This window comes from Ningiella algicola (assembly GCF_028401415.2).
Taxonomy (GTDB): domain Bacteria; phylum Pseudomonadota; class Gammaproteobacteria; order Enterobacterales; family Alteromonadaceae; genus Glaciecola.
In genome coordinates, this window is sequence record NZ_CP171821.2 from 691,776 (window position 1) to 1,153,148 (window position 461,373).

At 44.3% G+C, this 461,373-nt stretch carries 408 protein-coding genes, 1 tRNA gene and 2 pseudogenes (2 of these 411 running past the window's edge); 162 read left to right on the plus strand and 249 right to left on the minus strand.

Annotated elements, in window-relative coordinates; genetic code table 11:
• The 4 genes from cmk to gyrA all read right to left on the minus strand — a co-directional run.
• Nucleotides 1-275 carry the start of a (d)CMP kinase gene (gene cmk, locus PN836_RS03085; RefSeq protein ID WP_395343343.1) on the minus strand. It extends 430 nt beyond the left edge of the window, so 275 of the gene's 705 nt are visible here — the first part of the coding sequence; it begins with the start codon at nucleotides 273-275; its stop codon lies off the left edge, out of view.
• Between the two features lie 110 nt (nucleotides 276-385).
• Nucleotides 386-1,696 (minus strand): 3-phosphoshikimate 1-carboxyvinyltransferase, encoded by a 1,311-nt coding sequence (aroA, locus tag PN836_RS03090; RefSeq protein WP_395343345.1) that lies wholly within the window; start codon nucleotides 1,694-1,696, stop codon nucleotides 386-388.
• A 67-nt stretch (nucleotides 1,697-1,763) separates the two neighbouring features.
• Nucleotides 1,764-2,849, minus strand: a complete 1,086-nt coding sequence (serC, locus tag PN836_RS03095) for a 3-phosphoserine/phosphohydroxythreonine transaminase (RefSeq protein ID WP_395343347.1) — start codon at nucleotides 2,847-2,849, stop codon at nucleotides 1,764-1,766.
• A gap of 130 nt (nucleotides 2,850-2,979) precedes the next feature.
• A complete protein-coding gene (gyrA, locus tag PN836_RS03100; RefSeq protein WP_395343350.1) occupies nucleotides 2,980-5,673 on the minus strand; it encodes a DNA topoisomerase (ATP-hydrolyzing) subunit A in 2,694 nt (897 codons plus the stop codon).
• Nucleotides 5,674-6,033: 360 nt separating this feature from the next.
• Between gyrA and ubiG the strand changes: the two genes are divergently transcribed.
• The 4 genes from ubiG (at nucleotide 6,034) to yfaE (ending at nucleotide 10,950) form a co-directional block, all read left to right on the plus strand.
• The gene (gene ubiG, locus PN836_RS03105) at nucleotides 6,034-6,732 is read left to right on the plus strand and encodes a bifunctional 2-polyprenyl-6-hydroxyphenol methylase/3-demethylubiquinol 3-O-methyltransferase UbiG (protein ID WP_395343353.1); all 699 of its coding nucleotides are present in this window, start codon (nucleotides 6,034-6,036) and stop codon (nucleotides 6,730-6,732) included.
• Nucleotides 6,733-7,182: 450 nt separating this feature from the next.
• The gene (gene nrdA / locus PN836_RS03110) at nucleotides 7,183-9,504 is read left to right on the plus strand and encodes a class 1a ribonucleoside-diphosphate reductase subunit alpha (RefSeq protein WP_395343355.1); all 2,322 of its coding nucleotides are present in this window, start codon (nucleotides 7,183-7,185) and stop codon (nucleotides 9,502-9,504) included.
• Nucleotides 9,505-9,522: 18 nt separating this feature from the next.
• Nucleotides 9,523-10,653, plus strand: a complete 1,131-nt coding sequence (gene nrdB, locus PN836_RS03115; protein ID WP_395343357.1) for a class Ia ribonucleoside-diphosphate reductase subunit beta — start codon at nucleotides 9,523-9,525, stop codon at nucleotides 10,651-10,653.
• Nucleotides 10,654-10,680: 27 nt separating this feature from the next.
• Nucleotides 10,681-10,950, plus strand: a complete 270-nt coding sequence (yfaE, locus tag PN836_RS03120) for a class I ribonucleotide reductase maintenance protein YfaE (protein WP_395343360.1) — start codon at nucleotides 10,681-10,683, stop codon at nucleotides 10,948-10,950.
• Nucleotides 10,951-11,040: 90 nt separating this feature from the next.
• On the opposite strand, the gene purC is transcribed toward yfaE, so the two are convergent.
• From purC to dapA, 3 genes are read right to left on the minus strand one after another with little or no spacing between them, the layout of a single operon-like run.
• A complete protein-coding gene (purC, locus tag PN836_RS03125; RefSeq protein WP_395343362.1) occupies nucleotides 11,041-11,754 on the minus strand; it encodes a phosphoribosylaminoimidazolesuccinocarboxamide synthase in 714 nt (237 codons plus the stop codon).
• A gap of 40 nt (nucleotides 11,755-11,794) precedes the next feature.
• On the minus strand, nucleotides 11,795-12,886 hold the full coding sequence (bamC, locus tag PN836_RS03130) for an outer membrane protein assembly factor BamC (RefSeq protein ID WP_395343364.1): 1,092 nt from the start codon (nucleotides 12,884-12,886) through the stop codon (nucleotides 11,795-11,797).
• Nucleotides 12,886-13,770 carry a 4-hydroxy-tetrahydrodipicolinate synthase gene (gene dapA, locus PN836_RS03135; RefSeq protein ID WP_395343367.1) on the minus strand — a complete coding sequence of 295 codons (885 nt, stop codon included), beginning with the start codon at nucleotides 13,768-13,770 and terminating at the stop codon, nucleotides 12,886-12,888. Before dapA ends, bamC begins: the two co-directional genes overlap by 1 nt.
• Before the next feature lie 115 nt (nucleotides 13,771-13,885).
• Between dapA and PN836_RS03140 the strand changes: the two genes are divergently transcribed.
• Entirely contained in the window at nucleotides 13,886-14,440 is a 555-nt protein-coding gene (locus PN836_RS03140; RefSeq protein WP_395343369.1) for a glycine cleavage system protein R, read from the plus strand.
• On the plus strand, nucleotides 14,418-14,876 hold the full coding sequence (gene bcp, locus PN836_RS03145) for a thioredoxin-dependent thiol peroxidase (RefSeq protein ID WP_395343372.1): 459 nt from the start codon (nucleotides 14,418-14,420) through the stop codon (nucleotides 14,874-14,876). The genes PN836_RS03140 and bcp overlap by 23 nt, the downstream gene beginning before the upstream one ends.
• 62 nt (nucleotides 14,877-14,938) lie before the next feature.
• On the opposite strand, the gene PN836_RS03150 is transcribed toward bcp, so the two are convergent.
• Nucleotides 14,939-16,018, minus strand: a complete 1,080-nt coding sequence (locus PN836_RS03150) for an AI-2E family transporter (protein WP_395345436.1) — start codon at nucleotides 16,016-16,018, stop codon at nucleotides 14,939-14,941.
• A 223-nt stretch (nucleotides 16,019-16,241) separates the two neighbouring features.
• On the opposite strand from PN836_RS03150, the gene PN836_RS03155 reads away from it, so the two are divergent.
• Nucleotides 16,242-17,717, plus strand: a complete 1,476-nt coding sequence (locus PN836_RS03155) for a M48 family metalloprotease (protein ID WP_395343375.1) — start codon at nucleotides 16,242-16,244, stop codon at nucleotides 17,715-17,717.
• A 37-nt stretch (nucleotides 17,718-17,754) separates the two neighbouring features.
• On the opposite strand, the gene PN836_RS03160 is transcribed toward PN836_RS03155, so the two are convergent.
• A complete protein-coding gene (locus PN836_RS03160) occupies nucleotides 17,755-18,231 on the minus strand; it encodes a TlpA family protein disulfide reductase (RefSeq protein WP_395343378.1) in 477 nt (158 codons plus the stop codon).
• Nucleotides 18,232-18,373: 142 nt separating this feature from the next.
• Between PN836_RS03160 and arsC the strand changes: the two genes are divergently transcribed.
• From arsC to PN836_RS03180, 4 genes are read left to right on the plus strand one after another with little or no spacing between them, the layout of a single operon-like run.
• Entirely contained in the window at nucleotides 18,374-18,727 is a 354-nt protein-coding gene (gene arsC / locus PN836_RS03165) for an arsenate reductase (glutaredoxin) (protein WP_395343381.1), read from the plus strand.
• Between the two features lie 31 nt (nucleotides 18,728-18,758).
• Entirely contained in the window at nucleotides 18,759-19,367 is a 609-nt protein-coding gene (wrbA, locus tag PN836_RS03170; RefSeq protein ID WP_395343384.1) for an NAD(P)H:quinone oxidoreductase, read from the plus strand.
• 7 nt (nucleotides 19,368-19,374) lie between these two features.
• Nucleotides 19,375-19,830: a DUF2069 domain-containing protein gene (locus PN836_RS03175; RefSeq protein WP_395343387.1), complete on the plus strand. Its 456-nt coding sequence runs from the start codon at nucleotides 19,375-19,377 to the stop codon at nucleotides 19,828-19,830.
• Nucleotides 19,790-21,847: a hypothetical protein gene (locus tag PN836_RS03180; RefSeq protein ID WP_395343389.1), complete on the plus strand. Its 2,058-nt coding sequence runs from the start codon at nucleotides 19,790-19,792 to the stop codon at nucleotides 21,845-21,847. Before PN836_RS03175 ends, PN836_RS03180 begins: the two co-directional genes overlap by 41 nt.
• A gap of 35 nt (nucleotides 21,848-21,882) precedes the next feature.
• On the opposite strand, the gene hda is transcribed toward PN836_RS03180, so the two are convergent.
• Complete coding sequence (hda, locus tag PN836_RS03185) at nucleotides 21,883-22,596, minus strand: DnaA regulatory inactivator Hda (RefSeq protein WP_395343392.1); 714 nt, start codon at nucleotides 22,594-22,596, stop codon at nucleotides 21,883-21,885.
• Between the two features lie 13 nt (nucleotides 22,597-22,609).
• The gene (locus PN836_RS03190; protein WP_395343395.1) at nucleotides 22,610-23,941 is read right to left on the minus strand and encodes a DUF2066 domain-containing protein; all 1,332 of its coding nucleotides are present in this window, start codon (nucleotides 23,939-23,941) and stop codon (nucleotides 22,610-22,612) included.
• A gap of 175 nt (nucleotides 23,942-24,116) precedes the next feature.
• Here PN836_RS03190 and purM point away from each other — a divergent pair, with 175 nt between their 5' ends.
• The 4 genes from purM (at nucleotide 24,117) to fadE (ending at nucleotide 29,338) form a co-directional block, all read left to right on the plus strand.
• Nucleotides 24,117-25,166, plus strand: a complete 1,050-nt coding sequence (gene purM, locus PN836_RS03195) for a phosphoribosylformylglycinamidine cyclo-ligase (RefSeq protein WP_395343397.1) — start codon at nucleotides 24,117-24,119, stop codon at nucleotides 25,164-25,166.
• Nucleotides 25,159-25,803, plus strand: a complete 645-nt coding sequence (gene purN, locus PN836_RS03200; protein ID WP_395343399.1) for a phosphoribosylglycinamide formyltransferase — start codon at nucleotides 25,159-25,161, stop codon at nucleotides 25,801-25,803. The genes purM and purN overlap by 8 nt, the downstream gene beginning before the upstream one ends.
• Nucleotides 25,793-26,539, plus strand: coding sequence for a DUF3108 domain-containing protein (locus PN836_RS03205; RefSeq protein WP_395343400.1), 747 nt, complete (start codon nucleotides 25,793-25,795; stop codon nucleotides 26,537-26,539). Before purN ends, PN836_RS03205 begins: the two co-directional genes overlap by 11 nt.
• Nucleotides 26,540-26,863: 324 nt before the next feature.
• Nucleotides 26,864-29,338 (plus strand): acyl-CoA dehydrogenase FadE, encoded by a 2,475-nt coding sequence (gene fadE, locus PN836_RS03210; RefSeq protein WP_395343402.1) that lies wholly within the window; start codon nucleotides 26,864-26,866, stop codon nucleotides 29,336-29,338.
• A gap of 115 nt (nucleotides 29,339-29,453) precedes the next feature.
• Here fadE and add read toward each other — a convergent pair whose 3' ends face one another.
• Entirely contained in the window at nucleotides 29,454-30,416 is a 963-nt protein-coding gene (gene add, locus PN836_RS03215; protein ID WP_395343405.1) for an adenosine deaminase, read from the minus strand.
• A gap of 332 nt (nucleotides 30,417-30,748) precedes the next feature.
• Between add and cmoA the strand changes: the two genes are divergently transcribed.
• The 6 genes from cmoA (at nucleotide 30,749) to PN836_RS03245 (ending at nucleotide 37,453) form a co-directional block, all read left to right on the plus strand.
• On the plus strand, nucleotides 30,749-31,495 hold the full coding sequence (cmoA, locus tag PN836_RS03220; protein ID WP_395343408.1) for a carboxy-S-adenosyl-L-methionine synthase CmoA: 747 nt from the start codon (nucleotides 30,749-30,751) through the stop codon (nucleotides 31,493-31,495).
• Nucleotide 31,496: 1 nt separating this feature from the next.
• A complete protein-coding gene (gene cmoB, locus PN836_RS03225) occupies nucleotides 31,497-32,468 on the plus strand; it encodes a tRNA 5-methoxyuridine(34)/uridine 5-oxyacetic acid(34) synthase CmoB (RefSeq protein WP_395343410.1) in 972 nt (323 codons plus the stop codon).
• 115 nt (nucleotides 32,469-32,583) lie between these two features.
• The gene (locus PN836_RS03230) at nucleotides 32,584-33,495 is read left to right on the plus strand and encodes a kinase (protein ID WP_395343412.1); all 912 of its coding nucleotides are present in this window, start codon (nucleotides 32,584-32,586) and stop codon (nucleotides 33,493-33,495) included.
• Complete coding sequence (locus PN836_RS03235; protein ID WP_395343415.1) at nucleotides 33,477-34,424, plus strand: HAD-IIB family hydrolase; 948 nt, start codon at nucleotides 33,477-33,479, stop codon at nucleotides 34,422-34,424. The genes PN836_RS03230 and PN836_RS03235 overlap by 19 nt, the downstream gene beginning before the upstream one ends.
• Nucleotides 34,424-35,650: a glycosyl transferase gene (locus PN836_RS03240; protein WP_395343418.1), complete on the plus strand. Its 1,227-nt coding sequence runs from the start codon at nucleotides 34,424-34,426 to the stop codon at nucleotides 35,648-35,650. Before PN836_RS03235 ends, PN836_RS03240 begins: the two co-directional genes overlap by 1 nt.
• Before the next feature lie 3 nt (nucleotides 35,651-35,653).
• Nucleotides 35,654-37,453, plus strand: a complete 1,800-nt coding sequence (locus tag PN836_RS03245; RefSeq protein WP_395343421.1) for a sugar phosphorylase — start codon at nucleotides 35,654-35,656, stop codon at nucleotides 37,451-37,453.
• 82 nt (nucleotides 37,454-37,535) lie between these two features.
• Here PN836_RS03245 and PN836_RS03250 read toward each other — a convergent pair whose 3' ends face one another.
• Both PN836_RS03250 and PN836_RS03255 read right to left on the minus strand, forming a co-directional pair.
• Nucleotides 37,536-38,366, minus strand: coding sequence for a DUF2189 domain-containing protein (locus tag PN836_RS03250; protein WP_395343424.1), 831 nt, complete (start codon nucleotides 38,364-38,366; stop codon nucleotides 37,536-37,538).
• Between the two features lie 220 nt (nucleotides 38,367-38,586).
• Entirely contained in the window at nucleotides 38,587-39,102 is a 516-nt protein-coding gene (locus PN836_RS03255) for a hypothetical protein (RefSeq protein ID WP_395343426.1), read from the minus strand.
• Nucleotides 39,103-39,277: 175 nt separating this feature from the next.
• Between PN836_RS03255 and PN836_RS03260 the strand changes: the two genes are divergently transcribed.
• The 6 genes from PN836_RS03260 to PN836_RS03285 all read left to right on the plus strand — a co-directional run bounded on the left by PN836_RS03260 (nucleotide 39,278) and on the right by PN836_RS03285 (nucleotide 44,892).
• Entirely contained in the window at nucleotides 39,278-40,549 is a 1,272-nt protein-coding gene (locus tag PN836_RS03260; RefSeq protein WP_395343429.1) for a pyridoxal phosphate-dependent aminotransferase, read from the plus strand.
• A complete protein-coding gene (gene yfbR / locus PN836_RS03265) occupies nucleotides 40,549-41,145 on the plus strand; it encodes a 5'-deoxynucleotidase (RefSeq protein ID WP_395343432.1) in 597 nt (198 codons plus the stop codon). The genes PN836_RS03260 and yfbR overlap by 1 nt, the downstream gene beginning before the upstream one ends.
• Before the next feature lie 49 nt (nucleotides 41,146-41,194).
• The gene (locus PN836_RS03270; RefSeq protein ID WP_395343435.1) at nucleotides 41,195-42,514 is read left to right on the plus strand and encodes an anti-phage deoxyguanosine triphosphatase; all 1,320 of its coding nucleotides are present in this window, start codon (nucleotides 41,195-41,197) and stop codon (nucleotides 42,512-42,514) included.
• Between the two features lie 84 nt (nucleotides 42,515-42,598).
• Nucleotides 42,599-43,612 (plus strand): protein-methionine-sulfoxide reductase catalytic subunit MsrP, encoded by a 1,014-nt coding sequence (msrP, locus tag PN836_RS03275; protein WP_395343437.1) that lies wholly within the window; start codon nucleotides 42,599-42,601, stop codon nucleotides 43,610-43,612.
• 69 nt (nucleotides 43,613-43,681) lie between these two features.
• On the plus strand, nucleotides 43,682-44,329 hold the full coding sequence (locus PN836_RS03280; protein WP_395343440.1) for a sulfite oxidase heme-binding subunit YedZ: 648 nt from the start codon (nucleotides 43,682-43,684) through the stop codon (nucleotides 44,327-44,329).
• A gap of 74 nt (nucleotides 44,330-44,403) precedes the next feature.
• Nucleotides 44,404-44,892: a hypothetical protein gene (locus PN836_RS03285; protein WP_395343443.1), complete on the plus strand. Its 489-nt coding sequence runs from the start codon at nucleotides 44,404-44,406 to the stop codon at nucleotides 44,890-44,892.
• A gap of 36 nt (nucleotides 44,893-44,928) precedes the next feature.
• Here the strand turns inward: PN836_RS03285 and PN836_RS03290 are convergent, their stop codons facing one another.
• The 14 genes from PN836_RS03290 to yceD form a co-directional block, all read right to left on the minus strand.
• The gene (locus PN836_RS03290) at nucleotides 44,929-45,693 is read right to left on the minus strand and encodes a hypothetical protein (protein WP_395343445.1); all 765 of its coding nucleotides are present in this window, start codon (nucleotides 45,691-45,693) and stop codon (nucleotides 44,929-44,931) included.
• Entirely contained in the window at nucleotides 45,693-46,508 is an 816-nt protein-coding gene (locus PN836_RS03295) for a TatD family hydrolase (protein WP_395343448.1), read from the minus strand. The genes PN836_RS03290 and PN836_RS03295 overlap by 1 nt, the downstream gene beginning before the upstream one ends.
• Before the next feature lie 46 nt (nucleotides 46,509-46,554).
• Nucleotides 46,555-47,535, minus strand: a complete 981-nt coding sequence (locus tag PN836_RS03300; protein ID WP_395343449.1) for a hypothetical protein — start codon at nucleotides 47,533-47,535, stop codon at nucleotides 46,555-46,557.
• Complete coding sequence (gene tmk, locus PN836_RS03305) at nucleotides 47,532-48,164, minus strand: dTMP kinase (RefSeq protein WP_395343452.1); 633 nt, start codon at nucleotides 48,162-48,164, stop codon at nucleotides 47,532-47,534. Before tmk ends, PN836_RS03300 begins: the two co-directional genes overlap by 4 nt.
• Before the next feature lie 11 nt (nucleotides 48,165-48,175).
• Complete coding sequence (gene mltG, locus PN836_RS03310) at nucleotides 48,176-49,261, minus strand: endolytic transglycosylase MltG (protein WP_395343453.1); 1,086 nt, start codon at nucleotides 49,259-49,261, stop codon at nucleotides 48,176-48,178.
• The gene (pabC, locus tag PN836_RS03315; RefSeq protein WP_395343456.1) at nucleotides 49,262-50,113 is read right to left on the minus strand and encodes an aminodeoxychorismate lyase; all 852 of its coding nucleotides are present in this window, start codon (nucleotides 50,111-50,113) and stop codon (nucleotides 49,262-49,264) included.
• 23 nt (nucleotides 50,114-50,136) lie between these two features.
• Nucleotides 50,137-51,375 (minus strand): beta-ketoacyl-ACP synthase II, encoded by a 1,239-nt coding sequence (gene fabF, locus PN836_RS03320; RefSeq protein ID WP_395343458.1) that lies wholly within the window; start codon nucleotides 51,373-51,375, stop codon nucleotides 50,137-50,139.
• A 116-nt stretch (nucleotides 51,376-51,491) separates the two neighbouring features.
• Nucleotides 51,492-51,731 (minus strand): acyl carrier protein, encoded by a 240-nt coding sequence (acpP, locus tag PN836_RS03325; RefSeq protein WP_284216216.1) that lies wholly within the window; start codon nucleotides 51,729-51,731, stop codon nucleotides 51,492-51,494.
• Nucleotides 51,732-51,906: 175 nt separating this feature from the next.
• A complete protein-coding gene (gene fabG / locus PN836_RS03330; RefSeq protein ID WP_395343462.1) occupies nucleotides 51,907-52,644 on the minus strand; it encodes a 3-oxoacyl-ACP reductase FabG in 738 nt (245 codons plus the stop codon).
• A gap of 9 nt (nucleotides 52,645-52,653) precedes the next feature.
• Nucleotides 52,654-53,571: an ACP S-malonyltransferase gene (fabD, locus tag PN836_RS03335; RefSeq protein ID WP_395343464.1), complete on the minus strand. Its 918-nt coding sequence runs from the start codon at nucleotides 53,569-53,571 to the stop codon at nucleotides 52,654-52,656.
• 10 nt (nucleotides 53,572-53,581) lie between these two features.
• Entirely contained in the window at nucleotides 53,582-54,541 is a 960-nt protein-coding gene (locus PN836_RS03340) for a beta-ketoacyl-ACP synthase III (RefSeq protein WP_395345439.1), read from the minus strand.
• 61 nt (nucleotides 54,542-54,602) lie between these two features.
• Nucleotides 54,603-55,625, minus strand: a complete 1,023-nt coding sequence (gene plsX, locus PN836_RS03345) for a phosphate acyltransferase PlsX (protein WP_395343467.1) — start codon at nucleotides 55,623-55,625, stop codon at nucleotides 54,603-54,605.
• A gap of 10 nt (nucleotides 55,626-55,635) precedes the next feature.
• Nucleotides 55,636-55,806 (minus strand): 50S ribosomal protein L32, encoded by a 171-nt coding sequence (gene rpmF / locus PN836_RS03350; RefSeq protein ID WP_395343470.1) that lies wholly within the window; start codon nucleotides 55,804-55,806, stop codon nucleotides 55,636-55,638.
• A 9-nt stretch (nucleotides 55,807-55,815) separates the two neighbouring features.
• Nucleotides 55,816-56,337, minus strand: a complete 522-nt coding sequence (gene yceD / locus PN836_RS03355) for a 23S rRNA accumulation protein YceD (RefSeq protein WP_395343473.1) — start codon at nucleotides 56,335-56,337, stop codon at nucleotides 55,816-55,818.
• 525 nt (nucleotides 56,338-56,862) lie between these two features.
• On the opposite strand from yceD, the gene PN836_RS03360 reads away from it, so the two are divergent.
• Nucleotides 56,863-57,516: a Maf family protein gene (locus tag PN836_RS03360; protein WP_395343476.1), complete on the plus strand. Its 654-nt coding sequence runs from the start codon at nucleotides 56,863-56,865 to the stop codon at nucleotides 57,514-57,516.
• A gap of 86 nt (nucleotides 57,517-57,602) precedes the next feature.
• Here PN836_RS03360 and PN836_RS03365 read toward each other — a convergent pair whose 3' ends face one another.
• The 22 genes from PN836_RS03365 to PN836_RS03470 form a co-directional block, all read right to left on the minus strand.
• Nucleotides 57,603-58,541, minus strand: a complete 939-nt coding sequence (locus PN836_RS03365; RefSeq protein WP_395343479.1) for a universal stress protein — start codon at nucleotides 58,539-58,541, stop codon at nucleotides 57,603-57,605.
• A 10-nt stretch (nucleotides 58,542-58,551) separates the two neighbouring features.
• Entirely contained in the window at nucleotides 58,552-60,243 is a 1,692-nt protein-coding gene (locus PN836_RS03370; RefSeq protein ID WP_395343482.1) for a cation:proton antiporter, read from the minus strand.
• Nucleotides 60,244-60,256: 13 nt separating this feature from the next.
• A complete protein-coding gene (locus PN836_RS03375; protein ID WP_395343485.1) occupies nucleotides 60,257-60,724 on the minus strand; it encodes a phosphate-starvation-inducible PsiE family protein in 468 nt (155 codons plus the stop codon).
• A 242-nt stretch (nucleotides 60,725-60,966) separates the two neighbouring features.
• Entirely contained in the window at nucleotides 60,967-62,196 is a 1,230-nt protein-coding gene (locus PN836_RS03380) for a nucleoside recognition domain-containing protein (protein ID WP_395343488.1), read from the minus strand.
• A 44-nt stretch (nucleotides 62,197-62,240) separates the two neighbouring features.
• Entirely contained in the window at nucleotides 62,241-63,332 is a 1,092-nt protein-coding gene (locus tag PN836_RS03385; protein WP_395345442.1) for a pyridoxal-phosphate-dependent aminotransferase family protein, read from the minus strand.
• Nucleotides 63,333-63,922: 590 nt separating this feature from the next.
• Nucleotides 63,923-64,447 carry a gamma carbonic anhydrase family protein gene (locus PN836_RS03390; protein WP_395343491.1) on the minus strand — a complete coding sequence of 175 codons (525 nt, stop codon included), beginning with the start codon at nucleotides 64,445-64,447 and terminating at the stop codon, nucleotides 63,923-63,925.
• 27 nt (nucleotides 64,448-64,474) lie between these two features.
• On the minus strand, nucleotides 64,475-65,338 hold the full coding sequence (locus tag PN836_RS03395; protein WP_395343494.1) for an acyl-CoA thioesterase domain-containing protein: 864 nt from the start codon (nucleotides 65,336-65,338) through the stop codon (nucleotides 64,475-64,477).
• A 45-nt stretch (nucleotides 65,339-65,383) separates the two neighbouring features.
• Nucleotides 65,384-67,243, minus strand: coding sequence for a protein kinase domain-containing protein (locus tag PN836_RS03400; protein WP_395343497.1), 1,860 nt, complete (start codon nucleotides 67,241-67,243; stop codon nucleotides 65,384-65,386).
• 11 nt (nucleotides 67,244-67,254) lie between these two features.
• Complete coding sequence (gene rlmJ, locus PN836_RS03405) at nucleotides 67,255-68,274, minus strand: 23S rRNA (adenine(2030)-N(6))-methyltransferase RlmJ (protein WP_395343500.1); 1,020 nt, start codon at nucleotides 68,272-68,274, stop codon at nucleotides 67,255-67,257.
• Nucleotides 68,275-68,436: 162 nt separating this feature from the next.
• Entirely contained in the window at nucleotides 68,437-68,796 is a 360-nt protein-coding gene (locus tag PN836_RS03410) for an immunity protein YezG family protein (protein ID WP_395343502.1), read from the minus strand.
• Between the two features lie 4 nt (nucleotides 68,797-68,800).
• Nucleotides 68,801-68,953 carry a hypothetical protein gene (locus PN836_RS03415; RefSeq protein WP_395343505.1) on the minus strand — a complete coding sequence of 51 codons (153 nt, stop codon included), beginning with the start codon at nucleotides 68,951-68,953 and terminating at the stop codon, nucleotides 68,801-68,803.
• A gap of 21 nt (nucleotides 68,954-68,974) precedes the next feature.
• Nucleotides 68,975-69,322: a hypothetical protein gene (locus tag PN836_RS03420; protein WP_395343508.1), complete on the minus strand. Its 348-nt coding sequence runs from the start codon at nucleotides 69,320-69,322 to the stop codon at nucleotides 68,975-68,977.
• 107 nt (nucleotides 69,323-69,429) lie between these two features.
• Complete coding sequence (locus PN836_RS03425; RefSeq protein WP_395343510.1) at nucleotides 69,430-69,939, minus strand: ankyrin repeat domain-containing protein; 510 nt, start codon at nucleotides 69,937-69,939, stop codon at nucleotides 69,430-69,432.
• Between the two features lie 5 nt (nucleotides 69,940-69,944).
• Nucleotides 69,945-70,523: a hypothetical protein gene (locus PN836_RS03430; RefSeq protein ID WP_395343512.1), complete on the minus strand. Its 579-nt coding sequence runs from the start codon at nucleotides 70,521-70,523 to the stop codon at nucleotides 69,945-69,947.
• Nucleotides 70,524-70,732: 209 nt separating this feature from the next.
• A complete protein-coding gene (locus tag PN836_RS03435; protein WP_395343515.1) occupies nucleotides 70,733-71,416 on the minus strand; it encodes a GAD-like domain-containing protein in 684 nt (227 codons plus the stop codon).
• Nucleotides 71,413-71,862, minus strand: coding sequence for a polymorphic toxin type 15 domain-containing protein (locus PN836_RS03440; protein WP_395343518.1), 450 nt, complete (start codon nucleotides 71,860-71,862; stop codon nucleotides 71,413-71,415). The genes PN836_RS03435 and PN836_RS03440 overlap by 4 nt, the downstream gene beginning before the upstream one ends.
• Nucleotides 71,853-72,215: a hypothetical protein gene (locus PN836_RS03445; protein ID WP_395343521.1), complete on the minus strand. Its 363-nt coding sequence runs from the start codon at nucleotides 72,213-72,215 to the stop codon at nucleotides 71,853-71,855. Before PN836_RS03445 ends, PN836_RS03440 begins: the two co-directional genes overlap by 10 nt.
• Nucleotides 72,216-72,400: 185 nt before the next feature.
• A complete protein-coding gene (locus tag PN836_RS03450; protein ID WP_395343524.1) occupies nucleotides 72,401-72,751 on the minus strand; it encodes an immunity protein YezG family protein in 351 nt (116 codons plus the stop codon).
• 8 nt (nucleotides 72,752-72,759) lie between these two features.
• Entirely contained in the window at nucleotides 72,760-74,727 is a 1,968-nt protein-coding gene (locus PN836_RS03455) for a DNA/RNA non-specific endonuclease (RefSeq protein ID WP_395343526.1), read from the minus strand.
• Between the two features lie 357 nt (nucleotides 74,728-75,084).
• Nucleotides 75,085-76,728, minus strand: coding sequence for a dihydrolipoyllysine-residue acetyltransferase (locus PN836_RS03460; RefSeq protein WP_395343529.1), 1,644 nt, complete (start codon nucleotides 76,726-76,728; stop codon nucleotides 75,085-75,087).
• A 7-nt stretch (nucleotides 76,729-76,735) separates the two neighbouring features.
• On the minus strand, nucleotides 76,736-77,713 hold the full coding sequence (locus PN836_RS03465) for an alpha-ketoacid dehydrogenase subunit beta (protein WP_395343531.1): 978 nt from the start codon (nucleotides 77,711-77,713) through the stop codon (nucleotides 76,736-76,738).
• A complete protein-coding gene (locus tag PN836_RS03470; RefSeq protein WP_395343533.1) occupies nucleotides 77,713-78,951 on the minus strand; it encodes a thiamine pyrophosphate-dependent dehydrogenase E1 component subunit alpha in 1,239 nt (412 codons plus the stop codon). Before PN836_RS03470 ends, PN836_RS03465 begins: the two co-directional genes overlap by 1 nt.
• Before the next feature lie 314 nt (nucleotides 78,952-79,265).
• Between PN836_RS03470 and PN836_RS03475 the strand changes: the two genes are divergently transcribed.
• A complete protein-coding gene (locus tag PN836_RS03475; RefSeq protein ID WP_395343538.1) occupies nucleotides 79,266-83,483 on the plus strand; it encodes a S8 family serine peptidase in 4,218 nt (1,405 codons plus the stop codon).
• Nucleotides 83,484-83,497: 14 nt separating this feature from the next.
• On the opposite strand, the gene PN836_RS03480 is transcribed toward PN836_RS03475, so the two are convergent.
• Together PN836_RS03480 and PN836_RS03485 are read right to left on the minus strand one after the other, a co-directional pair.
• The gene (locus tag PN836_RS03480; RefSeq protein WP_395343541.1) at nucleotides 83,498-84,865 is read right to left on the minus strand and encodes an MATE family efflux transporter; all 1,368 of its coding nucleotides are present in this window, start codon (nucleotides 84,863-84,865) and stop codon (nucleotides 83,498-83,500) included.
• 20 nt (nucleotides 84,866-84,885) lie between these two features.
• Nucleotides 84,886-85,626 carry a pseudouridine synthase gene (locus tag PN836_RS03485; RefSeq protein ID WP_395343544.1) on the minus strand — a complete coding sequence of 247 codons (741 nt, stop codon included), beginning with the start codon at nucleotides 85,624-85,626 and terminating at the stop codon, nucleotides 84,886-84,888.
• Nucleotides 85,627-85,765: 139 nt separating this feature from the next.
• Here PN836_RS03485 and PN836_RS03490 point away from each other — a divergent pair, with 139 nt between their 5' ends.
• Together PN836_RS03490 and PN836_RS03495 are read left to right on the plus strand one after the other, a co-directional pair.
• Nucleotides 85,766-86,413 carry a methyltransferase family protein gene (locus PN836_RS03490; protein ID WP_395343547.1) on the plus strand — a complete coding sequence of 216 codons (648 nt, stop codon included), beginning with the start codon at nucleotides 85,766-85,768 and terminating at the stop codon, nucleotides 86,411-86,413.
• 73 nt (nucleotides 86,414-86,486) lie between these two features.
• On the plus strand, nucleotides 86,487-88,472 hold the full coding sequence (locus tag PN836_RS03495; protein ID WP_395343550.1) for a putative bifunctional diguanylate cyclase/phosphodiesterase: 1,986 nt from the start codon (nucleotides 86,487-86,489) through the stop codon (nucleotides 88,470-88,472).
• On the opposite strand, the gene PN836_RS03500 is transcribed toward PN836_RS03495, so the two are convergent.
• The 5 genes from PN836_RS03500 to PN836_RS03520 form a co-directional block, all read right to left on the minus strand.
• Nucleotides 88,469-89,923 carry a TolC family protein gene (locus PN836_RS03500; RefSeq protein ID WP_395343553.1) on the minus strand — a complete coding sequence of 485 codons (1,455 nt, stop codon included), beginning with the start codon at nucleotides 89,921-89,923 and terminating at the stop codon, nucleotides 88,469-88,471. The genes PN836_RS03495 and PN836_RS03500 overlap by 4 nt on opposite strands.
• Before the next feature lies 1 nt (nucleotide 89,924).
• Nucleotides 89,925-90,941 (minus strand): efflux RND transporter periplasmic adaptor subunit, encoded by a 1,017-nt coding sequence (locus PN836_RS03505; RefSeq protein ID WP_395343556.1) that lies wholly within the window; start codon nucleotides 90,939-90,941, stop codon nucleotides 89,925-89,927.
• Between the two features lie 2 nt (nucleotides 90,942-90,943).
• On the minus strand, nucleotides 90,944-92,593 hold the full coding sequence (locus PN836_RS03510) for an ABC transporter transmembrane domain-containing protein (protein WP_395343560.1): 1,650 nt from the start codon (nucleotides 92,591-92,593) through the stop codon (nucleotides 90,944-90,946).
• A 67-nt stretch (nucleotides 92,594-92,660) separates the two neighbouring features.
• Complete coding sequence (locus tag PN836_RS03515; RefSeq protein WP_395343563.1) at nucleotides 92,661-93,839, minus strand: vWA domain-containing protein; 1,179 nt, start codon at nucleotides 93,837-93,839, stop codon at nucleotides 92,661-92,663.
• On the minus strand, nucleotides 93,829-94,674 hold the full coding sequence (locus PN836_RS03520) for an AAA family ATPase (protein WP_395343566.1): 846 nt from the start codon (nucleotides 94,672-94,674) through the stop codon (nucleotides 93,829-93,831). Before PN836_RS03520 ends, PN836_RS03515 begins: the two co-directional genes overlap by 11 nt.
• 271 nt (nucleotides 94,675-94,945) lie before the next feature.
• Here PN836_RS03520 and cysK point away from each other — a divergent pair, with 271 nt between their 5' ends.
• Both cysK and PN836_RS03530 read left to right on the plus strand, forming a co-directional pair.
• Nucleotides 94,946-95,911: a cysteine synthase A gene (gene cysK / locus PN836_RS03525; protein WP_395343569.1), complete on the plus strand. Its 966-nt coding sequence runs from the start codon at nucleotides 94,946-94,948 to the stop codon at nucleotides 95,909-95,911.
• A 161-nt stretch (nucleotides 95,912-96,072) separates the two neighbouring features.
• Nucleotides 96,073-96,537 (plus strand): hypothetical protein, encoded by a 465-nt coding sequence (locus PN836_RS03530; RefSeq protein ID WP_395343572.1) that lies wholly within the window; start codon nucleotides 96,073-96,075, stop codon nucleotides 96,535-96,537.
• 21 nt (nucleotides 96,538-96,558) lie between these two features.
• Here PN836_RS03530 and PN836_RS03535 read toward each other — a convergent pair whose 3' ends face one another.
• From PN836_RS03535 to PN836_RS03550, 4 genes are all read right to left on the minus strand, one after another.
• Entirely contained in the window at nucleotides 96,559-96,768 is a 210-nt protein-coding gene (locus PN836_RS03535; protein WP_395343575.1) for a penicillin-binding protein, read from the minus strand.
• 79 nt (nucleotides 96,769-96,847) lie between these two features.
• Nucleotides 96,848-98,611 carry a gamma-glutamyltransferase gene (gene ggt, locus PN836_RS03540; RefSeq protein WP_395343577.1) on the minus strand — a complete coding sequence of 588 codons (1,764 nt, stop codon included), beginning with the start codon at nucleotides 98,609-98,611 and terminating at the stop codon, nucleotides 96,848-96,850.
• Nucleotides 98,612-98,962: 351 nt separating this feature from the next.
• On the minus strand, nucleotides 98,963-99,199 hold the full coding sequence (locus PN836_RS03545; protein WP_395343579.1) for a hypothetical protein: 237 nt from the start codon (nucleotides 99,197-99,199) through the stop codon (nucleotides 98,963-98,965).
• 49 nt (nucleotides 99,200-99,248) lie between these two features.
• Entirely contained in the window at nucleotides 99,249-99,491 is a 243-nt protein-coding gene (locus PN836_RS03550) for an EF-hand domain-containing protein (protein WP_395343581.1), read from the minus strand.
• 448 nt (nucleotides 99,492-99,939) lie between these two features.
• Between PN836_RS03550 and PN836_RS03555 the strand changes: the two genes are divergently transcribed.
• The gene (locus tag PN836_RS03555; protein WP_395343583.1) at nucleotides 99,940-101,019 is read left to right on the plus strand and encodes an alpha/beta hydrolase; all 1,080 of its coding nucleotides are present in this window, start codon (nucleotides 99,940-99,942) and stop codon (nucleotides 101,017-101,019) included.
• Here PN836_RS03555 and PN836_RS03560 read toward each other — a convergent pair.
• The gene (locus PN836_RS03560; RefSeq protein ID WP_395343585.1) at nucleotides 100,978-101,295 is read right to left on the minus strand and encodes a histidine phosphatase family protein; all 318 of its coding nucleotides are present in this window, start codon (nucleotides 101,293-101,295) and stop codon (nucleotides 100,978-100,980) included. The genes PN836_RS03555 and PN836_RS03560 overlap by 42 nt on opposite strands.
• A gap of 185 nt (nucleotides 101,296-101,480) precedes the next feature.
• Nucleotides 101,481-101,951, minus strand: coding sequence for an arsenate reductase ArsC (locus PN836_RS03565; protein WP_395343587.1), 471 nt, complete (start codon nucleotides 101,949-101,951; stop codon nucleotides 101,481-101,483).
• A 253-nt stretch (nucleotides 101,952-102,204) separates the two neighbouring features.
• On the opposite strand from PN836_RS03565, the gene rrtA reads away from it, so the two are divergent.
• Complete coding sequence (rrtA, locus tag PN836_RS03570) at nucleotides 102,205-102,813, plus strand: rhombosortase (RefSeq protein ID WP_395343589.1); 609 nt, start codon at nucleotides 102,205-102,207, stop codon at nucleotides 102,811-102,813.
• Nucleotides 102,814-102,826: 13 nt separating this feature from the next.
• Here rrtA and PN836_RS03575 read toward each other — a convergent pair whose 3' ends face one another.
• From PN836_RS03575 to PN836_RS03585, 3 genes are all read right to left on the minus strand, one after another.
• The gene (locus PN836_RS03575; RefSeq protein WP_395343592.1) at nucleotides 102,827-103,843 is read right to left on the minus strand and encodes a NosD domain-containing protein; all 1,017 of its coding nucleotides are present in this window, start codon (nucleotides 103,841-103,843) and stop codon (nucleotides 102,827-102,829) included.
• A gap of 158 nt (nucleotides 103,844-104,001) precedes the next feature.
• Nucleotides 104,002-105,018 (minus strand): 3-dehydro-L-gulonate 2-dehydrogenase, encoded by a 1,017-nt coding sequence (gene yiaK, locus PN836_RS03580; RefSeq protein ID WP_395343595.1) that lies wholly within the window; start codon nucleotides 105,016-105,018, stop codon nucleotides 104,002-104,004.
• 120 nt (nucleotides 105,019-105,138) lie between these two features.
• Nucleotides 105,139-107,745 (minus strand): S9 family peptidase, encoded by a 2,607-nt coding sequence (locus PN836_RS03585; RefSeq protein ID WP_395343597.1) that lies wholly within the window; start codon nucleotides 107,743-107,745, stop codon nucleotides 105,139-105,141.
• Nucleotides 107,746-108,305: 560 nt separating this feature from the next.
• On the opposite strand from PN836_RS03585, the gene PN836_RS03590 reads away from it, so the two are divergent.
• The 3 genes from PN836_RS03590 to PN836_RS03600 all read left to right on the plus strand — a co-directional run bounded on the left by PN836_RS03590 (nucleotide 108,306) and on the right by PN836_RS03600 (nucleotide 111,750).
• Complete coding sequence (locus PN836_RS03590) at nucleotides 108,306-108,863, plus strand: glutathione peroxidase (RefSeq protein ID WP_395343599.1); 558 nt, start codon at nucleotides 108,306-108,308, stop codon at nucleotides 108,861-108,863.
• A 283-nt stretch (nucleotides 108,864-109,146) separates the two neighbouring features.
• Complete coding sequence (locus tag PN836_RS03595) at nucleotides 109,147-110,562, plus strand: amidohydrolase family protein (RefSeq protein ID WP_395343602.1); 1,416 nt, start codon at nucleotides 109,147-109,149, stop codon at nucleotides 110,560-110,562.
• A gap of 24 nt (nucleotides 110,563-110,586) precedes the next feature.
• Nucleotides 110,587-111,750: a DUF418 domain-containing protein gene (locus tag PN836_RS03600; protein ID WP_395343605.1), complete on the plus strand. Its 1,164-nt coding sequence runs from the start codon at nucleotides 110,587-110,589 to the stop codon at nucleotides 111,748-111,750.
• A 95-nt stretch (nucleotides 111,751-111,845) separates the two neighbouring features.
• Here the strand turns inward: PN836_RS03600 and PN836_RS03605 are convergent, their stop codons facing one another.
• Nucleotides 111,846-112,466, minus strand: a complete 621-nt coding sequence (locus PN836_RS03605; protein ID WP_395343608.1) for an FMN-dependent NADH-azoreductase — start codon at nucleotides 112,464-112,466, stop codon at nucleotides 111,846-111,848.
• A 100-nt stretch (nucleotides 112,467-112,566) separates the two neighbouring features.
• Nucleotides 112,567-113,823 (minus strand): cystathionine gamma-synthase family protein, encoded by a 1,257-nt coding sequence (locus tag PN836_RS03610; RefSeq protein WP_395343609.1) that lies wholly within the window; start codon nucleotides 113,821-113,823, stop codon nucleotides 112,567-112,569.
• Nucleotides 113,824-114,233: 410 nt separating this feature from the next.
• Between PN836_RS03610 and PN836_RS03615 the strand changes: the two genes are divergently transcribed.
• Nucleotides 114,234-115,004 carry an NRDE family protein gene (locus PN836_RS03615; RefSeq protein ID WP_395343611.1) on the plus strand — a complete coding sequence of 257 codons (771 nt, stop codon included), beginning with the start codon at nucleotides 114,234-114,236 and terminating at the stop codon, nucleotides 115,002-115,004.
• 106 nt (nucleotides 115,005-115,110) lie between these two features.
• Nucleotides 115,111-116,310, plus strand: coding sequence for an aromatic amino acid transaminase (locus PN836_RS03620; protein ID WP_395343612.1), 1,200 nt, complete (start codon nucleotides 115,111-115,113; stop codon nucleotides 116,308-116,310).
• A gap of 72 nt (nucleotides 116,311-116,382) precedes the next feature.
• Here the strand turns inward: PN836_RS03620 and PN836_RS03625 are convergent, their stop codons facing one another.
• From PN836_RS03625 to PN836_RS03645, 5 genes are all read right to left on the minus strand, one after another.
• Nucleotides 116,383-117,513, minus strand: coding sequence for a nucleoside hydrolase (locus PN836_RS03625; protein ID WP_395343615.1), 1,131 nt, complete (start codon nucleotides 117,511-117,513; stop codon nucleotides 116,383-116,385).
• 118 nt (nucleotides 117,514-117,631) lie between these two features.
• A complete protein-coding gene (locus tag PN836_RS03630; RefSeq protein ID WP_395343616.1) occupies nucleotides 117,632-118,393 on the minus strand; it encodes an SDR family oxidoreductase in 762 nt (253 codons plus the stop codon).
• A gap of 38 nt (nucleotides 118,394-118,431) precedes the next feature.
• Nucleotides 118,432-119,256, minus strand: a complete 825-nt coding sequence (locus PN836_RS03635; protein WP_395343618.1) for an SDR family NAD(P)-dependent oxidoreductase — start codon at nucleotides 119,254-119,256, stop codon at nucleotides 118,432-118,434.
• 5 nt (nucleotides 119,257-119,261) lie between these two features.
• A complete protein-coding gene (locus tag PN836_RS03640) occupies nucleotides 119,262-120,269 on the minus strand; it encodes an NADP-dependent oxidoreductase (RefSeq protein ID WP_395343620.1) in 1,008 nt (335 codons plus the stop codon).
• A 12-nt stretch (nucleotides 120,270-120,281) separates the two neighbouring features.
• Nucleotides 120,282-122,105: an acyl-CoA dehydrogenase gene (locus PN836_RS03645; RefSeq protein WP_395343622.1), complete on the minus strand. Its 1,824-nt coding sequence runs from the start codon at nucleotides 122,103-122,105 to the stop codon at nucleotides 120,282-120,284.
• Nucleotides 122,106-122,255: 150 nt separating this feature from the next.
• On the opposite strand from PN836_RS03645, the gene PN836_RS03650 reads away from it, so the two are divergent.
• The 6 genes from PN836_RS03650 to PN836_RS03675 all read left to right on the plus strand — a co-directional run bounded on the left by PN836_RS03650 (nucleotide 122,256) and on the right by PN836_RS03675 (nucleotide 130,161).
• The gene (locus PN836_RS03650; protein WP_395343624.1) at nucleotides 122,256-123,257 is read left to right on the plus strand and encodes a GlxA family transcriptional regulator; all 1,002 of its coding nucleotides are present in this window, start codon (nucleotides 122,256-122,258) and stop codon (nucleotides 123,255-123,257) included.
• A gap of 146 nt (nucleotides 123,258-123,403) precedes the next feature.
• The gene (locus PN836_RS03655; RefSeq protein WP_395343626.1) at nucleotides 123,404-125,674 is read left to right on the plus strand and encodes a TonB-dependent receptor; all 2,271 of its coding nucleotides are present in this window, start codon (nucleotides 123,404-123,406) and stop codon (nucleotides 125,672-125,674) included.
• A gap of 276 nt (nucleotides 125,675-125,950) precedes the next feature.
• Nucleotides 125,951-126,550, plus strand: coding sequence for a PAAR domain-containing protein (locus PN836_RS03660; RefSeq protein ID WP_395343628.1), 600 nt, complete (start codon nucleotides 125,951-125,953; stop codon nucleotides 126,548-126,550).
• Between the two features lie 19 nt (nucleotides 126,551-126,569).
• The gene (locus PN836_RS03665) at nucleotides 126,570-128,243 is read left to right on the plus strand and encodes a T6SS phospholipase effector Tle1-like catalytic domain-containing protein (RefSeq protein WP_395343629.1); all 1,674 of its coding nucleotides are present in this window, start codon (nucleotides 126,570-126,572) and stop codon (nucleotides 128,241-128,243) included.
• A gap of 2 nt (nucleotides 128,244-128,245) precedes the next feature.
• A complete protein-coding gene (locus PN836_RS03670) occupies nucleotides 128,246-129,109 on the plus strand; it encodes a hypothetical protein (RefSeq protein WP_395343631.1) in 864 nt (287 codons plus the stop codon).
• Nucleotides 129,110-129,246: 137 nt separating this feature from the next.
• Nucleotides 129,247-130,161: a DMT family transporter gene (locus PN836_RS03675; protein WP_395343632.1), complete on the plus strand. Its 915-nt coding sequence runs from the start codon at nucleotides 129,247-129,249 to the stop codon at nucleotides 130,159-130,161.
• Nucleotides 130,162-130,191: 30 nt separating this feature from the next.
• Here the strand turns inward: PN836_RS03675 and PN836_RS03680 are convergent, their stop codons facing one another.
• The 3 genes from PN836_RS03680 to PN836_RS03690 all read right to left on the minus strand — a co-directional run bounded on the left by PN836_RS03680 (nucleotide 130,192) and on the right by PN836_RS03690 (nucleotide 135,672).
• Nucleotides 130,192-133,356 carry an efflux RND transporter permease subunit gene (locus PN836_RS03680; RefSeq protein WP_395343634.1) on the minus strand — a complete coding sequence of 1,055 codons (3,165 nt, stop codon included), beginning with the start codon at nucleotides 133,354-133,356 and terminating at the stop codon, nucleotides 130,192-130,194.
• A complete protein-coding gene (locus PN836_RS03685; RefSeq protein ID WP_395343636.1) occupies nucleotides 133,353-134,549 on the minus strand; it encodes an efflux RND transporter periplasmic adaptor subunit in 1,197 nt (398 codons plus the stop codon). The genes PN836_RS03680 and PN836_RS03685 overlap by 4 nt, the downstream gene beginning before the upstream one ends.
• A 178-nt stretch (nucleotides 134,550-134,727) precedes the next feature.
• A complete protein-coding gene (locus PN836_RS03690; protein WP_395343639.1) occupies nucleotides 134,728-135,672 on the minus strand; it encodes a LysR family transcriptional regulator in 945 nt (314 codons plus the stop codon).
• Between the two features lie 241 nt (nucleotides 135,673-135,913).
• Between PN836_RS03690 and PN836_RS03695 the strand changes: the two genes are divergently transcribed.
• Both PN836_RS03695 and PN836_RS03700 read left to right on the plus strand, forming a co-directional pair.
• Nucleotides 135,914-136,909: an ABC transporter substrate-binding protein gene (locus PN836_RS03695; protein WP_395343640.1), complete on the plus strand. Its 996-nt coding sequence runs from the start codon at nucleotides 135,914-135,916 to the stop codon at nucleotides 136,907-136,909.
• A 5-nt stretch (nucleotides 136,910-136,914) separates the two neighbouring features.
• The gene (locus tag PN836_RS03700; RefSeq protein ID WP_395343643.1) at nucleotides 136,915-139,074 is read left to right on the plus strand and encodes an ATP-binding protein; all 2,160 of its coding nucleotides are present in this window, start codon (nucleotides 136,915-136,917) and stop codon (nucleotides 139,072-139,074) included.
• 79 nt (nucleotides 139,075-139,153) lie between these two features.
• Here the strand turns inward: PN836_RS03700 and PN836_RS03705 are convergent, their stop codons facing one another.
• Both PN836_RS03705 and PN836_RS03710 read right to left on the minus strand, forming a co-directional pair.
• Nucleotides 139,154-140,080: an electron transfer flavoprotein subunit alpha/FixB family protein gene (locus PN836_RS03705; protein ID WP_395343645.1), complete on the minus strand. Its 927-nt coding sequence runs from the start codon at nucleotides 140,078-140,080 to the stop codon at nucleotides 139,154-139,156.
• Entirely contained in the window at nucleotides 140,077-140,835 is a 759-nt protein-coding gene (locus PN836_RS03710) for an electron transfer flavoprotein subunit beta/FixA family protein (protein ID WP_395343647.1), read from the minus strand. The genes PN836_RS03705 and PN836_RS03710 overlap by 4 nt, the downstream gene beginning before the upstream one ends.
• 198 nt (nucleotides 140,836-141,033) lie before the next feature.
• On the opposite strand from PN836_RS03710, the gene PN836_RS03715 reads away from it, so the two are divergent.
• The 5 genes from PN836_RS03715 (at nucleotide 141,034) to PN836_RS03735 (ending at nucleotide 147,650) form a co-directional block, all read left to right on the plus strand.
• On the plus strand, nucleotides 141,034-142,677 hold the full coding sequence (locus PN836_RS03715; protein WP_395345445.1) for an electron transfer flavoprotein-ubiquinone oxidoreductase: 1,644 nt from the start codon (nucleotides 141,034-141,036) through the stop codon (nucleotides 142,675-142,677).
• A 20-nt stretch (nucleotides 142,678-142,697) separates the two neighbouring features.
• Nucleotides 142,698-143,507, plus strand: a complete 810-nt coding sequence (locus PN836_RS03720) for an alpha/beta fold hydrolase (RefSeq protein ID WP_395343649.1) — start codon at nucleotides 142,698-142,700, stop codon at nucleotides 143,505-143,507.
• A 212-nt stretch (nucleotides 143,508-143,719) separates the two neighbouring features.
• The gene (locus PN836_RS03725; RefSeq protein ID WP_395343651.1) at nucleotides 143,720-143,938 is read left to right on the plus strand and encodes a DUF2788 domain-containing protein; all 219 of its coding nucleotides are present in this window, start codon (nucleotides 143,720-143,722) and stop codon (nucleotides 143,936-143,938) included.
• A 66-nt stretch (nucleotides 143,939-144,004) separates the two neighbouring features.
• The gene (gene fldA, locus PN836_RS03730) at nucleotides 144,005-144,529 is read left to right on the plus strand and encodes a flavodoxin FldA (protein WP_395343654.1); all 525 of its coding nucleotides are present in this window, start codon (nucleotides 144,005-144,007) and stop codon (nucleotides 144,527-144,529) included.
• Between the two features lie 217 nt (nucleotides 144,530-144,746).
• Nucleotides 144,747-147,650 carry a M14 family metallopeptidase gene (locus PN836_RS03735; RefSeq protein WP_395343656.1) on the plus strand — a complete coding sequence of 968 codons (2,904 nt, stop codon included), beginning with the start codon at nucleotides 144,747-144,749 and terminating at the stop codon, nucleotides 147,648-147,650.
• 207 nt (nucleotides 147,651-147,857) lie between these two features.
• Here PN836_RS03735 and PN836_RS03740 read toward each other — a convergent pair whose 3' ends face one another.
• The gene (locus tag PN836_RS03740; protein WP_395343658.1) at nucleotides 147,858-148,757 is read right to left on the minus strand and encodes a LamG domain-containing protein; all 900 of its coding nucleotides are present in this window, start codon (nucleotides 148,755-148,757) and stop codon (nucleotides 147,858-147,860) included.
• 85 nt (nucleotides 148,758-148,842) lie between these two features.
• Here PN836_RS03740 and PN836_RS03745 point away from each other — a divergent pair, with 85 nt between their 5' ends.
• From PN836_RS03745 to fur, 3 genes are all read left to right on the plus strand, one after another.
• Nucleotides 148,843-149,469, plus strand: a complete 627-nt coding sequence (locus tag PN836_RS03745; RefSeq protein WP_395343660.1) for a gluconate 2-dehydrogenase subunit 3 family protein — start codon at nucleotides 148,843-148,845, stop codon at nucleotides 149,467-149,469.
• 3 nt (nucleotides 149,470-149,472) lie between these two features.
• Nucleotides 149,473-151,164 (plus strand): GMC oxidoreductase, encoded by a 1,692-nt coding sequence (locus tag PN836_RS03750; RefSeq protein WP_395343662.1) that lies wholly within the window; start codon nucleotides 149,473-149,475, stop codon nucleotides 151,162-151,164.
• Nucleotides 151,165-151,376: 212 nt separating this feature from the next.
• Nucleotides 151,377-151,805 carry a ferric iron uptake transcriptional regulator gene (gene fur / locus PN836_RS03755; RefSeq protein ID WP_395343664.1) on the plus strand — a complete coding sequence of 143 codons (429 nt, stop codon included), beginning with the start codon at nucleotides 151,377-151,379 and terminating at the stop codon, nucleotides 151,803-151,805.
• Here fur and PN836_RS03760 read toward each other — a convergent pair.
• From PN836_RS03760 to PN836_RS03775, 4 genes are read right to left on the minus strand one after another with little or no spacing between them, the layout of a single operon-like run.
• The gene (locus PN836_RS03760) at nucleotides 151,797-152,666 is read right to left on the minus strand and encodes an aminotransferase class IV (RefSeq protein WP_395343666.1); all 870 of its coding nucleotides are present in this window, start codon (nucleotides 152,664-152,666) and stop codon (nucleotides 151,797-151,799) included. The genes fur and PN836_RS03760 overlap by 9 nt on opposite strands.
• Nucleotides 152,663-153,763: a biotin-dependent carboxyltransferase family protein gene (locus PN836_RS03765; protein WP_395343668.1), complete on the minus strand. Its 1,101-nt coding sequence runs from the start codon at nucleotides 153,761-153,763 to the stop codon at nucleotides 152,663-152,665. Before PN836_RS03765 ends, PN836_RS03760 begins: the two co-directional genes overlap by 4 nt.
• Nucleotide 153,764: 1 nt before the next feature.
• The gene (locus PN836_RS03770; protein ID WP_395343671.1) at nucleotides 153,765-154,658 is read right to left on the minus strand and encodes a 5-oxoprolinase subunit B family protein; all 894 of its coding nucleotides are present in this window, start codon (nucleotides 154,656-154,658) and stop codon (nucleotides 153,765-153,767) included.
• A 36-nt stretch (nucleotides 154,659-154,694) separates the two neighbouring features.
• Complete coding sequence (locus PN836_RS03775; protein ID WP_395343674.1) at nucleotides 154,695-155,426, minus strand: 5-oxoprolinase subunit PxpA; 732 nt, start codon at nucleotides 155,424-155,426, stop codon at nucleotides 154,695-154,697.
• Between the two features lie 49 nt (nucleotides 155,427-155,475).
• Here PN836_RS03775 and PN836_RS03780 point away from each other — a divergent pair, with 49 nt between their 5' ends.
• From PN836_RS03780 to PN836_RS03800, 5 genes are all read left to right on the plus strand, one after another.
• Nucleotides 155,476-156,429 (plus strand): S1 RNA-binding domain-containing protein, encoded by a 954-nt coding sequence (locus PN836_RS03780; protein WP_395343677.1) that lies wholly within the window; start codon nucleotides 155,476-155,478, stop codon nucleotides 156,427-156,429.
• Between the two features lie 12 nt (nucleotides 156,430-156,441).
• The gene (locus PN836_RS03785; protein WP_395343680.1) at nucleotides 156,442-156,891 is read left to right on the plus strand and encodes an OsmC family protein; all 450 of its coding nucleotides are present in this window, start codon (nucleotides 156,442-156,444) and stop codon (nucleotides 156,889-156,891) included.
• Between the two features lie 39 nt (nucleotides 156,892-156,930).
• Nucleotides 156,931-158,043, plus strand: coding sequence for a hypothetical protein (locus PN836_RS03790; RefSeq protein WP_395343682.1), 1,113 nt, complete (start codon nucleotides 156,931-156,933; stop codon nucleotides 158,041-158,043).
• A gap of 106 nt (nucleotides 158,044-158,149) precedes the next feature.
• A complete protein-coding gene (locus tag PN836_RS03795; protein WP_395343684.1) occupies nucleotides 158,150-159,100 on the plus strand; it encodes a sugar phosphate isomerase/epimerase family protein in 951 nt (316 codons plus the stop codon).
• 10 nt (nucleotides 159,101-159,110) lie between these two features.
• Entirely contained in the window at nucleotides 159,111-161,402 is a 2,292-nt protein-coding gene (locus tag PN836_RS03800) for a sulfatase (protein WP_395343686.1), read from the plus strand.
• Between the two features lie 204 nt (nucleotides 161,403-161,606).
• On the opposite strand, the gene PN836_RS03805 is transcribed toward PN836_RS03800, so the two are convergent.
• The 3 genes from PN836_RS03805 to PN836_RS03815 all read right to left on the minus strand — a co-directional run bounded on the left by PN836_RS03805 (nucleotide 161,607) and on the right by PN836_RS03815 (nucleotide 165,566).
• Entirely contained in the window at nucleotides 161,607-161,915 is a 309-nt protein-coding gene (locus PN836_RS03805) for an isoamylase early set domain-containing protein (protein ID WP_395343688.1), read from the minus strand.
• Nucleotides 161,916-162,311: 396 nt separating this feature from the next.
• The gene (gene rmuC, locus PN836_RS03810; protein WP_395343690.1) at nucleotides 162,312-164,036 is read right to left on the minus strand and encodes a DNA recombination protein RmuC; all 1,725 of its coding nucleotides are present in this window, start codon (nucleotides 164,034-164,036) and stop codon (nucleotides 162,312-162,314) included.
• Complete coding sequence (locus PN836_RS03815; protein ID WP_395343693.1) at nucleotides 164,037-165,566, minus strand: fumarate hydratase; 1,530 nt, start codon at nucleotides 165,564-165,566, stop codon at nucleotides 164,037-164,039.
• Between the two features lie 393 nt (nucleotides 165,567-165,959).
• Here PN836_RS03815 and pabB point away from each other — a divergent pair, with 393 nt between their 5' ends.
• The 3 genes from pabB (at nucleotide 165,960) to PN836_RS03830 (ending at nucleotide 169,427) form a co-directional block, all read left to right on the plus strand.
• On the plus strand, nucleotides 165,960-167,330 hold the full coding sequence (gene pabB / locus PN836_RS03820; RefSeq protein WP_395345448.1) for an aminodeoxychorismate synthase component I: 1,371 nt from the start codon (nucleotides 165,960-165,962) through the stop codon (nucleotides 167,328-167,330).
• Nucleotides 167,317-167,916, plus strand: a complete 600-nt coding sequence (locus PN836_RS03825; RefSeq protein ID WP_395343695.1) for a CoA pyrophosphatase — start codon at nucleotides 167,317-167,319, stop codon at nucleotides 167,914-167,916. Before pabB ends, PN836_RS03825 begins: the two co-directional genes overlap by 14 nt.
• Before the next feature lie 134 nt (nucleotides 167,917-168,050).
• Nucleotides 168,051-169,427 carry an L-serine ammonia-lyase gene (locus PN836_RS03830; protein ID WP_395343697.1) on the plus strand — a complete coding sequence of 459 codons (1,377 nt, stop codon included), beginning with the start codon at nucleotides 168,051-168,053 and terminating at the stop codon, nucleotides 169,425-169,427.
• Nucleotides 169,428-169,445: 18 nt separating this feature from the next.
• Here the strand turns inward: PN836_RS03830 and PN836_RS03835 are convergent, their stop codons facing one another.
• Nucleotides 169,446-173,552 (minus strand): EAL domain-containing protein, encoded by a 4,107-nt coding sequence (locus PN836_RS03835; protein ID WP_395343700.1) that lies wholly within the window; start codon nucleotides 173,550-173,552, stop codon nucleotides 169,446-169,448.
• Nucleotides 173,553-173,799: 247 nt separating this feature from the next.
• A complete protein-coding gene (gene cysB / locus PN836_RS03840; RefSeq protein WP_395343702.1) occupies nucleotides 173,800-174,774 on the minus strand; it encodes an HTH-type transcriptional regulator CysB in 975 nt (324 codons plus the stop codon).
• 344 nt (nucleotides 174,775-175,118) lie between these two features.
• Here cysB and PN836_RS03845 point away from each other — a divergent pair, with 344 nt between their 5' ends.
• Complete coding sequence (locus tag PN836_RS03845) at nucleotides 175,119-175,772, plus strand: sensor histidine kinase (protein WP_395345450.1); 654 nt, start codon at nucleotides 175,119-175,121, stop codon at nucleotides 175,770-175,772.
• A 27-nt stretch (nucleotides 175,773-175,799) separates the two neighbouring features.
• Entirely contained in the window at nucleotides 175,800-176,576 is a 777-nt protein-coding gene (locus tag PN836_RS03850; protein WP_395343705.1) for a hypothetical protein, read from the plus strand.
• A 2-nt stretch (nucleotides 176,577-176,578) separates the two neighbouring features.
• On the opposite strand, the gene PN836_RS03855 is transcribed toward PN836_RS03850, so the two are convergent.
• Nucleotides 176,579-177,535, minus strand: coding sequence for a LysR family transcriptional regulator (locus tag PN836_RS03855; protein ID WP_395343707.1), 957 nt, complete (start codon nucleotides 177,533-177,535; stop codon nucleotides 176,579-176,581).
• Nucleotides 177,536-177,712: 177 nt separating this feature from the next.
• On the opposite strand from PN836_RS03855, the gene PN836_RS03860 reads away from it, so the two are divergent.
• The 3 genes from PN836_RS03860 (at nucleotide 177,713) to PN836_RS03870 (ending at nucleotide 180,598) form a co-directional block, all read left to right on the plus strand.
• Nucleotides 177,713-178,435: a CoA transferase subunit A gene (locus tag PN836_RS03860; protein ID WP_395343709.1), complete on the plus strand. Its 723-nt coding sequence runs from the start codon at nucleotides 177,713-177,715 to the stop codon at nucleotides 178,433-178,435.
• Nucleotides 178,435-179,094 (plus strand): CoA transferase subunit B, encoded by a 660-nt coding sequence (locus PN836_RS03865; RefSeq protein WP_395343711.1) that lies wholly within the window; start codon nucleotides 178,435-178,437, stop codon nucleotides 179,092-179,094. The genes PN836_RS03860 and PN836_RS03865 overlap by 1 nt, the downstream gene beginning before the upstream one ends.
• Nucleotides 179,095-179,284: 190 nt before the next feature.
• Nucleotides 179,285-180,598, plus strand: coding sequence for a DEAD/DEAH box helicase (locus PN836_RS03870; protein ID WP_395343714.1), 1,314 nt, complete (start codon nucleotides 179,285-179,287; stop codon nucleotides 180,596-180,598).
• A 37-nt stretch (nucleotides 180,599-180,635) separates the two neighbouring features.
• Here the strand turns inward: PN836_RS03870 and PN836_RS03875 are convergent, their stop codons facing one another.
• The 4 genes from PN836_RS03875 to PN836_RS03890 all read right to left on the minus strand — a co-directional run bounded on the left by PN836_RS03875 (nucleotide 180,636) and on the right by PN836_RS03890 (nucleotide 183,318).
• Nucleotides 180,636-180,905, minus strand: coding sequence for a hypothetical protein (locus PN836_RS03875; RefSeq protein ID WP_395343716.1), 270 nt, complete (start codon nucleotides 180,903-180,905; stop codon nucleotides 180,636-180,638).
• A gap of 275 nt (nucleotides 180,906-181,180) precedes the next feature.
• The gene (locus tag PN836_RS03880; protein WP_395343718.1) at nucleotides 181,181-181,444 is read right to left on the minus strand and encodes an EF-hand domain-containing protein; all 264 of its coding nucleotides are present in this window, start codon (nucleotides 181,442-181,444) and stop codon (nucleotides 181,181-181,183) included.
• Nucleotides 181,445-181,523: 79 nt separating this feature from the next.
• Complete coding sequence (locus PN836_RS03885) at nucleotides 181,524-182,516, minus strand: rhodanese-related sulfurtransferase (protein WP_395343720.1); 993 nt, start codon at nucleotides 182,514-182,516, stop codon at nucleotides 181,524-181,526.
• A gap of 130 nt (nucleotides 182,517-182,646) precedes the next feature.
• Nucleotides 182,647-183,318 (minus strand): hypothetical protein, encoded by a 672-nt coding sequence (locus PN836_RS03890; RefSeq protein WP_395343723.1) that lies wholly within the window; start codon nucleotides 183,316-183,318, stop codon nucleotides 182,647-182,649.
• 148 nt (nucleotides 183,319-183,466) lie between these two features.
• Here PN836_RS03890 and PN836_RS03895 point away from each other — a divergent pair, with 148 nt between their 5' ends.
• Nucleotides 183,467-185,113 carry a response regulator gene (locus PN836_RS03895; RefSeq protein ID WP_395343726.1) on the plus strand — a complete coding sequence of 549 codons (1,647 nt, stop codon included), beginning with the start codon at nucleotides 183,467-183,469 and terminating at the stop codon, nucleotides 185,111-185,113.
• A gap of 18 nt (nucleotides 185,114-185,131) precedes the next feature.
• Here PN836_RS03895 and PN836_RS03900 read toward each other — a convergent pair whose 3' ends face one another.
• On the minus strand, nucleotides 185,132-186,079 hold the full coding sequence (locus PN836_RS03900) for a DMT family transporter (RefSeq protein ID WP_395343728.1): 948 nt from the start codon (nucleotides 186,077-186,079) through the stop codon (nucleotides 185,132-185,134).
• Between the two features lie 64 nt (nucleotides 186,080-186,143).
• Complete coding sequence (locus tag PN836_RS03905; RefSeq protein WP_395343730.1) at nucleotides 186,144-186,986, minus strand: DUF6279 family lipoprotein; 843 nt, start codon at nucleotides 186,984-186,986, stop codon at nucleotides 186,144-186,146.
• Nucleotides 186,987-187,054: 68 nt separating this feature from the next.
• On the opposite strand from PN836_RS03905, the gene PN836_RS03910 reads away from it, so the two are divergent.
• Nucleotides 187,055-188,050 (plus strand): ATP-dependent 6-phosphofructokinase, encoded by a 996-nt coding sequence (locus PN836_RS03910; protein WP_395343732.1) that lies wholly within the window; start codon nucleotides 187,055-187,057, stop codon nucleotides 188,048-188,050.
• A gap of 19 nt (nucleotides 188,051-188,069) precedes the next feature.
• On the opposite strand, the gene PN836_RS03915 is transcribed toward PN836_RS03910, so the two are convergent.
• From PN836_RS03915 to PN836_RS03960, 10 genes are all read right to left on the minus strand, one after another.
• Nucleotides 188,070-188,423: a hypothetical protein gene (locus PN836_RS03915; RefSeq protein WP_395343734.1), complete on the minus strand. Its 354-nt coding sequence runs from the start codon at nucleotides 188,421-188,423 to the stop codon at nucleotides 188,070-188,072.
• Nucleotides 188,424-188,648: 225 nt separating this feature from the next.
• Nucleotides 188,649-189,245, minus strand: coding sequence for a hypothetical protein (locus tag PN836_RS03920; RefSeq protein WP_395343736.1), 597 nt, complete (start codon nucleotides 189,243-189,245; stop codon nucleotides 188,649-188,651).
• An 80-nt stretch (nucleotides 189,246-189,325) separates the two neighbouring features.
• Entirely contained in the window at nucleotides 189,326-189,862 is a 537-nt protein-coding gene (locus PN836_RS03925) for a hypothetical protein (RefSeq protein ID WP_395343738.1), read from the minus strand.
• Nucleotides 189,863-189,947: 85 nt separating this feature from the next.
• A complete protein-coding gene (locus PN836_RS03930; protein WP_395343741.1) occupies nucleotides 189,948-190,403 on the minus strand; it encodes a GNAT family N-acetyltransferase in 456 nt (151 codons plus the stop codon).
• Between the two features lie 44 nt (nucleotides 190,404-190,447).
• Complete coding sequence (locus tag PN836_RS03935) at nucleotides 190,448-191,005, minus strand: zf-TFIIB domain-containing protein (RefSeq protein ID WP_395343744.1); 558 nt, start codon at nucleotides 191,003-191,005, stop codon at nucleotides 190,448-190,450.
• Between the two features lie 80 nt (nucleotides 191,006-191,085).
• A complete protein-coding gene (locus PN836_RS03940; RefSeq protein WP_395343747.1) occupies nucleotides 191,086-191,508 on the minus strand; it encodes a hypothetical protein in 423 nt (140 codons plus the stop codon).
• A gap of 207 nt (nucleotides 191,509-191,715) precedes the next feature.
• Nucleotides 191,716-192,042 (minus strand): DUF1801 domain-containing protein, encoded by a 327-nt coding sequence (locus tag PN836_RS03945; RefSeq protein WP_395343749.1) that lies wholly within the window; start codon nucleotides 192,040-192,042, stop codon nucleotides 191,716-191,718.
• A gap of 103 nt (nucleotides 192,043-192,145) precedes the next feature.
• Nucleotides 192,146-192,646, minus strand: a complete 501-nt coding sequence (locus tag PN836_RS03950) for a M23 family metallopeptidase (protein ID WP_395343750.1) — start codon at nucleotides 192,644-192,646, stop codon at nucleotides 192,146-192,148.
• Nucleotides 192,647-192,701: 55 nt separating this feature from the next.
• Nucleotides 192,702-192,878 (minus strand): SEC-C metal-binding domain-containing protein, encoded by a 177-nt coding sequence (locus PN836_RS03955; protein WP_395343752.1) that lies wholly within the window; start codon nucleotides 192,876-192,878, stop codon nucleotides 192,702-192,704.
• Between the two features lie 176 nt (nucleotides 192,879-193,054).
• Nucleotides 193,055-193,420 (minus strand): DUF7674 family protein, encoded by a 366-nt coding sequence (locus tag PN836_RS03960; protein WP_395343754.1) that lies wholly within the window; start codon nucleotides 193,418-193,420, stop codon nucleotides 193,055-193,057.
• Between the two features lie 213 nt (nucleotides 193,421-193,633).
• On the opposite strand from PN836_RS03960, the pseudogene PN836_RS03965 reads away from it, so the two are divergent.
• A pseudogene (locus PN836_RS03965) lies at nucleotides 193,634-193,852 on the plus strand (group II intron reverse transcriptase/maturase); the annotation flags it as partial.
• Nucleotides 193,853-193,920: 68 nt separating this feature from the next.
• Here the strand turns inward: PN836_RS03965 and PN836_RS03970 are convergent.
• The 40 genes from PN836_RS03970 to PN836_RS04165 form a co-directional block, all read right to left on the minus strand.
• Nucleotides 193,921-194,217: a type II toxin-antitoxin system RelE/ParE family toxin gene (locus tag PN836_RS03970; protein WP_395343756.1), complete on the minus strand. Its 297-nt coding sequence runs from the start codon at nucleotides 194,215-194,217 to the stop codon at nucleotides 193,921-193,923.
• The gene (locus PN836_RS03975) at nucleotides 194,214-194,429 is read right to left on the minus strand and encodes an addiction module protein (protein ID WP_395343757.1); all 216 of its coding nucleotides are present in this window, start codon (nucleotides 194,427-194,429) and stop codon (nucleotides 194,214-194,216) included. The genes PN836_RS03970 and PN836_RS03975 overlap by 4 nt, the downstream gene beginning before the upstream one ends.
• Before the next feature lie 117 nt (nucleotides 194,430-194,546).
• The gene (locus tag PN836_RS03980) at nucleotides 194,547-194,888 is read right to left on the minus strand and encodes a hypothetical protein (RefSeq protein WP_395343758.1); all 342 of its coding nucleotides are present in this window, start codon (nucleotides 194,886-194,888) and stop codon (nucleotides 194,547-194,549) included.
• A 238-nt stretch (nucleotides 194,889-195,126) separates the two neighbouring features.
• A complete protein-coding gene (locus tag PN836_RS03985; protein WP_395343760.1) occupies nucleotides 195,127-195,336 on the minus strand; it encodes a transposase in 210 nt (69 codons plus the stop codon).
• Entirely contained in the window at nucleotides 195,333-196,160 is an 828-nt protein-coding gene (locus tag PN836_RS03990) for a transposase (protein WP_395343761.1), read from the minus strand. Before PN836_RS03990 ends, PN836_RS03985 begins: the two co-directional genes overlap by 4 nt.
• Before the next feature lie 63 nt (nucleotides 196,161-196,223).
• Nucleotides 196,224-196,685 carry a transposase gene (locus PN836_RS03995; RefSeq protein WP_395343764.1) on the minus strand — a complete coding sequence of 154 codons (462 nt, stop codon included), beginning with the start codon at nucleotides 196,683-196,685 and terminating at the stop codon, nucleotides 196,224-196,226.
• 170 nt (nucleotides 196,686-196,855) lie between these two features.
• Nucleotides 196,856-197,140 carry a hypothetical protein gene (locus tag PN836_RS04000; protein WP_395343766.1) on the minus strand — a complete coding sequence of 95 codons (285 nt, stop codon included), beginning with the start codon at nucleotides 197,138-197,140 and terminating at the stop codon, nucleotides 196,856-196,858.
• Nucleotides 197,141-197,266: 126 nt separating this feature from the next.
• A complete protein-coding gene (gene ltrA / locus PN836_RS04005) occupies nucleotides 197,267-198,556 on the minus strand; it encodes a group II intron reverse transcriptase/maturase (RefSeq protein WP_395343768.1) in 1,290 nt (429 codons plus the stop codon).
• Nucleotides 198,557-199,165: 609 nt separating this feature from the next.
• Entirely contained in the window at nucleotides 199,166-199,423 is a 258-nt protein-coding gene (locus PN836_RS04010; protein ID WP_395343769.1) for a DUF2442 domain-containing protein, read from the minus strand.
• A complete protein-coding gene (locus tag PN836_RS04015) occupies nucleotides 199,404-199,640 on the minus strand; it encodes a DUF4160 domain-containing protein (protein WP_395343772.1) in 237 nt (78 codons plus the stop codon). The genes PN836_RS04010 and PN836_RS04015 overlap by 20 nt, the downstream gene beginning before the upstream one ends.
• A 67-nt stretch (nucleotides 199,641-199,707) precedes the next feature.
• Complete coding sequence (brnA, locus tag PN836_RS04020; protein ID WP_382410212.1) at nucleotides 199,708-199,974, minus strand: type II toxin-antitoxin system BrnA family antitoxin; 267 nt, start codon at nucleotides 199,972-199,974, stop codon at nucleotides 199,708-199,710.
• Nucleotides 199,964-200,227: a BrnT family toxin gene (locus tag PN836_RS04025; RefSeq protein ID WP_395343775.1), complete on the minus strand. Its 264-nt coding sequence runs from the start codon at nucleotides 200,225-200,227 to the stop codon at nucleotides 199,964-199,966. The genes brnA and PN836_RS04025 overlap by 11 nt, the downstream gene beginning before the upstream one ends.
• 116 nt (nucleotides 200,228-200,343) lie before the next feature.
• The gene (locus tag PN836_RS04030; protein ID WP_395343777.1) at nucleotides 200,344-200,643 is read right to left on the minus strand and encodes a helix-turn-helix domain-containing protein; all 300 of its coding nucleotides are present in this window, start codon (nucleotides 200,641-200,643) and stop codon (nucleotides 200,344-200,346) included.
• The gene (locus PN836_RS04035) at nucleotides 200,636-201,028 is read right to left on the minus strand and encodes a transcriptional regulator (protein ID WP_395343779.1); all 393 of its coding nucleotides are present in this window, start codon (nucleotides 201,026-201,028) and stop codon (nucleotides 200,636-200,638) included. The genes PN836_RS04030 and PN836_RS04035 overlap by 8 nt, the downstream gene beginning before the upstream one ends.
• A gap of 87 nt (nucleotides 201,029-201,115) precedes the next feature.
• On the minus strand, nucleotides 201,116-202,405 hold the full coding sequence (gene ltrA / locus PN836_RS04040; protein ID WP_395343768.1) for a group II intron reverse transcriptase/maturase: 1,290 nt from the start codon (nucleotides 202,403-202,405) through the stop codon (nucleotides 201,116-201,118).
• A 609-nt stretch (nucleotides 202,406-203,014) separates the two neighbouring features.
• Nucleotides 203,015-203,557, minus strand: coding sequence for a hypothetical protein (locus PN836_RS04045; protein ID WP_395343781.1), 543 nt, complete (start codon nucleotides 203,555-203,557; stop codon nucleotides 203,015-203,017).
• Between the two features lie 139 nt (nucleotides 203,558-203,696).
• Entirely contained in the window at nucleotides 203,697-204,053 is a 357-nt protein-coding gene (locus PN836_RS04050) for a hypothetical protein (protein WP_395343784.1), read from the minus strand.
• A gap of 115 nt (nucleotides 204,054-204,168) precedes the next feature.
• On the minus strand, nucleotides 204,169-204,561 hold the full coding sequence (locus tag PN836_RS04055; RefSeq protein ID WP_395343786.1) for a hypothetical protein: 393 nt from the start codon (nucleotides 204,559-204,561) through the stop codon (nucleotides 204,169-204,171).
• 1,086 nt (nucleotides 204,562-205,647) lie between these two features.
• On the minus strand, nucleotides 205,648-205,818 hold the full coding sequence (locus tag PN836_RS04060) for a hypothetical protein (protein WP_395343788.1): 171 nt from the start codon (nucleotides 205,816-205,818) through the stop codon (nucleotides 205,648-205,650).
• Between the two features lie 45 nt (nucleotides 205,819-205,863).
• Complete coding sequence (locus PN836_RS04065) at nucleotides 205,864-206,343, minus strand: hypothetical protein (RefSeq protein ID WP_395343790.1); 480 nt, start codon at nucleotides 206,341-206,343, stop codon at nucleotides 205,864-205,866.
• A gap of 9 nt (nucleotides 206,344-206,352) precedes the next feature.
• Nucleotides 206,353-206,619 carry a hypothetical protein gene (locus tag PN836_RS04070; RefSeq protein WP_395343792.1) on the minus strand — a complete coding sequence of 89 codons (267 nt, stop codon included), beginning with the start codon at nucleotides 206,617-206,619 and terminating at the stop codon, nucleotides 206,353-206,355.
• A gap of 78 nt (nucleotides 206,620-206,697) precedes the next feature.
• Entirely contained in the window at nucleotides 206,698-206,991 is a 294-nt protein-coding gene (locus tag PN836_RS04075; RefSeq protein ID WP_395343793.1) for a HigA family addiction module antitoxin, read from the minus strand.
• The gene (locus PN836_RS04080; RefSeq protein WP_395343795.1) at nucleotides 206,991-207,191 is read right to left on the minus strand and encodes a hypothetical protein; all 201 of its coding nucleotides are present in this window, start codon (nucleotides 207,189-207,191) and stop codon (nucleotides 206,991-206,993) included. Before PN836_RS04080 ends, PN836_RS04075 begins: the two co-directional genes overlap by 1 nt.
• A gap of 169 nt (nucleotides 207,192-207,360) precedes the next feature.
• On the minus strand, nucleotides 207,361-207,693 hold the full coding sequence (locus tag PN836_RS04085; RefSeq protein ID WP_395343797.1) for a hypothetical protein: 333 nt from the start codon (nucleotides 207,691-207,693) through the stop codon (nucleotides 207,361-207,363).
• A 108-nt stretch (nucleotides 207,694-207,801) separates the two neighbouring features.
• On the minus strand, nucleotides 207,802-208,200 hold the full coding sequence (locus PN836_RS04090) for a DUF1801 domain-containing protein (RefSeq protein ID WP_395343799.1): 399 nt from the start codon (nucleotides 208,198-208,200) through the stop codon (nucleotides 207,802-207,804).
• Nucleotides 208,201-208,825: 625 nt separating this feature from the next.
• Nucleotides 208,826-209,320: a GNAT family N-acetyltransferase gene (locus PN836_RS04095; protein WP_395343800.1), complete on the minus strand. Its 495-nt coding sequence runs from the start codon at nucleotides 209,318-209,320 to the stop codon at nucleotides 208,826-208,828.
• Nucleotides 209,321-209,424: 104 nt separating this feature from the next.
• Nucleotides 209,425-209,781 (minus strand): hypothetical protein, encoded by a 357-nt coding sequence (locus PN836_RS04100; protein ID WP_395343784.1) that lies wholly within the window; start codon nucleotides 209,779-209,781, stop codon nucleotides 209,425-209,427.
• A gap of 118 nt (nucleotides 209,782-209,899) precedes the next feature.
• Nucleotides 209,900-210,364, minus strand: a complete 465-nt coding sequence (locus tag PN836_RS04105) for a DUF4262 domain-containing protein (protein ID WP_395343802.1) — start codon at nucleotides 210,362-210,364, stop codon at nucleotides 209,900-209,902.
• 157 nt (nucleotides 210,365-210,521) lie between these two features.
• Nucleotides 210,522-210,962 (minus strand): hypothetical protein, encoded by a 441-nt coding sequence (locus tag PN836_RS04110; RefSeq protein WP_395343804.1) that lies wholly within the window; start codon nucleotides 210,960-210,962, stop codon nucleotides 210,522-210,524.
• Nucleotides 210,963-211,047: 85 nt separating this feature from the next.
• Nucleotides 211,048-211,338, minus strand: coding sequence for a DUF2442 domain-containing protein (locus PN836_RS04115; RefSeq protein ID WP_395343805.1), 291 nt, complete (start codon nucleotides 211,336-211,338; stop codon nucleotides 211,048-211,050).
• Nucleotides 211,298-211,537, minus strand: a complete 240-nt coding sequence (locus PN836_RS04120; protein ID WP_395343808.1) for a DUF4160 domain-containing protein — start codon at nucleotides 211,535-211,537, stop codon at nucleotides 211,298-211,300. Before PN836_RS04120 ends, PN836_RS04115 begins: the two co-directional genes overlap by 41 nt.
• A gap of 65 nt (nucleotides 211,538-211,602) precedes the next feature.
• Nucleotides 211,603-212,034 (minus strand): hypothetical protein, encoded by a 432-nt coding sequence (locus PN836_RS04125; RefSeq protein ID WP_395343810.1) that lies wholly within the window; start codon nucleotides 212,032-212,034, stop codon nucleotides 211,603-211,605.
• 506 nt (nucleotides 212,035-212,540) lie between these two features.
• Entirely contained in the window at nucleotides 212,541-212,921 is a 381-nt protein-coding gene (locus tag PN836_RS04130) for a hypothetical protein (protein WP_395343813.1), read from the minus strand.
• Between the two features lie 65 nt (nucleotides 212,922-212,986).
• Nucleotides 212,987-213,412: a VOC family protein gene (locus PN836_RS04135; protein WP_395343815.1), complete on the minus strand. Its 426-nt coding sequence runs from the start codon at nucleotides 213,410-213,412 to the stop codon at nucleotides 212,987-212,989.
• Nucleotides 213,413-213,490: 78 nt separating this feature from the next.
• Nucleotides 213,491-213,847, minus strand: a complete 357-nt coding sequence (locus PN836_RS04140; RefSeq protein WP_395343784.1) for a hypothetical protein — start codon at nucleotides 213,845-213,847, stop codon at nucleotides 213,491-213,493.
• 165 nt (nucleotides 213,848-214,012) lie between these two features.
• Nucleotides 214,013-215,302 carry a group II intron reverse transcriptase/maturase gene (gene ltrA / locus PN836_RS04145; protein ID WP_395343768.1) on the minus strand — a complete coding sequence of 430 codons (1,290 nt, stop codon included), beginning with the start codon at nucleotides 215,300-215,302 and terminating at the stop codon, nucleotides 214,013-214,015.
• A gap of 619 nt (nucleotides 215,303-215,921) precedes the next feature.
• Nucleotides 215,922-216,431: a hypothetical protein gene (locus PN836_RS04150; RefSeq protein WP_395343817.1), complete on the minus strand. Its 510-nt coding sequence runs from the start codon at nucleotides 216,429-216,431 to the stop codon at nucleotides 215,922-215,924.
• Nucleotides 216,432-216,506: 75 nt separating this feature from the next.
• Nucleotides 216,507-216,926: a hypothetical protein gene (locus tag PN836_RS04155; RefSeq protein WP_395341193.1), complete on the minus strand. Its 420-nt coding sequence runs from the start codon at nucleotides 216,924-216,926 to the stop codon at nucleotides 216,507-216,509.
• Nucleotides 216,927-217,001: 75 nt separating this feature from the next.
• Nucleotides 217,002-217,568 carry a hypothetical protein gene (locus tag PN836_RS04160; RefSeq protein ID WP_395343820.1) on the minus strand — a complete coding sequence of 189 codons (567 nt, stop codon included), beginning with the start codon at nucleotides 217,566-217,568 and terminating at the stop codon, nucleotides 217,002-217,004.
• A gap of 45 nt (nucleotides 217,569-217,613) precedes the next feature.
• Complete coding sequence (locus PN836_RS04165; protein ID WP_395343821.1) at nucleotides 217,614-218,045, minus strand: GNAT family N-acetyltransferase; 432 nt, start codon at nucleotides 218,043-218,045, stop codon at nucleotides 217,614-217,616.
• 315 nt (nucleotides 218,046-218,360) lie between these two features.
• Between PN836_RS04165 and PN836_RS04170 the strand changes: the two genes are divergently transcribed.
• Entirely contained in the window at nucleotides 218,361-219,323 is a 963-nt protein-coding gene (locus PN836_RS04170; protein WP_395343823.1) for an integron integrase, read from the plus strand.
• 60 nt (nucleotides 219,324-219,383) lie between these two features.
• On the opposite strand, the gene PN836_RS04175 is transcribed toward PN836_RS04170, so the two are convergent.
• Nucleotides 219,384-219,845, minus strand: coding sequence for a DUF962 domain-containing protein (locus PN836_RS04175; RefSeq protein ID WP_395343826.1), 462 nt, complete (start codon nucleotides 219,843-219,845; stop codon nucleotides 219,384-219,386).
• A gap of 226 nt (nucleotides 219,846-220,071) precedes the next feature.
• Here PN836_RS04175 and PN836_RS04180 point away from each other — a divergent pair, with 226 nt between their 5' ends.
• The 3 genes from PN836_RS04180 to gnd all read left to right on the plus strand — a co-directional run bounded on the left by PN836_RS04180 (nucleotide 220,072) and on the right by gnd (nucleotide 224,948).
• Nucleotides 220,072-221,964: a M61 family metallopeptidase gene (locus tag PN836_RS04180; protein ID WP_395343827.1), complete on the plus strand. Its 1,893-nt coding sequence runs from the start codon at nucleotides 220,072-220,074 to the stop codon at nucleotides 221,962-221,964.
• Between the two features lie 122 nt (nucleotides 221,965-222,086).
• Complete coding sequence (locus PN836_RS04185; protein ID WP_395343830.1) at nucleotides 222,087-223,274, plus strand: alpha/beta fold hydrolase; 1,188 nt, start codon at nucleotides 222,087-222,089, stop codon at nucleotides 223,272-223,274.
• A gap of 207 nt (nucleotides 223,275-223,481) precedes the next feature.
• Nucleotides 223,482-224,948 carry a decarboxylating NADP(+)-dependent phosphogluconate dehydrogenase gene (gene gnd, locus PN836_RS04190; RefSeq protein ID WP_395343832.1) on the plus strand — a complete coding sequence of 489 codons (1,467 nt, stop codon included), beginning with the start codon at nucleotides 223,482-223,484 and terminating at the stop codon, nucleotides 224,946-224,948.
• Between the two features lie 61 nt (nucleotides 224,949-225,009).
• Here the strand turns inward: gnd and PN836_RS04195 are convergent, their stop codons facing one another.
• The 5 genes from PN836_RS04195 to yejK form a co-directional block, all read right to left on the minus strand.
• Nucleotides 225,010-225,528 carry a TlpA family protein disulfide reductase gene (locus PN836_RS04195; RefSeq protein ID WP_395343834.1) on the minus strand — a complete coding sequence of 173 codons (519 nt, stop codon included), beginning with the start codon at nucleotides 225,526-225,528 and terminating at the stop codon, nucleotides 225,010-225,012.
• 140 nt (nucleotides 225,529-225,668) lie between these two features.
• Nucleotides 225,669-226,883, minus strand: coding sequence for a serine hydrolase domain-containing protein (locus PN836_RS04200; RefSeq protein ID WP_395343836.1), 1,215 nt, complete (start codon nucleotides 226,881-226,883; stop codon nucleotides 225,669-225,671).
• Nucleotides 226,884-226,946: 63 nt separating this feature from the next.
• Complete coding sequence (locus tag PN836_RS04205) at nucleotides 226,947-227,786, minus strand: M23 family metallopeptidase (protein WP_395345453.1); 840 nt, start codon at nucleotides 227,784-227,786, stop codon at nucleotides 226,947-226,949.
• A 154-nt stretch (nucleotides 227,787-227,940) separates the two neighbouring features.
• The gene (locus tag PN836_RS04210; RefSeq protein WP_395343838.1) at nucleotides 227,941-228,882 is read right to left on the minus strand and encodes a 6-carboxytetrahydropterin synthase; all 942 of its coding nucleotides are present in this window, start codon (nucleotides 228,880-228,882) and stop codon (nucleotides 227,941-227,943) included.
• Nucleotides 228,879-229,907: a nucleoid-associated protein YejK gene (yejK, locus tag PN836_RS04215; RefSeq protein ID WP_395343840.1), complete on the minus strand. Its 1,029-nt coding sequence runs from the start codon at nucleotides 229,905-229,907 to the stop codon at nucleotides 228,879-228,881. Before yejK ends, PN836_RS04210 begins: the two co-directional genes overlap by 4 nt.
• Nucleotides 229,908-230,168: 261 nt before the next feature.
• Between yejK and PN836_RS04220 the strand changes: the two genes are divergently transcribed.
• The 4 genes from PN836_RS04220 (at nucleotide 230,169) to PN836_RS04235 (ending at nucleotide 235,373) form a co-directional block, all read left to right on the plus strand.
• Nucleotides 230,169-230,408, plus strand: a complete 240-nt coding sequence (locus PN836_RS04220; RefSeq protein WP_395343842.1) for a DUF1414 domain-containing protein — start codon at nucleotides 230,169-230,171, stop codon at nucleotides 230,406-230,408.
• 32 nt (nucleotides 230,409-230,440) lie between these two features.
• The gene (locus PN836_RS04225; protein WP_395343844.1) at nucleotides 230,441-232,036 is read left to right on the plus strand and encodes a DUF3413 domain-containing protein; all 1,596 of its coding nucleotides are present in this window, start codon (nucleotides 230,441-230,443) and stop codon (nucleotides 232,034-232,036) included.
• Nucleotides 232,037-232,144: 108 nt separating this feature from the next.
• Entirely contained in the window at nucleotides 232,145-232,849 is a 705-nt protein-coding gene (locus tag PN836_RS04230; RefSeq protein ID WP_395343846.1) for an ABC transporter ATP-binding protein, read from the plus strand.
• Entirely contained in the window at nucleotides 232,833-235,373 is a 2,541-nt protein-coding gene (locus tag PN836_RS04235; RefSeq protein WP_395343848.1) for an ABC transporter permease, read from the plus strand. The genes PN836_RS04230 and PN836_RS04235 overlap by 17 nt, the downstream gene beginning before the upstream one ends.
• Here the strand turns inward: PN836_RS04235 and PN836_RS04240 are convergent.
• Both PN836_RS04240 and PN836_RS04245 read right to left on the minus strand, forming a co-directional pair.
• Nucleotides 235,370-235,837: an energy transducer TonB gene (locus PN836_RS04240; protein WP_395343850.1), complete on the minus strand. Its 468-nt coding sequence runs from the start codon at nucleotides 235,835-235,837 to the stop codon at nucleotides 235,370-235,372. The two genes, PN836_RS04235 and PN836_RS04240, sit on opposite strands and share 4 nt — an antisense overlap.
• Nucleotides 235,838-235,881: 44 nt before the next feature.
• Nucleotides 235,882-236,283, minus strand: a complete 402-nt coding sequence (locus PN836_RS04245; protein ID WP_395343852.1) for a helix-turn-helix domain-containing protein — start codon at nucleotides 236,281-236,283, stop codon at nucleotides 235,882-235,884.
• Between the two features lie 217 nt (nucleotides 236,284-236,500).
• Between PN836_RS04245 and PN836_RS04250 the strand changes: the two genes are divergently transcribed.
• Nucleotides 236,501-238,342: a sensor histidine kinase gene (locus PN836_RS04250; RefSeq protein ID WP_395343855.1), complete on the plus strand. Its 1,842-nt coding sequence runs from the start codon at nucleotides 236,501-236,503 to the stop codon at nucleotides 238,340-238,342.
• Between the two features lie 7 nt (nucleotides 238,343-238,349).
• Here the strand turns inward: PN836_RS04250 and PN836_RS04255 are convergent, their stop codons facing one another.
• Complete coding sequence (locus PN836_RS04255) at nucleotides 238,350-238,976, minus strand: response regulator (RefSeq protein ID WP_395343858.1); 627 nt, start codon at nucleotides 238,974-238,976, stop codon at nucleotides 238,350-238,352.
• 371 nt (nucleotides 238,977-239,347) lie between these two features.
• Between PN836_RS04255 and PN836_RS04260 the strand changes: the two genes are divergently transcribed.
• Nucleotides 239,348-240,229 (plus strand): hydroxypyruvate isomerase family protein, encoded by an 882-nt coding sequence (locus PN836_RS04260; protein ID WP_395343860.1) that lies wholly within the window; start codon nucleotides 239,348-239,350, stop codon nucleotides 240,227-240,229.
• A 65-nt stretch (nucleotides 240,230-240,294) separates the two neighbouring features.
• Here the strand turns inward: PN836_RS04260 and PN836_RS04265 are convergent, their stop codons facing one another.
• From PN836_RS04265 to PN836_RS04290, 6 genes are all read right to left on the minus strand, one after another.
• Nucleotides 240,295-240,972, minus strand: a complete 678-nt coding sequence (locus PN836_RS04265; protein WP_395343862.1) for an MlaC/ttg2D family ABC transporter substrate-binding protein — start codon at nucleotides 240,970-240,972, stop codon at nucleotides 240,295-240,297.
• A gap of 400 nt (nucleotides 240,973-241,372) precedes the next feature.
• Nucleotides 241,373-241,936, minus strand: a complete 564-nt coding sequence (gene gmhB, locus PN836_RS04270; RefSeq protein ID WP_395343864.1) for a D-glycero-beta-D-manno-heptose 1,7-bisphosphate 7-phosphatase — start codon at nucleotides 241,934-241,936, stop codon at nucleotides 241,373-241,375.
• A gap of 16 nt (nucleotides 241,937-241,952) precedes the next feature.
• On the minus strand, nucleotides 241,953-242,858 hold the full coding sequence (mmsB, locus tag PN836_RS04275; RefSeq protein ID WP_395343866.1) for a 3-hydroxyisobutyrate dehydrogenase: 906 nt from the start codon (nucleotides 242,856-242,858) through the stop codon (nucleotides 241,953-241,955).
• On the minus strand, nucleotides 242,851-244,140 hold the full coding sequence (locus PN836_RS04280; RefSeq protein ID WP_395343868.1) for an enoyl-CoA hydratase/isomerase family protein: 1,290 nt from the start codon (nucleotides 244,138-244,140) through the stop codon (nucleotides 242,851-242,853). Before PN836_RS04280 ends, mmsB begins: the two co-directional genes overlap by 8 nt.
• A gap of 33 nt (nucleotides 244,141-244,173) precedes the next feature.
• The gene (locus tag PN836_RS04285; protein WP_395343870.1) at nucleotides 244,174-245,328 is read right to left on the minus strand and encodes an acyl-CoA dehydrogenase family protein; all 1,155 of its coding nucleotides are present in this window, start codon (nucleotides 245,326-245,328) and stop codon (nucleotides 244,174-244,176) included.
• Nucleotides 245,329-245,356: 28 nt separating this feature from the next.
• The gene (locus tag PN836_RS04290) at nucleotides 245,357-246,847 is read right to left on the minus strand and encodes a CoA-acylating methylmalonate-semialdehyde dehydrogenase (protein ID WP_395343872.1); all 1,491 of its coding nucleotides are present in this window, start codon (nucleotides 246,845-246,847) and stop codon (nucleotides 245,357-245,359) included.
• Between the two features lie 337 nt (nucleotides 246,848-247,184).
• Here PN836_RS04290 and PN836_RS04295 point away from each other — a divergent pair, with 337 nt between their 5' ends.
• The 6 genes from PN836_RS04295 (at nucleotide 247,185) to PN836_RS04320 (ending at nucleotide 251,494) form a co-directional block, all read left to right on the plus strand.
• Nucleotides 247,185-248,822, plus strand: coding sequence for a response regulator (locus PN836_RS04295; RefSeq protein ID WP_395343874.1), 1,638 nt, complete (start codon nucleotides 247,185-247,187; stop codon nucleotides 248,820-248,822).
• A 312-nt stretch (nucleotides 248,823-249,134) separates the two neighbouring features.
• A complete protein-coding gene (locus tag PN836_RS04300) occupies nucleotides 249,135-249,830 on the plus strand; it encodes a hypothetical protein (protein WP_395343876.1) in 696 nt (231 codons plus the stop codon).
• A 151-nt stretch (nucleotides 249,831-249,981) separates the two neighbouring features.
• On the plus strand, nucleotides 249,982-250,464 hold the full coding sequence (locus tag PN836_RS04305) for a glutathione peroxidase (RefSeq protein ID WP_395343878.1): 483 nt from the start codon (nucleotides 249,982-249,984) through the stop codon (nucleotides 250,462-250,464).
• Nucleotides 250,461-250,889, plus strand: coding sequence for a DoxX family protein (locus PN836_RS04310; protein WP_395343880.1), 429 nt, complete (start codon nucleotides 250,461-250,463; stop codon nucleotides 250,887-250,889). The genes PN836_RS04305 and PN836_RS04310 overlap by 4 nt, the downstream gene beginning before the upstream one ends.
• Nucleotides 250,890-251,081: 192 nt before the next feature.
• Nucleotides 251,082-251,414 (plus strand): IS66 family insertion sequence element accessory protein TnpA, encoded by a 333-nt coding sequence (gene tnpA, locus PN836_RS04315; protein WP_395343883.1) that lies wholly within the window; start codon nucleotides 251,082-251,084, stop codon nucleotides 251,412-251,414.
• Nucleotides 251,399-251,494, plus strand: coding sequence for a hypothetical protein (locus PN836_RS04320; protein ID WP_395345455.1), 96 nt, complete (start codon nucleotides 251,399-251,401; stop codon nucleotides 251,492-251,494). Before tnpA ends, PN836_RS04320 begins: the two co-directional genes overlap by 16 nt.
• Nucleotides 251,495-251,531: 37 nt before the next feature.
• Here PN836_RS04320 and PN836_RS04325 read toward each other — a convergent pair whose 3' ends face one another.
• Nucleotides 251,532-252,200, minus strand: coding sequence for an HAD family hydrolase (locus PN836_RS04325; RefSeq protein ID WP_395343885.1), 669 nt, complete (start codon nucleotides 252,198-252,200; stop codon nucleotides 251,532-251,534).
• A gap of 488 nt (nucleotides 252,201-252,688) precedes the next feature.
• On the opposite strand from PN836_RS04325, the gene PN836_RS04330 reads away from it, so the two are divergent.
• The 5 genes from PN836_RS04330 (at nucleotide 252,689) to PN836_RS04350 (ending at nucleotide 256,435) form a co-directional block, all read left to right on the plus strand.
• Nucleotides 252,689-252,931: a twin-arginine translocase TatA/TatE family subunit gene (locus tag PN836_RS04330; RefSeq protein ID WP_395343887.1), complete on the plus strand. Its 243-nt coding sequence runs from the start codon at nucleotides 252,689-252,691 to the stop codon at nucleotides 252,929-252,931.
• The gene (locus PN836_RS04335) at nucleotides 252,931-253,377 is read left to right on the plus strand and encodes a Sec-independent protein translocase subunit TatA/TatB (RefSeq protein ID WP_395343890.1); all 447 of its coding nucleotides are present in this window, start codon (nucleotides 252,931-252,933) and stop codon (nucleotides 253,375-253,377) included. The genes PN836_RS04330 and PN836_RS04335 overlap by 1 nt, the downstream gene beginning before the upstream one ends.
• Nucleotides 253,374-254,165, plus strand: coding sequence for a twin-arginine translocase subunit TatC (gene tatC, locus PN836_RS04340; RefSeq protein ID WP_395343892.1), 792 nt, complete (start codon nucleotides 253,374-253,376; stop codon nucleotides 254,163-254,165). Before PN836_RS04335 ends, tatC begins: the two co-directional genes overlap by 4 nt.
• 157 nt (nucleotides 254,166-254,322) lie before the next feature.
• Nucleotides 254,323-255,795 carry an alkaline phosphatase PhoX gene (locus PN836_RS04345; RefSeq protein ID WP_395343894.1) on the plus strand — a complete coding sequence of 491 codons (1,473 nt, stop codon included), beginning with the start codon at nucleotides 254,323-254,325 and terminating at the stop codon, nucleotides 255,793-255,795.
• Between the two features lie 76 nt (nucleotides 255,796-255,871).
• A complete protein-coding gene (locus PN836_RS04350; RefSeq protein WP_395343897.1) occupies nucleotides 255,872-256,435 on the plus strand; it encodes a PEP-CTERM sorting domain-containing protein in 564 nt (187 codons plus the stop codon).
• A gap of 700 nt (nucleotides 256,436-257,135) precedes the next feature.
• Here PN836_RS04350 and PN836_RS04355 read toward each other — a convergent pair.
• The 3 genes from PN836_RS04355 to PN836_RS04365 form a co-directional block, all read right to left on the minus strand.
• Nucleotides 257,136-259,502, minus strand: a complete 2,367-nt coding sequence (locus PN836_RS04355) for a M12 family metallo-peptidase (RefSeq protein WP_395343899.1) — start codon at nucleotides 259,500-259,502, stop codon at nucleotides 257,136-257,138.
• A gap of 302 nt (nucleotides 259,503-259,804) precedes the next feature.
• On the minus strand, nucleotides 259,805-260,593 hold the full coding sequence (locus PN836_RS04360; protein WP_395343901.1) for a methyltransferase domain-containing protein: 789 nt from the start codon (nucleotides 260,591-260,593) through the stop codon (nucleotides 259,805-259,807).
• A complete protein-coding gene (locus PN836_RS04365) occupies nucleotides 260,590-261,369 on the minus strand; it encodes a Nif3-like dinuclear metal center hexameric protein (RefSeq protein ID WP_395343903.1) in 780 nt (259 codons plus the stop codon). Before PN836_RS04365 ends, PN836_RS04360 begins: the two co-directional genes overlap by 4 nt.
• A 99-nt stretch (nucleotides 261,370-261,468) precedes the next feature.
• Here PN836_RS04365 and PN836_RS04370 point away from each other — a divergent pair, with 99 nt between their 5' ends.
• Nucleotides 261,469-261,870, plus strand: a complete 402-nt coding sequence (locus PN836_RS04370) for a hypothetical protein (RefSeq protein WP_395343905.1) — start codon at nucleotides 261,469-261,471, stop codon at nucleotides 261,868-261,870.
• 74 nt (nucleotides 261,871-261,944) lie between these two features.
• Here PN836_RS04370 and sohB read toward each other — a convergent pair whose 3' ends face one another.
• From sohB to PN836_RS04385, 3 genes are all read right to left on the minus strand, one after another.
• Nucleotides 261,945-262,970: a protease SohB gene (gene sohB, locus PN836_RS04375; protein WP_395343908.1), complete on the minus strand. Its 1,026-nt coding sequence runs from the start codon at nucleotides 262,968-262,970 to the stop codon at nucleotides 261,945-261,947.
• A 222-nt stretch (nucleotides 262,971-263,192) separates the two neighbouring features.
• Nucleotides 263,193-265,706 (minus strand): acylase, encoded by a 2,514-nt coding sequence (locus tag PN836_RS04380; RefSeq protein WP_395345457.1) that lies wholly within the window; start codon nucleotides 265,704-265,706, stop codon nucleotides 263,193-263,195.
• Nucleotides 265,707-266,006: 300 nt separating this feature from the next.
• Nucleotides 266,007-268,628: a VolA/Pla-1 family phospholipase gene (locus PN836_RS04385; RefSeq protein ID WP_395343910.1), complete on the minus strand. Its 2,622-nt coding sequence runs from the start codon at nucleotides 268,626-268,628 to the stop codon at nucleotides 266,007-266,009.
• A gap of 279 nt (nucleotides 268,629-268,907) precedes the next feature.
• Between PN836_RS04385 and PN836_RS04390 the strand changes: the two genes are divergently transcribed.
• Nucleotides 268,908-269,669, plus strand: coding sequence for a YciK family oxidoreductase (locus PN836_RS04390; protein WP_395343913.1), 762 nt, complete (start codon nucleotides 268,908-268,910; stop codon nucleotides 269,667-269,669).
• 77 nt (nucleotides 269,670-269,746) lie between these two features.
• On the opposite strand, the gene glnS is transcribed toward PN836_RS04390, so the two are convergent.
• Nucleotides 269,747-271,420, minus strand: coding sequence for a glutamine--tRNA ligase (glnS, locus tag PN836_RS04395; RefSeq protein WP_395343916.1), 1,674 nt, complete (start codon nucleotides 271,418-271,420; stop codon nucleotides 269,747-269,749).
• Between the two features lie 232 nt (nucleotides 271,421-271,652).
• On the opposite strand from glnS, the gene PN836_RS04400 reads away from it, so the two are divergent.
• On the plus strand, nucleotides 271,653-272,690 hold the full coding sequence (locus tag PN836_RS04400; RefSeq protein ID WP_395343918.1) for a LacI family DNA-binding transcriptional regulator: 1,038 nt from the start codon (nucleotides 271,653-271,655) through the stop codon (nucleotides 272,688-272,690).
• Between the two features lie 30 nt (nucleotides 272,691-272,720).
• Here the strand turns inward: PN836_RS04400 and PN836_RS04405 are convergent, their stop codons facing one another.
• A complete protein-coding gene (locus PN836_RS04405; protein WP_395343920.1) occupies nucleotides 272,721-274,187 on the minus strand; it encodes an MFS transporter in 1,467 nt (488 codons plus the stop codon).
• Nucleotides 274,188-274,357: 170 nt separating this feature from the next.
• Here PN836_RS04405 and PN836_RS04410 point away from each other — a divergent pair, with 170 nt between their 5' ends.
• Nucleotides 274,358-275,926 carry a tryptophan halogenase family protein gene (locus PN836_RS04410; protein ID WP_395343923.1) on the plus strand — a complete coding sequence of 523 codons (1,569 nt, stop codon included), beginning with the start codon at nucleotides 274,358-274,360 and terminating at the stop codon, nucleotides 275,924-275,926.
• Between the two features lie 175 nt (nucleotides 275,927-276,101).
• Nucleotides 276,102-278,480, plus strand: a complete 2,379-nt coding sequence (locus tag PN836_RS04415; protein WP_395343926.1) for a tetratricopeptide repeat protein — start codon at nucleotides 276,102-276,104, stop codon at nucleotides 278,478-278,480.
• Between the two features lie 75 nt (nucleotides 278,481-278,555).
• Here PN836_RS04415 and PN836_RS04420 read toward each other — a convergent pair whose 3' ends face one another.
• Nucleotides 278,556-278,906: a hypothetical protein gene (locus PN836_RS04420; RefSeq protein ID WP_395343928.1), complete on the minus strand. Its 351-nt coding sequence runs from the start codon at nucleotides 278,904-278,906 to the stop codon at nucleotides 278,556-278,558.
• A gap of 72 nt (nucleotides 278,907-278,978) precedes the next feature.
• On the opposite strand from PN836_RS04420, the gene PN836_RS04425 reads away from it, so the two are divergent.
• The 5 genes from PN836_RS04425 to PN836_RS04445 all read left to right on the plus strand — a co-directional run bounded on the left by PN836_RS04425 (nucleotide 278,979) and on the right by PN836_RS04445 (nucleotide 282,392).
• Nucleotides 278,979-279,503: a DUF2975 domain-containing protein gene (locus tag PN836_RS04425; protein WP_395343931.1), complete on the plus strand. Its 525-nt coding sequence runs from the start codon at nucleotides 278,979-278,981 to the stop codon at nucleotides 279,501-279,503.
• Between the two features lie 11 nt (nucleotides 279,504-279,514).
• On the plus strand, nucleotides 279,515-279,751 hold the full coding sequence (locus PN836_RS04430; RefSeq protein ID WP_395343933.1) for a helix-turn-helix domain-containing protein: 237 nt from the start codon (nucleotides 279,515-279,517) through the stop codon (nucleotides 279,749-279,751).
• Nucleotides 279,752-279,903: 152 nt separating this feature from the next.
• The gene (locus tag PN836_RS04435) at nucleotides 279,904-280,755 is read left to right on the plus strand and encodes a GH12 family glycosyl hydrolase domain-containing protein (RefSeq protein WP_395343935.1); all 852 of its coding nucleotides are present in this window, start codon (nucleotides 279,904-279,906) and stop codon (nucleotides 280,753-280,755) included.
• Between the two features lie 344 nt (nucleotides 280,756-281,099).
• Complete coding sequence (locus tag PN836_RS04440; protein ID WP_395343938.1) at nucleotides 281,100-281,435, plus strand: PadR family transcriptional regulator; 336 nt, start codon at nucleotides 281,100-281,102, stop codon at nucleotides 281,433-281,435.
• Between the two features lie 3 nt (nucleotides 281,436-281,438).
• Nucleotides 281,439-282,392, plus strand: a complete 954-nt coding sequence (locus tag PN836_RS04445; protein WP_395343941.1) for a hypothetical protein — start codon at nucleotides 281,439-281,441, stop codon at nucleotides 282,390-282,392.
• Between the two features lie 227 nt (nucleotides 282,393-282,619).
• Here the strand turns inward: PN836_RS04445 and PN836_RS04450 are convergent, their stop codons facing one another.
• The 8 genes from PN836_RS04450 to PN836_RS04485 form a co-directional block, all read right to left on the minus strand.
• Complete coding sequence (locus PN836_RS04450; protein ID WP_395343944.1) at nucleotides 282,620-285,202, minus strand: TIM-barrel domain-containing protein; 2,583 nt, start codon at nucleotides 285,200-285,202, stop codon at nucleotides 282,620-282,622.
• A complete protein-coding gene (locus PN836_RS04455) occupies nucleotides 285,199-287,241 on the minus strand; it encodes an alpha-amylase family protein (protein WP_395343946.1) in 2,043 nt (680 codons plus the stop codon). The genes PN836_RS04450 and PN836_RS04455 overlap by 4 nt, the downstream gene beginning before the upstream one ends.
• A 259-nt stretch (nucleotides 287,242-287,500) precedes the next feature.
• Complete coding sequence (locus PN836_RS04460) at nucleotides 287,501-290,575, minus strand: TonB-dependent receptor (protein WP_395343948.1); 3,075 nt, start codon at nucleotides 290,573-290,575, stop codon at nucleotides 287,501-287,503.
• Nucleotides 290,576-290,986: 411 nt separating this feature from the next.
• Nucleotides 290,987-292,177 carry a sensor histidine kinase gene (locus tag PN836_RS04465; RefSeq protein WP_395343951.1) on the minus strand — a complete coding sequence of 397 codons (1,191 nt, stop codon included), beginning with the start codon at nucleotides 292,175-292,177 and terminating at the stop codon, nucleotides 290,987-290,989.
• Nucleotides 292,178-292,345: 168 nt separating this feature from the next.
• Nucleotides 292,346-293,743: a sigma-54-dependent transcriptional regulator gene (locus tag PN836_RS04470; protein ID WP_395343954.1), complete on the minus strand. Its 1,398-nt coding sequence runs from the start codon at nucleotides 293,741-293,743 to the stop codon at nucleotides 292,346-292,348.
• Nucleotides 293,744-293,785: 42 nt separating this feature from the next.
• Nucleotides 293,786-296,272 (minus strand): ABC transporter permease, encoded by a 2,487-nt coding sequence (locus PN836_RS04475; protein WP_395343956.1) that lies wholly within the window; start codon nucleotides 296,270-296,272, stop codon nucleotides 293,786-293,788.
• Between the two features lie 35 nt (nucleotides 296,273-296,307).
• Nucleotides 296,308-297,018 carry an ABC transporter ATP-binding protein gene (locus tag PN836_RS04480; RefSeq protein WP_395345459.1) on the minus strand — a complete coding sequence of 237 codons (711 nt, stop codon included), beginning with the start codon at nucleotides 297,016-297,018 and terminating at the stop codon, nucleotides 296,308-296,310.
• Between the two features lie 36 nt (nucleotides 297,019-297,054).
• A complete protein-coding gene (locus PN836_RS04485; protein WP_395343958.1) occupies nucleotides 297,055-298,311 on the minus strand; it encodes an efflux RND transporter periplasmic adaptor subunit in 1,257 nt (418 codons plus the stop codon).
• Between the two features lie 386 nt (nucleotides 298,312-298,697).
• Between PN836_RS04485 and PN836_RS04490 the strand changes: the two genes are divergently transcribed.
• Nucleotides 298,698-300,131, plus strand: a complete 1,434-nt coding sequence (locus PN836_RS04490) for a hypothetical protein (RefSeq protein ID WP_395343960.1) — start codon at nucleotides 298,698-298,700, stop codon at nucleotides 300,129-300,131.
• Between the two features lie 22 nt (nucleotides 300,132-300,153).
• Here the strand turns inward: PN836_RS04490 and PN836_RS04495 are convergent, their stop codons facing one another.
• Genes PN836_RS04495 through PN836_RS04505 form a run of 3 tightly spaced genes read right to left on the minus strand, consistent with a single transcriptional unit; the run spans nucleotide 300,154 to nucleotide 302,747 of the window.
• Complete coding sequence (locus PN836_RS04495; RefSeq protein WP_395343962.1) at nucleotides 300,154-300,306, minus strand: DUF5989 family protein; 153 nt, start codon at nucleotides 300,304-300,306, stop codon at nucleotides 300,154-300,156.
• Entirely contained in the window at nucleotides 300,306-300,734 is a 429-nt protein-coding gene (locus PN836_RS04500; protein ID WP_395343964.1) for an SxtJ family membrane protein, read from the minus strand. Before PN836_RS04500 ends, PN836_RS04495 begins: the two co-directional genes overlap by 1 nt.
• Before the next feature lie 3 nt (nucleotides 300,735-300,737).
• Nucleotides 300,738-302,747 (minus strand): carbamoyltransferase, encoded by a 2,010-nt coding sequence (locus PN836_RS04505; RefSeq protein WP_395343966.1) that lies wholly within the window; start codon nucleotides 302,745-302,747, stop codon nucleotides 300,738-300,740.
• 147 nt (nucleotides 302,748-302,894) lie between these two features.
• Between PN836_RS04505 and PN836_RS04510 the strand changes: the two genes are divergently transcribed.
• Together PN836_RS04510 and PN836_RS04515 are read left to right on the plus strand one after the other, a co-directional pair.
• Entirely contained in the window at nucleotides 302,895-304,766 is a 1,872-nt protein-coding gene (locus tag PN836_RS04510) for a hypothetical protein (protein ID WP_395343969.1), read from the plus strand.
• A 46-nt stretch (nucleotides 304,767-304,812) separates the two neighbouring features.
• Entirely contained in the window at nucleotides 304,813-306,657 is a 1,845-nt protein-coding gene (locus PN836_RS04515; RefSeq protein WP_395343971.1) for a hypothetical protein, read from the plus strand.
• 109 nt (nucleotides 306,658-306,766) lie between these two features.
• Here the strand turns inward: PN836_RS04515 and PN836_RS04520 are convergent, their stop codons facing one another.
• The 14 genes from PN836_RS04520 to sdhC form a co-directional block, all read right to left on the minus strand.
• Nucleotides 306,767-308,017 (minus strand): hypothetical protein, encoded by a 1,251-nt coding sequence (locus PN836_RS04520; RefSeq protein WP_395343973.1) that lies wholly within the window; start codon nucleotides 308,015-308,017, stop codon nucleotides 306,767-306,769.
• Between the two features lie 421 nt (nucleotides 308,018-308,438).
• A complete protein-coding gene (locus PN836_RS04525) occupies nucleotides 308,439-312,818 on the minus strand; it encodes an alpha-1,6-glucosidase domain-containing protein (RefSeq protein ID WP_395343976.1) in 4,380 nt (1,459 codons plus the stop codon).
• Nucleotides 312,819-312,886: 68 nt separating this feature from the next.
• The gene (locus tag PN836_RS04530; RefSeq protein WP_395343978.1) at nucleotides 312,887-315,904 is read right to left on the minus strand and encodes a TonB-dependent receptor; all 3,018 of its coding nucleotides are present in this window, start codon (nucleotides 315,902-315,904) and stop codon (nucleotides 312,887-312,889) included.
• A 379-nt stretch (nucleotides 315,905-316,283) separates the two neighbouring features.
• Complete coding sequence (locus tag PN836_RS04535; RefSeq protein WP_395343980.1) at nucleotides 316,284-317,777, minus strand: tryptophan halogenase family protein; 1,494 nt, start codon at nucleotides 317,775-317,777, stop codon at nucleotides 316,284-316,286.
• Nucleotides 317,778-317,780: 3 nt separating this feature from the next.
• Nucleotides 317,781-319,295 (minus strand): tryptophan halogenase family protein, encoded by a 1,515-nt coding sequence (locus PN836_RS04540; protein ID WP_395343983.1) that lies wholly within the window; start codon nucleotides 319,293-319,295, stop codon nucleotides 317,781-317,783.
• 187 nt (nucleotides 319,296-319,482) lie between these two features.
• A complete protein-coding gene (locus PN836_RS04545) occupies nucleotides 319,483-322,422 on the minus strand; it encodes a TonB-dependent receptor (RefSeq protein ID WP_395343985.1) in 2,940 nt (979 codons plus the stop codon).
• 510 nt (nucleotides 322,423-322,932) lie between these two features.
• Entirely contained in the window at nucleotides 322,933-323,805 is an 873-nt protein-coding gene (gene sucD / locus PN836_RS04550; RefSeq protein ID WP_395343987.1) for a succinate--CoA ligase subunit alpha, read from the minus strand.
• Nucleotides 323,805-324,971: an ADP-forming succinate--CoA ligase subunit beta gene (gene sucC, locus PN836_RS04555; protein WP_395343989.1), complete on the minus strand. Its 1,167-nt coding sequence runs from the start codon at nucleotides 324,969-324,971 to the stop codon at nucleotides 323,805-323,807. Before sucC ends, sucD begins: the two co-directional genes overlap by 1 nt.
• A gap of 180 nt (nucleotides 324,972-325,151) precedes the next feature.
• Nucleotides 325,152-326,657 carry a 2-oxoglutarate dehydrogenase complex dihydrolipoyllysine-residue succinyltransferase gene (odhB, locus tag PN836_RS04560; RefSeq protein WP_395343992.1) on the minus strand — a complete coding sequence of 502 codons (1,506 nt, stop codon included), beginning with the start codon at nucleotides 326,655-326,657 and terminating at the stop codon, nucleotides 325,152-325,154.
• Nucleotides 326,658-326,666: 9 nt separating this feature from the next.
• Nucleotides 326,667-329,492: a 2-oxoglutarate dehydrogenase E1 component gene (locus PN836_RS04565; RefSeq protein ID WP_395343994.1), complete on the minus strand. Its 2,826-nt coding sequence runs from the start codon at nucleotides 329,490-329,492 to the stop codon at nucleotides 326,667-326,669.
• A gap of 209 nt (nucleotides 329,493-329,701) precedes the next feature.
• On the minus strand, nucleotides 329,702-330,412 hold the full coding sequence (locus PN836_RS04570) for a succinate dehydrogenase iron-sulfur subunit (protein ID WP_395343996.1): 711 nt from the start codon (nucleotides 330,410-330,412) through the stop codon (nucleotides 329,702-329,704).
• A 13-nt stretch (nucleotides 330,413-330,425) separates the two neighbouring features.
• Nucleotides 330,426-332,198 carry a succinate dehydrogenase flavoprotein subunit gene (gene sdhA, locus PN836_RS04575; protein ID WP_395343999.1) on the minus strand — a complete coding sequence of 591 codons (1,773 nt, stop codon included), beginning with the start codon at nucleotides 332,196-332,198 and terminating at the stop codon, nucleotides 330,426-330,428.
• A 3-nt stretch (nucleotides 332,199-332,201) separates the two neighbouring features.
• Complete coding sequence (gene sdhD, locus PN836_RS04580; protein ID WP_395344002.1) at nucleotides 332,202-332,549, minus strand: succinate dehydrogenase, hydrophobic membrane anchor protein; 348 nt, start codon at nucleotides 332,547-332,549, stop codon at nucleotides 332,202-332,204.
• Complete coding sequence (gene sdhC, locus PN836_RS04585; protein ID WP_395344004.1) at nucleotides 332,543-332,932, minus strand: succinate dehydrogenase, cytochrome b556 subunit; 390 nt, start codon at nucleotides 332,930-332,932, stop codon at nucleotides 332,543-332,545. Before sdhC ends, sdhD begins: the two co-directional genes overlap by 7 nt.
• Nucleotides 332,933-333,509: 577 nt before the next feature.
• Here sdhC and PN836_RS04590 point away from each other — a divergent pair.
• Nucleotides 333,510-334,787 (plus strand): citrate synthase, encoded by a 1,278-nt coding sequence (locus PN836_RS04590; RefSeq protein ID WP_395344006.1) that lies wholly within the window; start codon nucleotides 333,510-333,512, stop codon nucleotides 334,785-334,787.
• Nucleotides 334,788-334,861: 74 nt separating this feature from the next.
• A complete protein-coding gene (locus tag PN836_RS04595; protein ID WP_395344009.1) occupies nucleotides 334,862-335,278 on the plus strand; it encodes a DUF3429 domain-containing protein in 417 nt (138 codons plus the stop codon).
• A 4-nt stretch (nucleotides 335,279-335,282) separates the two neighbouring features.
• Here the strand turns inward: PN836_RS04595 and PN836_RS04600 are convergent, their stop codons facing one another.
• From PN836_RS04600 to PN836_RS04620, 5 genes are all read right to left on the minus strand, one after another.
• Nucleotides 335,283-336,962 (minus strand): glycosyl hydrolase family 28-related protein, encoded by a 1,680-nt coding sequence (locus tag PN836_RS04600; RefSeq protein WP_395344011.1) that lies wholly within the window; start codon nucleotides 336,960-336,962, stop codon nucleotides 335,283-335,285.
• An 85-nt stretch (nucleotides 336,963-337,047) separates the two neighbouring features.
• Nucleotides 337,048-337,206 (minus strand): hypothetical protein, encoded by a 159-nt coding sequence (locus tag PN836_RS04605; RefSeq protein WP_395344013.1) that lies wholly within the window; start codon nucleotides 337,204-337,206, stop codon nucleotides 337,048-337,050.
• 262 nt (nucleotides 337,207-337,468) lie between these two features.
• The gene (locus tag PN836_RS04610; RefSeq protein WP_395344015.1) at nucleotides 337,469-338,917 is read right to left on the minus strand and encodes a phosphomannomutase CpsG; all 1,449 of its coding nucleotides are present in this window, start codon (nucleotides 338,915-338,917) and stop codon (nucleotides 337,469-337,471) included.
• A gap of 146 nt (nucleotides 338,918-339,063) precedes the next feature.
• Nucleotides 339,064-339,948 (minus strand): pirin family protein, encoded by an 885-nt coding sequence (locus PN836_RS04615; protein WP_395344018.1) that lies wholly within the window; start codon nucleotides 339,946-339,948, stop codon nucleotides 339,064-339,066.
• A 15-nt stretch (nucleotides 339,949-339,963) separates the two neighbouring features.
• Nucleotides 339,964-340,920 carry a glutathione S-transferase family protein gene (locus PN836_RS04620; RefSeq protein ID WP_395344020.1) on the minus strand — a complete coding sequence of 319 codons (957 nt, stop codon included), beginning with the start codon at nucleotides 340,918-340,920 and terminating at the stop codon, nucleotides 339,964-339,966.
• A gap of 262 nt (nucleotides 340,921-341,182) precedes the next feature.
• Here PN836_RS04620 and tcdA point away from each other — a divergent pair, with 262 nt between their 5' ends.
• Nucleotides 341,183-341,974, plus strand: coding sequence for a tRNA cyclic N6-threonylcarbamoyladenosine(37) synthase TcdA (gene tcdA, locus PN836_RS04625; RefSeq protein WP_395344022.1), 792 nt, complete (start codon nucleotides 341,183-341,185; stop codon nucleotides 341,972-341,974).
• Between the two features lie 6 nt (nucleotides 341,975-341,980).
• On the opposite strand, the gene PN836_RS04630 is transcribed toward tcdA, so the two are convergent.
• Nucleotides 341,981-342,625, minus strand: coding sequence for a DedA family protein (locus PN836_RS04630; protein ID WP_395344024.1), 645 nt, complete (start codon nucleotides 342,623-342,625; stop codon nucleotides 341,981-341,983).
• A gap of 137 nt (nucleotides 342,626-342,762) precedes the next feature.
• Between PN836_RS04630 and PN836_RS04635 the strand changes: the two genes are divergently transcribed.
• Together PN836_RS04635 and PN836_RS04640 are read left to right on the plus strand one after the other, a co-directional pair.
• Nucleotides 342,763-343,704, plus strand: a complete 942-nt coding sequence (locus PN836_RS04635; RefSeq protein ID WP_395344026.1) for a LysR family transcriptional regulator — start codon at nucleotides 342,763-342,765, stop codon at nucleotides 343,702-343,704.
• A complete protein-coding gene (locus tag PN836_RS04640; RefSeq protein WP_395344028.1) occupies nucleotides 343,705-344,130 on the plus strand; it encodes a hypothetical protein in 426 nt (141 codons plus the stop codon).
• A 3-nt stretch (nucleotides 344,131-344,133) separates the two neighbouring features.
• On the opposite strand, the gene PN836_RS04645 is transcribed toward PN836_RS04640, so the two are convergent.
• Nucleotides 344,134-344,541, minus strand: coding sequence for a DUF2919 family protein (locus PN836_RS04645; RefSeq protein WP_395344031.1), 408 nt, complete (start codon nucleotides 344,539-344,541; stop codon nucleotides 344,134-344,136).
• A gap of 279 nt (nucleotides 344,542-344,820) precedes the next feature.
• On the opposite strand from PN836_RS04645, the gene PN836_RS04650 reads away from it, so the two are divergent.
• Nucleotides 344,821-346,440 (plus strand): Na/Pi cotransporter family protein, encoded by a 1,620-nt coding sequence (locus PN836_RS04650; RefSeq protein ID WP_395344033.1) that lies wholly within the window; start codon nucleotides 344,821-344,823, stop codon nucleotides 346,438-346,440.
• Between the two features lie 155 nt (nucleotides 346,441-346,595).
• Here the strand turns inward: PN836_RS04650 and PN836_RS04655 are convergent, their stop codons facing one another.
• Complete coding sequence (locus PN836_RS04655) at nucleotides 346,596-347,534, minus strand: class I SAM-dependent methyltransferase (protein ID WP_395344035.1); 939 nt, start codon at nucleotides 347,532-347,534, stop codon at nucleotides 346,596-346,598.
• Nucleotides 347,535-347,714: 180 nt separating this feature from the next.
• Here PN836_RS04655 and rimO point away from each other — a divergent pair, with 180 nt between their 5' ends.
• The 3 genes from rimO to PN836_RS04670 all read left to right on the plus strand — a co-directional run bounded on the left by rimO (nucleotide 347,715) and on the right by PN836_RS04670 (nucleotide 350,760).
• Nucleotides 347,715-349,133 (plus strand): 30S ribosomal protein S12 methylthiotransferase RimO, encoded by a 1,419-nt coding sequence (gene rimO, locus PN836_RS04660; RefSeq protein WP_395344037.1) that lies wholly within the window; start codon nucleotides 347,715-347,717, stop codon nucleotides 349,131-349,133.
• Nucleotides 349,134-349,383: 250 nt separating this feature from the next.
• Nucleotides 349,384-350,220: a spondin domain-containing protein gene (locus PN836_RS04665; RefSeq protein ID WP_395344040.1), complete on the plus strand. Its 837-nt coding sequence runs from the start codon at nucleotides 349,384-349,386 to the stop codon at nucleotides 350,218-350,220.
• 330 nt (nucleotides 350,221-350,550) lie between these two features.
• A complete protein-coding gene (locus PN836_RS04670; protein WP_395344043.1) occupies nucleotides 350,551-350,760 on the plus strand; it encodes a cold-shock protein in 210 nt (69 codons plus the stop codon).
• A gap of 280 nt (nucleotides 350,761-351,040) precedes the next feature.
• Here PN836_RS04670 and kdsB read toward each other — a convergent pair whose 3' ends face one another.
• The 5 genes from kdsB to PN836_RS04695 form a co-directional block, all read right to left on the minus strand.
• Nucleotides 351,041-351,793 carry a 3-deoxy-manno-octulosonate cytidylyltransferase gene (kdsB, locus tag PN836_RS04675; RefSeq protein ID WP_395344045.1) on the minus strand — a complete coding sequence of 251 codons (753 nt, stop codon included), beginning with the start codon at nucleotides 351,791-351,793 and terminating at the stop codon, nucleotides 351,041-351,043.
• Nucleotides 351,786-352,043, minus strand: a complete 258-nt coding sequence (locus tag PN836_RS04680; RefSeq protein ID WP_395344047.1) for a Trm112 family protein — start codon at nucleotides 352,041-352,043, stop codon at nucleotides 351,786-351,788. The genes kdsB and PN836_RS04680 overlap by 8 nt, the downstream gene beginning before the upstream one ends.
• Entirely contained in the window at nucleotides 352,040-353,110 is a 1,071-nt protein-coding gene (gene lpxK / locus PN836_RS04685; RefSeq protein WP_395344049.1) for a tetraacyldisaccharide 4'-kinase, read from the minus strand. Before lpxK ends, PN836_RS04680 begins: the two co-directional genes overlap by 4 nt.
• A gap of 27 nt (nucleotides 353,111-353,137) precedes the next feature.
• A complete protein-coding gene (gene msbA / locus PN836_RS04690) occupies nucleotides 353,138-354,931 on the minus strand; it encodes a lipid A export permease/ATP-binding protein MsbA (protein WP_395344051.1) in 1,794 nt (597 codons plus the stop codon).
• Nucleotides 354,932-355,056: 125 nt separating this feature from the next.
• Nucleotides 355,057-357,543: a DNA internalization-related competence protein ComEC/Rec2 gene (locus tag PN836_RS04695; protein ID WP_395344053.1), complete on the minus strand. Its 2,487-nt coding sequence runs from the start codon at nucleotides 357,541-357,543 to the stop codon at nucleotides 355,057-355,059.
• Between the two features lie 42 nt (nucleotides 357,544-357,585).
• Between PN836_RS04695 and PN836_RS04700 the strand changes: the two genes are divergently transcribed.
• The gene (locus PN836_RS04700; RefSeq protein WP_395344056.1) at nucleotides 357,586-358,101 is read left to right on the plus strand and encodes a DUF2062 domain-containing protein; all 516 of its coding nucleotides are present in this window, start codon (nucleotides 357,586-357,588) and stop codon (nucleotides 358,099-358,101) included.
• Nucleotides 358,102-358,129: 28 nt separating this feature from the next.
• Here PN836_RS04700 and ligA read toward each other — a convergent pair whose 3' ends face one another.
• The 3 genes from ligA to smc form a co-directional block, all read right to left on the minus strand.
• Entirely contained in the window at nucleotides 358,130-360,154 is a 2,025-nt protein-coding gene (ligA, locus tag PN836_RS04705) for an NAD-dependent DNA ligase LigA (protein WP_395344058.1), read from the minus strand.
• Nucleotides 360,155-360,238: 84 nt separating this feature from the next.
• Nucleotides 360,239-361,765, minus strand: a complete 1,527-nt coding sequence (gene zipA, locus PN836_RS04710; protein WP_395344060.1) for a cell division protein ZipA — start codon at nucleotides 361,763-361,765, stop codon at nucleotides 360,239-360,241.
• Nucleotides 361,766-361,816: 51 nt separating this feature from the next.
• Nucleotides 361,817-365,368, minus strand: coding sequence for a chromosome segregation protein SMC (gene smc, locus PN836_RS04715; RefSeq protein ID WP_395344062.1), 3,552 nt, complete (start codon nucleotides 365,366-365,368; stop codon nucleotides 361,817-361,819).
• 169 nt (nucleotides 365,369-365,537) lie between these two features.
• Between smc and cysZ the strand changes: the two genes are divergently transcribed.
• Nucleotides 365,538-366,284: a sulfate transporter CysZ gene (gene cysZ, locus PN836_RS04720; protein WP_395345462.1), complete on the plus strand. Its 747-nt coding sequence runs from the start codon at nucleotides 365,538-365,540 to the stop codon at nucleotides 366,282-366,284.
• Nucleotides 366,285-366,314: 30 nt separating this feature from the next.
• Here cysZ and PN836_RS04725 read toward each other — a convergent pair whose 3' ends face one another.
• Nucleotides 366,315-367,244, minus strand: a complete 930-nt coding sequence (locus tag PN836_RS04725; RefSeq protein WP_395344064.1) for a hypothetical protein — start codon at nucleotides 367,242-367,244, stop codon at nucleotides 366,315-366,317.
• Between the two features lie 51 nt (nucleotides 367,245-367,295).
• On the minus strand, nucleotides 367,296-368,138 hold the full coding sequence (nlpI, locus tag PN836_RS04730) for a lipoprotein NlpI (RefSeq protein ID WP_395345465.1): 843 nt from the start codon (nucleotides 368,136-368,138) through the stop codon (nucleotides 367,296-367,298).
• Nucleotides 368,139-368,339: 201 nt separating this feature from the next.
• Here nlpI and PN836_RS04735 point away from each other — a divergent pair, with 201 nt between their 5' ends.
• Nucleotides 368,340-368,978 (plus strand): nuclear transport factor 2 family protein, encoded by a 639-nt coding sequence (locus tag PN836_RS04735; RefSeq protein ID WP_395344066.1) that lies wholly within the window; start codon nucleotides 368,340-368,342, stop codon nucleotides 368,976-368,978.
• A gap of 26 nt (nucleotides 368,979-369,004) precedes the next feature.
• Here the strand turns inward: PN836_RS04735 and PN836_RS04740 are convergent, their stop codons facing one another.
• The 3 genes from PN836_RS04740 to ltrA (PN836_RS04750) form a co-directional block, all read right to left on the minus strand.
• Entirely contained in the window at nucleotides 369,005-370,657 is a 1,653-nt protein-coding gene (locus tag PN836_RS04740; protein ID WP_395344069.1) for a sensor domain-containing diguanylate cyclase, read from the minus strand.
• Nucleotides 370,650-372,224 carry a bifunctional metallophosphatase/5'-nucleotidase gene (locus PN836_RS04745; RefSeq protein ID WP_395344071.1) on the minus strand — a complete coding sequence of 525 codons (1,575 nt, stop codon included), beginning with the start codon at nucleotides 372,222-372,224 and terminating at the stop codon, nucleotides 370,650-370,652. The genes PN836_RS04740 and PN836_RS04745 overlap by 8 nt, the downstream gene beginning before the upstream one ends.
• Nucleotides 372,225-372,385: 161 nt before the next feature.
• Nucleotides 372,386-373,654, minus strand: a complete 1,269-nt coding sequence (gene ltrA / locus PN836_RS04750) for a group II intron reverse transcriptase/maturase (protein WP_395342555.1) — start codon at nucleotides 373,652-373,654, stop codon at nucleotides 372,386-372,388.
• A 164-nt stretch (nucleotides 373,655-373,818) separates the two neighbouring features.
• Between ltrA (PN836_RS04750) and PN836_RS04755 the strand changes: the two genes are divergently transcribed.
• Complete coding sequence (locus tag PN836_RS04755; protein WP_395344073.1) at nucleotides 373,819-374,247, plus strand: hypothetical protein; 429 nt, start codon at nucleotides 373,819-373,821, stop codon at nucleotides 374,245-374,247.
• Between the two features lie 80 nt (nucleotides 374,248-374,327).
• Here PN836_RS04755 and pnp read toward each other — a convergent pair whose 3' ends face one another.
• The gene (gene pnp / locus PN836_RS04760; protein ID WP_395344075.1) at nucleotides 374,328-376,445 is read right to left on the minus strand and encodes a polyribonucleotide nucleotidyltransferase; all 2,118 of its coding nucleotides are present in this window, start codon (nucleotides 376,443-376,445) and stop codon (nucleotides 374,328-374,330) included.
• A 150-nt stretch (nucleotides 376,446-376,595) separates the two neighbouring features.
• A complete protein-coding gene (gene nhaR, locus PN836_RS04765; protein ID WP_395344077.1) occupies nucleotides 376,596-377,498 on the minus strand; it encodes a transcriptional activator NhaR in 903 nt (300 codons plus the stop codon).
• Nucleotides 377,499-377,787: 289 nt separating this feature from the next.
• Here nhaR and PN836_RS04770 point away from each other — a divergent pair, with 289 nt between their 5' ends.
• The 4 genes from PN836_RS04770 (at nucleotide 377,788) to PN836_RS04785 (ending at nucleotide 382,401) form a co-directional block, all read left to right on the plus strand.
• Entirely contained in the window at nucleotides 377,788-378,123 is a 336-nt protein-coding gene (locus tag PN836_RS04770) for an HPF/RaiA family ribosome-associated protein (RefSeq protein ID WP_395344079.1), read from the plus strand.
• Between the two features lie 149 nt (nucleotides 378,124-378,272).
• Nucleotides 378,273-378,821 carry a Slp family lipoprotein gene (locus PN836_RS04775; protein WP_395344081.1) on the plus strand — a complete coding sequence of 183 codons (549 nt, stop codon included), beginning with the start codon at nucleotides 378,273-378,275 and terminating at the stop codon, nucleotides 378,819-378,821.
• A gap of 404 nt (nucleotides 378,822-379,225) precedes the next feature.
• Nucleotides 379,226-380,284 carry a cupredoxin domain-containing protein gene (locus PN836_RS04780; RefSeq protein ID WP_395344083.1) on the plus strand — a complete coding sequence of 353 codons (1,059 nt, stop codon included), beginning with the start codon at nucleotides 379,226-379,228 and terminating at the stop codon, nucleotides 380,282-380,284.
• Nucleotides 380,285-380,319: 35 nt separating this feature from the next.
• Nucleotides 380,320-382,401 (plus strand): protein kinase domain-containing protein, encoded by a 2,082-nt coding sequence (locus PN836_RS04785; protein ID WP_395344085.1) that lies wholly within the window; start codon nucleotides 380,320-380,322, stop codon nucleotides 382,399-382,401.
• Between the two features lie 81 nt (nucleotides 382,402-382,482).
• Here PN836_RS04785 and PN836_RS04790 read toward each other — a convergent pair whose 3' ends face one another.
• The 9 genes from PN836_RS04790 to tssA form a co-directional block, all read right to left on the minus strand.
• On the minus strand, nucleotides 382,483-383,502 hold the full coding sequence (locus PN836_RS04790) for a hypothetical protein (RefSeq protein ID WP_395344087.1): 1,020 nt from the start codon (nucleotides 383,500-383,502) through the stop codon (nucleotides 382,483-382,485).
• Nucleotides 383,503-383,679: 177 nt separating this feature from the next.
• Nucleotides 383,680-386,481, minus strand: coding sequence for a type VI secretion system ATPase TssH (tssH, locus tag PN836_RS04795; RefSeq protein ID WP_395344089.1), 2,802 nt, complete (start codon nucleotides 386,479-386,481; stop codon nucleotides 383,680-383,682).
• A gap of 23 nt (nucleotides 386,482-386,504) precedes the next feature.
• On the minus strand, nucleotides 386,505-387,599 hold the full coding sequence (tssG, locus tag PN836_RS04800; protein WP_395344091.1) for a type VI secretion system baseplate subunit TssG: 1,095 nt from the start codon (nucleotides 387,597-387,599) through the stop codon (nucleotides 386,505-386,507).
• Nucleotides 387,563-389,476 (minus strand): type VI secretion system baseplate subunit TssF, encoded by a 1,914-nt coding sequence (tssF, locus tag PN836_RS04805; protein WP_395344093.1) that lies wholly within the window; start codon nucleotides 389,474-389,476, stop codon nucleotides 387,563-387,565. The genes tssG and tssF overlap by 37 nt, the downstream gene beginning before the upstream one ends.
• 32 nt (nucleotides 389,477-389,508) lie before the next feature.
• On the minus strand, nucleotides 389,509-390,009 hold the full coding sequence (gene tssE, locus PN836_RS04810; RefSeq protein WP_395344095.1) for a type VI secretion system baseplate subunit TssE: 501 nt from the start codon (nucleotides 390,007-390,009) through the stop codon (nucleotides 389,509-389,511).
• Between the two features lie 59 nt (nucleotides 390,010-390,068).
• On the minus strand, nucleotides 390,069-390,551 hold the full coding sequence (locus PN836_RS04815) for an Hcp family type VI secretion system effector (protein WP_395344097.1): 483 nt from the start codon (nucleotides 390,549-390,551) through the stop codon (nucleotides 390,069-390,071).
• Between the two features lie 51 nt (nucleotides 390,552-390,602).
• Nucleotides 390,603-392,096, minus strand: coding sequence for a type VI secretion system contractile sheath large subunit (gene tssC / locus PN836_RS04820; protein ID WP_395344099.1), 1,494 nt, complete (start codon nucleotides 392,094-392,096; stop codon nucleotides 390,603-390,605).
• 2 nt (nucleotides 392,097-392,098) lie between these two features.
• Nucleotides 392,099-392,617, minus strand: coding sequence for a type VI secretion system contractile sheath small subunit (gene tssB / locus PN836_RS04825; protein WP_395344102.1), 519 nt, complete (start codon nucleotides 392,615-392,617; stop codon nucleotides 392,099-392,101).
• A 111-nt stretch (nucleotides 392,618-392,728) separates the two neighbouring features.
• A complete protein-coding gene (gene tssA, locus PN836_RS04830) occupies nucleotides 392,729-393,793 on the minus strand; it encodes a type VI secretion system protein TssA (RefSeq protein ID WP_395344105.1) in 1,065 nt (354 codons plus the stop codon).
• A gap of 270 nt (nucleotides 393,794-394,063) precedes the next feature.
• On the opposite strand from tssA, the gene PN836_RS04835 reads away from it, so the two are divergent.
• The 13 genes from PN836_RS04835 (at nucleotide 394,064) to tagF (ending at nucleotide 410,005) form a co-directional block, all read left to right on the plus strand.
• The gene (locus tag PN836_RS04835; RefSeq protein WP_395344108.1) at nucleotides 394,064-396,055 is read left to right on the plus strand and encodes a type VI secretion system Vgr family protein; all 1,992 of its coding nucleotides are present in this window, start codon (nucleotides 394,064-394,066) and stop codon (nucleotides 396,053-396,055) included.
• 12 nt (nucleotides 396,056-396,067) lie between these two features.
• Nucleotides 396,068-397,615 (plus strand): hypothetical protein, encoded by a 1,548-nt coding sequence (locus tag PN836_RS04840; protein WP_395344110.1) that lies wholly within the window; start codon nucleotides 396,068-396,070, stop codon nucleotides 397,613-397,615.
• A 1-nt stretch (nucleotide 397,616) separates the two neighbouring features.
• Nucleotides 397,617-398,264, plus strand: coding sequence for a peptidoglycan-binding domain-containing protein (locus PN836_RS04845; RefSeq protein WP_395344113.1), 648 nt, complete (start codon nucleotides 397,617-397,619; stop codon nucleotides 398,262-398,264).
• A gap of 8 nt (nucleotides 398,265-398,272) precedes the next feature.
• The gene (locus PN836_RS04850; protein WP_395344116.1) at nucleotides 398,273-398,749 is read left to right on the plus strand and encodes a peptidoglycan-binding domain-containing protein; all 477 of its coding nucleotides are present in this window, start codon (nucleotides 398,273-398,275) and stop codon (nucleotides 398,747-398,749) included.
• A 2-nt stretch (nucleotides 398,750-398,751) separates the two neighbouring features.
• A complete protein-coding gene (locus PN836_RS04855; protein ID WP_395344119.1) occupies nucleotides 398,752-399,954 on the plus strand; it encodes a hypothetical protein in 1,203 nt (400 codons plus the stop codon).
• 40 nt (nucleotides 399,955-399,994) lie between these two features.
• Nucleotides 399,995-400,786: a HEAT repeat domain-containing protein gene (locus tag PN836_RS04860; protein WP_395344121.1), complete on the plus strand. Its 792-nt coding sequence runs from the start codon at nucleotides 399,995-399,997 to the stop codon at nucleotides 400,784-400,786.
• Nucleotides 400,787-400,796: 10 nt separating this feature from the next.
• A complete protein-coding gene (locus tag PN836_RS04865; RefSeq protein ID WP_395344124.1) occupies nucleotides 400,797-401,186 on the plus strand; it encodes a DUF4280 domain-containing protein in 390 nt (129 codons plus the stop codon).
• Nucleotides 401,187-401,283: 97 nt separating this feature from the next.
• Nucleotides 401,284-402,693: a type VI secretion system-associated FHA domain protein TagH gene (tagH, locus tag PN836_RS04870; protein ID WP_395344127.1), complete on the plus strand. Its 1,410-nt coding sequence runs from the start codon at nucleotides 401,284-401,286 to the stop codon at nucleotides 402,691-402,693.
• Nucleotides 402,690-403,184, plus strand: coding sequence for a type VI secretion system lipoprotein TssJ (tssJ, locus tag PN836_RS04875; RefSeq protein ID WP_395344129.1), 495 nt, complete (start codon nucleotides 402,690-402,692; stop codon nucleotides 403,182-403,184). The genes tagH and tssJ overlap by 4 nt, the downstream gene beginning before the upstream one ends.
• 20 nt (nucleotides 403,185-403,204) lie before the next feature.
• Complete coding sequence (tssK, locus tag PN836_RS04880) at nucleotides 403,205-404,533, plus strand: type VI secretion system baseplate subunit TssK (protein WP_395344132.1); 1,329 nt, start codon at nucleotides 403,205-403,207, stop codon at nucleotides 404,531-404,533.
• 2 nt (nucleotides 404,534-404,535) lie between these two features.
• Nucleotides 404,536-405,849 (plus strand): type IVB secretion system protein IcmH/DotU, encoded by a 1,314-nt coding sequence (icmH, locus tag PN836_RS04885; protein ID WP_395344135.1) that lies wholly within the window; start codon nucleotides 404,536-404,538, stop codon nucleotides 405,847-405,849.
• Nucleotides 405,846-409,298 carry a type VI secretion system membrane subunit TssM gene (tssM, locus tag PN836_RS04890; protein ID WP_395344138.1) on the plus strand — a complete coding sequence of 1,151 codons (3,453 nt, stop codon included), beginning with the start codon at nucleotides 405,846-405,848 and terminating at the stop codon, nucleotides 409,296-409,298. The genes icmH and tssM overlap by 4 nt, the downstream gene beginning before the upstream one ends.
• 17 nt (nucleotides 409,299-409,315) lie before the next feature.
• Nucleotides 409,316-410,005: a type VI secretion system-associated protein TagF gene (gene tagF, locus PN836_RS04895; protein WP_395344141.1), complete on the plus strand. Its 690-nt coding sequence runs from the start codon at nucleotides 409,316-409,318 to the stop codon at nucleotides 410,003-410,005.
• Between the two features lie 25 nt (nucleotides 410,006-410,030).
• On the opposite strand, the gene PN836_RS04900 is transcribed toward tagF, so the two are convergent.
• From PN836_RS04900 to PN836_RS04910, 3 genes are all read right to left on the minus strand, one after another.
• The gene (locus tag PN836_RS04900; RefSeq protein ID WP_395344144.1) at nucleotides 410,031-410,825 is read right to left on the minus strand and encodes a PP2C family protein-serine/threonine phosphatase; all 795 of its coding nucleotides are present in this window, start codon (nucleotides 410,823-410,825) and stop codon (nucleotides 410,031-410,033) included.
• Between the two features lie 217 nt (nucleotides 410,826-411,042).
• Nucleotides 411,043-412,230, minus strand: coding sequence for a hypothetical protein (locus PN836_RS04905; protein ID WP_395344146.1), 1,188 nt, complete (start codon nucleotides 412,228-412,230; stop codon nucleotides 411,043-411,045).
• A 49-nt stretch (nucleotides 412,231-412,279) separates the two neighbouring features.
• Nucleotides 412,280-413,485: a lipase family protein gene (locus PN836_RS04910; protein WP_395344148.1), complete on the minus strand. Its 1,206-nt coding sequence runs from the start codon at nucleotides 413,483-413,485 to the stop codon at nucleotides 412,280-412,282.
• 350 nt (nucleotides 413,486-413,835) lie between these two features.
• Here PN836_RS04910 and PN836_RS04915 point away from each other — a divergent pair, with 350 nt between their 5' ends.
• Nucleotides 413,836-414,699, plus strand: a complete 864-nt coding sequence (locus PN836_RS04915) for a PA4780 family RIO1-like protein kinase (protein ID WP_395344150.1) — start codon at nucleotides 413,836-413,838, stop codon at nucleotides 414,697-414,699.
• A gap of 26 nt (nucleotides 414,700-414,725) precedes the next feature.
• Here PN836_RS04915 and PN836_RS04920 read toward each other — a convergent pair whose 3' ends face one another.
• The 3 genes from PN836_RS04920 to PN836_RS04930 all read right to left on the minus strand — a co-directional run bounded on the left by PN836_RS04920 (nucleotide 414,726) and on the right by PN836_RS04930 (nucleotide 417,370).
• Nucleotides 414,726-415,193: a hypothetical protein gene (locus tag PN836_RS04920; protein ID WP_395344152.1), complete on the minus strand. Its 468-nt coding sequence runs from the start codon at nucleotides 415,191-415,193 to the stop codon at nucleotides 414,726-414,728.
• Between the two features lie 276 nt (nucleotides 415,194-415,469).
• Nucleotides 415,470-416,327 (minus strand): class I SAM-dependent methyltransferase, encoded by an 858-nt coding sequence (locus PN836_RS04925; RefSeq protein WP_395344154.1) that lies wholly within the window; start codon nucleotides 416,325-416,327, stop codon nucleotides 415,470-415,472.
• 173 nt (nucleotides 416,328-416,500) lie between these two features.
• Nucleotides 416,501-417,370: an acyl-CoA desaturase gene (locus PN836_RS04930; protein WP_395344156.1), complete on the minus strand. Its 870-nt coding sequence runs from the start codon at nucleotides 417,368-417,370 to the stop codon at nucleotides 416,501-416,503.
• A 147-nt stretch (nucleotides 417,371-417,517) separates the two neighbouring features.
• Here PN836_RS04930 and PN836_RS04935 point away from each other — a divergent pair, with 147 nt between their 5' ends.
• Entirely contained in the window at nucleotides 417,518-417,835 is a 318-nt protein-coding gene (locus tag PN836_RS04935; protein WP_395344157.1) for a metalloregulator ArsR/SmtB family transcription factor, read from the plus strand.
• An 80-nt stretch (nucleotides 417,836-417,915) separates the two neighbouring features.
• Here the strand turns inward: PN836_RS04935 and PN836_RS04940 are convergent.
• The 6 genes from PN836_RS04940 to ftsH all read right to left on the minus strand — a co-directional run bounded on the left by PN836_RS04940 (nucleotide 417,916) and on the right by ftsH (nucleotide 423,819).
• Nucleotides 417,916-418,002, minus strand: a tRNA-Leu gene (locus PN836_RS04940).
• Between the two features lie 23 nt (nucleotides 418,003-418,025).
• Nucleotides 418,026-418,433 carry a preprotein translocase subunit SecG gene (gene secG, locus PN836_RS04945; RefSeq protein ID WP_395344158.1) on the minus strand — a complete coding sequence of 136 codons (408 nt, stop codon included), beginning with the start codon at nucleotides 418,431-418,433 and terminating at the stop codon, nucleotides 418,026-418,028.
• A gap of 12 nt (nucleotides 418,434-418,445) precedes the next feature.
• Nucleotides 418,446-419,180, minus strand: coding sequence for a triose-phosphate isomerase (tpiA, locus tag PN836_RS04950; RefSeq protein ID WP_395344159.1), 735 nt, complete (start codon nucleotides 419,178-419,180; stop codon nucleotides 418,446-418,448).
• A gap of 123 nt (nucleotides 419,181-419,303) precedes the next feature.
• On the minus strand, nucleotides 419,304-420,662 hold the full coding sequence (gene glmM, locus PN836_RS04955; protein ID WP_395344160.1) for a phosphoglucosamine mutase: 1,359 nt from the start codon (nucleotides 420,660-420,662) through the stop codon (nucleotides 419,304-419,306).
• Nucleotides 420,663-420,687: 25 nt separating this feature from the next.
• The gene (gene folP / locus PN836_RS04960) at nucleotides 420,688-421,524 is read right to left on the minus strand and encodes a dihydropteroate synthase (RefSeq protein ID WP_395345468.1); all 837 of its coding nucleotides are present in this window, start codon (nucleotides 421,522-421,524) and stop codon (nucleotides 420,688-420,690) included.
• Between the two features lie 351 nt (nucleotides 421,525-421,875).
• Nucleotides 421,876-423,819 carry an ATP-dependent zinc metalloprotease FtsH gene (gene ftsH, locus PN836_RS04965; RefSeq protein ID WP_395344161.1) on the minus strand — a complete coding sequence of 648 codons (1,944 nt, stop codon included), beginning with the start codon at nucleotides 423,817-423,819 and terminating at the stop codon, nucleotides 421,876-421,878.
• 744 nt (nucleotides 423,820-424,563) lie between these two features.
• Between ftsH and yhbY the strand changes: the two genes are divergently transcribed.
• Both yhbY and PN836_RS04975 read left to right on the plus strand, forming a co-directional pair.
• Entirely contained in the window at nucleotides 424,564-424,860 is a 297-nt protein-coding gene (gene yhbY / locus PN836_RS04970) for a ribosome assembly RNA-binding protein YhbY (RefSeq protein WP_395344162.1), read from the plus strand.
• A gap of 9 nt (nucleotides 424,861-424,869) precedes the next feature.
• A complete protein-coding gene (locus tag PN836_RS04975; protein WP_395344163.1) occupies nucleotides 424,870-425,703 on the plus strand; it encodes an SDR family NAD(P)-dependent oxidoreductase in 834 nt (277 codons plus the stop codon).
• Between the two features lie 56 nt (nucleotides 425,704-425,759).
• On the opposite strand, the gene PN836_RS04980 is transcribed toward PN836_RS04975, so the two are convergent.
• Nucleotides 425,760-428,267 (minus strand): Lon protease family protein, encoded by a 2,508-nt coding sequence (locus PN836_RS04980; RefSeq protein WP_395344164.1) that lies wholly within the window; start codon nucleotides 428,265-428,267, stop codon nucleotides 425,760-425,762.
• Between the two features lie 323 nt (nucleotides 428,268-428,590).
• Here PN836_RS04980 and leuS point away from each other — a divergent pair, with 323 nt between their 5' ends.
• From leuS to trhA, 14 genes are all read left to right on the plus strand, one after another.
• A complete protein-coding gene (gene leuS / locus PN836_RS04985; protein WP_395344165.1) occupies nucleotides 428,591-431,254 on the plus strand; it encodes a leucine--tRNA ligase in 2,664 nt (887 codons plus the stop codon).
• Nucleotides 431,254-431,871, plus strand: coding sequence for an LPS assembly lipoprotein LptE (lptE, locus tag PN836_RS04990; RefSeq protein ID WP_395344166.1), 618 nt, complete (start codon nucleotides 431,254-431,256; stop codon nucleotides 431,869-431,871). The genes leuS and lptE overlap by 1 nt, the downstream gene beginning before the upstream one ends.
• Nucleotides 431,861-432,904 (plus strand): DNA polymerase III subunit delta, encoded by a 1,044-nt coding sequence (holA, locus tag PN836_RS04995; RefSeq protein WP_395344167.1) that lies wholly within the window; start codon nucleotides 431,861-431,863, stop codon nucleotides 432,902-432,904. The genes lptE and holA overlap by 11 nt, the downstream gene beginning before the upstream one ends.
• A gap of 20 nt (nucleotides 432,905-432,924) precedes the next feature.
• The gene (gene nadD / locus PN836_RS05000) at nucleotides 432,925-433,788 is read left to right on the plus strand and encodes a nicotinate (nicotinamide) nucleotide adenylyltransferase (protein WP_395344168.1); all 864 of its coding nucleotides are present in this window, start codon (nucleotides 432,925-432,927) and stop codon (nucleotides 433,786-433,788) included.
• Between the two features lie 114 nt (nucleotides 433,789-433,902).
• Nucleotides 433,903-434,172: a ribosome silencing factor gene (gene rsfS, locus PN836_RS05005; RefSeq protein WP_395345471.1), complete on the plus strand. Its 270-nt coding sequence runs from the start codon at nucleotides 433,903-433,905 to the stop codon at nucleotides 434,170-434,172.
• Nucleotides 434,173-434,208: 36 nt separating this feature from the next.
• Nucleotides 434,209-434,679 (plus strand): 23S rRNA (pseudouridine(1915)-N(3))-methyltransferase RlmH, encoded by a 471-nt coding sequence (rlmH, locus tag PN836_RS05010; protein WP_395344169.1) that lies wholly within the window; start codon nucleotides 434,209-434,211, stop codon nucleotides 434,677-434,679.
• A gap of 13 nt (nucleotides 434,680-434,692) precedes the next feature.
• The gene (gene mrdA / locus PN836_RS05015; protein ID WP_395344170.1) at nucleotides 434,693-436,639 is read left to right on the plus strand and encodes a penicillin-binding protein 2; all 1,947 of its coding nucleotides are present in this window, start codon (nucleotides 434,693-434,695) and stop codon (nucleotides 436,637-436,639) included.
• The gene (rodA, locus tag PN836_RS05020; RefSeq protein ID WP_395344171.1) at nucleotides 436,639-437,751 is read left to right on the plus strand and encodes a rod shape-determining protein RodA; all 1,113 of its coding nucleotides are present in this window, start codon (nucleotides 436,639-436,641) and stop codon (nucleotides 437,749-437,751) included. The genes mrdA and rodA overlap by 1 nt, the downstream gene beginning before the upstream one ends.
• A gap of 29 nt (nucleotides 437,752-437,780) precedes the next feature.
• A complete protein-coding gene (locus tag PN836_RS05025; RefSeq protein WP_395344172.1) occupies nucleotides 437,781-438,785 on the plus strand; it encodes a septal ring lytic transglycosylase RlpA family protein in 1,005 nt (334 codons plus the stop codon).
• 165 nt (nucleotides 438,786-438,950) lie between these two features.
• Nucleotides 438,951-440,099: a D-alanyl-D-alanine carboxypeptidase family protein gene (locus tag PN836_RS05030; RefSeq protein WP_395344173.1), complete on the plus strand. Its 1,149-nt coding sequence runs from the start codon at nucleotides 438,951-438,953 to the stop codon at nucleotides 440,097-440,099.
• Nucleotides 440,099-440,362: a DUF493 family protein YbeD gene (gene ybeD, locus PN836_RS05035; RefSeq protein ID WP_395344174.1), complete on the plus strand. Its 264-nt coding sequence runs from the start codon at nucleotides 440,099-440,101 to the stop codon at nucleotides 440,360-440,362. Before PN836_RS05030 ends, ybeD begins: the two co-directional genes overlap by 1 nt.
• 29 nt (nucleotides 440,363-440,391) lie before the next feature.
• Nucleotides 440,392-441,033 carry a lipoyl(octanoyl) transferase LipB gene (lipB, locus tag PN836_RS05040; RefSeq protein ID WP_395344175.1) on the plus strand — a complete coding sequence of 214 codons (642 nt, stop codon included), beginning with the start codon at nucleotides 440,392-440,394 and terminating at the stop codon, nucleotides 441,031-441,033.
• Nucleotides 441,026-441,988, plus strand: coding sequence for a lipoyl synthase (lipA, locus tag PN836_RS05045; RefSeq protein ID WP_395344176.1), 963 nt, complete (start codon nucleotides 441,026-441,028; stop codon nucleotides 441,986-441,988). The genes lipB and lipA overlap by 8 nt, the downstream gene beginning before the upstream one ends.
• A gap of 101 nt (nucleotides 441,989-442,089) precedes the next feature.
• Complete coding sequence (gene trhA, locus PN836_RS05050) at nucleotides 442,090-442,746, plus strand: PAQR family membrane homeostasis protein TrhA (RefSeq protein WP_395344177.1); 657 nt, start codon at nucleotides 442,090-442,092, stop codon at nucleotides 442,744-442,746.
• Between the two features lie 5 nt (nucleotides 442,747-442,751).
• On the opposite strand, the gene PN836_RS05055 is transcribed toward trhA, so the two are convergent.
• On the minus strand, nucleotides 442,752-443,345 hold the full coding sequence (locus PN836_RS05055; RefSeq protein WP_395344178.1) for a DUF4136 domain-containing protein: 594 nt from the start codon (nucleotides 443,343-443,345) through the stop codon (nucleotides 442,752-442,754).
• 208 nt (nucleotides 443,346-443,553) lie between these two features.
• On the opposite strand from PN836_RS05055, the gene PN836_RS05060 reads away from it, so the two are divergent.
• Nucleotides 443,554-443,937, plus strand: coding sequence for a hypothetical protein (locus PN836_RS05060; protein WP_395344179.1), 384 nt, complete (start codon nucleotides 443,554-443,556; stop codon nucleotides 443,935-443,937).
• Between the two features lie 15 nt (nucleotides 443,938-443,952).
• Here the strand turns inward: PN836_RS05060 and PN836_RS05065 are convergent, their stop codons facing one another.
• A complete protein-coding gene (locus tag PN836_RS05065) occupies nucleotides 443,953-444,687 on the minus strand; it encodes a helix-turn-helix domain-containing protein (protein ID WP_395344180.1) in 735 nt (244 codons plus the stop codon).
• Nucleotides 444,688-444,928: 241 nt separating this feature from the next.
• Here PN836_RS05065 and PN836_RS05070 point away from each other — a divergent pair, with 241 nt between their 5' ends.
• The 5 genes from PN836_RS05070 to PN836_RS05090 all read left to right on the plus strand — a co-directional run bounded on the left by PN836_RS05070 (nucleotide 444,929) and on the right by PN836_RS05090 (nucleotide 448,534).
• A complete protein-coding gene (locus PN836_RS05070; RefSeq protein ID WP_395344181.1) occupies nucleotides 444,929-445,333 on the plus strand; it encodes a hypothetical protein in 405 nt (134 codons plus the stop codon).
• A 65-nt stretch (nucleotides 445,334-445,398) separates the two neighbouring features.
• Nucleotides 445,399-446,331: a DUF2145 domain-containing protein gene (locus tag PN836_RS05075; protein ID WP_395344182.1), complete on the plus strand. Its 933-nt coding sequence runs from the start codon at nucleotides 445,399-445,401 to the stop codon at nucleotides 446,329-446,331.
• A gap of 98 nt (nucleotides 446,332-446,429) precedes the next feature.
• On the plus strand, nucleotides 446,430-446,909 hold the full coding sequence (gene yiaA, locus PN836_RS05080) for an inner membrane protein YiaA (RefSeq protein WP_395345474.1): 480 nt from the start codon (nucleotides 446,430-446,432) through the stop codon (nucleotides 446,907-446,909).
• Between the two features lie 334 nt (nucleotides 446,910-447,243).
• Nucleotides 447,244-447,810, plus strand: coding sequence for a hypothetical protein (locus PN836_RS05085; protein WP_395345476.1), 567 nt, complete (start codon nucleotides 447,244-447,246; stop codon nucleotides 447,808-447,810).
• Between the two features lie 22 nt (nucleotides 447,811-447,832).
• Nucleotides 447,833-448,534 carry a crotonase/enoyl-CoA hydratase family protein gene (locus PN836_RS05090; RefSeq protein WP_395344183.1) on the plus strand — a complete coding sequence of 234 codons (702 nt, stop codon included), beginning with the start codon at nucleotides 447,833-447,835 and terminating at the stop codon, nucleotides 448,532-448,534.
• A gap of 29 nt (nucleotides 448,535-448,563) precedes the next feature.
• Here PN836_RS05090 and PN836_RS05095 read toward each other — a convergent pair whose 3' ends face one another.
• A complete protein-coding gene (locus PN836_RS05095) occupies nucleotides 448,564-450,462 on the minus strand; it encodes a sulfatase (protein WP_395344184.1) in 1,899 nt (632 codons plus the stop codon).
• A 199-nt stretch (nucleotides 450,463-450,661) separates the two neighbouring features.
• Complete coding sequence (locus PN836_RS05100; RefSeq protein WP_395345479.1) at nucleotides 450,662-452,635, minus strand: alpha-amylase; 1,974 nt, start codon at nucleotides 452,633-452,635, stop codon at nucleotides 450,662-450,664.
• A gap of 458 nt (nucleotides 452,636-453,093) precedes the next feature.
• On the opposite strand from PN836_RS05100, the gene PN836_RS05105 reads away from it, so the two are divergent.
• Entirely contained in the window at nucleotides 453,094-455,181 is a 2,088-nt protein-coding gene (locus PN836_RS05105) for a serine hydrolase domain-containing protein (RefSeq protein WP_395344185.1), read from the plus strand.
• 325 nt (nucleotides 455,182-455,506) lie between these two features.
• On the opposite strand, the gene PN836_RS05110 is transcribed toward PN836_RS05105, so the two are convergent.
• The gene (locus PN836_RS05110) at nucleotides 455,507-456,649 is read right to left on the minus strand and encodes a Gfo/Idh/MocA family protein (protein ID WP_395344186.1); all 1,143 of its coding nucleotides are present in this window, start codon (nucleotides 456,647-456,649) and stop codon (nucleotides 455,507-455,509) included.
• Nucleotides 456,650-457,089: 440 nt separating this feature from the next.
• Here PN836_RS05110 and PN836_RS05115 point away from each other — a divergent pair, with 440 nt between their 5' ends.
• Nucleotides 457,090-457,263, plus strand: coding sequence for a putative RiPP precursor (locus tag PN836_RS05115; protein ID WP_395344187.1), 174 nt, complete (start codon nucleotides 457,090-457,092; stop codon nucleotides 457,261-457,263).
• Between the two features lie 70 nt (nucleotides 457,264-457,333).
• Here PN836_RS05115 and PN836_RS05120 read toward each other — a convergent pair whose 3' ends face one another.
• From PN836_RS05120 to PN836_RS05135, 4 genes and pseudogenes are all read right to left on the minus strand, one after another.
• Nucleotides 457,334-457,846 (minus strand): nuclear transport factor 2 family protein, encoded by a 513-nt coding sequence (locus PN836_RS05120; protein WP_395344188.1) that lies wholly within the window; start codon nucleotides 457,844-457,846, stop codon nucleotides 457,334-457,336.
• 65 nt (nucleotides 457,847-457,911) lie between these two features.
• Complete coding sequence (locus PN836_RS05125; protein ID WP_395344189.1) at nucleotides 457,912-460,167, minus strand: TonB-dependent receptor; 2,256 nt, start codon at nucleotides 460,165-460,167, stop codon at nucleotides 457,912-457,914.
• Nucleotides 460,168-460,425: 258 nt separating this feature from the next.
• Nucleotides 460,426-461,067, minus strand: coding sequence for a peptidylprolyl isomerase (locus tag PN836_RS05130; RefSeq protein WP_395344190.1), 642 nt, complete (start codon nucleotides 461,065-461,067; stop codon nucleotides 460,426-460,428).
• A gap of 151 nt (nucleotides 461,068-461,218) precedes the next feature.
• Nucleotides 461,219-461,373: pseudogene (locus PN836_RS05135) on the minus strand (mechanosensitive ion channel family protein) (its annotated part continues 310 nt past the right edge of the window); the annotation flags it as partial.

Sequence of the window (461,373 nt, forward strand, 5' to 3'; positions counted from 1 at the left end):
TCAAGAATGATTCGCGACTGCGTATCAAAGGTTTCAAATGAAACGTCCAGACCCGACGCAAGTGGCACTAAACCCTCTTCATCATCAAAGGCAATTTGATGATGCGTTGCTGCTACAGAAAGTACGCGATAAATTGCACCGCTATCGAGGAAGTTCATTTGATAGGCCTCTGCAAGCATCGCACTGAGCGTACCTTTGCCTGCGCCGCTGGGACCGTCTATGGTAATAATTGGAATGCGTGAAGATACCGCTGGCGACAAACTGCTTTGAGACATAGAAGATGCTCGTTACTAAAATCGGGCGCAATTATACGCCCATCAAAGTCAAGTGCAATCATTTGCAGAGCTTATTCAGGGAATTGTTGAACAAAGATTTGCCGGGAGCGCTAGCTAATACTCACTTGTTTAAGTGCGTCAAAAAAGCTAGGAAAAGTCTTGGAAGTGCACTTTGGGTCGTTAATGGTGACACCACAATTATCGTCGAGTGCGATTAGAGAGAAGCACATTGCCATTCGGTGATCGTTATACGTGTCAATTTGCGCATGTTGGATGTTTTCGGGAGGTGTGACCGAAATAAAATCCTTCCCTTCTTCAACGATGGCTCCAACCTTACGCAGTTCGGTCGCCATAGCATGCAATCGGTCTGTTTCTTTAACACGCCAATTGTAGATATTGCGTATTGTCGTTGTGCCGCTTGCAAAAAGCGCCGTGGTGGCAATCGTCATCGCAGCATCCGGAATGTGATTTAAATCTTGATCAATGGCTTTGAGCTCACCTCTTGAGGCAATAATCGCATTGTCTTCCCATTTAATAGTCGCGCCCATACTCTCCAAAACATCTGCAAATCTCACATCACCCTGCACCGATTTACTGCCAACCCCTTCTACTCGAATACTGCCGCCTTTGATGGCCGCAGCGGCGAGGAAATAAGAAGCTGACGAGGCATCGCCTTCCACCCAAAATTTGCCAGGAGATACATAGTGCTGCCCAGCAGATATAACAAAGCGTTGATAGTTTCGATTCTCAACATGGATGCCAAATTTCGCCATACTGTCGAGAGTAATATCAATGTATGGTTTCGACACCAATACGCCAGAAATATTAATACAAACTTCACGCTCTAGCAGGGGCGCTGCCATTAGCAAAGCAGTAAGAAATTGGCTCGACACAGACCCGTCTACGCTAAATTCGTTTTTTGAAATATTAGAGGTTTTAATTGCCATTGGCGGATAGCCAGCGTTTTTAAGATATTGAATATTTGCACCAGCTTCGATCAACGCGTCAGCTAAGTCTCCTATTGGGCGCTCCTCCATTCTTGGCTCACCCGTAAGCTCAATATCCACCTCAGAAAAGGCAAGTGCTGCGCATAAAGGACGCATTGCCGTGCCAGCGTTGCCTAAAAACAAACTGACAAACTTGTCCACCACAAACTTACCGCCAATCCCACGCACTGTACACTGGGTTTTATCGTCATTTAGCTCATAGTCCACACCTAATTGCGTCAGTGCATTTAACATATGTCGAATGTCATCACTGTCAAGCAAGTTGTCCAGAAGCGTCTCCCCTTTAGCCAGCGCAGCTAAAAGCAAAGCTCTGTTGGATAAGCTTTTCGAACCGGGCAATCGAATCGTTCCATCTACTTTTGCTATAGGTCTTAGTGCCAACTGCTCTACTGCGGATTGAGTATTGTGTTCCATTTATGTGTTTACCTGTTAATATTCCTAGCGGTTAATCAAGTCTTAGGCCTGTCATTACTTTAACTAATCAACCGTGTTTTTGCTCAAAATCTTGCATAAAGCTGACTAATGCCTGCACCCCTTCAAGCGGCATTGCATTGTAAATGCTCGCGCGCATTCCACCCACAAAACGATGCCCCTTAAGTGCAACTAAGCCTGCATGCTCAGCTTGCTCGAGAAACTTAGCGTCCAATGCGGCATCTGCCAGATGAAAGGTCGCATTCATTTTAGAACGATTTTCATCAGCGACTTTGTTTTGATAAAAGTCAGAGGCATCGATGCAAGCGTATAAAAGCTCGGCTTTTTTACGATTGAGCACTTCGATGGCGTTCACCCCTCCATTCTCCAAGAGCCACTCAAACACTAAGCCTGCCAGGTACCATGAGAAAGTAGGTGGCGTGTTGTACATGCTGTCATTATTTGACTGTTGCTGGTAATCGAATACCGAAGGTGTATCTTTTCTGGCCAGGCCTATTAAATCATCTCGAACAATGACCACTGCGAGCCCAGATGGACCGATGTTTTTCTGTGCACTCGCGTAAATAATGCCGTAATCGCTTACCTTGATTGTTTTGCTCAAAATATTGGACGACATATCAGCCACAATGGGCACGCCTTTTGATTTCGGCACCCAGTCTATTTCAATGCCGTCAACGGTTTCGTTCGGGCAGTAGTGGAAGTATGCAGCATTATCATCAATTTCCCAATGGTCTTGAGTTGGCACCCATAGCTTGCCTTCACGTTCCTGCGTTTTAGCAACAACATCTGCTTGCATATATTTTTCAGCCTCAGCAACGGCGATTTGCGACCATTGCCCGCTCACTAGATGCTGAGAGACCTTACCACGCTGTGCAAGATTCATTGGCACAGAGAAAAACTGCCCACGGCCTCCGCCTTGCAAAAACAGCACTTTGTAATTGCTTGGGATATCCATTAACTTTCTTAAATCAGATTCAGCCTTTTCAGCAACCGCAATAAAAGGCTTCCCTCGATGGCTGACTTCCATCACTGAGGTGCCCAGCCCTTGCCAGTTAATAAGCTCTTTTTGTGCTTTTGCCATAACCGACGGTGGAAGCATTGCAGGCCCAGCGCTGAAATTAAATACTTTGTTCATTACACTAAGATTTCCGAGACTCGTGGTGTTTGTGTGTTTATGTGCAAGCTTATGCAAGCTGACAAAACGACGGTTTTTACATAAAGAAGCGACCGCAAGGGTCGCTACTATTACCTAAGTTCAACGTGCTCTACGACTTTTCACTATCGTCATCGGATGAACTTGGCGATTGAACATCGTCAGTGGTATCATCAGAATCACTTAACGCCGATGTTTCACCTTGTTCAGTGCCCGACTCGTCACTTGCATCTTCGGCAGTAACAACTGGGTCGCCATTTTCGTCAAGCTCAATAACTTCCTCAACTTCATCGATGCGCTGAAGCCCAACAACATGTTCACCCTCTACAGTACGAATAAGTGTGACGCCTTGTGTATTTCGGCCCACCGTCGACACTTCCGCAGCTCGGGTTCTGACTAGCGTACCTTGGTCAGAAATCAACATAATTTCATTGGTTTCATCTACCTGAACGGCGCCCACAACCGCACCGTTTCGCTCGGACACTTTAATTGAAACCACACCTTTCGTTGCTCTGCTTTTCGCTGGGTACTCGCCAATAGGAGTACGTTTACCATACCCATTTTCGGTCGCAGTTAAGATGTCGCCCTCATCATTCGGCACAATTAATGATACAACTTTCTCGTTCTCAGCAATGCGTATACCACGAACGCCAGTAGCTGTTCTGCCCATAGGTCGGACTTGGCTTTCGCTAAAACGAACCACTTTACCCGCATCAGAGAAGAGCATGATTTCACTCTCTCCATTGGTCAAATCGACACCGATGAGTTCGTCTCCATCGGTTAAGTTAACAGCGATGATCCCATTGGCTCTTGGGCGCGAGTATTGCGTGAGTTCGGTCTTTTTAACCGTGCCTTTTCTTGTCGCCATGAATACAAATTTGCCCGCCTCAAACTCTTGAATGGGCAATATTGCGGTGATTCGCTCGCCATCTTCTAGCGGTAATATATTTACAATTGGACGACCACGCGCATTTCTGCTGGCAAGCGGCAGGTTGTAAACTTTTAACCAGTACAAACGGCCTCGTGTAGAAAAGCAGAGAATGTGATCATGCGTATTTGCTACAAGAAGCTTTTCAATGAAGTCTTCATTTTTCATCTTAGTGGCTGATTTACCCTTGCCGCCACGACGCTGAGACTCATAATCAGATAGTTTCTGATACTTGACATAGCCTTCTCGCGATAAAGTGACAACAACTTCTTCGCGCTCAATCAAATCTTCAATATCAATATCGTGTGAAGCGGCTGTAATTTCTGTGCGACGCTCATCGCCATACTCTTCGCGAATCGCCTCTAATTCTTCTGCGATGACTTCCATCAAGCGCTCAGAACTGCCCAATATACGAAGAAGTTCGGCAATGATGTCTAACAAGCCTTTGTATTCTTCTAGAATCTTATCGTGTTCCAAACCTGTCAGCTTGTTTAAACGCAGATCCAAAATAGCCTGAGCTTGCTCTTCGGTTAAATAGTAGCGCCCATCGCGAATACCATATTCTGGTGCAAGCCAATCGGGGCGTGCCGCATCGTTTCCTGCTCGTGAAAGCATGTCTGACACATCGCCTAATTCCCAAGCTTGCGCAACGAGCGATTTTTTCGCATCAGACGGACTTTGCGATGCCTTGATAAGCTCAATGATTGGGTCGATATTGACCAATGCAATGGCTAAGCCCTCTAGAATATGTGCTCTGTCACGCGCTTTTCTAAGCTCAAATACTGTACGACGTGTCACTACTTCACGTCTGTGCAATATAAACAGTTCAAGTACTTCTTTAAGGTTGAAGACTTTTGGCTGATTGCGGTCAAGTGCAACCATATTGATTCCGAACACAGTTTGAAGCTGGGTGTTGGCATAGAGGTGATTTAGCAGTACCTCGCCAGATTCATTGCGCTTAACCTCAATTACAATGCGCATTCCGTCTTTATCAGATTCATCACGTAAAGCTGAAATACCTTCAACGCGTTTTTCTTTTACCAGCTCGGCAATTTTTTCAATTAATCTGGCTTTGTTTACCTGATACGGAATTTCGTGAACGATAATAGTTTCTTTACCGTTTTCTTCTTGCTCTATTGTCGCTTTAGCTCGCAAATAGATTTTACCGCGACCTGTTTTATAGGCGTTTATAATGCCTTGTCGGCCGCTAATAATGGCTGCCGTTGGGAAGTCTGGGCCAGGAATATGCTCAAGTAACTCTTCAAATTCAATGTTTGGATTTTCTATTAATGCTAAACACGCACTCACTACTTCGCTTAAGTTATGAGGCGGAATATTTGTCGCCATACCAACAGCGATACCAGACGAACCATTAACCAGTAAGTTGGGCACGCGAGTGGGCAATACTTCGGGAATAAATTCCGTGCCGTCATAATTAGGCACGAAGTTAACGGTTTCTTTTTCTAGGTCCGCAAGTAGCTCGTGGGCGATTTTGGCCATTCGAACTTCGGTATAACGCATTGCGGCAGCAGAGTCTCCGTCCACAGAACCAAAATTACCTTGACCATCTACCAACATGTAGCGCAGGGAAAAAGGTTGCGCCATCCTAACAATGGTATCGTACACAGCAGAATCGCCATGCGGGTGATACTTACCAATCACATCGCCTACGACGCGTGCGGACTTTTTATAAGGCTTATTAAAATCGTTTTTTAACTCATTCATCGCGAATAAAACTCGGCGATGCACTGGCTTTAAACCATCGCGAACATCGGGTAATGCGCGCCCGACAATAACGCTCATTGCATAATCTAAGTAGGAGTTTTTGAGTTCTTCTTCGATATTAATGGGGGAAATATCTTTGGCGTTGTCAGTCATAAACTGAATGATCCTTTATAGTTGTGAGTCATCACTCTGACTTTACTCATTCTCTAAATGAGCGCAGGTCTGAAAGCTGAAAACATAAACGAATAAGCGCAGCGTTTACTTAAAGCAGAAATGATTCACTTTGTTTTATTATCATTATCGTTCCAACTCACGATAGTAGCATTATGTATTGTGAAAATGTAGCGCTGCGTGAAGGATTATGTTGCAAAATTCGCTTCATTTTATTCGCTAGCCAGCAGACAAAGTAAATGGTGTATAAATGATAAGGGATGGATTCGAGAAATAGCTTGAAAAAGCGCGCGCACATATACAATATGCATCGATAAATATTTCTGCAAGCAAAAAGGCAAAATGACAAACGTTGACGCACAAGAACTCAGCAAGTTCGCTCAATTAGCGGATGAATGGTGGGACAAAGATGGGAAATTTAAGTCACTGCATGACATTAATCCGCTTCGCACCGAATACATCCAGACCCAATGTAGCGGTCTGTTCGGCAAAACGGTGCTCGATGTTGGCTGCGGTGGAGGCATTTTATCTGAAGCATTAGCTCAGTGCGGCGCGATAGTCACTGGCATAGATATGGTGCAAGTTTCGCTTGATGTGGCGAATCTGCATCGCTTAGACAGCGGTGTAGCTGTTGACTATCATTTAAGTACCGCAGAGCAATGGGCTGAACATCACAATGAGCACTACGATGTGGTGTGTTGCCTGGAGATGCTAGAGCATGTCCCTGACCCAGCATCCATTGTGAAAAGTTGTGCGCAAATGCTTAAACCCGGTGGTACAGCCATCTTCTCTACTCTTAATAGAAATACCAAATCGTATTTTATGGCCATCGTTGGTGCGGAGTACTTATTTAATATGGTACCAAGAGGCACACATGAGCATAAGAAATTCATTAAACCTTTTGAACTAGTCTCCATGGTGGAGCAGACCTCGCTCACACCTAAAAAAATGATAGGTATGCACTTTAATCCTCTCAAAAATGAATACTATTTAAGTGACGACAATGTTGACGTTAACTATTTTTTGGTGTGTCAGGGTTAAGTCATTTTTAGAACTAAAAAACGCATTGTTAGATTGATTTGTTTCATTGCTTTTTTCTGGATATGACTTGAATCGTCTATAACTCAGGCAACAATTCACTTCATCGGTTAGTTATCACTAACCAAAATTGATCACTTTTTTGTTACGATAACTTGACAGCCAAAACACAAGATATAGTGGTTGCATTACTCATTTAGGCGCATTATCTTGTGTTCATCAATAAGAACCCGTAGTCTATTGATTCGCGCGCTAACGTAAAGTTCTGACAAAAAACACTAGCTGCTATCTTGCTGAGGTGGTGCTGGCTGAAAACAAGAATAAGAATAAAGTCCTTACATAAACGTGAGTTACGTCGTTTAGTCAAAAGGCCGTTCTTATTATGCTTGGTTACAGCAGTAGATTGTCATGAAACTGTGCGTTGATAAAAACAACACTAAGAGCATAACAACAATGAATAACGATCTTTTGGTAACGAAGCGAGATGGTGCTCAAGAGCCCATCGATTTAGACAAAATCCACAAAGTTGTCACATGGGCAGCTAATGGCCTAGACGAAGTGTCAGTATCCCAAGTGGAGATAAAGGCACAGATTCAGTTCTACAATGGCATCAAAACCTCAGAAATTCACGAAACGCTCATAAAGTCAGCCGCTGACCTTATTTCAACTGACGTGCCTGATTATCAGTATATGGCAGCGCGCTTGGCAATATTCCATTTGCGCAAAAAAGCCTATGGTCAATATGAGCCCCCTGCCCTTTTTGCACATGTAAAGTCCCTCGTTGGGCAAGGTAAATATGACGAACATTTGCTCGAAGATTATACGCAAAAAGAATTCGAAGAAATGGATGCGTTCATTGACCACGCGCGCGACATGAATTTCAGTTACGCAGCGGTTAAGCAACTTGAAGGCAAATATCTTGTTCAAAATCGCGTAACAGGCGAAATTTATGAAAGCGCTCAATTTTTGTATGTGCTTGTGGCCGCATGCCTGTTTGCTAAATATCCAAGCGACACCCGCATGGATTACATTAAACGTTTCTATGACGCAGCTTCAACATTTAAGTTATCGCTCCCAACGCCAATCATGGCCGGCGTTCGCACGCCCACACGTCAATTTAGCTCTTGCGTATTAATTGAAACGGGCGACAGTCTAGATTCTATCAATGCAACTGCAAGCGCAATTGTGAAATACGTGAGCCAGCGTGCTGGCATTGGCATTAATGCAGGTCGAATTAGAGCGCTAGGTAGTCCAATCCGTGGTGGCGAAGCCTTCCATACTGGTTGTGTGCCTTTTTACAAATATTTCCAAACTGCTGTAAAAAGTTGCTCACAAGGTGGTGTACGCGGCGGCGCTGCCACACTGTTTTATCCAATGTGGCACCTGGAAGTAGAATCTCTACTCGTACTTAAAAACAATCGCGGCGTTGAAGAGAATCGTGTCCGCCACTTAGATTACGGTGTGCAGTGCAACAAATTAATGTACACCCGAATGATCAAAGACGACTACATCACATTATTCAGCCCCTCAGATGTACCCGGTCTATATGACGCGTTTTTTGCTGACCAGAATAAGTTCGAAGAACTTTATGTGAAGTACGAAAATGATGACAGCATTCGCAAAAAGCGCGTAAAAGCCATAGATTTGTTTAGTCAATTTATGCAAGAACGTGCGAGCACTGGCCGTATTTACTTGCAGAATGTGGATCATTGCAATACGCATAGTCCCTTTGACCCTTCAGTTGCGCCAGTGCGCCAAAGCAACTTATGTTTAGAAATTGCATTACCGACTAAGCCACTTCGTAATGTGGATGATGCAGAGGGTGAAATCGCTCTGTGCACATTATCTGCGTTTAATTTAGGTGCAATTGAAAGCTTAGATGATTTTGCAGAACTTGCTGACTTGTCCGTACGAGCGCTTGATAGCCTATTAGACTATCAAGACTACCCCGTCCCCGCTGCATTGACTGCAACAATGGGGCGACGAACGCTGGGAATAGGCGTAATTAACTTCGCGTACTATCTAGCGAAAAACGGCGTTAAGTATTCTGATCACAGTGCCAACGGTTTAATCCATCGTACCTTTGAAGCTATGCAGTACCATCTCATGCGTGCTTCAAACAATTTGGCAAAAGAAAAAGGCGCCTGCCCTAAATTTAATGAAACCACTTATTCAAAAGGCATTATGCCAATTGACTCTTACAAAAAAGACTTGGATAAGGTGTGCAATGAGCCACTTCGTTATGATTGGGATGCGCTTCGCGAAGACGTCGTGAAATACGGTTTGCGCAACTCGACACTATCTGCATTGATGCCGTCAGAGACTTCTTCACAAATCTCAAATGCCACTAACGGCATTGAACCACCGCGCGGACATATCAGTATTAAAACCAGTAAAGACGGCGTGTTAAAGCAAGTCGTGCCTGATTATAAAGCGCTTAAAAACGACTACGAATTACTATGGGACTTACCATCTAACGATGGTTATTTGCAGCTGGTTGCCATTATGCAGAAATTTGTTGACCAGACTATTTCGGCAAACACCAGCTACGATCCGAGTAAGTACGAAGGCAACAAAGTGCCAATGAAGCTACTGTTGAAAGACTTGCTAACGACTTACAAATTAGGTGTAAAAACTCTTTACTACCACAACACGCGCGATGGGGCCTCGGATAAGTCCGATGCTGAAATAGCGGCGAGCGTTCAACAGCCTCAAGCACAAACTGCCATTATAGAAGAAGATGATGATTGTGCCGGCGGTGCATGTAAAATTTAATCGGATACGGATGTAATAATGAGATATACAACCTTTAATCAAAAAACGACGGACACAATGAAAGAGCCGATGTTTTTCGGCGACCCGGTAAATGTAGCGCGTTACGATCAACAAAAACACCCTATTTTTGAAAAGTTGATTGAAAAACAAATATCATTCTTCTGGCGTCCAGAAGAAGTTGACGTGAGTAAAGACAGAGTTGACTTTCAAAAGTTAACTAACGCAGAGCAGCATATCTTCACATCAAATTTGAAATATCAAACACTGCTTGATTCGGTACAGGGACGCAGCCCTAACATTGCGTTTCTGCCGATTATTTCCTTGCCAGAGCTAGAAACCTGGGTAGAGACATGGTCGTTTTTTGAAACTATTCATTCTCGCTCATACACGCATATTTTGCGTAACTTGTTTTCTGATCCCAGCGGCATTTTCGACGATATTGTTGTAAATGAGGAAATTAAGCGACGAGCAACCGATATTTCGAAATACTACGATGATTTGATTTTCTACACTCAGCTATATCAAACGCGTGGCGAAGGCGTGTTTACCATCGATGGTGAAACACACGAAGTGAACATGCGCAGTTTGAAGAAAAAGCTGTTCTTGTGCATGAATTCGGTCAACGCACTTGAAGCGATTAGATTCTACGTGTCATTTGCTTGCACCTTTGCATTTGCAGAGCGAGAGTTAATGGAAGGAAACTCTAAGATTATTCGCTTAATTGCGCGAGATGAGAATATCCACCTTACATCAACTCAGCACATCTTAAACCTATGGATGAAAGGTAAAGACGATCCTGAAATGGCGGAGATTGCAAAGGAGTGCGAACAAGAAGCCAAAGATATATTTTTATTGGCTGTGGAGCAGGAAAAGCAATGGGCGAAGTATTTGTTCAAAGATGGCTCTATGCTTGGCTTGAACGAAGAAATACTCAGTCAATATGTGGAATATATTGCCAACCAACGCATGGCTGCAATAGGCATGGGACAACCTTTTGAAGTCAGTAGCAACCCTTTACCATGGATGAACAACTATTTAACGTCAGATAATGTGCAGGTTGCACCACAAGAAACTGAAATCAGTTCCTATCTCGTAGGGCAAATTGACAGTGAAGTAGCCTCTGGCGATTTTGAAGAGTTCGAGCTATAGCGCTTTGCTAAGGTAAATTCTCTAAAAATGATCGTTAAAACCGACAAACCAAGCGTGTGCGTTAATAATTGCACACGCTTTTCATTTGAACATGAAGACAACCTCCTCATTGCAATGGAACGTCAGAACATAGACGTGCATTATCATTGCAGAGAGGGATTTTGTGGAGCGTGCAGAACTCGCTTGATATCAGGTCAGGTCGAATATAAAGTTGAGCCGCTTGCGTGTATTGAAGATGATGAAGTGTTGGTATGTTGTTGCGTGCCGATTACAGATGTGTCCTTAGACACTTACTAGAAATAAAAGCTCGTTGTAACTTACACCAGCACCATTGACTTCAAAGTCGTTCCCGCGAAGGCAGAACTTTCCTAACCAACCTAAGCGTTCTTAAATATCTAAACCAATCCGCGATGCAATCTCGATGTAAGATTCCACAACTGAGCCCAGGCCTTGTCGAAAACGGTCTTTATCAAGCTTACGTCTGGTCTCACTATCCCACAGTCGGCATCCGTCGGGAGAGAACTCATCTCCAAGGATAATATCCCCGTTTTTATCTACCCCAAACTCAAGTTTGAAATCAACTAAGAGCATGCCACCTTCAGCAAACAATGGCGCCAAGATAGCATTAACCTGAAGTGTTAAGGCCCTCATTTGGTCAATTTGAGCTTGCGTTGCCCATTTGAAGCCAACAATGTGTGATTCGTTGATCATAGGGTCATGAAGGGCATCGTTTTTAAGGAAAAACTCAAAGGTCGGTGGCACAAGCTCAATGCCTTCTTCAACCCCTAGCCTTTTGCACAACGAGCCCGCTGCGAAATTGCGAACAACACACTCTACGGGGATCATGTCCAGCTTCTTCACTGCACTTTCTGTGTCTGACAAAAGCGCTTGAACCTGCGTTTTTATGCCTGCGGATTCGAGTTTTTGCATGATGTAGTGATTAAATTTATTATTCACTTCACCTTTTCGATCAAGCTGTTCTATCTTTTCACCGTCAAAGGCGGAAGTATCATTTCTAAATTCTAGGATCAGTAAATCAGGATCGTCGCTTAAAAAAACTGTTTTCGCCTTTCCGCGATACAGCTCAGACAGTTTCTGCATGCCTTGCCTCAAATAGATGGTTGAAATAGAGTATCGAATTCTAAATATCTAGATTTTCTTCTGCCATATAGTCAGCAAAAACGCTGAACAAATCGGTTACTGCATTAACTTCGAATGGCTCGTTGTCGCTATCTTTAAACGTCACTGCGGTTTTGGGGCCTACCGGCTCTACCAACAAACGATAGTTGACCTTTTCTAAATCAAGTCCATCGTCCGAGAACAGTCCCGACCACCATGACTCATCTGGGCCGCTGTATTTTAAAAACATCAAACCTGACGACTGGTCGAGGTCAATCACATCAAACCCCATTTTGCGAAGAACTAACTGCAATCGAGGCCAAGCGTTCTCGTATCGTGCGTCTACTACAAACGCCGGGTCACCGTCAGGATTGAAGCCAAGCTCAGATTTAAAGCCTTCTCGTATCAGGGCAATGCGCTGACTTTGTTCTAAACGAATACCAAAATCATATTCAGCAATAATATAATTTAAGAAGTTAACTTCATTCTCTCGCAATTCAAACGGCGTTACGTTAGCCAGCTGCGACTCACCGTTTTCATCAATATACGCAATTTTCTCAACACTTAATGCTGCAGTGCGACCGTGTGGCTCAAGCTCAATACTAAGCTTAAACTTTCGAGCTTTTTCAATCACATCACCGCCAAATTCGTACCAGCTTTCATCGGTCTCGTATCGGCTGATTACCCAGTCTGTGACCAGCTCGTTTTTTTCTCGATCGAAAGACTCAACCGCAATATTCCTCAATTCTAAGTACTTTAGTACCGTATCCCAAATCGTTTTATCGATAGCTTCATTATCGTTGACTTGGTCAAATTTTACCGTTGCTTTTTCAGAGCCCTCCTCGACGCGTGAGCCGCTTACTAAAGGCAAAACAAGACGCGGGGAGTGCACCAGTACTTCAGGGCCTTTTATGTCATGAGGAGTTGAAATCTCGGGAAGCTCATATCGATTAGACGACGGCGGACGCTTTAAGTCTTCTGGCACTTTAAGCAATTCGGCTTGTTCAACTTCGAGATATTCGAAATTACCGGAAGCTTGCTTTCTGCTTTCAGAACTGGTGCATCCAGACAAAACAATCATCGCAAATAGCGAGAAGAGACTGAAGTTTTTCATTACGCTTCTATTAATCCTAATTTTACTAACCTTTGTTCGATTATTTTTTGGCTGTTTAGTTCAGGCTTTACCATAGGCAGCCGTAAACCCGCATCCTGCATTTTTCCCATTTTAAATAGCGCCCACTTGGGCATCACTGGATTGGGCTCAATAAACAATTCCTGATGTAATTCGTAAATCGACGCATCGATGCGTTTAGCATCATCAAACTCGTGTTTTAGCGCGTGCTCACACATTTGCGACATTTGTTCGGGGACAATATTGGCACTTACCGAAATAACGCCATCCCCACCTTCACACATAAACCGACAGCCTGTCGAATCGTCTCCGCTTAAACAGACGAAATCACTGTCAACTGCGGATTTAGTCTCTGTAAGTCGCGATAAGTCACCAGTGGCGTCTTTTAGGCCGACAATATTTGGATGCTTGGCAAGCTGCGCTACGGTATCGGTGAGCATGTCGGCAACTGTACGCGAGGGTACATTGTACAATAGAACTGGTAAGTCTGTCGCGCTCGCTACCGCTTCAAAATGGGCAATCATGCCACGCTGCTGAGGTTTATTGTAATAAGGAACGACGCTTAAAAAGCCGTCAATATTTAACTTCGCCATTTCTTGGCTGAGAAATATCGCTTCGTCTGTTGCGTTTGCGCCACTGCCAGCAATCACTTTTACTTGCCCTTGGGCATACTCGACAACTTGAGCGACAACATCAATATGTTCGTCCATGGGAAGCGTGGCTGATTCGCCAGTTGTGCCTACCGCGACAATTCCGTGAGTGCCAGATTCAACGTGCCACTGAACCAACTCTTGCAAACTGTCTCTATCTATATCTCCATTTGGTAACATGGGTGTTACCAGCGCAACGTAACTTCCTTTGAACATCTGCCCCCCTTAAAAACGAGTCGCAATAGTAGTGTTCTCGACTAGCAAAAACAAGCAGAAAACCTTATATTGCCGATAAACATGCGAGAGCGAACATCCTAGGATATAAGACGTGATGAAAACTCAGTTAATTGTCAACGTGTTAGGCGCTGACAAACTTGGTATTTTAAGCCTAATCGCCAGCAAAATACGTGAAAGTAATTGCAACATCCTTGATTCTCGCCATGCCATATATGGGCAAGACTTTTCTATTACGATGATCATCAATGGTACTGAGAACGAGATAACTCGCTTAGAGGTATCCCTGTCGAGCTTTTGTGTTGAGCACGAGCTCTTATGCATGATGAAACGCACCAGCGGGCATATTAAGCAAAATATTGAGCAGTTGATCACTTTGAAGTTCTCTGGCCGAGACAGAAGCGGCATTATTCAGCAAATCACTAGCGTGTTAGCTGGCGAGAATGTGTCAGTCAATGCAATGCGACAAAAAATCACACAGAAAGACGATGTATGTTATGTGGAGGGCAAAATGATTTTGTCGGCGCCGGCTGATCTAGATTTGGTCAAATTTGATAGAAAGCTTAAGCAAAGTCTGAGCAACTACGGACTTTCTGGACAAATCAGTCATCAAATAAATAAGGAAGATAATGAATACATTGAAAGCTGGTGATTCTGCTCCGTCTTTTTCCCTGCAAAACCAAGACGACGAGACCGTGAATTTATCTGATTACAGCGGGCAAACAGTCGTTGTATATTTTTATCCTAAAGCCATGACGCCGGGATGCACAGTGCAAGCACAGGGGCTGAGAGATAGCAACCAAGCACTCAAAGATAAAGGTGCAGTGGTATTTGGGATAAGCCCCGATCCAGTGGCTCGTTTAAGAAAATTCGCAGACAAAGAAAACCTTAACTTCACTTTATTGTCAGACCCCGACCATAAAGTAGCAGAAGATTTCGGTGTATGGGGGCTGAAAAAATTTATGGGCAAAGAGTATGACGGGATTCATCGAATCACGTTTATTATCGACAAACATGGAAAGGTCAGTCAGGTGCTAAACAAATTTAAGACCAAAGAGCATCATCAAACCCTTCTAGATGCTCTATAGAACAAAAGCTTTATTTATCATGCCGCGTCTGAGCGCCGTTTCTTAAACTGGATTCAGCTTAGTTAGACCGCGGCGCTTTCGTTTTGGCCTGGTTTTTTCGGCGTCGACCAAGCGCTAATTAGCGCTTTTACTAAAGTGGCTAGCGGTATCGCAAAAAATACTCCCCAAAACCCCCACAGCCCACCAAATAGCAGCACTGCGACGATAATGTATAAGGGATGAAGACTCACTGCCTCAGAAAACAACAGCGGCACCAGCAAGTTGCCATCCAGCGCTTGAATAATAAAATACACCAACATGACATAACCAAAATCTGCGCTGAATCCAAACTGGAACAAAGCCACAATGGCGACCGGAATAGTGACTACTGCTGCACCGATGTATGGAATGAGTACTGAAAATCCAACAAACACGCCCAGTAAAATGGCAAAACGTAAATCCAAGATGCTAAATGCTACGCAAGTGACTGCGCCAACAATGACAATTTCGATGACTTTACCACGAATGTAATTGGCAATTTGTAGATTCATCTCCTCACCCACTTGCGTGATCAACAAACGCTCATTTGGCAAAATCGCAGAGATACTTTGCATAAAAAGGCGTTTATCACTGAGCATAAAAAAGACCATAAGTGGCACGAGAATGATGTAAATCAGCAGCGCTGCAAGGTTTCCCAATGAGCTTACTGACGCAGAAAGCACTTGTTCTCCAATAGTCATCACGCGTTCATTCACACCAGACATCATCGACTGTATGTAACTTACTTCGACTACGTTCGGATACTTTTCAGGCAGTGTGTTTAGCCAAACCTGCGCGGATTCCCAAATAACCGGAATTTCCCTGATTAAATTGACACTTTGCTGAGAAATAATGGGAACAAGCGCAACCGAAATCACAAAGCAAACGAATAAAAAGACAATCAAAGTGAAGCTGGTAGCAAGTGAACGTCTAACGCCCATGGTTTCAAACTTCGTTACGGGGACGTCTAACAGATAAGCTATAACTATGGCAACGATAACGGGCATTAAAATGCCGCCAAACAGATACAATATGGCGCATGAAAAAATGATTAACAGCAATAGCATTAAGGCATTAGGGTCGGAAAACTTCCGCTTATACCAATTGCCCAAAACTCCTAACATATTCATGCTTTCCTCATATTTGAATAGTGACTAACGAATAAAAGCCGGTAAATTCGACGACTTAATAGCAGTGTCGAACTTGCTTAGATTGTTGTAAAGTGTACTGATTAATGCATTGCACCCTATTTTCGACACACTGTATCATGACAAGGTGAAACTTACATGACCTTCATTGGTCGTATTTAAGTATTTAATTTATATGTGGAATATGATTCGAAATCCAATGTCTTTGAGCCCTTTTCGTAAAATTGCCCTTTGTATTAGTGTGGCGGGCGTATGCTCAATACTTTCACTCAGTGCTTACTCTCAAGTAAATGGTAGTCGAAATCAACTGCCCGAGATAGGCGTAGTTGCATCTGATGCGATAACCATTGACAAAGAAAAAGTCATTGGCGATGCGATTATGAAGCAACTTAGAGGGCAAGCGCCCTTGGTGCACGACCCGGTATTGCAAGAGTACATTCAGGATATTGGCAATCGCCTGGTTGTGCACGCCGATAACACCAAATTTCCCTTTACCTTTTTTATGATCAACAACCCGGTACTTAACGCTTTCGCATTTTATGGCGGCCACATAGGTGTACATACCGGACTCATTGCGCAGGCCCAAACAGAGAGCGAACTCGCTTCTGTTCTCGCGCATGAGGTCGCTCACGTTACTCAGAGACATTTAGCGCGCCGTATGCAGTCACAGCAACGCTCAGCGCCATTACAAATAGCCAGTATGATCGGCTCACTATTAGTGGCAATGGCTGATCCTAGAGCAGGAATGGCGGCCGTTTCGGCCTCGCTTGCCGGTAGCCAGCAGTCCAATATTAATTTTACCCGCAATAACGAGCAAGAAGCAGACAACATTGGTATAAACATACTCTATCGTGCTGGATTCGACCCGCGCGGTGCACCTGCGTTCTTCGGCCGTCTTGCCGAGCAGATGAGTGGACGCAGCACTCAATTAGCCTTTTTACAAACTCACCCACTCCCACAAGACCGAGTTGCGGAAACTATCACACGTGCAAGAGCTTACGGGGATGTTAACTTACCAGCCAGCCTACAATTTCATCTTGCACGCGCACGAATACAAGCACGTTATATGAGCACGCCAGAGCGTAATTTGGGCTTATTCAAAGGACAAATGAATCAATTCCAGGGCGTAACGCAAACCGCCGCTCAGTATGGTTATGCCTTAACCTTATTTGAGCTGGAGCAATACGAAGAAGCACAACGTGTGATGGAGTCGTTGATATCGAAAGATCCGGAAAACATGTTCTATTTGGATTTAAAAACTGACGTTTTCCTTGAACAACAACAGTATTCTGCAGCGATTAATTTGCTCAAGCCTTTGTGGCAGCACAAGCCGCAAAATAAAGTGCTAGCGCTTAATTTGGCAAACAGTTATTTGAAGTCCGGCGATTTTGAAAACGCAATTGATATTCTGCGTGACCTCATTCTGGTTGATAATGAAAACTTGATTTCATATCAGTTATTGAATGAAGCATACGAGCGTTCTCAGCAGAAAAAGGAAGCACATAAATCACAAGCAGAAATCTATGCCTTAATTTCAGCCTACCCCCTTGCAATTGATGAGCTACAGTTTGCATATAATTACGCGAAGGATGACAATCTTGAAAAGCAGCGCATAATGGGGCGAATTTCACAATTGCGTGCGGCGCAAGCTAACGCACAGCGGCTTAGTTTATAATTGATTTTACTTTTTGAAAATACTCGCAAATAGCGAATTAGGGCCTGTTATGCTCAATGGCTTCAATTAGTGCTTGTGCGCTTTGCTCACCGAACAGTTGACCTTTTAAGGTGCCGTCTGGATTGATGATGTAGGTGGCTGGCAAATATTGCGGACGTTCGAAGGGAAATGGTGTATTTAGTGATGCGATTAAGGGAAATTCCATATTATACTTTTGCTTTAATTCTCTTAGTTCCTCATCGCTTAAATTATCGTAACTAACAGCAAACAAGACGGCGTCGTCGCCCTTGATACGATTGAATTCAGAAAGTTCGGGGACTTCTTTTAAACAAGGGGCGCACCACTCAGCAAAATAATTCACGATAACATGCTTGCCAAGGTAGTCCGCATGCTTATGCGATGTACCGTCTAAGGTGACGAAATCGCTTTGAGACGCTTGATAAACGAACGCACCTGCCATGACAGCAGTGCACAACAGCAAGCAGTATATCGCGATAGAAGTAGATTTTTTCATACGTACCTTATTTCTGAGCTTTCATTCAATCAAGCGCTAACGAACTGATAGGCAATTAGTTATAATCTAGGGTCTGTTGATCTTTGCTGCAAAATCATACAGCAAAGATCAACAGGCCCTAATATTCACTAGAGGTAAAATAATGCACAAAGCCACTCTGTATCACAACCCTCGATGCTCAAAATCACGAGATGCTTTAAAACTCTTGCAGTCGCAAGACATAGACTTTGCCATCATTGAGTATCTAAAAACTCCGCCAAGCCGTGAAGATTATCAGCGAGTGTACACTAAGTTGCCTATAGACAGCGCAATGCAAATGATTCGACCGCAAGAAAAGGAATTTAAAGAAGCGGGATTGACTAAAAACGCAAGCGACGAGGCGATATTAGATGCCCTCACTAAATATCCTAAACTCCTAGAAAGACCAATCTACGAACTTAATGAAAAAGCAGCTATAGGGCGTCCACTAGAAAACATCGCTGAAATTTTAGCGTAAGCGTCAAAACCTATATGGATGAAATAAAAACATGGTAAATGATTCAAGCGAAAAACGGGCGACGGTATTAGTCTTATTTTACTCCAATCATGGCGCTACTCAGGCGCTTGCAGAACAAATCGCATCGGGTGCAGAAAAGGCAAACTGTGAGGTCCTCATTAGAACGGTGCCTCGGGTGACCGATCGTCTGGATGAAACTATCAGTGAAATACCTGAAGATGGGTATTTATTTGTCACAAAACAGGACTTGATTGACTGCGATGGTCTTGCCTTAGGAAGTCCAACCCACTTTGGCAATATGGCTTCATCACTTAAGTACTTTATCGATAGCCTTACCGATATCTGGCTTAAAGGGGCACTCGTCGATAAACCAGCGACCGTTTTTACTTCATCGTCAAGCATGCACGGCGGGCAAGAAAGCACCCTACTTTCTATGATCCTACCGTTAATGCACCATGGCATGTGTATACTTGGCTTGCCATATAGCGAAGCGAAACTGCACTCAACTTCGAGCGGCGGCACCCCTTATGGTGCAAGCTGCGTATCTAACGATAAGTTTTCAGGCTTAAGTGCCGATGAAAGCGACTTGGCCAAAGCAGCAGGTTACCGTTTAGGCCAGTTTGCTAACAAAAATAGGTAAACAATAGATGGCTCATTCAGCGACACAAACGCCCATGTCAGTGAAAGTTCGAAATTATCGATATCTGGCCCTTATCAGCCACCTTGCGTTACTAGCATGGATGAGTGTTTGGTATTTAGCACTTGATACTAAAGCGGATTATTCGATTATATTCATTTTATTAGTCTACATTTCGCCCTTATTATTCCCGCTAAAAGGTATTGTGCAAGGTAAACCCTACACCCATGCATGGGCATGCTTTATTGTACTGCTCTACTTTTTACATGGTATTACTGTGATTTATGCAGAACCTGCATATTTGTGGCATGCTTCATTGGAGTTGCTGCTCGCGACCGGCATGTTCACAGGTTGCAGCGTTTATGCAAGGTTGAGAGGTCAAGAGCTCGGCACGTCACTCCCCAAGCTCAGTAAGGTGATGGAAGATGAAAAGCAGTTTTTTGAAGGTAAGCATGAACAAAAATAGCGAAACGATGAGCGTGCTTGAGTGCGTCAAATCCGCTTTATTGTTGCTAACGTGTGCATTTATTTTGAGCGGCTGCGATGGTTCAGACTCAGACACTAATATCGACTCACCCTCACCTATTTCACCAAATCCAGGTCAACCTAGTCCAACGCCGCCTGTGTCAACCGTCGCGCCGATAATAGAAGGAGATTTAGTCAACTTATATGGTCAGACACAAGCTCAGCAAGGAGATGCTGTTGGCTTTGCGCTCACAAGTAAAGTGCAAGAAGCGCTAATTATCGACTGGACACAAACTGCGGGGCCTGCAACAGACCTTTTGGCAAGCAATTCTAAAGCGATTGGTTTTGACGTGCCTGACTCAGGAGAATATAGCTTTAGTGTAAACGTTCGCACCGCTAGTGGCTCGCAGGTAGAGAATTTGAACGTAGAATTAAGCGTGAACGATGCAGTCTCCTCCAATTCTCCACAAGTAAGTGTGCGACTTGATCATAGCGCAACTGAGCAAGCGAAGGTGTCGCTGCATGCCTCTTTACCTGATGACAAAACGGTATCACAAATAACATGGCGTCAGATATCTGGCCCAGAAATTGTTAATCCTCAATCGCAGTCAGACTTTTTCTTTTTCGATGCGCCTGTTGTGTCTAAAGACGAGCTTGTGCAGGTTGAAGTAGAAGTCAGCTTCACTGACGGGAGCCAAGCCACGGATGATGCGTTTATCAGTATCAACGACACAGATTTTGATTTAAACGGTTTGTTTTACTCAAATGGCTTTGTTATTACCCAAGATATGCATGCATACCGCAGTAACTCACCTTATAAAGACGCAATCGAACAGTGCGTTTACAGTAATGTCATTCCCTCTCGGCCCAATTGCAACTTCGATAGACTTCCCCTGCTGGGCACTGAGTTTATCAACCCAAGCATAGACGACATTTTAGATAGAACACTGGTATCGCATCAGTGGATGGGCGAGCGTTTTGAGGAGTATTTAAGAAATTCTATTGCGGGTCAGGACATGCAGCGATTATTAAGGGCGGTAACTGCGGTAGTCATATCCTACGATGTACGCCCATCTTTTTATTGGGCCGCGACGGGTGCAATATATCTTGATGCCAACAATTTTTGGCGCAGCCCACAAGAGCGCGACACCTTAAATGACCAGCCTGACTTTAGAAGTGATTTTGGTAATGAATTAGGATTCTCGGTCTTTTGGCGCTACACAAAAAATAATGACTACTACCCATCCGGTCGCTATGAAAAGTCTCAGCGGGAAAGCCGAAGCTTTAGCGATTTAGAGGCTAGCATATCTTGGCTGATGTATCATGAACTCGCTCATGCAAATGATTTTTTCCCGCCATCCGCATGGCAGAATATCAGAGGTGACAGCACGCCACTGTCTTTTTTCCAAAGCAACGGTGCAAATTCTGATATTTTGGATACACGATATCCACTTCGTTCGTCACAAATGCATGCACTTGCTGGCGTAAGTTTTGGTGGGCAAGCGGCCACAGAGCAGCAAAAAAACTATGACGGAACAGACATAGAAAGCTTTTTTGCACCCGACCGTGCCCCGTCCTACTATGCCTACTTCACCATAAGGGAAGATTTTGCCACCCTTGCTGAACGTTTTTTCATGCTGCATCGACTGGGTGCACAAGCCGACGTTGCCATTATTGACGGGGAAAGCGCACAAGACTTTACCGTGACCTGGGGGCAACGAAATCGAATCAGTGATCCAAAACTCACTCAACGCGCGGCTTTCGCAGTGGAGCGTGTATACCCGGAATTAGGAGATGTGAGTGCATTGCAGACTGCATTGCCTGCTCCAGTATCAATGACACCTGGCAGCGGTTGGTTTGAAAACATCGACATTTCGCCAGTTTCTGCGCCGCAAACAACAGACCCGTCCTTGCCAAGCTTGGATGAGAACCCTTTTGCAGTCAAAAAACGTCGCCTAGAGCAAGCGGCAAAAGACCAAAGAAGACCGCATGATGGAAGACCTGAACTGAAGCAATAAGCCAAATGCGCTGAGCTAAACAACCCGGTTCCTGTTCAAATAGAGAGCGCTTGTTTTACAAATGGGATCGTGATTTTGCGCTGCTCGGCTAGCGAGAGCTTATCTAGTTCATCTAGTATGCTCATAAGTTTGTGCATGTCGCGCTGACAGCGTTTCATCAAAAAGCTCAATGTATCATCTTGAATATGAATTCCACGTTGCTCAAAATGCATTCGAAGCGCCGCTTGTTTTTGAGCCTCATTCAGCTCTTTGATAGCGTAGGTGGTTCCCCAGATCAAACGCGATGATAAGTCTTGTAAACTAAAGTCACACAAATTGACAGGCTTGGAGCTACTAACAATGATATGGGATTCACCGTTTTCAGTGCATTGGTTGATGATGTCAAAAACTTTTTCTTGCCAAGCATGTGAGCTAGCTATGCAATCAATATTGTCTAGGCAAAGCAAACGAGTTCCAACCACACCATCCATTACCTCAGGTGGCATATTTAGCACTTGTTGAAAGTCCAAATATAGTCCTTCGCTGTGTACTTGAAGCGCTTCAAGGGATGCTAAGAGTAAATGCGTTTTTCCGACTCCACTTCCACCATGAACAAAACTCAGTCCAAAAGAGAAAGACTCTGGACTACTTACCGTCTTAGTAATTCGTGTTAGGTGGTCCACTACCGCGCCATTCTTCGCTAACAAATAGTTGTCGAACTTATAATCTTGTTTGTCGTTGACGGCTAACAAAAGCTGCTTGTGTTTCATAAAGGCTGAGCTGCTAGGGTTGCTTCCAAAGTAAGGGAATATAACTGTCTTGTGAAAAGTTCGAAGACACGGGCGGCACTGAGACGCGATCATCTAATGATATTAAGGATATAAAGCTATCAATATCACCTTTTAAACCTACGGAAAAATAGGCTGTTTTACCCTCCAAGGATCTTAAGCTGAGTTCGCTTACTTGCGGCATTTCCTCAAGCAAAGCTAAGGCTTGATTGTAATCAGTAATCGATTGTATCCCTTGCAGTTGCAAAACCCCCGCAGTTTCACTTGCTAAAGAAACTGCGTCTACCGCGTATTGCTGCACCAAATTATCGGCATATAGATTGACTATATACTCCGCTAAGCCATCAACTGTGGGTAAATAGTGTCTTTGAACACTCACTTCACTGCCATTGCTGCTGACGATTTCAAGCGAAAACTTATCCTCGTCCCCAGGGACTTGCTTTAACTCGGCTTCAGCGGAGGCTTGCTGCTCACCATCGCCGGGCAATCGATCGCGTGATTGCTCATTCAGTAACAATTTCTCCAAAGCCGCTTGTTGCGCCAGAAACTCACGCTCTTGATTATATTGCGCGCGATCCTTCTCAGTTATTGGCTTGATAACAGCGCTGATGACATATTCTACGTTGTATCGCGTCGACTGCAGCAAAAACTTTCGAATGTTTTGCGACTTTAAGTCAAACTCATTTATCGCCATAGAATCAATTAAATCCCCCAGCGGTAAATTGACATTTACACCACGCGCAAAGCTTGCTTGTGCGAGACTTTGGGAAAACTCAAACGCATTATTTTGGTTCAGCCAGCCTTCAGCCAAGCTATTGGTTTGGGAGTCATCCTTACCACTTTCTAAATCAAACGTGCCCCTAGGGTCGTTATTAGTTCCGGTCGAATCGGCGTTATTTGCCTTATCTGAAAAGCCCTGATTGCTAACGCTTCCAGTCGCACCGATATGGCCTTCTCCCTCATAGCTTATCCAAAGCATGGCACTGGGTCTTAAATTAGGCCAGATTGATAAGCCTTCGTTGCGCAGCAGTGATATTAAGGCGTCTTCATTAAATCGCGCTTCAAAAAACAACTGGTCGTTTAAGGTAAGATATGAGCTTGAAATCAAATATCGCTCAAAATTATTTATGGCGGCGCGAATGGCAGGTGCTTCGGCGCTTGATGGCATGCCGCTAAGTTTGGTAAACACTTGTCGCATTGCATCCCTGCCAGCTTGTCGCTGTGCCGACATCGATTGCTCTTCAATCATAACCCGACCGAGATTGATGTCAGCGACGGAACTGGCTTGCGCATTCATGCCAACAAACACGAGGATCGTCAACATCATAAAGCGGGCTATTAGCAAGATATCTACTCCAGTTTCATCTTTCGAATGTTGTATTGTCTGATATTTATGCCTTCAATGCATCTTTAAATTACTACAAATGTCGATTCCATACTGGTAACATTCGCAGGGTAAATTTTCTCCTCCCCATTTGCTATTTATCGTTAAGGACTCACCTTTGGACAACAAACAAGCCCCATTAAGCTATAAAGATGCTGGCGTAGACATTGATGCAGGTAACCGCTTAGTTGAACGCATCAAATCTGTTAGCAAACGCACTGCCCGTCCAGAAGTAAAAGGTGGTCTAGGTGGCTTCGGCGCGCTGTGTTCACTGCCCAGCAAATACAAAAATCCGCTATTGGTCTCAGGCACTGACGGTGTTGGTACAAAGCTTCGACTCGCCTTAGATTTAAACCAGCATGCTGGCATAGGAATCGATCTGGTCGCCATGTGCGTGAATGATTTAATCGTACAAGGCGCAGAGCCGCTGTTCTTTCTCGATTATTATGCCACTGGAAAATTAGACGTTGATACTGCCGCCGAAGTGGTTAGCAGTATCGGAAAAGGCTGCGAGATGTCGGGTTGCGCCTTAATTGGTGGTGAAACGGCGGAAATGCCTGGGATGTACGAAGGCAACGATTATGACGTGGCAGGCTTTTGCGTGGGCGTGGTTGAAGCGGAAAAAGTCATAGACGGCAGCGAAGTAAAGGCTGGAAACAAAATAGTCGCACTTGCGTCATCTGGCCCTCACTCGAATGGTTACAGCCTGATCCGCAAGATCATTGAAAGAGCTAACTTAGACTTAAAACAGTCTTTTGCAAACAAAACTTTAGGTGATTACCTACTTGAGCCGACACGCATTTATGTTAAGTCAGTTTTGAACTTACTTGAACAATACCCTGTTAATGCGATATCACATATTACCGGCGGTGGGTTTTGGGAAAACATTCCTAGGGTACTGCCTGAAGGTTTAAGCGCACATATTAACGGCAGCTCTTGGAAATGGCCTGAAATTTTTTCCTTTTTGCAGTCCCAAGGTAACGTGGAAACCCATGAAATGTACCGTACATTCAACTGTGGTGTGGGTTTAGTGCTTGTGCTTGAGGATGAAATTGCCCACCAGTGTGTGAAGCTTTTAAATGAGCTTGGCGAAGAAGCATGGGTAATTGGTGAAATAAAGCCCACTGATTCGAGCGGGCAAAGCGTGCTAATTCACCAGGATGACTAAACGTATTGTCATTCTCGTTTCTGGGAACGGGAGCAATGCACAGGCCATTATTGATGCCTGCGCAATAGGTGAAATTAAGGCCAACGTATGTGCGGTAATTGCAAATAAAAGCAATGCTTACGCATTGGTCAGAGCCAAAAAAGCGGGCATTGATGCAGTAGCACTGCCGCATAGTACATATGATAGTCGTGAAGAATATGATCGTGTATTAGCTAAGCGAATCATCAATTATCAAGCTGATTTGGTTGTGCTAGCTGGGTTTATGCGCATCTTATCAGCGGAGTTTGTCAACCAATTTGACGGCAAACTACTGAACATTCACCCCTCCATTTTACCGAAATACAGAGGCCTAAACACGCACCAGCGCGCCTTAGATAATGGGGATGGTGAACACGGCGCCAGCGTTCATTTTGTCACAGCTGAACTTGACGGCGGCCCCATTGTCGTAAGTGCCAGACTGTTTATAAACGATGATGACACGGTTGACACTCTGGCCGCACGTGTTGCAAAGTTGGAATGGCAAATTTACCCAAGCGTGATAAAGTGGTTTTGTAACGATGAGCTAAGCGTGCGTGATGGACGTGTATGGCTAAACGACCAAATGCTGCCAAAATGTGGAATGTTGTATGAACACTAGCTACCAACCAGCAAATATTGCGTTAGCACGCTCTGTTCAAGAGCGCTGCATTGCATCGTTTCTCAGTATTTCAGCTTTTCTGCTCATCGCCTCCTTCCCCGCACTTTCTGACATTCGCCCTTTTGAATCACATTTTGTTGCCTACTATGACGGCAAAGATGTTGGCGAAGCTCGTCTAAGCTTAAGGCAACTCGAAGATGAGCGCTACGAACTTAGTTACCAATCGAAGGTGTCCAAGTTTTTCTTGTCCGATCGTCGATATGAACAAAGTGTTTTTTCGGTTGAAGATGATGCGCTCGTTCCCCACAGTTATGAATATAAAAGAGAGGGAACTGGACCTAACAAAAATCTAAGTGTCAGTTTCGATAAGCAAAACAAACGCATACTGGTTGACAACGAAATGCGCTACGACTGGAATGATGAACTTGATAATCAACTGTTCAGATATGATTTATCGCAGCAGCTTAAAACCGAGAAATCAAATTTCGATTACTACTTCATTAATTACCGCGGTGAACGACGCCACTACAACCTCCAGGTACAAGAAATCGAAAATGTTTCTTTACCATTTGGTGAAATGGAAGCGGTTAAAGTCAAGATTAATCGAGAGACCAACAAACGCGTGACCTATGCTTGGTTTGCGCCTGATTTAGACTATTCTTTAGTGCGATTGCAACAATTCAAGAGCGGCAAAGAACAAGGCGACATAAAGCTTAAGACCTTTTCTACTGACTAAGGATTGTTGACCTCTAGCAGAGAGACTCAGCCAACGTGTTTGAAACAGCTACTTCTAGATTGATTCATCCAATGCTGCCATTTACTTTCGTTTATCGTAGGTATCATGCTTACCTCACTTGTAATGCTTAATACAATCTAATGAGGTGATAATTATCACTTAAATCAATAAAACCTCTAAGCACAGCTTACGTATTCACTTTAGAGTAGAGTGTAAATGAGCTTAAGAGGATAACTGTCCCTATTTATGGGCAAAAGCTTGAATTTTTGCGGCAATAATAATAGTGTTTGAGTGTTATTGTCTGGTCTGACCTTTGGAGATTTTATGTCCGATTTATTATGGTTTCTTTTTGTCCTTGCCGCAGTCGGTGTAGTGACATACAAAAGCATGCCTTTGAACACAAGTTTGATCGCGGTAGGTGCTGCCCTTGCCTTAGCGACTATTGTGGGTTCATTAGGTTTTTTTAGCTGGTTATTATTTGCCATTATTGCAGTTCCTTTGGCTTATGAGCCAATTCGCAAAGACATTATTTCTACGAAATTACTGGCTTTTTATAAGAAAGTATCTCCCGAAATGTCGCAGACCGAACAAGAAGCCATTGATGCAGGCACAGTGTGGTGGGATGGTGAGTTGTTTAGCGGTAAACCAGACTGGCAGAAACTGCATGCTATTGCTAAACCGAAATTAACAGAGGAAGAACAAGCGTTCCTTGACGGTCCATGCGAGACCGTGTGTGGAATGGTCGATGAATGGCAAATTAATCATGTGGATGCCGATTTACCGCAAGAGATTTGGGATTATCTGAAAGAACACAAATTCTTTGCAATGATCATCGAAAAGAAATATGGCGGCTTAGAATATTCTGCCTATGCGCAGTCACGCGTTTTACAAAAGCTTGCTGGCGTTAGTGCCGTATTATCGAGCACAGTGGGCGTACCGAATTCCCTTGGACCCGGCGAACTCTTGCAGCATTACGGCACTAAAGACCAGCAGGACTATTATTTGCCAAGATTAGCAGCTGGGGATGAAATTCCATGTTTTGCCCTTACCAGTCCTGAAGCAGGATCGGATGCAGGCGCGATTCCTGACAAAGGCATTGTGAAAAAAGGCATGTTCAATGGTAAAGAAGTCCTTGGCATGTCGCTCACCTTTTCTAAGCGCTACATCACACTGGCGCCAGTTGCCACTGTCGTTGGGCTTGCATTTAAGCTACATGATCCGGACGGATTGCTGGGTGAGCAGGAAGATTTAGGTATTACCTGCGCACTTATTCCTCGCGAAACCGAAGGGTTGCAGATTGGTCGTCGTCATTTTCCGTTAAATGTTCCCTTCCACAATGGCCCGGTAAAAGGTGAAGATGTATTTGTGCCGCTAAGCTACATTATTGGTGGTGAACAAATGGCGGGTAAAGGTTGGCGTATGCTAATGGAATGTCTTTCAGTGGGACGTTGCATCACCTTGCCTTCTTCGGCTGCAGGCGGCGCTAAACAGTTGGCAATGGCAACCGGCGCATATGCGCGTATTCGCCGTCAATTTAGACTGCCAATTGGTCAAATGGAAGGCGTTGAAGAAATGCTGGCTCGAATCGGCGGAAACGCGTACTTAATGGACGCAGTTACGTCGCTATCTACCGCTGGCGTCGATTTAGGTCAGAAGCCCTCCGTCATTTCAGCCATATGTAAATATCATTTGACCGAAAAAATGCGTACCGCGGTAAATGATTCAATGGACGTTCACGGCGGTAAAGGAATATGTTTAGGCCCCACAAACTACCTAGGCCGCGCATATCAAGGCACGCCCATTTCCATTACGGTAGAGGGTGCAAATATCTTAACGCGTAATATGATGATCTTCGGACAAGGCGCAATGCGCTGTCATCCATATGTATTGGACGAGATATACGCAGCCCAAGTTGAAGATAAAAAAGAGCAACTGGATGCTTTTGATAAAGCCGTTTGGGGCCATATTGGTTTCGCTTTTGGTAACACTTTGCGCTCACTGTGGTTTAGTGTAAGTGGAAATAGACTGAGCAGCGCACCTGTGGCAGATAGCACTGCACGCTATTATCGCGCGCTTCAAGGATATTCTGCAAATCTCGCCTTCTTAACCGACATTAGCATGGGCGTATTAGGTGGGTCGCTTAAACGCAGAGAGCGCTTGTCTGCTCGCTTAGGCGATGTGTTAAGTCACCTCTATTTAGCAAGTGCCGTGCTCAAACGATACGACGAGCAAGGCCGACTCATTGAAGATTTGCCCTTTGTGCATTGGGCAATGCAAGATAGCTTAAGTCAAATTGATATCGCCATTGACGATTTCATTCGTAACTTCCCTGTGAAGCCGGTGGCGTGGATGTTGCGTGCTTTCGTACAACCATTTGGCAAACGCTTTGATAAAGCTAATGATGAAATCGAGCATCAAATTGCACATATGTTGCAAAACCCGTGCAGCGCTCGCGACCGCATCGGTGAAGGTCAATATTTAGCTCGAGTTGAAGGAAGTTTATTTGGTGACTTAGAGCAAACGCTTGAAACCATCATAAAGGTAGAACCCATTTTTGATAAAATATGCAAAGATTTGGGTGAAAAACTACCGATGACGCAACTTGATAAACTCGCAGAAAGAGCGCTTACTGCAAAAATCATAAGCGAAGATGATGCAGAGTTGCTCAAAGAAGCCGAAGCTGGGCGTTTACGTACCATCAATGTAGACGACTTCGACCCTCAAGAGCTACTGATGTCTACTAGTAAAAATGTCAAGAAGCGAACCGCTTCACGCAAGAAGACTGCGAAAGCTGCGTAAACTTGCACAGAGTATCAAAAGCGCCATAAGTAATGGCGCTTTTTTTATGGGTGTTATTCGACTAAGCCTGTGGAATAGCCATGTAACAAGCTTAATTTTATGTCAACAAGCTAGATCAGAGAACCTTAAACGCTTGCTTCTTCGCATTTAGTTTTAGCTGTTCGCATTGGGATTGCGTTAAACCAAGCACATTTTGGGCTAAATCAAATTCATCTTTTAGAGTGATATTCGATACTCCGGGATCATCGGTGTTTAAGCACGCTTGGATACCATGCTCAAGAAAGCGTTTGAGGGGATGCGAGGGGGTATCGACCCAAGTGCCGGTTTGATAGTTAGAACTTAGGCAGCTTTCAATGCCAATATTATGCTGTGCCAGGTAATCCATTAACTTTGGATCTTCAATTGCCCTTACGCCATGCCCTATCCTGCTTGCGTGAAGAAGCTTAATTGCGTCCCAAACACTGCTTGCACCATCCGCCTCACCTGCATGGATAGTATACCTCCAGTTGGTTTTAGCTCTTGCTTTAGCAAAGTGATCAGTGAATCGCGCAGCAGGAAAGTTGAGTTCATCGCCCGCCAAATCCAAGGCTTCAATGTGGGAATGATGCGCCATTAATGCTTCAAGCTCTGCATCGCAGCATGCTTCGCCAAACGTTCGGCTTAAAATGCCAATAAGCGAACTTTGAATGTCAAAGTCGACACAGGCGTTTGATACACCGCTGATGACGGCTGCAACAAGCTCAGACATATCAAGAGCATGGCTTTGAGCCATGTAATATGGGGAAAATCGCAGTTCAACATATGACAGACCTTCTTGATAGGCGTCTTCGACACTTTCGTATGCGATACGCTCACAGGCGTCCAAGCTCGCTAGCACAGACACGCCATAATCTAACTTTTTAAGAAAATCGAGTAAATCTGCACTTCTATCTTGTACATAAACGCAGCGCTCTAGTTCGGATAAGCTGCTTGCAGGCAAGGCGATATTGTATTGCTTAGCTAAATCCAAAATAGTTGAAACTCGAACGCTCCCGTCAAGATGACGGTGCAAATCTATTAAAGGCGTATCGCTTTGCATGTAACATATCTCAATTAGGCTTGGCAGAATAAAAGCTTTATCGGAAACCACACCGCTAACTTCTCTCCCGCATGGAATTAATCAAAGCTGGCGCTTTTCAATCTGCAATAAAGTTTAAGTACGTGACTCGACGTCAAAACGCCTAAATAATCCGCTTTACTCTTAATTCTAGTACAGTGCGACAACAAGGTGCATTAAATCATTGAGCAGAGTTAAATTGAGCGTTAGCATAGGACATTGAGAATCGCTAAGCCCTTATACGAAAGTATAGAATCAATCTAACGGAAGTATAAAAGCAATCATGCGAAAATATAAAAACAAAAGTATAAGAAATGACTAATTCATCGCCGAAAACTGCGGTCGACACGCTATATTCATCCAATCAATCAGACTTATCACCCTTTGCATTCAATCAAGCGGTGGTCGATGTCTTTCCAGATATGATCAATCGTTCTGTGCCTGGCTATCAAATCATTGTCGATGGTATTGGTAAAATCAGCAGCCGTACCTTATCGTCAGGCGCAACAGTATACGATTTGGGCTGCTCTCTGGGAGCGGTAAGCCTGTCAATCGCCAAGCACTGTCAAGGCAAAGCCCTTAACGTTTTTGCGGTGGATAACTCAGAGGCTATGGTTGAACGCTGTTCACAACACATTGGCGCATTTAAATTCGATTCCCACATTAGTGTTCAACAAGCGGACGTCACCCAATTATCGTTTGAGCCTTGTGACATGATAGTGATTAACTTCACCCTACAGTTTATAGATAGAGACAAAAGACAGGCGCTAGTTGACCGACTTTACGAGGCTCTCAAACCTGGCGGTAAACTCATTATGTCTGAAAAAGTGCGCGAGCAAAACAAAATGCTCGATGCAATGCTAGTGGATTTGCATCATGACTTCAAAAAAAGCAATGGCTACTCTGAGCTAGAAATTAGCCAAAAACGCTCGGCGCTCGAAAATGTTATGGTGTTGGATGATATAGAAACACACTCCCAGCGTTTGCGAACTGCGGGTTTTCTGGCAAGCACGGTGTGGTATCGGCACTTTAACTTTCTATCAATGTGTGCGGTCAAATAAGATGCTATACGATTGGAAAACAGAGTTTTATGCATCTATTTTAGGCACGCCGCTACAAAAGTCTTTGTCTCAGCTTAGTTCATTAATTCAGGACTGGGACGGCAGCAAAATACATGCACACGCCAAAAAATGGGAAAAGCAACTTGACGCCTTACCAAAACCTGAAGAAACGACCTTTAGCGTTGCAGACACCCTAAGCGTATCTCGCCAGAAACAATCTTCTGATAAAGAGCTTGCGCATTTAAACAGTATTCTTAAGCAATTTATGCCGTGGCGCAAAGGACCCTTTCAGTTTTTTGAAGTGTTCGTGGATACTGAATGGCGCTCAGACTGGAAATGGAATCGAATACTACCTCACCTTAGCAATTTGCAGGGGCGGCGCGTTTTGGATGTAGGCTGCGGGAGCGGTTATCACTTGTTTAGAATGCATGAACAAGGTGCTCAGCAAGTTGTGGGCATAGACCCAACGGTATTATTTTTTTATCAGTTTCATTGCATAAAGCGTTTCGCACAATCACGTAATATTCATTTTTTACCTGTAGGGATTGAAGAGATACCCGCAACGCAAGCCTTTGACACTGTGTTTTCTATGGGCGTATTCTATCATCGTCCAGACCCGCTATTATTTTTAAAACAGCTAAAGCATCAACTTGTAAAAGGCGGTGAACTAGTGCTTGAAACGCTCGTTCTTGAAGGAGATGAAAGCACCGTTTTAATGCCTAAAGATCGCTACGCACAAATGCGCAACGTGTATTTCTTACCCAGTATACCAGCAATGATTTTATGGCTAGAAAAAGTAGGCTATAGGAATGTGCAGGTAGTAGATGACAATATAACTTCGCTGGAAGAACAGCGTTCAACTCAATGGATGGAAAATCATTCGCTGGCCGACTTCCTAAATCCGCAGGATAGTAGCATAACGGTTGAGGGATATAGCGCTCCTCGGCGTGCAACGTTTATAGCCAATAAATAGCGCTTTGAGTGATTTCACTCAAGGATGGCACGATATGTGATGTTCTTAACAAAACAATCGGTCGGCACTTGATAAAAATACACGCCGACCAAGCTAAAGGAACACGCAATATTTGATGAACAATATTGATGCACAAGCTTGCTTAGAGGCCTTTGTCATTGAAGAAGCTTTGCCAAAGACGTTTGTTGCCCAAGCTCACCAATGGTACTTCCCACTAACAGAGAGGATCCTGAAACGTCACGCTTTGCACCAACAAGGTGCAAAAAAGCCTCTTTTTGTGGGCATCAATGGTGCACAAGGAAGTGGCAAGAGTACGTTATCTGCCCTATTAGTTAAGATAATGAGCAAGGTTCATCAGCTAAACGCGATCTGCATGTCGCTGGATGATTTTTATCTCACCAAGGCAGAGCGACAGTCTTTATCTCACTCCATTCATCCATTACTCAAAACGCGCGGCGTGCCCGGCACCCATGACACAGATTTAATCCAGCACTGCTTATCTGACCTGATGTACGGTTGTGATACACTTGTGCCACGCTTTGACAAAGCCATCGATGATCGCGCTGATAAAGCGCTTTGGCAGCGCGTCAGCCATCCGATGGATATCATCATTTTAGAAGGCTGGTGCGTGGGTACGCCGGCTCAAGCAGAAAGCAACTTACAAAGACCCATTAATTCTCTTGAGCTAGAGCACGACGAAAATGGCATTTGGCGGCATTTTATCAACGATAAGTTAAACCATGAATATCAAGCAATCTTTAAGCAGATAGACTATCTAATCATGTTGAAAGCGCCATCATTTTCTCACATTTTCAATTGGCGCTGTGAACAAGAAGAAAAGATGCAAAACAAAAATATCGCTAGGGGTATACCTGCCGGCGGCATGTCAAAATCTGAAATAGAAGACTTCATCCAGCACTACGAACGAATAACCGTTCACGGATTACAAGCGTTAACGCCCATCTGCCATGAGGTCTTTGAACTTAATGAACATAGAAGTATCATTGAATGTCGTCAAAACAAATAGACGAGTCATCTAAGCGAGTACACATGTCATCTGAAGTCAATGCGCCATTAAGCGCAGAGTTATCCAGTTATAGTGCAGCAAAATTACTAGTATTTTCCGATTTAGATGGCACATTGCTTGACCATCATGATTATTCCTTCGACGCTGCCTTACCCTCATTAGACACCTTGAAAAAACAGAATATTCCGATTGTCTTGAACACGAGTAAAACCATGCTTGAAGTTGAGAAAATACGGGAGCAATTGTCACTTCATACCCCCTTTATTATTGAAAACGGTGCTGCCGTGTTCATACCCAAAAACACCTTCGACACAAAGCCAAAAGGAAGTGAGTGGCAAAACGGCTATTGGGTTAAAACTTTCGCATCCAAACGTTCTCACTGGCTGGCTGTTATTGAGAAACTCGCCGCGAAATATCATGGTGAGTTTGAATCATTCTCTAAAATGACAATAAAGCGCATTTGCGAAGTGACCGGCTTGGATGAGGCAGGAGCTGAGTTAGCGTCAAAACGCATGTTCGGTGAACCGTTATTATGGAAAGGCAGCGACGAAAGCCGAAAGGCCTTTATTGAGGATGCCAGAAAACACGGTGCTTCTCCGTTATTGGGCGGACGCTTCCTGCATATCTGCGGCGAAAGCAATAAGGGCAAAGCGCTTACTTGGCTTAGCAAAGAATATGAGAGACAAAACGGAGGAAGCGCTTTTGCCTGCGTGGCCTTAGGTGATGGACAAAATGATGCAGCTATGCTTGAAGCCGCCGATATTGCCATTCGAATAGCCTCTCCCGTCAACCCGCTTCCGAAGTTAGAAAGCAACAATATTATTATCGATAGCACAAAGTTTGGTCCTCATGGTTGGCACGAAACCATTGACGTCTTACTGGACCACTTCAATTACAAAAGTCATCAAACATTACAAGGAACGCTTTAATGGCTGATTTTTATCAAAACGGGATTATTACCACCCTACACAACCTTGAGTCTCGCTCCATTGATGACTTAGAGGGAGAACTGCTGAAGTTCTCAAATCGTCGCCCGATGGGGCTAATTTTACCGTCTTTGTTTTCTGAATTAGAGGGTAAAGCGCTTCCTCACATTATCGACAATATTTGCAAAGTGCCTTACTTAAGCGAAATTGTGATCGGACTAGACAGAGCAGATAAAGAGCAATACCAACACGCGCTTCGGTTTTTCTCCAAACTCCCACAGCATCATCGAATATTGTGGAACGATGGCCCTCGATTAAAAGCCCTTGACGAAGAATTACAATCTTTGGGGCTTGCGCCAAAAGAGTTAGGAAAAGGTCGCAACGTTTGGTACTGCATGGGTTACGTGCTTGCATCTAATAAAGTAGAGAGTGTTGCACTGCACGACTGTGACATACTAACTTATGAGCGCTCTCTTCTTGCACGTTTAATTTATCCCGTTGCGAATCCTCAGTTTAATTATGAATTCTGTAAGGGTTTTTACGCCCGCGTTGCAGATGGAAAAATCAATGGTCGCGTATCGCGTTTGTTAGTTACTCCCCTACTTCGCGCGCTCAAACATGCTGTAGGTCACAACGACTACCTTGAATTTATGGACAGCTTCCGTTATCCACTTGCGGGCGAATTTTCCTTTAGGCGTGATGTACTTAACGATATTCGAATCCCAAGCGACTGGGGGCTGGAGATTGGCGTGCTATCGGAAATGCATCGTAACTATTCACATAATCGCCTGTGCCAAGCGGATATTGCGCATATATATGACCATAAACATCAAGACCTGTCTTTGACAAACGATCAAGGCGGTTTGTCGAAAATGTCGATTGATATCACCAAGGCACTGTTTAGAAAACTGGCTACACAAGGCACGGTGTTTAACACTGAGACCTTCAGAACCATTAAGGCCACTTACTTCAGGATCGCCTTAGATTTTATCGAAACCTACCACAATGATGCAGTAATGAACGGTCTAAATTTAGACATTGATTCTGAAGAGCGTGCCGTGGAACTTTTTGCTGAAAATATAATGAAAGCGGGGAATTCCTTTTTAGATAATCCAATGGAAACGCCGTTCATTCCTAGTTGGAATAGAGTGGTAAGTGCTAAACCTGATGTGCTCGATTGCTTGAAACAAGCGGTTGAAGCGGACTATGAAGATTTCGCAAAAGGCTAAACCATGCAAAGCATAGCAAATGACGTAAAACAGCAGCTAAAAGATAAGCTGGTTCATCAACTCGCCTTCATCTATGCAGATATTGCGTTAGATGAGGCTCTCCCGGTGATTGCTGAGCGTTTATTAACCGCTATGCGTCTTACGCAAAGCGAAGACATCAAGCAAATCGAAGCGCATGTGAATCTATGGGACGAAACGGACGTAGTGCTCATCACCTATGGCGATAGCATTTATGAGCCTGCACAGGAGCTATCTGGAGGCACAACGCGAGCCCCGCTTAAAACCTTACATCAATTTTTGAACCGCTATTGTATTCATGCGATAAACAACGTTCACATACTACCGTTCTTTCCCTATAGCTCAGACGACGGATTTTCAGTGATTGATTACTCCACCGTGAATGAATCCTTAGGCACCTGGGACGATGTTGAAGCGATATCTGAAGACTTTGGCCTGATGGTCGATTTGGTCATCAACCACTGTTCTGCTCGAAGCGCATGGTTTCAGCAATTCATCGAACAAAAATCCCCTGGCAAAGATTTTTTCTTTACCGCTTCTTTGAGTGATGACATTAGCCAAGTCGTGAGGCCCAGAACATCGCCATTGCTCAAAGACACTCCAACTGCAACGGGCATAGAACATGTTTGGTGTACGTTTTCTCATGACCAAGTTGATTTTGATTTTCGCAACCCAGAAGTATTGATTGCTTTCGTTGAAATTATTCGACTTTATCTTGATAAAGGCACGCGTATTTTCCGCTTTGACGCCATTGCATTTTTATGGAAAATCGCCGGTACAAGCTGTATTAACTTACTGCAAACCCATGAAACGGTTCGCCTTCTTCGCACACTAATTGAGCATGCTAAGCCTGGCGCCATGATCATTACTGAAACCAATATTCCTAATAGAGAAAACTTAACCTATTTTGGTAATGCAAACGAAGCGCACGCGATATACAACTTTTCACTGCCTCCACTTCTGGTTAATACACTGCTTAGTGGCTCAAGTCAGTATTTAAAAAGCTGGCTGATGAGCATGCCACCTGCGCAAAATGGCACGTTTTATTTTAACTTTATTGCGTCTCACGATGGCATTGGCTTGCGCCCTGCGGAGGGCTTGTTAAGTGATGAAGAAATCAATGATTTAGTTAACTGCATGCAGAAATTTGGCGGTCGAGTCAGTTGGCGAAGTGCAGATAACGGTCGGCAAAAACCTTACGAGCTCAATATTGCGTTAATCGATGCCTTAAAAGGTACACTTCACGGTGAAGATCAATGGCAAATCGAGCGATTCATATGCGCCCATGCGATTATGTTTGCGCTCGAGGGAATGCCTGGTTTGTACGTGCATTCGCTTATCGGCACGACGAATGATGAAGAGAAGGTACTCAACACCGGCCAAAATCGCTCTATCAATCGCCATCGTTGGGACTACCAAATGCTGGTGGACGAACTTGATGACGTACATTCTTTGCACCATCAGATTCTCACCCAAATCACGCAATTGCTTCACATTCGTCGAGCTCAGCGCGCTTTTCATCCAAATGCAACACAGTTTACGCTGCAACTGCGTAACGAGCTGTTTGGTTTTTGGCGACAGAGTATCGATAGAAAACAAAGCATCTTTTGTGTATCAAACATCACCGACGTGCCCCAAGCGCTTTATTTATCTGATATTAATTTAATTGGGACAGACCAATGGAAAGACTTAATATCACAGCAAGGTGTTGTTGAAGATGAGTTGGAAATGACGCTTGAACCTTATCAGACCATATGGCTAACCAACCAGTTTGATGATGAGTAAAAGACATTTTAGCGAGTTAAGCCTATAAAAAAGCGCGCTTACTGCATAATAAGCGCGCTTTTTAGCTTATATAAGTGTCGCCTTATTCGTATGTGCGCTCTCGTTTAGTTTCGATCGTGGCAATGTACGCATGCCAAGACGCATAGCCGAGTAAGGGCATAATTACAAGAAACGCCGCAAAGAAGGTTACAAAGCCTAAAAATACCGAAAACATAATAACGCAGGCCCAAATAAACATCGGAAGTCTGTTGCGCCACACTGCATTCATACTGGTTAAAACTGCGGTCGCTAAATCAACTTTTCGCTCTAAAAGAATGGGCTGCGTAAACGCACTGATGAAGAAAACCAACACAGTAAATCCAGCACCTACAATGGTTCCCAAGGCTAAAAATGGCCATGCGTTTGCAAAAGTAAATTCAAGATATTCTGGATATAAGGCATGGATTAGCGAAGCTACGCGTAACCAGAATATCATCAAAATCATAAGGAACAGGCCGAATCCCCACTCATTCACCGCATTTCTAGACATCGCTTTTAATGAATGTCTAAGAGAGGGCTTTTGTTTTTTCTCAAATTGCCATGCAACGTCGTATAAACCAGCTGCTAAAAAAGGCCCAATTAACATAAAGCACACCATCGCTGGCGCAATCACTAAATGCCACTCTGTTGCGTACACCAGCGAATATATAATAAGGGGCAACAAGGTAAATACCAGCCCATAGGTAAAACTAATAAGCTTTGCTTTTTTAAAATCATCGACGGCAAGCGAGATCCACCTGAAGCATGCGAACTTATCCAGCTCTTTGCATGGAATAACGCGAGCAATGCCGCTTTTCTCAATTGCATTTTCTTCGTTACTTTGTGCATCAACGCTTGCGCGTTCAGATGCGGTTTGAGCTGCTGACTCTGGCATGAAAAACCCCTTGTGGCGTGTATATCGCTAGCTCGCACTGTTTAACGCCTTTCATTTGTTAAGGCACAAACACTCATGACTAACACTTTAAGGCGCTAGGGTGCGAGAACTAACAGGTCGTTTTGATTTTTGTGATTTTTAAAAACCTGTTAATTCTTATACTAGGAAATTTTACAATTGAGGTCAAAATATGTTCATGCTTTTATTGCGCTGGCTTGATTTACATCAAGCGCCAGTCTATTGCAGTATCAAAATGGGCATTCAAGAAAGCATTCAGGTCGGAGAAGCTGGTTATGTCTTGAGATTGGCCAGAAACCATCTCTGCAACAAATTTATGGCAGTTTTGTCTCAGCAAATGATAGTCATACATTGAGTACAACTGCCCTCTTGTGCGCTCAATAGTCGCCATGTGTGCTAGCGCATTCCCAGACAAATCGCAGGCAACATAGATGTTTTCTCCACTACGCTTATCGACGAAGCGTGAGGGACTAATGCAGCGAACTAAGCCATTTCCATTGAGTTCGTATATGTTGCCATCAATCCAAATGCCGGTATGGTCGAGCACTTCATATATACCGCAAGTGACAATACTGCCGTTAACTGGCTCCACTCGCTGTTTACAATCTCCCGGCATCTTTCCAACAATCTTGTCACGCCGCAATTGCGCAGTGTTGAGCTTGTTTCCGGCGTAAATTGATAGTGCGGCAGCGCCCAACCATATTAATGGAGCTGGCATCAAATATTATCCCCCAAATCGAAGTGAATTGTGTGTTTTGATACTTCATATTAGTTTAGGTTCACCATATATGTTGTTTCAAAGTGTGACAAAAGATGTCAATTAAGGCTTAACACTATTCTGCGGATCCTATACCCTTGCTCAATACACCATTGTTATAGCGTTTACACAGAATATGCACCCTATTACCCAATCTAATAAACTTAAAAACGTGTGTTATGACATTCGAGGGCCCATTTTGGCTCAAGCCAACAAAATGGAAGAGGCTGGTGAACGCATTTTAAAGCTTAATATCGGTAACCCCGCACCATTTGGTTTCGACGCCCCAGACGACATCCTAAAAGACGTTATTCGTCAATTGCCTACTGCTCAAGGTTATTCTGATGCCCAAGGCATATACAGTGCGCGCGTTGCGGTAATGCAGTATTACCAGCAAAAAGGCATTGAGAACATTGCGATAGAAGATGTGTATATCGGAAACGGGGTAAGTGAGCTTATTACGATGTCGATGCAGGCTTTGTTAGACAGTGGCGACGAAGTGCTAATTCCCGCTCCTGATTATCCGCTTTGGACCGCAGCAGTGAATTTATCCTCTGGTACAGCCGTGCATTATGTATGCGATGAACAAGCCGCTTGGTTTCCAGATATTGACGATATTCGAAGCAAAATTAATAGCAAGACTAAAGCAATAGTTCTGATCAACCCTAATAATCCAACGGGCGCAGTGTACAGTGAGGAGCTGTTGCAGGAGATCGTATCATTGGCGCGCGAGCACCAGCTAGTGATTTTCAGCGACGAAATTTATGACAAAGTCTTATACGACGAAGCAAAGCACACCTGTATTGCCTCGCTGGCGCCAGATTTATTTTGTGTGACTTTCAGTGGATTGTCGAAAAATTACCGAGTAGCAGGCTTTCGTGCGGGATGGTTGCTAGTAAGTGGGAATAAAAAACTGGCATCGAGCTATATTGAAGGCTTAACGATTTTATCTTCCATGCGCATGTGCTCAAATGTCCCGAGTCAGCACGCTATTCAAACCGCGCTTGGCGGATATCAAAGCATCCACGACCTCGTTAGCGGAGATGGACGTTTGTTAACCCAACGCAACATGGCATATGAACGACTCAATGAAATGCCTGGCGTGTCCTGCGTAAAACCCATGGGCGCGATGTATTGCTTCGCTAAAGTTGATGAAAAGCGCTTTAATATAAGTAGCGACGTAGACCTTATTCTTGAATTATTAAAGGATAAAAAGATTTTATTAGTCCACGGTAGCGCGTTCAATTTGCATCAAGGCATCTATTTCAGACTGGTCTTTTTACCGCATAAAGATGAATTGCTTCCAGCCTTGGATCGCATGCATGACTTTTTTGACCGCTACAATGCTAACAAATACGACAGTAGTGCCGCATCATCTATCACTTCCCCCACTATCAAGGCGGTTTAATGAAGACAAGCCCATTCTTAGCATGGATTTTGCGCATGCCTTTAATAAAGCGCTGGGCGCTGATGCATGCCGTTAAACGTGAAAACGTTGCTGAGCATAGTCATCAGGTAGCGGTCATCGCGCACTTATTAGCCTGTATTCGAAACGAGTACTTTGGCGGAACGATCAGTCCCGAGCGAGCCGCCACGGTAGCGCTTTACCATGAAGTATCGGAAACCAAGCTCCAAGACATTAATCATGTCACCAAATATCACAACCCTGACCTCACTCGAGAGTTTAAGAAAATCGAGGAAATGGCTGAAATAGAGTGCCTAAATACTCTGCCTGAGAAGCTTCAAGCGCAATTTTCGTCTCTTTTGGTACAAAAAAATGTGGACCCCGAATACAAAAAGATTGTTAAAGCAGCAGACTTGATTTCAGCCTATCTTAAAGCGTCTGATGAGCTGAGTTTTCAGAACAATGAGTTTTCTCACGTCAAAACACGCCTCAAAAGCATGCTGGATGACTACACCGAAAAAATGCCCGAAATTGAGCTATTTTTCAGCATGTTTGAAGCAAAGTGTTTTGTGAATGTGGACGAGCTCTCAAAGACTTAGTGCATGAAATAACACATTTTTTATCGCGTGTAATATAGGGTGAAGCTTAATGCAGTGGAATGAAAGGAAACAAATCAGACACGCCAGTCGAGATGGCGATCATCGCAGTCCATTTCAACGAGATAAAGCACGCATTATGCACTGTGCATCTTTCAGACGTTTACAGGCAAAAACGCAGGTCGTTGGTGTGGGAATTGGCGACTTTTACCGCACGCGGCTTACGCATTCGTTGGAAGCTGCACAAATTGGCACGGGCATTACGGCGCAATTAGGTCAGAAATATCCTGAACTGGCAGCATTATTGACCTTAGATGAACATCTCATTGAGAGCATCTGCCTTGCCCATGATATTGGCCACCCACCCTTCGGGCATGGTGGAGAAATTGCGCTTCATTACATGATGAGCACCTATGGTGGATTTGAAGGTAATGGACAAACCTTTCGTATTCTCACCAAACTTGAGAACTATTCAGAGCACGACGGCATGAATTTGGCCCGACGCACGCTGCTTGGTGTATTGAAATATCCAAATTTTTTAAGTCAATTAAGCAATCCTAATTATCAACCTGACAAGTCCGAGCGCTTCTCACAAGTTAAAGCGAGTCAATGGCATCCACCGAAAGCCCTTTTCGATTGCGATACTGAAGCCTTTGACTGGGTAACACAAGCACTATCAGCTCAAGACAAAGCCACATATATGTCTTTTTCTGTCAATGATGCAACTCACCATAAAACGCTGCATAAATCGGTAGACTGTTCCATTATGGAGCTTGCGGATGATATTGCCTATGGTATTCACGACCTTGAAGATGCAATTGTGATGGGTTTAGTCAACCAAAGTATCTTTCATGAGGAAGTAACATCTGCTTTAGACAAAATGGATATTCCTTGGTTATCCCCAAACGCACTTTCCATAGAAAAGCAGCTTTTTTCCCCAAAGGCATATTTACGAAAGAATGCTATTGGGGCCTTAGTAAACTGCTTCATCACAGCGATAGAGCTAAAGGCCCTTAATCAATTTCAAGAGCCTTTGTTAGAACACCGTGCCATTCTTCCTCAAACCTTTGAAAAAGGTTTACAGTTATTTAAAGGTTTTGTGTTTCGTTTTGTGATTAAAAAACCTGAAATACAGTTGCTTGAGTATAAAGGTCAACAGATTGTAATGGCCTTATTTGAAGCCTTCGCCAGCGAACCACAGCGCTTGTTGCCGAGAAACACCGCGCAACGATGGCAGCAAGCATCCGCCAGCAGTGACATCTTAGGCTATCGCATCATTGCTGATTACATATCTGGTATGACAGACGAATACGCCAATCGCGTGTATGCAAATTTGTTTTTGCCAAAGTCACATCGTATTACCGATCGCTGATTAAAGATTGGTAATAATTGAAACTCTTTTCGGCAAAGCTCGGTCTGTGTTGAAACAAAGCGTGAATGCATTAGAGGTAGTCAATTGTTAATTAAATCTTCAAACAATAATCGTATCAGTGAAAACGAAGTCACTGACCCAAATGTTTATCACTCACGTCGCGATATATTGAAAAAGCTCGGTTTCCTTGGCGCAGGTACCTTACTCTCTACAAACGCACAAGCCAATCCTTTTGGGTGGTTTAGCAAAAAGGACAGCGTGCAGTTTGAAACCACCCCTTTAGATTTTGAAAACTCGTCGATTAAGCTGAACGAGCCTGTACAAAAGCTTACAGAGCAAGGTGTGGCAACCAGCTATAACAATTTTTATGAATTTGGCACCAGCAAAAGTGCACCGAAAGAAAAAGGGCAAGAGCTTACTGTTAACCCTTGGTTATTAGAGATTGGTGGATTGGTTGAAAATCCAATTACGCTAAACTATGAGGATTTGCTTAAACGCTTCACCCTTGAAGAGCGCATTTATCGACTTCGCTGTGTTGAAGCGTGGTCGATGGTCATTCCATGGATTGGTTTTGAGCTGTCTAATATTTTGAAAGAGGCGAAACCGCTAGGCAGTGCGAAATACGTGTCCTTTCAGACACTTTACAGGCCTGAACAAATGCCTGGGCAAAATAGTCGATTTTTAGGCGGTGGTATCGACTATCCTTATGTAGAAGGATTGCGATTAGACGAGGCTATGCATCCGCTGACCCTACTCAGCGTTGGCATGTATGGCGAAACCTTACCACCGCAAAATGGAGCGCCAGTGCGTTTGGTGTTGCCTTGGAAATATGGATTTAAGAGCATAAAGTCATTAGTCAAAATTGAATTGACTGAAAAAGAGCCTCCTACCACTTGGAATATTCTCGCTGCAAATGAATATGGTTTTTATGCCAACGTAAATCCCAATGTTGACCACCCTCGCTGGTCACAAGCGCGTGAGCGTCGAATCATGGGAAGCGGCCTGAACTCACACAAACGCATCGATACGCAAATGTTCAATGGTTACGATGAGGTTGCCAGTATGTATAGCAACATGGATCTGACCCGTTATTATTAGTACGCGGCGAAATAAAATGAGGGTGATGATGCACCTGTACCCGAGCAAGCAGCCTTCGGTTGAGCAAATATGAAAAGTATTTCTAAATTAAGCCATATCGGCGTTGCAAATCGAAAGCCCTTACGTGTTAACAAAGCATTTATTTTTGCCTTTCGTGTAAGTATTCATCTGATTAGCGCCATTTGGTTGGGAATAGTCTATTACCAGGCGCTAAGCGGCCATTTGGAAGGCGATCCCGTCCAGTACCTGTTAGATTTTTCTGGCATTGGCACGCTACACTTACTGTTTGCTAGTTTATTAATTTCTCCTTTAGCCCAATGGATGAAATTTCAACAACTTATGCGAATACGAAAAACCTTCGGCGTATACGCTGCGTTGTATGCGCTGTTTCATGTATGGGTCTTTATTGCATATGAGCTTCAGTTTGAGTGGCTGTTAATAGCGAGTGAAATTATTGAACGACCTTATATAACGGTAGGTGCTCTCGCTGCGTTAATATTGATTGCTTTACTCGCCAGCTCATTTGAAAAAATAAAAAAGAAAATGGGAAGCAAATGGCAAAAGCTTCATAACTTCGTTTACATTGCTGTGATTGCAGGCTGTATTCACTATCTATGGTCAGTTAAATCAAACTGGTATGAGCCCGCTATTTACTTGAGCATTGCTACTCTTTTGCTACTCATCAGAAGAAAAAAGATTAAAAATTTATTCAAATAATGCTTGCATGTTTATTTATACAGTATTACTGTTAATTCATACAGTATTACTGTGTACTTATTCAGGAGCAGCGCATGAACTCACAAATCGCCAATAGATTAACAAATACTTCAGCCAACTTATCAAAGGTACAAAGCTCGTTTACCAAGTCATCAACGATGACGGCCAAAGGCCTCGATAATCAGTCGGTTTCGCATGCAAACCTCAGGCGTCGTACAAAGACGATTAATCATCAATATGATTTCACCGAAATCCCAAGAAGTAACGTCAGTAATATCAATTTAAACTCTTCGTCTAATAAAAAGCGATGGATTGCGAATGTCTCGCAAAGCGTCAGAATATCAAAAGGAACTGAACGAGCAATCAACATCAAACACAGCGACAAATTTAGCCAGTACGAACTTATCGTGCAGCTTCTAAAAGCTGAGAATTGCGATGTTATTTACTTTGATTGCCAATTATCTTCTAGCCAAATAGGCATTATTAAAATGCTGCAAATGTTTTCTAATACAGAGTTGGTGCATGCTCGCTTAGCTATGCAGTTCTCTCGAGAAGCATGTTAAATTAATCAAAGCAGGTAAATCTCAATGCTTAAGGCGTCAAGCATGAACGCGTACGCAGGTCCAAACACTTTCTGATGGTCGCGGATTCTCTTCGGTACCGCCTAGTGAGTGAAGTTGTCTTGTGTGAGGGTTTGTTTTTAAGTCTAAATAATCAACTTTGTAGGGCTCAAAGAGCACTGCAACAAAATATGGACTGGGATTACGTTTAATATAATTTGCATCTGCGTCGATTTGTTTCGAAGTAGCATGTGCTTTTCTATCAGGCTCTTGACCGTCCTGCGCATGTTCGCTATTCAAGCTTGTCTCGCTATCAGAACCCTCTATCACCATAGTAGTGAGAGCGCTGCAATCAGCGTCGTCGGCTTTGTATAGACTTTTTGGTGCTGGTACAAAAAAACCACCACGAGCGGTTGGTGAGAGATTTTGCCACTGCTCCATCAATACTGCCTTCGGCTTCTTATCGAACGACGGTTTATAGTCGTTGATAAATACAATTTCCCCGTTTTGCTTAGCTAGCATAGACACATGGCACGAAATTCGATACTGCTCACGGGTTTTAGCGAAATACCAGTGCAATTGTGTATGATAGTTGTTCTGCCAGTGCATGACTTTATCGCTTCTCATGTCAGTGACCGATGCGAGTAAATTTGTGTCATCGATAAACTGTCGAAACACCATTGTCCTAAGTGTAGGAAGACCTTTAAGGGAGGTCGATGCGACTTGAAAATACTTTGCCTCGGGCTTACTTCGGTGCAGATGCAAACTTCTCACCAGTTGTTGACGCCATGAAGGGTAATGCACTAGCGTCTGTATTCCTGCAAGAACGCTTCTCTAGAATCAATCGGTGTGCGATTAATGCGAGAGAATAAGCGGTAGAAATTTTCAGTGGTTACGTGGGCAAGCTCATCTGTGCTCATGCCTTTTAGCTCGGCCACAAACTCCCCCACTCTTTTGACATATTTTGGCTGATTTTCTTTGCCTCGATATGGCGTGGGCGCTAACCAAGGTGAATCAGTTTCAATCAACAGTTTGTCTAATGGAATGTGTTTTACCGTGTCTTGAAGCTCTTTCGCCGAATTGAATGTGACAATTCCCGATATAGATATGTATATCCCTAATTCAATTGCCGCCTGAGCCATTTCCAAAGATTCGGTGAAACAATGCAACACTGCACCTGTTTTAACATCGTAGTGCTCGTTCAATAAGCTCAATGTATCTTGTTGAGCAGCGCGTGTATGTATAATAAGGGGCTTCTCGACCACATTTGCAGCTTTAATGTGGTCAACAAATGACTGCAGCTGCACCTCTTTGGTTTCTGCGCTGTAATAATAGTCCAATCCAGTCTCACCAACCGCGATAACATCATCTCGTTTCACGTGGCTAAGTAAGGTTTGATAGTCGCACGCATCTTCCTGGTGCAGTGGATGAACTCCGCAGCTCATGGATACGTTTGGAAAATGCGCCACTTTGTCTCGCATCGCCTCAAATTCTTTTACTGATACAGAAACACAAAGCATATGTTCAACTTTATTCGCCAAAGCATCGTCAACAATGCTTTCAAGCTCAGTATCTGCATGTTTTAGTCTATCTAAATGACAATGAGAATCTACAAACATTCATATCCTCAAAATATATCCTAAATGAAAATCTTGATTGAAAAAGTTAAGGCACCTTTGAAAACAAGGCAGACAAAATCAGCACCTTGTTTAAGCCTGCTTGACGTAATTTTTTCCCTGCACGAGTTGCCTCATCATAGAGGCTCATCCAGTTAGTACCCACAACTTCTCTATTTTGGTCAATTGTAGATTGAAGCGCTTGGCTCAAGCGCAGCAAAGCCAGTTGAGACGTCCAATTAACAGCCTCTTGTGCGCTGTCTTGCCATTTTCTAGCAAGGGCTTCTGCACTTAAGCTGCCGCTAGATAACTCAGAAAAATCTTGCTTGAACGCTGCGTACGACATATTGGCTGCGGTATTGCTTGAGCCATCATTTTTGTCTGTAGCAGCTAAAAAACTTATCGGTGAATGTTGATACGCGGCCAACTCATCTTTTGTTGGTAAGCGTGAGGGCGCTACGCCAATCTCACGCAAATAATCAATGCTTTGCTCATAGCTTGGACGTGTAACCCTTACTTTTTCACATCGGCTTAAAATTGTCGCGAGAATATACTGAACCGCATGCGTGCTTAATACCAAAAAGGTATGCGCAGTTGGCTCCTCTAGTGTTTTAAGTAAGGCATTGCTCGCAGATTCACTCATACGCTCAATATCTTGTATCAGAACGACTTTATTACCCCCTAATTGCGCCGTTTTATTGACTTGCTCAATTGCAATGCGCACTGCATCCACGCCTATCTGCGTTTTTTCGGTGCTTACCTCATGAAAATCGGGGTGAGACTGTGCATTAAACAACATGCATGACTTACATCTATTGCAAGCCTGACTGTTATCTGTCCCTAAACACAATACTTTTTTAGATAGCGCCACCGCTAATGCATTTCCTGACCCATTAGGTTCATCCACACAGAGTATGGCGTGATGCAAAGTATTGTCTTTGAGCCTTTGAGCAAAATCCTCGAGCTGTGGCTTGAGCCAAGGATATAGCTTTTCCTTGTCCATATCGTGATTAGTATCTTGCGTGCTCATGAAACACCTTGAGTAGTGATAAATGCCTCCAAGGCAGCCACGGCTTGCTCTTGTACAACGTCAATTGCCTGAGAAGCATCGATACTGACGGCGTTTTCCATATCAGCAATCATTCGTTGATAACACTGGCGTGCGCGCTGAAAAAACGCTATACCAGACTGCTCAATCCGGTCTAGCTCACCTCTTGTGCGCGCGCGCTCTAGTCCCAACACAGGGTCAATATCCAAATATAGGGTGAAGTCAGGCACAAAATCACCCAAGGTCATGCGCCTAAGAGTACGAAGACTCTCGATTGGAATGCCGCGACCGCCTCCCTGATAGGCAACAGATGATAAGTCATGTCGGTCACCAAGTACCCATCTCCCTTGATTTAGGGCAGGCTTAATCACGTTTTCTACCAACTGACTCCGGGCAGCGTACATCAGTAGCAATTCAGTTTCCTGAGTTACCCTTTCTCCTTGCCAATCGTGTTTGACACAATCACGAATAGCCTCTGCCATTGGTGTTCCGCCAGGTTCACGCGTTAATTCAACAGCTATGGAATGAGAATCAAGCACGCGCTTTAGGGCATCAATAACGCTACTCTTTCCAGCGCCTTCAAGCCCTTCAACCACTACAAATGCTGCCACGCTAATACCTCTTATTGATTCAACTGATATTCAGCAACGGCTTGATTATGCTCCTCAAGCGTTTCAGAGAACTGATGACTTCCATCGCCTTTTGAAACAAAGTACAAATAATCGGTCAATTCAGGCTGCACTGCTGCATATAAAGACGGTTTACCAGCCATCGCAATTGGCGTGGGCGGCAAGCCGTCAATCCGATACGTATTATACGCCGTTTTCTCTCTTAAATGCGCTCTTGTAATATCACCATCAAAGCTTTCACCAATACCGTAAATAACGGTGGGGTCAGTTTGCAGGCGCATGCCAAGCTCGAGCCTATTGCTAAACACGCCTGCAATGACGCCACGCTCAACGGGTAGCCCAGTCTCTTTTTCAATAATTGACGCAAGAATAAGTGCTTCATAAGGCGTCGCTATCGGAATATCTTGATACCGAGCATTCCAGGCGATATCTAACTCTCTATCCATGGCTTTAAAGGCTCTCGTTAGAATTGAAAGTGCCGAATCCTGATATTCATAAAAGTAGGTATCTGCTAGCAAGCATCCTTCGATAGAACGACGCTCGTTTTGACAAAAACTACGCGATAAATCGATATTCAGTGCGGCATGGATCTGCTCATACACCTGTTCAATTGGCGCAATGTCTTGCTGTAGGCTAGAAATAAGGCTTAATGCCTCCAACCATTCGCGTATAGTTTGTCCTTCTACCAGCATCAAGGAAAATTGCGTCTGCTGGCCATCTGCTATTCGCTGATAAAGATCGGAAACACTGATTGACGTCGCTTCCTGCTGCTGAGTCTTTGTCAAATATGCAAGGTCAAAGCGATAATAACCTATCTTCACCTGATTGAACTGCGGATTAAGTCGAATCCATATTTTGAAGAGAATATCACTAAAATCTTCTCTGGCTGAAAGCTTGTTTTCTCGAAGTTCGCGCCATACTGTGGAAGCAGTATGCCCCTTTCTCACTTGAATGACCGTCGCTTCTCTTAAATCTATTTGCAGCTCGCCAATTTGCGTCGCTTTGTAATAAACAACGGCACCTGCAATGCACATAAGCGTAGCAAACAGTAAAGCCGATACTATCAGCTTTTTAAGCATTTAAGCATGCTCCAATAAAGTGTCTAAAAAGGGGTTGATGATATCTTGCAGCTGCGTATCTAAATTGACTTTTTTATTGTCAATATAAAGAGATGAAACTGGCACTACGCCTTTAACGGCATTAGTAAGCAGTAGCGCATCTATATATTTGAACTGGGATGCATGGTGGGAGGCAACATTGATTGAAAACTTTCGTTCCACCTGGCTTTGGGTATTCAAATACGACATCAAAGCATCTCGCATTAGGCCTCTTACACCAACATTCGCCAAAGAAGGTGTAAACCACGCCCCGCCTAAGCGATAGAATATGTTAGATGAGGTAGCCTCGATAACCTGTTGACGGGCATCACACAATAGCAAATCGTCGCACCCTAAGACCGACAGCTCTTGCTTCGCAGTAACTTGAGCTAATCGATTATTGTGCTTTAAGCCGCCAAGCGTGTCGTGCTCTGGCAAGGTAATTGCGCTAATGTTGACTTGTTCTATATTATTAAAAGTTCGAATATTTGATGTTGCATGCGTAGTGATGATGCACACGGGTCGCTCTTGCTCTGGCACTTGGTAACCTCGGCCACCAGCGCCTCGAGATATAATGATCTTGATAACATGAAACGGACACTGCTTTGAACAAACGTCAGTGGCAGTCTGTGTCACTTTAGTGACCAGAGCATCCCAGTCTGCAAAGCCAATCTTTAGGCGCTCACACGCATTTTGCAAACGTTGAATATGAGCCTCAAATAAGACCACTCGCCCGTTTTCAACATACATGCTGGTAAATGACGCATCGCCATATTGCGCGCTTCGATCTGCACTATCAATAAACTGAGGGTTAACATGAATCTGGCTAGTCATACGCGCGCAGTTTCTTTCATGTACTACGGCTTTTTAAACAGCAAAGACCCATTTGTACCGCCAAAACCAAAAGAATTACACAATGCAAATTCACCTTGTATGCTAGCGGCCTGATTCGCCACAAAATCCAAGTCGCAACCCTCTCCAGGCTCATCCAAGTTGATTGTAGGTGGCGCCATCTGGTCTCGTAAGGCAAGTATTGTAAAGATTGACTCAACTGAACCTGCGGCCCCTAGCAAGTGGCCAACCATTGATTTGGTGGAACTCACTTTGAGTGAATGTGCATGCTCACCAAAAACGCGCTTTATTGCACTTACTTCAACCACATCTCCTGCCGGAGTGGATGTACCGTGGGCGTTTATATACGCTATCTTCTCAGGCGCAATGCCTGAATCGTTGATTGCATTGCTCATCGCGTCTGCCGCGCCTTCACCATCTGGTGAGGGAGATGTCATATGGTGCGCATCTCCACTCATACCAAAACCGACTACTTCTGCATAAATATGCGCGCCTCTCGCCACCGCGCTATCATACTCCTCAAGCATGACAACACCCGCACCTTCGCCCATCACAAATCCATCTCGGTCTTTATCCCAAGGACGACTGGCCTTTTCAGGTGCATCATTATTGGTTGATAATGCTCTGGCCGAACCAAAACCAGCTATTGCCAGAGGCGAAATACTAGATTCCGCCCCGCCCGCGAGCATGGCGTCAGCGTCGCCATAAGCAATGGTTCTCGCTGCCACACCAATGTTATGAACACCTGTTGTACAAGCTGTCACCACATTGAGGTTAGGGCCTTTGAGCCCTTCCATAATAGATAGAAAGCCGGAAATCATATTGGTAATTGTAGAAGGCACAAAAAAGGGAGAAACGCGTTTTGCGCCACTGTTTAAGAGCTTTTTATGATTCTCTTCAATCAGCGTTAAACCACCGATTCCCGATCCTATAGTAACGCCGACTCGCTTAGCGTTTTGTTCCGTAATAACCAAGCCGGAGTCTTTCAGCGCCTGCATACCCGCCGCAATACCCAATTGGATAAAGCGATCCATCTTTTTGGTTTCTTTTTTAGGGATATAGGTTTCCACGTCAAAGTCTTTCACTTCGCCAGCAAAGCGAGTATTGAACTCAGATGCATCAAAGTGCGTTATTGGGGCTATTCCGCTCTTACCTGCGAGAATATTAGACCAAGTTGAATCAATGCTAGCACCCAAAGGTGAAAGCATACCCAGACCAGTCACAACAACACGACGTTTAGACACAGTAAACTCCTAAGGTAGACCAAAGTAAAAGATAAAAAAGAGTGGTGAAGTCACAATTTATGAAGCGATAGAAACGAAAAAACGGCTCAAAAAGAGCCGTTTTCTGTAGATACTGATTACGCGTCTTTATTAGCGTTAATGTAATCAACAGCTGACTGAACGGTAGTGATTTTTTCCGCTTCTTCGTCAGGGATTTCTGTGTCGAACTCTTCTTCTAGAGCCATCACAAGCTCAACGGTGTCCAACGAATCTGCTCCTAAATCATCGACAAAAGACGCTTCGGATTTAACTTCGTCTTCTTTCACACCCAACTGCTCTACGATGATCTTTTTTACGCGTTCTTCGATGTTACTCATAATTACAGGTTTCCTTTGCTTACCTTGTTATTAAATTATCTTCGCTAGTGTATTGCCCTAACAAAGACCATGCAAGTCTAAGTATTCAATTAATCTGTGGTCAAACCACAATTTAGAAAAAAATCAGCCAAATATGACTCATAAATAAATACCAATACCAAACAGCAATTGGGCGCTAGGCCATATGCATACCGCCATTCACGTGAATGGTTTCACCGGTAACATATGCCGCAGCATCACTACATAAAAAACCAACCGCGGCTGCAATTTCAGCAGGCTGACCTAAGCGATTGGCTGGAATATCAGCAAAAATAGCTTGTTTTTGTTCGTCGGTAAGGCTTCTGGTCATGTCGGTATCTATAAAACCTGGCGATACAACATTTACGGTAATCCCGCGCGAAGCTATCTCTCTGGCCATTGATTTACTAAAGCCAATCACAGCGGCTTTTGCCGCAGCATAATTCGCCTGCCCAGAATTACCCGTAGAGCCAACAACTGAACCAACTGAAACGATTCGGCCATTTTTCTTTTTCATCATGCCGCGCATGACCGCTTTTGATAGCTTGAAAACCGACGTAAGGTTGGTTTGCATAATGTCATTCCACTCTTCGTCCTTCATGCGCATTAGCAAGTTATCGCGAGTAATGCCAGCGTTGTTGATAAGAATATCAGGCGCGCCAAACTGTTCGTTAATATCTGCAAGCACTTGCTTAATTGAATCGTCTTCTGTGACATTTAATCGCATACCTTTGCCATTATCGCCAATGTAGGCAGAAATAGCGTCAGCGCCCTTTTCGCTTGTGGCTGTACCCACAACCGTTGCACCTTGAGCAATTAGCTGCTGCGCAATTGCTTTACCAATACCACGGCTTGCGCCAGTGACTAGCGCAACCTTTCCACTTAAATCAAACACAATAGCTCCTTACAAATCTGAACTTGAATTAAACGACGACAGCGCTAAGCTTTTGTCGATGCGTTTGTTGAGACCCGATAAAACCTTGCCAGGCCCTACCTCGATGATGCTGTCAACGCCTTGCTCCGCTAAGTATTGCACTGTCTCAGTCCAGCGAACAGGACTGTACAACTGCTTGACCAGTGCGTGCTTGATTTCATTTGCGCCACTTTCAACCGCGACATCGACATTGTTCACAACCTTGATTTGAGGCGTCTGAAACGGCATATCGTCAAGCAATTGAGCGAGTTCATCAGCCGCACTTTTCATCAAAGCACAATGAGACGGTACACTTACCGCCAAGGGCAATGCGCGCTTAGCACCAGCCGCCTTACATGCTTCTCCAGCCGTTTGCGTGGCCTCTTTGTTGCCCGCAATCACAATTTGACCTGGCGAATTAAAATTAACCGGCGCCACCACCTGATTCATTTCACTGGCAGTATCTTGGCATATTTGTGAGATGATATCGTCATCTAAACCAATAATGGCATACATCGCCCCAGTTCCGGCAGGAACAGCGCTTTGCATAAACTTACCACGCGCTTCAACGAGCTTTACCGCTTTATTAAGTTCCACTACCTGTGCAGCCACTAACGCAGAGTATTCACCTAGACTATGACCGGCGAGATATTCTACCGAAAGCTCTTTTTCAGACGTCAACACACGCCAAGCAGCAATGCTGGCGGTCAATAGTGCTGGTTGTGTAATGTGTGTTTGATTTAATTTATCGACATCGTCACTTTGGGTAAGTGCCCATAAATCATATGAAAGCGCTTCTGATGCCTCTTCAAACGTGGTTTTAACAGATGGAAAATTCTCGGCCAAGTCAGCCAGCATACCCACTGACTGAGAGCCCTGCCCCGGAAAGACGCAAGCTAATCGACTCATAAACAATTCCTTAGTATTTTACTAGTGCTGATGCCCAGGCGAAGCCGCCGCCAAATGCCTCAAGCAGAAGCGTTTGACCGCGCTGTATACGCCCGTCTCTAATGGCTGCATCCAGCGCTGTGGGCACCGTTGCAGCGGAGGTATTACCATATTTTTGTAAGGTGATAACAACTTGATCTAGCGACATATCAAGCTTTTTCGCGACCGCTTTAATAATTCTAAAATTAGCTTGATGAGGCACAAGCCAGTCAATATCCGATTTCTCCATGTTATTAACCGCGAGGCTTTCTTCAACGATTTTGCTCAGTTTAGTGACGGCCACTTTAAATACTTCATTGCCTTTCATCGAACCCCAGTTTTCATGGACGGAGGCTTCATCGCCATGTTGGACATGTCCAATTTGCAGTAAGTCTCCGTATGAGCCAGCTGCATTGATGTGGGTAGAAAGGATACCAGGACTTTCGCTTGCCTCGATAATAGTTGCGCCTGCACCATCTCCGAACAGAATAATCATGCTACGATCAGCTGGGTCTATCATTCTGCTCAAACAATCACTCCCCACGACTAAAATACGTTTTGCCATCCCGCCTTTTATATATTGATCTGCAACGCTTAGCGCATAGCAGTATCCGGCGCATGCAGCGGCAACATCAAACGCGGGTATGTTATCAACACCTAAGTATCGCGCGATTTCACAAGCGGTGCTTGGTAACGCGTAACGCCCGCTTGTGGTCGCGCAGACGATCATATCAATATCAGAAGCGTCTACCTGAGCAGCTTCAAGGGCAAGCTTAGATGCTTCATAGCCCATTGTGGCTGCAGTTTCATCAACACCGATAATACGTCGCTCCTTAATGCCGGTGCGATCGGTAATCCATTCATCTGAAGTTTCAACCATCACTTCAAGGTCAGCATTGCTTCGTACTTCCGTGGGGAAATAGCTACCTGTACCTTGGATTTTTGAATAAATTCGCTGTGCAGCAACCGCGTGGGAGGCAGTGCTAGATGATTCGGAACTTGAGGACATGGTGTTAGGGCTCCATTAACTGGTGTTCTATTTTTGTTCTTATTTTTTCTGGCACACCTTGCGTGACCTCAGCGATTGCTTGTTCGATAGCATAAAAACACGCCTCGCTTGATGCATTTCCGTGACTTTTCACCACAGTGCCGCGCAATCCTATCAGACTCGCACCGTTGTACTGGTCGGGGTTCATTCTTTGATACAATGATTTCAACAACGGTAGGGTAAGCTTGCTCATAAAACGAGCAAACCAAGTTTCTTGTGTGATGAGCTTTATCTCGTTGACCACCAATTTGGCGATCCCCTCACTCGACTTAAGCGCGATGTTTCCGGTAAAACCGTCGGTTACCACCACATCAACATCGCCAGAAAACATCGTATCCCCTTCGATGTAGCCCTTATAATTAACACTTTCACATTGGTTAATCAGCAAGTCTGCGTGCTTGATAGATGAATGGCCTTTAATGTCCTCTTCACCTACATTCAAAAGCGCAACTCGTGGCGAGTCAATGCCTTCAACTTCCTGCATTAATACTGAACCCATCACAGCATATTGAAGCAAATTTTCTGCGTCATAATTAATGGATGCGCCCAAATCGAGCAGCAAAATCTTTTGGCGAGTTGCCGTTGGTAAAGACGACACTAAAGCTGGCCTTGAGATACCTGAAATAGTCTTTAAGACATAGTAAGCCATTGCCATTAATGCACCCGTATTGCCGCAGCTAACGCAAGCATTTGCCTTTTTTGATTTCACCAGATCTAGCGCGACACGCATACTTGAATCTTTCAACTTACGTAATGCGATTGTGGGTTTGGTATGCATGTCGACGACTTCACTGCATGCACGAGTGCTGACCCTTGAACGAAGTTGAGCCGGGAGTTTATCGTTTATGTCAAGCAGAACGCCTTCATCTCCGCACAAAATAAAGCGAAGGTCGGAATGTTTAGAAAGGGATTGGATGATTGCAGGCAAAAAAACATGGGGGCCGCGATCGCCCCCCATGATATCTAACGCAATGGTTATCGCTGACAAGACCTAAGCCTTAGATGTCGATAACTTTTTTACCTTTGTAAAAACCATCAGCTGTCACGTGGTGACGACGATGGGTTTCACCAGAGGTCGAATCAACAGACATTGTTTCAGCTGTTAACGCGTCGTGAGCACGGCGTGTGCCTCTCTTCGCTCTGGACTTTTTGCTTTTTTGTACCGCCATAGGTTACTCCTAGTCTCGCTTAAGCTCTTTTAAAACCGCAAATGGGTTTTCTCGCTCAGGTTCCGGTTCGATCTTACCAAATACCATATCTTTTGCATTGATAGCGCAGTCTTCATCTGCATGAAGTGCAACAATCGGTAACGAAAGAATAGCTTCGTCTTCAACTAATTGGAAGAGATCGACTTCTCCATGGTCATCTACCTCTACCGGTTCATAAGCGTCGGGTAACATATCCGCTTGTTCACTCCCCTGCACGGGCGAAAAACAAAAGGAGGTATCCACATGATGTGCATACCCTTGGTTACACCTCTGACAAATTAAATTTACCTGAACTGCTAGCGTCCCCTGAAAGTAAGTAAGACTCTGCGCGTCTTTTGAAAACTCAACAGTCACGGATACATCAGATAAAACTGAATCTACCGATTCGGCTAACCTTTTCATGTCATCAGCCACATAAAGCCCTTCGTATGAAGACCGTTTTTGTGCGCTTTTGACTGGGTCGAGTCGTTTTGGCAGTTTCACATTTGTCATAGCGCGCGCATGATATAGACAAACACCCCTGTAGTCAAAGAATTTCAGGTATTAGTGAGTATTGCTAGCGATGGATAATAAATAACCTGAATCCTGTTTAAGAAACGGCGCTCAGTACCGCTAGAATTGCGAATTACTGCGTTACAAAAGTCGGCAATAGAATAACTATTACGTGACCTTTGCGCCTTGTACTTCACAACGCTAGCAGCACTGAATGTTAGAAATAAACTTAAGTAACCTCAACTCGGAATAAGCGACAGCGCCAAGCAGCGATAAAAACGCGAATTACTGCGTTGCAAAAGCGAGCAATAGAATAACTATTACGTCTCTTTTGCGCCTTGCACTTCACGTTTTTATCACTACTTGGTGACAATTTATTAAATACATCGTTAAAACAAACATTTGCACAATCGCTTATCCCGAGTTGAGGTTAAGTATGTAAAACAACAGCTTGCACCGTTTAATGCTAGCCCTGAAATGCTATCATGATTTTGCACAATTTCTATCCATAGCTAAGGTCATAAAATGAATAAGGCAAAGAATTCCACACTTGGCAATGCCGCGTCGAGCGGCGAAAAACCAGAACTTATTCTTGCATCGTCGTCTGTGTATCGGGCCAAGCTGCTAAAGCAGCTCCAATTATCATTTAAGCAGTATTCACCCAACATAGATGAATCGATAAAAGCACACGAAAGCGCCCCTGAGTTAGCGGCAAGATTAAGCTTAGAAAAGGCGCAAAGCCTTGCATGTCATTATTCACAAAGTATCATCATTGCCAGCGATCAAGTTGCTTGCGCGCTCAATGAACAAGGTGAGGATGACAGGATATTTGGTAAACCCCACACCAAGGAAAATGCAATTGAGCAACTTTCCTTTTGCAGTGCTAAAACCGTTCGTTTTTACACTGGCTTACAGCTGTTGCATAGCGCATCGGGTAAAACATGGTCTGCTCTAGAAAGCTTTGATGTGAAGTTTAGAGCGCTGGACAGGGCACAACTATCCACCTATGTGGACAACGAAGACGTATTAGATTGTGCAGGCAGTTTTAAATCTGAAGGTTTAGGTGTTGCCTTATTTGAAAGCTTCAATGGACGCGATCACAATGCATTGATTGGCTTGCCCCTTATCGCACTTGTCGACGGTTTAGAGTACTTTGGCATAGACGTGCTGAGCACTTAGGCAAAGAAGCGATAGCTCACCAAAATGGCGGCAACAAAGCCCACCAAACACGCAGCTAAGCAGCACCCGAGTTGGGCTTAATTACTTTAAAGCTTTATAGGGCAGCGAAAGCCCTCGGGTTTCAGTGTTAGTAAAGAGCAGTTGATTTGCGCCAATATTGATTCGGCAGTATTGCCAATAAGCAGCCCGAGTATTCCAGCTCGGCCCACTGACCCCATGACGAGTAAATCAATCTCTTTTGAAAGCACATGCATGGGCACCACTGTGCTTGCTTCGCCTTTGATAATGAATGTTTGGATCTCTAGGCGCTTGGTATTTGCACCTACCTGCTGAATTAAGTAATCACTGGAAAAGCGCCTTCGCTTGTATTCATCCTCAAGATAATGTTGCTCAAATGCTTCGGCATTATCGGCCCAATCGCTAACGGAATGGGCAATACCTGCATCATAAGCACTAATCAAATGGATAGGTTCATCGCTAGCATAAGCCATATTCAAGGCATGCTGGGCGAGCGACAGATTAAGCGCCTCCTCCACAGCTTCGCCTGAAAAATCGAGCGCTAAGCCAACTCTCTCATACTGCACCGGCGCATTGGGCTGAATCAACCACGTTGCACACGGACATTTTCTTATCAAGTGTAAATCGTCACTACCAAAAATCGAATTTATCCAATGTGGGTTTTCAACCTCCTTAATCACCAAATCGTAGTGACAAAACGCTACCTGCCTTAACACTTCTAGAAGCGTTTTTCCGTGTTTAATGAAAATTTCACCGTCGAAGCTTGGACACTTTTGTTCAATTTGCGTACTAATCTTCGCGTGAGTATGCGCTTTGCGAGCCTCTAATAATTTATCGAGAAGTTCCGTGGCGTTACTAAAATGAAGTGGAGCAAGATCTGGTGCTACACAAAGGATATTTAGAGTCACGCCATTATCACTACAAAAGCGGATTGCATGATTGAGTGCCTGTTGGGCAATATTGCCATCGCTACCTACCACAAATAACGCTTTTGTAAACAAGTTCATATTATTCTCACTATCTCTGCTGTGACGTTTTCATCGCCAAGCCTTGCAGTAAAAGCTCCGTTGCGCGCATCGAAGCATCACTATAGGGCTGTAATACCAAGTCTATACCCGCTTGCTTTAGCTTATCTGTTTCATGTTGAGAATGAGAAACGATTGCCAGGCGCCCGCTATAGCCTGTAGCCTTACTCAGTTCAAAAATAGTTTTGCGTGTATCCTCAATGACCAAACCAAGATGATGCGTTGGGATGGTTACAACAATCCATTGTGTACCTTGAAGGGGTAATTCTGCAACAAACTCAGCGTCAGTGACATCACCATAAATACTGTGAACACCTATCGCCTTGGCCTGCTCATGGACATCGGGATTAAAATCGACCGCGAGCACTGCAAAACCGGCTTTTTGTAAGTGCTTAGCGATAGAAGTACCAAAGCGCCCCAAGCCGAAAACAATCACGTCATACTGTTTTTTTGTCGCTAGCGATGCAGCAGATTCCCTAGAGCTCGTTTGTTTTTCAAACAATCCAAGCGCCGGTTCACACCACCTAAAGAGCGTATGAGAATAAGTAATCATATAGGTTGATGATGCGATGGTGATAATCCCAACGAGTGTGACTAAACCTAAAATATCGGACTGAATGTGTCCTAAGCTCACAGCCATCGCAATAAAAATTAACGAAAACTCACTGATTTGTGCAACGGTCAAGCCAGCCAAGAACCCAGTACGTTTTCGGTAACCCAGAGCACCCATAATCGCAAGTACGATGAGTGGGTTTCCCACTAACACAAACAATGAGAATATGACTGCTTCAAACAAATAGTTGCCAAGCGTGCTTAAATCAAGCGTGGCACCCAGCGCGATAAAGAAAAATAAAAGTAGAAAATCTCGTAAGGGCGCAAGTCTAGACGATATGCTTTCTTTGACGGGAGTTGAGGCCACCGCTATTCCGGCAAGTAGGCCACCTAATTCCATACCGAGCCCGACCAATTTACCAATGGTTGCGAACAAGGTAGCAAGCGCCAAAGCAAACACCACAAGTAACTCTGGGGTTTTAGCCAGTTTTACGGTCAGCGGGTTTGCCAAATACTTGATAAACAATACGACAAAACCAAGCAATAACACGCCAGACATCGCCACTTTGAGAACTACGTCGCCTGGCTCATCTTGCTGACCGCTACCCATACCAATGGCAGCTAACACAATCATCGAAAACACAACCACAAGGTCTTGCACAATCAAAAAACCTAGGGCAATTTGCCCATGCAAGGCGTCAATTTCGCGTTTATCAGATAATAGCTTAACGATAATAATGGTGGACGAAAACGTTAAAGCAACTGCAACATATATACTCGTTGTGCTATCAAAACCTAAGGCTATGCCAATAAAGTAACCAATTAATGAGGTGAAAAAGACTTGTCCGAGACCCGTCAATAATGACACCGGCCCAATGGAACGAATCAACGTTACATCTAGTTTAATTCCTACCAAAAAAAGCAAAATGGCAATACCCAGTTCCGACAGTAATTCAATTTTATCTCTAGAGTGAACAATGTCTAAAACAGATGGGCCGGCCAACAGTCCAACAATAATAAAGCAGACAATAAGCGGTTGGCGTAAATATGTGCCAAGCAGGCCAATAAGCGTCGCCAGCACCAAAAGTGCGGTAATTTCAAAAAAGGAAGACTGATGGATGATATCTAACATTGAGTGCTCATGCTCACGTTCGCGCCTTGCTGGCGACTAGAAAGTAAGTAATGCCCAAAGCGAGTATGATACCCGCAATTCCATACACATAATCTGCTGTCAAGGTCGTAAAATCTAAGACGATCACTTTGCGTGCTATTGCCATAAGCGCAGTTGCGATGACCAAGCGAATATGAATAACGTCATCTCTAAGGTAGAGTGTGATATTGGCGAAGATTTCAATCGCAATAAGCACAGCAAGAAAGGATGCAAATACAGTAAAAATGTCGCCAAATTCAAGAACAAACAATGGCGGCGTACTGAGCTTTTCATATAACACAAAGAACACATCTGCGATGCATAGAATAATTACTAGCACCATTAAAACGGCGAGAACCCGAATTGAATGCTCAATAACCCTGTTTAAGCCGCCTATTAGCCGATCACTTCCTTGTCTTGATAAATGATGCTCGTCTTTACCAAACCCTTGCTTATCGTCCATATGCACACCTCAACACTCGTCTATATAGAGTGAGGCAATTGGTATCATCAAGTAAAACAATTCAAAGCTGATATTATCATCGAAATTACCGATATAAAGAGGCTTACCGGTAAAGCATGGCGTTTTACTCAGCGCGTTAATTTACATGCTCAGAAAAGCAGTTAATCTAAGCATCGAATATAAGGGAATAATGCAAGATTAAAATGACACTAGGCAAGCCAAATTGTCACACTCAGTAATGCTTAAGCAAAGAACCAATAGCTCACCAAAATGGCGGCAACAATACCCGCCAAATCTGCAGCCAAACAGCACCCAACAGCATAGCGGCTGTGTTTGATTCCCACCGCGCCCAGATACACCGCAAGCACATAAAATGTGGTTTCGGTTGAGCCTTGCATAACCGAGGCTAAGCGGCCGGCAAATGAGTCTGCGCCATGAAACTGCATGGTTTCTATCATCAGCGCACGCGCCCCTGAACCGCTGAGCGGTTTCATCATTGCGGTAGGCAAAGCATCTACAAACATGGTGTCAAGGCCCACCATAGCTACCACTGACGCAACACCACCTGTGGCAAGTTCCATCACGCCCGAGGCACGCAACATCCCTATCGCAAAGAGCATAGCCACCAAATAAGGGATAATGCTAATGGCGACTTCGAAGCCCTGTTTGGCACCTTCTACAAACTGCTCGTAGGTATTTTGCTTTTTATAAAATCCCATTAGCAGCACTATCACAATAAACAAAAACAAAGCAAAGTTAGCAATCAAGCTCGACTGAGCCGCGAGTTGCTCCGACGCCAATTTAGCAAAATAGAGAATAACCGCCGCTAGTAAGCTAAATACACCCACTAAATACGTCAGCACGACTCTGTTAAACAGATTCACCCTCTGTACCGCGCAAGTAACAAATAGGCCAACCAAGGTTGAGCAACTGGTTGCCAGTAAAATAGGAATGAATACGTCCGTTGGCTGCGCGGCGCCCTCTTGAGCTCTGTATAAAAACACCGCAATAGGAAACAAGGTGACTGATGAAGTGTTAAGGACAAGAAATAGGATTTGAGAATTAGTGAGTGTGTCTTTGACGGGTGCAAGGGTTTGCATATCTTGCATCGCTTTAATGCCAAAAGGCGTTGCAGCGTTATCCAACCCCAGTATGTTGGCAGACATATTCATCGTAATGCTGCCAAGGGCTGGATGATCGCGAGGAATATCAGGCATTATGCGACACAACAAAGGTGCCAGTAGCCTTGAAAACTTTTTGATCAATCCCGAATTTTCTGCAACTTTGAAAATGCCTAACCAAAACGCAAGTAAACCAATGAGCCCAATTGCAATATCGACGCTGGTTCGTGCCATGGTATTGACTGCCGTCATTACCTCTTGAAATGAGCCTAGATTTCCATCCACAAATACGCTGTAGCATGTGGCGACGAAGGCACTTAGGATAAATCCTAACCAAATTTTGTGCAGCATGTTGCTCGATTGCTCTTATTTTTATTCCCTAGCTAGAGCTTAGGCTAAAGTACTCGAGAGAGCGAATCAATGCAGTAATCAATGTTTTTTTGATTGCTACCATGCCCCATTAACCCAATTCGCCAAACCTTACCTGCTAATTCTCCCAGGCCAGCACCAATTTCTAAGCCAAATTGGTCTAAAAGTTGCGCTCTCACTTGCGCGTCATTGACCCCACGCGGAATCTTAACGACATTGAGTTGAGGTAATCGATATGCCTCATCAACCGCCATTTCTAAACCTAATTTATCAAGTCCTGACTTCAAAGACTGATGCATGTCTGCATGGCGCGCCCAGCTATTTGCCAACCCTTCTTCGTGCAATATTACTAAGCTTTCATGCAGTGCATACACACTATTGACGGGAGCGGTGTGATGATACGCACGTTTTTGTCCTTCTTTGTTTGCACCATCGCCCCAATAGCCAACAATAAGATTCATGTCTAAAAACCAGCTTTGCACTGGATGTCTACGTGATTTAATTCTTTCTATTGCTTTATCACTAAAGGATATTGGCGCTAAGCCCGGAACACATGAAAGGCATTTTTGCGTGCCTGAATATATTGCATCTATTTGCCAATCATCTACTCGTAGTTCAATACCCGCCAATGCGGTAACTGCGTCAACAATCGTCAGGCAGCCATGGCGTTTGGCAATATCACACAGTGTTTTTGCATCATTTCGCACACCGGTAGAGGTTTCTGCATGAACAAAGGCAAGCGCTATGGCGTCAGAGTGTTGCTCAAGCGCGCGTTCAACTTTATCCGGTTTGCTCTGTTCGCCCCAAGGGTCGTCAACTGTGACAACTACCGCCCCAACACGCAGTGCGTTTTCTTTCATACGTGCGCCAAATACACCATTAACACATATGACTACCTTATCGCCCGGTTCAAGCAAATTCACAAACATCGCTTCCATGCCAGCGGATCCAGGAGCAGATAGAGGCATAGTGAGTGCATTTTGAGTATTGAAGGCATATTGAAGTAAACGTTTAGTCTCATCCATTAAGCCGATAAACGCTGGATCAAGATGCCCAATTGTTGGACGCGAGAGCGCTCCAAGCACACGCGCACTCACATCAGAAGGGCCTGGGCCCATGAGCTTTCGTTGAGGTGGAATAAAGGTAGAAAATGATGTCACGTGCAATCTCCGAACTAAAAACTCGCGGCGCTGCTGATACTCTAGCGCACGCTCGCTTGAGCTATAAGACTACTATAAATGAAAAATATCGCCCGCAATACTCATTATAATTTAGCGTGATAGTAGATGATGGCAAATGCGCGTAAATGACCCCGCATTCTGTGGATAAAGCTGTGGAATCTCTGAGAAGAGCGGGTGAATAAACTGGTAAAACCTGTGTATAAACCTTTGACTAAGTATTTGTAAGCTATAAATTTTTAAGCGCTGTAAAATTCTTAGACAGCACTTATTTTTAACATTTTTACGAATTTTTTCAAAAACCTATTTATTTTTTGTTAATTTATGCGCTATAGTGATTGACCCAATACAGTTTTTGTAAACGCTTCTCCCTATCAAGGATAGATATACAGAAGATAGTAGTTGGAGTCTTGAGCGGGGCTCTATCATCTGAAGTTTGTTTTTAAGTTAGCGCACGGCTCAGCAATGAGCCATTCCCCTAAGCCTGGAACTTTATGTTCCGGGCCTTTTTCTTTTTGGGGAACCAAGTTTTAGCTATGTTGAACCTTTAATCCATTCATAAAGCGTTGCGCGTTTTGTTGATAGTGTTTAGAAGATGCTTCCAGATGGGACTGCTGTTCGACGCTAACTTGTTTCACGACCTTACCCGGACTGCCCATCACGACTGAGTTGTCGGGTACTTCCATGTTTTCAGTAATCAACGCGTTTGCGCCAATTACGCAATATTTGCCAATTTTCGCGCCATTTAGCACAACTGCATTAATACCAACGAGCGAGTAATCACCTATGGTACATCCGTGAAGCATGACTTTATGACCTATGGTCACGCCTTTGCCTATGATGAGTGGATAGCCATAGTCGGTATGCAAAACAGATAAATCCTGAACGTTGCTACCCTCTCCCACTTCAATCAGGTCGCAGTCGCCGCGAAGCACGCTGTTAAACCAAACGCTGCTATGTGCATGCAGCTTAACTTTACCCATTACATGGGCGCCTGGCGCGATATAAGCGCTCGAAGCACAATCTACAGTATCTTTGTCTAAGCTATACAACATCGTTATGTCCTTGGAACAGTATTAAACTTAGGTCTTTTGCACTTGCCTTAACAGACCTTCTTGCACCGATGACGCTACCAAAGTACCGTCTTTATCGTATATTTTGCCCTGTACTAATGCACGTCCGTTACCGGAAAATGGACTTTCCATTTCATACATTAACCAATCATCAAACTTAAACGGCTTATGAAACCACATTGCATGATCAATGGTGGCCATTCGTAATGACTTATCTTGCACTGCTAGACCATGGGCCTGTAAGGACGTCGATAGAAAATGATAGTCTGATGCATACGCCAGAGAAGCTTGATTCACCGTGATATCGTCACTGAGTGCATCGCGCCCTCTCAGCCAAATTTTGCGATTAGGCTCTCGCTTTTGTGCGATGAACGCTTGGCGCCCGCCAACACTTCGGATATCTAGGGGGCGATGATAACAAAGAGACGCTTTCATGCGCTCTGATAGTTTGTCGAGATTGTCGTCGTAGTATTGAATGTCAGGCATGACCTCGTCTGGCGATGGTACGCGTGGCATATTGGCGTGCTGATGCTCAAGCCCTGCCTCTCCAGCTTGAAAAGAAGCTGTCATGTAAAATATATTACGCCCGTTTTGTATTGCTTTTATACGCCGAGTTGAAAAACTTCCGCCGTCTCGCACCCTTTCCACATCGTAAACAACCGGTTTACTTGCGTCACCCGGTAACAGGAAATACGAGTGAAAAGAGTGGATTACACGACCACTTGGCACCGTTTTGTAGGCAGACATCACTGACTGTCCTAAGACCTGACCGCCATATAAGGCTCTATAGCCTAAATCCCATGAGTTTCCGCGATAGAGACCTGCTTCTAGTGTCTCTAAGTTAAAGAGATTTTCTAAGCTTACTTCTGACAAATTTCAACCCTTGTTATATCTGTAAAATCGCAGTAAAAAACGCGTTTAATCCATTTGATGAGGATTGCGAGGATAATAACGCGTTTCCAACACATGTTGGTATTCAAATTTGCGTGTGTCTTTATATGGTAGTTTCATAAAGCCAGAAATACCGAGTCCGTTAATGCTAGGCACTTGTTCAATAATGCTTGCAAGAAGCTTGTTAAACGCCGTCTCTTGGCTGTGGTCAAGTAATGTGTAGTAATTGTGTACTTTAAGGTGTTTCGGTAAGGCCTCGAAAATAATACATCCGGTATGGTGGATCGCATTTAGCGCTTTGATGCACTCCAGCAACTCACTTGGGAGTTTTAGCAGTTCATCTGGGTCGTCGCCATCTTCAAAGTAAGAGTGCATTCTGCTCTGATCTTCACTTATTGACACTTTACTCAGCTCATAAGGAATGGCAACGTTTTGCTCAGGCATAAATGGCGTATTTTCGTCATCGCGCTCGAAATGAAGGGTATTTTTTGCATTAAACATACAACTTTTGAAAATACCCGTTCGGCGAATTGCACGCGCCAGAATAATGAGATTATCCACTGAGCGGTCAAACGACACCTGAAGCGCAGGGTCATAAAGCTTTAGGCTAGAATCAACATAGATGCCATCTTCTTCCCAATGAATGGCCAAACCGCCTACGACTGGATACTTACCCAAACGGCTAACGGCAGAAATAAAGGCCTTTTCCGTTTCGCCCATGCCTTGAAGGTAGTTTTTGTAGTATCGCTCAAACTGCGCGTCATTCAAATAACGAAGCTCTTCAGAGTCGAAGCCCGATTGCTGGCGTAAAAACGATTTGCGTGAACTATACACCACCGTCTCAATATCTTTTTGTATACCGCTTATCCACGTTGGCAATAAACAAATTTTTTGATCCTCATGAACCGGCGCAAACACCATTCGCTTAAAGTGCTGATAGTTTGCAAACAGCCAATCACCCGCTTTATCACGTGTGTCTAAGTCGTCACTGAGCATTGCATGCAAGCACTCGGCTAAAGCCTGTGGAAGCCCTAAATTATGTGGCGTAATGACTTTTTTGCCAAAACGCGATGATTGACCGCTTGCTAGTGCATAGATTGTACTTGCCAAACCCTGCTCATCGAAACGAGGGGAGGACAGCGCGCCATTTAACTGCTCTTCACCGATAAAATAGACATCGCCCAAGCGTGCATTGGTTTGATGCAAATCTCCTGACATCAAATCCATCACGCTTTCGCCCACGTACTGGCGGTTTTCATCCACTTGTGCAAACACGCATGAGCCCCAGTCAATCAAGGAAAGCCGTTTGCTTTGTGGCTCCCATACAAGGTTTGAAGGTTTCACATCACCATGCACGATTGGCTTGAGCGTGCCGCCATCGCTGTGCGTACGGAGGTCGCTTAGGACCTCGCATAGCTGAACCAAAATACTGATCAACTCTGGAACAGGTAGTGGGCCATGCTGCAGCGAATATTGCTCCAAATCTAAACCTGGCGCACGCTGCATAACTAAAATAGACTGACGTTTAACCTTTTGAAATTCAATCAGCGAAGGTACTAAATGATGCTCAACGCGCCCTAGCATATATGCCTCTTCCTCTAGGCGGTCTTGAATGTGCTGAGGCAAGGTGACTTTCGAAAACTTAAATACGTGCGCTTCACCATTGGCCGATACGCCGCTAAAGGCAAACCCGAAAGCGCCTTTACCAATCAGTTCAACCTTGCTGTAGCCTAATTTAATCAGCTGCGACTCGCACAAGCCAAACCAATCTTTAAGCTTTTTCGCATCTTTATGTGAAAGCAAATATACCGACTGATCATCGGGAATATAGAAATGCTTAAGCGCCACATTATTCGCTTGTAAATCAGTTGCTGTTATATCGCTCATACTCAGCTCAGTCATGTTGAAACAACATACCATTGCGCACTAACGCCTGCCGTATAGTCGCGTTTAAAGTGTTTTGCACTCGCGTGTATTTCGCATTTCTTTTCAAGCAGTGACGCACTCAACAATGCTAGTACACTCTTCACGCTTTGTTCAAATTGGTAGGGAGGATTAATGATGCACATGCCGCTGCCATACATACCAAGCTTGTCACTGGCATCGCTTACGGCAAATTCAGCGCACAGCATTGCGCTATTGATGCGAGATGATGTATCCGCATTTTGGGTTGATAAAAACTGCTTAAAAGACTTGAACATCTGATCTGCCATGCCTGCTTTTGGATTATCTTCCAAGGCTTGAGTTTTGCGATTTATTCTACGAGGACTCAGCAGTGGATACCAAATCACAAAACAGCCGTTGGGCCATTTTAGCAATGCTTTTTGTACACTAGAACTCACATCTTGGTATTCGAGCGCCTGTTCGTAAGGCGGATCAATTATTACAAAGCCTCGATTAGGTTTTGGGGGCATTAGGGCATTGAGGATTTCAAAGGCATCACGCTGGTGAAAATGCGGCGTGGGGAGTGTTGTATTGCTCTGCGCAATGAGTTGTCGTATTGAGCGTCGAAGAATGGCAAATGTATTTGCCGACAACTCGTTTAAATGAACACTATCTTGCTCGCGCGCCAATTGATTCATTAAGGCGCATGAGCCCAAATAGATGCCTTGCTCGGCAAAATCCGCAATTAGTGATACATAATCATCAATGCCATCGGCACCCGTTGGTCTAATTTTAGCCTCTCGCCAATATGACAATAAAGTCTGAAAGGCTTGGATGTCGGCATTCGCTGGCAAGTTAGAAAGCTGGTATACCCCCTGACCTGCATGTGTGTCGAGCGCAAAAAAAGGCTTTGGTTTGGCTTTAAACTTTGCCAGTAGACATGACAACACGAGGTGTTTAAATACATCTGCGTGATTGCCAACGTGGTATATATGCTGATAGCTTAGCAAGGCTTTGCTTACCTCATTGAACATGCTGTGCACACATAAGCACAAAAAAATAAAGACCGTTGCTATGCTAAGTCAGCTTGCTTGGCATTACTAATGAAATCTTAGTTTCGAACCTAGTATTGATATGCACGGACAAGTATTGGTTTGTGGAACATTTACATTATGGCGCTACAGGGTGAATCGCCACTAATCCTCATTTGAAAGTCGTTCAATTTCATCTGCTAAGTCTTGGTCCCATTTAAAATCGATACTGAACTCGCCGTCGGGAAAAAGAGTAAATTTTGCACGATTCCAGTTATTGTCAGGATTCTCAGTAGTAACTTTATGAAGCTCATCAACGACCTCCATGATATTGTCGTCAAATTTTCTGAATTTGAACGATTTGAACGATTTGAACGACTTATCATCACATGTGTAGCCACCGCTAAATTTCATTGCGTCATCACCATAATACTCAATATCGAGCGAGCAACTTTCAAAAGATTTTATTTCACTATTGCTGATCATGTTTTTCGCAATTACTTCGTTTAATTGATCGAAAGTCACCGTTTCAACCCCCTGGTTTGTTTTTGAGCGGGATAAACTCCTCCACTCCGTCAATTTCGTAGAATATCTTAAACGCCTTTGGCCGTTTATTATCGCCATCAAAGATAGCATTAATCTCAACCTCCACCGTGTTCGGCGGGTCGCCTTTGTGTTTCAAATAAACACCTGAAATTAATCATTAATCCTCATTTGAAAGTCGTTCAATTTCATCTGCTAAGTCTTGGGCCCATTTAAAATCGATACTGAACTCGCCGTCTGGGAAAAGAGTGAACCTCGCACGGTTCCAGTTGCTGTCCGCATTTTTGGTCGTGATGGCATATATCGTCTCAAAATCGTCAAATATTTCACGATCAAAGCCTCTTAATTTAAATGAATTGAACTGTTTGTTGGTTAAGATATACCCACCCTTGATTCCGAACGAGTCGTCAGCCTCCCTTTCGAAATCAATATAAGCAGATATCCAATCTCCCACAATATTGCTATGCATATTCAATGCGATTTTCTGATAGACCTCTTCAAGTACCATTTTTTATCTTCCCGCTTTATTCTGTACTCTGCGTAATTCTTCATATTTCAAAAAGGCTGAAAAAGAACTTATTAAAGAAACTCGGAACTCTTGAGGGAAGTAAAAACTCAAAGTTGTAAACCTTTACTTTTATTATGCTCTATAAGCATGTTTACAATGTCCGTCCTGCCCCACTCTTTAGCAAATGCAAGCGCATCCATATTTTCCATAGTAGAGCCTGAATACTTAATGCTCGTGTCAATATTGGCATCTAATAGCATTTTAACAACATCTACATGACCATTATGAATTGCTGAAAACAAGGGGTTCTTTTCTGGTTCTGACGTGTCGAGGATCGCCCCTTTCTCTAAGTAGAATTTTACTAGTTCAGTATACCCTTCACTGGCTGCAGCATTGATCGGACCGGAATTTGAAACACCACCTTCAATGTTAACGTCGATTCCTTGCTCCAAAAGAAACTCCACACTTTCTTTTGCATTATGACGAGTTGCAATATGAAGCCAAGAGCCAAGAGGGGTAACTACATGTGTAATGTCAGGGTTCTTAGACAATAATTCTTTCAACAGCTTTACATCTTTGTTCTTTATGGCTTGAATAATTTGTTGTGGGATGGTCATTATACTTATCTCCTTTTTGCAGCAACTTCAGCTAATTCTTTCAATACTTCTACCATCTCATCTCTGGTACCAAAAAACTCGTCAGTTTCTTTCAGCTTGTCAATGACTTGTTGAAGCGCTTTTATATCGTGCTGTCCTTTTATGCGGTTTGGCGCCCATGCAAGATTCTCTTTCCCAAACAATGGATCGATATCGTACATTTTAAGGAGATCTTGTCCCTCTTTCACCAATGCCTGCTGTTTTGCACCTAAACCTTTTTTAAACAATATATGATGAGCATGTGGATCTAGCATAACTGCGAGTGGGTCACCAATACGTTTTCTAAGGAAAGCGCCGAAATCAGAGTTGTCTATATCGCGAACTTTTTTGACTTTACCTTCAAGCCCTAACTGCTTCTTAAGGGCAGTATTCGCATCAAGATTGTCCCCTTGCTTTAATGCAGGGTTTGTTTTCTTGCTCAGATTTTTACGCTTGAGTAACGTAGCTATTTTATTCAGTGCCGTATCGGCCGCGCCTGCGCCAGCGGTGAGCACGGCTAAAAGAATTTCAAAGGCTAGGATCCCGACCATGCGCTCTTTATCCACAATAGAATGCGCGTCAATATAGTCTTATGGGAAGGTGGCTATTTGTTTGAGCAGGGCTTTGTCATCTGCAATGGCGAGCAATAACTCAAAGGCTTGGGCTAAATCGCCGTGTTGTTTATTCCGCTGATGAGCTATCCAAGATTTCGAACAACATAATTATGAGGTAGATACTCTCAGCTATGATCTTCTCAGCCTAAAAATAAGCAATTTTAAAACGCCTTTGCAATCAGACCCGCTTCGTCCAGTAGCTCTTTTTGCCCGAAAGAAGCAAGCATGGAAAGTTGCACAAAAATATCCACTTTCGCCATATTATTGATGGAAGATGCGCCGCCTAAAAATACCGCAGGCTCGAAGGTGTACATTTCATTGTAATCCAGCGCGCCGAACTTCTTTTTGCAGCGTTCAAACAAAGGCTTGCCATTATCGTCATTGCGCTCTAACTCATCTGAAAACATCCCCGTACTGCCAAAAAAGAATTGAAGGGCGTCGTTTTCATTGCCGCTTGCAATTTCTTTTTCAGCCCCTTCGCTTTCGATAATCCATGCGAACGATGTTTCGATGGTATATTTTAAACCGCTTTTTTCTGCCCAAACAAAAAGCTCACCGAAGGCATTTCGCGCTATTACGTAGTAGTTGTCATCGTTTTCTATCGAGGTGCCTTCAAGCCACTGCGCCAAAATCTCATTGTAGTCGTCAGGGTTGACAATCCAAAAATAGCCATCTTTAAAGCCACAGAAGCCGAACTCTTTCCAGTATTCCAACAAACGACTAGGGAGCTTGTTTTCATACTTCTCCAGAACACTATCCGAGACCGGAATGGAGCTCGTCGGGCTGCCTAGATATCGGATAATTCGTCCAAATTGCTTATCTAGCTTAAAATCACTGTTCATCATTTGCACCTCTCTAATTCGATGTTCATTTTAGCATCTGGCCCAGAAGTGTTAAATGCCTCGAGTGCCGCAGCATCCATCTCGCCAATCCGCCCCCCCTTAGACCACTGCGACCCAAGCGAGGAATTTACGTGAGTATTGCCCATTTTTTTTATTTTATCTGGGTAGCCGCCAGCAATAATATCAGGGTCGTGAAGCGCCGCTAATTGAGACATTTGCTCTTTTACTTTTATTGAAGCCAATTTCTCTATTTCATCATCAGGCATATCGGGGAACTTTTTATCAAGGCTCATTAAAATAGAGCGCTTCATTTCTCTCCGCAATTTAGATCTAGCTGCGTCCTGAGCGGCTCCGCCACCTGTTAATATTCTGCGTGCTTTTTTATAACCATGCTCTTCGGTTAGCTCCTTTAACATGCGCCTATTATCTGAGTAGCGCCCTACAGACATCTTATTAATCCCATCTTGTTGAGCTTTAAGTTGCTTATAGAAAGTCTTTTCCAATTTCTTAGGATCATCTGCAAAACTTGCTTCAGTGCTGGGCTTGTTTTCTTGCTCAGTTTTTTGCGCTTGAGTAACTTAGCTATTTTATTCAGCGCCGTATTGGCTTTCAGTAAATATTTCGATTTACTCGCGGCCGATACCGCTGCACCTGCGCCAGCGGTGAGCACGGCTAAAAGAATTTCAAAGGCTAGGATCCCGCCGATATGCTCTTTATCCACAATAGAATGCGCGTCAATGTAGTCGTATGGGAAGGTGGCTATTTGTTTGAGTAGGGCTTTGTCATCTGCAATAGCGAGCAATAACTCAAAGGCTTGGGCTAAATCAGCGAGTTGTTTGGCCCTGTAGGCGAGTAAGCGTTCTAACTCTTATTTTGGTAACTGTAGTACTTATTTGTACAGGCTTATCGATAGACGTTTAAAGCTTTTCTAGCTCATCGCAGATTAATAGCTTGCGTTACCAACGCGATGTATACTAACCATCTAAGTCAGTCCTCATTGGCAAGGCGCTCAATTTCGTCAGCCAATTCCTGATCCCATTTGAAGTCTATTGTGAACTCGCCGTCTGGGAAAAGCGTGAATTTTGCGCGGTTCCAATTGTTTTTGGGGTTTTCGGTGGTGATTTGGTGCAAATCATGAAAGTTTTGAACTATCTTTCGGCTAAAATTTCGAAATTTAAACGAGGTAAAAAGGCCCTCTGGGGAGTCATAACCTCCACCGAGCTCAAGAGCATCAGAGCCATAATACTCAATGTCAAGGAATGCTCTTTTCCACTTTGAGCAAACAACGTTATCGAGCATACTTAACGATATTTCTTTATAAATTTCATCAATATTCATATCTATATCTATCCTCCAGGCTTATTTTCGAGTGGTAAGAACTTTTCAACTCCATCAATTTCATAAAAAATCTCGAAAGATGATGGCCGCTTACTGTTCCCGTCAAAAATAGCGTTAATCTCAACCTCCACCGTTTTCGGTGGGTCGCCTTTGAGTGCTTCAGCCCACTTGTTCTCCATGCGTTTCCATGCGCCTTTATTCAAGTTCCCATCCATTGCCGCATAGTTTATCTGCTCGCCTGGACCTTTGAATATGGAAGCAATTAAATGGCCACCTTCATCATCCGCTAAGCCATCTTTTATGCCGCCCTGCTCCCCTGCTTTGTATTGCTGATAAGTATTTCTATCCATTTTCTCTAAGTCAAGTTTACCAGTGACTTTAGTGACGCGTCCAAGCTCGTCGGTGTGATAGGTATAGGCGCCAACAATGTACTTGTGATTAGGAGTTAATTTACCATTTAAGGCTTTATTCCATCCACCTTTTGAGCCCGCTTCTAAAATGGTTTCATCGGGTGAGGTTTTGGGCACCACCTTCGGTTTATCCTCAAGCGCCAATTGCTTCTTAGGAGCAGTATTCGCATCAAGATTGTCCCCTTGCTTCAGTGCTGGGCTTGTTTTCTTGCTCAGTTTTTTGCGCTTGAGTAACTTAGCTATTTTGTTCAGCGCCGTATTGGCTTTCAGTAAATATTTCGATTTACTCGCGGCCGATACCGCTGCGCCTGCGCCAGCGGTGAGCACGGCTAAAAGAATTTCAAAGGCTAAGATGCCGCCCATGCGCTCTTTATCCACAATAGAATGCGCGTCAATGTAGTTGTATGGGAAGGTGGCTATTTGTTTGAGCAGGGATTTGTCATCTGCAATGGCGAGCAATAACTCAAAGGCTTGGGCTAAATCGCCGAGTTGTTTGGCGCTGTAGGCGAGTAAGGTCTCTAAATCTCGTTTTATGCCTTCAACATCGCCTGCGGCGAGCTTTTTAAGCACGTTAAAGGCGGCATCTCTTGCTTCTCCTCGTATTTCGCCCAGCAATACGGCTAAGTCGTATACGCCAACCACAAGATTTTTACCGCCTTCATACAATCCAGTGAGCTGCGCTCCTTTGCGGATAAAGTACTGGCTAATAAAGCTCTCTTGTTCAAAGATGGCATCTTCTCGTTCGGCAATCACTTTGACCTCAGCAATCATAGCGTCAAGTGCGCTTGAGAGTTCGGTTTTAAGCTGGGTAATTTCAGCGTCTATTGCATCGCTGTCGCTTACGTAGTTAATCTCACAGCTGCCCGTTGGCAACCCGCTTAAGCTGGCTTTGCCTTGGCTAAGCGTACCCGTGTGTTTGGTGCCGGCGCTGTCGATAACTTCAAAAGGAATATTATCCACAGGGGATTGGTCATCAAAGCAATAATCCAATTCAAGGTTGGCGGTGGCTTCTTCTGTGATTTCTTGCGTAGCTTCGCTACCTGGTGCAATTTCGTTGCCTTCAAAGCTATCTTCAGCTATCTCATCACCCAACACTTCACTGATATCCGATTTAGGCATTGATGCTTTAGACCAATAAAAGCCTTGCCGTAAATGCGTAAATTTACTTCTAGCAAACATGTACCTGCCCTGCAGGGAAGGATTTACTTCGTATTCTACATGTTCAGATGTTGGCGAGTCTTCGCTTGCTGTATCAGCGTTTTCACTGTTTTGATTTTCGCTCGGCTTTTTTGCAATAAACACGGGAGAAAACGGCATGTTGCTGTGGTGGTGCATCAGCACAATGTCGCCTTCGTTTATTGCTTTAATTAATTTATCAAAGGTGTTGCTGTCGCGCTGCGCCATGCGAAAGGCTGAAAAGCGCTTAATCACCTCATCGATACCGCGCACTTCAGGGTTGAACTTGTCTTTGTATGCACGAGTGACATAACTGACTGCCACAAAGGGCTGCTCTATTTTGCCGAGCTCGTGGGGCTTAACATCCGTTGTCCATTTTAGTGTCATCATGATGCATTGGCTCCTTGGCTTGCCATGCTGAGTATTCCGTTTTATTGAACCTTGCTGTTCTACCTAAAGCAGTTTAGATAGCATTATTCTGCTGCGCGACGAGGCCTTATTAACTGATAAATGCCATTCAACAATCGTGATTTGCAAAAGATACACCAGATTGGGCAATGATGCCGCTAATTATTGTAAGTACAACACGGATAAGGGCTCAAGGCCATATGTGAGTAACGAGGCTACTCCAAGGAAAGCAATACAGTTGGGTAATTGTGCGCTTTTCTGCTCACTTGCGCAGTTTTTCGCGAACGAAAAACTGCGCTATATGGGTAGTACTGTTCTGGCATTCTCATGTCAATATCACTATCGTAAATTCACCAGCATTTGCTCGGGGTGCCTTAGAAATTCCATCCATCGATTATTAAATTTAACCATGGTTGCGCCATCAATTACGCGGTGATCGCCTGACCAATTGATCATCATTACATGCTGAGCAAATACCTTACCTTTTTCATTAAAACGAGGCAGTTTCTGGGTTTTTCCTAGGGCAACAATCGCCACATCTGGCTTGTTAATGACTGGCGTAGCTGTGATCCCGCCAATCGCGCCAATGTTTGAAATGCTGATTGTGCCGCCGCTTATATCTGACTTTGACAAGCGCCCTTCTCGCGCATTCTCTACGAGTCGATTAAGCTCAACAGCCACCTCTTTAAGCGACAAAGACTGTACGTTCTTAATGCTAGGTACGAGTAGTCCTATTTTAGAATCTACCGCTAGGCCTATATTGTGGCTAGACAGGTAGCTTAGTTCAGTACCCTGCTCGTTTAATCGACTGTTTATCACTGGGAATTCGAGCATAGCTAAAGAAAGCGCCTTAATGAAAAACGGCATAAAACTAAGCTTAATACCCTCTTTCTCAAACTGCGGTTTTAATGAGCTTCTAAGGGCTATCAAGTTATCCATCACCAGCTCATCGCTAACGCTGAAATGAGGGATCGTTGTTGTACTTGCTAACATTTGTCGAGCCATTGCTGCGCGAATGCCGCTTATTGCTTCGACACGATCCGATGACCCTAACATGCTCTTTGCACCAGTGTTATTTGCAGATGCAGCTGGCAAAATTGCACTAGCGCTTTGTTCATCTACAACAGATGTCTGCATACTCTGATCTTCTGCCGCTCTCAAAACATCGGCTCTCAAAATACGCCCTTTTTTACCCGAGCCTTTGAGCGTATCTAAACTCACATTCGACTCTCGCGCTAAACGACGTACAGCAGGACTTGCGATGGCTTTGGTAGATGAAATAGGCGCTTCAAAATTTTCACCCTGCTTACTGGTACGTGACGCAGTACTTGCGGGTACGGCAGAGTTCGGCGCAATGTTAGATGAATGGGCACTATCAACAGTGGCTTGCGTGCTCGGTGATGTGGCCATTTGAGGGCTTGTACTTGCTGAATCCAACATTAAGTCGAACAAAGGCGCGTGGACTTTTGCTATGTCGCCTTCTTTGTAATGCAAAGTGGCAATTTTACCCGCATGCTTCGCAGGAATCTCAACAACCGCTTTGTCCGTCATCACTTCAACGATGACTTGATCTTCTTCAACTTCGTCGCCTTCTGAAACGCTCCATTTAACAATTTCGCATTCAACGATCCCTTCGCCAATATCTGGTAATACAAAGGATTCAAGCGCAGTATTGCTTGTGCTGTCCGTACTGGATTGTATATCCGCTGACGCCTCGGTACGCTGAGTAGATTGCTCTGCGCTTTTTTCCGTTTGCATGGCAAATAAAGGCGCGTGCACTTTGGCAATATCACCCTCTTTGTAATACAGTTTTTCTACCACACCGTCGAACATAGCAGGAATCTCTACTGTTGCTTTGTCAGTCATCACTTCAGCAACCGCTTGGTCTTCTTTGATGACGTCACCCTCTGCTACCAGCCACTTTAATAGCTCACATTCCACAATGCCTTCGCCAATATCAGGCAAGATAAAGTCTTTCATCATATCTCTCCTAATAGTCCATTGTGCGTTTAATCGCTTCAAAGGTTTTTAAATGATCCGGCATGTATTCTTTCTCATGCGCTAGCGGATACGGCGTGTCTAAACCGCAGACTCGGGCAATGGGCGCTTCCAAATACAAAAAGCATTCTTGCTGAACGCTAGCTGCTATTTCACTGGCAAAGCCGCCGGTTAAGGGTGCTTCGTGATTAATGAGCAAACGCCCGGTTTTATAGACGGAATTAAACACCGCTTCTGCGTCCCAAGGAAGAATACTCTGCAAATCAATGATTTCGCAAGAAATGCCTTGTTCTTCGGCCATTTCAGCGGCTTTTTCAATAATTTCAATTTGCGCGCCCCAAGCCAACAAGGTGATGTCGCTGCCTTGTTTGACTATATCAGCCTTTCCAAGCGCTAGGGTGTAGTCCTCTTCGGGGACTTCGCCTACCGAAGCCCGATATAGGCGCTTTGGCTCCATAAATAGAACAGGGTTGTCGTCGCGAATTGAGGCTAACAATAAGCCTTTTGCTTGGTAAGGATTTCGCGGGATCACTACTTTCATACCGGGGATGTGCGCAAAAAACGCTTCTGGCGATTGCGAATGATAGTGTCCACCCGCTATGCCGCCACCATAAGGTGTGCGAATAGTAAGCGTGCCCGCCGAAAACTGACCACCTGAGCGATATCTAAACTTAGCGGTTTCATTTACGATTTGGTCAAAGGCTGGGAAAATATAATCACCAAACTGAATTTCTGCCACGGGAATAGAGCCTTGAGAAGCAAGCCCAGTAGCAAAGCCAATAATGCCTTGTTCGGTTAAAGGGGTATTAAAGCAGCGGCCTTTACCGTATTTTTGTTGCAAGTTTGAGGTGGCTCTGAACACGCCGCCGAAGTGCCCCACATCCTCGCCAAATACCATAACGCGTTCATCGTCGTCCATAGCGGTGATCAACGCGTTGTTAACCGCCTGTAGTAAATTCATTTGCGCCATTATGCATTCCTCCCGGATGTTTTCGGGTACGCCTGTGGATACTTAGCAATGTGTTGCTTTAGCTCGCTCAGCTGCTGCTTCAAGTGCCAGGGCGGCGTGTCATAGACATCTTCAATGATATCTTCAATCGGATTGACCGCGACTTTTTCAGCTACCTTTAGGGAGCTTAGAATATCCGCTCTCGTGTTTTCTTTGAACGTATTTAGGGCATCTGAGTTGAGCCACCCTTGGCTGTCTATCCAAGCCTCAAAGCGGGTTACTGGGTCTTTTTGCGCCCACTTATCTTCTTCGTCTTTACTTCTGTATCCGCTTGGGTCGTCGCTTGTGGAATGCGCAGCCAATCGGTAAGTCATCGCCTCGATGAGTACGGGGCAATCATTTTCTAGGGCGATTTTTCGTGCAAGTTGAGTTGCGCTGAATACCGCAAGTACATCGTTTCCGTCTACTCGTATGGTTTTAACGCCGTAGCCGATTCCACGAGATGCAATACCGTCCCCGGCAAATTGCTCACTAGCAGGTGTAGATATGGCATAGCCATTGTTCCGACAAAAGAAGATACAGGGGCAATTTAATACCGCCGCCATATTCAGACCGGCATGAAAATCCCCTTCTGACGCAGCGCCTTCTCCAAAATAACAAATAGTAATGGCTTCTTCACCCGCCATCTTTTGTCCATAAGCATAGCCCGACGCTTGGGGAATTTGTGTGCCTAGAGGCGAAGAAACCGTCATAAAGTTGAGCGCTTTATCACCATAGTGAATCGGCATTTGACGGCCTTTATTCGGGTCTTCCTGATTACTAAACATCTGATTCATGAATTGCTGGGTACTGTAACCGCGAAATACTAACGTACCCTGCTCTCGATATTGCGACATGATCATGTCTTTGCTAGAGAGCGCTGCGGCAGAGGCAACAGTAGATGCCTCTTCACCGCGGCAAGCGAGATAAAAGCTGATACGACCTTGACGCTGCGCGGCAATCATCCGTTCATCCAGTAGTCGTGTATAGTGCATGGATTCGAGGATCTTGATTGCCATTTCTTTATTCATCTCAGGCAAACGTAATTTATCACTCGCTTTTCCGGTCTCATCTAATAATTGAAGCATAGGAATGTCAACAAGGCCGTTGGATATGATATTGACCTCATCGGTAAGGGTTACATCGCTTAGGTGGTCGCGATCTTCAAGGTGTTTCTTGGATTGCACTTGGTTTGTATCTTGCACGTTTTTAGTTTGCATAGGAAAAGCGCCAGCGCTATTTAAAGACGCTTAAATATTAGTTGAGCTTTGTTCACATCGCATTGCTTATTGTTAAAGCACAGATAAAGAATGTGAATCATACAGCCTAATTTGCTGCGTTAATTGGTATATGTATCCTATTGATAACGAAATTGTTTCTATTTTTATACAATTCATTAAAAAGACGTCACATTGACACCTATTTTTTTGAAATTGGAGTAAAACTAATTATGCGCCACTTTGCCAGCACATTAGTGCGATTATAGTCGTCGGCTTACAAGTGCGCGTTAGTCTTAATTATGTTGGAGTTTTACATGCGGATTAGCTTTAAAAGCGCGACCACCTCAGTGCTAGTTTTTACTATTCTCAGTGCATATGCCCTTGAGGATGAACATCAAGGAGGAAACAAGGGCTTACCAAGCGCATCACAAAATCAGTCGCCCCTTCAACAGCCAATTCCATTACACACACAAACGATCATAACCAAACAGCATGTAAGCCAGCAGAAGGCGTCTTCGCGCACACGAACCAGCTTTTATTACGAGCCTGATTTAGCCCCGGGGGAATACACTTACATTGTTGAGCTAGCCTCTCCAGCCATTGCGCAGCGTCAAGATCTCATGCTGTCAGCAAAAGTTCGAAGACAAGCAGCCACTGAAAATTCACGCAAACAAACGCTTCGCGAAGATACCGACATATTAAACTACGCTGAAAAACTTCATCGGGAACAACAAGCCTTTATTCACTCACTCCCCGCTTCGCTGAAAAATGCTCAGAGCATGCATCAATATCAGTATGCCTTAAACGGACTTGCGCTTAAGATTTCTCAATCGGAGGCTATGGAACTAGCTGAACATCCAAGCGTTAAATCAATTGTACGAGAGACGATATATAAAACCACAACTGACCAAGGACCTTCGCTGATTGGGGCGCCTCAACTGTGGCAAGGACAAATTGGCTCACTGGCGCAAAGTCAAGGTGAAGGGGTTGTTATTGGTATTATCGATTCAGGTATAAATACTGACCACCCTTCATTTGCAGAGCGAAGCGCTGACGGCTATGTTCACACCAACCCCTTAGGAAGTGGTGTATTCTTGGGGGATTGTGCGACAAGGTTTCCTGAGCTGTGTAACAACAAATTAATCGGATTATATAGTTACTCAAGCATTACATCAGCCTATTCAGACACTGATGTTTTTCCACCCAATTTAGCGCGAAACGCAGAAGACTACGACGGGCATGGTTCGCATGTAGCTGCAACGGCTGCTGGCAATGTTCTGTTTAACATTCCAGAAACACTTCCTACGCCCGGTGAAGTCGAATCTAATGGCACGCAAACCGGCTTTGAGTTTGAACAAATTTCGGGCGTAGCGCCTCGCGCAAACATCATCGGCTACCAAGCGTGCTTTCCTGGTACTGAAGAACGAGGCGATACATATACTGGCTGTCCAGGCTCGGCGATTATTGCCAGCTTAGATGATGCAATTAGAGACAGAGTGGACGTTATCAACTTCTCCATAAGCGGCGGCGGCAATCCATGGCGAGACACCACTGAGAGGGCGTTTTTGTCTGCGCAGGCAGCAGGCATATTTGTTGCCACGTCTGCAGGCAATAGCGGGCCCGGCGCATCATCTTCAAGCAAACATGCGCCATGGTATACAGCAGTGGCGGCAAGTGAACATGGACGAGACAATGCTTTTGTTAAACAGTTAAATAACTTCAGCGGCGGTATAAACCCGCCTTCGGCAATTACCGGTCAAAGCAATACTGGCGCAATTACTGCTGACATCGTTTACGCAGGTGATTTTTCGAACCCGAATGACTCAAGCAATGACCCTGCCCAGTGCCTACAGCCGTTTCCATCAGGTACATTCAGCGGACAAATAGTGGTTTGTGATAGAGGCGAAATTGCTCGCGTTGAGAAGGCACAAAATGTACAAGCCGGTGGTGCCGGTGGCTACGTTTTGGCAAATGTTCAAGGTGGGGAGACATTCTTAGCAAATGACGAATATGTTGTGCCGGGAATACACATTAACGCCAATGATGGCGACAGCTTAAAACAGTGGCTATCAAGCGGCGAAAATCATCGCGTGACGATTACGTCGGGCGTGGCTTCACAAAATATTGATGAGGCGCGCATTGACGTGCTCGCTGGCTTTAGTGCAAGAGGCCCTAATACGACTATTAGCACCTTGGTTCCTACAATGACGGCGCCGGGCGTCAATATTTACGCCGCCTTCGCAGACCAAAAGTTTGGGAATGACGGGCAGCCGCCCGCCGCAAGTGATTACAACTATTTGTCGGGCACCTCAATGTCGAGCCCACATGTTGCTGGCGCAGCTGCTCTATTGAGAAGTGTGCATCCTAACTGGAGTGTAGACAATATCCGCTCAGCACTCGCGATGACGGCAGACACCACTGTTAAAACACAAGATGCCACATCAGACGCTGATTTTTTTGACATGGGATCAGGCCGTATTCGTGTTGATTTAGCCGCACAGGCAGGATTAGTACTAGACGAAACTGAAGCTGATTATTTAGCTGCCGAACCTGCGCGTGGGGGCGATCCAAGAGCGCTGAACCTACCCAGTATTACCGATAATGATTGCGTGGGTATTTGCCGCTGGTCGCGCACCTTTACAGCGACTCAAAATGGCGTGTGGGACGTCTCTGCCGAGAGTTTTGATAATGGGCTTATCATTAACGCCTCTCCAAACAGCTTTAGTTTGAATGCGGGTGAGTCGCAAAGCGTTGAATTTGTAATCGACACGATTGACGCCGATAAAAATGCCTTTGTGTTTGGTACGGTAACCTTGCAAGCTCCAAACTCCCCTGACTTGCGCATACCCGTAAGCGTGCTTCCAAGCATTGGAAATATTCCAACGGACGTGCAAATTGAAGCGACTCGTGACAATGACAGTACCTTATTGGCAGACAATGAAGCCGTTGGCGTCAACAGCTTTGTATTAACGCCCTATCGCTTAGTAAAAGAAACCATTATTAATTCACAAGTCAGCCAAGACTCTAACCGGGATGACTATTTAGACGACATCACTGATGGTGTGGTGATAAGCGAGATAGAGGTTCCAAACCGCGCGCGACGTTTGTATGTATCCCTTGAGTCGTCACAAGCGCCGGATTTAGACTTATTTGTGGCACGCGATCTCAATAACGATGGTCAAATTTCTAGCTTTGAAGAACTCGCGCAAAGCACCTCCAGTAATTCAAGCGAAATAATTGATATTAATTATCCAAGCGGCGGGCGCTACTTCCTCGTTGTGCAAAGTTTCACAGGAAGCGGCACGCAGCCAGATCGATTTGAGCTGAGTTACGCGGTGGTGGATTCACAGCGAGACGCAAGCCTTGGCGCTCAAGCACCAGACACACTTGAAATATTAACGCCTTTTGATATGAGAATTGACTATCAGCTACAAGATTCTGAGCTTGGTGATCGCTTCTTTGGCGCCATTGATATGGGCAGTGATGCTGCCTCACTCAATAACTTGGGTATTATTACCGTTGATATTGAACGTATCGAAGACGACATTCAGATAGACGCTAGTCCTTTGCGCGTGGATACAGGCGAAAGCTTTGGTTTTAGTATAAATGTTGCGCCAAACGATACCAACGAACAGAGAACGTACAATATTCGCCTGCCGCTTCCTATCGGCACAACGGTGCAAAGCGCTAGGGGGGCCTCTGTTGACAATGGCGCATTGACATACGAAATCACCAAAGCGGTGAATGACACAAGCAGCACGTCGCTCCCGATAAGTTTGACCGTTAATTCAGAAGCCGTGCCTGGTCCACTTTTGCTGCAGGCGCAAAGTGAACTCTTAAATCGAAGTGCAAACACACAACAGCAAACAGCGCTAATTGAATCAGTTCAGATTGAGGGGGCACCCACCATCGATTTAGGAGACAGCCCATCGTCCATTTTTAATGTGTTTGAAACACAAACTCTGACGATTCCTTTGAGGCTCAACGACCCTAATAATGACGCACTTAGCCTGACTTTCACTCAAAGCCAAGGCGTAGAAACTGAGGTGACAGAAGCTGATGGTGTATACAGCCTCATTGCACCCAGCGTGGAGGCGGATACCTTGCTCGTTTATGAAGTTGTAGCGGATGATGGAAATGGAAACACTGCGGCAACCGAGTTTTCAATCAATGTCATTAACAACAACGCTCCCACCATTGACAGTATCAGTGCACCAAGCAGCGCTGCCGGAGGTCAACGCGTTACAATTACGGTTAGCGCCTCAGATCCTGAAAGCGACACACTTACCGTGAATATTGCAGGTATCGCTGGAAGCAGCGCGACGCTGACGACACCACGTACCGGTAATTCAGTGAATTATGAAATTTCGGTATTTGACGGTGTTAATACGGTAAGCGATACCGTCACGATTAGCCTTACGCAGCCTGCTCAAACCACAACTGATAGCGGCGGTGGTGGCGGAAGTTTTACTTGGTACGGAGTCGGCTTGCTTAGTATTTTGGTATGGTTTCGGCGTCGCGGCAAATCCTAGGAAACGCGTGAAGTTCAACTAGGTAGGCGAGTAAGCCGTTTCTGAACTACGCTTACTCGCCACGTCATAAGCACCGCAGCACTACTTAGGCCAACAATAAACCCTATCCAAAAACCTTTGGCTGACATGGCGGGCACGAATATATCTGTTAGGCCTAATATAATGCCGGTTGGAAAGCCAATAAACCAGTAGCAAAAGATACTGATCATTAGCATTGCGCGGGTATCCTTGTAACCACGAAGCGCGTTGGCAGATACTACTTGAATAGCATCTGAAAACTGAAATATGGCGGCAAAAATTAGTAGGCTTGAAGCAAATTCTATGACAGCGGTTTCACTGGTGTAAAGGCCAGCGATCATATCGCGACCGAGTATTGTCCCAGTTGCCGTGACGCTTACCGTGCTTATGGCTAACACCAACGCACAAATATATGCCACTCGTGCTTTAGGAGTCTGCTTTTCACCGATTAAATGCCCGATTCGAATTGCCACCGCTAAGCCTATGCTAAGCGGTATCATAAAGATTAAACTCGAAAAATTTAGCGCAACCTGATGAGAGGCAACGGTTAAATGCCCGAAGGGTGCAAGTAAAATGGCGACCGCTGCAAATAGACTCACTTCCGCCAAAAATGTAAGGGCAATAGGTACACCTTGTCCTGCAACTGCTCCCATAAATCGAAGATCAGGTTTTACAAAGCTTCCATACAGGTCAAAGGTCTCCAAGCTTTTGGTAATCACTGTATACAGCCATGTCGCAAGCGCCATCACATAAAAAACCAACATAGTCGCCAGACCACAGCCAGCCCCGCCCATCTCAGGCAAGCCAAACTCGCCATTAATTAACACGTAATTAGCAGGAATATTGACGAGTAAACCGATAAACATAATTACCATGGTCGGTCGCGTTTTTGACAAACCTTCGCAGTAGTTACGCAAAGTTTGGTAGATAGCAAAAGCAGGCGCCGCCATGAGCACAAAGAATATATATTCTAAAGTCTCTTTTCTTAGTGGTGCGTCCATGTCTAAGCGACTCATTAAGTCGGGCATCGCGAAACTTAACAGTATGACCATAAGGGCCAACAGCATAGATAAATAAAATGTCTGCCATACTGGATATGACACTTGGTGAGCTTCTTTTGCGCCATTGAAGCGCGCAACGATGGGCGAAAGCGCCAAACACACGCCCTGCATAAATATTAGAATAGGAAACACCACAGAGTGACCGACAGCAACAGCAGCCATATCAAGGGCATCGTAGCGACCTGCCATGATGGTATCAGAAACGCCCATGCCCGTTTGCATGAGCTGTGCAAGTAAGAGTGGCCAGGCTATTGTGCTAAGCTTCTTAAACTCAATAGAAAAATTTTCTCGAAATTGTGTCATCTGTGTGCGACTGCTTCCTGTTAGCCTTTATTTGCATAGGTGGCTGTTTTTACCGAAGCCTGAACCTGTCGATTAAGCACATTGAGTTCGTCATCGCTTAGCTTTCGGTATTGTCCCGCATTGAGTTTATCTAGTTTAATATGCATGATTCTGCGCCGCACAAGTCGTGTTACTTCATACCCTAAATACTCACACATTCGCCGAATTTGGCGATTCAAGCCTTGTGTTAATACGATATCAAAACTTTGTTTTCCAATTTGCTTAACCTCACAAGGCAAGGTTACGGTGTTGAGTATTGGTACACCGCGAGACATTTTTTCTAGAAAACTAGGCGAAATTGCCTTGTTTACATTGACACGATACTGCTTTTCATGCGCATTTTCAGCGCGTAAGATTTTGTTAACGATGTCACCGTCATTGGTCAGCAGAATTAAACCTTCTGAGGGTTTATCAAGCCGACCAATAGGGAAAATACGTTGAGGATAATTCACAGCATCAACGATATTACCTTTGACTTTTCGCTCAGTCGTACAGGTAATACCCACTGGCTTATGATAAGCCAAATACACCCTATCACTTTTGTTGTCGGGCACGGCTTTAATCAGCTTCCCGTCCACCTCAACTTTGTCGGCATCACCAATTTTTGTGCCTAGCTCTGGCGCTATACCATTGACCTTGACGCGTTTTTGCTCAATCAATTTGTCGGCTTCACGGCGTGAGCAAAAACCGGTGTCACTGATGTACTTATTTAGTCGTTTCAAAGAAGCTCGCCGTTAGTGTTTGTAGACACTGACTCTAAAGCAAGTTTACGAACAAGAAGTATGTAAAACTGCGGCCAACTAGCGAAATAGAGAGATTGGTCTATGCTCACAATCTCGCAGTTGTTTAAGGTGTGTCAGTATGCAGAACGAATTTGTTGGTTATTTTTTAGCTGGATTCTACACCTTTGTTGCTATTTTTTACACGCTTCTCGTGATAAAACGTAACAAGAAGATGGGTGATAGCAAATGCATTCATACTGGCAAGCGATATTCGCTGCATTGGTTTAATCATCTGACCTTTCGCATATTTAGAATCACAATTTGGTTGGTCTGCGTTATTCATGTATTTTGGTCTGGTATTGACCCCTATCTAATTCCTATTTCAACCATTGATTATCCCATCGTCAATTTGCTGGGAATAACCATGTTAATTGTTGGCTTTCAAACGGCTATTGCAAGCAACATGACCTTATCGTATGCGTGGCGAAGCGGCATTGATGAAGAATCTAAGGCATCTTTGGTAACACAAGGTTTATATGCGTTTAGCCGCAATCCAGGTTTCATTGGTGTAGGCATTGCTCAAGTTGGCTTCTTTCTCGCGCTTCCTTGCGTATTTTCACTGGTGTGCATGGTGATAGGCCTAAATGCACTGCGCATACAAGCAAAGCTCGAGGAAAGCTTTTTAAGGCAGTATTACCAACAGCAATATGAAAAGTATGCCAATGCAGTCCCTCGATGGGTATTATTTTTAGGTACAAATAAGAAGTCGCGTAAAGGCAACGCGTAAGTGGCCGATAACAAGCTTACGTACGCAAGCTCTTTCACCGCGCGAACATGCACGGTCTACTTAGCCTATCAATATGGATCAATACCCTAGCCTACAAACCGCAGTGTGGATATACGATATCGACGAGCATATGATTCGATGGGCAAATGAGGCTGCGCTTAAATGGTGGCAAGCTAAGTGCGTTGAATCACTTAATCAAAGAGATTTTGCAAAAAACACCTCTGATGCAGTTAAACAAGCCCTTGCTGGCTATCAGGAGCGCTTCGATCAGGGAAATGTTATTTGTGATGTGTGGCAGTTTTCCCCCCTTGGTGTAAATAAACAAGCGTTTTGTCAATTCTCAGGTTATCAATACATCGATGAGGCCGGTCTTAAGCACAAGACAATGTTAGTTGAAGCGACGCCTCTTGAAACACTCAGCCCTGCAATCGAATCCCAAAGCGCAATTATCATTGCGAGTATTGACGAGTCTGGTCAATTATTAAGTTGCAATCCGCCGTTTAAAGAGACCTTTGGTAAGCAGATCAAGCACATTGAAGATATCACCGTATCGATTGCCCACAATGATACAGCCACAGAGTTGTCTGAATCAGGCTCGCAAATCTGGTTACAGCGGGTTCGACAGGCAAAAGGCGATGTAAACAAGCTAGAGTTACTGCTGCAAACCATGCGGGGTGAACGATGGTTTCAAGTGCAGTTTTCAGCACCAAAATTGCAAACTGATTCACTGCGCTACTTGCTTCACCTTACCGACATCGATGAAAGAAAGGCAAACGAGCTAAACTTAATTGAACAAACACGCAGTGATGTATTGACCGGCGCACTGAATCGCAAAGGCCTTCGCTATGAGCTCGAAAAGTGCATAGACCGTGACAAAGCCTTTCATGTTTTTTATATCGACTTAGATGGATTCAAAATGATTAATGATTCGCTTGGGCATAGCACGGGTGATCTCGTGTTGCATGATACAGCGAGGCGGCTTGAGTCCTTATCACTGACAAAAGGACTTATCAGTCGATTCGGTGGTGATGAATTTATTGTCGCAATTACCAGCGATTTATCACAAGCAGAGCAGGAGCATGTCGCCTCTCAAATTGTGCAGGTGCTGAGCGAGCCCTTTAGCGGTGAACAAGAGAATCTACTTTTAATATCTGCAAGCGTAGGACTTGCGGCTTATCCTAAAGACGCGAACACTTTAGATGACGTTGTTCGATACGCAGACGCCGCCATGTATCGCTCTAAGCAACTCGGTAAAAAGAGATGGACAAAATACGAAAAAGGCATGGAAAATGCGATATTGCGAAAGAGCCTAGTTGCGCAATATTTATCATCAGCGATAGACAATAATGAATTAAGGCTTTATTACCAGCCAATACTTGATACAAGCATCGACCAGATATTTTCCTTTGAAGCGCTATTGAGGTGGGAGCACCATGAGCTTGGATATGTTAATCCTCAAGAGGCAATAAGTGTTGCAGAAGACATCGGCATGATTGAGAAATTGGAAAATTGGGTCATTAAAACGGCACTTTCTGACTTAAAAAAGTTAAGACGAGCAACATCAAGCAATGCATCAATGTCGATAAACATATCCGCCTTACACATCGAGAGTGACGGATTAGCTAGTTACCTTCAGTCACAGTTGCGTGAATATGCGCTTCATTCAACAGACCTCATTGTCGAAATTACCGAAAGCACCCTGTTGAGCAATTTAGACAATAAAAACTCAGCAATTGACACCTTGACCGAGCGTGGGATAAAGATAGCGATTGACGACTTCGGCACAGGCTACTCCTCCCTTGCATACCTGCATAACATTGACGCCAGCATTGTCAAAATCGATAAAGCGTTTTTATCAGAAAAAAGCGGTTGCAACCTTACTCTCAGCGCAATAAAAACCCTTATTCATGCCTTGAATCTGAGGCCACTTATTGAAGGCGTTGAAACCCAGGAAATGGCAGACATGTGCAAGGAAATTGGCATTGAACTGCAGCAGGGATATTGGCACTGCAGACCTCAAGCGTTAGATTGGTATGTGGATAAGTCACTGGAAAATTAAAGCACCGCTTCATCAAGCATCGCAGCGCTTGCGAGAATCGAAATATGTTGCTGCAGCAGACTGATTTGTGCATCCACTGCAGCTAACTGCGCAATTGAAAAGTCAGTTTCACGGGAATTTAGCAAGAATAAATCACTGTCTCCCGCATCAAAACGTGCCTTTTCTTCCTGCATCAACCGCAATGCCACCTGCGCTTGTTTATCGCGTAAATCGCGCAGCTTCATTAAGTTATTCAGCGCCGCTAGCGCTTGTTTTATTTCAATAGTAAATACATCGAGCATTTCCTGCCTTTTCATATTTAGCTCGTCAAGCTTCGCTTCATTACTTTGTATTTTTCCTTTCGCTTCTCGTTGACCAATAGGAAGAGAAAAGTCCAAGCCCACATAAGATTCAAAGCCTTCTAACGACTGAGCGCCTGCCCCGATATCGTTGGCAAAGTCCACCTTTAAATCCAAGGTGGGCATGAGCTGATTGCGACTTAAACGAATAACGTTTTTAGTCTGCAGAATTTCATTTTCAAGCGCAATCAATTCAGGATGCATACTTAAGCTAGATAAAATATCGCTCTGACTTGGCAAGCGCTTAAGTGACTCAGACATATGCAAACTTGCTGCTTGCGTTTGGCCAAACTCCATTGGCATGCCATTATCGTCGCGATAAAACATAGCGAGGCCAATAGATGCTTGCTCTAATGCTTGGTTCATCTCAAGCAGATCCGCCTGCCGACTTAACATGGTAACTTCAAACTCAGTGAGTGTGATTCTAGCGAGCTCTCCACCCGCGACCTTTTGCTCAATTGCACGATTGCGTGCCTGAGCCAAATCCACTAAGCGTTGGATAATATCGCGCCGTTCGCGAATAAGTTTCCATCTTAAAAAGTGATTTGCAGCCTCTAGCAAAAGAGCATTGATCACCAACTCCTGCTGATGCTGAGCGATATTAATTGATAGCTCAGCGTTTTCTAATGCCACTCGATTATCATCGACGTCTCTATTTTGTAATAACGACCATCGCATGTTCAGATAAGCCTCACCGCCAGAAAGCGTGCGATTGATATCCTCATAAATCGGGAAGCTACCGTCAGATAGACGATAGCCGCCGCTTACGCGTCCATTTGCAAAGGGCAAAATACGGGATATAGACTGGTCAATTATCCAACCATTGTAAAATCCGCTGGTTCTTGCAGTGCTGGACTGATTCAGCTGCCAATCAAAGCTACTGTCCACGATCAGGCGCTGCGCCAAACTTTGCTCTACTCGACTCATCGCCTGGCTTACGCGCGGATGATGTTTTAAGGTTCGTTTTAATACCTGTTCAAGGGTTATCACATCCTCATTTGCTGCGTCAGTGATGCTCTGCTCTTTTGACCAGGCTGGTGCGCACATAGCCATTGCGCTAACAAGAGCAACAGAAAAGCAAACGACGCAGGCAAGAATTGAAAACTTAAACATCTTATTGAAACACTGTCGTGGGATAGTCCGGCGGGAAATTGTTAAGCTGACGCCAAATTTCATAACCCAGTCGCACTTCTTCAAGCAATATCCACGCTCTCGCTTGAGAGCCAAGTCGGACAAATTCGGAGTTGGGCCAGTCCTGATCGTCGGGATCTTGTTTAATCCACACGTTAAAAGAACCATCTGCATTTGCCACAGGCTCAATGAATGACACTTCACCACCGAAGGTTCCAACGGCACTTGCAGGCCAGCCGCTAAATTGAAAAACCGGCCAACCGTCAAACTGCAATCGCACTTTTCGTCCCGGTTGTACTAGAGGAGCATCCAATCCGTTGATTTTAATTAGTACCGCCCTGTCCACTTCGGAAGGAATAAAATGCGCTAATATATCGCCTTTGCCTACTGTTGTGGCTAGCCCTGCCGACATAAGTTGCGTGATCACCCCGTTCTCAGGTGCCACTTTAGTTTGCCGCGATTGACGGGCAAGGCGCGTTTGCGCTTGTGTAACAGAGGCTTGGGCTGATGCAAGCTTCGATCGAGCTTCTTGTAGCTTAATTTGGCTTTCATCGCGTCTTCTAGGCGACACCAACCCTTGCGAGAGCAGTCCCTCTTGGCGTTCAAAATCTTGCTCAGCAGCGCTTAAAGCAATTTGCGCCGCATTCTTTTGTTGCTCGCTGGCAATTAACTCAGATTCCAGACGTTCAATTAGATCGCTGTCTTGGTCACGCAAGGTAACAATAGGGTCGCCAGCCTGCACGCCCTGACCCTCTTGCACATGCCATTTTTCAATTTGCCCAGGCACTAAAGCAGATATTGCCTGACGGCGGTCTTCGGGTGAAACCGTGCTGACCACCCCAAACCCTTGCGCTGTTTGTACCCATGGAGTAAACACCAGTGCACAGCTGATTAATATAAAAAACAGCAGAACTAAGGTGATCGCCGTTTTGCCAGAACTCACAGGTGCCAGTGTCTTTAGTGTTTGCATCGAATCCATGTAGTGATGATATAAAGACATATTTATGTCACCTTTTGCCAGTCGAGATTTAAACAATAATCGAATGCTTCAATTTCCGGATGATTGGTAAAATACAACACGGTAAAAGACTCTTCTTCCAAAGTTGAAAGCAATCGAACCAACTGCTTTCGTGGCAAGTTGTCAAAATATTGGGTAAGCACCAACACGTTTGGCGCATACAGTAAAGCCGATGCTAGCTTTAACAGCAAAAACTCATGTGGCTGCAAAGGTGAGCCTAGTTGCGACAATGTCGTGTTTAATCCATCTTTAAGTTGCGTCACAACATCTTCTAACCCCACTCTGAACAAGGCATCCTGAATATCAGCAACCGTCTTATTTGGTGCACTTAAAGTCATAAATTCCAATATAGTAGACTCTACAATCGGCGCTTTATTGATCACACTTACCGGTGGATGATTCAACTGCTGGTCACGAAATTCGCTTAAGTCAAATTCACCCAATCGTATTCGTCCCTTTTCAGGAATCTGGTAGTACTTTAAAACAGACACAATTTCGCGCTGTAGCCACGCTTGAGTCGTAAAAACGAAGGTTTTTGCACCTGAAGCAATCGTAAAATCAAAGAAATAGGAAACGTCATCTTGCTTAAGAAAAAGCTGATGAAAATCTAAGGCATTGTGAGTAGGTGCCTTGTCGTGCTCAAGGGTCATCTTTTCATTGATGGGCATATTCAATACCAGCCCGAGTTCATCTGCGGCACCGCACATTTCGTAATACATTTTAAGATAATTTCCTGCTTTGGATAGTCCAAAGAAAATAGCCGTCAAAATAAGCTCAGCAGCGACTAATTGACCGATAGACAGCTCACCTAAAATGACTAAATAACCTCCCATTCCTAGAAGCAAGCTACTGGCAAGTGCATACAGCAGTAAAAAAGCAATCACTTGAGCAAAGGCATATCGAAAATAGGTTTTGTGACACGATATGTATTCGGCCGTGTTTGCGTCTGTACGTGCTTGCACATATTCGATATGACGCTGTGAGGTGAATAGAGAGCGAGCGGCCGCCATATCACCAAGCCATTTTGCAGTCCCATATTTTGCATGTGATAGTTCTATCGCAGCGCCAATTGCCCTTCTCGCCCACAAAGACCAAATAAGATATAAGACCAAAACCAAAGCAATACAAAATGCCATGAATACTGGGTGATACAATGACACAAGTGCAAAACCCACCAACAACTGCAAAAACAAGGCGAAACCATCGATTAACAGTGGCGGAAGATTCTTTTGAAAGATATTGATGTCAAAGTAGCGATTAGGAATATCAACATTACGCCGCCCTGAAAAGAACTGATGCTCTGTTAATAGTGTTCTAACACTTATTTCAGCTGTAAGACGCGCATAAATATGCCGTTCGTATTTTTCCATCACGTATGTTCGCAGGGCGCTTAATACGCCCGACAACCCTAGTGTGATAAACAGCAATACCGAAAGCGTAATAACAGCACTCACAGAGGCTATATTGACGACCGTATTTATCAAGGTCTGCACGGCAATGGGTATGGCAAGGGTGAGCAAACTTATCGCTAGGCCATAAACGATAGCGAGTCGAATAAAGTCTCGTTCAGGATAAATTAGCTCTTTTACAAGCTGCCGGGCGCGATTTATGTCATTTTTTGAATATTGAGCCATGACTTCCTAGTTAGACTGATGAGCGGTTGCATCAATGGTTTAATACTTGAATAGTGAACTCTTACTTTTATTTCTTTAGTAAGGCTCTTATCGACTCAGTAATGCCCTCTAGCGTTAATGGATACATCTTATTATTCATAATCTCTCTCATAATTTGTATAGACGCATGATAATTCCAGTAAGCCTCAGGTTGCGGATTGAGCCATACGCAGTACTCAAAATGATGCAATACTCGTTCCATCCATATGCTGCCAGGCTCTTCGTTCCAGTGCTCTACGCTACCTCCAGGATAAGTAATTTCGTATGGCCCCATCGTTGCGTCGCCAACAAAGATAACTTTGTAGTCTTTTCCGTATTTGTGCAAAATCTCATAAGTGTCAATATCACCCTGCCCTCTGCGTTGGTTATCCTTCCACACGCCTTCATACAAACAGTTGTGAAAGTAGAAAAACTCAATATGTTTAAACTCACTGTGGGCGGCGCTGAATAACTCCTCACACAACTGAATGTGGGCGTCCATAGAGCCGCCTATGTCGAAAAACAGCAGTAGCTTAATCGCATTTCGGCGTTCAGGCGCCATTTTGATATCAAGGTAGCCAGCGTTTTTTGCGGTAGAGGAAATAGTATCGGGAACATCCAGTACATCGCTTGCTCCCGTGCGAGCAAATTTGCGAAGACGCCTTAAAGCGACTTTTATATTGCGGGTTCCAAGCTCAACATCACTTGATAGGTTTTTGTATTCGCGTTTATCCCACACTTTAACGGCAGAAAAGTTACGATTTTTCTCCTGTCCAATGCGGATACCTTCGGGGTTATAACCATGAGCGCCAAAGGGTGATGTACCACCCGTGCCAATCCATTTATTACCACCTTGATGACGTTTTTCTTGCTCTTTCAAGCGCTCTTGCAAGGTCTCCATGAGCTTATCGAGGCCTCCCATTGCCTCAATTTTTTGTTTTTCTTCGTCGCTCAGGACCTTTTCCATTTCTTTACGAAGCCATTCGTTTGGGATATTTTCGTCAAACAAATTGATTTGCTGCACGCCTTTGAAATACTGAGCAAAGGCGCGATCGTATTTGTCGTACTGGCTCTCATCTTTAATCAAGATGGCACGCGCTAGAAAGTAAAACCCTTCCATGTCTGCATAAACCACCTCGCCCTTTAACGCGCGCATCAAATCAAGGTATTCGGTAATGCTCGTTTTCACTCTGTGTTGGCGAAGGGTGAAGAAAAACTTAATCAGCATTTCTACGAGCCATAAACATGAGCTTTTCAAATAGGTGTATATCTTGCTCGTTCTTTAGCAGCGCACCGTATAGGGGCGGCAGTGCATTTTTTGCATTTTTATCGACTAAGGCTTCTGGTGGAATATCATCGGCAACCAACAGTTTAAGCCAATCAATTAATTCCGAGGTAGAGGGCTTTTTCTTCAGCCCGTTCACTTCGCGCAGCTGGAAAAACGATTTTAATGCGTTATCCAACAGCCCTTTTTTTAGCTCTGGAAAATGCACATTTACGATTTGCCGCATTTCTTCATCATTCGGAAACTGTATATAGTGGAAAAAACAACGCCGTAAGAATGCATCTGGGAGCTCTTTTTCGTTATTGGACGTAATAATAACGATGGGACGCTGTTTAGCCACAACGCGTTCTTGCGTTTCGTAAACAAAAAACTCCATTTTATCCAGCTCGAGCAGTAAGTCGTTTGGAAACTCGATATCCGCCTTGTCAATCTCGTCAATCAAAAGTACAGGTCTTTCATCAGCACCAAAAGCTTCCCAAAGCTTACCTTTGACAATGTAATTAGAAATGTCTTTTACCCGCTCATCACCTAATTGTGAGTCACGCAAGCGAGACACCGCATCATACTCATATAGCCCTTGCTGTGCCTTTGTCGTTGACTTGATGTGCCACTGCAGAAGAGGCGTGCCCAATGCAGAGGCTAATTCTTCTGCTAGCATGGTTTTGCCCGTACCTGGTTCACCCTTTATTAAAAGCGGTTTTTCCAGCGTAATTGCTGCATTGACTGCCAATTGCAATTCTTTACTTGCGATGTAGTTTTCGGTGCCCGTAAATCCCATGTTTTCTCTCTTGAATGATTATTATTTGCTTGCCGGTCTATACCGATGCCAGTTGTAACTGATTCTAAACTTTGCATGAGTGCGAATAAATAAAAATGCGCTCTCATAAGATATAGCAAAAAAGCACTTTGCTTTTTCTCAATATTGCATAAGCTACAACTGTAGAGACATTACGAGAAACACAACACTTAAGTTTATTGATAGATTGCGATAAACCACAAAGCAAAATCAACAGGCCCTAGAATAACTAGACAATAAAGGATTCAAGACAATGAACGTATTTGACGACAGCTCACTTGCCATCGGGAACACCCCGCTGGTAAAACTCAATCGCATCGTATCTGGGAATGTATACGCAAAAATCGAAAGTCGAAATCCTAGTTTTAGTGTGAAATGCCGCATCGGCGCTAACATGATTTGGGATGCTGAGAAAAAAGGCATTTTGACTCACGACAAAGAAATTATAGAAGCAACCAGCGGAAACACAGGGATCGCCTTGGCTTTTGTTGCTGCCTCTCGTGGATACAAGATTACCCTGACAATGCCAAGTTCAATGTCTTTAGAGCGTCGAAAACTCCTGAAAGCCTTAGGTGCAAACTTAGTACTGACCGAGCCACCAAAGGGTATGAAAGGCGCCGTTGCTAAAGTGCAAGAGTTGATGGATGCAAACCCAGATAAATACGTACCAATGCATCAATTTGAAAATCCAGCAAACCCAGAAATTCACGAAAAAACCACTGGCCCGGAAATTTGGGAAGCAACAGATGGAAAAGTGGATGCGTTTATTGCCGGCGTGGGCACAGGCGGCACGCTAACGGGTACTTCACGATATCTAAAAAATACGCAGGGCAAAGCAATTGTTACTGTTGCCGTTGAGCCTGAAGACTCACCCGTCATCACTCAAGCACTGGCGGGCGATGATCTCACGCCTGCCCCTCACAAAATTCAAGGCATTGGCGCTGGTTTTATTCCGGGCAATCTAGATTTAAGTCTAGTTGACGAGGTTGAGCGTGTAAGCAACGAAGAATGCTTTGCTATGTGTCAACGATTGATGAAAGAAGAAGGTATTTTAGCTGGTATCTCGTCAGGCGCAGCAGCGGTAGCTGCGAAGCGCTTTGCAGAGCGCCCAGAAAATAAAGACAAGATCATTGTTGTATTACTTGCAAGTGGCACAGAACGATACTTAAGTAGCCCGCTGTTTGCTGGTGAGTTTTCTGAACTAGAAGAAGTTCAGTAAATCGTCGCTACGCCTTAGCGAAACTACTGATAAAAAGAGCGCGCTTGCGCTCTTTTTAAATAGACTTCAAATCAGATGTGAGTCTCCCGACGCTATTTATAGTTAAAGTCTTATAAAAAGGAAACGACTGCCGATAAGAACTAATTAACGGAGTCGTCTACATGAAACAGCGCTATCTTTACTATTTTTTTACCCTATCAATCGTGATTTTTCTAAGTGCGTGTCAACAGGAAAAAGAAGAAGAGGTAAGCGCAGGTCGCTACGGTATGATGAGCACTGACACTCCTCAGTACAGCGCCGTTGTGTTTATGCAGGCTTTGTACCGGGATGACAACCTCAATCGGGTTGTTGAGCTATCTACAGAGCGTTTTGCAAGAATTGTAAAAGGCCATCACACCAACAAAAATGTCCAGCGTCATCTGCTCAACCTTAGACTTGATGAAATGACAGTTGATCCCGTTTCGGGCGGCTCGCTGATTATGTCAGAATTTAATGAAGATGCTCAGATTGAAGTTAAAATAGTTGGACAGTTCAATGGTGAACAGCTCGTCGACCTCAAAACCTTGCACATGCAACGTCGCTCAGGCAAATGGTTTGTCAATGATATTACCAACACAATCCCCTAGGGCGTTTAGCTCTTTCCTACTCTAGTACATTGAATTAGGACTAGCGTCAGGATTTATCTCACCGGCAACCTCATCGGGGTCAATATCAAGTTCCAGTAAGGTACCTCGAACAAAGTCAATTTGCTCAAGCACGCGTTTATAACCCTCTCCATATTCGTACTTATTGACTTCTATGGTTTGCGGCATAAAGGTGAACGCAATTTTTAGTGCTTGGATTTGATCTTCGGTCATAGCTACTTGCCCTTATTTAATTTTACAAAGACGACAGTACTGTATGCATGAGAGAAATGCATGTTAATACTTCACCGCATTATCGGCCAATGGCCAAACCTTCTCTGCGTGGATCTGCGCCGCCTATCAACTTTCCTTGTCGAACATGAATACCATGTAAACCACTATTTAAATCAATTACTCTGACGTCATGCCCCAGTTCACTAAGCTCTGCCTCTAAGCCCGCAATCGGACTTCCCTTTTCCAAAGCGGTATAGTCATTACGGTTAGTAAAACGGGGGGCGCTGATAGCCTCTTGTACGTTCATTTCGAAATCTATTACGTTTATTACCGCTTGCGCAACATAGTTAATAATGCGGCTCCCGCCCGGAGAACCGATAACCAGCTCCAATTCGCCGTCTTGATTAAAAATCATGCTTGGGGACATGCTGCTGCGAGGTCGTTTATACGGTTGCACTCGATTTAAAACCGGCTTTCCGTCCTTTTCAGGCGAGAGCGCAAAGTCGGTTAACTGGTTGTTTAACAAAAAGCCACCAACCATTACGCCAGAGCCAAACATAAATTCAATGCTGGTCGTCATTGAAACAGCGTTTCCATCTTTATCAACAATAGAAATATGGCTTGTGCTATTTAGTTCGTAAGCATCGTCTTTCGCCGCCGCTAATGAAGGGTATGGCTTGCCTGGGGACGCTTTTTGATAAGGTTCAGTGAGCGAAATTAAGCCTGCACGCTTAGACAAATACTGTTCATCTACCAGTGGTTTTGCGGAAAGGCCAAGAAAGTCTAAGTCTGCTATGTAAATAGAACGGTCTGCAAACGCAAGCGAACTTGCTTGAGTAAAAGCGTGAACGAGTTCTTTACTTTGCGAGCCAAAACTCGCCAAATCGAACTGCTCAAGCCCTTTTAAAATTTGATACACACTCACACCGCCTGAACTTGGCGGCGCCATAGAGCAAATAGAATATTTTCGATAATCGCCGCACATAGGGGCGCGTTGAATCGCCTCGTAGTTGCGCAGATCTCGCGTACTCATTCTGCCTGGATTGGTTGGTGCAAGGCGCACCGCTTCGGCGATTTTCTCAGCCAAAGGCCCGGAATAAAAGTAGTCTACGCCTTCGTTTGCAATACTGTGTAGCGTATCTGCAAGCTCGTGGTTTTTACGCAGCTCACCTTCCACTAGCCATTGCCCATTGGGTTTAAAGTAACTAGAAGCCGCTTCAAAGGTGTTCAAAGCTGGGTGTAAATCTCTTTGTAACAGCCCCGCTAACCTTGGCGATACTTCAAACCCTTCTCTGGCCAAATAAATGGTATCACTGAACAGTTGCTTCCAAGGCAGTTTGCCATGTTTTTGATGCGCCATGTCTAGCGCCTTTAACACACCTGGCACACCAACGGACTTGCCGCCTACAACAGATTCACGCCATGACATAACTTCACCGTCTTTGAAAAAAACGTCCTCAGTAATGTTAGCAGGTGCAAGCTCTCGCCCGTCATAAGTAAAAAGCTGCTTTTTAGTATTGTCCCAGTACAAAATAAACGCACCGCCACCAATACCAGAGGACTGAGGCTCCACTAACGTCAGCATCGCCTGCACTGCAACCGCCGCGTCAAGCGCAGAACCACCCTGCTCTAATATTTTAAGGCCAGCATTAGATGCATGAGGATTGGCCGATGCAACCATGTAATGCTTCGCTTCGGCGGCTTGCTTTTGATACCACCCCGTTGCGGCTTCTGGCTCTCTGTCTTCCCAAACCTGGGTTTGTGAGTGAGCACTGAACATTGCAACAGCCGCGATGCCTGCACATAAAAATCCAAATACTTTGGGCGATAAAGCTCTTTGCATGTCTTTCCCGTGATGGTGAATGGTTACGTTATTACGTGAATATTAATCAGTGTATTAGCATACAAGCAAGGGTTTGTTTTATAAACCATAAAGAAATAAATAAGCGGAATGAAGCGTAGTGCTGGTCACAAGGTAAAGACGAATTAAGTCTGACATCAAAAGCGCGCCTGTTGAGAGCACTTGTGATTATGAACGACTTTGCAACAAGTCAGGAAGCACTGCTCGGTAGTTCATGTAGTTCACCTGAATGCAAACGCGTATGTAAGACAAAGCTGTGCTTGAGTTGTTTGAATTGAATTGATGAAGCAGAAAATATTAAAACAAGCCATCCATGGCTTTGGAGACTTCTCCCTAGAGACCCGTTGTAGCAAACTCTTCTTCGCTGATGTTGCCGTCTGCATCAAGATCAATCAGCTCGAAATTTTCGCTCAAGGTTGAGTGTGCTTGTGCTTCTGATGTAGAAATCATGCCATCAGCATTGACATCAAGCTCTTTGAATAGGTCGCTTTGTGCTAGGGCACTGAAACTCATCGCGCCGGCACAAAGTGATGCAAGCAAGGTCAGTTTGAAAGTTGTTTGTTTGGTCATAATAATATTCCTTTTATATGATATCTAAGCTAAAGAAGAAGTCCTTAGCTTATTGGTCCAAGCCAGCAGCTGAAAATTCTGCCCAAGAAATCACACCGTCAGCGTCTGTATCGACTTCGGCAAACGTAGCGCTCAATGTTGCATGTGCCTGCGCTTCTGATTGTGAAATTACACCATCTTGGTCGGTATCTAGTTCATCAAAAGTCCCTTCTGAGGCACCCGCTGATGCAGCAATACCGATTGCGAAAATAGTAGTCAGTAATGGAAAAGCTAGATTTTTTGAAAGTTTCATAATGTTTCTCCTAACGTTTATGAAGATGCGCCTTACGTGCGCTTCACCATTGCTACTACAGTTTCCGTGCCATTTCTAAAAAATTGTTTGTAATCATAAAGTTAGCCTTAATACGCATTTATCGCTTGCACGTTTCTGTAGCTAGTCATCTACAATTAAGTCAGGAGAAAAGTGGGTTTTTAGATAAGTAATTGAAAAATATAACCTTTTAAATTTTTCAAGCTGTTGCCATTCAAATACTTAAGGCTAAGACATGCCTTGTAACGCTTGTAATACATGGCTTGTCGCTAGTAACTAATAATTGTCTCAGTATTCGATGTGTACTATTGTGGGGTAACTAAGCGTAAAACAAATCTCGCTCTGCGCAGTTCTGTATTTCAGGCAAGATCTCAAATGATGCACCATTGTGTTGATGTGTTGGTTCATCCAAACAAAGGAAATGCTAATCATGTATGTCGTCACTAACCGAGAAATATTCACCGATAGAGAGGGCTTAGAACAGTTCGGAGAACGCCCAAACGCAAAAGGCCCCAATGAACTTAGGGTATTAAAGGTGGAGAGAAATCGAGGCAAGTATAAGATTGAGCTATTGGAAGATGAATTACCTGAATCAAGGGCAAAAGCGCTGATTAAAGAACATGCGCTTAATCTCGACCCTGAAGCTCAGCACTGGATTAGCTTAGAGGTGGCGGTGCACGTGACGCAGCAAGCGCGTAAAAAAAAGACGCACGTTTTGTTTTTCGTGCATGGTTTTAATAATGATGCAGGTGATGTCATCGAGAGAGCGTTTTACTTGCAAGACAAATATGGCGTTGAAGTCATCCCTTTCACTTGGCCAGCCAATGGCGGTGGCGCTGCGGGGGCTGCATCATATAAGTCGGATAAGCGGGATGCTAGAGCATCGACCGGCGCACTAGAGCGTATTTTAAAAACAATGCGAGAGCACTTCGTGGTAATTAACGAAGGTCAGCAGCTTAAATTACTGGCACAAGCTAACGAAAAACATCCAAAAAATAAAGAAGCCCGAGATTGCCTGTATTCACGCCTTATAGAAAAAGAATGCCCCTTTACCTTTAACGCTATGTTCCACAGCATGGGAAATTACTTACTCAAACAAATGTTGAAAAGCTCCACCAACGAAGGTAATGATTTAACCTTTGACAATGTCGTGCTAGTAGCCGCCGACACCAATAACGCAGATCACAAAACTTGGGTCGACACCATACGATTTCGCAAACGCTTGTTTATCACAATTAATGAAGAAGACATTGCATTAAAACTATCCAGAGCAAAATTTGGCTCCAACCAATTGGCCAGACTCGGACACTACATTCGCGCTTTGGATGCTGAAAATGCTCACTACATTAATTTTACGTCCGCTAATTGGGTAAAACGCTCGCACGCATATTTTGAAGAGCCGGCAGAAAAGAATGAAAAGGTAAAAGCTTTTTTCCAAGAAGCCTTTACGGGAAAGTCAGCAGAACTGTCACTCAAGTATCGAGCAGAGGGTAATTGGTATGAAGTTTAAGGTTTGAATGGACATCAGTAAATCCCCAAAATTTCGCTTGCGCAGGATGGGCTCAAGGGTTAACTTGCAAGATAGACTCTGATGAATCGGTTTTGCACTGTCTTGAGTACGTGCATAGTCACTGCGCAATATATGACTTATAGGCATGTGTTTATAGTAATTTGCTAAAGCTTCGGCTTGTTTATGTCCACGACTCGTTAGAGGCGTATCAGGCGTTTGCACGATGCGAGCAATATTGCCCTGGGTCTCGGCATGTCTAGTAAGGTAAATCCACACGTTATCGTTTTGTCACTTATAAGGTTCCCAATTCAAAAGCTTGTCATAAATTAATAGTTTTAGAAAGCGAATCATAAATGAAAGCTTATTTGTTGCGTAAAACCAGTATGTTAAAATCAATATAGAGAGACAACTATCAAGCACAGCTTGCACAACATCTACCTTACTGATGCTAATGTGCGTCTTTACCGAGCACCTATGTTAGATAGAGCATAAGTGAGCGCATCGTGACTCAAGTTGTTCATGGCAATAGCTTGTAGCTTTGTAACGCGTTGCGCAATTTCGTCAATACACGCTAAAAAAGCCTCCTTAACTTTCATATCATCCCCTTCTATTTTTGACGGATCTTGCAAGCCCCAATGCACCCTCACACTCTGGTTAAAATACACTGGACAGGTTTCACCTGCTGCAGCGTCACACACGGTGATCACCACATCAGGCTTAAAACCTTCAAAATCATCCCAAGATTGGCTACACAAGCCGTCTGTGGAATATCCCGTTTGTTTCAGGTACGTAAGCGATAGCGGGTGCACAATACCTGCAGGCTGACTGCCTGCGCTTCTGGCTTCAATCACATCACCCGCAATTTCGTTGGTGATTGCCTCAGATAAGATGCTTCTGCATCTGTTGTGAGTGCAAATGTATAGGATCTTCAAAGATAACTCCCTTTTACATGACGCGAATTTGAGCATAATAGGTGGCGATACACACCAACGCAAAACAATACAGTAAATTAGATGGCATTCGCTTTTTTTTGTCGAAGTCATGATGAAGCGGAAGTACCGATGCTGTTTGATTTAGAGCCTCAATCTTCACATGATTATTCCCTAATGATTAAGAGATTGGCACATCTCTCGCCTTTACCATACACTTGCTGCTGACTCTTTTGGCACGATGGATTCACCAACGGTGGGAAACCTTACAAAGAAATTAATCACAAAATCGGGCGCTTGTGTTTTGATTGTTTGCGTGTGTTTGATATTTGCTTTGTTAGCACTTTTAGATCCAATCGGCGAACTGACATACTCGTTGGACGCATTTGCACTTACTCAGTCCGCTTTGAATAAACAAGAATATTGGCGGCTTTTTACTGCCCATTTCGTGCATAGTAACGTTGCGCATCTTGGACTCAATATTGCCGGTTGCATCCTCACTTGGGCGTTATTTTACGAATACTTATCTACAAAACGATTAGCCTTACTACTGCCTGTTTGCACCTTAGGATTGTCGTTAATATTGCTCATGGTAGCGCCGACGATTTGGTATGTTGGCTTATCGGGCACGCTTCATGGGGTGTTTGCCTTTGCGCTATGTTTCGACATAAAGACCAAAAGAATGACCACCTACCTACTTGTATTGATTGGAGTAGCAAAGCTGATTTATGAGCAGTTGGGTGGCTCTACTGAAGATACGGCAAATTTAATTGGCGTTGCGGTAGCGGTAGATGGTCATTTGTATGGCGCCGTGTTAGGTGTCTTAAGCGCTGCGATTGTCATGTTATTGGAAAAAAGAACATAGCCTCAGTACTTTTTTACCATCTGTTACTTACACCTAAATCCACAACGTCTTCATCTACGGCTCTAAACACATTATTTCTAAGGCGATTATGTTTTGTGCTTCGATTAAAAAATACACCCGTGTCTGAGGCACTAAAGCGATTACCACTGATGAAGCTTCCCTCAACGTCGACCAGCAAACTTGTGCTTGTGCCAGCTGCAATACTTGTTGGAAAACCATTGATTCGATTTCCGACTATTTGATTTTTCAAGCTACCCCTATGGCTAGTTGCCAAACATGCCCCGCCCTGTTTGCCTAAGCCGATGCCAATTTTTTGTCCGTTTCTCAGCGTGTTATCGTCCACTTCATTATAGGATGACGCGTCAAATTGGATTGCCGGGAAGTTTCCAGATTCTAAAATCTTATTCCCAAGTATTTGGTTAAAATGCGCCTCGCGTAGCATAATCGCCGAAGCGCGGTTTTTCCAAATATAGTTGTCCGATATCAAATTCTTCTCAGCGTTGGCACCGCACAAGTTTACTGCGTGTAAGCCTACCTGGAAAAACTCATTGTTTAAAATGCGATTATTGTTCGCGCTCGCACCGGTCAAGTTTACTGATATTGATACCGCGTTCCCGCGAACATTAATAAACTTATTCTTTTCAATAAATCCATGGTTGCTATTTGTCGTAATAATCGAGGCTCCCGATTCCACAAAGTTAATATTACTGATGCGTAACTTATGTGAATCACTCGCATTAACCGCCATTGAAAAACCAATTAAGTTGCCATTTTTTATGGTTAAACCATCGTATCCTCGAATACGTATACCCCGGGTTGTTTCGCTTCCCCGGATCGTATATCCATTTAGGTCAATGGTGACATTGTCGCTAAATACGCCGAATACAAAAGACGATGAGGTGCAATCTAAGTCTCCCGTGAGCGTTATATCACTGTAAATACTTAAGTTACATGCATTGGCTGAAGCAGAAGCACTCGCAAGGCTTAAAAGCATGATAGTGATGATGTTGCGAAATTTGCTGAGTATCATTTGCATAATCCTGTTTTTGGTATCGCCTAGCTAGATGTTCAGGAAACGGATAAGCGATGTATTGGCATAGAAACCCTACCCTTTTCGACAAGGGAAGCAACACATTGCATAGTCAGCAGATGCAAACCTTATAAAAACATTATGTTTTCAAGATAAAATTATTGTTTTTTGAGATGAAGTACCGTGTTCCAAACCTCGGAATCTACGGGAATGCCGTTTTTAAGACTATCTTTTTTACATGCAAAACTTTGCTCGCCCGGATAGCGTGGCCGCTTTCCTTCTTCAATTTCAGTCGCGCTTTGCGTGAAACTGATGATTTCATTCAGCAATTGCGTATGCAGGTCAGAATTAGCCACTTGGCTTTGATCTATGCAGATAAACACTTGGGACACGCCAGTTTCTTCAGGTGCTTGCCCCAAACGGTAAGTGGATTGACCGGCACAGAGCAGTGTTGCCAACATATCTAACACCATCGCCAATGCAGAACCCTTCCAATAGCCAATCGGTAAACTTTGTTGAGTTTCGAGTATATCTTGTGGATGTTTGCTAAGCGCCCCCGTTTTGTCCCAGCCACCTTCGACCGGCAGCTGCTCATTGTTTTGCGCATAGCTTTCCATTTTTCCAAACGAAAACTGCGACATTGCCATATCAAGCAATATTGGCGAATCTCCATTTGGTATCGATATTACAAAAGGATTATTCCCAATGCGAAGTTCTTTACCACCCCAAGCTGGCATATTAGGTTTAGTGTTGGTAAACATAATGGCAATGCAGCCTTGTTGCGCTGCTCGCCATGCGTAATAACCGCCGCGCATCCAGTGGTTGGTATTTCGTAGTGCGACCATACCCATTGCGTGCTGTTTTGCCAACACTATCGCGCGGTTGGTGGCTGCTAAGGCATTCAATATCCCTGCCCCTTGCTTACCATCCCAGCGCTCAATACCGCCAAAAGCCTCTACACAGCTTGCTTTCGATTTAATATCAACCAAGTCCTTGTCCAAAAACTCAATAAACAAGGGCACTCGATTGATCCCATGAGACTGCACTCCGCAACACGAGTTTTCGGTGAATACCTCGCTAAGCTTCGCAGCTTCGCTTTGCTGGTAACCTCGATCAACAAATAGTTTGGTAAGGGTGTCGAGCATGTCAGTGGGAGATATACGTAGTGTTGTCAATTACTTAAGCCTTCTAATAAATTAACCTCAACTCGGGATAAGCGACAGCGCCAAGTAGCAAAAAACCTCGCTAACACATAGCTGTGATAGCGAGGTCTGATATACAAAACAGTGCTATTTTTAAAGGTTCGTCTCAAATAACTTATATATCCTGCGATACTCATCTAACCACGAGCTAGGTTGCACAAAACCATGTGGTTCAACGGGATAAATTGCTGTCTCAAAATCCTCTTTTTCCAGCTCGATTAAGCGCTGCACAAGTCTAACTACATCGACAAAGAAAACGTTGTCATCAACCATGGGTGCATTCATCAGCAAAGGTTTTGTTAAGCCTTCAGCAAAATAAATAGGCGAGCTTCTTTCGTATGCGAGTGGGTCTACATCAGGCGTATTTAATATATTTGATGTGTAAGGCGTATTGTAGTGCGCCCAATCCGATACCGGGCGCAGTGCAGCACCTGCCTGAAATAAATCGGGCTCGTTGAATAGCGCCATAAAGGTTAGAAAGCCGCCGTATGAACCGCCATAGGTTCCAATGCGCTGGCGATCCACATTTGCGTTTTCAACCAACCAATCGACCCCGTCTACTAAATCTTGCACTTCTGGCGTGCCCATTTGACGGTAAATCGCGGTGCGCCACTCACGCCCATAGCCAGCTGACGCACGAAAATCCATATCCAGCACTACGTAGCCTTGTTCAACTAAAAAGTTGTGGAACATAAACTCGCGAAAATACCCAGACCAGCCCAAATGTGCGTTTTGCAAATATCCTGCACCGTGATTAAAGACGACTGCTCTTCGCTTCTCACTCGTATTTTCGGAAGGTTGATACACACGCGAGTAAATGGGTTGTTCAGTATGGCTTGAGGGCACTGCAACAATGCTAGGCGCCTGCCAATCGTATGACAAGAATGCCTCACTGACAGTATTAGTTAAACGCTGGGCATTACCAGCAGCCGTTCGCTGCTCCGTTAATTCAAGCGTATAAAGCTCAGGCGGCATGGTCAGCTTGCTGTGAGTGAGTAAGAGACTGTCTTCGTTGGGTGATAGCATGAAGTCGGTCATGCCGTTTAAATCTGTCAATACAAGTGTTTCGCCGGTATTTAAATCGCTACGATACACTTCGTAAATGCCCGGATGCTCTTTGTTGGCTTTGTAAAATGCATATTTATCATCATGAGATATTCGTACATCATCAACGGTAAACACGCCGTCGGTAATTTGGTTCAGTTCGCCATCAATCGGCTTTATGTAAAGCTGCGAATAGCCAGACTGTTCAGACAATAGATACAACGTAAGCGAGTCTTCAAGCCAACCAAACTGATTAAACCGGTAATTTACCCACGCGTCATCATGCATGCGATGCTGTGTGCTGAAGCTCTTATCTTCGGTTACATCCATGCTCACGATCCAGCGATCTTTATTATCCCAAGCTTCTAGCATTAACGCTAAATGCTCGCCATCATCATGCCAGCGTATTGGGCGTTCCGTAGCATACCAATCAAACAGCAAGCCTATGTTTCGGGGCAAGCGGTTCGCCTCATAGGTTTCACCGTGCGCCTCAGCATTCTCACGTTTTTCCAACTCAAGGACATCTTCGTTATACCCAGGTAAACTCACATAGCTAAGCTTGCGTTGACTGCCTGTTTCGACATTAACTAAATAAATATCATGAGTAACAGGTTTAGCGTCGGCAACCCTTTGGCGCACATTTTTTGCTGCTATACGTCCGTCTTCTTCAATATAATCGGGCATAATATCGGTATCGCTGCGCGTTGGCGTATTTTCTCGCGTTACAATAACGGCATGCTTACCATTTGGAGAGAGGCTTGCTAGCACATTAGTGTGCTTCTTTGGTAAATAAAACTCAGCAGACATCACCGTACTATTTTGCTGCTTGATAGCATCTCTTAAGTCTTGTCGGTCTTGTCGATTTTTACGCTGTACTTGCTCATACTGAATCAGCTTAATTTGCTCTTGCGCGATGTAGTCTTTTGGCGGTTTAACGACTTGCGGCTTTTCGGCAAACTTCCAACTTAGCAACTGTTGATATGCACCATCCTCTACGTTCACTGAATAAAAACCATTCCCTACCTGAAATGACACGCCAAGCGCTGAGGCATTAGGTGTTTCTTCGGTGGCGCTTGGCGCAAAGTATTGTAAATTAGTCGCTCTTGCTGAGTCTCGTGTGAGCTGCATCACCTCATTTGTACCGCGTTTTTGAGCAAACACGTCTCCTTGATAAATCCATGCAACAAAATCTTGATCATGGTCGTTTATTATCTCGCTATATGACACTTCGTGTACTTTGCTCAGGGCAACCTTTTCGCCATTACCTTGTCCTACATTTGTCGTAAAAAAGTCACGAACAATGCTGCCTTGCTGTTTGCGCTGATAAACTATCTGAGTGCCTAACGGGCTAAAGGTCGGTGATTCGGGCTGATTACCCAACCAATCCGGATCCGACATGATAAGTTCTAGGCTCAATGCTTGACCCGTTGCTACTGAGGAGCTTGGCGCACTGGATTTTGTGGGCGAAATAGTTTGTGTGTTGAAAGACTTTGCAACGCCATCTGAATTTACTCGAGCCGCATTGGTTGTTGAATTTTCAGTTGCGCTGCACGCGCCTAACGATAGGCAAACAAGCGCAAGCGCGCTTAATTTTGAAATATGCGCGAATGATGAGCTTGTTGAGCAACTTAAAGATGTGAGTATTGGTGTTTTCATTGTTCTTATAACTCTGCCGGTTAAATGAGAGACTCAGAGAAGTGAATCTCGCTCGTAATATCCATGCTAACTTGGTTTTCAACCGCTATATTAGAGGGTGCAAATGACAATTGAAAGACTCAAAATGCCTATCGGCATATATGCTGCCCAAGGCTGTAATTTTGGTCACGCGACCAGTTAGACGAATAAGTACGTGAGTGTTGAAATTTAGGTTTTGATCTAAATGTTAAGCCCCATATTAAAAGTATGGCGTATTGAAATATAAATAACCCGAATCCTGTTTAAGAAACGGCGCTCAGTACCGCTAGAATTGCGAATTACTGCGTTGCAAAAGCCAGCAATGGAATAACTATTACGTGACTTTTGCGCCTTGTCCTTCACAATTCTAGCAGCACTGAGTGTAAAAATTGATTTGAGGATGTAAAACAAGCGCTTGCACCATTACTTAAACAGGATTCATCAGGTTAAATAAAATCAACGTGGCGTTTAGGAGCATGCGTAACATGCAGTCGCTTTTTATCAGAGCCACACTAATTAATCGTTAAAATGAGGGAATTACCATGAAAAAGCTGTTTGCAATAGCATCTCTACTAGCCATCACCAGCACTGCGTCAGCTAACACTTGCCCAGATACATTGAAGCATATGAAGCGTAAACTTAACTCACAGGAAGTGGTAAACCTTTGTGATGAGTACGCCGGCAAGGCGGTTTTATTCGTTAATACTGCGAGTAAGTGTGGCTTTACTCCCCAGTTCGAAGGCCTAGAGGCACTCTATTCAAATTATAAAGATGATGGGCTAGTTGTACTTGGCTTTCCGTCAAATGATTTTGCACAGGAATACTCCGACGAAAGCAAAACCGCTGAAGTATGCGAATTAACGTATGGGGTAAATTTCCCTATGTTTGAGCCAATTTCGGTACGGGGCGAGAATGCCGATCCTCTATATGCAAAGCTAGCAGAAGAAACAGGTAAATCGCCTAAGTGGAATTTCAATAAATACCTAATGGACAAAAATGGCAAGGTGGTTGCGCATTATGGCTCGCGCACTAAGCCAGACGATGAGGACTTTTTAAGTGATGTAAATGCTGCATTGTCAGTCGAAGGATCATCTGACTAAACGCACTTACGCCCTTTTCTTAACCTTCTTGATGTTGATTTAAGTGGCAAGTACCACGCCTTCACTTAAAATCGAGCAAAGCGATAGTGTTATTCGAAACCATTCATAATTGATGGGCGTAAATTACGCATATCGTTTTGCCCGAGGGTGTATACTACATCTGCTGCTTCACTACGCGGTTTGTTTTCAACGAGTCTCGCCAGCAAAGCCCTTTAATCAAATATTGAATCAATCTAACTTGGTGTCTATGCTTGTGTAACGCTGTCCGACTCTCTGGTAATTGATGAAAGCCTTCCACAAAATATCCAACTATTTGACTCTATTGACGCTATGTACATGTGCCGCGCTATCTGCACATCAGGCAAGCGCTGAAAACATCGCGCTCGTTGGCGGGCGTTTAATTGATGGCTTTGGCGGTCAGCCAACCGCAAACAGTGTCATACTAGTCAAAGACGGCATTATTGAGCGCGTTGGCACGACCGACACAATTGAGATTGCGTCGAGTTACAAGCAAGTATCCACAGAAGGCATGGATGTATTGCCGGGACTTTGGGAAAACCATGCCCATTTAATGATTACTGGGCATGCCAATTATAGTCACTGGCATCCAACATATAAGTCGAGACTCGAAGACGAAATTATGCCCGCAAGCGCCATCCAACTCTTATTAGCAGGTGTCACAAGCGCTAGGGATTTAGGCGGGCCACTTGCCCCTTCCTTAAGCATTCGTAAGCGAATTAATGAAGGCGAATTGCCGGGCCCTACTTTGTACGTCACAGGACCATTTATACAAGCTGAACCCTACCCCGGGACAGAAGACTATCGCTGGGGCGTCGGCAGCGTTCGTGAAGCGCGAAGCAAGGTCAATGAATTAGCAGATGCAGGCGTTGACCTGATTAAGTTTGTGGATCAAGACAAGGTTGAAAAAGATGTGGCACGTGCAGTTGTCGAGACCGCGCATACACGTGGTCTTAAAGTGATTGGTCATAGCCATAGACCCGACGAAATTCGTGTGGGCATTGAAATCGGCATTGATAACTTTGAGCATACTGGCTTAACTACCGCACCTGAATACCCTGAAGATGTGATGACACTTTTAAAAGAGCGCACTGCTACGGGCCGCGTGGCTGGCGGACCACTTTATTGGACACCCACGGTAGAGGGGCTATATCAGTATGAAATAACCCGCGCCAACCCCGAAAAGCTTGATGATCCGTGCTGGAAACGAGGCCTCAAAGCAGACACGATTGCCGACATCAAGGCGTCTATACAAAAGCCCGGCCAATTGGCTTATATGCAATTAACGCCCCTGCGCAAGCCGACATTAAAACGAAAAATAGAACAGTTGCGCGAAGCCGGTGTGGTGTTTTTAATGGGGACAGACAGTGGCATACCCATGAAGTTTCACTGCCAAAGCACCTGGAATGAGCTCGCAATTCAAGTCAGCGAAATGCAAATGCGACCAATGGATGCAATCCGCGCAGCCACCTATTGGCCTGCCGTTTTTATGGGTGTGAGTGACAAGGTAGGGACGATTAGCGAAGGCAAACATGCTGACATTATTGCCGTCAGAGGCGACGTTCTCAGATATATAAACCTATTGGCAGATGTAAACTTGGTAATGAAAGACGGTAAGGTATACAAACAAGATGGCAAGGTGATTGAAACTATGCTTCCAAGCGAGCTTAGGCTGCAATAAGCCAATACCAGAGAAGAAAACACTATGCGTATTCAAGCAATCGATTCTCTGCGTGGATTAGCCATTTTAGGCATCTTGACGATGAATATAGGCTTTCACGTTAACATACTCACTGGCTACGTCAGCTTAGATCCACCGCTTGTTTCAGATAAAGTGATTCTAATCATACAGGCGATATTTGCTGATGGACGATTTCGCAGTTTATTTTGTATTATTTTTGGAGTGGGTCTTGCCATACTGTACGAGCGAGGACAACAAAAACAGATAGATCCTATTATCTATTTAAAATCGCGTCTTTTCTGGTTATTCATCATCGGTTTGATTCATGCTGCGTTTATCTTTGGGGGCGACATATTGATGCTCTATGCGCTGGCGGGCTATATTGTAATCAAGCATTTACCAAAAGACCCAGAGGAGATATTAAGACTTGGTAAACGCAGGTTTATAGCTGGCAGCGTAATGTGCGTCATCCTTGGCATCTTAGCCATTTTATTCACCCCACCTGAAGATATAATTACACGCTCATCTGAAGCGTTTGCTAGTAAGTACGCCTTTCTCAATGCTAATTATCTTTATTATATCGGCGCCAATGCGGGTATCGCTCTTGTACTACTGATATTCTCCTTTCTCTCCATTATCTGGCAAGTGTTTGGATTGATGCTGATTGGCATGTATTTATACCATAGCAATTTTTTTGTGAATGGATTTAGCCGTAGTGCACTTTATAAGACAGCCTTTTTGGCTGTTGTAACCACGAGTCTGAGTCTCACACCCTATGCATTACAGGAAAACGTAGACGCAACGGTAACACCATTGCTGGCAAGTGTTCCTGCTATATTTGTGAGTTTGATATATGCACATGTTTTTATCAGACTTAGCAAAGATAATGGCTGGCTAATGAGAACATTAAACAACTGCGGAAAGGTAGCCTTGAGCTTGTACATTTTTCAATCTGTATCAATGGCGGTATTGTTTAAAATCGTACTCGCATCAACTTATCCTGATTACATAGCGTCAATTTCATTGTTGCATTTGATGGGGATTACGGCAATGTTAACCGTCGTGCAGATGTTGCTAGCCAATTGGCTTGTGAGTCATTACGAACAAGGGCCTTTGGAGTACATCTGGCGAAAGGTTTACACTAAAAGATACGAAAGCAAAACAGCAAAGATATCGGAACAGATATAAAAAAGCCCCGCTTTCGCGGGGCTATCAACACACTCAACTAGGAACACACTAATGATTAATAATCAATTATCAATCAGTAGTAGTTATTAGTGTTTTTATGCAGCATTTAGTTCACTTAATTTTTCAGAAAATTTACCCCATGCCTGATCAGCTGAATCGCCTCCCATTGCAAGTCCTTCAATATAGTAAAAATTTACATCTGTCATACCTAAAAAAGCGAGGAAATTTTTTACGTAAGCGCTTGAAGTATCGAGCGCTGTGCCATGATATTTGCCGCCGCGAGCCGCAATCACACTCACCTTTTTTCCGGTAATTAAGCCTTTGGGACCATTTTCGGTGTAAGCAAAGGTGATACCGGCTCGCGCGATACGGTCAAAAAATGCTTTAAGTGTGGATGGAATGCCAAAATTATACATAGGCACACCAATCACAATTTCATCTGCATTGCTCAGGGCTTTAATGAAATCATCCGAAAAGGCAGCCAGCTTTGATTGCTGTGCAGTTCTATCGATTTCTTTCACGCTCCAAGCTTCCATTTCTTGTGAACTTAAGTGCGGTAAGTCTATTGCATTTAAATCAATCTCAGTAACATCAATGTGCTGATGCGTTTTCAGCGCCTCTAAATACTTTGCTGTAGCTTTATTGCTATTGCCTGCATCACCATTTAAAGAACTGTTTACGACTAAAACTTTAGTAATTGGGTGGGTATTTGTCATCAGAAAATCTCATCTTTTTAATTAATGATGACATTCTATCTATCAAATATAACGACGTATATTGCAATAAATACGCTGAATCTTTCTATTTAATCGAAAACTATGAATCTTGAGATTCGGCAATGTTTAACGCTTGCGTGATGTCCCCTAAAAGATCCTCTATGTCTTCGATGCCAACACTAATCCTGATGAGCATATCATCTATTCCCATAGCCGCTCTTTGCTGAGGTCCGTTTTCATGAAATATGGTAGTAGCCGCCGGAAGTATCAACGTGCGCGTATCCCCTAAATGCGTTGAGCAGATTATCAAGCTCATAGCATTAATAAATGCGCGCATATCAATCCTGTCCATGAGTTCAATACTCAGTATTCCGCCATATTGTTCTGAAAATTGTTCGCGAGCTCTTTCATGGTGAGGGTGATTGCTAAGACCAGGGTAATGAACGCGTTTAATTGCATTCTGCGCTTCACAAAACTGAGCCAATGCAAGCGCATTACTGCACGTTTTGTGCATACGCATATTGAGCGTTTCAAGCCCAACTGAAAGCTGATGACAAGACTGTGGGGCCAAAGTACCGCCCATGTCTCTAAGCCCACGCTTGCGAATTTGCGTGAGTCCCCATTGTGCTGTATTGCTTACTTTGTAGATGTCAGAAATATTGTCAAAACAACACCAATCAAAATTACCTAAATCTACTAGCACCCCGCCCAAGACATTGCCATGTCCGCCTATGTATTTCGTTAGTGAAGACACGACAATCGAGGCTCCGAACGATTTTGCGTCCAACATGCTAGCTGGGGTCATAGTGTTGTCAATGACAAATAATGCCTCGTTTTGAGCACACACTTCACTTATACCGCTTAAATCTGCCACCTGCGTTACGGGATTAGCAATAGACTCACAAAACACCATTTTAGTGTTGTCTTGCATGGCGTTTTGTACATTATTTGCTTGTGTGACATCCACAAAGCTTACATCAATGTCAAAGTTACCTAGTGTTTGCATAAAGCTGCGCGTATTACCGAACAAAAACTGACTGACTACAATATGATCTCCCGCTTTTAAGAGCGAAAACATCATTGCACTGATGGCTGCCATGCCGGTAGAAAACACCACTGCGCCTGCACCACCTTCTAAATCGCTGAGCATGTTTTGTAGGGCTACCGCTGAACCCGATGAACTGCGGGAATAAACATGCCCGGCTTGCTTGCCTTGAAACACCGCTTCAAGTTCTGAAACGTCATCAAATTCAAACAACACTGAATTGTTGCTTGGCTCATGAACTGCGCCATTTTGCGGTTTGTTTAGGCGCCTATCTCCATGCACTAACTGGGTGGTTTTTACTCGGTTGCTCACTGCGAGGAAGTCTCTTTGGCTTACTGCGATAAAATTCAGTTGATGTTATCGAAAGTACTCACTATTGTATAGCGCGCAGAATGGCAAATAAGCATTCGTGTGCCAAGACTAGGGCGTGTTGACCTTTGCTGTATGATTTTGCAGCAGTTTGTGCGCTATTTAGACAAAGAAACGCAATTGAAGTGTAGTCATCTACATAAAATTGCGATGATGCAGTATAAATGGTGCACAAGCGCTCACTGCTGTGGGAGCCACAAAGGGTACGCTCTGTGTGTCCACCGCTCTTTGTTACATGCTCTTGATGCAGATATACTGCACCTGCGAGCATGTGCCGCGATCGATGAACACACAGAGCGTACAAAATTCATACAGCAAAGATCAACACGCCCTAGAGAGATTGAACTATATAAATGTGTATTTTGTTTATTGCCGTTGAGCAACATCCTGATTACCCCCTAATTGTTGCTGCCAATCGAGATGAATTTCATCAACGCCCTACCCAAGCTTCTGCTTTTTGGCCTGAGTACCCTGATGTATTAGCTGGAAAAGACTTACAAGCTGGGGGAAGTTGGATGGGAGTATCGGCTACTGGAAAACTAGCGGCATTAACGAATATACGCGCACCAGGGAAAGAAATTTCAGAGGCAAGAAGCCGCGGCGAATTAGTGATGAACTTTTTGACCGACAATGTTGGCGCGAAAGAATATTTAGGACGACTCTCTTCAAGCGCCGCTGAATTCAACGGCTACAACCTATTGTTTGGCAACTTAGACTCCCTTCAGGTTTACAACAACTTCGATGACTCAGTCTATAGTTTGAAAAAAGGGGTCTACGGCTTATCCAATGCGAGCTTAAATAGTCCGTGGCCCAAGCTCGATTTAGGTCGAAGTGAGTTAGTGAAGTATTGTCAACAAAGTACAATATTGAATATTGAGCACTTGTTCGATTTGCTCGGCAACAGCACAAAGGCAAGTGACGAAGTACTGCCCCAGACCGGTGTACCCATTGAGTGGGAGCGAAAGCTGTCATCTATTTTTATCGAATCACCAGACTACGGTACACGCTCGTGCACCGTTTTACTGATGGATAAGCATCGACAGGTATTTTGGCAAGAAAGAAGCTTTAATCCTACTGCCAAGCTTGTGGACCAACAAACCTATATGTTTTCTTTGCGTCACTGAGTTTCATTTTCAAACTATCACTATTAGACAAAAATTGACTCGAATTCTTAAGTTAATCATGCATAATGATGCTGTTATCTTCCCCTAACTTAAAGGAATCCAGTCCGTGTTTGAAGCTCTACCCGCCCTATCTCCTGACCCTATTCTCGGTTTATCAGCCGCTTTTAAAGAAGACAGCAATCCACATAAGATTGATTTGGGCGTGGGCGTATACAAAGATGAGCATGGTAATACGCCTATTCTTAAAGCGGTGAGTTTAGCCCAGCAAGAGTTAGACAAGCGTGAAACATCCAAGGTATACATTACCCCACAGGGCCATCAGGGTTATATTGACGGTATGTTGTCACTCATCTTAGGCGCTCAATCACCTGTCTTAAAAGACAATCGGGTTGCTGGGGTGCAAGCACCTGGTGGCTGTGGTGCACTTAGAATACTTGCTGAACTTTTGATGCGCTGCAACAAGGATACGGTCGTATGGGTGAGTGACCCAACTTGGGCGAACCATATTCCACTTTTAGGCGACGCCGGATTAACCTTAAAAACATATCCATATTTTGATAAAGCCAGCGCAAGCATCAAGTTCGAGGCAATGATGGATTGCTTGAAAGAGGTCAAAAAAGGTGATGTGGTCTTACTTCACGGATGCTGTCACAACCCAACAGGAGCCGATTTAACCAACAAGCAATGGCAAAGCTTAACAGAGCTTGCAGTCAAAAATGGCTTCCTGCCCTTCGTTGACCTTGCATATCAGGGCTTTGGTGAAAGTCTCGAAGAGGATGTATATGGTCTGCGCTTGCTTGCCGAAAGCGTTGATGAAATGGTGATTGCAGCCTCATGCAGCAAGAACTTCGGTTTGTATCGGGAGCGCGTAGGGCTTGCAGCCATAATAGGAAAGGATGCAAATACAAAAAAAATCACGCAATCTCAAATTCAGTCTGTGGCTCGGGGAATTTACTCAATGCCACCGAGCTACGGTGGAGCACTCGTTGATATTATTCTAGCCAATGAGAAGCTTAGCGAGGTTTGGAAAGATGAAGTCACCGAAATGCGTGAGCGCATGATCACGCTGCGAAAGCTCCTAGTCGATAACTTGCATAAACAAGGCGTCGATAAAGATTTTGATTTTGTAAATAGACAAAAAGGGATGTTTTCGTTTTTGTGTATTTCTCCAGAGCACGTCAGAACGCTTCGAAGTGAGCACAGCGTTTATTTTGTTGATTCAAGCCGCGTCAATATAGCAGGCATTAATCATTCAAACGTAGAAGTATTGGCGAAAGCCATTGCCGACACATTAAAAAGTCACTGAGCGTTGCTAGGAAGCTTTGCACGTGTCAATAGCGTGAAGTGGCGCAGGCATTCAATTGTGGTGTAACAAAAGTTAATCCGTCCTTGGCGCATACATCATGCGCTCAAGGATGTAGTTTTGAGTCTTCACGCGCTGTTCTTCGCTATCTGGCAAAATCAAATATCTGTGTGTACCCGCATCATCATAGCGCCAGGCGCTGGTGCCAAGCTCATTTGCCGATACCAACCCAGGTTCACTTAAGCGCCAGTGTTCGCCTACCCCGCCAACAACCGCGTACATAACTGCGGTTTGGTCAAAAGTTGCATTGTCGAGCACTTCGCCGGTGAAGTTTTCTTTCATCCAAGGAGCAAATTCACTAAAATGTAAGTATCCAACGTAAAGCGGCGTGTTTTTAGGGTGTTGGTTAATTTCGCTTCCAGTTGTTAGAGCCTTACCTACCTCAAAACCACTAAAAATAATCGGAAGTTTAATATTTTCTAGCACATACTTAGTCACGCCGGGCATGCTCCCGCTGAAATTCCATTCAGTCGTTTCATCAGTACCTCCGTCTGGAAGTCGCCCGCCCATGATCACAAATTTTTCGACCTTTTGATGTACTAAATCGTAGCCATTGAGTTCAGAATATTGATCAGGCTCAGACATGAGTAAATTTTGGATATTCGCCAGCGGCCCAACCGTGACAATCACCACAGAATTGTCATCTGATTGGCTTAAGATTTCGCGATATAGTGATACCGCAGCGCGCGCCTGCGATGCGGATTTCAGGGAATGTTCAAATTGATTTGCAATGGGCTCGCTATAACTCCATTGGGTATACCACTGCTCGGCTTGCCTTACACCAATCCTTAAATCCGGTCTTCCATAGAAATGATTTACAGCGTCAATAGCTTGTATGGCATGACGCTCGTTTGCCCAGCTCATCACGGATAATAAATCTACTGCACCTTCGTCAGCGTATGAGTGAAGCATAGCAAGCGCGCCTAGGTCGTCGGCGTCGCCGCCAAAATCGGTGTCAAAAATGAGTTTTACGGGCTGATGCGATGCTTTTGACATGCTTTGCACAGAAGCGCTATGCGTGCTTTGTGTATTATCAAGCTTATCCTTAGTTTGAGGGCCGGAGCATCCCAGCAATACCCAACTTATACTCCATATAGCAAGCAGGCTTTGTGCCCGCTTGCCGCAGCAACTCTTAAAGTATGTCATAGTGATACCCATCGATGAACTTATAGAACAACTATGGGTAACTACACGCCAAGCACCTTTAATTGTCAATGCTGATATTGGCAAACATGCTTTAAGGAATTTGTGTAAGATGCCGTGCTTAGGCCAGCATGCCGCCATCCACTATAACACTCGCGCCCGTTGTATAGCTTGATGCGTCTGACACAAGATAAAGCACTGTGCCTGCCATTTCATCTGGGTCAGCGACACGCCCGAGTGGAATTTGCTTAAGCGCAGTTTGCAAAATGTTATCGTTCGTTGTTAAAGCGGATGCAAACTTAGTGTCGGTCAAGCCTGGCAGGAGCGCATTAACGCGAATATTGTGCTTCCCGCATTCTTTTGCAAAGGACTGAGTCATACTAATCACAGCTGCTTTGGTAATGCTATAAATACCTTGCATATCTCCCGGCCTAATACCATTTACCGAGGCCGTATTTAGGATTACGCCGCCGTTTTGTTCCCGCATCATTTTACCTGCCTCAATAGACATAAAAAAGTAACCGCGAACATTCACGTCAACTGTCTTGCTGTAAGCCGCTAAATCTGTATCGAGAATATGTCCAAAGTATGGATTCGCCGCAGCGTTATTTACCAAAATATCAACGCGTCCAAACTCAGACTTTACGTGCTCGAACAAAGCCGTAATTTGTGCCATTTCCCCTACGTGACACGCAAAAGCACTGGCCCTCCCGCCGTCATCGCGAATACTCTGTGCTACCGCCTCGCATGCATCAATTTTGCGGCTAGACACCAATACATGTGCGCCATATTGTGCCAATAATCTCGCAATCGATTCTCCAATGCCGCGACTTGCTCCGGTCACGATTGCCACTTTACCGCTTAAATCAAATAAATTTTTCATAACTGTTTTACCTATAGTGTATTCAGCGCGGGGCAACTTTACGCTAGCATGCCGCCATCTAAAGTAAGTGCATGACCATTCATGAAGCTGCTTTCATCACTGCAAAGCCACGCCACCGCACCAGATATCTCTTCCACTTTGCCGAGGCGGCGAAGCGGGCTTGCCTTTACAATGGCTTTTTGACCACGTTCGTCTAGCTGTGAAAGTGTATTTTGTACCATCGGAGTATCAATAAAACTTGGGCATACCGCATTAAATCGAATATTTGCTTTGGCGTATTCAATAGCAGCCGACTTAGTTAAGCCCATTACACCATGTTTGGCTGCACTGTAAGCTGAAATCATAGGTGAAGAACGCAAACCCGCTACAGAAGCAACATTTATCACGTGCCCTGGCTTGCCCGCCACACCCTCTTTAAGCATACATGCCAAGGCTGCTCGCATGCAGTGCCAAACACCCTTAAGATTAACGGCAATATTTCGGTCAAAATCGTCATCGCTGAGTTCATGCATAGGTTTAGGCTTATGGTCGATACCAGCATTATTTATCACCACATCAAGCCCACCGAATTGCTGCATTGCAAACGCAAACAAAGCGTTTACAGAATCCTTATCAGCCACGTCAACCTTATGAAACACCATATCTTTCTGGTGCTCTGACGCCTCTTTAGCGATGGCTTGACCTGCCTCGCTAGCTAGATCTGCAATAATTACCCGCGCCCCTCGATTTGCCAAGACTTTTGCGCTGGCGGCGCCGATACCTGATGCGCCACCTGTAATCAGAATGCGCTTACCACTTACATTCGCCGCGGGAAAGTCATTGCCATACTGAGATAATGCGGTTATAGAAGAAGATTCGGTCATGATAATTACTCCCCTACTTTTAAGATAAGTTTGCCAAAATTCTGGCCTTTAAAGAGCATCATCAGCGTATCAGGAAAGGTCTCAATTCCCTCAACAATATGCTCTTTTGCTTTCATCTGCCCAGATTTAATCCAGCCGCCGATTTCCTGCATTGCGACTGGATACTCTTTAGCGTTATCAAATACAACAATACCTTCCATTCGCGCACGATTTACCAGCAAAGAAAGATAGTTAGATGGTCCTTTGACGGGCCTTGTATTGTTGTATTGACTTATTGCTCCGCAAATAACAATGCGCGCTTTAAAGTTAATACGCGTGAGCACATCGTCCAAGATATCGCCACCAACGTTATCAAAAAACACGTCGACACCTTTTGGACAGGTTTGTTTTAATGCTTTGCGGACATTCTCATTTTTATAATCAATCGCGGCATCAAAACCCAGCTCATCAATCAAGAACTGGCACTTTTCTTTACCACCTGCAATGCCCACCACCGTGCAACCTTTAATTTTTGCTATTTGCCCAACTAAGCCTCCCACGGCTCCAGCTGCGCCCGAAATAACAACCGTTTCACCACTTTTGGGTTCACCCGATTTTAATAAACCAAAATAGCCAGTCATGCCTGGCATACCCAGCACACCTAAGTAGTACGACAGTGGCGCCAACTTAGGGTCGACTTTATGCATCCCCTTTCCATCGCTCAGCGCATATTGCTGCACGCCGTTATGCCCAACAACAAAATCACCCACTGCAAATGCATCATGCTTGCTTTGGATAACTTGCCCCACAGTGCCCGCGCGCATGACATCCCCAATTTGAACCGGTTCGATGTAAGATTTAGCGTCGTTTAACCAGCCGCGCATAGCAGGATCCAGAGACACATATTGGACTTTCACCAGAATTTGACCGTCCGCAGGACTGGGGATTTCAGCTTCAACATAATCCCACGTATCAGCGCTTGGTTCACCGATTGGCCGCGCTTTTAGTTTCCATTGCTTATTTAATTGTGTCATCGAAGTATTCTCCTAAAACCAGTCTGGATGCATATTTGCACAAACATCATTATTGTTGTGTAGTAGTTCTAAATCTCGCTTTATTGTGGGTAACTCCCAGTCGAGAAAGTATTGAGCTGCGGCGATTTTGCCTTTGTAAAAAGCGTGAGCACTGTCTCCTTCTGTTGCGTTATTCACGCCCATTGACACTAATTTTTGCTCTGCAACTGCTGCCTGTCGCACCCAAATCCAACTCACCACGATACTCGCGAAAGCATTCATCATAGCTTGCGCGTTAGCGCTTAAACTCGCATGCTCGCCACTTTGCAATGCGGCTCCTACGTGTTGAAGAAGCTTGTGAAGTTTGCCTAAGTATTGCCCGAGCTTCTGAGCTAGCTTGGCAGATTGGGGGGTCTTGATGTTCTGTAAATCGCGCTCAATTTCCTGCTGCAAGATTTTTAGGCCAAGACCGTTTTTCTGCCAAAGCTTTCTAAAGGTCAAATCCAGCGCCTGAATGCCATTAGTTCCCTCGTGGATAGGATTTAAGCGATTGTCACGCCAAAACTGCTCTGACAAATACTCTCGGGTATAGCCAGAGCCGCCCAAGACCTGAATGCCCAAGTCATTCGCTTTGGGTCCGTATTCTGAGGGCCACGCCTTTAATACTGGGGTCAATAAATCTAACATTTCTTGGAGGCCTTCTTTTTCTTGCTCATCCTCACAAGTGTTGATTCGGTCAATTAGGTTGGAGCCAAATAGGCAAAGAGACATACCGCCTTCCGTGTAGGCTTTTTGTGCAAGCAGCATTCGCTTTACATCACCATGCAAAATGATGGGAGCGGCAGGATCATCTGGCTTTGTATGCGGGGCAACGCGCCCTTGAGTTCGGTCTTTAGCGAAATCCAGTGAGTATTGGAATCCTCTATACCCAATCATAGCAGCGCCAAAGCCAACGCCAATGCGTGCCTCATTCATCATCATAAACATGTAGCGCAAACCGAAGTGTTCTTCGCCTACCAAATACCCATGACAGTCATCATTTTCACCAAAACTCAAGGCGGTGGATGTAGTGCCTCTGTAACCCAATTTATGTAACAAACCAGCAAGCTGAACATCATTGCGTTCACTTGGTTCACCGTTTTCATCCAATCGAAATTTGGGCACGATGAATAGTGAAATACCTTTCACGCCAGCAGGACCGCCAGGGATCTTAGCCAGCACTAAATGAACAATATTGTCGGAAAGCTCATGCTCGCCTCCTGAGATGTATATCTTCGAACCTTTTACCCGATAGCTGCCATCATTTTGCTTTACTGCAGTGGTCGTAATGTCTGCTAAGGAACTGCCAGCATGCGGTTCAGTTAGCGCCATTGTTCCAGTAAAGTCTCCAGTCAACATTTTTGGCATGAACTGCGCTTTTAAGTCTGTACTTGCAAAATGACTAATGACGTTGATTGCGGCAGCGGTTAAAAAAGGGTATGCGGTGGTCGACGGATTCGCCGCCATGAAATAGCCTGACACAGCAGTCATGACTGTTTCAGGAAGCTGCATACCGCCATCTTCAAAAGCATAACGTCCCGCTATGAACCCGGCTTCACGAAAAGCATCAAAAGCCGTCTTGACGTCGGGGATCATGCTGACCGTTTTGCCATCAAATTGGGGCTCTTTTTGGTCGGCTATATGATTATGTGGAAGAAATAACTTCGCTGACATTTTGTGGGCGGTATCAAGCACTGCATCAAAGGTGTCCCGATTGTGGTCAGCGAAACGTTCGTGTTCACATAGTGCTTCAGTATTAAGTACATCGTAGAGCTGAAAAGGAAGCTCCATATCGTGGATAAGCGTATCGGCGGCCATGTGTTACCTCGTCTATGTTGTTATTTACTTATAATAAGGACTATAGTCTTGTTTAGTGAGTGTCATTTATGCCATATTAATGGTTAAAAGCGACATGTATAAAATTTATGAATAATCTGTTAACAGCTAAACACAGAGTGCGAGAAGCACATGCCCTATTTTAAACAATACAAGGTCACTATCTTGGGCTTTGACGGTGCGCTAGCGTCAGCAATTACAGGCGCCCTCGACATTTTTTCTTTTGCTGGAGTATCTTGGCAACGCTTTAATCAGCAGGATGTTCAACCTCGATTTTGTGTGAGTATCGCAAGCTTGAACAAGCGGGATATTATTTGCACGAACCGCTTAAAACTAAACGCCCATGAGGCAATTGAAGATATCAAGGCCACCAACATTTTGCTTGTCCCAACCATAGGGGGATCAGTAAAGCGTGTGCTTCAGGACAATCAGGCACTGCTGCCACATCTTATTCGCTTGCATAACAGTGGTTGCGACATCGCGAGCAATTGTTCCGGCGCATTTTTACTTGCAGACGCCGGTTTGCTTGATAACAAAGTGGCAACCACTCATTGGGGATACGAATCGCTATTTAAACGCATGTTTGAGCATGTGGAATTAGATATTGAACAAATGGTGACGCATTCTGAAAATGTGTATTGTGCTGGCGGCGGCATTGCCTTTCACAACTTGTGCTTAATGTTAATTGAGCGTTACTGCACGCGAGAAGTCGCCAATCAGGTCGCAAAGGCACATGTGATGGATGTGCACAGAAATTCACAAAGTGCATATGCAAATTTGAGATTGCTTAAGCAACATCAACAAGCCCACTTAATGAAAGTTCAGGACTACATAGAAGATAACTTTAATCAAAACTTGGTAGTGGAAGAGTTGGCCAGCATGGTGAATGTAACCAGTCGGACACTTAATCGGCAATTTCAGCAACATGTAAAAATGAAGCCCATCCAATACATCCAGAATGTGCGCATTGAGCAGGCTAAACGACTATTGGAAAGCGGTGAGCGACACACACAAACGGTCGCTTCAAAAGTGGGATACGAAGACGCCGCCTCGTTCGCAAAACTGTTTAAAAAGCACACTGGTTTTACGCCGAGTCAGTACCGTATAAAGTTTCATAGAGATTTTGACTTCTAGCTGCGCAACGTGGCTTTTTAACGAACTTTATACGCACGTTTAACGATATTTAAACAATTGTTCTGCTATTATTTTAATGCACTAACTGTATGCTTCACTAATCTTATAAATAAAAAGACAAGACAACCAAATTCGGAACACAAAACATGAAAATCTTCAAGCAAACAACTCTTGCGCTAGCCGTGTCTTTAGCGTGTACAATGCCTGCGATATCTCAAGAAACTGAAAACGGTGCTTTATCTAGCGCTGAGCAAGAAGCGGGTTTGGAGCGAATCACAGTAACTGCTCAGCGACGCGCACAAAGTATTCAAGATGTGCCTATTTCAATTGCGACTTTAAGTGGCGAAGAATTTGACAGTTTGTTTTCTGGCGGCGGCGACATTTTGGAGCTTGCAGTGCGTGTTCCTGGCTTATATGCAGAAACCTCCAACGGCAGAGTCGCACCACGCTTTTACATTCGAGGTTTGGGTAACACTGATTTTGACCTGGCAGCCTCTCAACCCGTGTCCATTATAATGGACGATGTGGTAATGGAAAATGTGGTTCTAAAAAGCTTTCCGTTGTTTGACATCCAGCAAGTAGAAGTCATTCGCGGCCCGCAAGGTACCCTTTTTGGACGAAACACCACCGCAGGTATTATCAAATTTGATTCGGTTAAACCCACTGATGACTTTGACGCCTATGTAAAAGCAGGCTTTGGCAGCTTCGACACTATCAATATAGAGGGCGCCGTGGGCGGCAAGTTAGGTGAGAATTTATCCGGCCGATTTTCGGTGTTATCGCAAACACGCAGTGACTACATTGATAATATCGCGTCAGATGAAGGCGATGCGATTGGCGGTTTTGACGAACAAGCCTGGCGCGGCCAACTACTATTTACCCCAACAGATGACCTAAGTATTCTTGCCCAGTTGCATGGGCGTGATTTAAACGGCACGGCCTCTGTATTTAGAGCCAACGTATTTACCCGCGGCTCAAACGATTTAAATGAAAATTACAAGCGCGACGAAGTAATATACGATGGCAATCTGAACGGCAATGGTTTTGACAACAATCCTCAAGAATACGAAGGCTTTGGCGGGTCATTTAAAGTCGATTACGACATGGGTGATATTACCATTACGTCTATTACCGCATTCGAAGAAGCTGAAGGTTTTAGCTTAGGGGATATAGACGGTGGGTTCGGCAACGCGGATGATTTTACACCAGACCCGCGGCCAGGATTTATCCCTTTTAGCGCAGTAACTCAAGATAACCTAGACAACCTCGATCAGTTTACTCAAGAAGTTCGCATTGCTAGTGATACTGATGAAGCTTTGCAATGGCAGGCAGGTGTATTTTATTTTGACTCGTCATTTGATATCACCAGTACCGATGGTTTCTTTGGCGCAAGCACCGTATTTCATGAAAACACTACATGGGCAGTCTTCGGCCAAGCAAGCTACGAGCTAAGTGAGAAGCTCACTATCACTGGTGGCCTTAGATACACTGATGATGAAAAATCACTTGAGGTAGGTCAGCAAAACGTTGACGGCTTTGCATTGGTAATTGGTGCAGCGCAAGTCCAAGACTACGACCCTGTTAACGTAGACGACGGCCAAACCAGCTTTGAATTAAGCGCAAACTACAAGCTAAGTGATGACGTCTCCTTGTTTGCACGCTTTGCCAATGGATTTAGGGCGCAGTCCATTCAAGGACGTGACATCGCTTTTGAAGGCAATCCTTCCGTTGCAGACGCCGAAACGATTAATTCAATAGAAGCTGGCTTTAAAGCTGATTTACTAGATGATACTTTACGATTGAATGCTGCGGTATTTGCCTATGAGGTAGACGATATCCAATTATCTGCAATTGGCGGTGCCAACAACGGCAACTCGCTTTTAAATGCTGACAAAGGACGGGCGTTTGGGTTTGAAGTAGATGCACAGTATTTAGTCACCGAATACTTTGTGTTAACCGCAGGCTTCAGCTACAACGATACCGAAATTCAAGACGATAATTTACTGGTAGCACCGTGTGGCGCCAACTGTACGGTTACCGATCCGATTATTGATGGCCTGGCATTGGTGGATGGCAACCCCTTCCCGCAGGCGCCTGAGACCATTTTCAACTTCACTGCGCGCTATGCGATACCGGTAGGTGATAATGGCGAGCTATTTGCTTATACCGATTGGGCCTTCCAAGGGGAAACCAACCTGTTCTTATATGAGTCTGTAGAGTTTACGACCGACGACAACTTTGAAGGGGGCTTGCGTTTGGGTTACGAAAACTTTGAACATAACTATACAGTTGCCTTGTTTGGCCGAAACATCACCGATGAAGATAATGTAAGAGGCGCGGTGGACTTTAACAATTTAACGGGTATTGTTAACCAGCCTCGCATCTTTGGTATTGAGGGCAGAATTAACTTTTTTTAAATTATGCTCAGCGACTTCTGTCGCTTTTGATGAAAGGCCCGTTTCACCGCGGGCTTTTTTGTGCACAATTGGAAAACCTCAGCATTGTAGTTTCAGTACCATCACTCGCATTATTCTTTTTGAGCCAGATGCGATATATTATACAAAACGACTCGCAAACTTGCTCTTTATTGGCGACCGTAGGGAATACATTTTTTGCTAATAAGCGAAAATATCAGGCAAAATAGAGAATCTGCTAGGTCGATGTGAAATATACTTATTCAAAGGATGATGCATATGGGCAAACCTGCGGCACGTAAAGGCGATATCGGCTCTAATCACGGAGCTTGGCATCCCAGTCCAATTATTGCAGGCAGTGGCGATGTATTTATTAATCATATACCTGCAGCACGCAAAGGCGATGCCTTAGCACCGCACGTAAAACCGAAAAGTCCCCCACATGGACGCTCAATTTCACAAGGAGCCCCAACTGTTTTCATCAATAACAAGCCTGCCGCTCGCGTTGGTGATGCTATTGACTGCGGCGGTTCAGTTGCTATGGGTTCACCCAACGTATTTATTGGTGATGACAGCGTATCGATTGAGTCTGTAGGTATCCCCTTGGTATTAAAGAGCGTCATCATTCGCTTAAATATCAACCCAGAAATTGGCTCAGACATCAAAGACACCTTTACCTTAAGCTCTGCGGACGGCAGCTACAAGGAGTCTAGAACCGTTAAAGATGACATGATGCCAGGTGACGAATACTTGGACCTTCTATACGAAAATCTGAATCCATCGTTACTCTATTCTCTAGACCACCAATACGCTGTGGATGGGACGACGACTCAATACTTTACCAACATAAGCTACACGGCTATGTCGCTACTTTCATAAACAAAAGGATAGGTACAACATGGAAATCGTCCCTAATTCTGGCCCTGAAGATCCGCAAGGTCGTCCAATAGTCGCATTAGGCCCCCCTAGAAAATTACGTATGGGCGTGTTTTTTGACGGTACAGGTAATGACACCTCAGACCCTGAACAATATTCGAACGTCAACAAACTGAGATTGGCATATATTAATAATTTGTCTGGTGCTAATGCTGTAGCCTATGATCCTAGTGACAGTAACGCCCAAATCAGCACGTCAGTGTACAAACGTGGGGTTGGCACCGACCGACCTATAGTAAGTATTCCAGTTCCTGGAGTTATACCCAGAGTCTATAACTATCAAATGGAGAGTGATCCGCTCGGCGGAGGCGCAGGCAGAGGTATGAAAGCGCGTACAAACGGCATGTTTTATGACATCCGTCAGAAATTATACGATTTTGCTGATCGATTCCATCGTTTGCCTGAGCTTGTAGAGCTCGATGTGTTTGGCTTTAGCCGAGGCGCTGCCACTGCAAGACACTTTATAAACCTCATCGTTCAAGAGCATTACGATTTAGATTTAGATCCACGCTATGTCAATCAAAGAGTGGTCTTCAATGTCACGTTCGTTGGGATTTTTGATACCGTTGCAACCGTGGGTATACCCGGTAACAATATTGATGCTGGATATGGATTTCATATCATTCCCTATAGAGCAAGCCGTGAATGGGATGATGTGACTTATCGAATGGAAAAAGTCTTTCATATTGTCTCTGAAGATGAAGTCCGAGCTGCATTTGACTGCACCAGTGCGATAGATATACCGCTAGAAAACCATAACCTTGGTGAAAATGGAAGCAGTCTCGATTCAAGGGGGCGAGAGAGGGAACCTATTGAGCGCTATTATCCTTCAGAGCGACGGGAGGGTGTTATCGAGGAAGTTTTATGCATCGGCGTCCATTCGGATGTTGGTGGCGGTTATTCTAATTTTTTTGAGCACGATGCCAGCAATAACTTTCTTGCCCGAATCCCTCTACACATGATGTATCAAAAGGCTTTAGAACACGATGTCCCTATGTGGCAACCAAATGAAGTTCTTTCCGAAGTTCCCGAACTGCGTCCACATTGGAACAGTGACGCTGGTTGTCAGCAAGGTTTTGACTATTTAATGTCTCAATATGCGCGGTATCCAAATCTACGCTTTAACTATAAAAAGTATCGGGAAGCTGATCTCACTATTCAGGCTCAATTAAGGCTACAAAGTGAAGGGAAAACCGGCGACGGTCTTATTCCATGGATAGCGTCAACTTATGAATATAGTCATGTATCGACTGAAATTGGCGCGCTATATGCGCATAGGCGAGAAATGGAGGCCGCGATTGCGCAAGATATGGGATCAGAAGCTGCCGCCGAGGCATTTTTGGACACGGCAAACCGTTTCTATCGCACTTATGTGCATAAGTCTTGCTACCCATGGAATCAAGTTACTGGTATGTATCCGCAATATCGTCTCGAAACAATCCGTAGTCCAGTTACACTAGAAGAGGAAACAATTGGTGTTTTTCATCGCGGTATATTTACGCCTGTGTACACCGAGTATGCTGAGGCAAACCGCTCGATGCGCGTCATTCGACTATTATCTCCTATCGTGGGCGAAGTGTTTGATTTCGATTTAGGTCGCCCAATACAGTTTAATGACGGCGAGCACGGTCAGTAAAAATGCAAAAGCGCTTTGGGTTACTTACGCTCTCAGGGCTCCTAGCATTAACAGGGTTTGCCATATTATTTGCATCAAATGGATTTGTATCTGATGTGAACACTGTCAAACACTTACACGCTTCATACGTCCCAAGCTTGAAACAAGACGGTGGAATTCAGTTTTATTTAGGCTCAGCCAGCTATCTTTCAAGCAACAAAGGCGGAGCAGCGGGACGACTTTACTTTGGTCCATATTGGACTTACCACACTATGGGAGCAATTCCTTCCGACACGGGCGATTTAGCCTATCATGGCGAACCGAGTGGGAAGCTTTTTGCAATATGGCAGACGCAAACGCGGGAAAAGGACGTGTCAGCTCGGCAATTTAACTACTACTATGCTGCATCGCCAGAAGGTGTCAATAATGTAATGCCGCCGCGCAAAGGCAATCATCTATATTATAAAGTGTATGCGTTTCTAGGCCATAAACTGATCTACAAGGAAGCCCTTTCTGCATCAGACAAACAAAGTTCTGCGATGCCAGCCATTGAACTTAGCGGTGGACTCGATAAGGCATATCGAGTGGGAGACAAACCTGCCCTCTATTACTGGGTTGAATCATTCGATGGGAACGGGGCAACGAGAGATTACCCTTGGAAAGTACCCACGCAATGGCAAAAGATCGACGCGATAGAGATTACAGAAGCACAGTTTGACTCGCTCTACTGCTCTATCCATATGAGTGGTTGCACGCCATTTTTAACAGAAAAAACATCAGGTTTAACCCCCGAGCAATTAGAATATGTTAAAACCCATCCCATTGACAAAAAAGACTTTGCAAAATTAATAACGCGGTTGGAAAATCATAATAATCCATGGAAATAGATTTTTTTATGTTGATAGGTCTCCTTTTTTAATTGCTTGCCTTCTATTAAAAGTGATTCATCAAGGGGACAATTTGCTAGCGTTAATTTAAGGCCTAAGCAAAACTGATATTTTTTTGTGGAGAATATATTTACATCATGCTGCACTCAAACGTATTTCTGTTCAGCGCCTGCGTGCTAATTTGGGGCTCAACTTGGATTGCGATTACCTTTCAAACGGGTGAGGTAGACCTTATGGTTTCCGTTTCGCTCCGCTTTGCGATTGCAGCACTGATTCTGGGTGTTTGGTGCAAGCTTCGAGGCATATCCTTGCACATAGAAAAGTCGCAACATAAGTACTTGATAACGGCTGGTATCTTTCTTTACTGCCTAGATTATTCATTTTTGTATGCTGCTGAACAACATATGATCAGCGCACTGCTAGCCGTTTTAAGCAGCAGCGTTATCTACTTTAATGTGGTGTTGCGGCGACTCATATTAAAAAAGCCTATTAGACTTGAAGTAGTCATTGGTGCAACGCTTGGACTGATTGGCATTGGCTTAATTTTTGCGCCAGAATTTGAGCAGCTATCGGCGAATGATGGCATCATGCTCGGTTTATTGTTCGCGACCGCATCGTTTTTGTCGGCAGCGGCCGGCAATATTACCTCTGAACGTATTTTAGATAAAAAGACCGATGTTGTGCCGATGAACTTTTGGTGTATGAGTTACGGCGTTGCTTGTACAAGCACGGTAGCTAAAATTAGCGGCGCAAGTTTCGCATTGCCTTCAAATTACGAATACTTCGCTTCGCTGCTCTACTTAGCCGTATTTGGTTCAGTGCTAGCCTTTGGCTCGTACATGAAGTTACTTAAACAAATAGGCTCTGATAAAGCGGCCTATGTGGTATTGGTCTACCCCATTGTTGCTTTAGCTATCTCGACCTTTTTTGAAGACTACACGTGGTCGCAGTATTCAGCCATCGGCGTGTTATTTGTTATCTTTGGGAACGCAGTTGCTATGGGAAAAGCCAATCGTTTTGCTCTTCGCATTTACAAACGGCTTTCGGTTTAATCGTCAAGCCGTTTAAAGCATGCACGTGCTCTATTGGGCTGTGCTGCTCTGCGATTGAGTCAGCCCTGCATCTGTCTTTAGGTGCTTTTTGCCTCTGAACGCCCGCTTAATGTCATCCAAAATCATATACAAAGCTGGCACCAGCAAAAGCGTAATAACCGTTGCAAACAAAATACCAAAAGCGAGCGATATCGCCATTGGGATCACAATTTGAGCTTGCAAACTGCGCTCAAAAATAATGGGAAGTAGTCCCATAAAAGTAGTCAGTGATGTCAGCACAATTGCCCTGAACCTCTGACTACCAGCGGTCGTGACCGCATCAAGTAATCGATTACCTTCTTTGCGCGCTCGATTAACAAAATCAACCATAATGAGCGAATCGTTCACTACCACTCCCGCTAACGCAATAATGCCGCAAATTGAGAGCACACTCACCGCTTTTCCAAGGATTAAATGCCCCACGATTGCACCCACCATACCAAAGGGGATCACAGACATAATAATCAACGGTTGCGAATAGGACTTAAGCGGTATCGCCATTAAAGCAAAAATAGCTAACAGCGCGAATATAAACCCTTGAGCAAGCGATATCATTGCCTCTCCCTGTTCGCGCGAATTGCCTTGAAGCTTAAAGCTCACATTCGGATAACGCGCTAGAATCTCAGGGATCACTTCATTGGTGACTTCGGTAACCACCTCACCTGGGTCAATAATGTCCTTATTTACCTTCCCGCTTACGGTAATTGAACGAGAGCCGTCAACGCGAATAATGCTTGAGTAACCTTCTGCTAGCTCTATGTCAGCCACCTGACTAAACGGGATATCGTCCCCATTCGGAGCGCGCACGCGCATATTTTCAAGATTACCCACCGAATTGCGCTGGTCCTGTGGATAGCGCACCATAACCTTAACTTCTTCATCTTCACGCTGAATGCGCTGCGCCTCTGCACCATAAAACCCGTATCGAACTTGCTGTGCAAGCTGTGAAAGAGAAATACCCAGCGCTTCAGCTTGAGGCTTCACGGCAAGTCGTATTTCGTCGCTGCCGCCACTAAAAGTATCATTTATTTCGCTTACGCCATTAAATGCTGATAAGCGCTGCTTAAGCTCAGCGGTCACATTGGTTAAATCTTGAATATTCGATGAACTAAATTCAAAGTCTAAGTCAGAACCCGGACCAGGCCCGCCAGCGCTGCCGATAGAAAGCGTTCTAATACCCGCCATTTCAGGCAGCTTTTCGCGCCATCGCTCGTGAATTTGTTTATCGGTCAGCTCGCGTGTTTCGCCTTTAGTCAATTCGATAAAAAGTTGCCCACCTAATGCGCCTGAATCAAAAGCCAAGAAATGCTTAACAACCCCGGCACCCGTCTCTTCGGCAAGTTCGTTATCCATTTCAATAGCGGCATTCATCAAGCTGGTAATGGCTGCGTCGCGCTGAGCAAGCGAGCTTCCAGCCTCCATCTCAACACTCGCAGTCACAAAGTCGGAGGGAATGTCAGGGAAGAATACAAAGCGCACCAAACCACCGGCAAATAAGCCGACAGTCAAAATCAACAGCGCAATGAAACTTGCTAATGTGGTATAGCGATACTTAACTGCTTTGACTAAAAATGGAACGTATTTATTGGCAATGAAACCTTTAACTAAGTCATTAAACGCCTCGCGATTTCGCTGAAACCAGTTAGCGGTCTTTGGATCGTAGGGTTTAACCTTCATGTGCGCTAAATGCGCTGGCAAAATAAGCTTTGATTCGATTAAAGAGAATACTAAGCACAAAATGACTACCAAGCCTATGGTCTTCCATATCACGCCAAAGGTACCCGATACCATAAGCATAGGCGAAAATGCGGCGATAGTGGTCAAGACGCCGAAAGTGGCTGGCATGGCAACACGTTTTACGCCGCGAATAATGTTATCCATGCTGTGCCCGTGCTTGTCCATTTCGCTGTAGGCGGACTCACCCATAATAATGGCGTCGTCCACCACAATCCCCAGCACAAGAATAAATCCAAACAAACTTAATAAGTTAATTGAAAGGTCGATGTATTCCAGCGGCATTAGCATCAAGGTACCTAAAAAGCACACGGGTAAGCCAACAATGACCCAAAACGCGAGCTTAATTTTAAGGAACAAACTCAAGACCAAAAACACCAACAAGGCGCCAAACAGCATATTTTCAATCATCATATTGAGTCTATCGGCAAGATAAAACGAGCTATCTCCCCAAGAGTCAGCGCTAACTGTAGGAGGCAGCTGTTCACGCTTTTGCTCAAGATACTTGTTAACATCTTCGGATATTGCCAATGCGTTCTGGTCGCCTACCGCCCGCACACGGATACTCATGGCTGGCTTACCATCAAACAATGCGTAGGACTCATCTTCAATAAACCCGTCATTAATGCTGGCAATATCACCGAGCAATAAACGCGTTCCGTCTTGGCGATTTATTAAGGGTATACTGGCGAATTCCCAAGCCGTATAGGCTTGGCCTTTGGTTCTGAGAAGAATATCGCCGTTATCACTTTTTATGGAGCCACCGGGAATATCGATACTGCTTGCTCGTATTGCACCCACCACTTCATCAAAGGTGAGGTTATAAGCCTGTAACTCCATTTCGGATATTTCCACCGACACTTCGTAATCGCGCGCACCAAAGACGGTGACATCTGACACCCCTGGTAAATTGGCGATTTCGTCACGCATGGATTTCGTAATTTCTTTTAGCTCACGTTCGTTTACCGTGCCATAGACCGATACCCACAATACATCTTGTGGCACTTTGATTCGATACACGACGGGTTTTTCAGTATTGGCTGGAAAGGTTGAAATAGCATCGACTTGCACTTTGACTTCATCAAGCATGTCTTGCACGCTGTAGTCGTCTTCCACTTCAATAGTGACGCTGCCTAAGCCTTCGCGGGCAGTTGAGGTAAGCTTTTTAATCCCTTCAAGGTTTTTAACCGCCTCTTCAATTTTAAGTACAACCCCCTCTTCCACCTCTTGAGGTGCAGCGCCTAAGTAAGGTACCTGGACCACTACGTTATTGATAATGAACTGAGGAAATATCTTTTTCTGAACTTGAAATATGCCAAATATCCCGCCAAAGATTATCGACACCATTAATAAATTAGCCGCTACGTTATTTCGGGCAAACCAAGCGATAATGCCTGATTTGGTATCAATATGTTCACTCATAAGCTGACCTCATCGTTAGCATTGCTCATGTCGTTTCCAGAAGGTGGTGTAGGCTCAATTGTTCGCACAGGCATGCCGTTGTATGGGCTTGAAACTGCACTAAGTACCACTTCGTGCTCCCGATCCAGACCATCCCGAATGTAAACAAAATCTTCATCTGTGCGCATAACGTCCACATTGTTAATGGCTATTTTCGACTCTTCATCTACCGTGAGCACGGTTCCGTCTAGGCGCAGCACAAAACGAGGCAGTTTAACAATATTTTGAGCGGTAATGCCGCTGATTTGAGCACTCACAAAACGCCCGAACTTTAAGCGTGAAGCATGGTTTTGTGAGTCATCTAAGCGATAAGGGTCAGATACCTCCACTACACCGTAAATGACTCTGCGTGCATCATCCAGTACCGCTTCGTCTCGAACCAGTCTGCCTTCCCAAAATTGACGCTGACCGGCCACTTCGGCACTTAAGGTAACTTGAGGAGCCTTTTCATTAAGGTTGCCTATAAATGCAACATCGTCATCAGTCAAAGGCAAGCGCACCTCGGCCACATCGGTAGAGAATACCTCTCCGATTTGACCACCCATGGGTAAAAACTGACCTAAGTCTACATTTCGCGCCTTCACTAAACCATCGTATGGTGCTCGGATTTTAGTTCTATCTAGGTTTCGACGAGCGCGCTCATAATTCGCTTTTGCCGCTTTCAAATTGGCTTGTTCACGAGCTAGCTGAGGTTTACGTAATCCAAGTTCAGGGGCAGGACCTGCATTAAATGAGCTCCACTCTTTTTCGGCAACGCGACCACGCGCAATTTCTTCATCTAGCGCAGCCTGCGCTCTGGCAAGCTCTGCCTCTGCAAGTACCAAATCGGTTTGATAATCAACCGCTTCAATTTCAACTAAGACGTCACCCTTTTTGAAAAAACCACCCTCAATAAAATTCTCAGAAATAGTGAGCACCTTACCGCTGACTTGAGTGCTTAGCACCGTGCGATTTTTAGGTTCGACCACGCCTTGCGCATACACCAAAAATTCAATATTATTGAATTCGAAAGGGCTTGCATCAACCAAGAACTCTGCCTCTTCCACTTCCTTTTTCTCTGGCTCTGGCTTCATTGAGATTAAACCAACAGTGACAGCTATCGCGCCAATAAGAATAAAAATAGGAATGCCGATCTTTTTAAAACCACTTGCCATTGATTAAAGCCTTAATGTTTTCTTGTGTAGGAAGGAGTCTATCCAGAAACTTAGTGTAACAAGTATACGCCTGCATTTAGCGCAAAACACTAAGGCAAAGCTTAAACTTATGTTAGATAGGCAACAAAAGTGTGTCTAAATGTTACTGAGCCCCGTTTGACTTTAATACGGATTTAGCTTAATTAAAATTCCATAAATGTGGGCTTGCACGCTTGATATTTTCAGTTTCAGCCTCTACGAGAATTTCTTTTACGTTTTCCCTAAGCCATATTACACCAGGATCCTTATCCTGTCGTTTGTGCCAGTACATGTTTGCAGCCGTGGGCGGCAGTTCAATTGGTGGACGGGTTCCAGAAAGTTTGCCTTCGGCTATGCTAGCGCTTAATGCGCCTAATGGCGCGACTGCAATTAAATCACTATTCTCTAACATCGAAGGAACCAAAGAAAATTGATTGACCGTAGCAGCGATGCGGCGACTTAAGCCTTTTTGAGCAAGCACTTCATCAGTAAAACCCACCGTATCGCCTGAGAGTGAAACCAACAGATGTTCTGCCCCGCCAAATTCTTCCAATGACAGCGTCTTTTTTGCAAGCACATGCCCTACGCGCATTGCACACACGTATTTTGGGGTAAACAAATATTCCGTTCTAATGTTACCGGGCATCATGGCGGTAGCGCCTAAAACTAGGTCTACATTGGCAGACTCAAGCACTTCCACAGTATTAACAATTGTATATGGCACGCAGTGCAAGTTGATGTTAGGCGCTTCGTTTTCTATTCGTTTGCGCAAAGGCACAAGTAACATCTGCGCTACGATATCTGCTAATGCAATGCGAAATGTTCGCTGGACTGTTGCTGGCTCAAAACTTACCGGTTTAATAGCTGAGCTAAGCTCACTGATGGGCGCCTTTATCTGTGCCCACATATTTTCTGCTCGCAAAGTCGGTTTTATATTACGCCCATCCTTAACGAACAAGTCATCTTTCCATGCCACACGCATTCTACTCACTGCATTAGACACTGCGGGCTGGGTCATCGCTAATCGGTCAGCAGCCCGGCTAATACTGCCTTCAGTCATGATAGCGTCAAAAACGATTAATAAATTAAGCTCTTGTGGTCGCATTCATTTCGTCTCATTTCTTAAGTTCGCCAATTCATCATAGTATAGAATGTATTTTGTAATGACTTCAGCAGCTTTTATTGTCAGCGTACTATCGCTCGTGTAAGTAAGCGGGTTCAAACGGTCACCACTTTTTCCGTTTCACCGCCACAAATAAAAGCATTTCAATACTGAAGAAGATCTGAAATTCGCCGATAACTCTTTACTTACTAATGCGTCAGCGACAACCGACTTAAGACTATCAATGCCAAATACCTTTGAGCGCCTTCATCGATTTTTTCTGTTACCTTTTTTCGCTCGCATGTCAAATTTGAGTCTACCCTGTCTGATCCTTGCCTTTTGTTTAAGTTTGGCAGCGTGCCAGCCCAAGCAATCGCAGAACTCCCCCATAACCATTGCAATTGGCAGCTGGTACGGCTACTACCCTTTATACTACGCGAGCGATTTGGGCATTGATGAAAAATATGGTTTGAGCATTAAAGTGCTTGAGCCACAAAACATCTCTAGCTTTCGACGCATATATGTAAATGAACAGGTTGATTTTGTTGGGACTTCAATGATTGAGTTCACCAATGCAAAGGCTTTTACCAAACAAGACATTCAACCCGTTTTGGTCAGTGACTTCTCTAATGGTGGCGATGTTGTTATTGCAAGGCAAAATATTCAGACTCCAGAACAGCTAAAGGGCAAAATAATTGCGGTTCCATCAAATGGCATTGGTGAGTATTTTATGTCACTGGTGTTCGATGACAAAGAACCCAGCCAGCATTTTAAGCAGTTTATTATTCCTGAAACAGCATGCCAGCAAGCTTTTGATCAAAACACAATTGATGCATGCGTTACTTATCCTCCTATCTCAACACATTTACTGAAAAACCCAGAATTGCATAAAGTGTTAGACACATCCGCTTATCCCGGACAAATATACGATCTCTTATGGAGTAAACCGCATGTTAATGCGCAGCAACGCTCAGCAATAAAAAAAGTGTGGTATGAAACGGTTGCAGCAATCGAAGCCGACCCGGTGGCCTATCATAGCTACATTGCTCAACTCGCAGATGTATCTGTAAGCTCTGCAGAAGAAGCAATGTTGGGCATAAAGCTTGTTAATGAGCAAGATATGAAAGACATGTTTGCCGATGTAGACGCGTTAAATAAGCGCATCGTAGCTGCATGTTATATTGCACAGGGCGAAAATTGCGAGAAGTTCGCCAACGCATTTGCACCTTTGGACATGTGAAGTTTATGACCAACCAACGCGTTTTCAAAATCGGCATAGTCACTAAACTTATATTTCCCTTAAGTATTTTATTTGCAGCCATCGTCTTCATTACCGCGATAGTGCTACTCAACGTGTTCTCAAGTGAGCAACTTAAAATGGTTCGCGCGAGTGCACAAATGTCAGCCGCGCAATCAGTCATGACGCTAGACAAGGGCGTATCGCTAGAAAAGCTTAGAGGGATAACCACAAATACCGCACTGGACGACAACGTCAATTGGGTCACAATCATTGAAGTTGATTCAGATGATGTATTAGCCTCTAGCTTTAAACCGCGAATGCCGCGGTCCATCGAGACGCTACCGCAGCAAATGTATGACGCGTATTTTAGCGCCAAACGTTCGCGCCAACCCTATTTTTCAAGTGTACAAGACAATGGTTTTGCCTTTGCTTTTCCCGTGTCTGGATTAGACCAAAGCAAAATGAGCACAACCGACCTTATTTTACTGGTTCAATATAATACCGATGGAATGAATGAGCAGTTTGCGAACTATTTGAACATTATTGTGCTCGTTGCGGTGAGTTTTTACGTGGGGCTGATTAGCATTCTTGTTGTATTGATTAACATTTACATTAGACAGCCCTTGCACAAGTTCAAACGAGTCCTTGATACAGAATCTCAAAACGAAGCATTTCAGCCAATTGCCATTGATACAAACGACGAATTCGCCGACATTGCCCGTGCATATAACAAGATGAAGTTAATTGAACGAAAAAGCTTGCAACGGGTTACGCAAGCTAGTCAAGCGGCTTATGATTTGGCTGAAAAAAAATCGCAGTTTCTGGCTAATATGAGCCACGAGTTGCGCACGCCTATAAATGGAATTTTGGGTCTTGCACAGCTATGTCAACGCAGTACCAGTGAGCAAGACACAAAACGTTATCTGGGACAGCTGAACCATTCATCAAAGATTTTGTTGTCCATCGTGAATGATATTCTTGATTTCTCTCGCTTAAACGAACAGCAAACACAACTCTACCTGGAATCAACGCCGCTTAGCGATCTATTGCAGCACACCTGCAACATCAGCCAAGTAATGGCGGACGAGAAAGCATTAGGATTTTCAATCAATATTTGTCCAAACGCACCCTACATTATCAAAATTGATAAGAAGAGGCTTGAACAAATATTAATGAATATTATCAACAATGCGGTCAAATTCACTCAAAACGGAACGGTGCAGCTAAGTGTTGATTTTGACTGGAATTCGAAAATGCAAGGAAATCTTTGTATATCGGTAGACGATACAGGTATTGGCATCGCCGAAGAAAACATACAAAACATATTCGACCCATTTGAGCAAGCGGACACCACTATCTCCCGATACTACGGCGGGACTGGACTTGGTTTAGCTATTTGCAAAGAGCTTGTTGAATTGATGGATGGCGTGATAACAGTTGAGTCAGAGGCAAATCAAGGAACCTCGTTCAAAGTCGTCATTCCGTGCGAGGGTGCGAGTTTAGAAAGCTATCTTGTAGCGTGTTTTGCACACAAAGATCTCCCCCGTATTTCCTATTCAAAAGAATTGAGCACAAGAACGAATAGTGTCTGTGACACTGTGAATAAATTTGCATCGATTCCACGCGTCGTTCCGCTGTCTGAAATTGTTGAAGATTGTATGCGGGCTCCCTATCTGCTCAATGAACGAGTGTTGATTGAATACCTAGAAAATTATCAAGCAAATTCATTAAAGAAAATGCCAAATTGCGCGGGTGAAAGCGACGCTGTAAGCGAAGAAAATCATATATTGTTGGTCGAAGACAACGAAATAAACGCGACTGTCGCACAAAACATGCTATTACAGGAGGGCTACCGAGTAACGGTTGCAGAAAACGGAAAAGTGGCAGTGTTCTTATTCAACAATCACTATCAGCAGGAAGATCAATTTCACGCTGTATTGATGGATGTGCAAATGCCAATCATGGATGGCTACGAAGCCACACAGATAATTAAAGAAATAGACCCTAGCATTCCAATTATTGGCTTAAGCGCAAACACCATGAAAGAAGACCACAACAAAGCAATGGATGCGGGCATGAACGATTACTTGCACAAACCCATCATTAGAGAAACGCTGATAGTGTGCTTACGAGCGCACCTAGCATTACGCAATTCTCGCGTTTGATGCACGTATTTTCGCGCCTCCGACGCGCAAACTAAAAAACTTGCTTACGCGCCAATCAAACGAAATCAGTTGCAAACCATTAGAGACTAGACTCAAGCTGCGGCAATACCTCAAACAAATCGCCAACTAAACCGTAGTCCGCCACCTGAAAAATCGGTGCTTCTTCGTCTTTGTTAATGGCAACAATCACTTTTGAGTCTTTCATACCCGCAAGATGCTGAATCGCACCAGATATACCAACCGCAATATACAAATCAGGCGCTACAATTTTGCCCGTTTGTCCTACTTGCATGTCGTTGGGAACGAAGCCTGCATCCACCGCTGCTCTGGAGGCGCCAATTCCGGCTCCCAACTTATCAGCAATACCGTTGAGTAACGCAAAGTTCTCGCCGTTTTGCATGCCTCTTCCGCCAGATATAATAATGTCAGCGGCAGTTAGCTCTGGGCGCTCTGACTCAGTTAGCTCGGCGCTCACAAAAGCAGATTTTTCCGAGCTTATTGCAGTTTCAACTGTCTCAACTGGCGCATTACCGTCATTTGAGACTGCATCAAAAGCTGATGCTCTGACCGTTACTACTTTAATCGCATCGCTGCTTTGTACTGTTGCAATGGCATTTCCTGCGTAGATTGGGCGAACGAAGGTATCGGCTGAAACGATCTCTATGGCGTCAGAAATCTGCGCAACATCCAATAGCGCGGCAACTCGTGGCATGAAATTCTTACCGGTCGTGGTAGCCGCCGCAAAAACGTGAGTAAAATCAGACGCTAATTCGACGATCAAATCAGCAATATTCTCTGGCAACTGATGTCCATACACTGCGTTATTCGCAGCTAAAACTTTTGATACACCTGAGAGCTTTGATGCAGCCTCAACAACACTTTCGCATTGGTGGCCAGCAACCAAAACAACGATGTCAGCCCCTACTGATTTGGCAGCATGAACGAGTTTATTTGTTTCTGGCTTTAGCGCTTCATTGTCATGCTCTGCATATACAAGTACTGTCATGAGATCACCTTTGCTTCGTTTTTAAGTTTGTCTACCAGCTCTTCCACACTGGCTACCTTAATTCCACCCTGACGCTGCGGCGGTGGAGTTACCTTTAAAGTTGTCACTGTGGACGAAAGCTCAACGCCCATATCGACTGCCGACTGCACATCAATGGGCTTGCGCTTTGCTTTCATAATATTCGGTAACGATGCGTAACGCGGTTCATTCAACCGCAAGTCAGTTGTTACTACAGCGGGCAAAGATAACTCAACCGTTTGCAAACCACCGTCTATTTCGCGCGTTACTTGCACTTTGCCATCGGCAATAGCGACTTCTGACGCAAACGTACCTTGCGGCATTGAGGTAAGTGCAGCGAGCATTTGACCCGTTTGATTGTTGTCAGAATCAATGGCTTGCTTGCCCAAAATCACAAGATCGGGGGATTCTGCTTCCACCACCTTTTTCAACAGCTTTGCAACCTGCAATGATTCAAGGCTAAGACCCGATTCAGTTTCAATGTGAATGCCGCGGTCTGCGCCTAACGCTAAACCAGTGCGGATTTGCTCTTGGCAGGCTTTGTCGCCGATAGAGACCACTACAATTTCAGTGACATGACCCTTCTCTTTAAGACGAATAGCTTCTTCAACCGCTATTTCACAAAATGGGTTGATTGCCATCTTCACGTTGTTCAATTCAACACCAGAATTGTCTGGCTTTACACGAACCTTCACGTTGTAATCAATGGCGCGTTTTACCGGCACTAGTACTTTCATATCGTCCTCTGCTCAATGATTTGGTTGACGCGAAATCTATAGCGAGTTGACGTAAACGTCAACCTGCTTTAATGTCAGCGACTTCTTTTCCTCACGCGTTTAGTTTACAACGTAGAGGAAGCTTGTAGTATTCGTTTAACGAATACTTGGCTATAAATGTTTAAAAATAAAACGAATATCGTGTTGTTGGAGAAAGTGATGGATAGAGAAGTGATGGAGTTTGATGTCGTTATTGTCGGTGCAGGGCCATCTGGACTCTCTACGGCAATTAAGCTCAAACAGCTAGCAAATGAGCACAGCAAAGAGCTTAACGTGTGCGTGCTTGAAAAAGGTTCTGAAGTGGGCGCGCACATTCTATCCGGCGCTGTCTTCGAGCCGCGCGCACTGGCTGAATTATTTCCTGACTATCAAGAAAACGGTGCGCCGCTAGGGGTAAAAGTTACACAAGATGATATCTACTTGCTCAATAGCGAAACGAAGTCGACTAAATTACCCAACATGATTACGCCAAGCACCATGCACAATGATGGAAATTATATTTTAAGCATGGCAAATATGTGCAGATGGCTGGGCGAGCAAGCCGAAGGCCTGGGCGTTGAGATATATCCTGGCTTCACCGCCGCTGAAATTGACTATGATGAACAAGGTCGCGTAGCTGGCATTATTACAGGCAGTCTTGGCGTAGCGGAAGATGGCAGCGAAAAAGACGGGTATGTTCCGGGAATGCTGCTTAAGGGCAAATACACGGTTTTTGCAGAGGGTTGCCGAGGGCATTTAGGGAAAGAGTTAATTGCAAAATATGAGCTAGACAAAGATGTATCGCCCCAGCATTACGCCATCGGTTTCAAAGAGATCTGGGATATACCGGGCGAGCAACATCAAGAGGGATTGGTAGTGCACACCGCTGGCTGGCCACTAGGAAAAGCGACCGGCGGTAGTTATTTATATCATGCAGAAAACAACCAAGTGTTTGTCGGATTAATTGTTGATTTAAATTACGAAAATCCGCACTTATCTCCCTTTGATGAGTTTCAGCGCTTAAAGCACCACCCTGTCATTGCTGACACACTAAAAGGTGGAACGCGTGTAACATACGGCGCGCGAGCTATCGCAAAAGGCGGGTATCAGTCATTGCCAAAAATGACCTTCCCTGGCGGGATCATGGTGGGTTGCAATGCAGGCACGCTGAATTTCTCTAAAATCAAAGGCAATCACACAGCAATGAAATCTGGGATTCTTGCGGCAGAGACGCTTTTTGACTTAGTTGGCAATGATGATATTAAAGACCCTATCGAATATACCGAGCGTTTTAAACAGTCGTGGTTATATGACGAGCTTTATCGCTCCCGTAACTTCGGTTCGGCCATCCATAAATTTGGGAATTTCATGGGAGGCGCTTACAACACGCTTGATCAGAATATTTTCGGCGGAAAATTGCCCTTCACCTTGACCGATTCAAGGCCTGACCACACCACCTTAAAAAGTGCCTCTCAAATGCCGCAGATTGACTATCCCAAACCTGATGGGAAACTCAGCTTTGATAAGCTTTCATCAGTTTATTTATCGAATACCAATCATGAAGAAGACCAGCCGTGTCATCTAAAGCTGAAAGATCCTAGCGTGCCAATTAAAGTCAACTTGGCGAAATACGATGAACCCGCTCAACGTTACTGCCCTGCTGGAGTTTACGAAGTCATTGAGGACGATAGCGGGGAAAAGCAATTTCAAATAAATGCGCAAAATTGTGTCCATTGCAAAACCTGCGATATTAAAGAGCCTCAGCAGAATATTGTTTGGGTCGTACCTGAAGGTGGCGGCGGTCCTAACTACCCCAATATGTGATCTCGCATTTGACCCAAACAATGAACACAGATTTATTTTACCAAGTACACTCAGTGCAGGATGACGATGAACAGGCGAGCGCGCTACCTGCGCTGGTGTTGATTCATGGATTATTTGGCAATTCGGACAATTTGTCGGTGATTCGCCGGCACTTTGAACATGAACGGAAGGTTATCAGCATTGATTTACCGGACCATGGCAAATCATGTCGGTCTGACACCTTTAGTTTTGAACAATATGCTGACAAAGTTGCTAATTTGCTTACCACGCTCAAGATCCACCAATGCGTATTGGTGGGACACTCTCTTGGTGGCAAAGTATCGATGCTCGTGGCAAAAGCCATGCCCTCAGTTGTCGTTAAGTTGGTTGTTATGGATATAGCACCTATTGCATACCCGAGTCGCCATCAAAATGTGTTTAAAGCCTTATCTGCTGTGGACCTTAAAACACTGGAATCTCGTGCAGACGCGAAAGCGATTATATCCAATCATATCGAAGACATTGGCACTCAGGCTTTTATTCTCAAAAGTCTGTATCAAGAGCTTGACGAAACTACGGGCGAGAAACATTGGCATTGGCGATTTAATCTTTCGTTGATAATCAGAGATTACGATTTATTAAGCGCATGGCCATATAAAGGCTTATGTTTCAATGGCCCGACTTTGTTTATGAAAGGCGCAGACTCTGACTATATTTTATCGGAACATCAAAGCACGATCATGGAGCAGTTTCCTAACGCTAGCGCGAAAATTGTGCCAGCTGGGCATTGGTTACATGCTCAAAAACCGCAAATAGTGAATGCACTTATCAAGAAGTTTGTAAACGAATAAGCACGCAAATTTAAGACGCTATGCGCTTAAAAGGTGATTGTGTAACACGGAGTTTACCCTTTTATAACCCAGTGTTTACGTGTTCTGAATTATGGACAGTGCTCAAACCCGCTTTACCCTCAAATGGCTTGAAAATAAGGTCTAAATCGTTTTTTTAGCATGTGATTTCTGCTACTATTCGCGGCGTTTTTATAAGCAACTGCAGGTAGCTAATGACGCCCGAAGTATTTAAAACGGTTGAAACCATTGCGCTTAATATCACTTTGGTGGTGTTATTCGCGCTAATGTTTTTTGCAGTACACGACGTTTTGAAGAAGAATGACGTACCCAAAGCTGGCAAATTCGTTGCTTATGGCGTGTTAGGCTTGGGAGCGCTTGGTTTTGTCATGAAGGGCGTTATAGAATTATTTTGGATGGCGAAAGGCATTTAAACCGGGTAACTAGGTAGACGCAATGCCCGCTAGTGTAGATATAAAAGATTTTTGGAGTAGCAATCGATGGCAAGTGTAGGTCTATTCTTTGGAAGCGACACGGGCAACACAGAACATATCGCTAAAATGATTCAAAAAGAATTGGGTAAACACCTAATTGATGTAAAAGATATTGCCAAAAGTAGCAAAGAGGACATTGCTGAATTTGATTTACTCATGTTTGGCATACCCACTTGGTACTACGGCGAAGCTCAATGTGACTGGGATGACTTTTTCCCTGACTTGGAAGAAATTGATTTTGAAGACAAGTTGGTCGCTATATTTGGCTGCGGTGATCAAGAAGACTACGCAGAGTATTTCTTAGATGCTATGGGCATGATTAGAGATATCGTAGAGCCAAAAGGTGCCGTGCTAATTGGCCAGTGGTCGACCGAAGGGTACGATTTTGAGGCCTCAAAAGGCATGGCGGATGATGATCATTTCGTCGGTCTAGGCATTGATGAAGACCGTCAGCCAGAGTTAACCGAAGAACGCGTGAAAGCCTGGTGCGCGCAAATCAAAGAAGAAATGTGCCTCGCTGAACTAGAATAATCATCAGCGATTATCAGCCGAAGTTATGATAATGTAGTCAGGAAATACCTTAGATTAATGAACGCAACAGGCTTACGTGTAGCTGAGCAGTGAGACGTACGCGCTGTGCGAATGTGAGATTTCAATCTTTCGGACAGAGCTTGTTATTAGTGAAGTGTCTTAGATTTTATTATAAAAAGGTCACATGAGCATCGCTTAAATTCTTTCAAGAGGGACTATGACTTACACCAACGTACGACAACTTAAACCAGCTTTTTCACTCACCTCCCTATTCATCATTTTTTTATTTTTAAGTTTTCATCCAGCCGCATACGCCAGTTTGTTGATGAAGCCAACCTATCATCCGGACTTGAATTACAAAGCCCCTATTCTTGAGGGTGATTACGCAGCAGACATCACGCATCCCGACGAAATACTTGGCTTTGAAATTGGTCAGCGTGTTGCCAGTCCTGCATTAATCACCAAGTCGATCGAAACTTGGAAAACACAGAGCGACCGACTAAAGGTGGTAGAGTATGCGCGCAGCCACGAAGGTCGACCATTGTTCGCAGTATTTATTTCAAGTCCTGAAAATTTGGCAAAGCTTGACGATATCCAAACAGATTTAAACGCATTGGCTGATCCGCGAGACACCTCGGATGCCCAAGCAAATGCGCTTATCGACCGCCTACCCGCCATTGCATGGATGGCCTATTCAATTCATGGTAATGAAACCTCTGGAGCAGATGCAGCTCTTGCTGCCATCTATCACTTTGTGGCTAGTAATGAGCAAGAGGTAGATGCCATGCTTAATGACATGGTCATCGTTATTGACCCTCTTATGAATCCGGATGGACGTGCTCGTTTTGCCAAGTCCTTAGAACAATACCGTGGCGCTGCCCCCAATATTGATGATCAATCACTGATTCACCGCGGTGACTGGCCATACGGTCGCACTAACCATTACCTATTCGACTTGAACCGTGATTTTTTCTACCTGACTCAGCCAGAAACAAAAGGTCGCGTGGCTTTGATTAATCAATGGCGCCCCCAGCTTATGATTGACGGACACGAAATGGGCGCACAAGACACTTTTTTAATGGGTCCTCCTCGTCAGCCTTTGAATTTTAATATTGCGCCTAGCGTGCAAAAATGGGCGCAAACCTTTGCGCAAGATCAAGGCGCTGCATTTGACCAGAAAGGATGGCGATACTACACAGGTGAGTGGTTTGAAAATTGGTATCCTGGTTATTCTAACTACGCGGAATATCGCGGATCCATGCACATTTTATATGAACAAGCGCGAATAGCAGAAGACGGTGTTAAACGCCCTGAAGGCACAGTGGAAACCTATAAAGAAGGTGTGCATCATCAATTCATCAGCACTTTGGCCAACTTAAGATCACTGCAAACACATTCTAAACAGATGTATCAGGATTACTGGGCCGATAGAAAAATGCTGATCTCCAGTAAAAGTCCTTATGCTGATAAAAGTTACATCGTTTTAGCAAATGACAACCATTCAAGAACGCGCCTGTTAGCCGAAAAGCTTCTTGCCCAAGATATTGAAGTGCAAATTGTTGATGAAGCCTTTGGCGTCGACGATGCGCGCAATCACCTAGGAGAAAGCCTGGACGATGTAACCATTCCAAAAGGCAGTTTAGTCATTATTAATCGACAGCCAGAAGCGCGTTTACTTGCTGCGATTATGGAATTTGATTCACAGTTGCGCGCCGATGTTATTCAAGCGGAACGTGAAAAGGTGCTTAAAGAAGGCCGCTCAGTGATGTACGACACTTCGGCGTGGAACCTAACCATGATGTATGGGCTTGAAGCGCTTGAAGTTGATGACGAATTACGCAAAAACACCTCTCCTTACACCGCAGGTGCCCTACTTCCTGCAGACTTCGCTATCAATAAAAACGCCATCGCTTGGTTTGTTGACGGTGCTGATGATGCCTCAGTCGCATTTGCCGCGCGATTGCTTGAGCAAGACGTGCAGGTTCGTGTGGTTGATAAAGCAGCAGAATTTAATGGGCTTAGCTTTAATCGAGGCTCCGTTGCTGTATTAATTACGGATAATCGCAAACGTGAAAACTTAACCGCTCTGATTGAGCAAACTGCCGAAACGCTAGCGGTGGAGCTGAAGTCTGTAACAACGGGGCTTGGCGAGGGTGAATTTCCTGATTGGGGCGGTGAGCATTTTGTGCTGCTCACCAAGCCGCAAATCGCAATTGCGTCACAAGCTGGTACCAGTAGTTACGACGTAGGTACAACTTGGTGGAGTATTGATACTAATTTAGGTGTACGCCACAGTCACTTAGATTCAGACTCTCTATTACGAAATGATTTACGGCGATACAACACTATTATTCTTCCCCAGCGTTGGAGCATGTCTGATGCAAGCAAAGAGGCACTTGCCAATTGGGTTCGCCAAGGTGGTACCTTAATCACTCACGATAATGCTAGCGCGCTAATGACCGAAGTAGAAAACTTTAGTTCCGTGCGCTTGGTTGACGATATTTTTGAAGACGCTGCTAAATACGATACGGCTTTGCAAAGGCGACTTCTTGCTCAACGTCCATATACCGTTGACGACAGCTTAACATCCTCTGCTCTGACAACAGAGCTTAGCTATCCGTGGGATAACAAAGCCGAGGCGCTTGAAGCAGATGAACTTAAAAAACGCAACGAATGGCAACAACTATTCATGCCCTCTGGCGCAATGATCGCTGGACATGTCAATCAAGACCACTGGCTAACCTTCGGTGTCAATGAACAACTCCCTTTGTTATATCGTGACCAAGCGATATTAGTCGCGCCTCAAGGCGCAGAATCTGTTGTATCGGTGGGTGTGTACTCAGACAACGAAGATGCTAATTATGAAAAGGCTTTGGGTTGGTACTCCATTCCAAATGGGCAAGAAATTCACCTTAGAATGAGTGGTTTGGTGTGGCCTGAAGCTGCGCAAAGAATGGCCAATTCAAGCTATTTAACGCGTGAACAAATCGGCAAAGGACAAGTCATTATGTTTTCAGGGCAGCCGAACTTTAGAGGCGCTGCCCACGGAACTAATCGCTTGTTGCTTAATGCAATTGTTTATGGCGCCGGATTTGGCACGAGGCCCTTTGTAGCGCTCTAAGTAGCACTAATCAACCTCAACTCGGGATAAGCGACAGCGCCAAGTAGCGCTAAAAACGCGAATTACTGCGTTGCAAAAGCGAGCAATAGAATGACTATTACGTCACTTTTGCGCCTTGCACTTCACGTTTTTATCACTACTTGGTGATAATTTAATAAATACATAGTTAAAACATGCATTTGCACTATCGCTTATCCCAAGTTGAGGTTAATCAGTATTATCAGTAGCCGCGCTCGATAGTGTATTGTTATACAGCGCGGCAATCTCTTCCTCGTGTAGTGCACGATTGAATATCTTCAGCTCATCAAGTGCGCCAAGGTAGTTCATGCCTAAAATTATCTCTAGCTTGGACTCGTCCCAAGTAAACATCTGTTTGCGAACAAGTGAGCCTTGATAGTCTCCATTGATATAAAGGCTCGCCTTTGCGTCTTTATCGGTATTCACATGCTGCCATGTAAAGGCGACATGCGTCCACTTTTGATCTAAGAATATCCTACTACTTAATCCTAGCATTGGCCGAGCATCTCGTGAAATATCATCAAAAGGAATATCTTTAGGATTCCAAAACGAATAATCTGAAAATACGCCGAGCCTAAATTCTTTCTCACTGCCCTTATCAAAGTCAATGAACAGGGCACTATCATTCCACGCCTTATCTATTACCATGATCGGATCGACAAACTCGTCAGGCAAATCAACGTATGGAGACACCTTTAGCCACAGTGACACACTGCCTTCCATATTTTCTTCCGCGGGGGGAAGATTGTCCTTACCCTTGAATACGATAATTTCCGGCGAGTGCCGATGAAACGCTAAGGTTCCTCCTAGAATGCCTTCGCCCTCAATTAGGTGAATATTGTTTGAGTTTAAACCGGGCTTTGCCTCTGCTCGCTGTGCAAAACTGCTCGCAAGATATAGCTTAGGATCGCCACCCGCGATATCTGCATCGCCGTTGCCGTCAAAGCTTGCTTTGAAGATTAAATCGTTCTCGTCTACGCCATTTGGCGTGCTTGCATAAGCCATATCCATTTGCACACATATACAAATCAACAATGCACAAAGATTTACGCTAGTGTTATTCAGCATTTCGCCTCTTGCTAATATCATAGATTGCATCCTGATGACTTGTTGCTATTGAGTTTTAATATGTCCTAGTTATACTCAGTTTTCAAACAAAGAATATGGCAAGAGTATGAAGAGCACAATAACGTCAACATCGGTGGGTGCTAATCAGCGTCGTAGCTTTATAAAATATGTCTTAGCTGGTTTTGGTAGCACCATTCCATTGTCCATGATAGAAGCCGCCAGCGATGTAAATTATTCGACAGTTGCCACAGCCACCTCCCCCTTTAGCGATGACGAACAAAAACTCATTATCAGCATCATCGACCAAATATTACCTCGCACTAAAACGCCCAGCGCGAGCGAATTGGGTGTTACCGACTTTATTGCTTATGCCTTTAAACATTTATTAAGTTATTATGAACAAGAAACATTTATAACCGGAATATCCGCTTTCAATCGTCTTCACCCCACATTTTTACGCCAACAGAATCAAACACAAGCTAGCATCATAGAATCGCTAGACAAAGCAGTTTTTCTGCCCGACTTAAATGACACTTCACTGAGCACTGATATTGCTTCAATTGCTATCCACGAATTCTATAAAAAGCTGAAAGAGCTCACCCTCGTAGGATATTTCACCAGTGAACTAGTTATGCTTAATCAACTTAACTACCATGCTGTGCCAGGACGGTTTGACGCACAGCTAAATATAGATAGCGCTGAAAAACTCTTTATCAGCAATGTAGACGTCTAATTTATGGCTGAACAGCGCGAATTTGATGCGATAGTCGTCGGCTCAGGGATCACCGGTGGCTGGGCAGCGAAGGAGTTCACTGAAAAAGGCTTTAACACCTTGGTCCTTGAGCGTGGAGATAATATAGAGCACATTAAAGACTATTCAAGCGCGCTGACCCCACCTTGGGGCTTTGAGGGGCGCACGCAAGTTGACCATGACATCAAACAAGACTATCCCATACAGTCGAAAGTCTACGCATTCAACGAAGCAACGCGCAAGTTTTGGGTGAAAGACAGCGAGCATCCTTACACAACACCAGATTCAAAGCCTTTTCACTGGATTCGCGGCTACCACGTTGGAGGACGAAGTATCATGTGGGGTCGACAGTGCTCCAGATGGGGTGACATTGATTTTGAAGCCAATGCAAAAGACGGTCACGGAAATGACTGGCCAATCCGTTACAAAGATATTGCGCCTTGGTACGACTATGTGGAGCGTTTTATCGGTGTCAGTGGTCAAAAAGAAGGTCTAAGTCAACTCCCAGACGGGCAGTTTTTACCGCCCATGGAAATGAATGCGGTTGAACGTCACGTTAAACAAAAGGTCGCCAGCAAATACAAAAATAGAGTCCTTACAATTGGCCGTGTGGCGAATCTCAGTCAGGCGCATAACGGGCGAAACCCTTGCCAGTATCGCAACCTCTGTGCTCGTGGATGCCCCTTCTCTGCCTATTTTTCAAGCCTAAGTAGTACACTCCCTGCGGCACAAGCTACCGATAAACTTACTCTAAGAGCAAATTCTGTGGTGACGCGCCTCAGTTACGATGAGAATAAAAACCGAGTGTCGGGCGTCGAAGTATTGGACGCACAAACGGGTGAGCTTCACGAATATAAAGCAAAAGTGGTTTTCTTGTGTGCATCAACCCTCAATTCCAGCTGGATTTTAATGCATTCATCAAACTCAACCTTTAGAAATGGCTTTGCAAACTCAAGTGGCGAATTAGGTAAAAACCTCATTGATCAGCACTACCGCGTTGGCGCAAGCGCAAGCTTTAAAGGCTTTGAAGATAAGTACTACTTCGGCAGCCGCCCCACCGGCATCATCGTCCCCAGATTTCGAAATTTAGAAAAACAAGAAACCGACTATTTACGCGGCTTCAATTATCAAGGCTGGGCTTCACGCACCGCATGGCAAAGAGGAGTAAGTCAATCAGGTGTTGGCGCTCAATTCAAAGACGAGTTGCATCACCCAGGCGAGTGGACAATGAACTTTTTAGCCTTTGGCGAAAGCTTGCCAAACCCAAATAATCATATTCGCTTAAATACTGATAAAAAGGATGTACATGGATTGCCGACACTGTATATCGATGCATCCTTTTCAGAAAATGAAGACAAAATGCGCAAAGACATGCAATCAAGCGCAGTGGAAATGTTGGAAGCAGCTGGCGCACAAAATATACAACCCTATGATCAAGGGCATGCATACGTACCGGGTGACTGTATCCATGAAATGGGCACCGCTCGCATGGGTAAAAACCCAAACGACTCAGTGTTAAATAAATGGAATCAAAGCCATGACGTGCCAAACCTATTTGTTACCGATGGCGCAAGTATGGCATCTGGCTCATCAAAAAACCCATCTGTAACTTACATGGCGCTTACCGCGCGAGCAGTCGACTACGCTGTTAAGGCCTTAAAACGCCGCGACTTCTAGTCCATTCTAAAGCGTTTAACCGCCTGACTTAGCCCATCCATTTGCACTTCAATTGCTTCGTAAATGATAGGTTTAAGTTTCCCTAACAGAATCAAACAACCTACTTCGAAACATCATAAAAACCATAATTCTTGTGCTATAGTTCGCCTTTAGCTGTCAAATCTTAAATTCTTACTTATAATGAATTGCATAGCAGTGTTCTTAGGAAGCATATGGACCAAAATAAAGAATTAAAAAAAGCGGGTTTAAAAGTAACGCTCCCTCGATTGAAAATCTTGGAAATTTTACAGCAGCCTAACAATCAGCATATTAGCGCGGAAGAAGTCTATAAATTGCTCATCGACATGGGCGAAGAGATCGGGCTGGCAACGGTCTACAGAGTGCTGAATCAGTTTGACGATGCAGGCATTCTAAATCGCCACCATTTTGAAGGTGGTAAATCCGTATTTGAGATAAGCCACAAAGCCCATCACGACCATCTGGTATGCTTAAAATGTGGCAAAGTGGTGGAATTCGAAGATGACGTCATTGAACAACGTCAAGAAGACGTCGCCAAAGCCAATAATATGAAACTGACTCACCATAGCCTTTATTTATACGGCGAGTGTAACGATGGGAATTGCGAAGAAGATTTAGACTAAAAACTTAAAGTCATTATACGCGCGCTGTGCGTTTAGCCACAGCTCGCCCGGTTTGCCATCCCCTAATATGCGATCATCTATGGCCACAACTGGACCAATTTCTTTACTAGAAGATGTTATCCAGACCTCGTCGCAACTTTCTAACATAGAGATAGGAACACCTTGCTCTCGCACATCGAAACCTCCAGCCCTTTTTAAACTTTCAATAATAATCCCTCTGGTGACGCCAGGGAGCAAATGATTATCTACGGGCGGTGTATAAATAACGCGGTCTTTGATGACAAACACATTGCATGCTGCCGCTTCTGTGATGTAGCCGTTCTTATCGAACAAAATCATTTCATCTTTTCCAGCGTCTTGACCTTGCTGAAAATGCATCACATTACCAAGCAATGAAGTGGACTTGATGTGACAGCGCTGCCAACGTAAATCTTGAGCCGTACTAACGGTATAGGTTTTGGCGATGTCTCGATCAAGAGGCTGAGACGGCGGGATAGCGAATGCGTAAGCGAAAACGGTAGGCTCAACATTATCAGGGTATGCGTGGAAGCGCTTTACATCGGTGCCGCGGCTTACGTGAATATAAATTCCCACATCGGACTCTGGTAGCTGCTGGGCTAAATGATTGATGATCTCCGCCCACTGCTTTTCGTCTGCCTGGTATTTAATGCCTGTTTCTTCCAAACCATTGTTCATTCTTTTCAAATGTAGCGACAAACCGACTGTTTTAGGTTCCGATGCTTGCCAATAGCATGGAATGACTTCATAAATACCGTCACCAAAAAGAAAACCTCGATCCATTGGCGATATTTTCGCGTCTTCTTGCGACACAAACTCTCCGTTTAAGTAAACCTGCGTCATGTCACATGCCCCTTTTTGATTGCATTTTGAGTAGAGCGAGCCATCTGTCTAATCTGCTCTAGCTTACGTTGATATATCGCCATATTGGCAGATATTTGGTGCACGTCAACCATGCTAAAAGAAAGGGTTTGACCGCTCTTAAATTGAGACAAGCGTGCACGAGAAAAGGCGCATAAAGCACCCATTACTGGATATCCACCAATGGTTTGTCTGTCGTTCAACATCACAATCAACTGTCCATCACCTGCGCATTGAATGGCACCGTTGCACAAACCTTGCGAATAAAGGCTGCGCTGACGCGGATGTATACAAGGGCCACTAAGGCGAACGCCCATTCGATCGTTGTGAGGGCTTGTCGTAAATTGTGACTGAAGTATTTTATGCCGTTCAGACGGCTCGAAATCATACCACTGATAGCCTGGAACAAACTGCAAACTCACATTGGTATCGATTGTACTTTTATAATTGCTCGATAAATCTCGCGCAATACTTCTATTAATACGGCTATCTTTAGCATTTACTGGCTTCAGTTCGCATGGTTCGAGCGCTGCGCGCATTAACTTATCGCCAGCTATTAGAGCGCGACCATCACGATGCAAGCCTCCGCTACCCTCTCTTTTGACATTGGCAACGCTGGAAAACAAACGCGGTGCGTCATATCCGCCTAGCACTGCCAAGTACACGCGAGTGCCCTGCTGATGGTTTTGTCCAACGTTTTGTATTTGTAAGGTGTATCCTTTGGGGATAACGACTGCTTTGTTTTGCTCAATCTCGTTGCCTGAGTTTCGAATGCGATTATCATGCGCTTGTAAGCTGCATTTAGCGGGTGCTCCGCTAATTGCGACAACCGTGTCTCGAACAAAGTAAAAACTGGCATTGCCTAGACAGATTTCAATAGCGGGCGTACCCGCGTCATTTCCCACAAGGACATTGGCGAACTCATAAGCCATCCAGTCCATTGCACCTGAAGAGGTATAGCCTAAATGCGCACAATGCTTTCTACCGCTATCCACCAGCTGTGCATAAAAGTCCACCTTAGTAATCGTCACAAAATGCTGATTTTGAGACATCTTCTGCGTCTGCGAACTCTCACTCATATCAGCCACCTGTGATGCTAGACTTGGCATCACCTTGAGTTTCTTGCACTACCTCATTTGCAATATCGTAAAATTCCCTCACCCCAATCACGCGAAACTGCACCCAGTCACCTGTGCGAAAGCGCAAGCTCGCTCCGCCGGCCAAATTCAAAGGGCAATAGCCAAGAATATGCCAGCCACCTGGCGAAACCTGCGGATATATAGCAGTTTGCCGATCAGCAATGGCCACCGCTCCGGGCCCAACTCGCTTTCTTGGCGATGCACGCCGCATAAGCTCAAGCTGTTGTGGAATTTGTCCCATATAAGCAAAATTAGGTAAAAAGCCAACGGCATAAATACGATATACACTGGCGCTGTGCAAATGAATAATCTCTTGTGCACTTAGCGTTAAGCGCTGACTTATGGCTTGAATATCGTTCTCATAGTCACAATTATTCTTATATGGCAGGTGCGCATCTTTGCTTATAGGCTCATAGCACACAGGAACAATATGTGTTTTGTGAACTGTCTTATTTGGCATTCGCTCAGCTGTAAATTGTTTAGAAGCACCTAAACTTTCACTTTGCTTCTGTTCGCTTGCTGTATCGTGCAAACACTCTGCGGTGCTTGCAATCTGTTGATAACTGTTTTTGAAATAACGCTCAAGCGCATATACATCCACCTTCAAACAGTCATAGGTCACCAACAAACTGGTGTATGAGGGCACATAGTCGTTTAACCAATGAGGTTTGTCTGATGCAAGACTATTCGCCCATAATGAAATACGTTCATTCGCCTCATCTAGCGAGATTTCATTTACCTGAATAAGGCAACTAGATTCACTTACCCACTGCAGCGTAGTATTAGCATCCAGCTGGATGCCAATAAAAGAAGAATGAATAAGATCTGTATGCATGGTTTTAAATACTCTCTTTGCGCTTGGCCTTGGTATCTAGGGTCTCAGAAGCGCCCTGATCTTTACCACCATTTCAAGCGCACTTGGGCTATCGCCATGCACGCAAAGACTCTGTGCATTTATGGGAATGGCTTTGCCCCCATGAGCAATGACTTGTTGCTGGCGAATCAACATCTTTGCTTGCTCAAGGGCTTCATCGGCATTTAGAACGGCACCGCTTTGGTCTCGTGACAATAAATAGCCGCTTTGGGAGTAGCGCCTATCTGCAAAGGCCTCCAATATAAGCGTAACACCGTATTTTTGTGCAAGGGAAAAATGAAAATCGTTATTCGCTAAAGCCTGAATCATGAGCGGATAAGTGGTGTGGTACTGCTGTAGCGCACAAATTACATCCTCGAATACTTGCGCATGCTGCATCATGTCATTGTACAGGGCGCCATGAGGTTTCACGTATTTCAGCGCTAGCCCCTGGCATTTTGCCATGCCCTCCAATACCGCAATTTGTGCATGGATCAGCGGAATAAGCTCTTGGGCAGGAATGCGCATACTTCGTCTACCGAAGCCCTGCAAGTCAGGGTATGAGGGATGTGCTCCCAAATCCACTTGATGCGTTTTGACTAGTCCAATGGTATCTTGCAGCACTTTGGGGTCACCTGCATGGAAGCCGCAGGCAACGTTTGCCTGGTCGATAAACGGCATAATGTCAGCGTCAGAATTCGATTGCCAGCGTCCATAACTCTCTCCTAAATCCGCATTAAGCCTAATCAAGTGCATACTTCCCGTTCAAGTTATTGATATACTAAAAATATTGAGCCACATGCTTCGAAACCATATGCTATCTATCGGAAAAATCAACACCTTAATCGTAAAAGACATCAGTCCCATTGGGTGCACGCTTGAGGCAGCCCCATCGAACATACCTGCCCTCAGTAGTGAAGCCAACAACCCATGGACGCAAGGAAAATCTGGCCTATCAACCGCAGAAATTGATGATGTCCAAGCGATTCTCCCCATTAGTGAGTTAAGCACATCACAACAAAAGCAAGCACCACAGGTGGGTGATAAAATTGATGTTTACCTTTATTACTCAGGTCACCAGGACGCTAAAAACCAAGTGCTAGCGAGTGTAACACCCGCCTTAATAAATTTCGGTGAGTTTAAATCGCTCAAGGTTAAAGGAATTAGTTCAGCAGGCGCATTCTTTGACTGGGGGCTTTCCCGCGACTTGTATGCACCAAAACAGCATATACACAGCGCCCTTTCTGAGGGGCTGGATGCTGTAGTGCGCTTAGTTCACGAACCGAAGCAAAAGCGCTTGTATGCAACAAGTAAAATTGAGCAGTTTCTAAACAGCGCCCCGTCTTCTTGGGACTATAAAAAATCGGTAGAGCTGCTGGTTTATGCGAAAACGCCCCTTGGCTTTAAAGTCATTATCGACCAACGCTATGCTGGCTTGCTGTATCAAAGTGATTTATTTAAAACGCTGAGAATCGGTGAAATTCATTCGGGCTTTATCAGTAAAATTAGAGACGATGGTAAAATTGATTGCGCGTTACAGCGCCATGATAAAATGCAGCGCCAATCACTTACGCAAGAAATCTTAGACGACTTAGCCGCACACGGTGGCTTATCTAGTCTAACCGACAAAAGCGACCCGCAAGATATACAAACGCGATTCAATGTAAGTAAAGGCGCTTATAAAAAAGCTTTGGGCCAATTGTATAAATCAAAAAAGATAGTCATTACCAGAGACTTCGTAAAACTGCTTTAAACAGGAAAATAAATGAAAGCAAGTGTGAATTGGAGAGCGTCATCTGATGGACTTATGTTCGATGCAGTGATGGACAGCGGTCAAAGCATGACCTTTGACGGCTCAGGAGCGCCATCGGCGGCGAGTGATGGACAAACAACACAAAGGGAGGCTGCACTTTCTCCAATGCAAGCTGTCTTAATGTCAGTAGGCGCATGTTCTTCGGTAGACGTAGTAGAAATCATGCGCAAAGCCCGTCAAGGGATTGAAGCTTGCGTTTGTCAGCTTGAGGCCAAACGGGCAGATGATGCGCCAAAAGTCTTCACGCAGATACATGCGCACTATTTAGTTACAGGCACAAATATTAAAGAGAAACAGCTTGCCAGAGCGGTTCAGCTTTCATGCGAAAAGTACTGTTCGGTGATGCTAATGATCAATTCGAAAGTTGATATTACGACCAGCTATGAGATTAAAGAAAATTAGTCAACGCACTATGGCTAATAGGCAAGTAGGAGGATATTGTTGATCAAATTTAGAATACTTCTTCTTGTCGCTGCTTTGATTGGCCTTGCGTTCTTCCTAGGCTATCGCTTTGGCTTTTCTGAAGCTAAGCTTGAGCATTCGCTTACATCGTTGGCTTTATCACAGCACAAAAATCAGGATGCTTCAGCTGGCGACACACAACTCCCATTTACACATCCATGGTTGGCTGCTCCCTCAAGTGACGAGCTTGCAAAGAGCCCCCCATCAAACGTCGACACGAATAATGATCAAAGCGAGCCACAGCTTGACGACGTCAATGATGACATGGATGCAGTTTTTGAATTTGATGAATATCAATGGCAAAACACAAATGATATTGTCGCAATGTTCAACGAGCTAATGACCCAAGCAGAGCCTACCACGGATGAAGGTTACGCGCTTTTCTCGCAAATGATTGACCAGTTTAGAACAGCACTCGCTGACTCCCCAGAGCAACTTAATACTTTGCTTACTTACATGATGACACTAGAGTTTGAGTCTCGCGACTTTCACTACATCACTTCGATTGTTCAAGGGTTAACAGACGGCGTGGGGCAAACGGCTATGCAAAACACGGCCTTGCAACTAGCACAGCGCAGCGACCAAGCATCGCAACAACAATTTTTACATCTTGTATCGAGCACTTATCAAAGCTCCGACGACCCCGAAATACTCAACGCATTGGTGGGGCTTGCGCTATATTCAGATGCTGATACCTATACTAAACTGCACGCGCTGGATTTAGTCATGCCCTTCCAAGTAAATAACACTGAACGCCAGCAGATTCTGAGCGGCTTAAACACCATGCTTGATGAAGCGCCAAGTGAGGGCAAGAGTGCTATTTTGAGCAATGTTTTGCGATTTAGTTCGTCCCAGCAGCGTGAAAACCTCGCAAGAACAATGATAAGTAGAAACAACGACATAGATGTGCGCTACAGCATTTTAGACAACATTCATACTGGCGTCATTCCAAAAAGCGCAGACTTAAAAAATGAGTTAATGAACATTGCCGTTAACACAGACGACCCTATGCAAGAACAAGCAAAACACGCTTTGATGTATGTGTTTGACATTAGCAATGAAGAATATCAACGAATCAATCAAGGCCAATAGGACTTTTCATATGTTTGATACAAATATCAAAATAGTAAACAAAACTTGCACTAAAACGTCTCGCACTAATCATTATACTAGACGCAGTTTTAATAAGACGATGCTAATGAGCGGCGTTGCACTGGCGCTTGGGGCTTGTTCAAGAAGCGATACTGACGCTGCTGCAAAGCCCGAACTCAAACTATCGCTTGCACAATGGGCGCTTCAAAGTGCCCAGTTTGGCTCTACTTTCAATGATAATTACGAACAATGGCAAGCATGGCTTAAAACTGACCCAGCCAAAGTATTACAAGGTGAACTCTCGCCCATGATGTTTCCTGAGTATGTGCAAAAAACCTTTAACATTGATGCGGTGGATTTTGTTAATACCTTCTACTTCGACCAGGTCAGCAATGACGATTATTGGGCAGAACTGAAGCAGCGCTGCGAAGATAGTGGCATTACGCGTAACAATCTCATGCTGGATCAAGAGGGCTATTTGGGGCATAACGACAAGGCGCAAAGGCTGCTTGCAGTAGAGAACCACAAAAAGTGGATAGATATTGCGGCAAAAATTGGATGTGCGTCGGTGCGCGTAAACGCACATGGCATTGGCAATTGGGATCAGCAACTAGCGCAGTCACTTGAAAGCTGCACCACACTTGCAGATTACGCAAAAGCGAATGGTTTGATTTTGCTTGTAGAAAACCACGGCGGTATTTCAAGTAATGCCGACTGGCTTGTTCAGCTGATGCAAGAAGCCAATCATGATGCGCTTAAAGTCTTTTTGGACTACGACAATTTTAAATGGTCCGAAACCGAGCTATGGCAAACTGAACAAGTTTACGACCGTTACGAGGGTGTAACTAAGCTAATGCCTTTTACCGACAGCGTCAGTGTAAAAACCTACGCATTTGATGATCAAGGAAATGAAACCACGATAGACGTCGAACGAATGGTACGCATTGCCCAAGAGAATAATTTTAGCGGTTATCACAGCGTAGAGTTTGAAGGCCATCAAGGTTCGCCTGTTGAGGGTATTAAGAAGACACGCGATTTACTCAAACGCGTTTGGTAGCCTGTATAAAATGATGATCTACCTGAAACTCTTGCGACTGCTTCTCACTCAATCTAAGGGGTGGACAGTCGCACTTATTTTATTAGTTTGTTATACACTTTCAACAGGACAAGCTCTCGCCAGTCAACCCAGAAATGTGGTAATCATTCTGGCTGATGACCTGGGTTGGAATGATACTGAGCTCCTTCAAGACAATAGCTTGATTGATACACCTAATCTTAAGGAGCTAGCCTCACAAGGCATGATTTTTCGAAATGCCTTTAGCAATAGCCCTGTATGCTCCCCTACTCGCGCATCTGTTTTGACTGGCCAAACAGCCGCTCGACATGGTTCGTTTAGGCCTTGGCATCACCTGAATGAAGTTATTCTGACTCCTAGCGTAGAAAATCAAACTAGTCCCGATAGAAAATCTGTTATGCCACGACCTGCAAACCGCTTAGATACTCGCTTTGCAACCTTATCTTCCATATTGAAAGATGCTAACTACCAAACAGCGCATTTTGGTAAATGGCACCTTGGAAAAGCACCTTTCAGCCCCCTTGAACACGGTTTTGACGTCGATATTCCAAACTATCACGGAGCAGGCCCAGACGGTGGATATTTAGCGCCTTGGCAATTTGCACGCAACCTGCAGCCGCAACAAAACGGCGAGCACATCGATGTGCGTCTCGCCAGTGAAGCCGTAAATTGGGTCAATCAGGTGAAAAACGACGGCGCTTTTTTTCTTAATTTCTGGCCCTTTTCAGTGCACACTCCTTTTGATGCAGACCCACTGCTAGTCAACCAGTTTCGTGATAAAACAAACGAACTGCACAGTCAACGAAGTGCCACCTATGCTGCGATGCTAAAGCACTTTGATGACGCCATTGGCATCTTATGGCAAGGCTTGAAAGACGCAGGCGTTGCCGAAAACACCATCATTATTTTTAGCTCCGACAACGGCGGCAATGTCTACGATTTGATTAACGAAGGCACCAATGCCAACAGAGCGACCAGTAACTTCCCTCTACGGGCGGGTAAAGCGACTAACTTCAATGGCGGCATTCAGGTTCCCACGGCAATCATTTGGCCAGGTTTAACTCAACCAAACACATTAAGTGAGACCCCAATACAAAGCGCCGACTTCTTCCCTACTTTACTAAGCGGTTTAGGGATTGAATGGCCCAGTTCGCATATTGTTGACGGAAGGGACATTCGTCCTGCGCTTAAGGGAGAAACACTGCAGCCTCACCCGATTTTTATCTACTACCCGAGTCAACCTAGAGTCCCCGATTGGATGCCACCTTCAATGTCAGTCATTTATGAAAATTGGAAGCTTATTCGTAGCTTCCATTACGGTTTGACGGGAGAGGAATCAGTCGAGCTTGACGGGCTAATTGGTCAGCACTACTACCATTTATTTGATTTATCGAATGACCCATCCGAGCTTACCAATCTTGCCAATATTGAGTCAGCTCGTCTACAAAAACTGGATCGCCTTATTGATGACCATCTTTTAGACGCAAAAGCGATTTCACCCGCTGCCAATTCACGATACCGCGAAGGTGCGTTCAATTACGGCATTATCGGCAAACCACAAGAAAACTATCGACTTCCCCAAGATAAAGTTGAAGGTTTGTCATTAGTACTGAGTGTTTCGAAACAAGGCCTGACCGCAGGCGAGACTGGCAGTGTTAATTACCAGATCGTTCAAGAACAGGTAAGCCCGTTAACAAACAATTTCCGGTTTGCACAGTTTATGGGACCGAGCGTGGAAATCAAAGATAACGGTGAGGCTCTGGAGTTTGTCGCCCCGCAAGTAACTACGCCACAGTTCATAGGAATTGCTTTTATTGTTGAAAATGGAACTCAGAAAATTGAAAAGCAAGCTGGTATATTGCTTGAGCCTGTGCCCACCGCACCGACTTTACGCATTCAATTAGCCTCTGCATTTGCGGCAAAAGGTGCAGTAGCACGCTTCTCAATCAACGCTATCGACAACAATAAAGACTATCTAGACTTAAGCGTGAGTAGTGAACAAATCAGCACCGATGCTATAAGGCTTAGTACCAACTTAGACGAAGTAGAAGTGAGTATACCGAGCGATTTTTCAGGCACATCATTAACGCTAAGTGCGGATCTTAGCGACGGTATATTCAGTATTTCCGAATCCATTACGGTAGATGTACTAGCACAAGCGCCGGATTCGCCATCAGAAGAAAGTGGTGGTTCAGATTCTCTCTTTTGGCTGCTTGTTTGTGCTGTCTCTGTAGGACTTCGGGCAGCGTTCTCGGATCGCAAACAAAGCCTCAAATTGATTTAGTCTTGAGTACGTGCTGATTGTTTATGAACATCGACCATAATTTAACGTAAGAGCAGGTTGTTCTTTGGCACAGGTTTGACTTTTGTCACCCACTCCACTTTTTGGAAGGGTGATGAATGAAAATAGAATTTAAAATACAAAGGGCCTTGCTTAGCAGATTTTCTTTTCAAGACCTTTTATATAAATAAATTGTTCCGCAAGTGCTTAAACCGCAACCACTGAATTTTCATCAAACGATACAGGTGACGGCACGTAGGCATCTGCATTCCAGTCATTTTCCCATTCTTTATCATCGAGTAAGTAACGGAATTGATATTCGTTGTCCTTAGATAACTCAAGCGTAGATGAAAATGAGCCGTTTTTGAGGCGCTTCATTGGGCTTGCTGAAAGATCCCATTTATTGAAATCACCCACTAAACAGACTTTTTCAGCGTTTTTTGCTTCTTCTTTTGATAGTTTGAAAGTAACTTTACAAACAGGTTTAGACTTTAAGTATTGCTTCTTAACGATCATGTTACGCTCCATAGAGTAATTAAATTACATTTATTGATTAATTATAGAGCAATTATTAAACACCTGCCAAGAAATATGTAATTAAATTACAAAAATGAAAACGTATTCATCAGGTTCTGAATCGATTATGAAGATAGCAATGAGTAATTTGCAACTAGTGTTGTGCCAAGAATTCAAATACTTCTAGATAGTATTCTTTGGTCTCTTCAATGATACTTCTAAGTAAAACCCGTGCGCTCAAAATTACGTTTGAGCCAATTCGTGTTTTACTGAACGTCATAGATTACCGTTATTTTAAAATTACGACTGTTTACGGTTTCTAGATTAGTAGTTTCGCAAACTTAACCGCGAGCTTCCAATCCATTCTGTAGCATCGAAATATTTAGAACCTGACTACTAACCTTCGTTTGAAGCTATGCGTTTGGTTTTTCTAGTCGATGCCTTGGTGGTGTCTTTTTCTATTGTCTTAGGCTTGTCATCCTTTTCTATTTGATCAGTTAATTGCTCAGGCAATTCGTCCTGCGCTTCATGCTCATCGTCAAGGTACTTTTTGTCGATTTGCTTGGTTGGGCTTACGCCGAGTGATTTAAAGTCCTCAGTTTGCTTAATAAGATTCCCACGCCCACTTTGCAGCTTATTCATTGCACTTTCGTAATGGCCTTGAACACTGCCAATGCTTTTTCCAATCTTCTCCATATCAAGAATAAAATTGCTAAATTTATCGTACATTTTGGCCGCTTTATCAGCAATAATCTTGGCGTTCTGGTTTTGGTTTTCGTAAGCCCAAATATTGTTGATAGTGCGAAGCGCAACGAGTAAGTTGGTTGGGCTAACCAACATGATCTGATTATCAAGCGCACGTTTTATCAGCTCCGGCTCTTGCTCAACCGCATTCATAAATGCAGCCTCAATGGGAATAAACATCAGCACATAGTCAAGCGATGTCACGCCTTCTAAATCCTGATAGTCTTTTTTACTTAAGCCTTTTATATGCGCCTTGATTGACGCGACATGTTCTTTTAAAGCGCGCGCTCTATCGTCTTTATCTTCTGCATTAACCACACGCTCATGCGCCACTAGTGACACTTTAGAATCGATGACAATGTCTTTGTCGTTAGGTAAATGTATGATCACATCGGGTTGATAACGCTTGCCCTCTTCGTTACTCACGCTTTTTTGAATTTCGTATTCGTGCCCTTTACGTAAGCCTGACTCACTCAATATGCGCTCAAGTACTAGCTCGCCCCAATTGCCCTGCTGTTTATTGTCGCCTTTAAGCGCGTTTGTAAGCGCTGCCGCTTCTTCGGTAATCTGCTTATTGAGTTCTTTTAAGCCTAGTATTTCGGTTTTAAGCGAAGCACGCTCTTGGCCTTCTCGTGTATATTGTTCATTAACTTGACGTTTAAAATCATCAATTTGCTGCTTAAGAGGGTTAAGCATTTGTGTAATACCCGCTTCGCTGGTTTTAGTAAATTTCTCCGATTTTTGTTCAAATATCTTATTCGCAAGGTTTTCAAACTGTGTGTTAAGTTTAGCTTCAGCATTTTCTAGAAGCTCAAGTTTTTCTTCAAAACTTTTTCGCTCTTGAGCAATACTTGCTTGAGATGCTTCGTAACGCGTTTGGGTTTGGCTGTAGTTGGCCTGTAGCTCATCGTATTGATTTCTGAGCTGGCTGTAGCGCGACTGAAGTTCTTTGAGCTGTTCGCTCTGTTGTTTTGATTCGCCCAGCAGCCGCTCGTTATCAAATAGCTTATTTTGATACTGGCTTAACTGCCCTTGAAACTTCTCTTGTGCATTTTTGAGCTCATTTCGAGTATCATTTAAGGACAATTCCAGCTGTTTTATTTGCTGTTCATGCAAACGCTCTTGATGCTCAAACTGACTGGTCATACTCTGCTCTAAGCGAAAAAGCGACTGCTCCTTATCATTAAGCAAGCTTGCTTGAACTTGCATCGTCTGATGATAGCGTTTTCTCGCCATCATAAAAATCAGCACAAACACGAGCAAACAAGCTACTACGCTGGCGCACACCAGATATATGGGGGTTGATACAATAAGCTCCCATAGCGTCACAACGGATGTATTGCTTGTTTGAATAATATCAGGGCTATCTGGCTCCATTTATTTTGACAGCGCCTCATCTAGCTCGGCAATATTCGCTTTCCAGATGGCAGGCCCAGTTTCATGGGCATTGGCACCGCTACTGTCGACCGCTACCGTTACGGGCATATCTTCAACGTCAAACTCGTAAATAGCTTCCATTCCTAAGTCTTCAAACGCGACTACTTTTGCATGCTTAATCGCTTTAGACACTAAATAAGCTGCGCCACCAACCGCCATCAAATAAACAGATTTATGTTTTGCAATACTTTTAACCGTAGCAGGGCCACGTTCGGCTTTGCCGATAGTGCCCAAAATGCCGGTTTTTTCAAGCATCATGTCGGTAAATTTATCCATGCGTGTGGCAGTAGTAGGACCTGCGGGACCCACCGCCTCGTCTCCAACGGCGTCCACCGGACCCACGTAATAAATAAACTTACCATTAAGGTCTACACCCTCTGGCAGCCCTTCGCCATTTTCGAACATGGTTTGCAGACGTTTATGCGCCGCATCTCGGCCTGTGAGCATTTTGCCTGTAAGCAATACAGTTTCGCCAACTTTCCAGCTGGCAACATCTTCTTTTGTCACTTCATTTAAGTTTACTCGGCGAGTATTTTCGCTGACCTCCCAGGTAATTTCTGGCCAATCTTCGAGCTTAGGTTGTTCTAGGTTTGCAGGACCGCTTCCGTCAAGATAAAAATGCGCATGGCGCGTAGCAGCGCAGTTGGGGATCATTGCTACCGGTTTTGATGCGGCATGCGTAGGCACAGACTTAATCTTAATATCCACCACTGTTGTAAGACCGCCCAAGCCTTGGGCGCCAATACCAAGTGCATTCACTTTATTAAAAATATCAACGCGAAGCTTTTCATCAGTGGTTTCTGGTCCTCGCTCAATTAGCTCTGGCATATCAACAGGGTCCATCAAGCTCTCTTTAGCAAGTACCGCCGCTTTTTCGGCCGTTCCGCCAATGCCGATGCCAAGCATGCCTGGTGGACACCAGCCTGCCCCCATCGTAGGTAAGGTTTTCACGACCCATTCTGCGATGTCGTCGCTAGGATTGAGCATAACCATTTTCGATTTATTTTCTGAGCCGCCACCTTTCGCTGCAATCATTACTTCAATTTGATTGCCTGTCACCATATCGATATGGACGACCGCAGGCGTATTGTCTTTTGTGTTTTTGCGCGCACCAGCAGGGTCTGACACAATTGATGCTCGCAAAGGGTTGTCTGGGTTGAGGTATGCACGCCTTGTCCCTTCATCGACCATTTCCTGCACTGTCATATCGGTTTTGTCCCAATTCACCTGCATACCAATTTTAACGAAACAGGTGACAATACCGGTATCTTGGCAAATGGGACGTTTGCCTTCTGCTGACATCCGTGAATTGATTAATATTTGCGCCATTGCATCTTTTGCCGCCTGACTTTTCTCCTTATGATACGCCGCTTCCACCGCCTGAATATAATCAAGCGGATGATAGTAAGAAATAAACTGTAGCGCATCTTCAATGCTGTCTATAAAGTCTTGTTGACGAATAGTGGTCATGGCTTCCTCAAAATTCTGAATGCATTAGGCGTGTGGTTGTCAATACTAGCGTCAATTTCACTTGAGACCAATATCAATGTGCGTTTTCAGTTTAAACAATACCATGAATAAGCATGTATAATCATTGTGCTAGAAGTACAGACTTAAAGACATGCTCTGTGCACCTAGCCCCAAAGACATCTTAATTGTCAACATTCTAACTTCTGAGGTTTTATCAAAAATACATAAATGAAGACAAAACATGAGTTTGAGCACCGGGAGAAAACGAAGAGATCGCCCGACAGCCTATCTATTAGCAATGTAACCAAGCATTTCTCAGCCCCAGCATATCCATTGAACGACAGCTCTTTATCGCGCACGATATTCAGCCGAATCGCAAAACAAGAGTGGGCGATGCTTTTAGACACCTGCAATAATCGCCTAAGTGACGGCCGCTACGACATCATCGTTCACTCGCCAGCCGCGAAATATCAGTTCAAAAACGCATGTGCGAGCCTCGAGGATCCTCAACACTTGTTTTCGGGTGCTTCTTTAGTGCATCGACCATTCGAGGACCTAGCAATACTGCACAGATTGTTTCAAAAAGGCTTTGAATTGCCTCGTTCTAACAGCAGTGAACACAATTCAAGTCTGCCCATTGATATTGATTCGCTTCCCTTTCTGGCTGGCGCAATGGGCTTATTTGGCTACGACATCAATATTTTTACAGATGGGATTAAAGACAACAATGCTCAACAGTATCATTTAGATGATATTGCGGTAGGTTTCTATACTCACTCGCTGATTATCGACACTTACACCAATCAAGTATTTTACGTTTGTCCAGAAAAATCAATGAGCGGCCCGCATGGCAGCACAAACTGTCAATGGCTGCAAGCATTGCTAGAGCCCGCGCCTTCGGAAAACTTCGCATTAATAGGCGAATGGACAAGCAATATGAACGAAGCGCAGTACACAGAATCGATGAACAAAATCGATGAGTATCTGCACTCGGGTGATTGCTATCAGATAAACTTTGCTCAGCGTTTTTCAGCGCCTTATCATGGCGATGAATGGCTAGCCTACAAGAAGCTTACAGAGGTAAACAAAGCCCCCTTTTCTGCCTTTATACGGCTGCCTAAGTCTTGCGTATTAAGCGTTTCTCCGGAACGTTTTTTGTCAGTAAAAAACGGGGAAGTCGTGACCAAGCCAATTAAAGGTACACGTAAACGAGCAAGTGACAAGCAAGAGGATGAAATGCTTGCAAATGAACTGCTAAGTTCAGAAAAAGATAAAGCTGAGAATTTGATGATTGTCGATTTGTTAAGAAACGACTTAAGCAAACATTGCGAAGTAAATTCGGTCAGCGTACCAAAATTGTTTGCCCTGGAGAGCTATCCGGCTGTGCATCATATGGTCAGTACTGTGGTAGGTAAACTTAAAGCAAACGCGAGCCCCTTTGATTTACTTGCTGGTGCATTTCCCGGCGGTTCTATAACCGGTGCGCCAAAAGTGAGGGCAATGCAAATCATCCAGGAACTCGAGCCTGACAAACGCAGTATTTATTGCGGTAGCATTGGCTATCTGGGCATAAGAGACGATATGGATACAAGTATTTGCATTCGCACCATTTTAGCTGAAGATGGGGTATTGCATTGCTGGGCAGGTGGCGGCATAGTTTTAGACTCTACCGCGCATGATGAATATCAAGAATCATTTCACAAGGTAGCGAAGATCTTACCCACTCTAAGTGAGACGATAAAGGAAATGAATGAAGGAGTCTGATTTTCTGTCTGCATTTAATCAGCCTTGGCGCGTTGTACGTGATGCTGGTGAGCCTTTTCCCAATGCCAAACGCCCTGCGGCGGTGTTGATATGTCTTAATCCTGCTGGGGGTGAACTCTCGGTTATCTTTACGCAGCGAGCAAGTCACCTGAAACATCACGCAGGGCAAATCAGTTTTCCAGGGGGTAAAGCAGAAACTCACGATACCGACCTTATCGCCACAGCATTTCGTGAGACTGAGGAGGAAATTGGTCTGGCAACTGATGCAATAACAGTCATTGGCCAGCTGCCGCCTTATCGCACGATTAGTGGATTTGCGGTCACGCCAATTGTTGCCAAACATGAACATGGTTTTGATGTTCAGCGAGATTTAGTGCTGGATAAGAATGAAGTCGAGTCAGTATTTGAGGTGCCTCTGAGTTTCTTAATGGATGAATCCAACTACTTCGTGCAGCTTGTTCACCGCGGACAACTTAGCTTTCCCCTCAATTATGTGACTTACGGTGACCGCGTAATCTGGGGAGCGACAGCTGGCATGATGGCGCAGCTGCGCGATCATATTATGTTTTATTTGCGCAATAACTAACCCTTCAATTCACACAATAACACGTAAATTTTGGTTGCATTTGCAACTATATTTCCACTACTATTCCCAACGCTAAGCACTATGCTCAGACGTTTCTTAAACAGGATTCAGGTTCATTAAGCAAAAGGACAGTCATGATAAGCGTATTTGATATGTTTAAAGTGGGCATTGGCCCATCAAGCTCTCATACCGTTGGCCCAATGCGAGCCGCTTATCAGTTTGCGACTGAGATAATGCACACCAGTGGCCTTAGCGAATCTATTGATAGCGTGCGAACAGAGCTATATGGCTCACTTGGACAAACTGGCAAGGGGCACGGCACTGGCAAAGCAGTCATCCTAGGACTAATAGGATTTACACCTGACAATGTGCCTGTCAGCAAAGTAGACGCAATATTAAATACCGTAGAGCGCGAGCAATCGCTTGATTTGCTTCAAAACAAACGCATCGCTTTCCCTCAACAGGGCGCCATTGTCTTTCATCGACGAAAGTCACTCCCTCTGCATGCAAATGGAATGACGCTATTTGCAATGAAAGGCGATGAATGCATTTTTCATAAGACCTATTACTCTATCGGTGGTGGATTTATTGTTGAGGAGGCGGACTTCGCAACGCAAAAGCAAGAGCAAATCGCTCAGCAACAACTCGATGCACCCTTCCCTTTTTCCACGGCTGCTGAAATGCTGATTCACTGTAAAAATAACGGTTTTCGTATTAGCTCCATGATGCTTAAAAATGAGGCTATTGTGCGTGAGGAGTCCGTCACTCGCTCAGAACTTGTGCGTATTTGGGGTGTCATGAAAGACTGCGTGCAGCATGGTATAGAGACCGAAGGCGTCCTGCCTGGGGGATTAAAAGTCACACGCCGTGCGCCAGCCCTGTATCAACGCTTACAAAATGAAAAAAACGATGACCCGATGCAGGTCATGGATTGGGTGAACATGTACGCCCTGGCAGTTAATGAAGAAAATGCAGCAGGTGGGCGCGTAGTAACTGCGCCAACGAATGGTGCTGCTGGGATTATTCCAGCGGTAATGTGTTATTACGATAAGTTCATCCGCCCGCTAGATGAAGACACAGCCTGCCGCTTCTTGCTTACCGCAGGTGCAATCGCGATTTTGTATAAAAAGAACGCGTCCATTTCCGGTGCCGAGGTTGGCTGTCAAGGCGAGGTAGGCGTTGCTTGTTCGATGGCGGCAGGCGCATTGACCGAGATTTTGGGCGGCTCGGTGGATGCCGTCGAAAACGCGGCTGAAATTGGCATGGAGCATAATTTAGGGCTAACGTGTGACCCTGTTGGTGGCTTGGTGCAAGTGCCTTGTATTGAACGCAATGCGATGGGCGCAATTAAAGCGATAAATGCATCGCGCTTGGCTTTAAGGGGCACCGGCACGCAGAAAGTATCGTTGGATAAAGTTATTAAAACGATGTGGGACACGGGCAACGACATGAAAACCAAGTATAAAGAAACCGCGCGCGGCGGCTTGGCGGTCAATATCATAGAGTGCTGAGCCGCTCGCTTTGCACCACTAACTTTTTTTCAATCGCAGTAGTTTCTTGTTTATATCTTCTTGGTATTTTTTCAAAGGATTGGGTGGCGGTTGCTTGATGTCAAACACAGGAGGAACAGTTTTCACAAAGTCAACAATGTTATCTGCAGGCATTGGCTTGGCTATAAAATAACCTTGCGCAAAATCAGCCCTTAGATTTTGAAGTTCCTGAAGCTGGCGCTGAGACTCTATGCCCTCAGCGGTAACCTGCATACGCAAACTCTTACCTAAGGTGACTGTAGCACGCACTATTTCAAGCGCGTCCTCATTGATCTTACCATCATTTTCGATAGCATCGATAAAGCGCCGATCAATTTTGATGTGCTGAACCGGCAGTTGATTAAGGTATGCTAACGATGAATAGCCCGTACCAAAGTCGTCAATGGCAAGTTCAATACCGCGCATTATTATCTGGTCTAGCAAATGTTTAATGTGTTCGTTATTTTCAATCAGCGTCGACTCTGTAAGTTCAAGTTTAAGATACTTCCCATCTAAGCCTGTGCTGCCTAGCACGGAGTCAATTGTTTCAATAAAGGAATTACCACTCAGCTGATTACTTGATAGATTAACCGACACACTAAAATCTGTCAGACAGTCTATCAGTTGCCATTGCCTGAGCTGCTGACAAGCGGTTTTCAATACCCATTTGCCTATGTCTACAATAAGCCCAGTTTCTTCAGCCATGGGAATAAAGACATCTGGCGGTACGTTGCCTCGTTCAGGATGCTCCCAGCGGATGAGCGCTTCACAGCCTGTTATCTTCTTGCTTTGAACATCTAATAGAGGCTGATACACCAAATAAAACTGTTCATTTGCAACGGCTTTATGAAGGTCGCTTTCAAGCTCAGAAAGCGCTAGCGTCTCCTTACGCATTTCTCGGTCAAAAATTTTAAATGTGCCTTTACCCGCTTGTTTGGCGTTATACATAGCAATATCGGCATCACGAAGCGCACCTGTGACTGCCGTGTAGGTATCATCGCAAAGCACAAGCCCGACGCTCATGTGAAAATGAATCAAAATTTTATCGAATACAAATGGTTCTTTAAAGGCATCGATAATGTCGTGACCAAGTTGCTCTAATGCGGGTAAATCGATCACATTCTCTGCGATGACAGTAAATTCGTCGCCACCTAATCGAGCAGCATGCTGATTTTCGTCCAGCAGCTTCGAAAGTCTCATGCCGCTGGCAATGAGCAACTCATCGCCAATGCTGTGTCCATGGGTGTCATTAATTTGTTTGAATCTATCGCCATCTAAAAACATAAGTGCGAAAGGTTGGGGATTATCACCTTGATTTTTAGCGATCAGGGAGGTGAGGCGTTTGATAATCCACTCTCGATTGGGAAGACCGGTCAATGAGTCATGAAAGGCCAAATGAAAGAGCTTACTCTCGGCAACTTTTCTCTCGTTTACTTCAACCTGAAGCTCTGCCGTGCGATGCTTAACGCGCTCCTCGAGTTCAGAATTGAGCTTTGCGAGGGAGTCGCTCGCGTATTCTAATTCAGAGGCATATTCTTTAAGCTGCTGTGTCTTTTCTTCGACTTTTTCGGCGAGTTCTCGTTCTCGACTTCTGATTAAGGAGATACGCCATTTTACAAAGCCGTAAGCGAGCAAAAATGCCAAAATCACAAAAATGACTCTTGCCCACCAGGTTTGCCACCAAGGGTTTAAGATAGTAAACGAGAAGGAGTCACCCAAATTATCCCAACGTTCGTTGCTATTGGCAGCATACACTTCAAACTCATACTCACCTGCCGGCAAGTTATCAAATTTTGCAAAGCGCTCGGCAGCCGTCGTTTGAACAAAGTCCTGCTGCCATCCTTTTAAGCGATACTTAAATAAATTGTATTCAGGGTAGATAAAACTTAAGCTCGTAAAATCGACACGTAGGCTATTCTTATCATGAGCGAGCGCTAATGTATCCCGCATGTCGGAAGCTACTCTTGGGTCAAATATCTCACTTCGGCCGCTGCTTATATTTGCAAAGGCAATTTGAGAAATGTGGGTTGTGGGCTTGCTTAGATCTTCGGAAAGCTCATTAAGTCTTATCATGTTCACCCCCCGCTTGTTGGGGATAAATAGTTCATTACCGATTCTCGCAAACTCTCCGTGTGTGCTCAGGGCATTTCCAACGAGTCCGTCGCGTGCATAGAAAGTTTGTATCTTTTTATTGTCGGTGTTTAAGACAGACAGCCCATTATTGGTTGCAATCCAAAGCCTGTTATATTCGTCTTTGTACAGGTAATTGACACCATTATCGGAAAGACCCTCTGCGCTTGTATAATGAACACGCTCATTCGTCAGCGAATTGTACTTCACTAGACCATTGACAGTGCCTATCCATATTTCCTCATATGACTCAACTAAAACAAAAAACATGCGGTTGTTTTCAAAGTCGAGCAGACGTGAAAACTCCATCGTCTTCAAATCAAGATATTCCAGCGCATTTTGTCCTGCTATGAAGATCTTATTGTCAAACAACTGCATGTGAGTGATTTCGGAGTTGGTAATCTGAGACTTTCCGCCGCGCGCTTTGTGAATATAGTTTGTGAAGCTTTTAGTTTCAAAATCAAAGTACTGCAGACCAAAGCCCCAAACACTGATCCATAACCCCTTTTTATCTGGCAGTATGAAAAACACATTGTTTCCTGCCAGGCTTTTTGAAAGCAGCTTACTGGGATCGTGCTCAAATCGTTCAACCTCATAGGTCTCTGGATTTATACGGCTTAAGCCGCCAGCCCATGCACCTGCCCAAATAAAGCCTGATGAATCCTCTGCCACAGAAATGATTGCATTTGCTGCTAGTGAATTTTGCTTAAGCGGATCATGGCGAAGATTCTTAAACTCGCCTGTTTCAATATTAACAATATTGATGCCGCCGCCATCTGTTCCAATCCACATCTCGTTATTTTCACGCACAACAGCATCGAATGAATGCGGAAAATAATCCCCAGAAGAATCGCTAATTTTATCGCGCAGTCGTTTGAAAACTTCAAGGCGCGGTGTAACTCGGTAAATACCGTAATTGTTAACTGAAATCCATAAAGAACCGTTATTGTCTTCGGATATGTCTTCAATTGTGGCAAATGGAAGTTTTCCCAGTTCATCAATTGCAGAACGCAGACACATAAACGTTTTAGTACTATGTTTGAATAAACAAAGCCCCTCTTTTTCCAAGCCCACCCACAGATTATTGGCAGTATCAATAAATACGGTGGTTATATGGCTGGTCGGCAGGCTACTGGCACGATTCTCAACCGAAAATATTTTATAGCTGAAGTCTTTGGTGTTTAAGCGCATGAGACCTTTCGGTGTACCTAACCATAGCAGCGAGCGCGCCTCATCAATTGCAATATTGCGAATAAGAATCGTAGGGAAAATAGCGTTAAGAGCGGTTTCTACTGCTCGGGTAGTAGCGTCTTCGACTTTAAAGGTATACAAGCCCGAGTCTGCTGCTAACCATAAACGATTTTCGACTTTTTCGTAGGCCATACCATGCACAAGGTTAGTGTTGAGCCCCAGTGCCGATAAATCATGCACAGCCTTGACCTTATTGCTATCTGGGTCGAACTGAATTAGTCCAATTTCTGTGCCTGATGTGATCCAAAATTGACCTGCATCATCTTCTACAATGCTGTTTATTCGCTGTCTATATTCGTAGTTAACGGCTTCAAAGGATTGCGTCTCATAATTGAAACGAAATAATCCGTGGTCTCCTACCCAAAGATTTTGTTTGCTATCAAGAAACAAAAATGGAATTTGCGTGCCGGTAATCGACTTGGCTTTTGGCAAAATAAAGCGCTCAAATGAGTAACCGTCGTATCGCTGTACACCATTATTACTCGCCGTCCATATATAGCCCTGCTTGTCTTGCTCGCTCTTACGCACGAAGTTTTCGTCGAGGTCACTTGCTGTGTAAGCAGGAATCGCTCGATAATGCGAAATTGAGTCTAGCTTTTCAGCATCCACACCAATACCAACAGCCTGAGCAAACGAGCAACAGGCAAAAACGTACCCCATCAATAATGCGATGACGCCTGAACTTAAGCGATGGTTTGAGCGCTTGCTATTCTTACCAATTGTCAATGGAACTCGTCTCGGTTGGTTTAGCTTCCGTGTTATGAGTTTGCTTCAGCACACCATCGCGCTGAAATTGATTTTTCGTAGTCTTAGGAAAGATATCGGCGCCATCTTTCTATTATTTAGATAATAAACGTATTTCCGATGGATTGAGGGTATGTAGAAGACGCTTAATCAAAGCGATCACGTGAGAACACCGCATGGAAAATGAGCAATCATTCAAGGTGTCATAATGTGCTTATTAAGAATACCCTTACTTTACTGGCAGCGTGAGGCCTTTAAACATCTTTTCAACCTCATCATTGTTCTTTTGCATCATCGCGCGCTCAACCACATCTTTAGTAAGGTGGGGGGCAAATCGTTCAATGAACTCGTACATGTAATTGCGTAAAAACGAACCTTTGCGAAAACCGATTTTGGTTGTGCTGTAATCAAAGAGGTGACTGGCATCAATTTTAACTAAGTCAGAATCCAGCTTTTCGTCAACCGCCATAGAGGCAATCACGCCAATACCAACACCAAGTCGCACATAGGTTTTAATAACATCTGCATCTGTTGCAGTGAATACGATTTTTGGCTCTAATCCTGCCTCCGTAAATGCTCTATCCAATTCCGAGCGACCCGTGAACCCGAACACATAGGTTACCAAAGAGTACTTGGCAATATCCTCTATTGTGATGGTAGATTTTTTCGCCAAGGGATGAGCCTTGTTCACAATAACCGAGCGATTCCAGTGATAGCATGGCAACATCACCAAGTCGTTATACAAATGCAGTGATTCAGTCGCAATGGCAAAATCAGCCTCGCCTTTTGCAGCCAGATCGCTGATTTGCGATGGCGTACCCTGATGCATATGCAGCGATACTTTGGGATATTTTGACATAAAGCCTTTAATGACTTCTGGCAAGGCATAGCGCGCTTGAGTGTGCGTGGTGGCAATATTAAGTTTGCCTTGGTCAGGAAGCGTGTGTTCTCTGGCAACTGCTTTGATGCTCTCCACCTTTGCAAGAATTTCACGCGATATATTAATTACTTCCTTACCCGCTTCTGTTACATGCGTCAGATGCTTACCACTTCTGCCGAAAATTTGAATACCTAATTCATCTTCGAGCATTCGCACCTGTTTGCTAATACCGGGTTGAGAGGTAAATAGCGTTTCGGCTGTCGCCGACACGTTAAGGTTATTGTTTAGAACCTCTACGATGTATCTAAGTTGTTGTAGTTTCATTCTTGCCTCATCAAGGGATAAGCTAAGTGTGTGTTGGTGCGTGCGATGAATATGGAAACTGTCTGAGTAAAAACGCATCATGCAAAAAAATGCCTAGCGCTATAAAGATAAAGCAATCACGAAATTGGTCGATAAAGCCTTATAGAAAATTACAGTTAAACATCATTCGGTTCAAACTTAAGTGCATAAGAAAACCGCAATTTATGCGTTTTTGCAAGTACCTTTTGGTATTTATTTTGTTTCAACCCAAGGCGAATGGATTTATAACGGTGTCAGACGAAGCACATACAGGTTCAGGTGAGCAGCATGCTCGAGGCAAAGAATTGGTCGATTTTTCTTCGGTCATGGCGGTTGCCATACACGATATGAAAAACTCACTGAGTCTGCTTATGCAGTCAATTGAGCAGATGTCAGCAAAACTGCCAGTGGATGCAAAGGATGCTCACGACGGTCTCAATAGCGTGCATTATGAGGCCAATCGTATGAACACCACCTTGGTACAAGTGCTCTCACTTTACCGTGCAGAAATCGACGCCTTGCCTGTCAACATTGATGAAGTGTTTATTGCAGAGCTGTTTGACGAAATCGTTGATAGCAACGCCATGTATACCTCGCAACAAGGCATTGAAGTCACGGTTGAGGTAGACGAAGAACTGTCTTGGTATTTAGACAGGGAGCTAATTTACTTGCTTTTGCACGATGTTCTGATAAACGCCGTTCGTTATGGCTGCAGCAAAATTAGTCTTAGCGCACGCATCGAAAATACCTTCATGGTTGTAGAAGTCGAAGACGATGGTCCAGGCTATCCTGACAGTATGCTAGAAATGTCGAGCGTGACACTCACTCAGCACTGTATAAGCGAAGGACGAACTGGTCTTGGATTATTTTTTGCCCGACTTATGGCAAAAACGCATAAGAATATGGATAAGCGTGGCTCTATTGAGTTAAGCAACAGCAGTGAAACCGGTGGCAGTGTGTTCACGCTGCGACTGCCGTAACCTCAACTATAGTCGCGAGCAAGCAATATGAATCAGACCTACATCATTATTATTGTTTTAATTGCCACGCTCATTGTGGCGGGCATTGCGGCGAGCGCTGTTCAGCAACATAATGAGCGAAAAGCCGCTAAAAAACGCGAAGAAATTAATCGAAATCGCACCATCCTAGATGAAACTGAAAATGCAGTAAGCGCAGCCCAGCATATGCCGCTGTCACAACGTTTAATTTCTATTTTACGCAAGCGTTCGCTTGAAGCGCTCATGGAAATTTACGAGCAAAATCCATCCAATGATCTGAAAAAGAAGGTCAATGACTTACAGAAAGCCGTTCGCGATATAAACGTAGATGAGCCGGCACCAGACCAATCTAGCTTTGAACTTCCCAAATCTGACAAAGTGATTATCAAATATATTCAAGCGATCAAAAAGTTACGTACAATAATAAGAAGCGAGCAGCGCAAAGGTAATATCGATTCAGCCGCATTCCAAACAGAAGACAAAGCGCTGGAACGCCTGCAATTAAGAGTCAATATTGACACCCTGCACAAGCGCGCAAAAGATGCTGTTGCCACGCAAATGCAAGGCTCCGCTAGACAATATCTTGAAAAAGCCATAAGCGCGCTAGCGAAACAAAAACCGCAGGATGACTATACCGTAAATCGCGCCAAAGAGTTAATGGCGATGCTTGAGGGACTGGAAAGTACCTTGCGCGATAAGAACGTGAAAGCCGTGCTTGCCGACAAAGCCAAAGAAAAAGAAAAAGAGGATATTGATACCCTCTTTGCACCAAAGAAGAAGTGGTAAACTTAATGCTGTTTGCTACTTAAATCACTCCAAAGTGCGTGAGCTGCGCGCGAAAGAGTGTTTGGCTCTTTTGCAATCACCCCTACTCTTTTGCACAAACTTTTACTTCTTAACTCCACGCAAACTAACGATTTCGCAAGCATCTGCTGCTGGCACAATTGCGGCACAATTGCCAAACCAATACCGGTTTTGACTAACTGGCCTAGCGTGCCAAGTTGCGATGCTTCAGCCACAATTGAAGGCGTGTTCTTCATATCTGATGTACTTTGTCTCTCTAGTTTACGCAATTCTGTAATAAAAGCCTCATCGACCCACTTTCGAATGCTAGAGCCTTGATTCATTGCTACCATTGGCTGCTTGTAAACCTCCTCAAGACTGAGGCTGCTTGCCTTGGCCAAAAGGTGCTTTTTAGGCATCACGACGCAAAAGTTGTCAGTAAGCAACGGCAGAAACTGAAGGTTTTGCAGCGTTTCTGGTTCAAACACAAATCCTAAATCAGCGCGACCAGCTCGCACTGCCTCTATCGCCTGCTCCATCACTACATCAAGTACACGCAGCATGATGTTGGGATGTGCCTTACGGTAATCTTGCAGTATGTTAGCTAAGCGCCCTTCTGCAAATGAGGGCATGCTGGCTACAGTCAGTCGACCTTTGTTTACGCTGAACAAGTCCTGCACATCAGTTAAAGCATTGTTCCAATCATCAATGAGTCGCTTTGCTACTGGAAGAAATGCCTGCCCCTCAGGGGTAAGTGTCACTTTTCGAGTGGAGCGACTAAACAGCTTCCCCCCAAGCTGTACCTCCATATTCTTGATTGAAGTAGATAAAGCGGGTTGAGACAAACACAACAATGCCGCAGCCTCTGCAAAGGTAGTGGCGCTGGCTACACCAACAAAGGCACACATATTCTTATAAGAAATACTAGGAGAATGACTTTTTGATGTACGGGGGTTTGCCATATGCGATGCTCTAAAATTTTGAATGCTTTATTCATAAATTATTTTTATTAAACCTAATATTAATTCAATTTTACAAAATACTCGAGCTCTACAATACTAGAAGGCATTATTGATAGCACAATATGAGATTGTTCAAGCTCGTATTTGCGCAAACTAATGATATTTGGAGAGTGTGGAATGGCAGGTTTTGACAAAGTCGTATCAAGCTATGAGGAAGCAATGCATGGCTTAAAGAATGGTATGACGGTAATTGCAGGCGGATTCGGTTTATGCGGCATTCCCGAGGGATTGATTGCGCAGATAAAACAAATGGGTACAACTGGTCTAACGGTTGTTTCTAACAACTGCGGTGTAGATGGCTTTGGCTTGGGTTTACTACTGGAAGACAAGCAAATTAAAAAAATGGTGTCGTCATACGTTGGCGAAAATGCCCTTTTCGAACAGCAACTTTTGAATGGAGAGCTTGAAGTCGAACTCACGCCTCAAGGCACGCTTGCTGAAAAAATGCGCGCTGGCGGTGCGGGCATACCTGCATTTTACACTGCCACCGGTTATGGCACACCTGTGGGTGAAGGCAAAGAAGTCAAAGACTTTGACGGACGTCCGTACATCATGGAAGAAAGCATTACTGGTGACTTTGCCATTGTAAAAGCGTATAAAGCAGACCGATATGGCAATTGTATGTACCGTCACACCGCGATGAACTTCAACCCAATGGCGGCAACAGCAGGCAAAACCACTATAGTCGAGGTGGAGCATATCGTTGAGCCAGGAGAGCTTGAGCCAAGCCAAATTCATACCCCGGGCATTTATGTGGATAGAGTGATTCAAGGCGAGTTCGAAAAGCGTATTGAACGCAAAGTACTGGCAAAAAATGCATCGGCAAAGGAGGCAAGCTAATGGCGCTTACTAGAGATCAAATCGCAATGCGTGTTGCACAAGAATTTAAAGACGGCGACTATGTAAACTTAGGCATTGGTATTCCGACTCTTGCTGCCAATTACGTACCAAACGATATAAGCGTGATGCTACAGTCTGAAAACGGCTTACTTGGAATGGGCCCTTACCCCACAGAAGACCAAGTTGACGCCGATATGATAAATGCAGGTAAAGAAACAGTAACTGCTTCAACCGGGGCTTCTATTTTCAACTCAGCAGAAAGCTTTGCAATGATCCGTGGCGGCCATGTTGACTTTACCGTGCTCGGTGCATTCGAAGTGGATGTAAACGGCAACATTGCCTCTTGGATGATTCCGGGCAAACTGGTCAAAGGCATGGGTGGAGCAATGGATTTAGTGGCTGGCGCAAAAAACATAATTGTGACTATGACTCACGCAGACAAACGTGGTAACTCAAAGCTTTTGCAAGCATGCACATTGCCTTTAACGGGCGTTAACTGCATCACGCGCATCATTACGGATTTGGCAGTACTTGAAGTCAAAGACGCAACCTTTTATTTAAGAGAGCGAGCACCGGGTGTTAGCGTCGAAGAAATCAAAGAGAAAACCGCCGGAACACTTGTAGTTGAGGGCGATGTTCCTGAAATGCGATTGAGTTAACCTGCCGGTTTAGCGGCAAACGCCGAAACTGCGTCACCGCCATTTGAGGCATCACTCGATGAAAGTGATTTCGATTGATGCCTTTTCCTTTTATACTCTTCCGACAACTCTAATTTTTGTTTAGATAAGGTCTCGGGCATTAATCGAACCGCTTGAGTACTAAGCAACGCACACAATACTGAGCAAGGCTTTGGATTTTAAAGATTTACCCTTAGATAACCGCCTACAAACCGCCCTTGATACTATGCAAGTTGCGACCTTAACGCCTGTACAAGAACAAGCTATTCCTAAAGGTTTAATGGGAAAAGACCTACTAGCATCATCTAAAACGGGATCCGGCAAGACACTTGCGTTTTTAGTGCCCGCAGTGCAGCGATTACTGTCACAAAAAGCACTGAGCAAACGAGATCCACGGGCACTTATTTTGGCGCCTACTCGAGAACTGGCAAAGCAAGTCTTTGGGGTGGCTAAAGCCCTTACCTCCAAACAAGGTTTGCAGTGCACAGTCATTGTAGGCGGCGAAAATTATAACGACCAAGCCAAAGCATTAAGACGTAACCCGCACATCGTTGTAGGCACAGCGGGTCGTATTTTTGACCATCTAGAAGCACGGCATTTGTTTCTAAATGGTCTGGAGCTACTCATTTTGGACGAAGCAGACCGCATGCTAGAGCTTGGATTTGAAAAGGCATTGCAATATATTCACAAAAGCGCTGACCATCGCAAACGTCAAACCATGATGTTCTCTGCCACTATGGACAGCGCTGAAATAAGCCACATGACGCAGCTTATGCTCAAAAGCCCTGAAAAAATTCGCATCGACAAAGTCGCCACCGGGCATGAAGACATCGCTCAGCGTTTTTACTTTGCTGATGGCGTCGAACATAAAAATGATTTGCTAGTAAAATGCTTAAAGTTAGAAGGACGGGAACAAGCCTTAGTATTTACCGCCACGCGAGATGATACACAAAGGATCGTGCAGTGGCTGAAGCAACACCAAATAAGTGCAGCTTTCCTGCACGGCGAGCTATTACAGAACCAGCGTTCCGCCGTTATCAACGATTTTACGCGCGGCAAAACGGGCGTACTAGTAACGACAGATTTGGCTTCCCGTGGACTAGACATTGCGAATATCGCAAAAGTCATCAACTATGATCTCCCGAAATTCGCTGATGAGTACATTCACCGAATTGGCAGAACAGGACGCGCAGGCAATCAGGGTAAAGCGGCATCATTGGTTAGCAAGAAGGACTGGGCGAGCTTACTGGCAATACAAGAAAGACTAAAACACCGCTTTGAGTTTTCAGTGTTCGATGGGCTAGAGGCGTCTTTCAAAGGCCTTGGCCTGCATCCTAAACAGTCAAAAGCAGCAGGTTCGGGAAAACCGCAAGCAACGAAGCATAAAAAAGTGAAGGATCAGCGTAAAAAAACAACGCGCTTTGACCCTTCTCAGTCACGAGAGCTTGGCTTTGTGCCTGTGAAACGTAAACCGAAAGACGAGTAATATTGCAAGAAAATATCTGCGTCAGGTTCGGCTTTTCTTATTCACGTTTAAGTAACTCTGTTCGCGCCACTTCCATCATAATTGGCACTTCGCAAGGTTGAACCTGTTCCATTAACGAAATACTGCGATAGCTGGTCCATTCGGCAACTGGATCAAAGTCATCCTTCTTTTTAAAATTAATATCTTTCAAACCTACCGGGCATTCACCTTGCATTTTTGCTTCAGCCACCTGTTGTGGTGACAAGCCCGCGTCTGAGTTTCGGCCTGCGATCTCTCCATATGAGAAACCCTCCGCAGATAAAGACATACTAACCATCAAGATAGATAAAAGAACGGAACATTTCGGTATAAAATTAATTTTTTTCGACATTTTTAGACGTTTTTATAGGAATTTTAATAAATCTTGATTTCCGTATTTTTGTGCATTTTATTGCAATTTAGTAACTATTAAACACATTTAGATGAAGATTGTTCAAAATAAAAATGGACTTTTTAACGAAGTACACGCCTTGTTTAACGACGTTTTTCTTAAAACACAAAAAAAGCGCAATAAAAGCGCTTTTAAATTTGTTTAGCAAATGCTTAATATTCCCACCAGCATTCTTGCCACCACTTTAAGAACTCTTCAAAATCGATATAGCCATCGCCATTACCATCGATTAAATCAAAGCCTTCTTTTACATGATTGGCTTTTGTTTTCGGTGATAAAATAGTAAGCAAATCGATAAATTCATGCAAATCAATCTGTCCATTCTTGTCTCGGTCGAAAAAATCAAACTCTTTTCGGATTTCGGCTACTTGTTCGTCGGTTAATTCTGTACTGGATGTTGTCGATTGATCGCTCATGGAACTGCCCTATTGATGGCGCTTTAGTTCAAGTTTACTCTGATAACTTAGCCTAAGTCTAGCAAAAAACCTGATGATTCTAAGAAGACCGCTTTTGCTCAAGCGCACGCTGTCGCTGAGCTCGTGCTTTTTCTTCTCGTTTTTGCTGCATTATGTCTCTCGCTGCACTGCCAACATGCTCTTGCGAACGAGCTTTAGCAAGATTGACTTGCTTTTCTCTTTCCCTAAAACGAGCAAGTTGCTCTTCGCTGTGCGAACCATAACACTTGGGGCAACTAACGCCTCGCTCATACTCATCAGTTTTTTTGTCTTCCTCTGTAATAGGCAATCGACATCCATAGCACTGGTCATAATCACTTTGCTCTAAATCATGATTAACCGCAACACGATTATCAAAAACAAAACAGTCCCCTTCCCATAGCGAATCTTCCTTGGGCACATCTTCTAAGTATTTGAGGATGCCGCCCTCCAGGTGGTACACCTCGTCAAAGCCCTGCTCTTTTAAATAAGCCGTCGATTTCTCACAGCGTATGCCGCCTGTGCAGAACATGGCGACTTTTTTATGTTTACCGGGGTCAAGTGACTTTTCAACATATTCTGGAAACTCTCGAAACGAGTCAGTATGCGGGTTAATGGCATGCTTAAACGTACCAATATCAATCTCATAATCGTTGCGCGTATCTATTACAGTAACGTCGGGATCGGAAATTAACGCGTTCCAGTCGCTTGGTTTTACGTAAGTGCCCACCGTTTTGCGTGGGTCGATTCCCTCAATCCCCATCGTCACAATCTCTTTCTTGAGCTTCACTTTTGTGCGATAAAAAGGTTGTTCACTATGCCAAGATTCCTTGTGCGATACCGGTGAAATACGAGCATCTTCATTCAAATAATCTAGCAAGGCTTGAATATCCCTTTGCCCTCCAGAAACAGTGCCGTTTAATCCCTCGTTTGCGAGTAATATGGTGCCTTTGATTTGGCGGCTTTCCATAAAGTCGCGTAGTGGTTCTCTAAGGGATTTATAATTTTCAAGCGTGACGAATTTGTATAGTGCGCAGACTAAAAATTGTTTCATATTCTTTCCTATGCTCGCTGGAACGCAAATCCAGTGCCTAAGCTGTCGATAATAATTGGTATGTTTGAGGCTCGCACCCTAGCATAAAATATGAAAATCTTCGAGACATTGAGCACTTTAATTGAGCGAATTAGAGGAAAGATTGTGATTGTTGGATAAGCGCGCTCAAAGATGAAAGGTGGATATCGTAGTTGTCTCTGGTTAAATAATCATCCGCATCAACGCTCTGATCATCAGACAATAATACAGTTTGGGACAACATATCGCGCCTATCTTGTTTAATCTTTTCACTGACGTGAAATGGACAGTTCTCTATTACATCATCATCTATACGTTTGGCATCGTTAAATTGCGATAAAGGAATGGGGTAAGCGCTTTGTGCAAGCCTAAAAGTGAGAGGACGATTGTTATTTATGGCGGCGTTAAGTTGAGCTGCATGCTCGTAGTGCTGTTTGCATGTTTCAAGAGAAACATCACTATTCGTATCAATAAGAATACGTTTAAACAAAGCCTTGTCTGATAAAATTTCACCGTATTCGTCTGGATAGTGCACCGCATTTTCGCGCCTTGGTTCTACGATATCTGGGTGTGTAAAGTCAGCGGACTGTACACGTTCACTTTGTGCAAGCTTAAAGGCTAAATCAACCTGCGCATCAAACACACTGCGAAAAAAATCAAAACTTGCCGATGAACCAATATTCGCGTTTGTAGTACTTTGTGCATTTGCGATTGCAGCCGAACTTTTCAAGTTCACCGCTTCGTTAATGGCGTTTTGCGTCTGAATATATTGAGCTGTTTCCATATGCAGTGTTTGCGCAATCAATATCAAGGTGTGGTTATGAATAATAATGTATCGGCCGCGCTGAAAGTCACTGAAGTAATCCCTCAAGGCTTTTTAAATACGCGCGATACAGTAAATAACAAATATCGGTAGCAACCGAAAGTGGTAGATGGAAAAATTAGATTACTCTGAAAAACGATGTTTAGTGGTTGAAGACAGACGTCCTTTTTTAGTCCTCTTGCGAGGGCTTTTAAATGCGCTTGGGGCAAAAACAGTCACCACTGCAGGAAGTGCCGAAGAAGCCTTAAAAGCCTGTAAAGCTAAATCATATGACATCATAATTAGCGATTTGCATCTTGGCACCAATCGCAAAAACGGATTTGAATTTCTTGAAGAAATTCGAAACTATAAATATGTGCGACCCTCCACCGTATTTATCATGATTAGTGGCGACAGCGCACGTTCGATGGTCTTAGGCTCACTTGAAAAACAGCCAGATGACTATTTGGTCAAACCATTCTCTCAAGCACAGCTCAATTCTAGGATATCCCGCGCCAGCCACCGCCGAGTCACACTTGCTGCGCTTTATAGCCAAATTGATCATCAAAAATACGAGTTGAGTATTCAAACCTGTAAACATTTTTTAGAGACTGAACCTCGCTACACGAATCATTTACTTCAGATATTAGTCAAACTGTATTGGAAGTTAGAGCAATATGACGCTGCCGAGTCAGTGCTTAATCAAGTTTTAGAGGAACGCGCGCTGCACTGGGCAGTTTGTTCAATGGCAAAAACATATTTGCTGAAACAGGAGTATTCTAAAGCCATTGACCTAGCTAAACGCGTCATCGAAAGCTCATCAAATACAGTTGAGGCTTACGATATTATTGCGGATGCTTATTTACAAGATGATAAAAAGCCGGAAGCGCTTAAGTATATTCTTGAAGCATTGGAGCTATCTCCGCTTTCTATCGATCGTCATTTTAGAGTCTGTGAAATTGCGCGTGAAAATGGACAATATCGATTAGCCATGAATAGTGCCAAGTCGATTTACGAACTATCGCAACGCTCCGTTCACAAAAATATCAATCACGTTTGCGGCTACATCCGATCAGTATTGGACATTGCTGAAAACACAGACGACAAAAGCGTTCGAAATCGCTACTTGCAAGAAACCTTATTGACCATGCAGCGTGTTCAACACGATGAGTCTATTCATTCAAACCCAGATGATTTTGATTTCGACATCTTTCAGTCGATGATCCAAGCACGCATGACGCTCATTGAAGGAAAGCAATCTGAGGCAAAAAAGTGTCTGGAAAAGACCCAAATAGAAATTGAAAGGACATTTACAGACTACCCAGTGGCAATGGCTGCAGACAGTATTAAGCTAATGCTTGACTTAGGCGATTTTGAAGAAGCAGCAAAACTTATTAAAGTCATTAAGAAAAACAAAGACAAAATAGACCCCTCCATTATTTATCTCATTGATAGTGAGATGGAAAACGCTGCTCATACTCGCGAACAATACGTGAAACATAACAAACAAGGCATTCAGTATTACAGCACCGGAAGCTATCAGCAGGCCTACGACGAATTTACCATTGCGAAAAAAGAGTGCCCGCTAAATATCAATGTGAACCTAAATTTGCTTCAGTGTTTAGTTAAGCTTATCGAGAAAACCAATCGACCGGAAGGCCAACATATAATGCAGGCGCGAGAGCTTTTCCGTTTTATGAGTACTATGCCTTTAAAAGATACACACAAGAAAAAGTTCGAGAATATGAAAGAAGATGTAGAAAAAGTAATAGGATAGGCAACGGCTTTTACGTATTTAACCTGATGCCGCTGACGAACTGGAATGGATTTTACGCTTTCCAATAGACGCAAGCATCGCCCCGGCAATCACCATTCCCGCGCCAAAATAAGCAAGCCAACCCAGTTGTGCATCAATAAAGATTTCAGGCGCAATTGAAATCGCTATCTTATTGCTTAGGTAAGTAAAAATGGGGGCTATTGTGATCACCGCACTCACTTTAGACGCGTCCCAAATATGCATAGCCTTGGTGAAAGCACCATAACCAACAACCGTGTTCAAACAGCAAAAAATAAGCGCAAACCACTGCCACTCAGAGAGCGTAAATAGGGAATAAATATCAATCAAGGGAAGTAAAAACGCGCCGCCCATGACATATATAACCAAGGTTAGCTGGTTGCTGGTAAAACTTAGAAGCAGCTTTTTCTGTGTCAATGCGTAAGCTGACCATGCAACGGCTGACACAACCACTAACAACACACCCTCAAGGGATTCATCTGGAGACGAGATAATGACCGGGATCCTTTGGTTAAAAAATAGCAACAGGCCCAATATCAACATCGCAGCGCCAAACACCTGTAATTGGCTAAACCCTTCTTTATAGAAGACTACTCCCCCGAGCATCAATAAAAATGGCGCAATTTGCAAAACAAGCTGAACAGTAGATGGGCTAACATAATCTAGGGCAATCACATTCGTGACGTAATTTACCAGTAATACTAAGGTGCCAAACACAAGGATTATCCAGCTATTTTTGTGTACTTGTCGCAGCTTGGGCAGCGCACCGCCTAACACTAGAACAACAAACACAAAGACAGCGGCAAACACAAAGCGAGCGGCGGTAATGGTGTAGGCATCGGTATTGGTAAGCAGCACCTTTAAAAAGACCGGTAACACTCCCCACATTACCGCAGTAATAGAGGCCAATAAAAAGCCCGTCGTGGACGGGCTTAATTGTACTTTCATAGTTGCCTTACGCCTTCTAATATATTTACTTCCGTACTCGCGCTTGAGCACCTAGTATGCTTAGCTACTCAGATAAATCAATCATATCATCGCGCAAGTCGTTAAGCTCTCTAATAAAATGCTGACGTTGCTTATCGGTACTCAAGCTGAAAACAGTGAGTAAGAACTCTTTCGTTTTCTCTTCATTTCGGTCGCTCGCTGCCAACATATCTTCAGAGCGAAATACTTCGGGGTTAGTGGCTAATTCAAGCATAGTGTTCTCAAACTGCTCCCCCCTATCTTCCATAACAAAGGCCTGACGCATGGCTTGTTGATAGTCTCGCTTGTACTTTATCCAGTGCATTCTGGTTGATTCAAAATTACCGTAGCTGTTTCTGACAAAATCTTTTTGCTCAGTAGTTAGGCGCCCTAAATAGTCTTCCAGATTATCAAAATTTCGATCAATCCAGTCGTCTTTCCTTCGCTTTTCACTTCGCTCTTGTCTTTCTAACCACTCTTCTTCATCCTCAACATTTTCTTTTTCTAGTGCAGCAAAAAAGAAGGTGATTTGTTCCTCATCGAGCGTTTTTGCCAATTCCACCAAGCCGGGTGCAACGTGAGCACGCGCACGATGCCAATGGTCTCTTGCTTTGTCTTGATGATAGGCCATGCGATCAATACTAATGTTTTGCGTAGCGATATCAGATGCTAACTCTTCTAAGTGCGCCTGATACTTAGGTAATTCACTTTGTTTATGCCAGCTTTGCCACGATGCAATATAGTCGTCGAACATTATCTTTTGGTCTTTATTGAACTCGACATAATCATCGATATACCAATACACTAGCCAGCTAATGTTGTTGTATGCGAACTTGGTTGAGCATCCTGCTAGCAAAAATACCGCGGCTAACACTATTATTTTTTTCATGCGGCTATATTCCTACAATCTGAATTTGTTATGCTTACATACGACATCGATAATAAAAAAGGTTCTCAATGAGTGTGAAGAAAATAGCAGTATTAACTTCTGGTGGTGACGCCCCCGGCATGAACGCCTGTATTCGCGCAGTATATTTAGCCGCTCGCCATGAAGGAATTGAAGTCATCGGCTACCAACACGGTTACAACGGATTGCTTAAACAGGATTATGTTGAATTTACACACAAAGATATCAGAAACCTTATTCAGCGAGGTGGCACAGTCCTCTTCAGTGCGCGCTGTGAGAAGTTCCGCAAAGAGGAGCATCGACAAAAAGCAGCAGACCATCTAAGCGAACTCGGAGTCGACGGCCTGATTGTGATTGGCGGTGACGGTTCATTTAAAGGCGCAGAACTACTACAACAGCTTTGGGATAAGCCCGTAATAGGCGTACCTGGCACTATTGATAACGATATTGCCGGCACCGACTACACCATTGGCTATCATACGGCCATCCAAACTGCGGTTGAAAGCATTGATAAAGTTCGCGATACAGCAGATGCCTTCGAACGAGTTTTTATCGTTGAAGTAATGGGGCGCGAAGCAGGTTTTATCGCACTTAATTCTGCTATAGCCGCGGGCGCCGACCATGTTGTCCTTCCCGAGACCTTTGAATCCGCCGGAGACGAGATAGTTAAGATTCTCGATAAACTCGACCAGCGCAGAAAGAACCACGCTAACAGCAGCCATATTGTGGTTATCACCGAAAACCTCTGGCCTGGCGGCTTAGATATTTTGCGTGACTCCTTACAAACAGAGACCGGCCTAGAAACGCGAGTATTGACCATAGGACATGTGCAACGCGGTGGCTCCCCCGTTTGGCAAGACCGTATTCTCGCATCCAAGCTTGGTGCATATGCAGTCGAAATGGTGGTTAACGATGAACGCGGACTTATGGCCGGGATTCGTCATCGTTATCCTGAAGCGGTTCCCTTGGAAAATAGCCGTGAAGATCTAAAACCGCTGAATCACTATTCCATCAGTATGCTCGATAAAATGACACTGCTGGATTAGGCACTTAGGCCGACGCTCGCTAAGGCGTCTGAAAAAGTGGCCAAAACGCCGCCAAAAATACAAACACGATAATCAAAATTGCACAACCGTAGCCCAAAAACGCGGCATTTTGAGCGGCTCTCATAAAACGAATGGATTGCCGCATGCTTGCATTGAGTGATAAAAGAAAAAGCACCGCTAAACACAAGGCCAACACTATCCAAAATCTAAATGTCGGCATTACCCACGCTAGCCATTCAGGCGCTTGATAGTTAAAGCCTTGTTGAATATCTTGGAATGGTGTCAGCATGTACAGTGATAGCGCCCAAGCAAGGATTATTGCAAGAGCTGAAATGAGTAGCATAATACTCAAGTGGTTTTTTGAAGGTTCCATTTTTATTCCAATCAACAATACAGGCTACATACATTTCATTTGGCGACATTTGCAATAACGATTTGTCATCTTTTGTTCATGTCCGCTGTCCACGTTACCACAGCCCGTCTATCAAAGTGTGACAAAGCCCAATACGATAATAGTAAATAATGACGCACTTGCCACCACTAGAGTGGCCAATAAACAAATGAGCCCCATTCCAAATACTTTCCATCCAGATTGAAATCAATTAGCATGCGATTCTGCTATTCCGCTTTTTATCATTTGCTGACTCGCCACTATTTGTTTTAAGGCCATTAACTCGCTGTTGTATCCGCGTGCATTAAAATTAGCAGAGCATGCATTCATAAAACCATGAAGATATGAAACCTGTCTGATAGACGTGTTCTGGGTGTCTGAAAGCTTTGCAATAAGATCCCCTATCAAAAAATGATCTTCCATTTTAGGAAACACTAATTCCACGGGAAAGCGTGGCGTTACTTCTGTGTTGTTTCTGATTTGCGAACCATAATAACAAACGGCCCTACTGATATTTAGTAAATCGCGGTTGCCCGATACATTCCAAATTGCGCTTGCGCCTGCGCTAAAGCCAATAAGCAAAGTTTCACTATTGAAGGTTTTTAGTTTCTCTTTAAGGACGGTAGTAAAAGTGGCTAAGCCAATATGCTGACTGAAATACTGATAGGCTTCTCTCTCACATGAGAATGTCATGTCTTGTGCATCATATGGGTCAACAATGTGTGCATCTGGAGAGATTTGGGTCGCGAGCGACTCAAGCTCTCGCGTTTTGCCGAAGATGTCAGATACACAAACGAATTGCATAATAAATGTTTACTCTTCTCAGGACTTAATGTCTATGTTTGTGAGCAAATAATCGAGTTTGCCTATTACAGTGATCGTGTTCATTCGTCATCTGCCAAATATTCAAGATTATACTCGTCGATTAAGGTCACAAACTCTTCGCTATCGTTTAGTTCTAAATGGATTGATAATATAAGTGCCTTCCCTTTATCTGGGGGCTCATGAATTGCCGCGCTGACTGAAAAACTATATTCAGTCTCTACTTTTTTCTTCAAGGTGTCTTGAATCACTCGAAAGTTATCGATGCCTTCATCAGATATTTTAAAGGTGTATTCTGTGTAGCTTCTTTCAGATGAAAAAAAGCCGGCTTCTGACATTCGCGCCTCTTCACTTAATAATTCTAATGGAAAATCGTATTTACGTAAGCCTTCAATTGAATCCGTTGACAGTGCAAGACGAGTATCCTCTAGATTGAGCATGTAGGGTGTCGAAACCTCTAGCTTGGTTCGAATTTGAGATGCATCGAGCTGCGCAAAGTCATTCTCATCAAATCCGCTGAATTTAAGCATAGTAGCGATTGGGATGTTGGCACAACCCGACGTAAATATAAGCATTAAAGCACAAACTGCTCTTCTCATTTCAGTCCCTTTATAGCATCAGTGCATATTTTCAGCATACGCAGGTATTTGATAAGCCTCACTTAGCTTAACGCTGACAACTGCTTCAAACTTGGCGTGTCATAAAAACGCTGTTGTCGTCTTTCACATAGTTGCCAAAAGGTTCGCAATAGTCGAAACCAAATTTTAAATATAGTTTTCGCGCTGGCTCAAAAAAATCCATCGAACCGGTTTCCAGACTTAATCGCTTGAGACCGCTCTGTTTCGCAAAATCTATGATTTGATTTAACAATGCCTGTGCGTAGCCCTTGCCTCTCTGAGTTTCTGATATCCGCATGGACTTGATTTCACCTATTTCATCTGACAACTGCATTACCGCGCCGCAGCCAACAAGTTCGTTATCATCCCATAGCGTCCAAAAAGAAATATTTGGGGCTTTCAATGATTCCATATCTAGTGCATGTTTGCTTTCTGGCGGCGATACAGCCTGCATATCGTCTATATGAGCAGCAAGAAACGCTTCTATTCTAGGGTCGCTTAAATCGTCCAATTTGATTTTCATGAGTGCCTAATCTTATTGCACCGAATGCAAATGCTCACAACGCACTACTGGGAGGCGGAATACGGGTTTTCCGCCAAAAGATAAGAGCGCAAGTCAGCCTTTTGCGGCTGAGCATCCAACCATTGCTTGATCTCTTTAATCTTTTGGTAATTATCTATACCAAATTTTTCTTCGTATATTTCAGCGAAATTATTCGAGGCGCTCTGCTCACGAATTTTGTTTTGCCATTGCTGAGTGACAACATTGTTTAATGTACCAGCAATTCCCTCTGCCTTAAGCAATTCCCATTCGCCTTTATCTAACCAAATTCCAGCAACAGAGCTACTAAAATCAATTCGATGGCTAGTTTGCGCAGTGACTTTTAGCTTTCTCATAATCAAGCCAGTAATTGGACACAACATGGCGGAAGCGGTCTCGGATACCTCGTCTTCTGACCACTGTGACGGTTGCGAAAATTGATATTCTGGATTCTGCTCTTTCCAGCTAACAAAATCCTCAACGAGTATCCAGTTACCGCCACAATTAGTGCAGGTATGGGCTCTAAACTGACCGTCGATAAAACTTGGACGAAGTACGCCATTTTTACAACTTGTGCAATTCATTATTTCTCCTTAATTACTGCTATTTCCTTAAAATTTGGTGAGTTCATAAACTTTGAACGTCAAAACAAAGACCCTAAGCATTAGTCGGTAATTGTTAGGTATCTCGACAAGTAATCCATCATTTTTTCTTCATCGTTTTTAGAAAAAAGCCTCAAATAAATTACCGCTATGTTGTCGTGATTATCTACAAGATGAATAATATCGTTATTTATGACAGAACGCTCGAAATTTAAATCAAGAAGGTCTACTTCCGCCACCCCGCCTAGCTCAGTCACATAGGTCACTTTACTGTCTATAAATTCCACTTCAAGTAGCCAGTACTTGAAACAGATAATGATAAAGTAACACGCCATACAAAGGGAAATGATAAGCAAACTCGCATACTTAAACGTGTCTGAAAAACCATAATTTCCCGCAAAGAGAAGCACCAGCGAAAAAGCAAGCAGGGGTAATGTGTTGTAGAAACTATATAGATGAAGCTGAGGCTTTACTTTAAGGTGCACAATAGCGTTCTACCTACTCAATGTTTAATCTAAGACGCATTCTACTGCTAAAATCTCATATACATGATGTTGATTTATTTCTTTATGTCAGCAGCGCCTGTATATCTTTTTACGCTGGGCTTTAGATATGTAAGCGCCCCGTCTACTGCTAGGCCTTTAAGCCTGCTTTCGTATTCAACATATCTGAACAAGCCACAACATCAAACGCTAAGCATTTACTGACTGTTGTATTAAGTCCTCAAGATAGGGAAAGTCGACATCACTGGCGTTTTTATAATTAATATGTCGTCTGTACTTTCCGTTACCGCTTAGTTGTTTTTTGGGGTCGTTTAAACTTGCGCCTTTGCTGAATGATAATTGCACATGTTCAGCGTAAGTAAATACGCCACAAAACTGCCCTTCTTTTTCATCTGGCTTTACTGTAAAGAGCGTCCCACCGTATTTTGCATAGCTGGTGCAATCGGGAACGACTCGCTTTACGAACTCTTCCAGCTCATTTGCCAATGAAACCAGATTGAGTGCTTGAGTGCTCACAATGTTATTTACCTCACGAGTGCTTATAGATGCGCCAGCGCACCAAATTTTTTTCTAAAAATACGGCAATTTGAAGCGACATTCCAGATAGTTGGATGACTATCTACAATAGCTTGTCATGCGGATTTAAGAAAAACATTTTTTTCCAACCTTGAGTTTCGGTTGTTGCCAGCCAAGGTATGGGAATGAGTGACAATATTGAATAGTGAATATGCGCTTGTTTGCCCTTTGCGTTACCCGAGTCGCCTAATTGTCCAATAACAGTTCCTGCGTCAACATACTCACCCGCGGAAACAGAATAGCTGTCTAAGTGCGCATAATAATGAATTCGCCATTTAGGGCCTAACACCGCAACCACGTTTCCGCCTTTACTCAAATTACCGGTATACACAACAAAACCGTTTGTAGCAGACAAAGTGGGCGTTCCTTTTTTCCCAAATATATCAATGCCTTTATGCACCCCCGAACTTCCCCAAGGCTCGTACCAAAACGTATTATGATTCCAATCGGACGAGCTTGCACCTTGGACAGGAATTTGCATCTTTTCTGGTATCAACATTCCGAGCAAAACAATTGCTAGCAGCAAGGACAATGCATACTTCATGGTTTCACTCTACTGATTTGAGGCGTATTAGACACTCTGGTATCGCTGCAACTCTTCATTGGTTATTTGAACCACAGCATTTTTTGTATTTTCGTCGACTGTTGCATGGGCAAGGAGCATTACGACCAATTTTTTCAGTAGCACGTTTTATGGGCGTTTGAACCGGACAACAGTCAGGATTGCTACAGCAAATGTCTTGCGATTGCGTTTTGGTATCGTTTGATTGCTTCATCTTTTATTGAATACCTAATTTAAGTGAAAGTGCAATTAGCTTAGGCTCGATGGTGCAGAGCTTGTAACAATCTGATTAGGATACTGATAGACCATACTTATCTTTAAGAGGATGCTATATAGCGCTAATGGAGACAAGTCGCGAATCATGCGAAATACTGAATATTTCATTAAACACTATTCACGCTCATATCCCATAAATGTAAACCATTGGATCCTTTCTTCTTTAAGCGCTTCAGGCAGCAGTATAAACGCCCAACGCCGTTCAGCGACCTGCGTATCACTAAAAATTAAATCCTCGCATACCAAATCCCTAATCGCATGTTTAAGCGCTAGATTGCCGTTAATATAAAATTTGTTCAAGATTTGAAATGCATCAGTGACTATGTCCTTTTCTAAGTTATCAATTTTCTGCTGTATAAACTTTCCAAAAACAGCAAGCTCGAGGCTGAGTAAACCCTGCTCTTGACTAATATGCACTCGCAACTCTGGATATTTCTCTTTTACTTCCTTGATGAATTGACTTCTATGTGCTTTTTTCATAGACCCGGTTTGATTCACTGTTTAGTCACTTGTTAAGTTTCGTACTCATAATATGTTCACGGCAAAGAACAGAAACCGCTACGTCCGTTTCATTCTGTTTCTATATTGTCAGGATCTGGCTGTCGGTATATCTCGATTTACGCATAAAAACTCCTTCGTTTTAGTTTAACGGGAATTTCTACTTAAAACTGCTCCGACTTTTTGGGGGGATTACACTGGCGACAATGGCGAAAGCCACGCACCAAAATAAGAAGATTAATGAAATTAGGTGTGCGTGTTCAGGCCGCAGTGGCTTGTGGCTTAACCAGCAAAGGACCATGGCGCAGCGCTAAATCCCCTGGGATCAACCAAGCTTTATCGCTTGATTATTTGTCATCGGAAGGGCTTTATTCGCTGCGTGATGGGTGGATTGCACTTCACCATCCTAAGTGAAACGCCCTGTGCGGAGGCGCATGCAGGGTGTTGTGGGGGCTAAGGGTTAGAGACCCGTGGCTACCCGATTAGTTTTCAAGCCGGCCAATCCAATAGTTGGGCTTTTGATGAGTGCAGGCAATTGCTACCACTAGAATAGAATCTTGCCTTATTTGATACACCACAGAATAGGGAAATCTATGGAGCAAGCATCTGTGGGTAAAAGAACCTGCTTTTTGCCAAGCCATCGGGTTAACCGTAATCCTTGTCACAGTTAATTCTAGCTCTTCTATAAATCGGCTACCTAAGCCTTGATATATATCTTCATAATATTCAAACGCGTCGTCTAATTCCGCAACCGCAACCTCAAGAAACTCAATATTCATTTATACTTTTTCAATACTTCTGGAAATGATTTTGAGCTTATTTCATTGTTTTCATATGCTAAAACTCTGGCATCCGCTTCTTTCGCCCAAACTTCATTTATTTCGTCGTTTGGTGCATTAAGGCTTTGCAAAAGTTGCTCGACTAATGCTACTCGCTCATTGGTTGAAAGGGCTAAAGCGTCATTTACTAATTCTTTGCTAATTTGAGTCATAATTAATTCTCCTTTCGATATTAAGCATACCATTGAAAAGGGCTAAATTGTATCCAGTAAAACTAACACTAAGCTAAGGGGCACAAACATGGCGCTATACTCCGAAGGAGCGCCTTGTTATGTGCTGCGCTTGGTTTTTATTAAAAGCACAATTGCAGTTATTACGTGGAAGAATAACCCCAAGAAAAACCACAACAGTGCACTACGACCGCTTGTTTTTGCCCACCATGCACAGAAAAAAGCAAACAAGACAATGGCTATACCACTATTTTTTATGGTTTCTTGCAGCTTTGATATATCTGATTCGGCTTGAGTTTGAGCGAACTCCAATTGCGCTACTTTGGTTTGAAGTTGGCTAACCTTGTTTTCCAATTCTGAAATGGTTGATTGCTCTGATGCAAAAACCAAACTTTGGAAGCTAAAGACCATTACTAGCATTAATAAGAACTTGCATTTCATTGCGTTAAATCTCCGTTGGCACATAACGAGGCTGTAGAAAAAAGCATTTTTGTTCAGTCATTTCCCTACTCCTAAATTATTTTTTAATCTTCGTGCAACTTTGCCTTCAAATTTTACACAATGCAAAACCTTTTACTATCCACCATTTTTAGTTAATTCAGTTGTGAGTGGGGTTAAGTTTGCTAATCGGGGCTCGTAGGGGCTATTTTGTGGACTGTTCCATTTCACCTCTATCGAGTTAATGCAACGCATTGCCATAATTACTCAGCTTCTCGATGTTATGTACCAAACAATATAGATGCCATTGCCCTTGTGCTTTCTTTTTGCTGCGCAAACTAAAGCGATTGAGCCCTTTATTGCTTCCTATATTACCAAATACCGGCTCTACCACACTCATTCTATGACTATAGATATGTTTGCCCTCTCGACTATCCACTCGATGTTTCATCCAATCGGTATGATTAGTGCGCTCGTCTCTGGTAAAGCAAATGACACTTGGCGACCTGACCCTTTGCTGTGGTCAGCCGAGCTTGGATTACGCATGCATTGATGCTTTTTATCACAGTGGCGACATTGCAACAGTCTTCCCTCAAAGTAAGCTGTTTTTACGCCATTTTCATTGACCCGAGTCACGCGATGGGTCAATGATTCATTGTTCGGACAAATACAGGTTAAGCTCACGGGGTCAAAGCTAAATTCGCTCGCAGGTATATTCTTTACTCTAAAGACTCGGGGGCGTTTACGCGGATACTTTTCTTTTTGATTGGCAAACTTGGGGTCGCGCTGACGGAATTGATTATCGGGAATATAGCCATTGATATTCTGCTCGTATAAATAACGATTATTATCCTCGCTACTAAACCCTGTATCAGCGGTGATTACCGTACCCGAGTGCACGATATCCTCAGCGATACCTAAGCGTGTAAACCGTTTGTTGATGGTGTCAATAATGGGCTGTAAAATATTTCGCTCTTGTCCTTCACCAAAGGCTTGAGCATCCACGATAATCTGGTGTTTTTTGTCCACCGCGGCCACCCCATTATAACCTTGCACCGTGCCTTTACTGGTGTTCATCTTGGCTGACTCATTATCGGTGATATTACTTTTCACTTCCTTGCTTCGTTTGCCTTGGCCCTTCCGTGGGCTAGCTGTCTTTAGAAACTTATCTATTTTATCGTGGGCTTTATTCAAGGTCCCTATCGCTTGTTCAGCGCGTTGTTTACGTACCTCATCTGCCGCTTCACTTTTATCTAAACGTTTATGCTCACACATGTGATAACGGATTTGACGCTTTAATTTATTCAGCTTTTCTTCTAGCTCTTTAAGCGTCCCTGACTATTCTTTGGCTGCATTACTCGACATTTTACAACCGTCTATCGCAAACAACTCATTGCCTAATAAGCCTTGTTCGTGACAAATTAACAGCACCTGCTCAAAGATTGACTCAATCTCCTTTTGACGACCACTAATAAAGGACGCTATGGTAGTGAAGTGCGGCACACTATCACAGCTTAACGCCTTAAATATAATATTCGTTTCACAGCACCACTGGATTTCTCGACTTGAGGTAATGCCTTTGGAATAAGCAAATAAGATGATTTTAAGCAACGCGGCCGGATCATATGCTGGGCGGCCTTTATCGTCGTTTTTATACTGCGGATAAAACACCCTTAAGTCGAGTTTGGTATCTATCAAATGATGGATAGCATACTCAAACGTACCCGCTTGAAGTTGGTCAAGGTAGTTAATGATAACCATGGAATTTTGTTGGTAGTTAAGAGGCTTGAAGTTAGGCATTATCTTGGCTCCAGCACGTTTTGATAATACCTATTAGATCATGATCAGATCGCCAAGGGGAGTACAAATTTTAATCAAATTAAGGTTTTTTCTACAGCCTCAACACTTTGCATAAGCGGTTTTGGACGCTCTTGCCAAAATCCGCTTGATGCATTTGTTATGTTTCGGTACTACCAAGATACTTGCCTCATTAAACTTCTATATGATGACAACGCTTGGTAAATGGCAATTTTAAAGCCAATTTTTTTCGCCCAAACTTGATACAAAAACACAGGAAGCAACCAAACTATCAATAGACTCAGTTGGACAAATAAGGCAATGAAGACGAACTCGCTTAATTTTGTATCGATCAAATAAAAAATCAGTACAAATGCGTTCAAAATGACCAGAACCCATATAGCCCGATGAGCGTCTCGACGAACCGCATTTAAATCGAAGTCTTCAAGCTCTTTCAATGGCTACCTCATAGAAACAATCGTGGTAGAGCGACCCATTACTGGGTCGACCCCACACAGATCCGGACGTGCGGAATTACCGCATCCGGCTCTTCAGTTATATATTCACTCGTGTAAAACATGATCCTAATACCAGTCAACTTCTATTACTCGCTTCCTGACGCGTAATGGCTCAATCTGAAAATAGATTAGCATCTCTTTAAAACTGCGCCAATTGTAACTTCGTCTACCACTGCGTCGGTTGAGCCATTTGTAAAGGCTATGCAATACAAATGCGCTTACTTTCGCTAGGCTGCGACTGTTATCGGGTAGTCCAAAGTAGTGGCTAAACCCCCTAAGCTTGCGCTTTAGTTGTGGCAGCCAAATGTTCAACTTCTTTGAACGCTTGGCTTTAATCCAACGATACAGCTCATTAAGGGTTGACCGCTGTTTCTTCGCTGCGGTCCGACGCCTTAAGCGGGGCTGACCACCGGTATCTTTACCCCAGTAAAATGCAAACCCCAGAAACACAAATTGACGTTTACGGCTGGGATGAAAACGACTGAAACGCATCAGTGACGTTTTCTCTTTTGCCACGTCTAAGTTGAATCTCTGTAATCGTGTGGGTAATGCCTGATAAAAGTACTCAGCGTCTTGAGCATATTGAAACGCACACACAAAATCATCTGCATAGCGTATCATCATGGCGCGACCACGCAGACTCGGCTTTACACGCTTCTCAAACCATAAGTCTAAAGCGTAATGCAGATAAATGTTCGCCAGCACAGGACTGATAATTCCGCCTTGTGGACTACCACTAGTCGGCTTATTAAACGCCCCACGAGGCTCTTTTATCCGCGCCTTTAACCATTGTTTGATTAAGCTCAGCAATGCCTTATCGTCTATGCGCTGTTTGAGCATACGCATTAGCCAGTTGTGGTCAATATTATCAAAGAACCCCTTGATATCTGCTTCCACCACATAACCATAGCCCTTAAATTGCAAGTTCAAGGTCAAACTATGCACGGCTTGATGCGCACTTTTATGCGGTCGATAACCATAGCTATGGCGTACAAAATCTTGTTCCCAAATACCTTGCAGTAATTGGCTCACACTTTGTTGCACTAACTTGTCATCTACCGTAGGTAACCCTAATGGCCTTTGATTGCCATTCGATTTGGGGATATATACGCGCTTTATGTCATTCGCTCGGTAGCATTTCTGCTTAAGCGCCCAACTTAAGCGTCGTATATTTTCTGGCAGGCTATCCTCATACGTCGGCATCGTGATCCCGTCTATACCTGGTTTGGCCTGCTTATTGAGTTGACCCCAACTTTGATACAGTAAATCAGTATTTAGCTGTCCGTATAAATTCTGAAACCTGTGCTTGGGGTGGGTCTGTGCTTTAAATGCGATGGCGTTTAGTGTAGTTGTCATAGTGGCTCCAGCCCTACTTTGTCCGGCCTATGTGTCTGCTAAACACCTCATATAACTGTCAGCTCCTTCGCCATGTACAAGGCTTTCCCCTGCTCAGACTACTATGGGCTGATCTGACTGCCAAAGCGTCATCGGCTCACCTTGCTTTTGGCTAAGTTTACCTACCCCTTCCTTAGGGAACACCTTTGGCTCTCTCAAGTTCCTAACGCATCTCTTTATACATGCCACGGCTTGATAACTCCGCTGACTCGCCACAACCTCACCAATATCGGTTGCTTTACGTGGACTTCGGCTGTGTTACAGGCCTTGTCAGTCAGATCTTAAGTATTATCGAAGCGATACCAGCACTTCAGGGACACGTATCCCCTATGGCCTATATAATTCGCTGTCTACGCTTCACGTTACTTGTTCATTTGATTGTGTCTGCACACTGGAAAGCAATTCCCATCCTCAAACTCCGCACAACGCGCAAGACTCGCTACAGGTGGCTGGCTAAGCCTTACCCGACAGGGACTTTCACCCTGCAAGATGCATCAAGCTTGCTTGACGCACTAACAACTTACATAACCGGCGTTGGCGCTCTTTGCCAATGTCCGGTTAATGTTTTTGTTAGCCGCGAATCGAAGAATTGCCCATGAGCAAACCCGCAACACTGAGGTCCTCATCGAGCAAAGGCCAATGAATACCTTCCCCATCACCTAATAGTTCCCATGTCTCTAGTTCTTTAGACGATGCTCTCGATAAACGGGGAAACCAAATTAATGGCACTGAAACAACCCTACCATCTACTAACTCAGCAACTAAGGAGTCCTCGGTAAACGATATCGAACTTGCTAAAGCATGTTGCTCAACTGCTAAAATACTCATTCCATGCCTCCAAAAGAAGTGTTTTATTTTCTATCACTAGGCCTTCTAGCTTTCTAAGTTCTTTCGATGAAAATCTGGTTGAACTTGCAAGCACGACCGGTTGCAGCCAGAACTTTGCTAACATTTTTTCACGTTGAATATGTATGTGGGCTGGCTCACCATTTTCATTGCTATAAAAGAAGAAACGGTAAGGCCCTAATCTAAGTATGGCTGGCATAGTAATAGAGTACAGCAATCCTTGTTTTTTACCAAATAGAAGGCTAACACTTTACATAAGCGGCCATTTACCGCTCTTGTAAATGGTCCGTCTTCATGTTTTTGTTAGCTTCCCCAGCCTCTAATCTCTCGGCTAACCAGACCTTAATGATTGATTGGCGCGTAACACCAATTCTTGAGGCTTCCCTGTCAAGAGATTTGACCATCCAGCTAGGGAAATCTACATTTACACGTTTAAGCGGTTGATTGGGTCGACGCAAAGTAGATAAATCTAAGTCATCTATAATGTCGTCTTTATTGTCGTCAAACTTCTTGTCGAATTCACTAGCTTTCATAAAGCGCCACCTCTGCCTTTCTTGAGCGTCGCACCGAAATAATGCGTATCACTTCATTACGATACGTTATCACTGCGGTCCAAAATTTGTCATCAATAAGACCAACAACGATATATCTCGGTTCCTCAACAAACTGCACCTTCACTTCAATGTGATAATCGTCCATCCATAGCTTTTGAGCATCCTCAAAATCGATACCGTGCTTTGATAAGTTGGATATACTTTTCTGTTCATCATATTCAAAACTCTTCATAGGTATAAAATTTATACCTATTTAGACAAAGCAGCAAGATAAATTTGAAGGGAAGCTAACACTTACGATAAGCGGTAGATGGGCGCTTTTCCCAGATATCCGTCTTCATCGTTTTGTTAGCCATTTGCCTGAAGCTCCTCTTGGATTATCTCAGGGTGACGAAAGGCAATTTGAATAAGAGCTTTAGCCGCGCCTGATGGTTTTCTGCGACCTTGCTCCCACTCTTGCAATGTTCGTGATGAAATTTGCAAAGCTAGAGCGAATTGCGATTGCGATAGGCCAGTTTTTAATCTTGCCTTAGCCACATCGTTTGGTTCAACCTTGTTTAAACGACCAACATTGTTCGCTTTCATTTCTTTAACTGATTGAAGTAACTTCTCGCCCAACTCCATAGAACTCATATCAGAATTAGTCATTATCAATAACCTCTCGAATTGCTTTAAGGATATGCGAAGGGATATTTTCCTTAACATTTTTGCTATAAATTACTAATAGCCAAATTTCGCCATTGCTAAATTTATTGTAATAAATGACCCTTACGCCGCCTCTTTTCCCTGAACCGCTTTTGGACCATCGTATTTTTCTACAACCACCGCTACCTCTTATGACTTCGCCATATTCCGGATTAACCGCTAAAAAAGTGCAAAACTCCAAACGCTCATCTTCTGACCAAATAGCATCGGCATCATTTTTAAAAGTAGGAGTTTCTATAATTGTATACATCACTAAACTATACGTCTTTGACGGAGTTAATGCAAGCATATCGTTGTATTGAGGAGGCATCGTGGTAGAGCGACCCATTACTGGGTCGACCCCACACAGATCCGGACGTGCGGAATTACCGCATCCGGCTCTTCAGTTATATATTCACTCGTGTAAAACATGATCCTAATACCAGTCAACTTCTATTACTCGCTTCCTGACGCGTAATGGCTCAATCTGAAAATAGATTAGCATCTCTTTAAAACTGCGCCAATTGTAACTTCGTCTACCACTGCGTCGGTTGAGCCATTTGTAAAGGCTATGCAATACAAATGCGCTTACTTTCGCTAGGCTGCGACTGTTATCGGGTAGTCCAAAGTAGTGGCTAAATCCCCTAAGCTTGCGCTTTAGTTGTGGCAGCCAAATGTTCAACTTCTTTGAACGCTTGGCTTTAATCCAACGATACAGCTCATTAAGGGTTGACCGCTGTTTCTTCGCTGCGGTCCGACGCCTTAAGCGGGGCTGACCACCGGTATCTTTACCCCAGTAAAATGCAAACCCCAGAAACACAAATTGACGTTTACGGCTGGGATGAAAACGACTGAAACGCATCAGTGACGTTTTCTCTTTTGCCACGTCTAAGTTGAATCTCTGTAATCGTGTGGGTAATGCCTGATAAAAGTACTCAGCGTCTTGAGCATATTGAAACGCACACACAAAATCATCTGCATAGCGTATCATCATGGCGCGACCACGCAGACTCGGCTTTACACGCTTCTCAAACCATAAGTCTAAAGCGTAATGCAGATAAATGTTCGCCAGCACAGGACTGATAATTCCGCCTTGTGGACTACCACTAGTCGGCTTATTAAACGCCCCACGAGGCTCTTTTATCCGCGCCTTTAACCATTGTTTGATTAAGCTCAGCAATGCCTTATCGTCTATGCGCTGTTTGAGCATACGCATTAGCCAGTTGTGGTCAATATTATCAAAGAACCCCTTGATATCTGCTTCCACCACATAACCATAGCCCTTAAATTGCAAGTTCAAGGTCAAACTATGCACGGCTTGATGCGCACTTTTATGCGGTCGATAACCATAGCTATGGCGTACAAAATCTTGTTCCCAAATACCTTGCAGTAATTGGCTCACACTTTGTTGCACTAACTTGTCATCTACCGTAGGTAACCCTAATGGCCTTTGATTGCCATTCGATTTGGGGATATATACGCGCTTTATGTCATTCGCTCGGTAGCATTTCTGCTTAAGCGCCCAACTTAAGCGTCGTATATTTTCTGGCAGGCTATCCTCATACGTCGGCATCGTGATCCCGTCTATACCTGGTTTGGCCTGCTTATTGAGTTGACCCCAACTTTGATACAGTAAATCAGTATTTAGCTGTCCGTATAAATTCTGAAACCTGTGCTTGGGGTGGGTCTGTGCTTTAAATGCGATGGCGTTTAGTGTAGTTGTCATAGTGGCTCCAGCCCTACTTTGTCCGGCCTATGTGTCTGCTAAACACCTCATATAACTGTCAGCTCCTTCGCCATGTACAAGGCTTTCCCCTGCTCAGACTACTATGGGCTGATCTGACTGCCAAAGCGTCATCGGCTCACCTTGCTTTTGGCTAAGTTTACCTACCCCTTCCTTAGGGAACACCTTTGGCTCTCTCAAGTTCCTAACGCATCTCTTTATACATGCCACGGCTTGATAACTCCGCTGACTCGCCACAACCTCACCAATATCGGTTGCTTTACGTGGACTTCGGCTGTGTTACAGGCCTTGTCAGTCAGATCTTAAGTATTATCGAAGCGATACCAGCACTTCAGGGACACGTATCCCCTATGGCCTATATAATTCGCTGTCTACGCTTCACGTTACTTGTTCATTTGATTGTGTCTGCACACTGGAAAGCAATTCCCATCCTCAAACTCCGCACAACGCGCAAGACTCGCTACAGGTGGCTGGCTAAGCCTTACCCGACAGGGACTTTCACCCTGCAAGATGCATCAAGCTTGCTTGACGCACTAACACTTACTTAAGCGGCGTTGGCCGCTCTTGCCAATGTCCGTCTTTAAGTTTTTGTTAGTTGCCGTCATCACCCGGTCTCCACCCCTCATTATAATTTTGAAACTCAATATCTATCCAAAGCTCAACATCACTACTTACAAACATATAACCGAACCCTTCAGGAGCAAATTTCAATTCGGTTTTATATGTAATTCCAGATTTCTCAAGTGAAGAATATGGAGTATTGTTGTCCCCAATTTTTTTAACGCTACGAAGGTTTTCAAAAAGTAAGTTTTGACCTTCCCAAGAGATATTAAAGCCTTCCCAAGCATTTAATGCCGATTTTGCTAGTAAAATCGGCTCTGAGTCCGTATTTACATTATTGTGAATAACTACCAATTCTGCCTCTTCAGTTTCGGGATTGGCGTGCACACCAAAGGAAATAGATTTCCCCTCAGCCTTATCAAAAACGAGTATATATGCACCTGATGCAAAATTTTTGTCAAAATGCAATTTCGCTACATCTAGATATACAAGAAACGAGCACACATCTATACAGGTTTTGGGAAACTGATTGGATTCTGCCATACCTTTTTTAACAGAGTGCTCACTTTTCACAAGCACCTGTGAGTAACACTTTACAGAAATTAGAATAAAAAACAAAAGTGGAATTATCTTCATGACATTCTCAGGCAACTAACACTTTGCATAACCGGTTTTGCGGCGCTTTTCCGCAAAATCCGCGTTAATGCATTTGTTATACATGCGTTACCTCTGAGTCCTTAATTGCTCGATAATCTCGATATAAAGCTGACAGAAGAGACGCTAAAAGAGACATAAATAAAATACTACTGACTAGCGAAGTAGTGAAACCTTCGAACCACATTTTTAAGAGTATCGCTGATAATAATGCTATGACCTCGACCGTCCCTAAAATCACCGCCCATAACTTCTGTCGACGAAGCCCATAAACTATCAGTGCATTTAACGAGAGCAATACAACAAAGACTGGTGCTGCAAACGTCAAGCTTACAGTTGGAAGGAAACCTATAATCACGCCTACCGTTGCCCCCATTAACAGCAAAGCAAAGATAATAACGATTATTAATGTCAAAAAACTGAAGCCTAGCGCTGCGCCCTTCAACTTAACCTCCTATGTCAATTAGCGTGTATAACACTTGATTAAGCGGTAAAAATTGCTTTTTATTTTTATCCGCTTCAATCCTTTGTTAGGGTCTCTCACCGCTAAACTGTCGTTTTTGAGCATATAACGCCGTAAACCCTGATACAGTTAAAATTAATAGAATAGATAGTGCCGCAACTGAAGTAACGCTTACATCTGCATTTAAGCCGAGCCATTGAAAATATGCTAAAGGCAGCCCTAAAATATTCAAAAACATAATTGAAAGTCCTGATAAAACGAACCTATTCTGTGCTATCTGTGATGGTATCCATATATTTGATGCTACGAAAACAAAACCCAATTGAAAAACTATAATACTTGGGACAACTAACAGGAAAGTTAAAATCTCGTAAATCCCCACTAGCTGATTCTGGTCATCAAGCAATTTCCGTCCACTTGGTCGGAGAGCATTATCTAAACGACGAAATGGGTTCATCATAGTGACCCTAACACCATTTTAAGCGGTGGGCGCGCGTTCTTCGCGAACATCCGTCTTCAAAATTTTTGTTAGCTATCATAGCCCAAGCCTCTCAGCATGGAAGGCTAATATTTGAGAGACCGCTTGTGCCCCCAACACTATAAAACAGAGACACCAGAATGTGATAGCAAACCACCTTTTTACCTTTGAATTACCAGTCATCATTATCAAAAAAGGGATTAAGCCACAAAAAAAATATATTAAAAGTGGACTAGTAAAGTACTGGTAAGTTAATTCGTTCGTCCAATATTCAAATGCAGGTGGGTTGATGCCATCTGCTCGCAATGCTAAAAGGCCTATATATGAATTAGCTAAACTCCAAATAATAAATACAAAATAACTAAAGCATAGTATTCCAAATAGCGTTCTAGGCCCAAATGAAAGATAAGTCCTTTTAAAAATATTCAAATGTTACTCCAATGTTCAAACTAAGATAGCTAACACTTTAGATAAGTGGCGCGCAGTCACAAGTCAAGAAATGAACAATTGCCTCTCGCGTCCACTTGATCGGTTTGTTATACGAGCACGAGAACCTGGCCTCAACTGTTACTCGTATGCTGTTCCGTTGCCCCATGAGCGTTCCCTGTTTAGCCGATGCCACACGGGCTCTCGACGATGTTTGATTCCACACTTTTAGCGTCTGTGGCGTCCGTCAGTAAACGCGTTTCTGCGTGCGCCACAGACGCTAAAAGCGTGTCATAAAAAGCCAAACTCTTCCACTGGGCTTTGGTTCAGTTCGCCAATGTTGGGCCCCTGAAGAGCATAAAATACATAATTGCCCGTGTCGTATAACACTTTAGATAAGTGGCGCGCAGTCACAAGTCAAGAAATGAACAATTGCCTCTCGCGTCCACTTGATCGGTTTGTTATACGAGCACGAGAACCTGGCCTCAACTGTTACTCGTATGCTGTTCCGTTGCCCCATGAGCGTTCCCTGTTTAGCCGATGCCACACGGGCTCTCGACGATGTTTGATTCCACACTTTTAGCGTCTGTGGCGTCCGTCAGTAAACGCGTTTCTGCGTGCGCCACAGACGCTAAAAGCGTGTCATAAAAAGCCAAACTCTTCCACTGGGCTTTGGTTCAGTTCGCCAATGTTGGGCCCCTGAAGAGCATAAAATACATAATTGCCCGTGTCGTATAACACCGCCATAAGCGGCGGATTGTATTGTCTAAAATCTGCAATACTTGAGCAAAGCGAAATGCAGGTTTTAGACAATACAATACGTCCGAAGGAACGATAGTGACTGGCTTAATGGCTTTGTTAGCTGCAAGATGGTGGTAAAAGCGCATAAGTAGCCTCCGTATTGCAGTTCGGACATCGCATTTGAAAATTTAATCCCTTATCTTTTGAAAAAACATTATCGCATTTGAAGCAGCATAGCTCTCTTTTTTGGTTTGGTAGGATACTATCAATAATATTTTCTGGCCTATATTTTCCGAGCCATTTTCCATTTGGACAATTCGTATCTTTCACGGAAGGGTAAAAGTGCATGATTGCATCGACCTGAACATCATTTGGTTCAAAGAACGTTAGTCGCATATCCTCTTTAAGCTTAACTTTTAGTTTATTTAAGTCAGTTATTGTTCCAAAACCACAAATATCTAAATATTCGTGAGTCGCATCGTTCTCTAAACGAATAATACCGTTAAAATCAGCGTAAATATGTTTTGTCATGGTGGCAGCTAACACCTTGCATAAGCGGTTTGGCAGCGCTCTTCTGACAAATCCGTCTTCATGCATTTGTTATAACTACCCCGCACGTTTTCTTCCACACTTCAGCCAAACGAGGCTCAACACTATTATGAAAAGGGCCAGTAATGCTGCCCCAAATAATTCTCGGCCTTCAAAATATATATCACCAAGCCCCATAAATTGAGATTGAGAATCATTGCATGCCCCTAGTCCCATCCAATTTTGCATAAATGTGCCACCACACAATGAAACAGTACTAACAGTTTTAAATATTAGGACTATTGCAATAAACCAGATAAGTGCGGACGTTATTAATTTTTTCATGGGATGCTTCGGTAGTTATAACACCATTTTAAGCGGTGGGCGCGCGCTCTTCGCGAACATCCATCTTCAAAATTTTTGTTAGGCTGCATTTAAATCTAGTCGTTGAACTGTATTCAAATCTAAGCGCTGTTTTGCTCGCCATAATTCATAATTGTCTTGCATACTTAACCAACTTTCTGGTGTTCTTCCTAGTGTTTTAGATAATCTTAAAGCCATTTCTGGACTTATTGCACTCTTACCTTTGACTATTCGGCTCAAAGTTGAAGCAGCTACGCCGAGATGAGTTGCTAGAGTTCGGCAACTAATACCAAAAGACTCTAGATAGACCAATTCTATAAATTCACCAGGGTGTGGTGGGTTATACATGTTCATTAGTGATAATCCTCATAATTAAGAATGTAAGCATTACCGTCCTCTAGAAAAAACAACATTGCGTGCTCTGGTTTACTGCCGCTCTTATTACGCCAATAAAAACGGTAGTCTACACTGGGGTCTTGAAAACACATATCCATCGCATCGGCAACGGAACATATTACTCGGCGAGTTTGAATATTGAGGAAATTCAAACTCATCTGCACTAGATTCTGCATTCGGCATAAATGTATCGAAAAACTCAGAAGCCAATTTTCTACTTCTTTTATTCGAAATTACATATACATCGCAAAACTCAGGCATTTTGAAACCTAACACCCGATTAAGCGGCGCTGGCTGCTCTTGCCAGTGTCCGCTTCAATTTTCTTGTTAGCTATCATCTGCAATACTCCAGTTAAGCCAGTACTTATTAGATATTTGGACCATTTCCTCATGAATAATCGAATTAGGGTTAGTCAGTTTAAATGTCAGAGACTTTATAAATCCTATCTCACCCTCTTCATTATCTAGAGACATGAATTCGACGAACAAACTTCCGCAACCTTCTTGCTCAAACCATCCTTGATTGCTCACAAAATTATAATAATTCCAATTACCTGAATTTACAAAGGGCATAAGTTTTGCGTATAAATACTCAACCAAGTCATTGTTCGCCTGGTCAGGTAACCATCCCTTTTTTGGAGATATATAATAATTCGTCATATTTCTTTTTGATAGCTAACGGGCAGTGACGTAGCGGCATAATCGCGAAGCGCGGCTGCGTTACTGTCCCAGTGAACGAAGTGAACGTGTTTAGCGCTTTGTTAGGCGTCATTCCCACGCCCAGCCCTTGGTATGACACGATTCTTTTACCCAGGTTGCCAACTGTTCGTTGTTCACCTCTGCGATTGAAGCTAGTTTTACATATCGAGTTTCGCCACCCATTTCCGGTGGGTTTAATAGATGCTGACTATTAAGAAACACTATATTTACGGAAACGTTATAAGGCGAAAGTTGAATAACCCAGCCATGTTCTTTTGAGCCATAGAAGGCATTACCCCACTTCACGGCAAATTGCGGATTAGGTAGATGCTTCTGAACAAGAGCGTGAAGCTCTCGGACTATTGGAGCTATTTTTGGCCTTAAGTCCTCAAACCATTCATCGAATACTGCAATATCTTCATTTGGGACAGGCGGCTTTTTCGTTGATAGTGGTTTTTGTGTTTTCATACGATCTCTCGAATGTTGCCTAACACCAAGTTAACGAGTTATCAGATCATGGCGTGGCGCTTGCGAATGCAAGCGACATGACATGATCTGATAATCTCTGTTAAACGTTTTGTTAGGCTAGAACTTGCGCATGTACTTTGCTCACGCTTTCCAGAATAAAGCTCATTTTATTATCAGACACTTAAGTTTTTTAACCACTTTTCCAGATGTACGTGGAAAAGCGAGAATGCTAACGACAATAAAGGCTACTAAAAGCGATAAAGATTTGAATAAAGAGCCATCTAGCAATGAACTAATACAATAAAAACATAAAAACAGCAAAGCTATTACTTTATACCTAGTTCTTATTCCTCCGCCAGATTCGTACATAACGGCGCCGCAGATTGGGCAAATGTGTTGTGTGAGTATGTATGTGAAAAAGTTATAATTCACATGGTATAAACGGGGAATCACCGATGATTCACAATTTTCGCACTTGACATTGGTTTGTGACATTCTTGTCTCCTTTTCGTCCTTATTTAATGTTGCCTAACACTAAGCTAAGGGGCAATTACATGGTGCTATGATGGCGAAGCCGCACCATGTAATTGTCCCCTTGAGCGCCTTGTTAGATTTTCCTCGCATTTTAAAACGACCTCAGTTTAGCGAAGATATGACTGTTATAGTATTGCCCATTTTTGAAGATGGCCTTTTCCAAAATTGCTTCTTCTTTAAATCCAGCTTTGAGTAGAAGCCTCATTGATGGTTGGTTGTCTGAAAAGACAGGCGCAGAAAGTCTGATAATGCCGGTATTATTAAACACATAGTTAACTAACTGATTGATAGCGGCAAGAGTAATACCTTTGCGCCAGTATTCTTGTGCTAGCCAATATCCGATTTCCCCTGATTTTTGATATTCAAATTCACCATGATATACGCCGATGCAGCCCACCATTTCGTCTTCGTATGAAATGGCTTTGATAAGTTCGCCTTTGCTCCCTTCGTTAACCCACCACATAGCATCTTGAAGAGTGTAGGGTGACGGAATTTTTGTGGACAGAAATCGAGTTACTGATTCGTTATTCAGAATACTCACGAGTTTTTCAACATCGTTTTCTGTGAAGTCTCGAAGTAAAACCATTGAAGTCCTTTTGCTGTTCAGGATAAATTTGTCTCCAGAGAATCTAACACTTTGCATAACCGGTTTTGCGGCGCTTTTCCGCAAAATCCGCGTTAATGCATTTGTTATACATGCGTTACCTCTGAGTCCTTAATTGCTCGATAATCTCGATATAAAGCTGACAGAAGAGACGCTAAAAGAGACATAAATAAAATACTACTGACTAGCGAAGTAGTGAAACCTTCGAACCACATTTTTAAGAGTATCGCTGATAATAATGCTATGACCTCGACCGTCCCTAAAATCACCGCCCATAACTTCTGTCGACGAAGCCCATAAACTATCAGTGCATTTAACGAGAGCAATACAACAAAGACTGGTGCTGCAAACGTCAAGCTTACAGTTGGAAGGAAACCTATAATCACGCCTACCGTTGCCCCCATTAACAGCAAAGCAAAGATAATAACGATTATTAATGTCAAAAAACTGAAGCCTAGCGCTGCGCCCTTCAACTTAACCTCCTATGTCAATTAGCGTGTATAACACCTTGCATAAGCGGTTTGGCACCGCTCTTGTGACAAATCCGTCTTCATGCATTTGTTATATTTCACTTAGTCCTCCAGACTCATTTAGAATAGGCTGTGCCCAAACGTAAAACTCAGATTTACCGTTATCCCAAGGCCATACACCGTCGGTCGTAGGCCAAATAAGCTGTAGCATTTTAAAATCATCACCATTGTTTAGCCAAAGTCCCCAACCGAAATACTCGTCATAATGCTTCTTATCGACTTCGATAAAACAAACATCAAAATTACCAAGAAAGTCTGAATAGTATTTACCCGGCTCAAACACTTCACCCGCAAGCAGCCTATTCTTATAATTGTTGATAATGCTGTGAGCCAGCTTGTTCTTGAGGCCTAAAATGACAAGATCGGGTTTACCTTGTTTCTTGCCGATTCCTATAGAATAAGAAAACGAAGGCTTATTATCGCCTTCCATTACGCCCAGCACATGACAACCAAACTCTTCTATATCATCAAGTGCTTTCTTGTCCGATTCGTCCACTAAGCTCTCCGTGAAATATAACACCAGCCTAAGCGGCGTATTGCATTGTGTAAAAACTGCAATAATCGAGTGAAGCGAGTCGCAGTTTTTACACAATGCAATACGTCCGAAGGAGCCACAGCGACTGGCTTGAGGCTCTTGTTATGTGCCCACGAACTCAAACCGACCGCCATACCTGCTTTGTACCGAACAAATAATACATACCATAGATACAGCAAATAATTGAGCTGACAACCCAAAAGGTGACTGAATTTTGGTGCACCACAGGATCTGATGTAACAAACGGAGCAAACAAACCAGCAATTCCACGAATGAGATATATGGCTGTGATAAGGACCAAAAAAGTTTTTAAAAGTGGCAATTTGAAAATCAGACCCGCGCCAGAAAGTGCGTATAACCCCCAACCAGCAAGAATAGAAGCGATGATAAGGGTTACTATTGTGGGATAAGGGTCTTCGACAGCAGCCAGTTGAGCCATTCTTTCCCCTGCACCAAAGAATAGATACCATTCTGGACCACCAAAAATACAGGCTATATGAAGTAAGGAAGCTATGAAACTTAAACAACCAGCAATAATAAGTGTTTTATTCCTTTGCATTAAAACTCCTTTCGCACATAACGCCTGATTAACGAGTGGCTAGTTGATGGCATGACGGTTGCGAATGCAAGCGTCATGATATTGACTAGACATCTCTGTTCAATCTCTTGTTAGCTTTCGCCTTTAAAGGATACTTGTCTGGGTTATCAAGTATCTGTTCGCTTAAATCCACATCCAAATCAGGCCAATGAAAATAACCAGGCGCTAACTCTTCAATATTAAAAATCTGCTCTATTGGCCTAGATTTAAACCAAGGATAGTCTTCGAATGACAAGAAGTATTCTTTGTCCGACGAGGTAAGAAGCCATATGCCAAAAGGTGATACGTTAGTAACTTCAGTCTTTAAAGTGTCGTTGCCAAGCGCTGATGAGCTCATCTTGTCGCCCCCTGACCAATTGTTCTATTCGAGATAATTGTTTATTAGAATAACCGAAAGATTTTGCTAATGCTATTTCTGGCTCTAACCAATATTTTGCTTCGCCGTCACCCGATAAGACATGGACATGCATACGAGACTCTTCTCGTGAGAAAAAGAAGAACCGGTAACCATCTTCCCTGAATACTGTTGGACTCAATTTCTACTCCTTAGAAAGCTAACATCTGATTAAGCGGTAAAAATCGCTCTTTATTTTTATCCGCTTCAATCTTTTGTTATCTCTAATTGCTTCATGTTTGCCTCCAAATCTTTTAAATACCTATCGATTTCAACATCGTGCTCATATTCAGGGATTAGTCTGCTAGTGCAATAATTTACTTCTCCATCATTTGCTGCAACAAAAACATACCGCGAGCCAACCTCAATTGGAAACCCACACGCAGCACTATCGAGATAAGTTTCGACCTCAGAAGGGATAAAATCACCAGTTTTAAATACTTTTTCAACCTCAAATTTTGCTACAACAGTCACATACTTCCCATTCGAAGGTTCAGTTTTCGCTTCCGTGACAAATGCAATAAAGACATTCTCACCATAACCGCTTTCCATCACATCTCGTCCAGATAGTTGAGCACAACTGCATGCAAGAGTACTACCTGAGATAACTAATAATAAAATAACGAATAAAAATTTCAAAAAAACCTCATTAGAGATAACACGCCAATAAGCGGCGTTCGCGCTCTTTGCGAATGTCCGTCTTAATTGGTTTGTTAACTTTTGAGCTTAAAACTACCATTGGTTACCCACTGAATGATATAAAGTAAATACTTATAGCGATTAATATTAATAGTCCAACTGCACTGCACCAGCCTCCTGACGTGCTAGTTTCTGACCAATACGCATATTGGCGCTTTCGTGGATATTTACCACCAGATAAGAGCTTACAAACTGGCCACCCGACCCAATAGCAAATCGTTCCAAAAAAGATTTCGGCTAAAATGTATCCTATAAATCGTAAAAAACCGCTAACTAGAGAAGAACCAAAATCATCCAAAATATCTAATATCCTTTTAGAAAGTTAACGCCAATTTGAGCGGCACATTGTATTTGCTAAAAACTGCAAAAATTGAGCAAAGCGAAATGCAGATTTTAGTAAATGCAATGTGTCCGAGCGACCGGTAGGAAGCGACTCTAAATTTTTGTTAGGTGTTCCTGTACCACCATTCCATTGTGAGCAGATCATCCGTTCCCTCAAACTCTCCGATTCTGACATAAATCAATACCTGCTTTTGATTTTCACTATTGACAGTGACAACTGATTCAAATGGTTCTTTCCAATTTTTCTCTTGCTCGAAAAATACATACATCTCACCAGTAAAACGAACTTGAGTACCCGACAAAACCTCTGCTCGTAACCCAGAAACACCATCGTACCATATACCTTCAGCAAGCTGGTCCGATAGAATTTCTGCGGAAATGTACTCAAAAGATGAAGAAATCATTGCCTTGTACATATCGAACACTTCACCTGTTAACAGTCGTTCGATATTTTTGACAAACCTATTGATTGCTTCAATTTTCAAAGAACACCTAACACTTCGTTAAGCGGCGAAAATTGTTCTTTATTTTTGTCCGCTTCAACGTTTTGTTATGCATCGTTCTCTCTACTTCCTAAAGGTTCGATAAATCTAAGTAGAAAACCGTCTGGGTCTTGCAATAAAACCTCAAGTTGTCCCTCTTCGCGGCCTTCACCCACGAAATACCAACTTTCCTTGCACCCTTCATACAATGCAATATTGGCAATTCGTGCTTTAGCTTCAATGTTTCGAACACTTTCTACTTCTATCTGAAAATTTACACCCCGACCAAATGGAGGCTCCAAACTTCCCGTCAACCATCCTGATTCATGTATTTGTTCTAACATAAGCTGCGCTTGACCAATTTCTAAATAAGCAAATGGAGGGTTCTCGCGTCGATATCTAACACTGAAACCCAAACACAAATAAAACGCTAATGATCGGTCGAGATTACTCACAGTTATCTCTGGAACCATTGCATTCCAATACTCACTCATTCAGTCCACCAAGATGCATAACACTTTGCATAACCGGTTTTGCGGCGCTTTTCCGCAAAATCCGCGTTAATGCATTTGTTATACATGCGTTACCTCTGAGTCCTTAATTGCTCGATAATCTCGATATAAAGCTGACAGAAGAGACGCTAAAAGAGACATAAATAAAATACTACTGACTAGCGAAGTAGTGAAACCTTCGAACCACATTTTTAAGAGTATCGCTGATAATAATGCTATGACCTCGACCGTCCCTAAAATCACCGCCCATAACTTCTGTCGACGAAGCCCATAAACTATCAGTGCATTTAACGAGAGCAATACAACAAAGACTGGTGCTGCAAACGTCAAGCTTACAGTTGGAAGGAAACCTATAATCACGCCTACCGTTGCCCCCATTAACAGCAAAGCAAAGATAATAACGATTATTAATGTCAAAAAACTGAAGCCTAGCGCTGCGCCCTTCAACTTAACCTCCTATGTCAATTAGCGTGTAATCGTGGTAGAGCGACCCATTACTGGGTCGACCCCACACAGATCCGGACGTGCGGAATTACCGCATCCGGCTCTTCAGTTATATATTCACTCGTGTAAAACATGATCCTAATACCAGTCAACTTCTATTACTCGCTTCCTGACGCGTAATGGCTCAATCTGAAAATAGATTAGCATCTCTTTAAAACTGCGCCAATTGTAACTTCGTCTACCACTGCGTCGGTTGAGCCATTTGTAAAGGCTATGCAATACAAATGCGCTTACTTTCGCTAGGCTGCGACTGTTATCGGGTAGTCCAAAGTAGTGGCTAAATCCCCTAAGCTTGCGCTTTAGTTGTGGCAGCCAAATGTTCAACTTCTTTGAACGCTTGGCTTTAATCCAACGATACAGCTCATTAAGGGTTGACCGCTGTTTCTTCGCTGCGGTCCGACGCCTTAAGCGGGGCTGACCACCGGTATCTTTACCCCAGTAAAATGCAAACCCCAGAAACACAAATTGACGTTTACGGCTGGGATGAAAACGACTGAAACGCATCAGTGACGTTTTCTCTTTTGCCACGTCTAAGTTGAATCTCTGTAATCGTGTGGGTAATGCCTGATAAAAGTACTCAGCGTCTTGAGCATATTGAAACGCACACACAAAATCATCTGCATAGCGTATCATCATGGCGCGACCACGCAGACTCGGCTTTACACGCTTCTCAAACCATAAGTCTAAAGCGTAATGCAGATAAATGTTCGCCAGCACAGGACTGATAATTCCGCCTTGTGGACTACCACTAGTCGGCTTATTAAACGCCCCACGAGGCTCTTTTATCCGCGCCTTTAACCATTGTTTGATTAAGCTCAGCAATGCCTTATCGTCTATGCGCTGTTTGAGCATACGCATTAGCCAGTTGTGGTCAATATTATCAAAGAACCCCTTGATATCTGCTTCCACCACATAACCATAGCCCTTAAATTGCAAGTTCAAGGTCAAACTATGCACGGCTTGATGCGCACTTTTATGCGGTCGATAACCATAGCTATGGCGTACAAAATCTTGTTCCCAAATACCTTGCAGTAATTGGCTCACACTTTGTTGCACTAACTTGTCATCTACCGTAGGTAACCCTAATGGCCTTTGATTGCCATTCGATTTGGGGATATATACGCGCTTTATGTCATTCGCTCGGTAGCATTTCTGCTTAAGCGCCCAACTTAAGCGTCGTATATTTTCTGGCAGGCTATCCTCATACGTCGGCATCGTGATCCCGTCTATACCTGGTTTGGCCTGCTTATTGAGTTGACCCCAACTTTGATACAGTAAATCAGTATTTAGCTGTCCGTATAAATTCTGAAACCTGTGCTTGGGGTGGGTCTGTGCTTTAAATGCGATGGCGTTTAGTGTAGTTGTCATAGTGGCTCCAGCCCTACTTTGTCCGGCCTATGTGTCTGCTAAACACCTCATATAACTGTCAGCTCCTTCGCCATGTACAAGGCTTTCCCCTGCTCAGACTACTATGGGCTGATCTGACTGCCAAAGCGTCATCGGCTCACCTTGCTTTTGGCTAAGTTTACCTACCCCTTCCTTAGGGAACACCTTTGGCTCTCTCAAGTTCCTAACGCATCTCTTTATACATGCCACGGCTTGATAACTCCGCTGACTCGCCACAACCTCACCAATATCGGTTGCTTTACGTGGACTTCGGCTGTGTTACAGGCCTTGTCAGTCAGATCTTAAGTATTATCGAAGCGATACCAGCACTTCAGGGACACGTATCCCCTGTGGCCTATATAATTCGCTGTCTACGCTTCACGTTACTTGTTCATTTGATTGTGTCTGCACACTGGAAAGCAATTCCCATCCTCAAACTCCGCACAACGCGCAAGACTCGCTACAGGTGGCTGGCTAAGCCTTACCCGACAGGGACTTTCACCCTGCAAGATGCATCAAGCTTGCTTGACGCACTAACACCACATTAAGCGGCGAAAATTGCTCTTTATTTTTGTCCGCTTTAATGTTTTGTTATGCGCAATTACCACGTTTTCTTGCTCCAATTTCCACCAATCTCCTCAAGAAGATTCAATTTCAAAGTGACAGTCTTATCTTTTACAATTGTTATAGTCGCTAAGTCGTAGCCCCATTTAAAATATCCAATTCCATCAATTTCTTTTTCTGCGCGATACATATCTCCTAAAGCAAAGCTTATATATAGCCAGTCACCCTTGTCACCATATTCAGAAAATGCAGGGCGATTTTCATCTAATCTATGCATTTCGTGGGTTACGTCCAATGACCAAAGCTCAACATTTTTAAGTTCTGAGATAATCTCGCTTGGGATTTTAATCAGTTCGCTACCACGGAATAATTCAATTTTTTCCACGTCGTCAGTTTCAACATTTAGTTCGATATTCAGTGAGAATGTTTCGTATGGTGAAGGTAAAACACCTTCCATGTAAACTTTGTGAGAATGTACATTGACTGGTACAGAAGCAAAAACAGAGCCGAACCAAAACACTGAGAAAAATAGCATTAACTTACTCAATGGATTCTCCTTTGCGCATAACACCACGTTAAGCGGCGAAAATCGTTTTTTATTTTTGTCCGCTTCAACGTTTTGTTATGCATCGGTGTTTAAAAAAGCAATGTTACATCTCACTGCTTCATCGATATTTTTATTTGAACATTCTGCTAATGGGTGTTCGCGTAAAAAATCCAAAATAACCTGATTAGTCTTTATAGCAAAATTATCAGTTCCATAAACATCACCGAAAACACCTTTGAGTCGGACGTCGTCGTTGTACATTAGCAATAGAGCGTAACGCAATTGACGTTTTGCAGTTTCAGGTGAATTGAGCAACTGCTCATATAAGTGTTTAAGCACCATTGCTTCCTCCCATCTATCATTTACCAAATTTGATTGAGCGATCAAATTTGCATTTAATTCATCTGTTTTGAGCTGCTTGTCCGTTATAAAACCAAGGCCATATGATAAAAGTCCTACGATGACAATTAATGTAACTGTGAGTTTCTTGCTCAAAAAGCCTCCTTAGATGCATAACACCTTACATAACCGGCGCTGGCCGCTTTTGCCAGTGTCCGGTTTATGTATTTGTTAGCAGCTCGGACTTTTAACAACCTCATAGTTTATATAATACTCGAAATTAGTAATTGAATTATCAAAGGCAAAAAAATTGGCGACACCACAATCACCACCACTTTGTAAGTTTGTTATTGTAACTTCAGCGCTACCTATAATGATTTCTGCGTTTTTTGCGCTCTTATATTGCGTCATGTTCAAAGACGATAAAATTTCATCGTTATTTAGCAATTGGATATAGTTCGGCAACTGAATATTTCCAATTTTCCTAGACGGCAATAGTCTGATTATTTCATCAGGTGGAATCGCCGCCAGAATATAGGCCTCACCAGCTTCATTTATAGTTGCTACAACTTTAGCATTGAAAGTAATCTTTCCAGAAAATTGCAGATATAAACCGTTGTCGATTGGATAAAGCGCAAAAGGACTTCCTTCTGGAATAGAGAACTCCCAATCTCCAAATCGTTCGGCACTAAGCTCGATTGAAAAAAATAAAACAACGAAAAATGCTGAATATTTCATGGCTGCTAACGCAAAGCTAACGGGCAGTAACGGAATGGCAAAATATGCGAAGCATGCCATTGCGTTACTGTCCCAGTGACCGAAGGGAACGAGTTAAGCGCTTTGTTAGCCACCCTTTACATCCGCGATGGAGAAATGATGACTGGCAATGTTAAAACCTTCCCGTAGATAAAATTTATGAGCGGGAAAACGCTGCACGCCTGAATCAAGGTGTATTTGTTCGCAGTTATTTTTAGCCGCAAATTCCTTGAACCAATTTATGAAAAATCTTCCCACGCCCGTTGAGCGATAGTTAGGATTTGTAATTAAATCGTCGATATAAATATGCTTACCCCACGCAAGCTTCTCGCCGACACAAAACCCTGCAACGGCTAGAATTCCATCTGAAGACCTTACATACGCTACTTTGTACCCATACTCATACTGTTTTTGAATTTGATTTGAAAGCGTATCTAAATCGTAACTGGTTCTTAAACTTAACAAGGCTTTTAGAACCGCCTCGTAATCATCATTTTTTTCAAGGAAATGAACTTCCATACCTACTCCGATTTGGGTGGCTAACAACTTATTAGCGAGCATTTACAATAAATACCAACGAACAGTACAAAATTGCTAATTCTCAATTATCATTATCCCTTGTTTTACAAGTTATTTTTAAAACAATCAAGCGAGATCAATACTAAATTAACCACGTTTTTAGCGTGCATGTATTTATCATGCCGCTCGATAAAAACGTTTTTTTCTAAAACTCTAATGTTTTCAATTACTTTTCATTTATTTCGAATGCGTTTTGCGAGACATCAGATGAGATAAAGCGAGAATGATTAACAACGCAACTACAAGGATTGTATTGTGTCTAAATTTTTAACTGACATTGCTCAATTTATGCGCACAAAGCGCTACAGTATCAGAACTGAAAAGTCATATATTGGCTGGATAAAAGCCTTTATTCGATTTCATAAATATAAACATCCTAAAATGCTTGCAGAAAATGAGGTAGAGAGCTTCTTGAATTTTTTAGCTAATGAGAAAAAAGTCAGCGCCTCAACGCAGAACCAAGCGCTTTGCGCGATCGTCTTTTTGTATAAACACATACTTGATCGGGAGCTGATAAATTTACACTTCGGTTATAGTAAAACACCAAAAAGACTTCCAACGGTATTAAGCGAGGGTGAAGTTTCTGAAATTCTTGCAAATTTAAAAGGAATTCATCATCTCATTGCTTGCATATTATATGGGTCAGGCTTGAGGATTAGCGAAGTCTTGAGGCTTCGGATAAAAGATATCGACTTTAATTATAAAACGATATTTGTATTTAGAGGCAAAGGCCAAAAAGACCGAGTTTCAATGCTTCCCCATTCGCTGATAGAGCCGCTGAAAGAGCAAATTCAAAAAGTGAAGAAAATACATGCCAGAGATCTAGAAGATGGCTATGGTGCAACGTCCCTTCCCACCAGTTTACATAGAAAATACAAAAATGCTTTGAAAGACGCGAAATGGCAGTACATATTTCCTTCAACTACCCGATGTCGCCATCCGGCCGACGGATATGTTTGCCGACACCACTTACACGAAACGGCATTTCGTAAACAGTTGCGCACTGCGGTATTGGCGTCCGGTATCGACAAGCAGGTGAAAGCACATAGTTTTCGCCATTCATTTGCCACAGAAATGCTAAAAGCTGGGGCTGATATCAGAACCTTGCAAGAGCTACTAGGCCATACCGATATAAGAACAACTGAAATCTATACTCATGTAATTGGCGACAAGTTCTCTGGTAAAAAAAGCCCACTGGACCGAATAGCCTCGTCTTAATTGCTAAGGTAAAACTACCAACAGGATCGATACTATAGAAGGAGCAGCTTGAGACTTAAATCAATAATGAATATTCATGCGCTTTAACCAATGCACCCACCACCATGCGGGGCCAACTAGCAAATAACGCAAGTCTTCGAAAAACGAAGGTTTTTTACCTTCAATTTTATGTCCCACAAATTGCAGGACCCACATCACCACAAATAAAGCTAAACAAAACCAAAAAACCGATATATCAAGCATTATCAGCAACTTTATACCGCCGAACACGGCAATGGTTAGCAAGGTCATAGCAGCGCCAATTGGACCAGAGAGTTTGAAATAGTAATACAATGTTGGAATAGCCAAAATGTGCGCCCAAGTGATATTGAATGTCGCAATAAACTCCGGCACCGGAATAGCCCAAATTAAGCCAATGGTAACGAAATAAATGCTTGGCACTGCTATAGCATGAATTAAGATATTGGTTTTGTTTTGATGGCTTTCGCCGTAATGATTAATAAGACGTTCTATTTCGCGCATGGATATGCTTCCACTTTTTGTATGTGTTTGAATGCGTTTAAAGCACTAAGCGCTTTAGCTACATTCCTCTGCAATTACGATTTTGCAACATAATTGTTATAGGAAGTTTACAAAAACAATTGCCTGTCAGCAACAATATCGCTATTCAATCATGCCTTGTCTGTGCATTCTCACCTGCCCTTGCTACCATTACTCGCAAATTTCAGCAGCAAACTCATCATTAATAATGACCAGTCACTACATTACCTATCAAATTACGCCTATAGATGTAAACGAACATTTGTTTGAGGTGCTAATGCATGCTCAGTTACCCGAATTTGTGGATGATAAGCTTATTGTGAGCTTGCCAGCATGGATACCAGGCAGCTATATGATCAGAGACTTTGCGCGAAACATCATCCAAATTGATGTGCAAGAGCAAGATCTGGCGCTTAAAAAACTGGATAAACAAACTTGGCAACTCAATCTAACGGATACTGCAAAAGAATCGTTCCGTTCGGTTACCTTAAAGTATCGAATATTCGCCTACGACTTATCAGTGCGAAGTGCCTACATCAATCATGAATACGCGTTTTTTAATGGCACCAGTACTATGCTACAGGTCAATGGTCATGAATCTTTACCGCATTACATGCAGTTATTAGGAACCGAGCAGACTCAAAGCTGGAAAATTGCCACCGCAATGCCGTGTTTGAATTATGATGCAAACACAGGTACTTTTACTGAACTAGCGGCAAACGTACAATTATCCGCCGCGAGCCTCCCTGACGCACTCAATCCAAATGCACCCGCTTATTTAAGCGACAACTACGATATGCTTATTGATCACCCGGTGTTGATGGGTAATTTGTGTATGCAGAGCTTCGAGGTACTTGGCGTGACCTTTAATGTGGTGTTTACCGGTGAAGAAACCATGGACTTAGCGCGCATATGTGAAGACTTAAAGCCCATTTGTGAGCATCACATTAAACTGTTTGGAGAGTGCCCAGTAAAAGAATACTGGTTTATGACACTATTATGTGCAAATGGCTATGGTGGGTTAGAGCACAAGAGCTCTACGGTATTACAATTCGCAAGATTCGACCTACCCATGGCGGGCGACAGTAGCGTAAATGATGACAAAAGCGAACAATACCAACAATTTCTGAGCCTGTGTTCTCATGAGCTATTCCACACTTGGCACGTCAAGCGGATCAAGCCATACATGATGGTGACACCCGATTTAAGTCAAGAAAGCTACACACCTCAGCTATGGATTTATGAAGGCTTTACGTCTTTATATGATGATCTGACACTTGCTCGTACGAGTTTAATTAGCCCCTTAGACTATTGCCAAATTTTAGGAAAGAGCTTTACCCGTTTAATGCGCAATCCTGGCAGACACTTGCAAAGCATTAGTGAATCGAGCTTTGATGCTTGGACACGCTTTTACAAGCAAGATGCAAGTTCAACCAATCATATTGTCAGTTACTATCTTAAAGGCTCACTTGTTGCGCTTGCCTTGGACATAACATTGCGCCAGCAAAGTAATAGCAAATACTGTTTAGATGATGTGATGCGCATATTGTGGGAACAAGCCGGTAAACAGGAAACTGGTACGCTCGACGATGTGATTTCAAAAATATGTAAAACGCATTTTTCACTAGATATTGAAAGCTTTTTGCATGTAGCTGTGAGCACCACCATGGATATGCCGTTTAACTCTATTGTAAACGGCATCGGCTTGACACTGCACATGCGTGCGCGTGAGCACAATGATGACAAGGGAGGTAAGCCTGTCAAACAGCCATTAACTCGCGATATTGGCGCGCAGTTTGAGCAACAAAGCAATGGTCTGAAAGTAACCCAAGTGCTCGCAAGCTCTGCTGCTGCACAAAGTGGCATTCAGCTAAATGACGTTATAGTGGCCAGCAATGGATTTAAAGCAAACTATTCGCTAATGACTCGCCAACTCGCCAACACTAAACTTGGCAGCGCTGTGAAACTGCATGTCATGCGCGACGAGCAGTTAATTGAGATAAACCTTATCGCGAAACCACCCGCGCTCGACACATGTTATCTAACGATTGAAGATGAAGGCGTGTTTAAGCAGTGGCTAGGCATAGATAAACCCAACTAAATTAGTTCACTAAGCGATACGTTCACCCAAGAGCGCTGCGAAACGCTCTTTTTGCGCAATTGGCGAATTGTTTCATTTAGCGCTACTTTTAGCCTAAGTGAATACGTGAGTCTAAAAGCAAAATGCGAGAAAAAGTTAATTTTAAAAGCGGGGAAAACACCTTATCCGGGCTTCTTGAGAAACCCTCGGGTAAAATTAAAGCATATGCACTATTTGCACATTGTTTTACCTGCGGCAAAGACATTGCTGCCGCCAGCAGGATATCGACCAGCTTGGTTGAACACGGTTTTGCAGTATTACGATTTGATTTTACGGGGCTTGGTAATAGCGACGGTGACTTTTCAAACACGAACTTTTCATCTAATTTAGACGACGTACTCGCTGCCGCCGCATATTTATCAGAGCATCATCTCGCACCGCAAATGCTGGTGGGGCACAGCCTTGGCGGCGCTGCTATGCTGTCTATTCAAGATAGACTCCAAAGCGTCAAAGCAATTGTCACCATCGGCTCCCCTGCAACGGCTAAACGTGTGGTGCAAAATTTTGTGGATGATATCGGTGAGATTCAAAATACCGGACTTGCCCATGTTAAACTTGGCATGCGCAGTTTTACGATCAAAAAACAATTTTTAGATGATTTAGACAAATACTCCCACAAGCATTTTTCACTAGCAGGTAAGGCCTTGCTGGTCATGCACTCTCCCATTGATGAAATCGTCCCAATTTCACAAGCCGAAAAAATATATCAGTGGGCGAAACATCCTAAAAGCTTTATCAGTCTAAACAAGGCTGACCATCTACTTACTAACAAAGCCGACACTGAATATGTGGCAAAAGCCATTTCTGGTTGGGCAGAAGCGTATATAGTGGATGAAAGCCATCAGGAACGTGCCACATTAACTCACAGCGATGTGCTTAACGTAGAAGAAAAAGACCACAAATTTACGAATTTAGTCTTGAGTAATGAGCATGCATGGCTAGCTGACGAACCCATCGAAATGGGCGGGCAAAACTTAGGCCCCTCTCCTTTTGAACATCTGAAAGCGGCCTTGGGCACCTGCACATCCATGACAATTCGAATGTACGCAGATCTTAAAAAATTACCACTTGAGCATGTATCAGTGTCTGTAAAACATCAAAAAAATGATGATGGCTCGCAAACCCTTGCCCGCGAAATTTCACTCATTGGAGATGTTACCGACGCCCAGCGGCAGAGGCTCTTAGAAATCGCAAATAAATGTCCCGTACACAAAACCCTAAGCGGCACTTTGCACATTGATAGCGTATTGGCACCTAAGCAAAACGCCTGAATGCCATGTATGATTTATCAAGCTGTTAACGACCTGTTTTTCAAAACGTAATAACTAATTAGCAAATAAAATAATCATTGGTAAAAATTAGTAGTTGTTATCGTTACTTAACATCTTAGAATGTCGTACCATAGTCACATCCAGTCAGTACCGATAAGAAACAATCAGCTATCGGTGTCACTAGCAACAAGCGAACAAAGGAACTTTATGAAAGCACAGTCAGATATTGCCGTCGTCGGGCTTGCCGTTATGGGCGAGAATTTAATCCTTAACATGGCCAGCAAAGGCTTTACTGTAACGGCTTATAATCGCTCTTATCATAAAGTGGAAAGCTTTTTAGCGGGGCGAGCGAAAGACAAGAGTATTCGTGGCGCTGATTCTATTGAAAGCTTACTAGCATCTCTTTCTTCGCCTCGAAAAATCATGCTGATGGTAAAATCCGGAAAGCCCGTTGATGATTTTATTGAACAGCTGCTTCCTCACCTCGATAAAGGCGACATCGTTATTGATGGCGGCAACAGCCAGTTTGAAGATTCAAACCGCCGCACTGCCTCATTGGGTGAAAAGGGCATTTTATATGTTGGTGCGGGTGTATCTGGTGGTGAAGAAGGTGCTTTGCTTGGCCCATCGATTATGCCAGGCGGCAATCCTGATGCATGGCCGCACGTTAAACCTATTTTCCAAGCTATTTCCGCTAAAGTGAAAGATGAAAATGGTGAGCTAACCGTGCCGTGCTGTGATTGGGTAGGCGAAGCTGGCGCCGGACACTTTGTAAAAATGGTACATAACGGCATTGAATATGGTGATATGCAGATTATCTGCGAGGGGTATTTAATCATGCGCGACTTGCTTGGCATGTCCGCTGATGAAATTCAGGCCGTGTTTGAACAATGGAAGCAAACTGAGCTTTCAAGCTACTTAATTGACATTACCGCCGACATTCTGGCTTACAAAGAAGATGGCGAGGCACTTGTTGAAAAAATATTAGACACCGCAGGCCAAAAAGGCACCGGCAAATGGACAGGCGTGACGGCCTTGCACTTAGGCGTGCCACTTACTCTCATTGGTGAAGCGGTTTTTGCCAGATGTTTATCTGCGCTCAAAGATCAGCGTGTTGCGGCTGCATCCGCAATTTCAGGCCCTGCAAAAACCTTCAGTGGTGATAAAGCGGTGTTTATAGAAGATTTAAAACACGCCCTTCTCGGCGCTAAAATTGTATCTTACGCTCAAGGCTTTGCCTTAATTCAAGAGGCCGCTAGCGAGTACAGTTGGAAACTAGACTATGGCTCAATCGCTATGATGTGGCGCGAAGGCTGCATAATCCGCTCAGTATTTTTAGATAACATAAAGCAGGCTTACGACAAGCACCCTGACTTAGACAATCTGATGCTCGACTCTTACTTCAATGACATGTTAGCAAAATCGCAAACCGGCTGGAGAAATGTCATTGCGGCTGCAACGCTAAATGGCGTGGCAATGCCTTGTATTTCAGCAGCACTTAGCTACTTTGACGGCTATCGCACGGCAGATTTACCTGCCAACCTGTTGCAAGCACAGCGCGATTACTTTGGCGCGCATACCTATGAACGCAAAGACAAGCCCCGTGGAGAGTTTTTCCATACCAATTGGACAGGGCGTGGAGGAAACACCTCTTCAACCACTTACGATGTGTAAAAAGTCCATTTAGCAGATAACCTGAATCGTGTTTAAGGAATGGTGCTTAGCGATTTTCTCTCTAAGCGCCAAACACTTCTCTTAATTTCAAACCGACAGCCGTTGAATACCCAAACGAGCTACTAACCACTGCCCCGCTTTCATCCAGTAGATAATAGCTTGGATAACCCTGTATTTGAAAACGCTGCTTGAGTTCCTGCGTGCCCATAAACACCTCTGCCAACACTGCATGCTCACTCACAAAAGCCTCGATTTCTTCCTGGCTTTGGTAATCTAACGCTATGACTACGACGTTAACTCTATCCTTATTCAGGTATTCCAAGTTATCAATACTCAAGGCGCATATTTGACACCATGGCGCAAAGAAGTAAATCAAGTTTGGCTTGTCCGTAACCAGCATAGGCTTTACTTCACCGCTTAGGGTGACGAGCTGGCTTTGCGGCACGCTCACACTACCGTCACTATCAAGCATATTTCTCGATTGCCAAGCCATAACTGCAAATATCACAACGGCAAATATGGCGATATCTCGAAGCCACAAAAGCAGTTTACGGCCGCTTGCACTGCTACTTTCTGGCATACATGATCCCTCAATAATGATGTGCGTCTCAACTGCATGATGACAATGCTGTAATTGTCTTTTTATTGCCTAATCTATGATGTGTAATTGGCTTGATACATACCATGAAGCCTTAAACCATCTAGAACGCTCTCTTTAGGCTATCTAGCAGCGAGCACCGCTTGCTGAATACGTTGATACATTGCCTGTCGAGCCGCAATTTCTCTACCTCCAGAGGCATTTTCCCAATTGCTGTTGAGCGCAATCACTAAATCTAGCTGGGGATCAATAAATAAGCCTTGGCCAAATATACCTTTACCCTCAAAACTGCCATCGTTTGACGTCCACCATTGAAAGCCATAGCCGCCGGTTGATGAGCCAATATCAGCCTGAGTGGTAACGGCTTTTTCCCACCATCCGTCTGGAACGATGGATTCAGTCGAAGCAGCTGACTCCGATGCTTTTATTTGCGACAGCACATACTGCCCAAATCGCAAATAGTCGCGGGTAGTCGCTTGGATACAGCACCCTCCAATTTCGTTGCCTGTGGCACCTAAAATCCAGGTAGCATCTTGTTCGGCGCCTATTTTTGACCAAACCTTTTCAGATAAATACTCCGAGAGTGTTTTGCCCGTGGCTTCAACAATCAATAATCCAATCAGGTTAGTTTCACCCGTGCTGTATAACCATTGACTACCAGCAGGCGCAGCCCTTGAAAGGCTTCTCATATAGCTCGCTGTGGCATCCACGCCATCGTCTGCTTGTTCAAAGTTGAACTTTGATACATCTGAATTTGGGTCGCTGTAGTCTTCATTCCACTTCACGCCAGAGGTCATGGTAAGCAATTGTTCTATGCTTACATCGTCATATACGCTGCCTCTCATATCATGAATATAATCGCTCACTTTGTCGTCTAGGCTGGTAATAAAGCCATCTTTAATTGCTGCACCCACCAAGGTTGAGGTAAATGATTTTGCCACTGAAAAGCTTGTCCATTTTTCGTCAGCATTAAAGTCCAATCCGTACTTCTCAAGTACAACCTTCCCCTTATGCATCACGATTAGCGCAGCTGCTCGATTTTCTCGCATGTAATTTTGCAAGTAATCATCGTCAATACTTAAGGGATCACCCTTATTTAATGCAAATACGGAATCAGTGCTCGGCGCTTCGCCTTTTAAAACTGTTCGCAAAGGCAGGATGTTGATCTTTTCAATGGAACGAAAGCCTGCATCACGCTGAGCTGTGCTCCAAAACAGCACATTTTCGTTTGCGGGCGGATTCAGCAATAAGAATCGAACACTTTTATCAAGACTAAACCAAGCGACCGCTGCTACAACGAGAAGCGTAAGCAGTATCCCCGCAATCCACTTTTTCATATCTTTCCTTTATTTGACTTGCTGTTATGCGTCTTTGTCAGCGCTTTTTTACGTGAGGCATTGTCACTCGGGCAAATCGACCAGCAAACCTGGATCTAATCGCTCGCGATACCAATTAATACGCCAATCTAAATGCGGCCCGGTTACTCGCCCTGTTGCGCCAATTTCACCAATAAGGTCACCTTGCTCAACGCGTTGCCCCACGCTCACATGAATTTTACTTAAATGGATAAAAGTAGATGATACGCCAAAGCCGTGATCCATAATGAGTGTGCCGCCTGAATAGTACATATCGTCATGCGCTAGGCTGATTACGCCGCCGGCAGGTGCAATAACAGCTGTACCCACAGCATTTGCCACGTCTAATCCAAAGTGAGGTCGTCGTGGCTCGCCATTAAATACGCGCTGGGAACCATATACGCCAGAAATTCTGCCCTGTGCAGGTAAGATAAAGTTTTGTTGAAAGTTGTCCAACTCAGAGCGCACGGCTCTGGCGCTTGCAATTTGGCGATTGTCCTGACGGATGCGTGCAAGCACTTCTTCAGGTGGGCTAACATATTTTTGCGCCACACCTTCGATGCGATCGATATCATAAGTTCGTTTTGCCAGCTTAAGTATTTTACTGTGCTTTTGGTGTAATGGCGTATTCAGACTTTGGCTGTCTTTGCTGGAACTTGGTAATTCCCAGCTTAAGCGATGTTCAAGCTGAGCATCTCGACCGAATCCAAAAACAAACGCGCCGGTACTTGATAGGTCAATCGCCTCATCGTTGAGCCACACTTTACTACCTGGGGGTAACTGACCGCGAATCAGGCTGCCTTGCGTCATTTCGCCTTTAAGCTCAATCTCTTGCGGCATTGCATCTCGCGCAGACGACGCGTCTTGAGCAACAGCACCCGACATTAACGGCATGCAGATTAATGCAAATCCAACTAATGCGAATAAGAAAAATCGCGTTTGCTGAAACCTAAATTTACGCATTAGCTCAACAGAGTACTTTACAAACATAGCGCTCATACTACTTCCTCAACACACCTTCGATGTTTCTTATCACGACTCATCCTCTCGAACTCACCATGGCGCCTTTGCCTACACCTTCAAATGCCCGTACTTCAAATTCCGTCGCCGTCCCAGAGTTTAAGTCTGCTGCCTTGAGAGTAAGCTCTTCCAACATGTATTGCGCCAAGCATTCAACCGTAGAATCATATTTTACAATTTCACATGCCGATTTAGGGATCGCCATTTCAAAACGCCCTTGGGAGGCCTCATAAGCGAAACAATAATGCCTTTGATTACTGATTTTGCTAGATACTGCATCTTGAGAATCAAGCGATACCAGCATTAGTGTATCCGCATCTACCAAATCTTCTTCGGTACCAATATATATATCCTCCCAACGTTTAGCCCAATATGCCTCGCGATGTGTGCTTCGCTTGCCGTTTTCATGCACAATCACTTTTGAACGATGACCATGAGCAATGCGCTGACAGTTGCCATCATGTTTCTTCAATCCGTGGGTGTAGTGATAATAAGGCGAGTCAATCACTTCGGTTCGCAAGTCAATATCAATACTGTGCACATTTTCCGGCAAGTGGGTTTTAATCACATCTTTCAAATATGCCCTTACTGAATGCATATTCACGCTGGTGTCATACACGAAGGCATATGCTTCAGGCGGGCACAACAAGTGGATACTCTCGATGTTCGCATCTTCCGCTTTATTGCTGTAGGTAAAATCAACCCTGACACGCCCTTCGGTTTGATCATGCTGTATGTGCACGCCTTCGTATTCAGCAGGCACCACGAGTTTATGATCAACGTATTCATCTATAAGCTTTTTTAACTGCTTTTTTACAATGCCGAAGTCTTGCACCATGCTTTCTTCGTTTAAGCCGCCATCGAGCACTATATCCACAATCCAGCTCTCTCCCACCATGCCGCGCTTTGGGCATAAATAAGAAAAATCCATGACGGTAAGATCATTTACAAAAAGCTTCATTCGCTATTCTCGTTATTCAGTGACTTCATCAGCTGATCTTTAAGATTTGGTGGAATACCTTTGATGCTGAGCACGTCACTTTGAGGGTCGTATTGCACCCGCTCGCCTAGAAGCTTTCTCTCAAAACTCACTGACACACCGCCACCTGCACCAGAGAACTTTTTCATTGCAGTAAGCATACTTCGGTCAGGCTGAAATTGCGCTTCGATAGGTTGTGGGAGTGACGCGTTATACGTCGCAAAACCGTCTTCAGTCGCGCCTTGTTTTGGCAATACTTTATCCAGTTCCGCAATGTGCACTTCTTCGCCTAAGTTCACTTTTTCTTTGTAGTAATCGGCCAACGCTTCCCGATGAGCTTGCTTTTCTTCTTTTTGAAGCGGCTCCGCCGATAAATACTCATCCACTTCGTGCAGCAGTCGCTTGTTTTGCTGCTTAACATCGACCTTTTCTTCACAACCAATGAACTTCATAAAGAAGTCACCCACTTTTCGACCCATTCGGCCTTTTAAAAAGCTGATGTATCTATTTTGATCCTTATTGACATCAAAGGCAGTTAAGTCAATTCGCACCGCAATCTGCATTTTAGACAAGTCCAAGTGCTGACTTTGGGTAATTTCTAAATGATGATTTACCTCAACGTGCTCTTTGGTATCTAGCATAGCAATCATCAAATAGTCGGTGGCAAGGTATTCGTAGTGATTGAAGATGAGAAAACCTGTCTCCAACATCGCTTCGTTCACAATCGTGTCGAGCAAATGCTTGCCTGCAATCAAACTAAAATCATGAAAATCAAGGGATCCACTCAGTACGTCGGGCAATAAGTCCATCACCGGATTTTCTTGTTCGCTAGAAAAACCACCTACTCCCTTTCCTGGCTTTGAATTAAAGGTTTGATGCAACTGAGCGCCTAAGCTTGCAATTTCAGGACTTGCTTCAAAGCAGCTTCCGCGGGGCAAAAAATTCAGTTTGCCATCATTGGTGAGCATAATACGGTGGACGACAAACTCTTTGACGTTAGCACTCATTAAAAATAATTATCCTTATTAAAATAGCGTTCTAATTGAAATCGTTCTTTGATAAATATTTGTGTTCGCGTTAACTGCCCTTATACTTGACCCATCGGACTTGAGGAAGCGAGCTGACGGCTTGAAATCTTATTTTGATTCGAGTCTTCGATATACACGCTTGAACAACGCTCACGCTCTTATAAAAGTCAATGCGTTATAGCACAACAAACAGCGCGCTAATTGTAGCGAGTTTTCTTATAAAAAGCATAGGACAAATGCATGCCCATTCAGTCAAAATATAGCAATGAAGAATTCGATGCTGTGATGCAGGACGTCTTTGTTGCACTAGAAAAGCATAAAGCCAGTCGCGACCTATCCATTATGGTGCTGGGTAATGTCTTATCAAACATTTTTAGTCAGCAAGTAAATGAGCATGCCCGAGACGATATGCTTGAGCAATTCTGCTCTGTGCTCAAAAAAAGCGTAGAAAAAAATACCTCAAAAAAATCAACTCATTAAGATACAACTAAAATAAGAAAAGCGCTTAATATATGATTTATACAGAATCTCCAAGACGCAAACAAATTACTCAGCAAGTGGCATGGGGGCATTGGTTTGCATTTGCCAATATACTAATGGCGATTGTGATTTCCTCGGTCTACTTATTTTCCACCGCCGTTGCCGACACTCCACTTAGCTTTGTATATATGCTGAGCACCTGGTTTGGGCACATTAGCTTTATTTCGTTTTTAGTCTTTGTGGTATTAGTGCTCCCGCTTTGCTATCAGCTCAAAAATATGCGAGTGCTGCGCGGGACTGCATCTGTCATATCAGCCATTGCCCTTGCGCTACTTGCATTTGACGCACTGGTGTACAACAACACAGGCTTTCACATTAGTTTTAGCTCAGCAGAACTGCTTAGAAGTGAAACACAGGTGCAGGTTGGCGCATTCAGTTGGCTGCAATGGTTTTATTTGTGTCTGTTGTTTATTATTTGGCTGATGTTTCAACTTGTGGTGGCCAATGCAATCTATCAGCGAATGGATAGACTACAAAAACTCCACATTAGCCGCTACATCACCACCTTCTTTGTTTTATGTTTTATGGCAAGTCACGCTATTCACGTATGGGCAGATGCCAAACTCTACACGCCTGTACTTAAGCAAGACAACATGTTCCCACTCAGCTATCCGGCTACGGCAAAAACGTTAATGGCGCGCTACGGTCTGTTGGATTTAGAGGTCCGTCAGCAGCGTGAAGAATTGCAAATTCAAGGTGTATCAAATCGCTTTGTGTATCCCCCTAAAAATGTTTTTTGCAGTGTTGATGCTCAGCAAAAAGTCGTATTGCTTGCGTCCAATCAAGCAATCAATCCTGCCGATGTTTCTGCACTGACACCGAATAAGTTTCATTTGAATACTCAAAGCGATCCGAGTCGATTTTTCACGCAGTTACAATATGGCATTCCCTACAATTTGGTTACGCGTACCTCTGCACCTCCGGTTATAATTGATTTACTGAATGCTTTTAACGTCAACAGCACGCGCTTTGTCGAATCAAGCTTGGTGTCGGCATATGAGGGCGCAATCAGCGAGGATGCCAGTGCTGACTTAGCCGAAGACGACGATGCAAATACCCAAACGTCAACCCAATTAAGCGACAAGCAGCAGGCATGGAATAGCTTTCAGCAAAGTTTAAACACAACAGACTCAGGCTTATTTTATGCTTTGGTAAGTGCCGAGCAGATTAATCAACTGAACTTCACATCTATCAGCAACGGCGCAAGTGTTTTGCTTGTTGCCAAAGACGCACAAGATGGCATGTATAAGCTTTTCTCAAACTTCACAGACAGTACACAAGCGTCTACCAACGAAGACATTGCACCCACTATTGCGCGTCAATTTGGATGCTTAGCGGACGTTTATCGATTTTCAACCGGACAAGCTTTGCAAAACCCGACGCGAGACTGGCTGGTCAGCACTATGGGCGATAACATCGTGTACTTTAAATCTCCCTTCTTAACGCAAGTGGCGATTGACGGAAGCTATGAAGTGATAGATGTAAACGACCAGTCAGAGGTACTAATTGATATTGATACCAATATGTTAAGTCGCTCCATCAAACACTTAGAAAATTTCAGTCAGTAGTGAAGCCCTAAAAAGTCACTATTTTAAAAGCGCTGTCAGAGCGCTTTTAATCTTTGTAAGAACCGAACGCGTATGACATCTGTGCGCTAAGCGCACATGATTATTTGCATGCTGTTACTGGAGACTGAATTGATAAGCGTAAGCCATCTCACAATGGAGTTTGAACAAGACAGCACTCCCTTAAAAGTATTAGACGACTTAAGCTTTGACATGCACCGTGGCGATACCGTTGCTATTGTCGGCCCCTCAGGCTCCGGAAAAACCACACTTTTGCAATTATTAGCGGCGCTCGAGCAACCTACTGGCGGTACAATCACGCTTAATAAACAAGCATTGTCTGAACTTTCCCCTGACCAACTTGCTGACTTCAGACGCGACAACATGGGCATAGTGTTCCAGTCATTTCATTTAATCGATAGCTTAACGGCGCTCGCTAACGCAGCCCTTCCTTTAGACATCGCAGGTCAATCAATGGCTGTGGCGCGCGCAAAAGCCATGCTTGAACAAGTTGGGCTTGGACATAGAATGCATCATTACCCACAGCAGTTATCAGGTGGCGAACAGCAGCGCGTTGCAATTGCGCGAGCCTTAGTACATCAGCCCAAGCTGATACTAGCAGATGAGCCCACCGGCAACCTCGATGAAAAAACGGGGAAACGCGTGGCCGACTTGCTGTTTGATTTGCATGCACAATCCCAATCTACCCTCGTGCTGGTAACGCACGACATGACATTAGCCAAACGTTGTAAACGCCATTTTTGGCTTGAGTCGGGTAAACTTCGCCTTGTAGATAACAGTGCCCTTCTCACTTAAATTTGCCTGGGCTGACTTAAGCCAAAGCCTTAAACAGCTATGGCTATTCTGCGCATGCTTGGTATTTGGGGTGTGTCTGGTAATGGCCGCCGCAAGTCTACATCAAATGCTCAACCGAGCGCTGCTGGCTGACACTCGTGCATTGTTAGGAGGTGATCTTGAAATTGAATCTAATCAGGCAATCAGTCTCGAAGCATTAGACTGGATACGTGAGCGCGGCGACATTACGCTAATTCGAGAGCTCGACACCATGATGAGCACCGAAGACGATCAATTCATATTAGTCGAACTGCTCAGCACTGATGCTACATATCCCCTTTACGGAGAGTTAACGCTTAAAGGCGAGCAAGATTTAAGCAAAGCGCTCTCGAAACAAGATGGACAATGGGGAGTGGCTATTGACCGCGTCTTGGCACAGCGATACCGCTTAAAAATAAGCGACACGGTATATATAGGTGATTTAACGCTGACAATAAGAGCGGTCATTTTGGAGCAACCTGACCGACGCCTGAGCGCCAGTTGGCGGGGTGCTCCCGTGATGCTGTCTGAAGATGCAATGAATGCCTCAGGTCTACTAAGCGCAGGTAGTCGAATAGAATATGAGTATCGCGTTAAAACAAATCACTCTGCAAAAGACTGGAAAGCCGACTTTATCGCGCAATTTCCGAATACTGAATGGGAAATTCAAACCTTTGAAGATAGAAGTGAGCGCATTGCTCAACGACTGTCTCAGGTTGCCTCAGGATTACTTATTGTTGCATTTAGCACGCTATTTATAGGCGGTCTGGGCGTGTTTAACAGCATATCAGTATATCTTCAAAGCAAACGAGAAACCATTGCCACCTTGAAAGCTTGTGGTTTACGGGATGGCCGCATAGGGCGAGTCTTTATTATTCAAATTGCAATTCTGGCTTTGATTTCAGGATTGATTGGAGTGGCTTTTGGTGCTGTACTGGCTTGGCTAGGTAGCATTGCCCTCGCGCAAGAGCTACCTTTAGGTATTGAGGTAAATGATTTGCTCATAGCGGGTTTTAGCGCTTTATCATTTGGTATTGTTACCGCATTTACTTTCGCCCTGCCTGCTCTTGGGAAAGCACTTCAAGTGGATGTAGCGCATTTATTTCGAGCCAACACCAACATTGGCGACAATATCGCGCCGCGCTGGCGTCTCGCGAGTGTTATATTTACTATATTACTTGCTGCTTTGGTACTTGCGGCCATCCCTAGTATTTTATTTGGCGTGGCATTTTTAATCACTGTAGTATTGTGCCTGTTGTTTTTTGATGCAGTGGTGCATGGGCTTCGTAGCATATCGCGCGCAATGGAACATCGCCCATGGTTAGCAAGTCACGCGGCGACCCGCCTAGCGCTGGCCAACATGCACCGGCCTGGCACGCCACTGCGCATTACCCTTTTATCGCTTGGTACTGCTTTGACCTTACTTGTTGCATGCACGGTCATAGTGGTTGCGCTACTTCGTTTGGTGGAAACCACCATCCCAGAAAAATCCCCTGCGCTAGTAGTGTATGACGTATTGTCAAACCAAAAAGATAGCGTGCAAGCTTCGGTTCGAGGCTATGAATCGCTTAAGCAGTTTACTCTGGCGCCAATGGTGCGTGGGCGCATATCGGCAATAAATGGGATCCCAATACGTGACTTGCCTAAACTGGATATTGATTGGCAAGATATGGCGCGAGATGAGCACAAGCTTAGTTACCTTGCCAATAATATAGATGATATTCGCATAGTAGACGGTGCGCTTTGGAATGCCGCCACAATGGAAAAAGTAAACGCAGATCCAAACCTAGATTTCGCTTTTGTCATGGAAGACAGAGAAGCCAGTCAAATGGCGTTAACACCCGGCGATACGGTAACCTTTTCGATTGTTGGGCTGGAGCAAAGCGGTTTACTTACTGGTATCTATAGCCAAAAAGGCATCCAAACACGCTTTTGGTTTGAAGCAATTTTTTCAAATGGTGCACTCGATAACGCTATTTCAAGCCATGTTGGCACGATTTACATGCAAGATGATGAGGCGCTGCTATTGCAAACAGAGCTGGCGCACAGCTTCCCGAACATCATAACCGTGCGCACAAAAGACCTTCTCGATTCTGCAAATGACTTGCTAAGCAAAGCAAGTCGAGGCCTGAGCGTGGTGTCCGCTATCAGTCTTCTGGTTAGCCTAATGGTGCTTGCTAGCATAATGGCGGCAGGGCGCAATAAACAAAGTTATCATGCGGTAATTTTGTACTGCTTAGGGGCAAGAATTTCATACATTCGCAAAGCGATTGCCATTGAATATATGCTGCTTGCAACGGTCGTGACGCTGTTTTCGGTTGCCTTGGGCTTGAGCATTGCATTTTTGGTACTCAATATTCAGCTAAAAATCTTCACCTTAGATGCATATTGGTTAGGAATAATGGTTTCCGCATTTTCATCCACACTTGTGTTCGGCGCAGGTGCGCTTTACCTTTATCGAAAGCTGAATATTTCACCTGCAAAATTGCTTAAAGAATCAAGCTAGAGGCCACTGTCCCCACAATACGCTTCTACCGCTTTCTTGTTTTTAGAATTAGCAACAGAAAAGTATAATTTAACCACGGCAAGCACGGGATGTCTTTCTTGGTTCGTGTTCGCAGGCGTCCAGCGCCACTCTTTTAAGGCCTCCACGGCCCTATAATCAAATACGCCTTGTGGATAAGAGAATCGTATGGCTAATTCTGCTGCACGTCCATCCGTGTCAATCCCCACTATCGTTTCAACGCAACCAGAAAGCCTATCCCGAGCGGCAGTGCTAGGGTATCTAGGGTCGATTCTGGTCTCTACTTGCCAATAGTCCAAGATACCGTGATTTGGATTGGGAGAAGTCAGATCAATGTATTGTTTCGGTACTTCGCCGGTCTCCTTTTCAAAAGATGATTGTGGTGCCTCTGTCGTTTGACATGCCGACAGGGCAAAGGTCGTGAGAAACAAAATCATTCTGTACATGGTCCCATCCTTAGTCATTACAAGGATTTGTTTAAGCATTGCCATTAAGCAAGCTGATGAGTATTGCGCAATGACCTAAATTTTCCAGGTGTCGTTCCTAGCTTTCGTCTAAACACATCACAATAATGAGACTGCGATGAAAAGCCAGATGCAAGGGCAATTTCAGTCATATCGCTTTTTGTATCGCACAACAGGTGTAATGAGCGCTGCAAACGCAAGTTTAGAATGAATTGATAAGGGCTATTCCCAGTCTTTAGTTTAAATAATCGAGCAAAGTGGAATTTACTTAGAAAGACTTGTTCAGCAAGATCATCAATGGAAATGTCTTCGTCAAGATGCGCATTGACATAATCACGCACCTTTTTAATTTGATGATCAGCTAGTCCGTAGGCCTTATTAATGTTTGCACAATAAGTAGATCTTGTCTTATCTTCAACCGTTGTCATGACACTTTGCCTCAATAGCCGCTTATGCCACGCACAGCGGACACAAATCAAATAAAGACAATACAAATTTCAGTGGCAAAGCAGAATGGGTAATTAGAACTAGTGAAACATGCACCTTTAGCATCATATCTTGTTGAAATGCGCTGTATTATCATTACCAAACACAATGATGATGCGGGTCATTCAATATTAGCTCATCATCAAAACACGAGTACCCATGATTAAATTGATAGCCCTTAAAGCCTTGTTTGCTTCACTATTACTCGCTAGCGCCATCGTTCAAGCATGCGAGGAAACGGATAATCAGGGCGCTTCAAAAAGCATATCGATTCCGTCCAATGCCACAGAGCTAATTCGCACTATTCAAGAATTAGACAGCTACTACGAAGCCTGTGCATACGCAAAAGCTCTTCACGACAATGAACAACACAATGATGCTGCAAGCGCGTATGGTCGAGCTGTCACCCTTGCGCAAGATGATAAGCAACGCGGCTCAGCTTTATATAAACAAGCACAGATGTATTTTTACGGAGACTTGCTGACTCGTTCAATGGCGCTTTACTTAGATAGCGCAGAGCTAGGAAGAAAAACCGGCAATGTTAGCTTGCAAATAGAGGCATTGAGCGGTCGCGCGGGGATAATGACCGAGCTTGGACAACGCACACAAGCGGCTAACGAACTCGCAAAAGCCATTTCGTTAGCCCGCACGTTATATGAACAAAATCCTAGCGATAACGTTCGACAACGACTGTTACGACTGCACTATAACAAAGCAACGGTTCAATATCAGAATCAAGACGTGGAAGCGCTGCGCAAGACGCTCACCAAAGCCGCTGACTATTCAAACCCGAACGACCCACCCTTCATGCATGGTTACCTAGGACAGCTTGAAGGACAATATGCAAGACTTGCCGGCGATTTAACGCGTGCAAAACAACGTTTAGAAAAAGCCTATGCGAACATTGAGCAAGCGCCGATAGCCCTTTTCCGGGTGAATTTGCTTTACGAGCTAGTACTGACGCACAGCGCGCTACAAAACAGTGAATCAGCAATGCGTTATGCAAATGAGATGCTGGAGCAGGCTAAATCGATGGAAAATCCGCTTGATTTTATCATGCCTAAAGCCCTTGAAGCGCAAGCTCGCGCGATGATGAGCAATCAAGATTATGACAAAGCGGCGCAAAGCTTTTTATCCGCCTACACAATGTTAAAGGCAGAACAACAGCGGCGCATGTCAAGCGAATTAATTTGGTTAAACGACATATACGATGGAGAGATTCGGAAAAAGGAGCTTGAAATTTTGCGTCAAGACACGCAGAACAAAGACCTTGTTATCAACCAGCAGCGGTATGCAGTGACGCTTTCGTTCGTTGTTCTGCTAGCGCTTGCAGGCTTTGCCATTTTTAAGTTTCGTCAGAATGCGGAGCGAGAGCAGTTTAAACAGGCGCTGACTAAAGAAAAGGCCACTCGCGAGGAACGCCTTCGCATGTCGCGTGAATTGCATGACAATCTTCTACAAGGCGTCATGGCAATGTCGCTGCACAGCCAGCGCGCGCTCAATTGGGCTGAGAAAGATGAAGGCAAACTGCACACTTCCTTGCAACACTTAGTTGAATTAGCTGATAAAACGGCCGTTGAAGGGCGCAACGCCATCGAACAGTATCGCTATGATGCTGAGCCTATTTCGGTCGACTATTTACTTACGACCCTAAAACATCAAATATCGGACGATAGAATAGATTTTAATGTGCCCAAACGCTCATCCGGCGCTTGGAAGACCGTGTTTTCCTCTGAGATCTGCGCCATTTTGCTAGAAGCAATGCGCAACGCAGTGAAACATGCTCACGCCAAACACATTATTGTTTCTGTCGAGTATACTCAGCAAAAATGGACATTTTCGGTCGAGGACGATGGCAACGGTTTCAGTATTGATGAAAGCAAACCGGGGCACTTTGGGTTATTAGGCATGCAAGAGCGAGCCGATTCCATTGATGCCAAAATGACAACGAACACAAGCAGCAAAGGCACGCAAATAAGTATTGTCCTAGCAGTCTCGTAAAGCGACTTTACTGCAAACGAATCATCCCGCGCTGTAAGGAAATCATAATGGCATCAGTACGATCTTTCGCCTCTAATTTTTGCAATATATTGGCAACGTGGTTCTTTACAGTGGCCTCACTAATGTTCAGCTTATACGCGATGACTTTGTTGGAGTTGCCTTGAGCAATTGTGCGTAAAATTTCCATTTCGCGCTCTGTTAAATCCGTTTGCTGCATAGCATCGGCATACAGTTCTGCTATATTGCCTTCGAGCAATCTATTGCCGTTAAATACATGGCGTATGCCGTCGATAATGCGGCTACTTGCCGCATCTTTAAGCATAAATCCTCTAGCGCCCGCATTAATCGTTCGCTTTACCGTATCTTCACCGCCATAGGTGGTCAATACGATTATTTTTGCGTGTGGATCTTCAGCTAAAATTTGGGAGATCGCCTGTTCCCCATCCATATCGGGAAGTTGTAAATCCATAATGACTACATCAGGTTTGTTTTCGCGATAAAGCGCCACCGCACGTTTTGCATTTTCTGCTTGAGCAATAACCGACATGTCGGTTTCATCATCAATCAATGCCGCAATACCTAGACGCAGTGCGGGATGATCATCGGCTATAAGGACTTTTATATCTTTGGACATGGGTGATGTTTTTTCTGATGCTCTAGCTATGCAGCGTTGCTTGTGAGGACTTCGCTATGGTTTATTCATTCATTGTTTGAATAAGTATAGAAGGCAATGTATTTTTGTAAAAGGCATGTATAGACATTATTAACCATCACATCAGGTTAATTAACCCGAATCCTGTTTAAGAAATGGTGCAAGCGCTTGTTTCACATACTTAAATTAATTTTTACACTCAGTGCTGCTAGAATTGTGAAGGACAAGGCGCAAAAGTCACGTAATAGTTATTCTATTGCTGGCTTTTGCAACGCAGTAATTCGCAATTCTAGCGGTGCTGAGCGCCGTTTCTTAAACAGGATTCAGGTTAATTACCTCAACAGGAGCAGGAAATGGATTTAGGTAGACGAGATTTACTAAAGCGTATCAGCGCCATTAGCGCCTTGGCAGCTGCGGGTGTGTCCGGAACATCATTAGCCTCGCCACCAGCACTACTGCAGCTAAAGGGTAATATAAATCACGCAGTGAGCCGTTGGACCTATGGACATTTAAGCATTGAAGAGCTTTGCGTGCTGGTGAAATCTATCGGATTTAGTGCGATTGATTTAGTCGGCCCTGAAGATTGGCCTGTATTGAAAAAATACGGCATCGACTCTTCAATGTGCAACGGCGCAGAGCCTAATCTCGAGGATGGTTTTATTCATCCAGAGCATCATGATGACCTTGAGCAACGCTATCTCAAGCATATTGATTTGGTGGCAGATGCCGGATACACCAACCTCGTTTGTTTCAGTGGTAATGCCAGAGGAATGAGTGAACAAGAAGGCTTACAAAACGCGATTACAGGCCTCAAGCGTGTTGTTCCTCATGCAAAAAAGCGCGGCGTGGTATTACAGCTGGAGCTATTCAATAGCAAAGTCGACCACCCTGATTACATGGCTGACAACTCTGCGTGGGGTATTGAGCTATGTAAGGCCATTGATTCCCCTAATTTCAAACTGCTCTACGACATTTATCATATGCAAATTGAAGAAGGCGATATTATTCGCAACATTCAAAACAATCATCAGTTTTACGGTCACTACCACACAGCTGGCGTGCCGGGTCGCCATGAAATAGACGACACCCAAGAACTCTATTATCCAGCTATTGCCAAGGCCATTGTGGCAACAGGTTTCGAAGGCTATCTGGCGCAGGAATTTGTACCTGCCGCCAAAGGGAATACTGCTAAAGCAGAGTCTTTATTGAATGCGATTAAGATATGCGATGTCTAGACGATATCGATAAAGCTGCTTCGCATATGAATTTAGAGCAAGCATGACGAACACTCAAAGCTTATTCATGTTTGTGATTTAAGCAGTTCTATGAGTCCATTCATTCCATCTTTGCGCAGCACTGGCTCATATTCGCTTTGCTTACTTGATAGTAAACTAATGCCTTCAGCGACCAGATCATAGATTAACCATTTTTGGCTGCGCCGGTCTTTACGAAGCTTAAAAATAATATCAATATCGGGCTTTCCCTGTTCTTTTATGCTGGCGCGAATACTTAAGTCGCTGCGCTCATCAGCCGCAGTGCTCGGAGCAAACTCGACTGTTTGGTCGGAGTAATTTACCATTGCGCCGGAATAGGTCGAAACCAAATATTCCTCAAATAAATCCACGTACTCTTTGAGCTCTTCAGGTTTGGCCTTGCGGGCATAACGACCGAGCACTTTAAATGCAGAAAACCGATAGTCGATATATGGCATAAGCTCATCGCGTAAAATGTCATCCATTAGCGCAGGATTTTCCTTAAGTGCTACTTGCTCCCGTTTAATTCTATCAAAGGTACGATTTGCAACGGTTTCTATCATTGCTTGAGGTTCAAGGCTAAATAGCGCCTCATCTTTTGCATCGGCAGCGAGCGCGTCAACGCTGTTAACCAGCATCACAACGGCAACAAACATGAGCGCAAGCAGTCTCACCGATGATGGTCTAATGCTGGTAGTAGTTTGGAATAAACTGTTTTTCATCATTTTTTACCTTCAATTTAAAGGCCATTGCAAAGGATTGATAACCCATGTTTGGTTTTAACGCGTGTGTGCTAGCTAAAGCCTAACGCTCACTACTTCGTATAACTGTCAGAATCTTGCTCATTTGTGTTGAAACACTGTGACAATGCCCCTCAATTAATCTCAACTCGGGATAAGCGATAGTGCAAATGCCTGTCTTGACTATGTATTTATTAAACTATCACTACTTGGTGCTGTCGCTTTATCCCCGAGTTTAGGTTAATTAGCTAGACCGTGGCGAATGGCGTTTTATTTCAAGCATTTAAAAGAAATGTACTTTTAAAGTGAGGGAATTGAGCGAAAGGAACAGTAGCAAGCGAAACAGTAAGTTACTGGCGCTGGGAAGATGATTTAGATTTAACGATTAGATGTTGGAAAAATTAATTTCATTGAGGGCACGTATTTGGGTAAAGCAATGATTGTGTTTTTGCAAACCACCATGTGCGTTTGAACTTGCCTCTGATTCAGTATTTAACAAAAAAGCATGCCTGAGAGACGCATTGGCGGCACACTTCATATCAATCAGCTTATCGCCCACCATGATGCTTTGAGCAAGTGAGATATCCCATTTTTTAGCGGCATTTGTGAGCATACCGCTTTTCGGCTTCCGACAATCACAGTCTCGTAAATATTCCCCCTGCCCCGCACTCGGGTGATGTGGGCAATAAAAAACATCATCGATTTTACCGCCGCGCTGCTCAATTTCAGCACACATCCAAGCGGTCAAATCTTTAAAATCAGCTTCGCTGTACATCCCTCTGCCGATACCCGATTGATTAGTGACCACTATCACAAGATAGTCCGCCGCTTTGGCGCGTTTGATGAGTGCAAATATTCCTTCAACCCAGTCAAAATTGTCCGCTTCATACACGTAACCATGATTGACGTTAATCACACCATCGCGATCTAAAAACAGCGCTTTTTGCAAATTAAACATCCTTGGGCTATTTGTCTTTGAGCGATTGAAAAATACTTGAAAAATCTTTACTACCGTTGCCCTTATCAGCATGCGCGCGATAAAGCGATTGCGCAAGCTCACCCAATGGCACATTGGACTGATTCGCGCTCGCAGCCGCCATCGCCAGCCCTAAATCTTTGTTCATCAGATCAACAAGAAAACCGCCTTGATAATCGTTCGAAGATGGTACATTTTCCATAACATTGGGGCAGGGATTGTATTTTTGTAAGGTCCAATTATCGCCTGAGCTTTTTTTCATGATGTTCGACATCACGACAGGGTCCAAACCGTTATCGATTGCCAACTGCAGCGCCTCACTCGTTCCTGCCATTAATATGGCTAAGAGCATATTATTACAGATTTTTGCCACTTGACCGGCGCCAGCATCCCCCGCGTGAAAAATATTGCTCCCCATCGCTTCTAGCACCGCTCTTATTGCCTCCACAGTTTGCGATTGACCACCGACGATAAACGTGAGAGTGCCAGCCGCTGCCCCCGCCACACCGCCCGAAACGGGTGCATCCGCGAATGAAAACCCGGCTTGTGATAGCGCGGCGTTTAATTTGCGTGCGGTGTTTGCCTCAATCGTTGAGCAATCGATAAACACAGTTCCCTTTTTCGCACTATTGATTAAACCACCCTGCTCATCCAAATAAAGAGACTCAACATGCTTAGACGCAGGCAGCATACTAATGACCATTTCCGCATCTTTAATCGCCTCTTGCGGACTAGATGCTGCTATCGCCCCTTTATTTTCGAGGGCTTTCACTTGAGCTTCGAATAAATCGTATACATATAGCACGTAGCCGGCTTTAAGAAGATTCTCTGCCATGCCTGCGCCCATATTGCCTAAGCCAAAAAATGCAATGCTGGGTTTGCTTACATTATCCATTAGTCGCTCCTAAATCGCTTAATGGGTGAGAGCCGTTTTGAGGCGTATAATCTCGCAAAAGCACGGCAGTAAAATGGGCATCAATAAGTGCGTCGGGCACATGATCAATGCTTTCAAAATGCCATTGCGGTTGATTGTCTTTGTCTATTAGAAGTGCCCTTACGCCCTCTTCAAACTCACCATAAGCGCCGCAGGTAAGCGCGATGTTAAGCTCCATTTGAAAGCACTGAGCTAGACTCATCGATTGTGCACGCTTTAACTGCTCGAATACCAGATGCGCGGTGATCGCACTGCCATTTTCGTATGCGGCCATTGCCTTTTTCAAATAGGATTGCTGAGGAAGGTCTGTATCTGCTTCAACTAGCTCATACAAGGTTTTAACGGCTTGTGAGAGCGAGCTGCTGCCATCTAACCGTGCAATAGATGGCAATAAAGCAGCAAGATTAGCGGGTTTTAATTCCAACTCTTTCTCGGCACTTTGTTGATGAGTAAATGCTTTAATCGCGTCTTTACTGAAATCTTGTTGGGCGCACAGCTTGTTGATGAATGCAGCTTTATCTTCATGCGCAAACACAGCGTCGGCAAAGCCAATTAAGCTGGCGTCCGCCGCATTAATACTTGCCGCCGTCAGCCCCAAAAACAACCCTAGACCAGCCGGAAAACGATTTAAAAAGTAACTGCCTCCCACATCAGGAAAAAGCCCAATTGTGATTTCAGGCATCGCAATACGCGCGCTTGGCGTCAGAATTTTAATGTGCGAGCCAGCATACAACCCAAGCCCGCCGCCCATGATGATGCTATTGCCCCAAACAATCACCGGTTTTGAAAAAGTATGGATGAGGTAGTCGAGGCGATATTCTTGTGAAAAGAAATCACGCAAAAACTGGGGCGCGGTTAATGTCGCGTTCATGGGTAACAAGTCACTTGATGATAAGTCACTTTCGCTTGATCTATTTTCTTTACTCGCCGTGTTTAATGCACAATGTTTCATTGCCTCATACATCGAAACAATATCCCCACCCGCACAAAATGCTTTGTCTCCTGCGCTGTCTAGCAGCACTGCAAGAATACCGTCATCCGATTCGATAGTGGCGAATGCATCTAGTAGTGTGTTCACCATATCCAAGTCGAGGGCGTTCAAGGCTTTTGGCTTATTCAAGGTGAGCTGTACAATACGCTTTGCCGCTTTGCCTGGCATAGCGCCCGTGGCTGGCTGCGCATCAGCACTTAGCTCATGATAGCGAATAAGCACTTTTGATTCGTGCGCAGGGTCAGATGACATATTTTCTTCCTTTATCGTCCAGACAAGTCGAATTCATATAATTTCGGTGGCATCACCAAGTAAGCGGCGACTGACTAAAACTCGCATAATTTCGTTCGTCCCCTCAAGGATTTGGTGTACTCTCACATCACGAACATGGCGTTCAAGTGGGTACTCTTTTATGTAGCCGTAACCACCATGGATTTGCAAAGCTTGGTTGCATACTTCGAAACCCACGTCCGTCGCAAAACGTTTGGCCATTGCACAGTAAGTCGTTTTATCAGGGTGATTTTCATCAATTTTGCTCGCCGCCAGGCGCACCATTTGACGGGCGGCAACCAGCTCTGTTGCCATATCCGCCAGTTTAAACTGCAAAGCCTGAAAACTGGCTAAGGGCTTACCAAATTGCGAACGCTCGTGCATGTAATCTCTAGCAGTATTTAATGCTTGTTGTGCTGTGCCAACTGAACAGGTCGCAATGTTGATTCGTCCGCCGTCTAAGCCCTGCATCGCAAACTTAAATCCTTCACCCTCTTCACCCAGCCTTTGACTGACATCGAGTTTTACATTGTCAAAGCTAACCATTCGCGTCGGCTGCGCATTCCAACCCATTTTTTCTTCGGCTTTGCCATAACTCACACCTTTCGCATCTGCAGGCACAACAAAAGCACTTACACCGCTGGCGCCAGCTTCCCCAGTTCGCGCCATAACCACTAGGACTTGCGTAGCACCTGCACCCGATATAAATACCTTTGAACCATTTAGTACGTATGTGTTGTCATCCAATTTGGCATTGGTGCGCAAAGACGCAGCATCTGAACCTGCGCCCGGCTCGGTTAAACAATAGCTCGCAATCACCTCTCCTGCGACGAGTTTATCCATCCACTGTTGTTTAACTTGCTCGCTGGCCCAAGTAGCAATCATCCACGTTGCCATGTTGTGGATAGTCAACATGGCTGTGGTGGTGGTGCATCCCATCGCCAGTTTCTCGAAGATAATGGATGAATCTAAACGGCTAAGCCCCAGTCCGCCAGCTTCTTCAGGTGTATACAAACTGCAAAACCCAAGCTCTCCAGCTTTTTTTATCACCTCAACTGGAAAGTGATGCTCACGATCCCATTGTGCGGCGAACGGTGCCATCTCACTTTGCGCGAACTGCTGCGCTGTTTGGGCAAAAGCGATTTGGTCTTCATTTAATTCAAAGTTCATGCGTTTTCCTTAGAAACTGCTTACTCGCTTAGCGTAAATTAATCGTCATATTAGGGCCGCTGTCGCTTTCATCGTCAAACCATCTTGCAGTAATGGTTTTTGTCTCTGTATAGAAGCGAATAGCTTGTTTACCATAGGCATGTAGATCGCCATAAAAAGAGTTTTTCCAACCGGTGAACGAGAAGAACGGTAAGGGAACTGGAATGGGGACATTAATGCCAACTTGCCCAACTTCCACATTGCTTTGATAGTGCCTTGCTGCTGCCCCACTGGCAGTGAAAATACTGGTGCCGTTGCCATAGGGGTTAGCATTTACCAATGCAAGCGCTTCATCCAGCGTTTTTACGTGAACACAACATAACACTGGGCCAAAAATCTCTTCCTGATAAATCGACATAGTTGGTGTTACGTCAGAAAATACCGTGGGTCCAACCCAATTGCCACTCTCATGCCCTTTGAGTGAGAATTCACTTCCGTCAACCAAACACTTTGCGCCCTCATCTTTCCCTGCCCGAATCAGGCTAAGCACGCGTGCTTTCGCTTGCGGATTAATAAGCGGCCCAAAGCCGGCGTCAGAATCATCCCACAGGCCAGGTTTTACTTGCGCTATTTTTTCCGCTAATTCAGGTATCCAGCCAGCACTCTCCCCTACAAAGACTGCGACCGATATGGCCATGCAGCGCTGCCCGGCTGCACCCACAGATGACCCCACGAGGTTGTTAAGCACCTTGTCTTTATTTGCATCAGGCATAATAACTGAGTGGTTTTTCGCGCCAGCAAAACACTGTGCCCGCTTCATATTATGGGTCGCAGTGCGATAAATATGCTGCCCCACAGGCACCGAACCTACAAACGAAACCGCTTTTATATCAGGATGCTCTAGTAAATGATTCACTTGGTCTTTCGTGCCGTGCACAATATTTAGTACGCCTTTTGGTGCACCTGCTTGAATAAATAGTTTCGCCAGTTTCATCGGCGTCATTGGGTCTTGTTCAGAAGGCTTCAAAACAAAGGTGTTGCCCGCAGCAATTGCCATTGGAAACATCCACAGCGGGATCATGGCCGGAAAGTTAAAGGGCGTGATCCCCAAACATACGCCTAAAGGCTGTATCATTGAATAGGTGTCGATATCGCGAGCAACGTTTTCAACCGTTTCTCCCATCATCATTGATGCAATATTCGCCGCTTGCTCAACCACTTCAATACCGCGCCAAACATCCCCTTTAGCATCTTCGAAGGTTTTGCCGGTCTCTTTGGACAGGGTTTGAGCAATATCATCATGATTTTCTTTCAATAGATGTTGATATCGCAGCATCACACGCGCGCGCTCCGAAATAGGGACTTTTTTCCAGCTTTCAAAGGCGCTCTTCGCGCTAGCAACCGCGTCTTCTAAATCCTGTGTGCCCGACAAGGGGACATGAGCAATCACTTCGTTATTGGCAGGATTGGTCAGCTCAATAAACTCATCAGAGTCAGATTGTCTGAATTGACCATCAATTAATTGTTGAATTTTTTCCATCGCTGATTCTCGCATTTTAAGAGCGTTAGCTAGCTCGCTTTAGCCAAAAATTCATCGAACTACCAGAGCTAACCTTTACGTTAACGTAAACTATAAGTGATCGCCTGCTGTTTTGTAAATCTTTTGTTAAGCAAAGATCAACAGACCCTTCGCACATGTTGGCGATATTCATTTAAATGGAAAGTAATTTGGACAACTGCCGATACTATAAAGAGGTATAAATATGTATACATGATGCATGCTTATTTATGCCCATCGCATGATAATATCTTAGCGCGCATTTGCTGATTGTGTGCGCGCTTTTGACATCGCATTTTTATCGAAAAAACGGCTTACTATGAATAAATTAGACGTGTACAAGGCACCTCAACGAACTCACCTGCGAGTTGCAATTGTTGAAGACAATGCGACTGCGCGCATTAATCTTAGAAGCCACCTTTTGTCTATCGATCATTTTGAAGTTGCTAGTTACAGCAATGGAAAAGAACTTCGAAATGGCATGCGCACAATCAATTTTGACATCGTATTTATCGACTATCACCTTGGGCAATCCAAAAACGGCGTGGAATGGGTTCAACAGCTGATAGACAACAAGCTTTTTCGTCCATCTACGGGCTTGTTTTTTGTCACTTCTGACAGTCTCCCCCAGACCATTGGCCAAATTCTAGATTTATACCCCGATGTCATAATCATCAAGCCTTATACCATTAAAAGCCTTACCACCAATGTCAGGCACTATTTAAATGCTCGCCAAGCTTTGTTGCCCGCACTAAAATGCATGGACAATAATAACAACGCTGGCGCGATTAATTATGTGAATGAAAAACTACTCAGCGGCGTGCCAAAGCGCGTTGAATCAGACTTTATCAAGCTCAAAGGGCGTTTGTTATTGGCGCAAAAACACTACGACGAGGCGGCAGCTCTCTATTCAGGTGTGTTGTCAAAATCAAGCAGCGTACTATGGGCTCACTGGGGACTCATTAAAAGTGAATTTTTCACCGGCAAATGGCAGCACTGCACGCGCATGCTAGACCGCTTAATTGAAGCGAGTCTGACAAAAGATAAAGCTTATGAATGGTTAGCCAGCGTAGAAATCGGCAAGCAAAATTACGTGTATGCTGAACAGCTGCTGGACAATATTAATGATAGCGAGTTAACCATACAGGCTACTCGCTTAAAGACCCTATGTTACAAAATGCAAGGCAAAAGCGCTGAAGCTGTTGCCCTGCTTGAAAAGAAAGTGCAAAGCAACTTATCGGTCAAAGAACGTTTAGTAGATTACGCAATGGAACTGGCCCGCTATCATTTACATTTGGCTGAGCAATTCAATGAGCAAAACCGCACCCAAAGCGTCAGCGCCGCGCGCATGATGCTTGGAAAAGCCGCTAAAGGAATAAGCGACCGTCAAGGTGCACAGCAAAAAGACACCATGCTTGCTTTGGCTTTTTTGATTGACGATGACCTTCCTCGTGCTGAGAGAATTATGTCAGAGTCGGCACAAGAGCATCAGTTTACTCGCGCAGATGTCAGCACCATGGTAGACGCTGTTAGAGTGTGGTTTGGACTGGGACATACCGATAAAGCAAAAGCCTTGCTAGATAAATGCGATGAAAAGCTCCTTGAACAAGAAAGTCACATAGAAAGCTTAATCGCCACCGATTTGCTGATGAATACTGAAAAATCGCTAGGCCTTGAAAAAGATCGCGCCCTTGCGGCCAATGAGAAAGGTTTAAGCGCCTTTAAAGCCAATGACTTCAATCTTGCCCTAGGTTGTTTCCACCGGGCTTACAGCATGTTTCCTGGTGTACCCGCCTTTGCATTAAATCTCTTGCAATGCCTAAGCGAGTCTGGACAAACAGAGTACAAGAATATCGATATTAATCATTTGGTAAATGAACTTGAGTCAGTTTCATTATCTGATAAGAACTTCCAACGCATGAATACTATTCGTGAGCGCTTAGCACTAAGCGCATAAACAACACTGCACCAAGATTGAGAATCGCCATAGCTACTGCGCAGTAATGCGCTGCTTTTACATGCGTCAAAATATATAAAAGATTCACTTCGGCGTGCCAACATTTAACGACATTTTTATCTTCTGTGACGACATATAAGGTTTGGTCTCTTTGGCGAATTGAGCATTAGATATGCACTATACAGGGTGCAACTATCTTTAACTCGTGGGCGTAAATGGCATTATCAAGACTATTTTTTCAAAAGCTCAGCGGCGCGTATGAATTGGCTACAACCTTGAGCACATGAAACTATCAATGAGAGCAATTCATCTATGAAAATAGAAGTGCCAAAGGACTACCGTCAGGAAAAAAGTTGGTGGGTGTGCACCACATCAAAGATGCCAGATACCTCTGTTCTTCCTGACCCAAAAACACCGGGGGCGTGGATCATGAAAAAGTTTGAACCCGAACACTTTTACGACATCATCAATCACGTCCAAGGATGGAAGCTACATGTGAATGTTATGCCTTTGGAGAGTGAGCCCTTGTTTCGTCTATTGTCTCCATTACTTAATAACTTCCAGGTTTTTCACAAATTTCTGCCATTTAACCTTGCTTGGAATCAAGATATCAGTAAAGAAAATTTTAACAAGGTATCGCGCAGTCACAATGCGGGAGAAGGCAAAAACTGCGTGATATACCCAGAAGATCCGGAACATCTCTCGCTAATCGTAAAGTTAATTGATCAAAGCGTATTTGACTATCGACAAAAATACGCCGCTTATCAAATATCCAAAGGTTTGCCCGTGCGACCTGTCTTAGCGCCTTTCCCGGGCGGAACCAAAGGCAACATTCCAGTGGGTAACAGTTGTTTAGTATCAACGCGATACGGTGGATTTACCAATACTGGACGCAGGCGAAGACTGTACAACAACGCTGAAGATAAGTACGTTCCAGATTATGCCTATGGTAAACCTTTTCCAGCATTTGCTAGAAACATTCCTACTCCCATCCGCGCACTATTTTAAGCCCATGGAATGATGACGTAATCCTGTTCGGCAATGAATAGATATCACGATATTCGTTGTTCGCTTATTTGAACGCTTCAGAGAAAATGAGCTGGTCTGATTGCGCAGGTTGTGCGTATTGCTTAGCAGTATAATTTCTCAGAGAAAACGTATGAGCGCGGACATTTACCAACATAAAATTGAATTAAATAATGGCACAGTTACCGACCTAGATGCATATAAAGGCAAGGTAGTATTGATTGTAAACACCGCAAGCAAATGCGGATTCACGCCACAATATAAAGGCTTGGAGTCATTGTATCAAAATTATAAAAACAAAGGCCTTACGGTTATTGGCTTTCCTTGCGATCAGTTTGGTCATCAAGAGCCGGGAAGCGATGAGGAAATAGAACAATTTTGCAGCCTCAACTACGGCGTGAGTTTTCCACTTTCCAAAAAGATAGACGTAAATGGCAATGATGCACATCCGCTTTACAAAACACTCAAAGATGCCGCGCCTGGCCTATTAGGGAGCAAACGCATTAAGTGGAATTTCACTAAATTTTTGATTGACCAAAAGGGTGATGTCGTAAAACGATATGCACCAAATACCAAGCCAAAAGATATCGAACGCGATATTAAAGCACTGCTATGAATAATCTTTTCGAAACCGCATGTCTGTTGCTAGGTCGCTTTCTACTTGGCCTTTATTTTATATTGCCTGGGATTCAAAAAATCACCAATTATGAAATGATGACGCAGTACATGAGCAAGCATAGCGTGCCCTTTATCGAGCTGATGCTACCGCTGACCATCGTATTGCAAATTATCCTTGGGATTGCGATAGTGATTGGATTCAAAGGTAAAATCGCTGCATTTTTACTTGCAGGGCTTACCCTCGTGATTAGTATTTATATGCACAACTTTTGGAACCTTCCCGAAGGCGGAAATGTGCAGCACGAAACCCAAAACTTTTTTAAAAACATGGGGATTATGGCAGGCTTGCTTGTACTTTTTGCAAGAGGCAGTGGTCAGCTTAGTGTGGATTCAAGATTAGCCAAACATCATAAAGTAGAATAGCGGATGCTTGAGAGCAGATAAGATGATTCCGTTCTAAGGGCAAATTCCGTCATCGCTTATTCATAAATCATCAGTAAGCGCCCGCTAAACCATGCCTTATAAACAAAACTCAAGCCTTCAAAATGAAGCCTCTATTATCAATCGCAGGTCATCATGCCCAGAAAATAAAGAACTCAAGACGACTGGCTACGCATGTTTGCCGGACAAAGCGACAGCGGTTTATCCGTCAGAGCCTATTGTGAATGCCATGGAATAAATAGGCAAACCTTTGACTCTCGCAAAAGCGATTTTTATCGAACCTTACGATCACCCAGTCGCGCTTTGGCTAAGCTAAAAACGCCAAAGTCAGCTGCGGTGAGTTGTCATTTTAACGGTGTCGAGCTTGCCTACAGCGACGCAGTCAATCCGCAGTGGTTTGCTGATATGGTGAAGGCACTTGCTCAATGGAGATGTTCGTTAAGCCTGACGATATCTATCTACACACCGCTGCGGTTGATTTTAGAAAGTCGATTAAAGACCTGCTGACGATTGTTGGAACCCAATTTGAGCTCGACGCCTTTAGCGGCACCAATAGCTATTCCAACAGACTTTTTACAAAAATATAGTGTCAGACATAGATTAACACCTTGCAAAAATGGGTACTTACTCTGATATCATTTTTGAGCCGCTCACAATAAACTCATATGCTTGGTGTAAATTATCACAAATATAGTCAGCGCTGCTTAAGTCCGCATTTCGCGTATAGTCGTTGCGTACAGCAATGCAAAAAATACCTGATGCTTTTGCTGACTGTATCCCAGCTTGCGTATCTTCCAGCGCAAGGCATTGTTGCGCTGGCAGCCCTAAATTCTTTTGCGCAAGTTGGTACACATCGGGGGAGGGTTTTGGCCTCTTGACGTCGTCTCTGGTTGCGACGGTGCTAAAGTATTCACCAATGGGGTGCGCATCAAAAGTTTGTTGTATCTCTTTTTGTCCCGCACCAGTAGCTATGGCAAGTGAAAAGCCATCATTAACACATGCTTTTAATACCTTCTCAGCAAACGGCATCAATGCGCTAGGCTGCGCTTTGAAACGCTTCTGTGTGAGTACTTGTTTCTGCAGACTCAAAGTATGAGCGTCAATATCGAGCGTGTAGTCCCGGATTAAAATTTCAGCATTGGTGACGGTTGGTATGCCATTGTGTTTTTCAACGTATTCTTGCAAGCTAAAATGAACATCAAACGCTTCCATGATTTCTTGCCAGCAACGGTAGTGCAGCTTTTCACTGTCGACCAAAGTGCCATCGTGATCAAAGATAAGGCCTTTTATCATAAAATGTATTTCCCGATGTTGACTAAACTAACCTGAATCCTGTTTAAGAAATGGTGCACGCGCTTGTTTTACATACTTAAATTAATTTTTACACTCAGTGCTGCTAGCATTGTGAAGTACAAGGCGCAAAAGTCACGTAATAGTTATTCTATTGCTGGCTTTTGCAACGCAGTAATTCGCAATTCTAGCGGTACTGAGCGCCGTTTCTTAAACAGGATTCAGGTTAAACTACTTACCCTAGGCTACACCAGACCAGTTGATAAGTATCGTGTTGGTGTATTATCTTTTGATGCAATACTAGCTATTGCATAAGCACGAAAATACAATTAACTCACTGATAGCACCGTTTAACGTGCATCAGTGTCAAGCCTTAGTCGTGCTTGAGGTAATGACATAAAAGTGTCATCACTTGTTCACAATAAATTCTTGTTAGCTTCATGCTGTGCGAACCTGTAATTCTTATACTAATTACAACTTAACGATTTCAAATGAGAAAAGATATGGGTTTAAGCATTTGGCAGATAGCACTGGTTGTGTTGGCCTTCGTCCTGTTGTTTGGCCGAGGCAAAATCTCCGCGCTGATGGGGGATCTTGCACTGGGAATTAAGAGCTTTAAAAACGGCATTAAGGAAGACGAGCTTAACCAACAAATCCCCTCAAGTGACGATACCGCGCCCGAGGAATTGACCCCCTCTCCACAGCCAAAAAACAAAGAAGCAAGTACACGCTAATGCTCGATATCAGCTGGGTTGAATTTTTGTTTGTTGCGGTTTTGGCCATTGTCATCATCGGCCCTAAAGATCTGCCAAAAGTATTTAGTGCTGCAGGTAGAATACTCGCAAAGGCTAAACGCATGCATAATGACCTTAAAGGCAGCATTATGCAGCTTCAACGAGAAGTAGATATTGACTGTGGAAAAGTCGACGATTCACGCCGATGGCAAGATTTTCTCCCTGATGATATTAAACAGCTTCCGTCAGATTTTGTGCCAGGCGAACACAACGCTAGTTATCATAAAACAAGGCGTGAACAAGTGGAGAATGCAAAACGCAAGCACCAACAAAGCCGTAAAAATCCAGAACATGCACTCACAAACGATCACTGTGAAGACCAAGGCACTCAAAGACAACTGTCTGTAGATGAAGGTGTTAGTAATGTTATTAAGGCTGATACGTGAGAAAGGAAGAACAAGCACCCAAAACGCCCCTTCTTAACCACTTACTTGAACTGCGAAGCCGCTTGTTACGATGCTTGCTCGTTTTTGTTTGTGCGCTAGGTATATCTTTTTATTTTGCCGAAAGTATTTATAGTTTTTTGCAGCAACCCTTGTTGGTTACTTTCGGCGAAAATAGTGAGCGCCGAATGATTTACACGGGCTTGCATGAGGCATTTTTTACTTACCTAAAATTAGCTTTTTTTAGCGCTACCTTTATTACTTTACCGCTCATTCTAATACAAATATGGAAATTCATTGCACCAGGTCTTTATCAAGATGAGCGTCGGCATCTATCTCCGGTGTTTTTGCTCACCCCAATACTATTTTTATGTGGAGCTGCGTTGGCGTTTTTTGTGGTCATGCCTCTTGCATGGGATTTTTTTATTAGCTTTGAGTCATTCCAAGGTGAAACCGCAATAGACGTGCAATTGGAGGCAAAGGTGAGCGAGTATTTGAGCTTGGTGATCCAATTGATACTCGCCTTTGGCTTGTGTTTTGAGCTACCGATTTTACTTTTTGTTCTCTGCAAATCTGGCGTCACCACCGTCGAAAGACTCGCTTATTACCGTCGCCATGCCATTGTGGGTGTGTTTCTTATCGCTGCGTTGATTACGCCACCCGATCTAATATCTCAAATTGCACTAGGTTTGCCTGTGATTTTACTTTACGAATTGTCCTTGTTGTTTATTCGTATTTCTGAAAAAAACACAAAGGGAAAAGTGGCGGCAAAAACCATTGATACGCTCTAGTTGCTAAACAAAAATGAAGTAAAACGGACATATAAAATTCACCAGATTGTCAACGAAAACTCCATCAGATGTCATTGAAATGATTAACACTGTCAATGAGGTTGCAGTCTGCTCTTATAGAACCTCAGCGACGACTAAATTAATCAATGGAGTTACCATGTTAGATTCAAAAGCCTTAGACACCAATGAACCAATCAGCAAGCTCGAAGACGCCCCTACCGAAGCAGTTTTTTCAAGACGAGATGTATTAAAAAGTGGCGGTACACTTGCCGCCAGCACTGCATTTGTTGCTCTTGCAGGCAAAACAAACGCTGCCTCTTTGCCCTATAGCAACGACTATGGTTTGCTGTCGCCTACAATTGATAAAGCAACAGGCCTGCCGCTTATCTCGCTACCTGAGGGATTTGAATATACAAGTTTTGGCTGGACTGGCCAAATCCAAACCGACGGTTTACCCACACCTACCGATCACGACGGAATGGCCGTGGTAGCGGCGCGGGGTAATGTGGTATCAATAGTTCGTAACCATGAGAACTCGATTGGAGAAGGTCCTAAATCTTCTCCTCGTGGTGGTATGGGCGTTTACAACGAGGCGCAACACGGCGGCACGTCCACGATGCTATTTGATGTTGTCAAAGGTCAGTTTTTATCATCATACAACAGCTTAGGCGGATGCATTAGAAACTGTGCAGGCGGTTTAACGCCTTGGTCAACATGGCTATCATGTGAAGAAACCTTTCACGAATTTGACGGCCGTCATCAAGGTTTTAATCACGGATATGTGTTTGAAGTTCCCGGTTTTGGCATATCTGATGGGATACCAATCCGCGAAATGGGCAGATTTTCTCATGAAGCAGTGGCTGTGGATCCTGCAACGGGTTTTGTGTATGAAACTGAAGATGCAGGTCAGTCCGCTTTTTATAAATTTGTGCCTAGCGGTGAGTGGGGCGATTTAAAATCAGGTGGGACACTTTTTGCGATGGTGTTAGATAGCACGAGTCGAGTAGACTTAAGAGGAGGACTAATGCCTGGCCAAACATGGGACGTAACATGGCAAGAGGTGCAAGACCCAGATGCAATGACTGACCGTTGCTTTGATCAAGCTTTTGATGCAGCCATTGTTGAACGAGGCGAAGGTTGCTGGTATGACGAAGGCATAATCTATTTCGTATCGACTTCGGGAGGTGCAGCGAACCTCGGCCAAATATTCTCTTACGACCCACGCAAAGAACAACTCACATTGGTTTACGAATCGACAGATGCTAGTGAAATGGACGGACCAGACAATATCGCAATTAGTCCAAGAGGTAACATGCTTTTATGCGAAGATGGTGGCTCAGATCCTAAACGTCTAATCGGCCTTACGCAATCTGGAAATACCTTCCCGTTCTGCGAAAACAATATCTCTCTTGACCAAGGTGACCTCGCTTTAATCAATGGCATTTACCCAGGTACACAAGAAAATTTCTGGGATGATGTAGGCCCTTCAACAAACGGTAGCGAAAGACGAAGCTTCACCAGTCGAGAATGGGCAGGCGCCTGTTTTTATGGTCGCTGGCTGTTTGTCAACATTCAATCTCCTGGGGTGACATTTGCGATTACTGGGCCATGGGAAAATGGCGCACTTTAATCAATGACCGGCCTATAATTAAGGAATATCAAGCGCAACTTACCGCGTCTGATCACTTACCAAAGAGGATAAGATCATGCAAATTTTGAAAAGCTTCGCTTTTTATATTGGCTTAACGCTGTGCGGCGCAGCAAACGCAGCCATTATAGAAACTAATATTGGCAATATTGAAACGGGCTCTGTACTTGGAGACAGCGGCTGGCTGATTGAAGATACCTTTACTGCAGATGCACTTAATTTTTACACTTTTAGCATTTCAGATGCTATTGACCTGAAAATTGAGGCGATAGCGGATATTGCAATTGGCCTTAGTATTTATTCAGGAACCATCAGCAACGCATCTGGCATTATCTTCAATAATGACAGTGACTTCAGCGATTTTACTACTAAGCTCGAATATATCGCCGGGGTATCCGCACTCTTACCCGGATTTGATAATTCACCTGTCAGAGCACTTTTAGCAAGTGGCGATTATACGGTTGCCGTAGGGGGTAATCAGGGTATGTTCGATATGTTCTCTCGCTTCGATTATAGCTTGAGTTTTACAGATGCAAGTAGCATAAACACTGTGAGTGCCCCACCGCTGGCGTTTTTCATTGCTTACTTAGCAATGCTGGTGATAACCCTTCGAAAATCTTAAAAGTAGTGTTGGATAAAAGGAGGTTTCGGCCTCCTTTTATTTTGGCTGTGATAATGATGATTTGCGCGCGGCAAACTGCGATGCCATAGTCGTTAAAGATGGTAACATGTACTATCTTTTGTCAGTCTATCTTGAGTTTGGGATTAAGCCTTTCGATAAGTTCTAATCCTTAGTGTACATTACGATTTCACATTTGTGGCATTTCTTATTTGAACGCTGTGCTATGAACCCAAGCGGCTATCGACGAATAAGATGAAGGCGCCAGCATTGAAGATATCACGCCGTTTTGGCGCCTGCTGACGCCTAAAGATAAAATTACAAAACGCTTAAGTATTGATCCTGAGTTTATTGAAAAGCAATGGACGCTGGAGGAAGAAAGTGACTTATCATCTTATCAAGGCAGGTAACGCTCGGGCCAGATGATCCGCGTGATGAAAGCTCAGCGCTGGTTGCCGATCCTGTTACAGATCAAAGTCCTCTCGCTAATTAATCCGAATTAATCCGAATTAGTCTCGACTTGATCTTACATTCCTCTTGAAAAATTAGAGAGTTACCCGTTTTGATAAAGGTGTCAAATCTTTTAATCAAAAGTAAACGCGCTAAATCACAGCGCACTAAGACCGGTGACTATGTATAAAAAAGGGTCTCCACATGCGTGTAAGGCCCTTTTTTTCATTTGCGAAAGTTTCCCCCTCGTCGATTATCGAACAGTCACATTTCTAAATATACTCTCGCCATCCGGGTTGGTAACATCGTGATCCATGACGAAGTAGAGATGAGAGAAGCCACCGGTATAATACTGTCCAATTGGAATACTGAAGCTTTGAAAATTGCCGTTACCTGTGTAAGTAAAGTCTCTAACCCCCCAGTTTTGCGTGCCAAACACTTGCAAAGTGGCTGAGTCTTCAATCGCATCATTAGAGTCGAAACCAATGCCGTGAATCTCGCCTTGTGAGCTAGATGCGAACTCAAACTCTAACATCGTGTCGGCAGTAACAGTGGTGGGTAACGGCACTTTTAACCAGCGGTTGCCATTAATTTGCAAGCCAGCGCCGGCCTCTACAACTGTAAAACTACCCTCAACATTTTGACTTCCGGCATAATTGACTACGCCTAAGGCATTAAAATCAATCACGTCAGAGCTTGCTGTGTCTTCATATACCGTAATATCGCTGAAAACACTTTGTGCATTGGGTGAGTTGACATCATGATCCATGGCAAAAAACATGTTTGATACTGAACCGGTGTAAAGCTGTCCGATTGGGATAACAAATCGTTGTTCATCGCCACTTCCGTCATATCGATAGGTTCGATTGCCCCAGAACTGCGTGCCCCAAACAGACAGCGTTCGCAATTGTTCAATGGTGTTGTTATTGTCTAAACCAATACCATGGATTTCCCCTTGGGCATTTGATGCAAAAGTGAACTCGAGCACGGTGTTAGGCGTGATGTTGTAGGCAAAATCAATTTTCTGCCAGCGGTTTCCATCAAGCGCTAAGGAAAAGCCGTCATCACCTACGTTTACCGTGCCCTCTTCATCTTGACTTCCACCATACGATGATAAGGTGTAATCATTAAAGTTTAAGAAGTCCGAAGAAGATGGCGGTGTGACGGTCACCGTAAATAACTGTCGGTCGATGCCAAAGCTATTGCTTGCAGAGATTTGCACTTCGTTATCTCCCACTTGACCTGCGCTTGGCGTCCATTCGAGCGTACCATCAGCTGCCAAGGTCATGCCTGCAGGCGCTATATCTAAGTTTAAAGATACATCGTCACCATTGAATTCTATTCGCCCTGCTGCATTATAGCTATACGCCACACCCGCTTGCGCTGATGTATTTGCAGAAGAGGTAATTTCAGCTGGGATCCCTTCACTTACGCATCCAGCAAAACTCAATTCACTTTCAATTTGCGCGACGCTGCAATTAGAAAAGGTATCCGAGCCATTGATAGAGGGTGCCATTAAGAATGGGCCTGCCCCAGTAATTGTGCAACCTGCCACATCACCATCGTGTTCTGCCCCGAAATTATGACCAAGTTCATGAGCAACGACGAGTGAGGTTAAGGTAGTTCCTCTGAAATTAACAAATTCTTGAGACAGTCCTATCGCAAAACTGTTACACAGTGCACCAACAAATGCTATCCCAAGTGTATTGCCATTTAAGTCTTTACCCGTAAACAAATGCTTTACACCACCAAGGGGAACGTTAGCGCTAGCATAATCACGAAATGCAAACAGCAGGCTTTCTGCATTGGTAGAGGTAAGCGGGCCGTTGTTCGATAAGGCGCGTGTATCAACTATGTTGAGATAAACATTTAGCTGCTCAGAAAAAATACCGTCAACGATATTCATTTGCGCGAGCATATTCGCCTCTCCGTTACCTGAAAAGGCATCATCGTATTCGCTATCAGCGACTAATGAGATATCAATAGAACGAATTTCGCCAGCCGCAAGTTGAACTGGCGGACCGTCGGGGATATTAAGCGCATCTAAAAGGTTTAAGCTATCGTGGTTGTGGCCGCTAACGCCGCATGTCGCTTTATAAACCACATCTTTTGCACGATAAACAATGAGGTAATCGTTGTTGCTCAAGGTTTTAAAGTTCTGCGCCAAATAGCTTAAATCCTCCAAACCGGCTCTTACTTCAGTCGCTAGCGCTAATTCAAGCTTTTCACGCGAATCCAATAAATAAAGGTCGGTTCCATCATAGAATGCGCCTGACCATATTCCGTTGTGATTAGTAAATCGCGCCCACGTGTCGCCTGCTCCTGCTACACTGCCGCGATAAAATTCTATTTCGGTTTCCAGCGATTCAACTTTACCTTTAGGAAAAATCCCGCTGTTGTCGCTTAGCTTGAAACGAAGCGGCTTCGCAAAAAATCCACGATTAAGAATAAGTTCCTGTTCGCCATCAACTTGTTTGTTGATAATGGCTGCACCGCTGTGAGCGGCTGTAATTTCAAATTCTGATGCACTTGCCGCGGCGCTCATGACAATGAGTGATGCAACAAATGTCACTAGTCGCAAAAAAGAGCGATAGAAGGGTTTTGAATGGATAATTAACATTAACTTTTTACCTCACAAGCGCATAAGCATCCGAGACCTTAAGTCGTATATGGACAATTGCGCAGGGTGTCGATTCATCATCAACAATTAAAGGATCACATTCAGGGGTGAAATAAGTAGCCAGAATGGCCGATTGAGCTTGAGGAATATTGAATCTACTTCTCAATTTTATGACGACTAGCGCACACCTACTTCACGGCTGAATACCGTTTTGTATCGCGAGTTGAATTGTCATAATCCCACAATAAACGAGCAAATACTACGCTTTAGATTAAATTAAAATGAACAAAGATAAACACGCTCTAACACTTTTGTAATTGTAGATAAAAATACTTGCCAAGCCACATATACGGTTCGTGAACACTGTACTGCTTTTCGAGCGCAAGGAGTTGCGCAAATTTTGATTCTTGCATCGACGGCTCACGCATATAGTCGTGAAAACAGCGCAGACCAGCCTGAATGTTGATGGTGACATCATCCCGTTTTGCAAGATGAGTCAGAACCTGCTTTGGCGATTGAGGGTTGTGGGGGTTCAGACGCACCACGTTACGCACTTTCATGCCCTTATCAATGTACTCAAAGTTGCCGTAAATCGCATTATTAAACAACATGGCATCATGATTGAAAAAACTTAAACTCAAGACCCCGCCTTCATTCAGTTGCTCAATAAGTTTGTCAAGCACGCAAAGCGGTTCAACCAGCCATTCTAAAACGGCATGACAAAGAATAATGTCGAAGCGCTTGTGACTTGCCAACGCTTTAACGGCATAATCTTCAAGTGATTGCTTGATAAATTGACACTCCGGAAAGTCCTTCAATCGCTGTCGCGCAAGCGTTAATGCATCATCAGACACATCAACTAAGGTTGTATGATGGCCGTTTTGCGCAAATTCCAAACTCATGATACCGGTCCCAGCACCAGCATCTAACACCGTGCGCGCAAGTTCTTGATGAATGAGCGGCTTAAGAAAGTGCAATAATTGGAGATGGCGCAGACGACCTTTGGTTGTTCCATAAATATTCCGGTCAAACTTGTTGGCAATACCGTCAAAACTGCCCGATTGGGCGCGATTAATCTTCGAATCGCTCATGCTGGATTGTCAATATCCACAAAGCTAACCTCAAGGCCAAAGGTACTTTGTAAATACTCGCCCACTGTCTTTACCCCATATCGCTCAGTCGCATGATGACCGAGTGCGAAATAATCAATATCAAGTTCACGTGCGCTGTGCGTGGTTTGTTCAGATATTTCACCTGATATAAATGCGTCAATTCGATGGTGGCTGGTGGGACTATCTCCTTGAAGCGCTGCGAAATGGTCGATATACCCTTGACCGCCACCTGTACACCATGCAAGACGTCGAATGGTATCTTTATTACCAATACTTATAGACTTGCGCCCCAGAGCTGACTCGAAGCGACCTGCTAATTCTGCATGACTAGCAGGTGAGCTTAACTCCCCGACCATCACGATACCTTCGGGCGTAATTGTTTCAATCGGACGAACGGCACTGATTCCAAGCACCTTTCCAAGCATAGCGTTGTTGCCCATTGACGGGTGCACATCTAAGGGGAGATGATAAGCAAACAAGTTAATATCGTGTTGCAGTAAACGACTGATTCGACGCTTTTTCATACCAACAATGCTATAGGGCTCATTTTTCCAAAAATAGCCATGGTGAACTAAAATGGCATCTGCCTGCTGTTTGATAGCAGATTCAATTAAGGCTTGGCTTGCCGTTACGCCCGTAACCACTTTATTGATTTGAGCCTTACCTTCCACTTGAAGTCCGTTTGGACAATAATCTTTGATTAAAGCTGGACTTAATAGGGTGTCTAGTTCGCTCAAAAGCTCTTCTCGATGCAATTTTGGCTCCTTTTGTGAAGAAATTAGACTTTTACGCAAGTTTATGTATAAACTTAGAAATATTAACACTATTACAACAATAAAGGTTGATTTTACTCGATGAGCAAACTAGACAAAGACAGCGTATTAGAAAAATTTACTAAGGCCTATGAGGCGGCTAATGGTAAAGCACCAACTATCGAAGCCAAAGGAGGCTGGTATAGCGTTGACGGTGGTAAAAACGTGCGTTTGGCTCAGCTAGAAGAAATGGCAGATGAGTTGGGTGGGGCTAGCGCTCCAGCCGCTAAGAAGGCAGCACCTGCAGCTAAGAAAGCAGCGGAAAAAGATGCCCCTACTCCAGAGAAAAAGGCCGCAGAATCCAAACCGGCTGCTAAAAAGAAGGCCGCGCCTGAGAAAGCTACACCTAAGAAAACGAAAAAGCCAGCAAGCGCTTTTTCTGTGAAAGACTTTTACACTCAGCAGATTAAAGAAGCCAACCCTGGCAACAAAGCGCCTCGATAAGCTTGACAATTGGATAATAAAAAACAGCACTCTAGGTGCTGTTTTTTTTGTTTATCGTTGCACAAACATGCTACCTAAAGCCAACTATGCCTAAGTTGCGACAGCAAGCGATGGAATGCTGATTCAAGGCCACTTGAAACCGCCAAGCCTAATTTTTGCGCAAGGTTCTTTTTCGTTGCGTACTTGAGGCGATATAATTTGTGGGTGTCATTAGCCTGCATTAAGTAGTCATCAGAAGTTTGAATCTTATCAACAAGCTTAAGCTCTATCGCCTTTTGCCCCAACCAGTATTCGCCGGTAGCAACTTTCGAAATATCAATTCCCTCTCGATTTTTAGATACAAAGTCTTTAAACATGCTATGAATTTCATGTAGCTCGTCTTTAAACTTTTCTCTGCCTTCATCGGTGTTTTCACCAAACATGGTCAGCGTGCGTTTAAACTCGCCTGACGTGTGCATTTCAACATCAATGTCGTTTTTCTTCAGAATCTTATTGAAGTTAGGAAGTTGCGCAACCACGCCTATAGAACCAACAATAGCAAAAGGGGCTGCGATTATTTCGTTGGCGACACATGCCATCATATAACCACCGCTAGCGGCGACTTTATCGATACTAACGGTTAACTTAATCCCTTTGTCTCTAATTCGCTGAAGTTGTGATGCAGCTAGACCGTAGCCATGAACCACGCCGCCACCACTTTCTACGTTTACCAATATTTCATCACCGTCCTGAGCAACACACAAAACAGCGGTAATTTCCTTGCGAAGCGAATCAACTTCCTTCGCCATTTGAGAACCTTCGAAATTGATCACGAAAAGATTTGGCTTCTTGTCGCTCTCTTGCTTAGATTTACTCTCATCTTTCTTCGCTTTTTTCTCTTCTTTTTGCTTTGCTTTTAACTCATCCTTGGATAACAAAACAGACTGTGCTTGGCGCTTCAAATCATCATATACGTCTGAGATTGAATCAAACTCTAGACTACCAGGCATTTGTTTTTGCTTGCTGGCCATTGAAACGACAAAACCAACTACCAAAAGAATGGCGACAACTAAGGTAATCGCTTTGGCCAAAAAAAGGCCGTATTCAAATAAAAACTCCAAAAAATACACTCCGTTCACTTAACATTGACCGAACTTAAGATTCAGCATTCGATTTCACATTACCTAATTAGCTTAAAGCCAAAAGCCTGTGGTTTGCCACTATTGTGTCACTATATAGGGATTAATAAAAAAAGAAAAAGGACAAATGCCCTTTTTCTTTTCTGTCGCCCGAAGCTTTTAACTTGGCGTACTATTGCGCTAATCCCTTATCCCGATATGATCTCAATTGCTCGAAATGGACACTGACTCCACCAAGTTTGCTTCAATTTCTTCTTCTGTAAAGCGCAAAGGTCTCAATGTTGGCTGAGCAGAATATAGCCGCGTCTGGTCATCGAAAGAGTCTGACTCTGTTGAATTAGATTGCGAATAAGATAGTAAACCACGCCCAACAGGACCGCTTTCAGTGAAATTCACAACAACCATCCAGCTTGAACCGTAGGTGATGTGATAGCCCTGCGCGTCGGCACTTAAGCGAGTAGTGCTGTCGATAGTGGGATAAACATGTCGGGGTAATTCAGTACCGTTGTTGCCGGTACGCACATCAAATACATTAAAGCCACCCTCAACGTTGTGCGCCCCACCCCATTGTAGTCTTTCACCGCTAGGCATGCCGTTAACCGTACTTTTTTCGACGAACTGAACCTCCCCCAGTCTCGCGTCATAGGCTAAACCTGCCTGGTTGATTTTGTCGACTGCAGTGGCAAATTGAAGCACTGTTGCGTCATTATCCATTAATCCATTTGGCGTATTGACCACATCGCTAACGTCGTATGGAACAGCCCATTGTGGATTACGGTTAAATTGGAAAGCAAACTCTCTAAATACGTGTGCCGCGGTACTATCAACGTTCATTCTGCCATCCCAATTGGCTAACGCATCACAGGCAGCGCTGATATTGACGGGGTTACCATTTACATCCACCGATGATTCTCGATTTTGCTGACATATTTGAAGCAGTGCCGGCAAAATCGCCTCCGCTAAATAATTCCGATTATTTAATAATGCCTCTTCCACTTCCGCTGGTGAAAACTTGCCGTCTGAACCTGATGCATCGCTCAATAGCACATGCGCCATACGGGAGCGCAGGCTCTGCTGATTGCCCACCTGCCCATAAAGTGGCGAAACGCCTGTAATGGGCGCGTCCAGATTGGTCAGCCAGAAGCTATCATTTGAGTTTTGAACGTAATCCGTGCCCTCATATTTTGGCGCATTCTCAAATGGTACTGCTCCGGTGTAATCAAATGCACTAGCAAAACCTGGCAATACGGTAAACCCTGCCGCTTGGCGAATGCCAGCAAGCTGCGGATTGTTGGTCAACTGACCAATCGCAGAGTCGGTCAAGTCTGGCACGGTTGAGTCGTCGATATAGAAGACTTCCCCATCTTTTGACGCCGCCATTGTATTGTTGAAAATGACACCATCGTAATCCATAAAGGCCTGCTTAAACTCGTCCATACTGGATGCTAAGTTCATCGCAAGCCAATGATCAACAATGTCAAAGTTGGGCAAGTTGGCGTCTTTAATCGCAAATGCATTGCCACCTGGGCCCCATTCAAAATTGCCTGGTATCGAAATCATAGGACCGTAATTTGTGTAGTAGCTATCTTTCTCAAGTTGAATTGTCTGACCGGGTCCAACTGCGACCTCAATGGTGTGCGTTTGTTTAAAAATAGTGCGTTTTGCGCCATCTACGGTGTGCGTTAGGTTGGACGCATCGCTCTGGTCTAACTGCAATTGGTACACAACAAAGTGTTCAGCCGTAGAGAATGTGTGCGTCCACGCCATATTGTCGTTATATCCGATATTCACGACACCCGGAATGCCCATTAACGAGCCGCCGATAACGTTTAAAAAGCCAGGAATTGTCGTTTGGAACTGCCAGAAACGCAGATTACCCGTATGCGGGAAGTGTGGATTGCCCAGAACCATTCCCATGCCGTTTTCAGTCATATCACTACCAAGTCCCCAACCGTTGGATCCCATTTCTTGTGGGTTTCGCTCGGGCATGCTGACGCGTGGCGTCATATTAAATGGCAAATTTGATGACTGAGATTGTTGCACAGCGCTTATCGGTGTACTGACCATGCGCGGCAGCGGATCCACCCCCGGAGGTGCGGCAATAAACATTCCGCCTAAGAAGTTAGCTGCACCGGGCAGCAAAGCAACACCGAGGGCATAGGTCAATAAATCAATTTCATCAATCGCTCTTACATAGGGCTGGTTTGCACATTGAGGGTCAATGTTGGCAATGCCAGTGTCGCTTAAATATTGGTTGTAACCTTGCACATAGCCTTGGTATAAGGCGCGACTATTTGCCGTCATACTGGCAAAGCCGGCCTCAGCTTGTTCTCTAATGCCGGTCGTTAAAAAACCGAAATCATTTATCAAATAGGTGGAATCACCCGATCCCGGCACTCTATCGGGGCCAAAGTACCTCGCTTGCTCGGAATTGTATTTAGTAATCTGGTCAGCCAAAATGCACAAATTGTCTCGGGCAAAAGCATAGCCCACACCGTAAGCCATGCTTTCGAGGTTATCTGCCCTAATATGCGGCACACCAAAATCAGTCCATCTGATATCTGCCTCAAGTACACCATCGCTGTCAAAATTTGGCACCGTAGCTTGTGGTGGTTGTGTTGGGGGCACAGCAGGTGGTTGAGGAGGTTCTATATCGGAAAAGTCGTTGCTATTTCCACCGCATGCTGCCAGAGCCAAGGCAAGCGCACAAACGCTCATGGGCTTGGCTAGTTTTTTTCTGAAAATCGTAAGCTTTTTAGTTGAGCGCATCAAGCCATCCTTTTTACATTGAATATGAGTTAACATTAGAATCTTTCCTGCTAAGCAAGAGATGATCTAGCTATTGTGTACAGTATATTGTATTTTACATACTGCTTACATCTTATTAACGATTAAATATAATTATGCGTATGTATAGTAGAAGTGAATTTTTAAGGTTGCGAGATCATGCCTTTATTACAATGAAAAAATACGATAAAAAAACCCGCCAAACGGCGGGTTTTTTATAAGGCTCTTTGGCTAGTTAGGAGACACAATCGACTCGTTTGTCACCTGAATTACCGTAGCATCAGACCCCAGATAAGTGGCTACCTGAGACTGCATTTCGGCAGTTACTGCGGCATTAGGACCAGGGTTGATGCTGCTAGCGTGTGCGCCAGCTGTATATTTTACAATCCCGCTTATAGGAGAGCTTGATACAGTTGTTGATACAATGGTTTCAAGCCCCATCAATTGCGCAAGCGGCAACTGACCTGATAGTGGCAGAGTGGTTGTTACAGGAATAACCTGGTCAGGTAAGTTCTCACCACCATCTCCGATAACTGTCATCATATGCACGTTAGTGTTCTGACCCAAGGTCTCAAAGTAATTAATCGGATCGGATTGATCGCTAACTGTTTGTGCCGCAAAGGCAAATTGATTAAATACCCCGTTAACTTCTGCTTCCTGCTCAGGTGTTAACGCGCCTAAGAAAGCGTTTGTACCTTCGACCAATTGCGCTTCAGAAACGTCAGTTGTGCCATAGGTCGCCACTAAAAAGTTTTGAAAATCCGTCGAAGCATTTGACAATAAGAAGCCTTTTATCAAAGGTCCGAAAGCCGCAGACTCTAGCAAAAACTGCACTAAGCTTCCGCCCGGTGATTCCAAAGATGCAGCCCGGATAGCAAATAATCCGCTCAGCGGAGCAAGCTCACCTTCAAACGGCGTATTTGCCAACGACGCAAAGTTACCACCTGTGATAGCGCCTAGCGAAACCCCCATAATTGATACATCAGTGCCATTTAACTGCACTGCATCATCACCTGAGGCGTTAAAAAAGGCATTTAGGGCAAGTCGAACGCCTAAGAGGTCGGAAACTGCTTGACGAGAATTATCACGCGCGGTTGGCAAACTCGCTAAGTTTAAAAATGCGGTTGCACTTACGGTCGTTGCGTTAATTTCGTCACCAGGATTAGTTGGATCTACGTCAAAACCACGCGTGCCGTGCAAGGGTTGATCTATTGCTACGGTTGCAAAACCAGCAAGCGATAAGGCCCCCGATATAGATAGCATATCTTCTTTCTGTGAGGTAATGCCGTGCACTAACATGACTACCGGCCAGCCACCTTCAGGCATACTTATTTCAAAGCCAAGCTCTGCCGCCACTGTTGGATTAGGCACAGTTACTTGCACGTCTAAAGTCTCGCGCCCCATATTGCCGCCTTTCATTTGCGGAACTGGACTAAAGCGAGTGAGATTGCGGTCACGATCCACCGGTTGCCCATTGATACGCAAATCACGCAAACCAACGGCAGAACACATTGCGTCATTAGGTCCTGGCGTTGCCGCCGCTAATGCTGCGCCAGCAGAAGCTAATACGATTCCCGAATCGCAAGCACTTTCCCAAAATTCATTGGCAGGCGCAGCCGGATTATCTGCTCTTGGGATCGGACTGTAATAAGGTAGAGAAACATTTCCTTCGAACAGGTTTGCCGCACACAAAGGCCCAGCACCTTGTCCTAGTATACCCACACCAATTTGTTGAATGACGCCATTAACTTCTGCATCAAAAGGCGCAAAGCTTTGGCCTGTTGCTGTTGAGAATTGTCCACCTGCCGCTGCCCGCAAACCATTGCACGTGGTTAGTGAGGAAACGTCAGCTGCAGAAATAAGCGGTTCAAGTGGTGCTGCCGCGGGATTTGTTAAAGCTTGTGCAACTGCTCCATCAACTGCCGCTTGCGATACAACACCCAGTTTTTCCATAACATTTTCTTCAGCAGCAGCGCTTGATACTACGATAGAGGGTAGCGCTTGACCCGCTGTAGGGTCACCCGCTGCACTTCGTTGAGCGAACTCTGCGACATAGAGTTGTTTAATTGTACTCAGCACGGGCTTGATTGACTGGGTGGTAAAAGCAGCCACATAAGTTAGTTCATCACGACTAAAACCAACGCTTGATAATGCATCCACGTATGAATTAACAATGCCCTGTAAATTTAACTGGTCTGGAGAACTCAATGGATTAGTGTCGATATCTTGACTTACCAAGCCCCACGTTGTTGAACCTTCAACGGCTTTACCCGATGAATCTTTGAGCGCATCAGTCATCACCAACATATGTCCCTGACCGGCTTTGAGTGGACGCAATGGGATCACTGTGATGGTTGACGGACCCGCTAGCTGCAAAACAAAGTCTTGACCGAAGACAAGCTCGTCGCCCACTTTACAACCAGCGCTTGGAATGCTGATGGCTGCGCAATCAGGGTCAGATTGATCAAGTCCTAAGGTTGCTTCAAAAATTCTCACGCCCGCAGAAAGTGTGCTCTGGTCAATAGACACGCCTGCTGCTGAATCTACATTAATGACAAATGGCGTGTGTGTAGACCAACCATCCAACACGTTTAATGCATTTTGGGGATCACTGAAATCACTAGGGTCAGCAACCGGGATATTAAGCGTGTAGTCAAAAAAGCCATCGTCTCCAGGCAGCACTAGCAAATCGTTAGGGATGTTTAAATCACCATTGCCTGGATCAAACACAATTCTGGACACGGGGGTAACAACGGGTGAATCCTCTCGAATATCTTCGATGGTTTCACCACCCCCACAACCGGCAAGCCCCAATGCAGCTAATATACTTGTGCTTACTAACAGCTTTTTCATTCTTTCTCCCTACTCAATCTGTAGATACATTATTATGATGAGTGACAAATTATGGTGTTCAAATTAGCTATTACCACCCAAAGAATTAATTGAGGATCAATAACTAGTATGACCAGTTTCATGTCGCTAATAGTATTGACTTTACGTTGACTTTGCAAAGTGTTTGTAAACGTAATGTAATAAAAGCGCGCGATATGCCCATAAGTATTAGCGGATCCTTTGTGTAATTCAAATTCTGCGCTAAGATTCGCGCTGTTTTTTTCACCAGCAGAATGATTTATGTCAGAGCCACTTCCGCACTTAGCATTTGAGTCACATGAACACAGTTTAAAAAACAAAGTTATTTTAGTCACAGGAGCCGGTGACGGTATAGGCAAACAAGCAGCCATTAGCTATGCCCAATGTGGCGCAACCGTTATATTGCTCGGACGAACCACCTCTAAACTCGAAGCCGTTTACGATCACATTGTAAGTGAAGGCTTAACACAACCTAGCATTGTTCCTCTAGATCATGAAGGCGCGACAAGCACTCACTATAAAGGACTTGCTGATACCATAGGCGAAGAATATGGACGCTTGGACGGAATATTATTGAATGCAAGTGTACTAGGTGCGCTGTGCCCCTTCGAAGAAATCAAAGAGTCAGAATTTGACCAAGTGATGCAAATCAATGTGAAAGCACAAGTTTTGATGCTGCAAGCCTTACTGCCTTTGCTAAGAGAAGCTCAGACTTCTTCAGTGGTATTTACCACTTCAAGTGTGGGACGCGTGGGAAGAGCTTTTTGGGGCGCGTACAGCATGTCAAAATTTGCAACAGAGGGTATGATGCAAATCCTTGCCGATGAACATAAGAACAAAGCGATACGATTCAATTGTATTAATCCGGGAGCTACTCGCACTCAAATGCGCGCGAAAGCTTATCCTGGTGAAGACGCAAACACATTGAAAACCCCCTCTCAAATTATGCCGACCTACGTGTATCTAATGTCGGATGTATCGCGAGGCGTTAGTGGCGAAAGCTTAGACTGCCAGCCCAAATAGAGCCGGATCTTCAACTAAGGCAGGTTGCACGCAACAAAGTCAGTCTGCAAGCAAGGTTTGCTTGCAGACTATAAACCTTAGTCACCAATTTTTGCCCAAGTGTCCCGAAGCTCAACGGTTCGATTAAAGATAAGCGTGTCTTGTTTGCTCGCCTCATCTGCACAGAAGTATCCCGTTCTTTCAAACTGAAATCTTTCTTGCACCTTCACATTCCCAAGCGAGGGTTCAACGTAGCCATTCTTCACAACTAAAGAGTCAGGATTGATGGTACTAGCAAAGTCTTCCTGACTGGCAGGATTTGGATGCGTAAACAAACGGTCGTAAAGATTGAACTGAGCTGGCTTTCCCTGTGATGCACTTACCCAGTGGATGACGCCTTTCACTTTGCGCTCAAGCGGATCTTTACCGAGCGTTTGAGGGTCATACTCGCAAAATATAGTTGTGATATTGCCTTGCTCGTCTTTATCAACTCTATTTGCATAAATTACATACGCATTTCTCAAGCGAACCCCTTTGTCCAGGGTCATGCGCTTAAACTTTTTATTCGCCGATTCACGAAAGTCATCTCGTTCAATCCAAATCTCTTTTGTAAACGCGATCTTTCGGGAGCCCATATTTTCATCGTTTGGATGATTGGGCGCCTCTATCCACTCAGGCTCATTTTGATTTTCGTCGCTGGGGAAATTCTCAATCACCACCTTTACAGGGTCAATCACCGCCATCCGACGGGGGGCACTAACGTTAAGCTCGTCACGAATACAGGACTCCAACATGCTCATTTCGACCATATTGTCCATTTTCGTTACACCAATGCGTTTGCAGAATTCACGAATAGATGCCGGGGTATACCCGCGTCGTTTTATGCCTGCAATGGTTGGCATACGTGGATCATCCCAGCCTTGAACATGCTCCTCTTCTACCAGTTGAATAAGCTTGCGTTTACTAAGCACCGTGTATTCTAAATTCAGTCTGCTTGACTCATACTGGCGCGGAACACAATCAATGGTGATGTTTTCGATTACCCAATCATACAGGCGTCGATTATCTTGGAACTCTAGCGTACATAGAGAATGTGTGATCCCCTCGATGGCATCTGAAATACAATGCGTAAAATCATACATGGGATAAATACACCATTTATCACCTGTTTGGTGATGGTGGGCAAATTTAACACGATAGATCACGGGATCTCGCATGCACATGAACGGTGAGCTCATGTCAATTTTTGCGCGCAAGCTGCAGGTGCCTTCTTTATATTCACCCGCTTTCATCTTTTCAAAATGAGTAAGATTTTCTTGCACACTAGTGTCGCGATAAGGGCTATTTTTTCCAGCCTCCGTCAGTGTGCCGCGCAATTCGCGCACTTGTTCGGGTGAGCTAAAGTCAACATACGCCAGTCCTTTTTCAATTAACTCTATGGCGAAATCATACAACTGATCAAAATAATCAGATGAATAGCGCTCTTTGCCGTTCCAAGTAAATCCGAGCCACTTAACGTCTTGTTTAATCGAATTAACAAAGTCGATGTTTTCTTTGTCAGGGTTGGTATCGTCGAAGCGCAGATTGCATGTGCCATTGTAGTCCTGCGCAATGCCAAAATTTAAGCAGATGGCTTTCGCATGCCCAATATGCAGATATCCGTTTGGTTCAGGAGGAAAACGCGTATGCACGCTTTCGTGGAGACCTGAAGCGAGGTCTTTATCGATAATTTGGCGAATAAAATTGGACGGACGTGGCTCAGTCTCGGCCATAAATGGTATTTCCTTCTAATATGTGTTTGTTGAAATTCTTCTAATAAAATTATAGCACTACCGAAAGCATCAATTCATAAGAATTTTTCTCATCGACCCGCATCCATATTGGGGCAAGTTGACGTAAAGTAAATAGATTGACAATAATTCATGCGCTTAATCAAACGCTTTGATTTGAACGATTAGGCTTCAATAGTGTATAAACCATTCAACGACAGCAAAAATTCAATCTATGAAAAGCAAAGCGACTTCTTTTGATATAGCCCATATGGCCGGCGTTTCTCAGAGCACCGTTTCACGCGCCTTAAGTGACAGTCCACTTGTAAATCAGGAAACTCGCGACAAAATTAAAAAAATTGCGAGTGAACTCAATTACAAGGTAGATAAAAATGCGAGCAATCTGCGCAAGCAACAAAGTCAAACGCTTGCCCTGCTGTTGTTTGAAGATCCAACGAACGACGACTCGCTTATCAACCCATTCTTTATCAGCTTGCTAGCCAGCATAACTAAAGCCTCAGCCAGTGCTGGTTACGACTTACTTGTTTCGTTTCAAGATATGAGCGAGGACTGGCATGCGGTATATGAAGACTCAAATAAGGCAGATGGCCTGATTTTATTAGGTTATGGCAGTTATACCGATTACGTGTACAAACTCAGTCAGCTAGAAGAACAAGGCACGCGATTTTTGCGCTGGGGAGCTCCTGACAAAGCTCATCCAGGTATATCGGTAGGATCAGATAATCTACAAGGCGGTTATTTGATGGGACAACACCTAATCTCACTGGGATATAAGCACTTCGCATTTATTGGTGAAGCGGACATTGGCGCGCCAGAGCTGTTGGGGCGCTTAAAGGGATTGAAAAAGGCGATGCGAGAAAATGGCTTGCCCCCTGACTCGGTGTTACAAGAAAACGCAATATCTACTGAACTCGAAGGGCATGACGCCGCACAAAGATTGATGAAGCGTGTTGCACAAGACGAGCAACCTGATGCAATCTTCTGTGCAACCGACCTAATCGCCACTGGCTGCATTCGCGCCTTGCGCTCCTTAAATCTGTCAGTACCAGAGGATATTGCTGTAGTTGGCTACGATGATATTCAAATCAGTCAATTTTCCCTACCTCCCCTTACAACAGTGCGTCAAGACACATTACTTGCGGGACAAATATTAGTATCGAACCTGATAAAACTCATCCACAACGAAAGTGTCGAAGATGTGACAATGGCGCCGCAGTTAGTCATTAGGGAATCCTGCGGCGTAAAACTTTGATGTCGATGCAATACGCCGCTTAAATTGTTTCTAAGTCGCTTGTTGACGCTCAACTTCCTTCACAAAAAACACAGATATAGCCGCGCACAGCATGAGCACGCCGGCAAGCACTATGATATTTATCGCGACATTATCAAAGGCATATTTGAGTATCAGCCCTGCAGTTAATGCACTAATGATTTGCGGCGCGGCAATGGTGAAGTTGAAGATCCCCATATAGATACCCGTTTTATCCGCCGGCAAAGAACCTGCAAGCATAGCGTAAGGCATGGCTAAGATTGCTGCCCATGAAATTCCAATACCTATCATGGGGATTAGCAAATACAACGCCCCCATGGGTACAGTTACTTGGGTAATAAATAAGTTAACATCCGTAGGCGTTAAGTCCTGGAAGAACAAGAAGCTTATGTAGCTGATACCGCCTAGAGCAAGTGAGCATGAGTACACCAGTTTACGTCCAAGTTTGTCCGCAAGTTTGGCAAGGAATATTGAAAATATCGCGGCAAATAATGAATAAGCAGCAAAGATAATACCGACCCAATCTCCTGCCGCACCCTTTGCGGCAACAATGTCTAGCGGGATAGTGTCAAGTGATGACAAGTAGGCTTGATCGAACCATTTCTTGTCAACGCCCCATATATGTTGAGTAATGGCGTTGGTGGTGTAGACCCACATAATAAACAGTGAAAACCATGAAAAGAATTGCGTAACCGCCAAGCCCTTCATCGTTTTTGGCATATGAATCACTAAGCTGAAGAAATTTCCAAGTCGTTCGCCAATGGATTTCTTCTCAGCAATTTGCTTCGCAACTTCATCAGCATCCATTCCGTTGTAAGCATAATACTGTTCGGGCGGATATTCTTTGGTTCTAAACACGGTCCACAACACTGAGCCCAGTAAAACGGTTGCGCCGATATAAAACGCCCACATCACACTTTGCGCCACTTGCCCTTGCTGCGCGGTATTGTCTAAGCCAATCACATTGGTTAGTAAAAACGGCAATAAAGAACCCACTACAGCACCAATATTAATAAGCAAGGCCTGAACGGAATAGCCTACATTTCTTTGACTCGCAGGCACCATATCTGACACCAGCGCTCTAAAAGGTTGAAAGCATACGTTAAATGACGCATCCATTAATGCAAGCATCATCACGCCAAAGATCATCGGCGCTACAAAGGCGACGAACAAAGGGGCGTTTGGCATTAAAAACATACCTAAAGCGGCAGCAATCGCGCCTGCGAAAATAAATGGCGTACGCCTGCCCATTCGATTCCAAGTTCTGTCGGAAGCAGCTCCAACGAAGGGTTGTACGATAAGCCCCATTAAAGGCGCTACAATCCAAAAGAAGGAGAGTTGATGCGGGTCAGCGCCTAAGTCTGACAATATCCTACTGACATTTGCATTTTGCAGCGCAAACCCGAACTGAACGCCTAAAAAGCCAAAGCTAACGTTCCATATTTGCCAAAAACTTAAGCGAGGTTGTTGTTGTGACATAATTGATGCATTCCTAAGATATTGCCGCTGCAGTGTGTTAAATACTTGTAAGCATTATGTTTAAGATTGTACCCTGTGCACATCATAAAAACTAATCATCTGCATACGTATTCACGTTTGTAAGCAGGATTTTTAGCGTTATAAAATTTGTTTAAAGGCTTGATTACCCTATGCAAAAACGACTCATAATACTTGGCGGCGGAACTGCCGGATGGATGGCGGCAAATCTATTGCGCAAGCATTTAGATGAACACGCATTCAGTGTTTGCCTGGTAGAAAGCCCCGACATAGGCATTATTGGCGTTGGCGAAGGGTCGACTCCTCATCTTAAAGTGTTTTTTGATGAGCTTGGAATTGACGAAAATGAGTGGATGCCCGCATGCAATGCGACGTTTAAAAATGGCATCAGCTTTGTTGATTGGACGGAACATTTATCAGAAAATCGATACTTTCACCCCTTCCCCTCCGCTACAGACCGTCAGACAGTTGCCGCGTTTTTAGGGCATTGTCACCTTAAGTTCAAGGGTGTGAACGTGAGCACTAACCCTGACGATTATTTTCTTGCCGCACAACTGGCCAAGAAACATCTAGCGCCAAAAACGAAATCACCTGTCCCCTTAAACTACGCCTATCATTTTGACTCTCACTTACTAGGCTCATTTTTAAAGGATGTGGCGATGAAAAATGGCGTAACGCACATCTCGGGCACGGTTGATGATATTGCCTTGCATCCAAGCGGCGACATTGCTAGTTTCATGATGACCGATGGCAAGTGCATCAATGGTGATTTTTTCGTAGATGCCAGTGGATTTAGAAGCCAACTACTGCAAAATTGCCTACAAGTAGGCTTTGACTCATTCTCGGATTGTCTGCTCAATGACAGCGCAATTGCACTGCCCTCGGCAGTCAGTACGCCACTTACATCAGAGACCCGCGCCAGTGGATTAAAACACGGCTGGGCATGGCATATTCCGTTAACCAACAGAACCGGCAATGGCTACGTTTTCAGTCAGGCGCATTGTGATTTTTCCGCTGCCGAGAAAGAGCTGCGACATCATATCAATCAAAACACTAATGATGACAAAACATTAAACTCAAAGATTAAATCGTCTGAAGTGTTGAATGTGAACGCACGCAGAATACACATGAAAGTCGGTCAAGCTAAAAAACACTGGCATAAGAACGTGGTCGCTGTTGGACTGGCACAAGGTTTTATAGAACCGCTTGAAGCGACCGCGCTGCATTTGGTGTTGGAAACTTTGATTGGCTTTATCACAGAGTTTAAACAAGGCGAGCTAGACGGTGCTGCACTACACCAGGCCCAGAACAGTTTTAATCAAAGCATGCGAGAAAGATATGAAGGCATACGCGACTATATTGTGTGCCATTATAAGATGAACACGCGCAGCGACAGTCAGTACTGGATAGACGCACGAGAAAACACGACTGCATCAGACAACCTTGCAGCAGTGATTGACGCTTGGGATGCTCATCAGGACATAACGCCCATACTCAAAGCGCGCGGCATGGATAAATACTATCCAGCTGTATCTTGGTATTGTTTATTAGCCGGGTATGGCAGGTTTGACAGTGCACATTTGCAGGCACCTCACTCAAAGGCTGCGCAAGATGCGACTCATAGAGCGGCCAGCGGTTTGCGGCAAGTAGAGCAGTATCTGGATAAAGCGTGTTCGCAATTTATTCCCCATGAGCATTATTTTAACCCGAACTCTGGATAAGAGACAGCGCTCGGGTTATTTAACATTACATGATAACAACATCATCGAGCCCTGCTCAATTAGCATCTTTTTTCAATTCATGCTTTGCGCAATATGGCCTGAACGCAGATGAAGTATTGAATAGTATGAAGTTCGCATTTATTCTTTACTAACGCGCTAAAATGAGGAATCTGGCATGGACCCAGAAAAGCCAGAATACAAAACAGGGCTGATGCGGGAGCTGCTGCGCCGCCGTGTGTTTCAAATTACCGGTATTTACTTCGGTGCTATATTTGGCGTGATGGAATTTACCGATATGATCGTCCAGAGGTACAACCTTTCTGATGTAACGATCGATATTGTGCTTGCCGCCATGTTAAGCATGCTTCCGGCGGTAGTTATCCTCGCTTGGGGTTTTGGTGCACCTGGTAAAGATGCCTGGGGACGTACTGAAAAAATCACTCTTCCAGTCAACCTTGTGTTTGCACTTGGGATCGTATTTTCTCTAAGTGTTACCCAAGATGTGGAAAGCGTCGTCGAAAAAGTAGAATCGGTGGATGCAAACGGACAAACAATTGTTCGGGATATTCCCAAGCAAAAATATGTAAACCGACTTCAAATCTTTTTCCTCGACCCAAGTAGGTCGGTATCTGAACAAGCCAACTGGCTCAGTTATGCTGTCCCTGAAATACTCAAAATAGAACTCGAACAAAACCCCTTTATTGTTCCCTTCACGCTTTATCGACACGGCAGCAACGGCATTTTTTGGCGGGTAAAGCGCGCCGGATTCGAGGATGGACTGAACATCCCGTTGAGCTTAGCTAAAAGCATTGCTGGAGACTCCAACAGTGACTTTTTTGTGAGGGGTGATATCGATGTGGTGGCAGGGAATTACCAAGTTAACGCACAGATATTTAACTCTAAAACTGGACGCTCAGTTGATACGCTTTTCTTCGTCAATTCAGATTTATACGCACTTACATACGAACTGGCAGAGGCGCTAAAAGTCAGTATGCAAGTTCAATCCACTGGCGATTCAATGACCAGCTATTTGCCAGCTGCAGAGAGACTTACGGAGGATTTTGATAGTTTTCAGTCTTTCATAAGTGGAGTCAACAGCTTTGTGTTTAATAACGACTTTGAGCTAGCAAAAAAACACTTAAGCGAGGCGCTGCATGAAGATCCAAGCTTTGCATATTCGCGCATATATCTTGCAAGTATTCTTGAAGAACAAGGCCAGTTTTCTCAAGCCAAGAGTCAACTCCAACAGTCTTTAGACTACGCCTATAAATTGACAGAACAAATGCGCTTCGAGGCACAGGCCCGCTTACATTTTTTAAATGGAAACCGCACTGAAGAACGAAGAGTTTACGAGGTATGGAGTGAGCTTCATCCTAATAGTGTAGGCCCTAAAAATGCCCTGGCCATGAATCATTTATATTTTGGCAATGAGATTGATGAAGCCATTGAGTACTTCGAGGCGTCGCTAAGTACCGACCCCAATCAAACGTGGGTCTACCAGCAGTTGGGCGTGCTGCATGAAGTGCAAGATAGACTCGATCAAGCACGATATTACTATCAAGAATATGCTCAGCGCGACCAATCGAGTTACGAACCACAGGCAGCGCTTGCTCGTATAGCGCTGACTATCGGTGACTTTGAACAAGCAAGAGAGTATTTACGTAAGGCGATGTATCTGCGCACCGACATGGTTACGCCCATGTTGCTAATGGCCGATTTAGAGCTGCGCGAAGGAAATTTGGACTTAGCGCAGATGCGGCACAACGATGCATTTGTCATAGCAAAAGCGCCGCGCCAGATAAGTAGCGTTTATGCGCAACAAATTGATTGGTTCATGCAACAAGGGCAAAACCAGCGTGCTTTTGAGACCTTGAGAAAGTTTCAGAGCACATTAAGCGAATATGAGGACCCTATTAATGCGATGTTTAAAGCCAAAATTTCATACATGTATTTGTATGTTGATGCAAATAAAGCAGACCTCGCATTGCTTGAACTGAACGCGCTCAAAGAGACGCTTCAAGCCCCTTTTGATGACTTACTGAGCATTGGCTATGTATTCTACTATTTAGCCCTTGAAGATACCGATAGCGCTCGGCTATACCTTGGCACCATGGAAGAGCAGATGCGCTCGCAGAACATGGCACACGTCTTTCACATTTTGTATTTCGCGAAAGGCTTACTTGAATATATTGAGGCGAATTACTCAGCAGCCAGCGCTTACTTTATTCAGTCAAATAAAGCCTTCCATCAATCCGTTAATAGTGTGGAATCCAATCAAGTCAATGAACTCCTAAGCTATTATTTAATTCGAAGTTTGCGATTAAATGGCAAACCAAGCGAAGCGCGGGAACATGCACATAAAATACTGCTGCAGCGACCTTACTATGCATTGATTAATGTAGAGCTCGCGCATCTTGAGCACAATGAGGGAAACATCAGCGCCGCAACTGAGGCACTTAACAAAGCGCTAGCGATGTGGCAAGAAGCAGATGAAGGTTTCACGCCAAAAGAAGAGGCACTAAGCTTACAAGCCTCATTAATGGAGTCTAACTGAGCTATTGCCAAGCACTAATCAGCCAAAGGTTCTATTATTGCGCATTGCTTTAATAAGAAATCAATTTCTGATGATTCAAATATCTCCGCACCCCCCTTTTGCTTTGAGATAGTCCAGCAAGGGAAGAATCGCATTTTTCTTATGAAACCTCGATGGTTGTGCAAGTATGTAGTCCATCATCTCAGGTGCATTGAAAATCTCCTTTTCGTGCACGCAGTATATTTCATTACCAGTTCGCTTAGCCTCATCGTTCATTACGGCAATCGCATCCATAGCACCGCCTAAATAGCTCTGACAGAATGCCGAATCTAGCTTAGATTTATCGCAATACTGCTGAAACTCTTCAACGTTTAGCGACCAGGAATAAGCAGAAGAGAACATAAGGCTTAAACCGACAAGCACGCGTAAAGAATAATTAAATATCATTTGAAACCTCTAAATAATTAATGTAAAACATTAATAAGTTATCATTTTACTTTAATTTATCAAGGATTTTTTATGACTACAGAAAAAATGAGCAAGGTTATTTCTCACTTACTACTGGTTCCAATCGCCCTGCTGTTTATCATGTGGATATACTTTTTAATCAACATCGGTGCATTCGAAGATGTCGCAAGGTCTAATATCTCATATGCCATTAATTGGGATAGCGTGTCTGAGTTTCAGCTATATGTTGCCGCGCTTCTTAGCCTGCTTCCACATTTGATCATCGCTTGGGGACTTCTTCATTTGCGACAACTTTTTCAAGCCTTTAGTGAAGCGCGTGTATTTGATAAAGACAATGCGCAATCAGCTAAGCGATTTGCTAAATCCCTGGTCTTTTTCTGGGTGTGCAGTTGGATAGTGTCAGTTCTAGTAAGTCTTGTATTGTCCTGGAACCACGCCTCGGGCCAGAAGGTGTTGAGTATTCAGTTTAACAGTGAGCACTTGGCAGTGCTATTGCTTGGCCTAGTCTTTTGGGTCATTGCTAAAGTGCTATTACAGGCGCATTACTTAGAAAAAGAAAACAAAGCATTTGTATAAAGGCACTTAGTATGACGATTGTCGTAAATTTAGATAGGATGCTGGCGCATAGAAAAATGCGATCTAAGGAATTAGCATCTGAAATTGGATTATCTGAGCAAAACCTATCGCTTCTGAAATCGGGCAAAGTAAAAGGCGTTCGATTTAACACTTTAGAGAAGATTTGTGAGGTTCTGCAATGCCAGCCGGGAGACTTACTCGAGTATAGGCCGACATTAGTTCCCCAAGATAGCCCATCAAAAAAATAAGCACTAAGGAATTCACGATGTAATATCCTAATGATGTGCAAAAAGCTCCGCATACTTGGAGCTTTTTGCGGTCATTGGATACAGGATTGGCTGCGGTAAGTGAGCTGTTGGTGGTGGACAGGGCAAAACTGCAATATTGCTTTATGGAATTTATGAGAAAAAATACAATGATTAAGTCTATAACTACGTGCATCATTTTGCTGTTGACAGCGTCTTTACTCTCTTGTTCCGAAAATAAACAGCCTGCTTGGATTAAGCCAGACACATATACAATCAGCTGCGGTGAGTACTATAGTCATGAAACCCCACTTGGCATTTTAAATAATAATGTTTGGAACAAACATGCCGCTGACACGGACTCGTGGGAGCAATGCTTAGAAATGCGAAGTATTGATGGAAACACACAATATGGCTGGTCGTGGTCTTGGCCATTTGGGCGCAGAGTTATTTATTCTCAACCGCAAATTAAAATTGGTGCATCGCCTTGGGCGCCCGAACCAAAATTTAACGATGCATTCCCTATCAAAATCAGTGAATTGACAGAATTTACAGTGAATCATGAGCTTGAAGTATACAGTAACGGAAATCACAACAATGTGACTACCATGTGGTTATTAACGCAAGCTTATCATGGCTCAAAGCCTAGGCCAGACCTAATCGCAGTGGAAGTTATGATTTGGACTTATGCAACGCCCGCACATTTTGACCCTGCTGGTAAAAAGTACTCTGAATTAACGATAGGGGATAGTATTTGGGAGGTGTGGTACGAAAAAGACTGGAACGATAAATCTGGCGTAAATGACAATCAATGGATAAGCCTCTCTTACCGTGCTGATGAATCCTCCATGAGCGCAACCATACCTGCGCTCAAACTACTACAATTCGCTATTTCCGAAGGGCTAATTAATGATGAACTCTTTATCGCGGATATAGAATTAGGGAATGAGGTGATGAGTGGCTCGGGCATCGCTTGGGTGAGAGAGTTTTCAGTGGCAGTGCATTAGATAAGGCCCTCCTTGAACGTTTGAGAGGGCATGTCAGCTCGACATTTACACCAATCATTAAGCCATGCATTTCAATTAATCGACGATGATCTAATAAAAAATCACTTGCGAAAGGGTGCCAGCACGTCATAAGCCTTCCATTGAGGAGACAAAACAGCGGCTAAACCACCTATAACGACACAGCCCCACTGAATCCCGCCTGCAATCATCAATCATAGCGACTGAATACGCCGAACGCTTTGTCTCTAAAGTAATGAGGACTTGACCTTATACTGTACATCGCATAGTATACATTACTATGCATTACACAGTATGTGACATACAGTAAAAAGCCGGAATGCAATATGTCAGAAGATAGAACCCATAAATTACGATTAGAGCTACGCCGAGGCGTACTCGTTTTAGCCGTGCTGGCAGCCAGCAAAACGCCTCAATACGGCTACTCATTGCGCAAACACTTAAACACTGCTGGCATAGACATTGACGAAGGCACGCTTTACCCGCTTATTCGCAGGTTAGCCGATCAAAACCTACTCGACAGTGAATGGAAGCATACCGGCGGTCGCGAGCGGCGTTATTACACACTTTCGGCTACCGGCAAAGAAGTACTTTCTCAACTTTCCTCAGATTGGCACCAACTTAATACCAGTCTGTCAAACATATTGTCTTCAAAGGAGTAACTCATGGAATTAGTCGAACGCTATTTAAATGCGGTTAAACGAGAACTACCTACTGATAAACAAGACGACATCGTACGCGAGCTGCGCGCAAATATCTTGGATGAAATAGAGGCGGCTCAGCTCGACAACACGCCTCTAACGACCGCCAAAATTAGCGATTTATTGCGCGCAAAAGGACACCCAAAACGCATTGCCCAGTCTTATGCTCCTGCATCACCTTTAGTTGCGAGCGACGATATGCCGCTTTATAAAAGTGTGTTAATGAAGGCTATGCTTTTGCTTTTTGGCTTTTCAATTTTAAGCGCCAGCACCTTCCTGGTTGAACAACAAACGGTAAATGCTTTCGCCTATTTATTTGTCGCGTTAGGTAAGTTTGTCGACAATATCGGTATCGTTTTAATAGTGGTAACGGTCAGCTTCTATTACTTGGGTAAGCATGGCTATTTAAGCCGATGGCGATATGGTGATTGGTCACCCGAAACCCTGCCCGCTCCCAATGCACAAGGCATCAGTAAATCCGACTCGATCACTGATATCACCACCAGCGTATTCGGGATCATGTTATTGTGGACATCACTATGGATGAACGAAACATCACACAATAATCTCCTATTTAGCATCGCCCCCGATATGGAGCACTGGCGCATCATCTTAAGCATATTGCTGACGTATTCTTTGCTTGCGGCCATATTTAGACTTAGCCAGCAGTATTGGACAAAGAGGCTACTAGCGTTTTATATCATCGAGTATTCAATCTATTTAGCTGTAGCAATTGTTTTCGCAAGCCATAAACAATTGGTAATATTCGCCCATACCGATTTCATCTACAGTGAACGTAAAGACTTCGTTGAGCTGCTAGCCACTGGACATAGCTATATATGGCTGGGTTTCGCCATTGTGCTGGGCATTGTGACTGTGTCGCTAATTAGAAAATGGATGAACTTGGAAAAACAATAGATAAGGCAAACAGGCAGATAACTTCAGCATAACAAAATCTGCCTGTTAAACTACTTTAGGGCCTGTTGATCTTTATCATGGTCCAAAAATGGCGATGGCGAAAATGAATACGTATGTTGCCATTTCGAAAATATGCCTTATCGCGATATAACCAAACTGACTGCGTGCGAAGAATTTTCCAAGGCTAACAACCCCAACGTCAAACCGCTTACCTTCAAAACGTCGGTTTACAGCTCAAACGAAATTTCTGTCTTAGCCGATAGCTCAAACGACACTGTCAAAACTTTGCTGTACTCATCCCAATGCATACCATCTTGATCATCAAGCACAGATAGCCCAGATGCTGCTTGAATCGAATGAGGGTCTGATTCAGACTTCCTTAATTCAATAGCTGTAGGCGCTGTTTGCAAACCATAGATGGAGTATATTATCCGTCTTGCACCTGGTGCACCTGCATAATTCCCATCAACCTTTGCGGATAAAACCAAACTTTGCTGGCTACGAGCACTTTTGAAATGTATAGACTGATATTGCGCATCTCGAAGGCTGTTTGGATTTGTCCCATCGTCCTCTAACATTGAATAGTCACCGCTTCCAATCGACGCGTGCGTGTAGTGGCGAACGCGAAGGCGCTCAGTTGAATAGCCTTGCGTATTTTGCATGCTATCGACCATCGGAATGAACGCGCCCGCTTTCACCAAAACTGGAATTTCGTTCATTGGCGTCGGTATATCTGCTGCGCTGCCACCTTGGTAAATCAAGGGACGTGTCGCCGAACGCTTCCCAGTTTCGCTGCCATCACCAAAAAAGTTAAACCAAACGCCCTCTGGCAAGTTAATCGTCTGTGATGACACATTTGCCGATACCACAGGCGAGACTAACAAAGACTCTCCCCACATATATGCATCGGTGCGCGAAATATCTTCGTCTTCAAACATCATGAAAAGCGGTCGCATAAGCGGTACGCCAGTCATACTGTTTTGCATGCTCATAGAGTAGTTGTATGGCATCAGTTGATAGCGCAACTTTACAAACGGGCGCACTAAATCCTGGGTGCTTTGATCGTGAAATATTGGCTCTGGCGGGATATGGTCTTGCGCGTGGGGGCGGTATACACCTTGGAACACACCATATTGCATCCAGCGGACATAAAGTTCCGAATCGAATGCTTCGCCGCCTGCAAAACCACCTAAATCTGAGTGAGTGTATGCTAATCCAAATAAACTCATTTGCAACGCTAGCTCAACTTGAGGCTTAAGACCGTTCCATGAGCGCTCTACGTCGCCGGTCCACGGGATCATGCCGTAACGCTGCGTACCCAAAAAGCCAGATCGCATCATCACAAAGGGACGTTCATCTGGACGCATTTGTAATTGACGCTCGTAGACCATCTGCGCCCATTTATGACCATAGACATTATGAATTTTATCGCCCGTAACGAGCTGACCTTCAAAATTGTGTAAACTATCGCCCGGGTGGACTTCGGGCTCGCCTAAATCTCCCCACCAACCCGCAACGCCTTGTTCGTTCAATTTTTCATAGTACTGCCAAAACCAATCTTGTGCATTGCTATCAAATACATCGACCAGACCGGTGTTACCGAAGTAAAAATCAAAACGTCTTGGGCCTCCGGCTAAATTCTTGGCTAATGACTGATTTGCTACTGCACTATCCCATTGCGATGAGCTACTTAAAATAAATGGCTCGGTGATCAAAATCGTTTTCACGCCTTTATCCGCCAATGCCTGAATCATTTTTTCCGGCTCTGGAAAGGCGGGTTTATGCCATTGTAAATTCCCCATATGCCCTTTAATATCTGGACCAAACCAGAACAAATCCAACACGACGGCATCCACTGGAAAGTCCTGTTCAATAAATTTATCAATCGTATCAAGTGTTTCCTGTTGACTGCGATAGCCAAAACGAGAAGCATAATTCCCCAGTGCCCATCGCGGCGGTAAGGGCTGTTTTCCGGTTATGCTGACGAAATTCTCTACGAGTTCTTGGCTGTTATCACCAGCGCTAAAAATATAAGACGTTCTTCCTGCAACCGCCTCAAACTGCAGTACGTTTTCTTGAGTATGACCAATGTCTAAAAAGCCACTTGCGCTGTTGTCAAAAGCGATGATGTAATTTTTACTCGACATGATAGCGGGCAAACTATAGTACATTTGATTAGATTCAGTGCTGTAGCCATAATGTGCTCGGTTATAAAGCGGCATCCGATGCCCTCGCCTGTCCATACCTAGCACTCGCTGACCGCCTCCCAGCATTTTTTCACTATCGTCCATCAAAAATCGAAAGCCACGGACAGTATCGTGCACAAATAATCCGACCTCTTCTTGAGCAAGCACAATATCGCCTTTTTTAAACACTAGGCGTAACGGTGCCCTATACACATCAACATTAAGTTCTGGCAAAGCGAAAGTAAGGCGATCGTCAAATTGTGTCAGTGACACATCGGGCGCAACACTGTCGCTTTCAGAAATCGCAAATGATGGCAGTTGTTTTACGCCCTCTGGTTGATAAAACACTTCGACGCTTTCATTATTCAGTGCCGTTATCGTTAATTGCCCTCTATTTGTTTCAATGTGTAAGACCGAGCCCGTTAAAGATGTAGATTCGACTCTTTGACTTTGAACAAATAAATTGCCGCTATCGCGTTGCTCCAGCTGCGAGTTGCTATCTACCGATGCAGATGACTCTGCGATTGCAGGGTTTACAAAACAAAATAGCAGCGCTATTGCGACAGCATGGACTTGCGCCAAGTGCAAGCGCATGCGCTGTACTGAGAGATTCATTCGTTTCATTTAAGCTCATCCAAGGCCAATTCAAACACAAGTGCATTTTGCGCAGGAAGCACCACATCAATATGCCCACTACTAAGATTTTTATCCACGCTTAAATAGGTCTCAGGCTCGCCAGCCTCATTTGCCGGAGCATTCCCAATGAGGTCGTTTAGAACATATCGGCCTTCAAATACTTTCCACTGCATCAACAAGTCTTTGGGTATACTAATGGGAGAAATAAGCGCTGCATCGCTAAAATTAGCGAACACAAAAAAAACCTTTTTATTTGTGTAGCGGATAAAAGCGAAGTGTTCCTCGGTGTATGCGGTGCCTGCATTAATGTTTAATTTGTGAATGTTTGCATATTGCCCTCTCATTGCTGGATGATGGGCAGACAGATTGAGAATATCAATATGAAACTGACGCAGCGCTTGCTCTTCATCGCTCAGTAAGGCGCCATCAAAACGGCCATTGTTCATCCAGCGCTGGTGAGCTGGTACCCCAGCATAGTCAAAAATGGTAGTGCGGCTTGGATCGCCAAACCCGGTCTCTTCACTGCCGTCTTCACCCACATCTTGCCCAAAATAAATCATGGTTGGTGAACGGCTGATCAGCGCAGATACCGCCAAGGCTGGCTTACCTTTCTCAGCATCTCCAGCAAACTCAGGACTCGCTATCCGTTGTTCATCGTGGTTCTCTAAAAAATGTAGCATATGCTGCTCAATGTCGGCAATACTGTCTTGTATATCGACAATGGCACTCATCCCAACCGTAGTATTTTCTTGTGAGGAAGCCTTACCTTGCATAACCGGTTTAAGTGCATCATAAAACTCCACCTTATCGTATAAGTAATCCATTTTGCCGAGCTGCAAATAGTCACGGTATAAATGAGGTTGATACACTTCAGCCAGAAGTAATGCATCAGGACGCTTTGTTTTGATTGACGCATTTAAAAACGACCAAAATTCAACCGGCACCATTTCTGCCATATCAAAGCGAAAACCATCCACGCCTTTATCTAGCCAATAATGTACGATTTGCTCGAACTTGTACCATGAGTCTGGTAAATCTTTGTCTTGCCAAAAGGCGTGATGCGCCTGATAGCCCAACAGCCTAAACTCTTCCGGTAATGCGGGGAAATTATAGCTGCCATCGGGTTTTACACCATAATTCACTTTTACCGTTTCGTACCAATCGTTAACATCGGGCTGAGCTGCTCTAGCGCCATTGCCTGTCCATTTAGCTGGCGTCTCGTCAAACTGTCCGTCTGACAATGGATGAGCTTCACCGCCTAAAGGAAGATGAATGCTTTGCCCTTCACGCGCTGCGGGTACTTTAAAGGATTCACCTACTACGTAATAAAAGTTGTTGTTACGTGCGTATTCGACAGAGGTATCGTCATTGACACCAAAGTCTTTAACCCCTTCGGGCTTGCTCAAAGACTGATAGTCACGCGCTACATGGTTAGGGACTATGTCGATAATGACCTTCATGTCGTTGGCATGAGTGCGAGCGATAAGGGCTTCAAACTCTTCTAACCTACGCTCAACGTTCACTGCCAAATCGGGATTCACGTTGTAATAGTCTTTCACAGCATAGGGCGAACCTGCGCGACCTTTCACCACATCAGGATCATCAAGTCCAATGCCATATTCAGTATAATCGCGGATCACTGCATGATGAGGCACCCCTGTATACCAAATATAAGACGTTCCTAACTCCCTAATACCCTGTAAGGCAAGGTCGGTAAAATCGTTAAATTTACCTACACCATTTTGCTCAAGTGTGCCCCACGGCACATTGTTTGTATTAGTATTGCCAAATAAGCGCGTAAACACCTGATAAATAACTGGCTTACCTTCGCCTTGGGTATGATGCCCGAGCATATTGACATTTAGAGCGACTTTATCAGCATGTTGTTCATTAGTCATATCATCACTCGTTTGTGATTCTGGAACACTTTCTTCGTGACCTACGCTTGAGTCCGAACAAGCGGAAACTAAAACAAAAGAAGTAAGCAACACTGAGAAGAAAAAAATTTGAGAAATTCGTCTGCGCATGCGCATCGAACTGCTAGAAACAAATTGATTGAACATAAAGAAGGCATCTTCAAGCTAAATTGATTGGCAAAATCATACCCGTTAACAAAGTGTTAAAACAGTTACATACGTATTCACAAAAAATACCGGAATAATTTTGATTATAAATGCCGGTTGTATGAGAGTTGCAAAGTGCTATTAAACACTTATAAAAAAGCCAGCGGAATTCGCTGGCTTGTAAAGGTTCTAAGTGTCTTGGGACAAAACATTTTCCCTAGATTTAGAACCGGCCTGTTACACCTAAAATCACACGGCGGTCTGTGAGACCTTGTGCACATAAAAGCGCATTCTCGTTGACGCACCATTCGGTGCGGTCTTCACGGAGTAAATTCACACCGTCAATGCTAACCGTAAACATCTCATTAATGTCGTAACTAGCGTTCATATTTAATTGCGCTCGATCATCAACAATACGTGGCATATCGAAACTAATTAAACTACTCGTTCTAAAGGCTGAACGCCATGTGTATCGGGCTCTCACACTAATGTCGTACTTATCGTAGAACAAGGTGAAGTTGTAAGAGTCATTGGATAGGTTAGTTAACTGAAAGCGTTCTTCTACTACATCATCATCCAAAGTAGGTGTGGATTGATCAGTATCCGTTCGACCTAAAAGCTTGTTCAGCGCGTTAGCATCACCTGTGGCAGGTCGGAAGTCTTCAAATTGGAAGCCTGCCTCTTGGTAGGTATAGTTAACAATCACCCCGAAACCAGAAGCCCATCCAAGTTCACTTTCAAACTCACTCAAATCATATTGTGCAGCCAATTCGATTCCTTCTTGGGTTTCCTCCTCAGGTAAATTTATAGAAGTCTGTAGAGGCACACATATGCCCGTACCATCTTCAACTGATGACCAAACATTTCTATCTGTTACCGCTGGGTTAAAAATACCGCCGCCTTCACATGGTGGCGTAATATCACGTTCAATTTGGCCAGTCTCACTAATTGGCTCAGCAGGGTTATCGCGAATTACATCTATCACGTCTGTGCGCTCTTTACGAAACACGCCAGCGCTGACGAAGGCTGAATCAGAAATGTAATACTCCAACGATAAATCGTATGAAAGTACTTTCTCAGGGATCAGGAAGGGATTACCCACATTCACGGCCGCCCCCGCGTTGCCGCCAAATGCAATAGATGTCGACATATCATCGAAGTCAGGACGACGAATATCTTTGGCAATACCACCTCTTATTATCAAGTCCTCGGTCACCTCTGCAACAATATTGAATCGAGGCAGTATGAAGTTATAATCTGATTGCGTGGTAGTTTGATTTGTGATTTCACCATTTTCGATATTGTTCCCTACTGACGTTAATTCTGTCTCGATGTAGCGCAGACCTAAGTTACCTCGAATCGCCACGTCACCAATCTCAAAATCGTAGTCTCCCTGAAGGTAGAGCGCGAGCGTTTCTTCCCGGATATCAAAAAAGCCGCTTAAGTCTTCAGTCGCTTCCCCAATCAGTGGATACGGGTCAGCAATATTACCAGCAGCAATTTGTGCTGCATTGTTTGCCGCAATGGCTGAGTTAAGTGAATCTAACACTGCCTGTGGATTTTCGAATGACAAAGCCCCGTCAATCATTAAATAGTCACGCACAAAAAGACGTCGACCGTCAGCAGCATCAAAATTGTCTGGACCCGCAACTATCACGTCTGAGAATAAATCGGCAGTAGGTCTAAAGAATCGAGTATTTGCATTGGTAAAATTAGATCGAGAATTCGCGTTATTGACTAGCGCGGTGTTTTCGTTCCAGCGTAATCCGAGTCTAAAGTCTACAAAATATTCGCTAACATCCGTTAAATCGTATTTTCCATCAAACCTAAAGGCTGTCTCTGTGTTTTTCCGCTTATTTGCACCTATATTAGCTTGACGTAAAGCGTAGTTGGCTGGATTGAGCAAATCAGCTGTACTTGGTGAAGTATCAAAACCTTGTGCAATACCAAACTGCAGCGTTCTGTTAGTCGCGTCAAATTCAGCCGGTATGCCGTTATCAACACTTGCACCAGGAACAGGTTGAGGGCCGTTTGGATTAATAAAATCGAGCGTGGTACTCAAATTTGGAAAATCTGATTTATTATCTGAGTATGACAATTCAGTGATTAACTCAAAGTTATCAGTCGCTTGCCACTCAGTACCAATGGCAAGTACTGAACTGTCGGTGATACGAGAACCGTTGTTGCTTGAAACACGCAAATTTGGATCAATACGATTGCGAGAGTCTACGCCAACGCCAACAAAGCCCTGTGTCACAACTTGCACTTCGCCCAATACCAAATCGCCATTAGGTCCATCAATCGTGCCTAAATCAATGGTTTCAAAGGCGGTGTTGTTCATAGCGTCAACTGCCGCGTTAGCGCCTGTACCAGAAAAGAAGGCTCTTGCGCTTTGCTGAATTCGTTCTTGTCTATTAATGGTCACATCCGTATAGACCTTAAGGTCATCATGCGGTCTATATTCTATGGAACCTGTAAAGTTGGTCGTTTCATACTCAAATCGCGTCAGCTGCTGATCTAAAAATTGAGTACGCAAAAAGGGAAATGCCTCTGCGCTCAAGCGCCCAGAGTCTGGTAACACTTCTCTATCGCGGTCAAAGCGAGGGTCAAATGACGCCACATCTAGCTCAGCATAGCTGATGGTAGCAACAACACCCATCTCGCCGCCGCCAACTTCAAAGTTATCACCAAAAGTGGCCGATAATCTCGGCGTAGTGCTTTCTGCCAAGTCACTTCGATCCGCTTGCGCTCGAACAGTAAACAACTGCTCGTCTAAGTCCAGGCCGCGAATGGTGCGCAAGTTAATCGTACCCCCTACAGAGCCTTCGATTGTGGCTGCGGTGGGTACTTTAGATACTTCAACAGAGGCGATAAGCGCCGCAGGCAAATCATCAAAACTTATACCAGAGCGACCATTGCCCGAACCAATCGTCGACACACCATTTATTTCGACACGGTTGGCACCTGTCCCCCTGATTTGAACACCAGTACCCACACCGGCCGTTCTATCAATCTGAACACCGGTGATGTTTTCAAGCACTTCCGCCAAGTTAAGGTCTGGCAACTTACCTATATCCTCGGCTTGGATAACCTCTACCAAATTATTTGAGTTACGTTTTTCGACAAGCGCACTGGCCAGTGCGCTTCGAATTCCCGTTACTTCAATGACTTCTGTGGGTGCCTCAGAATTTTCGTCCTCATCGGTCTGTTGTGCCATTGTTGCAGTAGAAGCAGTGCTCAAGGCAACCGCAACTGCTACAGCGATTTTTAAGCGATTAAAATCTTTGTGTGTTGACATGTGTGTTCCCTAAATTTTTGTCTACTGTGGGTAGACTTTATGGTGGTTTTCGCGCTTTTACATCTTTATATACATTTATAACAAAAAATAAACAATTTCATGCAATTATTCAATTACTTTAAGTCATAACAAATCATTAATAAGCAAAATTACGTTATTACGCGCATGAAGAAATAAAAGTGAAGATCGCGCAAGCCCAGTAATGGCAAGGCTGTAAGGTGGTAATGCCAATATAGGGAAGGTTTAGCTTATTGTTAATTTTGTTGAAATTATTTTTATCGATGCTCTGAAAAAAACGGCGTTATCACTAAATAGACTATTTTTTGCACGGTGCACGCACTCAAATGTAGTGAATTAAATGGTTGCGATATGCAATTTGATAAAGTGTAAACACTAAATATCGCGTCAGTGTTATTTCCCAGTTATGGCCTGCAAGGTGAATTTGGCGGTAGCGCCAAGCTCCAAATTGTTAGTCAAGGTGAGCTCCTCGCCATGATTACGTATAATTTGACGGCTGAGGCTTAGGCCAATTCCACTGCCCGTTTTTTTCGTAGAATAATAAGGAGTGAATAAATTCTCAGGGTTTTTGACGCCGTAGCCATTGTCTATGATGGATATTTCTAAAATTTCGTCTATTTGCGTCCAAGTTATTGTTACAAGGCTAGGCGCTTCAATTCCTTGTAGCTTACTAACATTTGCTTCATGCGCATTCTTTATCAAATTAACCAAGACTTGCTGGATTTGCTCACTGTCTGCTAATACAAGCGCTTTCCCATCCTGAACTTTGAAGGTTACATCGGCGAAAAGTAAGCAGGTATCATTGATAAGTTCGTGAAGTGCAATTTCGCTTTTATTAGGTTCTGGCAGCTTTGCCAGTCGATGGTAGTTCTGAATAAAATGATTCAACGCGTGCGCTCGCTCCTGCACTACATTGAGTCCCTGAACAAAATCATCCTTGTATTCTGCTCTTATTACCTTTTTCTTTGCCTCTAAACTTGCCAAGGTTTCGGCAATTGATGCAATAGGCGCAAGGGAATTATTGATTTCATGGCTCAGTACGCGCAACAGCTTCTGCCACGCTTTGCGTTCCTCCTCCCTCAAAATATGCTGAATATGAGTAATAAAGATTAAGGTGTTTTGTTTCCCATTCTCCAAGTAGCTGTCTTTGCTCACTAATACACTTTCTTTTTTATTAGGCAATGTAATTTGAATAGACGCCTGAAAATCTTTTTCAATCACTGGATGCAAACCGAGCTGTTTGATGGGCCATCCTATAATGTCGTGCTGTTTTGATGAGAATAACTTTTCCGCGGCAGGATTCATGAGTGAAATTCGATGCTGTTCATCGCAGGCAATTATCGCAACATCAATCTGATTAATGATTTTTGTTAGCAGTATTTGTTGTTCACGAGTGATGAGACTTTGTTTACTCAAGCGCTCAGTCAATCCATTTAGAAGAGCATTAAATTCAGCTAAAACACCTTTTTTGCCCCGGATATTCGCACGTAAGCTATAGTCTCCCGTCACAATCGCCTCCACAATATTGGTGGAAGTGCGTAACTGAGAAACAGCGTACTGACGAATCGCAATAAAAGAAAACACTGCGCTTGTGTAAACCACTATAAAAATAAGCAACTTCAAATAGATGGATATATCGATTAAAACTATTAGCACTGTGCATACAATGAGCGCCGGCAATGCACCAAATATTGCTAACCTGACTAACTTGTCCTCAAATGCATAGCGTTGATTTTGAACAGAAATTTGCGCTTATCCTAATGTGTACTTTTCTAGACGTCGGTAATATGCGCTTCGACTCAAGCCCAAAGAGTCACTGATCTGAGCAGGGTTTTGTTCAAAGCGAAGCAGGCGATCACTTATCACCGCCTTTTCTATATCCTCCAGACTAGCCTGTTGCCAATCAATTGGAAAGCCCTCACCCTTATCATTATCACCTGGCACATCACCATCGATGATGCCGAGTGACTGCGGCTCAATAATATCATCGTTTGCCAAGAAGAACGCACGCTCAATAATGTGTCTCAGCTCTCGTATATTGCCAGGCCAAGCATAAGCTGTTAGCACAGACATAGACTTGTCGCTTAAACGCTTTTCAGGCATTTGATATTTGCTTGCATATTCTTTAATAAATGCGGCACTAAGCATCGGGATATCCGCCTTACGGTAGCGTAAAGGAGGAATTTCCAAGACAATTGTATTGAGTCGATACAGTAAGTCTTGACGAAAATTTCCGTTTTTCACCATCTCTTGTATGTTAGCGTTTGTGGCACTTACAAGGCGAACATTCATCGATTGAGTTCGACTGCTGCCAACTTTTTCAAACTGGCGTGATTCCAATACCCTGAGTAATTTTGCTTGTTGCGCAAGATCGATAGTGGCGATTTCATCCAAAAATATCGTGCCGCACTCCGCTAGCTCAAATCGACCGATTCGATTTTGTTTTGCATCTGTAAAAGCACCTTTCACATGGCCAAACATTTCACTTTCAAAGAGCGTGCTTGAAATTGCCCCCATATTTACTGGAACAAATGGGGCATCTGCTCTGCTTGATTGAATATGCAGATATTCTGCAAGTGCACTTTTCCCAGTGCCGTTTTCACCCGTAAACAAAATGGACATGTCGCTTTTTGCAAGCTTATTTAGTTGTTCTAATAAGAGTTGCATGGGCCCTGACTGAGCAATAAATTGCGCCTGTCCTTTTAAAGACTGATGCGCATCGCGTAACAAGTCGTTTTCTGCTTGGAGCTTGTTGCCACGCGCAAACAGCGAAGCCTTCTCTATTTGATTATTAACCACTGACAATAAGCGTTCATTGTTCCAGGGCTTCTCTATAAAGTCGCTCGCGCCCATCTGCATGGCAGACACAGCAATTTCTACACTGCTGTAGCCAGTCATAACCACAATGGGTAATTCATTATGCAGCTTACTGACCTGTTCGATTAGTGCCAACCCCTCTTGACCAGATGTGGTGTCAGCGTGATAGTTTAGATCTAACAAAGCGAGTGAAAATGTACGCTGTTTTATCTGTTCAATCAGTGCTTCAGGGGTGGTGACACAACTGACTTCAAACTCATTTAATTCAAGTAGCAGTTTTAATGCTGAAAGTACATTAGTGTCGTCATCAGCGACAATAATCGAATAGCTCATTTAGCGCCTTTTATACATCTGGGTAAATACATGAATCCATATTTAAAAATGATGCAGTGCGTCTGCAGGTTCGCGGTTTAGTATTCGTTTGGCAGGCGAATAAGTCGCTAATAGCACCATCAATATAATCATAAGCGGCATACAAATTAGCGCAACCCATAGCGCAACGTCACTAAACAGCATAGTGGAAGACATAAGATTCATTAGCCATACACTTACGCCTAAGCCCAAAAGCACGCCCATTGTCAATTGCCAGCCGGCTTGCTTCAAAAACATTTTTAAAATACTCACATCTGGTGCTCCAATTGCCCGTCTTACGCCTATTTCCTGTGTGCGCTGAGCCACTCCATTTGACGCTACTGCATAAATCCCCGTGGCAGCCAGAAGTGCAGCCACAATACCACAGATTAAAAAGATAGTGCTCACCGTAGAGATAACGAGCAATGGCTGAGCAATCAAATCGTCATAAGACTGGATTTGATAAACACCTACTTTAGGGTCCACAGTCTCCAGTGCCTCTTGCAAGCTTGCTCGCGCCACTTGCTCGCTACCATTGTAATGAATGGCTATTTGCGCACTAAAAAAACCGGCGTTATCCATCGAGTGATAGGTATTATAATTAGCGCTCGAGAAGTCCATTTTCGAACCATGGAATGTATCGCTTACCACCCCCACAATGGTATACCAATCACCGCGACTGTCGGCTCTTGCGCGCCTAACTCTCTTGCCCACAGCATCACCGTCAGGAAAGAAGTCTTTCGCGATAGATTCATTAATGATAATACTCATCATACCTTCTGCTGAGTCGCGATAGTCGAAGTCTCTGCCTTGAATAACCTCCATACCCAATGCACTCCACGAATTATGCGAAACGCCTTCGTTATTACTAAAAGGGTTTTCATCATAACGTTGTGCACCTCTTCCTTCTATTTCGAAATAGCTGGTGCCACCTCCAGTGCCGGGCAGTTGCGTCATATAAATTGTACTGACAATATTATCGTAGCTTTCAAGTGCCTCTTTTAAGTCGTAGTAAAAAGCGCTTCGTTTCATTCTGTCTGTGTACTCAAACTCTTCTTCTTCGCGTATGGGATAGTCTGCTGGTGGCAACTGCAAGCGTGCTGTAAGGCGATTATCGGTTTCAACTCCGTAGTCTGCGTTGCTAGCGGAATAGGTCGAAATCAAAATCACGCTTGCCATTACTAAAACCACGCATGAAAATAGAATTTCAGAAACAACTAAGGCTTTACCAATGCCAGCCGCTTTCTTACCAAGCGCACCGCGTGTGCCGTCTCGCAAGGTTGAGTTAAAATCATTGTTTAAAGAACTCCAAGCAGGAATAAGACCGGTGACCACTATCATCAGACTAACCGTGGCGACTAAAACGAAAACGGCGTTTATATCCAAGCTGGGCGACCACCAATATGGCTTGGCGTTATCTAAGCTAAAGATACTGTCTAAAGCCAAACTGGTCATCTCCAGGCCATAGCCTGCCAGCAACAAAGCTATAATGCCTCCTATCGAACAAATGAATACACTTTCCCACAGCATTTGCAAAATGAGTCTATTACGCGAAACACCCAATGCTTGACGAATAGCCACCTCTTTTGAGCGCTCATTCACCCTTGCCAGTAACAAGTTGCCAACGTTGATACACGCCAGCAACAAAATTAGCAAGGCGACAATAAACAATGCAATAAAAAGTCCGTAATACTGAGTAAGATGCGCTTTTTTATAGGGCTCAATTGTTAAATATTCGCCCTGGGGACTGATCACCCAATTCCAGTCTTCCTGAAACTGATCTGCAAGTGCCCTGTTCTTTGAATTAAGCAAACTGCGCACCTGGCGAATTGACACACCATCGGCAAGCTTTACGAAGGCGGTGCTAAAATCGTAACGACGTTCGCTTGGATTAATGTGCGATTCAGGAAGCAATTGCCACATTTGGGCAATCGCCGGAAACTTGAAGCCTTGTGGCATAACACCAATTACCGTTGCCTGTTCGGCACCATCAATCGCCACCGTCTTGCCAATAATGCCAGCATCTCCATTAAACTGCTGTTGCCACATGTCAAAACCCAACACCACCACATCTTCGGCACCCTCGGATTGATCATCAGCAACAAACCCACGCCCTAATAAAGGCGCTACCCCGCTAAAATCAAAGATGTTATAAGACACATAGGCCGAATTGTATTTGCGTAGCTGTCCCCCTACTTCTCCAACAAAGGTATTGCCGTCTTGATAAATACCAAAGTCGTCAATAAGCTCACTGTTTTGCGCGACCGCATATATGTCAATTGATGCGGCCGGTCTTCGAGTCAGATGTGTATTGTCGTAAACTCCCTCGATAACATAAAGCGGCTTGTTGTCCGCGAAGGTGACCGGTGAAAATAGCAGCGCGTTTAATAGCGAATAGGTATAGAGTGCAAGGCCAAGCCCAACCGACACGATTAAAACGGTCATCGCCGTAAAGCTGGGTTTTTTGACCAAAAGCCTTAATGCATATTTAAGGTCGATAGCAATTGACATATGTGTTCTCCTTTATGCAAATTAGAAGGTCAGTGTTAAACAGCGGCTGCGAATTTATTCGATTTATCCAACACCACTTTGCCATCAAACATTTCGATGGTGCGTGAGGCTCTTGCGGCTGATTTAGGGTCGTGCGTAACCATACAAATGGTTGAGCCTGATTGATGAAGTTCATCAATTAAGGCCATGACCGTTGCTGCGTTTTTCGAATCGAGGTTACCGGTTGGTTCATCAGCCAGTATTAGAGAGGGTTTGCCCGCAATCGCTCTTGCAACGGCAACCCGTTGTTGCTGCCCGCCCGACAGCTGAGACGGAAAGTGGCTGGCTCGATGTTGAATATCCACCTGCTCCAGCGCAGTTTTCACCATAGATTTGCGCTGCTCTTTAGATATATCGCTGCGATAAGTCAGTGGCAATTCAACATTTTCAGCGACGGTTAAATCACTGATCAAATTAAAGGCCTGAAAAATAAAGCCGATTTCTTTGTTACGAATCACCGCTCGCTGCTGCTTGTCGAGAGTATTAACATCGTAGCCAGACAAGGAATAATTGCCGGTCGAAGCAATGTCCAGTAAACCAATGACACTCAACAGAGTTGACTTTCCACAGCCCGATGGACCCGTTATTGAGACAAACTCCCCCTCTTCAATAACAAGATTAACATCCGTCAATGCGTGCGTTTCAAGCTCATCAGAAATAAACACCTTGTTAATATGAGAAAGTGCAACAATACCTGCGTTATTCATTGAAGTCATAGTGGCTTTCCTTAGTTCATTAGTATATTAATTGATTGCTATTTGAGGCTTTGAAGCCCATTTATTGGCGTCTGAAATAATGATTTTTTGGCCAGGCTCAATACCTCGAATGATTTCGATGTGAGTGCTCGACGACTGACCAAACTCCACCAGTGTTTTGGTCGCCGATTTACCGTCAGCATCTAACACAAAGACGTTTGATTCGCTCAAGCCTCTTGCATACATAGGGCGTTTCACAAAAAGAGCATTCGGTTTTTTTGCAATTTCGATAACACCCTCTATGGTCAGTTCAGGCCGAGCCTCATCCGGCATTTCGCTCACTATCTCGACATCCACCTGAACCAAGCCATTTATAACGGCTGGATCAATGCGGCTGACTTCACCTGCGAATAACGAAGTGCGCGAATCAAGGCTAACCGCCTGTCCCATTGCAACTTGATTAATTAGGTTCTCAGGAATGCGAAGCTCGGCGATGAACTGATCACGCGAAGCAATTTTGACAATATTCGTGCCCGCAACGACTTGTTGCCCCAGCTCAACGGAGAGCTCTTTGACCACAGCATCTTGCGAGGCTTTCATCGTTAAACCCTCAACCAATACTTTTGCGCGATTTGCAATGTGCTGTAAGCGCTTAAAACGCGCCTGACTTGCGATAAGCTGAGCTTGATTATTTTGCTTTTGTGATGCCAAGCGGTTTTGCGCAAGTTCCCAGCGCTGTTTGTTCTGCTCAGCCTCTATTTTGCTGCTCTCAAAATCAATTTGAGAAACCGCATTAACGCCTTGGCTCATGAGCTTCTTTTGAGCATCCAAGGTAAGCAACGAGCGTTCGTAATTGAGTTTTGCTTCGAGCACAGCAGCTTTAAGATTCAATAATTCGTTGTTTAAAGATGCACTTAACGCATTGTTGGTGGCAATGAGTTCATCTAACTCCCATTGGCGCTCATCCATTGACTGCACTAACTCTGGGTTGCTTAATTGTGCAATAGCGTCTCCTTTTGCAACCACAGTGCCGGGTTTAACAAAAAGCTGTTCAATGCTAGCGTTCACTGAAGTTGATATCCAACGCTCTTCTTTTGGCGCCAATACGCCCATACCACGAACACTAACAACAAACTCTTCTTGCTCAACAGTTGCTAATACTAATTCTTGAGCGCTAACGCTGTTACCGGCATTACTTAAAGATAAAAACCCCAGCGTAAGCAAGCATACAATAATCACAGTAATCGCCATTATTGAAATTAGCTTTTTGTTTGGACGCTTTTTAGTGCTTCGAGCAATGTCCATTTTATCGACTTCCTTATTAGCTATAAGCGGAAACAAGCGTTAATGATAGAAAGATGTACAGCATCATGTATGCCAACAAAAAAAATCATTCATATTCAATAAGATAGAAATCCAGATGTGTATAGTAAGACTTATAGATCCCAAAAGTGGGATTCATAAACGTATAGTGAGTTTCGATATCGGGACGAGTTTCACCCATTGGTGACGGTAACGCGCAGATATACTGAGGCTTCGACTTGTTGCTCTTTGCAGTATGATTTAACATGCAGTATTGCGTGAAATGTTAATCTGTTGTTAAATCATACTGTACGAAAATACATCAGACCAAATAGATGGTCCCGCGAACGAAGTCTCAAATAAAAAACAATTAATAAGGAAGGACTCTTATGCAAAAAAACTCACCAACAAAATTACGCACACTTAGCAAAGGACTGCATCTGGCGTTTGCGATAAGCTTGGCATTCGCACCAGTAATGATGACCTCAGTCCATGCGCAAGCTGCACAAACACAGCAAATGGACGCTCAGCTGAATATGGCAAAGCGTAATATTGAGCAAATCCAAAAGAGCTTAGCGACTATTCGCACTGGTGATGTTGCGCAATACAATAAGTTGAGCAAACAACTGACTAAAGCAGCCGACTTACTTAAAGCAACAAGCAGTCAAGCTCATCCAGACTTTCAAATTGCTGTACAAAACTGGAGCACTCTACGATCTCAAATGGTTTCAATGTCTGAGCAGTGGCAGCAAGCGCAAGCAAATGCTAATTTTCAACAAAATAATTCACAAGGCAACTCGGTAAACAACAACCAGACGGCGATGAGTGCATCCGCGCAAAGCAACGCGCAAGCTAGTGGGCAAGTCGTTAACGCTAACGCTATTTTAGCTAAGTACCAGCGCGAAAACCGACCGAAATTATCGAATTATCCTAATCCAAGTGACGTCTCCAACTGGGCTAGAAGCATGAAGGCTTTGCAAAGCACAGAGCTACAAGCAGATTTACGCTCGTTACAGGATGCAAGTGTAAGCGCGCAAGACAGGCAGCGTGTAAGCAATTGGATAGGTGGTAGTTTTCAAGACCAAATTACGCAAGACATAAGCAATGCCATGCAGCATTTCAATAATCTTGCAAACACCGCTGCGCAAACCAGCCAACAAATAATGGGAATTGATCAAAGCGATAAAATGCGAATTTATAATTTTGCCAATGGTGAAAGCGGTAGAAGAAATATGCAGCGAATCGATGCCGGTCTTGTTGCCTCAGCGAATGCGTTAGCCTTGGAAGAAAGCTATCCTTCACTTGCTAATCCCGAGCGTCAACAGCAAATTGCTCTATTAGCGACGGCGCAGCAAACGCTACAGGAATATTCAGAAGTTGCGAAAGAGCAAGCCGAAGTACTGGCAAATATGCCCAAAAAGCAGAAAAAGAAGAATGAACAGTTTTTAAAGGGGATCAGCCAGACGCTCTGGTTTAAAGGAAGTGAATTCGCCTCTTTAGATTCAAAAGGCAGCATTTGGATGAACAGCGAGGATGTAGGCGATATTGTAAACAGTGGCACTATTTACGTCTTCAGCAGAGACATTGGCTCCATAGAGCCTGATGGAAAAGTGTGGTTCAACGGAAATCACGTAGGCATACTTGAAGAGAACGGAAAAGTATGGCGCAACGGCACTCATGTAGGCACGGTTGAGCCAAATGGGAAAGTCTGGATTGATGGCGGTCAAAACGGCGAAATCGTACCCTATGATGGGGAATGGAAACGCGCCGCTGTGGTTTACTTTTTCAACGATTGGTTTACACGGGACGCTTGGAAGCGATAAGCAAAAAATACATAAACGTGCGCTAAAACAAGGTGTATATAAATGTGGCTAACGCACTTTGTTGCGTGGCCACTACAATTGCGCCAAGCAATGCAAGTACTAAGATGATGGGTAAAAGCCAAATTTTCTTACGCACGCGTAAAAAAGCCCAAAGGTCTTGCAAAAACTCTATCACTAAAATGGATCCTTCAAATTTATTGGCTTATCCGCCTCACGCTTAATCCACGTACTTTGCTTTAATTTATACGGATGGGAATGATACTGAGACTTACCAAGTGCACGCATAACAAGCCCCATCGGGACAATCAGCAAATAAAAAGCAAAAGCGAGTATCAACTTAGTATTAAACCATGCCAGCACAGACGCAATCACCATCCATACAAGATATGGCCCATACAGCGCAGTTGGCTTAAGCAAATACAGCGCTATCAAGAGCAGAGAAAGCCATGCCGGCCATAGTGGGATACCCATAGAAAAAAAATAAGGCAGTATCCCCATGAAAACAGCTGGAAATGCGATAGCCATTGTAAGCGCAAAAGATTGCAGCGCGTCAATGTCGTCTTTGTGTGCAAGCGGCAGCATAATCGATTGAATTACCTTCATTGTTTAGTCCTTCGCAAAACGTTGTCGCTTAGTATTTTTAACAACATCGTTTGCTTGCTCGGCTTTGTAAAGCACAATATTTTCCATAACTAATACATCCATCTCTGTCGCTAAAAAACATTGAATAGCGTCTTCAGGGCTTCGTACCGGCGGTTCGCCGCGCACGTTAAATGATGTATTAATAAGCATTCCTACGCCCGTTCTTTGTTTGAAAGCTGATATTAAGGCGTGAAATTTAGCATGATGTTGCGCGTCTACCGTCTGAACGCGAGCAGAATAATCCAAATGCGTAATCGCAGGCACAACGCTTCTCACTTGATTGACTCTATCTTCAATACTTATGTCATTATTGGATACTTGTTCGTGCGCATTGTTAGAACCAATTGTTGAATCATCAACTCGGTGTTGCGAATTCAAATTCGCTACAAATAGCATAAAAGGGCTTGGCTTGTTCAACTCGAACCACTGCTTGGCATCCTCAGACAACACTGCTGGAGCAAAAGGGCGGAATGACTCGCGCTGTTTTATCTTCAAATTCATTTGCGACTGCATTTTTTCAGAGCACGGGTTACCTAAAATAGAACGGTTTCCCAAAGCTCGCGGACCAAACTCCATGCGCCCTTGAAACCACCCTACCACCTTGTCATCAGCAAGTGCCTGACTGACTTCGCTGAGCAGTTCACTCGAAATCAACTCATCGCTTTCAAAGCGTTTAAACACAAGCGATAGCTGCTCACATACTTGCACAATTTCCTCTTTTGAAAAGGCATCGCCCAGCTGTGCGCTTTGCATTACTTCACGCTTTAAACTTGGTGCTGCGCTTTTGTTTGCAAGCGCGGTATTGCTATCTTCGGTATTGCGCTTGTCGGCTTGGTTTAACGATTGTCGCTCGTACCATAGCTGCAGAGCCGCGCCCAGGGCCCCACCAGCATCGCCTGCTGCAGGCTGTATCCAAATTTCATCAAATATATCAGCATTGAGTATTTTACTATTTGCCACGCAGTTAAGCGCAACGCCACCGGCCAAGCACAGATTTTTGGATTTGGTGAGGCGTTTCGCTTCCCGTGCAATATTCAAAACAACCTCCTCAATCACAACTTGAATGCTACTCGCTAAATCCATTTGTTTTTGCGTAGGCGCTCTATCAAAGGGATGGGCTTTTCCACCAAAAAGTGTTTCGAAGCGCCGGTTAACCATACGACTTCCAATAGCATAGTCAAAGTATCGCATGTTGAGCGCGAAACTGCCGTCGGCGAGAATATCAATTAGATGTTCCTTTATTAAATCCACATACTTTGGTGTGCCATAGGGCGCAAGCCCCATTAGCTTGTACTCGCCAGAGTTAACGCGAAAGCCACAGTAGTAGGTCATAGCCGAATACAACAGTCCAATACTGTGGGGAAAATGCATTTCCTTCAGAGGCTTGAGCGTATTCGCCTTGCCATGCCAAATAGATGATGTTGCCCACTCGCCTACTCCATCAAGGCACACTACCGCAGCCTCGTCATAAGGACTAGGGTAGAATGCGGAAGCGGCATGAGACTGATGATGCTCAGTAAAGTGCAAAGGTGGAAGCGTAGCTTTTTTACTCTGCGCTTTTGCATAAGCTGGGTCGTGCTCTTGACCGCGTACTTGCTGTAAACGAAGCTCATGCTCGCAGATAAGCGTTCGAAGCTCCCGCCGAATGAGGCTTTTTAGATAGAGTTTTTCTTTTAGCCATATTGGCATTGCTCTGGCGAAGGCAAAAAAACCAAATGGAGCATTGCCCAGAAAGGTTTCTAATAAGCGTTCAAATTTTAATAAGGGCTTGTCATAAAACACCACCGCGTCTAAATCATGGAGAGTTAAATTTGCGCTCGCAAGACAGTATTCGATTGCCTGTGCCGGGAATTGAGGATCATGCTTTATACGGGAGTAGCGTTCTTGCTGTGCAGCAGCGACAATTTTACCATCTACTACAATTGCCGCTGCACTATCATGATAGAATGCAGAAATACCTAAAATTGCTGTCATCGCTTCACTTTTATCAAGCGCATATTGTAACTAGATCCTATTACTTTTAGTGTTGCACTACAGTAACATACGTCTGGCCTTGCAAATAAGCCATAAAGCGTTTTGCATACGAATGTTGTCGCTGATTCAATGATAAAGGATACTCGAATGCAGCAAAAACCCAAACTCGTTTTTTACCTTATCGCAATCCTTCTTCCATTTTTATTGCTTGGCGCACTGGAAGGAATTTTACGACTTGCTAATTATGGCGCAAGCTATCCTTTATTTGTTGAATCTGACCAATTTGAAGGGTATTTAGAACCCAACCCAGATGTCATAAAACGCTTCTTTTATCCAGCGAGTTCAGCGCCTGCCGTTTCCCCTGACACTTACCTTTTCAAAGAACAAAAAACAGACAACACCCTTCGCATTGTGGCCATGGGCGGCTCAACCATGGCGGGCTTTCCTTATGGTAGATTTGGCTCACCCGCTGGCATGCTTAAACAACGCATCAGCGCAAGTCACCCTCAGCAGAAGGTAGAGATAATTTCAGTGGCAATGTCGAGCATCAATAGCTTTTCGATTTTGGACTTTACAGAAGAAGTCATAGCCATCGAGCCTGACGCAGTTTTGATTTATGTAGGCCACAATGAATACTTGGGTGCGCTGGGCGTGGGCTCTAGTTTTGCGGGTAAAGGCTCATATAGCGCCAATCTTCTTTTTCTGACGCTGAAAGACTGGCGTATATATCAATTAGTGCAAAAAATATATCATTTAATAGTTACGCCTAACCCAGAGGGAATCTATGTAGAGGGGGCTTCAACAAATCAGCGAACACTAATGGCGCAAGTGGCAAAAGATAAAAACATTGCCTATAAAAGCGATATATATGTTGCCGGAAAGACGCAGTTTGAACAAAACTTATCTCTTATTCTAGAAAAACTTTCTCAAGCGGCTGTACCCGCTTTTGTATCGAGTATCGCTTCAAATGAAGCCAGCCAAGCCCCCTTTGAATCGCTTGAAATTCCAGAGCTTGATAATGCATTGCTCAACAAAAACACTCAAAAATCATGGCCTACAAACGCGCATACTGCACTCGCCAAAGACCGCTTTCATGCCAACTATATGTTTGCACTGGGAAACTATTTGCTTGAAAACGGTAAGCGCACTGAAGCCTACAAAGCTTTCAAACAAGCTCGCGACTTTGATCTATTACGGTTTAGGGCACCAAGCGAATTTAACGAGATTATTCAAGCCGTAAGCCATAAGCATGATGCGATATTTGTGGACTCATACGCCACGCTCATTAACGATACTAAGAATAGAATTATTGATAAATCGCTTATGCTGGAACATCTGCATCCAAACGCTCGTGGATACTTTCTGATTGCAGAAAGCTTTTACTCAAGCTTACTTGAAGAAGGACTCATTTCATCAGAGAACACGAACGAGCAAGACCTGGCGGTTTTCCAAGAGGATGCTTGGCGATGGCAACCATTGTCACTAACGGATCAAATTTTTGCCCAATTTAAGGTCGAGCAGCTGCTCTCGGATTACCCCTTCAGTGACACGCCTACAACCGTCCGACTTGATGATATTAGGATTGCTGATATCGAGCATGCCATAGTAAATTCACGGGCGATAAGACGCTCGGATATAACGCTTGCTAAGCAGCGCATGAGGGGCGAATCTTATATCAAGATTCAGCAGCAGCTAGTTGAAAAGTTACAAAGCGAGGGGCGTTTTTTGGAAGCCGGTATTAGTGCAGGAACGCTTTTTGAAGCCTTGCCCGAACAAGAGAATCTAGCGCGTGTTGCGTCATTACTGCTGTTGCGAGCTAATGCTCTTCCGCTTGCAGAGTATTATGCTAGCAAGGCTGTGCAACTGAATCCGCGAGCAGTAAACTACAAATTAAGCTTGGCCGAAATACTGTTTAAGCAGCAAAAAATAAAGGCCTCTATCGTCTTGCTTGATGAGGTGATTGCGCAAGACCCTTCCAATCTTAAAGCTAAACAAATAAGACGCTCGCTTTTGCAATGACACCTTTTGCAATAACATATGCACGCCCAAAGGTTATTTTGATTCTATGAATATGCCCAATGTTCACACTAAGTCTGTATCAAATACGAAGCGTTTTTTGTTTTATGGGATTGCTATGTGCATACCCGTTGCGTTTTTCGCGCTCTTAGAAGGAGGCTTGCGCTTGGTAGGTTATGGTAACGATACGCCACTGTTCATCGAAAATCCTGCCAACCCGCACTATTTACTCCCTCGCCCTGATGTGATGTCTCGATATTTCCCCCCAGATGCGCCACAACCAAACGTTACTCTGGAAGCCAATTTCTTTCTAAAGGAAAAACCTGAAAATGGTATTCGACTTTTTGTGCAAGGCGGCAGCACCGCGGCGGGCTTTCCTTATGGCTATGGCGCTTCACTTGCCGCCACGCTCGACCAACGCCTGAAACAAGCGCTTCCGGCTAATCATGTTGAGGTGGTTGGAACCGCACTCTCGGCGGTTAACTCATACACCTTATTAGACTTGGCTGATGAAATCATTGAGCAGTCGCCTGATGGTGTTTTAATTTATGCTGGTCACAATGAGTTTTTGGGAATTTTGGGGGTGGGCAGCAGTTTTGCGCTTGCCAACTCAACTACCAGCACATTATGGTTTATCAAGCTGAAAGGCTGGCGAACATTTCAGCTTATTCAGCGCTTGTTTTTCAATATTAGTTCGCCAAGTGATGCATCACTAATTCAGATGACTAGTAAAGACCCTGACGCATCATCACAAGCTGGCACTGCAAATTCTCGCACCTTAATGTCTAAAGTGGCAAAAGATAAGAACATTGCAAAAGACTCTGCGCTATTTGATGCAGGTATTCATCAGTTTGAGAGAAACATGCGTCTATTGATACAAAAATACCAAAGTGCCAATATCCCCGTGTTCATTGCTAGTCTCGCTAGCAATCAAGGCCAACAAGCCCCCTTTTCGAGTGCGCCCGCCTCGTTAGAACACATGCAAATTATTAAAGGTATAGAGTCCTTGCTATCCCAAACAAAACGAAGTGACGCAATTCCTGCGCAATTACAGTTGATTCAAACTCAACTTCAGCACGCCAGCGCAGCACTTATGTCCTCAGACAGTGCAGACCTGCATTTTACATTGGCAAGGTATTTACGCTCACTTGGATTACACTCACTCGCCAAAACTCATTTTATGCAAGCGATTGAACATGACACCTTGCGATTTCGCGCACCGAAAGCGATCAATGATGTAATTTCTAAGCTCAGCGAGATGGAAGGTGTATATTGGGTCGATAGCAAAACTGCATTTGAACAACGTAGTCGTAATGGCATTATTGATACGAGTCTGATGCTTGAGCACTTGCACCCAAACTTAGAGGGTTATTTTGTGCTCTCTGAGAGTTTTTATCAGGCGCTAAGAATGAGCAAGCGGTTCAGCCCATGGACTGACATAGCGATAGGGCAGGCTTGGAACGAGCGTCTGATCTTGCCGGCAGAGGAGTACTTTGGCTATGCCACAATACAAAAATTAACAAGCGACTACCCCTTTGTGGACCAGCCTGTAAAAGTCAAACTGGCAGCACCTACCGATTGGCAACAAGAGTTGGGATATCAGTGGTTTAGCAAGCAGTTGACTTGGGAGGCACTGATGCATCGCAGTTTGAACCGGTACAGAAGTGAGCAAAACCAAGCGATGGCTCAGAAAACACTGCAGATCTTAGCAGATGCCCTCCCCCATAACGGACTATATAATCTCCAGCTTGCAGAACTTATGTTAAAACAAAATCGTGATGCGCTGGCACTTCATTATTTCAAACGTGCAAAATTAGCCGGTGCAGTGGGCGATAATTTGGATAAACAAGTTCACAGGCTACGTGAGCAGCAGAGCAAACTAAAGGTCAATTGATTATAATGCCCTATCAATAGCGCATCATACAAAAACACCGCCGAGGCGGTGTTTTACATGAAGTGTCTCTCTTATGAATAATTTGCTGTTACACAAGCTTGTTACCTAACTAATAGGCATTCAATTTCCATTTCTGAGAGCTCCAGCCCGTATTCAACGGAGCTTGAACTAAAGAGGCTCCATTGCCGTCATTTTCGTGAAGGTATAGGTTTGACCATTGGTTCTTAATACGGTACTTGTCACCTGACTTTTCAAACTTCCACTTTTGAGAACTCCAGTCACTGTTTAAGTCTGCAGTTTTTATGACATCCCACTGATTAGTGGACGCAGCCGTTAAGTAGCGACCATTCCATGTATTTTTAATTCTGTACACGTTATTAGATACTTTTTCCAGTTTCCACTTTTGCGAACCCCAACTGCTATTTAAATTGAGCACCTCGACACCGGCCCAATTCCAGTTTCCACCCGCATGCATGTAACGGCCTTTCCAGCCACCTTTCAAGCGCTTATTGCCGGCAATCTCGTCGCCACCTGTGTCAGTGTTTTTGCACGAATTGTCTGTAAAGCTTGTAGGTAGACACTTGCGAGTAATCGTAAAATCACGGTCATTTTGACCATGAGTTTCAACATTAAACTTAATGCCATCAACCCGTTTGTTGGGTAAACCATGATTTCGCCACTTATTCAAAATCGGCTTAATAGAAGTCGTGCCGCTATTGCGATAGCTTTGGCGAACGGCCCAAAACTGAACCCAATCACTGAAATAAAACTTGTAATGTTTATAAGTAGCGCCATCGTGGCTAGTTGTGCCCAAGTATTCATTTTGTGGATTATTGCTATCCCAGTCATTCATTAACCAGTCGTGCATCTGTTGAGGGTTCTTACTGGCTTTATCGACGATGTAATTTTCGTACCATCCGGCCAACCCGTTTGGATTACCCGAGATCCAGTTCACTGACACCTTCGGACCGTACCACCAGCTGCCGCTGCCTGAGCCACTGACTGCAAACGAAGCGTCCACTGCAAAATCAGCTGACACACTATCGACCTTATCAATGCTGAAAGTACCAGCAAAACTTGCGTCAAAACCTCCGTTGTTGTGATTAACATTTATGATGACTCGATTATTGTTGAGATCTCGGTATTTAGTGCCGTCAAATTGATCACTTTGCCACGCCGAACTCGCATAACTGCCTGAGTAAATGGTATCAACACCCGAAGACGTAGAGGCTTGAGCAGAAAAAGCAGTAAACTGTGACGCGCAGAAAAGCGATGCAAGCGCGACTGCTGTGCCACGATGGGTGATTATTTTTGACAAGCCTGTGCCAGTGCGCTTTGTCGTATGTAAGATATTAAACATGGTGTGTTCCTATTTTATATAGAAGAGCTAAATTGTATTGCGAGTGTGTGTGTTCAAGAGTGAACAATATTTAGCCTATGCCCCATGTTTGTATATGTAAAGTAACAAACTTGTAAATATTAAGATATTTTTTTGTGAATTTTACTCTTATCGTTATTAAATTTTATATTACTATTTTTATTTAATTTTTTTATTAACTAAATAAAGTAAATAAATACCATAATTTTTGCAGTAACCAATTGATTTATTTGCTTTATTTTTAATAATAAGAAAATTTGGCATTGTGTGCTTTACACTAAGACTGCGTGTTAAATATGGATGGTGAGTGGTTATTTCTTAATTACGAACAATTAACATAAAAAAGCCGCTGTGAAGGGCACACAGCGGCTGTTTATCTAGCAGACTGAAATCCGTCTACACGCTAGTCGTTTTTGATGACTTTGACGTCTCGTCCAATCACCCTAAACTCGTAGTTGCCAGCTTCTGGCGAGGCAAGCGTTAGGTTACCACTGCCGCCATCTTGGAACAGGTGTTTCAGCTTTCCAACCTCAACAGCTGCTTCGCCTTCGTTAAACGCACCTAAGTTAACCGTAGCCCAGTCACTTGTCGCTACCTTAAATGCAACATCAGAACCATCCAAGTCAATATCGACCGAATATACACCATCGCCTTGGTAGCTCAACGCATCTGATTCTCCCCAGCCATTGAGGCTACCTCTAATAAAGACTGTTTCACCGCCGAAGAACTCTTCAGCAAAGACTCTTACTACTGGCGCATCTAAGTCAACGGTATCGAATACGAATATGTATCGACCGGCTTCATCGATGGTCAGTTTAAGGTTTTCACCACCTTCGAATAAGGGCATATTTTGCGCTAGGTTTACGACCACATCAGCGTCGGCAGGTGTTGCACCGCCAAGGTTTGGCATCGCCCAGTCTTCATTTGCCACTTTGAACTGATGCTCTTCGGCTGCTAAGTCTATGGTGGCGCGATAAATGCGGCCGCCATCATACTCTAGCTCGTTGTCAGTCCCCCAACCGTTCATGCTGCCACGAATAAAGATTGGCATGCCAACATATGGCTCTTCGTTGGTTACAGTCAATACCGGCGCGGCAACATCACCAGCATCAACACTGAAGATGTAAGTTGCTGACACGCTAGGCGTGATTGACATATTGTCTTCACCATTGATAAGAGGCTTCGGCATATCTTCAACCACTAATGGATCATTGTTACCAAGATTCACCGCTGACCAATCCGAAGAGGCAACCTTAAATGCGTATGTAGTTCCACCCTCTAGGGCAATTGTGGTCTCATACACACCGTCACCTTGATAGGACATTGGATCCGCTTCGCCCCAGCCGTTCATTTCACCTCGTACAAATATCGTAGTGTCGCCGTAAGGAACGATGTCTGGTGCACCCGCAGTTGCAAATGCAGACAAACCGTAGCCACGCTCACTACCTTGATTCTTAACAAATACCGCCATAGTCATCGCTGGAACCGTAAACGTGCCTTGCACCATCTCACCCTCTGAACTGTCGCTGAAACTTGCGCCACGCACAGTTGGGTCAACGGAGTTTGCATGAGTGCTATGTAGCTCAAAACCAGATGCTGTCATTACATCAATCGACTTTTCTTCATAACCCGAGTTGACGACAACAACCATTGCGTCAACCATTGGGTCAAGATCAGCGCGCTGTTGTTCTGCAGGCTCACCCATTTCGTCAAGCACCAAACCGTCGTCAAGACTCATCACAATAAGACCTTGCTGCTGGTCTTCACCGAGGTTGTGGAAACCAAGTCTATCGATAATGTCATCGGCTGTTGTCAGTCTCAACAGTGGACTTGAAGCACGGATACTCAAAAATTCCTGGAAAACCTCAGCTGCAAATTCAATATCGTTCATCGACGCTGCACGCTCAGGTGAATTCATGAACTGAGATATTGCAGGCCAAGCACCTTCGTTATCTTCAGCTAATGGCAAACCGACATTCCAGTTGTTAGTCTCAAAGGTGAAGTCAGTTAGTGTGAACCAGTCGCCCGCGTCAAAGGTATTTCTATCCATTGACTTAGAACGAAGGAAGTCGCCACCAATTTGCAAGAATGGAATACCTTGCGACATAAGCGGTAGCGAAATACCGATATTGGAAGCTCTAACACGCTCAGCCAGCGTAATGTCGGCTGGTAAAACGTAGTTAAATTGATCCCAAAGTGTTTCGTTATCATGCTTAGAGACGTAGTTGATAATATCAGCAGGGTCTTTCGCATAGCCACCAAGTGCAGATGTTGTAGCGTCAGAGCCACCTGATGTTTTTAGAACAAAGTCAGATAATGTACCAGACATGCCCACCTTCACTCGGTCTTGTGCCGCAAGTGCTTCGCCGCTAGCATCACGAGAGAATATTAAACCCTGGCGAACAGCTTCACGCATGCGGTCGTTGAATGTACCGACTTCAGAGCCGGCCATGGTCGGCTGCGTTGCATTGACAAAGTCGCCATAGGCAGAGGTATCACGTGGCCATGCCTCACCATAGAAATAAGTGTCTTCGTCTACCTCTTGCACTGCGGCCAAGGAATCGAGGATATGGTCACGAGCATGTTGCGACATTAGATCAAAACGGAAGCTATCAAACTTGTAGTGTTGTGCCCAATGCACCAATGAATCTTGCATGAATTTTTCCATCATGCGATTGCGTGTTTCGGTGTCATCGCAGCAAGACTCTCTCACAATATCACCCGTTTCAATGTTATAGCGGTGATAGTAACCAGGGACGACTTTGTCAAATACTGAGTTAGCGAATAAGCCCGATGCATTCGTATGGTTGTAAACCACATCAAGCACTGTGCGCAAGCCAACTTCGTGCAAGCCCTGCACCATTGCGCGCATTTCTAGAATTCGCTCTACACCATCTGGGTTAGATGAATAACTGCCCTCTGGCGCATTAAAATGCTTAGGATCGTAGCCCCAGTTAAACTGATCAAAGCTTCTTAACTGCTGCGCAAGGGCTTGCGCCGCGCCGGGCTCAGTTAAGACGTTATATGATTGATATAGAGCCTCAATGGTTTGATTAAGGTCTGTACCGTCGTTACAAACGTCAGATGCAGGCGCTAATGCACAAAACTCGGCGATTGTGCTAGTCCAATCTACGGTGCGTGCACTATCTTCGTTAATGGTGGCAATATCGTTAGCCGGTAATACATGAAAGTGCGTCATGCCACTGTCAGCCAGCTTAGCCAAATGCTGCATGGGCGCTGAGTCTTTCTCGGTAAATGCTAAGTATTTGCCGCGATTCGCCTCAGATGTACTCGCGTCACGCGCTGAGAATTCTCTGATATGACCCTCATAAATAACGATATCTTCGAAGTTCTCTACGGTTGGAATGGTGTGCGTATCCCAGCCTTCTGGCTTAAGATCGTCATCATTCAAATTGACAAACTGTGAGAAGCGGCCATTTAACGACAAGCCAACTGAGTACGGGTCAGTTACATCAAGCACTTCAATTTGCTCACTTTCTGGATGATACACCGTCACTTCAAAACGATAGAGCTGTCTATCCATGCCCATGTCGCCTTCGAATGACCAAACACCTGTGGTCTCATCAAGCGTCATCGCATTGGTTGATGCGAGGGTTTTGTCGTCGTTGTATAGCTTAAGCGCAACATTTTGAGCGGTTGGTGCCCAAACGCGAGATACAATGCCACCATCCGTATAAATTGGACCCAAGGTCATTTCATCAGCATCAGCCTCACCAGAGGTGTAAATCTCGTCTAGCACATTAGGGATTTGTAGGCGAGTTGCAGCCACCAGCTTATCTTCTGAGTCGTATGCTCCCACTATGGCTTGGGTCTTCAATACGGCTTTAGCATCCTCAAGACTCCAATTTCCTGCAAAGGCAGGCAAGTCGGATAAATGCGGGGCAATTTCGCGCTGAGCGTCAGTTAGGTCAATTTCCGTCATCTCTGCGGTCGTGCTGTTTAATACGCCCTCTTCAAGCGAGATCTCCAGAGACGCGTCAGCGGAATAATGCAATTTCACATTTTTAACCAGGGCAAAATCTACGTCCCACAGTATGGTTTGAGCATCTAACCAATGAGCTTGTGCACCTTCAATTGATACAGGTTGTTCACCCAGTGAATCAATAGGGAATTCATATACTTCTGCTACCCCAGAAAGTGTGAAGTTCATGCGCGTAAAACGCGGGTCATCTTGCGACAAGTTGCCCGTGAAGTCACCGCCACCTAACTCTTTACCCGAGTCTTCGGTACCAATATGGATGATAAAATTATGACATGCGCCTGGTGTGCCAGCGTAGCCCGGTTTCAAGTCAAGGATCCAATAGGCCCCGTAGGTTGGGTCAATTCCGTCGTGAATTCTCCCATCTTCCCATTGCGTATCAGGGTCTGCGTAAGCATCACATGCATCATTGCTCCAAGTATGCAGACGCCAACCTTCATATGCGGGATCGTTTTGTGAGTTATCTGCATCTACATCAGCACGGTTATAGTACAAAACCGCTTGATCTTGTGCAGGGAAAAACACCGGATCGGGTAAATCCGGATTTACACCAACCACGCACGCGTCATTGGTTGCGTTTGGCACCGTTGGCGGTGTACAAGCGATTGGCGGTGGTGGAACACAACTAGTGCCCTGTGCGTTAGGCACGTTTGGCACATCACAGGTGAGAGGAACTTGCCCCGGCTCACTGTCAGAGCCACCACAGGCGCTTAAAATAAGCGCACTGAAAATGACGAGCGCTACACTAAAAAATGCGCTAATAGATTTTCTAAAATTAAACATGCTTGATGACCTCAATGCCTTTAGACCAATTGTCGGTTTTTGACAAAAATGCTGTAAATCTAGTTTTTTCATAATGAGTACGTCACCCCAAGGAAGTATTGCGTGCCGAAGTACTGAATTGTTCCTGTGCGTGACTCATCCCCGAAGTAGCTCTTAGTTGGCTCATCGGTAACGTTGTTCGCTTGAAATAAAATGCCCAAGTTTTCGTTAATTTCATAGGACGCTTGAAAATCAACGACCATTTCAGAATCAAAGTTAACAACTTGTGCGTTAACTGCCACTTGCTCAGACACAAACGAGTCGCGATAGCGAGCACTAAGACGAGTTTCAAAGCCACCCTTTTCCCAGAATACGGTACCGTTGATTACGTTTGGAGATAAACCCGGCAAGTCAGACGAGTACACGCCCTGGTCCGGATCGGCAATTCGTACAATCTCTGTTTCAGTGTGAGAGAAACTTCCACTAACGCCCAAACCTGACCAAAAGTCAGGTAAGAATGAGAAGATTTGTGTATATGTGACCTCAATACCGCGGATATAACCCCCTTCGGAATTATTAACTGCTGTCGTAAATGCACCATTTACAACGGGAACCGATATGGTCAACGGTAAGCCATTTGCATCAAGTACTGGCACCAGCGTGCCTGTTCCGTCATCTTCTTGAACCGTGATATCCACATCGCTAGGCACGTTGAATCCATTGCCTTGGAAGTCATATGGATCAGTCGTGCTTCTATCAACAAAAGACTGAATATCTTTGTAGAACAACGCAACCACGGCAACACCATCGGTTTCGGTAAAATAATGCTCAAACGACAAATCGTACTGATTAGCATAAAACGGTCTTAAATAAGGACTATTGTCTGCTTGACCGGTGAGTATCGCTTCGCCTGTGACTGAGATTAAGCCAGTATCGATGTCACGTTCTGCAATGGGTGTGCTCAAATTAGTACCACTATTTGCAAACATTTCATTGATAGGGGCTCTTCCCATTACTTTAGCAGCGGCAAAGCGCACATAAGTGTTATCAGTCACTTGGAAGTTTAAGTTAAGCGAGGGTAAATAGTCGGTGTAGGTATCTTCAAGTATGACGGAACGGAACTGATCCGACACCAGACCCGCATCGTCACGAATCAACTCGGCACCGGCATCTATATCTCCCCCTACATTTTGTAAAAAGGTAGATGCTTGTTTTGAGTCTACCATTCGAATACCAAGGTTACCCGTGACAGGAATTTCTGCGATTTCAGCATCAATATTTGCCATCACGTATGCAGACGTAACTTCCTCATACACCTCACCGCTTTGCAGTACCGACCAAGACGTATCTTGCCCCAGCAGACCGCCTTCAGGCGCATTTACTACACCGGCAAAGTTACCCCATGTTTGCACCGGCTGCGGGATGCCCTGAGGGAACCACGCATTTAATGCCGCATCCAAATCGATCGCTAAATAACTTGGGAAGTAGCTAAAGTCGCCCTCCCAATTGACAATTTCAACCATGTCTTGGGTTAAACGAAGCGGGGGCTGAGTACTAGAGAAGTTTGAATCACTGCCATATTGAAAGACACTTCTATCATTGGTGTAAGTTCGATCTGAATAGCGTGCGCCAAACTCGATGCTAGAAAAATAGTCCGTGTCCAACTCATATCGAAAATCAACACGATACGCGTCTAGAGAATCTGAGTTTTGGAAGGGATAAATTCCGTATTGAGACACTAGCACACGGTTAATATCAGAGAATGCGTCTGCTTGATTGAAGCCTAAATCTGGCAAGTCTAAGCCATTGAGGGCATAACTTATGGAAATATTCGTATCTAGCTCTGGGTCCACCGCATTTGCATCTTGAGAAACGAGCGACCACAGCAAACCGTTTCTGAAGTCACTCTCCGCAGATGAGTGTGAAATATCAAAATTCATGTTCCAGTTGTCGTTGATTTGCCAATCACCGTTTAGACCTAGGTTTTTAATCTCGTCAAAATCTTGGTTGTCATCATTGACTAGCTCAATACGGGTTTGACTTGACGCATTGCGATTAAAGGTACCGCCAATAACATGATTGTCTTGTACTATTGGATTGGCAACTTGGGCATTGTTACCTTCAAGCTTGACACGAAAGCCGCGTGCAAATTCCTCAGACTCAAATTTGGAGTAAAATGCATCTGCTTTTAGGGTGAAATTATCAACCGGTGCCCATTCAATGGTTGCCACATACCCATCGCGAGTTTCTGCACCGCCCTGATGCTGCATTTCAAAACCTTCACTGATTTGCTCACATTCAACGCATTGACCTTCTGCCGCTGCGTTAGGATTTAAGTTTTCAGTATCACCTGCTAAACCATCAACATCTGCTTCTCGGTTGTAGGCTAAACCAATAAACTGGGTGGAGACACTTGGCTGAAACAAGCGAGCATAACCAAGGGCTACACCAAGCGTACTGTCTAAAAACTGGCCTTGGTAAGCGAAACTAATTCGGTGACCAAATTCATCGCCATCTGGTATTTCGCTAGCTCTATCATTGTACATACCGCGAACATTTGCATTAAAGGTGTGCTTTTCGCTGTTTGACAACGGACTGGCCGTTTTAAGCTCAACCGTACCTGCAACCCCGCCTTCTATCAAAGATGCTTTAGGTGATTTGTAAACCGCACCTGAACTGATGAGCTCAGAGGGATATTGGTCGAATTCAATCGAGCGGCTGCCGCTGGTTGACACTTGTTCGCGTCCATTGAGCGTTGAGAATACAAAACCACCAGCCAGACCCCGGATATTGATTTCCGCCGCTTGACCACCCGTTCTTACTGCAGAGATACCCGGCAGACGCGTAAGCGCATCGGCAATTGAAACATCCGGTAAGCCGCCTAAATCATCGGCTGATAGCTGCTCTGTCACCGTATCGCTGAAGCGTTTTTGATTAAGTGACTTGATAAGGCTTGTGCTGAAGCCGCGTACTTCAATGATCTCAACGTCTTCTTCTGCAGAAGGTTCAGGCGTTTGTGCCTCTTGTGCGTAGAGAGGGAGGCTTCCTATCAAAAGACCACTAGCAACTAAGGCTCGCGTGATTTGATTGGGCTTGAATGGATTCATATGTGTGTCCCGTAACTTAAGAATAGTGTGTTTTCAGGTAGTCAGTGTAATTTTGAGACTTGCGCTAACAATGCGCCGTTTTCGGGCGTCAGTTACACGCAAGCCTAATTAGACTATTCCAACCATTACGAAATGTTACATTTTTGCAAAAATTTTAACATGTACCTGCATACGTATTCATAGGGCCTGAAATTCAAACCAGTAGGATGCATACGTATTCATGATATTGGGAAAAAGAAGACTGCGATAGCGTGGCACTATCTAAATCGATAAAGACACTGTTACATTTTATTTACAATTGCGAGTCGCGATTAATAAACTGAAAACAAAATGCAAACGAGCACGAAATATGAGTTTTCAAGTGGATGATATTAAGGTCCTAGACACGTTGAAAATTAAGCATGCACCCAGAAAAAAATTTGTCGAGCTGATAATCTTTGTATAGATCACCCTTTCCAGGTTGGTTGGGAGCAAGGTTAGGAAAGGTACCGTAACCGGCTAATAAACAATGCCAGCTGGCAGTGCCAAAATGACTGTTTAACTTTTGACGTTTTATCTCCTGTTGTAAATCACCATTATTGAACCATACCTTAAGAATCTGTTTGAGTGACTCCGGTATATCTTTATTATTGCGATTGTCAATCCAATACTGTGAATCATCGCGAGAGTTAAGCTTATAATGACCGACAATATAATTGCGTACGGCTTCAAAATTTTCGCGCATCTGTTGGTTAAAGGCATCGCGATGTTTCATGCTAAAGCCACCTTTCGCGTAGGCGTCAGCGAAATGCTCAATCGTTCCCTGCACAAGATGCAGCGCCGTTGCCTCAAGCGGCTCGATGAAGCCTTGCGATAGGCCCAAGGCAAGACAATTTCGCGCCCAATGCTGCTTAACTTGGCCGACATTCATTTTGAGATGTCGCACTGGCACATCTTTATCAAGCAATCCTAAGTGCTGACGCAACTCAAGTTCCGCTTGCTCGCTGGTGATATAATCAGACGAGTATACATATCCATTACCCGTTCGATGCGTTAGCGGGATTTGCCATGCCCACCCGTTGGTAAGCGCTGTGGCTTGAGTCTGATTTTGCTTTGGCTGTATCACATCACTTGGCATTGCCACTGCTGAGTCGTTAAAGAGATTTGATTTGAAGGAATCAAAGCCGATTTTCAGTGACTGTTGCAACAGTAGACTCTGAAAGCCAGTACAGTCGATAAAGAAATCCCCTTCGATGAGGTCACCATTATCAAGCGCGAGAGCACTAATATTCCCCTGATCAAGTATCACGTCCTTGATATTGCCTTGAGTGTGTTTAACACCTTTTTTAAACGCTCGCTTTGCTAAAAACTGCCCCAGCAAGCCTGAATCAAAGTGATACCCATATTCTACTTCAAATGGAAAATTAGGTGGTGTGAGGGGCGATTTTCTCTCATTTGCTAGCCAGCCATTGAGTAAAAACTTCTCTGGCCGCGTCTCTACATCCAATCCTAAACGCCGAGTTAAGCAATTGACATACAGACGACGTTCACTAAAGGTATCAACTTGCGATATAAAAGGGTGTCCGTATGATGAATAGGTCGCTTTTGGGCTCCATTCATTAAATTGAATGCTTACCTTGTACGTAGCTTTGCATTCAGGCATCCACTCATCGTCGCTGATATCAAGGGTTTGAAAAAAACGTTTTAATGATGGCGTTGAGCCCTCGCCCACACCAATGATTCCAATCTGAGGTGACTCAACCAACTGAATCTCAAACTTAGCGCCATTGCTACCTTGCCGCCAGTAATGATTGAGCAAGCTCGCCGCCATCCAACCTGCTGTGCCACCACCAGCAATCACGATTCGATGTGGTGTCTTTGTGTTACCCGACATTAATTAAACACCGACATATTTCTTTATAAACTCATCGTGTGGGAGCATCTGCGTCATTGGTTGCTGTTTCGCTGTGGCGATTTTCGCCATTGTGTCCATGAGCTGTTGCTCGGGCAACACATTTGCTGCAGGATGATAGTCTTGAGGCATAATCCCCTGCCCCATCATCACTTGCAGCCATGAGGCATCTCGAAATATATCATGTTGATCATTAAAGATGGTGCCGACTTCTTTGAACACGTCGATTTTTTGTTGCAGACGATGCGGTAACTTTAGCGCGCGCATATCATGCCAGAAATCAGAATCATCGCGCTCGTTGACAACATAATGCAAAACAATAAAGTCTCGAATGGTTTCGTACTCAACTTTGGATTCTTCATTGTACAAATCTATCGCAGATTGCTTGATACCCTGATGCGGGAAAAGTTTAAGCAAGCGCACAATCGCAGACTGAATAAGATGGATACTGGTGGACTCTAGTGGCTCGAGGAATCCGCTTGATAAGCCTACCGCAATTACGTTCTTATGCCACTGTTTTTGCGTACGGCCGGTTTTAAAGCTAATTTTACGAAGGTCATTCACCGGTGCAGACGCTAAGTTGCCCAGTAAGGTTTGTTCTGCCTCTTCGTCGGATAGATAGTCTGAGCAAAATACGATCCCGTTACCATTTCTGTGTGTCAGTGGAATGCGCCACTGCCAACCCGCCTTGTGCGCGATACTTCGCGTATACGGCAGAGTCTTATCGAATCGCTCCGTTTGAACCGCTAGGGCAGTATTAGCAGGTAGCAGATTCGACCAATCTTCATACTCCACGCCCAGGGTTTGTTGAATCAATAAGGCTCGTGTTCCCGTACAATCAATAAACAAGTCGCCCTGTATTTGGGTGCCATTGCTTAATTGTAGAGATTGAATATAGCCGGTTTCATTATCAGTTTGAATGTGCTCAATAATGCCTTCGGTGCGTTTAACTCCTCCCTTCTCGGCACGTTTACGAAGATAACGACCGTAAAGAGCCGAATCAAAATGATAGGCATAAGGCACCTCATAAACAGGATTTTGCGTATTGATCTTATTGAAGACCTCGCTTTTGCAACAAAGATAATTAATATCAAAGTCCCATAAGGATTGCGTTAAGCCCTGATGATGTGCGCGAAGCCAATAGTGCTGAAAATTGCAAAAACCTAAGTTTGCACCCGGCGCACCAAAAGTATGAAAGTAACTATCACCTTGTTTCTTCCAGTTATCGAATTTAATCGCAAGTTTGATAGTGCCGTTAGTCTCTCTTAAAAACTCCTTTTCATCGACACCTAAGAATTGATTGAAGGTTTGAATGGGGGGTATTGTCGCCTCACCAACACCAACAATGCCGATATCCTCAGATTCTACCAACTCAATTTCCACTTCTTTATGCAGCACCTTTTGCAACAGTGCAGCCGCCATCCAGCCAGCGGTTCCGCCTCCGGCAACAACCACTTTTTTAATTGGCTTGTGAGCAGTACTCGTGGAGGAATCTTGCATGAAGTTATTTTCTCGCCTTGTGTTAGATGCCTGAAAGCTAAAAATAGATTTAAGCAGTTAAAACAACCACTTAAACCGTTCCTTAAACAGGATTCAGCTCAATTAATAAAAACATAAACGTGTATACATTTAAAGTCAAAAAAAAGACCCCTTACCCGAAAGCAAGAGGCCTTTGACACACTAACTGTTAATAGATTGAGTAGTTAAAGTTAAGCATGTAGCGAGGACCGAAAGAACGGCGCTCGGTTACCAGGCCATTTGCATCAACTGTTTCTTCTTCTACGTCGGTAAGGTTTTGTCCTTGGAGTGATACACGCAAGCCTGCAAGCGAATCGAAATTAGATTCTGCGAAGTCATAGCTTATTTGCGCATCAACAATTGTCACACCAGAACGAGTTGCTTCAGCAATTGTGTTAGAGCCACCGCGCTGATAGGTCAAGAAACCTGAACGCTTGGTACCTGCGACACGGAATTCCCAACCACTTCTTTCGTAATAAGCAGTAAGTCCATAAGTCTCATCTGACTGGCCAGGTATAGCAGAGCCGTTGTCTAACTCAGCGTCTATAAATGATGCTGTAGCCGCAAAACCAAAGCCGTCTAATACATCAGATACGACATTTAATGGAACGTTTGCCGTTAATTCAACACCTTCAACTGTGCCACTCAATCCGTCTTGGAATGAATCAAAGAAGCCGAAGTCAGGTGGCAATACTAATTCACCTACTTCGTAGAATTGATCTAATGGACCATAATTGCCCGCCACATCGATAATTCTATCGTGGAAGCCAGGAATAAAGTAGTTTGCCCCATTGTTAGTTGCATCATTCGTGAAATCGATAAGCTCTCGACCATTATCAGTCCAGTTAACTAAGTCTTTGTAGAACAAAGCAACCGCAACATAACCGTCTGGAGCAAAATAATTTTCATAAGACAAGTCAAAGTTATTCGATTCTAAAGGACGAAGCGTCGGCGTACCTTGGAATTTAGACCAAGGTGTACCAAATTCTTCTACCGCAGCTTCAGTATTCGGCGTCGCGATAAGCTCGATGTTCTGGTTAAACTTAACGAAACCTGAAGCTTTCATTTGGTCAATACGCGCGCGGCTGATTGTTTTTGATGCAGCAAATCTTACAAACTGCTCATCATCCAGCTGTAGTGAAAGATTCAAGCTTGGTAGAACTTTGGTATACGAAGCGCCGTCTGTTACTGCACACGACTGGTCAATGCCGCCGTTAGCGTCTTGACAGACTGAGAAGCTGTCATCAACAATTGCGATAAAGCCCGAAGATGACTGGTCAGTGTCAACCACTTGAACACCCACGTTACCAAATAAGAACATATCGCCAATATCATACTCAAAATCACCACGAGCAAATATCGTGAATACCTCTTCGTCAACCACATAGGTATCACCCAAACGATCAGGCTCTAGCAATTCGGCTTGCGTACGTAAATAAGTGCCATCGTTGTATGGTGCAAAACCATCATAGGCGACTACTTGACCAAGCCCTGCCCATGACAAATCAGCAAGACCAAATCGATACGATTCAGGGATTAAGCCGTCAACACTTCCGTCTGCAAAACCATTTCCGAATGGATAGGTAGGCGCAGTTGCAAAGTCACCGTTGTTATCTTTGGTCTTGTTTCTGTCACTGTACATTGCACCAAAGGTTACCTTAGTGAATGCGCCCCACTCAATTAAGCCTTCAATATCAAGGCGAGCGGTGGTCAGTTCTTCAGTGAAATCGGCATAGTTGATGAAACCGTCTTGCGCATTTAAGAAACTATATGTGTTACCAGAACCGTTTCCTTGCAACACATTTGACTCAAAAGTGTCTGCCGCTGATGCTAAACCACCACCCCATACTTGTGGGCCCGTTAGTTTGATGGAGTTAAAATCACTGAAGTCCATGCCGGATATACCAGTGAAGAAAACACCGCTTGGGCTCATCGTGAATTCACGTGAACCAAGCTGATCAGCGCTTAGAGAGCCTGAACGACCAATACCCGCATATGATTCTGCACGCAAATAGGTCTTTTCAGATTCGTTGTGAGCCACATCAACAGTTGCCGTCCAATTGTCACTAAGGGCGTATTCAATGTTAATGCCGAGCACGTCAAGCGTACCTTCGATATTTTCTGGGTCGGTTCGCAGAACTGGGTTAGCGCCTACTTGACGACCAGTGTTATTCGCGCCGCTGCCTGAAATATTTTCAGAAGAGAACGGTTCGATAAAACCACGTAAAATACCTGAATCTTCGTAATCAATGGTTAGGTAATCAACTACGATATCTAATTCGTCAGTTGGCTGATATTGGATAATACCTGAAATGGTGTCACGCTTAAGCTCTTTCGAGATAGCGAAGATGTCTAGACCCGTTGGCGAAATAATGCCAGCATCATCTTCTGCATAGCCCCATACGCCATATTTACGTTCGTTTGTAGGCGACTCTGTTGACGCAACTGCTAATGCTACGCCGAGGGTGTCGTCCATAAACTTGGCCACCCAAGATCCTGCAACCCTGAAGCCATTATCGTCAAATTCTGGATTGTCTGAATCGTTTGCAGTTGTATCGTAAACCGCGTTGATGGTAAGCGTTTCTTGTGCTTGAAGTGGGCGAACGGTTTGTAAGTCTACCGTACCGCCGATGCCTGTAACATTAAGTAAAGCATCAGATGTTTTGTAAATTGTTGCACCGGTCATAATCTCTGAAGGATACAAGTCGTACTCAACCCCACGGTTATCACCAATACCTAAAAGCTCACGACCATTTAAGGTTGTGCCAGTAAAGTCTTCTTTGAAGCCACGAACTGAGACACCAGAGGTACGTCCACCGCTTCTTTCACCAGCCAAACCAGGCAAGCGTGCAAGTGATTCTGCAATTGAAGAGTCAGGAAGCTGACCAATATCCTCTGCAGATAGTGCTTCAACAATAGAGCTGTTGTCTTGCTTAACCGCCTGCGCTCGAATCAACGATCCGCGAATACCGGTTACCGCGATAATTTCAGTGTTATCACCTTCAAGCTCGGCATTGCCTTGCTCTTGAGCGATACCTGCGCCTGAATAGAGTGCGCTAGATACTGCTAGGGAAAGAAGCGCTGGTTTGAATATTTGTTTTTTTATCATGTGTGTGCCCTGGATTGGTTGGCCGCTTTTGTAAAATATCAATAACAAATTTCGACCTATTTTTTAACAATGCGCAGTGTACTGCTTACTGCTAATGCATGCTAACGCGTGCATACGTATTCAACATACAAACCTTACTGAAATGTTGAACCTCGATGCGTTCTAACGCGACTCTCACATTATTTTTTAGATGTGTAAAGCCGAATTTGTCACATTAAAAACCTGATAATGTAGCGAGAAAATTACACAAAACTAACGACTACTAACAAGTTCTCATATAAATGTCTCAAATTTTTAATAAATTTGCAACATTTTCCTTAAACGTTTAAGTCATGATTTTAAAAGGCTTTGGCTTTTGTGTTTAGATGAAGGGCGTTAAGATGAAATTAAGATAATTAACAACGCATGATTAGTGCAACTTTAAGAGAAATTTCAGAATACAGACAATTTGAGACTAAAAAAAAATCCGCGTTTAACGCGGATTTTCATAACTAACTATTGGGTTAAAAACTACCAACCGGTAATTTCTCGCAAGCCTTTACCAATCTCGGCTAATGAGCGAACCGTTTTCACGCCAGCATCTTCAAGCGCTTTAAACTTCTCGTCTGCCGTACCTTTGCCGCCAGATATGATTGCACCTGCATGCCCCATACGTTTACCTGGAGGTGCCGTTACACCAGCAATGTAGGAGACGACAGGCTTAGTCACATTGGCTTTTATAAACGCGGCAGCTTCTTCTTCCGCAGTTCCGCCAATCTCACCAATCATGACAATGGCTTCAGTCTCAGGATCTTTTTGGAACATATCCAAAATATCAATAAAGTTAGAACCAGGGATTGGGTCTCCGCCTATACCAACACAAGTAGATTGACCAAAACCTTCATCGGTAGTCTGCTTAACCGCTTCATAAGTCAATGTGCCCGAGCGCGATACAATGCCGACCTTGCCTTTCTTATGAATGTGCCCTGGCATAATACCAATTTTACATTCGTCAGGTGTAATGACACCTGGGCAATTAGGGCCAATCATGCGCACGCCTTTACCATCCACGTACTCTTTAACGTAAAGCATATCAAGAGTAGGAATGCCTTCGGTAATGCATACAATAAGCTCAATGCCAGCATCTGCCGCCTCTACGATTGAATCTTTGCAAAACGGTGCAGGCACGTAAATTACGCTTGCGGTAGCGCCCGTTGCAGCAACGGCGTCTTTAACTGTATTAAATACCGGAAGGCCTAAATGCTCTGTACCGCCTTTGCCCGGTGTCACCCCACCGACCATTTGCGTACCGTAAGCGATAGCTTGTTCAGAATGGAATGTACCCTGTCCACCAGTAAACCCTTGGCAAATTACCTTTGTGTCTTTATTAATAAGTACTGACATTATTTGCCCTCCGCTGCGGCTACAACTTTTTGTGCAGCGTCGGTTAGTGATTCTGCTGCGATAATATCAAGTCCCGAGTTTGCTAATACTTCACGTCCAAGCTCAGCGTTGGTGCCTTCAAGACGAACCACTACGGGCACTTCTACACCCACTTCCTTGACTGCGCCAATAATCCCTTCCGCAATCATGTCGCAACGTACAATCCCGCCGAAAATATTAACCAATACGGCTTTCACGTTATCGTCCGACAAGATAATTTTAAATGCTTCAGCCACGCGCTCTTTTGTTGCGCCGCCGCCCACATCAAGGAAGTTGGCAGGATTTCCACCGTGCAGATTAACAATATCCATAGTACCCATTGCTAATCCTGCACCGTTGACCATGCAACCCACATTGCCGTCAAGCGCCACATAGTTCAGTTCCCATTTGGCAGCGTCAGCTTCACGTGCATCTTCTTGAGAAGGATCGTGCATATCGCGTACTTTTGGTTGACGATAAAGCGCATTGCTATCTACACCTAGTTTTGCGTCTAAGCAGTGAAGATTTCCGTCGTCTTTAATAACCAAAGGGTTAACTTCGATTAAGGCAATATCCAAATCTTCAAACATTTTCGCAAGACCTAGAAAGATCTGGGTAAATTGTTTGACCTGAACGCCGCTTAAACCAAGCGCAAAAGCAATTTCTCTTGCCTGATAAGGCTGAGCACCTACAAGCGGATCGACTTCTGCTTTTAAAATCTTTTCCGGTGTTTCCTCTGCTACCTTCTCGATTTCCACGCCACCCTCGGTAGACGCCATGAAAACAATTTTGCGAGAAGTGCGATCGACAACTGCACCAAGATACAGCTCTTGATCAATATCTGTACAAGATTCAACAAGAATTCGGCTAACCGGCTGCCCGTTTTCATCCGTCTGATAAGTAACCAGGTTTTTTCCAAGCCACTTTTGCGCAAAGGCTTTAATTTCATCTTTCGTTTTTACCAGCTTCACGCCGCCCGCTTTTCCGCGTCCGCCAGCGTGTACCTGACATTTTACTACCCATTCGTCTCCGCCTATGCGGTCAGCTGCTTCTACTGCAGCTTGGGGAGTATCAGCAGCATATCCTTCAGATACAGGCAGGCCGTATTCTTTGAATAACTGTTTACCCTGATATTCATGCAAATTCATGGTGATTTATCCGATGTTGTTGAGTGATGAGCCATTGATAGCGACTCGGTTAAACAGCGCAGGATTCTATCACGAATCCTGCGTTTTAACAGATGATACATGAAGCATATCTGTCATGATTACTTTTAGACCAAAGTATCAAGCCAATCAGCCAGCTCTTTAGTCTAAGGAGATTGCTACTTATACGTCTAATAAAAGACGCGTTGGGTCTTCTAGCATTTCTTTAACGGTCACCAAAAACCCAACCGACTCTTTTCCATCAATGATTCGATGGTCATAAGACAAGGCTAAGTACATCATTGGCAGTATTTCTACTTTTCCATCAACTGCCATGGGACGGTCTTGGATTTTATGCATACCTAAAATGGCGCTTTGCGGTGGATTGATAATCGGCGTAGACATAAGAGAGCCAAATACACCGCCATTGGTAATCGTGAAATTGCCGCCTTGCAAATCAGACATCGCTAGCTTTCCATCGCGGCCTTTTATTGCGAGTTCTTTGATGCCCTTTTCGATACCCGCCATTCCAAGCGCATCACAGTCTCTTAAAATAGGCGTTACAAGACCGCGCGGAGTTGAAACCGCAATAGAAATATCAAAATAGTTGTGATAACAAATATCATCACCGTCAAGTGAAGCATTAACTTCAGGGAAGCGCTTTAAGGCTTCAGTCACTGCTTTGACATAAAAAGACATAAAGCCAAGCCGTATGCCATGACGCTTCTCAAAGTTTTCTTGATACTGTTTACGCAAGTCCATAATGGGCTTCATGTTGACTTCGTTGAAGGTCGTCAACATAGCGGTAGAATTTTTTGCTTCTAGCAAACGGCCTGCAATGGTTTTGCGCAGACGCGTCATGGGTACACGTTTCTCTGTTCTATCTCCTAGTGCCACGCTTGGCGCATTGTCGCTTACACTCGCCGCAGCTGGTGCAGGTGCTGGCGCAGCTTTAAGGTGCTTTTCAACATCTTCTTTAGTAATACGCCCGCCTTTCCCAGTGCCTTTGACCGAGCTAGGATCAATATCTTTCTCAGCAAGCAATCGTCGAACCGACGGCGATAGTGCATCGGCATCATTGTCATCGCTTGAGGGTGCTTCACTTGCAACAGCCTGAGGCGCAGCGCCAGACGCCGCCCCTGCCATAAAGGTAGCAATAACGGCTTCGGCCGTAACCGTCTCGCCTTCATTTGCAATAATTTCTTTTACTGAGCCGTCAGCAGGAGCAACCACCTCTAAAACCACTTTGTCAGTTTCAATGTCCACTAAGTTCTGGTCTCGACTGACAGCTTCACCTGGCTGAACGTGCCATGTTGCAATGGTAGCGTCCGCGACAGACTCAGGTAACACAGGTACTTTAACGTCAGTTAACTCACCACTGGATTCCGTGCTCGACGCTTCAGCCACTGCGGGGGCTGGTGTATCTGCTGCGGGTGCAGCCGCACTTCCATCTCCTTCGCTAAGCGTGCCAATGACTTGCTCGCCTAATACAGTTGCACCCTCTTCGGCAGAAATGTCGGATATCACACCATCGGCAGGTGCAACCACCTCAAGAACAACTTTATCGGTTTCAATATCAACCAGATTTTGGTCACGGCTAACTTTATCACCGGCTTTTACATGCCATGTGGCAATTGTTGCATCGGCAACAGACTCTGGAAGTACTGGAACTTTTATCTCATGAGCCATTGGGGTTCCTTATTTAATTGTGAGCGCGTCTTCAATTAACGCTTTTTGTTGCTGATTGTGAACAGATACATAACCCACCGCTGGTGATGCGGAGGCGTTGCGACCTGCATATGTAAGTTTGGCGCCAGCTGGAACAGACTGCCAAAAATGATGTTGACTACAGTACCACGCACCTTGGTTTTGTGGCTCTTCCTGACACCATACCCAATCCTTAACATGCTTGTAATTAGCAACAATAGCCGCCATTTCTTGTTCAGGGAAGGGATATAACTGCTCAATTCTGATAATAGCAACATCGTCTTGTTCGTTTTTTCGACGCTGTTCAAGCAAATCGTAGTACACTTTACCGGCGCACATGACCACCCGCTTGATCTTTTTAGGTTCCATATCATCCACTTCGTCGATAACGTTGTGGAACACCCCTTGGGCAAGCTCGTCAAGAGAGCTCACGGCTAGCGGGTGACGTAATAGAGATTTAGGCGACATAACAATTAGCGGTTTGCGCATAGGTCTTACGGCCTGACGCCTAAGCATGTTATAAACTTGTGCAGGTGTAGACGGCACACATACCTGCCAGTTATGGTCAGCACAGGCCTGCAAGAAGCGCTCAAGCCGCGCCGAACTGTGTTCTGGACCTTGCCCTTCGTAGCCATGAGGGAGTAAAACAGTGAGTCCGCATAGGCGCCCCCACTTTGCTTCACCAGATGACAAAAATTGATCAAACACCACTTGCGCACCGTTAGCAAAGTCACCAAATTGCGCTTCCCAAATCGTGAGAGTGGCAGGCTCAGCTGTTGCATACCCATATTCAAATGCCATTACCGCTTCTTCTGACAAAACCGAATCGTAAATTTCGATATTGCCTTGCTTATCTTTTATATGCTGCAATGGCATGTATTCTTCGCCGCCATCCTGACCATGGAGCACAGCATGTCGATGGAAAAATGTGCCTCGCCCAGAATCTTGACCAGTTATGCGAATATGAGTATTTTCATTCAAGATAGCTGCATAGGCTAAATTCTCGGCCATACCCCAGTCTAGCAAACGCTCGCCGCTTATCATCGCTTTTCGATCGTTATAAAGCTTGTTAACCCGAGATTGCAAACGGTGCGACTCTGGCACAGTGGTAATGCTTTTGCCTAATTCAACCAGTGTCTCTTTACTAAGGCTAGCATCGTAATCAACCGTCCAATCATGTTTTAAATAAGGCGTCCAATCAACTGAATGTTCAGTCATAGGACGCCATTCTTCTACCACGCAAGCACCGTGGTCAAGCGCGGCTCGATATTCAGACATTAGCTTATCAACTTCATGCTGCGCAATACTGCCCTCGGCCAGTAGTTGCTCTGCGTACACCTGTCGCGGCACGGGATGCTTCTTAATTTTTTGATACATCAATGGCTGGGTTGCATTCGGTTCGTCAGCTTCATTATGTCCATGTCGGCGATAGCAAACCAAATCAATTACCACGTCTTTTTTAAACTTGTTGCGATAGTCTAAGGCAAGCTTGGTGACAAACATCACAGCTTCTGGGTCATCAGCGTTCACATGAAAAATCGGTGCCTGCACCATTTTTGCAATATCAGTACAATACTGAGTAGAGCGCGTATCTTCGGTTTTAGAAGTGGTAAAACCTACTTGGTTGTTAATAACAATGCGAACTGTTCCGCCCACCGAGAACCCGCGCGTTTGCGACATATTAAAGGTTTCTTGAACGACGCCTTGCCCGGCAATAGCAGAATCTCCGTGAATAGTGACTGGCAAAACGGCTGATCCATCTTTACATCCTCTTCGCTGCAGCCTTGCTCTAACAGAGCCCATCACAACAGGATTCACAATCTCAAGGTGAGAAGGGTTGAACGCAAGCGCTAAGTGAACGTTGCCGCCTGGGGTTGCAAAATCAGAGGAGTAACCAGCGTGATATTTAACGTCACCTGCACCTAATGAATCGTCGTGCTTGCCAGCAAATTCGTCAAATAATACCGACGGATTTTTTCCAAGTACATTGACTAGGACATTTAGTCGTCCTCGGTGAGCCATACCCATCACTACTTCTTTTGCGCCATTGGCGCCTGCTTCGGTAATTAATCCTTTGAGCATAGGAATGAGTGAGTCACCGCCCTCTAGTGAGAACCGTTTGGCACCCGTAAACTTAGAACCAAGATATTTCTCCATGCCGTCTGCGGCAATGAGGCCTTTGAGGATTTTGATCTTTTCATCGCGGTCAATCAGTGGCTTCGCTTCAACTGACTCAATGCGCTGCTGTAGCCAACGCTTTTGCTCGGTGTCAGTGATGTGCATGTATTCAGAGCCGATGGATCCGCAGTAAGTGCGATTAAGTGACTTGAACAAATCCCCTAATTTCATCTTTTCTGCATCTACGGCATATGAGCCCAAATTAAACATGGTCTCAAAATCGCTATCGCTTAGATTATGGTGGGAAAGCTCAAGATCGCGCACTCGCGCTTGCTGCCACAAACCTAGCGGATCAAGATTAGCGTGTTGATGACCGCGAAAACGATAAGCATTAATTAACTGAAGTACTTTGACCTGACGCTCATCACTTGGCGCATCCGCTTGCACAGCGCTGCTATTGCCTGCCCTTGCCGCAGGTCCCAGAGCTGCCATTTTTTTAAAGTCTTCACGAATAGATGAGTGCTTGGTTTCCACAGACACACCGTCTATTGTAGGGAGCTCATCAAAGATTGATTTCCAGGTATCAGGAACATTTTGTGGATTGTCGAGGTACGCTTCATAAAGTTCTTCAACGTACGCAGCATTGCCGCCTGCCATGTGGGAAGAATCCCACCATGCTTTCATCACGCTATTTTGCATTTTTTAGCCTTGCTCTCAGAAGTTAAGCATATTGTATTCTAAGTAAATTTCTTTTTAAATCGCCTAACACCATAGTGTTAAGGTATTTTCAAAAAAACTGCCCTTTTATACCCATTTCGTCTCGTTCCGTCGAATTTATGCAATAAAAAAGCCACTTTCAGTCAGTGGCTTTTATGTTTTGCTTTAAAATAATTTAGTCTTTGAAAAATTTATACCGCCCTTTGCAACAGCATAGACTTAATCTGACCAATCGCTTTTGTCGGATTAAGGCCCTTTGGACATACACTTACGCAATTCATGATGCCATGACAACGAAACACACTAAACGCATCGTCAAGGTCATTTAAGCGCTCGTCAGTTGCAGTATCGCGGCTGTCAATTAAGAATCGGTATGCGTGCAATAAGCCTGCTGGACCAATAAACTTATCTGGATTCCACCAGAATGACGGGCACGATGTCGAGCAACACGCGCAAAGAATACACTCGTATAAACCATCTAACTTTGCTCTTTCTTCAGGGCTTTGCAGATGCTCGCGTGCTGGCGGTTGCTTCTCGTCATTGATCAAAAAGGGCTTTATTTTTTCGTATTGCGTATAAAATTGGCTCATATCGACGACTAAATCCCTCACCACTGGCAAACCCGGCAATGGTCGAACGACAATTTTGCCTTTGCCTAGGGCCGACAATGGAGTGATACACGCCAAGCCATTTTTACCGTTCATGTTCATGCCATCAGAGCCGCAGACACCTTCTCGGCATGAACGGCGAAAAGACAAAGACGGATCTTCTTCTTTCAAGGCAATCAATGCGTCAAGCACCATCATGTCTTGGCCTTCTTCGACTTCTAATTGATAGTCCTGCATGCGAGGTGCATCGTCCACCTCTGGGTTGTAACGATATATTGAAAAAGTTAGTTGCATTGCACTGCTCCTATTAATACGAACGCACTTTGGGAGGGAAAGCTTCCCTCAGCTTCGGTGCCATGTTTACGTCACGCTTTCTCATTGTCTCTGACTCTGGCAAATACACAGAGTGACATAACCAGTTCTCATCATCGCGTTCAGTAAAGTCAAAACGGCTGTGTGCCCCTCGGCTTTCTGTTCTAAAGTTTGCTGCAACAGCCGTGCTATAAGCTGTTTCCATGAGGTTATCAAGCTCTAAACACTCTATGCGCTGAGTATTAAAATCGCTGCTTTTGTCGTCAAGCTTAGCATGCTGCAAGCGCTCGCGAATTTCCTTGAGCTCTTTTAAGCCCTCTGCCATTGCATCCCCTTCTCTAAATACAGAGAAGTTAAGCTGCATGCACTTTTGCATATCTTTTTTGATTTGCACCGGATCTTCACCTTTGCCTTTTTCAGACGACTCCCAGCGATTAAAGCGCGCCATGGCTGCATCGATATCGGAATCAGATGCATCGGACTTGATATCAATCTCGTCAAGGCTTTTACCGAGGTGTAGACCGGTTGCTCTACCGAATACGACCAAATCAAGTAAGGAATTACCGCCTAGACGATTTGCACCGTGTACTGATACACAAGCAATTTCACCACATGCGAACAGACCATCCATTTGCGACTCATTGCCGTCGCTATCAACAGTAATCACCTGACCGTCAACATTGGTCGGAATCCCACCCATCATATAATGGCAGGTTGGAATAACAGGAATCGGCTCTTTCACCGGGTCAACGTGAGCGAATGTTCGTGATAGCTCTAGAATGCCAGGCAAACGAGATTCAAGAACGTCTTTGCCTAAGTGATCTAGCTTCAGTTTAATGTGCGTACCCCATGGGCCTTCGCAGCCACGACCCTCTCGTATCTCAGTCATCATTGAGCGTGCAACAACATCTCGTCCGGCCAAATCTTTTGCGTTTGGCGCATATCGTTCCATGAAGCGTTCACCGTCTTTATTAAGAAGATATCCGCCCTCTCCTCGACAGCCCTCAGTCACGAGCGTTCCCGCGCCTGCAATACCGGTAGGGTGGAATTGCCACATTTCCATGTCTTGCGCTGGCGCACCAGCTCGTAAGGCCATACCAACGCCGTCGCCAGTGTTTATGTGCGCATTTGTCGTTGAGGCATAAATACGACCTGCGCCACCGGTCGCTAAAACGACTGCTTTTGATTTGAAATAAACCAGCTCACCGGTTTCGATATCAATTGCGGTACAACCAACAACTTGACCGTGCTGGTTTTTAACCAAATCAAGCGCATACCATTCGCTAAAGACTTTTGTTTTGTTCTTGACGTTTTGTTGATAAAGCAAGTGAAGAAGCGCGTGCCCCGTTCTATCAGCCGCTGCAGCCGTGCGAGCTGCTTGTTCACCGCCAAAGTTTCTTGACTGGCCACCAAACGGTCGCTGATATACTTTTCCGTTTTCAAATCGTGAAAATGGCAGCCCCATGTTTTCCATCTCTATGATGGCTTCTGGGCCTGTCTTACACATATACTCAATGGCTTCCTGGTCACCGATGTAATCAGAGCCCTTAACCGTGTCGTACATATGCCATTCCCAATTATCTTCATGGGAATTACCCAGCGCAACAGTAATACCACCTTGAGCAGACACTGTATGTGAACGAGTTGGAAAAACTTTTGAGAGGAGCGCACACGAGCGTCCCGATTCTGAAATTTGCAGTGCTGCACGCATTCCGGCGCCGCCGGCACCTATTACAACTGCATCAAATTCATGTACTGGTAACGTCATACTTTATACACCCCACAATACAAATAAACCAACTGCAACATAAGCAATGGCGATTAAATTTAAGACGAACTGAAGTACGATTCGAACTTTGTGCGCTTTGACGTAATCAGTTAATACTTGCCATAAGCCAATACGCACGTGCATCCAGATTGCGATTAAAGTCACAAGCGTGAATGCTTTCATATATATACTGTCGAATAAACCTTTCCAGATATCAAAGGTGACCACGGGTGTGGAAACAAAAAAGTACACCATAAAGATTGAGAAGGCAGAGATAATTGCCGCAGAGGCTCGCAAGGTCACCCAATCTTGAATACCGTTGCGTTTCATAGATGCTTGATTAGTTACCATAATACCACTCCCAAAATGACGGTCACGACAATCCAAAGGCCTATCGAGACATTTGCACTCGTGGCACCTGATTTAAGTTCTTCCCAATATCCCATGTCCATAATGACGTGGCGCACCCCGCCTATGAAATGATAAGAAAGAGCCGATAGCGTGCCCAGCGCTATGATATAACCGAATACACCATCTAGGAGACTTACAACTAATTCAAACCCTTCCTTTGAATTGAGTGATGTTGCCCATGCCCACACGACAAACAGCAATGCAAAAAACATTGCCACGCCGGTGACACGATGAAGGATAGAAGCTTTGCCCGCAGAGGGGAGCTTAATGGTTGTCAGATCAAGATTAACTGGTCTTTGTTTTTTTACGCTTCGTTTATTCACGATAAAACGCCCGTTGTTGTTTTCCTATTGATAACACAGAGCCGAGGCCTTTGTGTATGCAACTTTGGTTGTGTGTGCTTGCAGTTTCGTGCAATCGTAATGTTAACTATATGTGAATGTGACTTTATAAAGTTATTAATAAATAACCCTTTAAATTCAGTGGCTTTGGAATATATCAATCCGCCTGTGCAATAGCAATCAATTGTTGGTGTTTGGACTTAGCCTCGTAAACTTTTCTTTATACAAAAATTAGCATCACAAAAATGCCGATTAAAGACGCACCCTAAACGAAAGTGGTATAGATATTTTTTCATTCAGCGACCAAACTTAGGTCAATATCGACAAGACAGAATAGATATTGAGCAAATATGCATTAAAATTGACTTAATCATCAATGAAGATAAGATATCGACCGATTTTGCCTAACGTTTTCTTATTGCTAAGACAGCTTGGTTCACATTGCAAACAACATAGATATTTCCAGCAACAGTAAAGATATGTCCAATTTATCACCTAATGTGAACGAATTGCGCGTTTATTCCGTTTAATCGGAAACCTCAACTTAGGAGAGTATTTCATGTCAGATAAATCAGCCACCTTGAAGGCAGGGGATGTTGAAGTAGAACTACCCATTTTAAAAGGTTCTGAAGGTCATCCAGTGATCGATGTTCGTAGTTTGGGTGCTAGCGGTTATTTTACCTTCGATCCGGGCTTCATGGCGACTGGTTCTTGCGAATCTGCCATTACCTTTATTGACGGTGGAAAAGGCGTACTGCTGCATCGCGGGTTTTCAATAGAAGACCTCGCTCGTGATTCAGATTACTTAGAAGTTTGCCACATGCTTTTACATGGTGATCAACCCAGCAAAGCGGAATATGAAGATTTCAAGGAAACCATAACTCGTCACACAATGGTGCATGAACAGTTAAATATGTTCTTCCATGGCTTTAGAAATGACGCGCACCCTATGGCAATGTTATGTGGAACGGTTGGCGCACTGTCATCTTTCTATCATAGTGACTTAGATGTGGGCGACCCTGACCAGCGTATGCGCTCTGCACACCGTCTGATTGCTAAAATGCCTACCCTTGTTGCGATGTGTTACAAATACAACGTGGGCCAGCCTTTTGTATATCCCCGTAATGATTTGAGCTATGCTGCAAACTTTCTGAACATGATGTTCTCTGTTCCAGCAGAAGACTATAAAATAAGCAAAGCAGTAGAGCGTGCTATGGACAGAATTTTCATATTGCACGCGGACCATGAGCAAAATGCATCAACGTCCACGGTTCGCTTAGCAGGCTCATCGGGTGCAAACCCATACGCATGCATAGCAGCGGGAGTGGCATCGTTGTGGGGGCCTGCTCACGGCGGCGCAAATGAAGCTTGCTTGAACATGTTAGAAGAAATTGGTTCAGTTGACCGCATTCCAGAGTTTATTGAGCGAGCGAAAGACAAAAGCGATCCATTTAGACTGATGGGCTTCGGTCACCGTGTATATAAAAACTATGACCCACGCGCAACAGTCATGCGTGAAAGCTGTCATGAAGTACTGCAAGAGCTCAACGTTGACAATCCGCTGCTTGACGTAGCAATGGAGCTAGAAAGAATCGCATTGAGTGACCCATATTTCGCTGAGAAAAAGCTCTTCCCTAACGTTGATTTTTATTCTGGAATTGTTTTGAGCGCCATTGGTATACCAACCAACATGTTTACATGTATCTTCGCATTAGCGCGAACCGTTGGGTGGATCTCACACTGGAATGAGATGTTGAGCCAGCCCGGTCAAAAAATTGGGCGTCCTCGTCAGCTATATACCGGTCATAGCAAACGCGAATATACCCCTGTAAAATAAGTTATAGTGCACGAGAATAAGGCGCGTATATCGCGCCTTTTTTCAATCTACTATAAAAATCATCAGGAAAAGATATGCAAAGTGCAGCAACTCGACTCGGCTATGCAGGCTTACTTCCATTTATCGGTATTCCTGTGCTTATTATCACCGGCAAAATCCATTACTTTGACGGATATACATACTTTGTTCAGTATTCAGCAATTATTCTGTCTTTTTTTGGTGGAGTCCATTGGCTTGACGCGCTGCAAAACCGACGTAAAAACCACCAGCTTTATGTGGCAATGTTACCCAGCATAGTTGCATGGGCATCGCTTATTCTTTTTGAAGGCTACATCTTGTTCAGCGTGCTTTCTTTGGCCTATATAAGCATTCTTGTCTACGACAAATATGTGTTAGCGCTTGAAAAAGACATACTCATTCCCTATACCTTCATGCGCACGGTTTTAACAACGGTTGTGGTGATTAGCCACCTCTTCATGGCTTCGATTTAAACGATTATCTGAGACGCAAAGACAACTGGTAATCATACAGCGAAGGGATATGCGCGATGCGCTTATTCAGGCTCTCTACGTAAGGAGCGGGTATATATTCAAGACTCAATTCGCGGTTCCCAGACAAACCAACAATCCGCGCATCGGGCCCTTCAGCAATCCCTTCAACGTGCAAAGGCATATCCCCAGGAGCACCACTTTCGACGATTAAGCGTAGATTCCATGCGGTGTTAAATCGTCCATGCCCCGGTTGCCAATACCCTGCCCCAGAACCAAAAAAAACGGGGTAGCTGGCTCTCTTATCGCCCTCTACTGCATCTAGGTATAAGGTAATATTGTCGAATAAATTTTGATGATTGGCGCCAGCATGTTGATCCAAGACCGGTACATTGTATCCTTCAGAGTCTTTAAACACGCTGCGCGTCGATTGTGTATTGAAGCTGAAGGTATGGATCACAGGATTGAACACTTTCACTCCCTGTACCAACACGTTATGCACATTACCAAGATGCACCGCATAGTGAGCTGCCCGATCTCCTAAGGAGTGTATGTCGCTTATGGTCACGTTAGCGCTGTCGTAGCTGATGATGCCCGCATCGGCATTCACGAAGGACAGGTTACGTATCCAACTATCGGCAATTCCAGTAATGTGAACACCGTTATAACCAGGTTCGATGTGATGCCCAAAATAAGGTTGTTCTGGAAACTCAAAACTAAAGCCTTCCAATCCAATATTCTCTAATGGTGACCAATTTTTTATGGCAACCGGAAGCTGCTCATTAACATCATGTAGAAGCGTATCAGCGATGGTTAGCGTGTTTTGCTTTACTTCAACAATCTGCGTTCGCTGCTTAACCAAGGGGCGTTCTGGTGATGTCCAATGTCGGGAGCCGATGGGCACTGAAGTATTGTTATACAATGACTTTACCAAGGCGCCATTCTCTCCTTGGCGATTATGCCAAAGTACTTCTATTCGTTGACCCACTTTAAATGACTCTGAATTTGATACGCTAATCAGCCTTTCACCTTGCTTACCTTTAAGTCCTGTAGCAAGGTCAGGCTCTGCTGGAGTATCGTATTCATCCAAATAGGCATAACCTCTATGATTTTCCGGTCCTATCCAAATAAATCCACCTGTCCATGAATACTCAGAATAGAGACGGTCAATATTGGTGTCAGTCTCTCTTTGCTGCTTATTGTACTTCTTTAAATATTTTCGCAGCTCCGACAAATTACCCTCGTCATCCACCATGCTCAACGGCCGCGGAAAATACAGGGTAGTGCCAAATTTGCCCCGTCCTGCACCCTGCATCACAAAGTTGCTTCGCGTGATATAAATATATTCTGAGATAATAAATCGCCCTTGAGGAAAGCGCAGTATCACATTTCCGTCTATCTCATTGGCTGCCTCAATGGCTTTTATTATCGCATCGCTATCGTCCACTGCGTCATTTGCAATAGCACCATACTCAGTCACATCAACTAATGTCCCGTTCACATTGGGCAGTGGTTCAATACCAAATTTGTAACCAGCATATGAAAAATCGGGAAGATAATGCTCTTCAGCGGATAAAATCTTAGGCAAGTCAGAAGCATGGCTAGAAGAGACAGCTATCACGGATATAAAAAGCAAGCCTATAGAATGCAGTAGCACTTGCTCAAGAGGGCTGGAAAATAATTTCATTTATGACTGCTTATTATTGATTTTGACTCGTTGTGATTAATGTATACGGTTTAGCCAAATCAATCAATACGGGCAATAAAAGCGCTCAATCCGCCTGCAATAACTGCGATTGAGATAACTTGCGCGCTATAGGCAACAAACGATGTATTCGCAGCTCAGTATCTGAAGTACCAAAGTACACCATTACCATTTGGTTTTTAGGTGAAATATACAAGCCTTGACCAGAGTAGCCACCTTTGAACATATCTCCGTCTTCCCAGATTAAGTCCCACAGTCAACTGCTATGTAAAGGCGTCACCATCAAATGAGCAATTTAGCCTCTCAAGCCTGTTTTCTGAGAGAGATAGGTCTTCTTGCGCGCAAAGCGGCAATGACAAAGAGCTAAGTAAAATGGTGTTAAACAGTAGTTTTAAGCGCATATCAGGTGGCAATATTCAGTCGAGAGCAGAGAAAAATAATTCATAAGCCCGCTCGATACAACAGGCTTAAGCAAATTTGTTACATGCTTACTCTAGAATATAAGATGCTAGCTCTTTTGTTTTTGCCTGCATGAGCGCGATATCACCTTTGGATTCAACGTTAAGTCTTATCACAGGCTCAGTATTAGATTTTCTTAAGTTGAAACGCCATGTACCAAATTCCATCCCAATACCGTCGGTTTTATCAACAAGCTGTGCCTCAGGCTCGTAGCGTTGGATGATGCGCTTTATCGTTTGCCCGGCATCGGTCACGGTGTAATTAATTTCACCAGACGATGGGTACAATGCGATACGTTCTTTTACCAATTCCGACAAAGGCTTGCCCGAGGTACATAGTAATTCGGCCACTAATAGCCAAGGGATCATGCCAGAGTCACAATATGCAAAATCGCGGAAGTAATGATGAGCACTCATTTCTCCGCCATACACCGCATCTTCTTTTCGCATGCGCTCTTTGATAAAGGCATGTCCAGTTTTTGATTTGATGGGCTTACCACCGGCGTTATTCACAATATCTTCGGTGTTCCAAAACACGCGAGGGTCATAAATGATGCTCGCGCCCTTTTCTTTGGTTAAAAAGGCCTGAGCCAATAAGCCTACAATGTAATAGCCTTCAATAAACTCCCCTTTTTCATCAAATAGGAAGCAGCGGTCAAAGTCGCCATCCCATGCAATGCCCATATCAGCACCATGTGCAAGGACAGCATCGCCCGTATCAGCGCGATTTTCAGGCAGCAAAGGATTAGGGATGCCATTAGGGAAGTTACCGTCTGCAGTATGATGCACTTTGATAAATTCAATCGGTATATTTTGATGCGCAAACAAAAGCTCAAGCGCATCGATGATATGGCCTGCAGCACCATTTCCTGAGTTTACTACCAGCTTTAAAGACTTAAATTTTCTTAAGTTCACGTACTCACAAAGATGCAAAATGTAATCATTGACACAACTTACGCGCTCATAAGCCTTCGACTCCAGTAAGTTGAGGTCTTTCACGCTCGACTCACCACTTAAAAACGCGTCTTGTGATACCGTTTCGCCATAAGATGCCAATCGCGCGTTAATGTCATCGTCATCATAAGATTGCGCAAGATCTCTGATCGCATGTAAACCGCTATCGCCGCTTATAGGAACAGAGCCCGCTTTCACTAGCTTCATGCCGTTATAATTGATTGGATTATGGCTTGCTGTTACTTCAATGCCACCATCCACGCCCAAGTGTTTCGTAGCGAAATATATTTCTTCGGTCCCCGCCATGCCTAAATCATACACTTTAGCACCGCCATCAATGAGTCCGGCGCTTAATGCGAGCTTTAATGGCCTTGCGGTATGACGAACATCTGAACCTACCACCACTGATTTTGCTTTCAGGTAGGAGGCGAACGCTCGCCCTACCCGATATGCGACATTTTCATCTAACTGTTTGATGAGTTCGCCACGAATGTCGTAGGCTTTAAAACACGTAATTTTTTCCATAGCTACTTAGTATCGCCTTTATAAGACTCATTGTTGAGGATGAGTATACTAAGCAACACCAAGACAATGTTCAATCAAATCGAGCGCTCGATATTGAAAACTCAGAATGACTTAGAACATTGCCCCATATTCCCGCGTTGAATCCCTTACGCTAGCATACCGTTCTGATAATCTTGGATTGCCTGCTCAATTTCAGCTTGGGTGTTCATCACAAACGGGCCATATTGCACCACCGGCTCATCAATGGGAGTGCCGCTCACAAATATCGCTTTGCTCTGAGTGCTCTCATATGACGTATGTAGCGCTTCAAGCAAAAGTTCATCGCCCATTTTAAGGACGCCAAGCTCACCTTTTTGGAGCGTTAAGTCACCGACTGTTAACGAGCCCTCGTATACGTAAATAAAACCTGCGTGTGTTTTATCAACGTCTAAGCGCAAAGAGGATCTTTTCGATAAGTGCAAGTCGAAAAACTGTGGCGATATCGCGGTAGTTTTGACAGGTCCTTCAACACCCTTAAACTTACCTGATAGTACCCTTACTTTAGCCCCTTCAAAGCTTATTTCAGGGATCTCGGCACTTGGGATATCTTGATACCCTGGTGGCGACATTTTCTCAGACGCAGGCAGATTTACCCACAGTTGAAAACCGCGCATCCTACCGTGAGTTTGTTGAGGCATCTCTTCATGAATAATGCCTTTACCTGCATTCATCCATTGCAAACCTCCATCTTCAATGACGCCCTCATTCCCGACTGAGTCTTTATGACCCATTTTTCCCTCAAGCATGTAAGTTACAGTTTGAAAACCTCTGTGAGGATGCTGGGGAAAGCCTGCAATGTAATCTTGTGCGTCTTCAGAGCCAAATTCGTCGAGCATCAAAAATGGGTCTAGACGCTTGAGTGCCGGCTGTCCGAGAACTCTTGAGAGTTTCACGCCAGCGCCGTCGGAAGCCGGCATACCGCGTACCTTCTGTATTATCTTAGACTTTGCTTTCACATTTTCTACGGATGGTTTCTCTCTGGCAGAATTCATAGTCGCTTTCCTCCTTTACTGGCCTCTGTTATGAGCACTAAACAAGTCTTGTTTAGGCCCCATTGGTACAACTTGTGTTGGGTTAATCATGGTATGGCTGTAATAATAGTGTCGCTTGATATGGTCAAAGTTAGTTGTTTCAGCTACACCTTCTACCTGATAAAGCTCCTTCATATAGTTATAGATGTTGGGATAATCAAAAATACGTTTCAGGTTGCACTTAAAATGCCCCACATATACGGGATCGAATCGAATTAAAGTCGTGAACAAACGCCAATCCGCTTCGGTAATTTTGTCGCCAACAAGGTATCGTTGATCCCCTAAGATAAGCTCTACCTTATCCAGCGCCGCAAACAGGTTTTTCACTGCCTCTTCGTATGCTTCTTGTGTGGTAGCAAAGCCAGATTTATACACACCATTGTTGATGTTGTCATAAACAAAGCTGTTAATTTCGTTAATCTGACTGTGCAAGCTTTGCGGATAGTAATCGTCATCGTTGCCGGTTATGTCGTTAAATGCGCTATTGAATATACGAATGATTTCTGCAGACTCATTGTTGACGATTTGCCCTGTCTTCTTGTCGAACAAAACCGGAACCGTTACTCTGCTGGTAATGTCTGGTTTTACTTTTGTATACACTTGATGCATATAGTCAAAACCGAACAAGTGATCTTCAGTCGCCGCCTCATAGTTTGAAAACTCCCAGCCATTTTCCAACATGTCAGGTGATACAACTGACACGCTAATGTGCTCTTCCAATCCCTTTAACGCTCTGAAAATTAGTGTTCTGTGCGCCCATGGACAGGCCAATGAGACGTAAAGGTGATAGCGCCCTGATTCGGCCGGATACTTTGCGTCAGATGAAGCTTCAACTCTATCTCGGAATTTGGATTCCTGGCGTACAAATTTACCGTCACTCTTTTTAGTGTCGTACCATTGATCCTTCCATTGTCCATCTACTAATAATCCCATATCTTTCTCCTATTTCGCTTGAGTCTTTTTACGTATTAAGTGCATTTAAACATTAATCATTGCGAATGAATATCGGTAAAATTAGCACTTTATTTTCTATTTTTTAGAAAGGTTTAAAATAAAAAGACTCGCACTAAGATGTTTGTAATCGCTAAGGACGTAAATCTGAGGCAATAAGCACACTGAGCTTCAAATAAATAATGTACAATCAAATCAGACACCCAATTTTCCAGTTATCTAAGCTCAACACCCAGTAGACACTATGACCATCACTCACTCTCAACAATTCTTAAGCCGCTTCTCTGGTCTAGCGCGCCTTTATGGGAACAATGGTTTAAATTCTCTGGCACAGGCTCGCGTGGCGGTGGTAGGCATTGGTGGGGTGGGCGTATGGTCAGCAGAGGCATTTGCGCGCAGCGGTATTGGGCATATTACGCTAATTGATTTAGACGATATTTCACTGAGTAACGTTAATCGACAAATGCACGCGCTCAGTTCTAGCCTGGAACAAAGCAAAGTGGAAGTGATGAAAATGCGCATTCTCGATATCAATCCAGAATGCAAGGTTGATGCAATAGAGGATTTTGTGACTAAGGATAATTGCTCTGAATATTTGCATACACGTTTTGATGCTGTGGTTGATGCAGTTGACAGCGTAAATACCAAAGCGGCGATGATCGCACATTGCAAACGTAACAAAATCAAAATTGTGACGGTGGGTGGCGCGGGCGGTCAAATAGATCCCACACAAATTCACATATCTGATTTGGCGAAAACGACACAAGACCCGCTGCTTGCAAAAGTACGCAGTGAACTTAGGCGAAAGTACGGGTTTTCTACTAATGCAAAGCGGCGCTTCTCCATTCCTGCAGTGTATTCCACCGAACAATTGCGTTATCCATTGGGTAATGGAGAAGTGTCCTTTGAAAAGCAGCGCGCTGATGGCAGCGGCAAAATGGACTGCAGTACTGGCTTTGGATCCTTCGTAGGAGTAACCGCCAGCTTCGGCATGGTAGCGGCAACCCAGGCAATCAACTTTATCGTGAAAACCTAGGGCAAATCAGCTTGCTTTTGCTTGGGTCATTCTATGTTTTCTTACATCGTAGATGATGGAAATAGTAAGCCAGATGCCAATTAAACTAAACAGCAATACGGTGTTCTCCGCCATTGACATAACTTGCTCACTCAGTACCGCTGTTCCGGCAATCAATAACAGGTAATAAGGCAAGTTTAAGAGACCCGCAAGCCACACCACTTTGAATGATTTATTATACGCTCCTTGAGAAAACATAAAAAACGCAAGGGAATTGATGTGAATCATCGCCAATAATAGATGTCGGAGTTTCGTATCGCTTTCCTTATCTTGCTTGTCTTTCGTCGTTTTGCCGAGGAAGTAATTGATTATTGAACCAAGCGTTGCCGCGAAAACCATTGCGAGGGTTAGGTAAACCACATCCATCACCGATGGTTTGGCACCAACAACTAAGATGACAGCAAAAAACTGACCGGGAAAGTAAAAGCCGACGTAAATGATTGATTCAAGCAATATGATTAAAAATATAACAACATAAATGCCTTGATCCAGCGCTGTTTCCAAGCTTTCTAAAATTTGCAAACCCGGTGGGATAAAGCCCTGGCCGACCAAAAACTGAATGAGTGAAAGGGCAACTAAGGCTGACAGCGGAAGAAAAGAAGCGTATTTCATTTTTGCTCGACTCAAATAAAAGTTCTAACAGAAGTTACACGAAAGCATAAAGAATAGTTTATTTTTACCAATTACGAATAATTAACGTTATTTTGATGGTCTCATGTACATACACTTAATTGATAGGAACCGCGATTTTGAATAACTCGAAAACGTATCGACCTAAAACAACGCTGGAGCAATGGAGAATATTGCAGGCTGTTGTTGACTTTGGTGGATATGCCCAGGCTGCGCATGCATTGAGTAAATCACAGTCGTCGCTTAATCATGCCGTTTCAAAACTTCAGAGCATGCTGGGTGTTCAGCTTCTTGAAGTGATTGGCAGAAAAGCGGTGCTTACTCAGGCGGGTGAAGTCATGCTTCGGCGCTCACGAAACCTAACGGCAAATGTAGAGGCTTTAGAACTACTCGCCGTTAATATTCATCAAGATTGGGAGCCTGAAATTACTTTAACGGTCGACCTTGCCTTTCCAAGAGACGCCCTGTATCCGGTATTAAAATCGTTTTTACCAGAGTCTCGTGGCAGCAGAGTGAAAATCAAAGATACGGTGTTAACAGGAACAGATGACGCCATTACTAGCCACGAAGCCGATCTTGTTATACACATGTCAGTTCCTAAAGGGCATTTAGGAGAGCCTTTATGTCACATTGAGTTTGTGCTGGTTTGCCATCCCGAGCATGAACTTGCGAAGTTATCTGAAAATAACGCCTTAATAGATCCCTCAGCGCTGGAGCAGCAGCTGCAATTGGTGATCGCTGATAGTTCTGATACACCAGAGGAGAAAGAGGGTTGGCTAAAATCAGAAAATCGCTGGACGGTCAGCCAGTTTGATACAGCCATTGACTTACTGCTTGAGAACATTGGTTTTTGTTGGCTGCCTATGCACAAAGTTGAACAACTGATACACACCAAAAAACTTAAGCGCGTAAAAGTAAAAGGTAGCGAGTTTAAGCAATTAACGGCCTTTTTAATTTGCCCAACGCCCGATGATAAAGGACCCGGTACAACGCTACTGGAAAATCTTATTTTACAACACAGAAGAATTGCTTTACCTTCTGCCAAAGACATGAGCCGCTAAATGGTCAGCACAAATAATATGCATCAGCAAGAACTTGATAAGCTTATGAAGGATACCGCGCAAGACGCTGTGACAGCAGCAAAAGAAGAGTGCGATATTGAATTAGACTACAGCGCATCAAGCATAAGTGGCGTTGATAAAACCATTGAACACTTTATTACAGAATTTCCCGGCCAGTCGCTTGAAGATAAAGCAGTGTTTACGCTTTGTAACATGTATGGCGCTTATGTTGGTGAAGTATTTAAACGTCTTTCTGGCGGACAGTGGCACTACGACACATCAACGCCAGACGCGCCGACCATCCTATTGGTAATCAAAGATAAGTCTTACGCATTTGCTGGCATTTGTTATGACAAGTTAGTCAAAAATCCCGATATCAAGATTGCCGAATATTTCCAAAAGGCACTGGCGGCAAATACAAACTAACATTTACGTTCGTTGCCAATCACTCGGTAAATCACGCATGTGTCTGCTTTGCGCACCATAGCCTATTCCAATGCACGCGATGAGAATTGACAGGCCGTGGGCCAGTGAAAATCCAAAGTCCATCCTAATTATAATTTTGCTTTGGATCATAGTGTCGATGACCAAGCCTATGAAAAACAACCAAGGAATGAGCGTGAAATAGCGTTGTTTTTCGGCTTTAAATATTCTGCTGCGTTGAGCAAGCAATGCAAACACTGCAATAGCCGGTATGGCTGGCAGCAAGGACCAGTAAAAATCCCACTTATTGGGAAAGAATATGCTCATCATTCGGCTGCTGTCTTCTCTGAACGAAAGAGAAATAATCAGTATCAAAAACCCTCGGCACAGAAAAATCAAAAATAGGTATAACACAAGCGGCGGCTTTAATCGCCCTGCTTCATCGTAGTGGTGTAATGGATATTTTATTGGCATAGGTATGACTAGAAAATTCTTATGGGTGATTACAAACAGAAGGTGACAGTCCAACCACTACGCGATTTGAACTAGTTCACATTATCAGTTTTTGTTGCTCTTGAGCAAGTTTTGCCGCGCTCGGCAATAAAGTTGATCTGAATCATTGCGCCACTTTAGCATTGGTTTATTGTTTTAAGGATGTAACCATCTATTTTCCTTAGAATTTGGAGAGTCAACGTGGAACTGTTGCAGCTTGCTATGGCTGGTTTGACCGCTATTATTTTGTTCGTTTTTGGTTTAGAAAATTTTTCAAAAGAAATAGAGCGAATAACAGGGGAGCGCTTTCGTAAATCTCTAAGTTCAGCAACCAATATACCCATCATTGGCGTATTAATTGGCGCCTTAGTGACCATGGTTATCCAATCAAGTTCGGCCACGTCAGTGATCAGCATTAGCTTAGTAAACGCAGGCGTTTTGTCGTTTAAAAATAGCGTCGGCATTATTTTTGGCAGTAACATCGGTACAACCATCACCGCTCAACTGGTGGCATTTAAGCTCACCAGTTTTGCGCCTTTATTAATTGTGTTTGGATTTGCGCTGAGCATGTTGCACAATCGCGCTTCAATTTTTGGGAAGACGATTTTTTACTTTGGTTTTGTGTTTTTCAGTCTAAATTTGATCTCCACTACGCTCGAACCACTGCAACAAAACGAAGCCTTAATCAAAATACTAACACAGCCGCACAACCCTATTTATGCAATTTTGTTTGGTTGCATTTTCACTGCGCTAGTGCAGTCAAGCTCGGTCACAACAGGCTTGGCAATCATCTTTACTCAGCAGGGTTTAATTGGTTTGGAAAACGCCGTCCCTTTAATTTTAGGGGCTAACATTGGCACCACTGCCACCGCATTTATTGCCGTTTTCAATATGGATATATCGGCTAAAAAGGCCGCTTTTAGTCATTTTTTATTTAACGTGGGCGGCGTCTTGCTATTTCTCCCTGCACTGCTGATTTACGGTTACAAACTATCTGATATTACCGAAAGTCCGGCAGTTGCCCTGGCCATTATCCATCTGGTTTTTAACGTCAGCGCCAGCCTTGTTTTTACTATTTTTATTACTCCCTTTACCCGCGTAGTTGACTATTTATTAGGGGAGGGAAAGATGGATTTTGAGCGCATAGTATTGCCTCAATTAGACGAATCAGACAATCTCGAATCTGTAAAACATAAGCTCGACACCAGCGCTGAGCAGCTATTCAAGTTTTTGCAAGAAAATTACAATTCGGTGACGCTCAGCGTCGAAACTAATTATCGCGGTGTCTATGATGCTGCTGAAAAACGCATTCAATATGTAGAGTTTATTAAAAAAGAATATCTGCACTTTTTTGCCAATGCGGTCACGCTTATTAACAAAGAAGATGAGTCCAAATCATTGATGAAGCTCATTAATCAATTTGATTACCTATTCCAAGTGCATGACTCAATTAAAGACTTGTTTGAGTCTAAGCGGGTAATGAACGAAAACTATATTGAGTTAAAAAGTGATTTACTCATGCTTATTCGCAGCATGTCGACCCAGACGCTAGAGTTTTTCGATGAAATTGCCACAGAAATGCGCGATAAAGCGGCGCATGCGGATCAGCAACCCTTAAAACGTCAAGCAAAACAACTCCAGCATGAAATTGATTCAGCCAATAGAAATTTATTGGTATTGATGCTCGACTCAACAAGAGCCGACGCAGGTAGCTTAATCAATTTTGTGACATATTCACAGCGACTCAAAGACAAGCTGACTAATTTTGCCAGCCTCAATATAAAACTGGAGCCAGACGTTAATAGTCCTGCATCGGGGTAATTTAGAAGTCTTAGCGTGCTGTGCAACTTTAGCCGTATCCGGCAAAGTGCTTTTTATTGATGTAAGCGGCTTTATTAAATAACCTGAATCCTGTTTAAGCGACTTATGCTTAAACAGGATGATTAAGGACTAAAAGAAAGTATTAGTCAGCAAAGCTAGTGCGACATCGCCTTGTCAGCAAAGCCCTTTTTAGCAAACAAAAGCGTCATTCTGTCGCTTTCCCCAATCGCTTCATATTCTGCACGCTTGGCAGGGTCGTCAGCACTTCCATTTAATGAAGGTGGTAAACGCCAAACGATGTCGTTGTCACTTGGTTTATCTTTTTCGTTTGCATTAATTTCGCTTTGTGCGACCAGTTCAAAACCCGCCTCTTCAAAGGCGCTGATCACAAAAGCCTGCTTTAGATAGCCTGCCCCACCCTTTGCCCAATCATCGTCGGCATCAGAGGGCGCTCTATGCTGAACGACGCCTACTAAACCTTCATCTTTTAGTAAGTCATGCGCCACCTTCAAACTTTCGGATAAGGTACCCGCTTGTTCTTCAAATCTTGCTAAATTATGAAGCGCACGAATAAATAATACGCGGTCTAAAGTGCCATTGAGCTCTTCGGGTTTACCGGCAAAAGTGAAACCGCCGGCAGTAATGCCGTTGTCTGTGAGCTCAGCCACTAAACCGGGAAAAGCAGCCGTGCTTGCCGACATTTCTTCAATACGCTCTGGTGTAAAAAAGCCAAAAAGCGGCCACATGCTTTCATTGTAATTGATACCATAAAGCGCACCGTCTGAACCTAGATAATTCGCCAGAATTTCTGAGTACCATCCTCCACCAGGGAGTGCTTCGGCCACCCTCATTCCTGGCTCAACATGGAAAAACGATAAGGTTTGCACTGGGCGCCTGCTAGCATCACGCGCACGTTTATCTGCATCACGGTCAAGCACAACTGCGGCAAGCGCTTGATTGCCATCATGGGCATGAGCAGACGAGATGGCTGATGTGCTGGTAAGCGAAAGCGAGGCGATAGCAAACATCGATAAAGCGAAAGAGCTTTTGGATACACCAGATAAACGTTTTGATAGTGTTTTTATTGTAAGCATAAAGATTCCTTTGCAGTTGGTTATAACAAGATATAGCACATGTACGGTAATATGCCTAAAAAGCGAAGCGCGTATAATATTTGATAGTCAGACATATCATGACGGCTTTGATTCCATGAACATCATAAATCTTGTATCATTCGCTCCCGAAAATTTCTATACATTTAAGTAAGGCTGAGCATGGCAGTTAAGCATTTCGATCCAAAGCAAACGACAACACTTGAAACACCTTTGAAAGTGCTTGAAGATGAGCCATCTCGTTTTGCCAGCGCGGATCAAAACACTTCGAAGATTGGCTTTGTCTCACTTGGCTGTCCAAAAAACCTAGTCGATTCTGAACGAATCTTAACGCAGCTACGCACTGAGGGCTATGACGTTGTCTCAAGCTACAAAGACGCAGCTTTGGTGATAGTGAACACCTGCGGGTTTATTGATTCGGCCGTGCAAGAATCATTAGATACTATTGGCGAGGCCTTAGCTGAAAATGGCAAAGTCATCGTCACTGGATGTTTAGGCATAAAAGAAGATGAAATTCGAGAAGTACATCCCAATGTGCTCTCAATTACCGGCCCACATGCTTATGAGTCAGTTGTGTCGCAAGTGCATGAGCATCTACCCAAGCCAAAACACAATCCTTTTTTGCACCTTGTACCTGACCACGGCATTAAGCTGACCCCAAAGCATTTCGCTTACTTGAAAATTTCTGAGGGCTGCAACCACCGCTGCACATTTTGCATTATTCCATCCATGCGCGGCGATTTGATAAGTCGTCCTGTGGGAGAGGTATTGGGCGAAGCGCAGCGATTAAAAGCTGCCGGGGTAAAAGAGCTGCTTGTGATATCGCAAGATACCAGCGCCTACGGCGTTGATGTTAAATACAAAACAGACTTTTGGGATGGTATGCCGGTTAAAACGCATATGCAGGCACTTTGCGAAAAACTGGGTGACATGGGGATTTGGGTGCGCTTGCACTACGTCTATCCCTATCCGCATGTTGACGATCTTATCCCACTGATGGCTGAGGGTAAAATACTGCCATACCTGGACATCCCCTTTCAACATGCTAACAAGCGCATCTTGCGATTGATGAAGCGACCCGGAAGTGCAGAGCGAACGGTAGAACGAATTCGTCAATGGCGCAGTATTTGTCCAGACTTGGTTATTCGTTCAACCTTTATTGTTGGATTTCCTGGAGAAACAGAGGAAGAGTTTGAAGAGCTACTGCAATTTTTACGCGATGCACAACTTGACCGCGTTGGCTGTTTTAAATATTCCCCTGTAGATGGGGCAAGGGCTAACGATTTGCCCGATCATCTGCCAGAAGCGGTTAAAGAAGAGCGTCTACAGAGATTTATGGAAGTACAGTCACAAATCAGCTACCAACGTTTACAAAACAAAATAGGCAATGAGTATTTTGTTATTGTTGATGAGGTTAACAGTGAGGGAGCGGTAGCAAGAAGTTTTGGAGAGGCTCCGGAAATTGATGGCATGATACATCTTAACGACGTTCACGATGTGCAAACCGGTCAGCAATTATGGGTAGAAATTATCCATACCGACGAGCACGATATGTGGGCAGTGCCTTGCGACGAGCAATGAGTGACGATTATCGGCGAATCACTCCCTTAGAGGTGCTGTGATAAAATCGTTATAGTTTTGTTAATAACATTGTAAGTAATTGATTCGAATAAAATTTGATTGTGATAAATCACCTAAAACGGTCTTAAACACCTTGTCCCAAATTTTTGTTGTATAAAATTAGATTAATATGCATTTGGGTCGGCAAAATTCTTAGCCATCCCCCCAATGTTAATTGATTACAACAAGTGTTTACATACAAGGAATTACAATGAAAACCACGAACTCGCGACTCGCTTCGCGTATAAAATTAGGGAGCTTGGTTGTAGCAGCTCTTTTTGCCTTCAGCAGTATCGCCAATGCAACTGTGCTGCGCGTAACGGTTGAAAACAACGCAAGTCCGGGCGGCTTGAGCTTTACGCCAGTGTTTGCTGCATTTCACAGTGCCGATTACGATGCCTTTGATGTTGGCGGCACCGCATCTGACGGCCTAGAGGCTATTGCCGAGCTTGGCATGATTGGCGGTTTGCAAAGTGAATTGGCTAGCGCAGATCCTAATGCTGTAAGCTCTCCCATTTTCCCAGATGCAGGCATGAGACCATTATTTGCTGGCGAAAGCGGCTCGGCAACGTTTGAAATTGACGATCCGGCTAGCAATATGTTTTTTACCTTTTTATCAATGATCCTGCCTTCAAACGACACATTCTTTGGTCGTGACGATGCTGCACAAATTTTTGATACTTCGGGTAATTATCTTGGTAATCAAGTCTTTCAGATTACAGGTGCTGACCTTTATGATGCAGGCACAGAAGCCTTAGACATCATGACTGCCCCCTTCATCCCTGGCAATGATGCAGGCGCAAGCCCTGAAGATTCAAACACAAGTATACGCCCAGCCGAGGCGCTCGACGCCTTTGCAGGCCTAACCTTGGCAAATGGCAGCGTGCTAGATGCAAGCTTGATTGACTTTTTAAGCAACCCAAGCGCATTTAACGTAGCTACCATTACCATTGAGCGCGTAAACGCGCCAAGCGCCTTTGCAATGATGCTGCTACTCGCAGGCGGATTTATCTTTAGAGCGAAATTGTTTCAACACAAAGCCCTATAAACTCACCAAACATTGAAAAAAAGCCAAAGGATGTAAGCGCATTACATCCTTTGGCTGTATGGTATGACGAGGTCGACCAAAATTGACCAACCCATCACAAATATTAAAAAATGTCCTGTATTGATTGAGCAGAACAGGATGAAATAAGAGTAGACACAAACATATAAACACTGTAACTTGCACTCAGCTTCAAAGATGAATTCATTTACAACCTACATTTCGCTGTTTTATTCGTAACACCTCGTCCTGCAGTTTCTAAGTCTTAGTTCCATTTTTTAGCTATTCAAGCCTATTGAAGGCGCAACTTTATAAAAATTTCAGGATAATATTATGTCTAATACAACTACAGGAACCGTTAAGTGGTTCAACGAAAGCAAAGGTTTTGGGTTTATTGAGCAACAGTCTGGTCCAGACGTATTCGCTCACTTCAGCGCCATTGTAAGTGAAGGTTTTAAAACCTTAGCAGAAGGCCAAAAAGTACAGTTTGCTGTTACTTCCGGTGCTAAAGGTCCACAAGCTGAGAACATCGTCGCTATCTAATTAATAGACGACACTGAAAGGGGCAGGTCTTACGACATGCCCCTTTTTTTATTGCGCAAGTCTCATTCTAAAATCTTCACCTTACTGGAAGGACGAAACAATCGAGTTCAAATAAATTACTGCGCAAGCAACCAGTTGCGGCATGCTTATGGTTTTTCAAGCGATAAAAATCAAAACACTATAGTGGCGGCACTATAGTTGCGTTAGATTCTTGGAGCGTTTTAAGTTCGTTGCGCTTGAGGGCTTTTTGATAGTTAAATCTATTATGAACCGCGCAACTTCAGAGCTTAAGTTTTGCTAAATCGTCTGGCGTATCCACTCCGTGTGGTGGCGGTGACTTTGCAAGGTCAATATGAATGTCGAATCCGTATTCAAGCACTCTGAGCTGCTCAAGAGATTCGCAATGTTCAAGCATGGAATCGCCAAGTTGTGCAAACTGTTTCACAAAACCCGCTCGATAGCCATAAATGCCAATGTGTCTAAAATACTCCCCCGCAGCCGTAAAGTCGCTCATATTAGACTCAGCATTGCCTGCTCGGTCAAAGGGAATGCTCGCGCGTGAAAAGTACAAAGCTTTGCCATTCATTGCTTTTACTACTTTGACAACATTGGGGTTGTTAAGATCTTCTAGCTGACTGATTGGGTAGCATAACGTTGCCATAGCAAAGGCATCAAATTGCTCCAAATTATCGGCAACCTGACGAATGTTTTCTGGTGGTATAAAAGGTTCATCTCCCTGCACGTTAATCACAAGCTCATTGGCACCTACCCTGCGAAGTTCGAGCACTTCAGCGATGCGCGTGGTGCCTGACTGATGCTGGGTTGAAGTCATGCATACATCAGCACCAAAGTCCCTTGCGCAGCGCTCAATTCTTGGGTCATCGGTAGCAACAACAATACGTGATGCGCCCGACTCTTTCGCTCTATCATGCACATGTTCGAGCATGGTTTTATTGTTTATTAAGGCTAAAGGTTTGCCCGGGAAACGCGTGGAGGCGTAGCGTGCAGGGATAACTACGCTAAAGTCAGTCATGCTTTTTCACCTTTTCAAGTTCTTCACTGCTTAGCAGCTTACTCTCGCTTTCGAGCAATACCGGTATCCCCTGATGTATAGGGTATGCTAGCCGGTCAAAGCGACACACTAGCCAGATGCGTTCGGGTGCGAGTTTGTCTTCCTCGTTTAGCCTAGCATTCTGTTCATCAAAATCTCCTTCGTGCAAGACCAGCTTTCCTTTACAAAGCGGGCATGCCACGATATCTAGCAGCTTTTTATTAAACATCATGTCGTGAGCCTTTTTCGAAGTCTTTTTTCAATCTCATCAAAGCATTTACCATCGATAACCGCCGTTACCTGTAAATACCACATTTTTTGATTAGCAAACTCACTGCACTTTACCGCGTCTTTTTCCGTCATCAAAATGATATCTGTCGCTGGCATATCAGCTTTGCTTATTTGGTGATGGTCTGGCAGTGGATGGCATGACGCCAAGGTTAACCCTTGCTCTTTTAATGCAGCAAAAAAGCGATTAGGATCGCCAATACCCGCCACCGCAGAGATGCTCTTAGCCTGAGCAAATAAAGCATGGGCTTGTTCGAGTGCCAGTCTTTCGCCGCTTTGCACATTCACATAGGATTGCGGCGCTAAGCGCATCAAATTTAACTTATCTTCATAAGGTTTTAAGACGGGCAGCAATGTCGTTTGAGACGCATTTAATACTATATAATCAACTTTGCTCAAACGTGCACTGGTTTCTCTTAACGGTCCCATTGGCAGCAAAAATCCATTGCCTACGCCCCGACCATCCATCACGCAAAGTTCGATATCTCTGGCAAGGGCATAATGCTGCATACCGTCGTCACAAACAATCACTTGAGCATCAGTATGCTCTTCAATGAACTTTGCGCCTCTTGCACGAACAGGATCAATGACCACTGGCACCTTAGTGCGCTGAGATATAAGTGTGGGTTCGTCACCTGACAGTTTGGCAACAGAAGCGTTTTCATAGAGTGGCGATGCGCTTGACTCTTTCGCTGTCGGTAACATAAAGGGAAAGTCCATTTGCGCCCCGCCGTACCCTCTAGATAATACGGCACACCTTATACCTTTGCTCTGCAAATGTTCTACAAGGGCGATGACCACAGGCGTTTTTCCGTTGCCACCAACGCTGATATTCCCTACAACCACCACTGAAATACTCGGGCGATATGCGCTTTTAAGACCCAGTTTATAAATGAGTATTCGAATACGACTAATCAAAAAGAACAATGCGCTTAGTGGCAAGAGCACCCATACCCACTTGCGAGTATTCGAGTACCAAGCTTGGGTCAGCGTATCAGATAGTTTAGACATCAATATCGCCTGTTGTATAAAGATATCTTAGGCACTGAACTGCATCTTATGTAGCTGTGCATACATACCGTTTTTGCTTATTAGGGCTTGATGACTTCCTGATTCGACGATTTCACCCTCTTCTATCACTAAGATTAAGTCAGCCGACTCAATCGTGGACAGTCGATGTGCAACCACAATGCTGGTGCGGGATTTTTGAAGCTCATCAAGGGCTTTTTGAATGAACTTTTCCGATTCGGTATCCAAGGCAGATGTTGCCTCATCGAGAATCAAAATGGGCGCGTCTGCCAGTATCGCGCGTGCAATTGCAATACGCTGTCGCTGACCGCCGGATAACATCAGGCCGTTTTCACCAATCACAGTGTCAAAGCCCTCTGACTGCTTATTCACGAACTCCGTAACATGGGCGATGTTTGAAGCTTCAATAACTTGCTCACGTGACACTTCGTCTTGTTTGCCATAAGCGATATTGTTTGCAATGGTATCGTTGAACAAAACAACCTGCTGCGACACCAGTGCAAACTGCTTTCGCAGACTTCTTAGTTTTATCTCTTGCAAGTCATAACCATCCAGACTTATTTCGCCCGAATCGGGTTTATAAAAGCGCGTAAGCAAGTTGGATATGGTCGATTTCCCGCTTCCTGAACGGCCCACCAAGGCGATAGTCTGCCCAGCTGATACTTCAAAACTGACTTGCTTTAAGGCCGGCTCTTTCTTCGTTGGATAGGTAAACTGAATATTAGAAAATGACAGCTGTCCACTTGCTCGTTCAATTTCTATACTGCCAGTGTCCGCCTCGTTCTCAGTGTCGAGTATTTCAAAAATACTTGCACATGCGGCCATGCCTTTTTGAAACTCGGTATTGACGGTAGTCAGTTGCTTCAGTGGCTTAAGCAACATTACCATGCACACCAACACGTTTATGAAAATACCCGCGGTCAGTTGCTCCACCATCGCTGGGGTGCTCGCAAAAAAGAGCACAAAAGCAAGCGCAATTGAGGCAATAATCTGTATGCTTGAAACGCTCAGGATTTGCGCACTGACCAACTTCATTGTCTGTAGACGATTATGATTATTGCGCTCGGCGAATCGCTCTGACTCCAGCGTCTGTCCGTCATGCATCAATACGACTTTATGGCCTTTCACTGCTTGTTCAATGGATGTAGTAAGTGATCCCATGGCTTGCTGAATAGCACGACTTACCTTTCTAAAGCGTTTGCTTACAAAGGTGACGATTACGCCAACGACAGGTCCTATCACCAAAAAAATCAGCGATAGTTGCCAAGAATAGTAAAACATAGCGCTTAGCAAGCCAATGACCAACGCGCCTTCTCTTACCAGAGTCAAAAAGGCTTTACCGGCTGCGTTTCGCACTTGCTCGGTGTCGTAAGTTATTTTTGATATCAGGGAGCCGCTGCTAACATGGTCATGAAACTCAATTGGCAGATGAATATATTTGTCGAATAGCTGTTGACGCATGGTCATCACAATTTTTGTTCCAACGTACTCAAGCGTATAACTTCCCATGAAGTTGAATACGCCGCGCAAAACAAATATTGGAACAATAAAATACGCAGCCATTTTTAAATAATCATAGTTGCCTGAATTTAGACTGTCGTCTATCAGCGGTTGAAGCTGCATCAATACAAGTGTATCTATCACGGAGTAGCCCACCATGCCCACAATAGCCACAGCAAAAAGTGCTTTAAAGGGCTTCAAGTAGCGCAGAAAGCGCCTAATCACTGAGCGTGTTACAGCAGGTCGCTTGGGTGTGTGGGGCGTCGAATTGGCCTTCTCTGACTGAGTTGATAAAGCAGTCATTAATATCCTTTATACAATCATTTATAAGTATTATATGTTGCTACGCAAGTGATTGATTTACAATTAATCTTACGGTTTGCTGAGCACTGTTTCTTATCCAATGTTCAGCATAAGTGCAGTATACCTTAAAAATCGCCTTGCACACGAGCCGCGCTATGCCAACGTCGATAAACATCCTCGCGATAGCTGGTAATTGATGTGGCAGAATCATGAAAGTCCATTAGAATCGCGCCATGCAAACCCGTTTGATAAATCTTTACGCCTCTATGCGTGTAGCGCTCAACGACCTCTTGGTGCGGAAAACCCCAGCGATTGTGAAGCGCAGCAGCAAAGACGACCGTATCCGGCGACACCGCTTCAATAAATGCAGGCGTGGATGAGGTAGTGCTTCCATGGTGTGGGGCAATTAAGATATCAGCCTTTAAAGGCTGATTACCGGGCGTATTTGAAATATGAGTATTTTCTTCAGACGCACCCGATAGGTAATATCGTAGAAGCGCTTGTTCATCTGCTTTTTCAATATCACCCGCAAACAAAATACTTAGCTGATTGTTGGGCGTCTTGAGACTCAGTTTAACGACACAACTATGTGCGTTTTCATGACCACTTGCTGGAGAAAGCGGCCATAAAATATGCGTCTTCACCACCATATCACTCACAATAGCATTCTCATTAGCATGGGTTTGCACTGAGTATTCGCCCCGTGTATGTGACTGACTCGCTGCGACACAGAAATGCTGAGGTGATAGCGTTTGTTTAATATCAAAGTGCTTTGCCAGCCATACGCCTCCTCCACTGTGGTCGTTATCCAGATGACTTAACCATAATTTGTCTATTGTCTTCACACCATGATGCATTAAATATGGATGTATAACTGAAGCAGCCATTGAAAAACCTGATGGAAATGCAGCCCCCGTGTCAAAAAGCCATGTAAGCTTTTTATCACCACCGAGTTTAATCTGAAGCGCCGCCGCACTTCCCTGCCCCACATCAAAGACAATCAGCTTGGCGTGTGCATGCGTATTTGCACGCCAAAGTTGCGGATAGCTGCTAAACAAAAGTGCGCCAATCACGCAAGTCAGCATCACCAGGCGCAGTCGCAAAAAAGGATAAAGTACAAGTAAGCCCGCCAATACACACAGCAGTAAACCGAAGGTCGATAAGCGAAAGCCCTCTAGTACTGGAAACCATTGGCCAACATTAGTGATGAATTTTGTTTGCATCTCGACACAAAATTTCATGATCACAATTGTGAGCATCATGACTTTATCTGCTACTAGGAACAAAAACTCGTGGGGAAGATTTACCACAATGAAAAAGCTACCCAGCACGCACAGAGGCACCAAGATAATGCTCACCAAAGGCAAAAGCAGAATGTTGGCAAACAGCGAAAACAGTGGCAAGTGTTCAAAAATTATCAATGTAAGCGGAAGCGTTACCAGACTTAGCCAAAGCTGCAGGTACAGTCCAAAACGAAAATTATAAAACCATCTGCGCCTTCTCGAAAGCATCGCCATTTTCGAATTAGGCGCAAAACGCCAAATAAACACCCAAATACAAATAACAGCGATGAAGCTAAAATAGAAGCTCATACCTAAAATCGAGTATGGAAATAAAATAAAGAAGCATGAGAGTAAGTAAAGTAATGCGCTACCTAAGCGCCAGTGTGACTCACTAAATGCAAGATAGATCCAGAGCAACAGAGCAAGAATAGCTCTTGAAACAGGCACTTCAAAACCCGCCAGATAAGCATAAAAAACAGCAACAATTCCAGCCAAAGCAGCGCCAATATGGCGAAGATTGAATTGCTGATGGGTCACAAGTGATATAAGGATGGCGACTGGCCTAGTCAGCAAAAAAAGCACGTAGCCAAATACAATGGATACATGTAAGCCTGAAATCGCAAATAAATGCGCCGTGCCGCTTTGCTGAAGCAATTGCCAGTCATTGTCACTTAATTGTGCACGGTATCCAAAACTTAAAGCTTGTACAAATCCCATATTATCTAGCTTAAGCTGAGCCAAGCTATCAATGCTCGTTTGGCGCTTGCTCTGCATCGGATCAGTTATGACATTGCTTGGACTTTCTATTACATACCCTGTTGCGACAATATTTTTGCTCGTCAGCCAGCTTTGATATTTAAAGGTGTGAGGGTTTGCGAGTCCATTAGGCGGTTTCAGATTTGTAAGTAGGCGATAGCTTTGCCCCTGTTTAGGGAGGTTCTGGGTGCGATACCATGTGAGTCTCACTGTTGGAGGTGTGCTTAGCGCTCGTTTACCGACTTTCGAAAGCACCATATTAAATCGAATGGTTTGAGCACGTTCATTGGGGTCACTTTGGGTCTGAATGCTTGATATTTTGCCCTCTACAATGACATTTTGATGAAAGATATTGCTGTCAATTTGCCAAACGCTGTACCAATAACCCGTACTGCTTGCCCAGATAAATCCGAGTAATGCTCCTCGAATCAAGGCCGATATATTGACAAAGCAAGTCAGTAGCACGCCGACTATCGCAATAATTAGCAGTGAAATATGCGGCAAACTGGGCCATAATGCACTGCTTAAGAATGTGAGTACAAATGCGAATAAAGTCTTGTCAGTTGCAGTCACTGAGCCTTAGTGCTCTTTTGAAGGATATTAAAACAGCTTGTTATGCCACGTAAGTTCATAAAACGGTTTTTGCCTGATCACAATAAAATTAAAGCCACTAAATCTTTAAATATATTTGGTGAGCTATTACATGATCCGAACTTGTGGCACCTTAACCGTCGCTCTGCCAAAGGAGCATTTGGTCTGGGACTGTTTTTTGCTTTTTGGCCTGTGCCTTTTCAAATGGTACTGTCTGCTGCTGCCGCAATTGGCTTTCGCGTGAATCTACCCCTTTCAATCGCCACCGTTTGGATCACTAACCCACTCACCATGCCACCCATATTTTACTCGGCATACTTAGTGGGTAGTACTGTACTTGGGACTGAAATGACGGAGTTTCAGTTTGAGTTGAGCTGGCAATGGGTGATCAGCTCACTATCGACCATTGGCCCCGCTTTTTTGTTGGGATGTTTGATTTGCTCAATCCTCGCTGGCGCGATTGGCTATTTTGGATTAGATGGCATTTGGCGTTATTCAGTCAATCAAGCTTGGCGAAGACGCAAAAACCTTGAGAAGTAAGCTTTTACACATACCCAACAGCGTCTGCTTATCGTGCAGCAAGAAAATCCACAAAAGCCTGCTCATCCCAAGTTTCAATGCCCAGCTCTGAGGCTTTACTGAGTTTAGAGCCTGCTTTCTCACCAGCAATCAACAAATCGGTTTTTGCAGATACACTTCCTGAGACTTTTGCGCCAAGCTCTTGAAGCTTGGATTTTGCTTCACTGCGTCCCATTTGCGAGAGCGTACCGGTTAACACGACCGTTTTCCCGGCGAAAGGCTGCTCCTCTATTGGTGCAACCTCAATGTCAGGCCAAGTGATGCCTGCGTCCACTAAGGCATTGATTATCGCAATATTGCTAGGTTCGCGCATAAACTCATAGATATGGTGAGCAACAATCTCACCCACATCTTGAACCTCAATAAGCGCTTCTTTGTCGGCCTTAATCACAGCGTCCAACGTCAAAAAGTGCAACGCGAGGTTACGCGCAGTGGCTTCGCCCACTTCTCTAATGCCGAGTGCGTACAAGAATTTTGGCAGGGTTGTTTGCTTGGCAGCGTCCAGAGCACGAAGTAGGTTAACCGCTGACTTATCGCCAAAACGATCTAGCGCCGTCAATTGCGCTAAATTAAGATGAAAAAGTTCGGCTGGGTTATGAATAAGACCTTCCTCAACAAGCTGTTCAACCAACTTATCTCCTAGACCATCAATATCCAGAGCTTTTCGTGATGCGAAATGCTTAATCGCTTCCTTACGCTGAGCTGAACACACCAGGCCGCCGGTGCAGCGCGCCACGGCTTCGCTTTGTTGTCGTTCAACATGTGAATCACAAACCGGGCAGGCCTTTGGGAACACAATTTCTTGTGCGTCATTGGTTCGCAAATTCTCTACCACAGATACTACTTGCGGAATCACATCGCCCGCTCTTCGTATTACCACCGTATCGCCCACTTTCACCCCTAAGCGGGCAATCTCATCTTGATTATGTAAAGTTGCGTTAGACACAGTTACCCCGCCCACAAACACAGGTTCAAGCCTTGCAACGGGCGTAATCGCACCTGTTCTGCCTACTTGAAATTCCACCGCTAGCAAGCGCGTCATTTCTTCTTGAGCCGGGAACTTCTGCGCCATTGCCCACCGTGGCGCTTTTGATACGAACCCTAAACGTGATTGAAGGCCTAAGTCATCCACTTTAAACACTACACCGTCAATGTCGTAACTCAGACTATTGCGCATCTCGCCAATTTTTTTGAAATATGCGAGACACTGTTCGCTTCCTTTTGCGGTTGAAATATCAGGACACAAAGGCAAACCCATCTCTTTTAAACATGCTAATCGCTCGCTATGTGTTTTCACCGATGCGATGGGACCGCCTTCTAGCACGCCAACAGAATAGGCATATAAGCGAAGCGGGCGCTTTGCAGTAATTTTACTGTCAAGCTGGCGTAGGCTGCCAGCTGCCGCATTACGCGGGTTTGCGAACGTTTTAGCCCCCTGCTCTTTTTGAGTTTGATTAAGACGCTCAAAACCCTCTTTGGGCATAAAGACCTCGCCTCTTACTTCGATTCTGCTGGGTAATTCTTCGCCCCTTAATCTAAGGGGGACGTTGGCAATGGTTTTAACGTTTTCAGTTATGTTTTCCCCAATTTGACCGTCACCTCTAGTAGCGGCTTGAAATAAAATTCCATCCACATACAAAATCGACACTGCTAAGCCATCAAGCTTTGGTTCACAAGCAAATTCAATGTTCTCAGCACTGTTGAGTCGGTCATTAATGCGCTGCTCAAAAGCTTTTAAGTCTTCATCCTCAAAGCCATTGTCCAGGCTGAGCATGGGTATCTCATGAGCAATGGTTTCAAATTTACTTAACGGTTTACCGCCCACTTTCTGAGAGGGTGAATCCGGCGTTTTCAAGGATGGATACTGCTGCTCAAGCTTAATTAGTGATCGCATTAATCGATCGTATTGAGCATCAGGTACCGTGGGAGCATCTAAAACGTAGTACTGATGAGCAAATGTCTCAAGTGAGGTTTTTAATTCTTGATACTTGGCAACAATAGTGGAGTCAGTCATTTTGTTATTCTTATTACGTTCTCAGTGCTAACACTTTTATTGGCTTATTGGCGCTAATGGCAGTTAAGCAAACGCATTCAACGTTTAGCGGCTCAATCTGCGTCGTTCAAATGCGCGAATTCTCTCGGAGTATTGCTGCAAGCTTTGCTTCGATAGAGGAACTTTATTCCCATCTAATATGCTGCAGCCAAACTCTTCTGAAAGCTTGCGAGCGGCATTATGCATCATGTTAAACACCTGTTGAGCCTCGCCCTCTATAGGTAGCATCATAAATAAGGATACGCCGCGCGTTGAAAAATTTTCGATATTATCGATATCAAATACGCCTGGTTTAAACATGTTGGTGAGGCTAAACAAAATTGGGCCTTTGCCGTTGGTATTGACATGTCTATGGAAGATGTCGTGCTCTCCAAACTTAAAGCCTAAGGTCAACAACATAGGCAAAAGAGCGGCACCACTAATTGGATTATCTTGTGAAGCACGCACGTTTAACACGAGTACATCGTTATCGGGCAGCGCCTCTTCTGCTTTAGTTGATTGTTGAGCACTCTCGCTAGCTTGCGAAACACCAAGACCTTCACTTTGAGCGTCGCTATTGGTGACATCTGCATTTCGATGCACTTGAGGCTCTTCAAAATCGATTCGCATCTGATCTTCGGCATTTTTAGCCGTCCCCCTAACACTCGGCTCTTTGCGAATCTTCTCAGCTACGGTTTTCTTGCGTCGGCGCATAAATCGCTTAGCCTGTGCAGCAAAACCCTCTTCTTTTTCTTCACTAGGCTCGGGACGCGACTGAGTGTCATCCACCTTGTTCTCAGCCTCAGTATGTTCAGTGTTATTCGCCTTTTCATCAGGCTTATCTACCAAGGGGCCTTCTTGAACATCTAAGGAAAAATCGGGCGCGGGTGGCTCAGTGTTGTTTTGTTGCCCTTCCGCACCCTGCTTATCACTACCTGCACTTTGATTGAGGTCTTCTTCATTCTTTTTGAGTAAAAATGCTGGGGGTTCTGGCACGGGATTTTCGTCGCTTTCTGCGCTAGCGCTGACTTTAACTGGTTTGGTAAATTCAGGCTTAGGCTGGGTAACAACACCTGAATATAGAGGGGCGCTTGACACGTTAGAATCTACGTCGGCGATTGGGCTTTCGTTAACAGCTTCATTGTTTTCAATATCGGCTGCTGGTCCTGCAGTATTTGACGGGTCTTCGTCTGATGGATAGGGCGAGACGGTCACAGCCTCTTCGCTCTCAATCACTTCAATATCATCTAACTCATCTACAACATCAGCATCAGTAATAACAATTTTTTCTCGCTTATGCTCATCTGCAAGACTAATAATTTCCTCTTCATGCTCTGCACTTGAAACCGGCGCATGCGTTTCGGTTTTAATGACCCGCGCTTGCCCCACGCCAACATCGTCATAAAGGTCGTCGTCGGTATCTTGATCTCGCTCAGAGTTGGCACCAAATTTTGGTTCGTAACTTCTAGGTTGGAAACTATTGGGATGGCTTTGCTTTTTGTTTTTGCGCACAGTCCACCATCCATGCACTAATATGCCAATAATGAAGGCAGAACCAAGCACAAATAAGGCAATACGAAATTCTTCTTGCATTACTATCCTTTTATTCTCTTGTATTTGAGCATCTTCGCGTGTCTTAAAAATTTATTCTGCGATCGCTAAGGCTTCTTCCATATCCACAGATACCATCCTTGATACACCAGGCTCAGCCATCGTGACCCCAGTAAGATGCGTAGCCATTTCCATCGCAACTTTATTATGAGTAATGTATATAAACTGCACGGTTTTAGACATTTCTGAGACTAGTTTACAGAAACGACCAACGTTTGCATCATCTAATGGTGCATCGACCTCATCTAATAAGCAAAATGGCGCGGGGTTGAGTCTAAATATAGCGAAAACTAAAGACAAAGCGGTAAGGGCTTTCTCTCCGCCAGAGAGTAAGTGAATTGTGCTGTTCTTCTTACCCGGCGGTCGCGCCATAATCGTCACACCCGTGTCCAATAGATCATCATCGGTTAAGTCCAAATATGCGCTACCGCCACCAAACACTTTCGGAAACAAGGTTTTTAAGTCACCGTTAATTTGATCAAACGTATGTTTAAATCGAGTACGCGTTTCTTTATCTATTTTTTGCATCGCCGCTTCAAGGGTGTCAAGTGCCTGTGTTAAGTCCGCATTTTGATCGTCCAAATGCTGTTTTCTCACCATTTGTTCTTCAAACTCCTCGACAGCCGCTAAATTAACCGCCCCCAGTCGTGAAACACTTGCGCTAACGCTATTGAGCCTTTCTTGATATCCATCCTCCTCGGCGTCCTCGGGTAAGTGCTCAAGCACTTCCTGCACTTTGAGCTTCATTTCACTTAATTGCTCTACAAAGGACTGCGCTTTCACTTTTGCCGTTTGAGCACTTAGCCGTTCACTCTCGATTTTGCCCTTTATACTATCAATTTTTGTGTTTATCCCCACTTGACCTTTTTCGATGGTCGAAATCTCGTCTTCAATATTTTCTAGGCTATTTTGCTTTTCGCGTTGTTGGTCAGCAAGATGCTCCTTTCGTTCGAGCATTTCACTGAGCTTTTCGCGTTGTTCTTCTGCTGGCAATAAAAGGCTCTGAGCCTCATCTTTGAGCAACATCACTTTATCTTCGTTGTCTTTTACCTTAGCGGCTTTGCCTTTATGTTGCTCTTGTAAAACCTTATAGCTATTTTGTAAGCGCTGATTCAATAATACCTGTTCATGTAGCCGATGCTGCAAGCTTTGCTGCTGCGAGCTGATCGCCTGCAGTTCAATTGCAAACCCCTTCGTACCACTCTCGGCCTCTTGTTTTTGTGCCTCAAGTTCACTGAGTAAGATGCTGCCATCTTCTATTTCTTCGCTTAGTAATTCGAAACTCATTTGCTCTTGCGCTAGGGTTTCACTTTGCTTTTCAATTTCATCTTGCAACCGTACTTTTCGGGATGCTTGACTGTCGCGAACATCCATCGCATTTTTAAGGTCGCGCGCTAACAATCCGTGCTCGTTTTCAAGTTTAGCGAGCCCTTCCTCTAAACCTCTCTGTTGGGCCTCTAACGCTTTGAAGTTTTGCTTTGCACTGTCCCGCGCGCTTTGTTTTGATGACAACTGTGAAATCATAGATTCGCATCGCCGCGTTAATTCCTTGATTTGTGCTTCGCGAGTAATAAAACCACTTTCCGACTTATCTGGGCTGATGTAGGCATCTTGCATTAACATGCCGCCATCTTTAAGCAGAATTAAAGCATTCTGGTTCTCATTGAGAAGCGATTGTGCAGCCGCTAAGTTTTCTGACATTTTTAAGGCATTGAAAAAAACAGGCACCGCTGACTCATTAATGAAAGCGGATAGACTTCCCTCCTGTTTCTGTTCCGTGAAAGCTAAACTCAGTGCTACTGAAGGCTGATGGTGACCAATTGTCCCTTTCGCCTCACTTTGCTCAATGCCGCTATCGCCAGCGTCGAATGTTAAGCCATCGGCTGCGCGCATTGTTCGACTGAGACCTTCTAGCAGCCCGCTGAAATCGACGTCCTCAGCCACCAATACATCTCCCATTATTGCAATTGCGGTTTCGAGCGCTTTCTCGTAGCCTGCTTTCACGCTAAACGCTTGCCAACTCGGGGTAAGTGATTTGCCTTGAAGATAAGGAACAAGCGCACTGCCTTCATTACTTTGATTGACTTGCAACTTTAAAAGCGCCTGTCGTTCCGCCTCCAGAGTGATGAGAGCCTTTTCATGCAGTGCGCAGTCTTGCTCATGGTGCTCTAAGGCTTGCCTGGCGCGCACAGTCTCATCCCTTGCCGTCGTTAGTTTCGCTTTTTCCACCTTAACTTGCTCTGCCAGAGCTTTTCGCTGCGCCTCCAAGCTTTCGATAGCATCGTCATTGGCGCTGCCCAACTCAGCTAGCTCATTGGTGAGCTCACTAATACGAGCTTCGGTTCGTTGCTGTAAGCTGAGTGTTTGGTGCAACTGACTATGCTTTTGCTGAACCAACTGTTTTTGTTGGTAATAAGTATCTTCTGCTGCTTTAAGCGCTTTACTCAAAGCAGCTTGTTTATCCTGAATGAGCTCATGTTGCTGCTCTACCTCTTCCAGCTGTTCTTGTAAAATTTCCTTTTCTGGCTCACTCGTCATGATTTGCGCCTCTTGAGCGTCAAGCTCCTCCTCAATTTTGCTCAATGCGCTTTTCGCTTCTTGGCTCTGCACAATTAAATGCTGAATTTCCGCTTCTATCTGAGCGCCGCGTTTTTTGGCAAACAATTGCGATTGCTCAAGTTTCGTAATGTCATTGCCAAGTTGATAGATGTCTTGCTGATAGTCGCTAATGGCTTGTTTGCATATAGACTGGTCATTTTTCAAAGCTTGTAAACCCGACTCGTCACCTTGGCGGCCGGATATTAAGGACTCCAACTCACTTTGATACTGGGCAATCACTTCATCAGAGCGCTTAAGCAACTCGCTTTGAGTAAGGTAGCGCATCGTGGCAAGCTGTCCCTTTAATAATCGCTCCTCAGCCTTTAATTCTTTGAAGCGAGTTGCAGCCGTCGCCTGACGTTTAAGTTTGGACAATTGCTCGCCCAGTTCTTGACGCACATCTTCAAGCCTATCTAAATTGTCTTTAGTATGGCTAATGCGATTGAGGGTCTCTTTGCGCCGCTCTTTGTATTTTGAAATGCCCGCTGCTTCTTCAATGAAAATCCTGAGTTCTTGGGGTTTTGACTCAATGAGCTTGGAAATCATGCCCTGCTCAATAATTGCGTAGCTTCTCGGACCAAGCCCAGTGCCTAAAAACAAGTCGGTAATGTCACGGCGTCGGCACTTTGCGCCATTAAGCATATAGCTTGAAATAGCGTCTTTGGTCACAATACGCTTTACCGAAAGCTCGGCGTAGTTGGCGTATTCGCCTGCAATTCGCCCGGAGCTGTTATCAAACACCAATTCAACCGAACACTGAGATACGCTCTTACGTGCAGAAGACCCGTTAAAGATAACGTCTGTCATTGCATCGCCGCGCAAATTTTTCGCCGAGCTTTCACCCAATACCCAGCGCACGGCGTCTATGACATTTGATTTACCGCAGCCATTTGGCCCAACAACGGCCGTCATATCGCCCGGGAAGGGTATATTGGTTGGGTCAACAAATGACTTGAAGCCCGCAAGGCGAATTTTTTTAAGGCGCATCTTATTTAATATGCTCGGCTTATTGTTTTGCTCTGGCGATCACCGCTGAGCGCTTTCTTATTCGAACTTACACAATAATAGAAAAACTTAGTAACAATTGAAAATATCTTTTAGTCCAAGGAAAATGATAGGCTTATCGCTAATGAACTCAAGAGGCATCATATATTTCATGGAACAACGCGGTGGCAGCGGCTATTTTTTTCAAGGCTTTGAACTAATACGAACAAAAGGACTTAAACGCTTTGTGCTGGTTCCTTTAATCATCAACATTCTGCTTTTCTCAACAGCCTTTTATTTCATACTCGACTACATTCAAATTGGCGTGGATTACGTCATTGGGTTTATTCCCGACTTTTTGGGCTGGTTAAAAGATGCCTTGGTATATTTGCTGTGGCCCATCGCCGTGATTACGGTGCTTCTGGTGTTTGCTCTGATTTTCGGCACGCTGGCGAATTGGATCGCTGCCCCCTTCAATGGCTTACTCAGTGAAAAAGTCGAGCGCCATTTACTGAATAAACCTTTAGGTGATGAAGGCCTATTAGACGCTATTAAAGATGTACCAAGAACCTTAGGTCGAGAACTAGCAAAGTTAGTGTATTTTATTCCGCGCGCACTGGGTTTTTTACTCTTGTTTTTCATTCTACCGGTAATTGGCCAAGTTCTATGGTTCCTGTTCAATGCATGGATGATGGCAGTACAATACTGTGACTACCCTTTTGACAATCACAAAGTGGGGTTTAAACCCATGCGCGAGCAATTGCTTCAACAGCGTGGGAAGTGCTTTGGCTTTGGATTGATGGTAAATATATTTTCCTTGGTACCGATTTTAAACTTTGTGGTGATGCCGGTAGCAATATGTGGCGCAACGTCCATGTGGGTTGACCATTTTCGAGCCAACAATGTAAGTTCGAATTAGGAATGAAACCTTAACTAAGCTGAATCCTGTTTAAGTACCGTCTGCAATGGCCTGCCAGTGAGCAATCAAGCTTTGGTTGCCTTTCTTGTTTGCTAAATAGAGCATCTGATGAGCGAAGGCGATTTGGCCATGCTGTCTGGAAAGCTCAAGCTCCCACATCTGTAAATAATTATCAGGGATGTAAGCAACATCGTGAAATTCCATGAATGTGAGCTTGGCGCTTGGCTTATAACTTTTAATGCCTAAACTGGCGCAGGTGCTGCTCGATTCGTAGTTACCATTTAGCCCTGAAAGCTTTTCACTGGACAAAATCAAGTTTGGCGAAGCAGAAGAACTTTGATGACAAAACTGTCTTGCAAGCGCAGGGTTAAGAGCATATTCATCAACAAAATTGGCAAAATGTGCAAGTTCGTGAATAAATACTGAATAGCTGTCCTGCTCATCAAGATACATGACACCGCGCTGCACATAAGCCTTCCCTTGAGCAGCAAAAACGACGAGGTGGGTGAAGTGTGGTGCATTAGTCACTTGCACAAACGAATCCAAAGTACAGTTGATCCTTTGTAAATACGCGCCTTGAGATGTTTTGTTATTGCACGAAAGGTCCTCTTCGTGAACCAGTGCTACTTCATTAAGGCAAATATCGAGTCCGTTAAAACGTGCATCTGCCTCAAATTGGGATTTAAATTGAGTCGCCTGGTGCAATGAATCTCGACTTGAAGCAACAAATTGTAAGCGCTGTGCGCAGCCGTATGTGTCTGCCGCAAAAGAAACTTCAAACAATTGCTGGGCAGAAATGGATGCTTGGTGAGCCAGTTGAGTGCGCTCGACAACTGCTTTTTTGAGCGCGTCAGCCGCCGGTAGCACATCGACTTCTCGAGCGCTTGAGCTAGGTTGCTCTAAATGCGGCTTAAGATCTTCAGTTTGAGTTGAATGAGACCAAAGATATGCTGCACTCATTAGCAATAGCGTGCATACACAAGCGAAAAGGACTTTTAAAGACATCAAGAATTAGTTTTGCCGGCGAGCAGCTGCACGAATGTTGGCCAGCTCAATTCGGGCATATTTATGCTCTACATACTCATGCACGTTCGTGCTCAAAGAAAGCTTGAAATAGTTTGCCGCCGTAGATGAATTGCCATTAGCAGCATGATATTTACCTAAATAAAAATACGCCTCGCACAGTCGATTGTTTAACTGAGCTTGAGATTGCACATCTTCAATCAATGAAGCGATAACTCTCGCCTCGTCTACTCTGCCTAAATAAAAATCGACCAAGCTGGTAGACCAGGTAGCATCGTCGAGCAGTTCTCGTTTTGCTACTAATTCACTTAAGGCCTTTTCTGGCTGTAACTGACTGGCGGTAATGTAGTGCCAGAGAACTCTGATAGGGTCGCTATTATCCTGAGCGAGAAATGCGGCGGTGTCTTTGACGGCAAGCTCACTACGACCACCATAGTAAAGCGCTATTCCTCTATTTAATAGCGCAAAATGGTAGTCAGGATTTATTTCTAAAGTGGAATCAAAAGCCTCATACGCCTGTAAAAACTGGCGCTGTTGCGTGTGATGCACGCCAACGGAGTTATATGCTTCAGCCATGTCAGGCTTTAAGCGCAGAGCTTCGGTGTAATCCAGCCTCGCCAAGCTATTTAAACCAATCGAATCATATGCAATGCCGCGTTGAAAGAGTAATTCTGCTCTTTCATCATCCTCCAGAGGTGCTTTGTATAAAATATGCGTATAGCGCGCGATCACCATTTGAGAGCGCTGTGAAGTGGGTTCAGGCTCGGCGAGTAGCAAAGAGTTGACTGACGGGCCGCTTGAAGCACTGTGCATATTTACACAGCCCGACATAAAAATAACTAACACGAATAAAACAACTCGGCTAGGCACAGCACGTTTTAAAAACTTCGCTAAAATAGAACTAAACACCGATGTCAATTTCCTCATTGGGATTTTTCATAATCAGTTTACTTAAAAATACACCAAAACGATAGTTCCGACGTTGGTATTTGTGTCATGCTTACCAATAACAATTAATTGGGGAACACTACAATGAACGTTCAAAACAAGGTATCCGTCAATACTCAGCCATGTTCAAACATACATCAATTGTCACGATGCAGCACTAAGCTGCTAACAGGCTTAGTAATCGCCCTTGGCGCTGCGCTTAACGCAAATGCCAATTGCCTGTCAGTCGATGGGATAAAAGCGATCGATGCACAATACGAGCAGTCCATCGTAAACAACGATATTTCATTTTTTGAGGGCATACTGCATCCTAGTTTTACATGGGTGCACAACCATGCAAACTACATTCAAGACTCCAAAGCAGCCATGCTAAGGCCTATGCAAGCCCTTGCTCGCGAAGGCAAAGCATCCCACAGCACTAAACGAACACAAGAGTCCGTGCAAGTGCTCATTGCCAATCAAACTGCAGTTGCCTTTGGGTTTACAATAGTAGAGCGACCCAACTCCGCACAAGACAGCGAAGGCAATAAAATAGGTGAACGATATCACTTTATGCGGACCTATTATGCAGAAACTGATCATGCAGAAACTGATCATGCAGAAGTGGATCATGCAGAAAAAGATCACGCAGAAACTAAACACGTAGATGAGCGCACCGTCCAGCAAAACGCTTGCTTTTTGCTATCCAATCACACCATGCGAATACCGCAAGAAGACAAATAGAAAAATTAGAGACCTGGGCAATGAAGCTAAGACTGTTCTACTCGATTACGGCCTAGTTTCTTAGCGCAATAAAGTGCAACATCAGCCTGTTTGATAATTGCCTCAGGTGTATACGAATCAGATTCATGAGCGGGTAAAGTGGATGTGCCAATGCTGATGGTGACTGCACTTGCAACGCCGCTCTTCTCGTGCTTAATACCAAGCGCTTCTATGGCATCTTTTAATTGATTGGCCACTTTCGCTGCGCCTGCTTTTTCCGTATCCGGCAGCACCACTACGAACTCTTCACCACCATATCTTGCCACTAAATCTACATCTCTGTGCAAGCGCTCATTGATGGTGGTTGCAATAATTTTTAATACAGCATCCCCTTTTTGATGACCATAAAAGTCGTTAAAAGGTTTAAAATAATCAACGTCAATCAGTAAGAGCGAGAGACACTGCTGAAATCGTTTCGCTTGAGAAAACTGTTTCGCCCACTCGCTGTCGAATGCGCGTCGATTGGCTACTCCCGTTAGACCATCGAGCAAGGCAAGTTTGGCGAGTTCTTTTTGCTGTATTTCAATTTTATTAGCGAACTGCTCAAATGTCTCAGCGATTTCAGTGATTTCGTCATTGCCACTTATTGCGCTGCGAGCATGGCTAAAGTCTAGATTACCTTTAACCAGATTGTCTAGCGTAGTAAGCCTGTCTATAACCCGCACTTTAAGATGCCAGGTAATGATAATGAGAATAACAAGTGCTACGGATAATGATATCGTAATCACTTGAATTTGTTCGCCTATCATGCGGTTCTTTCGACTCGACTCTTCTACTACGGCCTGACTGATCAATGCAGCTTGAAACTGAACTGAGCGAGCAAAATCCGCAACGAGGTTTGCAGTAAAGTTTCCTCTTCCCACCGCGCGCCCCTCAATTTTCAATTGTTCCATGCGCAAATCAATCACACCCCTTTGAGACAAGACCAAGTCAGCAAATTCATCGTATAGTTGTCTTATAGTCTGTTGTAGCTCGAGTCCAGGAAAGTCATTAGGCGGCAATAGCTTATTTACCGAAGCTTGAATGTTATCTTTTAATTGACGAATCTCGTTTAGCCGATTCAAAGCCAGTGCCTGCGTCGTCAAGGTAAACAAATCGGCATATTGCTCCGCCCACCTGCGATTCAGTAACTCATCCGACTCTGTCGGATGCAAACTAGCAAAGCTAGAAAGCAGCCGGTACACCTTACCTTCCGCAATATTGAGCGAGTCAACAATTAACAGGCGCTTCTCCACTAAAGCTTGTAACTCAAGCAGCTCCTCTGAAATGGCATCAAACTCGGTGATAGTTATTGGATCTGAGCTCACTTCATTGAATAAAGTGCTTATTTGTTCAACTTTTGCTTGTGTATTGCTTCTCGCTAATCTCAATGATGGCGGCGTTCTCGCGTTCGAGAGCTGTTCTGTGTACTGCCTAAGCTCATTCGCAGTATTGGCTATTTGATCAAACTTTAGGATGCGAGGAATTGACTTGTCTGCAAGCTCTTTGATAACAGAGTTGGTCTCAAGTAAGCGATAAAAGGTGAATACGCTCACCGCACTAAACACCATCAACAAGGCGCCCAATGAGAGCGTGAATACAAGCCTTAATGACCGTCTGTTCTGCTTTTTATCGTGCAAGAGGACATCGGCTTCACTCATGCTCGTTAACCATTCTCTGTTGCGTTGAGATGTTGATGATCTTATCGCGGCTCAGTTTGTAGCTTAATACTTTTGCTATGGTGAGTTTCTGTTCGCTATATTGCTCTTCTAATGATGCATTTTGAAAATCGGTGTATCCATCACCGCCATTAAAAAGATAATCAGTGGTCGCAAGTTTGTAGTTTTGATTCACATCGAGTAGCGCTTGGTCAATGGTGACGGATATTACCCTATTGCCTGGCGCTTTTGTGCTATCAAAACGAACCTTCATGCCCGCTACTTGTGGGAATTTTCCCTTGCCAAATTCATACTCGTTTAGCGCTTTCTCGATCGCGTTTAATAGGTGATAGCCTGAAATATTCAATACCACCAAGCCAGAGCGAAAGGGTAACTCTGTGGCCAAATTCTTACGCGTAAAGATCTCTCCCGCCCTGTAATTTCTGTTTCCCCTTATTATTCCACTGTTTATCAAAGCAACTTCCGATTGTGTCAAATCAATCATTGCATCGGTAACCAAATTACCAAAGGCACTTTCGCTTGTGCGAACGTCTTCACGAAAGGTACTAAAAGGCGACTCAATCTTGGCGAGAGGTAAATCCATAAGGCGATTCAATCTGTTCAGATAGTCGTCTCTCAAAGACGCCACTCGCGGCTGTTGGGCTAAATCTATAAAACTTTGCCTTTGCCATGAAATTTCACTCTCTTTCAAGGCCTCAATAGAGACATTCACAACAGCAATTTCACCAGGCTCAGTCAAAAACACAGCGCGCGAATCATAAGGGGATGCTAATGAAGGTTTAACACTCGAATACCTATCTTTAACCAAACTTACATCAATTACACCTTCAACAATCAGTTTTTCAATTTCAGGGAAAATGTTGCCGTGCATAACCGCTACAATATCAGCGCCTTTTTGCCTCAATGCACTCGATTGCTCGCGAAGAGTAGACTCAATATTGGTGATTGTGACACGCTCAAGTAAATACTGGTCTTTAGCAGCCGGGTTAACCACCGCCAATACTCCCAGTTTTATCTTGCCTCGACTTATTAGCACGGACTTAACGAGTCCGTCTTGAATTGAGCCATTAAGTGGGTCATAAATATTACTTGCCACCATTGGGAAGACAGCCTCGTAAGCGCGCAGGGATAGCTGCTCTTCAAAATAACTGTACTCTCGTTTGGTAACGCCCATCGCATCGGGCTCTAGGCTGTTGAGCAAATCAACAATATGAGACCCACTATCGTAGGTAGACATGGGACTAGGCCCAAGGCTGTTGCCGCCAAACAAAAAGAATGTGGGGTTGTTGGATTGCCTGTAACTCGCTAATGTGGTCGCGAGCTTTGGGTAGCCTTCGTTTTGATCACCAATAATCGGCATGTCAGCGGCAAATATAATCGTCGCCACTCGGGTTTGAGTATCACGGCTTTGAGCACTGACGCTACATGCATAAAAAATGCATAGACCTAGTGTAACCATCCAAAGCAAAAGAGTCTTAGTAGTTTTCAATCTCGCCAATAGCGCTTGGGCTGTCACAACACATGCATATTCTTCTCGTAACATAGGCATTCTTTTTCGTTTGTGTACTAAGCTTAGCAAACAACAATGCACTTTTGCCAGAAAGTGAGTTTCCCCAGACGAGACGTATTGACAAATCGATTGAGTAGGAGGAGAGTTTACACTCTCCGTCCTCTCACACCACCGGACGTACGGTTCCGTATCACGGCGGTTCATGTTAAATACTTGAGACGATGATAATAGTCCATTAATGATATTAAACCTAGGCTGTCGAAGAACTTTTTAGGTAGTGCTTGATTCATGTGAGAAGCCCCTGAGTTGAACCAAGGTCCTCTGCCATTCGTCGCGCTTGTCGCCGCCCTCGCTTCATCAATACCCAATCCGATTAGTCTCTTAATGCGTGTGTGAACACGTTTCCATTGACGCCATAAAATCTTGCGTAGATGTCGGCGAAGCCAGCCATCCAAGTCAAGAAGTACCTTTTTGACGTCTATATGTCGGAAGTAAGTTATCCAGCCTCGCAGTTTCAGGTTCAGTTTTTCCACCGTACGGTGAATTGACCATCCTCTTGCACTGCGCAGTGTATGTTTTACGTCCTTTTTAAAACGCATTTGCACCGCAGGCGCTATTCGCAATCGAACATTTTGCTTGCGATGACAGACACTATACCCCAAGAACTTTCGTTGCCACGGTCGACCCACATCACTTTTCTCTTTGTTCACCTTTAATTTTAAGGTGCTCTCTAAGAAACTCGTCACGCTTTTCAATACACGATGTCCTGCACGCTCGCTTTTGACGTAGATATTACAGTCATCAGCATAGCGACAGAACTTATGCCCTCGGCGCTCAAGCTCTCTATCTAAGTCGGTCAATATGATGTTCGACAGTAACGGCGATAATGGTCCACCTTGAGGTGTCCCCATCACCCGTTGACTGGTTTTGTCATTCTGTGACACACCTGCCCTCAGATAAGCACGAATGAGTTTAAGCACCGCTTTATCCTTGACATGGCGCGCTATTCTCGACATCAATATGTCGTGATTAACATTGTCGAAGAACTTCTCCAAGTCGATATCGACCACCCATCTATAACCTTCCTCGATATAGGCTCGCGCTTGTTGAACAGCTTGCCCTGCATCGCGATGCGGCCTAAATCCATAACTATTCTCTGAGAACTGCTCCTCAAATATAGGACTTAATACCTGATGTATCGCTTGCTGAATCAATCTGTCCAACACCGTTGGGATGCCTAATTCGCGTTGCCCACCGCCTGCTTTAGGAATACTCACCTTAAGCACCGCTTGTGGACAATAACGCCCTGCCAATAAATCGGCTTTGTGGTCTTGCCAGCGTGTTTGCAGATACGCTTTAAGCGCATCTACACTCATACCGTCAACTCCTGCCGCCCCTTTATTGCGCATAACTCGCTGATAAGCACCTTGCATATTAGGTCTTGATAGTATCTTTTCGAGTAAGGTCATCGTCTCCTCATGAGAGTAAATCCTTGTGCGCCGCGTGGCTTGAAGCCTTATTCACCTACTCTTGCAGATACTGTCTGCACCCCTTGGCGATAATCAGCTATATCTCAGTAGCTGTTTCTGCTCCTTCTACCCTCATCGAGCACTTGGCTCTCAAACCATTTAACATGTTCAGCCCTTCAGTTGACGGCAATCAACCTACTATGGCCTCGGCTGACTTCTGTTTACCCATCTCAATACCTCTCGATATTAATAGCCAGTGGCAGATAAACAGACCTCCCAAGGTAATGCGCGTGACCTTCACACTTATGCCCGCCGTATCTACGTCCGCAGTTTCTGGACAAGTATTGGGCTTTGAAGATAATGGCCTTCTCACCCACTGCGACCGCCTCATATACGATTCCTGTTCGTCAGGCCAGTGCTTTGCTTTCGGCTTTCTTCAGATTTCACCTCACGATGAACACCCTTGCCGTTCAGCTAATTATTCCCCTTGTCGGGCTAATAGTGGACTTTCACCACCAAGTCATCTGATCGCCACCATGCGTATCAGAACAGCACCATTAAGGCGCTACGCGCCATACTTGGCGCACCATTAAAAAAGGAGCCCGCAGGCTCCTTTTAGCTTGTTTACGAATTTGATGGTGGGCCACGCAAATATGAAAGCGTGGCAATCAATCTATTCTTCGTCTGTACTTTCAGCAGGTGCTTGAGGCTTCTCTAGCGTCTCCTTAATGCTTAGACGAACACGATTTTGACGGTCAATTTCCATCACTTTCACATCTACCATCTGACCTTCAGACAAATGATCGGTCACTTTATTAACGCGCTCATGTGCGATTTGCGAAATGTGTACTAAACCCTCTTTACCAGGCAACACTTCCACAAAGGCACCAAAGTCAACAATACGCATAACTTTGCCGTTATACACTTTGCCCACTTCAACATCTGCTGTGACTTGAGAAATCTTGTCTATAGCGATATCGGCTTTTGCTTTTTCAGTCGCAAAGATTTTAATGGTGCCGTCATCTTCGATTTCAATATTGGTGTCAGACGCTTCTGTAATAGAACGAATGGTCGCCCCACCTTTACCAATTACGTCACGAATCTTGTCTTGATCCACTTTCATGGTGTAAATACGCGGCGCATATTCTGACATTTCGTCGCGATGGCCTGCGATGGCTTTATCCATAACACCAAGGATGTGCAAACGTGCTTCTTTTGCCTGCTTAAGCGCAATTTGCATTATCTCTTGAGTAATACCTTCAATCTTAATGTCCATTTGCAGCGCAGTGACACCTTCTGATGTACCTGCTACTTTAAAGTCCATATCGCCAAGGTGATCCTCATCACCCAGAATATCAGACAGAACAACGAAGTTATCATCAGACTTAACCAAGCCCATTGCAATCCCGGCAACAGAGGCTTTAATTGGCACACCTGCATCCATTAACGCTAGCGAGGTGCCGCAAACAGATGCCATTGAAGATGAGCCATTTGATTCAGTGATTTCAGATACAACACGCACGACATACGGGAATTCTTCAGCTGAAGGCATCACCGCTTGAATACCGCGTTTTGCTAATCGGCCATGGCCAATTTCGCGACGCTTTGGCGAACCAACAAAACCGGTTTCACCTACGCAGTATGGAGGGAAGTTATAGTGCAACATAAAGCGAGAATCCTGACGACCACTTAACTCATCAATCATCTGTGCGTCACGTTCTGTGCCAAGTGTGGCCACTACAATCGCTTGTGTTTCACCGCGTGTAAACAAAGCAGAGCCGTGTGTTCTTGGTAACAAACCCGTGGCAACATCAAGTGCACGTATGGTTTCTGGGTCACGCCCATCAATACGTTTTTCACCCGCTAAAATGCGCGAGCGAACCGCTTCACTTTCAAAGTCATGACACAAATCTGCAATTTCTTTTGCATCTAATGACTCATCGTCTGCGGTTAAATCAGCAATAGTTTTTTCAGTCACTGCATTTACTGCGTCTTTACGTTCTAACTTATCAGAAATTTGATATGCCGAAACCATAGCGTCAAAGGCCGCCGCTTTTACTTTTTCTTTAAGTTCGGTATTTTCTTCTGGCGCCTGCCAGTCCCATGAGGGGGTATTTACTTCAGTGGCAAATTCTTTGATTGCATTGATAACCGCTTGTGATTGCTCATGGCCGTACATTACCGCGCCTAGCATCACGTCTTCGGCAAGTACATCCGCTTCTGATTCAACCATCAACACTGCGCTTTCAGTGCCGGCTACCACTAAGTCAAGTTGACTGCTTTCCAGCTCAGATGCGCGTGTATTAAGCACGTACTCATCATTAATGTAACCAACACGCGCTGCACCAACTGGACCGTTAAACGGCAAACCAGAAATCGCAAGCGCAGCTGAGGTGCCAATTAAGGAAATGATGTCTGTTGGAATTTCGGGATTCGCAGATACTACGGTAATAATGATTTGTACTTCATTCTTAAAGCCATCAGGAAACAAAGGTCTGATTGGACGGTCGATTAAACGCGCAATGAGAGTTTCGTTCTCAGAAGGGCGACCTTCACGCTTAAAGAATCCGCCCGGGATTTTGCCCGCTGCGTAGGTTTTTTCTTGATAATTTACCGTTAATGGAAAAAAGCTCTGCTCGGCATTCGCTTCTTTTTTACCAACGACAGATACCAATACACAAGTATCGTCCATGCTAGCCATCACGGCTGCGGTAGCTTGTCTGGCGATTACACCAGTTTCTAAGGTGACAGTATGCTGACCATACTGAAATGATTTTGTAATAGGAGTCACACTCTATCCTTCAATTATTTGATTTTATGCTTTTTATCGCGCGCATAGTATAGCGGTAGTTGTATGGGAATACTACGGAAATGAAAATTACTCTCATAAATCGTTTTTCGACAATTAAATGAGTTGGAAATGTATATTTTGTACTTAAGCCTATTTGAAAATAACGTCTCTCGCAGTGCTGCAAACCGCGGCAACAGCGGGATGTGTTACCTTTCTCTCTGCTGAAATTGCATAGAATTTTTGCTTGATATCACTCAATCTGCCGATGCACTCTAATCCAAAAGTTTCACGCACTTCACTTTCGATGATGCTGGGCATAAAAAATATTCCAAGACCTGCCTTACCAAACGATTTCATTAAGGCGCTATCATCATACTGTCCTCGAATAAGCGGAAAAATATTTTCTTCAAGACACCATTTGTCGAAAAGCTGCCTAATTGCATACTGTTTTGTCGGCAGCAAAACGGGTGCTTGGTCGAGGCACTGCGGAAAAGGCGTCTTAAGCTGTGAAGCAAGTTCAGGTGAAGCAAAAAACGAAAGTTCTGATTGCCCCAAATAATGGTTGTAAGCCTTTATGCTAAATGCGCTTGATAAGGGCGTGTCGGTAAGCACCATGTCGACTTCATGAACGGCAAGTTCACCAAGAATCGTTTCAACCGGCCCCTCTCGGCACATCAAGCTTATGTCTTGGGAAATATTTAGAGCTGGCTCAAGAATTTTATACACAATTGTCTTTGGCAGAGCGCTAGCCGCACTTACGATAAATTCAGATGTGCCAACGACCGGTGCGCCTCTTAGAACATCAGAGAGTTCTTTTCCCAATTCAAAAATGTCATCTGCATATCTGAGTACAAGCCGACCCGTTTCTGTTAGGCGAAGGCGGCGCCCCACGCGATCAAACAGTGGTTGCCCAATACGCTCTTCCAACATGCTTAACTGACCACTGATAGTCTGTGGCGTAATAAATAACTTATCTGCTGCTCGAGCAATGCTACCCTCGGTTGCGACAACCCAAAAGTAATGGAGGTGTTTATAATTTAAATTATCAGCCATTGCCAGTTTAAAACTCCTGGGTTTTGTTGCTGTTGGAGTATGTGGCGTAAAACTTTGTTGCCACGCGTAATCCTCAGTTTTTCCGATAACCTTATATACATATATTCGAATTTAATCGTTCACTTTTAATTGCTAACGTTCGAAATGTGGAGATTTATTGATCTCAAGGTCTAATAATCTTGCAACTTATCGCGCACTATCGCCACCAGAAGGTCTTATGACTAACGGATGATGGGTGTTATTAAGTGTTTTTATGCTGTCTACTAAAATCCTAGAAGGTTGTATCACGATGGAATTTTCAATAACACACACCGATCTCGTCTTAACTGCATCACAGCAAGAGATGATTGATGAGCGTATAGCCTTATCACTTTCGCGGTTTGCGTCTATCGTATCGGGTTGTGAATTAAGCATACGCGAGAGTAATGGTCCCAACGCTGCTGTAATTGAGTGTTCCATCAGCGTCGGCTTACAATCCGGTCATTCAATATCAATAGAGGATAATGGACATAAGCTGGAGTCAGCGATTGCGCAGTGTGTTCAGCGCTGCAAACGTGCTATTGAACGCCATCTCAAGCACAAGCGAGTCCCTCGATTGCGCAGCGCTTCAAGCGCGAGAGCGTGACTTTCTTAAAATTCTTAATAGGTCGTGAAACCCTCTAGCCCCAGCGGTTTCCATAAGCGAGCGGCACGAGTAAGCTAAATAATATTGCGAAATTTCGCACAATCGTCTAGTTTTAATACAGTTACCTAACTTAATGCGTGGTTTATTACATGAATCTTGTGAATACCAAACCCACCTTCTACAAAATCCTCTCTCATTGTTGTGCGTTAGTCATCGTAGGCACGTTAACGTTTGGTTGTGCAGGTATTCCTGCAAATATCGCTGTCAACAATGAAGAAAGCCTGCTGGATTTTAAGGACTTGATGCAAACGCCAGTTGAAACACTTGAGTTGGGCGCAGAAGTTCGATGGGCTGGCTTAGTCGTAGCGGTCGAGCAAAGAGATGAATTCGCCGAACTCGAGGTCATGTATTTGGAACAAAATGCGAATGCCGCCCCAAAACAAGGGACTGAATTTAAAGGCAGATTCAAAGCTTATATGAGCGTTGAGGATGCAAAGGATATACGTAAGCTAAATTATGTAACGGTGGTCGGGAAACTAGGCGCGGCAAAATCTGGGCTGGTTAATAACAAGCTTTACACCTACCCAACAATGCAAGTTGACGAGCACTTTGTTTGGTACGACCACGAGCGACGAGGGCCATATTTATTGCTTTTATCAGACCCAAATCCTGATCGATTTTGCTGTCAGGGTGACTAAGTCCTAACTATCCATTTGGTGCCCATTGCAAATATGGGTACCCTATTCCATTCTAAGCAACCCATTTTCATATGACCGACTTAATGGCATTCACCATTCTCTTGGTCTGAGTTACGATTCACACCCTTCAAAAATTCTCTAAATCCTTGCAACTATTCAAAACAAAGCGACGTAAATTGGCATTATAAGAGCAATCTGAAATAGCTTCTGTTGTTTTCATTTTAGATACCGACGATCACCGTTATCGCTTTCAGAGCCTATCTCCAGATTATAAAATGTTGAGTACACAAAAGGTATATACCGTCGATTTACATACCAAACGTGTTCAGCCACCAGACCCAAATCTGCGCACCTCAGACTATTGAGCAAATTAGTATTTACCGAACCTTTAAGGACGTCTTTTTGTGAAAAATATCATCAATATCAGTCTCAAACTATGCCTCTTAATTGCAGTCTTCACTCTAAGTGCATGCGCTACGCTTTACAACATCCCCGGATTAGATCGCATCATTCCAAATACAAGTAAAGCACAAGTTGGTCCGGTCAAAAATGAACAGGGTGAAATCATTCAAGGCACCGAGACAGGTGTGATTCTTGACGTTCCATTGCCCAACGAGCGTATCTCAAAAACGATTGAAGACGATAACGTAACAGCAAACAATATGGCCACCAAAGCAAGTATTCCATCACGCCCCGCGCCTACCGTTAATACTCCTATTCAAGAAGAACCTCGTATTGCAGACACTCCACTTAGGGATAAACCAGCTAGCATCGAAAGACCCCTTGCAGAAAAAGCCCCTGTTAGTGTCCCAAGTCCCAGCCCAGCACTTGGCAGCATTTCTGGCAAGGTGACATTGCTTGCGAGTACGGGTGCTATTTCACCCGAGGGCGTTATCGTGCGCATAAAACGAAAAGACGGTACCGCATTAGCCACTAACGCTCGAAGCACCGTCCACAACATGGACATGACCGATAAAGTCTATACACCCGGCAACATGATTATCCGCAAAGGAGATACCGTCAATTTTGTTAATAATGACGAAATTCAGCATAACGTCTTTTCTTCTACGGGCGAGAATGCGTTCGATTTGGGCACCTTTGGAAGCGGTTTGCAAAGGGCGGTCAGACTAAATGAAGAAGGTGTGGTAAAAGTCTATTGCAACATCCACCCCAATATGGCCGCCTACGTTGCGGTTGACGATGAGGGCATATCTCAAGTGCTTGCGACCGATGAAGGAAGCGAAGAAGGAAGTTTTGAGTTCAGCAACTTACCAATGGGCGACTACATAATTAATCTTTGGAGTATCCGAGGTACGCAGTCGCAAGAAGTCAGCATTACCAACAGTGATACGGTCTCCTTAGACATTCAATTTGATACGAGAAATTATGAAGCCCCCGAGCGCCTTAATAAATTTGGCGAAGATTACAATGAGGCACGCAGCGTGCGACGGGAATTCTATTAATGAAACGCCATATAGACAACGTGGAGCACTAGCAAATGAAGTGGTTCTTCAGTATTCGAACGAAACTTTTCGCCTTTGTCTTTTTGGCGTTCTTGACATTTTTGAGCCTTATTTATTGGCAAATAGGAGCGAAATCTGATCAAGTATCCAATGACGTCATCGAACGTTCTTTAGTGCAGTCGAACCAAATACTTCAAACCAGAATAGAGAGTCGTTTCAAATTTATCTCTGAAATCGCATACGGTATTGCTCGAGATGGTCGCGTTCTGCCCTTAGTATCTGATCAAGCCTCTTTAACGCTTCAAGATTTGAGTTTGGAATATGTGGAAGTATACGACTTTGACATCCTCTTCTTTCTCAATGCGAATGGACGCATTCTTGCGCGCGCAGATGATGAAAATGCAGTAGGCATAAACCTGGCAGGCAGAAGCGCGTTGTTTGACGATGCCTTAAATGGAGAGCTCAGCCTCGGCTTTATTTCGAGCAAAGGCAAACTGATGCAAACCATTGCGGCACCGATATTTGACAATGTTGCAAAAGACCTGGTCAAAGGTGTTGTGGTGCTTGCCTATGATTTATCTCACGATACTGCACAAGAAATTGTCGCGTTAACACAAAGCCAGATAGGTTTTTTTAGTTTTTCTCGGGACAATGAAGGCAACATCGATGGCATTGAATTAAGTTATATGTCTGATGATTCGCTGTCACAATCAAAAATGACCTATTTTTCAGAGCAGCCAAATGCTTGGAAAACGATTCTTGAATCAGCGTCTGATACCCTTCGTATGGAATTTTTGGTCGATGGACAGTTGCAGCACAGTGTGTTTCGACGCATCAATAGCAAAGATGGCACCCCCTTGGGATTTGTTGTCGCAATAAGATCTGCCGAAGAATTAAAGCGGCCGTTTAAAGAGATTCAACATGCTTTACTGATGATTGGCGCAAGCGGGTTAGTCTTAGCTTCACTGATTGCTTTGTTGATGGCGCTAACGATGAGCCGTCCAATTATTCGCCTTGTAGACATAACCAAACAGATCCAGGCTGGCTTGTATCCTGAAATTGATAATAACAAACGCTCAAAAGATGAGATTGGAAGTCTTCAAAACGCCTTAGTAAAGATGAGCCAAAGTCTAAAAGAAAAAGCGGAGTATGAAGCTTATTTGGCCGAATTAGCGACAGAAATTGAGGCCGACAACAGTCTTAAACTGCAAAATCCTGAAGCTTTGAGCCAAAGTAATCAATCTCTTTCAAATACCAGTCAAGGGTTGAATAAGGTCATTGGGGAACGATATCAACTGTTATCTCAATTAGGCTCCGGCACAATGGGGGTCGTCTATCTTGCCCAAGATTTAGATTTACACGAAAAAGTTGCCATTAAAGTCATGCAGAAAGCGTTTTTTGAAGGCATTGAGGGCTTAAATGTTAAGGAAGAAATTCGACTTGCACGTAAAATCACTCATCGTAATATTGTGCGCACTTTCGACTTTGGCTCTAACGAAGATGAAATCTTTATTACCATGGAGTATGTGCAAGGTTATGATTTGGGTCGATTGATCAAGAAAAAGGGCGCACTTGATATCTCCACCGGCCTGGCGATTAGCAAGCAAATTTGCTCAGCGATGATTGCCGCCCATCAAATTGGCGTCATTCACAGAGACCTTAAGCCTGGTAATATGATCATCAATCGGCAAGGGATATTAAAGGTGATGGATTTTGGCTTGGCCATGCAGGTGACCACCCCCACCTTCGATGACGACGATATGTCTGACGAAACACAAATTCTAACTGAGGCCAACACGCCAATTATGGGCACACCAAGATTTATGGCGCCCGAACAGTTTTCAGTATCATCTAGTTTAGATGAGCGCACCGACATATATGCAATTGGCGTGATCATGTTTACTATCTTTAACGGCACACCGCCCTTTTCTGGCAACAGTTTTCAGCAATTGGCCTATAAACATTGTAACGAGAATGTTCCTGAAATAAATGGACGTGAAAATGCCATACCTGAAGCTTTGCAAGCCATTATTCGCAAAGCTCTTGCGAAAGATCCTGAAGACAGATTCCAATCGGTACGAGCGCTGTTTGATCAGATATTTGCGCTTGATGTGTAGCTTTTTACCCTCTCGTGTATCTGCACTCCATGACCGGCTAATCCCAACCACCGAAGGGACACTCGTCGAGGCTTAGGCTGATTAAGTGATCGCTAGATTGTGAAAATAAAAGCTGTCAGGATGCATTTCTTGGTACTCATAAGACAACAAACTTGAGAGTGAATTTCGCGGCTGAGTGATCAAATGAGCCTGAGGGCCATTTCGCAGCATACCTACAGAATCCAGAGATTGCATTAGCACTGCACCTACAGGAAGCGTTGGCAGGGGTGGTGCACTCAGGCCGCTCACACTAGAATCTGCACTAGACGGCAATGAGCGAATTGATGCAGGCCGCGCTGATGCTAGCGAAGCATTGTCCTGGTAGTCATCTGCATTTACAAAATTAGAATTAAGTGCGTTGAGTAAGGGCGTAGGCGGCCGGTAACTTGCACCAACTTGCACGGTTGCAAGCGACTTTGCGTACTTTATAAGTTCCAAGACCTGAGCATTCGTTTCTACCCCAAACGCAGAACTCACAAAATCTATATACTGTTTAAAGTGCATTCTTGAAAAATAGTCTTGCTGATGACACACCAAGTACTTTGTCGCCAGACCTGCTATAGCGGTGCCCGTTCGGCCTTGACCATATCCGCAGTAGAACAAAAATGCACCACAGTCTTTGCGCCGCTGAATAATGTTGTCGATCATTTGATGGTCGTTTAAATCAAGTGCGGTGTAATCCTGTTTAGGAAAATGGAAATACTCAATATGATTAACATTAAGATGCGCCTTTGAAATCGGTGCTAGTATCGCGCGATTCAGGCTAATAACCGTTTTAATACCATTGCGCATAATGTACTGCAGTTGCTCATGAGAAATAGTGTGGTTCTCGTCTTTGCCAACCGACCTATTGTAGTTAGGCTGAGCACAGCGCGCTATTCGAAGACCTCGGGTTTGTACCCATTGGAAATTTCTAAGGGGCTTACGTTTTTTAACCATAAACTTCGGGAGAATTCTATAACCCATTTTGTCTTGGTAAGGTGTGATTCCAAAATCATTTGGCAAACTTGCTAATAACTGTTTTACAAAACTCGGGTTGTCCGCAGGTAGTCTTCTTGGCACAAGCCGTCTCCAATACGTAAATTATGCTTCAGACCTAAATGTGTCTGGATACAAGCAGGTATAAATATTTACGCCAGAAAAAGGCGATTTGTTGCACTTGAAGGCTTAATTTGACCTCGTGAGATTCCGATGATGCTAATCAACTTAGTCTTTTGTCACACCCTAATTAACGATGCTTCAATCACTTAAATCATATACAAAGTCATCATCCACAATCTCTACTGCTACTTTACTTAAGGTTTCACCGACGAGCATTCTGTTGAGCATTTGACGGCTTAGTTCTGGCAACAAGGTGTTTGTCAGAATGCTATCAATCATCCGGCCGCCGCTTTCCAGCTCATTGCAGCGGCTAACCACTTGATTGACCACTGAGTCAGAATATTCAAAATCAACCTCTCGCTCACTCTCAATACGCGCCTTGATGCGGTCCAACTGCAGACGTGTTATTTGCTGGATCATCTGATTTGAAAGCGGGAAATATGGAATAGAGACTATACGCCCGAGCAACGCCGCCGGAAATACATTCAGCTGAGGCTCTCGAATAGCTTGAGTCAGCGTGTCAATGGACGGCATGTTTTCTGAATTGGCGCACAAACGCATTACTTCGTTGCTGCCCACATTCGAAGTCAACAGAATGAGCGTATTTTTAAAATCGATGCTGCGCCCTTCCCCATCTTCCATTACACCTTTATCGAATACTTGGAAGAAAATTTCGTGCACATCAGGATGCGCCTTTTCCACCTCATCTAATAGCACAACTGAATGTGGTTTTCGTCGAACAGCTTCGGTTAAAATACCTCCCTCGCCGTATCCAACGTAGCCCGGAGGCGCGCCTTTTAAGGTCGAAACCGTGTGCGCTTCTTGAAACTCACTCATATTAATTGTGATCACATTTTGTTCGCCACCATAAAGGCTCTCGGCAAGGGTAAGCGCCGTTTCGGTTTTACCGGTGCCCGAGGGGCCGCAAAGCATAAATACACCCACGGGTTTGTTTGGGTTATCAAGACCCGCTCTTGAGGTTTGAATGCGCCTGGCTATAGTCTCCATCGCATGATCTTGACCGATTACGCGTTGTTTCATGGTTTCTGCAAGGTTTAACACATTTGCAATCTCGTCACTCACCATTTTGCCAAGTGGAATGCCTGTCCAGTCAGAAACCACAGCGGCAACTGCTTGCTCATCGCATACCGGCAACACCAGTGGACAGTCGCCTTGATATTCATCCAACGTTGCGTATAAACGAGCAATGTTTTGCTGTAAAGACTCGATTGAGAGGAGTTCATCGCCAGCAGGTGCTGATTCATCCTCGTCAACGATTGTGTCAGAAGCGGCGTTTAGTTTTTCATCTACTGTTGGTTTTTCATCTGCGCTATCGTTAGTATCTTCAGAATCTTCACTAGCAGCGCCGTTGAACTTTTCGCTTGCTTCGCTAAGTCGCTTGCGAAGCGTTTGCTTTGCTTGAATTAGTTCGCTAACCACTCGCTTCTCATTTTCCCAATTCGCTAGCAACTCTGTTTCAAGCTGCTTGGCAGTTTCAAGCTCTTCATCGATTTTTTGCAATCGCGTTTGATGCTCTAAACCGGCTGCTTGTTCACCTTCCAAGACCTTTTGCTCTTTTTGCAAATTCACAATGTCTTGTTTGCAGTCTTCAAGCCGAGCGGGCGTTGCATATTGACTCACTGCCACTCTGGCGGCGGCAGTGTCGAGCAGACTGACTGCTTTATCTGGGAGTTGTCGCGCCGGAATGTAGCGATGCGAAAGCTTCACAGCTGATTCAATTGCCGAATCCAAGACATCCACTTTATGATGTTTTTCCAGCATATCGCCGATGTTACGCAACATGAGAATCGCCTTTTCTTCGCTTGGCTCTTCTACTTTCACGACTTGGAAGCGTCGAGTTAATGCGGGGTCTTTTTCAATGTGTTTTTTGTACTCAGCCCAAGTAGTTGCACCGATGGTTCTGAGTTCACCGCGAGCCAAAGCAGGTTTAAGCAAATTGGCCGCATCGCCCGTTCCAGCGGCGCCGCCAGCCCCTACCAAAGTGTGGGTCTCATCGATAAACATAATGATGGGTTTTGTGGACGCTTTCACCTCTTCAATGACTTGCTTAAGGCGATTCTCAAATTCGCCTTTCATGCTGGCACCGGCTTGCAGTAAACCAATATCTAAACTGAGCAATCGGAGCCCTTTTAAGGATGGCGGCACGTCGCCTTTGTTGATCCGATGAGCAAAACCTTCAACAACGGCAGTTTTTCCTACCCCGGCTTCGCCGGTTAATATCGGATTGTTTTGTCTGCGACGCATCAGAATGTCAGTAAGCTGTCGAATTTCTTCATCTCTACCAATAATTGGATCTAACTTTCCATCGCTCGCTTGTTGCGTTAAATCACTCGTATACTGACTTAAGGCTTCTTGTTTGCCCATAGTTGCGGGCGACATTGCCTGGCTCGCTTGGCCAGGCGATGCTTGCGCTGAGCTACCGTCGCTAGCGCTCAAATCGTCTTCACTTGAGCCTGCAACAATACTGTGTAAATTATCGCTCAAGTCGTCTAATTTAATCTTAGAAAACTCGCCCGACATGTTAAGCAAAGCACTTTTAAGCTGACGCGTTTGCAGCATGCCCAAAATCACATATGCCATACGCACTTTAGTATCGCCATAGGCCAATGAGCCATATACCCATGCTCGTTCGACAGCATCTTCAATATGGCTTGATAAATCTGAGATTGAGCTGGCACCTTTTGGCAAAGACTCTAGGGCGTTTGTAATATCTTTTGCCAGGATCGAAGCGTCGATATCAAAGTGATTGACAATTTTATGTATGTCCGAATCTTGAAGCTGAAGAATTTGCGCAAACCAATGCGTTAGTTCAACGTAGGGATTTCCCCTCAGTTTGCAAAGCACCGTCGCGCTTTCTACTGCTTTGAATGCCAAAGTATTGAGCTTGCCGAATAAATTTACCCTGCTTATTTCAGCCATGAAGTTTCCCCTATAAATGTTTGTTAGCAAGCATATTGATAAGCAATGATTGCACGCTTCTCGTTTAGTTGGTCTGCGGTTTCGTCTGATGACTTTTGTTGATTTGAAGTGAGCCATGCAGTGGAACCCAATGCGCTTTTACCCAATGCGCAGTTGGGTATCTCGTGTTTTAACAGGCGCAATTTAAATGTGAATGAAAACTCACTGCCTACGTGACGCCGAACCATGTTTCGCATTTCTTTAAAATAATGAGCTTTGTTGAGTAATAACAAGTAGTTTTGGTAAGTAAGCGGACCAATCAAAATCGAAAAATTATAGCTACGCTGAAAAACCCGCTCACCAATCACGCTGCTTATCCCTAAGCTTACATTGCTGCCTCCTAAACGACACTCTGCACCCTCTGGCAAGGCATACCAATCCCCCTCAAATTCTTGAACATAGACTTCTTGTTGCAAATACTCGCTTAACAATTGACATAAGGTGCCAGAGCTTCTGCTCTTATTGCTAAACAGGCCTGAGAGAAAACTATCGATATTGGCGGGCTTGTGTAAGAACGCTGTTTTGGGTGTCTTATTCGCTTTATTGGACGCCGCTGTATTAGATGCGGCTTTGTTCGATTTTAAAAGTGCACCTGAGAAAGTGCTAACTGCTTTTGAAAAATGATCATGCTGAGGGTGATCATGACTCACACAAGGCTGTGAAACTGACCATGAGCGGTAAAACAAGGATAAAAAGCGATGGTGAAAAATATCGCAAAATTCTGTTAAGGTTTTATCGTTATACCGGTAGTTTCGTTCTAAGGCATATTCACTTAAATGCAAGGGCAATGGTCCGTTTATGCCGAACATACCTAGATAGACGTTTTTCAATTTGTATACCGTTGATGCCTTTTGCTGAACTACTTCACTGAACGCTGAAGCATGAAAGTGCATAACTGGGGTCTGCCCTAAGCGCAATGGATCCTGTTTGAGCGATACCGAATATCCAATACGCTCATGCATCGGAGAGTTTGCATCGATATAGCGCAACAGTGGCTCAAAGCCTTCACTATGAAGCGCTTGCGGGTTCGCAGCAAGTGCCTCTAAATAGCTTTGTGAGAGCCGATTCTGACTGGCCATTGATGAATCTCTGTATTGTTAGCATTGACTAAGACGAGTTTTGAGAATGAGTTTATCCCAACAAATTGGGCGAAAAACTGATCAAGCACCATGCCTAACATAAATGCGCTGCTGCCCTCAAAAGCATTTTCGTCGAGACTTATTCGAATTTCCAGGCCACGAGCAAAACAGGTGGGTCCGGGCATAGGCAGTCTGTCAGTAATCTGCTTAACTTCCATATCAACCAGTCCGTCTATTTGTTTGCGCTGGGTAAAGTTTTTCTTGTCACTCATTAGCATCAATAGTCGCTGTAGCGCACCCAATGCTTCTTCTTTTTGATCACAGCTAAAACCCAAAAAATTGATGGATAGTAGATTAATTAAGTCCCAAGCTTCTTTGCCATCGTTTAAGGGCGCAAGCGGCCGCGTCGGCTCGCCAACACAGCGCACCGACGAACACGGTATGCCCGTTTCAATTGTAAAATCGGTCTTACCTTTACCTAAAGGCATCATCAGCGGCAGATCTCGATTGCTGCAAAGTGTTTCAATACTTAACTGCTGCAGCTCATCTGGATACGGGGCAAGTTTCGGGTCTACAATTGACACAAATAATTCGCTGCCAATGTAGCTGGAGCGATGACCAAACTTTCGGCCATTTGCACTTAAGTTTCTGCCGCCTCGATGGCTTGTGTAAAATCCGCCACTTTGCGTTTCTTTGGATGTTTGAGAGGACATTATTTCATTGCTGTAGTGATGACTATAAAGCGGTAATAATTGGCTTTTTTGGTCAACTGAATTTCCAAAGCCTTTTACATCCCTTATCGCACACACCTCAAAATCCATTGGCCTTAGCCTGTCTGGCACAACATGAAATTCATGGGTCTTATGGCTTAGGTTTATCCTCTCCGCTCGCTTAGCAAAAAGGTTTATCGCAGGGGTACAGTGCAAAGCAAAGTTCTCTTCACTGACTAAATTTTCAAGCCGGTCGTCACTGTGGTCTAACAGCAGCAGCAATTCGACCTTGTTGTCGTTACATAACTTAAGGCTTGAACGAATGTTGTTAAGATGTAAAAACAGTAGGCGCGTCGGAAATACGAAATATTCGCGAAGTAAGCGAAAGCCATCAAATTGACGATTGCAGTACGGAAGTAGAGCTTCGCTTTTATCGAAACCGCCAGTCGTCAACTCAGTGGCCTCTTGACTTTCTCGCCACAAAGCGTCACCTGCTTTATACATCAGAGCGATAAATCCTTTGTACATTGCCTCAAACAAATATGCGGGGAAGGACTCCGTCCCGCGCAAGTGTAGACTCAGTGTATCCATTTCAAGTGCCGAAAATCCCATTCCGGGAGGCATTTCCAAGACCAGTTTTACGGCCGCCTTTGCCGGTTTAACCTTAGAAAATTTAGAGTGCGATAAAGCATCGCTAATGGAACTAAGTTCTTGTGCATTTAGATACTGTGCGTGAGCAATATTTACAGGCCACATTGTGACATCTTGCACGGTCTTGTACTCACATGGCGTTAGTTCATCTTTTCCTAACTGACTGAACAAGGACGTCCCTTTTTCCACGGTCACGCCCGTTAGCAAGCTACCCTCTTCAAAATCAGGATTGAATTGCGCAATTAAGGATGACGGAATGGGCTGCAAAAATGTGGGAAATAGGAGGTTAAGAAGATGCTGAGTAAACTCTGGAAACGATGCATCAAGCTTGCGATGGACTCGGGCAGATAAAAATGCGAAACCTTCAAGGAGTCTTTCTACGTAAGGGTCAGAACAATCAAAGCCTTCTAGCCCTAAACGACCGGCGATTTTTGGATATTCTTTAGCAAACTCAGAACCTGATTCACGAACAAATTTTAGCTCCTGATTATACAACTCCAGAAATTTAGCATCCATTTATGGCTTCTCCACCTGTTGATTCCTCTGCCTTAGTGCCATTGTCGAATCGACACATGGCCGTTTTCGATATCAACATCGGTTTGTAAATAGAGCTGTAAAGGGAGCGGTTGAGCCCAAAGGTCAGCGCTAATCTCAAACGACAGGGTGTGACTACTCATTTCTTCGTTCGCTACCTTAACTTTTACGCTTAAGGTATGCGGAATAATGCGTGCTTCATAGCGTTTGATGGATTTCACTATTTCACGCTCTAAACGTTTGGTATTGAGTGATTTTATGTTTGAGCCAGATAAATCAGGGATCCCATAGTTAAGGGTTGAACTTTGAATCTGCGGATAGTCATCAAAATCCGTATTTGTCGAAGACGCCACCGTATTGAGAAGCCATGCCAAATCACGTTGTACCAGTTCTTTTAAACGAGAAACTGAAATCACGCGCTTGTCTCTAGACTCACTCTTTTTGTGTGGTTCATCGTCTGTTAAACGGTCTAGCAAAGACAGTTGCAAACGTTCTTTTTGAGAGAGCTCTGGCATCTATTTATCCTAAGCGGCAAACAGGAAAAGCGGGCCACTCAAGAGCGACCCTTCACTATCTACTTCTTGACGTTTTGTGGAATGTTGAATCCAAAGTCAATTTTAGCTGCACCAGTACCGTCTTCTTTCTGTGGTACATAGGTAACTTTAAATTCAGCAAAGTTAAGTGTGAAGCTATCGGTCAGCAAATCTTCGCCACCTGACCCACCCGTTGAGTAAGATGTGATGAATACCTTCTTAAGCTCTATAACAATGTACTCAAGCGGCTTACCGCCAGCTTTTCTCACCACTAACTTCGCTTTGTCGACATGGTCTCCAGTAGCGATGTATTCCATTAAGGTCACTGAAGACTTATCCACGTATTTGGTGATGCTAATATCTTGGATATTCGCTTTGCCTACACCCCCACCAGAGGCAACGTGACTACTGGACTGTTGTGACATTCCCCAGCTCCAGGACAATACATCGATATCGCCTTTGTACTTTTTATCCTGAGACTCGCCCTTGATTTTGTCTAACTCTAAAAACATATCTACAGCCATGTGATTCTCCTTATAAGATAAATGGCAAATTAATAATTAACTGCGCTTGAACTAGCCATTTCCGGCTGGTAATTTTGATACCAATCTTAAGGACGCAGTCAGCCCTTCAAGTTGGTAATGGGGTTTCAAAAAGAATTTGGCGTTGTAATAACCAGGCGAACCTTCCACCTCTTCAACCTCGACACCAGCACCGGCTAAAGGCTTGCGTGATTTTGTCTCTTCGCTAGACGTCGCTGGGGCACCATCCACATAATCATTGATCCACTCTTGCAGCCACTTTTGCATGTCGGTTTGTGACTTAAATGAGCCGACTTTATCCCGCACGATACATTTCAGATAATGCGCAAAACGTGTAGTGGCGAACAAGTATGGTAATCGCGCCGAAAGTGCTGCATTTGCGGTTGCATCCGGGTTGTCATACACCGCAGGCTTTTGCAGGGTCTGAGCGCCAATGAATGCAGCTAAGTCACTGTTTTTTCTGTGAATGAGCGGCATTAAACCACAGGATGACAACTCGGCTTCACGACGGTCGCTAATGGCAACCTCTGTTGGGCACTTCATGTCGACGCCACCGTCATCACTTGGGAAGGTATGCACTGGCAAACCTTCTACCGCGCCGCCTGATTCAATTCCTCGGATGCGTGAACACCAGCCGTATTCTTTAAATGAACGATTGATATTTACCGCCATTGAGAATGCCGCATTCGTCCATGTGTATTTGGAACCATCTGGACCACTGACATCTTCTTCAAAATTAAACGCTTCAACGGGATCAGTCTTTTCGCCATACGGCAAACGAGACAGCACTTTTGGCATAGTAAGCGCGATATACTTGGCATCTTCGGTATCACGTAGTGACCTAAAAGAAGCATAATCTGGAGTTGAGAATACTTTTGTCAGATCCCTGGGGTTGCTCAGCTCACTCCAACTGTCCATTTGCAAAAGCTGAGGTGAGGCTGCGCTCAAAAATGGGGAATGAGATGCCGCACAGACTTTAGACATTTCGGTGAGCAAATTGACGTCCGACGGACTGTTATCAAAATAATAATCGCCCACAATGGAACCGAATGGTTCACCACCGAATTGGCCATATTCTTCTTCATAAAACTTTTTGAATACCGGACTTTGATCCCACGCAGTACCTGCAAACTTCTTCAAGTTTTTGCCCAATTCCTTTTTAGAGATATTGAAGACTTTTACTTTTAAAAATTCGTCCGTTTCCGTGTTGTTCACGAGGTAATGCAGGCCTCGCCAGCTGCCTTCGAGTTTCTGAAAATCCTCTTGATGCAGTATTTCATTGACTTGATCGCTCATCTTTTTGTCAATCTCTGCAATAATTGCTTCGATAGAATGCACAGTGTCTTCAGAAATTTTATTGACGTTTTCCAGTGCAAAACCGGCTAAGGTATTCACTGCTTTTTCTACTTCGGATTTTGCATGCTCTGACTTTGGCTTAAACTCTTTTTGTAAAAGCGATGCAAAGCTATCGGAATCTAGGCTTGCTAAGCCCTCGTCTGCACTAATTTCAGTTTGATTATCAGCCATGATTACGCGTCCTCTGATGCAGTGTCGGTGTCTTCAGCTTTTGGCGCTGAGCTCAAGGTTTCAAGTAATGCCGGGTCGGACAATACCTTCGCAATCAATTGTTCAGCACCCTCTTTACCATCCATATACGTCACCAAATTTTGTAGTTGTGTGCGCGCTTCTAAAAGCTGCTTAAGACCATCTGTATTTCTTGCGACTGCTTCGGGTGAAAAGTCGTCTATGCTTTCAAAGGTCATCTCCACCGGCAAGTTGCCTTCGCCTGTGAGTTTATTTGGCACACTAAACTGAACGCGAGGCTTTGTTGCCTTGAGTCGCTCGTCAAAATTATCAACGTCTATTTCAACGATTTTACGCTCAGAAATGGGCGGTAAGGGCTCGCTTGGATTACCACTTAAGTCCGACATAACCCCCATAACAAAGGGAAGTTGGACTTTCTTTTCTGCGCCGTAAAGCTCTACGTCGTATTCGATTTGCACTCTGGGCGCTCTATTTTTTGAAACAAATTTCTGACCACTAGACACTGTGTATCTCCTTTTTACTTAAAATCGTTTGTTGCGTTAAATCATGCATGAAACGCGCTTACATACTGTTGTCTTCTTATTCAATGCATGAATGACTAAACAGCGCGCGCTCTACCACTCATCATCTTCTTTCTCTTCCCCGTCAGGGTCGATACCGGCAAGTTGCTGTACCGCCGGTAAAGCATCGGGGTAAATATCTTGAACAATCGTTAAAAAGTCCGCATGAACCAACTTAATGGCTCTGTTGACCAAAACAGGCAGTGGGCTAGACGGCTCATACAGCGAGTAATACTCATTGATTAAATTCAAGCATCGCTCAACATCTTCGCGTGATTGAATTGCCCCTATCTTGGACGCTTTCGATGATGCTTTACCTTGAGCAAGACCAGGACTAGATTCGTCATCGCCTTGCCCTTCGCCTTCAACATCACCGTGCGACCGTGATTCAGATTCGTTAAACAAATCAGAATAGTTTTCTAAAGCCGTCTTCAAACTCTCTAGCAGGGCAACGATGGTAGTAAAATCAACCGTATACTCGTGACCTGCGTTGTCTACAAAACAACTGTTAATGTCCTCTAAACTCTCTAAGCTATACGCCAGCGCATCGTGGAAAAGTTGCAACTGCTCGGTATTTATTTCTCGAAAAATCGCCTTTAGCTGGCTCACGCTTAAGCTTGCGTCGTCGGTTTTAGCCTCTGCCAATTCAATGTCTGCCAAGGTGATATCGCCCACACCTTTTACATTGGCCAGCGAGCTGTTTTTAAGGCTTGTGGTAATAAATGGGTGGTTCAGGTTAGAGAAGCTTGCGACTCTTTCCAAAGGGTCATTATCATCTTCATCCAGCAATGGATAGACTTCTTCCCACTGTTTTCTGAGCAAGCGTGAGAGCGCTTGGATACACTGTGAAAAGGGAACGAGACCTTTTGTGTTGAGCACGCTTTGCGCGAGTATGCAGATTAGCTTGAGATCTTTCGTCTGCTCCAAAAACACCAAAGCTTGTTTTTCAATCTCGTGCCAATCTGGTGGCTCTGCATCAATCGTGTTTTCACCGTCATATCGCTCTGGAGTGCCTTGGGCCGTAAAGAAAAAATTCTGAAAGGCAGCGTCATCCTCTAGGTTTTCACCGCAATAACGTTCGTCAGAAATAGGCTCTAATAGGGTCTCGAGATAATCCACTGATACTCATCCTTTCGGCGCTGGGCAATGAGCATCTAGACTCATTTGCATTCACTTCATATCTCACATTACGGCGCCTTTAGCAGGGAAGTTGCGGGACCATTAAAAATATTGTTGAAAGATTGTTAGCGCTGCCCGAGTAATAAAAAAGAGTAATAATCGAAGCACCGTGTGCAACATTTTCCAGATGCATGGCGTAGTGCTTTTAAACAAATGGCGCTCGTGTTTTGCGCGCCATCATAAGTTCCTGTTCGCTTGAAGGTGGCATTAATGGCAGATGAAAAACATCTTGTATCGCTTATCTCTCCGCTTGAGGATGGTCTACTTGTATTGCGACAAGCTAAGTTCACTGAATCGCTGGGTAATCCTTTTGAGATTGAGATTGAGCTACTTAGCAAGAATGAAAATATTGCTATGGATGAGCTGCTTGGCAAAAAGATGACACTTAGCATCGAAACACAAAGCAACACACGCTTTTTTAACGGCATCATCACCGCGTTTTCGCAGCGTGAAAATTTGAAACGAAATGCTGTCTACGTCGCTACGCTAAGACCTTGGGTTTGGCTACTTAGCCTGTCGCAGCACTGTAGAATATTCCAGCAAAAAACCTATCCCGAAATTATCAAATCCATATTCAGCGAAGTAGGTTTTACGGATTTTCAAGACAATCTCAGCGGGAAGTACCCTAAACAAGACTATGTGGTGCAGTTTAATGAGAGTGACTTTAACTTTGCCACCCGCATCATGCAGCAGGAGGGTATTTTCTACACTTTTGAGCACAGCATGAGCAAACACACTTTGATTATGCACGATGATAACGCAAGACTGGATGATGTGAGGGATGTGCCTTACGTTGAGCTGCATGATGACGCAAATTACTCGGAAGATGAAGGGATTCGAAAATGGGAAAGTGAACACAACATTAAATCTGGAAGCTTCTCTTTATCGAGTTTTGATTTTGAATTGCCAAGCAAAAATTTAAGTGTAAGTACAAAAGACCCGCAAGTGAAAAGTGCAACATCCTTACAGAGGTTTGCCTATGAGGGGCGACATAAGCAGCGTAAAGATGGCGAACACTATACCAAGCTGCTTATGGAGCAAGAAAACGCAAATTACACTCAAATACGATTTTCGGGCAATCAGCGCAATATCAGTTGTGGTAGCAAGTTTTCTTTAGTCAAACATGCCAGAGAGGATCAAAACGCTCAATATCTGGTGACGACTTACCAGTGCACGCTTCGTTCTGGGAATTTAGCCAATGAAGACGATGGTAATGAAAAAAACATCTACGAATTCACAGCAACGGCCATGCCCGCAAAAATGGCCTTTAGACCAGAGCAAAGCATTGCCAAACAAAAAATGAGCGGCACGCAAACCGCAACCGTGGTGGGCAAAAAAAATGAAGAAATATGGACTGACAAATATGGCCGTATCAAAGTTAAGTTCCATTGGGATGAGCTCTCTTCAGGTGATGAGGAAAGCTCTTGTTGGATAAGAGTATCCCAATCAATGTCGGGCAAAAATTGGGGCAGTATCTATATACCCAGAGTGGGTCAAGAAGTGTTGGTAGACTTTTTAGAGGGCGACCCTGACCAACCTATTGTGGTTGGCTGCATTTATAACGGTTCGAACATGCCACCCTATCCTTTACCAAACCACTCGACGATGTCGGGATTTCGTTCTCGCAGTACAAAAAATACAGGCACCTTTAACGAGATACGCTTTGAAGACAAACAAGGCGAAGAACAAATCTTCATTCATGCAGCAAAAAATCATGATGTTTCCGTTACCCACGATGCGTTTGAAACCGTTGGCAAAGACCGCCATCTAACCATAAATCAAGATCAGCACACCAAAGTACAAAACCACCGCTTTGAGAGTATTGGTGGTGACAAAGTCCAAAAAATCGGCAAGGACTTTAATTTATTGGTTGAAGGTAAAGAGGCTAAAGAAGTTCGACAGGCCCTTTCTTTAAGTGTGAAAGGCAATGGCAGTGAAGACTATGAAGGCAGCCTCAGTATAAACGCAGATAAAGACACCTATATAAAGTCAAACAACATTTGCTTGGAGGCCAGCGATAATCTAACAATCAAGGTAGGTGGTTCATTTATCGCGATTGAGAGAGGCGGCATTACCATCAGTTCACCTGGCAACATCATGGTGGATTCAAAATCTGCACTTACCTTAGACGCGGGTGCTAGCGTCGACATATCTTCTGATGGCCCAGCAAGCATGAAAGGCGCTTCGGTCAAAATCAATTGATGGGGTACTCAAATGGAACCAAAAGTCGGAAAGCTCATTAAAACCATCATGCCTACTTTTCCAGAAGAGGTCTTTCCAGCAGATAGCCATATTTTGAAAGACGCGATGGCAAACAAGCAACAGCAGCTGGTGGACAAAATGGGGAAGTATGGAGCACTCAAACCGCCGCCTGCGAATCTGGCAGCCATGTCAGGTGCACTTTTGTCTGCCCAAGGAATGAGTGCGCCTGACTTACTAGCTACTGACAGCCTACAGTTAAATGACATGCAGAGTCTTTCTGCTTCATCGTTTGCGCCAAAGGGTTTCACACCACAAAGTGCAATAACGGCAGGAATGACAGCCTTGGGTTTAGGTGGATTAAGCACACTAGCCAATGGCGTTTTACCGAGTGTGGAACAACTTGGTATTAGCCAAAGTTTAGCCGGTTTGGGCCTCTCACCCGAACTTGCAGCTGGCATGACGCCCGAAGGACTTTTGGCCGCGGGTGTATCTCCAGAGCTAGCTGCGAAAATGAAGCCTGAACAATTAAGTTCACTGACGAATTTAACAGAGGGCATGGCGCCGAATGCGATGCTTACCAAGGCTGGGATATCTGCTGAGCAGCTTGCTGCTGCGGGTATTCCTCCAGAGTTCACAGCTAAGATGACACCAGAACAGCTTGCCGCCGCTGGCATACCGCCTGAAATGGCAGTCAAATTGACACCCGAACAGCTTGCCGCCGCTGGCATACCGCCTGAAATGGCAGCCAAATTGACACCCGAACAGCTTGCCGCCGCTGGCATACCGCCTGAAATGGCAGCCAAATTGACACCCGAACAGCTTGCAGCCGCTGGCATATCGCCTGAAATGGCAGCTAAATTGACGCCTGAACAGCTTGCCGCCGCTGGCATTTCACCTGAAATGGCAGCTAAAATGACGTCCGAACAGCTTGCCGCCGCTGGCATTTCACCTGAAATGGCAGCTAAAATAACGCCCGAACAGCTTGCCGCCGCTGGAATATCGCCTGAAATGGCAGCTAAATTGACACCTGAACAGCTTATCGCCGCTGGCATACCGCCTGAAATGGCATCTAAAATGACACCTGAACAGACTGCCGCCGCGAGTGTTTCACCAGAAGTTGCAGCAAAGCTAATGCCTGAAAGCGGTGCGTCAAATGAATCGATTGTTGCATCAGCCCCTCCAACATCACCAAATGTGGCTGCATCAAGCCAGCCGAGTTCATCTGCAGACTTAGGCGCAGCCGCTTCGGCAGCTTCAAGCGTAGCATTGGCAGTTTCAAAATATTCAGCTCAGGCTTCAAACGATAACGATAGCGATAGCGATGGCAACAGCAGCGTAACGGACAGCGGCGCTAGCAAGTCTGCAACTGCTGGGGGAAGCAGTATTGTGCTGTTTGACGAGCTTGATAATCCTATCTGTGGACAAAAATACGAAGTCATTCTGCCTGATGGAAAATCAATCAAAGGCTCAACAGATGAAAATGGCGTCGCAAGCTTTCCTATGCCATTACCTGCTGAATCGTCGCTTTGCCTGCCTGGAATAGATCACAATGCCTGGTGATATGAAAAAACACAGTATTAAATCGGGAGAGTGTCTTGCAAGTCTTGCAAAACACTACGGATTTCATGATTGCAAGGTCATATACGACGCGCCTGTAAACGAAGTGCTTAGGCTTCAACGCCCCAACATGCACGTGTTACAAGAAGGTGACCAGCTATTTATTCCTGAAAGGCAAACAAAATCAGTCAGGCTTGGCTCTGGCATTCAACATACTTTTAAAGTGAAAGGGCAAGTTACGGAGTTTGTTACGCTTGTTCAAGATAGTGGCGGGAACGCGCTTGCTAACATGCCGTATGAATTAGATGTTGGCGGATACAAACTCACGGGAATAACCGACAAAGATGGCTTGGTGAGAAAGAAAATTGATGCCAGTGCAAAAACGGGGAAACTCATCATTTTTTTGGATGAACTCAAAAAAAATGTGCTGACATGGCCATTAGAGTTTGGCTCACTGCCCCCGCATGACTCAGCAATTGGTATTCAAGCGCGACTCAATAATTTGGGCTACTTTTGTGCAAATGAAACGGGCGTCTTGGATGACACAACAAAAGACGCCATCAGCGCGTTTAAAAGCAAGCATGGCCTGACTGCCAACGCCACTGTCGACGAACGCTTTCTTGCTGCGCTCAAGCATGAGTACGGATTTTAGGAACGGATATGGCAAAAGTAGCGCGTTCAAGCAAAGGCCAAGGCAATGTCAATAAGTTAGTGTTTCATCGACAGGACATTTACTTTCAAACACATCCTGGCAAGTGGGGTGAACCTGGCGAACGGTCAATTGGCCCTAAAATAGAATACACGCTCAGGCAAAACGGTCAGTTCAGCCAGTCTGGATTTCTCGATGATGATGGCTGTGCCAAGCTATTAATACAAGGTGGATGTAAGGCTCAGCTTTGTGCTTTAGGGAGTCAATACGAGCTCAAAATGATGTCTGCATTAAGCAGCTACGAATCCTTTCTAGGCGTGCAACAACGCCTGCGTTTACTAGGTTATCTAGACCGAGAGGCAAGTGATAAATGGGACCAAGCCATAGACCGAGCCATCCTGAATTTTCAGGCTGATCATGATTTAGAAGCACATGGCATCTTAGATGATGAAACCATTACCGGTATAAAAGAAGCGTTTGGAGAGTAGAAGTGGCCATTAAACTAGCACTTAAAGATGAATGTAGATTGGTTCCTGTCAGGTTTGAACGTGCTAGTAAAAGCGAGCCTGATATTCAATTTCCAGATATTGATAATCGTGGCTACCGAAATAAGGATGCGAGCATCGATGGTGTTTCGGTGGTATCAAATCAACATACCGCGCTTTTAAGTTTGTCTGCGGGACAAAGCGCGACTATCAAGCTGGTAAGAGAGAACATCGCACCTACTGCGCCTCTTTTTGTCAGCAGCTCTAATAGTGATTGCTTAAGTGTCATCAGCCCCACAGAAAACGCTAAGTGCGCGGATGGTCCATTTTCGTTAATTAAGATTGAAGCGCAACTGTTGGAAACCAACAAAACTCAAGTTGCCACACTTGAGGTGCGTTTTGGACGTGCTGATGGTCCCATTATTCACCGACTCGATGTGTATGTCTTACCCAAGCTTATTATAAAAATTCAGCCCTTTTTAGTGACAATTAATGGAGAAAACGGCGCGTCAGGAAAGGCTGTTCGCTTGAATCTGTCGAAAGTGTTCTCAATAGCCTCAGCGATATGGGGCAATGCGGGCATTCAGTTGTCGTTTGCAAAACCAATTTCATTGTCGGCAAGCTTGCGGCAAGCCGATAAAATGTCATGCAACAGCCATCTCAATGAAATGAACCGCGTCTTGGATTTAAAATGGGAAGCGGATCGCGTCAATCTTTATATAATGCAAGAGGTTGAGGGCGGTATGAGCATTACCGTAAACGCACAAGACTATCGATATTTAAAGCTAATACGCCCGGGCATTTTCTTTGGGCTACACTCTTGTGAGCAAAATCAGGCACGTCCAGAGGAGCAAGTCACCAATCGCGCAAGCGATGCACATTTGTGCGGAAATGATCTTGCGCATGAGCTGGGCCACTTTTTTGCTCTGCCCCATTCAGGAGCGTTCACGAACCACGATTCACCTCAGCCTGAGGATACATGGTCTATGCGCAGCATTATGCATGAAACAAACACCATTGTTCGAAACGTCCCCAATGGAGCCAGCGTTGCTGACTTTAACGATCTTTCTTACGGATTTAAAAATGAAGAACACGCCTATCGAGGCGCATTGGTGCCAATTAAGCGTATAGGTGCAAATGGAAACGACGCCAGCTGCGATATGGCTCGCAAATATATTGCCAAGGGTATAAAGCATCTTTATTCATAACGCGACCCGATTCGTTAACACAAAGGAGACATTAGCATTGATGACAGCGCATCTTACCCAAGCAATTATTGAGCAAGACCCCTTTGCTAGCGATGTCGCAGCCAGAATGGGTAAATCTGCCTTGCCTGAACTCGCGCAATTGGCTAAACACGAACACCCTAGCGTTAGGATGGACGCGATACGTGCTGCTGGAAGACTGGATATTGGCGACTACTACGAACTCGTTTTCGGTGCATTAGATGATGACGATATAAACGTAGTGCATACTAGTCTGGGTATTATTGAGCAAGCTAAAACGCAATTATCGAATCAGATTTTGCTTGGGGTTCTAAATAAACTTAAATACGCTGATACAAAAGCGTGCGTAATTCTTATGCTAGGCGAGACATTATCGATTAATGAAGCAGATGCTCTCGAGCACTACTGCACCATTGATCAGGGCGAAACCATCGCTTTGCATGCCGTAGTTGCGCTTGCCAAAATTGGGGTCGAACATCGAAGACATCAGTTTTCATCGTACTTGCTATCCATCAAACATAATCCTGAACTATTCAAGCTGCTATTTTCCTTCATTGATTATATCAATCAGAGTTGGTTGCTTTCCCCACTGAAGCAACTGCTTGCGAATAAAACCCTTTTACAAAGCCTCAGCGCATCTCTCCCTAATATGCCAAGGCATATTAGAGTCTGCGACAGGGCCGTATGCAGCATTGCAATGATTGCAAATAAAGCCATGAGTTTTGAAGCGCAGACCTTTACTAACTTTAGCGAACAACAGTTAGCTGAAGCGCATCGAATCGCCAGTTATTTCCCCTCCAACAAACAGCATTAGGAATCCGTTTATGCCAGAACAAGTTATCATGGGTGCAAAAATGCTATGTTCACAAGGTATGGCGCCAAGTACGCTGATTGTTCCTCCTTTAAAGGGTGTATCGGTTGAAGGGATGGCTGCTGCAACGGTGAATGACAAAATTCCCATCGTAAATATTCCCCCTTTTGGTCTGTGCCGTTCGATGTCCAATCCACAGGTGGCAGCTGCCACATCGGCGGCAATGGGTACGCTAACACCCATGCCTTGCATCCCCGTTATAGCGGGTCCCTGGAAGCCCGGCGCAAAAAAAACCGCCATCGGAGGTGTGCCATGTTTGACCAAAAACTCCAAATGTACTTGCGCTTGGGGAGGTTCAATATCCATTGTCAAATCGGGCGGAAAAATCACCGACGTGGCGTAAATCAGAACTAAGACAGCTAAGCATGCAAAATTTGCAACTTTTGTGAAATGGTGGCGTAAGTTTGCTCTAGAAAGGACAAATTTAAAAAGCAATCATTATGGCAAATTTGCAGTTAACGCTGTTAGATGGCTCAACACGAGATCAGAGCCAAACATTCGATATCGGTCAAGCAGGCGCTAGCGTCGGTCGAGCTAGTGAGTGTGACTGGGTATTAAACGACCCAGACCGCTTTATCTCCAACAAGCATATTTTAGTGACGTATCGAGACAAGCGTTTCTTTGTTACCGACTTAAGCAGTAACGGCGCATATGTCAACGACAGTAATACTGCTATTGGAAAAAACAACACCTACGAAATAAAGTTAAACGACATTATCAAACTGGGTAAATGTAGAATATTAGTGAGTAAGATGACGCTAGACAGCACATCGAGCTCGCCTGATTTGATGAGCTTGATTAATACTACAACGGCCAAGGAAGAAACCACTCCTGTAAACAGCCTAGACCAGTCAAGCAGCGGTGAGCTTGGTTTATTTGATATTTTAAATAACAACACAGAGCAAAAGGATAATGCCACTTCTTCAAGCGCTCCAAATCCAGTTTCGGCGGGCTTAGCTCCTAGTCTAGCGGCTCAAGATCCTATGTCAGTGGATCAGCCACCTCAAATGTTAGGTAGGTCGATTGACTTAAACAAAAAGACAACAAGCGATGCTATTGCTAAAGCGTCCTCCACTACCATCCCTGATGATTGGGACTTGAACCTTGAAAGTCAGGCTGAGGCGAGCGATGCGCAAAATTTTGATGTGAGCCCTCAATCGATTGAGGAATTAAAACAGCCCGAATTACATACACAAGTGGAAGAAGCAAGGGTATCTGCAAAGAATATAAAGGATGATAAAAGTGCATCTTTAACAAAAGCCGACACCGCTTTTTATAACTACTTGTACGACCGCTTGGGTTTACCTCATGAATACCGAGAGCGCATCGATAAAAACGTGTTTGCCGATGAGCTCGTGCAAATCATCAACACCTCAACTCAGGGGATAATGGCTCTGCTGGCAGGTCGCTCGGTGTTTAAACAGGAATCGCGTTTAAACATGACCATGATTAAACCCCAATCAAACAATCCAATAAAATTTTCACTGGATCCAAGTGACACCCTTGAGATGTTATTGGTGAAAAAAAAGCCCGGATATATGAGTGCTCAAGCTTCATATAGCGAGGCGATGAGTGATATACAAACGCATCAAATGGCTTTTTTAACTGGACTACAAGCGACTCTCAGTGGCGTTTTGAACGACCTGGATCCTTTAAAAATAGAAGAAAAAGCAGCTAAAGAAAATAAATCATTCATTGGTTTACGCTCAGACACGCATAAATGGAATAATTTCATTGAAATGCAATCAAACCTGCAAAAGCGTGTATCAGAAAATCTGAATGATGTTTTATCTAAGCATTTCTCTCCTGCTTATGAAGATCACATAAAAAATGCAGGTAAAGACGCATGAATCCTATGAAACAAATCTTACTAATAGCCTTGGCAGTGGCGCTTCTTGGAGCGTGCGCCAGCCCTAATCCCGTAGAGAAAAAATCAAGCTTTGTCTACGCGATCAGTGCATCAGACACGATTAATCCAGATATCAATGGACGCCCCTCATCCGTTTTACTTCGTGTCTATCAACTGAAAAGTAAACGCAACTTCGAGAATGCGCGTTACGAGGATATTTTCAGCCAAGGGCAACACACATTGGGCGCCGAGTTTCTATCCGTAGACGAATATCTAATCGACCCGAATACAAACATGCAGATTGAGCTCGAAGTTTTAGAGGCCAGCAGATTTATTGGCATCGCGGTTGGATTTCGCAGCATTAATGCAACTAACTGGCGCACCGTCATTGCAATGCCTGAAAAGTCTAGCCTTAACCCAATTGGTCTGTTTAGCGCTCAAGGCATTCAAATATTTGTGGATGAACTCAGCGTGAGAACTGAAGCCTTGTAAGCTTGCAATAAGGAAATGAAATGACTTGGGAAAAACGCGTAGTATGGTCTGAGGGCATGATGTTGCAGCCTCAACACTTCCAACAGCAAGCCCGCTATCACGATGCTCAACTTCGCGATACGCTTCATGCCAGCATTCCTTACGCTTGGGGGCAATGCTCAGTTGGCATCGATAGCGCATTGCTTAAAACAGGTAAGTTTTGTGTGCATGAGGGTGAAGGCGTTTTGCGCGACGGCAGTGTATATCGCTTTCCGGAACGAGATCAGGCTCCGGCGCCAATTGATGTAAGCAAAAACGAGCTTGGTCACATAATCTACCTTGCGGTGCCAATACGGCGAAATGGTAGTATTGAAGTGCAGCGCGATGACGACAGCAATACACGTTTTGCGGTGAGTGAGTATGAAACGAGGGACGTCTCAGGCCTCACCAAAAACAAGGCTTTGCTTGAAGTGGGTGGTCTTCGTTTTGTTATTCGAACCAGTGCACAAGACAACAGTGAGTTTACGTGCGTAGCCATCGCCAAAATTGAAGACGTGAGTCCTAGCGGATTAGTAACTCTTGACGAGAATTTTATCGCGCCATCACTTAACATAAAAGACAATCACTGTATCCGTGGTTTTGTGAATGAGTTACTCAAACTCTGTCATCATCGCATTCATGCACTTGCATCACGAGTATCTGTGGCTGGGAAGTCTACTGGCAGTGAAATCACTGATTATATGCTCTTGCAAACCCTCAACCGGCACTTACCAAGTATTCATTATTTCAATCAAGCAGAACAGCTCCACCCTTTTTACCTGTATGAGAAACTTTGTGCGTTAATTGGTGACATGAGCACATTCATCAAAGCTGACAAGCTAGTGCCACAACTCCCCCATTATGATCATGAGCAACCTTCGCCGGTATTTAAAGCACTCATTGGCGAACTACGAAGCTTATTTAGTGTGGTCTTGGAACAGAATTCAATTAACATCCCGCTGCAAGAACGCAAGTTCGGCATTCGAGTGGGCACCGTAGCTGACAAAACCCTGTTTGAAAGCGCAAGCTTCATATTAGCGGTTAGCGCGGATGTGTCGGCTGAAGACTTGATGAAATACTTTCCTGCGCAGAGCAAAATTGGCGCGGTGGAGTCTATTAAAGAATTAGTGAACTTGCAGCTTCCGGGTATACAGCTTACACATTTAGCCGCAGCGCCCAGAGAAGTCCCTTACCAGCGTAACTTCGTTTACTTTGAATTAGTACAAAGCGGCGAGTACTGGGCAGCCTTAAGCCAATCTGGCGGCATAGCCATTCATATTAGTGCTGATTTTCCGAACCTTTCTATAGAGCTATGGGCTATCAGGAGTTAAGGATGACCGATAAGGACGATGATTTATCCAAGACGATGGTTATCCCCAACCCAGGGGGACGTCTTAACAGACGTCAGCAAACAACGCTAGCAGTGACATCTCAGTCAGTGCTTGATGCGACACAATCAGCGCCCTTTGTATCAGAGCCTTTAAACATTCGATTAGAAAACAAAGTACTGGCCCATGCCACAGAACTTATCAATTTAGCCAGTAACATACTGACACTTGAGCCTAACAATAGCGTTGACCAACTCAGAAATGATATTGAACAGCATATCGAAAAGTTTGATAAGCGCTTGATCAGCGAAGGCGTTTCACAAGAGGTCGCGCTCACTGGCAGGTATCTGTTGTGCTGTCTTCTTGATGAACTCGTTCTGAGCACGCCTTGGGGCATTGAAAGTATCTGGAGTCGACAGACGCTTTTAAGCAAATATCACAATGAGACGTCTGGTGGTGAAAAATTTTTTGTCATCATCAATAAGCTCATGGAGCAAGCGCAACAGAGTATTGATTTAATCGAACTTTGCTACCTGTGCTTATCCATTGGATTTCGAGGGAAATATCGGCTTTCGCCAACCGGTGAAAATGAAATATTGCAGATCTGCAACATGATGTACCAAGCCATTTCTCTCTACAGACCTTGCGCAAATGATCTTTCTCCGTCATGGAAAACAGATCTTAGCGCCTCAACGAGCATTCAAAAGCGTGTGCCCCCTAGCCTCCTATTTTTAGTGTTAACCTTTATCTGTATCGCAACATATGTTGCCTTACTGTCCAATCTTCATGCCCAGTCTTCACCCTTGTATGAAAAAATCGAATCTATTGGCTGGAACAAAAGTGCCTATGAGCGTGAAGTTTCACACGCGCGCGACAGCGACCAAAGTAGCACGGCTAATGTGCTAAGGGACGTGAGGCAAAAAATGCGTCAGTCGATCGCAAGCGGCTTGCTGGAGGTAGAACAGCAAAATAACTTGTTGACTCTGCGTTTTGCCAGCGAGCAATTGTTTCCGCCAGGCAGCACGCAGGTAAATGAGGCCTATCTACCAAACAAGACCTTGCTGATTGAGACGATAAGATCCTATTCAGATTCAATCCTAATCGTGGGTCACACCGATTCCACGGGTCGCGCTGAATCTAATTGGGTGATATCGAGACAGCGGGCAGAATCCATTGAGAAATGGTTGCTGTTGGACGCTAATCACTTTTTGCAGATGACCACACGAGGCCTTGCAGATACGCAGCCATTAACACCAACCCCCAGTGACAGTAGAAACAGAAGAGTAGAGATATTGGTACTATTAACAGGTGATGTATGAGCAAAGAGACATTATTAGCACTCGTAAAACATCGCTACTTTTTACCTACACTGTATTTGTTACTCATTGTGCTAGGCATATTTTTGGCCGGTCCATATCTTGCGTTTGCAGGCTATGTGCCACTTTCCAGCGTTGTCTCAAGGGTGTTGTTAAGCACCATTATTGTTGTTAGCTACACACTCTACCGATATATCACCTATCTAAAAACGCTTAGCAAACAATCATCGTTTGTCAATGAATTGAGTGAAACAGACGATGTCGCAGAAGCGGTCAGTGCAGAATCAAAGGCCTTAAAATCAAAATTTGTCGGTGCTTTCGATGCGCTCAAGCGAACCAAAGGAAGTGCTAGTTCTCTGCTGGAACTACCGTGGTACATGATAATCGGGTCGCCTGGCAGCGGCAAAACCACGCTATTGTCCAATTCTGGACTACAGTTCCCGCTGGCAGACAAGCTTAATGCTAAACACCTTGATGGCATTGGTGGCACAAAAAATTGCGATTGGTGGATAAGTAATGAAGCCGTGTTGCTCGATACGGCTGGACGATATACGTCCCAAGACAGCTTCCAAGAAGTAGACAAAACCGGATGGCAAAACTTCCTGGGTCTAATTAAGCGATATCGAAGAAAACCTATCAGCGGATTATTGGTCAGCATCAGTATGGCAGACGTGCTCAGCATGAATGAGTATGAACTGCAAAAACATGTGACCACACTTAAACAACGAATCGGCGAAGTAAACACTTTTTTCAACACGCAATTCCCAGTGTATGTGCTGATCACTAAATCAGATATGTTGGCAGGCTTCACTCAATTTTATGATTCGTTTTCTCATAAGGAGCGTGAACAAGCCTTTGGCCTGGCATTGGATGAAAACAAAGCAGGTATAGACACCCGTGAACTCAGCGTCGAGTTTAATGACAAGTTTGCCGAATTATTAAAATCATTGTCGCGCAGACAATGGAACAGAATGGCAATGGAGCGAGATTCTAATCGCAAAGCGCTAATTTATTCATTTAGAGACCAAATTGCCTCGTTACAGCAAACCTTGAGCGACATAATCCAAAACTTAAGTCTGGCTGAAGCTGGTATTGACGGCAATATTCGTCCTGGGTTAGTGCGTGGCCTCTATTTTACAAGTGGCACCCAAAGCGGTGCACCAATCGATCGAATGCTGACGCGAATATCCAAGGCCTTTGGACTTCGACACGCGCATCCAGTTTCTTGGAATAATGACCAGCGAAGCTATTTTATCAAAGACTTACTCCAACAACTCGTGTTTAAAGAAGCCGATAAATTTGGCACTTTAGCGATGTATGAGCGGAAAAAACGGCGCGTTAAACAACTTGCATTAGCTATGTTTTCACTTGCCACCGTCGCCTTGTGCTCCAGCTTTTATATCAGTTTCAAAAACAACGAAGCCTTTCTGAACGAAGGAAAGACAGTTGTTGACCGATGGATAACTCAACATCAAAGCCAAGGCGTGCAGCAAGACCTAAGACAAAACATACCCGCCCTCAATGACTTCGCGAATGATTTACAACGACTAAGCGCCGAACACAGTCAACACTTTTCTGGCTTAGGGTTAAATCAGCAGCGGACGCTTGCTAATGCCCTAGACGCAAGTTATCAGCGTTTGCTAGCTTCTATTTTATTACCTTTTGTAAAACAAGAAATGGAATTGCAAATGCGCAGTCATAGCGATCCTGTCTTGCAATACCAAGCACTCAAAAGCTATCTGATGATGGCTCAACCTGAGCGGCGTGACAACGAGTATCTGATTGAATATCTGCTTAGCAGTATGAACAATAACGCTTACTTTTCTGAGCAGGAGTACGCGCAGATTCAAACGCATCTGTCGGCTTTGATAGCGGGCAACGTCATGATTTCCCAAAGCAATCAAAGCAGTATTGATGCAGCTCGCCAATCATTAAATGCACAAGCTTTGGATGATGTCTATTATCAACAGCTTCGCCGAACATATTTAACCAACACCGAAAACTTTCAATCGCTTGCACAGCTTGCCGGGTCAAATTGGAGAAATGCCTTCACCACCTCCTTAGATGAAGTTTTTAGCATCTCAACGCTCTTCACTCCCAGTGTATTTAAACAGCTTACCGGCAATGAAATAGCTAACTATGTCGAACAACTAGCGAAAGAAACATGGGTCTTAGGTCCGAATAAACGAATAGATCCTGAAGCACTGCAAACGCAGCTTGAGCTATTGTACGCAAGCGAATATGTTCAGCAGTGGCGCGCGCTAATAAACTCAGTCAGTATCAAACAAAACACCGATCTGGCATCGTTACTCACCTCACTTCCAGAGCTGAGTAAAAGCACAAGCCCCATTTTTAATTTGTTAGAAAGTATCTCTAGGGCGACTAATCTGACGGGGCTAAACTTATCGGCTGCTGGTTCAACAGAGCTTGGGCAACAAGTCCAGCAATCCATTCAAGTTGCACAGTCTAAGTTTAATTCAGATGGGTCAGAGTTCTTCATAAGTTCAAGATTTAGTGCCCTGCATGAATTAATGAACAGTGAAAGAAGGCAGTCTGCTGAGCAGCGTTTATCTGCCTTGCTGCAAGAACTGAATGTCTCCTTAAGTTTGCAAGCGCAAAATATGCAAAGCGTGTCGCCGCCTCAGTCGCTGCAAGCCCTAAAAGGATTTGGCTTATTGCAAGTGGCTCCCTTAAGCCGTTGGATAGAAGAACTATCAAGCTCAGTAGAAAACGTACAAAGCCAAATTCGTAAAACGCAGCTGTCGAATCTTTGGAAGCGTCAGGTGTTCGCGCAATGCCAAGCAATTAGTTCGACTAAATACCCCTTTGCTAAATCGGCTCCTGTTGACGCAAGTTTAAATGATCTTAATCAGATGTTTGGAAACAATGGCATTATTTTAAGCTTCTTCAATACTCACCTCTCAGCATTGGCCAACACGCAAACTCGTCCATGGACATGGAAAGATGGGGTTCAGGCAAAATATCAATTTTCTCCTTCCGTACTGCCGTTTTTTGAAAACAGCGCAATGGTTCAACAGGCCTTGTTCACAAAAAATCCGGCCGCAGCGTCAATGCAGTTGGCGCTTACACCAGTATTCTTAGATTCAAAGCTTTCTCAAATAAAAATGGACATTTATGGCACACAACTCAGTTATCAATTTGGCAGACCTATTGCGGTCAATGTTTCATGGCCACCAGCTAACCCGCAAAGAAGCAGTGACATTGTATTTGTGCGTCGCGACGGTAGCGAAGTAGTCATGAGTGAACGCGGCATATACTCGCTTGTAAAACTGATTGATGCTGCAAAAACCGAACGTGAATCACAAACGCAAGTGCAAGTGACGTTTTCTAAAGATGGCTATTCAAGTATCTATCGAATATCGGGAAATGATGGCAGTGATCCCTTAGTTTTAAACAGACTTGGGGACTTTAACTGTTTGCAAGCGTTGTGACCAAATGGCGTAACATAATGAAAATTGGATTTTTTGGAAAACTACCGAGTTACGGTGACTTCATTCAAAGAAATGTAAGCCCTGAGATTGCTGAATATTGGGATAACTGGATCTTGCAGGCGATGGAACATGCCAAATCTGATTTAGATAGCCAATGGAAGGAGTGTTATTTCACCAGTCCAATTTGGCGATTTCATTTGCAAAGCGGTGTGGTATGTGAAAATACCCTTTCAGGTTTGATGATGCCCAGTATTGATTCCATGGGCAGATGCTACCCGTTTTTTGTTGTTTGTTGCTTTGATGCTAAATCCGATGTGATTAAGCTCGCATCCATGATTGACGATTGTCATGCCAAATGTGAAGAGTTGATACTCCAACTGCTAGGGCAAGAGCGCCCCGATTTAGACCAAGTTTGCAGTGAAATTGGTAAATGCTATCGGGGTATCGTAAAACAACATGTCCCAAAATCGCAACCATCTCCTGTATTGACACTGAATGAAATTTACCAATACGATGGGGATGCATCGGACAATTTAACTCAAGTGAACGAACATTTTCTTTCACACTGTGTGTCACGCCAATTTGCATCTTTGTCGATATTCAGTAGAGCACAGAGTCACAACATCCATGCTCAATATCGCTACTATGACGGTATGCCTAACGCACTTGCGTATTCGAGTTTTCTGGGCGACAACCTGCCCAAGTGAGTTGTTCTTGTGAAGTTCGGGTTAGCTATCGTGGCCCCAGGGGCAAAGTAGAATCAAGAGGCAGGGTGTTATTCAAAAGGGTTTCATCAAAAGTTTCATTTTGAACCAATATTGCAGTGACATTATCCCTTGCGTTTCGCTTGTTTGCTATATCAATTAGTGCATCTGCAGCATCAGCAAAGGGGTGTTCCAGAATAAAGCTTTCTAGCTCTTGATCTGACATGACCTTATTTAGACCATCGCTACATACTAGAAATCGATCGTCATCGTCCAAGTCAAAGCTGGCAATCTCAAGTTTCAATTCTTCGTGCGCACCAACCGCCCGAGTAATAATGTTTGCCTTTGGGTGATGTTCCGCCTCACTTGCAGAAATGAGACCGGCATCAACCATATCTTCAACTTGGCTATGATCTCGAGTCATCCGAAAAATATAGCGGTCGCGCAAGCGATAAATTCGACTATCGCCCGCCCAAATACAATAGACTTTTGCGCCTTGAATAAACAATATAGCCACCGTACTGCCAACGATTGAATCGTGCCTCTTTGATAACTGAATCAAGACGGAGTTTACCGATTGAATACACTCCGAAATTTGCTGCAAATTCAGGGGGCTTTTTGACTCACTTTTTGATGCGTCTATAAGCTTCGAAAGACCTTCAATAATAAGTTGACTGGCCACATCACCTCTGGCATGCCCACCCATACCATCGGCAACACACCAAAGCCCTGCACTGCAACAATCTAAGTAGTTGTCCTCATTGACTTTTCTCACTGTTCCAACATCCGTTTTTGCTACACACATCCATCGTGAAGAATTCATTAAACACCCCTAAAATCATGCCTTGGCATATTCACATAAACCTTTGAATTTCGATAAAAAATTCAGCCCTTATTGTACAATAAATTGTTATGAATAACGACGGATTAGCACGCTTAAAAACCACAATTCGCTTGCCTTTTTTTATGACTGTCGTTAAGGATAAAAGGATGCCAAAAACGTAGATACCAAAGCTAACAATAACAAGCAAATGTGATACTCAGTTTTGCAGCGCTTCCATTCTTTTTTTTAAGTCAATCGCCAGTATTCTGTATGCCTGAGCGTTAGAATGGCCGGGATCAACAGACAACACTACATCCCATTTGGCGATTGCATCATCCAAGGCTTGTTGTCGATAAAACACGGACGCTTGTCGATGATATTTTTGGGAAATGTCACTGCGCGTTTGTTGCAGTAATGATTTGGCTAGGGAGTTGTTTTCATCGGCTTGTGCCGCCGCTTTAAATGATTCAAAGGCCTGCAGCTCGTCTTCAAAAGTCAATTGTAGTTGGCCTAATTTTACGAAAGCTTCTGCGGCTTTTACGGGATCAGAACTCTCAAGCTGATTGGCTTGCCCCTGATATACCTCAATCGCTAATGGTTTTAATTCGTCGGTCATGCCTTGCTTTTCTGTGTATGCTTCGAGCAATTTACGAGACTTTTCGAACTCGCCCAAACGTTTTGTATCGTGAAGCTGAGATAATAATTCAGCAGGGCTTAGCTGTGCTATAGGTGTTTGCGCTAGCGCAGGCTCAAATGATATCTGAGGCTCGAGTACGTCGGGCAATTTAGTATCAAGCGCTTTCTCTGGTATGAGTGACTTTCCTGCTATTAACTGCTCAGATTCAGCAACTTCAGTTTCTCTAGCTTCGGCCTCCTTCTCTTTCGCTAAAACTAACTCGGCCAGTTGCGTTAAGGGGATTTTTATTTCACTGCCAATAATCACGCGGCGCGGCTGCTCTATGTCGTTGTATTTGGCTAGTGCGTAAAACTCCCAAGCGGAGCCCAAGTATCGTTTTGCTAAAGTAGACAGGCTTTGACCCGATTTAAGCTCTACCGTGAAAAACTCTTCTGGATAGTAATCTTTAGAGGCGGTATTGATTTGCCTCAATAGATTATGCGCTCGGCTATTACCCGGAGCGGCCTTCAAATACTCGGTGAGCTCTACTTTGGCAAGTGCAGACTCGCCTCGGTCTAGGCTTTGCAAAGCCTTCGACATACGTTCGCTGGGCGTAAGGTTTTCTTCTGCGCGAATCTGGCTAGTCTCGCTCAGTGTTTTAGGGTTTTGACTATGCGCTAGTCCATATTCATTATCAGGATTGGGGGCAGTAGAAACACAGGCAGTCGTTATCATCATAAACAAAGCAATTACGCTGTATTTCGCCAAGCATACGTTTTCTAATTTCATGTAGGCTCCTTTGTTCTTATGGTCGTGTCCGAACCTGGCGCGCGATAGTTTAATTGAAACGAATAACTGGACGGCGACCACGTCGTTGTCGTTCGTAATATTGTGCCGCAGCGAGTTCGCGATCCGTTTCATTTTTGATGCTGTTACACATTAAAGCCGCTAAATATTTCAGCATTGATACAATCTTATTGCTGCCAAACGATACAAATTTGCACAGATTGGTAAAACACCCTTGTATCCATTTGATGATGAGTGGTTTGCGATTAGGGTCGCGCGTAATAAAGAAAGATATTGACGCGACAATCTGATCTAAGATGGTAATGGATGGCACAAGGGCTAAGCCTAATGCCGTTCCCACAGCCGCAAGGATCAGATGAAATGCTTTAGACAACCATCGCCATCCACGAGACGTCATACCGTAACCGCCCCCCACGCTTCCCCCACGATTTATTAAAATCTCAGCTTCAAGCCATGGATCGTCTGACGTAAGCTTATTTCCTCCGCCAGCGAGTATAAGGTTATTTGATTTCATATAGTCATTATGACCTGCAATAAAACTGTTGGTGGTTATCAGTCTTTTTCCAGGCAAATGAACGTATGGCATCATTGGCAGCCAGGTAACTAAGTCAGACGCATAGTAGTATCGATTTATACGGTCTCCCATGTGTTTTTGCATAAACTGAGAATGCGGCATAAATCCAACGCGCGGAGCACCAAAGGTATATAAATAAGGCGTGTATGGACCATTGATAAAGTGCTCTGCCGCAAGGGTCGCTAATGCCCCCCCCATACTATGCCCGCAGCAGTGAATGGTATGACATCGGCCAAAATAATTAAAAAGTATGTCCGAAATGTCAGGTAAGCAAGATTGGAATACTTTGGCGAACCCACCGTGCACAGCAAAACCTTTAGGGCTGGTTCCTGGCGCGCCAGCAGCGTCTATTAAGACGTAGTCAGAGGTTTTTTGACTGCCACGAAACGTAATTAACAACTCTCCGCGCCGTCTTCCGGTTCCTTCAATAATGTACCCCATCCTTGATTTGGGACCAAAAGAGCTTTTGCCATAAAATGAATGAGTCCCAATGGTTATCCCATTACCCCCATTATCAAAACCGGTAGTTGCTTGTGGAATTCTTGTACCATCTGATAAGACCAAATCCCCTTTTTGTATTGGATCATCTAAACCCATTACAAAATTGTCACCACCTGCATAAGCGCAGTCTTTTGCGTATTTAATTGAAAGTGCTGTTGGCATACAAACCTATCCTCAATTGGGCAGATACACCTTAGCCATCCTTACATTTGAGCCAGATGCAAAATACGTTTCAATGAATAGGCTTACGCCAACAGTATTGGGAAAGTTGCAAGGATACTGCCTCTGAATGGCATAGCTCTGGAGCTTTGATATTGCTCCTTTTTAGGGTAGCACTCTGTCGAAATTTTAGTTTTTTAGAAAGGTATGTACCTATCTGTAAACTTTAAGCCTTGTATCTCCATCAGCAGTCTATTTTTAATTCGGATTAGTCTCACGGATTCCTGCAATTAATGCGATAATCCCGTCCGTTAATTTTATCGATAGAAACAAGAGCACCCTACCCGCTATATATGAAAACACCTAAACGCTTAATACCTTTAGTCGAAGACGGCTTAATTGATGAAGTTCTTTACCAACTAATGAGTGGTAAAGAAGCCACGGTTTTTGTGGTGCGCAGCCAAGGTGAAGTGCGCTGTGCGAAAGTTTATAAAGATGCAATGAAGCGCAGTTTCAAAAAAGCAGCTCAGTATCAGGAAGGACGAAAAGTCAAAAATAGCCGACGTGCTCGCGCTATGGAAAAGGGCTCTAACTTTGGCCGCAAGCAAATAGAAGACGCGTGGCAAAATGCCGAAGTAGATGCACTCTTTACCCTGTCAAGGGCGGGAGTAAGAGTGCCGCAACCATTTGGGTGTTACGATGGGGTGTTGTTGATGGAATTAGTTGCCGATGACGAAGGAAACGTTGCGCCTCGTTTGAACGATGTGGCAATGTCGGCTGAACAGGCCATAGAAGACCACGTTCAAGTCATGCACTATGTAAAACTGATGCTTTGCGCGGGCATCGTGCATGGGGACTTGTCTGAATTCAACGTATTGGTTGATGATTATGGCCCGGTCATTATCGATTTACCGCAAGCGGTTAACGCCGCTGCTAACAATAACGCGTTTTCAATGTTGCAGCGTGATGTTCGCAATATGACCGAATATTATAGCCAGTATGCCCCAGAATTAATCAATTCACATTACGCTGAAGAAATGTGGGCGCTGTTTCAAGCAGGGGATTTGACTCCCAATACCGAACTTAGTGGTCAATTTGAATTTGATGAAAGTGATGCGGACGTCGACACTGTATTGGAAGAAATAAAAGCCGCATTTGAAGAAGAACAAGCTCGATTAGAAAGGATCAAGGGCAATTGTGAGGACAAAGCTTTGTGATTGAGAGCTCGCGTTGGAAAGCATTTTTACAACACTTGAAATTGCTGAAGCAACGCGTCAATTGTTTTGTATTGTTGCATAGAAATCTGCGCTCTACGCGGATAGCGCGGCGCGTTGCGGTCATCATACACATGCTGCCAACCAAAGGTGCTTTGCATAAAGCGTTCGGCATGTTCGTAGCCAGCGTTCGGCGATTTATAATGGCTAAGGCATCCAGCCAAACAGGTATCAATATAGCTTAAATTGATTGGATACTGTGGCGTTGCGTCATGAACCGCAAGTGATTCGCAAATCCAAAGAGTAATATCGGCATCATCCAAGTGTGCGCCAAGCGCTTGGTTGTGGCAGTTGAGTAAGTTCACCGCGTCGCGCTTCACTTCGGTAAATTGATAATCTCGCTCGCGCTGTTGTAGCTTAGGATTAAGACTAACAGGCACGCAGTGCGCATTGAGGCTAGCTTCAGCACTGGGCACAACACCCACATAAGTCTGCATTTCATGGAACGCCCGCGTAATCCATTGCCGTTTAAATCCATTGACTTGCACAGCAACAGCGGCATGCGAGTTGTCACTGTGTTGAGCACGACTATTGTCGCTCAGCAGTGAACCATAGCCAAGAATGAAGTGCTTGGCATCGTGCCAATCAGGATGGGAATGATCAGAAATTGTCGTTGCACTCCATTGTTAAGTTAATGAGACCTAAGTGCTTTTATTCGTTTTCTCCGTAAAAGGCGAGCTAAGCCTTCAAGCTCGCCCTCGATTAGCCTCTGATTAATTTAGCGGTTTGATAAACTTCAGGGTCATTCTATCTGACTCACCAATTTCACGAAATTTTGGGTCTTTTTCATCAAGAGGCGTTCCCGCCTGCAAGCTCCAAACCCCTCTTTCCCAATCAGCAGTATCTTTTGGATTCGCGTTAATCTCGCTGGTATCCACTAGCTCAAAACCCGCATTTTCAAGCAATTCGATGACATAACTTTGTTTTACATAGCCGCGCATCGTAGTGGTAGGGTCGGTATCAAAATCTTCGCGTTCACGATGCTGAACAATGCCCAATACACCGCCTGGCTTTAACACAGTCAATACTTCTGGCAGCAGTGCATCAGCTGTTCCACGACCTATTTGCCCATGCATGCCTCTGATAATCAGCATAGCATCGACACTGTTTGGCGCCGCAAATGGCACTGTTTGCCCGGTATAGCGCGCAGCGGCATTATGCCCAAACAAACCACTGGTGTGGTCAATAAAGCTCTCACGCCATTGCATCTGACGCTCATAGCGATCCGACTCTGGATTAGGGCTACCATTTACCCCAATATATTTTCCATGCTCAGCCGTGAGCGGCGCCAGAATGCGCGTGTACCATCCACTTGACGGTCCAAGCTCGGCAACCGTCATATTTGGCTCGATGCCAAAAAAGGCCAAGGTTTCAACTGGGTTACGATATTGGTCTCGCTCCTTGTCTAAGTCGGTGCGGAATGAATTATCATTTACCGCTTTTTCAATGGCGGCTTTTCCGGATAGCATATCACCATCGGCATTTTTACTTCCGTGATGATCAGCTTGAACATAAGCAGAGGCTAGCAATATTAATGCGCTAGTGGTGCTAAGTAATAGCGGTTTTAGCATTTTGACTGATTCCTTTTTTTGACTAGTTTATTATTTTCGTTAGATAACGATAGTATGTACGCAGAATTAGAACAAAAAGCGCTTACTATTTATTGATGGAAATTTGTTACCCACTTTTTTCTGAGTTTCTCCAACCTTCTGTAAGACTGACTTATACGTAATTGAGGAAGTGTCTAGAGCCGTTTCAGTTCATCTCGCTCGGGCAAATGCTCTGGAAGGACTAAATCCCATACTAATCCAAGCTTCGCTAAACCTTTTAAAACTAACCAACCAATGTCAATTTGGCCCTTCTCTAAGCCTAGATTAGCCGAACCGGGAAAAGCATGATGATTATTGTGATAGCTTTCGCCCATGGTAAGTAGTGCCGCAAAAGGAACATTGTGTCCTTGAACATTGGCGTTTTCGACATGCCAATCGCGAGCACCATGGTTGTGAGCAAAGTAACCAATCATCCAATGCCCTAACACTGATATAGATACTCTGACGCATACACCCCAAATCACCCATTCTAGTCCACCTAATGTAAACAGCAGCACAGCAAGTGGAAGCTGTTGAAGCATCCACGTCGCCTCCATCCAATTGTAGAATCGATCGTTAGACACAGATTTTTCAATATTGAACGATGGTGAGTGTTTAAGTCTGACATCGCAAAAAATCTGCCAAATAAAATCCTTCCACATAGGCTGTTTATGCCCGAAATAATCATGACAATCCGATTGTCGTTGCGCCCAATCACGCATATCGTGCGTTTTTATCATTCCAATAGGACCTGCCAGTCCAACAATCACGCCTAAATGGACAAATAAATATTCCAGCCATATTGGACATTGATAGCTTTTATGAATGAGACGTCGATGCATGCCAATGGAGTGGCCCAGGCAAAGTGATATGACGGTAGTGACTGCAAATACTGCGAATGTTGAAAATGAGAACGTGTACCAGCCACCAACAAGTGTTAACAAAAACATACTTCCCATCCATATCGTTTTCGGTATCGACAGAACAACCCGCCCCGCTTTGGCATTTGTCTTTGACGTAATCACGATTCTTTCATTTTTATACATCGCTATCCCCGATTGCTAGAACGTCCGCTCATAGAACTGTTCCGAATATGGTGTTTCTTAACACTTTACGCTACCATCAATTATAGAAAATTTAGTTAATTAACTATTTAGTTAAATATATAACTCATGAGTAACGTTTTTCAAGCTTTATCTTCACCTGTTCGGAGGAAAATTTTAGCCTTTTTATCTGAGGCCAGTCTGACTGCGGGTGAAATTGCAGATAAATTTGATATGAGCAAGCCTGCTCTTTCTAAGCACTTGGCAATTTTATCTAATGCGGGGTTAATTGACTCGGATAAAAAAGGACAATTTGTTCATTACTATTTAGTGAAAGAAAACTTATTCGCTAGTATGAATGACTTTTTGGTAGATTTTTGCCCTGAGGGTAAGCCCTTGAAGGTTGAGAGCAAATCTCTTGCAAAGCAGCAAACGCGCAGTAAATAAACTATCAAAGCCAAATTTATCCAATTGCGATCCAGAATAAAAGAAAGACCGGTAACTCAATGAGTTACCGGTCTTTTATATGGTGCGGAAAGCGGGACTTGAACCCGCACGGCCGTAAGGCCACCAGCCCCTCAAGCTGGCGTGTCTACCAATTCCACCACTTCCGCAAAATCTGTGAACATCTTATACTCTAGTTTGGTTCATCTGAGCTTTCTGGCTCGTCTTCAGTTGCCGGTACGTCGCTTGTTTCAAGCTCATCAACTGGCGTGCCCACATTTGGAATATCAGACATTGGAAGAGGTTCAGCAGGCTGAACGTCTTGTACTGGAATGTCGATATTCTGGAAGCTGTCTACTTCCTTATCAGTATTGGCTGTCATGCTGCCAATGGTAAGGCTAATGAAGAAAAACAAGGTCGCAAGAATAGCTGTGGTTCGCGTCATGAAATTGCCCGAACCGCTTGAGCCAAACACCGTATTAGAGCCACCAGCGCCGAAAGACGCGCCCATGTCTGCGCCCTTTCCCTGTTGAATGAGTACAAACCCAATCAACAGCAAAGCGACAATTAAATATGCTACCAGTAATACTTCGTATAACATTCTGTTTCCTTTTTAATTTGCCGCTTGGCAAATTACTGTAAAATCGTCTATTTTCAAACTTGCGCCGCCAATTAAGCCGCCGTCTATGTCAGCTTGGGCGAAAAGCTCAGCAGCGTTTGACGCGTTCACGCTGCCGCCATATAAAATTCTTAAGTCCTGAGCGGCTTCATTCTTCTCGCTCAAATACTCTCTAATAAACGCATGCACTTCTTGCGCTTGTTCAGGTGATGCTGTTTTGCCCGTGCCAATCGCCCAAATAGGTTCGTAAGCAATGATGCTGTTATCAAAAAACTGCTCGCCGCAAGCGTCCAACACTGCATCAATTTGAGCTTGCACGTAAGCAAACACAGTACCTTGTTCTCTTACCTCAAGCGGCTCTCCTATACAAAATATAGGCTTTATTCCTGCATTCAAGGCAAGATTGACTTTTTCGCCAATTAATTCGTTGCTTTCGCCGTGATCTTGACGGCGCTCAGAATGACCAATAATCGCGTAGGTCACACCTAAGTCGTTTAACATCGCAACTGAAATATCGCCTGTGTGAGCGCCGCTTTCATGCTGACTGATGTTTTGTGACCCCACAGCAAAATCAGCGCCCATGGACTCGCTTAAGTACACTGCGGGTGGGCATATCACCACATCCACGTTTTCTGGACTCTTCAATTGTGCTTTAAATAAAGACAATAACGCAGTGTCTCCGTTCATTTTCCAATTTCCGGCTACCATTTTGCGTCGAGTATTTGCCATTAACATGATTCCTGTAAGTGAGTTGCTATAAAAGCACACTTGCCAATATCAAATTAGCCAGCCCAAAAGCGGCGCTGATATTAACTAACCCAGTGAAATTATACAAGCAACTTGAGCGAATATTTACGCTTGCGTGACGCTTTTTACTTGCTCGGCAATCGCGTCAGCCCATTTCTCGCTGTGCGCTTTGTCATCTGCCTCCACCATCACTCTAATTAGAGGCTCTGTGCCGCTTTTTCTGAGTAAAACACGACCGGTGCTGCCCATTGCATTTTCGGCAGCTTTTAGCTCCTTTTGCACCCGGTCATGCTGCATCGCTTGGTCGGCGTTTATGTTTGCCGACGCTTCAAATTTCACATTGACCAATTTTTGTGGGAATTTTTTAAAACCCGATGCTATCTCGCTTAAGGTCATATCTGCACGCAGCATGGCCGCAACGACTTGAAGTCCAGCAACTATGCCATCTCCTGTAGTCGCGTACTGCAAATTTAACACGTGGCCTGAATTCTCGCCGCCAATATTCCAGCCATTGCGATTCAGTAATTCAAGTACGTAGCGGTCTCCCACGTCTGCGCGCGCAAAAGGTACGCCTAACTGCTCCAGCGCAAGCTCCATACCTAGATTCGACATTTTCGTACCCACTACGCCACCTTTTAAATTTCCGGCTTTAAGCGCGTCTCGAGCAATGATGAAAATGATTTGATCACCATCTATTACCTGCCCCTTTTCGTCAATCATCATAATGCGATCGCCATCACCATCTAAGGCAAAGCCAAAATCAGCGTTATGTTCCTTTACTGCATTTAAAGTTGAACGAAGCGAGGTTGCGCCCACTTGGTGGTTGATATTTAGACCATCTGGCGAAGTGCCAATTTCAATCACTGTTGCACCTAGTTCACTCAACACATTCGGTGCAATATGATAAGTAGCGCCATGTGCGCAATCCACCACAATTTTAAAGCCCTTCAGCGACAAATCAGATGGGAATGTGCCTTTGCAGTATTCTATGTAGCGACCTGCAGCATCGTTAATTCGCGATGCTTTACCCAGCTTATCGCTCTCTACGCAAGTCATGGTTTGCTGCATTTGCTGTTCTATTGCTAACTCAATATCGTCATCGAGCTTTTGTCCAAAAGATGAGAAGAACTTGATGCCGTTGTCATAATAAGGGTTGTGAGAAGCACTGATAACAATACCCGCTTCAGAGCGGAAGGTTTTGGTTAAATAAGCAATGGCAGGGGTTGGCATCGGACCAAGCAACCCAATATTTATACCCGCTGCTGATAAACCGGCTTCAAGCGCCGATTCAAGCATGTAACCGCTTATGCGCGTGTCTTTGCCAATTAACACTTTGTTTGTACCAGTACCTGCAAGCACTTTGCCCGCGGCCCAGCCTAATTTGGTGACAAACTCTGGGTTAATTACACTTTGCCCTACTTTTCCGCGGATACCATCGGTACCGAAATATTGTCTGTTCGACATTGCTATTCCTTTTGTCTCACTTTATTTATTTAATGCTATTAAGTTTTTCTACAATTTTAGCCACATCCATGGCTTCTCTCACGTCATGTACTCTCAGTATGCTTGCGCCCGCCAAACAAGCGACTGTGTTCACGCTGATATCTCCAGCCAAACGCTCGTCAAGCTTACGGCCCAGCAAATCACCAATCATGGATTTTCGGGACGTGCCGGATAAAACAGGCAAATCAAATTGCGTAAACTGCGTGAAGTGTTTCAACATTTCGTAATTATGCTCAAGGGTTTTTCCAAAACCGAAACCCGGATCAATCATAATCTGTGCGTACTGAAAACCTGCCTGCGTCAGCCGCTCTATTTGCTGGCGAAAAAACCCGACAACTTCATCTACCACTGATTTGTATTTAGGCGCTTTTTGCATATTTTCTGGACTACCCTGCATATGCATAATGCAGCTGGGAATATTCATGGTTTTTGCAAGCTCTGCGGCCGTCTCCAAGGCATTGTCTTCTCTTAATGCTCTTACATCATTGATTAACCGGGCACCGCACTTAACCGCTTCTTTCATTACCTTCGCTTTGCTGGTATCAATGGAAATGACTGTATCAAATCGACTGGAAATGGCTTCAATCACTGGGATCACGCGTTCAAGCTCTTCGTCGGCCGACACCGGTGTTGCCCCAGGACGCGTAGACTCGCCACCCACGTCAATAAAGCTTGCGCCATGGTTTATCATCATCTCAGCGTGGGCAAGCGCACTGTCGACGCGATTATATTTACCGCCGTCTGAAAATGAATCTGGCGTAACGTTTAATATACCCATAATTTTAGGGCTATTAAAAACAATAGTCTTGTCGGCGAATGTCATCATGACGGCAAAGCTCCCGCGAAACGAATCATTTAATCATACCGTAAATGTCAGGATTGTTTAACCTGAATCCTGTTTAAGAAACGGCGCTCAGTGCCGCTAGAATTGCGAATTACTGCGTTGCAAAAGCCATCAATAGAATAACTATTACGTGACTTTTGCGCCTTGTACTTCACAATTCTAGCGGCACTGAGTGTAAAAATTATTTAAATATCTACAACAAGCGCTTGCACCATTCCTTAAACAGGATTCAGGTTATTAACACTAAAATTGAATAATAAAAACAAAAGCGCCAGTAATAATACCGGCGCTTTCTATCAATTTAACACTGTGATCGTGCGTTATGTAACCTTAGCTAGATGAAGGATTTGTCTCACCTTCAGAGTCATCTTTAGGTTTGTCTTCACGACCAACCTCGAGCTTAGCTCCGCCCGTTGGAGGCGCCGAGTCTGATTTATTATCGCGCTCCCAATCAGCAGGCGGTCTCACGTCTCGACGTTCCATTAGGTCATCAATTTGTTTCGCGTCAATGGTTTCATATTTCATTAGCGCGTCTTTCATTGAGTGCAAAATATCCATATTTTCTTTAAGCAGCTTTTCAGCGCGCTCGTAGTTGCGATCGATGATGTTCTTTATCTCTGCATCAATAGCGCGTGCAGTTTCATCAGACACGCTGGCAGATTTACTAACAGAACGTCCTAAAAATACTTCACCCTCTTCTTCTGCATATAGCTGGGCACCCATTTTGGAAGACAAGCCCCATTGAGTTACCATTTTTTTGGCTATATCGGTTGCGCGCTCAATATCGTTCGAGGCACCAGTGGTCACCATGTCCTCACCGTAGATAATCTCTTCAGCCAGCCTTCCGCCGTATAGACTTGAAATCATGCTCTCCAAATGACGCTTGGTATAGCTGACTCTATCTTGTTCCGGTAAGTACATGGTTACGCCGAGTGCTCTTCCGCGTGGAATAATAGACACCTTGTAAACGGGATCGTGCTCTGGCACTAGCCGCCCTACTATCGCATGCCCCGCTTCGTGATAAGCCGTCATGGTTTTTTCTTCTTCAGTCATCACCATAGACTTACGCTCTGAGCCCATCATGATCTTATCTTTGGCTTTTTCAAACTCTTCCATCGATACAAGCCGACGGTTAGTACGTGCCGCAAACAATGCTGCTTCGTTAACTAAGTTGGCCAAATCTGCGCCAGAAAAACCAGGTGTACCGCGAGCAATTAAAGACGCCTCAACATCATCTGCAATTGGCACTTTGCGCATGTGTACTTTTAGTATCTGTTCGCGACCACGAATATCGGGTAGACCTACAACCACTTGTCTGTCGAATCGACCAGGCCGCAGCAATGCAGGATCTAGTACGTCTGGACGGTTGGTTGCCGCGATAACAATAATACCTTCATGTCCTTCAAACCCGTCCATTTCTACCAACATTTGGTTCAAGGTCTGCTCACGCTCATCATGTCCGCCGCCCAAGCCAGCACCACGTTGACGGCCTACCGCATCTATTTCGTCAATGAAGATAATGCAAGGAGATGATTTTTTTGCTTGCTCGAACATGTCTCGGACACGGGAAGCGCCCACACCCACAAACATTTCGACAAAGTCTGAACCTGAAATAGTGAAAAATGGCACTTTTGCTTCACCCGCGATGGCTTTAGCAAGTAAAGTTTTACCCGTGCCAGGAGGGCCGACCATCAACACGCCTTTTGGAATCTTACCGCCAAGTTTTTGGAACTTGCTAGGGTCGCGCAAAAAGTCGACAAGCTCAGATACGTCTTCTTTGGCTTCATCACAACCGGCTACATCGGCAAAGGTTGTTTTTATTTGGTCTTCACTCAACAAGCGCGCCTTGCTTTTACCAAATGACATTGCACCTCGGCCACCGCCACCTTGCATTTGACGCATGAAGAAAATCCATACCCCAATTAGCAGCAACATTGGGAACCATGAAATAAAAATCTGGGCAAACCAATTAGGCTCGGCGGGCGGTTTACCGAATGCTTTTACGTTGTTTACCTTCAGATCAGAAATAAGCTGCGGGTCAGATGCTGGCATGATAGTCGTAAACGGTTCGCCGTTACGACGCAGGCCTTTAATTTCACCCGTTTGGTTGTCTATCGTGACTTCGCGAATGTCTCCACGTTCCACTTCAGATAGGAAAGTGGTGTAGTCGGTTTGTGCCCGAGGTGCTTCTTGCCCAGAAAAATTTTTAAACACCATCATCAACACTACGGCTATGAATAACCACAAAATGAGATTTTTTGCCATGTCGCTCAACGCTACTTACCTCTAATCAATAAGTCGATTCAATATTATTGCAGGCAAAACGCTCTCTATGCCTACATTCAAGATTACTATACTTAAAAGCTTTTCGCCACTAAGCAGCCTTCTTTCGACCTTGCTCATGACGAATCTGTTTACGGGTGTTAACGCCACTAGGCGCTGCCTTTGTATTCCTTTAAACGCACCAAAAACGTTTTCCTATAATGCGTTTGTTACACAACTATCATGCGACCCTTAAATACCCTTACAAACACCGACAATACGCACGCGTTAAAACTACGGTTTTTACTTGGCCTATCAATTGATGAACGCTCTTACTATTCAATACATCGGACCATATTGTATCTACGGTGTTCCCATCAATTTTGGTCAACAACGCATTAAGTAATATCTCATCTGCTAAATCACCCTGTAAAAATTCCGCTCCACTGAGCGATTACTTGGGTAACATGCGGCATGCAACAAAAATGGCAGAGTCCCTGAGCCACAACTAATCACGTCGGTCTTAATTATGTGAACTCAGTCTGAGTTCTAAATAATCAAGGCTTCAAGATCGCAATAGCTTTAAAGTGTAGGTAGAATAGAAAATATCAAGAGCTTATTGATAAGACGCCAAAGAAAAGTGAGCAAACCTCATTTGTACGTTCATTCAAAGGTCTCAATTTAAGCAGCTCTGCATGTATGTGTTTGAGTACATTCATCCACTTGAAGCAACTATCAACCAGTATTGAAAGGTTTATGCAATTAACAACTAAACAAAAGCAGTATTTAAAGGGCTTAGCTCATTCGCTAAAGCCTGTTGTCCAATTAGGTGCCAATGGCCTGACCGAAGGCGTGGTAGCAGAAATAGACAATGCGCTTAGTCATCATGAGCTCATTAAGGTTAAAGTCCCTTCTGACGACCGTGAGGAAAAGTCCTTAATTATGGATGCGATTGTGGGCGAAACAAAATCTCATAAAGTGCAGTCTATTGGACATGTTCTGGTGATATACAAGCCTAGTGAAGACGCAAAAATTACCCTCCCGAAGAAGTAAGGTTATCCTATGTCTGCATCCTCAAATCACAATGAATTCGCATCATCTGGACAACCGCGTGCACAACATAGCGCAATAATTACCGGTGCTTGCTCAGGCTTGGGCTATGCAAGCGCTCGTCATTTATTGAGCAAAGGCTGGAATGTTGCACTGTTAGACTTAAACGAAGAAGTAGGGAAGCAACGCGTTTCAGAGTTTGGCGTTGAGTTTGGTGACAGTCACTGCCAGTTTTACCAAGTCGATGTGACGTCCGATACTCAAGTAGAATCAGTCATAGCAAAGGTATTTTCTGATTTTGACGCCAAACCTCGACTTTGCCTCAACTGCGCTGGTGTCGCACCTGCTAAACGAACGCTCGACCGCGAATCTAACCCCATGCCCTTGGCAAACTTTGCCGACACCATTAACATTAACTTAATTGGCTCTTTTAACGTCGCGCGCGTTGCCGCTAGCCATCTTTCCAAAAATGACGCCTTGGGTGAAGCGAATGAACGGGGCGTGATTATAAACACCGCATCCGTTGCGGGTTTCGAAGGGCAAATTGGTCAAACCGCGTATGCCGCCAGTAAAGGTGGCATTATTGGATTAGCTTTACCCATGGCTCGCGACTTAGCGCCACTTGGAATTAGAGTGAACACCATTGCCCCCGGCGTAATGGGCACACCAATGCTGTTGGGCATGCCAGAAAATGTGCAAGAGGCTCTGGTGAGCAATGTGCAGTTTCCAAAACGCCTGGGCCTGCCCGAGGAGTTTGCAAAGCTCGTAGAACATATGTTTGACAATAAGTATCTAAATGGTGAAACCGTTAGACTCGATGGTGCACTTCGGATGCCGCCCAAATAGCAATATTCAGGCAAAAGCGCCCGCAGTGTTTGGGGGTGCTAAATATCCATCATCTCCTAGTCGTCGTGCCCACCGTTAACAGTTGCGTAAATTGAAAACAGGCGATTAACGGCCCTTGAATGCACTGAGTGCTTAGGGAAGCGCCCTCTGGTATTGAGTAAACCCGCAGGTTTGCCAGTCAAAAGCTCAAGTGACTGATCGACACTATCCACCGCATATATTGAAAAATGTCCATCATTAACCGCATCAATAACTTCTTGTTTAAGCATGAGGTTCACTCTGTTTGAGCGAGGAATAATAACACCCTGCTCACCGCTGAGTCCTCTGCTTTGGCACAAATCGAAATAGCCCTCAATCTTTTCATTTATGCCGCCAACCGCCTGAACTTCACCTAATTGATTAATTGATCCGGTAATTGCAATACCTTGTTTAAGAGGAATGTCTGTGAGCGCCGAAATGAGCGCCATCAACTCCCCTAAAGATGCACTATCACCATCGATATATCCATAAGACTGCTCTAGTGCAATGTTCGCAGAAAGCGTAAGCGGAAACTCCTGTGCATATTTATTGCCCAAGTAACCGGTTAACAGCATCACACCTTTCGAATGAATGGATTGCCCAAGTTCTACTTCGCGCTCAATGTCAACGACACCATTGCTGCCCGCATACACTGTCGCCGTGACACGAGCCGGCGTACCAAAAGCGGTATCGCCAATTTCTAAAACAGTGAGGCCATTTAAAGTACCAACTGCCGAACCTTCAGTACTAATTAATACATGCCCCTCTTGAATATCTTCTAGAAATGAATCCGACACGCGAGCCGTGCGCGTTTTTTTTGCGGTAAGTGCCGTATCAATATCTTGGGCCAAAACATTTGCACGCCCTTCTTTGGCACAGTAGTATTTTGCCTCATGCAGCAGCTCTAAAATATCCGCAAAACGCGCACTCAGCTTGCTTTGGTGCTGAGCGATTCGAAGGCTGTGAAGCAGCAGTTTTTCAATGGCATGCAACTCAACATTCACAAGCCCAATGGCACCTGCTTCAGTGTGGATGCGCGCAATGAATTGCTCCAAATTCTCAGGATTTAAGTCAATATCACTATCAAAATCAACCAGCACGCGAAATAACTCTGGAAATTCGGGATCATAGTCCTGAAGGCTGTAATACAAATCACGCGAGCCAAGCAATATCACTTTAATATCCATAGACATGGCTTCAGGCGTTTGTGTAATTGAATTGACCATGCCCACTTCTTGTTGCGGTAACTCTAACTTAATTTGGTTAAATTTAAGTGCAAGCTTTAAGGCTTCCCACACATGCGACTGCGACAGTAGCTTGTCTGCATCCACCAGCAAATATCCCCCGTTCGCTCTATGCAGCGCGCCCGCAGTGATCATCCTGTAATTGGTATAAACAGAACCCTGCACGCTGGTGTATTCAATTTTGCCAAATAGGTTTTGGTAACTTGGATTGGCTTCGTAGATTAAAGGAGGTTCTGCACCGGCCTTGTTTGCAACCAGCAAATTAGGTAAATACATCTCAACCAGCATCCCTCGCTTATCAAATTCTTCTTGTTTATCGCCTTTCATTTCTTCGGATAAGGTTTCGATGATGGTTTCGACAATATGCGATTTAAGTTGTTTTAAGTACTTAAGTATGGGGATGTTCTGTGCATATTTTTGTTCTAAATTTTTAATCAGTGGCCGCATTCCCTGCTCGGCCAGCTGCTGTTTAAGCGCTTTTTGCTGTTCTGCCGCCTCTCGCTGCCAACCAGGAAGTTCAAGCAGCGCTTCGGTAAGCGTCAGCTCAAGCTGGTCAATAAGCTCGTAATAATGCTCTTTAACATTAGCAGGTTGACTTGCAAAGTCTGCATCGCTTATGGGTTGACCGTCTACAATAGGCGCAAAACTCACCTTGTTGCCATCTTCAATTAAGGCAACGTTTTTCTCAAACGCTAAGCTTTCTACTTCGTCAATGCACTTGTCGTATTTTTGTTCGAAGTGCCTGCTGATAGCCGCTTTACGTCGCTGATATCCTGGGTTTTCATAGGAAGCTGGAAAAGTGGCGAGCACCTCGTCAATGAGAGTTTCAATATCTTTGACAAAAGCCTTACTTTCGCCAGCAGGCAATTTAAGCGCAATAGGTTCGCGCTCATTGTCTAAATTGTTCAAATACAGCCAATCGAATAGCGCTGGCATATTGCTTTGCGAAGACGCGTTTGCTGAATCGAACATTTGGTGCTGTAAACCGGTATGTGCGCGCGAGTTTCGACTATTCTCTCGAATGCAATCTTTAATCAGGGTGTGCCGTCCTGTCGCTTGTTCCCCCATCACATACATATTATACCCGGGCGAACGAATCCCCAATCCAAACTCTACCGCATTTTTTGCCCGCTCTTGTCCAATTAATTGGCCATGCTGAGTTTGATTTTCGCGCGCGCTATCGGCATTGCTGGATGATGTGCTCGCCGCTAGTTTGTCGGTAGATAATTTGTCTAAAGATAACTCCGCAGTCAATTGCGCTGGCGGCAATCGAGTATGCTGAGATAAATTTGTTTGCGTCATATTTATTGGCTTTCTTGTTATTAAGGAGGGGCTCAAACTTGGTGTGTGCGCTGGGCGCTAAACATCCACCAATGATTCCTCGTCTGTCGCGTCAATGATCATCATACATGACTTTTGTTTGTCATGAACCACTGCATAGATTTTGACCTGCCCTTAGTGTCAGGCGCAATACCTCGTCGTTGTGCTGTGTTTGGGCTGCGTTGGGCTTCGTTCATGCACTATTTCTGCCGCATTTGTCCATATTAGGGCTTGTGATGCAAGCCTCTGGCAAGTTATTCTAGCGCCTTAATCGAATAAGCATAAAAACGAGAAAAATAAAGTTCATGTCAGGCACAAACATTCACACGACAAACGCTAGCGAAAACGCAGAACAATATTCCCCACAGGATATTGAAAAAGCGGCGCAGCAACACTGGGAACGCAACAAAGTATTTGAAGCAAATCAGGACAACGATAGAGAAAAGTATTTCTGTATGTCCATGCTTCCCTACCCGAGCGGTCGCTTGCATATGGGGCACGTGCGTAACTACACCATTGGCGATGTTGTCAGTCGATTTCAGCGGATGCAGGGCAAAAATGTGTTGCAACCAATGGGATGGGATGCTTTCGGCTTGCCTGCTGAGAATGCGGCTATTGACAACAAAACAGCGCCAGCCAAGTGGACTTATCAAAACATTGACTACATGAAAACCCAACTGGCTGCGCTTGGCTTCGGCTATGACTGGCGCAGAGAAGTGACAACATGCGACCCAGAATATTATAAATGGGAGCAGTGGTTTTTTACTCGCTTGTATGAAAAGGGCTTAGTGTACAAAAAGAACGCAACGGTTAATTGGGACCCTGTTGACCAAACTGTCTTGGCAAATGAGCAAGTGATTGACGGTCGCGGTTGGCGTTCTGGCGCATTAGTCGAACAAAAAGAAATATCTCAGTGGTTTATAAAGATTACTGATTACGCGGAACAATTGTTAACTGACTTAGATCAGCTTGAGCACTGGCCTAGCCAAGTAAAAACCGCGCAGCGAAACTGGATTGGACGCTCAGAAGGCGTTGATATTTCATTCGATTTAGAAAGCCCCACTGCCGGGTACAACGATATTGAAGTCTATACTACACGCCCCGATACGCTTTACGGTGCAAGCTATCTTGCCATTGCCGCCCAACACCCCATCGCATTGGCAATAGGTGAAAAGCAACCCGACGTTGCACAATTTATAGAGCAGTGTAAAAACACGAAAACCGCCGAAGCCGAGCTTGCCACTATGGAAAAACTAGGCATGGCGACGGGTCTTTACGCTATCCACCCACTTACACAAGAACGTTTACCGATCTGGATAGCCAATTTTGTATTAATGGGCTATGGCTCAGGCGCGGTAATGTCAGTACCTGCCCACGACCAACGCGATTGGGAGTTTGCCACCAAGTATCAACTACCGATTGTTCAAGTCGTTGAAATTGCCGAAGGTGATGCTGCACAAGGTAACGCGGACCTTAGCAAAGGAGCCCTTTGTGAAAAAAATACGCTGATGAATTCAGGGCAGTATAATGGCATGTCATTTCAAGAAGGTTTTGACGCCATTGCCGCAAAACTCAGCGAACTAGGCAAAGGCAAAAAAAAGGTGAATTACCGCTTACGCGACTGGGGAGTGTCACGACAGCGGTATTGGGGTGCACCTATTCCCATGCTCAGCGACGAGCAAGGCGAGATCCATCCTGTACCTTTAGAAAAGCTACCCGTAGCCTTACCAACAGACGTTGTTATGGACGGCGTACGAAGCCCTATAAAGTCTGACCCAAGGTGGGCGCAAGATGAGCTTAAGGGCACTCCAATGACGCGCGAAACCGACACCTTCGACACCTTTATGGAATCGTCATGGTATTACGCACGTTATGCATCTGCACCATCTGATGCCATGCTTGACCCTAGTGAGGCCAATTATTGGCTGCCCGTTGACCAATACATCGGTGGTATCGAACACGCCATTTTGCATCTTTTATATGCGCGATTTTTCCACAAGCTATTAAGAGACGAAAAGTTGGTGGATTCTGACGAGCCATTTAAACGTTTACTTTGCCAAGGCATGGTTTTGGCCAACGCGTTTTATTCAAAAGCTGAGAATGGCAAAGAAATATGGCACGCACCCGATAGCGTAACTATTGAGCGCGACGAAAAAGGCAGGATCACGGGTGGTAAGCTTAGCGATACTGGCGAGCAAGTTGAGTACGCTGGCATGATTAAAATGTCCAAATCCAAGAACAATGGTATAGACCCACAAAAAGTAATTGATGTGTATGGCGCAGATACTATTCGTTTATACACCATGTTTGCTGCGCCGCCTGAGCAAGACTTAGAATGGATTGAATCGGGCGTAGAGGGCGCTAATCGCTTTTTACGAAGACTGTGGCGTTTAGCGAGCGAGTTCACGCGTGAGTACTTACAAAATGGCGAAGGCAAACAAGTTAATACAGTTGATACCAAACACTTAACTAAAGCACAAAAAGCGTTACGCAAAGAGATTCACAGCAAAATAGAAGCGATAACGGACGATATCGCCCGCCGCCAAACTTTTAATACCGCTGTCGCAAAGATGATGGAATTGTTGAATGCATTGCAAAAATATACGCTGCACGATGAACAAGATGTGGCGATTTTTGAAGAAGGTTTAGTCGCACTGGTTAAAATGCTCAACCCCTTTACGCCTCACGTATGCGAAGCCATGTGGACAATGCTTAAGCAAGCCGGTGAATTACAGACCTGTGCATGGCCAGTGGCAGACAAAAGTGCAATGATAGAAGACGAAAAACTGATTATCATGCAGGTCAACGGCAAGCTCCGAGCGAAAGCAACAGTGCCAGCAGATATGTCAAAAGACGATTTGCAAGAACTGGCCTTAAAGCACGAAAATGTCCGTGCTTTTATTGAATCGAAAACAGTCCGAAAGGTGATTGTGGTGCCCGGAAAATTAGTCAACGTGGTTGCAAATTAATGAGCGTTAATACGCGCTCTGGCGCGCTAACTTGCCTCGACTGTCAGTCAGCTATGACGCGTCTGGCACTATGGGCAGTTGCAACATTACTTGTTATCTCATTGAGCGCATGCGGGTTTAAGCTTCGCGGCTCTCAAGCTCTACCCGCATCACTGGATACGGTGGTTATTAATGCCTCACAGCGGCATTCTGCGTTGACTCGTGCGTTGAGCGATCGCCTGCCGGTTTACCAACTTAAAAGCTTAAGGGCTGATGAAGCCTCATTAGAAGCGTTAGATGAAAGCGCTACCGTATTGTTAACCTTGCAACCCGAAAACCTTGAGCGCAGGCTGCTTTCTGTTTTCTCCAGTGGTCAAGTTGCTGAATACGAAATGATTTATTCGGTCGATTATCAAGTGACGTTCCCAAAATCGCAGACAATGAGCAACACCGTCGTTGTATCGAGAGAGTTTCAGGATGATCCTCGTCAAATTTTGGCAAAATCTAGAGAACTTGCTCTGATAATGGACGAGATGCGCGACGAAACCGCCGATAGAATTATACGTTTGCTCTCCAGTCAATATAACGTAGCTCAGCCAGCACGTGACAGCGATATGCCTTCCAACGATGCAGATTAAACCCAATCAGTTCTCAAGCCAATTGGAAAAACAGCCTTTACCGCCGGTTGTTTTGCTGTTTGGGGACGAACCTCAACAGAAGTTAGACGTAATAGACGCGCTCAGGTCAAAAGCAAAGTCTGAGGGCTTTGAAGAGCGTCAAACACTTACGGCAGATGCTGACTTTGAGTGGTCTCAACTTATTGAGGCGACACAAACCATGTCGCTGTTTTCTGATAAGACCTATATTGAATTAACCCTGCCCACCGGCAAACCGGGCACTCAAGGCGCAAAAGTGCTGAGCGAAGTAGTACAGTCGTTGAATGATAGTCAATCGGCAGATACGCTGCTGCTCATTCAAGGGCCGAAAATCGGTAAAGACGTGCAAAACGCAAAGTGGTTTAAGAGCGTTTCAAGCGCCGCTTGGTTTTGCCACTGCTATGAATTACAAGGAAATCAGGCACAGCAATGGATTCAACAACGAGCACAGCAAAAAGGTTTAAAGCTTAGCGTAGGTGCGTCTGCGCTGTTGGTTGAATTGAGCGAAGGAAACTTGCTTGCCGCCAATCAAGAGCTTGAAAAGCTCATGTTAAGATATGACGAGTCACAGCTTATTGACGAAGAGAAAATTAGCCAAGCTACTGTTGATCAGTCACGATTCACCGTGTTTCAATTTACTGATGAAGTACTTGGAGGCAATGTTCAGCGAGCGGTAAAAATATTGTACCGATTAGAATCAGAGGGGATTGAACCGAACATTGTATTGTGGTCATTAGTCAAAGAAGCCCAGTTGCTAGAGCAATGCTGGTCTTACCGTGCGAGGAATGAACAAATCCCATTTACCAAAATGCGCATTTGGGCGAGCAAACAATCGCTTTATAATAGCGCTCTGATGAGGCTTGACGCACCGCGCATTCGAATCCTTATCCAGCACTTACAAGATGCCGACACCATGCTAAAATCTCAGGCAATAGAGAAGCCTTTTGTGTTATTAAGTCATCTTGCGCTGTTATTTCTTCCGGCTGATTTAGAACATTTTTCACTTATTGCCTAACAGGTATTTGGAACATAGCGTTGATATCGCAAGTTAGACAGCACCCTCTTAAAGCCATTTTCGGTGGCACCTTCGACCCGCCGCATTTTGGGCATGTGAAGCCCGTACAGGCACTGTTAGACACGCTTGACATTGAGGAATGTGAACTCATTCCTGCGCATATTCCCGTTCATAAAAACGTGAGTACTGCACCTGCACATCGTCTACAGATGACGCGACTAATGGCAAATACTGACGCTCGTTTGTTCGTCAACGAGATTGAGATACATCGTCACCTACCAAGTTACACTGTTAACACGCTAGAGGAGCTTAACCGTCAATTTGATGCTCATTCGCTCTGTTTTATTATGGGCCTTGATAGCTTTATGGGGCTAGCAGATTGGTTTCAACCTCAACGGCTGTTTTCACAATGTCACATTATTGTGCTGGTTCGCTCAGAGCCTTTAGAGGATTCGCACGCAGAGTCAAAACAGAATGAAACGCTATCTTGCGTGCAAAACCTTATCGCAAACAAGAGAAGTGCGACTTTTAACATAGGAATGCTGAAAAACCTTCCCGAACGCTTGCGCACGCTGCTACCATCGAATTTTCATATCCAAAGTGCCATAAGCAACAGCGAGTCGTCACCAAGTTCAAACACACAAAACACGCAATCTGTGGATATTAACGGTATACTTAGATCATCAAAATGTGGTGAGCTGTTGTTTTTTGCAAATGATTGCATAGAAGTTTCCTCTTCAGCGTTACGGCAGTCTCTTGGGCAGCCCGCCACAAATATCAAGAATACTGATGCGACATATGCAAGTGCTAGCCTTAAACAATGCATGAATGAGGAAGTATTGGATTATATTCGCAAAAACAAACTTTATCGCTCGTGGGATTAGAAGGCGTTGAAAAGCGACCATATACAACGCAATCCATCGCGGCGATTACTAACAAAAGGTTAAGATTTGGACGAACAAGCATTTACCCAATTTGTCATTGATAAAATTGAAGATATGAAAGCCCGCGACGTAGTGGTAATAGACCTCAAGGGTAAGAGCAGCGTCACCGATACCCTTGTAATTTGCTCTGGCAACTCAAAGCGCCATGTATCCTCTATCGCCGAAAATCTGATTGTAGAGAGTAAGCACGCCGGGCATCCGCCACTTAGCGTTGAAGGAAAAGACGTTGGCGAGTGGGTTTTGGTAGATTTAGGCGATGTTGTTGCTCACGTGATGCAAGACGAAACCCGCGATTTTTATCAACTGGAAAAGTTGTGGCAGTAGCAACTTATTTACACACCGTAGGGCGAGCAAAAAGTCATGCAAATTCAGGTTGTCGCGGTCGGGAACAAAATGCCTGCTTGGGTAGTCGAAGGCGTTAACGAGTATGTTCGACGTTTTCCACCTGATTGTCGGCTAAGTTTTACCGAAATCACACTGGGCAAACGCAGCAAATCGTCAAATATCGAAAAGTTGACATTTGATGAGGGACAAAAGTGTTTAGCGAGCATTCCCAAAGGCAATCAAATCATTGGCTTAGAAGTGCTGGGTAAACAATGGACCACGGCGAACCTGGCCAAGCAATTAGAGAGCTGGAAAATGGATGGCCGAGACGTAAGTCTTCTGATTGGCGGGCCTGAAGGCTTGTCAAAGGAATGCAAGGCTGCCGCTCATCAGCAATGGTCACTTTCGCCGCTTACTCTGCCTCATCCAATGGTTAGAGTAATTGTTGCTGAAGCCCTATACAGAGCATGGTCGTTAACACAAAACCATCCGTATCACAGAGAATGATAGTACTAATAGAATGGTAAAAAAACGGCAAACCATTAGAGATCATAGTGCAGAAGCGAATTTATTCGCTCGTCGAGCCCTTGTTTCTGCGATGTTTGTCGTTGCGCTATTGTCACTCATTATTGTCAATCTCTATCATCTTCAGGTCAATCAATTTGAGGATTACCAGACTCGCTCTAATGGAAATCGAATTAAGGTTTTACCCGTTGCCCCTAACCGTGGCCTTATTTACGATAGAAATGGCGTAATACTGGCGGAAAACAAACCCGTCTTTAGTCTTGAAATTATACCCGAAGAAGTCGCAGATTTAGACGCAACCTTAGCTGAACTTAGTCAAGTAATGGGATTAAGCGAAGACGAAATAGAAGACTTCCATACCGAGCGAAAACGACAGCGCCGCTTCAAACCCGTATCCATCCGAAATCAGCTAAGTGAAGAAGAAGTCGCTAAATTCGCTGCCAATCAGCATCGATTTAACGGCGTTAGCATTGAAGCTAGGCTATCACGCTATTATCCGTTTAAAGACACCTTGACGCATATGCTTGGGTATGTCGCTCGCATCAACAAAAGAGACCTAGCGAAGCTTAGAGAGAATGGTCAAGAGGCAAACTATGCGGCCACACACGATATTGGCAAACAAGGCGTAGAAAAATACCACGAAGATATTTTACACGGGCAAGTTGGGTTTCAGCAGGTTGAGGTAAATAATCAAGGACGCATTATTCGCGTACTGGACTTTCAGCCACCGATACCAGGTCAAGATATTGCTTTGAATATTGATATTGAGCTGCAACAAAAGGCACAGCAGGAACTGGCTGGGCGAAGAGGCTCCGTGGTGATTTCCGACACCCGCACTGGCGGAATTTTAGCGCTGTACAGCAGTCCAAGCTACGATCCTAACTTATTTGTGCATGGTATCAGCCAAAAAGAGTACTCTAAACTTCTCAACTCTCGCTATAGTCCGCTGTTGAATCGCGCAACCCAAGGCCGTTACCCACCCGCATCGACAATCAAACCGCATCTTGCGCTGTTAGGGCTTGAAGAAGGCGTAATTGACCGAGAAACCTCGATTAAAGACTACGGCACTTACCGATTGAGGAACGTTAATCATGTTTGGCGAGACTGGAAAAAGTGGGGGCATGGTGATGTTGACGTCACCAAATCGGTAGAGGTGTCTTGCGATGTGTTCTACTACGATCTCGCCTACAAATTAGGCATAGACAAAATTCATGACTATATGAATGAATTTGGCTTTGGCGAATTCAGCGGCATTGATTTACATGAAGAATCTGACGCAATTATGCCCTCTCGCGGTTGGAAAAGAGCTCGATTTAATGAACCCTGGTACATTGGCGATACGATTTCAGTCGGCATCGGACAAGGCTACTGGAATGCAACCCCTCTTCAGTTAACGCAATCGATTAATTTTCTGGTTAACAAAGGTCAGCGGCACGTACCCCGTTTAATTAAGGGATACATGGTGGAAGGTGAAGTGCAAGACTGGCCTATAGAAATGAATCGTCCTATTGAAATCAAAGACGAAGAAAATTGGAATTTAATACTAGACTCACTTTACGGGACGGTGAATAGAGAACACGGCACTGCGCGTACTGCGTTTTTAAATACGGACTACGTATCTGCAGGTAAAACCGGCACCGCGCAGCTTTTCACCGTAGGTCAGGACGAAGAATACGATGAGGACGCCATTTCAGAATATTTGAAGGACAATGCAATGTATGTGGGTTATGCGCCCTACCAGTCTCCGGAAATCAGCATTGCAGTGACCATTGAAAATGCGGGCGGTGGCGGTTCAAATGCTGCCCCACTTGCGCGTCAGGTAATGGATTTTTATTTTGAAAGAAGCGGCTTGAATCAGATTGCCAAGCTCAATTCACAGGCAAATCAGGGTGACGAAACGGCCAATCCATCCCCTAGCAACACCCCCGAAGGCAGGCTTTAATGAGTAAAGCCTTTACTCCGGCAAAACGAAGCTGGCTCGAAAAAGCGCATATTGATGGCTTTTTATTCTTCTCCTTATTGTCATTAATGTTGCTTGGCTTACTGACCATTTATTCGTCTGGTGGTCAAGACATCGGCTTGGTACAGAGGCAATTAATTCGCTTAGGACTTGCAATCACCGTGATGATCATTATCGCGCAAATACCCATCCGATTCTTTCAACGCTTTGCGATTTATGCCTACGCAGTGGGTGTGGCGCTCTTAGTCGCCGTATTGCTCGTGGGCGATATAGGCAAAGGCGCTCAACGATGGTTAGATTTTGGTTTTATTCGTTTTCAACCGTCGGAAATTCTCAAACTTGCTGTTCCGTTAATGGTGGCTTGGTATATCAGTAATCGCTCTCTCCCGCCTCGATATAGAGATATTTTCATTGGCTTTATACTGGTGTTTATTCCAACCATACTTATTGCAAAACAGCCTGATCTTGGCACATCTTTACTGATTGCCAGCTCTGGTATATTCGTCCTTTTTCTTTCTGGCATGGCTTGGAAACTGATCGGATTTATCGCACTTTTAGGCGGCGCGTTCATGCCAATCATGTGGTTTTTCCTGATGGCGGCTTATCAAAAGCAGCGTGTTATCACCTTTTTAAACCCGGAGAGCGATCCACTGGGCTCTGGTTACCATATTATTCAATCAAAAATAGCCATAGGCTCTGGCGGCATTGAAGGTAAAGGCTGGTTGCAAGGCACACAGTCGCAACTGGAGTTTCTACCTGAGCGCCATACTGACTTTATTTTTGCTGTGTACAGCGAAGAGTTTGGTTTAGTTGGCGTGATTGGTCTTTTAGTATTGTACTCATGCATCATACTGCGAGGCTTATATATCGCTTCACGCGCCCAAGATGCATTTAGTAAACTGTTAGCAGGGAGTATTACGCTCACCTTTTTCGTTTATGTTTTTGTAAATATGGGCATGGTGTCTGGATTGTTGCCAGTGGTAGGCGTGCCTTTACCGCTAATCAGCTATGGCGGAACGTCAATGGTGACACTGTTGGCAGGTTTTGGGATTTTGATGTCGATTAGCACGCAAAAGCGACTGTTATCGCGCTAAAATATCATGTAATTGGGGAATTGATAGGAATGAAATTGGGTATCCTGCGTTCGGTGAACAAACATATAAGAACAACTGCGTTTGCCATTATTGCAATTGTGTTTTTGCAAGCTTGCTCCACCGCGCCAAGCGGCAGATACTCGCAAAAACAAGATACCGCGCCACAATTTGAATACGGTGCGCTAGACTTTAAAGAGCCTATCCCTCAATACGAACCCTACAATGTGTGGACAAGTCGACCTTACACGGTGCTTGGTGGCTACTACACCCCTATGCTTGATGCCAAAGGACACGAAGAAATTGGCAATGCCTCTTGGTATGGTCAGAAGTTTCATGGGCACACCACTGCCAACGGCGAAACCTTCGATATGTTTGCCTTAACAGGTGCGCATAAAACCCTGCCCTTACCCTCTTTTGTGCGAGTCACCAATTTAGAAAATAATCGAAGCACCACTATTCGCGTCAACGATCGCGGTCCGTTTCATGACGATAGAATACTTGATTTATCTTACGGCGCTGCAAAAAAGCTAGGCTTTCACAAGCAAGGAACTGCGAAAGTGAAAATAGAAGTGGTTCATGTAAGCCAAGACGGATTTGTGACTATCGGCAGTGGAAAGACGCAAGCGGCTGGCAGAAGTGATGTAATGCTTGCCAGCGCTCCCCCGCTTTTGCGCCCTGAAGGTAGCTCAGCTACATCACTTGAAAGTAGCGTGGCCGATAGCAACATCGGGAAAAGCGCCAGTACTACACAAATTCGAGAACAAGCCTTAAAACGCCCTAGTCTTGTTCAAGAGTCCATTGACGATCCATTAATGTTTGTGCAGGTTTCTGCAAGCTCAGATGGCAAAAAAGTACGTGATTTGGCAACGGGTTTATCTAATTTGTTGCAGGTGCCCAACAGCATTCCTAAAGTTAACCAAATCTACCGCCTACATTTAGGGCCACTGGAAAGTGAACAAAAGGCACAAAAAATTATCCAAGATTTGGAAAAACTTGGCTTTGATGAGGCGTTTGCGCTTGAATTAACCCCTTAAGCACGCCATATCACTGCTAGCGTTGTAAAACACTGTTGTTGCGCTCAGCATTGAGATAAAATTCGTACAGCGTTTTATTTATAGGCAAAGCGTCTATAGACAAAGCATCCAAACACAGCCAAACAATAATAAGAATACTTAACTTTTTAAAGGTAGCCTATCACCATGCGCTTATTCATTACATTTGCTCTCGCACTCATGCTAAATATTGCTAGTGCGGCAGTTGTTATTCCGCCACCGCCCCAAGTTGCTGCGGGTGGCTTTTTGCTGATGGATCATCAAACTGGGCATATTATTGCTGAGCAGAATATTGACCAACGACTTGCACCTGCAAGCTTAACCAAAATTATGACCGTTTATGTTGTCGGAAAAGAACTACAAGCTGGCAACATTAGTCTGTCTGACGAAGTAACTGTCTCTGAAAATGCTTGGGCAAAAAACTTCCCAGACTCTTCAAAAATGTTTATCGAAGTAGGCACTAAAGTCACTGTTGAAGAGCTGTTGCAAGGCATCATGGTGCAATCGGGAAATGACGCTTGTGTGGCTATTGCTGAGCATGTGGCAGGCTCTGAATCGGCATTTGCGAGTATGATGAACGCTCATGCACAAAGCCTAGGTATGACTAACAGTAACTTCGTGAATACTCACGGCCTGCATGACGCAGACCACTACACCTCTCCCCGCGATATGGCTTTACTCTCCAAAGCGCTTATTGCAGAAGTGCCGGAGATTTATGCCTATTACAGTCAAAAAGAATACACTTACAACGGCATTAAACAGTTTAACCGCAACAGCTTATTATGGGATAAAAGCCTTAATGTAGATGGTATTAAAACAGGACATACCTCTGACGCAGGCTACTCCCTTATCACCTCTGCCACGCAAGGAGATATGCGTTTAATTTCCGTGGTCATGGGCACAGACAGCGAGCGTTCACGCAAGGCTGAAAACAAAAAGTTGTTGCGTTATGGTTTTCGATTCTTTGAATCGGTTACACCCTACTCTGCCGGTCAAAGCTTTGTGGCGCATCGTATTTTTATGGGTGATAAAGACACGGTTGAACTTGGTATTAACGTAGACACGCCCATTACCATTCCGCGTGGACAAAGTGCTCAGCTAAAGGCGCATTTTGAGCTAAGCGAGCAATTGGAAGCGCCCATAAGTAAAGGGCAAGAAGTGGGCACGCTAAGCCTTAAACTCGAAGATGAGACCATAGCCACGTATCCACTTGTGACCTTAGAAGAAGTCCAAGAAGGCGGTATTATTGACCGTGCAATGGATTGGCTGAGCCTTAAAGTTGGCTTGGAGGGTTAATGGATACTCGCTTTGATGAGCTATTAGATTTCCCTTGTATGCAAACCTTTAAGGTGATGGGGCTTGCACACCCTAAGCTTCCTCAATTGGTAGTGGAGTGTTTGCAGCAGCATGCGCCTGGCGACTATAGCCCAAGCGTCAAACCAAGTAGTAAAGGCAAGTATCATGCAGTGTCTATTGGTGTGCGAGTAACAAGCAAAGAGCATATGGAGATCATTTACACGGAACTGGCAAAAATAGACATTGTACGCGTTGTTCTATAGTGATTTTTTGTAATTATGGCCGCTAAACGATGAACACAATCGTTCGCAAATTAGGTCGGCAAGCCTACTTACCCATTTGGCAGAAAATGCAGAGTTTTACCGATGAACGCAACGCCGATACTTGTGATGAAATATGGCTGACTGAGCATGAGGCGGTGTTCACTCAAGGTCAAGCCGGAAAGTCTGAGCACCTTCTTAATCCCGGCGATATTCCAGTAATTGAAGTAGACAGAGGCGGCCAAGTTACTTATCACGGCCCGGGGCAGTTGATGATGTATATATTATTAGACATCAGACGCGCTAAATGGGGTGTGAGGGATTTGGTTTCTGCTTTGGAAAACTGTATTGTGGCGACACTTAAAGAATATGGCAGTGTCGCCTACGCCAAAAAAGACGCTCCAGGCGTGTATGTCGATGAGAAAAAGATCTGCTCTGTAGGTTTACGTATTCGCAAAGGGGCTTCATTCCATGGTTTGGCTTTTAATGTCGACATGAATTTGTCGCCGTTTCAAAGAATTAATCCTTGTGGATATGCCGGTCTTGAAATGATAGATTGCACGAGCATCAAGGGACCTCGCAGCATGAACGAGGCAGAAGAGAAAACGGTTAAGCACTTTTGCGATGCCTTAGGAATAACACAATTAACGTTTAAAGAAGGCTTTAATGAGTAATTCACGAGCACAAGCAGGCGTAAAACTGCGAGATGAAGATAAGGTTAAGCATATACCGATTACGATCGTCCCAACGGAAAAAGCGCAAATGCTTCGCAAACCTGAGTGGATCAAAATCAAGCTGCCTCGCAGTACAGACCGTATTGATCATATCAAAAAAACTTTACGCAAAAATAAGCTTCATTCAGTTTGTGAGGAAGCAAGCTGCCCAAATTTAGCTGAGTGTTTTAATCAGGGTACCGCTACATTTATGATTTTGGGTGATATTTGCACCAGACGCTGCCCTTTTTGCGATGTTGCTCACGGTAAACCGCTCCCACCAAGCGCAGAAGAGCCAGAAAAGCTCGCGAAAACCATTGCAGAGATGGGTTTAAACTATGTGGTGATCACCTCGGTTGACCGTGATGATTTAAGAGATGGTGGTGCACAACACTTTGTAGACTGTATTAACGCTATTCGTGAACACAGCCCAAACACCACAATAGAAGTACTTGTTCCTGATTTTAGAGGCCGAATGGATCGTGCGCTGGAAATATTCAAAAACGGTGTACCTGACGTGTTCAATCATAACTTAGAAACGATTCCTCGCCTCTATCGAGAATGCCGCCCGGGCGCGAACTACAAATGGTCTTTGGAGCTTCTGCGCAAATTTAAAGAGCAACATCCTGACATACCTACGAAATCAGGCTTGATGATGGGCATGGGCGAAACCAGTGAAGAGATGCAAACCGTACTCACCGATTTACGAGAGCACAATGTAAATATGCTGACCCTTGGCCAATATTTGCAGCCCAGCCGACATCACTACCCAGTCAAACGCTATGTGCCGCCTGCTGAGTTTGATGCTTTGGGCGACTACGCAAAAGAAATTGGGTTTAGCCATGCTGCTTGCGGGCCAATGGTTCGCTCTAGCTACCATGCTGATAAGCAAGCGATGGGTGAAGAGGTAAAATAAACCTAGCTTCGAATTTAATGGATATCGTTAATTCCAACAAAGTATAACGATTCAAAAATTTTCAGTGTACAAGTGTACGCTGAAAACGTAAGGTAGTGGTTATGCTGCCGCTTAAACATCACTCCATGGATAAAAATCACTATTCCGATATAGAGGAATGGCTGAGTGTCGCCAGTCATGTACTGGGCGCCATGTTTTCCATTGTTGGATTAGTTTTACTTATAAATAAAGCCACCACTTTACATTCAAGCTTTGCTGCTTGGGTCTATGGCCTAAGTCTTTGTGCCATGTTTGTCTCCTCATCTATTTATCACCTAGAGAAAGATGCAGCGCGACGAGCCATCTTTAGGAAAATTGACCATATTGCGATTTACTTTTTAATCGCGGGCTCATATACCCCGTTGTTATTAATCAGTGTTGAGGGTTGGATTGCCAGTGCAGGCTTGCTGGTGATTTGGCTAGTCGCCTTTGCTGGCATTACATTTAAATTGCTATTGGGACATCGCTTTCCAAAAGTGAGCATTATCACGTATGCCATTATGGGATGGATGGCATTATTTGCCATTTATCCCATATATTTATCAGTGCCCTTCGGCGGCTTTGTTTTATTGCTTGCGGGTGGGCTGTGTTACAGTGCCGGCATTCCCTTGTATTTGCTCAAAAGCAGACACTATTCTCACGCTATTTGGCACGTGTGCGTAGTGGCAGGCGCCGCCTGCCACTTTTTCTTAATGTATTTATATGTCTACGCTGTATAGTCCAGTTAAATGGCAGTAGGCTCTTGCGTGGCTTTGGTGGGGAAGTTCTCCAGGGTTACTGAAACTGCGCCATTAACAAACTCTTCCTGACCTGCCTTTTCCTCGCTTGAGAGCGACTTAGATGACACACCATGCCACACAGGGGCTTGGCGCTGGGTATCGAAGACGTCTATTGCAAGCGTTCCTTGAGAATACACGCGCGTGCGCTCAGTAAATACAGGACCCACACCGCCGAAACCCCAGTATTGTCCGCCCCAGCGCCAGTTTGCAGATCCCATCACCGGCTCTTGCGTAACACGCGTTTTATCTCGCGCTCCAATGGTGAAACCCACGCTCATATCAGCCGCTGCAACATTTTCAACAAAGGTATATCCTTTGCTTTCAAGGCTGGCTCTAATCGCGTTTTTGATTCGATTTTCCACAAGGGGGCTGATCACCGCTTCGCTTTGCACGGTCATTGGGCTATCTGATATCCACGCAAAGGTTTTGTAGACGCTAAAATCTTGCTCTGGATCAGAATCTGTGTAGACCGATGGCTGCGACGCACATCCAACTAAGGCAAGGGTAATAAGGAATGAAAAAAGAATTTTAATGCGCATATTATACTCATCTTGGTAAGTTTTTTGAGTGTTATAAGGTAGCACATTTCCACCCATTGCCAATATTTCAGCGTCATTAAAGCGATGACATTTTGTTCATACTTATGAACTGCTAGCTCGATGCAGAGCCCTTTCGCATGCTGCTTATGATAAACTAAAGGTATTTGATATTACTGTTTAAATAAACGGCAGCGGTATAAAGGCAAATGTGAATAGCTCAAACGGCATAAACAAGTTTAGACTAATTCCACCAAGCTTCGCGACTCATAAGCGTTTTGCGCTGACCTTGCTTAGCCCTATCGTTCTAGCCGCATGCGCCTCGCAAGTGTTCACTCAATGGGGTGTCGTACTTGAAGAGGAGATTTGTTATGAGAACGATTGCTTTACCACCGTCAGATGGGAAGACGGTAGTTTTTCTACCGTAGATAACCGTTTTTTACCTAATGCGCGCATCATTTACAGGCACTGCGTCCATTCACAACCAAGAGGCAGCGATGAAAGCTTGGAGTGTTCCAAAACAGTCTATGAAACGCCTCTAGCGCAATTTGATAGAAATCAAGACGAGGTTGAGGCGATAACAAAACCTGATTAAGTCTTTTTCCTGAGGCTAAGGTCTTCGAAGATTTTCAAACAGAGATGGCTCCCAAGGACGCATAGCGAGCAATAGTCCTAGATGCTGACGCTTATCCAATGGGAGCGATTGGTCTTCTATGTTGAGTTGAGCCGCTTCTTTGGTGAGCTGATTCAACCGGCGCTGAATAATTTCAATGGAGCTGTCTGAAAACCGGCCTCTTAAATAAAAACGAAAATTCCACTGCTCCCCCTTTTTGGGAGCCATAAATTTCACCATGACCTCCTGCTCCATAAATTGCTCTAATTTTCCCCCTTCTATCCACCTGAAATCCTGGGCAATTAGGCTGCGGTAATGATTATTGGGCAATAGTTCAATAATTTTCAATCGGTCTAGCCTTGCAAGCAGACGCGTGGCTTCAAGTTTGTCAATGTTGTATTGAGCAACAATTTCAGAGAACTTCCAGCCATCTCTTACGCACACTGCAACCAGCAAAAGCTTGGGGTTTTCAAGTAGCTGCTGCTCTTGCTCTGCGGTTAACTGACTGACTTTTTCGCTTTGGTTTTGTGCCAACGTAAATAAATCGGAAAGCGCGATATTCAATACTTCGCAAATTTGCTCCAAACGCTCCAATGAAAAACTCGATAAGGAAAACATGCGCTTTACGTTGGCTTCGCTCATATCAAGGGCGCTTGCTAGCGACCTATACGTCATGCCCTGCTGCTTAAGCAAAGATTTTAATGTAGCGATGACTTGCGATATTTGACTCATGGTAATTGACCTGGATCCTGTTTAAGAAAGGGCGCTCAGTACCGCTAGAATTGTGAAGCACCAGGCGCAAAAGCCAGAAAAGAATAGGAATACTATACCAAAAAGACACATAATCAATACAATTTACAAGCGCGTTTACCAAATAAATACTTATTGCTAGTGTTGTTTACGAGCTCAACAAACGCTCTCATGCGTTTGTCAATCAATACTCAATAAACAAAACAACATGAAAGGAAACAGTATGAACGCGATCAAATCATTTTTTGCAGCACCCCTCATATCGACGCTTTGTATCACTTCGTTTGTCGCATCAGCCCAAAGTAAGGCAGCATCTGAGCATTCCGGTTTGGCGAGCAAACACACTGCACTTGCTACTTCTCATGGTGTTGCTTCAGTTGGCGAAGTCGCAAGCGCGGTGGTTGCCGTTCCGCTTATGGCGGCGGGCACTGTTAGCGTTGTAGCGGGCAGCATTGTAACGTCTTCAGGGGAGAGCATGATTGAAACGGCCAACAGTTTTAACACGCCTTTGGTCATTACAGACAAGCTGATTACGGTCGACCCAGCGCCGAATCAAGTGATAATTAAACAAGAGCGCGTGAAAACCACAAGCGTTAAAACAACCACAACTCTTACAGAGCAGCCTTAAGCTGCGCAGCAATATCAATATGTCGCGCAATACAGGCCACTTGATAAATAATGAGGAAAATGAAAATGGATGTTGTACACGCTAACTCAAACGCGCTTATCCCGAACAACTTGCACCTAAATACAAGGAGTTATCGAAGGTCTCTTCCCGCCGTTTTAGTTCTACTTGCATTATTAGTATTGGGCCTAGCGTCGCTTTTGGCTCAAGGCGCACATGCAGGTAGTGAGGCAAATACGCAAGCTAAATATGCCCCAGAGACAATCGCAAAGTTCGCAAAAGGTGTTGAGCACTACGCGGCGAAACAAGGCGCACGTGCATTTATTATTGGCCGTGTGGGTCGCGCTGAAAAAGACCTACCAAAAGGAATTGAATTCACCCATACAGCCGTAGCCATTTATTCAAAAATTACGAGTCACAATGGGCATGACGAGTTCGGGTATGCCATTTATAACTTGTATCAAACACCAGAGAATAGGCAGAAAAGTTTTTTAATGACTGACTATCCGGTGGACTTTTTCTGGGGTGCGCAGGTGATGAAAGCAGGTGTTCTTATTCCAAGTGCTGAAGTCCAGCAAGGTTTAATAAAGCTTGTCGCATCAGGCAAACATAAAAGCTTACATAACCCAAGTTACTCGGTTATCGCTAACCCTTTTAACACGCGTTTCCAAAACTGCACTGAATTTACGCTTGATATGCTAAATGCGGCTATTTACCAAAGCACAGACCTTGTGCGCATCAAGCAAAATACGCAAGCCTATTTTAGACCTCAGACGGTTCGAACCAGTCGCTTTAAACTTGCCATGGGTAGCATGTTTATGAGCGATGTCACAATAAGTGATCATAAAGGTCAGATAAGAACAGCGACTTTTACAAGCATTGCCAAATATTTAGAAGAGTATGGATTAGTCAAAGAGGCAAGCGTTTTGACGCTTAATAGTCACGAAAACATCAAAGTAGGCGACGGCACAGCAGTGCTTGCCTCACGCAACTTACTGTAAGCAGTCTGCTTTTGAATTCTAAACAAGGAGTACAACAAATGAATAAAAGTACATCATCTTCAGCATCGAACTTGGGCTTAAGTTCTACGGAAATGTCAATGAATATACAAAACACGAGTAATCCACCCACAAAAGCGTTTCGCTACTCCGCTATTGCGGCATTATTGATAGGCACCGTGTCGTACATGATCGGATTGTTCAATGCGAGCATGGCTCTAAATGAAAAAGGTTATTATTTAGCCCTTATTCTTTATGGGCTGTTCTCTGTCGTCTCTTTGCAAAAAACGGTGCGCGACAAATCCGAGGCCATCCCAACTTCAAAGGTTTACTATATTTTAGCCTGGGTCAGCACTGCCATCGCCATCGCCTTGCTAGCAACTGGCTTGTATAATGCCGAGTTATTGTTAAGTGAAAAAGGCTTTTTTGGTATGGCATTTACCTTGAGTTTATTTGCGAGTATTACGGTGCAAAAAAACGTGCGTGATATGCAAACATATAAAAGCTTCCAGCCAGAGCAGACCTTTGATGCACCAAGCACGGTAAAAGCGCCTGAGAACGATGAAGAAAGTAGGCGCTAGGAATAAAAGCTAGGTACAACAAAAAGCCGAGCAAATGGATGTGCTCTCTCCATGAGTCTTATAAGCGGGGTATCGACAATAAATTCAGATTTAACTTCTCCTTGCTGGCAAAAAAACGTTAATCTTAGACCACAGTGCTTTCTCACAGTAGAATTCCCTAAAACCTGTGCTTGATATTACAGAACCCCAGTAAATCCAAGCATTATTGGAGAACGATTTGAATTTCTTAAACACGCACCCACGCTGGAAGATTTTCTTTAGTCAACCCACACACTTTGCCTTCCATCGCCCTCATTCCACATTGCTGCTCAGGCTCCTTGTTTATCCAGCGCTTATGCTTACTTTTTCATTGGGCTGTGCACATGCAGCGCCGGCTCCACTGGTCTCTATCCCAACTCACGACGCTTTTTTCGATGCCATAAAACTACGTTGCGGCAAGGCCTTTGAAGGTGAGGTTGTGTTTGATAATGACCCAAGCCCTGCATTTGACAATAAGCTCATTATGCACGTAAGGAGCTGCACTGATTCTCAATTACAAATCCCCTTTCATGTAGGAGAGGATGCGTCAAGAACTTGGATCATTACCAAAACTGGAAGCGGCCTCAGTCTCAAACATGACCATCGCAAATCCGATGGCAGCGATGACGCACTTACCATGTATGGCGGTCATACAGTGGATGCCGGCTATAATCAAGCGCAGTCTTTTCCTGCCGATCAATATTCAAAAGAGCTTTTTGTGAACCAAGGCATTCCGCAGTCAGTGGGCAATACTTGGCAAATGTTTGTATACCCCGAAAAGTTTACCTACCGACTCATTCGACAAGGCCGAGAGTTTCGAGTGGATTTCGATTTAACTACGCCCGTTGATGTACCCATCACACCTTGGGGATACGAAGAATAAACTTAAATATAAAGGACACACAATGACCAACACAGTCAGCTACACCTTACACGATAATGTTGCCACCATTGCAATGGACGATGGCAAGGCAAATGCCCTTTCTACAGAGATGATTGTTCAGCTCAACGCTGCCTTTGATAAAGCACAAGAAGACGAAGCGATTGTTGTTATTACCGGGAGAGATGGCGTCTTTTCAGGTGGCTTTAACTTAAAAGAAATGCAAAAAGGTCAGCAAGAAGCCATTGCGCTTACGGCCAAAGGCTCAAAACTTGCTCGTAGAATACTGGCTTTTCCAAAACCTGTCATTGCGCTAGCCTCAGGGCACAGCATTGCCATGGGTGCATTTTTGCTACTTGCGTGTGACTACAGAATGATTGCCGATGGAGAATACAAAGTTGGCTTAAACGAAACCCTCATTGGCATGACCATGCACAATTTCGGTATTGAGCTGGCCCGCTTCCGATTGCCCAATCATTACTTTAATCGATGCGTCATTAACGCAGAAATATTTGATGCAAAAGGCGCAGTTGACGCCGGTTTTGTTGACCGAACGGTGCCGCAGGAGCAAATGGCAGGCGCTGCTGCAATGGCAGGAAAGCTGTTCAGCCAACTTGATATGACAGCATTTAGAAATACCAAACTTCGTTCTAGAAAAGACGCGTTTGCAATTCTTGATCAAGCGATAGAGGATGATTTAGATCCCGCTAAGGTGCATGCTGTTTAATTTAAAGGCATACACCTTAGCGAAAATATCTAACGGTCTATCATGCTTTGAATGATACTTCTTTCATAGTCTTCACGCTCAGCGTTAGTGTCTGAAGTATCAAGCGTTTTACGAAGCAAATCGACAAGTTCGAGACGTTTTTCACCCTCGCTAAATCGGTCAATTAAATTTAGCGCATAAAGCCGTGCGATTGCATTGCCGGAAGTAGTATGTTTATAGGCAATATCCAAGTAATCGCTGTGCATGCGCTGAGAGCCTTGAGCCAACAATGCTTCGATTGCCACCAATCTAACCGCCTCGTCAACACTGAGAACAAGCAACTCTGTTTGTTCTAATATTTTGGCCGACATGGATTGAGGATAAGTCACGAGCGACATTAATGCCCAGTACTGCTTTATGGACGAAGAGCCTGTAAGCATATTGAGCAAAACCGCTTCTTTCTGGGGTTCTAAGCTTGCCTCTTGAAACCACGTGAACTCTTCTTCATAGTCAACCGCATCGCTACGCACATAGTCATAAACTGAGATATTCAGGCGCGCAAGCTCCCACTTCGTAACCTCTGGGATTAAGCCCGCGTCTTTGGTTTCCTTCATCCATTTTATATTCTCAGCCCGCATTCGCGCTAATTGCTCAGCGTATTCAGGTTTGCCTGCAAGATTAATGACGTTGTCAGGATCGTTGACGCGATCAAATAATAACTCGCCAGACTTAGGCATAAAGAACGCGCGCTGAGTGTTATTTAATTCGCCGGCTTGCCTCTTTTCATCCCAAGCCTGCATTGATGCAGAGCGCCATAAATACTGCAGGAACTGACCATCGGGTAAATGCGGCAAGTAATGACGAATATAGACATAACGATCATCTCTTACGCTTCGTGCTAAATCAAAGCGCTCATCCATACGCGCTCGATATCCATGCGCATAGGCCTTATTTTCAGCAGCGTATTCACCCAAAAATGCCCTTCCCTGCATGTATTCTGGTGGCTGAATACCCGCTAAACTCAATGCGGTTGGACCCGCATCGGCAAGCGTAATCATCTGATTGGTATTGATGTTTTTCGGCCGCAAATGGGCCAGCGAATCGGGGATGTGCACTATAAGCGGCACGTGCATCCCTGAGTCATACAAAAATCGTTTGCTTCGCCCAAGGGCACCGCCATGATCTGAATAATAAAAAATAATCGAGTTTTCAAACACACCATTTTGCTTTAGCTCGTCGATGACCAGTCCAACTTGACGGTCCATTTCAGAAACACGATTGTAATATTGTGCCCAGTCTGCTCTCACCTCGGGAATGTCAGGATGATAAAGTGGCACCTTCACTTGCTCTGCCATCTTTATAATATCTTCAGACGCAATACGCTCGTGTAAGCTACTCTCATGGCTCACAAAAATATTACGGACATGAAAAAACGCTTGCTTGTCGTCTCGATTTAGATAGCTAGCTTCCTCGTTCGACTCGTCCCAAGCGTTGTCTTGCCATGGGGTGTTATAATCGGTCTTTGCTCTATTAGAGGTATGGTAACCAGCTTCTTTTAAGTAAGCGGGAAAGAACCTTACAAAGGACGGCAACGGATATTGGCTGCGCATATTTTCGGTGCCCAAGCTGCTCGCATACATACCCGTTATAATTGCGTTGCGTGTGGGTGCGCAAACCGGCGCGGGTGAAAATACCTGGTCAAACTGAATGCCAGATTTGGCGAGCGCATCAAGGTTGGGGGTATTGGCCAATGTATCCCCATAGCTCCCAAGAAGTGGGCTATTGTCTTCACTAACAATCCACACAATATTAGGTTTTATCTGCGCTGAATGTTTTTGTGCTTGCTCTTGCGCGTGCGCTTTAGGTACCAAGACAGTAAATGAAGCTGCAAGTATACAAACAGCAAAGCCGTAAAGGTACTGTATGTTGATTCTGATGAAAGACTTCATGTGGTTCACTCCATAAAAGCCATACGCATCACGAAGTAGGTGTGTCATGTAAAAATGCGTAATGATCTAAACAAGCATAGTCTGCAACAGATCAGATTGCATTTACAAAAAAAAAGCGCCTCAGATCAAATATCTGTAGCGCTTTGATGATCTTAGCTATTGTGGTGTTGAAGTGTAGCTAAGTGATGCGAATATACCCTTAAAAATCGCTTATTAGCACACCGCTTTGGCTGAAACTAAATCGGTTTACCTTGCCACACTGAGCAAAGTGATTGTTAGACGTATAAGGCGTATTGCTTTGATTTATGTCTGACTCCCAGCCCTGCCCGTTCTTCACAAAGGCTTTGAGTTCAAACCAACCGTTTACGGTGCGACTGCAGTCCATTTCGACATCTAGCATCCAATGATGGTCGCCCCAAGAATTAAGCACCTCTTCACCAAAGCCATCTACCGCAACGCTTTTATAGTCGCCCCATGCGGCTGGCCACGAGTTGGTTGTCCAATCTAATGCAGTGCCTTCTGCCTCATTGCTTTGACCAGACTGCACGCCATACCAGTCAAGCTCACTATCGTTGAGTTTCCACGGCGCGGTGGTGACGTTCCGTAAATTTTGATGACGAATGGGAATCGAACATTCGCGGTTGGCAACGCTGCATTGCTTGTCCAAATTGCTTGCTGCATAGGCATGGTCAATACCTCCACGAACAAACATATCTTGCCCTGCAGAAGTTTGTGCTTCAATAAATATCACCGTGCGCTTCCAGTCAGTCGTAATAGGCCCGGTAATTTTTGCATTTTTATGGATGGCAACAGCATCCCAAGGTGCAATATTTAATACTGCATCACCGCTGGCATTTACAGTGACTGTTTCACCGCTACAGCTACTCCCGTCTGCGGAAAGCTCGCCCTTTAACACATTACAATATGTACCCGGCGTTAACGACGATGGCAAACTCTCAACCAGGGCAGATTGCTCCTTATTGATTGCTACAAACCCACTACTACCTCGACTAAAGGCGATTTGGTTGTTGCCATTCGACCACCAGTTTTGCTTCGAAAATGCGTCACTGGTATTGTTGCGAAAGTCCATGGCGCCGGCAATATACGACCAGCGATGCTCGCACTTCCAGTTATCTGCGAAACACTCTAAGTTGCCTCCATTGTGCACTGGCACCGATGGCCCACCAACGTCAGTGTCGCCATGAAAGTCGTAGCTCGACATTACTTTGGGATAGCCGTAGGGATAGGCAAGCATAAATACGTTAGCAAGATCGTAAAGTCGACCGTCTTCAAAGGTAATGACGTTGCCGCCTCCGCCATGTCCGCGCTGATTGTCATGGTTATCCACAAACACGACGGCTCTGTCGCTTGGCATAAAACCCCAACCCTCACCAAAGTTGCTCAACCAAGCCAGTTGACCATTTCGAAATGTATTGCCTATTTCAACGCTGTACTTAAATTCCGTGACCAAACCGTTGGCAAAGTACTCGTTTGCGCCAATCGCTTCACCACCTTGATCGATAACTTCTTGAAAGATGACTGGCTCACCATTTAGCTTAGCAACAACGCCTGCAACATCTTCAGTCGGCATATGTTTTGATGCATCAAAACGAAACCCTTTTACCCCTATCCCAATAAGGTCGTTCAAGAAATCGGCGATAGTGTTCTGTACATACGGCGCGTCAGTGTCTAGGTCGGCTAACCCAACCAACTCACAGTTTTGTACTTGCCAGCGATTACCATAGGAGCTAATGGGGCAACTAGTATGAAAGTCTTGAGGGGAATAATTAGGATACTGCTTGGCGCCAAACGGATTACCGGCCGTGCCAACACCGCTGCCTGCTGCCATATGATTGATAACTGCGTCTACGTAAATATCGACTCCTGCTGCCTCACAGCGTTCAACCATATCGATAAACTGAGCACGATTGCCCCCGCGACTTTCCAACACGTAACTGACTGGTTGATAGCGCGCCCACCATTGGGACACGTTGATATGTTCGTTCGGCGGAGAAACCTGAACTGCCGCATAGCCCTTAGGGCCGAGAAAGGTTTCACATTCGGTGGCAATATCAGGCCATGACCATTCAAAAAGATGTACGAAAGTGCTGGGTGCCGCAACGGTAGGCTGCATCGCACTTGCCACCAATAGGGCTGCTGCAAGGGTTTTCATTTTATGTTGTAAAAGAAGTCGCATAAGTGTTCCTGTTGATTATGTATACCAAAACGCTAATGCGATAACCGCAGCTACCATCCCTTACCAACACGCATTCGATTTGGTTGTTCCGGTGCGATCAATGCAACCGTGGTTCAAACATAACGCCTTAAATGCGAATTACTACTGAATACGTATGTAATTAATTTGTTAAAAATGTTAATTATAATATAGTGATTTTTGGGAGGATACGCCTTAGAGAAAATCAACGATTTATTTAGGTGGCTCGTTAAGTTTAAGCTCAATTAGCCTCTCAATTACGCCTGAATACTCTTAGTCGAAATAGGTACAAGCTACAGCCATGCTGTTTTAATCGCATCAAATCCTGTGCTATCCTGACGACTCAAGTCATTATAGTTTACAGCTCAGTAAACCGAAGTTATTGACACAACGTGCCATTGAAAAGGAAGCATATTATGCGCATTTTCACTGTAGTTGTTGTCGTTCTAAGCTTAGTTTGTTCGTTTAAATTAAACACTGCTTTGGCTTCTAATAGCCTACAAACCCTACAAATTAAAAAGCCAGATCGTATGGTGATTCTCTCTGCCGACCTAAACTTGATTGTTGGATCAGGAGAGTTCGTTCAATTTAGAAGAGACCTGTCATTTGTAAAACCTGAACTACTTCGCTTTGAATGGGACTTGCGGATCGACAACGCAAGCGCTGCACATTGGGAAATCAGCAAACCAAGCACTGGCGAAATTGTTCTATCTGGTAAGATTTCACCGGCTCCCAAAAAAGGAAGTAAACGCACATTAGTAATTGATGCTAAGTCCTTTATGTCAAGTTCACAGCCTGCTAAAAACCAAGTGTATAGAGTGAAGCTATGGCCAATTAATGGCGATGATAAAAAAATGGGCGGAGGGTCGCATGTTGTTACCCTTACGCATTTAAGCGAAGCAAATACCCCGCCCGGAACAAACTTTGGTGATGGAGCATCTTTCCCAAGAATTGCTTTAGCAAGTAAAAGTGAAAATATCAGGCAGATTAATCTAACCCAGCTGTATAACGCGCATATTGATCTTGTCCTGCAAATTGACAATCCGCGTAGTACCCCGACCGACCCAATGTTTTTGAAAGTAATTGACAATAGTCTTTTGTTTAGACAGAACTCAGTAGTAGAGATTCCAAGCATTCAAGCCAATCGCAGCGTGACTCGAAATATCAGGCTTATGGCCATATTACCGCCGCCTCAAAGTCAGTTGCCTAGTCGGCAACAAATGCGTGTATGGCGAAATCAGCACGCACAAAAATGCGGTGCTGAGTTGAAGGTACAACTAAATTGGCGAGGAGAATCAAGTCAAATGCCCATGGTGGCAACCCAAACTACAGCGCTAGTTCCCTTAGCTTGGCACGACGTGAATCTGATACCGCCCAATCGAAAGCAATGTAGCGGTGGGCAATGCACCAGCAGTTGTGCAGTCGAAAGAGAGCTTCGCACGTTATTAGATGGCAAAGTACAAGGATATTCGTTTGCACTTGGTCAATACCCGCATGCCAATGGAGGTGGCTTCGCAAGGCGTTCAGATGACGGTGAAATGAAGTTCACAGGCGACACAAAAGTGACTGTAGCGAGCATAAGCAAGTGGATAAGCGCGATAGGTGCAATGGCTATATTAACCGACAATAATCTTAATATTCTAAGTCCAATTGGAGCTTTCTTCCCACCTGATTGGAACGTAGACCCTTTCTTTCTGCAACTTACTTTCGATGACCTTATGCGGCAACGCTCAGGCATTATGGATTATGGAAATGTAAAGCAAGACTTTGCTCAAATTCGGGCATTTATGGAACAAGATGTTGACCCTGCTTGGACTACCACATGCCAACCTTCGTCGGTCATCAATCCAGCTAATGCTGTAAACATGGCGCGAGGTTTTTGCTATTCCAACTATAACGCAGCGCTCCTGCGCATCCTCCTTCCTAGAGTGGCAGGGAGAGTAAACGGTTCGCCGGACTCAGCGGAATATGACAATGCCTACGAGGCGCTCATCAACGAATTCGTGTTTGAGCCAGTTGGCGCAGAGCAAACAGGATGTCGCCCTCCTGACTCTGGAAATTACGCGTTTGGATACAACCGAAGCAGCACAGGGAAAGGCATGGACTGGGGAGATGTTAGAGACGAATGCGGTGCTGCAGGTTGGTATGTATCTGCGGCTGATATGGGCGCCGTTTTAACGTCTATTTTGCAAAGAGATGGAAGAATTTTGCGAGAAGACACAGCGAATCCGCTCGCCCCAGTCATGCAAACGCGGGCCTTAGGTTTAGATATTTCAAATGCGTTTTGGATGGAAAAAAATGGAGGGTGGTCTGGTTGTAGCGACGACGGATGTGGTCAGATTGGCACCTCAGCAGCCATTTACTTGGGCGGCACTGGCAACGGCGCTGGGCCTGCAATGGTAGGCGTATTATTCCTTAATTCAGACGTTGATGCTGATGGAAACCCTACGTCGGCGCGCGGAATTTTGCAGCAAGCCTATCAAAATGCTCTTGAGGCACAATAATACAGCAAACATTCGCTTGTTAAAAAATACGGATTGCGTCAGTGGCTTGGGCGTGTTGATTTTTGCTGTATGAATTTTGTACGCTCTGTGTGTTCATCGATCGCGGCACATGCTCGCAGGTGCAGTGTATCTGCATCAAGAGCATGTAACAAAGAGCGGTGGACACACAGAGCGTACCCTTTGTGGCTCCCACAGCAGTGAGCGCTTGTGCACCATTTATACTGCATCATCGCAATTTTATGTAGATGACTACACTTCAATTGCGTTTCTTTGTCTAAATAGCGCACAAACTGCTGCAAAATCATACAGAAAAGATCAACACGCCCTAGTTTAAAGCTACTGACGTACCTTCTTCTGCGCTGATTCTTGCAGCATCGAGTATTTCCATTACAATCATATTATTATCTAAAGACGATAAATCATTTTTATCCAGTGTAACGCTCCCTTCGATAACAGCCTTAAACAAACTAAATGGGTCATCAAAAGGATATGGACGTTCAGGCAAAGTCTTTTGAGTTTCGTCAAAATTATCATAGCCTTTGGCAACACGCTGTCTAAAATCGTATCGATTGTCAGAGTACAGCACCCCTTTAAGCCCATAGGCCTGCATGTCTTTACGGCCAATTGGCCAGTTCCACGATGCTTGAATGGTTACTTTCGCTTGCGGATAGCTCAGTATAATTGTTGCCTCATCGTCAACAAGGGGATTGTTTTCTTTTTGTAACTGATGAGTCACAGCCGTAACGTATTGTGGCTTTTCTCCATTGAATAACCATGTGGCTAAGTTAGCTCCGTAGCAACCAAAATCGACAATCGCACCGCCGCCATTTTCTGCGGGGTCAATCAGCCATTCAAGAAACTCGCTGTTGATGCCTATTTTCACAGGCCCTCTGTGTCCATCATTCACGATTAGCTTGCGTAATTCACCCACGGCGCCGGCATCTAACACTTTTTTTAGTTCATGTACGCTTGGGTACCACGTAGTTTCATAGTTAGTGAGCAAATGTATGTTGTGCTGTTTAGCTAGCTCATACATTTTATTTGCATGCTCCATGTTAATCGCAAGTGGCTTTTCAACCATGACATGAATACCTAAAGGCGCTGCTTTTTGCACCACTTCCAAATGCTCACGAATACTGCCAAAAGCGGCGAAGGCTTGAGGTGATGTTTTCCCAATCAGCTCATCCATAGTCGGATACACTTTAGCCATATCGTATCCATGCCTCTTCGCATACCGTTCGGCTAATTCTAGATTGCTTTCTACAATGCCAACGATCTCAATATCGCCGCGCTTTTCACTTTCGAAAATCCAATGGACATGCGTGTGCGTGAGGCCTATTACGCCAATTTTAAGCTTAGTGGTTTGATTGTCACCTAAACTGCTTGCATGGCATACGCCAAGCACCGCATTAAATAGGGCAAATGCAAATAGTCTGACGATTAAAGCCTTCATTACGCTCTTTTGCATGCCTTGCACCATCTGATAGTTCCTTTTTTGGAGACTAACTCAAAGTAAGTGTAAATGCTTGCGGATTTGCATAATTTTGACAATTAGCATTGGTGCTAATCCTTAGTCTTTGTGAGCTAAATACTTCACTTTTTTGCGCACCGTTGAAGTGCATCTGTCGCGAAAAATGCACACAACCAATGCATTTGTGAGTGAGTCACCGTGAGAAGAGCAAAAAAACGAGCAAGAAATACGAGCATAGTGAATATTTTTTTTATTTAGGCAATTTGGCTCTTTTGTATGATTTTACTGCCGATAAGCTTAATGCTTGGGAAACTTGCCTTGCAAATTTTTCGATTGAAACAGAGGCCGCAATGTAAAGTGGTACAAGACTTGTATCTAATTTACTGAACGTTTATGCCAGCCGAGCATTAGGCGCAACAAAATATAGGGATTTCGCTATGACGACTGCTAAAGATAAACACGCAAACACAGCCGATAAATACAACTTAAAAAGCTATGACAAGCCAGAGTTGTCAAACCCAGGCTCACTTGCCGAGCTTACGGAAGGATTTTCAGGCAGCATTCCTGATGAACAGGGCGGCCAAACCAAGCGTAACCCGTTTGCCGGCTGATTTGCAGAATATATCGCGCTTGGAAAGCAGCTACACTTGCATTCCAAGCGTAGCTTCAAATCCTTAGCCTTTATTTTACCTTAGCGTTTCGCTCAGCAAACGCCTCCTTATTTATGTCAGCAACATCGAAAAATGCTTCATTAGCCACCAATACAGTCATTGAATAATGCGCAATTTTCCATTCATCTTGCACTTTTGTTAATACGCCTGTACCTCTGAATCTCCCCCATTTGGATGAGACTATTATTTCGTCAAACCAAGCTGTGTCACCACTATCGGAAAAACTGATATGACGAACTTCTGGTGTGTAGGTCCAGCCTGTTCCACTCTTAAATCGTTCTGCTACGTATTCATCAAGCGTTGTTGGTCTACTCCAGCGCTCCCAATCATCAGTGCCCATGAACACACCGTTTTCAGTAAAAGCGCCAAGGTATGCACTTAGATCCGCTTGACTAGCTGATTCATGAAGGCCATCCATTACCGCGTTGACCGCGCCTTCGTCGGCATTGCTGTTACTTAATAATGCTGTACTGTAAAATGGAATAACAACACAGCCAAGTAATAGTACTCGCCACTTATTCATGATCGTATCCTTTTAAAACCCAGATAGGTGGCTCTCAATAGCTCAGAACCACCGCAAAGTTATCTTTAGTACTGCCCTCTAAACGTCACACCAATGGTTCTTGGCATTACGCGTATCGCGGCAGGTTGGTCAAACGGAGGACGGCCAATCGCTCGAACCACTCCATCCTCATCAAACATATTATTGGCAAACAGCGACACTTCATATACGTCAAAGCGCAATCCAAAGCGAAGGTTAGCCACGGTGTAGGCATCCATTTCCCGATAGTTAGGTCCATCTACGTTAAATTCAGTTGCTCGGTCACCGATACACTGAACATTGAAAAACGCAAAGCCAAGATAATTATCCATCACAGGACGCTCATACTGTGCACTGGCGTTAAACGTAGTTTCAGGCACAAAGGGAGCAGGATCGCCTTTCACGGCAGACAGGTTGGGGACGTCAGCGTCCAATGTACTGTCAATGTATGCGCCGCCAGCGGAAAGCGTCAACTCGTCTATTGGTTTTACACTTACTTCAAACTCTATACCTTGACTCGTAGCCTCGCCCACATTTTCTCTAAATCCAAATCCGCACTCGAAGGCACGGCTGGTTTGCATGTCGCTCCAGTCAATGTGGAACACCGTTGCGTTATAGCTAAATACACCCGTGCGCGACACTCCTTTAACGCCAAGCTCGTAGTTCCAAATTTCGTCGGGGGAGAAAAAGCGTGTATCACCGCCCTCGCGCTGAACCTCAGCTAGCTCGTCAGCACATACTGACTCGGGTATGGCGCCATTAATACCGCCGTACCTAAACCCTTTGGAGGCTTCCACATAAACCAGCGTGTCGTCATTAACACTGTAGGCAACATTCAGTTTGGGGTTAAAGCCATCAATGGACTCTTTAGGCCTGACGTCTCCTACCGCTTCACCATTGAACAAACCTGATTGGTAAAACTCAATCTCCTGCTCCCAATTAAAATATCTTAGGCCAGCAGTAATTGAGAAATCTCCAATATCATAGTAAGCCTCTCCAAAAATCGCATAAGTCTCTACCGTTAAATCATCAAAACCATAGAACAAGTGATCGTCCGGGGCGCCAAAAAACGAAGACGGTGTTCCTAACACTGCGTCGGCTCCTGGTACGGGAAAGGTATTTTCATAGAAAACATCTCGTTTATCGGCGTAAACCCCTGCCGTCCATTGCAAATCATCATCGCTCGTTGAACTGAGTCTAAATTCTTGCACCAGCACCTCGGAATCAGTGAAATCAATAAGCTCGTGAGGCACAATTCCGGGTGGAAGTGCAAGCTCAAACAGCAAATCTAAAGAGCGTCGGTTGATAATAGAACGGTCGAAATAAGAGCTGGAACTCACCAGCTCAGCCCATCCTAAATCGTATTTAAAGGTAAGGTTGGCAATGTTGACTTCATCATCAAAACCGTCGAAGGTTTCGTAGTTTCTTGTAAAAGGTGGCGTGGCGTCTATGTCTTGGGGATAGCCATTGTCAGAATAGTCATGATGAAATAGATTAAGCTCTACGCGTAGTTTATCAGTTGGAAAATACAGCGCCGCTATTTTAACGCCCTGAGATATGCCGTCATTAAGGTCTTGTTCACCATTTACGACGTTGTCAATGAAGCCGCCATTATCCATATAATATCCGCTGGCTCTAATGCCCAATTCGTTCTCAATGATGGGGGCATTCACCAGACCTTGGATTGAGTAGTTTTCAGAACCACCGCTAATGGTTGAGGCATTAGCTTCGTATTTACCACCGAACTCGCTTAAGTCAGGCTCGTTCGACACTAACCTAACCGTTCCAGTCATTGAGCCTGCGCCAAAGAGCGTGCCTTGAGGCCCGCGCAGTACCTCGACGCGCTTTAAGTCGAAAAGCGCAAATTCAGGATTCATCCCCCCCATAGAAATGGGTATTTCATCCAAATAAATCCCAACGGTCTCTTGATTTTGGGTATCGTTGTCATTCCCGCCGCCGTTCGCGATCCCACGTATCGACAATCGTGTTCTGCCGGGTCCGTTTTCATAAGCTGTTAAGCTAGGAACCACACCCAGTAAATCAGTAAAGTCTGTGGCACCTAAATTTTCAATCAGTTCCTCAGTCACCACATTGATACTGATGGGTACGTCATTCATGGCTTCTGAGCGCTTTCGCGATGTGACTAATATCCGCTCAACAGCGGTTTCATCAGCACCGGCAGCGTTGGTTTGTGAATGAGCGCTTAAAGGATAGATTATGCTTGAAACCGCGATAAAAATGGTCGTTTTTGCAAAGCGTCGATGGGCGTTGAAGGTTCCACAGCTGGATTTTTGGTGAGTCATGTTGATGTTTTCCCATAGTGGTGATTAGTTATTTTAATCAGCAAACATCACTGCGCCTCATTGAGGCTAATTCGCTATATTTTTATGTACTTTTTATTCTTTATCATTATTCCTATGCTAGCGTCTCTTACTATAGTCGCTTTTTAGTGCTTCATACAAATTATTGATTTTTATTGAAAATTGCCCACTTAGATGTAGCCACTGTTTAATGCATAGACTGACTATTGAGCAATAATTTACCAGCCTGAGTCAGCCGTATTAATGTACAATGCTAATATCTGAAATGATAACTGGATCGTTGAGAATCTGACCGTTCACATATTCGTCGGCATGAACTTTGTCAGACGGTAAGCGTGCTATTTTATCAACGATATCCATTCCCTTTATTACCTTTCCGAAAACCGCAAATCCTTGTTTATCGGGGTGTCGTAAACCGCCGTGATCAAGGGCTGGATTATCCTGAAGAGAAATAAAAAACTCCGTCTGTGCAGTGCCTAAATTACCTCGCGCAAATGAAATTGCCCCTCGAACATGCTTTAAACCAGTTTGCTTAGTAGATTCGTGAGCTATGGGTGGATACGCAGCGCTAAAGTCGTTGCTAAAGTCAGCATTGATGCCACCCTGCAGAACAGTAATCGTAAGAGGGTGATTGTCGTTCGTTGGGTTGACCGTGCGATAAAAAGTCGAACCATTAAATTGACCAGCTTTAACGTATGCAATGAAATTATTCGCGCTAATTGGCGCATTGCTGGTGTCAATTTCGATGTGGATATTGCCGTGTTGAGTGGCTATTAATGCGATAGGTAGCTTGTCTTTATCAGAAAAATCACATCCAGTTAGAAGGATTAAGCTTAAAAATAATGTGATGACTATAAAGGCTTCAACAAATAAATTACGCATCAAGACACTCTTGCATGTTCATTGTGCAAACGCTACGACTCATATTGGTGTTAATCGCTACGCTACACTGAACAGGACGAAAATGAAACAACTGGTGAGGTATGGCACACTCGCTCTCAATCAGGGCTGATGAAAACATGATGACGCCTTACTAGTCAGAAGCTGAATCAAGAGAGTATTTCGACATGTCACTGCTCTCTTGATGAGTATTTAATGCGCGTATTGGGTATGGGATAACAATTCCCTCTTTCGCGTAGCGTTTGTGAAGTGCCTTTATAAACTCTGAGCGAATAAAAAATCGATTAA

Coding starts and splice junctions, on each gene's coding strand:
- PN836_RS03815 (WP_395343693.1), bottom strand. CDS start 165,566: ATGACCACTATTCGTCAACAAGACTTTATAGACAGCATTGAAGATGCG.
- PN836_RS03825 (WP_395343695.1), top strand. CDS start 167,317: ATGAAGGAGTCTGATTTTCTGTCTGCATTTAATCAGCCTTGGCGCGTT.
- PN836_RS04095 (WP_395343800.1), bottom strand. CDS start 209,320: ATGGTTTTACTTCGAGACTTCACAGAAAACGATGTTGAAAAACTCGTG.
- PN836_RS03950 (WP_395343750.1), bottom strand. CDS start 192,646: ATGAAGTATGCATTGTCCTTGCTGCTAGCAATTGTTTTGCTCGGAATG.
- PN836_RS03240 (WP_395343418.1), top strand. CDS start 34,424: ATGGCTGATTTTTATCAAAACGGGATTATTACCACCCTACACAACCTT.
- PN836_RS03960 (WP_395343754.1), bottom strand. CDS start 193,420: ATGAAAAAAGCACATAGAAGTCAATTCATCAAGGAAGTAAAAGAGAAA.
- PN836_RS03740 (WP_395343658.1), bottom strand. CDS start 148,757: ATGATATTAGCAAGAGGCGAAATGCTGAATAACACTAGCGTAAATCTT.
- tagH (WP_395344127.1), top strand. CDS start 401,284: ATGGCAAATTTGCAGTTAACGCTGTTAGATGGCTCAACACGAGATCAG.
- PN836_RS04525 (WP_395343976.1), bottom strand. CDS start 312,818: ATGTTTAATTTTAGAAAATCTATTAGCGCATTTTTTAGTGTAGCGCTC.
- PN836_RS03715 (WP_395345445.1), top strand. CDS start 141,034: ATGGATAGAGAAGTGATGGAGTTTGATGTCGTTATTGTCGGTGCAGGG.
- PN836_RS04405 (WP_395343920.1), bottom strand. CDS start 274,187: ATGTCACAACAACAACCTCGCTTAAGTTTTTGGCAAATATGGAACGTT.
- PN836_RS03975 (WP_395343757.1), bottom strand. CDS start 194,429: ATGACTCAAATTAGCAAAGAATTAGTAAATGACGCTTTAGCCCTTTCA.
- PN836_RS04490 (WP_395343960.1), top strand. CDS start 298,698: ATGCAAAAAAACTCACCAACAAAATTACGCACACTTAGCAAAGGACTG.
- tssF (WP_395344093.1), bottom strand. CDS start 389,476: ATGGATGCTAAATTTCTGGAGTTGTATAATCAGGAGCTAAAATTTGTT.
- PN836_RS03980 (WP_395343758.1), bottom strand. CDS start 194,888: ATGAAATGCAAGTTCTTATTAATGCTAGTAATGGTCTTTAGCTTCCAA.
- PN836_RS04500 (WP_395343964.1), bottom strand. CDS start 300,734: ATGAAGGTAATTCAATCGATTATGCTGCCGCTTGCACACAAAGACGAC.
- PN836_RS03985 (WP_395343760.1), bottom strand. CDS start 195,336: ATGAAACATCGAGTGGATAGTCGAGAGGGCAAACATATCTATAGTCAT.
- icmH (WP_395344135.1), top strand. CDS start 404,536: ATGACCGATAAGGACGATGATTTATCCAAGACGATGGTTATCCCCAAC.
- PN836_RS04300 (WP_395343876.1), top strand. CDS start 249,135: ATGAAAATAGAAGTGCCAAAGGACTACCGTCAGGAAAAAAGTTGGTGG.
- PN836_RS03440 (WP_395343518.1), bottom strand. CDS start 71,862: ATGTCTGTAGGGCGCTACTCAGATAATAGGCGCATGTTAAAGGAGCTA.
- PN836_RS03425 (WP_395343510.1), bottom strand. CDS start 69,939: ATGACCATCCCACAACAAATTATTCAAGCCATAAAGAACAAAGATGTA.
- PN836_RS04290 (WP_395343872.1), bottom strand. CDS start 246,847: ATGGAAAAAATTCAACAATTAATTGATGGTCAATTCAGACAATCTGAC.
- PN836_RS03590 (WP_395343599.1), top strand. CDS start 108,306: ATGAAAAAGCTGTTTGCAATAGCATCTCTACTAGCCATCACCAGCACT.
- PN836_RS03935 (WP_395343744.1), bottom strand. CDS start 191,005: ATGAATTGCACAAGTTGTAAAAATGGCGTACTTCGTCCAAGTTTTATC.
- PN836_RS03855 (WP_395343707.1), bottom strand. CDS start 177,535: ATGGCAAACCCCCGTACATCAAAAAGTCATTCTCCTAGTATTTCTTAT.
- yfaE (WP_395343360.1), top strand. CDS start 10,681: ATGATCGTTAAAACCGACAAACCAAGCGTGTGCGTTAATAATTGCACA.
- PN836_RS03140 (WP_395343369.1), top strand. CDS start 13,886: ATGAAAACTCAGTTAATTGTCAACGTGTTAGGCGCTGACAAACTTGGT.
- yejK (WP_395343840.1), bottom strand. CDS start 229,907: ATGAGTGCTAACGTCAAAGAGTTTGTCGTCCACCGTATTATGCTCACC.
- PN836_RS03500 (WP_395343553.1), bottom strand. CDS start 89,923: ATGTTTAAGTTTTCAATTCTTGCCTGCGTCGTTTGCTTTTCTGTTGCT.
- PN836_RS03360 (WP_395343476.1), top strand. CDS start 56,863: ATGAATAAGGCAAAGAATTCCACACTTGGCAATGCCGCGTCGAGCGGC.
- nlpI (WP_395345465.1), bottom strand. CDS start 368,138: ATGTCGGGCTGTGTAAATATGCACAGTGCTTCAAGCGGCCCGTCAGTC.
- PN836_RS03155 (WP_395343375.1), top strand. CDS start 16,242: ATGTCTTTGAGCCCTTTTCGTAAAATTGCCCTTTGTATTAGTGTGGCG.
- PN836_RS03180 (WP_395343389.1), top strand. CDS start 19,790: ATGAAAAGCAGTTTTTTGAAGGTAAGCATGAACAAAAATAGCGAAACG.
- PN836_RS03495 (WP_395343550.1), top strand. CDS start 86,487: ATGGATCAATACCCTAGCCTACAAACCGCAGTGTGGATATACGATATC.
- PN836_RS03655 (WP_395343626.1), top strand. CDS start 123,404: ATGAAAATCTTCAAGCAAACAACTCTTGCGCTAGCCGTGTCTTTAGCG.
- PN836_RS04115 (WP_395343805.1), bottom strand. CDS start 211,338: ATGAGCTCATCAGCGCTTGGCAACGACACTTTAAAGACTGAAGTTACT.
- PN836_RS04595 (WP_395344009.1), top strand. CDS start 334,862: ATGCAAAGTGCAGCAACTCGACTCGGCTATGCAGGCTTACTTCCATTT.
- PN836_RS03745 (WP_395343660.1), top strand. CDS start 148,843: ATGAAGAGCACAATAACGTCAACATCGGTGGGTGCTAATCAGCGTCGT.
- PN836_RS04280 (WP_395343868.1), bottom strand. CDS start 244,140: ATGTCATCTGACCCTGCGCACGAATCAAAAGTGCTTATTCGCTATCAT.
- PN836_RS03700 (WP_395343643.1), top strand. CDS start 136,915: ATGACCAACCAACGCGTTTTCAAAATCGGCATAGTCACTAAACTTATA.
- PN836_RS03710 (WP_395343647.1), bottom strand. CDS start 140,835: ATGAAAGTACTAGTGCCGGTAAAACGCGCCATTGATTACAACGTGAAG.
- PN836_RS04755 (WP_395344073.1), top strand. CDS start 373,819: ATGTTCAGCCCTTCAGTTGACGGCAATCAACCTACTATGGCCTCGGCT.
- serC (WP_395343347.1), bottom strand. CDS start 2,849: ATGAACAAAGTATTTAATTTCAGCGCTGGGCCTGCAATGCTTCCACCG.
- PN836_RS03280 (WP_395343440.1), top strand. CDS start 43,682: ATGAAAAGTATTTCTAAATTAAGCCATATCGGCGTTGCAAATCGAAAG.
- folP (WP_395345468.1), bottom strand. CDS start 421,524: ATGACATTCGCCGACAAGACTATTGTTTTTAATAGCCCTAAAATTATG.
- tssJ (WP_395344129.1), top strand. CDS start 402,690: ATGAATCCTATGAAACAAATCTTACTAATAGCCTTGGCAGTGGCGCTT.
- PN836_RS03515 (WP_395343563.1), bottom strand. CDS start 93,839: ATGCTGATTAAGTTTTTCTTCACCCTTCGCCAACACAGAGTGAAAACG.
- PN836_RS03600 (WP_395343605.1), top strand. CDS start 110,587: ATGCGTATTCAAGCAATCGATTCTCTGCGTGGATTAGCCATTTTAGGC.
- PN836_RS03205 (WP_395343400.1), top strand. CDS start 25,793: ATGAACACTAGCTACCAACCAGCAAATATTGCGTTAGCACGCTCTGTT.
- PN836_RS05090 (WP_395344183.1), top strand. CDS start 447,833: ATGACCAACACAGTCAGCTACACCTTACACGATAATGTTGCCACCATT.
- PN836_RS03230 (WP_395343412.1), top strand. CDS start 32,584: ATGAACAATATTGATGCACAAGCTTGCTTAGAGGCCTTTGTCATTGAA.
- PN836_RS04485 (WP_395343958.1), bottom strand. CDS start 298,311: ATGGACATTGCTCGAAGCACTAAAAAGCGTCCAAACAAAAAGCTAATT.
- PN836_RS04540 (WP_395343983.1), bottom strand. CDS start 319,295: ATGCAAGATTCCTCCACGAGTACTGCTCACAAGCCAATTAAAAAAGTG.
- PN836_RS05025 (WP_395344172.1), top strand. CDS start 437,781: ATGAAATTGGGTATCCTGCGTTCGGTGAACAAACATATAAGAACAACT.
- PN836_RS05115 (WP_395344187.1), top strand. CDS start 457,090: ATGACGACTGCTAAAGATAAACACGCAAACACAGCCGATAAATACAAC.
- PN836_RS03720 (WP_395343649.1), top strand. CDS start 142,698: ATGAACACAGATTTATTTTACCAAGTACACTCAGTGCAGGATGACGAT.
- PN836_RS03850 (WP_395343705.1), top strand. CDS start 175,800: ATGAATCAGACCTACATCATTATTATTGTTTTAATTGCCACGCTCATT.
- PN836_RS04305 (WP_395343878.1), top strand. CDS start 249,982: ATGAGCGCGGACATTTACCAACATAAAATTGAATTAAATAATGGCACA.
- PN836_RS04455 (WP_395343946.1), bottom strand. CDS start 287,241: ATGCGCAGACGAATTTCTCAAATTTTTTTCTTCTCAGTGTTGCTTACT.
- PN836_RS04725 (WP_395344064.1), bottom strand. CDS start 367,244: ATGAGTGCAGCATATCTTTGGTCTCATTCAACTCAAACTGAAGATCTT.
- PN836_RS04450 (WP_395343944.1), bottom strand. CDS start 285,202: ATGAAACGAATGAATCTCTCAGTACAGCGCATGCGCTTGCACTTGGCG.
- PN836_RS04240 (WP_395343850.1), bottom strand. CDS start 235,837: ATGTACAGAATGATTTTGTTTCTCACGACCTTTGCCCTGTCGGCATGT.
- acpP (WP_284216216.1), bottom strand. CDS start 51,731: ATGAGTAACATCGAAGAACGCGTAAAAAAGATCATCGTAGAGCAGTTG.
- PN836_RS03915 (WP_395343734.1), bottom strand. CDS start 188,423: ATGGAACCTTCAAAAAACCACTTGAGTATTATGCTACTCATTTCAGCT.
- PN836_RS04285 (WP_395343870.1), bottom strand. CDS start 245,328: ATGAACTTTGAATTAAATGAAGACCAAATCGCTTTTGCCCAAACAGCG.
- PN836_RS04310 (WP_395343880.1), top strand. CDS start 250,461: ATGAATAATCTTTTCGAAACCGCATGTCTGTTGCTAGGTCGCTTTCTA.
- PN836_RS04460 (WP_395343948.1), bottom strand. CDS start 290,575: ATGTCAACACACAAAGATTTTAATCGCTTAAAAATCGCTGTAGCAGTT.
- mrdA (WP_395344170.1), top strand. CDS start 434,693: ATGGTAAAAAAACGGCAAACCATTAGAGATCATAGTGCAGAAGCGAAT.
- PN836_RS03955 (WP_395343752.1), bottom strand. CDS start 192,878: ATGAAGCAATCAAACGATACCAAAACGCAATCGCAAGACATTTGCTGT.
- PN836_RS04400 (WP_395343918.1), top strand. CDS start 271,653: ATGAAAAGCAAAGCGACTTCTTTTGATATAGCCCATATGGCCGGCGTT.
- PN836_RS03910 (WP_395343732.1), top strand. CDS start 187,055: ATGAGTGTGAAGAAAATAGCAGTATTAACTTCTGGTGGTGACGCCCCC.
- rlmH (WP_395344169.1), top strand. CDS start 434,209: ATGCAAATTCAGGTTGTCGCGGTCGGGAACAAAATGCCTGCTTGGGTA.
- PN836_RS04205 (WP_395345453.1), bottom strand. CDS start 227,786: ATGTCGGGTGCTGTTGCTCAAGACGCGTCGTCTGCGCGAGATGCAATG.
- nhaR (WP_395344077.1), bottom strand. CDS start 377,498: ATGGCTGATAATTTAAATTATAAACACCTCCATTACTTTTGGGTTGTC.
- PN836_RS05130 (WP_395344190.1), bottom strand. CDS start 461,067: ATGCGTAATTTATTTGTTGAAGCCTTTATAGTCATCACATTATTTTTA.
- ubiG (WP_395343353.1), top strand. CDS start 6,034: ATGACAAACGTTGACGCACAAGAACTCAGCAAGTTCGCTCAATTAGCG.
- PN836_RS04410 (WP_395343923.1), top strand. CDS start 274,358: ATGCAAAAACGACTCATAATACTTGGCGGCGGAACTGCCGGATGGATG.
- PN836_RS04230 (WP_395343846.1), top strand. CDS start 232,145: ATGCTGTTACTGGAGACTGAATTGATAAGCGTAAGCCATCTCACAATG.
- purC (WP_395343362.1), bottom strand. CDS start 11,754: ATGCAGAAACTGTCTGAGCTGTATCGCGGAAAGGCGAAAACAGTTTTT.
- tcdA (WP_395344022.1), top strand. CDS start 341,183: ATGACCATCACTCACTCTCAACAATTCTTAAGCCGCTTCTCTGGTCTA.
- PN836_RS04390 (WP_395343913.1), top strand. CDS start 268,908: ATGTCAGAGCCACTTCCGCACTTAGCATTTGAGTCACATGAACACAGT.
- PN836_RS04220 (WP_395343842.1), top strand. CDS start 230,169: ATGCCCATTCAGTCAAAATATAGCAATGAAGAATTCGATGCTGTGATG.
- yiaA (WP_395345474.1), top strand. CDS start 446,430: ATGAATATACAAAACACGAGTAATCCACCCACAAAAGCGTTTCGCTAC.
- sucD (WP_395343987.1), bottom strand. CDS start 323,805: ATGTCAGTACTTATTAATAAAGACACAAAGGTAATTTGCCAAGGGTTT.
- ltrA (WP_395342555.1), bottom strand. CDS start 373,654: ATGACCTTACTCGAAAAGATACTATCAAGACCTAATATGCAAGGTGCT.
- lpxK (WP_395344049.1), bottom strand. CDS start 353,110: ATGTCTAAACTATCTGATACGCTGACCCAAGCTTGGTACTCGAATACT.
- PN836_RS03900 (WP_395343728.1), bottom strand. CDS start 186,079: ATGAAAGTACAATTAAGCCCGTCCACGACGGGCTTTTTATTGGCCTCT.
- gyrA (WP_395343350.1), bottom strand. CDS start 5,673: ATGACTGACAACGCCAAAGATATTTCCCCCATTAATATCGAAGAAGAA.
- PN836_RS03260 (WP_395343429.1), top strand. CDS start 39,278: ATGCACCCTATTACCCAATCTAATAAACTTAAAAACGTGTGTTATGAC.
- PN836_RS03420 (WP_395343508.1), bottom strand. CDS start 69,322: ATGGTACTTGAAGAGGTCTATCAGAAAATCGCATTGAATATGCATAGC.
- PN836_RS04505 (WP_395343966.1), bottom strand. CDS start 302,747: ATGACAGCAATTTTAGGTATTTCTGCATTCTATCATGATAGTGCAGCG.
- PN836_RS04185 (WP_395343830.1), top strand. CDS start 222,087: ATGCGAGAAAAAGTTAATTTTAAAAGCGGGGAAAACACCTTATCCGGG.
- PN836_RS03625 (WP_395343615.1), bottom strand. CDS start 117,513: ATGACATACTTTAAGAGTTGCTGCGGCAAGCGGGCACAAAGCCTGCTT.
- pabC (WP_395343456.1), bottom strand. CDS start 50,113: ATGACTAGCCAGATTCATGTTAACCCTCAGTTTATTGATAGTGCAGAT.
- tssH (WP_395344089.1), bottom strand. CDS start 386,481: ATGGCTGAAATAAGCAGGGTAAATTTATTCGGCAAGCTCAATACTTTG.
- brnA (WP_382410212.1), bottom strand. CDS start 199,974: ATGAAAGCTAGTGAATTCGACAAGAAGTTTGACGACAATAAAGACGAC.
- PN836_RS04085 (WP_395343797.1), bottom strand. CDS start 207,693: ATGACGAATTATTATATATCTCCAAAAAAGGGATGGTTACCTGACCAG.
- rimO (WP_395344037.1), top strand. CDS start 347,715: ATGGCAGTTAAGCATTTCGATCCAAAGCAAACGACAACACTTGAAACA.
- PN836_RS04735 (WP_395344066.1), top strand. CDS start 368,340: ATGAACGTTCAAAACAAGGTATCCGTCAATACTCAGCCATGTTCAAAC.
- PN836_RS03725 (WP_395343651.1), top strand. CDS start 143,720: ATGACGCCCGAAGTATTTAAAACGGTTGAAACCATTGCGCTTAATATC.
- secG (WP_395344158.1), bottom strand. CDS start 418,433: ATGTTATACGAAGTATTACTGGTAGCATATTTAATTGTCGCTTTGCTG.
- arsC (WP_395343381.1), top strand. CDS start 18,374: ATGCACAAAGCCACTCTGTATCACAACCCTCGATGCTCAAAATCACGA.
- PN836_RS05055 (WP_395344178.1), bottom strand. CDS start 443,345: ATGCGCATTAAAATTCTTTTTTCATTCCTTATTACCCTTGCCTTAGTT.
- PN836_RS04570 (WP_395343996.1), bottom strand. CDS start 330,412: ATGCAACTAACTTTTTCAATATATCGTTACAACCCAGAGGTGGACGAT.
- PN836_RS03595 (WP_395343602.1), top strand. CDS start 109,147: ATGAAAGCCTTCCACAAAATATCCAACTATTTGACTCTATTGACGCTA.
- PN836_RS03665 (WP_395343629.1), top strand. CDS start 126,570: ATGGAAATCGTCCCTAATTCTGGCCCTGAAGATCCGCAAGGTCGTCCA.
- yfbR (WP_395343432.1), top strand. CDS start 40,549: ATGAAGACAAGCCCATTCTTAGCATGGATTTTGCGCATGCCTTTAATA.
- tpiA (WP_395344159.1), bottom strand. CDS start 419,180: ATGGCAAATACTCGACGCAAAATGGTAGCCGGAAATTGGAAAATGAAC.
- tagF (WP_395344141.1), top strand. CDS start 409,316: ATGAAAATTGGATTTTTTGGAAAACTACCGAGTTACGGTGACTTCATT.
- PN836_RS04425 (WP_395343931.1), top strand. CDS start 278,979: ATGACTACAGAAAAAATGAGCAAGGTTATTTCTCACTTACTACTGGTT.
- PN836_RS03455 (WP_395343526.1), bottom strand. CDS start 74,727: ATGATGACACTAAAATGGACAACGGATGTTAAGCCCCACGAGCTCGGC.
- PN836_RS05075 (WP_395344182.1), top strand. CDS start 445,399: ATGGATGTTGTACACGCTAACTCAAACGCGCTTATCCCGAACAACTTG.
- tssK (WP_395344132.1), top strand. CDS start 403,205: ATGACTTGGGAAAAACGCGTAGTATGGTCTGAGGGCATGATGTTGCAG.
- PN836_RS03480 (WP_395343541.1), bottom strand. CDS start 84,865: ATGACACAATTTCGAGAAAATTTTTCTATTGAGTTTAAGAAGCTTAGC.
- PN836_RS03865 (WP_395343711.1), top strand. CDS start 178,435: ATGGCGCTTACTAGAGATCAAATCGCAATGCGTGTTGCACAAGAATTT.
- PN836_RS03285 (WP_395343443.1), top strand. CDS start 44,404: ATGAACTCACAAATCGCCAATAGATTAACAAATACTTCAGCCAACTTA.
- PN836_RS04530 (WP_395343978.1), bottom strand. CDS start 315,904: ATGAATCCATTCAAGCCCAATCAAATCACGCGAGCCTTAGTTGCTAGT.
- PN836_RS04510 (WP_395343969.1), top strand. CDS start 302,895: ATGCAGCAAAAACCCAAACTCGTTTTTTACCTTATCGCAATCCTTCTT.
- PN836_RS04920 (WP_395344152.1), bottom strand. CDS start 415,193: ATGCAGACTTATGTGGGTGTTGTGCCCAGTGCTGAAGCTAGCCTCAAT.
- PN836_RS04075 (WP_395343793.1), bottom strand. CDS start 206,991: ATGAACATGTATAACCCACCACACCCTGGTGAATTTATAGAATTGGTC.
- PN836_RS04065 (WP_395343790.1), bottom strand. CDS start 206,343: ATGCATGAAGACGGATTTGTCAGAAGAGCGCTGCCAAACCGCTTATGC.
- PN836_RS03680 (WP_395343634.1), bottom strand. CDS start 133,356: ATGAGTGAACATATTGATACCAAATCAGGCATTATCGCTTGGTTTGCC.
- PN836_RS03605 (WP_395343608.1), bottom strand. CDS start 112,466: ATGACAAATACCCACCCAATTACTAAAGTTTTAGTCGTAAACAGTTCT.
- PN836_RS04770 (WP_395344079.1), top strand. CDS start 377,788: ATGGAATTTTCAATAACACACACCGATCTCGTCTTAACTGCATCACAG.
- mltG (WP_395343453.1), bottom strand. CDS start 49,261: ATGCTTAAAAAGCTGATAGTATCGGCTTTACTGTTTGCTACGCTTATG.
- PN836_RS04420 (WP_395343928.1), bottom strand. CDS start 278,906: ATGATATTTAATTATTCTTTACGCGTGCTTGTCGGTTTAAGCCTTATG.
- PN836_RS03885 (WP_395343720.1), bottom strand. CDS start 182,516: ATGAAACAATTTTTAGTCTGCGCACTATACAAATTCGTCACGCTTGAA.
- PN836_RS04860 (WP_395344121.1), top strand. CDS start 399,995: ATGACAGCGCATCTTACCCAAGCAATTATTGAGCAAGACCCCTTTGCT.
- PN836_RS04915 (WP_395344150.1), top strand. CDS start 413,836: ATGAAAACACCTAAACGCTTAATACCTTTAGTCGAAGACGGCTTAATT.
- PN836_RS03800 (WP_395343686.1), top strand. CDS start 159,111: ATGATGATCTACCTGAAACTCTTGCGACTGCTTCTCACTCAATCTAAG.
- leuS (WP_395344165.1), top strand. CDS start 428,591: ATGTCAGGCACAAACATTCACACGACAAACGCTAGCGAAAACGCAGAA.
- PN836_RS04745 (WP_395344071.1), bottom strand. CDS start 372,224: ATGCCTATGTTACGAGAAGAATATGCATGTGTTGTGACAGCCCAAGCG.
- PN836_RS03400 (WP_395343497.1), bottom strand. CDS start 67,243: ATGAGCGATATAACAGCAACTGATTTACAAGCGAATAATGTGGCGCTT.
- PN836_RS03750 (WP_395343662.1), top strand. CDS start 149,473: ATGGCTGAACAGCGCGAATTTGATGCGATAGTCGTCGGCTCAGGGATC.
- PN836_RS04565 (WP_395343994.1), bottom strand. CDS start 329,492: ATGCAAAATAGCGTGATGAAAGCATGGTGGGATTCTTCCCACATGGCA.
- PN836_RS04070 (WP_395343792.1), bottom strand. CDS start 206,619: ATGAAAAAATTAATAACGTCCGCACTTATCTGGTTTATTGCAATAGTC.
- fadE (WP_395343402.1), top strand. CDS start 26,864: ATGTCCGATTTATTATGGTTTCTTTTTGTCCTTGCCGCAGTCGGTGTA.
- PN836_RS04135 (WP_395343815.1), bottom strand. CDS start 213,412: ATGAGTGAGTATTGGAATGCAATGGTTCCAGAGATAACTGTGAGTAAT.
- PN836_RS04385 (WP_395343910.1), bottom strand. CDS start 268,628: ATGAAAAAGCTGTTAGTAAGCACAAGTATATTAGCTGCATTGGGGCTT.
- PN836_RS04605 (WP_395344013.1), bottom strand. CDS start 337,206: ATGTTCAAAGGTGGCTACTCTGGTCAAGGCTTGTATATTTCACCTAAA.
- PN836_RS03890 (WP_395343723.1), bottom strand. CDS start 183,318: ATGGAAACAGCTCAATATATTCAGACGCAAAACGCCATTAACGAAGCG.
- PN836_RS04445 (WP_395343941.1), top strand. CDS start 281,439: ATGGAATTAGTCGAACGCTATTTAAATGCGGTTAAACGAGAACTACCT.
- PN836_RS05070 (WP_395344181.1), top strand. CDS start 444,929: ATGAACGCGATCAAATCATTTTTTGCAGCACCCCTCATATCGACGCTT.
- PN836_RS04655 (WP_395344035.1), bottom strand. CDS start 347,534: ATGCTTACAATAAAAACACTATCAAAACGTTTATCTGGTGTATCCAAA.
- PN836_RS03645 (WP_395343622.1), bottom strand. CDS start 122,105: ATGGCCGCCGATACGCTTATCCACGATATGGAGCTTCCTTTTCAGCTC.
- PN836_RS03385 (WP_395345442.1), bottom strand. CDS start 63,332: ATGGGCCCAGGCCCTTCTGATGTGAGTGCGCGTGTGCTTGGAGCGCTC.
- PN836_RS04350 (WP_395343897.1), top strand. CDS start 255,872: ATGCAAATTTTGAAAAGCTTCGCTTTTTATATTGGCTTAACGCTGTGC.
- PN836_RS03270 (WP_395343435.1), top strand. CDS start 41,195: ATGCAGTGGAATGAAAGGAAACAAATCAGACACGCCAGTCGAGATGGC.
- holA (WP_395344167.1), top strand. CDS start 431,861: ATGCAGATTAAACCCAATCAGTTCTCAAGCCAATTGGAAAAACAGCCT.
- PN836_RS05110 (WP_395344186.1), bottom strand. CDS start 456,649: ATGCAAAAGAGCGTAATGAAGGCTTTAATCGTCAGACTATTTGCATTT.
- PN836_RS03255 (WP_395343426.1), bottom strand. CDS start 39,102: ATGCCAGCTCCATTAATATGGTTGGGCGCTGCCGCACTATCAATTTAC.
- PN836_RS05100 (WP_395345479.1), bottom strand. CDS start 452,635: ATGAAAACCCTTGCAGCAGCCCTATTGGTGGCAAGTGCGATGCAGCCT.
- PN836_RS04380 (WP_395345457.1), bottom strand. CDS start 265,706: ATGAGCGTTTGTGCGCTTGCCTTGGCTCTGGCAGCATGCGGTGGAAAT.
- PN836_RS04035 (WP_395343779.1), bottom strand. CDS start 201,028: ATGGGTCGCTCTACCACGATGCCTCCTCAATACAACGATATGCTTGCA.
- PN836_RS03150 (WP_395345436.1), bottom strand. CDS start 16,018: ATGTTAGGAGTTTTGGGCAATTGGTATAAGCGGAAGTTTTCCGACCCT.
- PN836_RS03550 (WP_395343581.1), bottom strand. CDS start 99,491: ATGAAACTTTCAAAAAATCTAGCTTTTCCATTACTGACTACTATTTTC.
- yhbY (WP_395344162.1), top strand. CDS start 424,564: ATGCAATTAACAACTAAACAAAAGCAGTATTTAAAGGGCTTAGCTCAT.
- sdhA (WP_395343999.1), bottom strand. CDS start 332,198: ATGACGTTACCAGTACATGAATTTGATGCAGTTGTAATAGGTGCCGGC.
- glmM (WP_395344160.1), bottom strand. CDS start 420,662: ATGTCGAACAGACAATATTTCGGTACCGATGGTATCCGCGGAAAAGTA.
- PN836_RS03650 (WP_395343624.1), top strand. CDS start 122,256: ATGCCCTATTTTAAACAATACAAGGTCACTATCTTGGGCTTTGACGGT.
- lipA (WP_395344176.1), top strand. CDS start 441,026: ATGAGTAATTCACGAGCACAAGCAGGCGTAAAACTGCGAGATGAAGAT.
- PN836_RS04480 (WP_395345459.1), bottom strand. CDS start 297,018: ATGAATAACGCAGGTATTGTTGCACTTTCTCATATTAACAAGGTGTTT.
- PN836_RS04180 (WP_395343827.1), top strand. CDS start 220,072: ATGACCAGTCACTACATTACCTATCAAATTACGCCTATAGATGTAAAC.
- ggt (WP_395343577.1), bottom strand. CDS start 98,611: ATGCAAAGAGCTTTATCGCCCAAAGTATTTGGATTTTTATGTGCAGGC.
- PN836_RS04615 (WP_395344018.1), bottom strand. CDS start 339,948: ATGAATTCTGCCAGAGAGAAACCATCCGTAGAAAATGTGAAAGCAAAG.
- PN836_RS03705 (WP_395343645.1), bottom strand. CDS start 140,080: ATGACAGTACTTGTATATGCAGAGCATGACAATGAAGCGCTAAAGCCA.
- PN836_RS03585 (WP_395343597.1), bottom strand. CDS start 107,745: ATGAAAACACCAATACTCACATCTTTAAGTTGCTCAACAAGCTCATCA.
- PN836_RS04055 (WP_395343786.1), bottom strand. CDS start 204,561: ATGATGAACCCATTTCGTCGTTTAGATAATGCTCTCCGACCAAGTGGA.
- add (WP_395343405.1), bottom strand. CDS start 30,416: ATGCAAAGCGATACGCCTTTAATAGATTTGCACCGTCATCTTGACGGG.
- cmoA (WP_395343408.1), top strand. CDS start 30,749: ATGACTAATTCATCGCCGAAAACTGCGGTCGACACGCTATATTCATCC.
- PN836_RS03760 (WP_395343666.1), bottom strand. CDS start 152,666: ATGACGCAGGTTTACTTAAACGGAGAGTTTGTGTCGCAAGAAGACGCG.
- PN836_RS04785 (WP_395344085.1), top strand. CDS start 380,320: ATGAAGTGGTTCTTCAGTATTCGAACGAAACTTTTCGCCTTTGTCTTT.
- PN836_RS03575 (WP_395343592.1), bottom strand. CDS start 103,843: ATGATACTCAGCAAATTTCGCAACATCATCACTATCATGCTTTTAAGC.
- PN836_RS03190 (WP_395343395.1), bottom strand. CDS start 23,941: ATGATGTTGACGATCCTCGTGTTTGTTGGCATGAATGCGCAAGCCAGT.
- PN836_RS04200 (WP_395343836.1), bottom strand. CDS start 226,883: ATGAAAAAGTGGATTGCGGGGATACTGCTTACGCTTCTCGTTGTAGCA.
- bcp (WP_395343372.1), top strand. CDS start 14,418: ATGAATACATTGAAAGCTGGTGATTCTGCTCCGTCTTTTTCCCTGCAA.
- aroA (WP_395343345.1), bottom strand. CDS start 1,696: ATGGAACACAATACTCAATCCGCAGTAGAGCAGTTGGCACTAAGACCT.
- PN836_RS04535 (WP_395343980.1), bottom strand. CDS start 317,777: ATGTCGGGTAACACAAAGACACCACATCGAATCGTGATTGCTGGTGGT.
- PN836_RS04080 (WP_395343795.1), bottom strand. CDS start 207,191: ATGAGTTTGAATTTCCTCAATATTCAAACTCGCCGAGTAATATGTTCC.
- PN836_RS03390 (WP_395343491.1), bottom strand. CDS start 64,447: ATGTTGTATAGCTTAGACAAAGATACTGTAGATTGTGCTTCGAGCGCT.
- PN836_RS05125 (WP_395344189.1), bottom strand. CDS start 460,167: ATGACTCACCAAAAATCCAGCTGTGGAACCTTCAACGCCCATCGACGC.
- PN836_RS03375 (WP_395343485.1), bottom strand. CDS start 60,724: ATGGACGATAAGCAAGGGTTTGGTAAAGACGAGCATCATTTATCAAGA.
- PN836_RS04265 (WP_395343862.1), bottom strand. CDS start 240,972: ATGATGAAAAACAGTTTATTCCAAACTACTACCAGCATTAGACCATCA.
- PN836_RS03735 (WP_395343656.1), top strand. CDS start 144,747: ATGACTTACACCAACGTACGACAACTTAAACCAGCTTTTTCACTCACC.
- odhB (WP_395343992.1), bottom strand. CDS start 326,657: ATGGCTCATGAGATAAAAGTTCCAGTACTTCCAGAGTCTGTTGCCGAT.
- PN836_RS03845 (WP_395345450.1), top strand. CDS start 175,119: ATGGCGGTTGCCATACACGATATGAAAAACTCACTGAGTCTGCTTATG.
- PN836_RS04210 (WP_395343838.1), bottom strand. CDS start 228,882: ATGAAGCTTTTTGTAAATGATCTTACCGTCATGGATTTTTCTTATTTA.
- PN836_RS04175 (WP_395343826.1), bottom strand. CDS start 219,845: ATGCGCGAAATAGAACGTCTTATTAATCATTACGGCGAAAGCCATCAA.
- PN836_RS03175 (WP_395343387.1), top strand. CDS start 19,375: ATGGCTCATTCAGCGACACAAACGCCCATGTCAGTGAAAGTTCGAAAT.
- hda (WP_395343392.1), bottom strand. CDS start 22,596: ATGAAACACAAGCAGCTTTTGTTAGCCGTCAACGACAAACAAGATTAT.
- PN836_RS04815 (WP_395344097.1), bottom strand. CDS start 390,551: ATGGCTGTAGATATGTTTTTAGAGTTAGACAAAATCAAGGGCGAGTCT.
- PN836_RS04640 (WP_395344028.1), top strand. CDS start 343,705: ATGGTCAGCACAAATAATATGCATCAGCAAGAACTTGATAAGCTTATG.
- fur (WP_395343664.1), top strand. CDS start 151,377: ATGGACCAAAATAAAGAATTAAAAAAAGCGGGTTTAAAAGTAACGCTC.
- PN836_RS03695 (WP_395343640.1), top strand. CDS start 135,914: ATGCCAAATACCTTTGAGCGCCTTCATCGATTTTTTCTGTTACCTTTT.
- lptE (WP_395344166.1), top strand. CDS start 431,254: ATGAGCGTTAATACGCGCTCTGGCGCGCTAACTTGCCTCGACTGTCAG.
- PN836_RS03770 (WP_395343671.1), bottom strand. CDS start 154,658: ATGCATACAGATCTTATTCATTCTTCTTTTATTGGCATCCAGCTGGAT.
- PN836_RS04370 (WP_395343905.1), top strand. CDS start 261,469: ATGAGCAAACTAGACAAAGACAGCGTATTAGAAAAATTTACTAAGGCC.
- PN836_RS03245 (WP_395343421.1), top strand. CDS start 35,654: ATGCAAAGCATAGCAAATGACGTAAAACAGCAGCTAAAAGATAAGCTG.
- PN836_RS03520 (WP_395343566.1), bottom strand. CDS start 94,674: ATGGGATTTACGGGCACCGAAAACTACATCGCAAGTAAAGAATTGCAA.
- PN836_RS03450 (WP_395343524.1), bottom strand. CDS start 72,751: ATGAATATTGATGAAATTTATAAAGAAATATCGTTAAGTATGCTCGAT.
- PN836_RS04600 (WP_395344011.1), bottom strand. CDS start 336,962: ATGAAATTATTTTCCAGCCCTCTTGAGCAAGTGCTACTGCATTCTATA.
- PN836_RS03675 (WP_395343632.1), top strand. CDS start 129,247: ATGCTGCACTCAAACGTATTTCTGTTCAGCGCCTGCGTGCTAATTTGG.
- PN836_RS04850 (WP_395344116.1), top strand. CDS start 398,273: ATGGCAAAAGTAGCGCGTTCAAGCAAAGGCCAAGGCAATGTCAATAAG.
- rodA (WP_395344171.1), top strand. CDS start 436,639: ATGAGTAAAGCCTTTACTCCGGCAAAACGAAGCTGGCTCGAAAAAGCG.
- PN836_RS03160 (WP_395343378.1), bottom strand. CDS start 18,231: ATGAAAAAATCTACTTCTATCGCGATATACTGCTTGCTGTTGTGCACT.
- PN836_RS04520 (WP_395343973.1), bottom strand. CDS start 308,017: ATGTTTAATATCTTACATACGACAAAGCGCACTGGCACAGGCTTGTCA.
- cysB (WP_395343702.1), bottom strand. CDS start 174,774: ATGAAACTACAACAACTTAGATACATCGTAGAGGTTCTAAACAATAAC.
- PN836_RS05065 (WP_395344180.1), bottom strand. CDS start 444,687: ATGAGTCAAATATCGCAAGTCATCGCTACATTAAAATCTTTGCTTAAG.
- PN836_RS04110 (WP_395343804.1), bottom strand. CDS start 210,962: ATGCAAAGGAATAAAACACTTATTATTGCTGGTTGTTTAAGTTTCATA.
- PN836_RS03630 (WP_395343616.1), bottom strand. CDS start 118,393: ATGAAAAATTTATTTGATTTAAGCGGTAAAGTGGCAATCGTGACCGGA.
- PN836_RS04435 (WP_395343935.1), top strand. CDS start 279,904: ATGAGAAAAAATACAATGATTAAGTCTATAACTACGTGCATCATTTTG.
- PN836_RS04630 (WP_395344024.1), bottom strand. CDS start 342,625: ATGAAATACGCTTCTTTTCTTCCGCTGTCAGCCTTAGTTGCCCTTTCA.
- PN836_RS04355 (WP_395343899.1), bottom strand. CDS start 259,502: ATGTTAATTATCCATTCAAAACCCTTCTATCGCTCTTTTTTGCGACTA.
- gnd (WP_395343832.1), top strand. CDS start 223,482: ATGAAAGCACAGTCAGATATTGCCGTCGTCGGGCTTGCCGTTATGGGC.
- PN836_RS03690 (WP_395343639.1), bottom strand. CDS start 135,672: ATGCGACCACAAGAGCTTAATTTATTAATCGTTTTTGACGCTATCATG.
- PN836_RS04470 (WP_395343954.1), bottom strand. CDS start 293,743: ATGAGCTATTCGATTATTGTCGCTGATGACGACACTAATGTACTTTCA.
- PN836_RS03830 (WP_395343697.1), top strand. CDS start 168,051: ATGATAAGCGTATTTGATATGTTTAAAGTGGGCATTGGCCCATCAAGC.
- PN836_RS03670 (WP_395343631.1), top strand. CDS start 128,246: ATGCAAAAGCGCTTTGGGTTACTTACGCTCTCAGGGCTCCTAGCATTA.
- PN836_RS04700 (WP_395344056.1), top strand. CDS start 357,586: ATGCCACGTAAGTTCATAAAACGGTTTTTGCCTGATCACAATAAAATT.
- PN836_RS04910 (WP_395344148.1), bottom strand. CDS start 413,485: ATGCCAACAGCACTTTCAATTAAATACGCAAAAGACTGCGCTTATGCA.
- PN836_RS03930 (WP_395343741.1), bottom strand. CDS start 190,403: ATGAAAATCAAATTGGACGATTTAAGCGACCCTAGAATAGAAGCGTTT.
- PN836_RS03535 (WP_395343575.1), bottom strand. CDS start 96,768: ATGACCGAAGATCAAATCCAAGCACTAAAAATTGCGTTCACCTTTATG.
- ltrA (WP_395343768.1), bottom strand. CDS start 202,405: ATGACAACTACACTAAACGCCATCGCATTTAAAGCACAGACCCACCCC.
- PN836_RS04835 (WP_395344108.1), top strand. CDS start 394,064: ATGGCAGATGAAAAACATCTTGTATCGCTTATCTCTCCGCTTGAGGAT.
- PN836_RS04090 (WP_395343799.1), bottom strand. CDS start 208,200: ATGAAAACACAAAAACCACTATCAACGAAAAAGCCGCCTGTCCCAAAT.
- PN836_RS03880 (WP_395343718.1), bottom strand. CDS start 181,444: ATGAGCGATCAATCGACAACATCCAGTACAGAATTAACCGACGAACAA.
- PN836_RS03370 (WP_395343482.1), bottom strand. CDS start 60,243: ATGTTAGATATCATCCATCAGTCTTCCTTTTTTGAAATTACCGCACTT.
- PN836_RS03435 (WP_395343515.1), bottom strand. CDS start 71,416: ATGATGAACAGTGATTTTAAGCTAGATAAGCAATTTGGACGAATTATC.
- PN836_RS04670 (WP_395344043.1), top strand. CDS start 350,551: ATGTCTAATACAACTACAGGAACCGTTAAGTGGTTCAACGAAAGCAAA.
- PN836_RS03795 (WP_395343684.1), top strand. CDS start 158,150: ATGAGCGGCGTTGCACTGGCGCTTGGGGCTTGTTCAAGAAGCGATACT.
- PN836_RS03875 (WP_395343716.1), bottom strand. CDS start 180,905: ATGTCTTTATCTGCGGAGGGTTTCTCATATGGAGAGATCGCAGGCCGA.
- nrdA (WP_395343355.1), top strand. CDS start 7,183: ATGAATAACGATCTTTTGGTAACGAAGCGAGATGGTGCTCAAGAGCCC.
- PN836_RS04545 (WP_395343985.1), bottom strand. CDS start 322,422: ATGATAAAAAAACAAATATTCAAACCAGCGCTTCTTTCCCTAGCAGTA.
- PN836_RS04010 (WP_395343769.1), bottom strand. CDS start 199,423: ATGAGTATTTTAGCAGTTGAGCAACATGCTTTAGCAAGTTCGATATCG.
- PN836_RS04840 (WP_395344110.1), top strand. CDS start 396,068: ATGGAACCAAAAGTCGGAAAGCTCATTAAAACCATCATGCCTACTTTT.
- PN836_RS03250 (WP_395343424.1), bottom strand. CDS start 38,366: ATGCCAGAGTCAGCAGCTCAAACCGCATCTGAACGCGCAAGCGTTGAT.
- PN836_RS03555 (WP_395343583.1), top strand. CDS start 99,940: ATGTATGTCGTCACTAACCGAGAAATATTCACCGATAGAGAGGGCTTA.
- PN836_RS03635 (WP_395343618.1), bottom strand. CDS start 119,256: ATGACCGAATCTTCTTCTATAACCGCATTATCTCAGTATGGCAATGAC.
- PN836_RS04255 (WP_395343858.1), bottom strand. CDS start 238,976: ATGTCCAAAGATATAAAAGTCCTTATAGCCGATGATCATCCCGCACTG.
- wrbA (WP_395343384.1), top strand. CDS start 18,759: ATGGTAAATGATTCAAGCGAAAAACGGGCGACGGTATTAGTCTTATTT.
- PN836_RS05085 (WP_395345476.1), top strand. CDS start 447,244: ATGCTTACTTTTTCATTGGGCTGTGCACATGCAGCGCCGGCTCCACTG.
- PN836_RS04295 (WP_395343874.1), top strand. CDS start 247,185: ATGAATAAATTAGACGTGTACAAGGCACCTCAACGAACTCACCTGCGA.
- trhA (WP_395344177.1), top strand. CDS start 442,090: ATGCTGCCGCTTAAACATCACTCCATGGATAAAAATCACTATTCCGAT.
- PN836_RS03805 (WP_395343688.1), bottom strand. CDS start 161,915: ATGATCGTTAAGAAGCAATACTTAAAGTCTAAACCTGTTTGTAAAGTT.
- yceD (WP_395343473.1), bottom strand. CDS start 56,337: ATGACAAATGTGAAACTGCCAAAACGACTCGACCCAGTCAAAAGCGCA.
- PN836_RS04845 (WP_395344113.1), top strand. CDS start 397,617: ATGAAAAAACACAGTATTAAATCGGGAGAGTGTCTTGCAAGTCTTGCA.
- tssC (WP_395344099.1), bottom strand. CDS start 392,096: ATGGCTGATAATCAAACTGAAATTAGTGCAGACGAGGGCTTAGCAAGC.
- PN836_RS03995 (WP_395343764.1), bottom strand. CDS start 196,685: ATGCCTAACTTCAAGCCTCTTAACTACCAACAAAATTCCATGGTTATC.
- mmsB (WP_395343866.1), bottom strand. CDS start 242,858: ATGGATAATGTAAGCAAACCCAGCATTGCATTTTTTGGCTTAGGCAAT.
- PN836_RS03510 (WP_395343560.1), bottom strand. CDS start 92,593: ATGGCTCAATATTCAAAAAATGACATAAATCGCGCCCGGCAGCTTGTA.
- PN836_RS04325 (WP_395343885.1), bottom strand. CDS start 252,200: ATGATAAAAGGCCTTATCTTTGATCACGATGGCACTTTGGTCGACAGT.
- PN836_RS04610 (WP_395344015.1), bottom strand. CDS start 338,917: ATGGAAAAAATTACGTGTTTTAAAGCCTACGACATTCGTGGCGAACTC.
- PN836_RS03660 (WP_395343628.1), top strand. CDS start 125,951: ATGGGCAAACCTGCGGCACGTAAAGGCGATATCGGCTCTAATCACGGA.
- PN836_RS03615 (WP_395343611.1), top strand. CDS start 114,234: ATGTGTATTTTGTTTATTGCCGTTGAGCAACATCCTGATTACCCCCTA.
- PN836_RS03895 (WP_395343726.1), top strand. CDS start 183,467: ATGGAAAAATTAGATTACTCTGAAAAACGATGTTTAGTGGTTGAAGAC.
- msbA (WP_395344051.1), bottom strand. CDS start 354,931: ATGACTGCTTTATCAACTCAGTCAGAGAAGGCCAATTCGACGCCCCAC.
- PN836_RS04225 (WP_395343844.1), top strand. CDS start 230,441: ATGATTTATACAGAATCTCCAAGACGCAAACAAATTACTCAGCAAGTG.
- ligA (WP_395344058.1), bottom strand. CDS start 360,154: ATGACTGACTCCACTATTGTTGCCAAGTATCAAGAATTAAAAACCTCA.
- PN836_RS04345 (WP_395343894.1), top strand. CDS start 254,323: ATGTTAGATTCAAAAGCCTTAGACACCAATGAACCAATCAGCAAGCTC.
- rlmJ (WP_395343500.1), bottom strand. CDS start 68,274: ATGTTCAATGAGGTAAGCAAAGCCTTGCTAAGCTATCAGCATATATAC.
- fabD (WP_395343464.1), bottom strand. CDS start 53,571: ATGAGTCGATTAGCTTGCGTCTTTCCGGGGCAGGGCTCTCAGTCAGTG.
- kdsB (WP_395344045.1), bottom strand. CDS start 351,793: ATGACTGACTTTAGCGTAGTTATCCCTGCACGCTACGCCTCCACGCGT.
- PN836_RS04665 (WP_395344040.1), top strand. CDS start 349,384: ATGAAAACCACGAACTCGCGACTCGCTTCGCGTATAAAATTAGGGAGC.
- PN836_RS05120 (WP_395344188.1), bottom strand. CDS start 457,846: ATGAATAAGTGGCGAGTACTATTACTTGGCTGTGTTGTTATTCCATTT.
- ltrA (WP_395343768.1), bottom strand. CDS start 215,302: ATGACAACTACACTAAACGCCATCGCATTTAAAGCACAGACCCACCCC.
- PN836_RS04620 (WP_395344020.1), bottom strand. CDS start 340,920: ATGGGATTATTAGTAGATGGACAATGGAAGGATCAATGGTACGACACT.
- PN836_RS05030 (WP_395344173.1), top strand. CDS start 438,951: ATGCGCTTATTCATTACATTTGCTCTCGCACTCATGCTAAATATTGCT.
- PN836_RS03765 (WP_395343668.1), bottom strand. CDS start 153,763: ATGAGTGAGAGTTCGCAGACGCAGAAGATGTCTCAAAATCAGCATTTT.
- PN836_RS03295 (WP_395343448.1), bottom strand. CDS start 46,508: ATGTTTGTAGATTCTCATTGTCATTTAGATAGACTAAAACATGCAGAT.
- nrdB (WP_395343357.1), top strand. CDS start 9,523: ATGAGATATACAACCTTTAATCAAAAAACGACGGACACAATGAAAGAG.
- sucC (WP_395343989.1), bottom strand. CDS start 324,971: ATGAATTTGCATGAATATCAGGGTAAACAGTTATTCAAAGAATACGGC.
- PN836_RS05105 (WP_395344185.1), top strand. CDS start 453,094: ATGCGCATTTTCACTGTAGTTGTTGTCGTTCTAAGCTTAGTTTGTTCG.
- rsfS (WP_395345471.1), top strand. CDS start 433,903: ATGAAAGCCCGCGACGTAGTGGTAATAGACCTCAAGGGTAAGAGCAGC.
- PN836_RS04980 (WP_395344164.1), bottom strand. CDS start 428,267: ATGACGCAAACAAATTTATCTCAGCATACTCGATTGCCGCCAGCGCAA.
- PN836_RS03920 (WP_395343736.1), bottom strand. CDS start 189,245: ATGCAATTCGTTTGTGTATCTGACATCTTCGGCAAAACGCGAGAGCTT.
- PN836_RS03475 (WP_395343538.1), top strand. CDS start 79,266: ATGCGGATTAGCTTTAAAAGCGCGACCACCTCAGTGCTAGTTTTTACT.
- pabB (WP_395345448.1), top strand. CDS start 165,960: ATGCTTTTAGACACCTGCAATAATCGCCTAAGTGACGGCCGCTACGAC.
- dapA (WP_395343367.1), bottom strand. CDS start 13,770: ATGTTCAAAGGAAGTTACGTTGCGCTGGTAACACCCATGTTACCAAAT.
- PN836_RS03925 (WP_395343738.1), bottom strand. CDS start 189,862: ATGAGAAGAGCAGTTTGTGCTTTAATGCTTATATTTACGTCGGGTTGT.
- tssM (WP_395344138.1), top strand. CDS start 405,846: ATGAGCAAAGAGACATTATTAGCACTCGTAAAACATCGCTACTTTTTA.
- PN836_RS03785 (WP_395343680.1), top strand. CDS start 156,442: ATGAAAGCAAGTGTGAATTGGAGAGCGTCATCTGATGGACTTATGTTC.
- PN836_RS04015 (WP_395343772.1), bottom strand. CDS start 199,640: ATGCCAGCCATACTTAGATTAGGGCCTTACCGTTTCTTCTTTTATAGC.
- PN836_RS04975 (WP_395344163.1), top strand. CDS start 424,870: ATGTCTGCATCCTCAAATCACAATGAATTCGCATCATCTGGACAACCG.
- tnpA (WP_395343883.1), top strand. CDS start 251,082: ATGTTTGCCGGACAAAGCGACAGCGGTTTATCCGTCAGAGCCTATTGT.
- PN836_RS05095 (WP_395344184.1), bottom strand. CDS start 450,462: ATGAAGTCTTTCATCAGAATCAACATACAGTACCTTTACGGCTTTGCT.
- bamC (WP_395343364.1), bottom strand. CDS start 12,886: ATGAAAAACTTCAGTCTCTTCTCGCTATTTGCGATGATTGTTTTGTCT.
- PN836_RS03905 (WP_395343730.1), bottom strand. CDS start 186,986: ATGAAAAAAATAATAGTGTTAGCCGCGGTATTTTTGCTAGCAGGATGC.
- zipA (WP_395344060.1), bottom strand. CDS start 361,765: ATGCAAGAAGAATTTCGTATTGCCTTATTTGTGCTTGGTTCTGCCTTC.
- PN836_RS04195 (WP_395343834.1), bottom strand. CDS start 225,528: ATGCCAGAAAGTAGCAGTGCAAGCGGCCGTAAACTGCTTTTGTGGCTT.
- PN836_RS03235 (WP_395343415.1), top strand. CDS start 33,477: ATGTCGTCAAAACAAATAGACGAGTCATCTAAGCGAGTACACATGTCA.
- PN836_RS04160 (WP_395343820.1), bottom strand. CDS start 217,568: ATGGCATGCTTCGCATATTTTGCCATTCCGTTACTGCCCGTTAGCTTT.
- ybeD (WP_395344174.1), top strand. CDS start 440,099: ATGGATACTCGCTTTGATGAGCTATTAGATTTCCCTTGTATGCAAACC.
- PN836_RS03505 (WP_395343556.1), bottom strand. CDS start 90,941: ATGTCTTTATATCATCACTACATGGATTCGATGCAAACACTAAAGACA.
- PN836_RS04250 (WP_395343855.1), top strand. CDS start 236,501: ATGATTAAATTGATAGCCCTTAAAGCCTTGTTTGCTTCACTATTACTC.
- cysK (WP_395343569.1), top strand. CDS start 94,946: ATGAACGTATTTGACGACAGCTCACTTGCCATCGGGAACACCCCGCTG.
- PN836_RS03970 (WP_395343756.1), bottom strand. CDS start 194,217: ATGAATATTGAGTTTCTTGAGGTTGCGGTTGCGGAATTAGACGACGCG.
- PN836_RS03465 (WP_395343531.1), bottom strand. CDS start 77,713: ATGGCGCAAATGAATTTACTACAGGCGGTTAACAACGCGTTGATCACC.
- fldA (WP_395343654.1), top strand. CDS start 144,005: ATGGCAAGTGTAGGTCTATTCTTTGGAAGCGACACGGGCAACACAGAA.
- PN836_RS04360 (WP_395343901.1), bottom strand. CDS start 260,593: ATGAGCGATTCGAAGATTAATCGCGCCCAATCGGGCAGTTTTGACGGT.
- PN836_RS04775 (WP_395344081.1), top strand. CDS start 378,273: ATGAATCTTGTGAATACCAAACCCACCTTCTACAAAATCCTCTCTCAT.
- PN836_RS03640 (WP_395343620.1), bottom strand. CDS start 120,269: ATGACACAATTAAATAAGCAATGGAAACTAAAAGCGCGGCCAATCGGT.
- sdhD (WP_395344002.1), bottom strand. CDS start 332,549: ATGGTAACTAATCAAGCATCTATGAAACGCAACGGTATTCAAGATTGG.
- PN836_RS03300 (WP_395343449.1), bottom strand. CDS start 47,535: ATGAGCACGCAAGATACTAATCACGATATGGACAAGGAAAAGCTATAT.
- cysZ (WP_395345462.1), top strand. CDS start 365,538: ATGGAACAACGCGGTGGCAGCGGCTATTTTTTTCAAGGCTTTGAACTA.
- PN836_RS03860 (WP_395343709.1), top strand. CDS start 177,713: ATGGCAGGTTTTGACAAAGTCGTATCAAGCTATGAGGAAGCAATGCAT.
- PN836_RS04515 (WP_395343971.1), top strand. CDS start 304,813: ATGAATATGCCCAATGTTCACACTAAGTCTGTATCAAATACGAAGCGT.
- PN836_RS03685 (WP_395343636.1), bottom strand. CDS start 134,549: ATGGCAAGTGGTTTTAAAAAGATCGGCATTCCTATTTTTATTCTTATT.
- PN836_RS04590 (WP_395344006.1), top strand. CDS start 333,510: ATGTCAGATAAATCAGCCACCTTGAAGGCAGGGGATGTTGAAGTAGAA.
- PN836_RS04025 (WP_395343775.1), bottom strand. CDS start 200,227: ATGAAGAGTTTTGAATATGATGAACAGAAAAGTATATCCAACTTATCA.
- PN836_RS04905 (WP_395344146.1), bottom strand. CDS start 412,230: ATGAAATTAGAAAACGTATGCTTGGCGAAATACAGCGTAATTGCTTTG.
- PN836_RS04030 (WP_395343777.1), bottom strand. CDS start 200,643: ATGACTAATTCTGATATGAGTTCTATGGAGTTGGGCGAGAAGTTACTT.
- PN836_RS04335 (WP_395343890.1), top strand. CDS start 252,931: ATGCTCGATATCAGCTGGGTTGAATTTTTGTTTGTTGCGGTTTTGGCC.
- smc (WP_395344062.1), bottom strand. CDS start 365,368: ATGCGCCTTAAAAAAATTCGCCTTGCGGGCTTCAAGTCATTTGTTGAC.
- PN836_RS04475 (WP_395343956.1), bottom strand. CDS start 296,272: ATGTCAATTGCTATCGACCTTAAATATGCATTAAGGCTTTTGGTCAAA.
- PN836_RS04740 (WP_395344069.1), bottom strand. CDS start 370,657: ATGAGTGAAGCCGATGTCCTCTTGCACGATAAAAAGCAGAACAGACGG.
- PN836_RS03460 (WP_395343529.1), bottom strand. CDS start 76,728: ATGATGAAAGACTTTATCTTGCCTGATATTGGCGAAGGCATTGTGGAA.
- cmoB (WP_395343410.1), top strand. CDS start 31,497: ATGCTATACGATTGGAAAACAGAGTTTTATGCATCTATTTTAGGCACG.
- PN836_RS04680 (WP_395344047.1), bottom strand. CDS start 352,043: ATGATGTTTAATAAAAAGCTGCTAGATATCGTGGCATGCCCGCTTTGT.
- PN836_RS03470 (WP_395343533.1), bottom strand. CDS start 78,951: ATGCAAACTAAAAACGTGCAAGATACAAACCAAGTGCAATCCAAGAAA.
- PN836_RS03990 (WP_395343761.1), bottom strand. CDS start 196,160: ATGTGTGAGCATAAACGTTTAGATAAAAGTGAAGCGGCAGATGAGGTA.
- PN836_RS03530 (WP_395343572.1), top strand. CDS start 96,073: ATGAAACAGCGCTATCTTTACTATTTTTTTACCCTATCAATCGTGATT.
- PN836_RS04165 (WP_395343821.1), bottom strand. CDS start 218,045: ATGGAAGTTCATTTCCTTGAAAAAAATGATGATTACGAGGCGGTTCTA.
- lipB (WP_395344175.1), top strand. CDS start 440,392: ATGAACACAATCGTTCGCAAATTAGGTCGGCAAGCCTACTTACCCATT.
- PN836_RS03365 (WP_395343479.1), bottom strand. CDS start 58,541: ATGAACTTGTTTACAAAAGCGTTATTTGTGGTAGGTAGCGATGGCAAT.
- PN836_RS03545 (WP_395343579.1), bottom strand. CDS start 99,199: ATGACCAAACAAACAACTTTCAAACTGACCTTGCTTGCATCACTTTGT.
- PN836_RS04900 (WP_395344144.1), bottom strand. CDS start 410,825: ATGAATTCTTCACGATGGATGTGTGTAGCAAAAACGGATGTTGGAACA.
- PN836_RS04415 (WP_395343926.1), top strand. CDS start 276,102: ATGGACCCAGAAAAGCCAGAATACAAAACAGGGCTGATGCGGGAGCTG.
- tssE (WP_395344095.1), bottom strand. CDS start 390,009: ATGCCAGAGCTCTCTCAAAAAGAACGTTTGCAACTGTCTTTGCTAGAC.
- rpmF (WP_395343470.1), bottom strand. CDS start 55,806: ATGGCGGTACAAAAAAGCAAAAAGTCCAGAGCGAAGAGAGGCACACGC.
- PN836_RS04260 (WP_395343860.1), top strand. CDS start 239,348: ATGGATTTAGGTAGACGAGATTTACTAAAGCGTATCAGCGCCATTAGC.
- PN836_RS03780 (WP_395343677.1), top strand. CDS start 155,476: ATGCTTCGAAACCATATGCTATCTATCGGAAAAATCAACACCTTAATC.
- PN836_RS04430 (WP_395343933.1), top strand. CDS start 279,515: ATGACGATTGTCGTAAATTTAGATAGGATGCTGGCGCATAGAAAAATG.
- PN836_RS04245 (WP_395343852.1), bottom strand. CDS start 236,283: ATGACAACGGTTGAAGATAAGACAAGATCTACTTATTGTGCAAACATT.
- glnS (WP_395343916.1), bottom strand. CDS start 271,420: ATGGCCGAGACTGAGCCACGTCCGTCCAATTTTATTCGCCAAATTATC.
- ltrA (WP_395343768.1), bottom strand. CDS start 198,556: ATGACAACTACACTAAACGCCATCGCATTTAAAGCACAGACCCACCCC.
- purN (WP_395343399.1), top strand. CDS start 25,159: ATGACTAAACGTATTGTCATTCTCGTTTCTGGGAACGGGAGCAATGCA.
- tssG (WP_395344091.1), bottom strand. CDS start 387,599: ATGGCCAGTCAGAATCGGCTCTCACAAAGCTATTTAGAGGCACTTGCT.
- PN836_RS03380 (WP_395343488.1), bottom strand. CDS start 62,196: ATGCTGCACAAAATTTGGTTAGGATTTATCCTAAGTGCCTTCGTCGCC.
- PN836_RS04935 (WP_395344157.1), top strand. CDS start 417,518: ATGAGTAACGTTTTTCAAGCTTTATCTTCACCTGTTCGGAGGAAAATT.
- PN836_RS04330 (WP_395343887.1), top strand. CDS start 252,689: ATGAGAAAAGATATGGGTTTAAGCATTTGGCAGATAGCACTGGTTGTG.
- rmuC (WP_395343690.1), bottom strand. CDS start 164,036: ATGGAGCCAGATAGCCCTGATATTATTCAAACAAGCAATACATCCGTT.
- PN836_RS04925 (WP_395344154.1), bottom strand. CDS start 416,327: ATGCTAAAACCGCTATTACTTAGCACCACTAGCGCATTAATATTGCTA.
- PN836_RS03490 (WP_395343547.1), top strand. CDS start 85,766: ATGCAGAACGAATTTGTTGGTTATTTTTTAGCTGGATTCTACACCTTT.
- PN836_RS04440 (WP_395343938.1), top strand. CDS start 281,100: ATGTCAGAAGATAGAACCCATAAATTACGATTAGAGCTACGCCGAGGC.
- PN836_RS04865 (WP_395344124.1), top strand. CDS start 400,797: ATGCCAGAACAAGTTATCATGGGTGCAAAAATGCTATGTTCACAAGGT.